Source organism: Candidatus Bathyarchaeia archaeon, from assembly GCA_035283685.1.
Taxonomy (GTDB): Archaea; Thermoproteota; Bathyarchaeia; order Bathyarchaeales; family Bathyarchaeaceae; genus DATETJ01.
Genome location: DATETJ010000002.1, coordinates 171984 through 633356 on the forward strand (window position 1 = coordinate 171984; position 461373 = coordinate 633356).

Below are 461373 nucleotides of genomic sequence, written 5' to 3' on the forward strand. Positions count from 1 at the left end.
AAAGGCGAAGCTACTCTCTGATCAGGGACACAGTGAGTCTGAAGGAAAAACTCAAAGAAGGGGAGGAGCGAGATGCTTTTTTCATGGGTCTGGGCGATGTTGTGATGCCTGGGATTTTGGTTGCCTCTGCATTTCACAATATTGGCGAGGGCGGTTTGCTAGTTGCCTTGTCAGTGATGTTTGGCACGTTGCTTGGCTTCGCTGTGCTCATGGTTTTTCTTGCCAGGGGAAAACCGCAGGCTGGGCTGCCTTTTCTGTGCAGTGGTGCAATATTGGGCTATTTGATCTCAAGTTACATGTTGTTCGGAGAACTGGTCGGCTTTTCTCTGCCTTTTTGAACTTAACATGCCTGACTAATAGTTATATATAATGTCTGCAATCTCTGAGTGGTACTTCAATGGTTCGTATGGGACGCTATTTCGCACGAATGTGAATGTCTTATGACTGCTGTCAACCCGTTTGCAGAGTTTCGCAGCAGCTGCGAATCTGTCCTGAGAGACACGTTTAAGAAGGTGTGTCCGGAGTTCGCGGTTTCGCTTGCGTTAGAGTCACCGCCTAGCCCTGAGTTCGGCGAGTTATCGTCCTCTGCTTGTTTTGAGCTTTCCAAGTCGGTTGGAGTGAAACCTTTGGAAATCGCGCAGCAAGTTGCTGATGCTGCGGACTTGTCAGGATCCAGATTTGTGCAAGCTACTAAGGCCGCTGGCGGTGGGTACATCAATTTTTACGTGAACTTTCCAGTGTTTGCGGAACTGGTTTTACAGTCGATCTTAGCGCTGGATCAGGAATATGGCTTTGCGAAAACCGAGAAGTCATTGAAAGTCATTGTTGAGCATACTAGCGTCAATCCCATTCACTCAATTCACATTGGGCAAGCGAGGAACCCTGTCTTAGGCGACTCGTTGGCTCGCATTTTGAAGGCTTGGGGGCACACGGTTTATACGCACTATTATGTAGATGATGTGGGTCGGCAAGCTGCTGTCATAGCTTACGGCTACGAGAAGCTAGGTCACCCCGAGCCAGATGGCAAACCTGATCGTTTCATAGGTCGAATTTATTCTGTTACAAGCTGTATTGTTGAAATTCAGAAGCTGAAGAAGGCGATAGAGAAAGCAAAAAGCCAAGACACTGTTGAATCTGTCGCTAAACTGATGGGCGAACTGCATGACTGGACAGTTGCCGCTGCTGAGTTGGAGTCGGCTCATCCAGAGTTGTTCGCCAAACTATTGGACAAGATCAGTAAGGATCAGAATCCAGAGGCGCGAATTGCCGAACTCAATTTGTCGTATGAGCGCGGCGAGAACGAGTCAGTTAAACAGCTTATTCGCAGATTAAGCGAGCTCTGTTTGGGCGGGTTCAAGGAGTCGCTTGCCAGACTGGGCATAACTTATGATTCTTGGGATTGGGAAAGCGACTTCGTCTGGAACGGCGATGTCAAGCGTGTTCTGATGCGTTTAGGAGAGACTCCCTACATTTCTCGTGTGGGAGACGTGCTGGAATTCGATGCTAATAAGGTGGTTGACGACTTGGGGCTAAGGGCGCTGCTCGGTCTAGGCGAAGGCTACGAGGTTCCATCGTTGACGCTGGTGAGAGCCGACGGCACAACTTTGTACACCACACGGGACGTTCCTTATAACCTGTGGAAGTTTCGAAAGGCTGACTTGTTGATCAACGTTGTAGGCATAGAGCAATCGTTGGCTCAACTGCATCTGAAGATCGCTCTTGCCGCATTGAGGCAAGTAGACAGAGTGAAGAACTTGCGCCACTTTGCCTACAATTTGGTGAGTCTACCCGGCTTTAAAATGTCCAGCAGAACTGGGCGTTATGTAACGCTTGATGAAGTCATGGATGAAGCAGTCAAACGTGCATATGAGGAGGTTGTGAAACGTTCGCCTGAGTTTTCTGAGGATGAGAAGCAGCGCATTTCGAACCTTGTGGGCATAGGCGCCATCAGATATGCGTTGGTGCAGGTTGATCCTTCGAAGCCGGTGGTTTTCACGTGGGATCGTGTGCTCGACTTTGAGAAGAACAGTGCGCCCTACATCCAATATTCGCATGCAAGGGCTGGAAGTATACTGCGTAAGGCTAAACGCAGAGTGCCAAGTCCTGATTACGCGCTTTTGAAGGAGCCGATTGAACGCGCCTTGGTCTTAGTGTTGTCCAAGTTTCCAGACGTGTTTGTTGATTCAGCTAAGAACCTCCGCCCTCACTTGATTGCTGATTATGCGAACGCGCTGGCTGATAAGTTTAACACGTTTTACAGTGCCTTGCCTGTGATTAAAGCTGAACCGAAGGAGCTTGGCAGTGCGAGGCTCATGTTAGTAGACGCTACGCGTAAGACTCTTAGAAATGCGCTGGGTCTGCTTGGGATTGAAGCGCCTGATAAAATGTGAAAGGTTGCGTCTCTGGCTCGTTATTTTGGCATTTCTTCGATGATTTGAGTTGCTGTGCTGGTTCCGATGCGGCTTGCTCCTGCTTTGATCATGGCTAGGGTGTCCTTGAGGGTGCGTATGCCTCCGGCTGCTTTTACGCCCATTTCTTTTCCTACTGTGCGTCGCATTAGTTTGATGTCGTTGACTGTTGCGGTTCCTCCGAATAGGCCTGTGGATGTTTTCACGTAGTCTGCACCTGTTTCTTTGGCTATTTTGCATGCTGTGCGTTTTTCTGGGTCTGTTAGTAGGTTGGTTTCGATTATGGCTTTGACTGTGATGTTGGGGTTGATGTGTTTGATGGCGGTTACGGCTTCGATGTCGTTTTTGACTGTGGTGTAGTCTTTGGATTTGAGGGCGCTTAGGTTTATGACCATGTCGATTTCTTGGGCGCCGAGCTTTACGACTTGGCGGGTTTCCTCAGCTTTGATTTCGGGTAGTGTGGCGCCCATTGGGAAGCCGATTGTGCTGCATATTTTGACGTTGGAGTCTTCGAGTGTGTAGCGGGCTAGGTCTACGTAGTATGGGTTTACTACTACTGTGCCTATGTGGTGTTTTCGTGCGTCCCAGCACAATTTTATGATGTCGTCTTTGGTGGCTGTGTGCCGTATTAGTGTGCTGTCGATTATGTTGGCGAGTTGTTGTCGTGTGAGTTTCATGTTGTTTCTGTTTCTCCGTGTGTGTTGGGCTTATTTGTTGTTGGTTTGGTGTCTAAAGCTTTGTGTTTTGTGTGGGTTTTTGTTGCGGGTGTTGTTGTGGTGGGGGAGTCACAAATTTTATAATGTGTTGGAGTCGATATGCGTGTAAGTGATTTGTTATGGGTGAGTATCAGGATGCGTTGAAGGATATTGCGAAGGCTTTTGGTTTTGTGCCTGGGTTTATGAAGGCTATTCCGCAAGACGTGTTGGTCAAAGATTGGGCGTTGATGAAGAAGTATCAATTGGGTGAATCTGAGATTCCTGCGAAGTACAGGGAGTTCATTGGTTTGGCGGTTGCGGCTAATTTGAAGTGCCCCTATTGTACGTTGCTGCACACAGCTGTGGCTACGATGAACGGTGCTAGCGATAAGGAGTTCAGTGAAGTGGTTTTCTTGGCTAGTTTTACGGCTCGTTGGAGTGCGATGCTGCATGCGTTGCAGTATAGTTTTGAGACGTTTGCGGATGAGGTTCATCGGATCGGTGAACACGCGAAGAAAACTGCGAAGAAGAAGTAGAAGTCTAGGGGCAAAGCGTTAAAGCCTAACACTTTTTTCTTTGTGTCTTAGTTTCCTCGCCAGAATAGGTAGACTTTGGTTTGCAGTAGCAGGGCTGTTATTGTGATGAGTTTGGCGAGTTTGTCTAGGCTGGCTGACTGCAGTTTCAGTTGGTACTGTTTGTGTGTGCCGTAGGGTTCGTCGTGGAAGAATTCCTTAGCGAGGCGTGGATGATAGTTCTGTGTGAAGGTTTGTTTTAGTGTGGTTAGCTCGGTTTGGTTTAGGTGTTTGATTTGTGTCAGCGCGTAGTTTTCGCTGTTTAGCAGGGTTGTGTTGAAGCCTAGTTTCTGTAGTGTGTCTCGTATTGCGAGTGCTTGTTTTGTTGGTGTTGTTGTGCGTATCCGTGTCATGCCGGCGTGTTCGAAGAATGGGTTGTAGCGTGCCATGACTGCTGTGGTTTCGACGAGTGGTGTGCCGCTTTGGCTGAGGGTTTCGCGTACGAGTCGTTGTCCTAGTCCTATTGTGCGGTATTTGGGATGTACTACGACGCGCATTATGTTGCTGAGTTTCTGGTTGAGTTCGCGTATGGGCATGTGTGGTAGTGTGAGGCGGCGTCCTGTGGTGGCTATGGCTGGATAGGTGTACACGATGACGCCTGCGAGTTCGGTTTTTCGCATGGCTCGGAAGATGCGGCGTACTGCGCCCAAGTTGTGGCTGCGGTAATGAAATTCGGCTAGTGCTTCGTAGTCTTGGCGTGTGCCGGGTTCGATGTGGATTTCGTTCAGTAATGTGCATTGTTGTGGTGGCTGGTTTGGGTAGTAGTTAATTTGGAGTTCTCTGCCGAACCGCTTGTGAATGTGCACTGATGGTTGCAGGTCTGTGTGTAGGTCGGTGTGTGTTGTGGCGGCTATGACAGCTTTGCTGTGTTGGCGTGCGAGTTTTTGGATGTTGTAGGCTGTGATTTTTGCTGTGTCTCGGTCGAGTGTGGCTGCGAATTCGTCGAGTATCCAGAATTGTGCTCCTGTTTCGATGAGTTTGGCGGTGTGGTATCGGTATTTTTGTCCGTCGCTGAGTTGCTGATATGTGCGGAGGAAGAGGAAGGCGTCGTTTAAGCCTACTCGGCTTAAGAGTTCTAAGGCTTGCTCGGTTGTGGTGCCTACGGTTTCGATTATGGGTTTGTCTGGGATGGGTTGGATGTCGTTGATGTTGGCTGCGGTTGTGCCCATGTCGTTTTTGATGTCGTTTTCAAGGGTTTTGAGCAGGGCGGATTTGCCGCTGCCTGATTCGCCTGTTATGTATACTATGTCGTGTGGGCTGATTTTGAGTTCGACGTTGTCGTATATGACGAATCTGTGGCTCTGGTCTAAGCCTAGTCCGAAGCTTTCGGCAACTGCTAAGACGCGTTGGGTGGGTTGTGGCGCGGCTGTTTCGTAGCTTATGTTGATTATGAAGCGGTCTGTTTCACGGTCGTAGCGTCGGTGGTACTGGTTGATTTGGAAGTGTTCGCTGTGGTGTCGTGTCATTTCTGCTGTGCCACCGCGAAGTATGGTTCGGGTGCGAGTTTGATGCTGCATGATACGGCTAGGCATGTTGACCAGAATGTGTCGTCGTGTTGTCCCTGCGGATGTGAGAAGCCTATGGTGCCGTCCTTGCGTAGTGTGAAGCGTTCGGTGTTGAGTTCGGCTACGTAGCTGAGTTGGACGGTTGGTGAGAGCCGTAGTTCGGTGAATGGAAATTTATAGGTGTCGTCGAGCATGCGCTGTTTCAGTAGGCTGGCGAGTTCCTGTTTGCGCGTGGCTGTGAACGTGACGGGTTCGACGTTTTCGATGTCTGCGTTTTTCATGTCCTCGACTATGTATTCGCCCACGCCTGTAACATCAACTCGTATGCGTTCGAGAGAGTGCCAGCGGTCTGTGAGGCTCTTAACGTAGCCGATGACTGTAGCATATTTTGTACCTAGCGGGAAGACTTTCCAGTGGCGCAGGCAGTTTTTGCCCTCGGTTTCCTCGGTTACTGCGAGTACACTGTGGTCGCGGTGTTTGCCTAAGTCGAGTCCTGCGTAGAATCTGCCTTCGCGTGAGCTGTCGAAGTTCCAGAGTTCTAGGTTGCCGTCGATGCATTTTGTGATGAGGCTTTGGGGTAGCCATACAGTTTCGTCTTCTGCCCATTCGGCTTCCATTTCGCGTTTCCAGCGCCATGGGTCTTCGGCGAGTTGTCTGCGGATTTTTTCAAGTATGGTCTGTTTGAGTGGTCCGTGTGGTTCTACTGCTTGCTGCCATGTTATGTGGTGCCTGGCGTAGTCGGTGTAGTCTTTGTGGCTGCATATTTTCCAGAAGAGGCTGTCTGTGTTCCAGGGTGTGGATGTGGCTATGAATTTGCCGTTTGTGGCACCTAAAGTGAACAGTATGGAGTCGTACATTTCTGTGTCGTTGGGTAGGAAGTTCATTTCGTCGCAGTAGACTATGTTGAGGGATGGTCCGCGTATGGTTTCTGGGCTGTTTGGGTAGGCTTCGATTTGTGAGCCGTTTGTGAAACGTATCAGCGTGCGCAGTGCCTTGAGAACGTGGGTGGGTGGGAGTTTGCGTGTGAGTTGTGTGATGCGGTGGATAATGTATTTGGCTTGTCTTAGGCTGGGTCCAACTATGCCTATGTGGGTTTCTGGATGTGTTAATGCGTACCATAGTAGCAGGGCTGAGATGATGAAGCTCTTGCCGGACTGGCGGCTCCAGCGTGCGGCTATGAACTGGTGGTTTAGGAAAAGCTGGGTAAGTTCTTGTTGGTAGTTGGTGGGTTCGAATTGGAGGATGTTGCGGAAGAAATCTAGTGGGTTTTCGATTAGTCTCCGCGTCTTTGCAGCCTGTGACTCGTCGACTTCGCGCTCATTGTGGAGTAGGCTGAGTCTGTACGGGTCTATCTGGTGTGGGCGCATTGTTCTTCGTTCCCTGTACGAGCTGCGCATATTTTCCCTCCAGTTCGACGAGTTTGGCTTCTATGCCTCTGTAGTCGATGTAGTCTGCAAGTAGGTCCCTGTAGGTTCTAGCCAGAGTGGCTGTGGCTTGCAGTCTTTGTACTTCTACTCTGTTCAGGTCTGGTCGGGATGCCGCTTGTAGGGCTGCGGCGAGAATTTTCAATGCTTCTTCGATGCTGGGCAGTTCTGGGGGCAGTTTAAGTTCAGATGTTATTAATTTCCGCTTAGACTGAGTCATAATAACGCGCAGGCCGAGTCTCTTTGCTTTCTCGTAGATGCCGTTTTGGGTCTTTCCGAGTTTGGCTGCGATGACGTTTGCGTTGTCTCCTGCTTGTATGAGTTCTCTGAGTTTCTGTTCTTCTTCTATGGTCCATAGTTTGCCTTTCATGTATTTTTCAGCTCTTTTGTCCATAGAATGCGCCTAATATGGTTCCTACGACTAGCATCATGGCTGCGAAGATTTCGTTGTTGAATGTTTGGAACACGATCATGTACGTGGTTTCTAACGCTGTCAACATGACTAGGGCTAATACGGCGAAGTACATGCCGTAGAGTAGTTTCTTGTCTGGTGCTAGTTCGAGTTGTTGTGTGTCGCCGTGTGCTGTGCGGATTTGGATTGTTTTGGTTAGTGCTCGTTTAATGAAGCCTCGCATGGTTGCATGTCCTCCTTTTTAGTGTTCTTCTGTGTCCGGTTAGGAAGCTGTTGAGCAGGGTTTCTGCTTCTTGAAGTGTGACTTCGCTTGGTGTCAACACGCGTACGGTGATGGGCCAAGTTAATGGAACAGCGGTGTAGTCGATGTCGTACAAGCCGTCAGTATACTTGAAACTGTTCTGCGCTAGGATTATGTGTCTGTTTTTCTCGCCTAGAACGCCTAGGTAGACGCCCCAGCTTCGGCTGGGAATGTCAATAGAGCCCTTAGAGAAGGAACTCTTGCCGACGGATGCATCGTACCAATCAACGCGGACCAGATCGCCTAAGTTGAGACTCTTAATCTGATTCTGAATCTGCCAATTCATACACAATCATCAAGAAGAAACCAGCAAGAAGCGCTGCATTTAAGGAAGAGCGAAATTTACCAATTTACAAATCCTGAAACAGCGAGCGCGTGCTTTGCACATTTATATTTATCTTCTACCAAATGGGTGAAAGGTGTGGTCATGAGTCAGTGGACTTGCTATAATTGTAATCGGCTCTTTCGAGGCGAGTTCAGAGAAGGCGATGAGATAATCTGCCCGGAATGCAAGGCCAGAATCGCTGTGCTTAAGGCAGAAAAAGAATATTGGGAAGCTATGAAGAAGAGCGCTGAAACCAAGAAAACGCAGTAGCAACCCAGAAAAGTCTTAAAGCTTAATTTCAGAACGGTGCAATAAAGAGCTTTGAGTCAGGAGAGCAGGTTTTGTTAAGTCAAATATGCATGCATTGACCAATGCTAAGATTTAAATTACAGAAGAACACCAAAAAATGTATGCCTACCAACAAGAATCACAGTCCTATAAGAACTTCGGATATTTTGAGCAAGGTCAACAAACGACGCACTTTGACGGATAAGATATTATCCGAGTTTCCAGGCTATGGAGGATACAAGGAAAAAGAAGTGCTACGAGAGACGGACAAGCTTGTCAGAAACATTGTGTACAGAAACATGAAGGAAACTTCTGAAGCGATTAGGGCCCTCTTCAGAGAGGCATTGAATGCTCTCGGCTTGTCTAATGAGGTTAGATCGCTTGAGAAGCTTTCAATGCGGAGCGATGCTTTCGCTGAGAAGATTCTACACGCTACCCATGGCTATTCACCCTTGATGAATGTTGTGAAAGTGGATGAAGAGACGCTACTGGAATTGATGGAATTCGATGCGAGTCTAGCTAAAGATATAGACAGGCTGAGAGAAAGTGTGAAGACTGTAGAGAAGGATATGTCAGCCGGGAAGCTTACGTTAGAGAACCTCAGGAGTATTCAAGATGTCTTGAACGTGCTAGAAACTACTTTCAGCAAGAGAGGAGGAGTTCTGCAAGGCTTAGCGGGTGAGTGACTATGGCTTCAAGAAAAACAAACGTGATAGAATGGGTAGGGGCGGGTTTCGACGATATTCTGTGGGTATACCCTTACGAAGACATCCGATGGGGTAGCGTCGTAGTAGTACATGAATACGAAACTGCGATTTTCATGAGAGATGGCAAGCTATATGACGTTTTTCAGCCGGGAAGACATACTATTACCACTCAGAACATACCAGTATTGACAAGAGTTTTCAGACTTGTAGGCGGTTACGGTGAGACACCATTTAAGGCAACAATTGTGTTCGTGTCTCTTAAGCAGCATAGAGGCAGATTCGGCACTAGCACGCGAGTCAAACTTGGCCCGAGAACTTTCTACACGACTGAGTTGACGACGTTCGGTGAGTTCTGGCTGAGAATCCAGGATGCTACGCTCTTCCTGACTCAAGCCGCTGGAGCAGCTCAATCATTCTCAACTTCTGACCTCTCAAGCTTCTTTAAATCCTTTTTCACGGAATTGTTCATACAGGAAATGGCTAGATACACAGCAATTGACGTGTACACACATCTTGAAGAAGTCACATCCAAAATCAAAACAAGTGCGGTCTATGAAGCGTTCAAGCAGAGGGGACTTGAGCTTCTTGATCTGAAGATTGGTGGGGTCTCTCTTCCCTTACTTGAAAAAATCGAGAAAGAAGACCCAACTTATGGGCTTCCGTTGCTGATAGCAATACAGAAGGGAGATGAGGATAAAGTTCTGGAGATTACTAAGGTCGTAGAATCTATGAGGGCTCTTGGCAAGTCTTCTGGAGCCGGGCTCGTTGGCGCACTTTTTGCAGTGCCTTCGATGTTGGGATACCCCGCACCTGCGGCACAACCTCCGCCTCAATACCCAGCTTCACCACAAACCCAGCCGACGAAATCTCCTGTTGATAAGTTGCGAGAGCTCAAGCAGATGTTGGACGAAGGGCTGATTACGGCTGAAGACTACGAGAAGTCCAAGAAGGAAGTACTAGAGCAGATGAAGAAGGGCGGTAGCTAGATTCTAGAAGATTGATCATAGGAGCTGAGACCTGTGAGCTGGAAAATATGGAAGAAGCCCGAAGAGAGACTGAGGGAAGAGTGGGACAAGGCTGTTAGTCTACGTAACCAGGGAAAGTGGAGCGATGCTGCGAACCATTTCCTATCAGCCGCGAATTTAGAGGAGGAGGTGGCTGGACGGCAATCTACCAAGCAAGCACTGATTGCTCGCGCCTTGGCAGCCCTTTACAAGGCAGTCGGTAGTAGGACAGGCGATGATCTCTCAATATGTCATGATGCGATGGCTAAACTCGACCCTGAGACTTCTCTAGATATTCCCAACAAAGTCAGAGCAGGCGATGTTGCACAGGAAGCCGCGCTCCTAGCGGTAGAGGCTCGCCTACCCCAAGTTAGTCTGCAAAACCTTGAAGGCTTCCCCGACGAAACTGCAGACAAATTTGAAGCACTGGCTCAATCGTACTTAGGACTTGGACGTGAGAAGCTTGTCCTCGGCAGTCTTTTCGGAATAGATAGCTCTTCCGATAGGTTAGCATTCAAGTCCTTGGGTTTGTCAAAACTCTTGAAGGGCTCAGCCGAAGAAGAGCGCGATCCAAGCAAGGCGGTCGAATACTATGCTGAAGCGATGGGCAACTTCGGTCAGGCCATGCTCGAGGAATATAGGGGCTATCTTGATGATAGAAACAGGAAGTTAGGCAGCGTTGCAAAGTGCTGGTTCTGCGGCAGGGACGTTCAGGGGGAAGAGGTTCAATACGTCTACATGGAAACAATACTGACCCCATATCTGAGAGAGAAATACGGTTCTGAGTCACCGCCCTCTGTCAATGAGCTAGGTATAGCTGCTTGTTTGGCATGTTATGAGGCAATTCATAAGATGGCTGATTTAGTTGCAAGAAAATACTATCAAATGGCAATGGCCGAACTGAGAGCTGTCGAGAAAAAACTGTGGGAAAATATGCTCACACTTGAAAAACGGCTGTCCCGTGTTGAAGATTTGGCGCATCGACATGGTTAACCTGAGGCAGAAAAGTGAGCGTCAATCCATACGAATTGAAAGCGCTGAGATGCGTCAAATGCGGTGCGCCACTCTCGGAGCCACCGTCACAGTCTGAGTACATCAACTGCGAATTCTGTGGATATACCCAGAAGCTGATCGATTCAAGGGAATATCTGGATAAACTCAGAAGTGAGGTTTACAACTGGGTCAAATCGATTGTTCCACCAGCAGCGGCTGTCTCCCAGATTGTCGATCCTATGGCCAGGCATAACATCTTCGTATTCAACATCAAACCGAAAATTCTTGGCGAATATGCGTCGGTTAAATCAAGACTGTCGACCCACCTGATACATCCCCTATTCATTCTGCCCTTTTTCCAGCCGGCTTCGGTTAGACCCGAGAATCCAAGAGCGTGTTTTGAGAACCTAGCCAAAGTGCAAAGTCTTGAACAAATGGCCGTCGTGGACGAGGATAAGAACTTCATGGATGATGTCGTGATCGCTTACGAGGTTTATGCTCATACCGCCAATGCTTTCGAACTGACACAAAGCAAAAGTGATCTCAGTTTCCTGATCAACAACTTCGACCAGATTGCGACTTCTCTGGAGAAACATCCCCAAAGAACTGTCGAATACAAGAGAATGTGCGGAGTTGTCAAAGCATTTCGAGCGACGGATCAATTCCTTAAGGGAGACCTAAGCGCGGCGAAGCAATCAGCCCTTGGGGCTATCCAACTGCTTGAAGAAGTTGCTAAAGAAGCGCGGAAATCAACATCAACTGCAGTAATGATACCAGCAACAACCCAAGAGATCAGTTCTCTAAGAACGCTAGGGAACCTCGTCGAAGCTGGTCTCAGGTTGTTTGAAGCGGGGAGGTTTCCGTCGGAGCTTTTACCATACCTTCACAAATATTTCAGCTTAGCCGAGCAACTGAGAACGAGAAGAGGCGCTAACACGAGCATCTACGAAGAGTTGAGCGCCCATCTCAGGAATATAGTTGAAGCCAAGATTGGTGCTAGCCAGATCCAAACTCTTCAGGGCTCTGGCAATCTCTTAGTTCCATTATGGATTGTATCACTGAATTACACCTTCGCCACAGGAACACTTTTGTGGAAGAAAGGAAAGGAGGTTGAAGACATGCTCCTAGTGGCAGCGACGATGCCACTAGCCTCGCAACCTGTGACAGATGTCTTTGGAAGATCTGCTGGTCTCATGGATCAGTTGTCTGGCAAGGAGACTACGCTCAGCACAGGTTTCATTGGAAACATTGTAGCCCAAGCGAGAAAAACATCGTTACCGTCATCAACGAAAGTCATTCCGCCCCTCTCAACAAAGGAAGACAGTGAGAGAACCGCGGAAGCTTACCTCAGCGCCGTCAGCCGCAGTCTAGGAGGAAAGATACGGTTTGGGGCAGCTCACTCTTTAGGACTTGTGTATGCTCCTACGGAGCGTCAAGGCAGTGATGTCTACGCACCGAGCCTAGGATATTCTCAGATCAAACTAGCCCCCTACCTTGAACAGCTGATTGAAATCGCCCTCTAAACAAGTCCGCAGGAAAGCATCAAATCCAGAATGTATTGTTCACTAGAGGATATTTCCATAAACAATAAATGACATAACCACAACAACTTGGTTAGGACTGTATTTGATGTTAGGACAAAAGCTGGAAGTTTCAATCTTAATCGCGATTGTCGTCTTAGTGGTATTTGGCGGTATGCTATACAAGATTCAGCTTGAACAAAGACCGCAATCTCCACAAGGACAAGATCAGCAAAATCAATCTCAACTTCAAGGTTTCAGCGCTATTTTCAACGTCAATGGTTATGTCTCTTCAGAAGCTTGGTTGAGAAGCTCCACAACAGATCTGCCAGAGTATTCCGCTATTGTCACATATTCCGTCTCAAACACAGGAAACGCCGATGCCTCCAGTATAGAGGTTACGGTTCGAGTTGATGGTGAAATCCTTTCGCAACAGCCGATCTCTGTTCTTAGACCATCGGGAGAATATACTGGTTCTTTCAGCCTGTCAATGGAATATGACTCGTCAAACACTGTAGCTATAGATGCGTCGTGTTCGAGCTCAAGTGACTCAACATCAATTGTGCTCGATGCAAGCTTGCTTCGCTCTCCCAGTGTGCCCAGTGACCAAGAACTCTCAAAATTATACATAACACCTAACGAGGTCAACGTATCATCAACAGAAGACAACATTGTAAGCAACAAGTTTCTATTGCTTCCAAACTGGGTAGCACTCAGGGATTGGGTTGGCAACAACATAGACTACAAATACGACTCTGAAGCCCACGGAAAAACAGAATTCTGGCAACTACCACACGAAACTCTTCAACTCAGAACCGGCGACTGCGAGGGTTTCTCAATCCTCTTATGCTCTCTGCTACGTGCCAATGGCTGGTCTGAAAACGACGTATACGTCGTTCTGGGTGAACAGGATGGCAGCTACCATGCTTGGGTCAAGATCAACTTAGGAGTGTTAGGATGGTATAACATCGAACCCCAAGCAGACGGATGGAACACGCTAATAGGAGACTTCCTCAGCTTACCAGGATACGCATCGATCGGCTATTTTAATGACACCCAGTTTCATTGGACAGGGTGACTAGCCCTTAAGTATGATCCGCAGCAGGACACTTCAAATTCTGCACAACCATTGAACTGGGCATTATTGTTTTGTTCTGCTATCTAATCTTAAGAGTCGGTATTTTAACAGGCGTGGCCAACCAGTCTTAGCGAATCTCAACCTATCCGGATCTTCCTTCAGCCACCGCATCATATGAAAGAAGCTCTTCGCCCTCTTATCCTCTCGTTCTTTGACGGGTTCGTAACCCAAATTCCTCAATTCATCAAGATAAGCCATCTCCGTAAGACGCTGTGCTTCACCACTCACTTTAACCCTGCGAACTCGGTCGTCACCGTAAGCTCTCCTCAAACCGTCAACAGTATCATCGAAAATGTAGCCTTTACAGACGTGAATTTCCTCTTCTGACCCAAGCCTCAGCCTACTAAGCAGCTCGGACACAATTCTCAAAGATTGCTTCAAATACTCTTTTCGGTAGAACCGACCCGACTGGAAAAACTTCACATCAATCACTCCATAATGGAATTCCCGCGTCTCATCACGGAACGCACCAATGACCACACCAAAAAGCAAGTCTCCGCTACCCGCATCATCTACGGTAATTGTCATTCTACATCGCCTTCTTCCCTCACGCATATTAAAGCTCATATAAAAACAGTCTGCAAAACACAGACCGCAGAGTCCGCTGCACAAGTCATGAAAATGACAGGCAACAGAATAACATAGAATGCATTACTTAATTATCTCTAAGGCAAAGCCTATTGAGCACGAACTCTATCCAGCCCAAAATCACTTCTTCTGTGTTCTAGCCTTGAAATCCGTTATAGTTATGCCCACAACCTCGTTGTCCGCCAGCCTATACACTACTCCATCCTCAACCTCAACGCTGTCCTTGGCTTCCCTCGGCTTCCCAAAACTAATATAGAGCACATCCGCTTCCTCATCATAATCAAAATCAACCTTCTCCAAGCTTATCGCAACTTTCTCCAAACCACTTCGCCCTTAACCCTAGCTACGTTAGAAGTGAAGTAGGCGGTAATAATAACCTTTTCATCATCAAACTCACGGTAAACAACAACAAGATACTTCGACCCAATGCTCAGTGCTGAATAAAATCTTAAAGCCTTAAGCTCGCCTTTCAACCCCTTAACAACCAAATCAGGACCTCGAACAGCCTCAACGATTTCACGTGCATAAGCCCTAACCTCCGGATGCCTCGCAACAATATGATCAAGAACCTTAGTAGAAAGCCTAACTTTCATATCCAACCAGTGCAACTTCAACAGTAAAAAACCTTTTTGGAAAACAAAAAAAGACACCTCGCTTGAACTCCTGGCATCTACATTCAAACTAGGCATGCATATAGAAAACTCATGGCTCACACAAATACGACTACGCCTGCCGAGACCACGCCTACAAAAACAACGGATCCCCACGTCATCTTTCGTCCACTGCTACCAAAGCAGCAAACAATGGAAATCGAAGAACAAAGACACAACGAAACCTGCGGAAATGCTAAGCAACAGAATCACATAGAAGATAGGCAATCTGTTGGATCTGTGCCGACAGAATCAAGAGTGCCCGCGATTTGATTTCCTATGAAGCAAGGCTTCCACAACTTCCCGTTTCTCATTAGCCAAGTCTTTGAGCGTTTTCAACAAGCCTCGCTTCGACGCGTCCCACACCTCTAAGGCAACCAGTTCGCCTTTCTTGTCAAAACCCAGAAGAACATCGCTATCCAGAAGCTTCTCATCCTGAATAGCACCCTCCCTAAGCTTCATAGTTAAGATATCCGCTTTAGGATCATACTTTAAGACTATATCCATCTTCCAGTCCTTTTCCTTCTGTCCACGATGTCTTTAAGCTGCGTGCTATATATTACCGTTATGACAACAAAGTCAGTATTCACTTTTTCATGAATCACCGCCAGGCTACGCCTCCAGCTCACAGCCACAAACCTGTTCACAAAAGCGTCAAAAAGCATCTCATCAGGCTTGCTAACAACCTGCTTCACCACTCGTTCGGTGATGCCAAACTTCCTCATCTCCTTCTGTAGCTTATCCCTAGCGTGATCAGTGAATAAAATCATCAGAATTCACTTGCAAAAATACTATCAACGCTATCCAAATTTATGTTTGATGACGCTGAATCGAAGAACAAAGATACGACGAAGTCACTGGAAATGCTAAGCAACAGAATCACTTAACTATCCAGCAATTCGTAACGTTTGGAAAGACATCGAGAGGGTAACTAATGTCCACAGTGTTCGAGGTTAGGGCTTATGATAAACGAACGATCAGATTCACCCAAGTTCAATGGTTGCACACGGTCTTCTTCCATCCCGAGGTCGAAGGCGAAAATGCAAAATAAGAAAAACCCTAGAAAATCCTGAAATCGTAGTTGAGGGCGCCACAAAAGACACTAAAATATGTTACCGGTTTTTCAAGTCCACTTCAGTCACATCAAAATACCTGGCAGCTGTGGTTAAAATCTTGAATCAAGAAGGTTTTATAATAACGGCATACTTTACAGAGAGAGTAAGAAGGGGCAAGGTTCTTTGGAAAAAGACAAAATAGTGATGAGCTACGACCGAGAAGCAGACACAGTCTACATCAGCTTCGGCAAGCCAAGGAAAGCAGTCTCTGAAGAAATCGACCCCTACATAGTGGTGAGACGCGACCCCAAAACACGAGAAATGATCGGCATAACCATAACAAACTTCAGCAAATACTTCGAAACCAAGAAAAAACTCAGTGTAGAAATACCCGCGTGAACTGCGCGGGAGAAAACCTGCGCAGCTCCTTGACCCTTCCAGCCCGGATTTTCATTTTTCAAAATCCTTTCTAATCTTTTCAAACATTGGCTTCAATTCGGGAATGTCTTTTGCGACAGTGTTCCAAACCCGCCTCAAGTCAACTCCAAAATACTCATGGATCAGCTTGTCTCTCATTCCCGCCATCCTCTTCCAAGGTATCCGCGGATACCGCTTCCTGACTGAACCTGGAATCTTCTTCACCGCCTCTCCAATGATTTCCACAGCCCTCGTAACTGCATAAGCAGTCTTCTTATCCTTCACAAAATCCTTGTATTCCAAGCCTTCAATAAACCTCACAGCATCACCCATCGCCTCAACAATATCATCCACATAATCCAAAAACTCCTCCTTCATACGTTCACAACTTCCTCCAGAACACGCTTCCCAATCCTGGGCTTAAGCGCACTTCTTTCAACCAAATCCACCTTGACACCTAAAGCATCACTCAAGTAATTTTCCAGCCCAACAAAATCCAGAAGACTCAGACCCGCCGACTCATCAAACTCAACCAGAACATCAAGGTCGCTGCCCCTCTTCGCTTCACCCCTCAAGTAAGAACCGAAAACACCAATCGTCCGCACCTTGAACTCCTCCTTCAACATGGGCTTCAATTCAACTAGCTTCATCTTAATCTCCTCAATACCCTTCATCAAGGTCCTCACCGCCAGTAACACCTTATAAATTCCTTAACTCAAATCTTTTGCCCAAAACCTTCATGCTCAAGAGAATCATGGAAATCGAAGAGCAACGCCACCAGCGAAGTCACTGGAAATCTAAGCAACAGAATCACATAAACTCAGACAACGTCCAAGTCTATTTAGGCAGCCTAGTTATCCCCTCCACGTGATCAAAATCTTCGTCAAACGTGAACACTTCCGTCACATTGCTCTGCCTCATGACATCGACGGCTAGGGCATCGTTAGCTTCAAGCCTCAAATCATCCCCCAACTCAACTGCCGCGAAATAGGCTTCACGACTCACACCATGAACGGTCACATTGTCAAGCATGAACAAGCCGCGAACAAGGTTAGTCAAGCGTTCCAGAGGCATGCCATGTTTGAGTATGTTAACCGCTTCAGACAAGTGCACCACAGTCACAATCACCTGTTCTCTTCCCTGAGACACGTCAGCGACAATTTTCTTCGCCTGTTCCTTCATCTGCCTCTCCTTCTGCGTCAACTGCTTCTTCGGCTTGTAATAGGCATAAACGAACACGTTAGCGTCCAAAAACCTCATGAACGTCCCTCAAAAAAAACCTCTTCTGAAACTCCTTCCAGTCCCCAATAGACTCCACCCCAAGATCAACCCTGTCAAAATCCTCAGTCAAATCAACACGACGCTTAGGAACTAACTTCAAATACCCCTTCCTCTTGATGACAAAAAGCTCCCGACTCTCATCAATCTCAGCCTCACGCCAATCTGCAGGCAGGATAACACGACCCTGAGAATCCACCTTCTTAACTTCCACCCCAGATTTCAACCATTTTCACCACAAAACACATCATTCAACCATAATATAAGTCTTCTTCCCAGCAGCAAACGTAAACAATCAACCAGCCGCATAGGTCATCAAAACTCAACAGAAAAAAGGCACGTGCACCCAAGGGCTGCAAGTGTATCTGCGTCGAACACCAAAACAGTCTTATTTATTACGCGTCAACACTCAATACTAAAATGAACCCAACCCACAGAACAGAGGAAAAAACCATATGCCCATAGACAAAACCGAATTCCAAACCGGCAAACCCCACACCCAAATCGAAAACGACATAACCCAATTCCTCAACGAACGCAAAGAAAACGCATTCACATCCAAAGAAATAATGGCCGGCGTCCACTTCGACACCGACTTCAGCACACTCGAAACCTCCAAAATCTCAACCTTCGCCGTAGCCGACTTCACCACCATACTCTCAGAAATGGTCCGCAACGGAAAAGTCAAAGTCAAAATCGTCGAAGGACAAATGTACTTCGCAGGCACAGCCACAGCAAACGGAAACAGCGCCAAATGCCCAAAATGCAAGACAAAAGTCGCTGAACCCGAAAAAACATGGAAAATGACCGGACGCCCAGACAAAAAAGGCCAAAGACTACAACTGCAGATAGGCTTATTCAAATGCCCCCAGCACGGAGCCTTCAGAACCGTCCTGGACAAACAAAAAATCTAGCCGCACTTCAAACACGAAGACAGACGAACGCGATGCGCATTAAACCGTTTAGAAAAAGCTTTCACAAATCTTAAATGAGGACACTCCTTCCTATAATAGGAAGAGAAAAAGGGTTTCACTGCTTCTCTGCTGCATTGGCACCACTCATCAAAGGACTGCTGACCTCTCTCTTCCAAGCGCCGAGCGTGGGGCGCAATGAAAAAAAGTACCCAAACCTGGAGGAAGTGAAAAAAATGAAGAAAGCAGTTCTAATCCTTCTCGTTGCTTTAGCGTTACTCTTCACAGCAGTTCCAATGGCAGCGGCACCAGCCACAAAAACACCGTTCACCGCCCAAGCTACCCTAATCCCGACAAGCCCGGGCAAAATTTGGATCACCTCCGACGGCGTTCAACAGGTCAAAGGAGCAATAGCAGAAGGAACAGTAACTGGAGACCTCACAGGCTCATTAGCAATCATACAAGGTGCAACCCTCGACTTGAACACTGGAGAAGGCTTCATGCACGGAAAATTCACGATAACTACAGCTGAAGGAACCTTTCAAGGCTCATTCACGGGCGTAATCACCGGCTACTTCTACACATCAGGACAAGCTGTGGGACACGGCACAGGCGCCTACGAGGCACAAAAAATAATGGGTGCATTCAACGGATACCAAACAATGATAGATGATGTCCCCACCACAATACTAGCCTTAGAGGGCTTGATACTGTCTCCCCACGGCTAAACCCAGCGCATGCGCTTCGACACTCAACTTGAGCCTCTTACCAACTCAAATATCGACAGTGTACTGTCTCTTCGTGCCTTCTTTTTGACAGCCTCTATATCCACTTTGGTAAACTTCAAAGTCGCCCGCACGTCTTCCTCATCCTTCAAAGCTCTCGCTCTGGGCACAGTAGCTTTAATCATGCGAAGCTTGGCTAAAATCAAATCTTCAGGCACTTGGAGAAAAGCGGACAAACCCGCAACCGTGCCCACCCGTTTCTTTAACCGTTCACGCGAGAAAATAACATCAACATCATATGCCGACTTGCTGTCCTTGAACGTGGCTATTCGGTAACCAGACTGGAGCGCTTTATCAACAGTCCGCGCATCAACTTTTAACCCAGCTTGCCTCAAGGCAGAGATAAGCTTAGCCCGCTGGCTTGCCCCAGAAACATAGACCATAATGTCGACGTCAACTGTTGTGCGGGCAACACCATAGTAACTAGCCGCTAGGGCACCAGTAAACACATAGTCTAAACTGGCCTCGTTGAAGCCTTTGACGACCCTTCTAATCAAATTATAGAAAGCCTCCAACAGCCCTAGACCCCGCGTTCACGTTTTTGCCAACGTTTCATCCAAGCGAATCTTTCTCGCAGCTGCTCAATAAGCTCCTCTTCAGTAATGTCTGGGTGCTGAGCCTTTATCCCGTCGGCACAGATGCGCACTGCAGCATCAGTCATGTCAATCGCCATGTTCACCTTGACTTCAGGCTTCAACCTGCCTAGCCGCAGCCAATCCTTATCCTTGTTCAAGACAAGCACGCATCTAGACTACAAAATGCGGCGCCTACCCTTAAGAAACATTCTCCAACAAGGCATGGACAATCTTAAAAGACAACCTACAGTATTCAGAAAACGGGAGCGTATTACCGAGGATGGGCTTCAAATGCGTTCATCATTCAAAGGTGAAGCTTGAAACCATGCAGGAAAGGGGAGCTGAGGGAATAAAGGTGCGCTGGCTAATCGGAAAAGACGAGGGCGCCCCAAATTTTGCCATGCGCCTCTTCGAAATCGCGCCCAAAGGCTATTCTCCACTGCACAGTCACGATTGGGAACACGAAGTCTACATTCTGGAAGGCACATGCCAAGTCACATGTGCAGCCAAGAAAAAGAGGGCAACTGCTGGCTATGTGGTTTTCATACCGCCCAACGCTGAACACCAATTCAAGAATGCAGGCAAGACTGTGCTCAAGTTTCTGTGTTTGGTTCCTCACCACTAATAGAACACCCGCTGCAATGTTCTATGTGTCTGGCAGAAGCGGAATAGTCTAGAGCAAGTTGTCGCTGCCAACGTGCCTTTCAAGTCTGTTCCTTAAATAACGATTCAACATTCAGAAGCATTAAACCGTTATTTGAGCAGAAGGGATGCAACAGCTTTCCCAAAGTGAAACCCATGAAGAACGACGGCGACCATATGTCAACCGGGAGCGTTGATTCCAAACTGAAAATGCTCTATTGGCTGGCTTTCTTTTTCATTTTGGGTTTAGCTCTGATCTATGTTTTCGCGGGGCATTCTGATTCCTTAACCGCTTTCTCCAATCTCCTGCGTCCAGTTGTAGCAGGCATTGCTCTCGTGGCTTCTGGCTTAGCCCTGCGGCATTATTGGGAAAACCTTGATAGCACTCTGTCTAGAATTTGGCTCTGCTTCGCCATAGGCATGACGTTCTGGTTCCTGAGCGAACTCTCTTGGGCTATTCAAACGCTCGTCTTGAGCATGTCTAATCCGTATCCTTCAATCGCGAACGTGTACAGACTCGTGGGTTACTGCGCCCTGTTCCTGTCAGTTTTCGTCTACCTCGGGTTATTTCACAACGTAATATCGGGTAAAATCGTGGCCATTTCTGCAGCCGTTACCTTGCCCACAAGTGCAGGCATAATACCCTCCATCCTATTGCTCGCACGCGGCAGAATACCCACAATGAATCTATCAACAGTGTTCGTGACCGTGGCGTACCCCATATTCGACTTGCTACTGTTTGCGCAAGCGATGCTGGGACTTCTCGTGTTCACTATGACTGGGCTTAAAGGAAGGCTTAAAGGCGCTTGGCTTTTGCTCAACGCGGGCATTTTGATGAACGTGTTCGGCGACCTGATACTCAGTTACACTAATCTCTCGGGAACCTACTACGCCGGGCATCCGCTAGAACTGTTCTTCCAGATGGGCTACATTTTCTTCGCACTTGCATTCCACACCCACACAAAAGAACTCTGAAGCATGACGCTGCATCTAAAACACACTTAAAAATGCTTTATTCCATGCAGTGAAGACGTTGATAAAACCTAATCTTCCTGAAACGCCAGCAAACACGGTCTACAACAAATTTTAAATACAAAATGAACTTAAACAGTTAGTTTGAACTGAAATGATGGCTAAGAAAGCTAAAGGGAAGACTAAGAAGGGCGGAAAGAAAAAATAGGCGAATTTGCTCTTTATGGTTCAAGATGTGGCTGAAAGCGCCCTTGTTCCCCTTTTTTGGTGCAACTTTGTCCTACGATTTGAAGGCTTTCTCCCATTCTGATCGCATCATTATTTCTCTTGTATTCTTCATTCGGTTAGTGTCATGGTCCAAAGGAGGCATCAAAACAGGACTTCTTGTCAGATGGCTTAATCCTTATGCTCGAAAGGAAGCAAACCAAGAGAACAATGCGTCATGGGGCTGCTTCAGGCGCTTTTGCGGCTTCAAGCTCTGGATTTTCCGTGGCACGTTGAACTGGCAACTCCGGGATCGCGCTCTGACTCTTCATCCGGCTTCTCAGTTTTTCCTCTTCGAACTTGTATGCGTCCTTCAAGGCGTTTGTGTACCACAGTCTTTGTGCGCCGTAGTGAACTCCAAGAATTACCCCGGCGAGAAGAAGCATCACGCCGATAAGCGTGAACCCTAAGCCCAAGAAATCCAAGGGAGAAGATCCGATTTGATACGGAAATATAAGGAACCACTGCGGCCTCTGCACCGTCACAAGCGTTTGGATTATTCCGCCAGTCAGAAACACCGACCCCATAATGGCTATGCAGTAGGCTACGGACTCGCTATGACGTGATTCCTCAGCCTTCTCGTGCAAGTAGTAAGAGAAGCTCAGCATGGGCGAAAGCCACTTCTTCGATGACTCTGGGCGAACCTACACAACTAAGTTTTATGACCTACAACTATGTAGGCTGGATTCATATGTGCGTGCCAACTGACCAGATGGTTCGTTCTTTATCCACAAACTGTGAATTTGGCAAAAGCCAGCAATTTGGGAAACATCTTCTTAGTAGAGCGCATGCAGAAGATTCTTGCATCACGTTATTATTCCTCTAGCTTCAGAGCTGCTTCTTGGTGCGGGAAACCGTCATAGGCAAACAGTCTCCCTCCCTACAACAACGCGATCACCGCACCGCCTGAAGAGAGAGAAAGGAGAGAAAAACGTGGTCTCTCCCTTCTTTCACGTCATCCTTCTGCAAAGAGCTGAACAAAAGACCTTGGTTTCTGCACTTTTTGAAGGGTCGATTAATCGCGCTGTGAATAACAAGGTTCAAAAAGGCTTTCAGAAACACATGGTTGAAGGTTAAAGGTGTCCCACATGATAGAGTTTGTTCCCGACGTAGTGGCAATTTTGTTTCCAGTGTTAGTGGGTTTAGTTACAGCTTTTCTCTTCAAGCGAAACCGGAAATCCGGATTTGCCTTGATAAGCGCTGCCTTCATTATAAGTGCCATCCCAGCTATTGTGACTCTGGCTTTGGGGGGTCCTTACTTCATTGTGCGACTAAGGACGCAGGGATATACTTTGGAGCAAATCGGAGTTGTCTCCGCATACCTTTTCATAGTGAGGAGTGCGTTTCAAGCAGCATTCGTGATCTTGGTCATCCTCGGCCTGATCAAACTCTCCAAATAGACTGCCTCTGTCAACGAAGCTTTGGCGCAAACCGCCCAGTTTTCCGTTGATATCGAGTCAGCAAGAAAGTATAAAGCCCAGCCTACATTCTGTTCACAAAGAGGAGAAGAGGCACAGTCTCTATGAACAAGCATCTTAATGATGGCAGATCAGCGAAGATCATGAACAGCTTGTTGCTTGTAGGCTTAGCCAGCCTCATGTGGTTCATTTTCCGCACAGGTACAAAGCCATCGCGGATAACGTATCCCTGCCAAAAGGCAGCTTTAGCAAACAGCTTACCCATTTTCGGCGCTTTCTTGCCAGTTTCAGTAGCCTGTTCCCTTGTGAACACAAAGAAATGGTTGTCCAAGAGAAGCGCCGCCGTAGCGTTGCTGAGCATTTTGGCAACAGCTTTCTTGGTAGGCGAACCTTTCTTGGGATTTCTGCAACCCGCGCAGGCAGTGAATCCAAGCCAGGAGATAAAACTCGCACTTGCATCGAGGAATGCCACTGCTTTTCCGGCTTCAGACATTTACACAGTTAGCGGGCGGGCAAACGCTCACATCAATCAACTTCTCAATCTAATGGGGTCACGCGGACTGCTCTTCTACAAATCAAGCACAACTGGAACCAACAGGGGTCTCAACGGCTTAGTCGCTCACAACGACGTCGTCCTAATCAAGATCAACATGCAGTGGGGGCAAAGGGGCGGAACCAACACCGACATGCAGAAAGAACTCATACAAGCCATAATCGATCATCCAGACGGCTTCACCGGCGAGGTTGTAATCTCTGACAACGGACAAGGTCGCGGAAACATGAACTGGGATGCGAACAACGCTGAAGACTCCACGCAATCCACTCAAGACGTGGTTAATATGTTTTCAGCCACGCATAATGTATCAACATACTCTTGGGAACCTATTCGAGGCACAAGAGTAAGCGAGTACGCGCAAGGAGACTTGAACGACGGCTACATACTCTATGACACGCCAGACCCGGAGACAGGAATCTATGTTACATATCCGAAGTTTCGGACCCTGTTTGGAACTTACCTTAGCTTCAAGCATGGCATCTGGAACGGAACAGGCTACGAAAAACGATTGAAAGTAATCAACATGCCAGTTCTGAAAACTAACAACTGGCTCGGAGTCACAGTAGCCGTGAAGCATTACATGGGCGTCAATTCAGAGGGCGCCTTTGCACAGGGAGGTTTGGGCAACGGGCACGTTTCGGTTTCGACAGGCGGAATGGGCACTCTCATGATTGAAACCGGATTGCCAACATTGAACATTGTTGACGCCATATGGGTAAACGCAAACGCGCCTCCATCCACCATGGGAGGACCGCAAACTCCTTATGAGTACGCAACTAGAGTCAACACTTTGGTAGCCAGTACAGATCCCGTGGCCGTTGATTACTGGGCCACCAAACACGTGCTTGTGCAAACTTCACAGTTAATCGGATACAATGACACCCATACGCTGAATCCAGACAGCACAAACGCGACAGGTCTGAACGAAGACACGGCATTTGGTACTTGGCTTAACCTGACCAAGAATGAAATCCTCTCCGCAGGGTACAATGTCACAATCGACGAAAACCACATGAACGTGTATGCGTGCTCAGAAATACCTGCTGGCGACGTGGATCGCAATGGGAAGGTAAACGTTTTGGACATTTATCTATTAGGCAAAGCCTATGGCTCCAGTCCATCTCAGCCAAACTGGAATGCATACTGCAACTTCAACAGCGACGATTTAGTTGACGAGTGGGACTTGGTGGCTGTGAGAGAAAACTACGGCAAAACCTAGCCTTAAAGTAAAAGAAAAGAGGTGCCCCTTGGCGTGCATGCGCGCTCCTTTTGGGCTCGGCGTAGAATTGGTTAACTTTGCAGTTGTGTAAGCTTCGAGACAACAAAGGAGAGTGGTGGCTTGAGTGAGGTTCTGTGACAACTGCGGTTCATACATGAAGGAGACAGCTGAGGGATCTCGCTGCCCAAGATGTGGCAAAGTAGTTTCATCAGAGCCTCGCAGTGCGCCGAGGCAACAAAGCATTCTGGACAAGAAGCTAAGCGATATTTACGTTGTTGACAGGCCGCGTGAACATCGAAGCCGCGTTGTTCAACTGTGCCCTAAGTGTGGGAACCAGGAGGCGTTTCGCTGGGTTTCAAGCCTTTCTGGAGAACATGCTGGGGTAAGACGCGAAAGGACTGTGGAGCATTTTCAATGCGTGAAGTGTTTCCACACTTGGGCTAAAAGCGTCTAGGCATGATGGGCAGTTACAAGCGTTTAGGTTATATGCGCAGTCCACTAGTGAAAGATGATTTGAAAAAGGGTGAAATCATTTGCCAAGAGTTGTGCACTTCGAAATTGACGCAAAGAAACCTGAGCGTGCCATAAAATTCTATGAGAAGACATTTGGATGGAAAATTGAGAAGTGGCAAGGTCCAGTGGAATACTGGCTGATTACGACTGGCAATAAGAAGGAGCCGGGAATTGACGGCGGTCTTTCCAAGAGAACTGAGCCTGAACCAGCCACAGTCAACACCATTGATGTTCCTTCAATTGACGACTTCATAAAGAAGGTCAGAGCCAACGGCGGAAAAATCACGGTTAAGAAAAGGGCTGTGCCCGGCGTCGGCTGGATGGCCTACTTCAAAGATCCTGAAGGAAACCATTGGGGCATGATGCAGGCAGACGAGTCAGCAAAATAAGCATCAAAGCAAATCATCAAAACTCTTTTTTTTCTTTCTAGAGCTTCGTGCGTTGTCGATTTGCAGCGCTTTGTTGTCGCTGACAAGTTTGTGAGAATGCTTTAAGGGATACCAACAGGGAACTAGACGGCATGGTTCAAATATCCATCATCGGCGCTGGCAGTGCTGTATTCTCAAGTGACTTTGTGCGTGATCTGTGCGGTACCAAGAGCCTATGGGACAGCACGGTTGTGCTCATGGATGTCAAAAAAGACCGCTTGGACATGGCACATGCATTTGCCACGAGATACAGGAAAGAGACAAAAGCCGACCTATCGTTCACGAAAACCACCGATAGAAGAAAAGCGTTACAAGGCGCTGACTTTGTGCTCTGCACGGTGAAAGTAGGCGGTTACGAGCCGATGGAAGCCGAACGCGAAATAGCTGAACGCCACGGCTTCTACAGGGGCATAGGCGACAGAGTAAACGATTACTACGGCGGAATCGGAGCTTACCACCAACTCAAATTCTTCCTGGACCTAGCAAGAGACATGGAGGAAGTCTGTCCCGAATCTTGGCTTATAGAAACAGCAAACCCAGTTTTCGAGGGAACTACTCTCGTAGCTACAGAGACCAAGATCAAGGTGGTCGGAGTCTGCCATGGACACTTCGCATACAAAGACATTGTGAATGCCCTAGGACTTGACCGTGAAAGCGTTACAGTTCAGATGGCTGGCTTCAACCACTGCATCTGGCTGACCAAGTTTCTGCACAATGGGCAAGATGCCTACCCGCTGATAGACGAATGGATAAAGAACAAAGCTGAAAGATACTGGAAAAGCAGAGAGTATCTGCAAGGTTCACCATGGTCTGTTGAGCAGCTGTCACCTGCAGCGGTAGATATGTACAGAATGTCCGGTCTTTTTCCAATTGGAGACACTTTAAGATCCGCGTCGCCTTGGTGGTATCACTCGGATCTGGAGGCTAAGAAGAGGTATTTCGGTCCAACTGGCGGTTTTGACTCTGAGATCGGATGGAAAACGTACCTGAAGCTGCTTGAAAACTCGCTCAAGAAGATGAAGAGGTTGATGAGCAACCCAGCAGCTTCTTTGATGAAGGCGTATGGCTCAGCGGCAAGTGGAGAGCAGCATATACCTCTTATCGACGCCATCGCGAACGACAAAAAAGCGGTTCTGTACCTCAACGTCCCGAACAAAGGCGCAATCAGTAACATATCTGACGACGTGGCTGTCGAAATCCCAACAAATGTAAGCGCAAAAGGCATTAGGGGAACAAGAATTGGCAAGCTGCCTGAACGGCTTGTTCTGCATGTTATGATGCCAAGAATGCAAATGATGGAAAGAACTTTGCAGGCGTTTCTGAACGGAGACCGGAGAAGCCTACTGCTCACGATTCTGGACGATCCTCGAGCACGATCATTTGAAACCTGTAAAGCGTTGCTGGACGAACTTTTGGCGCAGCCTTGGAACTCTGAAGCAGCCGCCCACTACAGATGGTAGAAAGTCAAGAGCACGTGCCTCACAGTTGTAGCTTTCTCATTAAAGCCTTGATTTTTTCTTGGTCTTTCAGGTATTCTTCTATGATGGCGTTTGTCAATTCGTATATGCGCAGGTCGTTTAGCAAAGCTAGTTTTCGGATTTCTCGGTGCAAGTCGTCTCGAACTTCAACCACCGTTCTCCTGCTCTTGTCCAAGGCTCTATAGCCTTCCGATTTTGTATCGTGAGAGGCTTCCAGCCTTGCTCCTCAGAGCGTACAGGTAGTCAGCCAGCAAAAGTGGCTCCTTGCCCAGCTCCAGTGTAGTTTCCAGCGTCTGGGTGTCAGCGAGCAAACGGTATTCAACGCTTGTAACGCGGTAGTAGCCGTCAACGTTCTCGTTGGGCAGAGTCACCCAGATCTTGTCGCCTGCCAGAATGGGCGTGGTGCCGTAATCTATCACGTCGCTGGCAACTCGAATGTACTCACTTGGGCTGCTCAGCTGCTCATGCAACGCTTTGGCTCGCAGTAGGCATTCGTTGTCGCTGTGCAACTCCTCATCAGTTTCCGATAATTCACGCATGCCTAAACCGTAAGTGGCGCTCCATCGAGCCCTGTTAAAGAAAAGATTGTCAACCCAAAAGCTGCCAGTGCCAGTTCCGCTGAAGTGCATGTCCCACCAAACTTCGCTGATGACTTCCCAGTTGAAGGTTAAAACATCGCCCCACCATTCGTCCGCGTATTTCTTGCCAACATTGCATTTCTGCGGATACCACTTGTCAGGTTGAATTTGAAACTCTCGGGAAACGAGCTTCGCACTATTGTCTTCGAGAGTAATCGTTGCTTGGCCGCTGAAGGCTGATTCAAACCTAATTAGAAGCTGCAACGACGGATACTTGTTCAGATTGGGCTCCCAGCCGGAGGGGATGATGAGGCGTAGTCGTCCGTAATAGTCGGGTGTACTCGTAGTATGCTTCACGCTGTACGCGCCTACAGCCTTGTTTGCGCTGTCCAGCGATACGTTGCCCGTGCCTGTGCCGCTGACCCAATCGTTTATCGCATCGCTGTTGAAGTCAAGCGTTTCAGTCCAAGAGTCGCCGTCGCTTGGATACTTTTTCTCAGCGGCTCCGAAAACCATGATTTTGTCGCGTTTTCTGAAGACGCTTTTACGGTATTCGCTGACTTCCAATCGGTCGGCGAGGCTTACCTGCGATGTCTTGCCGTTTCTTGGAAAAAACTCGAATTTGCCATCAGGCGCTATTCGAAAGTCGTAGCCAATTGCGCCCGTTTTGTCAGCTGTGTTGGCAATGTACTTCAATATGTCGAAGGCAGGCGCATTTTCATAATCAAGCTTGGTGTAAGTCGTATCCGTGCCCTCGACAAGTTCCATAGAGTTTCTGACGTGTGAAAGCCCGATGAAAGTGTCAACCAAGTCTTTAACGATGGCTTCGCCTTTCTGATTCTCATACGTCTTGGTTACAACGCGGCGGAAGAGCCGTTCACCCCAGCATCTGCCTAAGACGCGCAGGTAATTTTCACCCAGAGAGCTTGACTGCGCCTTGATTTCTTCAACCGTTATCGTTGCGACTGGGGGACAGTTGACGCCTCTGCCTATGCTGATGCTGCCGTCCACGCCAACATCAATCGGATAAGAACCGCCTAGGCTGTACTTCTTATCGAAATTCTGCAGAAGGCATTCGAAGCTTGAGACTTCATCCGTGCAGCCCAAGTGCACCCTCAGCTCAGCCACGTCGCCTTGAGGAGGCGTAACGGAGCCAAACACAACCGCGCAGACAGGCAAGGCTAGGCTCATTCTAGTATTCGACTCCTCGTCGGTAGTACTCGTCTTCGCCTGCTCGCCGAATCAGCCGCGATGAAGGCGCTCTAGCCAATTCCGTATTGTACTCTCGCTGAGCGCTAGCCGCGTCGCGTGTGGAGCTTGCCAACCAACTCATGTAAGCAGCAGTTGCCACAATCAAGCCTGCGCCCAGCGTTAACAAAGCAATTTTCATAGCTAAAGCCGAGTTCAAAAGCCAAGTAGCCGCTGACGCAGCGTTAGTTGCCACAGTCTGCGCCACCTGAGCCACAGTTGACGTGCCAAGAACAGCTCTCAAAGAAGTGAACAAGTGAACAGCAGTCATAATGCCCGTTAACATGCGTCCTGTTTGCGAATCCAAAGCGCCAAAACTGTAGGCTAAATGTACCGCATCCATAGCAATCGCGCGGAACGCGTAGCTGGCACGGTTCTCAGCGCGTACAGCCACGCTTATCTCATGGAAACTCATGTGGCAGCCGCCTCCGCAACGGCTTCTGCTACGGCTTGATTGACCCTTTGCACCAAACTTGGCATACCCAACTCCAAAGCTCGGCTCAAAAAGCGCCTAGCCCGCAGAAAACGCGTTCCAAACTCCACAAAACGTGCATACCCGGCTCTAGCGCCTAACTTGAAGGTCCACTCGCCTATTCTCTCAGCATAGACGGTGCTCGCCAAGTAGCCGCTGCGTCTAGGCGCCAAGCTTTGAGCCAGGGTCTGCATGCTGCGAACCTCTGACCCAAGCGCGTCATCAACATGGATACGCAGGTTCTCGTCTAACCGTTCAAGTTTACGTTGCAGTTCAGGAAGCCCTTGCACATTGACTGCCATTTCAACCGACATGAAAACGCGCCTCTCTCTTAGCTTTGGCCACCTCGCCTTCGGTCTGCCGGTCAACTTCGCTTAGGATCACGATGAACTCCTCGACGGTTTTAGCTGACTGCTCTGCGAGTTGGACAGGTGTCCACCCGAATTCTTTGCACAGGCGGAACATTGTGAGTGTTGGGTGCGGTTTGCCTCGTCGGATTGCGCTGATAAAAAACGTTCCTCATCCCGAGTTATGCCACAGAGCCTATTTGCCACTTTGCAGAACAGTTCGCCTAACTCAACTGGTATGCCGTCTTCGTCGCCGAGTAGCTTCTCGAACGTTACAGGTTTGTGCGCTGGCTGCTCCCTTAAGCTTGCCCAAATAGTTTCAGCTTGGATGGCAACGAAGTCGCTGCCCACAACCTGCCCGGTTAAAGCATGATATTTGGTGTGTTTCTGGATTATGCGGCTGCGTTTAGCCCACGTGATCTCTTGGAAAACGTAGCTGCCAGCGTATTCTTTTCCAAAGCGATCGTCAATCTGGATGGTTTCGCTTCGCATTTTGAATCATCTCCATGACGGCTACGCGGTTTCTCAGCGCCGTGTTCACGTCTTCCAACACGATGTCCTGCATCCACTTTGGCATCTTCAAGATACGTTCGCCAAGCTTCGTCCAAATCTTCAACCATTTCCTACGCAGGGCGGCTTGGCGGCCAAAACGATCTAAGACGCTTACTTCAGCCATTTTCTCGCTCACCTTTAGCTGATGACTACGTCTCGGGCAACAAACGGCGCCTTCAAAGAGACAAGGTCTTCAACTTTTGTCGGTGTGCCCACCCGTTCCCATTTGCAGTACTTGAATAGGGCGCTGCTGGTTCCGCCTAACCCGAATTTGAGGCTGAAGTCGCTGTCGTTGAGCACGTCGTCGTATTCCTGCTTGCTCTCAAACTCAAACGTTAACTCGCCAGCGAGCACTCTGTGGCGCTCCTGCAGATACTTGAGCAAATGCCCGCTTGTGCTGCGAATAACGGGCACGCGTTTCAAGTTGTTCTCAACTCGGAATTTCCAGTCAACCACTCGCTCCACCGTAGCTAAGCCTGAGCCGTCTCCAGCGCCTCGTTGCACATAGCTTTCGTAGAAAGGCACAGCTCCGTTGTAGTCCGCGTATGTAGCGCCAACTATTTTGCTGGTTCCCACAGCTATGTCTTGACCGATTAATTCGGCTGAGGCTTTAACTAGGTCTTCAACTGAGCATTCAACTGCTACTTTGTCGATTCGGCATCCTTTGTGGAGTAGGTCGATGACGCCGCTGGGTTTTTCGTAGAAAACCTCAATGCTCAGCGAATTCAGCGTGGTTACGTGCTGAAGCAAGTTGATGGGCGCATCGCTTGGCAACGCATACGACACTTTCAAATCGACGTGCCTTAAGCCTCGGCGCACAGTTTGAAGGTCTCTTGAGCCCAAGCCTCGTAGTTTAACTAAGCCTGGGTCTAGGGCGGGTTCAACGTTGTCCGCCGTAGCCACGCCAAGCATGCTTGGGTTCGTGGGCGTCACGCCAAAGGTTGACTCTTGCACGTAGTAGATTCGGGCTTCATGTGCTCCGTAAACGCTCATGCTCTGGTTTTCCTCCTTCTATGTTGCGGGTACATTTTCAAACATCCATCCAATGACTAGAAACTCCGTGTGCAGTAAGAAGGGCTTGACAGACACGTCGTCAGCATCGTGGAAAGTGCCGAATTTAATGTGGGTCAAGCCTTCCACGGTTAAAGTGTATTTCACATAGTCGCAGTGGAGAACGGCTGGAATTACGCCGTCGCTCGGGTTAGTCGTTCTGGCTAAGAGATGGATGTAGCCGACGCCTGACGAGTCCATCTCAATGAAATCGGCTAGGTTTGTTGTCAGTGTGATGGTGATCGTTTCATCGGAGCCGCCTGAGCCAGTTTGCACCTGTTCCCACGCAGACGAGACGTGATTCCAAACTTTGATTGTGACGCCGTTGCCAGATGGAGCTGTGCCGTAGCCCTCCAAACTCAGAACGATCTTGTTCACGCTGTTTTCATGCGGATCATACTTTGAGGTCTCAAGTTTGATCTTGAAAAGAGTCATGGCGTATTCAAGGTTCACCGAGGTTGACTTGCTGACTCGGCTGTCGTCGCTGTACCACAGATTCTGATACTGTACCGCTGTGAATTCAACCCAGCTCGACGAGGAAGGCGTTAGCTCCGCTGTGGAGGCAGCTTGATAAGCATCGTGAGGTCCAGCTAAGCCAAGACCACAGAAATCGCACAATGTTTCATTTGGGCTGAACCTCTTCTGGCGCACGAGGCGCAAAATCTCTTCGCGTAGCTTCGAACGAGTCCTGTTTCCAGTTTGCTTTCCAGCTTTGTCGACGACCCAGCAGTCAACTTTGAAGTTTAGAACGCGCTGGGTTAAAGCGTGGCTAAGGCTTACGGGCTTTATTGAGCTTGCTTGCCGCAGTCCAACTGTGACTTGCCCGTCATAGTTTTTGAGTAGTTCGCGGTCGTACCATTCGCGGCTTGCGTAAACGTTTGCGATGCTGTTGTCGTCGTTGACTACGCGAATGTTGGTCTTGAACAATCGCACCAATGTAGTAACTGGGTCTTCAATTTCAGTCATTGCCCAACAAGCCTCCTGCACACGGCTCTGCGGTAAAGCGTGTCGCCTTGAAAATCAAACTCTTGAAGCTCGGTTACTTGGTAGTCGACGCCTTTGCGACGAATTTTGTCATGGTGTCGAATGGGAGCGAAGACATGAACGATGATGTAGTCGGTTATGATGTAGCCGGCTTCAGGGGTGACTTCTTCCACTTGGCTGGGCGAAACCATGGCTTTGATGTCGACGCCTTCGCCATACGTAACCGTGTCTAATGCCTCTCGAACTGGAAATAGAGTTACGTTTTCGCCTCGTGAACGTAAGATCTGAGTGAAACGGGTTATTGGATCCTCGTAGTAAAGGAACAGCTGCGAAATCCAAGCAACCGTAGCCACTGCATTCTTGTTTTCCACATAACTGTAGTCGGCGTGTTTGACGCCCCAAAACATGAATTCCTCCTGATGCCCCTCGATGATTTTCATGCTGTGTTCAAAGCTTGATTTGTCATGGTTCTTGCGAAGCTTCCACAGGATGCCTGCTGTGACAGCGTCGTAATAATCGCAGGCTGGAAAGCGGCTTGCCACATCTATGTAGCCTGCCCAACAAACCGCTGGGTTGTACGCTGGATACTGACCGCTAGCTCGAATCGAGTTGATGAAATCGTAAACGTTCTCAACGGATGGACTCCAACCTTCAGAATCGTAGAGCCCGAGCAATGCGTAAGCCAACGGGTCATCGTAGACTTCGTTTTCGCTGGTTCCAACCCTGTGCCATTGTCCGTCGCCGCTTGGAGGCGGTCGATACTCAAGCCAAAAGCCTTCAAAACCAGAGCGCAGAAATCCACCCAAATCGGCTATCATGCTTTCATACAAAGTCTTGTTCGCTGGGTCCTCGGTAACCAGCATTTTCAGGGCTATGAGTCCGTAGAGGTTTTCGATGTCCATCTCGGGAAGCCAGGCGTCCGCGTCTGACACGGCGCGGGCAAAGCCCCCGTAATACTTGTCGTGCACGCTGGGGATGGGCGGGTTCTGCATGTTGAGGAGAAATGTTGCTCCAGCGAGTTTAGCTGCGTTCAGATAGGCTCCAGTTCCAGTTAGCGTGTAGGCACGGAGAAGAGATGGAATAACTCGGCAGGCGTCTATGCTGTAGTAGTAGGTGCTGGTTTCGGTGCTTTTGAATCCGCCGTAAGCCTTCTTCTCAGGATCAGCCGCGTACTGCTGAGTCAGTAGCCAGTCTGCCAGTGACACCACTTTAGCGTAGATTTCAGCTTGCTTAGACTCGAATTGTTTGGCGTTGTAGGCTTCGGTTAGGAAGTCGATTGCGAATGCTGCTGCAAACGCGGCTCTGCCAAACGACAAGTCTGGACCAGATTCGGGCACCACGTAAACGTAAGGTGCATAATCCATGATGAACTGGTAATAACTGTCTGGAACCGTGCCCATATCCTTCAGGTCCTCTCCACGGTTGGTTCACGCAGTTTGTCCAGCATACGAGTTAGCTCAGTCTGCAAAACATCTAACGGCGGCGCCTTGCTGAGCGCACTGACGTTTTGGTCGCCTACAGAGAAGCTTAAGCCCACAGCTGAGCCGCCTGTAAGGTAGCAGACGGCGTAGATAGCCGAGAGAACTGTTATGAACTCTTTTTCAGCATCGGTGCAGTTGCTGTAGTCAATTTGGCGGTTGACTTCCAGCTCCAGCGCCACTTCAGCTCGTTTAATCATCTTCAAAACCCTGCTGTCCGAAACTTCAGCCGACGAAATGTTGATCACATCGCGCACGTCATCGACAGAAACGCTAGCCAAAGCAACTCACTCTAAGCTTCAATACGGGGAAGAAGCGACTGTTAAGCCTAATCGGACAAAATAGACAAAATATACAACCTATATTAAAATCGGAACCCGCATGATCTCAGAGAGGACTCACTCTCGTATAGAATTGTTCTCCACAAATTTCTTTTAGCATCTTAAGCCTCAGCAGGGCTAACATTTATCACGTCACGCATATCATCAACGGACACGCTTGCCAAAGAGCCACGCTCTAAGACGGATTATGGAAAAGAAGCGTTATTTGAACCGAGTCGGATGAAATCGGATAAAATGGAGAATATAGACAAAATATATGCAGAAGCTTAAGTTTTTTGATCTGTTTTGGATAGCTTTAATTGTTTCTTATGATAATATTGATTATTTGGAGAGAGAGTTCTTTGAGAGCGAATAGACGGTATTTGGTTGCAGTGGCTTTGTTAGTTGCTTTAGCTATTGTGTTTGGTTTAGTGGGCACGGTTGCGCCTCCATTGGCGGAGCCTGTTGCGCCTCAGCAGGAGTCGTCTTCGTCTTCATCGTCGTCTTCGAATTCAACTGGGCATTTCCAGAATCCACCAACATATGACAGCGGCTGGGTGGACATAACAACTAAGGCTGGGCAGTATGTTACTTTGAGGCATGGTTTGAACACGAGTGAGGTGGTTGTTGACATAACGGGTAAACAGAGTCTCGACCCGAATGGCGGCTCCTTAGCATGGAGCAAAACATACGGAGGAACAAGCAATGATTATGCCCTTTCTGTGGTCCAGACCAGCGACGGAGGATACGCAATGGCTGGCAATACCAACTCTTATGGTGCTGGCGGCGGTGATTTCTGGTTGGTTAAAACCGACTCGGCTGGAAACCATCAGTGGAACAAAACATACGGAGGAACAAACGCTGACAATGCTCTTTCTCTGGTTCGGACGAGCGATGAAGGGTACGCGTTGGTCGGATACACCGACTCTTTTGGTGCTGGCAACCGCGATTTTTGGCTGGTTAAAACTGACTCGTCTGGAAACATGCAGTGGAACAGAACATACGGAGGAACAAGCAATGACCGTGCCTATTCTTTGGTTCAGACTGGTGACGGAGGATACGCCTTAGCGGGCAGCCTAAGTGGCGATTTTTGGCTGGTTAAAACTGACTTGTCTGGGAACGCACAATGGAACAGAACATATGGAGGAACAGGCGGTGACTTCGCTCAGTCTTTGGTTCAGACTGTTGATGGAGGATACGCAATAGCAGGCTACACTAACTCTTACGGTGCTGGCGGCTATGACTTCTGGCTGGTTAAGGTGAACGCTGAGATGAATTTGGAACATCAGAGAAACCTGGGCATCGATTCTTACATAGACGTATGGAGCCGAACATACGGAGGAACAGCCAGTGATATTGCCTATTCCGTGGTCCAGACCAGCGACGGAGGATACGCAATAGCAGGTGATGGTTTCGCGAACTTGGTCAAGACTGATTCGGTTGGAAACGTACAGTGGAGCAGAACATACGGAGGAACAGCCAGGTCTGTGGTACAGACGATTGATGGAGGATACGCAATAGCAGGTTCTCTCAGTGGTTTCCAGCTTGCTAAAACTGACTCGGCTGGGAACATGCTATGGACCAAAACATATGGATCAGGCACTGTCTATTCTATGGTTCAGACCAGCGATGGAGGATACGCCTTAGCAGGCGCCATCAGTCCCTATGGTGAATACGAAGATTTCTGGTTGGTTAAGACTGATTCGGCTGGTGCCATGCTGTCGAACAAAACATACAGAGGAACAGACTCTACAGGAGGAACATACTATTCCAGGGAAGATGCCTATTCTGTGGTTCAGACGAGCGACGGAGGATACGCCTTAGCAGGCGCCATTGGGTGGGGGTCCCGGGATGTCTGGTTGGTTAAAACCGACGCTACTGGAAACCATCAGTGGAACAAAACATACGGAGGAACAAACTGGGATGAAGCCCGTTCGTTGGTTCAGACGGGCGACGGAGGATATGCATTGGCTGGCTACACCAACTCCTATGGTTATGCTACTCCAACGTACCCTAATTTCTGGTTAGTTAAAACCGACTCGTCTGGCAATGCGCTGTGGAACAAAACATACGGAGGACAATACCATGACTATGGCTATTCTGTGGTTCAGACGAGCGACGGAGGATATGCATTGGCTGGCTATACCCAATCTTATGGTGTTGGCACCCCGACTTACCCTAATTTCTGGCTGGTTAAGACTGATTCAGCTGGAACCATGCTGTGGAGCCAAACATACGGAGGAACTTACGAAGACGATGCCTATTCTGTGGTTCAGACAAACGATGGAGGATACGCGTTGGCTGGTCGTACAATATCTTCTGGTGCCGGCAACTATGATTTCTGGTTGGTTAAGACTGAGGGTAAGAAAGAAATGGGTTTGGAGATGACAAGCTTAACAAACAACGCAATAGTCCTCTATCGTGGCAAAACCGACCTCGACTGGAATTACATGCGCGTGCGCATATGGCTTATCAAGGAGCCTTCTTGGATTTACGGCGACATCAACATGGACGGATTAGTCGACGCCAAAGACCTATACATACTCAGCAGGAACTACGGTAAAACCTTCAGCCTACTCAGCCTAAGCGGCATCATAGCAATAACAAGCATACACACAATCAAAACACGAAAACAACGGAAACCTCTCAACAGGAAACCTTCACCAACCGAAACGTTAGAAGCACTATGGCAAGCCTTCCAAAAGAAAAAAGCCAAAAAATAAACCCGCGGGTCCAAAACCCTCTTTCTTTTTCTTTTGCTCTTACAAGCGAAGCTGCATCCCTATTTCCTCTGTGCTTTGTACGCTTTGATGCCTTTCCGCAAGAGCATCTCCAGCACATTGCTGACGTTGGGTTCAACGCGGTCTGCTTCCCTCGCCTTGTCCAGTTCTAGCTGCATGATTTCTTTGAAGTCGTCAAACACCCTCTTGTCTATAGTGCCCTCAACCTTGATCTTCGTGTTAAGCTGGCTCTTCTCCTCATCAGGCAACATCGATGAAACACTCATCCCGACGCTACTTGAACCCATGAATACGTGCCAGACGCCGACTTCATACACACATACAGCCTATCCGCCACGCCAGAGCCACCTTCAACCCTCACCATCACCCCACGGTACGTAGCTGAAGCAGACGGCAACGAATCAACAGCGCCCGAGAAAAAATAGCGACTCAAACCAAAATCCCGCCATCTGGAACCTCCGCCTAGTGGATCAGCCAAATCGAGGTCAATATCCCCAGGCCAGAAGTGAGAATACACCATGAAGGCGTTTGCTGATAAATCAAAGCGCATGATGTCCTTGATTGTTTGCTCGTCTGCGCTTATCGCTGTCCAAAACAGGATGCCGTTCAAATTCCACAAAACATAGCGCGGCTGCCGAATGCCAATGGGGTTTTCAGCGTAGAAATCCACAAAGGGCACACCTGAACCTGCCAAAACAGGAAACCCGTCAGGCACTTTGCCGCCCACAGTCAACCGACCCAAATTATCATCAGTGACATTCCTACCCTGCAAAACTGCTTGCAGCCAGCTTTTGTCCACAGAGCCCACACTGTACGTCTCTGTAAACCCTGGCAACAGGTCGCTCACAAACTTTGGGCAACCGAGCATTCACACGGTTTTGACCCGTAGAGCATCCTGCGCCAAGCTGTCCAGAGCTCTTGTTAGGGCGTCGAGTTTCTCCCATATCGCCTTATCGGCGTCTGCTCGACGATCAAACACTACAGGCTGAGACATCTTGTTTCCCGACTCACAAAAAAAGCGGGGTGTGAGTTTCGCTCCGAATTTCACGGAAGCTCTTCAACAGGGAACTATAGTCTACTTAGGTTACCATGCGTGGGGCAAGTTGTTCATCACGGCGACGCCCTTGCTGCGCAAAACGCCAAGCCCGATGCGCTCGCTGGCAACAATGCCGAAGACTCCGTTTTTCGGGTCCTCATAGGTCTCAGTGGTTAGGTCTCTGCGAACCAGCATTATTGCAGCAACCGACTTGTCAACAGCAAACACTTGGTTATAGCCTGTCTGCCCAGTGTCCTGCGGCACAAGACTCGACTTGAACAACCGCATCGTAAGCGCCTGCCCGATCAGACCACGAGTCAACTCGACTTCCGACGATGGCAAGTACTGGCTATTAATGAACTCAGTGGCAGTGAAAAGCTCGCTTACCTGAAGCGGACGCATAAACATCGTATCAGGATGAAAATCCTCGCCCTCAATCGCATTCCAAACTTGGACTAGCTTGTTCCAGCTGAAGTCAGTGCTCAGGCCAGCTTGCTTTGCGCCACCCGCAAGATCCCCAACTGCTATAGCATTGTAAAGGTTCAGGACCTTCTCAGTTTCTTTCTCCGCGATGCTTCTGCCCAACTCCTCAAGCTGTCGATTGAACACGTTCCACTTGGCGTCTTCAGCAAACTCACGAGTCCATTCAATGCCATCTTTGATGATGATGTTTGTTTGAATGTCAACAGTGTCATAGCGTTCCCCATGAATGCGCACGGTGCCACTCTCAGACGCCACATAAGCCACAGATTTCTTCGCTCTTGGAAAACGCTCCAGCACCTCACTCGTGGTTCTCACATCGGTTATCTGCCTACTGATCAAATTCGGCTTCGCAGCCTCAACCACCGTGTCATGGATACTTCCCAAAGCTCCAGCCATGTCGCTCAAAATGCCCTCTTTCATCCCCGTCTTCAGATACGCCATGCAAAACGGATTCTTGAAAGCCGTTTTCACCTGCACGTCCACATGCTGCTTGTACCACTCCTCATTCACAAGCGCTTCGTGAAGCCTTGGCAAAACCAACTCAGGCAAACCCATCATTCCTCCAATCGCTTGACTCTGGCTTCAAGCTCCCTGACTTTCGCTGTAAGCACTGCATTGTCCCAAACTTCATCCTGCGTCTCTGTGTCACTCATAGCCGATCACTTCGCCACGAAAATGCTGATCAAATCGTCAGCCGCTGTTGCCGACTGCTCCGCCACACCAAGCTTCAAAGTCCAACTGACCGTCGCTGTCCCACCCTCGTTAATGTCCGCCAAAGCAACGACCCGTCTGCTTGAATCTGCGCCCTTAACCGCCTTGCCTCGAGTAATCGAGCCGCCGGCTTTCACTTTCACTCTGCCTCGCACACAAACAGGACACATGACGCCAACAGCCGCATCCTTCACGGCGATCCCAATGCAATTCTGATCTGAAGTGGCAGGGCTTACCTTTCCATCACTGCTCAGGTAAACCGGATCTCCCCTAGTCACCGCAGCTGCAGCCTCGTAATCAGCCACGAAAGCGCCTGAAACAGGCTCCAACAAATCGCCAATCGAAAGATTAGGCAACCCAGTTAAATCAGCCATCACTAATCTCTCCTCGTTCCATTTTTGGTTTCAACGGTTTTTGTTCCGCCTACTCCCAGCCACAATAAACCTGTGACTATGAAGGAGCAAACTCACGCAGCACAGCCTTAACTCTCTCAGCGAACAGTTTAGGTCCACTGCCAAGCCACCGCAGCTCCGTTGCTCTGTCAGGAAGCGCGCCGCCCAAAGCCTCATGAAAACGCTTCAACCTCTCCCTTTCACTCTTAGCCTGCTTCCCAGCGTCCACAAGCCTAGCCTCCACCTGCACGAGTTGCCTACGCAAAGCAACCAAATCCTCAGCCACGGGCGAAGACTGTTCGCCTCCAGTCGACTCGGTCAGTCCAGGTTTTGCTGCCAGCCCAGCCACCGTGCCCTCTAACTTCGCAAACCTCTCGCTAACCCAGCTGCTAAACGACTCGAATCTCTGCATAAGCTGAGCAACTTTGTCATCCAACGTTTGGGCTGGTGAAACAACCAACTGCTCCACAACCGCGTTCCAAAACCGTATGAACGCATCTTTGTCTCCCGGGGGAAACTTTCTGAGCAGATGAACGCTGGTTAACTCAAAGTTGCGCGGCGCCACGCCATTCATGTATTCGACTTTGCCGCCGCTACGAAGCCAATTCAACTCAATGCTGACGCCTTTGAACTCCTTGTTGCGAATCCGCTCAGCTACTTCATCGTCGACTACGCCCTCGTATGCCACGCCATCTTCAACAGGATCGTACCATGACTTGGTGATCATGTTGGGTGGCGGCAGCACGAACAGGTGATCAATGCCGAACGGTTTGCCCTCAAGCGTGGGCGCAGCCTTCTCTAGCTCCTCCTTCAAATAGACGTGCTCTAAGCCTTCTTCAGGATGAAAGATTCGCTTTGGATGAATGCAGACGCCAGAAACTCTGCGCCCCTCGAGCTTCATGGACTCGCTGAACAAATGCAACTTCTGATTCTCGCTTTCACCCACATAGATGGGCTTTCCAGCCTTCTGAAAGGCTGTTGTGCAAATCGCGAAGGCGCTCCCTTTCTCATGCCCCTGCTTCATCACCCGTTGAACACAGTCTTCAAACTCAGACGTGCGCTGTTTCTCCACACTCTGTTCTGTTTCTTTTTCCTCTGGCAACTTGATTTTCAACCTCCAACTTTCGATTGAACTATTACCTCTTGCTCGTCAAGCGGTAACTTTGCAACATCGCGGAGAATCTTCCGCAACTCCTGAACCGTGATGACGTCACCGCCAACTTTCTCAATTATGCTGACCAAATGGCCCAGAAGCTGCACGAGTTTTTCATAGTCTAGGCTTTCAGGCATGCCCCAGTTGAGGCGAACCCGCGCCTGCGCCGGGTCCAGACCCGCCTGCGCCACCACCGTGTCAAAAAGATAACGTTCCACCCCACGCTTCAAAAAGCGTTGAACAGCTTGAACTCGCCTCTCAGCAATCGCTAGAGCTGCCTTTGCGCTGGCTTCAGTGAAACCCGTCTTGGTGACAAGCTTCGCCAACGGCGTCTGCAAACCCAAGATGAATTCATCTTGCAGTGTTTCCACGTAGAAGTCAAGTCCACGCATGCGCTCGGCCACAATCGGCTGAACCTTAGCTTCAGACCCAGCTGGCGGGTTGAAAACAAATCTCGACCCGCGTTGAGGAATGCTCTTGATCTGTGCAAAAAACTCTTGAAGCCGCTCCTTGCTCAACCCGGGAAAACTCCACAACTCGTTGGGCGCGCCAAACATGTAAATCGTGTCGGCCATGCCGCTGTGAATCTTCGCCTTAATCTGATAGAAAGCTTCGCGCGTCTCGCCATTTCCAATATCTAGTGGCGTGCACAGCGACTGTAGAACGCCTATGCCCAACGGTTTAGCAGTCAAAACATTGTAAGCTAAGTGAATGACTTCATCGCCCTGAATCTCGCTCGGTTGGCGCTTCCAATCCAACTCGATTCTGTCAAGATGGCCATCTGCATCAAACTTCACGCCGTTGTCCTTAACGATTTCCAAGGGCAGCAACCTGACAAACTCGATTCGCTTGGCGTTGCCAGTCCACCAGAAAACGTTTCCCCAGCCTACCAAATAGCGAGCAGACTCCTGCAACACTTCGTCTATTCCCTGCTCGGCGCAAAACTCGTCCACCAACTCCTTGCCTGTTCTGCCATCACTTTTCTCAACGTATCCTGTGTTCATCGTGGTGTAGAAGCCTGCACCCGCAATTTGATCGGCGAGAAAATCAACACTGGCTCGAGCAGCCAAATCGCCCAAGTAAACCTTACTCATGGTCTTGAAGCTGATGTCAGGCGAGACACCCATAACCTTCTCAGTCGTGGTCAAAAACAAAGCCGTGCGATGCGTAAGAGCCTCACCAAAACGGCTGAGGACACGCTTCAAAGGATTGAGCATCGCCATAGTCAGCTTCCAACTCCATGTTGTTCTTGGCTTGCCCGAGAAAACCAAAGAATGAAGCCGTGCAGCCCTCTATCTTGAGCCTCTTGCGAGCGTCTCCAACCGTGCGCTTCACTCGTTGGCTCTCGGGCTGCCAACCTAAGGAATACGCGTTTTCAAAAGATAAGTAGTGTTGTGCGCTTTGCACACCTCAGTTTCGTTTTTCTCTCTCTGCACTCTCTTCAATTCTAGTTCACAACAATTGGTTTAACCATCATGACCTAAACTCGATGTTTTGCTTGGTGAAAAAGACGTTGAGCAAACGACGCTTCAGCCTGCACATACCTGAAGACCTAGCAGAATGGCTGGAGAGAGAAGCTGCACGTCAAAGTCGCACGCGAAACAACCTAATCAGCAGGATCTTGCAGCAATACCGCAAGAAGCCCAAAACCGCTACTGAGTAAAAAGAAGCTCGACGGTCAGCGTCCTTTCCTGAAGAACTCTGTGACCTCTACTGCTTTTTCAATGTTCTTCCTAAGCTCTCGCATGTCTGGCGAAGCGTTTCTATAGTACTCGATTGCACCTCTATCCTTCGATCTAACTACGATCAGGTTTGTTGGATAGAAGTAGTGGCGAAGCAAGTCTTTGCTGCGCAGCGACTCGTCCTGCGACTCTGGACTGTAGTTGACGTGTATTCTCGTGAACACGACTCGACTTCCATGTTTCTCCACCAAAGCTTTTGCCAACTTATCGAGCTTCGGCTTTTGTCTCTTACACGCTGGACATCCGTCACGGGTAACGGCGACAACGTAAGCTACACCGAGTCTGGGCGCCAAAGAATCCAGCGGAGACCTGCCAGTCTTTTCAAGCGTTGTGAACTCGATGACTTTGCCTGTCACAGCCTCTCATGAAGAAAACATCGTATTTAAGCCTGCTTAGTTTCAGCTAACTCTGAGCTTCTTTGGCTTCTTTTGCTGAGCTACGGTTAAGAACTCGCCTAGGCTTCTCAAAAATGCTTCATCTCGGAGGCTTACCCGAAATGGTTCATCAATGTTTAGGTCATCCGTGCGGTGAATGCGAGGAAACCATCAACGGCTTGGGCTACACCTGCCCAGAATGCGGCGTGCACTACTGCTACACATGCTCCTACTACGCCCGATGGAAATGCCCAAAATGCGGCAACCAACTAACCTAGTCACATCCATGATTTCCGCAAATCTTATGAAGAAAACACCATAAAAATGCTGATTTAGTGACTAAAAAATGTCGAAAGACGAAAAAATGCTAGAAGAACTGAGGCGAATACGAGAACTACTCGAACCCAAACCAGCGCCGCCACCTCCGCCGCCAAAAGGAATGCGCGCCGAATTCATGGACTTCCTCTCAAAATACAAGGTCATGGGACTCGCCGTGGCTTTCATCCTCGGCTTATACTTAGGCGCACTGGTGCAGGCAATGGTAACAGACCTAATCATGCCCATAATAGGCTTAGCCTTGCCCGGCATGGCCGACCTAGCCACACTGGAAGCAGCCGTCTTAAACCAAATATTCAAAGTAGGACACTTCATAGCAGCATTGATAACCTTCATCATAGTAGCCTTCGTCATCTTCATCATAGTTAAAATAACCAAACGAATGGGCGTCGAATAGCCTCAAACACTCCATATTTATTTCTACTGCCAACGCTCAATAGCAGTTGTTAGCCTAGAACTTGCTCCAAGGGCTGCCAAAAAGCACACGCCTTGTCAATGAGATGCATCCAAGCGTTTGATTCCTTGAAGCATTTATACTTTCGACGGCTCAGCGCCTCCGCCTCCTGAATCAACGCGTTCAAAGTAGCAGCGCTCACCTGATCAGGGTTCTGGCTTATTCTGGAACAGGCTTGGATAAGCTTGAGGCTGAGACAAACAGGTGTCTTCTTGTAGATGCAGGTTCCACAGATCTTAAGTTTGCTGACATGCTGCGAAGCATCTGACACTAGGCGTCAGCCTCCCTGTAAGCCTTAAGCCCTAACCTGATGAGATGTTCAATGAACGTGCTTCGCTTTTCTCTGCCTCTGAGCGCCTCTATTTCGCTGAGGAGTTTGCTGTCAATGGTGAAACCGACATGCTGCTTCAAGGCAGAACACCATCGCTGTATATTCAGTGTAACAAGTATACAGAAAACACTTATTAGGCTTACTGAACAACTTACACTCATCCCACTGTCATGAAAGCTGGTTGCAGAAACATGAAAACGCTCAGAATAACCGACGACGTGCACCACAAGCTTACAGCTCTCCTAGGCGAGTTAACCGCCCAAACCAGCAGAATGCAAACCTACACAGACGCGGTTGAAGCCCTACTCAGGCAATCTGTTGTTCTTCCACCTGAACTCCTAACCCAGATCAAGAGCTTCATCGAAAGCCACAAGCACCTCGGCTACATGACCCGTGAAGAATTCATACGAGACGCAACACGCTGGAGACTAAGATTCCTAAAAGGCGCATATGAATACGTGGAAGTGCAAAAGGAGAAGTACGAGAAAGCCGACTCGGCCGTAAAAGAAATGAACCTGCCGTATCTTGGCGTTGCCGACTTCCTCGACAAACAACTCGAAACCCTGCTCGAAAAACACGCCGAATGGCAGGAGCGGAAAGAAGAGCAAGAGAAAAGAGAACGAAAGAGAAACTGAAGATCTCTGCAACACTTGGCACTTGGATCAACCGTTAGAGAAGGCCAAGGACGTAGGTGACAACATGGTGCTTTTGCGCAGAAAGACTTAAGTATCTGCATTACAACTTACATGATACACGTTACACCACATGAAAAGGAAGGATGGAAACAATGGACAAGAAAGTAGAAGAACACGAGCAGGACGAGCAAAATGAAGAAGGCACCGATGTATGCTGCTGTCACGGAGAAGAATCAGAACTCCTGAAAGGAGCCAAGAAGAAAATCATGATAAGATTAGCCGGAGACCTAGAAGGCAGAGAAAACGTCGTCATGACCAGGCTAAACGACGACGACCTCAAACAAATAGACGCCCTAGTCGAGGTTGAAGTCTTCAAAAGCAGGTCAGAGGCTGTAGCCTTCTTCATAAAAGAAGGCATCCAAGCCCGAAAAGACCTTTTTCAAAAAGTAATGCCCACCGTAGACAAAATCAGAGAACTAAAGGAGCAAGCAAAAAAATCAATGAGTAAAGAATAACCAATCGAACCCCCAGGACTTGCTCGTTCCCTTCTTCTGTAATAATTTCTATTTTCGTCGATCCTTGAATCTAGGCAGAAAACAAAGAAACAATTATGGAAAAAAGCTCTAACAGCCAAGTAAGCGAATCTTCCGAGTCTTTTCATCAAACGACATTGCAGAATGTGGCGGGCCCGCGGGGATTTGAACCCCGGTTCTCCGGCTCTCTCTCAACAATGTGCCCGGAGGCTTACGCACAATTCGCAATGCTGCGTGAATGTTCGGCGCCTTAATCCGGACTGGGCAACGGGCCCCTAGGGCAAACTGAGTGTTACTAAAGTTTATTAAAGGTTTGAGCAGAGGGTCGCATTCTCAGAAAATAGAAGTCTGTAGCTAGGCGCCAACGAGTGTGCTTGTCTGCAATATTTCTTCTATCTTTCTCATTTCTGTGATTGACGCATCTAGTTGACCTAGACTCTGGGTTTCAATTCTTACAATAATGTCATAAAGACCATAAGTGACAACAACTTCGGTGACTCCACTTAGCTTACGGAGCTTCGCGGCGACTTCGTGCTCAGTTCCTTTCTTCACGATTGCCATAAAATATGCTTTAACAGACTGGTCTTGACTCTTCATATGCTCACACATCCTTCTGCATTATTAATTCACCTTGCCTTAAAACAATTGCCTATTTAAGCTTCGACAATTTCCTTGATGAGCCACCATGCCTTTTTCTTTCCCTGGCGCTCTGCTGCAGAGTATTCAACTAACGACTTGCCTAACTGTGTTTTCGACCTCTTCTGCAGTCTTCGAAGTCGGTTTAGGATGTGCCAACGGTTGGTCTTCAGATAATCTGCCAGCTCAGGAGTGGTTGCTCCCTTGTAATGAAGCAAGTAGTCGACTATCTTGTGATCAGTGTCGTCTACGCAGAACGAATGCAGATTAACCTTGTCTTTATCAAACGTGAGAACTTCAAGATCCATGAGAGACCGTTTTATCTCGCCTAAACTCATCTCCAGATTTCTGACCCGTTGCTCCAGCTGCAGAACCCGGTCAGGGCGAGGTACACTCTGCAGCTTTTCTCTTATGGCCTCTCTTATGAAGTCACTTCTTTCGCCTTCAGGAATTCGCAGGGCAAGTTCGTTATATACTTCATCAGGAATCTTAGCCGAGATAACTGCGTACTTGTCCATGACGGTCTCCTATTCCTAATACATCTAAAGCACTAAAAGAATTTTATCAAGCTGCAAGCCGACGCGATTGAAAACCTTTAAAACTCGCAAACAATGTAGTAAGACCCTCAGACGAGACGTAAGTTTGGTGAGAAACTATTGGTGAAAAAGACCACAGTCTCGATAATAAAATGTGATGTTGGTTCATTAACTGGACACCACGTGACGCCTCAACCATTACTTGACTTGGCTGAAAAACAACTGAGCAATGCTCAAAAGAAGGGGCTTATCAACAGCCACTACGTGTTTCACGCAGGAGATGACCTCGAGCTTCTGATGGTCCACCAGAAGGGTGAAGAGCATTCCCAAATTCATAAACTGGCTTGGGACACGTTTTCTGAAGCAAGTGAAAAGGCCAAGAGACTCAAGCTGTACGGTGCTGGACAGGATCTCTTGAAAACAGCGTTTGCAGGCAACATACGAGGCATGGGGCCAGGGTGCGCTGAGATCGAGTTTGAGGAAAGAGCTTCAGATCCAGTTGTGGTGCTGGCTGCTGACAAGGCTTCAAGCAGCGCCTTTAATTATCCCCTCTACCGTATTTTTGCAGATCCGTCGAACACAGCGGGACTAGTAATCGACCCTCACATGGCAGGTGGCTTCAAATTCGAAGTCTTGGACGTAAAGAAAAGCATGAAAGCGGTTTTGAAAACACCTGAAGAGTTGCATGAGCTAGTTGCGTTGATTGGAAGCACTCAACGTTACACAGTTTCACGTGTATGGAGAGCTCGCGATGACTTGATATGCGCCGCTACGAGCACGACCAAGCTGTCCCTGATTGCTGGAAAATATGTGGGCAAAGACGACCCGGTTTCAATTGTGAGAGCGCAATACGGCCTACCTGCAGTTGGTGAGATATTAGCGCCTTTTATGCATAGCTACTTCGTCGAAGGCTGGATGCGAGGCAGCCATTGGGGGCCAATCATGCCCGTCGGCCTAAAGGACAGTCAATGCACAGTGTTTGACGGACCACCCAGACTTGTCGGAATAGGCTTTCAAATCTGCAATGGCGGCATAGCCTGCGACGACAACGGCAAACCTATGATAAGCGACTTGTTCAATGATCCAGCGTTTGACATGGCAAGAAGAGAGACAATGGAATATGCCGCGGCATTGCGCCGCATGGGGGAATTCGAGCCAGCAAGGCTTCCTGAAGAAACGTTAGAGTACACAACACTGCCTCAAGTGCTGGAAAAACTGAAGGGACGGTTCAAGAAAGCATAGAGTGGAGTTCTTCCACAGTTGTAGTGTGTTTACTTTCTCTGCCTTTAGACTTCCTGCTCTCCTCGAACAGCTCGTCCTCATATTGAAAGATGTCATGCTCTGTGCTTTCCAAGTCCATTGCCCCGGGCAGAGAAATACGTTCCTCTGGGAGGTATTTGGAAAGCATGTTTAACCAGCCTCTTGGTGTAATTATATCCAACAACTTGGCACCTGGATAACTCCAATAGTATCCCATTATGGCTTTCTTAGGTACATCAGGAAACTCCATTAGAAGCATTTGAAGTTGCTGCTCGGAAATTTTCAATGAAGCACTGTCAGTGAAGGAAAACCAGCAGCCAAGCAATCGCGAACGAAGCATCAAAGTTGGGCATAAGCCCCAGAAGATGTTTATGGAGTAGCCACCGCACCTTCCACCGTCGGCCGTGTGTCTTCTATGCAGTGCTCGAGAAGCGAGTAGGTTGTAACTCGTCGGGTGGTCTTCTTCTATGGGCAGAAACTCGTAACCGTTCTCGAAGCAAAACAGTTGTGCAGCCTTTTTCAACTCTGGCTCAGTGCTCCATTCGGATTCTGGGCGCTGGAGCAAATCATAATTTGCCAACCTCCAGCCGTCGACATGCTGAGATTCTTGCGCCTTCAAGAACTGGTTGATCCGTTCTGAGCCAGTCAGATACTCATCTGGTGAGATTGCGCCCAAGCCTCCAACCTGAAGGGTGACTCGATCTCTTAGGCGATGACTAAGCCAAGGATACGTAGTGTTAACAAACACAATCGTGCCGTTTGGCTCCAAATGGTCGGTTATGAAATGCCTAAAGGCTGATGGAATATCAATAAATTTCATTCTGACATGGGCATATTCACCCAGATCCATGCGGTCATGAATTGGGTCCACCAAACAGCTGACAGATCCCCACGGGTATGCTCTTGTCCAGTGCTCTCCTACATAGTCTGCAGCTCCTGCGTAAGGTTCTAGGTCGTCTTTGTCTGACTTACCTTCTGGTTCACTTTCAAGCAGTATGGGTATGCGGAATTGAGAGCATAAGTATGGAACACCCATCGCGATGGCCAGATTTACGATGCCGCCATTGGGAGCGCCAAGGATTATGGCTGGAAACTTCCTGTTTTGAACAAAGGGGTCATAAATGCGAAGAATGTCTCTGCAGTGAGTCTCCAGATCCAGACTTGCAGCTTCTTCCAGCGTGTATTTCTTGAAATCAACGTTTTTTGGGGGTGGTGCGGGACGGTAGGGATACGCCTTCTTACCCATGAAAGCCGCCGCTGTATTTGCCATGTATACATATGAACCGCCAAGTGTAAGGGGGACAATCGCATTGGTAAAATTCATGTGGCTCAGCCGTTGGTTTCAGTTATTTTGAACTCCAAGTTTATGGTTTGAGTTTGGTCTGGCGTTAGGTTCAGGTTGAAGATTGGCATGAGTGATGTGCCTTCATAGATTTCCATGGGTTTTTTTTCGGTTCGCGCCATGGCTTTGAGTGGTAGCACCCAGCAATCAGCTACGCGGCTCCAACTGACTTCCACTTGCAGATTATTGCCTACGTCTGAAAGAATGACCCTTTCTGCAGCGCCTACGGCAACTGCTTCGAGAAGGTTGATGTTAAGCTTTGACGATTTGCCGCTTACATTAATCGGGTAGTTCTGCAGCTCCTCAGTCGATGGTGTGTATTCAAACGTCACTGGCGGGATTAGTGTGGATTCAGGAGCGAAGCGTAGAATCAATGGTTTGTTACTTAAATTCTTGAGTTCATACAATGATGTTAACGTGGCGGTGTCTAATGGGACAATGAGGCTTTTGCTGATTTGAAGCTTGGCCTCTGAGCCGTTGGACCAATCGTGTCCTATTCGCAATAGCTTGATTGTTGCTTGACTTGGGCTCTGCTCTATCGAGTATTCGAATCTTTCTATCGTGAAGTCGCCTTGATCAAACATGGGCTCCATGCCTATGAGGCTGTTAAGGGTGCTATCTTTGCGCAGGATATGGTCTCGTAGCAACGTTCTGCGGTACCAGTCGGTTAAGGGGGGATGCTCCCAACTTTCATGGTATTTTTCACGTCTACGAGTCAATGTACTAGCGAAATTGTGGAAAACCGAATTTCCCTTGTAGTCCAACTCAAAAAGGTTGCCGCCATCGCTAGGTTTTATATAAGCGTTAAGCCGTTTACCTTCTACCAGCAACTCCAGTTGTCCGTCGTAGTCGATGTCTCTTTGGATCACTTTGACCGTACGTGGCTCGCCTGTTTTTTCTTCAACCGCCTGTTCAACCAAGGCTTCAGCTCTGATTAGATGGCTGAACAAGGCTTGGCGCAAATTGGGCAGGTAGACACCACCAAACAGGCCGTGCCAGTAAGCATCGTTGCATTGTGCAGCAAACAAGTGTCTTTTCGCGTCAGCTAGAACTTTTGCAGACACGCCAACTCCTGAGGCTTCGGTAAGCTTGTCTCTTACAAGGAGCATTCTCTTATGCATGTTATTTGACTCTGCGTACCGTGCAAGGAAGTTACGAAAGTGGCCGTCAGCCCATTCAACCATTTTATCATAGGCAGCGCATGGAATGTAAATGAGACCTTTAGGCGCATGCTTCTGCAAATACTCAGCAAGATGTACTGAGACAAGCCATGATTTCTCTTCAACCAAGTCGAAATACCGGTGAAGCCACTGCTCTGCATACGCAGGGTCGCTCCATTCCCCGTACTTTTCAGCATCAGTTATGTAAACTACAACACGATCTCCCTCAGATGTTCTGGCTTGGCGTAAGTATTCGATGGATCTTTCCTGAGGCTCCCACAACATCAGATATCGTAAGCGTTCGTTGATTGGAAATAACACCAAGCTGCGATTTTGCTCTTCCGTATAGTAGGTGTAGTAGGTCTGCTGTTCGGAATACCCAGAAGCTCGCATGTGATAGTCATCGATGAGTACGTATTGCATGTTCATCTCAGCCAGAACTTTGGGCAGTGTGGGCTCCCACACGCGTTCAGCCAACCATAAGCCCGCAGGTTTCACGCTCAACATGGTAGCTAAATATTCGGTGAGCAGCTGAATCTGCGCTTTCTTATCGGCGTCTGGTATCATAGGTAGAATTGGCTCGTAGTAACCTCCTCCGACGAATTCAAGTTGCCTTTTTTTGGTTAAGGTTTCGAGCTTCGCTATGTAGTCGGGGTGATTCTTCGCCAACCATTCAAGTAGGCATCCGCTGAAGTGGAGACTAAACTGGATGGCTGGGTGCTTCTCAAAGACTCTCAGCCAAGGCTTGTAACTATGCTCATACACTCGATCTAGAACACGGTCTAGCTGCCCTACCGGCTGGTGAAAATGAACCACAAAAGGACAGTTAACTGAACCAGCATCACTCAACCCGTTTACCTCTGTGACCTAAGTCTCAAGAAGCTCCTCCACAAGTTTTTCACTCTTCTCCAGCCAGTTAAGTGAGAAGTCAACATACCTTTTGTAGTTTATCTTCTCCCTTGCTGTTTCTGCTTGACGCCACACAGGGGCATAATACGCAGCATCATGCAGGTGCCTGTAGGCTAAATAAACTTTGAGGGCGTCCTCTAGGTTCGCTGCCCACGCGGCATTCATTTCTTCTGCGTTTTTCATATACGATTTCAGAATAAGCGTATTCAGGTCTTCAGCAATGCTTCGTACATATTCATGCTGCACTGGCCTCAAGTCCTCCGCGATAAAACGATTAGCAGCACACAAATCAGCTAGGTCTTTGGCCGCATGTCCTTTCATGTGTTCATCCAGATCTAAGATGACGAGCCGATCCTTCGCTTTGAGGATTTGGCGCCACATGAGATCGTGGTGAATCTCAGTAACTACGATTCTGCCCAGAATCTGTGTCCAAGCAGTTTTGAATAGTTTGGAAAGCGTCTTTGCCCTCTTTAAGGTCAGCACTTTGGCTAATCTTAGTGACTTCAAGTTTTGTTCGAGCTCAAGACGATACCACTTGTGGTATTCGTCGTCCTGTCTTATTGTGAATCCGGGCGAATGCCATTTTTCAAAACAGCCTTTATGAAACGGAAACACCACTCTGTCTATTGCTTCCTTAACTATGATAGTTAAACGTTCTAACTCTGATTCTGTGCCCTTGCATAGGCTTCTTTTTCGCGAAATCGCATTCATCAAGTCCCAGATCTGTTTGCCGATCTCAACAGCGCCTTCTAGGAAATCTGAGAATAGAACAAGCACTTGGCTCTCGCCATTTACTTGAAGCTGCCGATTGACTAAAGCGCCATGGACGTTGGGCACTATGCCGCTCGGCAAAGCCCTGAGAATGGCATACTCATTGTTTCCACGGTTAAATGGTATTCGTGGCAGAAACCGCTTTGCAACAATATCAAAATCCAACTTCCTAGAGGAGAACTCAACCGAGCCTTTGCAACGATACAGGTAGTTTGTTGTCGCCTCTTGCCCACGCTTGTTTAGAGGTTCCAGTTTTGTGATTTTAACATGAGCCTCTCCAACAACATCTACGAATTGACCCACAAAACCTAATGACCCAAGCTTCTTCTTGCGGCACCATGCTTCCAACAAATCTTGGACGTACTTCGAATTTGTGTAGCCATCAACGAAGCGGAATCGAAACCTTCCTAGCTTCAACGTTCCATAAATCATTTCAGTCTCGTGAGCCGACTCTTCCGCAACCAGCCCGTTGTAAAACTGAAGAGTTTGACCGTTTGCCAATGTAGCAGAGATGAGGAAGTCATACCGTGGCGGTGAAAAGTTGAGAAAACCAATGCTGACTTTCTTAATATCTTTAAGATCAACACGCCAATGACGAGGTTCATAAAGCCATGCTCCTAGATTTTCTTGGAACAATTTTCCGACAAACTTCCTATCTCGCAAGGGTGCCGGAAGAACAGCCATTTGCTTCACTTCAGAGGTTGTACTTAGTCAAGTCAAGCGGCTTAAACTTTAAGGAGCCAAAATCCAGCGGACTGACAGCCCATATACGACATCATGCGATCCACATAAATCCAAATTGAACAAAAATTGCCATCACTCCAGAATGCTTGCACCGTAAGGCTTCATATGCAGCAGAATCTCTCCGTTGGCTACTTCGTATTTTCCTTCACTCAATAGATCCACAAACGTGTCTTCCTTCAATCCCATCTTCTGGGCTTTTAGAGCGATGGTGTGTGGTTGGGGCGAGTTGTTCAGGGCAACCACTATGCGTTCCCGCTCGTGTCGTCTCAGATAGGCGTAGACATTGATGTCGGATTTAGCCTGTAGCGTGGTGAAGTCGCCACAGGTTAAGGCGCGATGCGTTTTTCTTATAGCGATCAGTTTTCTGTAAAAGGCCAAAAGCTCACCATTCTGTCGAGCTTCTTCCCACACCATCGGTCGGCGGCTGTCTTCCCATTCGTCTTTTCTCCCCGACATCCCGATTTCGTCGCCATAAAAGACAGCTGGCATGCCCACGTATGTCATTTGGAAAACCAAAGCGCACATCAGTTTTTCCACTCTATCATCACACAGAGCCAGAAATCTAGCAGTATCGTGGCTTCCAAGCAGGTTGTAAAGAACCTCATTTGCCTGACGCTGATAACGCATACGCAGTTGAGTTAAGCGAGCGTCGAACTCCTCAGCTTGGATGCTGCCTTTTGCAAAGAATTCAATCACAATATCTCGAAAAGGGTAATTCATAACAGAGTCCAGCTGGTCGCCTTCGAGCCAAGGCGATGCGTCATGTGGTACTTCGCCAATGATTATGGCTTCAGGTTTAGCTTGTTTCACAGCCTTGCGAAAGTCTCGCCAGAACCCATGGTCGATTTCGGTGGCTGTGTCGAGTCGCCAGCCGTCAATGTCTGCCTCCTTTATCCAATATGCAGCCAAGTCGATAAGGTATTTTTTGACTTCAGGATTCGATGTCCTAAGCCTTGGTAAACGCCATATGTTTCTTCCCCATGTTTCATATGTTGGTAGTGGATGGGTTTTGATTGGAAAGCTGAAGATTCGGAACCAGTCTTTGTACTTTGACCGAGCGCCATTTTTGACCACATCTTGGAACGCCCAGAACTCGTACCCACAGTGGTCGAATACGCCGTCTAGAATAACCCTTATGCCGGTTTCACGGCATTTCTGTACTAGTTTCTTGAAGGTGGCTACATCGCTGAAGTTTGGGTCGATTTTGTAGTAGTCTGTTGTGTCATACTTGTGCGTGGTGGGCGAGGCAAAAATTGGCGTTAAGTAAATGGCATTTACGCCAAGCTTGTTAAGGTATTCAAGTTTATCCAATATGCCCTGAAGGTCGCCTCCATAAAAAGTCTCATGTGTTTGAGGCGGCTTCCCCCACTTCACAGTGTTCGACGGATCATTTGTCCTGTCGCCGTTGCAGAACCTATCAGGAAATATCTGATAGAATACGGCGTTGCGTGCCCATTCTGGGGTAGTGAAAACGTCGTTTTCGCGGATGTAAAGAAACTCGAAGAAGGGTAAGCCTAGCTCTTTAGGTGTGGGTTGTGTGGTGCTAAAGCCTGCCTCTGTAAGCCACAGTGGCGTATGACCGTCATCTAAATAGAAGGTGTAACGAAACCTTCTGGATGTTGGCACTTTAATGATGGCTTGAAAGTAATCGTACAGATCGTCGGCTGCGACGTGGGGCATTTCAATTTTTTCTAGCGGCTTTTCTGGTTCCCATGGGTCGCCGTGGAAGAGTTGGCAACTCTTTAGGTCGCCCTTCCTTGCCTTTAGTGTGACGCTTAAGGTGTCCGCATCGAGTAGGTAAGCATAAGGACTCCATGGCTTATGGAATATCGCCTCGCGCAACATCGACAGTCCCCAAAGTCATTTTGGTTTCTAAGATACAGATGTCGTCAGAGTCTGGCCTGTTTCTCGGTCGAAAATTTGAGCTCTGCTACTTGCAAGGTTCACCCAGACTCTTTCGCCCATTTGATAGAGCTTGGTTGCGGGAGCGATGGCAACGATTCTGGTTTTGTCAATCACAATGTGAACAACGTTTTGGGAACCCAGGAGTTCAACGCCGTAAACCTCACCCTGTATCCATTCTGTCGGTTCGCCCTTGTCGCCGAGGACAACGTCTTCGGGTCTGATGCCATACGCTGCATCGACGGGAAGTGCTCTAATGTTCGTAAGTCGTTCATTGGCTTTGGGATCAAGTACAACCCTGAACTCTTCAGATTCGAACATCCTCAATTCGCCCCAAGGCTTTAGCTTTCCTTCGATAAAATTCATCGGCGGCGTTCCCACGAACCCAGCAACGAACCTGTTGGCAGGATGCGCGAAAATCTCCATTGGTGGAGCGTATTGTTGGAGCACGCCATTATATTGAATTGCCACCCGGTCGGCTAATGTCATTGCCTCTACTTGGTCATGAGTCACATAGACTGTTGTCACCCCGATTCTTCGCTGAAGTTTCTTTAGCTCAATCCTCATCAACACTCGTAGTTTGGCGTCGAGGTTGCTTAGGGGCTCATCCATCAGGAAAACTCTGGGATTTCTAACAATGGCACGCGCCAAGGCTACTCTCTGTCGTTGTCCACCGCTAAGCTGTTTGGGTCGCCGCGTCAGGAGTTGTTTGATTTCTAACAGCTCGGCTGTCTTTTCTACACGTTCCTTGATTTCTTTTTTGGGCACTTTGTGCATTTTCAGTGGGAATGCAATATTGTCGAAAACTGTCATGTGAGGATAAAGAGCATAGCTCTGGAAAACCATGGCTACATCTCTAGCCCAAGGCTCCACATTGTTCACGGGTTCGCCCCCAATGTAGATTGTCCCGCGAGTTGGCGTTTCCAAGCCTGCAATCAGGCGCAAGGTCGTTGTCTTACCACAGCCACTTGGACCCAGCAAGACCACGAACTCTTTGTCCTTTATTTCGAGATAAAGATCTTTGACTGCCAATACGCCGCCTTCAAACTCCTTTGTTACACTCTCGAGTAAAACATCAGCCATGGTTATTCGCTCTGTGCACGGATCTGTTAACGTTTCTGTGGTTCAGGAGTGTCATATGCGTTTCCCTAGGATTTTTTGGGACTCACCTTAACCCTTAACGGCTCCTATCGCCAGTCCAGCGCGCAAATAGCGCTGAATGAATATGAACATTATGATCAACGGTATTGAACCTAGAACCGAAAGGGCTGCAAAGCGAGGCCAGTTTGTCTGGAAGGTAACCTGACTTAGTCCATACAGGCCCAATGGCAAAGTGTAGTTCTCCTCGCTTCCGAGAACGAGGCTTGCAATGATGAACTCGTTCCACCCTGAAAGAAAACTGAAGAATGCGGTCACAGCTAAACCGGGCAGAGACACGGGAAATACAACGTTAAACATAACGTCGAGGTACGACGCACCATCAATAAGAGCCGCCTCATCTATGTCCTTGGGAATAGTGTCAAAGAAGGCTTTGAGGTTCCATATGTTGAATGGTAGAAGCAAGGCGGCATAGATCAGTACAAGCCCAAAAAGGTTGTCATAAAGCCCAAACAACAGTAGAAGATAGAAGAAAGCTATGAACATTAGAAGCCCGGGTACGAATTGTATAAAGACGAGTCCATACAGGATAGGCTTTTTTCCAAGGAAATTGAATCGAGACATAACGTAGGCTGCGGGGCTGGCGATGAGGATTACTAGCCCAGTTGTGAATAAACACACGAAGAGGCTGTTGCGTAACCATGTCCAAAACGGTGATTCGAAGAAGACCCAGCTATAGGCTTCTATCGTCGGATTAGGTGGAATAATCTGAAGTGTGGTGGTGAGCAGAGAACTATAACTTCTGATCGAGGCTGAGAAGATCCAGATTATTGGGAATATTATGGCTAACTCGATGCCGACGGCAAGTAAGTTCTTAATTACTCTGAACGCCTGATTTCGTGAAGGTTTCTTGAGTAACTGCACCTATTTCTCCTCCTCAGCCAATCTGCTGGCCCTTAGACCAAGGAAACCTATGATGAGAATCATAATGAGGACGATGTCTAGAAAAGCGGAGGCGAGTCCATAGAAGTTTCCTGTGAAGATCGTCTTGTAGCCGTAAACCATCACAATCTCATTAAGCCTTGCAGGTCCGCCATTGTTCAACAGGAATGGAACATTGAATTGCTGAAAAGTCGTGTTTGTGGTGAGCAATGTGGCTAGTAACAGAGGTCTTCTTATCAATGGAAGTGTTATGTGTCTGAACTTGTGCCACGATCTGGCTCCGTCAATGGTGGCAGACTCGTACAGTTCTGGGGATATTCCTTGGAGTGCGCCCAAGATAACGGTCATCATGAATGGGTATGCCAGCCAAGTGTTCACGACATTGTAGGCTCCGAAAGCAAGCCACTCTTCATTCAACCAGTTTAAACCGGACAATCCGACAGATCGCATAACTTGGTTTATAGCTCCGAAGCCTGTCTGGAACATCCCCATCCAAATCAATGTTGAAATGTATCCGGGAACTGCCCAAGGAAGGATTATTATCGACAAGTGGACTTTCTTCCCGAAAATGCCCATGGAATTGTAGAAAAGGGCAAAAGCAAGTCCAAATAGGACTTGCAGGCTGACGTTAACTGAGGTCCATAGAAAAGTCTTGAACAAAACATAGTAGAACTGGGAACTAAACGAGCCCAGAAGGGTAGCAAAGTTGGTTAATCCTATGAATCCATAGCCGCCAGTGATGTTACTAAGGTTCATGTTGGTGAAAGCGATGCCTATGGAGAACACTATTGGATAGAGGTTCAAAAGAAGCAGTAGAACAAGAGAGGGAAGCATGTAGAGATAGGCAACAGAGTTCCGTCTCCATATGTCCTTGAAAAAATGGGAGGGGTGAGATTTCTTGGTCATTCTTGACCGTTCGCTACGGATACTTGCCATACTTGGTCTTTATATTGGTTATCGCTGTGTCTTGAGCTTCTTGGAATGCAACCTGTGGTGACTTGGCTCCAGACAGAACTGCGCCCCAAGCGTCGCCTCCGGGTCCCCATACCTCACCCATCTGAGGGCTGGCGGGAATTGGTGTTGCGAACTCGATTTGTCTGCCAAATCCAGCTATAGTTGGATCGTCTCTAATCTCTGGGTCTTCATACGCGGCTTCGGCTACGGGCACCCATCCAAGCACCTTGGCTAAGGCTATCTGGTTGTCGACACCGCACCACCACTTCATGAATACTGTGACCGCCTCAACGTTTTCAGTTTTCACGTTCTTGGTCCACCACATGACCTTAACTCCAAGGTAAGGTGCAGGGCGAATGCTATTTTTCGGTACAAGTTTGGGTATCAGTGCAAGGCCATAGCTGATGTTGGCTTTTTTTACGTCCCCGATGGTCCATGGGCCTCCTATCATCATTGCAGCTTTTTTCTCATAGAACAGTGCTGTCTGGCTACCGTACCCGAGGTCTGGATTTAACTTGGGCAAGACGTTGTCTTTGAACCATTGGGCAGCTGCAATAGTACCCGATGTGTTTAGGCCTACTAGCCCAGAAGTGTCATTGTAGTAGAACCCGCCAAAACCTGTGACCCATGGATACATGTGGTATGGGTCATTTTGAGCTACATGCGCAAGAGCGTACTGGGCGCCGGTTGGTGGATTGTTCAATAGCTGTATTAATTGGTCAGTGTTCTCCGGGGGAGTCTGCACAAATGCCTTATTGTAGATTAGGCTGATGGCTTCCGCAGCTATTGGGAGGGCATAGAGTTTTCCCTTGTACATTCCAGCCGATAGTGCAGCTGGGAAGTATAGATCTTTTGTTGCTTGATCGACATAGTTGTCGATTGGAAGTGTAAGGTTGGCTGCAGCGAATTCGCCAGTCCAGTCGTGAGCCCATGTGAATAGATCAGGACCTTGACCTGCAGGAATCGCTACTTTCAAGGTTTCTTTGAGATTGGGTTTCCATACAAATCGGACAGTAATATTTGGATATTCCTTGTTGAATGCGGTTATCCTTGTTCTAGCGGCGACTTCCTCTGACCCTGTAAGTCCGTGCCACACAGTGACTGTCCCAGTGATGGCGCGTACAGGCTTAGGGGCAAAAATGTACCATGCGACGCCGAATGCAGCGACCACAACGACTGCGATTAATACAACGGTCACCATTGTTGACATCGCTTTCTTGGACGGTAACAACTTCAAAAGTCTGTCCTCTCCTTATGTTTCTCTAAGAAGCATTTTGGATATAACAGTTTCGAAATACTCGCTTAGCTTCTGAAACGCACAGAAACCAAAGACAAACCTTAGTCTTCCCTGTGACTTACGACACGTACTGACAATTTGAGCGAATGCGAACGCTATTGATCTTCCTTTCCGAGTTTATCTGTGCACGCGTTTGAGTTCTTCTGCGCGATGTTTCACTGTCTCGTATACTCTTGTTCTCAAGTCCTCTCCATGTACCTGCAGATTTCGGATTAGACCCAGCCGTCTAGCTAATTCCATGTCGCCTAAGCTCTGTGCCCAGTGTTCAAAATCTTTTCGTGAAACGTGAAACTCAACTGATTTGACTTCGATCTTTTGCAGTTTATCGACAAACTCGGTCAAACTGTGAGCGATTACGTGGGTGTATTGGTGGAGGCCTGTGTAGAAGTGGAAGGCTTTTTCCGCGGTCATATGACTCAGTATTTTTGCCGCTGACTCTTTATCTATTTTGGTCAAGCCGATGGCTTCTTTTCCTTGTTCGGTAATTGCATAGTAACCATGCTTTGGGGTATTAACATGCCCGGTCTTTCTTAAGCCGAGCAGATGCATGTTTGTGGCAGCCACTTTTAGCCCTAGTTTTTGGGCGACATCTTTCATTAATACAGGCTGTGCTTGCTCCCAGAGTAGCTGTAGAATTCGCGTTTTTTCCTCACCCAAACTCAAGTTTCAATTTTCCCCCGGACTGTGACAGAGATAGAGTAAGCAAAGAGCCTTTTCAGACTTTTGTATCGTTACACGATTTATGGATGGACGCTGGATGCATACACCTTATAAAATTCAATGTTGTTATAGGAGAAGAACCAAGAGTGATCGGATGAGAGTGATTCACCGTGAAGATGGCAGTGCTAGTCTACGAGTACCCGCCTAAAATTGTCGGTGGCTTAGGCACGTATGCTGCTGAGATTACGAGGAAATTTGTTCTCCTCGATCACGACGTGACTGTTTTCACTATGAACGATGATACTGGAAGCTTGCCCACTCGAGAGCTGTGGCGTGGCATAGAGATTCATCGTCCTTTGCATATTGATGTTTCTGACTCGTTGCCAGACGTGATCGCTGAGGACGTGCGAAAATGGGGTAGAGGCATCCACCTGTTCTCGAAGCTTCTGGTGTACAATTACCTCACAGCTTCGAAAATGGTGAACGAACTTGTTCGTAGCGAAGGTTTCCTCTTCGACATCGCCATAGCACATGATTGGCTTTCAGCGATGGGCGGCATCGCCATTAAGCGTGAGTTGAGTATGCCCTTTGCTTTTCATGTTCATTCAACTGAGAAGGGGCGCACTATGGGGAATGGTTCAGAGGTAGTGAGCAACATTGAATTGCGAGCGGCGCAGACAGCAGACATTGTCGTAACTGTTTCCAATGCAATGCGTGACGAACTTGTAGGGCTCGGTTTCCCCCCAGAGAAGATACGAGTAGTCTACAATGGTGTTGACCCGCAGAAGTACAGTCCAAACGAGGTGAGCAAGGAGAAGACTCGGGAGATACGTGCCCGGTATGGCTTGAAGGAAGACGACTTGATGGTGCTGTTTCTTGGTAGGCTGGTGTCAGTCAAGGGCGTGGATAGGCTCATTGCTTCAATGCCTCATGTGTTGCAGAAGATCCCAAACGCCAAGCTTGTGATCGTTGGTCTCGGGGACATGCAGGATTATCTAGTCCGATTGGCACAGAATCTGCGAGTCCAAGACAGTGTTAAATTCTGTTTCGAGTTCATTCCTGAAGAAGATCGCATCGCTCATTATGCAGCCTGCGACGTTGCAGTGTTTCCAAGTGTCTACGAGCCTTTTGGCATCGTGGCTATCGAAGCCATGAGTATGGAAAAACCAGTAGTGGTAGGAGCTAGTGGAGTCAGTGGCATGCGTGAGATAGTCATCCCCACAGGCCCGGATCATTGTGGTTTCCATGTGAATCCAAACGATCCAACTGATATTTCGTGGGGTATAGTCAACTCATTGCAGGATCCTGAGAAGAGGAGCCAATTGGGTTTGAACGGTAGGAAGAGGGTTCTGAAGGAGTTTACTTGGGACGAAATCGCTAAGAAGACCGTCCAGGTTTATAACGAGTTGTTAGAGTCCCAAAAACCTAAAAAAGGTTAGTTTCTGCTCACAGTGCTGAAGTGGTAAAGTTTGACTACTGACTCTGTAGCGTCCAACGAGATGCGGAAGGACTACTTGCTAGACCGCTGGACTGTAATCGCCGCGGCGAGGAAGAAACGTCCAACGGACTTTAAGGGGACGCCTAAGGAAAGCAAACAGGTCGGCGTGTGTGCTTTAGAACCCGGCAACGAGCACATGACCCCGCCAGCCGTTTTGGTGTATCTTAAAGCAGGTGGCGGCATACGAAAGGACCGAGACCTAGATGGGTTGCGCCATAAGAACTGGCTTATTCGGTGCGTGTCCAACCTTTATCCTGCTTTTATGCCTCCAAAGGAAGGCGAATGGCACGGACTCGAGAAAGGAGCTCTTGCGCGTGTTGGTGCCGCGGGGCATCATGAAGTGCTGGTTGAATCGCCTAGGCATGATGAGCATCCAAGTGTGGCTAGTGTTCCGCAGCTGACGCATGTTGTCAATGCTTACGTGGATCGCTTGAGAGAACTTTGCTCAAAACCGTATGTCGCGTATGTTTCTGTTTTCAGAAATCATGGACTTGAGGCAGGAGCTTCGCTTTCGCACGCGCACTCGCAGATCATCGCTACACCCATAGTGCCCAAGACTGTGGAGGAAGAGCTTAAAGCCAGTCGGGAATTCTTTAAGAAGAATGAAGAGTGTGTCTTTTGTGAGGTTCTGAGGAAGGAGGAGCAGAGTCCTCGTTTCATCTGGAAGAATGAGCATTTTGCTGTTTTCGCGCCGTGGGCTGGCACGCATCCGTTTGAGTTTTGGGTTTTTCCGAGGAAGCATCAGTGCTGTTTGTTGGATCTGTCACAAGCAGAGGCAGAGGCTCTGGCTAAAACTATGCGTGCGAGCTTCGGTGGCTTGCGGATTTTGCTGGGTGACCCGCCTTATAATTTTGGATTTCACCAGATTACGGCTGGAGCCTGCGACTGTTATCATTGGCATTTGGAGGTTTATCCACGTTTGAGCATCTGGGCTGGGTTTGAGAAGAGCACGGGAATGTTCATCAATGTTGTTTCGCCGGAGGACGCTGCGCAGAGTCTGCGAGAAGCAGTAACAGAAGAAGCGAAAAAACTGTAGGCAGAGGAAGGCTAGGAAAGAAATTCTTTATGATTCGCTGATTGTTGCTCCCTCAGGGCTGTGTGGAAGTAGTAGCCAACTGGTCATGCTTTTTTTTGGATCGGAGCTGAACTGTGTGCGTTGTGGTGCGCTTCGATGTTGGTTTGGGTGATTTTTGGGTATGTTGGGTACTCTGCGGAAAAAGTAATTTCAAAAGAAGAAGGAGATAAGCCCCTTATACCTTCTTCTACCGTTGTTGGAGTGTGTTTTGCGGCTGTGCTGTGGCTGTGTGGATGTCGTTGTAGAGCTTCTCCCTAGTGACGACGACAACTCTATTGGAAAAAATAGTGATTGTTTCCTTGGCGCCGACTACCTCGGATCCGGCTTGTCAGCTATACAGGGTTAGAACTTTCATTATGCCGGTTCGTGTAACATGATATTTTTCAATACCGCTTATCTGCACGAATTCTACGTAGCCGCCTTCCCGCAGTTTCTGCACATGAACCTTGATTGTTCCAGCATCCATTCCAGTCCACTGAGCAAGTTCATCCACTGTAAGGGAGCGTTCCGGCGTAAGAGCCCCTATGTTGTGCATCATCGACAAAACACGGAACTCTTCAGGCACTTGCGGCCCAGATGATAGACTCATGAAATCACTTCATCCCACAACTTCTTTGTATGTCTTCGCTGTTCTTTTAGCAACAGCATCCCAACTATAAGTCTTGCGCACAATCTCTCGAGCGTTCTTGACCAGCCATTCAGCATGACTATGATTCGATAGAACGTGGTCTATGCCCCATGCAATCGATTCAGGATTCCGAGGATAAACCAGCACGCCTGTTCGGTCGTGCTCTATGAACTCGGTTAAGCCGCCCACTTGGCTCGCCACAACTGGAACGCCTGCAGCCATGCCTTCAAGGGCGACTATGCCAAAAGGCTCGTAGACAGACGGGACCACCATGGCATCAGCACTCCTTGTTAGAGCAGCTAGGTCCCAATCTGAAAGAAAACCAGTGAACGTGATTCGCCACCTTTGACCACTCGTGTTGGCGAGGTATTCTAGGTGATCTCGATACCAGCCGTCGCCTACAATGATGAATTTGACCTCAGGTCGCCTTCTGGCCATAATTGGGACTGCGTGGATCAAGTACTCGACGCCTTTCTGAGGTACAAGTCGCCCTATGCACAAGACCAATTTTTCATGAGGTTGAATGCCCCAACGTGCACGAACAGCTCCTCTGTCCATTGAAGCTTCATATGGAGTGGTGTCGATGGCGTTTGGAATTATGTCCACTTTGCTATCGGACACATGGAAATGACCGCAGACTTCGCCTTTCATGGAGCCACTTGTAACAATTATTTTGTTCGCCTCGTATGTTGACCACCACTCAAGTCCATCGATGGTGAACGAATCTGGTATGTGCAAACCCGAGCGCCCGTGCTCCGTGCTGTGAGCGGTGAAAACTAACGGTTTCTTGGTAAAGTGTTTGAAGGATATGCCAACTGGTGCTGTGAGCCAATCGTGCACATGCAAAACATCGAAGTCCACGAGTTGACTTACGCCCGCCATGCGTTTCTCGATAAAATGGTTGAAAAGCAAGACCCATGTCAAGAAGTTTGGGTGCCCCACCTCGCTTCTTGTTCGATAGATTCGGATGCCGCTTTGCTCCTCATAATCGGGCGCACCTGGAAGATCAAGGGTGAAAATGTGCACTTCGTGTCCCTGCTGAACCAAAGCTTTGGCTAAGCCTTCACAGTGTCGGGCGATGCCGCCGACTATGCGAGGCGGGTACTCCCATGATATCATAGCCACGCGCATTTTGCCACAACACCCGCGTGCAAAGCAAGAGACACCATTAAGACGACGGTTGACTTAAAAAATCATGGGTAGACTTTTGGAAACTTGCTAAGCCTTAATCAACGCCTTGATTTTTTCTACATACTCGTGAATAGCTTTATCCGCGGCTTCTTTACTTGGAGCTTCCGCATATAGGTTGATCACTGGTTCTTCGCTGCTTGGATGCATAAGTATCCACGTGTCATCGTAGAAGACCTTTATGCCATCAATTGTGTCTATTTGGCGGTCGCGAAATTCCTCTATCAAGCTGCGCATAATGTGTCCACGCAGTTCCATTGGGCTTGCTATCGAGCCTCTTGCCATATACAGACTGGGTAAATCGCTGCACAGTTCGGTTAGGCGCGTATTCTTGCGAGCTAGTATTTCGGTGATTTTCGCCGATGAGAATATGCCGTCGAATCCTCTCTGAAACTCTGGAAAGACGAAGCCTCCTGTTTCTTCGCCTCCGAAAACTGCTTCATGCTTTATCATGGCGTCCAGAAGCGATCTTGCACCGATTTTACAGCGGATCACCGTGCCGCCTTCGGGTTCAACAATATGATTTATGATTCTCGAAGAGCTAACTGGCACTACGACTTTGCCACCCTTCCGTTCTCTGATTCGTTCTCGGGAAAGTAATGCTAGTGACACGTCGCCTGAGAGGGCACTGCCTTCTTCGTCCACAAACAACACGCGATCGGCGTCGCTGTCCAGTGCCATTCCTAGATCAGCGCCTATAGCCTTGACCACCCGAGCCAGATTCAGAATCGAGGAAGGAACCTGCTCAAAAGTGCGCGGACCAACAATCTCATCAAATCGAGAGTTAAGGGTTGTTACATCACATCCAATCTCGCCTAGGATGGCAGGGGCGACCGCTGAGCCTGCTCCATTCGCACAGTCAATAACAACCTTTAAACCTGCTTTTCGTATGGCGCCAGAGTCTAGGAATTTCATAGCGTCCTTGCGGTAAAAGTCAACTGTGCGAGCTGGATAGATGAGGTCGCCGACCTCGTCTGGCAGCACCCGTTGAAACGCTTCGCGGAAGAAAACGCTCTCGACTTTCTTCTCAGACGCGCGGTCTAGTTCCATTCCGTTCGAGTCGAAGAATCGTATGCTAACCATGCGAGGGTCGATTTCCAACATGCTGACCATGATTCCAGCGGTTGCGCCCAAGCTGCGAATCATATAGCGTGTTACAGGTGCTGGGCAAATCTGCAAGTTGCTAACGTCTACTCCCGCAGCAGTCAATCCAGCCATTATTGCACGTTTGACCATGCGTGAGACGCGATGGGTATCTCGTCCAACGACCACGCTGGTTCCTCTTCCCAGAAATGAGCCGAATGCTACACCAAGTTTCGCTGCAAATTCAGGTGTGATTTCAATGTTCGCTAAGCCGGTTATGCCATGGTTGCCGAAGAGCGATGTCATCCAACGCATGCCCCACTTGAGATCCATTGTAACCATGGCGCCTGCCTCAATCATCTTACCGGGCCAAATTCTTATGCCCGATTTGACTGTGGCACCTCGTCCAACAATGCACTCGTCTCCAACCACAGCGCCTTCCAAAACTATGGCTGCATCTTTTATTGTGCATTTTTCTCCAACAAGGCATCCAGCCAGATCTGCCCGTGGCCCAATGACTGTGTTGTTCCATACAACGGACCGCTTGATTGTTGCCTTCTCATCGACAGTGACGCCGCTGCCTATGATTGAGAAGGGTCCAATGGATGCTTTGTCGCGAATACGAGTCTTCCTTCCGATCAGAGCTGGCTCTTTTATTTCAACGTAATCCTCTATCTCGGCGCCTTCGTCGATCCAGACGCCATGCGTCTCTTTTCCAGGAATACTAACCTTTAGTCTTCCTTGCAAAGCGTCGTGATTGGCTTGAAGATACTGCACCGGATTGCCTATGTCACACCAATAGCCGTCCGAAGCATAGCCGTACAGTGGCTCGCCTAACTCAAGCAGTGCGGGAAAAAGGTTCTTGCTGAAATCAAATTCCATATCCGTTCTAACGTGCTTCAAAATCTCAGGTTCAAGAATGTAGATTCCAGAGTTTATTGTGTCGCTGAAAACTTCGCCCCAGCCTGGCTTCTCTAAGAATCTTTTGATTCGACCGTTTTTTTCAGTTATTACGATGCCGTAGTCGGTTGGGTTAGAAACCCGTGTTAACACTATTGTGGCGATGGCGCCTGATTGCTTGTGAAAACTCAGAGCTTTCGACAAGTTAATGTCTGTAAGCACGTCGCCACTGAAAACAACGAATGTTCCATCCAAGTAGCGTTCAGCATTCTTTACGCCTCCAGCAGTCCCTAGAGGCTTTTCCTCAATAAGATAGGTGAGCTTGACGCCGAAGTCGTCGCCGTCCTGAAAGTAGTCATGAACTGCTTCAGGTAGATAATGAAGCGTTAGAACAACGTCTTTGAAGGCATGTTGCTTCAAGAGGTCAAGTGTGTGCTCCAGCATGGGCTTATTAACAACAGGCACCATGGGTTTTGCGCGGTTGGTTGTTAACGGGCGAAGACGAGTACCCTCGCCTCCAGCCATCACGACGGCTTGCATAGCATAATCACAACTGCCTTGTTTTCATTAGCTGTCTGTCTCATTGGATTATAGCCCTGATAAAATAAATGATTTTGTTACATCGCTTAATGTTAATCCCGCATTCGCAATGAGCGCGAAGCTGAGGCCAAGATTCTTCAACTATAGCGGCAGGTAGTGGTGAATGCTTTCGGAGCATTTGGCGAAGCCGAGAAAATGCTGTTGCGTTTCTACTTGGTGCCTTGGGCGATTGCTTTCAGCTCTTTGATTCTGAGTTCAACTGCATTAACAGCTTTTTTTCGCAGGGTTTCGCCACTAAGTTTCTGAGCGGCTACGTCTCGGAGCCTGTCACTTAGCGTGTTGTCGCCTATCACGTGTCTAGTCCATCGTTCGAAATCGCCGCATTCGGTGTGGAATTCAATCGATTTGGCATCAACGGTTTTCAACGCGGAGCTAAACTCTTCAAGACCGTTTACAGTTGTCTGTGTGGGTCTGGCGAACTCGTAGAAGAAGGTAAAGCCTCTCTCAGCCGGAAAGGCGCGTAGCATTCTGCGTGCTACCCATTCGGGTTTCTGCAGTTCAATCATGATGCGAGCTTCAAAGTCTGAAAGCACGCTGGAATACACTGTGAAGGCCTCGATGGGAGTGCCCAGAGCGTTGAAGTAACTGTGGACATCACCCGGTCCGCCGCCTTTTATGCTCAGGTAGTATAGGTGGTCGCTTGCCTGCAGATAGCGCCACATTCGAATAAGGTCAGAATCTCCTATGTCCTTAACCAAGGGTTCCATTTGCTTAACATGGTTATAGCAGGTCCACTGCATCGGGTTTGTAAGCCATGCTGTGATGTCGCGCTCCAAGTCAGCCCAAGAAACTGAGAAGAACTCATGAACGTCTATTTCGTCAACGGGCTGATGCCAATTTACAACTTCATTTGGCAGCGCCCAATTCAAATGATGCCATTTTGTAACCTCGCTTGGTAACCAGCGCAGAAAATCGTGTATGCCGCTTTCGGGCCAGTGGTGCTCACCCAATGTTTCGTAGTCCATGAACAAAGTGATAACTTGGCCCTGCGAAGCCGCGAGCCAACTGGAATATTTCTGGGCGGTTAGTGGCCACTCGTTCCACCAGCGTGCCGTGAAGCGGAAACCCACATCGTCTGAAAGGCGGTAATTGCGCAACAGCACGCGCAGATTGGAGTCCTTAGCCTTGTAGATATAGTTAGGGCTACGCCATCGCAGAAGGCGTTCAACACCTTCCGTGATTGTAGCTTTGTAGCCCAAGCTCTCAAGTGTTTTAGCCACGGCGTTGTTGTAGACGCACTCTGTGTTGATGCAGGTTTTAGGCTCGTAGTTAAACAAGTCCTTCATGAGCTGCTTGTGCATCTGCACCTGCTCAATGAACTCTGATCTGTCAGGGCCGAATAAACTAGCGAGAGAATGGTAGTAGGTTTCATCAAGAAACTCGACGCAGCCAGTTTGAGCCAACTGCTTGAAAGACTCTATCAGGTCTGGACTCCAGCGTTCGCATTGCTCAATAAGAACGCCCGTGATGCTGTAGGCTGCCTTGAACTTCTTCCACTCGTGCTTGAATCGGTCAATTTGCTCCAAGATGATGCCGTTGGCTGGGAAATAGCATTTTCGAGCAGCTCTTTCGAACACTTCGCGGTTCAAGGCATGGTCAAAATACATGTCAAACAGGTCGCTTTTCCTAACCTGAGGTCTAGCTAGTAGATTTGCATGGAAGTTTCTGCTCAAACGGAAGGGCTGGTGAACCTCAAAGATGAGGCAAACGTCCGGCAAGGCTGAAACTCCATCTATGTGCTTAGTGGCAAAGACAACCTAACATCAAGCGTCAGTATTTATTGTTTGTTAACTAAGCCTCAATAAAGATGTTGGCTCATGACTCTCTATACTTTGTTTGACTTCATGATTTGCTGCTCATACGGCGGTCGTTTTAGCAGGATGTCTTCCATATAAGCTCTTAATGGCTCAGCTACGCTCCAAGCCTGAGCGATGCAGCCTCTGGGGTCATGTGGCGAGTCCCCATCAAAGACCTCACTAATCGAACCTAACCCTGCGCGCTGCAGCTCAACAGTGAACAAGGGCTTGAGAAAGTTCTCAAAAGCAATGTTGCGCCAATGAGCGTCGTGACCTCGCAGTCTGAGCAAAGCTGTGACGAAAGGCCCAAGCAGCCATGGCCAAACCGTGCCATTATGATACGCCATGTCGCGTTTCCGCCTGTCTCCATGGTATCTTCCAGCATATCGTGGGTCGCTGCTGGACAATGTTCTAAGCCCAAACGGAGTCAATAGCTGTCTCCAGACGGATTCGACGATCAACTCAGCCTTCACTTTATCGAGCATTGTAAAGTCGAGCGAGGCTGCCAAAACCTGATTTGGTCGCAACGAGTTGTCTTTGCCCGAGGCGCTAACCACATCGAACAAGTTGCTCATCTGTGGATGCCAGAATTTTTCCAAGAAGCTCTTTTGGGCTTTCTCAGCCATTCTTCCGTATATTTCAACCTTGTCATCTTGACCGAAACGGTCGGAGAGTATTTGCATGATTCTCAGAGCATTGTACCACAGCGCTTGGACCTCGACGGCTTTGCCGCTACGTGGCGTAACTGGTCTTCCGTCAGGAGCTGCATCCATCCATGTCAACTGAGCGTCATGTTCCAACAAGCCATCGGTGTCAACATGGATGCCGAATAAAGTGCCTTTCACGTGATGATCAATTATTGACTCTAGCGTAGGCCAGAATGCTTGCTGAACGAACTGAAAGTCGCTTGTATACTTCAAGTACTGCAAAATAGCGTTGAAATACCAGAGCGTTGCGTCGACAGTGTTGTAGGCTGGAACACGCTGAGGATCATCAGGAAAGCTATTTGGAATCAAACCTTCCCGACAGTACAGGCTAAAAGTCTGCAGCACCTGTCTAGCGTCTTCAAACCTTCCTAAAGTGAGCGTTAGTCCTGGCAATGAAATCAACGAGTCGCGACCCCAATCTGCGAACCAGTGGTAGCCAGCAATCACAGATTTGGTTCTCGTCAACTCTCGTTTGACTATAAAGGCGTCGGCAGCCAAGATTAACCATTTCAACCAGCCCTCTATGTCAAGATCATTGTGGTACTTCTGGAAGTCGCTAAGTAGGTCTCTTTTCCTTTTCAGCTCTGATTCGTAAACAGCATCAATACTGCCCTCATCCTTGTAGATGGTCCAGAGAGTATTCTCAGCGTCGCGCTCGTCCTTGCCTCCAACTGCCAGTACGGATAGTTTCCTAGTTTCATCTGACGCGACATCTAAGCCGAAAGCCCCCGGTCGAAAATTGTCGTCGACGCTGCTTTCTCCACGCTCAGCTTCAGCTCTATAGAAGTTTTCAACCCATCCGCTGGGCTCTGCATTGAACTGTCCTTCCGGGGAAAACAATAACAGAGTTGAAGCATTCGTTGAAGGCTGTGCCATTAAAAGCTGATTTGAGTTTTCCTGCCTAACATTCCATCTTAACAGACTTCTCGTAGTAACTGAGTGAAACCCTCTGCAGTTTATCAAAGGCGACAATGAGACTCGCACTGTTTCTCCTGAGGTGTTAGCTACTTCATAAGCGATGATCGAAGCATTCCTTTCGCGAGGCATGAAAACAGTTTTCTTGAGTCTAAACCGCTTGTCAACACTGAAAGTGCAAGTTGGCAATGGACCAAGGGAAAACTCATCAGGAAAAACGGAGTTGGCAGGCTGCAATCCCAATGTGGTTTCATTTGCTCCGAAACTGAAGCGATTGTTGCCGAATTGGATTTCCTCATCAAGCTTAGTTAGAAGCACCCATCGATCAACAGGTGGATTAAGAGCAGCCACAAGAAGCCCGTGATACTTGCGAGTGTTGACTCCTAGAATGGTAGAAGAGGCGTATCCGCCTAAACCGTTCGTCACCAGCCACTCAGTCTTCAATGCTCTGTTCGTGTCTGAAAGAACGTTTGACCCAATCTTCATCGTGGGCAGGGAGCTCATGATAACCAAATTGCCTCATTATGAAGCAGGTGACCTTTAAAGGCTTCATGCAACAAATGCAGAATGAAGCAGGTTGAAGGAGCTTAAATCTCGAACTTCTTTAGGATTTCTGCCTCTTTCTCACCCGAAACTTCCGCTATGACGTGGATGTATGCCTTAAGTCCAGAATTCTCGATTCTTGGTTTCAACAACTCATCGATTTGAAAGACTCCCGCTGGATTTGTCATCAGTATTCTTACAGTTACGGGTTTGTCTTTGCCCTCTTGGATTTCCACTTTCTTAATTGAAAGCGCTGAGACCGAGTGAATATCTATCTTTCCAGACTGAAATGGAATCCGAGCTCTGCCTTCTTCCATATCCAAGGCGTCCGCAATGCTCACCACGCCCGCCTCCACAGTCAGCGGCTTCCTAGGAGTCTCATGTGAAACCACGGCATGCAATGCTTCCGAAGTCACTATTGCCCGCTCTTCCTCGCTGTATATCTGCCGCAGATGCTTCTCAATGAATTCTGCAGCGAACAAAGCGCTGATCTGTTCATGCTCGTGTCTCGTTACAATCATGCCCAAATCGTGGAAAATCGAACCTAGAACAACCACGACTTCAGCATCCTCATTTTTCATGCTGTAGTTCTTAACGATGCTTGGCACAACTTTGTTGTTGATCAGAATTCGAAGGATCTTCAGCGCCGAGTTTGCCACTATTTTGACATGAGTTGGACCGTGATCCGTGTAGCCCATGCGGTCAATAGCCATAACGTTGGCGCATTTCCAGAAGGTCCATAACCGTGTGTCTTTACGCACCTCATTGATTAAGCGCTTCAATTTTGCATTGTCTCGAAAGGGGATGTTGAAAACGTATGCCAATATGCCAACACTCCTTAGATATAGCTAGTTAATATTGGATTGAGAACTTTAAAGCGTTTAGACAATCAGCTTAGCCACGTTCTTACCTCTAACCGTGCCGAAGAAACGTGCCACAGGTTGACACTTGGTCCGCAACAACAATGCATGAGGCTTCGTCAGCTTTGTCTCAGTTAGAGTTTCTGCATGTCCCATCCCCTTGGCTACAATCAAGTCAGCCGACTTGTACAAGGAAATGAAGCGCTTCGAACATTCCTTCAAAACCAGCCCAACTGAGTCAGTTCCAGTGGACATCACGTCGTCAGCTGCCTCCTGCATGCCCACAGCTTTCGCATCCTGCAACGTAGCATCGTTAATTATCGGTTTACCCTTCACAGCCACAGTAACACGAGGACCCAGCTTCTTGAGTTCAGCCACAAGCAACTTGTCAAAAGCGATCTCGCCCGCGTTGTCAGTGAGATACAAGATGTCTTCCGCGTTCTTTGCGGCATCAATAATCTTAGAGATCTCGTCAACAGCCAAATCTTCTTGAGCCTGCAGCGCGAGCCTTGTAATGTCTTCAAATCTAAACTCATGCTCCGGAATGTCAAACTCAATTACGTTTCCGACTATAGCGCACAAACAAGCCTTCCTGAATCTTGCCTCACCAGACTTCTCCTGAGCGATAACTCGTTTAACCTGAGGCAAAACTTCTAAGGCGCGCTGGTTGCTGAGCCACTTCTTCTTTGCGTAAGGATCCGTGTTACCAGTTATGGCTTTCACCAAACGGTCGCGTTTCGTCCCAAGGCGAGCTGGAACAGCTACTGGTCCGAACTCCTTGTCAAGTAACCGTGCAAGAGCTGACATTGCTCGAAACTGAAGAGCCTTGTCGTTTGTGGCTTCACTGATTTCCATGTATCCTCGATGAAGAATGCACGGTGCACATTCTATGTCAACCTTCAACTCTAGGGCTCCTTAGGTCTCCAAGTTTATTTCAGTATGGCTTCAGCAAATTCCGTTAAGATGGTATAAGGATCTTTAGCTTTGACGATGCCGCTCGCCACTAACACTCCTTCTGCGCCCAACCGCAATGCCGCACTCACGTCGCCGCCTCGCGTTATGCCCGCGCCGCATAAGATAACAACGTCACGATTGACTTGTCTAACGAGTTTAACTGTGCCTGACACAACTTCGGGCTTTGCCTTGGAAACAGGAATTCCGGTGCCAATCAACTCGGGAGGCTCAACCGCGACCATATCGGGCTTCAGCGCAGCAGTCGCCACACTAACCGAAGCGTTGTTGGAGCATACAACCGTGATCAGGCCGTTCTGACGAGCGCGCGCTATGATTTCATCAATATCTGCAAGCCTCATCCGTCGCTCAGAGTGATTCACCAAAGTGCCTACCGCGCCAGCTTCCTTCACCGATTCAGGCAAAACATGACCTGTAAAGCTACCAGCGGGAAACGGGTCGATATGCTGTGAGAAAACGGGAATTGACACCTCGCTCGCAATAGGTGCGATGTCGGCAAACTGCGGAGCAACACCGATGCTTGCTTTGGTTTCCCGACTTACTTTCTCACAGGTCTTGGCAAGTTTAAGCGCATTCTTTCCCGTGCCTTCAATGTAGGTTTTGAAGTTGACCAAGACCAAAGGAACGTGAACTTTGCCTCTTGCCTCCTGCTTTGGCATCTGAAATCACACGCTAAGCATACAGAAACCCGAGTTAAAACAATTTGGTTAATCGCGGACAGGAAATCAGACAAACTGGCTAGGCCAGTTTCTGCAAGGCGCGCAATCGTTTTACGATGTTGGGATGCGTTGAGAACAACTCGGCCAACCGGTCTAAAGCGGTGACGTTTTTTGTTAGAACGCTCTCAACCAGTTTTTGATCAGTTCGGTAGCTCATTACTCGAGACATCGCAGCTGAGTCAGCCTCAGCCCTATCCGGATCTGAGATGAACAAAGCCTTGAATGACCCCGCTGTGCCAACGTTTCGGCGGGAATGCTTCAACTTATGAGTATAGTCCACGATTTTTGCTAGGCCTTCAGAGAGTTTACGAGGCCCATCATCAACGATGCTGGCGCTGTGACGATCCGCGAAATACTCCCGAAGCCGGCTCAAATACAGAATGAACATCGTTAAGACGAAGTACATGAGAATGCTGACGACACCTATTGCTGCAGCTCCGCCTGAGCCTCTTTCGTTTCTGCTTCGGTACGATGATGACCAGAGCATGGAGAAGCCTATGTAATAGAAGATCGCTGGCAGGATGGAGACAAACATCATGACCTGCACGTCACGATGCTTCAAATGCCCCAACTCGTGCCCTATAACTGCTTCAACCTCTTCGTCATCAAGCGTGTTCAACATTTCCGATGTCACTGCAACTCTGGACCCAGCTATAGGCGAACCATAGGCAAACGCGTTTGGAATTGGCATGTTTGCAACCATGACGCGAGGCTTTTTTAACCCGCTTTTTGCGCTGAGCCTTTCAACCATTTCGTGCAGTCGCGGTTTTTCTGAAGGCGAGACCTCGCGGACACGGTACATGGCGTCGATGAGGTATGGCGCGATGAGCCATTGAAGAAGGTTAAAGGAAATGACGATTATGGGCATCAGAATAAAGTCAACGTTGAACCACCACAAAATAGCTGTGAAGAACAGGGTGGACAAGCCTATGATTGCGGCTAACGTTCCCAGCACGGACATTCGAAGCTGCCACAAACTCATGATTATTCACTACGTCAGAACACAACCAGCGTAACGGAGACTTAAATCCTTTACTTCCACGCGAGTCCGCGTGTCAGAGAAGCGCTTCACAACTGCAATCCGACGGTTTCAATGCAACAAAGACTCTGGGATCTGGCCACATGGAATTTCATGCCCAGAATCTGCTCAGTTAACAAGATGTTTGTGTCCAAATGCTCCGTGACAAGGCGGCTTAAGTAAACTGACTTGCCTTTCGCAAGCGCAACATAAGGCACCAACATATCAGCCAAATGCGAGTCAACAGTAGCCTCGGACTCTATTTCCTTAAGCAGATTCTCAGCGGCTTCTCGCCCTACTGTTTCGCTGGGTTTGCCCAGCTCGCCTATGGCATCTCCGCCCAATAACGCGCCTTTGTCGGTTTCAGCCCACAAAACCAGAGAACTGCCCTTCTGCAGTGGATTCGACATGTCATTACGTATTTCTATTTCTGCCTTCAACCCTGCAGCTTTGAGGCGGTCATTTGCCGCTACTGCTTGACGCTCAGCAACCCTGCGGTCAGCAAGAAAAGTGCAAACGGATACGCCTTTTACGTCTCGTAGTTTTCCGAAGTCGTCTAGGGTTATGGAATCGAGATTTCGGCAGGGCTCAACGTCAAGCAGGATTTCACCCATTCCCTTTGGATAGTAACCATATTTCTGAATGATTAACGAAGCCTTCAAGCCCATACGAGCCAGCATAGGCAGCAGCACATACTTCAGGTAGTTGATTGTAGGCGCGTTTCTCACATCTGTTCCGCCTTTCTTAACATGCAAGTGCACAGGCTTCTCCGCATAGGCGCATATTGGCAGAACAGTTAACAGAAGCATGGGAATGCTGCCCGCAGTTCCTATCTCCGCTTTAACTTCGCCACCGTGTATCTCATTTGGCGTGAACCAAAGCTCACGCGAACCGAGTTTAGCGCCTTTGACTTCGGCGTTGCACAGCTTGGCTGCGGTGAGCACGGCTTCCAGATGCTGTGGGCGCAGTCCAGGTTGAACGCGTTTCTCGCGTATGCGGATGATGTGCAATGGCTTTTTCATAATTGCAGCTAATGCAATGGATAAGCGAAGGATGGTGCCACTGCCACTCTTTTGGCTGCCGTCAATTTCTAACAAGCGACGCAACTCTCACGTTGAATTCGATGGGGGCGCTCTTTACCTTTTTGACGCATGGCGATTAGGACAAAACAGAAATGGCAGCTCACATATCAAAGGATACTGTAAGCTGGCGATTACATGAGCGACAAGAAACCATCCGCTGAAGAACTGGCACAACGAATAGACCAGCTTCTTATTGTATTGAAGGAAATCTCAGAGGACTTGACTGACATTTCGAAGCATTTGAAGGCGCCTGAAACTGGGGCACCCGCTCCTGCTCCTGTAGCCCCTGCACCACCTGCTGCTCGAATGCGAAGCGTAGTGGACATAAAAACTGGGTTTCCAAAGGAGTTGGAAAGCATGCTCTTCTTTGAGGACTCTGGCAACTACATCGTCATCAAACCGCGTCAATACTTGGGCTCGGAAAACTTCGCAAAAATAGCGTCCATAGTGCGCGGCGAAGGCGGCGAATACATAAGCGCAGGCAAAGAATCACATTTCCGAGTTCCGAAAGAACAGAGATAGCAAGCCCTATCTTCAGAAAATTTGTTTCACAGCTTTTTCCATTGCCGTCATGTTATGCTGAAATCTGATTCTAACGGGCATGATTGAAATGCATCCTTCACTTTGAACCACATGAACATCTGTTTCAGGATCAGAATCGCCGTAGTCGGCTAGTCTCCATTGGGCAATTCTGTAGCCCTTTTCCTCTTTCGTGAACAGGTCGCCGTAGCCTTCGTAGGACAGCTTCGTTACTTTCAGTCTTGTGCAATCGGCGTTCTCTGGAACATTGACTGAAATGAGGTCTACATTAGGGGGCATGCCTTTTTCTAGAACGTGTTCAACGATTTTTTGCCCAACGCTTGCTGCTAGCTCCAACTCTGCTAGCGTTATCTTGGATTTGTCTGCTTTTTGATCATCGATTTCACGTTTGCAGTAAGATATGGCTACGGCGGGTATGTTGTGAATGGCGGCTTCCAAGGCTGCGCCAATAGTCCCGGAGTTCAAGAAGTCATCTATCCCCAAGTTTGGACCAAGGTTTATTCCAGCAACTACGACATCAGGTGGGCTCTTAAGGATCTTGTTGACTGCCAGAAGATAGGCATCTGCCGGCGTTCCACCTATGACTCCGTAGGCTTTGGAGTCGTCGCTCAGCTTAACTTCTTCTATTTGCACGTGTCTTGTGGAAGTGATGGCTTTTCCAATTCCGCTAATCTCTTCTTTCGGAGTAACTGCAACAATTTTTCCGAGATGTGCGAGCTTCTTTTTGATAGCCAATAAACCTGAAGCATAAATCCCGTCATCATTGATCAGTAAGATTGTCTTCATTCAACATACCTCGTTTAAGACTCTGGATAGGCGTCTCACATCAAAAAAGTGTTTGCTTCTGGAAAGAAAGACAGAACCCAGTTCGGTATTATTACGGTTTCTAAGCGGGAGTTAATAACATCTGAAAAAACCTGCCTTCCCCAACTCATTACAGCAACATAGAAGTAGTAGTCAACGTACACGCGGCGCGGACTACTTCTGAGCAGAAACCAGCTCGGTGTTATTACGGTTTCTGAACCGCCAGCCGCGAACTAGGATTCATAACGTATGCTGAATTTGTGGAACTCCGCTTTGTAATCTTCCCAGAGAACCTCAGCTTTCATCACACTTGCACCATATGAACCTCGTTTGCAAAATTCCACGAGCCTATCGACGCTCTCCTTTTCGCCTTCGAAAACAGCTTCAACTCTTCCGTCAGGCGTGTTTCTCACCCAGCCGGTTACACCGTGTCTTATGGCTTCATCTTGGGTTTCACTTCGGAAAAATACGCCCTGAACCCTGCCACTAACATAGACGTGAGCCCTAATCTTCAATGATTGACAAACCCTGAAAATCCAATTTATCTGTGGGCATAGTACGCTGTAAGTTTCCATTCGATGCTGTCGATTCTGGCGAAGCCGAAGCGTTCGAACTGTACAGTGGTATCTGGTTTGAGTTGTCGACATGTGTCTTCGGCTATGCCTCTTGCCACAGTTGCATCGGGCATAACCACTTCGCAAGGAATGCCGGTGCCCACGGGCAGCCAATGGATCAGAGGCGCGCCAAGCTTTCTTGCCTCTTCATGACCTTTGCTGTGAAAACTTGCCTCGACAACTCCAGCTTCCACATCCTCGATCCGCATGTTGAAAAGACCCATCAACCGCACGATCTGACCGTTCTTCAACAGATTCGCGTCTTGTGTGGCAATCCAGAATTCGGCAGCGCCTTTTTGTGGTTCTATTCGGAATTCGCGGAAGCCTCGTTTTGAGTTGTCCGGATGGAGCGGCAAGTGAGCTAGGGTGACTTCTGGGATCTTCGTAACCTTGAGTTTTCTCGGGTCACGTACAAAGAAATAACGGTCGGTTATTGGATCGAGCAGTTTTCGATTGACAGCGTAGAGGTTCTCCCAACTCAATGTTACATCCACGGTTTTCGGACCGACTTCAATTATCAGACGTCTTATAGTTTCAGGCAGTATCCCACGTTTTCTTAGAGCGATGAACGTGGCTAATCGGGGGTCATCCCAACCTGTGAACGCGCCTTTCTTTACGCCTTCAACAATCTTTGACTTGCTCAAGAGTCCACCCACGATTTTCATCCGCCCATAGTGGATGGCTTCAGGATAGTGCCAACCAAGATGCTCGTACATGTACTCTTGCCTAGTCTGATTTGCAAGGTGCTCCTTGCCACGTATGATGTGTGTTACGCCCATCAAATGATCATCTACGCCAGCAGAGAAGTTGTAAAGAGGCCAAACGCGATACTTGTCGCCGACTCGAGGGTGAGGATATTTCTTTGGGTTGATTATGCGTAGTGCAGGCCAGTCACGCACTGCTGGATTGGGATGTTTCAAGTCCGTCTTAATCCGCACAACGGCTTCGCCTTCCTTGTACGTTCCATTTAACATGTATTTCCAACGAGCTAGATGCTCACTTGCTGGCAAGTCTCGGCAGGGACACGGCTTCTTTGTTGTGATCAACTTGCGAAACTTTTCGGACGTGCAAGCGCAGACGTATGCGGCGCCGCTTGCCAGAAGCTTTTCAGCATACTCATAGTAGGCGGGGAGTCGATCGCTCTGAATAACTTCCATATCCCATTTGCAGCCAAGCCACTTCAAATCCACAGGAATAGCAGCGTAAAAGGGTAAAGCTGACCTTTTCAATCGTGGATCAGTGTCTTCAAGTCGCACTCTAAACGAACCGTTGTACATTTTGGCGTATTCGTCGCAAAGCACTATGGCTCGCGCGCTACCTAAGTGAAGCATACAGTCCGGATTGGGCGCAAAACGAGTCACGACGCGTTCATATTTGTCGACATTCGATAGTGACGGTAAAGTTCTTTCAACCTCAACTCGCGTCTTGACAAGGGCCTCTGGCCACTTTTCCTCTACGATTTTCTTCTGTTTCTCAATGGGAAGTTTATTCACTTCGGCAACGATGCCTTGGATAATCGGCGCAATTTCCTTTATCTTTGTCTTCAGTTGAGGCTGCTCAGTTAGTAGTTTTCCAAGAACAGGCTGGAACTGCGCTTTTCCTCCATAGTTAAGCGCGTTTAGAAGCGCGATTTTCTTTATGGCTTCCCTTTCCGTGTTATCTACCATGCTGCGCGCACTCTTCATGAAGCCCTAGAGCTTCTTCGATTACATGCCCCTTTCGACGAGGTAGTCGGCAAAGGCTTTCAGTTTTTCCTTACCTTCACACGGTGAAAGTAACCTGTCCACTTCTTCCCAGCTCCCAGTCACAAGTTTTTTGGCGAATTGTCTGGCGTATTCAATTGAGCCGTATTGCTTCATGATTTGAATTGCTTCATCTTTCAGCTTTTGGTCATCGGTGTGCATTTTGAGAATCGCGTCTAGTCTCTTCTTGTCAGCTAGCTTCGCCTTCTCGAGTGTGTGAATCAGGATTAGACTTCGCTTGCCTTCTGTTATGTCTTGACCTCGTCCGCCCTTCTTTGCAGCGAATTCTTTGCTCGTCAAATCAAGAACGTCGTCTTGAATCTGAAAGGCTATCCCCAAGGCTTCAGCAAACCGTCCCAACCTCTCAACCGTGTCACTGCTTGCCTCACATAAGACAGACGCAATCTCAGCCGCCATCCTGGCCAACGTGCCAGTCTTGTAAGCGCACATCTGCATATACTGCGTCTCAGTCAGCTTGTCAGTGTCTGCCAAGCCCTTATGCCAAGCGATGTCCATGGCTTGCCCTAAGCTCAGATTGATCATATCGCGGATGTAGATTTCATAGATTCGACTCAACTTCTCGGCGCCTATCTTGTCACGGTTTAGGATTAGCGTCAACAAGGGCAAGTAGTACATGGAATTTCCAGCGTTGATCGCCACATCAAGGCCGAACAGCTTATGGGTGCAGGGTTTGCCTCTTCGAAGCTCAGAGTCGTCCTCAATGTCATCAATCATGATGGTTCCATTGTGAATGACCTCTGGAATAATGGCAAAATCCTGCAGGTTCTTCGAGTCCTTACCTAAGGCTTCTACAACAAGCAGAAACAAAGATGGTCGCCACCGTTTGCCGCCGCGGTCAAGGAAATCCCATATGGGACTAGCTATCGCTTTGTCCAGTGCTTCAATATTGAAATCGTATCGAGGCGGGCTCTGTGAAAAAACACTCGCTGATCGGTCGAATTTTCTTGGGATGTAGCGCTCAATTAGTTTGTCGACAATTTGCGCGTTTTCCTCAAGCAATTTTTCCACGTCAATCTTCATTTCCTCACCTCTGTCTCGAAAGCCTGCCTAGAGGTCTCGTCTCGCGTAGTTTTGAGGCTCAAAGCCACGCATCACCAACCAATCAGCCATTTTCCCAGTAACGATTAAAGGTGCTCTGCGGAGTTTTTGAACTGAGTTCGCGCCAACCAGAAACATCGTGGTCTTCAACTCATCCAAGAGGAGTTGCAGCTTCTTTTTCGCTTCCTGTGCGCCATGAAACGCGGGATCCAAAATAGGGTACGCCACACCGGTGAGACTGGCACCCAAAGCCAACGCTTTAGCCAAGTCTATGCCAGAACGCAATCCGCCTGAAGCGATAACCGGAATGTGAACCACTTGGGTTGTTTCTATCAAACTTGCGGCTGTGGGAATGCCCCAGTCCCAGAAGGTTTCGCCCAGCCTTTGACGAGTTTCATCTCTTTCCTTCTTAGCTCTGAAATACTCAACCGCTGTCCAGCTTGTTCCGCCTGCTCCTGCAATGTCGATGCCTGCGATTCCTAAGGCTTCAAGTTGTTTAGCTTCAGCGGCGCCTATTCCGCAACCTACTTCTTTGACGATGACTGGTATGTCTACACCGTCAACTATCGCCTGAATTCTGGCGGCTACGCCGTTGAAAGTGGTCTCGCCTTCTGGTTGAATTGCCTCTTGCAAAGGGTTTAGATGGATTAGCAAGGCGTCTGCTTCCAGCATTTCTACTGCTTTCTTGGCCTCTTTGGCTCCGTACCCTTTTGCTAACTGCGGCGCACCAATGTTAGCCATGATGAATGCGTTAGGGGCCTCCTTGCGAGTTACTGCAAACGTGCCTTCTACGGTTGTACTTTCGAAGGCTGTTCGTTGGCTTCCAACGCCCATTCCCAAACCTAGCTCTTCAACCGCTTTCGCAATTGCCACGTTGACCTTGCTTCCGTTACGTGTGCCTCCTGTCATTGACTCAACGATCAACGGAGCTGAGAACTTGTGATTGAAGGTCTTACCAGACAGGTTTATTTCTTCTAAGTTTATTTCTGGCAAAGCCTTGTGTATCATGTGAATTTCTTCAAAGCCGGTTGTAGTGTGTCTTGCTTGAACGTTCTCTCTTAGGCAGATGTCCAGATGCTCATCTTTTCTTTCTTCAGTTTTCTTCGACAATTCGCTTTTCGCTCCTCATTCTTTCTGGATGTGGGTGCCGATGACTCTTTCGCCTCGCAAAGCCTTGTAGACTAAGTGGGGTTTTGATGCATTTACAATTAACGCCGCGATTCCCTTCTCGATTGCGGGCATGAGCTCAATTATCTTGCCGTGAATGCCTCCTGTTACGTCATGGGCAGTTGATGTTTGGAGTTGTTTCTGTAATTCTCTCAGCTCATCAAGGGTACAATCTTCAATGAAATTAGTTGGTCTAGTCCCTTTAGGATCAGCCGTGAACAATCCGTCTTCATCAATGCCAATTACCATTCTCTCAGCATTCAACTGTATGGCAATCGAAGCCACCAGTTGGTCGCCGGACAAAATTGTGAAACCCAAGTCGAGGTCGAGAACAGCGTCGCCGTAAAGAAGTGGCACAAAGTCCATGGAAAGCAGCCTTTTCAAAGGTTCGTCTATTGCAGCTATTATTCGACCTGACTTCGTGACTGTTAGGGATGAAGGTGCTATCGTCACCGCGGGGATATTATGCTTTATTAGAGCTTTCAAGACTATGTTGTTCAACGTTATCATCGATTGGTGCGTCTCAGAAAAACCCAGTAGCTGAGAGGCTTCGCCTTGAAAGCCTTCTTTTATCGAGTATTTCTTCGCTAACGGGTGACCGAAAGAGCCGCCGCCGTGAACGATTATGAGTTGTGGTATTTTGGCTTCAGCAATTTCTGCTGCAAGTCTGTTGATTGCATCTTGATTGGCTGTGAAATCCTTGTCCTTGTACGTTATTGCTGAGCCGCCAAGTTTGAGAACTACTGGCCTAACGTTCAATTCTGACGCCTTCGTCGGTCTTACAAGCCTCAAACGCCGTTCCGCCAGCCCGTTCGATTGCCACCATGACTCTTTTTAGCTTCTTTTCTTCCGCCAATGCGATCATGCATCCGCCTCCGCCTCCTCCAGTGAGTTTGGCACCAAACGCCCCGCTCCGCCGAGCCGCAAAAATCAGACGTTCAAGAGATTCATGGGATACGTCAACAGCGCAAAGCAACGCATGATTCATGTTCATTAGCTCTCCAGCAGTTTGGAGGTTCCCTTGTCTCAGCGCTTCAGCAGCTTCTAGAGCGATTCTCGCGCCAGTGACTATTATCAATTTCATTATTGATGGAAAATTCTCATTCATTCGCCTGACTTTTGCAACCAGCTCGCCAGTTGACCGCTCAACCCGCGTATTGCCTACGACCAAAGGAATGTTTGCATGCACATTTAGGTTGATGAAATCCTTGTCTCTTTGAAACTGAAGTGCTCCACCATATGTTGCGATAGCTGGATCAATTCCAGATGGCGTGCCGTGAACGAGCCGCTCTGACTCATAAGCCATCCTAAAAATCTCATCGCGGGAAAGCTCGATTCCCAAAAGATTGCTGACCGCGGCAACTGTTGACGTTGCAACAGCCGCAGACGAGCCTAAGCCAGCAGACACTGGAATACTGGATTTGATACGCAGATCGATGCCTACTTTCTTGTCTGCCCTTTCAAGAGCCAGTTGAACAGCTCTTCTTACAGGTTCAAGTCTGAAACGGCCTTTCGCGCCGCCCCTCTTCGCTTGAAACCTGTCCCCTTTGAAGACGCCTGAGATGCCTAGGTCGACGGAGTTTATACTTATCCGGTTATCCTTTCTCACTTGGGCAGTGGCGCTTGCGCGTTTGTCAATTGCCACCACAATAGCGGGTTGACCGTAAACAACAAAGTGTTCACCAAAAAGAATGACTTTTGCAGGTGCGGACGCAGTCACAACCTTACTTTTCAAATCAGTCATGCTAAACTACCTTGTGAAGACTAAAGACGCGTAGCCTACAACAGCTGAACGGTCGCCTATAACATCCCCACTTGTTTTGTAACACAGCAGTTTGCCCTCTCGCGCGCCTAGCTCTTTTGCAGCTGTTATCGCAGCTATGGTTGGTCCATAACCGCACATCGTAACTTGGAAGCCCTCAACCGCTGAGTAAAGCCCCTTCTCGTCCAGCTTCATTGCCGCTTCGAGCACGGTTTTGTCTTTTTGTTCAGCAATTTTTTGGGGTTCATAATGTGTCATATCGGTTGAGGCGATTACCAAGCCGGCTTTTCCTCTTAAAGCCTTAGCCACGGCCATGCCGACCTCGCGACTTGACTCCAAGTCTTGCATAAGAAAGCAAATTGGCACAAACTTGAAGCCTGAACCGTAGAGATACTGAAGCCAAGGCAGTTGAACCTCGATTGAGTGTTCTTGCGTATGGGCTGTGTCGTCGACATCAATAACCGCGGATTCTTTTATTATGCTGTCTCCGACTGCCGTATCGAGTTCAACTTCCCCAAGCGGTGTGCGCCATACTCCTTCTTTCATTATAGCCAAACCGCTGCCCCTCCCGGTGTGGTTGGGACCAAATATCACGACAGTTTCAGGTTTGCCATCCAAAGCTAAGTGATGATAGCCGTGAGCCGCTACAGGTCCAGAGTACATGTAACCTGCGTGAGGGCTAACCATTCCAACAATGTTCCGCAGCTTGCCCTGAGAAGCTTTTGGCAGAGCTTTCGGTCCAAGTTCATGCCTGAAGCAGCCTTCTATTTGAGCCTTCAGCGATGTGGCGTTGCCCTCGTAGAACGTTCCAGCGTATGCGGGACTTCTCACTTTCAAGGCTTGCGCCTCTTTGTGAGGGCTATTCTTCTTTCGTCAGCTTCACTTCGAAGTCGTCAATCGTAAGCGCTGGATTGCCATCTGGTGGAAGCTCGCCTCTTTCGCGCAGAATCTGACGTGTCAGAAGCCAATAAATAACTGCCAGCGCTCGTCTGCCCTTATTGTTTGTCGGAATAACCAAATCAACACCGGCAAACTCGTTGTCTGTGCTGCACAATGCTATCACTGGAATGCCAATGGCTCCTGCCTCCTTCACAGCTTGCGCGTCTGCTTTGGGGTCAGAGACTATCACAATATTGGGTTCAATGCGTCCAGCATACAAGGGATTTGAAAGCATGCCCGGAATGAAACGTCCTATTATTGGGGTTGCCTTGGTGAGTTCGCAGAACCGCTTAACTGGCTCACGAGCGTAGAGACGTGCAGCAATTGCCACGATTCTTGAAGGCTCAAAGCGAGCCAAGAACTTGGATGCAGCTCTGATGCGTTCATCTGTTTTCTTGACGTCTAAGACAAAAAGCCCATCCGGGCGCACTCTGTAAATGAACGTGGCCATGTCTTTGGTTTTCATTCTTGTGCCTATATGTATGCCTGCTGACAGTAAGGTGTCCTGCGGTAGAAGCAGTTCCTCGCCAACTCGGACTTCAGCTTCGGTTGGCGCGTCTGCTGCTGCTTCTGTTGAAGCTTCTGCTGAAACTGGAACGTCTGGAACGTCTAAGGCTTCAGGCGTAGATGATTTTTCTTCTTTGTTCTCTTCTGCTGACATGAGTATTCGCCCTTCTATAGTGTTAGTGCTGCCATTTTAGCACTTCCCTTGAGCATCTCCTCAATTCGGATAAGCTCATTCAATATGGCTGTTCGAGCGCCCTCGACAACGCCCGCTTTTATTATTGGGCATCGAAACGCCACAGAAAGATGGGCTATGTGAGCTTCGGTGGTTTCTCCTGACCGATGCGACATAACAGGCACGTAACCTGCCCTCTGCGCAAGTTCGGTGGCTTGCCAAGCATCTGTAAGCGTTCCCACCTGATTGCCCTTGATAATTGAAGCGTTTGCCGCGCCCATTTTAATCCCTTTTTGCATGCGCTTAATGTTTGTTACGAAGAGGTCGTCGCCACAGACCAAACAGTTTCCAACTTTCTTTGTCAGTTCTGCGAAGCTGGCAAAATCCTCTTCATGGAATGGGTCTTCCACGTAAACAAGCTTGTATGCTTTGACAAGACGGAAAACAAAATCCAATTGCTCGCCCGTGTCTCGTTTGACGTTGTCTCTTTTGTACACGTAACGTTTCTTTTTCGAGTCCCAAAGGGTCGAGGCAGCCATATCCATGCCGACGCAGCATTTAACCCCTGTTTCGTCAGAGGCTTTCTGGCACATGGAAGCCACGATGTCCAGCGCTTCCTCGTTTTCCATGTTTGGCGCCCACGCACCTTCATCAGTTCTACCCCCGGTGAAAGTGGGGTCCTTTTTCTCAAGGACAGCGCCAACCCTTTGATGCACATGAATGTTAGCTTTCACAGCCTCGAAAAATGAGCCAACTTCCAAAGGCAACGCCAAAAACTCCTGAATATCTGGTGCCTGAGCTCTCGCATGTCGCCCGCCGCCTAGCACATTTCCAAGCGGATGCGGAAGCTCATTGGCAAGCCTGCCTGCTAGATGCTCGAAAAGTGAAACGCCGTCTGAGACAGCTGCGGCTTCGGCAACAGCTAAAGAAATCGCGTATGATGTATTTCCGCCAATATTCCGGAAGTCGTTCGTCCCGTCGATTTTGTGAAGCAGGGCGTCAATCTTCTCTTGTTTTTGCGTATCCACGCCGATCAGTTTCGGGGCAATAATCTGCTTGACTTTTCTGATGGCTTCATCAACGTCTCCTTTCGGATAAGGCACAACTTCCCCCTTTCCCCTGCTGGCGCCTGCAGGTGCTGATGCTCGTCCACATCCGTTGGCTGTTACCACATCGACTTCTACTGTTTCTTCTCCTCGGATGTTGAAAATTTTTCGTGATGTGAGGCTTTTGATAACGCTTGACAAAAAAGAGACGCCTCAGTATCATGATGCTATCGGGCAGCTTGAGCTAGTTTCCTCTTGCTCGCTTCCTCATAAAATTTCAGGATTTCATCGATAATCTCAACATGTGACAGCAACATGCGTCGACAGCAGTAGCGTTTAACGCCCAAACTGTCCAGAACCTTGCCAGCGGCCTCGCCTTCCGTGACTCTGCTCGCAAAATCCTCCCACTTATCACCGATAAGAAACCCACAACTGAAACACCGAACAGGAATAATCATGACAACCACACCCAAAGCGTGCTGTTAGCCATAACATCGAGACACAATTAAACTTTATTGTCCAACCTTAAAATGGGAAGTGACAGCCCAGCATGTCATTGTTTCTAAGAGACAGCCAACACAACAAGGACAGTTACAGACTATACCCAACATCCTTGCCTGAAATTCCACATCTTACAGCACCGATTCGAGCTCAAACATGGTAGAAGAAGGCGCTAAGCGATTGGTCCCTTCTTCTTTTGAAATTACTCTTCCCGCAGAGCCACCAACATGCGCAAACGTCACGCTAACCAACATTAAACGTCACGCTAACCAACATAGAACGTCACGCCAAAAACACCCAAACAGAACCCAAAACACATGCAGAAACCAAAACAGCCCCCAAAACACAAACAGAAAAGCAGAACTCCAACAGCAAGAAAATTTTCCAGCACTCATACTACGTCAGCCCCACGATTCTCAACATCCCCCCCACTAGCCTCAACATGGAGTTCGATGTGGCGCGGGGTGCGGGATTTGAACCCGCGCGGCCCTGTTAGGACCACAGGCTTAGCAGGCCTGCCCCCTACCAGGCTAGGGCAACCCCGCATGTTACGGGCCTCGAAGACTTTGTTGCCACAATGATTATTTGTGTGTTTCGTGCAGCCCACGATAAAAAAGATTTATAATATCGCTATGCTATTGCAGTAAACATCAACGCTGAGCCTAGAGCATTATGACCGAAGAACCAAACCCACCAGATGAACAACCAAAAACCACAGACCAACCAGTCGCTGAACCAATACCCAAGCAATTGATTGACAGACCTTCTGACTTCAGGTTTCACGCCGCATACACGGTTTATTCCGACGCATGGGACAAAACCTCATCCTCAGACACCAAACTCAAACTAAACGAAGCAATAACAGCACTATCCGAAGACAAAATCGACTACGAAACATTCTACAGACAAACCAGCCATTATAGAGTCCAGCATGGACCAGAACAGTTTGAGGGCGGACGAGGCAGAATGTTCATCGAAACCCAACGAAAAAGAGACTGGCGAAAACGCGAAGAAAGAACCAGCCGAAACAAACGACACGGAAGATAAAACCTCGAAACCAACGCGCAAGCATTAGCCTTTTATCAAGACCCATTTATCCATACTCACAAGAGCACTTCATCGAGGGCCGGTCGTCTAGCCTGGTAGGATGTCGCCCTTACAATGCTCTAGACAATAAGAGAGGCGAAGGTCGCAGGTTCAAGTCCTGCCCGGCCCACCAACAAACTGCTTAATTCTTTCAGGGGAGAACGGCGCCAAGTTAGATGCTGCGAGATAAGGACCCAGTCTTGGCACAAGTCCAACCGCGTCCGTGCCCAGTTTGCATAGCAATGCATGTTCAAATGGTCCGAGGGTCTCGATTCTTACGACGTCACGAAAATGACGCGCTCTTTCGACTGCTTCTTCAACTTCTTTGCGGCTTGCGCCCAGCACAATCAAGCGATCAAGATTTGACCTGATCCAGTCGGAAAATGTCGAAAGCTGCACTTCCGATAGCTCGGCTTCCCAGAAATCTTTTTCATCGTTCAATTCATCCACGATCTTGACATGAAGCGGCGCGAAGTCGTAGAGACAGAATAGTCCAACCGGATTTCCAAGCGGTGTCTTTTTTCCATCGCTGAGCTGAGACTGCAGACGCCATAAGGGAACAACAGCAACACGTTTTTCGGGCTCAAACACACCGACATCCACACACAACTCGGTTGACGCCCTGGATGATTCAAAAACCCTTCCGCGAAGGACAGAAAACTTGCTTACCTTCCCAGCCGAAGTTGGAGCCAACCCAATCTCTTTGTCCAGTAGACTTAACGCAACGATTTCATCTTCGCCATCTACGTCTACGTGAATCCAGTCACGATGTAGAGCGCTTCGCACACTGATTCTTACCTTTAGGTCTTTGCAGAGAGCAGATATACTTGCTTCAAAGCGCTTCATGGAAAATGAGCCGTACGCTTTCTCAAGCAACGCGACTGTGGTCAAAACTCTCCAACCACAGCCACGATTTCATCGTGCAGCTTCTTAATCCTGTAGAGAGCTGGATGACCTTCCCCTAAACTTGCAGCATAAGTTTTTTCAGCTCGCCCAATTGACACCACTCTCAAGCCTTCAATCCTCTTGTCAGCATAACACACAATCTTCTCCTCCCACGTCTTAGGCAAGAAATCCTTAGCAAGCCACCCTAGTCGCTCTGCCTCGGCCTTTGGGATGCCTCCTCCAACATGTCGTTCAATGACCCGAACCACGGAAGAGGGAACCCCCAACGAGCGAGCAATTTCACCTCCAGCCACGCCATGATCTACCGTGTGGGTTTTAGAGCGCCCGATATCATGAAGCAGCCCCCCAATCTCTATGAGCTTAAGATCAATGTTAAAGCCTCTTGCCGTGAAAGCCTCTGCAATCTTGCGAGCAAACATGGAAACAGCCTTACAATGCTCAACAACGGCTTTGGAACAGCCTGATTCAACGAGATAAACTAACGCTTCACCGCGAGTGGGCAGCTTGGACTCAATCACTCAGCTCCTTCCTAAGCTGCTCAACCTTAGTCTCCAAAGCTTTGATAATGTGCTGATTATCAAAGTGCATAAGCGGGCTACCACAACTAGGACAGCGAAACACAGACTCAACCGCGTCCTCAAATGGAATCCGTTGACATTTAGGAGAATCGCAGAAATAGAAATCGTGGCCTTTTTCATAATCAAGCCGAATCTGAAGCTTCTCCAACACTCGCCGCTTCTGGTTCAGAATGAAGCCTTCCAACTGGTCAGGCTGAAGCTTCCAGTGAAAGATAAACCAGCCTGTGTTCTCGTCTCTAGACCTTCTCAGCGCCACCAACGAATGATCATAAAGCTTGTATAAAATCTTACGCACCGAATTCAAGCGTATGCCCGTCTTGCTGGCAATCTGATCATCTGTGATCTCCTCTACTCCCTTGAGCACATTCATGACCTTGACTGCCTCTTCATTTCCAAAAACTTCAGCGACTTTGTTCAAGGTCTTGTCATCAACATAAATCACTTAGCAGACACCCGTTTCCTTGTAGGCCCACACCATAAATAGTATGTAAGTATCCTTAAATCTGTTGTTCTAGAAAACTAGCCAATTTCATGATTTCGCTATTTTTTTGCCATGTTTCTGAGGGTCGATCCTCAATTTAGCGTCGTTGAAATCCATACTCAACTCCTCTCCCTTGAATAGTCGATCCAAGAAAACAGCTAAGCTGGATATCTCAGAATGCGGTTGACTGCCCACCGCCACATTGAAGTCCGACACATCACGGGAAAAAAACTCCTTAGGCACCTTCTGGCTGCCCACAAGAACCAGAAGGTTCTTGCCAGTAGCCCTTATTCTCTCGATTACATTGCTGGTTTGTATGTTCTCTCCGTAAGCCGTCAGATGGACAACCGCCTCACCTTTACTTCGCCATTCCTTAACTGTCTGTTTCCATGGAGTACCCATTTCAAAAAGCAGCTTTCCACCCCAATTCGCCATGATTTTTTCAATCGTCGCTCTGACTTCATCATCCTTCACGTCAGCCAGAACAAAGCCTGAGGCACCAAAAGCTCGAGCAACGAGTGCAACATGGGAAGTGACCCGCTGGTCTCTGAAGCGATGCCCCCAACGCAGAACGAACACATTAGGCTTTTTCGAAAGCTCCTCCAAGCTGATTCACACGCTCTCTAACTCTATCTGCGAACCATGGAACCGACTCAAAATCGACACGCACAAGATCGCCCTCGTATCTCAAGCTCTGCACGTCAGCTCGGCTGTGAAGCCAAGAGATGAACGAAGCATGTTGACTCTGCATCGGAATCACAAACGAACATTTGACATAATCCTTCAGAAGACTTATCACTTCACGCTGCAACAAAGACACATTGGTGCCCAGAAGGGCAGAAACAGGTACAGGATTGTGAACCAACCTCTTTAAGATCGCCAATTTTCGTTCAAGCTCCTGCCCTTCTAGGAGATCGATTTTGTTGAGAACTGTCACAATAGGGATTCCTGTGGCACCAATTGTTTGAATGGTATCTAAGCAAACGTTCAACTTGTTCTCTATGTCCTCCTGAGCTTCGCTCATATCCACAACCAGCAAAATGAGATCCGAGAAAATAGTTTCCTCAAGCGTTGAGTGAAAAGCCTCAATAAGAGTCAGAGGCAAGCGATCAATGAAGCCAACAGTATCGGTCAGCAAGACCTTCTTGTTGGACAGGCTTACTGCTCGTGTTGTTGTTGACAAAGTAGTGAACAAGCCTTCGCCAACTCGCACCTCTTCTTTAGCTAAAGCGTTGAACAAAGAACTTTTGCCAGCGTTTGTGTAGCCAGCTAGGGAAATTATCGAGTATCCAAGTTCCAAACGGCGCTTTCGATGAAGGCTTCGCTTTTTACCCACAGTCTTCAACCTGCTTTTAATGTGATGGATTTGCCGCTTAATGGTGTCATAATACACGTCCACTTGATATGCGCCCAGTCCCATGAACCCTGGCTGCTCACCTCTTTTTGCTAGTTTGACTTTCTCTTTGGCGCGTGGCAACTCGTAGCGAAGTCGAGCAAGGTCTATTTGCAGCTTAGCCTCAGTGGTTGCGGCTCTGCGAGCAAATATCTCCAGAATGAGTTGAAAACGATCTAGAGCTTCAACACCGGTTTCCTTAACTAAGTTATATGCTTGAAGCGACTTGAGCTCGTTATCAAAGATTATTCTTTCCGCCTTTTTGTCTTTGACCAAATCAGCGAGTTCTTCAACCTTGCCGGATCCTATTTGATAGCTTGGATCAGCGTGCCTTACCTGCTCCATTCTGCCAACAACGGTGTATCCAGCAGAATGGGCAAGGCTTTGAAGCTCGCCGAGGCTTGATGGCTCACGGCTTAGGCGTCGCTGAACTATTATTGCTCTCGTTTGTGCCTTCTGCCTCCAATTTACGTTTCTTTCTTCTCTTTTTTCACCTTTAGAATGTCCCCCAGCGTAGGTGACGCTGGGCGAGAGGCTAACGCCTGAGTTGGAATCTTAGGTTCAGAAACAGGAGCTAACAGCTTAAGCCTCAGAGCATGTTCCAACTTCTCCGTTAATAAGTTGTCAGGAGTCATCTTCCCGCTTTCGATCTTGCGCAAGACTGAAACCTTCTCGCTAATTTTCTTGCCTAACTCCTGGTGGCTTAAGCTCATTCTTTCACGCGCCAACCTTATCCTATTGCCGAAGTCATCTACAAGCTCCAAGTTGTCTGCTACAGATATTGGGGGCTGCCTCTTAGGGGGCAGCACAGGTGCGGTCATCCTTCTCGCCACCTTCTTCAAACGCGGCTCAGCCTTAGCCTCCCAAACAACAGAGCCAAGCTTAGCACATTCGCTGCATACCAACATCTTGGCACCTTCAATGTTGGCTTTGAATGGGGGCCCAATTATTCTGCGTCCGCAGACTTCGCAGCGCATGTCGAAATTCACTCTCCAAAATTGTTTTTACATGCATCTTGTCTTTATACTTTGTTAAGATCCTATGGTGCACTTCGGCTTGAAGCACAAACAGGAGACTCTTGAAAAAATTCGCAAGATAGCGGATTACCAGTTCGGCAAAGCTGCAGGCAACTTTTTGTTCCCTAACGGCGTCAACACAGCCCTTTCGAGAAAAACCGGGAGAATAAGACATGTTCGCTGCAGGGATAAGTTGTTGGCTACACTGCGCCCCACGGATGGCACGTTTTCACTTACAATTGACGGTGCAAAACGCCTGATTCGAGCTAATGCACCAAGTTTGTGGGCGAAGGTTTCTGAAGAGGCAGCATCTTTCATCAGCAAGGGCAAAAGCGTCTTCGCCAAACACATAATCGACGCTGATGCGGAAATTCGACCTCACGACGAAGTAATAGTTCTAGACAAAGGCGGCAATGTTTTGGCCGTTGGCAAAGCAGTTCTGACGGGCACAGAAATGAAGCTGTTCACACGAGGATTAGCTGTTCGCGTGCGTAGAGGCGTGGACGAAAAACGAAAGAACCAAGTGAAACAACATTCAGGTAGACGCCGCGACCAGCGCACCTTAGCAGTTGAGGAGCCTCAGAATTGCTAACTAGACTGAAAGAACGCATTCAGCAGCTGATGGTAGACGAGGCTAGACTCGCACACAAGGTCGGTTTAACGCCGAATCAGATCAGCTTCCTCGGAGTGCTGGCCGCGCTATTCTCTGCATACCTATACTGGACCTCACGATCCGACGATGCCGTACTGATCGCTGCAGCGGTATTGCTACTGATTTCGGGCTTCTTTGATGCTTTAGACGGCGTCCTAGCAAGGACTTATGGTAGGATCACTCTATTCGGCGGCTTTCTCGACTCGCTTCTCGATCGTTATGCTGATTCCATGGTTCTAGTCGGAGTAACTCTAGGTTGGCTAGCAACGGAACCATCATGGCTACTCATCGGTCTCGCCGCTCTAATGGGTACCTTACTAGTCAGTTACAGCCGTGCCAGAGCTGAGGCTGCAGGCGTCAAAATGGAGACAGTGGGTTTGGCTGAACGAGCTGAGCGCATAATGATTATAGTGGCTGCTAGCTTCCTTACCCTTCTTTGGAGAGACGCACTACACTGGAGCATGTTTTTCCTCGCTGTGCTTACGAATCTGACCGTGCTGCATAGAACCATCTACTTCAGAAGAAAAGCTCGAGAGAAGGAGTCTGCAACCACAACTGTCGTCTAGTATCTGGGACGTCGCCAAGCTCTTCGCCGTTCATCCCGAGCTCGCACTTTGACGATGCCTCGGTGCACGGCGCATGACACACAGTAGTATTTGGTCTCAACATGAGTGGGCAGATAGGCACCTCTTTGACGAAGCTCTCGAGCCAGTGTGGGCTCAACCAAAGTTACCGGACGAGAGATCTTCTTCGCCTTGTCAGATGGGACCAAACCTCCGCATGAACTACACTGCACTAGATCGCTTCGTCCCTTTCCGCCTTTGGCTCGGCCTCGGCTTTTTCTTTTCACAGGCACCTTTCGCAGCCCCAGAGTTTAATTATTATTCGAATGAAGTAGCATGCTTATAGATGTTTCCACCATGACACATAAAAGCAAATTTGACCTTGTGACGGTCGGGCACTTTGCCGTAGACACTATAAACTTACCCATAGTAACGCCGGCGAGAACAACGTTAGGAGGACCGCCAACATACGTTTCAGTCGCAGCTGCGAGACTTGGCGCCGAGGTTTCCGTAATCTCAAAGGTTGGCGGCGATTTTTCAAGAGAGCATCGAGATTGGCTTCTGAGCAACGGCGTAGACTTATCAGGGCTAAAACAGGTCGAAAGGAGTGTCACCACACATTTCATTCTTAGATACCAAGCCGCTAATGAACGAAAGCTTCAGCTGAAAACTCGTGCTCCCCGAATATCTGCGATGGACATACCGGCTTCGCTGCAAGCCGAAGCCATCCATGTTGCACCAATTGCAAATGAGTTGTCAACAGACACAATTGCAAAGCTTCGTAAAACAACCAACACGCTGTCGCTTGACCCACAGGGCTTTGTACGCTCCTTCAACACATGGGGGAACATGAAGCCTAGGCACTGGGCGCCCAGATCAACTTTGGAACTAATTGATGTATACAAATCCTCGATAAACGAGATGAAAATGGTAGTGGGAACCCACGAGGTCAAACAAGCCGCAAGAAAGATCCAAGACTACGGTGTAAAGGTTGTGATTGCTACGCGAGGTCTGAAAGGTTCAACGCTTCTCATAGACAACGCCTTCTACAACGTGCCCGCATCCAAACCACAAGTAGTTGTTGATCCCACAGGTGCTGGCGACGCGTATATTGGTGCCTTCTTAGCCGAATACATTGAGGGTAAGGATCCATTCTGGTGTGCTTGTGTGGGTTCTGCAATGGCTTCTTTCGTGGTGGAGGGCGTTGGTCCAGAAAGATTTGGCAGCAAGCAAGAGACTTATGAGCGAGCTGGGCGAATATATCAGAAAGACATATGAAAGGTGATTAAACTAGGTGGTGCAAGCGTCGTGGGACGTGTTTCTAAAGGCGTGAAATGCAGTGTGACTGGATGCAGCAACGACGCTATTCGTTCACTGCAAACTGATAAAGTGAAAAACGCGGGTCTAAAAGTCAGCGAGTCCCGGCGAACATATCTGTGTAAAGAACACTATAAGGAATTCAAAAAGGAAACAAAGAAAGACCGTGCCCTAGAAAAGTGGAGACGTGGCGTTCCAGGCAGAACTTGAGAATGTCCTACCTAGCGTTCTTTCAAACAGACCATCGATACGTGAACGCAAGACTAATCTGTAGAAAACTCATTCTATGATTGAGTTCGCATAATTGAGCGAGGCAGACCTGTTTTGAGAATACTGCAGCTGCATTCCGACTTCATTGAGATCAAGCCGATAAAAAAAGAGATAGCCATAGCCGAGGATGCTGAGACAAGGCCCTTCAGACTAGACGACCTTGTCGTTCTGTTCACATGTGTGGAGCAGGGCGACGACGAATCAGTTGCTAAGCAAGCTATGAGCGCTGTGAACGAGTCGCTGAAGACCCTGAAAGCAAATAGAATCCTGATCTATCCGTATGCGCACTTGAGCACGAATCTAGCCAAGCCTGCAGACGCTCTCAGAATTCTCAAAACAATGGAAAAGCACTCCACAAACCTTGGCCTAGAGACACATCGAAGCCCCTTCGGGTGGAACAAACAGTTCACTATCTCCATCAAAGGGCATCCCTTGGCAGAACAGTCAAAAATCATTGTGCCCATAAAGGAGGCTAAGAAAGGGAGAACGGTAAAGAAGTGGAAAGTTCCCAAGCCCGAATATTTGATACTGAAACTGAAAGGAGACACTGCAGACCCGAAAGACTACCCGTTTGGAAAAGGCGAAGAGGACATCAAGACTCTTGTTGACAAGGAAGTCTTCAAGAAGGAAGCCCCGGGTGGAGAACCGCGTATCATTTCAGTTTTGAAGAAATTCGGATTTGAATGGGAACCCAGCTCCGACTCGGGGCACATGCGGTATGGACCAAAAGCCGCATTGATGGTTGATTTGGCTGGAGACTACGCATGGCAAAGCGTAAACGAGCTCAAAATACCGAGTTTCTCAATAAAAGGCACAAACCTGTTTAATTTGAATGTCCCAGCGATCAAGGAACATGCTGACCTGTTTGGCGAAAGACTCTACACAATGCGGGTTGACAATGAAGAGTTCATCCTGAAGTATGCATCATGTTTTCAGCAGTTCACAATGTTGAAAGACTGGATGATCAGCTACAGGCAGATACCATTCGGAATGTTCGAAATCGCAGACAGCTACCGATTGGAACAGTCAGGCGAGACGTTGCTGGGATTCAGACTACGAAGATTCTATATGCCCGATTATCATGTTTTTTGCAGAGACCTCGAACAAGCAAAAGAGATGATGCTCAGAGTTCACAAGAAAATCCACGAAAAAGTCAGAGAGCTGGGCAACCACTACGTTTCTCTCTACAACCTGACAAAAAGTTTCTTTGAAAAGAACCGGGACTTCATGAGAGAGCTAGTTGAAGCCGACCAGAGGCCTGCTCTCTTGCACTTCGTCCCTGAGGGAAAATACTACTGGGTCATCAATGTGGAATATCACATAACTGATGAGCTCAAAAGGTCAAGAGAGATAGCCACGGTTCAAATTGACATGGGAAACGCGAAACGATTCGGAATCAAGTACATTGACGAGAAAAGAGGAGAATCATATCCGCCTATCCTGCACACCGCCGTTATAGGAGGAATAGAACGTTACATCTACACAGTCTTGGATGCGGCACTGAAGAAGAAGGTTCCAAGTTTGCCTCTTTGGCTATCGCCAACGCAGATTAGAATCATCCCGATTTCGGACAAATTCACTAAAGACGCGGTGAAAATTGCGGACGAACTGGAAACGCATGATATACGAGTAGACATCGACGACCGACCTCTAACTATGCAGAGAAAGGTCCGAGAGGCAGAAATGGAATGGATAAACTATGTGTTAGTTGTCGGTCAGAGAGAAATGGAGTCTGGGATTCTAGCGGTTCGGGACCGAGAACTGAAGACGATTAGAAAACTGAGGATTCAAGAGCTAACAGAGGAGTTGAGGGCGAAAACTGCTGGAAAACCTCTTCGCTCGCTGACTTTGCCTAGAGAGCTGTCCAAGCGCCCGCAATTCTGATGTTCATTACGTCCAAACTCAGAATACAGATTTGACATCCATACATGTTATATAGAATAAATATCGCAGCAAAGGTCATGGACAAACGACAGCAGGTTGTTGTTCAAGAGCAGACGCCAAAGTTCACACCTACTCCAGTCGAAGAGCCGCGAATAAGTAGGTTGGAACTTCTTTTCAGGAAGATGTCTTTAGCGGCAATAACCATGCTTGGGATAGGATATATCCTTGTAAACGCCCCAGTGGCGATACTGATTGGCTACTCCATCTCGACCATACCGATTACTTCTCAAGCAAACATTAGCGCCGTCGCTGGAAGAACTCTCTTCCTCATCGCTTCATCCATATCTATCGTACTTGGCCTGCTCCTCATTTACGGCTCAGTTCAGTTCTATGAAAGGGGCAGAGTTAAAGACCCAGCCTTTCTAGGAGTGGCGCTCGGCTCGTTCTATTTACTTTGCCTTGGCACGGGCTCGACGCTACTACTTTCCGAGAGTAATCCAGCAGCTTTGACCTTGACAATCGCTCCCTTGATTATGGTCACAAGCGCTGCGCTTTATACTTCGTCTGATGTACGTTCGAAGCTGTTGGGCTCGGCATTGGGCATTTTGAGTGGGGTCGTTTTGGCTTACGCTATACTAAACCTTCGCGTGCTTGACCTCGTCTTTGGATGGGCCATTCCATTCACCGGTCCCTTTCTGTCGTTTACGGTCCTTGAAAGCGCAACTGTTGTTCTTGTGCCGATTGCTGTCACGGTTCACACGATCTACAGCTATGCTGGAGAAGAACGACCTATTCCACATGTGTTCGCACTATTGGTTGCACTTGTGTATGGGTTAGGCGCATTTGTCGGTTCGATCGTGCTTTCACTGAGCTTCTGGAGCTTGATATGGCAATCGCCGTGGATTGGACCGTTCCATAGTTTGCCCGAGTGGCTCATGAATGTTGTTGTATTTTGGAGTGCCAGCCTCGTCCTTTTGGACATCGGGGGCATACTGTTAATTGCTGTGGCTTGCACCGGATTCATCTGCATAGCGCGTGAGTTATCAAGATTTTAGAGAAATTGACCAGCCGCCTGCAAAAAAGTATAAATGCCTAACGAATGTTGCATACGTATTCCATAGCGAAAGAGGAGGAAATCCGTGGAGAAGGAACCAGCTGTATACGTAGATGGTAAGTTCTACCCTAAATCTGAAGCGAAAGTTTCCGTATACGATCATGGCCTCCTCTACGGCGACGGCGTGTTTGAAGGTATACGGGCATATGACAATGTAGTCTTCAGATTGAAGGAACACATCGAGCGGCTGTACAAGTCTGCACACAGCATCATGCTGCAGATACCCATTACTCAGGAGCAGATGATTAAGGCTGTCTTAGATACTCTCAGGAAAAACAAGCTCAAAGACTCTTACATACGTCTCGTAGTTACTCGCGGCGTAGGCGACCTGGGCTTAGATCCCAGAAAATGCTCCAAAGCCACAATCATAATCATCACCGAACCCATGATTGCGCTACACTCTAAAGAGAAGAAGGAGAAGGGCATAGCAGCAATGCTTACTTGGGTTAAAAGAGACCCAGTCGACGCCACAAGCCATGAAGTGAAATCACTAAACTACCTGAACAGCGTTCTCGCCAAGATTGAATCCAACAATGCAGGCGTCGATGAGGCCGTCTGCCTCGACCAGACAGGATTCGTGTGCGAGGGAGTAGCGGAGAACATATTCATCGTAAAAGGCAGGGAGATAATCACGCCGCCCACTTCCACCGGTGCCTTACACGGCATAACAAGAACTGCAGCTATGGAACTTGGGGAGAAACTTGGCTACGCGACAATAGAGAGAAATGTCACACCGAATGAACTGTTCACGGCTGACGAAGTCTTCTTGACAGGAACTGCCGCAGAGATCACACCCGTAAGAGAAATGAACAAACGGGTAATTGGCACTGGCAAAGTTGGACCCATAACCAGCAAGTTACTCAAGGAATTTGACAAAATGGTGAGAGAACCGAAACACGGGGTACGAATTCGCTAAGTATCCTTTGCCTCATCTCTTCTGTTTCGACACGAAGCCTTCCAGATGATTAAGACCTTCCTCCAACATTTCTTCAGGTGGTAGTATCACTGCTCTAAAGTGCCCAGACCCATAAGTTTCGTCAAACCCTGAACCATGGACTACTAGAACGCCAGTCTCCTCAAGAAGTTGACGTGCAAAGTCGCCATCAGTCTTCCACTGAGACCCGACGCCTTCAACTTTTGGAAAAACGTAAAAGGCGCCTTCAGGCTTGGCACTACTTATTCCTCTGATTTGATTGAGACGTTTCCATGCATAGTCCCGCCTTCGCAGCAACTTCTGTGTCATCTCTTCAATGTGCTTCTGTGAACCTTTGAGGGCGGCAACTCCAGCCTTTTGAACAGGTGTACTTGCACTCAGGCGTATCCTCGTCTGCTTTGCCACGCATTCCTTAAGCTCAACAAGCTTTCCCTTGGGATCATGGAAGTACACGTAGCCTAACCGCCATCCAGTCATCAAATAGGTCTTGGAGAAACCGTTCATTCCAACAACGGGCACATCCTTAGCTATGTGCGCAGCACTAACGAAACCTTCCTTGAACACTATTCTGTCGTAAATCTCATCTGAGACAAGCAGGAGGTCATGTTCGCCAGCCAAATCTATTATTTTCTTAACAGCTTTTTCGTTGTACAATGCACCTTTCGGATTGTTAGGGTTAATAGTCACTATAGCACGCGTTTTGTGAGAAATCTTCCGTTTAAGGTCATCAACGTTAGGTTGCCAGTTGTCTTCCTCAATGGTTTCGTACGAGACTGCACGGCCTCCGAAGAATTTCACATACGACATGTAGGGTGGATACGTTGGCCCTGGACCAAGACTTCATCGCCAGCTTCGACAATTGCAGCCATTAGCATTTGAATGCCTTCAGAGATGCCTTGGGTAACGATCACATCGTCAGCTTGAATGCTAACGCCATTAACTGTGCTTTCTTTTTCGCAGATAGCTTCTCGAAGTTCGGGCAAACCTTCGGACGGCGCATACCAGTTATTACCTTCTTCAACCGCCTTCATCAGAGCCTTTTTGATGTATTCGGGCGTTTCAAAATCATATTTGCACGGGTCGCCAATGTTAAGATAGAGTATCTTTCTGCCTTGTTGCTCCAGCTTCTTCGCAAAGGTCAGCACATCGCGGATGGTATACTCAATTGATTGCGTACGCCTGGTCGCCCTAAACATCATTCCTGCCTCTGCCGGTGTGCTGTGCAACTGACTCTAAAAGATTTCCGCAGCCAAAATGCCCAGTTTGCCACGCAAAACTTAACTTGAGAGCAGGAGAACACAGTCCAAAGATGATCATTATGAAAACGCTGATTTTGGCAGAAGACGATGTCAAACGGCTTCTGTCGATGGAAGAGGTTATGGAGGCAGTAGAGCTAGCGTTTGCCGAGAAAGGGATGAATAGGGCACAAACGCCTTCCAAAGTATTTCTTTCCTACCAGAAATACAACGGCGACGTTCGAGCCATGCCCTCTTATCTTGAAGGGCTTGACATCTCAGCGGTTGAAATTCTGAACGTCCACGAGAATAACAGAGCAAAGTTCAAGCTTCCCACGGTCATGGCAACTGTTCTAATGCTGGAGCCGAAGAACGGAACGCCTATAGCCATGATTGGTGGCACCTATATTGCCAACCTGAGGACGGGTGCTGCAGGCGGCATCGCTGCCAAGTATTTGGCGAAGAAAAGCTCGAAAATTGTGGGCTTGGTTGGCGCTGGAGCACAGGCAAAAGCACAGCTAATGGCGTTACTAACGCTTTATGGCAGTCTTGAAGAAGTGAGGGTTTGGAGCCGAACAAAGCAAACGCGAGAGGAGTTCTTAGAGCACATCAAAAGAGAGGTGGGTAAGAGGATTACACGGGTTGTTCCAGTAGAACGCCCAGAAGATGCTGTTTGGAAGGCAGACATCATTGCGACGACCACTCCTTCTAGGGCGCCAGTTGTTCTAAATGATTGGATTCAGCCCGGCGCGCACATAAACTGCATCGGAGCAGATGCACCAGGCAAGCAGGAAATAGACTCAGGCATACTCAAGCGAGCCAAGATTGTTGTGGACGATTGGGAGCAGGCTTCTCTCAGCGGCGAAATCAACGTTCCGTTCTCGCAGGGCGTATTGAAAAAAGAAGACATCTGGTGCAGCCTTGGTGAAATCGTTGCAGGTCTGAAACAAGGTAGAAAAAGCGACGATGAAATCACAGTTTTCACTTCCACCGGCTTGGCTGTACAAAGCGCGGTCACTGCCAACATTGCTTACAAAAAGGCTATGGCACACGGCTTGGGACAGATGATCGAGCTCTTATGAATTTCGACGGAACTGCCGTTACTTCAAGGAATTTGAGTCTCTTTAGAGACAATGAATCCCTGAGAAGTGTATATCGTAACCTTCACGGTCGCAGACTGCCCTGCGTAGCTGCTCCAATTCCAATTGCAGACGATTAGAACCGTCGAGTTCTTATCAAGCCTCGACGAGGGGTCTGGCATCCATTGTGTTATGTTGATAGGAGCTTGCTGATTGACTGCAATTGTGATTCGGTTTATGTCGACGTATGTGGATGAAGCTGCCGCGTTAGTTACAGTGACATTGAACTGCTCAGTGCTTGTTGTAGCATTAAGAATGACCTGTGGAATATCAAGGATAACTGGTTCTGGAAGAGTCCGGGTGCGCAATGCAATGTATCCTTGCAGCGTACTCACGCCCACGGTGATGCTTTGATTCATAAGGGCTGTCCAGTTGTAGAAGCATTGGAACTTGACGGGGCTGTCGCCAGGACTTAAGGCGTAGGGTAGGTTGGGAGTTACCTTATCTGTCGGAACAACGTTGCCCTCAAGACTAAACGCCGAGACGTTGACATAGGTTTGTGATGACTCTAGGTTTTGAACTGTCACATTGAAGTGGTTCACGCTTATGCCTGGGTTGAACTCGAGGTCTGTTATTATGAGAATGGTCAATGGCCTCTTAAGTTCGAAGATCTCGCCTCTTCCATCTTGAGAGAAGATTCGGATTTCCACTGGTCTGTCAGTGTACGGTAGCCGGATACCTGTATAATTTGCCCAATTCCATGTGGCGCGGAAGGTCTGCGAGTGTCCCTTCCTGAGAATAAATGGGATTCCAGGTATTGCCTCTGTTATCACGTGAACTCTGTTATCGTCGGTTGTTCTGGCCTCGATTCTGGTTATGTTGACGTCGGAAAGTGAATATGAGGGGTTGAGCAGGGTGACATCGAAGAACCTCGTATTCTGCTCTGAGAACTCAACACTTTGTATGGTTATGACAGGTTTCTCAGGAATTCGAAACTCGGATGGAGCATAATAGCCCATCGTGTACACGTAAGAGAATAGAGCGCCAACAATGAATGAAATGAGCAACAACAAGATGAGTATGATTTTTGAAAGCCCATGAATACTTCGAACCAAGCGCATGATGATGTTCCCCTATTGTAAACCTCTATTCAATAAGACTCTTTGTATTCAAACTTTTCCCTCGGAAAAACTTGCATCAAGTTGGGCTAATTGCGATTAAGCAATCCAAGGTACTTGTGTCACTAGACACAATAAGACTTTGGAGTCCACATACAACTATTGAAGCTTTTCCTTTCGGAATGCTTTCTCTTCTTCCCATGGCGTGGCTTCTAATACGAGGTAAATGTCGTTTCCTTCTTGATGGAGCCGCCATGTTCGTCCACTCATGCGAGCTAGCTTAGCCAGTTGGCGAATTGGCACACTTTCGATGCGGCATCGAGTCTTCAGATAATCTTTTTCGCCGATTCGCTGGATGTAGCTTGCTCTCCCTATTTTCATCCGAATTCTTTCAGGCATAGAGTAACCTGCGCCCGCTTCTTACTAATTGTAGCTCTAAACCAAATATGCCTTATGATAACCTGCCGGCTTCAACTAATCTTGGAGGTTAGCAGAATCAGTTACTTTATTACATGCGGGGCGTCACGATTTTGCGTAGGAAAATCTGTGTCTGTTCGTCCAGAGCCTTGGTCAGTTCTTCGTCAGATTCGCCTCTTTTAATGTCCACTTTCCGTTCTGTGGGTTCGATGTGGCTAGCGTTTACCCGGCGTCGCTTGACTCCGTTCAACTGCTTTGGACCCGTGATCAAGACGAAATTCTTGTCAACAATGTCAACAACGATGCATTTTTTGCCAGCTTCTCTGCCAGAGAGTTTGACGCAGATTCTTCCAATATCAATCGCGGGTATTGCAGTTCATCTCCATGCTGATTGTGCTTTTAACATTCATGACAGTACGCATTTATAACCTCATCGACTCTGCTTCAAAGCCAGATGCTCAACCACGAAGCTAAGGACGTCAAACACCTCATTTGAGGATAGTAACTCGCTATCAAGGACTAGGTCGAAAGGCGAGTAGTCCTCGCCCAATCTGAAACCGTAAAGACGATTATAGATCCGTTTGGTTCTGCCATCCTTTTCTTGGATGATTTTCTTAGCTTCTTCCACATCGATGTCATCACGATGAGTCAAACGCGATGCCCTTTCCTCAGCCGAGACTTCCAACCAGATTTTGAACCCGGCTTCGGATAGCCATGGCATGGTCCAACTGTCCAACACGACGTTGCCTTTTTCAGCCCACTTCAATAATTCGTGGTCAACTTGCTTGTCGAACTGTGGATCGTGCGCCCGCTCTTCAAGGAAACGTAGGCCTTCAGCGCTCTCCCACCACCCTCTTTCTTTCGCTTTGTAGCCCAACCTTAAAGCGAGTTCTTTGAGGGCGGTTCCGCCAGAGACATACTTGAGTCCGTATCTTTCAGCTAGACGCTTTGCAGCTGTGCTTTTTCCGCAGGCAGTTAAACCTGCCACACAAATAATGACTTTCTTGCTTTCAATAGTCATGCCGGAAGGGCGCTCCGGGTAGCACCTTTCAAAGACTCTAGCAGGCATGTGTTACAGAGTTGTCCGCCATACATGCGTTGGGGTCTTTTCTGGCTTAACGAAAGCCGGCCGATCTTAGAGGCTCCTCCCTGTGAGGCAACACCGAAAATGATGCGACCGCATCTGAGGCAGTGCGGGGCTTTGGATCGTTTCTTCTTAAAGTGTGTGGTTAGACCTCCTCCGCTGGGCAATTTCACTAGTTGCCTTTTTGTGGTTCTTGTTCGTTGGTGTGGTTTGGGCATAGGGTTAGTCGCCTCCAAGTCCTAAACCGAACAATTTGTTGAATATTATGCCAGCTAGGAATGAGCAGAGGAGATACCAGAGTATTACGTTGAGGTGTAGTGTTGGGCCTAGCCAAGGAAGATAGGCCACGATGTTGTCTACTGTAATAAGCATGGGCAGCAGCACGTACCAAAGAAGTAGCATGGGTACCATCATGAATAGTGATGTCTTCATGGATTGCCACATCATCTTTGACTGTAGCTGCATGACGTGTTTCTCCTGTTTCTTCACTTTGGCCATTAGTTTCTTGTCGCCTGATCGTGCAGCTTTCATTGATTCGCTTCTCCATTGGCTTATTTCTTTGTTCCAGTCTCGTAGTTGTTCTCTGTTTGTTAAGAGTCTGTTGGTGGTCGATGTGGCAAGTGAGATGGCAAAGGATATTAGCATGATGAAGAATGTTGAGTTAGGAATGTCTTTTAACAATTCTAAGGTCATGTGCTTGCTTACCCTCCGAAGAAGCGTCTGAGCGCTGGATACATTTCTGATACGCGTTCTTGCACCAAGATTTGATAATACTGGTACAGTATGCCGACAGACAAGAGTACCCCCATGCCTGATCCAAAGACGCCGAAGAAGTCAGCTACAGATGCAATTAGGCCGACGATGGCGCCGCCGAGGATGGTTACTGTTGGGATGTAGCGTTTCAGAACTTGTGCAATGGGGTTTTCTGAGCGTCTGAAGCCTGGGATCTGCATGCCTGAGCCTACAAGTTGTTGTGCAACCTTTGCTGGTCCGAGGCCGCCTACTTCAAGCCACGTTAGTGAGAAGATTATGGAGAAGGACACGAGGATGCCTGTGTATGCTAAGGCTCTGATTGGGTCAACGGCCACGTCTTGGAGGCTTCTGGGCGAAATTACGTAGTAGACTAGGCCGCCGAAGGGCACTGGTCCGCCTTCCTCACTTCTGTATTGTCCGAGGAGGTTGAGCCAGACGTTGTTGTTGCTTGGGTTGTAGTTGCTCCAGACCAGTTGCGAGATGAAGTATATGTTGGCGAAGAGGGCTGAGGCGAAGATGACGGGTAGGTTGGATACGTAGAGGAGTTTTATTGGGTAGCGTCCGCGGTATCCTCGGTAGCCGGCGTAGGAGATTGGCAGTTCGACGCGGACGCCTTCTATGTATATGACTATTAGGAAGACGACGATGGTTGTGATTAAGCCTAGTATACTTGGTAATTGGCCAGGTTCACGGATGAAGACTGAGATTAGAGGCTGTCCAGACAACGCGGTTTGTACGAGGGCTACTATGGCGCCCCAGCTTTTTCCGTCTTGGTGTAGCCATGTGGGGGTTGCTGCGAAGGTGTCCCATATGACTGTTTGGGCTACTCCGGCTAGGATGAAGAGGCTGATGCCGCTTCCGAAGCCCCAGCCTTTTTGGAGCATTTCGTCTAGTAGCATGAGTACTAGTCCTGCTATTATGAGTTGTATGAATATGAGAACCGAGGCTTGAGGTGGGAGGGCTCCGTAGACGCCGCCAATTATGTAGGCGAAGGCTTGTACTCCGATTAGGAGGAAGGAGAAGATTTTGCTGGCTGTGGTGAATAGCATGCGGTCGTCTGGGTTGCTCATGTCGCAGCCTATCATACCTGAGCCTGCGAGTAGTTGTAGTATTAGTCCAGCGGTGACGATGGGTCCGATTCCGAGTTCCATGAGGCTGCCGCGTTGGGATGCGAATATGACTCTGAGGTATAGGAATGGGTCGCCCTGTTCGGCTGTTATGGTTAAGCCGTATAGTGGGACTTCGGTCATGATTAAGTAGAGGGCGAGGGCTAGTCCGGTCCAGAAGAGTTTTTCGTTGAAGCCTACTTTGCGTTGGGGTGGTTTGACTTCGGGTGTGAATCTGGATAAAGGTTTGAATAGGCCTAGGAATCTTCCGGGCATGCGGTTGGTTTCACCTTAACGCTCTTGTTTTATGGGCAATCATGTTTGTGGGTAATTAATCTTTAGGCGGTTCTGTGTCTGCTGCTTCATGTGCTGCGGGTTCGTGAGCTTCGGTTGCTTCGTGGGTTTCGGGTTTTTCTGGCTCTTTAGTTGTTTCTATTATTTTGCCGCCTGCTTCTTGGATTTTTTTGGCTGCTGCTTCGGAATAGGCGTTGATTTTGATTAGGGCGGGTTTGGTTAGTTTTCCTTTTGAGAGTAGTTTTCCGTAGCCGAGTGCTGTGAGGTCGATGTAGGGTTTGCCTTGTTTTTTGGTTATTTGTTTGTGTCTGGTTTGTTTGTCGATTAGTTGGTCTAGTTGGTCTATGTTGATTGTGTTTGGGTGGCTTTGTCCGGTTATGGTTTGGGGTGTTTTGAAGCCGGTTTTTCCGAAGTAGTTGGGTTCGTATCTTAGTACGTATGACCATAGGTGTTTGTGTTTGCCTACGTTTCGTCCGCCTTTTTCTCCGTGTTTTCGGTGTTGGCCTACTTGGCCCCAGCCCATGGTTCTGGAGCCGCGGCGTTTTCGGGTTTTTCGTAGTTTGTGGGGAGACATCGGGTGTGTTACTTCCGTTAGTGTTGGTGTGTATGTTTTGCTTATGTGATGTTGTTAGGGTTGCTTTTATATCTTAACCATGGCTGGACGAGGGTTAGTATGAGTGCAGAAAAAAATTTTTGTGGTGAGAGTTCTGGTTTTCTGTTTGTGTTTGAGGGACTGTTTTTGTTTCTGTATGGCGTTTGTGGGTCTGTTTTCGCTGGTTTAGCGTGTTTTTCCATGTTGTTTAGCGTGAAGTTTCATGTTGTCATGCGTGAAGTTAGAATGTTGGTCTAGTCTTTCTCGCGACTTGTAAATTTGTGAATTGGTGAATTTCGCTCTGTTTTATCAGTGGCGAGTTGGCGTTAATTCCTTGGGTTTGATTGAATCTGGGATGACTCGCAATGGTTCAAGATAGTGCCGGGGCAAAGACTCGGAAGGCTGTCGTTGAGGCTTCTGATGAGCCGCTTTTGATTGCGGTTGAGAATTTGAAGAAGGGCATGATGTTTACGATGAGCCAGCTTAATTCGAGACGAGTTCTGCCCGAAAAGAAGTTGCGGTGGTTGAAGGCCCTCACGAGGCAGGTTGAAGCCTTGGTTAATGTGGTTGAAGCCCTTCATAACATTGGAAGCAAATCGGCATCAGATGTGGATCTGGCGACTTTTCTCTCTTCTCTGGAGAAAGAGTTTCCAACACAACCGCAGACGCCAGCACTGGGCTCAGCTGCTAGCGAATGTCGCACTGCAATGCGCCAAGCCTCAATGGGCATGAGCGGTATGAGTGGTATGCGCCGTGCAACCAGCAGACGATACTAGAGAGAAGCTGAGCAAGCTCTGCAAGAGTCCCGCGTACTTTGCAGGTGTTATCCTGAACCTGCGACTGTTCTCGTATCAAACTGAACTACTCGAATGCGCGAATAGACGGGTTGTGGCTTGTTGGGCTAGGCAGACGGGTAAGACTACTGCTATTGCTATCCGGGTTATTCATTTTGCTTTTACGAATGCGGGTGCGACTACGCTTATTGTGAGTCGTGGTTTGAGGCAGAGTATGATTATGTTTGGTGTCATTGAGCGTTTTATTGTTGGGCATCCGGTTTTGAGGAAGTCGGTTGTGCGGTCGACTCGTACTTTGATTCAGCTTAGTAATGGTAGTCAGATTATTGCGTTGCCGTGTGGTCCTGATGGGGCTGGGCTTAGGGGTTTTACGGCGCATTTGGTGGTTATGGATGAGGCTGCTTTTATGCCTGAGGATGTGGTTGCCAGTGTTATTTTTCCTATGTTGGCGACGACGAATGGCACGGCTATTATGCTGAGTACGCCTTGGGGACGTGACCATATTTTCTATCGAAGTTTTAAGAATCCGAATTATTGGAGTCAGCATGTCCGGGCTGAGCAGTGTCCACGGATTACGAAGGAGTTCTTGGAGGAGCAGCGACGCGACATCGGTGAACTGCGTTATAAGATGGAGTATGAAGCTGAGTTTGTGGAGGATGAGAACAGTTTCTTCAAGCAAGACTTGATCCGCGAATGCACAGAAGACTACGACCTTATAGCTGAAGACGTGCTGACTAAAGATGAAAAGGTTTTAGGTAACTATTATTTAGGCGCTGATTTTGGCAAGAAAGTGGACTACAGCGTAATAGCCTTACTCAAAGAAGAGGACAACGACCGTTTCAGGCTTGTCTTCTTGAAGCAGTTTCCATTAGGCACGCCATACACTGACATCGTTGCCTACATTCATAACTTGAATCAGAAATTTGACATCATAAGAGGCTACTGCGACCAAAGCGCAATCGGCGAAAGCCTCATCGAAGAAATCCAGCAGTTCGCGCCACAAGTTAACGGTTTACCCTTCACTGCCAAAACCAAGCAAGACTTGCTGACCCTGCTGCAGACACGCATGGAACAAAGGCGCATAACATTGCCACTTGATAGAGCGCTACTCACGCAAATCAATGAACAGCAGTACAGGTTCAGTAGATCACCCGTCAAACCAACAGAGAAGCCTACAGAAGCAGGCACACTCACATTCTACCATCCACAGGGAACGCACGACGACCATTTATGGGCACTGGCGCTGGCAGCATACGCCACGAAACAAAAAGAGAACGAGCACCGACTGTTTATAGCCAATAGATAAACGATCTTAAAGGGGACTGGGAGCTAGGCTATTCCATGGCTTTCTGGAAAACGATAACACGTTCATTCATGACTCCCGGAAAGCGAATTCGATGATACTTGATGTTTCTTAGAGTGTCGAAAATCTTACTGAACCCAATCTCCATTATTAGGTAATCAGTTAGGTGACCTATAACATCAGACTTCCTCACACGCCCCTTTCCTTGACCAAAAGTAAGTGCGAAGTATCCGCCTCCTCTGAGAGCTTTCTTACACTCTTCGAAGGATTTCTTCACATCCCTGAGATATTCATCCTGCAATGTTTCCCTATGCCTCTTGCACCTCGCCCCGATTTCATTAATCAGCACGTCGGGTATTTTATGTTCCCTAAAGAAAAGGCTAGTGAGGCGCATTGATCTTGCATAGTCATTGCAGCCAAGGTATGGAGGCGATGTGACAATCAGATCCACGGTTCCGGGAACAATCCAACCGAGATCACGAGCATCTCCAACTCGTACATCGCCTTCTAAACTTCTCCACTCGCACGAGTTGAGTTCTTCATATTGTTTCCGGAATTTTCTAGAAGCTTCCTCAACAAGATCAAGATGCTGAATGTACTTTTGCTTTGAAGGGACTTCAATGAATTCCTTTGGCATGCAACCGTCAGTTATGTAAGTGTAATGCTTTCTCTGAGAGCAACAAGACTTCAGTATGGCCGAGAAGACTACTTTCTTCAACAGATGAAGACTGCTCGCACCATCATCCGCTATGCAACTGTGAATCTCCAGCAGTTCGTTCAACGTTCTTGGATGAAACCATCTGAAAACCTCTTCGTTAATCCCATGCTGCCTACAGTATTGTAATGGCTCCTCTGCTAGGCGTCTGTTGCATATAGTCTTGGCGAACTCTTTCGCCCAAGTCCAATCGCGGCAATTCAGTGCTTCGAATTTTGCTTTTACTATATCAACTGCATAGGGATTGGAATCAACCCCCAGAAAATTGCGACCCTGTTTTGCCGCTTCCACCAATGCAACTCCGCTTCCCAAGAAAGGGTCTAATACTTCGTCTTTTCTTTCAGAGAACATTTGTATGAGAATTGATGGAATTTGGGGGATAAAAGAAGCCGGGTACCAATGCATATTGTTTATGTCTTCTGGATATGACTTGCTTACATAATCTTGAAAATCCCAGTCGACCCTAGCAAGCAATCGAGTGACGGCAGTTTGCTCCAACTGATTCAGCTAGAATCGCCCCCCAGTGCGCTCCAGCAAGGTTCTCATAAAATGAACATCAGTTCCCGACGGTATTGACGAAAGAACCCAAGATGCGAAATCGCGATTCTTACACAGTCGTTTGACCTTATTGATCCTTTCTTCCGTGAAAATTCCCACAATTACATTAGGTTGGATTTGGTGCGGTTTAAGATTTTCTTCAAACGTCATCAAAGGTTGATGGAGAGTCTGAATTTCCCGAGTTCTCCACCTTCTGTCAAGAAAGTAATCGGCAATGATTCTGAACCCAAAGAACTTTTCCGAAGAATCCTCGAGCTGTGGTATCGCAGTTTTCCTAACGTTGTCAATATCCCAGCTACTTAATGAGAACATGCCCAGACACGTAAAAGTGTCGCCAAGTCTTATCCGAGTTGCGATTCTCTTCGTGTCGGGATTCTGCATCAATCTATTGTGAAGGAGCTCCTCTTCTGTAAGGCACCAGTCTTCTTCTCTGAGCTTAGGAACGTTTTCCGAATGGACGAGAACTCTAACTGCATGTTTGATCATTGCCTGAAGAGAGAAATCCTGCACATCATCATAAATGCATGTATACACCCTTTCCCTGAGCCTGCGCCAGCGGCTCAGATTTTCGAAAGCTTTTTCAGAGAACTGTATTTCTTCGCCAACTATTACGAAGGACATGGCGAGTAATTCAGCTAGGCGTCCGTCACCCTTTTCGAGTCCCATTGCAGTAGAGGCTCTGATAATGTTATCGATGTTATCCAGATCAACTGTACTTTTCAAGAGGGATCCTAGTCTTGTCTTTCCCAACGCCAAATCAGCAATTCGGAATGGGTCCAAACCTAATTGTCTTGCTTCCGGAGTTTGACAAACTTTCTGAAGTTTGAGACTCCTTCCCAAGAAAATCTGTGCCATTTCTCTCCCTAAATCACTCGTCCTTCCTGTGAGCAGATCATATAGATGCTGCTCATGATCATAGCCGAATTCCGCTTTGAGAACTCCCTCTACTGCATGACCAAACGGCGGCGTAGCGACATCATGGTATAAGCCTGCGGTCATTAACTCGATTTTGTCCTTTGCGGTCAAGTCAAGGGTTTTCGCAGTCAAACCGGCAAGATGGCAAGCGCCAATTGAGTGTTCATACCTGTTGCAGTTTGAAAATGAAGGAAATGCTAGAAAGGGCACGTTCGCAATTCTTATCTCGCGAAGACGCAAGAGTCCTGGGCAAGTCAGCAGCAATCCTACGACGTGTGGAAAGCTCAGTCTTCCGTATAATCTATCGAATATCATTACACTTTCACGCAATTCGGAAATATGTAAAGGCCTCTCAATCCTATGCCTTTCATAAACTATTATATTGAAGAATTATTTTAATGCATTAGGCGGTGGCGCTTATACATGGTTGAAAGCCAAGGCTTTAGAGACGGCCAAAGTTATATTAACGCATATTTCATGGTGCTTGACATACAAGGTTCTTCGAAACTTGTTTCAAGCAATGAGGCTGACAAAGTTGATGAAGCACTCGGTGAATTTGAGCGCGTCGTTTATGATTCCGTCCAAAGAAAAGCTAAGCATAAAAGATGCGGGACTGCCAAATTTTGGGGGTGGCAGGGAGATGGTGGACTCTGCGTGTTCTACGATGATAACGAAAGCTTCGCTCGAGAAACCGCCACTGAAAGTGCCAAGGAGATCCTTGCTGAGATTCCTTCGCTTAATGATCGCATTGGACGGATGAAGTTCGGCGGGGAAATCCATGTACGAATTGCACTTCACAAAGGAAGTTTCAAGTACAAGGAAAAACCTGGCTCCATCCACAGTGTAGAGCTCAACTTGATCTCACACGCTCAGAAGGCAGTGCCCGTTGATTGCCTCGCAATCTCCAAGCAGGTCTACGATGTTTGTGGCATTGAAAAGACCGACTTCCATGATGCTGAAAGCACCTTCGAGGACAATCAGTTCTATATCTATAGCAAGCGACCTAAAGATGATGTACTTCGGGAATGGAAGCAGAATTCAACAATATCAGGCGAGAATAGAGTTGCGCTAGAGAGTGATGTCGCCCTTGAGCAGCTTGGCTTAAGAGGCGCGTTCATGCAACGCGGTCTGACCAGAGAATACGTCAGACTCATGGATAATGCCTATAAGTGTATCTGGGCGCTCGGCGTTGGGCTAGGAGGTTTCCAAAGAGATTATCGTGATCAAATTCTTTTGAAGAAAGCAAACGAGGGTGTTGACATCCGCCTTCTTGTTGCAGACCCTGATGTTGTCATCACGTTTGACAAGAAGAAGCTGAATCTCCCATCGATGCGGGATTTTGAGACAGATCTCGGGACCTACAATGCGGACAATGGTCAGACTATAACGCGAACCATTGATGATATCAACGAGAAAATCAAAACTTCGAAGCTAGCTAAGAAAACGTATATCCGCTTGAAATTCTACCGAACCTTGCCAACGCTGGCAATATTGAGAGTTGATTCCAATCTCTACTTCAGTCCCTATTTCATCCAAGAGCCCAATTGGAAATCCTGCACTTTCAAAGTCACATCAGGAGGACGACTGTTTGAACAATGCGTTAGGCATTTTCAATCTATTTGGGACAACTCAAAATACTCCACGGAGGCTTCAAAGCTCCCTAGGCAGATATGAAATATGTCATCCACACTCCAAGAAGACAAAGCATGTGGCTTCCGAAGGTCGGCGTATTATGTACCTCTAAGATCAATATCATCAAGAAGTCGTTCGCTTGTAGAACATGCTCGACTCAAGCTTCTTTATAACGAACTAGCCCCTTTCTATGACCTAGCGACGTGTCGTAATAGCAAAAGAGAAGCGGCATTCTTGCACAAAACGATACGATCGCTCAACCCGAAGGCTGCACACATTATGGACTTGGGATGCGGAATAGGACGCTTAGCAGAGGTGCTACACAAGAAGTATGGATATCTGGTTACAGGAATAGACTTGTCTCGAGCCATGGCACTCTTGGCTAGGCAGCGCTGCCCGGAATGCGATTTCATAAGGATGGACATCAGATGCTTGGGATTGAACATGGATTTCGATGTTGCCATTTGTATGTGGACGACGTTCAACTACTTATCCGTCAAGGAAGACATAGCCAAGTTTTTTGCGGGAGTCTCCAGGTCCCTGAAAGCATCGGGCCTGCTTTTCGTTGACATGAACAACCATGGTCTTCGAGACAAACGCAACTACTCACGTGAAGCAAGGAACGATTCCTACCTTGTGAAGGTCGAGATACGCAAGAGAGTTGTGGGAGACCTTAACGAAGGAATATACTATTATCGGATAAGGAATCTAAAGACAGGGAAAGAAATCTCCGCTAGGGATCAAGAGATAAGCAAGATCTACACTTTGGAGACGATTGCATCAGCGGCATGTCCTCAGTTTGACTTTCTCAAAGCTTACGGAGATTACGATGTTAGTGCGGAGTATGTCCCAAGTTCTTCTGATCGAATTATTGCTGTGTTTCGAAGAAATGAAAGACAACTCCAAACCGAAACTAGTGAGGAACACGCTCATGTCAGGCAGACTTGATCGCAATATTTTCATTATCATAGAAGGAATTGATGGCACTGGAAAGACAACCATCGCTAAACAACTGGCAGAGGAGATCAACGGTCAATATATCAAATCCCCTCCTCCACCCTTTGATAAGATAAAACAACATGTCCTTGAAACAGCTACGCCAATGGCGCGATTCACATACTTCCTGTGTTCGAATATTCAACTCTCAGTCTTGGCAAAGACTCTTCTGAGTAAGAGTCACGTAGTCGCTGACCGCTATGTTTGGTCAACTGTAGCATATCATGCAGCCATTGAGCGGCTATCGGTAAGAACGCCGATAAAACTGATCGCATCGTTCCGCAAGTTCCTTCTTATGCCAGATCTAGTGATTTTTCTCACTGTGCAAAGGCAAGTTCAATTGACACGGATTAAGAAAAGATCTGACAACTCACTCCAGCGCGGTCTACTGCTTTCCAATGAGTTTCAGCTTAGACTTATGAAAGCCTATCGCGATGTGGAAGAGCTATTTGAAGTCCCATTGCTTAGGATAGATACAACGAACAAGTCGATTTCTGCAATCATTGACATAATCAAAGGAGCCTTGAGAATAAGAGGTTGGTTTCCTGCAAAGCGGAATTAAGACCTGCTGTCTCACGGATTATTTAGATGAGGATTTGAAAAAGACACCGAAGAGTGCGAAGCACAACACTATTAACCAGAATTCGATGCAATAAGAATAAGAGGTGTATGAAATGTCTGAAACCAAGATCGTGTGCATATACGACAACAATAAAGCGTGTCCAGTATGCATGGCGATAGGCATGAGAATTCCAGTATTAGACCTCGCACGCCAAGCATGCCCGATATGTCCAATACGTCTAGATATGCTACCGAAATCCTCATGACAAAACCCTACGTGATTGCTCTTATAGGAACCCAGCTTTCCCCTTCGTTTCTCAAGTATTTAGCGAGTAGGAGATATGCTTCATTAATCAGCGTCTCCAGTTCTTGCTGGTTTCCATGCATGGTGTAAAGGAGATGTGTCGGCGCGATGATGCCTTCGCCCAAGAATTCGACGCGTGACTGCAATCACTGCTAAGAGAAGTCATACTAAGTTGCGAGGTGATGTTATGTGTGGTGTGTGCCTTGCGAAGTAAGTTTGATAAGGTGAAGGTTGCAGAATCCAGAACAGTCTACAATAAGCATGGCAGGCGTGTTGTCGTAGATACTCTGGAATTCGCAGATGGTTCAAGACATGAATGGGTCTACTTCTCAGGCTGGGGCTCGCCTAGCGCTTTCGCAGGTGCAGTGGCGATAGCAGCATTCACAAAAGACAACAAGATGGTTCTGACCAAGCAATACAGACACCCTCTTCGCAAAATGATAAATGACTTGCCTGCTGGCGGCATACACCTTGGAGAAACCCCGAAGCAAGCAGCCTTAAGGGAGTTGGAAGAAGAGACAGGCTACACAACTGACGAGCTCAAGTGGATTGGGAGGTTCAACTGGAATCCCAGCAACATGGCTGGAACAGTTGAAATATTCTTTACAAAAGCCCTCAAGCTAAAGGGAAAACCTGACCCAGATGAAATAGCGAACATCGAACTTGTAGATTTCAGCAAGGTCTTGGATCGTGTAATGAGAGGGAAGTATATCGACTCAGCTCTAATTATAGCGACATTGCTCGTGTCAAACAAGAAACTTATTCACTCTTAACCGCACAAGCCTTTTCACTGTTGAAGAAGGCTGAATCACGCGTAAAGGTAATCTAACTCGGTCTAAACAACTTCACGCGAGCAAGTGTTGAGTCACATGGATGTTAGCAGGGTCGCCGACGAAAAGTACATCTATCTAACGACTAGAGGTAGAAAGACTGGAAACCCACACACAGTTGAGTTGTGGTTTGCAACAGCTGGAAAGAAAATCTATCTCAGCCACGAAGGAGCATACACTGACTGGATGAAAAACATTCTTGAAGACAGTCGAGTCGAGTTCAAGATCGGAAAAATCCAGTTCAAAGGCAACGCACGAATCGCCAAAGGCGGGGAAGCTTTTGAATTGGGAAAACATGCTCTCTACCTTAAATATTACGGCAAGGCAAACGAAGACACAATTGACGATTGGTTCTCAGAATCAACAATAATCGAGATTACAATGATCATTACATAGAGGCACACGGGCTCTGACGGCCAGGCGACCTGGGCGGTATATAGGATTTTCTATATATAGAGATTCCTATATAGTCCGGCGGCAGCCTTTCGACGAACGTCTAGCTTCACAGACATCTGCGCTGGTCAGTATCTGACTCTGTTTTTGGTTACCTTGCTATGAATGTAGTTCCGTGTTTGTTGAATTTCATTTCTATTTGGTCGAGGACATCTAGTCTGCCTAATATGTATGGGACGTTTTCGATGGTGGAGAAAGCGACTCTTGCTTTGAACGCGTGGTTGTCTATTCTTATCTGGAGTTTATGGATTCGGATCGGTATGGACTCGCTTGTGGCTGTTTTCACGTAGGACAGTTGACCGCTTTCAAAGACTATGCCGAGGACGTCACAGAGGCTTTTTGGGAAGATTGATATGACCGCTCCTGTGTCGACGATGACATCTATGGCGGCTTCCTCTTGTTTTCCTTGTAAGAATATCTTGGCGACGGGTATGGTGACTTTGCCGAATGTTTCCGTGTCGATGAGTTTGTAGGGAAAGCGGAGTTCGGTCATAAGATGAGCGCTTCTTCCTTCGGAATGAAAGCCAGCGTCGGTTTTGACTTGGGATAGCTTTTCCTAGCCATGTCGTAGGCTTTTTTGGCCGTGTTGCCGTGACCTATGACTTTCTTGTTCCATATAGCTACGTGCTGTCCCTTGTAGTCTTCAAAGGCTTCGGGATGCTCAACATACCACAAGAAGTCTTCATCTATTTCCCCAAATCTCTTCATAAGAAACTCATCACGATTACTGTCTGATATTGACTGCTACCCGAAATAAATACCTTAAGGAGCTCTGACGCTTCACGAAGCTCGTATGAGTGTGAGCACATGTAATAAGCTTCTAGAAGATTTCTTCACAAGTTTGTTATGTGGAAATTGACAACAACATACCTAGTGGTAGAAAATGAAAACCAAAATGACCGCAAGAAAAACAATGCTATTGCTAGTGGGCATGCTTGCTTTGGCCTTTAGTCTAGTAACATCGGGAAATGCGACGTTCGTTCAGGGTACGCTCACCACCAAGCCACTGTGGACATATTCGGATGCAATCAACGTAGGAACCGTCACAGTCGCCATCCAAGGAGAGAATCTAGTCGTCACGCTCGCGACCGCAGGCGGTTGGCTAATGACTGCCACACATCTCTACGTGGACACCACATGGCCAGGCTGGTCTTTCCCCTTCCCATTGGAGCTTTTCATCGGACATGAAGGTTTAGGCGGAGTTACAACCGACACGTTTGTAGTCTCGTTGACAGGCTTAGGTGTGGAATGCAACGATCTGCTGTACATATCCGCGCACGCACGCGTGACTGAAGACCTCACGCAACGAGATGCTTGGGGACAAGACAACCCGTCGATAATCGGCTGGAAGAAATACTTCTCCGTGACCATCCCATGCGAAGAAAGACCAGCGGGAAAGAGCCCTGGATGGTGGAAGCATCAATTCCTCGCATACATCGAAGGTAAAGGAAAACCGCAATTGTCCTGGAGCACTCTCGTGGACCTGACCGCAATGATTGATGGTTACTATGGTCTCACACCACCGCCACTCTTTGGCTATCCTCTGCCCCCTGTAAGTTCCCTAGACTATGATGGCAATGGTGTTTTCACAACTGGTGATGCATATAACATCTTCACCCACAATAGCTGGAACTCCCTGTGGACGCCACTAGCCAACTGGTACAACTGGGCATACGGTCTCGCGCCATACGTGTAGGAAAAAGGCTCATCAAGAACCCCAAACCAACCCCCCTTTTTTTAATAAAATGGATACACAGCACTGACCTCGCACATCATCCGCCCGGATCAGTGGATGTGTTCAAATCGGTGCCCTAAGAAAACTGGATAGTTTGCAGTATTGTAAGGACTTCAGCTTGTGTGGCTCTTTTTGTTAGGTATTCGTTGTCCAGTTTGCCTGCTTGTCTCACGAGCACGCTTTTCACATCTTGCTCGCCAACTGCCCCCCCTGTCTGGTCTGGCTAACTTGTTCACGATGAAGTCTTCGGGTGAGATTTCCTTTTTTTGTGATGCGAAAGTTTTTTTACTTTTGTTTCCATATGGAAACTTTAGTTTACAGTGATAGTCATGCAGTTTCATAATTTGATCGAAGGGCTGTTAGGCTCCAAGGTGAAAGTCAAGGTTCTTAGAACGCTTTGGAGATACCGCGAGAAGGAATTCACCATAAGGGAACTTGCCAAATTCTTGGGCATATCGCACATGGGCATCAACAAGGTTCTTGATGAACTTGAAAAAACAAACGCCATTACTGTGCGGACTCTTGGAAGGTCTTACGCTTTCAAACTGAACGCAAACAGCTATGCAGCAAACATAGTTGAAAGAACGTTTGAACTGGAACATCAAGCCCTCTCAGAGCTTAAAGACACAATAAAAAGAAAAATGGAGTCTCCTTTGGTTACATCAGTCGCATTGTACGGGAGTGTAGTGGAAGGAAGAGAAACGCCACGAAGCGACATAGATCTTCTCATCGTAACCAACCACAAAGAAAAGGTGGAAGACATCGTTGCCGAACTTCAGAAGGACATTTCTGACAGATTTGGCAACTCAATTTCAGCATATTATGTTGGCGAAGAAGACCTGCAAAAGAGACAAAAGGAATCTCCAATCAAACAAGCTGTACGAAATCACGTGTTGATCTGCGGCAACCCCCTGGAATAAGAACCATGTCCACACGAGTTAGACATGTAAACAAATCTCTCTTCGTTAACTATTTGAGGAAATCTGAAGAATGCTTGGACGCGGCGTCAGAGTGTCTGAGAAGCGCAAGATGGAACGCAGCTGTTATTAACGCTGTTCACTGCGGAATAAGCGCTTGCGACGCTCTTACAGTCTTCATGCTAGGTGTCAGACACGCTGGAGAAAGGCATGAAGACGTAATCAGCCTCATTCAGACAGTTGGTTTACCGAAAGATACCTTAACAGCAAGAAGCAAACAGTTGAGCAGACTGCTTGGAATAAAGAACGCGGCTGAATACGAAGAAAGACTGATGAACGAAAACGACGCACGAGAAGCTGTAAGAGACGCAGCACGATTCTTCAACTGGGTCAAAGAATTCCTCAGCAAATGATTACTGCATTTTAACCCCAAGCCATCGACTGCTGCGTGACTATCGACCGCACCTAAAATAAACACCTTAAGTAGCACTGATGCCTCAGGAAGCTCGTATAGTCTCCAGAACTCTAAGCACGTCTGCTTGATGGGCTCTTTTTACCAAGTATTTGTTGTCCAGTTTGCCTGCTTGTCTCACGAGCACGCTTTTTACGTCTTGCTCATCAACTGCGCCTCTGTCCGGTCTGGCTAACTTGTTCACTATGAAGTCTTCGGGCGAGATGATCCACGCGCTTATGTTTTTGCCGAGTTTGGCTTTTTTTCTTCGCTTCAAGGTTTCGTTGTCGAACGTAATCCCATCGGGTTTCAGCCAAAGCTCAGCTTCCACCTTCTCTTCATGGTCCACAATGACCAGGACTGGGTTGTTCGGCGAATAGACCGTGACTTCCACGCCTATTCCCTGTAGCCATTTGCGAAGCTGGTTCAGTTCCTGCTCTGTCTTGACTGCAACTGCTATGTCAATGTCAAGTGTGGTTCGCACTCTTCCATAGAAGGGCAGAGCATAGCCTCCAATGATCATGTAAGGAATGTTTCTGCCTTCAAACAGCTTGATGAGTTTCTGAAGAGTCCCTAATATTGCGGACAATTGAATTCAACTCCATGAACAATAAAAACGGAGAATGCCCATTCTCAACCAGTCTCCGCGTGTATAATGCATCTTTGGCAGCCCGTTCCAAGTCTGCCTTCCTAGCTCGAAGAGGCTTCATATTTAGCTTTTTGTAGGTCTCAAGGAAATCCAAGCCCAGAGCCGTGCACACTATGCTCTTTTTTGGCCTGCCTCGAATTGCATGCCTAACAGCCTGAAACTCGATCAGCTTCTCTTCACTCATTTTCCTTGTCAGAGACACTATTGTTGATGTTTTCCATCTGAGTTTGTGGACTAGGTCTCTGACGCCACATGCACCTGACGCAGCGGCTTGAAGAATCTGGGACTTCTGCTCCAAAGACATTTTGTTTCCCACAAGGAAACTTATTCAACCATAACTAGGAGAAACCCGCACTTAAACATATTGCAGCAATATTCCCCTAGCGGTTCGCAGTTCAAAATCCTCAAGATGACTTGATGAAATTCACGCGATCGGCTTTGTATAGGATTTTCTATATATAGCTGGTTCTATACTTGCGTTGCTACGAAATAGTCTTTGACGACTTTGTCTGTGATCTGGTATTTTCCGTCTTTTCTTTGGATTAGGTCGTATCTTTCAAGCTCTTGAAGATAGTATGGGAGGCTTGAGAGTTTGAGTTTTATGTGCTTTGCGATTTGAGATGCTGAGCTTTTTTCTTGTGAGATGGCTTTCAGGATTCCCAGGAGCCGCGTTTCCTTCGTTGAAGTGCCCAAATCCTCTTTCAGGATATAATTTACGTAAAGATTGAGCGCACCGGTCGGGTTAGTGAGAATTCTTCTGTAGGTTTCTTCGAGGTGTTCGCGGGGGTTTCGGTTTTCAGCTAGCATGATGAGGTAGTAGGGGTGTCCCCCCACAAGCTTATACGCTCTTCCTGCCTCTTTTTGGCTGCACCTGGCAGTCTTCATGAACAGTTCAACCGCGTATTTTTCGGGTAGCTGCCCGATTTCCTCAATGATAAAGTGTCCGAACAGTGGGCTTTCGCCCTTGCCCAAGATGTTTTTCATGAAGTGGACTCTTGAGCCGCTGACCACGTATTCCACGTTTTCTCTTTGTTCAATTATGCTTCTTAGCAGTTCGTTTATGGCTTCGAGCTTGGGATACCTCTTGAACTCGATCAGATTGGGAAACTCGTCAACGATTACCACGATTCTCCTGCGGCTTTTTTTGGAGACTTCGTTTGCATAATCGAATGCTAGGAGAAACACGGTTCTGTAGTCTTCGGTTTCTGCCACTTCGGGGCGAATCTGCACTGCGATTTGTCCCTTTTCATCTACTGAAGGCTCGATGGTTAGGCGGAGTCTTTTCAGTTTCGTGAGTGTTCTTAGCAGGTTGCCCAATGTTATTGAGGCTTTTTCCACCGTACCCAAGTCTTTAGCATAAGCCTTCGTTATTTGAGACATTACATTCTGTGCGAAATCATACGGCGAAAATCTGTAGACCGAGAGATCGATATAAACGACTATTATCTGTTTGCGCTCAAGTTCCTCTTTGACTTTCAACAGAATGGTAGTCTTGCCGATCCTTCGAGGACCAATCAACGCGTAGTTTACATCTTTGGAAGGATCCGAAAGGCTCCTTACGAGCTTCGTGACTTCCTTTTCTCTGTCAATGATTTCTTTTGGGGGTTTGCCTACAGCCATATCAGACGCCTAAAAGGACAGTATATAGGAGTCTCTATATATAGGAATTCCTATATAACATGGCAGCAGCCTTTGAGTTAAGAAAAGAAAGAAAAAGGAAGTGATGGTGAAGATGTCTATCATAAAAGAAGAATTGAGCACGACGTGGAATAGTAAACCTTTCAAGAACCGTGAAGAAGTAAAGACGGAGATTCGTGACTGTGACCGGTTTGCTGGCATTTCTCAGTATGCTTGCTTCATATTTGCTGCGTTAGGAGTCATTGGTGATGCAATGAACATCACTCTTGGCTTGGAGTCAATGTCGTGGTTTCTGCTGGCTATCGTTGCTGGTCTAAATGCCATAATCGGTCATACGCATGTAGTTGTGGCTAAGCATTTGCTTGGCATAGAAGCTGAAAGCAAAAAAGAATAGTGAACTCTTCAACTATCCTCTTTTTTTATGTGTTCATAGAATTTCTATCCAACCAGCCGAATTCGTCGCGCTCACTGGAGAAAGGCTTTCTTAGGAGGTTTATCGTGGGCTTCGTTTCAGCTTCGTTTCATGATAACAGTAATCTTAAAGATCATGAAGTTGATAAGAAGAGAAGGCAAAGGAGACTGCTGTGACATGGCTAAGCTGCTTGTGTTGTACGATAGCCAGACGGGTAATACTGAGCGTATGGCTCAGGCTTTGGCTGAGGGCGCTCGCTCCGTAGCTGGGGTTGATGTAGACCTAAAGTACTATGCGGAACCGAAGGAACTAGCCGAAGCTGCCGCCGTAGTCGTAGGCGCGCCAACATACTACCATGACATTACATTACCGATAAAACAGGTGCTGGAGGAAGCAGCCAAAGCTGGAGTTAAACTACAGGGCAAAGTCGGCGCGGCTTTCGGTTCGTACGGTTGGAGCGGCGAAGCGCCAGAGCAAGTGTTGGAGATTTTAAAGAACAGGTTTGGCATGAAGACGATTGAGCCGCCAATCGCTGTCTTGTACGAGCCTAAGCAGGCGCAGCTTGACGAATGCCGAAAACTGGGTAAGCGCGTCGCCGAGGAAATCGTTGGCAAATAGGCGTCTAGGATAGAGATGAAAGAGAAGCTGGAAGCTGAGGTGCTCGAAGCCGTCTGCGCCGATGTTCGCTTAGAAGGCACTGTGTCAAACATCCACGTAAACACGCTCATAACAACGTTTGGTCAGCGAGTCAACAAGGCGCTTGAGGCTCTTAGCGAAAGCCGCATCAAAAAATACGTGTTTCAACCCAGCGGGCGCATAGTCTGGATCGTGGTGGGCAAAGAACGCGACTACCTAGTCATGCCTGCAGCTGAGTACTGCTCGTGCGACGATTTCTATTTCCAATTCGACCATGGGCACATATGCTACCACATAATCGCCCAGAAACTCGCCGAGTCGCTTGGACGCTTCGACTTATTCGAAGACGACGACGACTTCTTCGATATACTCATCCGAGAATGGAAACAGCCTGAGGAGCATCCGCCGCCAAAGAGGAAGAGGGCAACGAGCAGTGAAGGTACTGTTTAAATAGGCTCTACGGCAAATTAACAGAGACAAAAGTGACCCTGCCATGGCAATGGAAATCGGCGCATTCTTCGAAAACGTTGTGCTAACATTCCTGCTCGTAATCACATTCTTCTTCCTAGTCCTAGTCTTCCTCTACATGATCTTCGGCAAAGAAGAAAAAACAGCCACGGCAACAACACCTAAGACCAAAACTAGCTCCTAGCAACCTGCTTTCTCATCCAGAAAAACACGATAAAACCGATTATCGTCAACACTGCAGCAAGGACAATTGCCAGAGGAGCGTAGGGACCAGCGCCAAGCACAATGGGAATCGGCCCAACAAAGATTATTGCGCCGCCGCTCACGGTTCCATCGCCGCCGAGCAAGGCAGAAGCCACCAGCACAATGACCCCTGCAAACATCAAAACAAAACCGAACAGAAACAACTTCAAAGGCAAACTGGATGTTGCCCCGTGCTCCTCAGCCTCAAACATAATTCCAAGTCTTCCTACCTGAAGATTCCATAGGAAAACAACGTGAAGACAAAGAGCAAAACAACCAACACAATCGACAATATCAAAATGATCTTAACTGACTCCTTGTCTGTTCCGAAGACTATGGGAATTGGACCGATAATCACTGCGCCTCCGCCTCTCACTTTGCCCTTGCCGCCTTTTGCACCTGAGAGCATCAGCCACATCATGGCGATGAATGCGACTGCAAAGCCCACGAGAAGTAACGCAACACCGATGCTCGAAAGAAGCTGATCAGCCACAGAGCTTTCACATCTGTACAATTAGGTTACTGAACCCTGTTTCAGATAAGCTTTCACAGAAGTAGGTTTAAATAAAATCTCTCCGCGAAACTAGTGCAGAGCCCTGAAAAAAGTGGACCTCGAAAACATTGTGCAGCGAATACTGCTAACGCGACGCGACCTCACACGAAGCGAGGTGCTCAGGAGAATCTATGACAAGAAGCGCTCATCCGACGACTACTTCCTCGACGAAGTCGCCGCCCGCATAGTCGCCATGGAATTAGGCGTCGAAATCCAAAGCCAAGAAGAAGCGTTTCCCAGCGAAATCGCCATCAAAGACCTAGTCTCAGGCTTAAACGACGTAACTATTGTTGGACGAGTCATCGCCGTTTATCCAGTTCAGACTTTCACCCGCAAAGACTTCAAAGAAGGAAAATTGGCTCGTTTGCTTCTAACAGATGGAACAGGCACTTTAAAGCTGGTCTTATGGGACGACAATGTGGACCTTGTTGAAACTGGAAAGATGCAGCAGGGACAAATCGTCAGAGTCCTCCATGCTTATGTGCGTGAATCCTTTGATGGCAGACTTGAACTGCACCTTGGAAGAAAGGGAGACTTGGAGATTTCACCCCAAGGCATTGATGAAAGCCGCTTTCCCCACACAGCCGAAGCCATGGACAAGATTGCACAGGTGACACCTCAGAAAAAGAAGACCAGCGTGCAAGGACAAGTTACAAGCGTGTTCCCAATTTCAGAATTCACTAGGAAGGATAGTTCAAGCGGCAAGGTCAGGCGACTACGCCTCAAAGACGAAACCGGAGAGACAACTCTCGTATTCTGGAACGAAAAAGTGGATGAACTCGGCACAGTGGACGAGGGCGACCACCTCCGCATAACAAACGCCAGAGTCAAAACAGGACTTGACGGCAGAGTTGAAGTGCACGTAGAAAACTCCAGCCAAATCCAGAAGACAGCTGGTCAAGCAGCTAGACCAATCGCTAAAAGCGAAACAACACGTAGAATAGCGGATTTGGCGGAAGGCGAACTAGCCATTATCGAAGCCGCTGTCACATCCGCACCAATAATAAAAGAGGTTACCACGTCTCGAGGCGAGAATGTGCTTGTAGCTTCATTCGATCTAGCCGATGAATCAGGGACAATCGGAGTTTCACTGTGGCGAAAACACACCGAGTTCGCAAGAGAGCTGTCAATCGGCACCAAGATTAAGTTGAAAGACGTTTACGTCAAGAAAGGCTTTCTAAATCCTCTGGAACTTGCTTCTCGAAGCTCAACAACGGTTGAGATCGTTTCAAAGCCTGCGACTCTGCAACCAGAAAATAAACTAGAATAATTTCATAAAAAATAACAACAAATCTTATAAGCTAAAACCGCTGATGAGATCGGCTTGGGCTTTGCAAAAGCCAATTTACGCCCGGAAAAAAGTCTATCAAAGCTCTTTTCCTTCTGAAAAAATCTTTGAAAAATTAGCCAAAACAGCCAACAGATTCGAGCTGTACGCCACACCTGAAATGCAAGCAGTCGCAAGAATTGAAGCCAGTTTACTACGAGGAGCGCGTAAGTATTTCGATGCCCACGACTTCACCGAAATCATAGCGCCACATTTAACTAGAGCTACAGGTGCGTGCGAGAACATTGCCACAATGTTCACAGTGGACCACTTTGGCGAAAACTGCTACCTAGCACAGACAGGCCAGCTCTACCTCGAAGTCTTGACGCCTTTCCTGAAAAAAGTCTGGTGCATTGGACCCAGCTTCAGAGCCGAGCCAGCGGTAGACGAAAGACACTTGACAGAGTTTACGCTGGTTGAGTTGGAGTTTGAAGGCGACCTCTGGCAGTTGATGCACCATATTGAAGGCACTATCTACTCCATGATTCAGGAATGCATAGCCACTAGAAGCGAAGACCTGAAACTGCTCGGCGTGGACAAGGACAGAGTCAACGTGAAGCCGCCGTTCAAGAAAGTTTCCTACGCCGACGCGGTGGAACAGTTAAGCTCGTTCGGCGTCAAATGGGGCGACGACCTAAAAAGCATACATGAAAAAGCGCTGGTGGAAGTTTTCGGCAGCAAACCCTTGTTTGTAACACACTATCCCAAGGCTATCAAGTTCTTCAACATGAAGCAGAACTCGTACAACTCCAACGTTGTCAACAGCACTGATCTTCTGCTGCCATGCGGTGGCGAAGCTGTAGGCGCGGCTGAGAGAGAATGCGAGTACGAACCATTGTTGCAACGATTGAAAGACTCTAATATGCTGCGGCAGTTGATTGAGAAAGGTGGCAGCATACACGACTTCGACTGGTACTTAGAATTTTATCGCCTGCACGGCGGCACTCAGCATTCAGGCTGCGGCATAGGACTCAACCGAGTAACGCAATACGTGCTTGGAAGCAGCGACATACGAGCCAGCACAGTGTTCCCAATGAACAAGCAAACCCTAATGTAACAATCCACAACCCACTTTTTTCTTTGCTTTAACTCGACAGAGAAAACAGTTTTAACGAAAACCGAGCTAATTCTAATCAGCGACCAGTTATGGAAAAATTCGGGGATCACCTCAAGACAAACCCCTTCAACTATGTTGCCAAACTTGAATCGCCCATTGGAGTCTACCTTAGAAGAGAAGTGTTCAAGAAGGAAGCTGGCGACGCAACTATAGCCAAGAAACTACATGAAAGAATCGCGGCGCAACAATCGCAGGATGGAAGCTGGAATCAACTATTCGTTCACACAGCCAACAACCTCTGGAACCTTGCCCTCCTCGGCTACGACAGAAGGGACTATAGCGTCAGGCAAGGCATGGAATGGCTCTTATCAATTCAACGCCACCAATATCGCGGTTACCCGGGCTTCTTTTATTCTGGCAACAGACAAGACGCAAGCACAATGCGTTCAACGTTTTACGGAGAATTCGGCCCAGGCTGCACCATATTCTACCAAACAGCCTACGCAGTTCATCTCTTCCACATCTTCGGCTTCGACGACAACAAGCAAGTTCAAACAACTGTGAACTCGTATCTTCAGTTTTGGCGGCCAACGTGGTGCAGTGCATGGTGCACAATAAACGTGCTACGCATGCTAATTGAACACCCGTTGAGCCAGGAGTCCAAACAGGTTGAAGACGGCTTGAAATACCTAGCTAGAAGACAGAGCAGGACTGGAGCGTGGAAAGGCTTCCCCTTCTACCACACGCTTCACGCCTTATCCAGATCACACAATGAACTCGCGGGAAAACAGGTGAAAAAAGCGCTCGCGTCAACTGTGAAGAGACAGAATAAGGATGGAAGTTGGGGCAAAAAGGAGCAGGAGACACAGACTTTTCTGGTTCTCGACGCTGCGAAAAACGTTGGAGCCATCTGAAACCCTGGTCAGCGGAAGTCTTAATTCCTAAGCTATTTCATAATATGCGCTTTCCCAAATCATCAAGGAGCATATCACATTGAAGCCAAATCAGTTCTCTTTACCCGTAGACGAATTGCCCAAAGAGTGGTACAACATCCAGCCCGACTTACCCCAGCCTCTTCCGCCTCCAAAAGAACCTGAAACCGGACCCTCACGCATGGACTTCCTCGGGCGAACCATGATCCACGAATGCCTCGCGCAGGAAAGCTCTATCCAACGATGGATTCCCATACCAACTGAAGTGCGCGAACTCTACATTCAAGTCGGTCGACCAAGACCGTTGTACCGCGCCCTGAAGCTGGAGCAGTTTTTGAAGCTGAAGAAAACGCGAATCTACTACAAGCGCGAAGACTTGTCGCCCACTGGCTCGCATAAGACTAACACGGCGTTGGCGCAAGCGTATTTTGCCGCTAAAGAGGGCAAGAAGATTCTGGTGACGGAAACCGGCGCTGGACAGTGGGGCACCGCCTTGACGCATGCAGCCCGTCTGATGGGCTTAACCAGCGTAGTCTTCTGGGTTCGCTCGGTTTACGACTGGAAGTCGGACAGGCGCACGTTCATGCACTTGCTGGGCGCCACGGTGCACGCTTCGCCGAGCAAGGAAACCGAGACAGGCAGACAACTGCTGAAAAAAGACGCAAACCACCACGGCTCCTTAGGCATAGCCGTGTCCGAAGGACTGGAATATGCTGAAAAGCACGATGACGCGGTTTACGGCTTAGGCTCAGTTTTGAATCACGTGCTCATACATCAATCCATAATCGGATTAGAAACCATCAAACAGTTCGAACTCGCCGACGACAAACCAGACCTGATAGTTGGCTGTTTAGGCGGAGGTAGCAACTTCGGCGGCATCGCCCTGCCCTTTGCAGGCGAAGTTTTGACGAAAAAACGGAAATGCGAATTCTTGGCGTCTCAGTCAGAAGTTGCGCCTAATCTGGTGAAGGGCAAGTACGAGTATGACTTTGGCGACGTGGCTGAGCATACGCCCTTACTGAAGATGTACACGCTTGGACACAAAACCGACATGAATCCGATTAAGGCAGATGGATTGCGCTATCATGCGGCTGCGCCTTTGATAAGCGCTTTGAGAAACATAGGTATTGTCAAAGCTAAGGCTTACCCAGCGGATGAGAAAGCAGTCTTTGAAGCTGCTAGAACGTTCCTTCAATGCGAAGGCTGGCTTATCGCGCCTGAATCAAGCTACGCGGTACGGGCAACGATAGACGAAGCATTGAGGAATGAGAAGAGCGGCGAAGAGAAAGCTATTTTAATGAACATTAGTGGGCACGGATTCCTAGATATACCTGCTTATAGAGAAAAACTCGGAATATAGCCAGACTAACATGTGTAAATGAAAATCTAACCTTTCGTCATCTGTACTAGAGGATATTTTCACAAATGTTAAAAGTATAATTATGAAAGATAAGACCAGAAGAGCGAGAGGAGAGCATGTCTCTTCTTCAGCGCCGAGAGAGGGGCGCTGGAAGAAAATAAGTACCCAAATTTAATGGAGAGTGAGAAAAACGCAAAGCAAAAAGTTAGTGCTCGTTATCTGTGCAGCAGTCGCAATATTGGGCTCAATGCTGTCTGTAAATCCAGTGAAAGCACCGCCAACCGTTATCGATGTTTACACTTGGGGCTTTGTTAATGGGGGCACCAATGTTATCAGTCCTCCCATCCAGAGTGCAGTGAATTGGGCATCCGTTAACCCTCCGGGACCTTTCACTTTCAGGGTGCATACAGGCACTTATCAAGAACAGGTTACCATTCCCAGTGCACTGGCGGGTTCCACGTTTGTAGCTGTAGGCTCGGTAACACTGGACGGTGCGTCATGCAGCTTGCCTTACGGCTTCGAATTAGTAGGTACCAACTTGGTTACAGTCAAAGGTTTCACTGTAGAGCACTTTGGCGAGGCAGGCATCTATCTTCACAAAGACTGGAATGGAAATATTCCATCTTCTCAAAACGAAGTCAGAAACAACATAATTCAGAACAACTGTGGTAGCGGAATTCTCCTCAGCGACTCGCACATGAATGACATCAAATCGAACACTGTCCAAAGCAACGGGAAGATTGGAGTTTTCGTTGACAACGGGCTGGGCAACAGAATAAAAAGCAATACAGTCGACGGTAACGCCATGTCAGGTATAGAATATCACGTTGCGCCAAGAACAATAGTGATTGGTAACACCGTCACGAATAATGGTCAGGATGGTCTCAACGCCGACGGCTATTCATACGGTGCTACAATCAGGGGCAACACTTTTGATCACAACAGCTGGAACGGAATCAATGTGCTTTCGGGCTTAAACACCATTAAAGACAATGAAATCAGCAATAACGGGTTCAATGGCATCATGTTGGCGCAGGGAGACAACAACGTGGTTTGGGAAAATTGGATTTACCTCAACGGCATGGACGGCATATTCGTCACATACTCTTGGTGGAACTGGGACTCGTCTGACAGGAACTCTATCAGATTCAACAGGGTCTATGGAAATAGACACGGCGTCTTCATCTATTCTTCAGACTGGAACATGGTTTGGAACAACACAATCTATGATAATCTATTCAATGGCATACAGATCACTGGCGAGTCACCTCCGATCTTGGCGGAAGAAAACACCGTTTACAGTAATGCACTTCAGAGCAACGGCTTAGGCTATCCTCCCCCAAGCGACTGGGTGGGAGTTGATTTGTACTACGACGGATGGTATGGCTGGCTCAACAACCATTGGGGAACAAGCTCTGCCAACGACAACAACTTTGGGACATGGGCTGTAGGGTTCAGTTTCGGCACTCCACCACTTCCTACGTGATAGCCGCACCTAAATCACAGTCGTTCCCATCTTCCTCTTTTTTGCGCACAAATCAAGACCTAACGTGAATTCGCAGGTGAAAAGCGGAGAAAGGGCGTGAGGAAGACCGAGTTATTAGATGGGCTCCTGTTGTTTTTGCTAATCGTTACTCCGCTCAGTTCTCTTAGTCAAAATCGTATCAAACAACCCTTTGGTTTCGATGAAACTCTAACTGAGACATCAAAACCTTCTGCCGCTTCGTCTGAGATTATGTCCGCCTTTGGAAATGATGTTAATCTCTACGTTAGCTCATACGACCAAGACCAACCGACTATATCATCCAATCCCACGGACTCACTCAACCTTGCTGCAGGTTCACAGGATCAGAGCACAGCAAAGCCTGCCGGTACAACACTTTGGACAATCACGTATCGTTCTCTTGACGGAGGCGCGTCCTGGTCCAAGGGTTACGTGCCTCGTGCTGGACCTCTTGCGTCTTTCGGAAGGGCAGGGAATCCAGTCGTGGATTTTGACGGGTTCGGCAACGCTTACTGCGTTGGAACCGCTCTCATGCGAGGAGCAGACTATGATGTTAGTGTCTGGGTCGCCAAATCCACAGATGGAGGTCTAGCGTATGGTACACCAGCCATGATGGATGAAGGCAACGGTTACCCCTCTCCCTTTTTTGAAATGAATGATCAACCATGGATTGCTACTGACAAGAGAACAGTTGGCGCAGGCGCTGGCTACGTTTATGTGACATGGACTAGCTTTGTAGATCTGAATGGTGATGGCTCGCCAGATACTTATCACATACTTTTTTCACGGTCCACGGATGGTGGCGCGACTTTCTCAACGCCGACGCAGGTTAGCGACGCTGGGAATTGGAGAAACAGGCTTAGTCGAGTTGCTGTGGGTCCAAACGGGGAAATCTACGTTTCATGGATTAACTGGAACCTTCCAACCGCGAGGATATTGTTTGACAAATCCACCGATTTTGGAGCATCCTTTGGAGTTGACATCGAGGCGCAATCGTTCAATCAGATTCCAAATCTGCAGTACATCCAGCGAACGCCTCCAAGTATGTCCATGGCTGTGGACAAAAGCGGAGGAGCCTACAACGGATACATATACATCGCGTATCCAGAGGACCCGCCATCAACGGCAGACAAGTCAGATATTATGTTCACCTGCTCAATAAACGGTGGAGACACATGGAGCACTCCTGTCAAACTGAACGATGACGCTACCTCGAATGACCAGTTCTTTCCTGCTGTGGCTGTTGACCCCTTAGGCAGCATTAAAGCAGCATGGTTTGACAGAAGACTCGACTCCGAGAACAGGTACATCGATGTTTTTCTTACAGAATCCAATGACGGAGGTGCGTCACTTGCAGCCAATACGAGAGTCACGGACACCAACTTTGACCCGGCGGGCGCTTTCTTAGGAGACTATATTGACATCGATGCAAGTGAAGCGCAAGTTCATCCTATTTGGACTGATAGAAGGAACGGCAACAACGACGTGTACACTGAGTATGCCCCAAGCGGGCACGAGCTTAGCGTTTCACTTCAAGCTCCAGCGGTTCTCGAACCTGCCGATTCAGCCCAACTGAACGCCACAGTCTACAACATTGGCTCAAACAATGAAACCAACGTGCAATTTCTATTGTTAATCAACGGCACGGTCGTCAATTCGACGGTGATCCCAGAGTTGCCGACAGGTTCATCCTACACAGTGAGTCACAGTTGGTCTCCGCAAGCTGAGAGCATCTACAACGTAACCGCATACGTTCCACCACTTCCTGAAGAAGTACTGACCTTAAACAATGCTGCTTGGAAATATGTCCAAGTGGAGATTCTACCGGACATTCTGGTTGTGGCTGACGACGACGCGCCTCATTGGATTACCGGAACAAGCCTTTCAGAATTTGAATCCGCCTTGACCTCAGCCAGATATGACTATTGGGTATGGAACGAATCCTCGATGGGACGTCCTTCGGAAGGATTTCTGTTGAAGTTTAAACTTGTAATCTGGACTTCAGGCGACTATTGGGGTTGGGCAGTCGACCCCATTGATGCTGCAACGCTGCAAACTTATTTCAACCGAGGCGGAAACATTTTGCTTGAAGGCGAAGACATCGGCTATGATCATGGCTCTGACAGTTTTATGGTAAACGTGGCACATGCCAGTTTTGAGGTTGATTATACGGAGGCGCTTGGGTTGACAGTTACAGATCGAACTCACTCGGTAACTCAGAATTTGCCACAGAGTTTACCTTGGCTTACAGTCCCACCGTCTGACGACGGAGTTGTGCCTACGCATGGAGGATTTGAAGTTATACGTTACACAAGCACTTCTTGGACTGCTGTCACCTTGTTTGACGGAGTCGGAACAAGCAACGGCTCAGTTGTTTATTACGCATTTCCAATCTACAGTCTAGCCCAACCTGAAAGAGAAAACCTGATAATCAACTCTGTTAATTGGCTTCTTCCACCGATAGCCCGCTTCACCCACTCGCCTGAAAAGCCATCCGCTGGCGAAGTTGTTATCTTCAACGCTACGTTGTCAACCCCAAATGATGGGATTATAGCGACCTATGAATGGGATTTCGGCGACACGAACACAACCACTACGACCAATCCGACAATAACCCACAGGTTCAATGTGCCAGGAAACTATAACGTAACCTTAACTGTTACAGATAGTGAAGGAAAAAGCGACACTTCTTGGGCCATCATAGCGATTTATCTAATAGGCGATGTTGACCGCGACAGAGATGTAGACGCCTCAGACCTGTTCTACTTCAGCAAAGCGTACGGCTCTGATCCCTCTAAGCCGAACTGGAGACAGGAATGCGACTTCAACGAAGACAACAGAGTAGACGCCTCAGACTTGTTTAGCCTAAGCAAAAACTTCGGCAAAGCCTTGTGACTTTCACCACACCTTAACTCATTTGAGAAAAACAAAAGCTGATGGGTGGTTCGCCAGCGAAGCGTGCACGCGACCAGAGGAATATGAAATAGTCTAAGGCTTGCTCTCCTTTTCTACTTCCTTCATCGTGTCGATTAGGATGTCTAGGGCTGAGTCTGCCAAGTCTTTGGTTATGACTAACGGTGGTGCCACTCGGATTGTGGATTTACCGCAAGTTATGACAACAACGCCGCGTTTCCAACTGCGCATCATTATTTCCTCCGCCTTCTTTGGCGCATGGGCTTTCGTCTTCTTGTTTTCAACGATTTCAGCGCCTATCATCAAGCCTTTGCCTCGCACGTCGCCTAGGATTTCGCTTTTTTCTTTTACTTCGTTCAGGCGTTTCATGATGTGGTTGCCTTGCTTGACTGCGTTTTCCATCAACCGTTCTTTTTCAAGTATGTCCATGACAGCGAGCGATGCTGCGCATGCCACTGGGTTGCCGCCAAATGTGGACGCGTGGGTTCCGCCTTCCCAATCCATAACCTTAGATCGAGCAATGATGGCGCTCAAGGGCAAGCCTGAGGCTAGTGACTTTGCCATGCAGATGATGTCGGGTTCAATCTTCCAGTTTTCTATGGCGCAGAACCTGCCGGTTCGTCCGACTCCAGCTTGCACTTCGTCGTCGATCATTAGTATGCCATATTTGTCTGCAAGCTTTTTCAGTCGTAGGAAGAATTCGGGTGGAGGCACAACGTAGCCGCCTTCGCCTTGAATTGGTTCGAAAACGAAAGCCGCCGTGTCCTCAGGTGGCACATATTTCTGCAAGACATACTCATCTATGAAATCTACGCACCATATGTCGCAGTCAGGATAAGTCAATTTGTAGGGACAGCGGTAGCAGTAGGCGTAGGGCACATGGGTTACGCCGGGCACCAACGGAAAGAAGTGCCTGCGCTGTACAGGCTTGCTGGAAGTGAAGGAGACGGCGCCCATAGTTCTGCCGTGAAATGCGCTGATAAACGCGATGAACAGTTGTCGACGGGTGTGCCATCGAGCCAGCTTAGCTGCGCCTTCGATTGATTCGGCGCCGCTGTTACCGAAGAAAACTTTTTTCTCCCATTTGCCGGGTGTTAACGAAGACAGCTTCTCACCCAAGTCCACAACTTCACGGTACAGGAAGTCTGTGATGGAGTAGTGGAGGTAGCGGTCGCACTGCTTCTTAATGGCGTCAACAACTTTGGGATGATTGTGTCCCACGTTCAGGCAGACAAGTCCTGAGTTGAAGTCGATGTATTCGTTGCCGTCGACATCTCGGAGAATGCAGCCGCTTCCGCCTTCGATGGCTAATGGGTAGAACCTTACAAATGATTGTGAAATGACGCGTTCATCACGTTTAGCCAGCTCCCGTGCTTTGGGACCGGGAGGTCGAACCACGATTTTTGGATAATCAGCCATTCTCTCATCCATCCTTGAAAGAGTATCCGTTAAGCAACGTTGGGTTTTATAGGCGTTTCTGTCGAAGAACAGCAAAAACGATTATCAGAATGACTCAGACGGCGGCAAACTCATGAAGCCGTAACCAAAATAAGGTCTGACTATGTCTGGGCTTTCGTAGCTGTTATTTCAATAGTGGAAACGTTGGATCTTCGACCGTCCTGCCCTGTTACTTCTTCAGTCCCGATTTTGATGTCCACCAGCTTCAAGTCTTTGACAAAGGATCTCCTAAGCACTTCAATAGTGTCAACAGCTCTGCTGATTGCTCTTCCCCGCGCTTTAATGCACACTTTGGCTCCTCCAACGTTGAAGAAGGTGAGGCATGCGATCACGTAGTTCATCACGGGTTTTTTGCCGATGAACACAGTGTTTTCTTCAGCTCGGTGAGGTCTTTCAGGCTGCTTAGGTTTTTCTTCTGACACATCTTCTCCTCCTATTGTCATGTTCCTTGGTGTGGAGAGTCATAGTCATTGTTGTAGCTTCTTATATTTTTCCCACGAGGCATCAACCCAACGCTTCAACTCATCAATGTCTTCCGGAGTCATGGAGTCAAAGCGCCCCTGATGCTTCAGGTATTCTTCAAGTGGTTTGCGCTTGGCTTTATCTACCAGAGCAGTGCTGGGTGAACTAAACTCGAGCTTGCCGTTCACGATTTCGTAGAGCGGCCAAATTCCTGTTTGAACTGCTAGTCTTCCGAGTTCAACCGTTTTTTCGGTTGAGTAACGCCATCCAGGCGGGCAAGGAGTCAAGACTTGAATGTATTTTGTGCCAACAAACATTTTCGCCTTTTTCAGTTTGTTGACAAAATCGAGTGGATAGGAGATGCAGGCTGTGGCAACGTAGGGTATCCCATGGGCAGCCATTATCATGGGCACATCTTTTTTGTGTTCTCGCTTGCCAGTCGGCGTGGTTGTTGTACGTGATCCAAACGGCGAAGAGCCGCTGCGTTGAAAACCTGTATTCCCATACGCTTCGTTGTCGTAGCACACGTAAATGAAGTTGGTTCCTCTCTCAGCTGCGCCTGACAAAGCCTGCAAGCCAATATCAACAGTGCCACCGTCTCCAGCCCAAGCCAGCACATTAACGTCTTTTATGCCTCTGGCTTCATAGGCTGCAACAACTCCAGACGCGGCTGCGGCTGCGGCTTCAAATGCAATGTTGAGGCACGGGGTATCAAACGCAGTGAAGGGATAGGCACTGTGCAGCACTGACGTGCAGCATGCTGGAACAACGAACACTGTTTTCGGTCCGAGCGCTTTTTGAGCCAGTCTGATTGCAACTGTGGCTCCGCATCCTGTGCATGCAGCGTGTCCAGGAAGCAAGCCTTCTTGCGTGGGAAGTTCCTTTAATGTTGCCATGGTTTTCACTCTCTTAAGCCTATCCAGTTGACCTCGCGTTCAACTTTCCCAGCCTTCAGATACTGATACGACTTGTTTGCCATGTTCTCGATGTCGTGGATTGTGACGTCGCGGCCGCCTAAGCCAGCAATGAACCCTGTTGCTAGCGGTCTGTCTTTCTCATGGTAGAGTGAGGCTTTGGTTTCCGTGTGGAGCGGTCCTTCCATACCGTAGGAGACTTGACGGTCGATTATGGTTAAGATCTGTGCGTTTCGAGCGATGTTCTGAATGTCGTCTTTGGGAAAGGGTCTGAAAACCCGCACTCGAGCAGCGCCTACTTTGCGTCCTTGTTTTCGTAGGCTGTCAACTGCGAGTTTGGCTTCGCTTCCGATGGTGCCCATTGACATTATGATGTTGTCAGCGTCTTCGCATCGGTATTTTTCGATGTGTCCGCCGTGTTCAATGCCGAATTTCTTTCCGTATTCCTTGTCTACTTGTGGGATAAGCTGTCTAGCGTTTTCCAAAGCATCGTACATGAATGACCTGAATTCCATGTACCATTCAGGATATACGATGCTGCCGTGGGTGACGGGTTTCTCAACATCGAGCTCCCAAGGTGGACTGTAAGGTGGCAAGAAATCGTCTATATCCCTTTGGTCTGGAATCGTCACGGGCATTGAGGTGTGTGATAGTATGAAGCCTTCGAAGCAAACCATAGCGGGCATATAGACCCGTTTGTCTTCACAGAGCTTGTAGGCTTGAATAATGGTGTCAAAAATTTCCTGATTATCAGCGCAGTAGTACTGAATCCAGCCTGTGTCTCGCTGTGAAAGCGAGTCGCTGAAATCAGCCCAGATGTTCCACGGTGGACCCATAGCACGGTTAACTACAGCCATAACAATAGGTAAGCGTGCAGCCGAAGCCCAGTGAAGCATTTCGTGCATAAGTGCCAAGCCATGCGCAGATGTTGCCGTGAACGCGCGTGCTCCTCCCACAGCAGCACCTATACATGCGGCCATGGCGCTGTGTTCGGATTCAACTCGGATGTACTTGGCATCCATCTCTCCGGATTCAACAAGCTCAGCTATCTGCTCCACCACAGTTGTTTGAGGTGTAATCGGGTAGGCGGCGATAACTTTGGCTCTTGCAGCCTTGCAGGCTAGCCCTGCTACACGGTTGCCTGTTTCAACTATAACCTGGGTCATTACGTGCCTCCCTCCCGTTCCATTACGATGATTTTCATCGGGCATTCGTGTGCGCATATTCCGCAGCCTTTACAGTATTCGTAGTTGATTTTGGGCACGTTGTCTGGGTTGAGTTCGATGCAGGCGTCGGGGCAGTAGATCCAGCATATTCTGCATTTGGTGCATTTTTCCAAGTTGATGGCGGGTCTGAATGTTCTCCATGATCCAGTGTTGCTTGTGCTTCCAGCACGCGGACGAGACAGTGGTGTGAGCGGCATTTCATGTCTTTTTTTTGGGGCGTTTGCCATCGGCGCCACCAATGGTAGAAGTAGAGTTTAGTATAAGGTCAAGGGTTAAAGGGTTTCGCATACGTGCTGATAAACATCACTTAATGGATTCTACCAGTTCTTGACTAAACGTTCATAAGCCAAAGCGGCGGCTTGGGCGTTCTTTTCTCCAGCTGCGCCATGCCACACTTGCCGTATGGCGTCGAGCACGCTTTCCAGCTTTACTTCTTCTGTAGCTTTGGCGAAGGCTCCAAGCATAGTCGTGTTCAGGATTGGCAACCCCGCAACCAGAAGCCCCAGTTCAAGAGCTATGCCTGTTGCGTCAACCGTGGCAACGCGACCACGTTTGAAGTTTAATTCCTCCGGCTTCTTTCGCGTGTTCACAACGATCACGCCGTCTTTCTTCAGACCATCGGTGACATCAACTAGGTCCAGAAGCCCAGAGTCTAAAACAATTACATAGTCCGGGGTGTAGATCTGGCTTCGAACCAGAATAGGCTCATCGGACAAACGGGCAAACGCCTTAACTGGCGCTCCACGACGTTCAGCGCCGAAGAACGGAATAGCTTGCACCCATTTGCCTTCCTTAAAAGCGGCACGAGCCAACAGCTCAGCGGCTGTGACGCCGCCTTGTCCACCGCGACCGTGAATCCGAATCTCTTTCAGCACCACGGTTTTGCTCCATCTCGTAGAGTCTGAGAGAAGGTGTTCTCCATATTTAGTTTTGCCCTTTAAGATGTGGCTTCATGCTGGAAATCCTTATATCAACGTTTAATCTCTTGCAAGAGGTTCTAGTAGGTAAAGACAGGTAAATGTTAGCTGAGATTCGCTGGCATGGAAGAGGCGGCCAAGGCATCGTTAGCGTAAGCCGCTTGCTAGCTGAAGCCGCATTAATGGACAAGAAACACGTTCAATCTTTTCCTGAGTTTGGACCTGAACGCTCTGGCGCTCCGGTGCGAGGGTTCACACGGATTTCAGATGAACCCATTAGCATCCACAGTCAGATCTACAATCCGAATATTGTCGTCGTTGTTGATCCAACGTTACTAAGCACAAATGTGACAGCCGGTTTGGCTGAGAAAGGCACCATAATCGCGAACACAGAAAGTAACATAGATGAACTGAAGGAGATTTTGTCAGTTCAAGACGCACGTGTTTATGCTGTCAACGCCAAGAAGATAGCGCTCGATGTTTTGGGGCGACCCATCTACAATACAGCCATGTTAGGTGCGCTTCTGAAAGTCGCACCTCTCGTGGCTTTCGAGTCAATCGAGAAAGCCGTAAGAGCTCGTTTTCCTGGAACCTTAGGCGAGAAGAATGTTGAAGCCATGAAACGAGCCTACGTGGAGGTTGCTGGAAAGTGACAACTGAAAACAAGGCTGGCTGGAAATCTCTTGAGCCAGGCGCTGTTGTTACTGAACCCGGCTCTTCGCAGAACTATAAGACTGGCGACTGGCGAGCCTTCAGACCCGTTGTAACCAAGGAGAAATGCGTCAACTGCTTAATCTGCTGGATCTACTGCCCAGACTCCGCGATTATCAGACAGGAAAAATGGGTTGAAATCAACTACGATTTCTGCAAGGGCTGCGGCATCTGCGCCAAAGAATGCCCAAAACTAGCGATTTCAATGGGAGATGAATTAAGGTGACAGCGATAGGCTTAACTGGAGATGAAGCCGTTGCCCACGCAGCTAAGCAGAGCAAGGTTGACATTGTGGCTGCGTATCCGATTACGCCTCAAACCATTATTGTGGAAAGGTTCAGCAAGTACGTAGCCGATGGAGAAGTGCACACTGGATACGTCTGCGTCGAGTCAGAACACTCAGCTCTGTCAGCCTGCATTGGTGCCAGCCTAACTGGAGCACGAGTTTTCACGGCAACATCAAGCCAAGGCTTGGCACTAATGCACGAAATGATGTACATTGCCTCTGGCCTCAGATGCCCAATCGTGATGGGAGTCGCTAACAGAGCCTTATCTGCGCCGATTAACATTCACGGCGACCATTCGGACATGATGGGGTCAAGGGACAGCGGCTGGATCCAAATCTACGTTGAAAACGCGCAAGAAGCATACGACTGGACGATTCAGGCATTCAAGATTGCTGAAGACAACAACGTGCAGCTTCCCGTTTCCGTCAACCTAGACGGCTTCATAATTACGCATTGCATGGAAGGCGTGGACGTCGTTGACGATGTTGTTGTTGCCAAATTCCTGCAGACGAGAACTCCGCTTTTCAAGCTTGATCCAGAGAAGCCGATTACAGTTGGAGCCCTGTGCTTCACAGACTACTACTACGAGTTTAAGCGACAGCAAGTTGAAGCCTTAACCAACGTTCGCCCAGTGCTAAATAGAGTAGCCAAAGAATACAAAGGCGTCTCAAGTAGAAGCTACGGCGTCCTCGACACTTATGGAATGGATGACGCTGAAGCAGCAGTCCTCTGCCTCGGAAGCACCGCTGGAACCGCACGCGAAGTAGCATACAAACTCAGAGGGCAAGGAAAGAAAGTTGGCGTCGTAAAGATTTGGCTGTATCGCCCCTTCCCCATCGACGAAGTCAGAGCCGCCTTAAAGAACGTGAAAGCGCTGGCAGTGTTTGACAAAGCCATCAGCTTCGGAGCTCAATACGGAGCAGTTTGCGCCGATGTGGTTTCAGCGCTGCACACAGCTGAAAAACGTCCTGAGATCTTCAATGTGGTTTTCGGATTAGGCGGCAGAGACATCAAGCCGTCTGACATTGAGTCTGTTTTCAACGAAGCCTTAGAGACAGCCAAGACTGGCGTGGTTAAGCAGGAAACGATGTTCTTGGGGGTGCGAGAGTAATGGTCGTCTTAAAGGAATTACCGAAGGAAGAACTGTTCGCTTCAGGCCACAGATTATGCGCTGGCTGCGGCGAAGGCACAATCAACCGAATGACCATGAAAGCCCTCAGAGGCCCAACCGTGATCATCGCAGCCACAGGATGCAACGAAGTCGCAACCACGATTTATCCTTACACTTCATGGAAGCTGCCATGGGCACATGTAGCCTTTGAAAACGCAGCGGCAGTTGCCTCAGGCGTGGTGGAAGCATACAAGGCTATGGCGCGGAGAGGCGCTGGACAACAGCAGATCGACGTTATAGCTATGGCTGGAGACGGCGGCACATACGACATAGGCCTCCAAGCCTTAAGCGGAGCTCTTGAGAGAAGACACGACTTCCTGTACATATGCTTGGACAACGAAGCATACATGAACACGGGAATTCAAAGGTCTGGATCTACACCGCACGGAGCCGACACTACAACAAGTCCAGCGGGCAGCGTCATTCCAGGCAAGCCTGAGTGGAAGAAAGACTTGATCGGCATCTGCGCCGCTCACGGAATCGAGTACGCAGCAACAGCTTCACCTGCTTATTGGAACGATTACATGACAAAGGTACGCAAAGGCATCGAAGTCAATGGACCCGCAGTCATCAACGTGCTGTCCCCCTGTCCCCTAGGCTGGCGCCACGACTCCTCACTAAGCATTGAACTGGTCAAGTTGGCGGTTGAAACCCGCTACTTCCCAGTTTACGAGTTTGAACGCGGCAAATACAAGCTGAACCTAAACGTGCCGAAGCCTAAGCCGGTAGAGGAATTTCTGAGAGTGCAGGGAAGATTCGGACACTTATTCAAACCCACCTATAGAAAAGACATAATCGACGAAATCCAACGAGACGTAGACACCAACTGGAACCGAATCCAGAAACTCTGTACAAACTAGCCTTATCGGCTATACTGCCACGACAACGGCTACATCACAAACATTTGTCTCTGTTGGTCCTGTAAACACAAGATCGCCCAGCTTCGAGAAGAACGTGTAAGAATCATTGTTTGCCAAGAATTCTCGCGGGTTCAACTTCAAATCGTGAGCACACTGCAGAGTTTTACCATCCGCTATCGCTCCAGCAGCATCAGTCGGTCCATCAACACCATCGGTGCTTGCTGAGGCAATAGCCACTCCATCCATGTTGCCAATTTTGAGCGCGGCGCCAAGCGCTATCTCCTGGTTTCTACCTCCCTTTCCCTTCCCAACAACTGTGACCGTGGTTTCTCCCCCAGCAACTATGCCAGCAGGTTTCGACACGGGGTTTCCAGACTCTACAATCTCCTTTGCCATCGAAGCCAGCACAGTGCCCACATCTCGGGCTTGACCCTCAAGAGCTGACGTTAGAAGCAACGAGTTAAGCCGCGCCTTCCTCAAACTGTTGCAAGCTGCGTGACTGGCTGTGAAGTTGTTTCCAACAACGATGTTATGAACTTTCCTGAAAACTTTGTCGCCCGGCTTAGGAGTCTCGGGAATCAATCCCTTCTCGCCATCAGTCAGAACCTTTCGAACCGAATCTGGCGTTTGACTCCATAGTTCGTGATGCTCCAAAATTTCAGCTGCATCGTGAAACGTGGTTGTGTCGGGCACAGTTGGACCTGACGCTATGAAATCAAGCGGGTCGCCCACAACGTCAGAGAGAATCAGATTGACAACCGTGGCAGGATACGCCTCCTTCGCCAGCCATCCACCCTTCAACTCAGAAATATGCTTACGAACAGTGTTAATCTCAGTGATCGTAGCACCTGACTTCAACAGGGCGTCAGTTACCTTTCTCTTATCTTCTAACGAGACATCGCCACGAGGCTGAGGCATCAGACTTGAGCCGCCACCCGAGATCAGGCAGACCACGAGGTCATTTTCTTTGGCTTTGCCCACCAACTCCAACATGTGACTTGCACCTTTTGCGCCCGCCTCGTCAGGAATGGGATGGCTGGCTCGTTGCAGCTTCACTTTACCCGTCTCATAGGGTGGGCACGAGTAGGGCACGTTCACGGCGCCTCCCTTAATGCGGTCTCCAAGAAGCTCAAAAAGTGCTCCAGCCATGCATCCGGAGGCTTTGCCGCCGCCAACAACATACACGTTCTTGAATCTGCCCAAGTTAAATGTGAGATTATCCACTTTGAGCGTGTTGCCTGTGACTCTAACCTTCGACTTAATAATGAATTCTGGGTCGACTGCTTCTAAGGCGGCGTTGAGAGCGTCTATGGCTAATCGTCTGGCTTTTCGGTCAAGGCTTGACCCAGCGTTGTTCAACAATTCATCAGCGTTCTTGATCTTCACCATGCTTGACTCACACAGGCATGTCAGTGCGTATGCGGAGTTCATTTTATGATTGGTCGCAAACGTAATAAGTTTGCGTGTATCATACACAGCGACCCCATTCCATAAACAAAGATGTGAAGTCACATGCCGAAACCCAAGGTTTACGTCACACGAGACATGCCCGAACGTGGACTGCGCATCATCAAGGAGAAATTTGACGCCGAAGTGTGGCCAGACTACGCTCCTCCGCCCAAGAAAGTCATAATTGAAAAAGCTGCGAGAGCCGACGCGCTGGCAACGCTTCTTTCCGACAAGATAGACTCTGAAGTTTTCGACGCAGCGCCAAAGCTCAAAATTGTCGCTCAGATGGCTGTGGGATTCGATAACATTGACATCCCAGAGGCGACAAAACGAGGAATCTGTGTCACCAACACTCCAGGCGTCTTGACCGAGACAACTGCTGACTTTGCCTGGACTCTGTTAATGGCAGTGGCAAGGAGAGTTGTCGAAGGCGACAAGTATGTCCGCACGGGACAGTGGAAAGTAGGCTGGCATCCGATGATGCTGCAGGGAAGAGACATCTACGGCGCCACTTTGGGCATTGTGGGGCTCGGGCGAATAGGCTGCGCCATTGCGATGAGAGCCAAAGGCTTCAACATGAAAGTGCTCTATCACGACGTGGTTAGAAGACCTGATTTTGAGAAGGAATACGGCATAGAATACGTGAACATAGACCATCTCTTCAAGAACGCCGACTTCATCACCGTCAACGTGCCCTTGATGAAAGAAACCCATCATCTAGTCAACGAGCAGAAGTTGAAAATGATGAAGAAAACCGCCTACATCATCAACAACGCTCGCGGTCCAGTGGTCGATGAGAAAGCATTGTACAAAGCATTGAAGGAAGGATGGATTGCAGGAGCAGGCTTAGACGTTTTTGAGCAGGAGCCCATACCTTTGGACAGCCCGTTGCTGAAGTTGGGAAATGTGGTTGTGGCACCGCACATTTCAAGTGCCAGCTATGAAACGCGATCAAAAATGGCTGAAATGGTCGCAGAGAACCTAATCGCATTCTTCGAGGGAAGAACGCCGCCTAACTTGGTCAACCCTGACGCTGTGAAGATGAAGAAGAGGGGTTAGAGACCCTAATATACATCGAAACACAACCATTCGTACAGGTAGTGCGGGTGACAAGAGCAAGCAGGAAACTCGTATTCTACGTTGACACCGAATGCTCCTTTTCCACAGAAGGCAAGTGCTCCTACTACTCGTCAGGACAGGCTCAGAAGCAAGCAGCGAAAGGACGCAAACAGCTCTGGAACCGCGACTGCTGCCCAACGGTCTACGTCAAAACTGGCCGCAACAAGTACACAGGCTTCTGTCCCACACGAGGCGGCGCGTTTGGCGAACAACTCCCAACCGTAGGAGGCCCAAGTCCGAGTGCGTTGAGGGTTGAATTGTTGCCACTTAAAGACGAGTCGTGGGCAGAAACCGTTGAAAGAGCCGCTAAGACCGCATGCGCAACCAAATGCTAGGAAACTGCAAACGTTAAATAACCTATCCTAGTTTTACTCTGGCTTCTAGGTGGTCAAGTTGACACAAGTGTTTGCTAAAAGAATGGATGGACTAGGGACTGAAACAGCTTTTGAAGTGCTCGCGAAAGCCAAAGCACTCGAGAAACAGGGACGCAGCATAATCCACTTGGAAATAGGCGAGCCAGATTTCGACACGCCCAGTAACATTAAGGAAGCAGCCGTCAAAGCCATGAAGGCTGGTTACACTCATTATGTTCCCGCCGCAGGCATCCCAGAATTGAGAGCAGCAATTGCTGAGTATCTTTCGAAAAGCCGCGGCATCAACGTCGATCCAGACGAAGTTGTCGTAACCCCGGGCGCCAAGCCGATCATATTCTTCAGCATCCTAGCCCTCGTGGAATCCGGAGACGAAGTCCTGTATCCAAACCCAGGCTTTCCAATTTACGAGTCAATGGTCAACTTTGTGGGAGCCAAGCCTGTTCCAATGCCGTTGAAAGAAGAGAACGACTTCGCCATCAACAACGACGACACAGCCGATAAGATAACAAAGAAAACGAAGATGATTATCCTCAACTCGCCAGAGAACCCGACGGGCGGTGTGCTTACAAAAGAAAATTTGGAGGTCATAGCTGACCGCATAAAGGGCAGAGACGACGTCTTAGTCCTCACCGATGAAGTTTACAATGAGAGCGTTTATGAAGGCAAACACTTGAGCATCGCTTCGCTGCCAGAAATGAAAGACAAGACCATACTGCTAGACGGTTTTTCTAAAACATACGCCATGACTGGTTGGCGACTGGGCTACGCCGCCATGAGAAAGGATTTGGCTCAAAAAGTGGCGCAGCTGATGATTAACTCCAACTCGTGCACATGCGCGTTCACCCAGATGGCGGGAGTCGAAGCTTTACGGGGACCACAGGACGAGGCCAAGAGATTTGTTGAGGAGTTCAGGCGAAGACGCGAAGTCATAGTCGACGGCTTGAACAAGATCAAGGGCATCACGTGCAAAAAGCCCCGTGGCGCATTCTACGTGTTCCCAAACGTCAATAGCTTCGGGATAGAAGCAAAGAAAATCGCAGACCACATTCTGCAAGACGCTGGAGTAGCCGTTTTATCGGGAACAGCCTTTGGCTCCTACGGCGAAGGCTACCTGCGACTGTCATTCGCCAACTCCGTCGAGAACATAAAGAAGGCAATGGAAAGGATTTCCGAATCAGTGAAGAAACTCTAACAAACTAGAGCAACACGAGCAAAGCCACCAGAACAGCGGCTGCAAGCGGAAAGAGAAAAACAGCTAAGTTCTTAGCTCTTCCCATAGCTCTGTCCAAAAGCGTCGACAGCGCGGCTATCTGCTCTTCTCCAATCACCTTAACATTTGAGACCGTGCCAGTTGCCCAAGCCGCTTCCACTTGCTCCAGATTCTCCAAAGCTTTTCTCGTTGCTTCCTTAATGTGCCCGATGAGGATGTCGTGATCCATGACTTCGCCAACTGGATGGTAGCCTCGGGCGTTCATAACAACAGCATTAACCATGTGTGTGTCTGTCGTGAAAACTTCGCCGCCGCTTATACCGATTTCAACGAGCGCCTCCAAGATTTTTTCGCGCACCCCCGTAATCATGTTGTTGCCGTCGATGGTGACGTAGGCCGTTGTCTGGTCGCCAACTTTTACTACGAGTACGGCTATGCCTCCGGGTCCCATGCCTTCCTTCAAACCAAACTGCGTTGGCTTTACCCTCGAAACTCCAACTTGCAGGTCGGCGGTTTTCAGTTTGGACGTTTTTTGAAGACATGCTAGCGCTGCTTCCTTCAAGGGTTTAACGGCTTCATCGACTCTAAAGGGTCCGTTGATGCTGTTGTGAGCGTCCACAGCGATCGCGGTTGAGAAGCCATTGCTTTTTGCAGACTTGATAATCACGTCATTTAATTCGGGCGGCAGATCTTCCATGGTTTCAGGCGCAAGCGTCAAGGCAACAAGCGCACAGTTATTGAAGACTTGACATCCTACGCTGGCTCCATTCTTCTTAATGTGCAGAAACTGCGTGGCCCCTTTTCCGAAGTCTGAAACGTCGCCTAGGTTAAGCGTCTTCTCAAGTACGCGCTCATTCTCAGCCTGAGTTGCAAGGTCAAGATTATGCCCAGATAATCCGTGTGGAACCATTGCCACGCAATTCTTGAGTTTATCTTCAACAGCGTTTTGGATCAGGTACGGGAGTCCGCTGCTGCCGATGTTCTTGAAAGGCCCAGGATGAAACGCGGGAACAATCACCGTTGCCTTAACATTGTCCTTATTGTTTCGGAACGACAATTGCGATATCTGTATTTCACTTTGTTGGCTGAATCGCTCGAATAACCGCTCAAACGGTGCGTTCAAGTCTTCGGTCCAGTTAGCCAAGAACGCTCTAAGAACCAAGAAGGAACGCACGCCTAGAATGGACACGCCGACACGATCAATGGAGTAAATGTAAACCGCAATACTAGCCACTGTTGCGACTACCGAGAGCAAAGAAAAAGCCAGCAAAGACGTGTCCAAGCTAAGTACGCTTACCGCTGATGCTGTATAAACAACAGAAACCGTGAACAACAGCCACTGGAATCCCGCAAAAAAGGCGATTTTGGGCAGCCCGGCAAACGAGATTGCCAAAAGTACTAGGAGGCGTAGAGCCACAGCAGCACACAAGCCTAACACAAAGAACTTGAACCACACTCCGGGAGCAATAGAATTTGTGAGGACTCCCACAAGCATGACAACAAGCCAAAGGAGAATCGAATAGACGGATAAAGCGGAGCACCGCCTGCTGCTCAAGACAGGATCAATCTTCGCACTGGTGACATGTATGACAGAATCGGTTGTCAGAGTCAAAACGAAGAATGTTGCCCCAAGGATCAGACCAAGTAGCAAGCCGTAAGGCTGTGACAACTGAAGTGCGGTAGATATAAGAATCCCCCCAAACACGCATGCTGCAAACAGCTCGACAATCAAAGTTCTGTGCGATGGCAATGCGAATAGGGCAGAGTAGCGTTTCACCGTTTTGTCGATGTATTCGTTCATAGACTGCTTTGCAGCCAAGGTGCATTCTCCATTTTGAAGGGTTAGTCATAGCATCAAAGGATGTTCAAAAAGGTTACTCGACGTTCGGCGATGGGCTATGGACACGGTTTGCGCTGTTTCATCAAAAGCTCCAAAGTGGAATCGACATTTTTTGCATGGAAAAACGCTAAGAAACAAACAAGTCTGGGCTGCGCTACGATTGAGTTCGAAGGTTACTGACTTCTTGTCGGCTGGTTTGTGTAGGGCTACATTGGTTGAGATAGAGTTTTATGCAGGTTGAGTAGCAGTAGAGTAATTGCTGGGTGGTTATGTCCGAAGGCGGCAGCGTCCCACCAAGCGTATTCCACATGTTCGAGAAAAATGTGGGACGCCGAGTACTCGTTATTGTTGAGTCCCAATACGGCTACGAAGGAGTATTGGCCGCGGTTACGCACGAGCCGCCAGGCATTTGGCTGTCCAACGCTTTTGCTGTCACACTGCGCACAACCATTGCTCAACCTTTTCCACAGGTTGTAACCAGAGAAGACAAGAGCGAAATCTTCGTCAATGTTCGCAGCATTCAGCGACTCGAAGTGTTGCACAAGGGCAAGTAAAGCTGCTTGAGGAGAAAAAGTGCGGGCGCAAATTCAACGCTTTAAGTGAGAGGAAAGTCTTTAGCTATTTCGGGGATCCCGCACAAAGGCAGAATTTGGCACACAGTCGGCATAAAATAGTTACGGTTTCTTTCCCCAATTGAGCCTGTTTCAAGGCGCAAAGAACATTCTGCCGATGATAGCGCCAAGTATGAGCGACACAGCCAAGGCGACAACAATCTCAGGTCTAATCTTAATTCCCTGAGTTTCTTCCTCAAAGAAACGCAGCAGACCAGCGCTCGCCGCAGGCATGGGTGCACTTCTTTCCCGCCGCTTTTCCCTTCGACTCAATGTACACTCACCTTAAGACTCACTCGTACTGGTTTGAAAGCATCTAATTAATGTTCCGTCACTGCGAAGGAAGTTGCAGGAGACGCAGCGTGCTCCTGAAACCGCAACTGTCAAAAACGTTGTCGCTGAATCGGAAATTGGTAAAGTTTTATCTCTCTGATGGATGGTGATTATAGGGTTTCTAGGAGCATCTAAGTAATGTCAGCTCGCGAAGCTTATGAAAAGACGTTTGCACTGTTACAACAACATCATAAATGGTTTCAAGAATCCATCCCGCTTATAGCCAGCGAAAACGTGCCTAGCCCAGCGGTTCGAGAAGCCTTAACCACGGATTTTGGCAATCGATACGCGGAAGGCTGGCCCGGCGAACGCGTCTATGCAGGCTGCGTTTACATTGACCAAGTAGAGCTCATATGCAGCGACTTGATGAAACGTTTGTACAAGGCTGAGTTTGTGGACGTCCGCCCAATCTCAGGCGTGGTCGCTAATCTGGTTGTGTACACGGCGTTTACCGAGCCCGGTGATGTCATGATGGCGCTGTCCATTCCAAGCGGCGGTCACATAACTATGGGCAAGAAGGAGTTTGGCGGAACTGCAGGCGCGGTGCACGGTTTAAATGTGGAGTATTTGCCGCTTGACTACAAGGAAATGAACATTGACGTTGACAAGGCAAAGGAGAGAATCGGCAAACTCGCAAAAGAGGGCAAGCCGCCCAAACTTGTGATGTTTGGCGGAAGCGTTTTCCCATTCCCCCATCCAGTCAAAGACCTAGTTTCAACCATTCACGATGTAGGCGCCACGGTAGGCTACGACGCAGCTCACGTGGCAGGTTTGATTGCAGGCGGAGTGTTTCAAGATCCGTTACGCGAAGGCGCAGATGTGATGTCGTTGAGCACACACAAGACTTTCTTTGGTCCACAGCATGGCGGAGTGCTGTCATGGGACAAACACGCAGACAAGATTAAGCGAGCCACGTTTCCAGGCATGGTTAGCAACCATCATCTGCATGCATTGGCAGGAGTGACCATAGCGTGCGCTGAGATGCTGGAGTTTGGACGCGACTACGTTCGCCAAATCGTCAAGAACTCGAAGGCGTTGGGGCAGGCTTTGCATGAACGCGGTTTAAACGTTCTGGCAGAGCACAAAGGCTTCACAGAATCACACGTAGTCATAATAGACATAACCAAGCAGGGCGACGGCGGAACCATAGAAGAACAGTTAGAGAAAGCGAACATTATAATCAACCGGAACCTGCTGCCATGGGACATCAAAGAGGGACGACATTTCATGCATCCAGGCGGAATACGCCTTGGCGCTTCAGAGATTACAAGGCTAGGCATGAAAGAAAGCGAGATGAAGGAAATAGCCGACTTCATAAAACGAGTAGTCATTGACAAAGAATCGGTGGACAAAGTCAAGGAAGACGTAATAGCCTTCAGAAAGGATTATCAAAAGGTGCACTACTGTTTTGAAAACGCCACCGAAGCGTACAAATACGTCAAAATCCGCTGAACCACTAACTATATGGACGATTGGACACAGCAACAGATCAAAAGAAGCATTTCTTGAATTACTACGAGGACACCAAGTCCAAGTCTTAGTTGACGTTCGCAGCTTCCCAACATCCAAGGCTAAGCATTTCAAACGTGAAGAAATGGAACGATGGCTACCAGAAAACGGTGTGGAATACGTGTGGCTAGGAAAGGAGCTTGGAGGCTACCGTGCAGGCGGCTATCAAAAGCACATGAGAACCAAGCTGTTCAAGGACGGAATGCAGAGACTGATCGAGATGGCTGCACAAAAGCGAGCTAACATCATGTGCATGGAGCCTAACCCAAGATATTGCCATCGCCACTTCATATCAGCCTACTTGGAGAAAAAACATGTTCAAGTCATCCACATCATCGCCAAGACGCAGACCAGTCTCCTTAAGTTCTAAGCCTGTCCCTTTTACAGAAGCTAATGTGCGACTACGTTTAGACATAGAGGCTGATAGATTGCATATCCAAGAGTTTCAGGCCATGATGAAACGCATCTATTTCCTTCGCGATTCGCAGCGCGGCGCAATGGGCACATTAAACTGGCTGAAGGACGAGGTTGAGGAACTGGAAGAGGCATTAGAAGGAAACAACAAGAAGGCATTAGAGGACGAGTTCGCCGACGTTTTGGCTTGGCTGACGTCCCTCGCAAACGTTGTCAACCTGAATCTCGAAAAAGCAGCCACATCCAAGTATGATAATGTATGTCCAAAATGCCGAAAAGCACCTTGCGAATGCCCTCAGCTGAAATGAGTTCAGCCCGCGCTCCTTGCTGTCATTTTGAGGTTGATTGCTGCTGAAGTTAAGATAAGAGCAGCGCCCACGTACTGAATCACGGAAATGAACTCGCCAAAGAATATCATCGCCCAAAATGTGTGGAGCAGCGGGTCGCCCAGAAGAAGCATTCCTTCGGTGGTAGGTGAAACCTCCTCAGCACTCACATAGTTCAGCAACCCATATGGAAGAACGGTGCTGAACAAACCAAAACAGAACAACAGAACCAGCTGTTCAAGGTCTGGCGTCGAGAAGCCAACGAACAATGGCTCAACGCTGAAGTTTCTAAAGACCACCCATGCGATCGAGAGCACAGGGATGGCAAACAAGAAAGTTTGGAACAGAACCTGAAAAGGCGTGTACTCACGCGTCGGCGCCTGCCTTTTCAACCAAAGGTAAACCGCATACAACAAACCTGCAAGAACGGGAAGCACAATGCCCAAATTGATTTCCGGGTTAGCTACGTTCAAACCTGAGACAAAAAAGGCGCCTGCAACACCCAAGACAACGACGGCAGCATTGACAACGGTTACTTTCTCCTTCCGAGTCGAGAAAGCAATCACCGCTGTGAAGATTGGCTGAGTGTAGACAAGTGCCACAGAGACTGCAATCGGTGTGCCGAAGGCTATAGCCGACAGCCCAGATAAAGCGAAGAAGGCATACGTGAAACCAATTGTGGCGAAGAAAGGAACGTCTTTCTTCTTAGTCAGAAGCAACCTCCGCCTAAACAACATTGCGAGAGTCAGTATGAGGAAACTGAAGACTAGACGAAAGAACAACTGCTCGAAACTCGACATCCCCGTGTCTTTCAACACTGTTGCGAATATCAGGATGAAGCTGAAGCCCAAAGTTGCCAAGATCACATAGATCTGACTTCGATTCAATCAGGAAACCTTCCAGAATACGAGTCCAACACTCTCTCAACCCCAGAGCCTTTACTCGCTTTCAATGTACTATATAAGAAAAGCGCGAGCACTCTCACCGAATCCCAAAAGGCTTTTCTTTCATTTCAACCCATAACAGTGGCTCAACTGAGGAAGACTGTATGGCAAGAAGACCTTCCGAAATATGGGGCGCGATTTGGGTCGGCGTCCTGCTTGTTGGTCTAGGCATGCTTTTCTATCTAGACAACATCAATGTCATAGACTTCTTTCCCGGAATACTCATTCTGGTCGGCATTCTGATTCTGATTGGCGGCCTCATCAGATGGGGCTCGGGCGGACGCCAGGCATAATCGAGGGCTCCAGAACATGTTTCTAGATCCTAGGCAAGCGTTCTGGTACATTATCGGAGGGCTGCTTCTCCTTTCTGCCGGTCTCATAACCGTTTCTGGTGTCACCATTCCCTATGCGCTGCCAATAATGCTAGCTTTGGCTGGCGGAATCATAATTACTGCAGGGCTACTGGGCTTCAGACCGACCTTTCCAGCGTTTGCAGTCTTCATGATTGGAATAGTCGCCTTCGGACTAGTTGCTTCTGGACCTGCTGGACTAACGGCTTACACAACAGTCGAAACTTATGAGCTTTCTCGGGCGCAGGCTCCTGCAGTTGAAGAAGTGGATTTGTCAATCGCGGTGGGCACTGGCTCCATAAAACTCTCCTTCACAAGCAATCAAAGTCAGATTTACAGGGTAGTTTTCACAAAACAATACGGCATATTTCTTAACCCCTCAGTCGGCTTCACGTACTCAGTCAACGCTGAAGAGTTGACCGTGAACGCCACATCAACAGCCGTGACAGTCGACATAACGCTTAATCAAAACTTGAAAAGCCGGCTTCACCTCATAGCCTCCACAGGCAACATACAAGCCGATGTCCCAGCAGCCGCAACAAGAGTGGAAAGGCTGATTCTCACAGCAACTACAGGCAACGTCCAAGCAGATCTGGCCAATACAGAGCAGTTGCGAGAACTGGAGGCAACCACAGCCACTGGAAGCATCGAGGCGACGATTAAATCGTCATTTCAAACCAGAGACGCCACGGTGCAGCTGAAGACTTCAACAGGGTTAGTCAAATTGAACCTGACCGTAACCAACATCGAATCCGACATCGTAGCGTCGACGACTACAGGAAGGGTGAACGCAGACGACACTATTGGATTTACGATTGTAGCCAAATCATCGACAAGCTTTCATGCTCAAACGCCAGAGTACGCCACGTCACCATTCAGGCAACTTGATATAACGGCAACCACTACGACAGGAAACGTAGACATAACAGCACGCCACAGCTAGCATCTTCATCACCCCATATTTGGAAGACGTTGTTGACCGACGCCGGTCAGCTGCCAAACATAAGGTTTCTTTTGGTTCTTTCGGACAATGACCCTTTCAGCCTCAAGCAACCGCAGGTGATGAACGACCACGTTATAGCTGAGCCCGCCGGAGCCCATCACGCCTTTAACATCAGACTCCTTTTTCTCCAAGACCTGCAATATTCGGGTTCGTGCAATCAACCCCAGCCTCACGTTTCGCTTGCGAGACAGAAACGCTCGAGGATGAAAAACACGTTTCACTTTTCGCCACATCCACTGAGCTAGGCTACGAAGTCTTTCAGGCTCACCTGCTTTGGCTTTTTGCCTTCAAACAGAGAATCGATCTCTTCGCGTACCATGACAAGGCGCTGCGAGTAGTATTGTGGCAAGTTGTACTTGCGAATCAGATGTTCGGCAGCGTCCAGATATTTCTCGATGCCGCCACGATAAACCGTCAGAGTTAAAGCGCCGCCGCATTCAGTGCACTTGCCTTTTAGCGGCGTACGCCTGAATTTCTTATTGCATCCCTTGCAGCGAAAACCCTGCGTCGAAAAAGCCCGAAGGTTGCCTGCGATGTCTCGCATGAAATGCGTAGTTAGAACCTTCCACGCTACACGTCGGGCATCAACCGCGTCAATTCTTTCAGCCAAGCTAAGCTGCGCGTTCAACTTGTCTATCATTCTGCCCAGTTTCTTGTACATGCTTTCCTTGTTACCCATGTTAATATCAGAGACAGGTGTAGTATAGCCATAACCTTCAAACTGGCTTTCCAGACCCAATCGATGATCAACCATGTCAATCAAGCCTCGCACACTGTGAGGCGATGCCCCTTCCAACGTTTTTTCATAGAACGCCAAAGGGTACGCTGAAGCCACATCAACCTCGTGAGCTTGACGCTGCACCTCAAGAGGGTTCACTGTTGGAATGATGAACAAAGGCGCATCCATTATTCCTCCGATTTGAGCAGGCAGAAACACCTTAGAAAAGTTCAGAATCGTATCCAAAGCCAGCATCAAAGCGTCCTCGTCGCCGTCGCAATCACGCCGTTTAGCCGAATGCCACAGCGGATGGGTGTAGCATAGGCTTAGCTCTGTGAAGCCTACGACTCTTCCAAGAATGCCCACCGATGTATGTGGTGCCAAGCCGATGACAAGATGACCGATTAGATCTTCAGTACCCTTGGCGTCATAATAAGCTTGAAGACCATACACTTTCTCCAGTAGCTCATCCACGAAAGCAGCTACGTTAACGAAGTACTCAGCGCATCTCCGCGATATGATGACGTCTTGCGCCTTCAACTCGCAGATTTGATCAGATTTAACCAAGGGCTCGCCATGCTGATCAATGGCGTAACCCAGTTGACGAAGCTTCTCAACGGCGACACCGACCTCCGCGGGTTTGAAATGTGTCAAGGGCGCATTCGTGGCGTCAAACCGTATGGTGCCATCCTTATACACTGAAAGATCGCGTCTTGCTCTCAGAAGCCCCTTCTCCAAGGTTTCAGGCGTCTTGGTTTCATTCATTAATCCCTTGACAGCTTTAATCAACTCAGGCTGCGAAACAGCCAACCTCTCACAAGTCTCATTAACTAACTGTCTCAGGTCAACCAGCTGTTTCTCAAAGCTTCTCGCTGACCTGCCACATGCTGGGCATGTCTCGTCTTTGACAACACGTTTGCATTGAGGACAATACTTCTCACACACGGTTTCAACGCGACAACTAGGACATGTCAGCCTGAAGGTAAACTCACGGCACACAGGGCAACGCCGCCGCACCAAATCCACTGAAACGCTGCCTTTTCCCATAGCAACAATTAAGTTGCGGTGAGAACCACCAGACAAGCCAATGGGAAACAAGGCATGGACCAGAGGACGCATTTCTCGCCTTTTGGCTTTCTCAGGACGCCCCATCCTAGCTCCTAAGAACGTTGGCGCCTTCTCCCTGACAATAATTCCTGAAATCTCATGGATGATTTGGCAAGCATCTTTGGATTCAGGCAATGGCAAATCCTCAGTGTTCCACGCCAGACAAGCCGCAAATACTTCCGCATCGTCGCCGGCAACTACTATCTTATCGCCATTAACACGATGTGGAATGCACAGTTTTTCCAGCAACTTCTTCACAGCATCTTCCTTTGCCCCAGCAACCTCTTGAACAACGTCACCTTCAACGCGAACCTCCGAGTTTCGAAGCCAAACTCTCAACCGTCCAAAATCTTCCTGATTGAGGCTTTTCCAAAAGTATGTGTAGCGCGGATAAAGTGGAACCCTCAGGATTGAAGTGAGCATCAAAGCCTCATGTCCACTTATGTGGTCGGAGAATCCGTCGTTCATCAAACCGCTGAGTCGACTCGAAGAAAGCTGGAGTTTGGAGGATGCCAATTCCAAGTTGCCGTTGAAGTGCCGCTGGATGGCAGCTCTGAGTTCCTGAGCCCACCATTCCTCAGTTATACCCGAAGGATACAAGGGTTTGTTATTGTATAGGAAGTCGCCAAAACTAACCAGAATGTCGCCGACAAACAGCACGCGGTCAATCTGATCTTTAAGAGACTCAAAATTCTCCAAGGAGACACGAACAACCGAGTCATCTTTAAGGCGCACTATGGGCGTTTCGATACCGTCAACGGGCAGAACCACTCCTGCCTTCCCCGGCGCTTCAATGCGAAGCTGAGTGCCAGCCGCCAAGAAACGTTGAAGAACAAGCATTGTAGCTGGGTGAATGCCCATGGCGGCTAGACCTGTGTTTCTAGCTCTTCCATAACGCAGCCTGAAGCCACCGTGGCTGGATGGAAACGAGAACACAGGCCGCCCAGCGATCACGTCTTCCATGAAGCCCACGCTTCTCTTCTCCTGAATCTGCCTCACCCTCTTGAGCCAGTCCCATCCTTCAATCCCAAGCTTCTCGATCACAGTCCAAGCCTTGGTTGAACGTCCAACGATTCCATCGTTCACGACCCGTAGAGCACCACCTCTAACACAGTTTGTCTCTATGCGAGGCAGGTTGCGAAAGGAAGAAACCTCGAAACGGTCCGATTCGATGCCCGTTACTTCCACGGGAAGCAATTCTAAGGCGTTCTTTAGCTCGTCATCCGAAACCTTGTATTGAAACCTACCGATCGAACGCTCGTAGAGCCGCAGCTCCTCAGTGAAACGCGCAATCTCCTCGGGCAGAGGCTTGTACCTTTCCAGCCCAAGCAGCCGGCGAACGAAATCAGCGACAACCAAGGTCAATGCCTGGTCAGTTCCGCCAGCTGAACGTATAGGTCCAGCAAAATACACAGCCAGATACTTCGATTTGTCAGGGTTCTCTTTGATGGCGACACGAGCCACACCTTGAAGAGGCGCAGCAGTTATCCCCTCAGTCAATATAGCTAGAGCTGTTCTCACAGCCTGTTCAGCCGCAGCTTGGGCTTGCAGATGTCCGAACTTGCCGTACACGATTTCCTCTGCAATTTTGAAAGCTAACTCCTCTCGTGGCAGACTCTCGCTTAGTTCCCGTATGCTTTCCGCCACACCAGGCGGACCCACGAGTCCTTCAACGAGCCCTGCAAGATCCTTTGCGATGTCAATTTCAGGTCGAGCGACGGGGTCAAGATGCTTCTCTCGTGCTTTCTCGGCAATTTCAAAGAGTTGATTAAGCTTGGCTTCCAGAGACGTCGCGTACTCTCGGTACTCTCTGCTCATCTTTATGCTCAAAGCGTGCCCCCAACTCGTAGCCGTGACGCTATTCGCTTCTTGCGCTACTGATTAACTCCTTCAGCCTGATCAGTGTGCTGCCTTCCTCTGTGATGTTTCCAGTGACAATCATATCAGCTCCAGCCCTCACAGCTTCTTTAGCGTGTTGGCCGCTTCTTATACCTCCTCCAACAATCAAAGGAACCTTGACCGCGTCCTTAACCATCCTAATCATATTTGGTGGCACAGGTTTCTTCACTCCCGAACCCGCCTCCAGATAGACAAAGCGCATTCCGAGATACTCAGCTGCCAAAGCGTGTGCAACTGCAAGCTCAGGCTTGTCAAAAGGTATGGGAAACGCGCGCCCAATGAGGCTGGCTGCCCCGCCTTCGCCAACGATAATGTAGCCTAAGGGTAATGGCTCCAAGCCGAACTTCTTGACTAACGGCGCTCCTAAGACATGTGCGCCCACAATGAAATAGGGATCTGACGAGTTGATCAGCGACATAAACCATATAGCGTCGGCATGTGGACAGATGCCAGTAATATTGTTTGGAAATAGGATCACAGGTATTTTGACAGCTTTTTTGATGGCTTTCACTGTCGCTTCAAGAAGCTGCGTTGATGTAACAGTTGAACCGCCAACCATGATCGCCGCTGTCTTGTCCTTCTCCGCCTCGCGGGCAGTTTTTGCTGCAATGTCTGGCGGCGCCTTCTCAGGGTCTAAGAGGGTTAGGTGAACTGCCTCATCCTGTCGTATCTTGTTAAGCAGGTATCTTTCGACACGCCCAGTCATGTTTTTCCCGGCTTGGATTCAGTGGCGGAAGGTGTCACTATCGTTGCTTTTCCGGAGTACCACTGATCCATAAACGCGCTGTATACGTCTACGTCGCCGTATGCTGGTTTCATAGGCATTTCGCTTCTGAGTTGGCAACTTCCACAGCGAAGAATAGCGCGCTGCTCACTCTTCAAGAGCTCAACTCGAATTGCTTCTTTGCCACATCGAGGGCAAGTAAAAACCTTGGGCAACCTCTTCTTTGGAATTCGAACAACCTTTCTCCGTCGTCTACCCACTCTGGCACTCTCCTTGGTGTTGAAATAAACTGTTCTGAACCCAATCTTCATGCGCATCACAACTTAAATATTTGCGCACTAACCCAGCATACTCATTGTTCACGGACAGCGTGTCTTCAGGAAACGGTTCAACATGATGCTGACAAAACAAGTTCTCAAACTCGACTTGCAAACAACCACAGTCCGCCTTGAACGTTTCATAAAAGATTACGTTCAAAAGGTCGGCGCTAAGGGAATAGTTCTGGCACTCTCGGGTGGAATAGACAGCTCAACGATAGCTGCACTCTCAGCCATGTCCATAGGAGGCCCCAGCGTGCTAGCGCTCTACATGCCTGAAAGGGAAACGGGAGAAGAGCTTGACTTTAAGCACTCCAAGATGCTGGCCAAGAAGTTCGGCTTCGTTCTCGAACGTCTTGACATCACGGGCATACTCGAAGCGTATTACAAGGCGATCCAAGCATTTGACCCAAAGGATCTGGTAAGCAAAGGAAACATCAAGGCAAGAGCCCGCGCCATATGCGTCTACTACCATGCTAACCATCAAAACCGAATTGTGGTAGGACCATCTGACAAATCCGAAACCATGATGGGCTACTTCACGAAATGGGGCGATGTGGCAGCCGACATTTCACCCTTAATGGACCTGTACAAAACCCAAGTTAGGCAACTCGCCGCGTACATAGGAGTCCCAGCTGAAATCGTGGCAAAACCTTCGACCCCCAAACTCTGGCCAGAGCAACTTGCAGAGGAAGAACTTGGCATTAAATACGAGACATTGGATCTAATCCTGTTCGGACTTGAGAATTTCATGAGTGCTGAAGAAATCGCTAAGCAACTAAACCTGTCGCCGAAACGCGTTGAAGACATTAAGACGCGTTGGCTGTCCATGGAACACAAGAGGCGAGCACCTTTAACCATGAAGATGCAATACAGAACAGTGGGAGCAGACTTCAGGCTACCATATACTCAACCTGACCAAAGGAAAAGAACGGAGAGAAAGAGAGGATGAGTGACAAGATCACAATTGCGCTAGGGCAAATGTCTTGCCATGTCGGAGACAAGCAGCGCAACATGGAAACCATGAAGAAGCTGATCCGCAAAGCCAAAAAGAATAAGGCAGATTTGATTGCCTTTCCAGAACTCGCTCTCACTGGATACGTTGTTAGAGACAGAGCATACGAGCTGGCTGAACCAGTGCCCAACGGTCCATCGGTGCACGAAATTGAGAAGATCGCAGCGAAAGAGGACATATACTTAGTTTTTGGGATGATTGAGAGAAGCGCCAAGGCCCGCGCCGTCCTGCACAATTCCGCTGTTCTAGTTGGACCAAGAGGCTACATTGGCAAATACCAGAAAATGCACTTGCCCACGCACAGCGTATTCGAGGAGAAACGCTACTTCCGCCCAGGATATCAGGCGTCTGTATTTCCAACGGATGCCGGAAACATTGGCATGATCATCTGCTACGACATATATTTCCCCGAAGTCACCCGATTGCTCAGTTTGAAAGGAGCAAACATCATTGTATGCATATCAGCATCGCCATCTGTTCGTCGAGGATTCTTCGAGACGTTAACTGCTGCGAGAGCCATGGAAAACAGCGTGTTTCTAGCCTTCGCGAACCTCGCAGGCATCGAAGACGGACTGCAGTTTTGGGGTGGAAGCCGAATCATAGCTCCAAGTGGAAGCCTCATCGCACGGGCCAAGTACGACGTGGACGACATGACTACTGCGACAATAGACTACTCTGACATAAACCGCGTTCAAGCTTGGGTTCCGACTCTTCGCGACCTACGCCCAGAGGTTTTCGACCAACTGCGAGAAGAAGCCGAGAAACTCTAAAGCCCATGCCGTGATCCGTAACATCACACGCAATCACACGGTCATGTGACATCACCAGATCACATCATCCTTATTGTCCTCCGTAAGCAACATGAAACAAAGGTCACACGAAATCACAGACCCTAACCGCAAGATTGGCCCTTTCCCCCGCGATGCTACTGAGGTTAAACTGCCTAGAGGCAAGTCCCTTTGCGTAACCGAGTCTCCAATCTTGCAGTTCACCTGAAGCCTTCAGCAACGCAAGCGCATCATCAACGATGACAAACAGAGACCGCAAAAACCTGCTATACTTCAACCGCTCAAATCACATACGTATCACACGCTCTCACACGCTAACCACTTCGTGAAACCATCTATTGGCAACCGTGTGATGTGTGATATCACGTCGTAAAGTTAATGGTCGCGTTGCCACGGCTCTTAAGTGACAGAAGACTGGTAGCGGTGGGAATTTCCCGTCAAGCACAAGTTGTGCCTTCGAGCTACGCTGTTTCCCAATGGCGTGCGGTAGTAAACAGCTTTTTCAAGCACGACCTCGTAATGTTTCAGCCACCTGCCTCTCTACGAAGTATGTTGTCTTTGCATAGAACCTTTACATTTGTAATGGCAGAACCGCAATTTTTTTCCGTCGCCCCGTATACAGAACTGTATCCTCGCAAGCTGTGTTGGCGGTTGCCCGAATGTCGTTTAAAGAGATCGTTCAAAAGTGGCTTATCGGCTCAACGAATGACCCGGTAATCAAAATACTCATAAAGAATAGTCATTTGACAAAAACTCAGCTAGAGACGCTTGCAATTGACTTTCTAGGTCCAAATATTGCAGGAAAATCCTTAACGAACGAGGAAAAAGCCCTTTTACGCCTATCGAAGGCAGGAATAAGCCGTGGAGCCTTTAATCATACGTTGAAGCAGGCCAGAAAGAACATAATCCAGTCAATCTACACCATCATTCTCCTTGGATACCTCGGAGTGTTTGAAGACACAAGGCTAGACCCCTACCTAGAGATTGCCAGCAAACTCAAAGAATACGTCAGCGCCTATCAAGACATTTTAACAGGCAACAATCTTGCCACCGAACAGTTGAGAATTGTGAACATGCTGCGAGAAGAACTGGAAGTCACGCTTGAAAAACTGTCCAGTCCGAGGTCTCTGTCAAAAACGTGATATCACAAATCACATCATGGCTCAGGTTTCCATCGCAGCCGTGTTCTCGGAATGTTGCTCAGATGATTCTTTTAGCGAAAACCTTAACTCGCAATGGAGATGTATTGTTGTGCGTGATGTGTGATGTCACAGACGCTTGGCCTGGTTTGTGATGTTGCTGTGATGTTTCAGGGGTATCTGGAATCACAGTCATATCACGGCGCGGTTGGAATGTTCCCTTTTCCGAGACAGACGTTGTTAGTTGCTGAGCCTCTTTTCATCTTCACAGTCTTTTTCATCTTTCTCACAATGGCCTCGACTCTGTTATACTACAAGCGAGTCAGGCAGGCTTCCAAGGCATATGAGGAGGCTAAGAACACTGTGAGCGACATAGTGATCAGCTTCGACAAGCAGCTCAGCAGGCAAGAGGAGGAGGTAGGTGTAGCCATGCAGAAGATTGAGGTTCAAGCGGCTAGGGGCGAGAAGCTTTCTCGACGACTTGATGAGCAAGAAGACCGCATCACCACAGGCCTAGGAGAACTCAGTTCAAAAGTGCAGACGCTTCCAGAGGTCGAATCAGTGAAGACCGTCTTGAGTGGCTTGACAGAGAAAGTCGAAGGTTTGGCAAGAGCGCAAGAAGAGTGGAAGAAACGTGCAATATCCGTAACCGAGTCCCAAATCGAAGCGGCTATTCCTTTGAAACGGGAACAAGCTCTCGCGCCGTTGACTGACACGGAGCTTCGTGTGCTAGAGTTCATCGCGACCTCGCCTTCCGGCGAAAGAACAGCGCCCGAGGTACAAGAAATCATAAGATTGACCAGAGAGCACACCGCCAGGTTGATGAAGAAGCTTTATGAAGGCGGTTACTTGGAGCGCCGAGATGCTAAAACCCCCTACGCATATCGAGTAAAAGAGGAAATGCTGAGAATGTTGAAGAAAAGCGAAGCTAAAGCCTAGCTGAGCCTTCCTGCACTGCGCTTCCGCCAGCCTCTCGAAGACGCCTAAGCTTTTCATCCATGTCTGCGTGAGCCTTTGACGCCTGCAGTCCGTAATCCGCTGCTCCTTTCTTCTCAAGATATTCGGGGAAATGCGTGACCTTCACGGGAACAGCAAATCTGATTTTTGGCTCTGATATCAGCAGAGCCTCTCCAACGTCGAGCATTTTGATCTCTGTGTCGCTGTATTCCAAATACGGCGTGTTCTCAGTCAAGTAGACGCGATCCTTGCGCAACTCGGTTTTCATAAGCACCTTTGTCCACAGTTCAGCGAAAACATCGAAGTTGATTCTCGAGGGTCTGGGTGTGACGGCGTTGAGTCCCACACGGTATTTTCGGTATGTTAAGGCTATGTCGGAGAAGATTGTCTTGGGCTTGTTTGGATCAAGGAATTCGTGCGCTTCCTCCAAAGTTATGAGAAGAGTGGGTAGCTCCTTCCAGTCCTCGTAGTTTTCTTCCCAGATGCGTTTATAGTGCTGCGCCACTGCCGATGCAGTAAGGCATGTGATCTTGTTCTGCTCATCTGAGCTAATCCCTGATATGTCGACTAGGCAGGTTATTCCTCTGCAAACGTTCTGAGTGATGCTATCAATGAAACTATAATCTGAAGACGGGAAAAGATCGTGAGACAATGACGACACCTTCAGCATCAAAGCTTCAACTACATGCTTCATTTTGTAGTCTGCCAGACGCCCGACTCCTTGATAGCCTTCGGCACCGTAAGCTTCACGCGAATCCTCGATCCACGTTTTGCCAAGTTTCCTGAAAAGCTTGCGGGCTAACCTAAACTGTGGCAAGCCTATGTCAGGGAAAAGCGTGATGAGTTTTTCAGGCGTGATTGTGTACAAACCGACAGACATCTTGCCGTCTCGAGCGGAATAATACTGGACCTTGCTGTGGAACAAGGGGTGGTCTCTCAGGCCCTTTTGAGGCTTGATTCCCTTGCCTTCAAGCAGTTGCCCAGCGAAGTCGAAGATGAGCGCCACGGTCTTGGGGCTATTATCAATTATCTGGGCGTTTAACATCAGTTCCGTGTTTGTTTTTCCGGAGCCAGTCATCCCGAACATGCCCATCATTAAGGGTATAGCTTCAATGTTGATTCCAGCCGATCCGAGCAATTGCTCGCCAGAGCGCAGGCTACCAACCTCTAACTCCCCTGAAAGCCTTAGAATCTTGCAGTCCTCCCCATCAGCGGCGAAGACCCTGTCCCTGTAGTTAGGGTTGAACGTTGGAGAGCGCGCCCGGCTTCCTCGCCTCTCCAGAAACAAGATGGCTTCAACGCACCGAAAAGACGAGTATGGACCGAAGGCTTCCTTTCCCTGCGCTTCACGTAGTTGCTCTATAGTGTCGAGAGTGGATTTGCTCTCAGCGTTAACAACTCTTGCATAAAAGCTTCTTTCCCCAGAATCTATACGCACAATCTGCCCGAACGAAAGGTTGATGCCCTGATTAAGGAAGAAGGAAACAGAATCTCCTTTAGTTCCACACACGAACGCGATTGGCTCAGACATAGTCAGCAATCATCTCCCTCTTGAATGGGTATTTCACGCCATGAAGTTCATCTGCAAAACTGCATGTGTATTCCTCTCGCCGAAGCGTGTCCAGCAATCCTGCCTCGGTAAGTGAGGTTTCGACTTCATCAAGGTATGAGAGAAGCATCGGGTCTGAAGGCCCCGAGAACTCGTGAGCGAGAAAGAGTGGAATGGGATATCCAAGGGCTCTAGGATCCTCCGCCACCGTAGTGAGTGGAGCCAACACCTCACTGATTCCCCTTTCTGTCAGATATTCCATGATATCGCAGCGAAAAACGCGCGGACTATCTCTACTCAACTTAACAAGAGAAATGTCGCCGTACAAGCTCTTGTCTTTGTCCGCTTCTCTTATGGGATGGCACACCCAAGTGTCGTAGGGAGAGAGTGTACTCGTAGTAGCTATAAGATCCCGCCCCTTTTCGTCTCGAAGCGACGGAGAGTTCTTGCAGACGGCCAAGAGGTTGATTTCGGCTTTCTCGCACTCGTCATAAAGTGTTACTCGAAATTTTCTGTCGCCGCCGAAATATCCTCCCCCGTCAAGCAAGAGGTAGCTACTACGAGGATACGTATCCTCGTAGTAAAATGACCTGTCTTTCTGGTGCAAAAGGTCAAGCGCCATTTGGCTCTCCAGCTCGATTCTCACATCTGTGAGAAGGTTACTACGAGTATATGCGTCTCCTATTGCAGTGCACATTCTTTCTTTGAAGTCCCAGTCGACAACACGATCCTTTACTACGGCATATGCTGCCCTCATAAGGTATACTCCCCAATTATTCGCTCTCTTGAGGGTCCGGGTGGAGCAGTCTACCGCTAGGAAATGGCCATCAAACTTTCCCATTTTTGGCAGTGGTTGAATATTAGATCTGTCCGCTTTTATGGCAATAACTGGCTCCGCCTTTGCGTCCGTGCACCCTGCAACGCTTCCCTTCTCCACATAGAGACTGAGACGTCGTTGCATTTCTGCGAAGTCTTCACTCATTCTGCTCAGCACGAAGGATCCATCCATACATGGCAAGGTAGATTCGTAGAGTTAAGCTCGCCTGCCTTAAGAAAACTGTGCGTTCATTTATTATCTTTTGCGAGATTAAGCTGGCTCTCTGTCCTAGGAGCGCCGAGCCGGTAACGTTTGCCGTTGGAAACGCCGGCCTTCATTAGAAAGCCTCTGCCCGCCAACCTAGTCAAATACGTGGAAACCATGCTCAAGGCTACGGGTTCTTTCATCTCTTGCTCGTAAACGTTCTGGACATCCTTTGCGGCAAACCACACAATCGGAAAATGCTTCTCTACGACAAGGCGCATCTTCTCCAGTTTAGGCAACTCGGAGGTCGGCACACTCTCTTGGGGATTCACTCCGGGCATGCCACCGAGCAGTTCAACGATGTCTAGAAGGCGCAGTGCCTTCTCCCGAGTGACCTGGCCGTCAAAGGTTACGGTGTAACGATTTCCGCCTCCGTCGAAGACTTCCACTCGCATTTTCTTTGCAGGCATCTAAATCACAATTTGCTTAACGGATTAACACCTCACGAGTTATAGGGTTTATGGTGAATGCGCCGAGGCGAAAAGAGCTGTTTGATGCCCGAAAGAACAAAAGAACACATTATTAGAGTTGTGTGCTTTCACAGTGTTCACTGGCGACGTAGTGGCTTGAGTACAAATTGGTTCGTTCTCAGCCTGTTCCTCCAGTGGAAACTTAGGGGTTATTCCTATTTTGCAACGAGGCGTGAAACTCGCCGCATTCGGGAACTTCGACAAACGCTGACTTTCGTCGTACCGAGACCGTGTTTCGTTCACTGGACGCAACTGGCAGGAAACTTGTGTCGCAGTTAACGGTCAAGCTACCAGAGAGTTGTTCTCGCTCCCACCCCTCAATTTCCTATGCAACCCTTCATTGTGTCGGCGACGACTCAGCACGCGAGGCTTTGTGCTTTGATGTTAGTGAATTTTTCTTCACTATGGATGCGCCGATCCTCGTAGTAATCACGTTCCCGCTTCTTTTGTCCAAGGGAAAACAAGGGGTGTCTGGGTATCTTCCCACTCTTCGACGCGAGCGGCGCTGATCAACTGGGCATCTGGAGTTTCAGCTTTGTATCTATTTTTTTGTACTGCAGTACTTATGCGTGCTTCAGCATTCTCTGACTGGGCTTCGATAAAACTGGAGAGAGGAAGGGCCTACTTGAATAACACAGACGTTCTCAGTTGCGTGTTCGACGGTTTTCTGAATGGAAAGCAGATTCTGGAAAACAGAGAGGTGCTCCGACACGATTACGTGCCGGAAACACTGCCTCACCGCGAAGCGCAGGTTCGTTTTTTGGGCGAGACCGTGACCCCTGTCCTCAAAGGTGAACGATGCTCGAACATCTTTGTCTACGGCAAAACGGGCACGGGCAAGACGGCTGTCATGAAATTCGTGCTGAACAAATTGTCTCAAAAAGCGGCTCAGCTCAATCTTCCTGTAAACGTTTGCTACGTGAACTGCAGAATCGCAGGCACCGAGTATCGCGTGTTGTCTGGTCTCTGTGACGCAATTGGTGTACGCGTTCCTTTCACAGGCTTGGCGTTGGGCGAGGTTTTTGATCGTTTACACAGAGGCTTGGATGCTCACCGAGGGGTCTTTATCGCCGTGTTGGATGAGGTTGACGCTTTGATAAAACAGAGAGGCGATGTCATCCTGTACGAGTTGACCCGCATAAATGAAACCCTACGACATGCTAAAACAACACTGGTTGGCATTTCCAACGACCTCACGTTTAAGGAATTCTTGGACCCGCGGGTCTTGAGCTCGCTCAGCGAAGAAGAGATCGTTTTTAAACCATACAACGCCGCTGAGCTTCTGGACATCTTACTCGACCGGGCAAAGCTTGCCTTTCATGAACATGTGCTATCAGAAGGAGCCGTAGGTCTGTGTGCCGCCTTGGCAGCAGCTGAACACGGGGACGCCAGACGCGCGCTTGATCTTCTCCGAGTCGCTGGGGAGCTGGCTGAACGTGAAGGAGCGCCACAACTCCTCGAGGGCCACATAAGGCAGGCTGAGAAGCGTATAGAACACGATCGTATGACAGAGGCCCTCCGGAACCTGCCTCTCCACTCAAAGCTGGTCTTGTGCAGTGTTTATCTTCTGTTTAAGGTACAGGCCTCGGAAGGCTGCGTCACCGGCAATATATACGAAGTCTACAGTGAACTCTGCGAACAAGCAGGAATATCTCCGTTGACGCAGAGAAGGGTCAGCGGCTTGATCAATGAACTGGATGTGATTGGCTTGCTTAACACGCAGGTAGTCAACATGGGTCGCTATGGGCGAACCAAGAAAATACGACTAAGCATCACTCCCGCTCTCTTCAGAAATGTGTACTCCGATGACGAGAGACTAGGCCAGCTTATGACGTACTCTCCAAAGCTTGCGACTCTGGTTTCGAGAAGCAGACGTTGAAGGGCAAAGGGTCACGAAGTCTGGGTTTATGCTGCATTGAAATTTAGTGTTGCCACTTGTAGAGTTTGAAGGTTGACTACGGGGATGATTCCGGGGGTTGGGTTCAAACCAAGCTTGCTCATGTATTCGGTTTGCTTTTGCCAAGCTCCTGAGTTTACTACGAGTACACCCCGGTATCTGCTGTAGCCTTGCACGTGAACGTGTCCCGCATGAAAAATGTCGGGAATTCGCTCAATGACTAAAAAGTCGCGTTTCCCTGGTGCAATGGGCGTGCGCTGACCATATATTGGTGCCAAGTGTCTTCCTCGAAGGAGCAGTTTCATAGCTTCTTCTGGTGCATTGAAGCTTGCGTTGGGCGTGTTGGCAATAACGTCGTCCAAACTTCGCCCATGGTAGGTCAACATTTCAACGCCATGAAGGCTTAAAGTGCAGGGATTTCCGAGTGAGGTTACGTGTCTTGCCTCATACACTGGTTCAGCATATTCTTTAGGAAGAGCTGGTTGGGGTAGCGCCTTCCGGGAGGCATCGTGGTTTCCTGGAGTAATCACGAGTTCGATGTAGTCTGGGATATGCTCAACGTATTTGGCCACTGCAGCATATTGACGGTGTATGTTCTTAATCGCAAGTTCCTTGGTCTGTTTGGGGTATATGCCTATACCGTCGACTAGGTCTCCTGCAATTACCACGTATTTGACTTGCCCGGCTATCTCTCGCCAACGCTCATCTCCGAGTTTCCCGTTTAACCACATTAGAAACCGGTTGAACTCAGCGCGCATGAACAATTTGCTTCCAACGTGTAAATCTGATATCAGCGCGGCGTAGACTGGCTCTTTTGCCTTGTTGGGAGCCTTTTGAGGCACGTCTGGGAAAAGCACGTCTTCAAGGATGAGTAGATCGTTTTTCGCTTTGATTGCGTTAATGCACACAACTTGATCTAGGAGTAACGCTTGAACTCGCTCGCGAACTGAACCCTCAAGGTCTGGATAAACCATTACCGTGACAGTAGAGTCCATGTCTTCGAGGCGCAAGAAGGCTCGTTGTTTGGACTCGCGTCTCTCTGTAAGCATTCCTATGACTTTGATTTTGGCGTTGACTGGAGCCTTTAGGGCTTCGGAAATTGTGGAGGCATCTCTGGCGTCCATCCTTTGCCTCAAGAATCTTTGCAGGCGCCTAAAGCGATCCACGAAGTACTCTTGATATTCCTCCATTGATCCAACCGTGTCCATCGTGAGCGTAGGATCTTCGAGCACTTTGATGTCGGAGGCAATGTCCATTGCAGGTGGTCTGAAAGCTTCGCTTCTCGATTCGAAGAAAGGCGGAGGTTCAGGAGCCAATTGCTCAGCTGTTTCCAGCTGGGTGTCTGGCGTCTTTGTGACGGTTTCTTCGATGAGATTTCGAGTTATGAACAGAGGCTTTTGTTCGGCTTCGTCGATCCTCTTTGTCACTTTTTCCATTAGCGCAACGGGATCTTCAGTTTTCGATAAGGTCTCAAGGAAAGTGAAGGCTTCGCCGTCGAGCTGATAACCTGACTGTATTGTGAATGAGACAGCCCGGTGCAGTCGCTCGCTCACTAAGTGTCCTCCAACCTCTCCGCTTAGGCATCGCAATTAAACCTTCCCTTGTGTCTCCTAACAATTCTATCTTTCGCCTTAGGTGCAGAAGGCTCGTTAACGCTGCCGTTGCGGCGTCAAACTCGTGCGCAGTGAGGATTTGATGATGACTTGGGCGAAAAGAATTCTTGAGTCGCCAGTTTTGATACTTGAACAGTGGTCACCCGGTGGTCGGGGTTCGAGAGAGTTGCTGCGAGACCGATGCCCACAATGGTCCTCTCGGGTTGTCTCATGATAGGTTTCCCAATTTGCCATATAGCTTTTCCACAAAGTATAGGAATTTCCGAGCGCGAGTTATAACACTTCCAACTGCAAACACTTTATTTATATCAATACATATGTCGATTTGGGGATCGCCATGGAACTTAGGAAGGTTCAACGCACCGGAGGGGGCACGTTCTTCGTGTGCCTGCCCAAGAATTGGGCCACGCGCGTCGGGTTGAAAAAAAGCTCGTCGGTAGAGCTTACTGAGGCTGTTGACGGGCGCCTCATTCTCAACGCTAAATATAATGTTGAGCACGTGCCCGAAGTCGCAGTTATCAAACCTTCGCCTCTACTTGATCGTGAGGTCATGGGCAAGTATCTGCTTGGCTATGACATTATCCGCGTTGAGGCGAAAGATAGAATTAGCTCAGATGATCGCGGGCGTATTAAGCAGTCTTCGAGTCGTTTGATTGGCCTAGAGATCATTGAAGAAGACTACTCTAAGATTGTTATGCAGTGCTTGCTGGAACCTTCGGCTTTTCCACCGGATAAAATTCTGCAGAGAGAGCATTCAATCGCGTCGGGCATGCATCGTGATGCTGTCACGGCTCTTGTTGAGAGTGACGCTCATCTGGCCAAAAATGTGGTGTCGCGTGACATCGAAGTCAATCGACTGTACTTTCTCTTGGTGCGCATTCTCAGGACAGTTATTCAGAACCCTGGATTAAGTGAGAAGCTTGGCATCTTGCCAATAGACTGCTTAGACTATCGCTTGACTGCGAGCTTAGTTGAAGCTATCGGTGATCAGTCGGTGAGATTGGCTGAGGCGACTATCGACATGAAAACCTCGAAAGTCGCTAAGGACTTGTCTCAGCTGCTCCTACGCTTGCACAAAGCGGCGTTTGACACTCATGAGAATGCTTTGAAGGCAATGTTTACGCGCGACATTGGCTTGGCTGAGGCGTTAAGGAACGAGAGAAGTAATGTTGAGGATTTGGTGAATGAAATAGAGGCCACTCTCCACAAGAGTTATTCGAATATCGCGCCTCAACTGCTGGTAGCTGCAACCGCGATAAGGCAGATCTTCCGTCATGGAGTAGACATCGCCGACTTGGTGATGCCGAAAACACAATAATACGACGGCCGTGTGCTGTTTTCGAAGTCACTGTACACAACAACATGTTGCTTGGGTAGAAGTTGAGAGTCGGTTAAACATTGTTGTGTGCTTTTAGATAATGGCTTCTATACGGTCTCCATAATTGACGGTGGCTAGTCGACAATTTCTTTTACCTTTTTCTTAAGTTTTTTTGCCTTTTCAGAGAGGTTTTCTTCATCGAGTTGCTCCAATAATTCATCTATTTTTCTTCCAGCGGCTTCATAACCCATTCCAAATTCACCTCCCTTTCAGTCATTCAGTAGCTTCTTCTTCGTGTTCTTTATGCTTTTGAATCTTGCCCACAGCTTTACTTCTCATGCGTTCCAGCTACGGGAATTTCACTTTGCAAACTCTTTTTAACAGTTGGTTTTATCTTATATTATTCTGATAGCGATGCCCAGAAACCTAAGTCTGAACGACATCGTATCAGAGGCCAAGCGACAGAGGGATGCCTATGAGTGGGCAAGCGCAGCGGAATTGTACATAAAGGGCTCAGACGTCAGCCGGGAGTATGGTGACTTTCTAAGAACAAGCGAGCTCTACGAAACGATTGGTCTATGTTATCGCTTGGCAGCGATGCAGGCAGGTACTCCTAGAAGCTTTGTGGAGCGTCTTAGGCTGGCTGCTGAAGCTTACGATAATGCAGCAAACACTTACGAAAAAATTGGGGGAAATGAAGCGAGAGTATGTAAATGTCTTGGTATGGCCTCTTATGCCAGGTTTTGGCTTGCTTCATCACCGGACAAAAAGAGGGAAGCATTAGAGGCGTTCAATGCGCTCAAAATGAGGGTTTCCAAGTTTTTTGGGAAAGCTGGAGACCCGATTGGATTGGGAAAAGCCTATAACGAACTTGTCATGTGCCTGTGCGAAAGTGACAGTGACAGATGCACACTTGAGTGGGATTACTCCAAGCGAGAGAGAATGATACGTGAAACTCTGAGACTTGGGGAAAAAGCAATTGCTACATTCTCTGAAATGAAAGATGACAACGAGGTCGCCAAAGCCTATTCTCTGACCGGCAAACTCTACGAGACCGCACGACACATTTGTGAATCAGAAGAAAACAAAAAGGAATTTGGCCAAAAAGGTTGGAACTACCTGAAGAAAGCAGTTGAGCTATGCAGGAAGACCGGTGACCTCCGTCTTAGTTGTTTGGCAAACATTTGGTGTGGGATATCAACTGCTGATTGGACCGGAAACCTTGAAGACTCTCTAAAGTGCTTCGAAGATTCAATGCATCTAGCTCAGAAACTCAGAGATAACTATCTGAAAGGTCATGCAGCGCATTGTTTAGCTTACGGTCTTTATTGGAAGTGCTTGTTAGAACAAGACCCAGATAAGAGGAAGGAATTGTTCAGAAAGGCCATTGCATATGAAGAAGATGCATTGCGGTACTTTCGAATTTTCTCATTTGTTCCTGTAAGTTTCGGAATACTGCCAGATAGTTATTCCTCTCTTGCTCAGGAGGAGACCGATCCTCAGAGAAGACACGCACTTTTGGAGAATGCGGTTCATGTCGGCCAACAGATCTTGACCTACGCTGAGCGATCCGGTCAATTTCCCAGACCAGATTGGGGCGTTTACCATGGCCTTAGCAAAGCTCTCTATTACTTGGCCACGATCGAGACCAATATGGACAAGAAGAAACAACTCCTTGAGAAGTCCTTGAAACATAGAGAAGAAAGCGTGAAGATAACCGAAAAGGCCCTCCCTTTTGACTATTGGAACCGTGGAGTTTTCAGAAACTACCTGGCACTTCTAAACTCAGAGCTAGCTAATATTGAGGGTGACGCTTCCAAGAAGCGTGAACTCTTGGGGAAAGCCGTTGAGAATATGGAGAATAGTTTGGAGGCTTGTTCTAAACGCCTACGACTTTCACCTAAAGCAAGTCTCTATGTTACAGTTGGAAAGTACCAAGACAACTACGCAAGAATCCTGAGACAACTTTACTCGTTAACTGCAGATGTTGGCTGTCTCAGAAAGGCAATTCGAGTGCATGAAGGCGCTGTCGAGGCCTACAGCAAAGCCGGCTGGCCAGGCAGAGTCGCTGAAGCCCAGTGGCAAATAGCCATGAACTACGACAAATTAGGCGACTATCTGACAGCAGCAAAGAGCTTTGAGTCCGCCTCCGAAAGATATCGGGCCGCCGCAGACGGGGTAATTCCGTTAAAGGAGTTCTATCTGGACCATGCCTTTTACATGCAGGCTTGGAAAGAAATCGAAGAAGGAAGACACTATCATGGTGTTGAGGACTATGCGCTTTCGAAAGCGCGATACCGAAAGGCGTCTGACCTGTGCAAGTCGTCAAAATCTTGGCGCTATCTTGCCCCAAACTATTCTGCCTGGGCGCATTTAGAGAACGGCGAAGATCTGAGCAGAAAAGAACGGAACACCGAAGCTATAAGTGCCTTCAAAGAAGCCGCCAGACTCTTCATTAAGGCCAAGCAGTCCCTTGAGGCAGCTATCCCTAGAATCCAAGGTTTGGCTGAAAGAGACAAAGCCACTGAGTTAAGCAAAGTCTCTGATCTTAGGCGGGAATATTGTTTTGGGAGAATTCTGCTTGAAGAGGGCAGAATCCTCAACGGGGAAGGCGACTCTTGGCAAAGTGCAGAGAAGTACGGACTGGCGGCAGAAGCTTTTCAGAGAGTCATGGAGGCGCAGGCAACTGATTGGGAACGCGAAGAGCTACTTCCAATAGTTTACTCTTGTCAAGCGTGGGAGAAAATGAAACTAGGCGAGCGAAAAGTTTCGCCTGAATTCTTCTCTCAGAGTTCTGAGCTCTTTCTAAAGGCGAAAGAGCATAGCTCCAAAGAGAAAGCAAGTCTGCTGGCGCTGGGAAACAGCGCATTCTGCAAAGCGGCTGAGGCGGGAACACAATTCGAGGTGACTGGAGACTTGGCGTTCTACTCGACTGCCAAACAAAACATGGAAAGTTCAGCTAATTATTACCTGAAAGCAGGGTTTGAAAAAGCATCAGCATGGGTCAATGCGAACGAAGCCTTGCTCGACGCGTTTATGCACATGAGTTCTGCTGAAACTGAGATAGCCCATGAGAAGAAGGTTCAATTCTATCAGTTCGCGGAGAAATACTTGGAACGCTCAGTGCACCTTTATGAAAAAGCGGGGTATAGAGGCAAAAGAGACGAAGTTCTCAAGGTCTTGGCAATGGTTCGAGAAAAACGCGAGTTTGCACTCTCGCTAAACCAAGCGTTGAGGGCTCCGTCCATTGCATCCAGCACGTCCATCATCTCGGTTCCCAGCCCAACCCATGAAGAACCCGTCGGCTTGGAAAAGTTTGAGCACGCCAACATCCAAGCACACTTAGCTGTGCCCGATGAAGTAACGGTTGGAGAGGTGTTTGAAATTCGGCTTGATTTAGCAAACGTTGCCAGTGAACCAGGGTTGCTGGTAAGGATAGAGAGCATGGCGCCCTCAAATCTCAAGATAACTGAAGCTGTTCCCGATTACAAGTGGGACGACGGCACTGTTGACTTAAAGGGCAAACGTCTTGAGCCCCACAAGCTTGAATCAATTAAAATCTTGGCAACAACAGCGGAAGGTGGAATTGTCCACCTGAGTCCCAGAATAGTTTATGTTGACGAACTTGGGCGATTCAAGGTATGTCAACCCGAACCAGCGGCAATTACGATCTATCCAACGGGCAAATTCGAGTTTAACGCAAATAATGCGCAAAGAGTGTTCGAGTATCTGACTAAAAGCTTTGTAGAAGATTACATGAGAAAGAGGCTGACTCTGGACAAGTCAGGCTGGAGAACCCTCATGCAAATCGTGAAAAATGCAGGGGTTTCAAAATCTAGCGTTTATGGTACGCAAGCACACCGTGGAACGGGCCTTTCGGAGCTAGAAGGTCGTGGTGTCGTTGAGCTACGAATTTTCACAGAGGAACGGGGTCGGGGAGGGAAGATAACCAGAGTACGTATAGCTTATGAAAAAGACATAATCAAAAGATACATTGATCAGCAAGTTATGAAAATTAGGGAAAAATAGAGTCGCCTGTTTCGGAACGGACTTTCCAGTTCAAGCAATTTTCATGGCTTATTCTCCTGTATGTGCTAGATGTTGTCTCTTTTTGGAAGTAAGACCGCTGGGTAATGCCGTTTCATGGTTTGGCTCAGTTTCTTGGCTCTTTCATGTTGGAAAAAAACCCAGGTATTTTTCCTAACTTAAGGGTAGACCAAGAAAACAAACGGGGGTGACACAAGGATGGAAGTCTCAAAAGTGAAGCAGAAGTTGTTCAGGTTGCCTGGCGCAAGCGTGTTCTTCAATAAGGTCAGCGCTGTACTGCAGACAACCAAGGCTTCTGTATTGGGCGTTCAGGCACAAACTGATGATTCCGACTCTTATGCAGCCATGATGTCATGCAGAGCTCGGCAGCTTGAGGTCGATTTGTTGCGAGCAGAAGCGGAAGAATACGCGCGAAGAACCCGCCAGAGATTAGTGTAGAACAGAACAGCCCCTTGCATGCAGAAGCAAGTGCATTTTCTTTTTTCAATCGCTCTAGCTGTATTCTCTGAATGTGTGGCTGCATTTAGTGCATCTGAAGAATTGGGTTGAGGATTCGTCGCTTCCTCTGGTTTGCACTTGCCATACGTAGGCTAGGTTGTTTCCGCATTTTGGGCACTCGATTCGCACTGTGGGCAGAACTCGCAGTTTCTGTTCTTCCTTGCTGATGACGGCTATGGTCTCCTGCGGGCTGTGTTCAATCACTTTTGCAACGGGTTTCAGTCCTTTTGTGGGTTGTCGCTTCTTGTAACCGCATTTTGTACAGGTCATTACAATGTTGGCTTTCTTTCCTTCTTTGCCTTTCTTAGGGACAAGCCTTGTTCCACACTTAGGACAAAACTCCATGTGATTGCTGCCCTCACTTTCTAAGAGTATTGCGTTCTTCCTTTATGCCGGGTCTTTTAACCTTTTCCATTTTCCACAAGCTAAACGGACACAAAGATCGTGTGCTTACCGTTGCCCAAGTCCGGAAGCAATAATGTGCGCTACACGCAACGGCTCTGGAATGTTGCTTCGAGTTGACGTATTCTTCAATATGCGTTTGACGGTCTCATTGGAAAGTCCTACTGCATGCACATAGATGGGCTCCTCACCTTCACGAGTGCGCGCCTTGACGACCTTGCCTGCCTTCTGTATGACTTTCCACCTGTTGTCTGCCTCGGGCAGATGCTGCAATGCCTCCCTTATGTCATTCAAGTCTGGTTTGTCACGTGTGACCGCAATGACGGGTAGCTTCGTTTTCTCATGAAGCTCCACGATGTCAACGACGTTAAAGCCTGCAAGTGTCACTCCGTTAATCATGATTACGCGCAGTTGCCGGTAGTGCGGCGACTCTGTTATCATGTGTGACAGCTTCTCGGTGGCGTCCATGCCGTCTACTCTTGCGGTGGTGTGCATGAAGCCGTCAAGCCATTGGCCGCCTCTAAAAACCACGCCTACGACGTCAACCACTTCATCTGAGTGTGGTGTGAACACTCCGTCGTCTATGCCTAAGACTCGAATCTCGGGTTTGACCTCACGAATGTCGCGTTTCTCAGCTTTCTTACGCTTACTTATGTTCATGGCATGCGCCGAGTCTGTGCATAATCTTCAGCAGAAGGGCAGCAAACGCTTCAGCTAGGTCTTCGCCTTCTGACAACGCTTTGATGCAGTCTTCCATTTCAAGCAGGTCCTGAAGCCAAGCGAAAACAAGCAGCGCCTCAGCCGCGTTTCCACGGGTATGCCTGTCTACTCGGTGGGGAAGTAGCTTGCGCAGCCCTGACGTTTCGACAGCGTTTGCAAGGACTTGGTTGTTGACTTTAGCGCCCATAGGATGTCCGTGTCTTTGGGACATAGCCAAAGAGTAGACAAAATTGACGTAGGAGTCGCCTAAGCCAGCAAGATCCTTGTCGAGTAAAATCTCCTCAAAGCTATTGTAACTCTTCAATGTAGGCGTTGAGCGAGTCATTTCTTCTGCCATTGTTCAAGCGCTTTTTCAAAACTGACCCGGAATTCCTTGTTGCGATGTCGTATCTTCTCAGCAGCTTCTTTCAACGCGGTTTCAGGTCTCTTCTCTGGTTTACGTTTCTCCTTCATTCGAACGTGCATTATGGGGTTTGACACCAGTGGATGTTGTACGCTGTAGCCGCCGACCTCCACAGTCGGGTCTTCAAGCAAGGCTTTCTCAAAGAGATTGCAAAATGTGTGTCCTTCACCAACGATTTCGACGCGCATTTCATCAGTTGTCTTGCGGAGAATCTTGATTTCCATCTAGATTTCACCTTTGTCGTAGTCGGCGGCAGTTTTTCTTCTTTCAGAATTGCCACACTCTGGACATCGCATGATAAACCTCTTCTGTGACAGTGGGTGTCCACAGCGTGAGCAGAAAGAGTAAACCACGCCCAAGTCCTTATCGTTAGTTGTTAAGTGGAAGACTCTGTTCTTGTCGCTGACCACTCTTGCCCTGACGATGTCGCCCGCCTTGCAAACGTCATACATGCTCTCTACGTAGCGGGGGCTAACGTCTCCTATGTGCAGCAAACCGCTGAAAAACCCGCTTAACGAGCGGTCACCCACCTGAAAGATCCGTATCGTTGCCTGCTTGTTCTGCACCTCTGAAACCTGGCCAGTCACCGTCGTGCCCACGTGTGGCACGCTGCTAATGTGGGCTTTGGGATAAACAGTAACCTGTTTGTTCAGTAGATCCATGAGTGCTCTGCCTGTGGCAGCTGAATAAATCGTGCCTTCGGATTCGTAAGTTCCGGGTCCGGGCGTAAACTCTTCAATCACGCCTAACCGGTCGCCTGGCACTACGATTTGTCCGCTTTTGCGTTTAGCTTGTGGTGAAGCCATGATTATTCCTCTTTAACCTCAATTCGATAAAGATCCACATCGACCTCATGTTTACGTTTGGTGTGAAACTCAAACATTCGCGGAATGTCTAGCTTCATTTGAAATATGCTCGTAACCTTTCCCCCTTTCGACTCAATAAACCTTTTGATGAAAGCCCGAGTGCTCTCTCCGCCTTTGTGAAGCGAGTAGATTCTGGGCGCTAGCTCCAACGCCTTAAGAAGAAATTCCCTGTCTGCTGTTCTTCTCTGAACACCGAAAGGGGGGTTCTGAAGAACAGTGTCAGATTTGCCACGCAATACACCGATGTCGCCGACTATCCAGTTCAGTCTCTCTTTTACGTTTAATTTCTCGGCGACTTCCTTGGCTTTTCGTACAGCTAGGACGTCCACGTCAACGCCTACTACTTCTCTTGCTCCTATGAACGCGGCGCCTATGGCGAGTCTGCCTGTGCCACAGCCAAGGTCAACAACTGTTTTGCCTAGAATATCGTCATTAACGTACGCAGCTATGAATAGTATCTCCGAGGCAACATCGACGGGAATGGTGTACTGCTCGAGACGAGCCTTGGGTGACGGATAAGGCTCTACTTGTTGAAGGACACGTTCCAAGTCTAGTCTTCGAACCAGCCTTTTCTGAGCAGTTGTTCCCATGTGATTTCTCCAGCTACAACCAAAGCTTCGTTTACGGTCAGAACCGGCTTATGAAACCTTGATGCGTCGTCCAAGCTGATACGCGGACACGCTGTGTTGACATAAGCGTCTAGAGTTGGAAACTCCCTCAAACTCTCCGGTGTGACTTCTCGTATAGCTAAGAGATAAGATTTCTTTCCAGCCTTCTTCAGTCTATTGCTGATTTGAAGTGCTTTTTCAAGTCGTCTCTGTCCGCTTTTTAAGCCAACCAGAATGCCCACACGTTCGCCGTGAACCGCCGCTCTAATGCTTGCCCAGCGTTGTTTCCTAATTCGTTCAGCCTCAGAATCAACTGAATAGGCTCTTTCCTCATAGGGATCAGCGACAACGACGGGTTTCGACGTGGCTAAAGCCACACCAATCGCGTGAAACCTGCCCCCACCAGCAAAGAGAAAGCAGTCCACATCCTCTGCAACGGCGTCCGCGTTGCTGTAATCGCACCCAATAACTTGGCCTGCATACTTAAGTCTGCCAGCATCGCCGACGGCAACGCTTTTTCCAGCTTTCAAGAGCATCCTCTCGGCTTCATCCAATTGGTCAACATGTTGAACTGTTGTCACAAGCCCGATGCGTTTCCATGCTTTGAGAAGAGGCAGAGCCTTTTTCACTGCAGTCTCTAAACGAAGAGTCGCCTTGGTTTCGATGTAGACCACTGATACACGTTCATGTTTGCCTCTATGCATTGAGCTGTGTCCAAAATGAATAACCAAGTCAACGTTCAGGTCGTCTGCCTCTTCAAGTGCCAAGTCGCATGCGCCGTAGCAAGGGTCCGCTGAAACGATGACCTGTGCGCCTGTTTCCTCAACTGCCTCTGCCAATCGTGGACCTTGAGGCTTCAAGCCCTCAGGCAGCTGGATAAGAACCCGCTTGGCATTGTGCTTTCTCACTTCTTCCTTTACTCTTGCTTCCTCGAAATCAAAGATAGAGGGCTTCAAGAAACACTACCAGGCTCTGACGGAAAGAAACAGCTTAGCAGTTTACTCTTCCCATTCAGGGTTCCATTCAGACTCAGGCTTGACCTTCTTTGATGGTCGTCCTAGGCTTTCTTTAATTTCGCTTAGACGTTCCAGCAGTATCTTTTGTTCAAGGCTGGCTACCCACTGGCGGGTTCGGACAACAACATCGTTGTTCACAGAGATGCTGTCAATGCCATTGCGCACGAGAAATTCAGCAAAGTCAGGCAGGTTTGATGGCCCTTCACCACATATGGACACTGTTACTCCTTTTTGATGCGCAACCTTGATCAAATGTGCAATCATTCGTTTGATCGCGGGGTCACGTTCATCAAAATAACCCATCAAACCGAGCCTTTCCGAGTCTCTGTCAATCATCAAGACGCCTTGGGTTAAGTCGTTGGAGCCTATGCTGAAGCCGTCGCACAGCTTCGAGAACTCGTCGGCCATGATGCAGATGGCTGGCGTTTCCGCCATGAACCATACTTGAAAGTCTTTGCCGCGTTCCAAGCCTTCCTTCTTCATGATGTCGAGGCATTTTTTGGCTTCCCAAAGCGTTCGAATCATTGGAAGCATGATCCAGACGTTTGTTAGCCCCCATTCCTCTCGGCACTTGCGTATGGCTTTGCATTCGAGCAAGAATGCTTTCTCGTACCACTGGCTAATGTAACGGCTCGCTCCTCGCCAGCCCAGCATTGGGTTGGCCTCAACGATCTCGTACTTGTCGCCGCCCTTCAATTCACGATACTCATTGGTTTTGAAGTCGCTGAGCCGCACAACTAGGGGGCGAGGGTGAATAGCCTTTGCCACAGTGGCCACACCATCAGCCAACTTGTTGACAAACTCGTCGCCTCTGCCTGTTTCAAGCAGGTAAACCGGGTGATCGCCTATGTGACTGGCAAGGATGAATTCAATGCGCATAAGGCCGATTCCATCAAACGGAAGATGCTTGTACTCTTCTATCTTCTCTGGGACACCGAGGTTCATGTAAATCTTTGTGGCAGTTATCGGTGCAGATTCAAGCGTGACTCCGCCTGCGGAGACTGTGGACATGATCGAGGCTGGTCCGGGCGCCTCAGGCATGGCAAGCTTACCTTCGTAGACCACGCCGCTTCTGGCGTCAACCGTGTATTCGCGGCCAGTAACCATAGTTTTTGTGGCGTTTTCCGCGGCAACAATGCATGGTATGCCGAGTTCACGGCTAACTATCGCAGCGTGACATGTGACGCCTCCTCTTTCTGTGACAATGGCTCCAGCCATTTTCATGTATGGCACATAGTCAGGGTTAGTCATTTCAGTTACAAGTATGTCGCCTTTCTGCATAAGATTTGATGCGTCTTCGGGCGTGAAAACAATCTTGGCTACGCCAGCACCTACGTCTCGCCTTCCAGTTGCTATTCCTTTGGCAACAACTCTCATGCCGGTCTGAGTGGGTAGTAGGGTTGGTTTTGAGATTTCGGCAGTGGGTATCCGCGATTTTGAGGTCCAAACAGTCTCAGGTCTCGACTGCACAATGAAAACGTTTTTTGGAAAAGTCAAGTCTCGGTCAATTGCCCACTCGATGTCTTGCGGCTTTCCGTAGTGTTCTTCAATGCGCTTTGCTGTCTCGGCCAGTTTTATAGTTTCTTCATCAGTGAGGCTAGCTTGTTCTTGCCTTTCAACGGGTACCGTTGCATGAATCGTTTCTCCAGCCTTTGGGTCACGAATATATTCCACTGTCTTCTTGGCAATTCTCCTATCAGTGATCTTAAGGGTATTCTTATCTACGCTAAAGTTGTCGGGAGTTACTGCTCCAGACACGATTGATTCGCCCAATCCCCAGTTGGCCTCGATTACAATTTGATTTGCGTCGCCAGTGTCGGGGTTTATTGTAAACGTAACGCCTGCAACCTTCGAATTAACCATTTTTTGGACGCCTACGCTTATGAGAACTTCTTCATGTTTGAACCCTTTTTGATCCCGATAGAATATGGCGCGGGGTGTAAACAGGCTAGACCAGCAATTCCTAGTCTTCTCGATTAGTCCATCTGCGCCTTTAACATTCAAATACGTTTCCTGTTGACCTGCAAATGATGCGTCTGGTAAGTCTTCGGCTGTGGCGCTTGATCGAACTGCCACGAACACCTCCGCTATACCAGTTTTCTCTTCGAGTCCCTCATACGCGGCTCTTATCGCCTTCTCGATGTCAGCAGGCATCGGCGTGGACTCGATTATTTTTCGAACCTCTTTCGAAGCCTTCTCGTACTGCTTTGGGTCATCAGGGTCAGTGACAGTTTCCTCAATCGTCCTGTAGATTTTTTCAGCTATGCCTGTTTTTGTGATAAACTCGTGATAAGCTTGGGCTGTTATGGCGAAACCAGGCGGTACAGGAATTTTGGCTCGTAGCATTTCGCCGAGGTTGGCGTTTTTTCCGCCTACTAGCGGTATGTCTTCTTTGCCCAGCTCCTCAAACCAGAGAATGTGTTTTTCTTTACGCGGTGGAGGCAACAATGTTCACCTCTCTTAGACCTGTGTAGGTCAATTCGGTGTTTTTTCGATAACTATGCGGCATGGGACTGGTAGCTTGGCCTGTCCTCTTTGTAGAGCTTCCTTTGCCACTTCAACTGCGTTTTCGTTGACGCCGATTTCGATTATGGGCTGCCCGACTTTGACTCTGGCAGCTATGCCAATGGGTTTGCCGAAGGCTTTTCGCATGCCGTCTTGAAGTCGGTCGGCGTGTGCACCAAAGATCATCTTGTTCTCACGCAGTATCGTGTGAGGGTAGGGCACGACTCGCAAAACGTAGGCGTTTGCCAACTTGGTCATAAGAACACGGTTAGATGCCACTCGTGCAGCTTCAAGCGCGTTGTGGCGAATCTGCACCGCACCTGTGGCTATCAACCGAGCCTGCATTGAGAAGCTTGCCTTTGTGTCGCCCATTGTGAACTTGGTAATCTTCGATGGAGGGGATGCTCTAATGTACTCTTTCCGCGTGTAGGGAGCGCCTTTGACCGCTCGGTAGTTTTTCGCTTTCATAAAGCCATCCCATCTTCACGCATACGAGTGCATTATATTTAAACCATTTGTTGAGAACTTCAACTTAAAAGAAATATGAATTAGAGCTATGTTTAGAGAAAGATTAGCCCATAAATGGTTCTTAGGGAAAGTCGCCTTTCAACCAAGTCTTGGCAAGCTGGCTGAAGTTTGGAAAGACCTTTCTTAGAATCGGTATGTACATCATTATTTCGTCATGGGTCATGTCCTGAAACTGGTATTCACCCATGTAAGGCGAAGGCTCACCTTCCCGCGTGATAAATTCAATGTGCATGAATGGGTCGCCGCGTTTGATTGTTATGGACTTCCGATCATTGCTCAAATTGACTAGTTCAAGGGCAAGGCGGCCGACGAAGCCGCTGTGGACTTTGGCGGCGTTTAGGAATGATAAGCCCATGCGCCCGTACCGGCTCTTAGCGGTAAGGTGCGCTACATATTCCGGTGGCGTGAAAACAACCTCATTGGAATTGATGTTGCGGTGTTCCAAATACTGCAATGTAGCTTCTTCTTTGACAGTTAAGACGTAGCTGTCGCCGTCGAGAAGACGGTAATCATACGGGTAAATGATCTTGTGATTTTCGATTAGTTCAATGAGCTTGTTCTTGCCGACTATGCACATGCGCTTGCACCTTAAGCCTTCTGCATTAAGACACATCTGAACTATATTTGATTTGTTAGCATGATAGGTTAAACTCCAACGGTTTATATGTATGAGAAATATTATGTTAAATTTTCACAAGCCAAGGAAGTGTGTGCTATGCCCGAGAAGGTTCAGCCAAATCGAACATTAGACTGCTTGGGGCTCTTTTGTCCTGAACCCGTTTTCAGAGTACGCATGGAGCTAGACAACATGAAAGTCGGCGAGACACTCGAGGTTCTTGCGGACGACCCAGCTGCTGAGGAAGATATAAAGAGCCTCTGCAAACGCTTGGAGCAGCAGATTCTGAGCATGAATAAAGAGGGCAACACACTTCGATTTGTGATAAGAAAGGTGAAATAAGGAGGAAAAATCCAAGAATGAATGCCAAAAAGAAGATTCTCTACGTGCAGACAAGTGGTGTCGACACGCCTGAGCGAACTTACGCACCGTTTATATTGGCTGCCACAGCGGCTGCTATGGGCTTAGATACCACAGTCTATTTTGTCATAAAGGGCATAACGGTAGTCAAGAAAGGCGCGGCTGAACAAGTAAAAATTGGTCAGTTCCCAACGTTAAGGCAAGTGATGGATCAAGCCATCAAAGCTGGCGTCAAGCTTGCGGTGTGCGAGCAAAGTTGCATGCTACTTGACATTGCTCGCGGAGACTTCATACCTGAAGCTAAAGTGGTTGGCGCTGCCACCCTAAACGATTTGGCTCTAGATGCTGACGTCGTGTTGTGTTTCTAGAGGTCTGAGCCCAAGATGACGAGACGTGTATACATGGATCACACGGCAGGTAAGCCAGTTGATCCCAGAGTACTTGAGAGCATGATGCCCTATTTCACAGAGAAATGCGGCAACCCATCCTCGCCTCACTCGTGGGGTAACGAAGCCCGAAAAGCCATGGAAGACGCCAGAGCACAAATACTTGCCTTGATCGATGCAAAGAAGCCTGAAGAATTGTTCTTCACCTCAGGCGGTACAGAAAGCAACAACCTCGCCATAAAGGGCGTCGCGTTGAGGAACAAAGACAGGGGCAATCACATTGTCAGCACGGCTATTGAGCACATGTCCGTGATGAACCCATGCAAGAGCCTGATCAAACAGGGATTTGAAGTCACATTTGTCCCCGTAGACACGCATGGTACGGTTGACCTTCAAGCGTTGGAAAAAGCGATTACGGACAAGACCACACTAGTCTCTGTTGCTAACGCCAACGGAGAAATAGGCACCATTCAACCGATTAAAGAGATAGGTGAGATAGCGCATCGTAAAGGCGCATCTCTCCATGCGGACGCTGTGGCTGCTTGTGGGCAGGTGCCAATGAACGTTCAAGCCGAAAACATCGATTTGATGTCAATCTCGTCAAACGACATGTACGGACCGAGAGGAATAGGCGCCCTCTACGTCAAAACGGGAACTAGAATCGAGCCCATTATTCACGGGGGCGGACAGGAACGAGGTTTAAGGTCTGGGACAGAGAACATTTCCGCTATAGTAGGCATGGGCAAAGGGGCCGAAATCGCCAAGGCAGAAATGAAAGCTGAATCCGAGAGGCTGACCGATCTGCGAGACCGATTGATCAAAGGCGCTCTAGACAGCGTGCCTTCCTCATTTCTGAACGGCCATCCAAGGCAACGCTTGCCGAACAATGCCAACGTGCGATTCAGCTACATTGAAGGCGAGTCTTTGATTCTGAGTCTCGACATGGCTGGGGTCGCTTGCTCTTCAGGCTCGGCTTGCACATCTAAGACTCTAGAGCCTTCGCACGTATTGTTGGGCATTGGGTTGAAACATGAGGAAGCTCATGGTTCACTGCTTTTCACTTTGGGCAAGCAAAATACAAAAGACGACGTCGACTACGTTGTAAACGCGCTGCCCGATATAGTTAAAAGACTCCGATCTATCTCTCCATTAACTCCGAAGGAGATGCAGCAATAGTCATGTACACCGAAAAAGTCCTTGACCATTTCCGCAACCCACGCAACATGGGTGAAATGCCTGACGCTGACGGGGTCGGAACAGTGGGCAATCCGGTGTGCGGTGACTTGATGGCCATCTATATCAGGGTCAAGGACAACCACATTGAAGACATCAAATTCAAGACCTTTGGATGCGGCGCAGCCATCGCGACCAGCAGCATGATAACTGAGTTGGCTAGGGGCAAAACCTTGGAAGAAGCGATGAAGATATCCCGTGGCGATGTGGCTGACAACCTAGGTGGTCTGCCGCCCATAAAGATGCACTGCTCAAACTTAGCTGCTGATGGCCTGCATGCGGCGATTCAGGATTATTTGAAGAAGAAGGGGGCGCAGAAATGACCGAGTTTGTCAAATGTGACCTGTGTAGCGTGGACATCTGCGAGCCACAAAAATGCGCTTTCGCATTAGTCAAGCGTACAATTGGCGACAAGGAATACTACTTCTGCTGCGAAGCCCACGCAAAAGAGTTCGAAAAGAAAAAGAAGAAATAGGGCAGTTCACTTTCGCCCAAGCATTTCCATCAGGCGCTTTTCATGTGCCTCTCTAGTCGTCAACGGGTAGACTTGGCGTTCACTATCGAAGAACAAGGGGTCTTCGCTTATTATCCTCGATAGTTCGTTGTCTGAGTTTGCGTTGCAGACTATCATGTGCCCTTGCCGCCCGATTAAGTGGTAATAAGAGTCAATCTTGCCGTCTGACTCGAGCTTTTCAAGATACTTGAACTGAGCTGGTGTTAACCGGGCTAATCGTTCGATGGGCACTTGAGGCTTTATCCACTGCAAAACCAGAAACTTCACGTCCAGTCACCTCTTCAACTCTATGCGCTTTATCTGGATAAATTACTTGCCTGAATTACAACAAGGTTTTCAAACGACACTTTCTCTTCAGCGATGACCTTCGCCTCTAACTTAGCTGCATGAAACCGTTTCAAGGTTTTGTCGATGTCCGCTAGACTGGACTGCACCAGCAGGATCTGTCCGCCTCTTTTGAGGTGTCTTGGCGCTTCTGCGATAAATTGATCAATGAGCCGTCTTCCAGTTGGTCCACCAGCCCAAGCTCGTCCAACCCAAGTCTTGTGTTCTTTTGGCGCTGAAGGCAAGTACGGAGCATTGAAGATGATGAGGTCAAACGTTTCTTTTGCCTGCACTGGTTGAAACAAGTCTCCTCGGCGTACATCTATCTTGCTGCTGGCGTTATTGGCGTCAGCGTTTAGTCTGGCGCATTCAACCGCATGTGGGTTCGCGTCTGTAGCTGTGACTTTGCGTGCCTTCTTTGCTGCAAGGATGGCGAGGATTCCGCAGCCTGTTCCGATCTCCAACACCGTGTCTCCGTCTTTGACAGCTTCATCCAGAATATCGGCGATTAGAAATGTGTCTTCGGCTGGTTCGTAAACGTCGTTAAACACATCGAGGTTGAGATCATCATAGATTACGCGTTTTCTCGGTGATTTCATTGGTTAATGCTCCGAAGTCTTCAGGTGCGAGTTCGCGCACTCTTTTGTCATGAAAAGTTAATGAGTCAGCTATCGCTTGGGCTTTTTCCCTTGTCCCAGTGCGCTTCTGAATCAAGGGCACAACGGCATTGCGCAGTTTCTTATTGCGCTGCGTGAAAACAGTCCGAACTACTTCAAAAAATGCCTTCTCATCCTGAACTCTGAAAGGCGTTGGCTTGGGCTTAAGGCGTACGATTGTTGAGTCTACATCTGGGGGCGGATAGAAGCAGTCTTTCGGCACGTGGTCAAGCAGTTCCACATCTGCTCGGTAATAGACTGCGACAGTCAATCTGCTGTAGTCCTTGCTGCCCACTGATGCTGTTAACCGTCTAGCAAACTCCTCTTGAAAGACTAAAACCGCGAGTTTGAATGGTCTCTTGAGCAGCCAGAAAAGCAGAGGAGAAGAAATTGAATACGGCGGAGTCGAGACAACTTTATCGAATCTCGGAATATTAGCCTTCAGAACATCGTTTTCAACGACCTCTACATTCTGGAGATGCGATATTTGCCGCCTTAAGACGAGGATAAGCTTCGGGTCTATCTCCACCGTGATGACTTTCTTGGCTTTTGATGCGAGTAGACGGGTGAGAGTCCCAAGTCCAGGGCCGACTTCTAAAACTGTGTCATTCGCATTCACATCTGCATGGGTGATCAAGGACTGCAGTACTGAATCGTCAACAGTGAAGTTTTGACCTAATCGTTTCCTTGCGAAAATGCGATGTCGGCGCAGCGTGTTGAGCGTCTCTCTGTACAAGCTTAGCGATTTGTTATGGCGCCCGAGTGAACAACCTGTATTTGCTTTCACCCGACAACTCTTCCAAAATTCTCTTGGTTACGAGTTTGGGGGGGCTTGGAATGCTGGCACGTTGTTGCAGGTCAACGAAGTCTTTGAAAGATGATCTATCGCGTTCATTTATGATTTGCCACATGTACTTCTTGCCTATCCCAGGAATCAACTCCAACGAATGCATTCGCGGCGTTATCGCCTGAGTTGTATTAAAGAAATTTATGAACCAAGCTTCTCGATTAAGCACAATTTTTTCGACAACAGTGGGCAACTCTGTCTTGGCCGCAGAAGTGAGTTCCTCGTAGCTTACCCGACCAATTATGTAGGTTATCTCTTGTCTCGAGTCTTTGCCTACGTAGACTCTGTCAGCGGCCCTCTTGAGCAAGCCTTCTCTCAGAGTGGCTTCGAGCAAAGTGAAGAATTCTTCTCCGACAAGTTGGACGAGGGCTCCTGCTCGGTACGAGGGCCTAGCCTGCGGTCTACCGTGAGGTAAGTAGTCTAGCACGTAGGCGTGTTCTTCGTACCTCTTCTCCATACTCTCCTTGTCCTACCATTCATCCCTAAACAAACGAATTCTTTTGATGTGGCGTGCCTATTCTCTTATTTTCTGTGCTCATCTAAAAAGCTTAGTATCTCTTGGAGCTTCGAGGTCTCGATGATTTTGCGTCCTCCACCTAGAAACACGCGGATTTCCTCAATGCTTTCGGGCATAGAGTTGACTATCTGTATAGCTTCTTCTTGATCCAGCCCAAACTTGTCCTTAAGAGTGTCAACTATCATTTCCGCCTTGTCCTCATTCACTTTGGCAAATTTGGAGGCATAATCCAATGACCTGCGCTGAAACTGATCCAGCTTGTCTTCGCCAATCAGCTCTAGCACCTTCTTAACATCTGGAATGGTCAACATACGTTCGCGCACTGCCTTTCGAGGCATAACCTAATCCACCACACCACTTGAATACAGCGTCAAATGCTCTGGGCGTACAATTATTTCTTTTGTGGCGTCGCCCTGTGTTACGTTGACCACGTAGGAGCGTCCGCGTTTAGCTCTGATGACGCCCACCTTCCCATGGAAGCGTCTATGAGGCATACCCTTCTGCACGCTTGAGTCTATCGTAACAACGATTTTGTCTCCTTCGTTGTAACCGTGTAGGAGTTTGCTCAATGTTGTTTTGCCTCGTTCTCTAGGGTCCTTCCTAAACAGAGCTCTTGTGTTCATCTGATGGCCTTTTTTCCTCAATTACTTATCGTCCTCCATGTAAACGCCCAACACGTCAAGCTCCGCAGGAACAGCCTTGACGCCTAAGATCTGAGCCACGCTGGGCACGGTTCTGCCATCGTCTCCCGTTATCAATTCCTTGATGTAGAGACCTCCTTGGCATCGGATTTCTAGTTCAAAGCGATTGGGCGTCAACCTCTTTACATTCGCCTCGTATATGTACTTTTCCCGAATCATATCAGCGCGGCGATGCATGACGCGTTTAGGCGTCTGCTGCTTAACAAGCGTGCCTTTCAAAGCATCTCGCAACGCTGTCAGCTGCTTCTCAGAAACGCGCTTATCCACCTTCACAGTTGCCCTGTATCGTTTTTGAGCTTCTTCGCTCCGTTTGAGCTTCCTAACCACGTCTTTGTCTGCAAAATACAGATCGGAGACCTCGACTTTGCCTTTGGCGCCGGCGTTAATCGTCTCCTTCAGGTTCCTCAAGTTGATGAAACGTTTTCGTGGCTTCTTGACTTCGATGACGAAGGGGCGCCCTGAGCCTAGCATGCGGGCGTCGATGTCTTCGCGTCCGGCTCCATGAAAGGCTATGTCCTCTCCTTGGGTCATCTTCAGCGCTGGATAACCTACGATCTCCTCAACCGATTCAGGATACATCTTGCCCGTCCAATTGCAGTTCTTGCAGCCTTTGCCCCTGCAGTTGCTACAGAGCCATCGTGATTGGGGAATGTCGCGTACGAGTTTGCGGTATCGGCCGCCAATGTGGAGCGGATTAACCTGCAAATAAACATGCCCTGTGAACGGATTGATCAGAACAACTATTTCGGGGCGTTCATACTCGACCTGTTTTCCAGTTGCTTCAGCGATTCTTTTGCCGATGATTCGACTGAATTCGTTGCGCAAGCTTTCTCCATGCTTAACCGTGAATTCGCCTTTGACCTCGTCTTCTCGTTCTTCCACTTCAACAGGAAGTTCAACGCCTACAAGCGTAGTTTTGTATTCATATTCCTTCAACTTGTCCAAGGCGAGAGTTGTCAGTTCTTCAATGGACTCTAAACGTCCTTGACAAAGGTGGCAAGGCTGTGACTCGTTTGCTTTCTTCTTCATTCTTTTGAGGATTTCAGTAGCCATTGCATAGTTGCCGTTGGAAGCCAGAGTTTTCAGTAGCGTGACTCCCTTGTTGTTCTTCATCGTTGCCAGTCGGTGTGCCTTCATTGTTAGAATGAGTTTCAGGGCTTCGCCTCGTTTTTCGTTATCGACGCCGTAACCCAAGAGTGCGAATTGTCGGCCTAGGCAATGGTTGCATAATGGATGTTTCTCTAACACTTTTTTTGCTGTGTCGAGGATGTCAAGCGTCAAGAACTGCCACTTCTTCTGTGAAGCCTTTCTATTCCTTTAGGTCTTTCAACTGTCCCATCGGTATTTGTTTTCCGAAGAATGGGAGGGCGCGTTTTCTGCGCAGTGTCTTCATCATGCGTTTCATCATGTTGTATTGGTTGAGCAGTTCTTTGACTTCTTTTTCGCTTGTGCCTGATCCTCTTGCCACCCTGTGCACGCGTGATGAATTGAACGTCTTCGGGTTTTCTCGCTCCCCAGGCGTCATTGACTGTATGATGACGCGCCATTTTTTGAGGCGGTCTTCCGCCATGTCCATCATGTTGTCGGGTATGTTATAGGAGAATCCTGGGATCAGTTTTAGCAGTCGTCGGAAGGAGCCCATGCCCTTCATTGCTTCGAACTGCTCAAACATGTCGGTTAGCGTGAACTTGCCTGACAGAATCTGTTTCATTTTTTTCTTTGGCACTTGAACCTCGGCTTCGCGCACTTTTTCGATGAGGCTCTGCAAGTCACCCATGCCCAGCAAGCGGCCAACAAAACGAGATGGCACGAAGGGCTCTATATCCTCTACTTTCTCGCCCGTGCTGATGAATTTGATCGGCGCGCCTGTGGCGGTTACGGCTGAGAGGGCGCCGCCGCCTCTGGCTGAACCATCAAGTTTGGTTACGTAGATTGAGCCTAATGGAGTGGCTTCGTGAAATGCTTTGGCTTGAATTGAGGCTTGCTGACCAATTGTGCCGTCCAGAACAAGGATGATCTCGTTGGGGTTGAGGGCTTTTTCAAGCATCTTCATTTCTTCAATTAGGCTTTTCTCTTCTTTGTGGCGTCCAGCCGTGTCAATAATGATAACATCCTTGTCTGCGAAGGTTTTCAATCCTTTCTGCGCTATGTCCACCGGGTTTTTGTTGCTTGTTTCGCCATAGATGGGCACGTTGATTCTTGTAGCCAGTTGTTGTAGCTGAGCGAAAGCGCCTGGACGATAAGTGTCAACGCACACAAGTCCGGTCTTCAGTCCTCTTTTCTGGAAATAGCGGGCAAGTTTGGCTGCGTTTGTGGTTTTGCCTGAACCTTGAATGCCGACAAGCATGAGGACAGTGCGTTTGCCAGGCTCAACCATCAGGGAAACAGGCTTCTCGCCTAAGAAGCGGGTTAGCTCCTCATATACGACTTTAATGACGTGTTCATGCCGTGAAACGCCTGGCGGAACCTTCTCTTTCAACGCCCTGTCCTCGATGTTCTTGGACATTGTGAGGACAAGCTGCACGTTGACGTCAGCCTGAAGTAGGGCGCGTTGTAGGTCTTTGATTAGTTCTTTCACTGTTGCCTCGTCGACAACTGGTGCTCGGAAAACCTTCTGTATAGCCTCGTATATAGAGGAGCCAAAGCGTTCAAGAGCCATGGTTTATCTTTCAAACCTAACGGGGTGGCAGTCTTAAATATGTATCCCAGACCTGCACTGTTCTAAACTGTGATATTAAATTCCTGTGCTTCACATTTAGTCTGTGAGATATAAGACTGAGGAATTAGGTGTATCAGCTATGAAAAGGGTTGAACGTGTCGGATTACTGTGCTTGTTGGTCACTCTTCAAGGGTTGACTTTCGCTTATGCATGGAACATACTCGATCAAATTGAGAGGGCTCTATGGGATACGAGGATGGATTACAAGGCTCTAGTCTATAGAACAGAAGGGCTCATTATAGATTATGGACTTGACCCTCCATCTGCTCCAATTTGGATACTATTCGCCTTGGCGATTTCGTTGACAGCAATATTGCTTGTTGACGCAATCAACAACCAAACAGGTCGAGCAAAGACCTAGCTCTACTTCCATCTGTACGCGGATGTAGTTGGATTTCAACTTCGTCTTATCCTGTACCGTTCAGGCTTGGTTTCTGGATTTCTCTCGATGATGCGCCTTGCTTCAAGGTCGAGTTTTACAACTTCAGTGTACCATGGAACGGAGCCATCAAGTTTACCCCTTAAAGCAGCTCCCACACATTTAGTCAAATCAGTGTGCGGCAGTTCTCTCTTGCCCAGGCAATCCAAAATCGATGCTTTAACCATGTCGTACTTCGCTTTACTAATGCTCCAACCCTTCTTTCCAGAAGGATGCCGAGTCGATATTTTCTCTTCGCCCATAGCACTCACTAAGGAACATACGTCTTATCTTTTTAAGACCTATCCGACAATCAGACACTTCTCATGTGACAAACATTCAGGAAGAAGAAGGCCTTAAGGGTCAGTTGCCTTCTTCTTCCACACAATTTTCCAGCTTGTTGTTGTTACCAAAGCCATTGAGTCAATAACAACTTCACTTCTTAAGCCTCTCGAGCGCAGCTGCAACTATTAGTGGAAACGCTATTGTCGCGTCGCAAATGACTGTCACAGCTTTGCCTTTCGGTTTGACCTTGCCCCAGCTTATGGCTTCTTCCAAAGAGGCGCCGCTCAATCCGCCTGGCTCAGGTCTGTCCATAGTTATCTGCACGGCAGCGTCCACGCCTTCACGAAAAGTGTTGGCGAATAAAGCGAAGTGTTTGGGCACGCCGCCGCCTAAAATGATAATCCCAACTTTCTTAGCGTCATACACTTTGTCCATCAGTGCCTTGGTGTCCAGAAATGGGTCAATGCACAACGTCTTGTCCTGTCCAAACATCCACATCTGGAACCCAGCGATTGAGTCAATAAATGCGGGGCATATGATCGGCACATTCTTCTGGGCAGCCGCAGCTAAAATCGAGTTCTTGTCCTTGATTCTCTTCCCAATTTCACAGAGCAATTCAGCGCCCGAAATGCGCTTTCTCTTCTCTTCAGGTATGGCTTCCACGGTTTGGTTGAGCCATTTTTCCAATGCTTGAAATGCTTTCTGTTCGATGTATATGTCGCCGATGCGCCCAATGTTCTCCTTTCTAAGCCTTCTATCTTCAGCCTGAAACGAACCAACCAAATGCCTGTAGCCTAAAGCTTCAACCATGTCGTGAACCATGTTGGCTCCAGTGGTAACCAACACGTCCATGTGCTCGTTCTCGATAAGGTCATGGATGATGCGCCTAAATCCCGCGGGCACTAAAGCGCCTGATAACGTCAAGAACACCGTGTAATCTGAATTCCTGAACATCTCGGTGACAAGTTCGCATGCTGCTCCGAGTTTTCCAGCTCCCAAAACCCCGGTAGAATTCATTTGTTCTACTAGATCGTCGACGCTCATTCCCGACTGAAGCCTCATGTGTTTGACATTTCTCAATGGTTTCACCGCTTTGCAGTCACAAACAATAACCAGACACGTGAAAATAACTTATCCGTTTGCTTGAGCCTTAGGCAAGAGAGCCTAAACTTTAGGTTTTAGCTCGTTGAATTTTGATTCTTCCCATGATCCGCCAATATTCAACTTCTATGCCGTTCGCCAAGCGACCTTTCAGGTCCTGTTCCTCAGGCAACGGTGCCTCAAACACTTCATAACCTTCCAAATCCATAAGCTGAACCGCATTGGGCAACAACGCCAGCACCTGCCCACTGCGCTTCTCTATCAGTGGCACCTCAACCTGTGAATCTGTAGGCTTGACAAAACTCCGCTTGACTCCGTCAAAAACGCCTAAAGCCACGACTCTTGCCTTGGTTGCGCCATGCTTTCCAGGCTTGGACTTGGTGTAATCAACGATGCGGCACGGCTCATTGTCAACCATCACATAACTACCGACTTTAATGGCGCCCAGCTCAACAGGTTTGCTCAACTCAATTCGCCTTCAAGCGGCTTCGTAGACAAGCTTTTACAACAATGATTTTATAGTGTTAATTAACTTATCGCTAAGTATCCCGCTGTTGCGAGGCACACTCGTGTTCCAAACTGTAGGCATCGTCAGTAAGCTCGACCGTAAACAAGCTCTACAGTTAGCTAACGCCATTACAGACGTTTTACACGCTAAGAGACTCCATGTTCAACTTGAAACAAACCTCGCAAAACACCTGAAAAAACCCGCCCTAGCCACACCGCTGGAAAAAATGAAAACCGACTTGATAATCACAATCGGCGGCGACGGCACCATTCTCAGAACCTGCCTCAAACTCCCCAAACCTGAACCCCCTATACTAGCCATCAACATGGGAGCAAGAGGCTTCCTAGCCGAAGTAGCGCCCAAAGACGCTCTCGCAGCCATAAACCAAACTTTGAAAGGCAAGTACAGGCTAGAACGAACCACGAAACTAGCCTCTTACCTGGGCAAAAAGCGCTTACCCGACGCTTTAAACGAGGTTTCAATCACTTCGCTGGCGCCCGCGAAACTCCTTAGAATGCGCATATGGAAAAACAGCGAGTTGATCGGAGAATGCCAATCCGACGGCGCCGTGGTCGCGTCGCAAACAGGCTCCACAGGCTACTCTCTATCAGCAGGTGGACCTGTCATTGATCCGGATGTCTCAGCCTTCGTGTTTACGCCAATTGCGCCGCTCACGGTATTTCACCCCATTGTTTTCTCAGCAAAATCCACAGTTCATGTTGAACTTCAAAAATCCCGAAAAGCCGTAGTCGTCATCGACGGCCATTTTCCAATTGAAACAACACCTGAGCTATCACGCGTAACGATTACAAAGTCGGAAAACGAAACATCTTTTATACGGTTTACAGGCGACTTTTATCATAGGTTGAAGGGGCGTCTTCTTTTTTCTGAGGGGCGGAGACGGTGACATTTCGACGTAGCACGGGCAAAAGGGTCCTTGTCTTAGACACATCTGCCTTCATCGCTGGATTCGACCCGTTTGCCGTGCGCGACTCCGTGTTCACTGTGCCCGCTGTGAGACAGGAACTCGCATCAAACTCAATGATTTTCACAAGATTCACGACAGCCGTTGAGAGCGGCAAACTGGAAGTGAAATCGCCTGCCGAAGATTCTCTTAGTGAAGTTGACAAGTCATCTAAAGCTGTTGGCGATGTACGCTTTCTGTCAGAGGTCGACAAGCAGGTTTTGGCTTTGGCGTCTGAGCTCAAGCATCAAGGCGAGAACCCGTTGGTTGTCACTGACGATTACTCGATTCAGAATGTGGCCAATCAAATGGGCTTGGAATTTGCCGCTCTCTTGACTTTTGGAATCCGGCACCGCTTCCACTGGATGATTTACTGCCCTGCCTGCCACCGCGAGTACCCAACGGATTCCAAACTGAAAACTTGTGAGACGTGTGGCACAGAGCTGAAGAGAAAACCGTTAAGAAAAACTCCACTGCGAAAATAGCGAGAAGCAGGAAGCACCTTGACCGAACGCAAAACCGTATATTTCGAAAAACCGGGCAAAGAGAACACCGAAGCCCTATTGAAAGCTGTAAAAGATTACGCTGAAGCTGCGGGCGTGAAAGACATAGTGGTTGCTTCCACACGGGGTGAAACCGGCGCAGCCGCAGCCAAGTTGCTCAAAGGCTACAACGTAGTTGTGGTCACGCATAACACTGGTTTTTCGGAACCAGGCGTGCAACAACTGAAAGAGGAATACCGCAGACAAATCATCGAAAACGGAGCCAAGATCTTTACTGGCACACACGCTTTGAGCAGCGCTGAAAGAGCGGTGCGCAAAGTATTCGGTACTGTGCAGCCGCTTGAGTTGATGGCGAACACCCTGCGGCTGATGGGAGAGGGCACTAAAGTGTGCGTGGAAATCACGTTGATGGCAGCTGACGCCGGGCTTATCCCTGTTGACAGAGATATCATTGCCGTTGCTGGAACAGGTCAAGGCGCCGACACTGCCTTGCTTATAAAACCTGCAAATGCAGCCAGATTCTTTGACTTGAGAATAAGGGAGATAATCGCTAAGCCCAGAGACTTCTAAACCTGCCCGCTGTCTCTCTTGCTAAAATACACGATATCCCTGAGCTCCTTGTAGCCACATTTCCTGAACAGTTGCATCGAGCCCGTGTTGCCCTCTTCAATTAACGCGCAGAATATTCTCATACCATGCGTTCGCAGAACTTTTTCAGCTTCGTTGATCAATGCGCTTGCTACTCCTTGTCGTCTGAAGTCGGGGTCTACTGCTAAGCGGTTGATCCAGCCTCTTCTGCCATCATTCGAAGCGATCACAGCTCCCACCAGCCGATTGCCCTCAAAAGCCCCCATAAAAAAATCTGGATTCTCTTCCATCTGAGCCTGAATAGCATCCTTTCGGTCTCTTCCCTCAGGCCTGTAAGATAAGCCGGCTTTTTGCCACAATGCTACAATTAGGTCGTGGTCAGAAATGGTCAGATTACGGGTCTTCAACTGAACAGGCTCCTTTTCTCAGTTCTCACGTCTTGGTTCTTTGGGCTTTTAGTGTTTCAAGAGCCGCCGCGATAGCTCCGTATTCAGCTGATAGCTTGTCATCTCCGCTTCCAATAACTACCACATCGCTTTCCTCAGGCTTAAGCCCGCACAGCAGGCTTTCACGAATCTTGGGGGCGTTTCTCAAGATGTCCTCTTTTACCGATGGCATGGTCAAACTGCCGTGCTTGAAAACCAGTGTGGTTGCTCCATGAGCGCCAACCTTTATCGCTGCGTCACGTTGCTCAAGCCCAGCCCTAACCGCATCCGCCGCGCCTTTGACTCGAACCGCCATGTTGAACGCACTCACTGTGAGTGAGCTTCTGGGAACTTCAACAGCCGCGCTGATTCTGGATTGCAGGTTGGAAACAAGTCGTTGGCCAGTTGCCGTCAGCACGATGCCTTCGCGTGAGGTTTCTATCAACTTTGCTCTTTCAAGATGCTTGATCAATGTGCGCATAGTGCCTTCGCCTAATCCAAGCGTCTTGGCTAGGCTTATTCTGCCAATCGGGCTCTCAGTGCTAATGGTTGCCAGAGCTTTAACTATGTGAGGTTCGATTAAGTAAGGAGCCTTGCCAGGCGCAATCCTGCCTGCAGCACCCTCTAGGACTTCTAGTAGCTTCAACTCTGTTTCCTTCTCTACTTATTTGAGAAGGAGTAGGAATAGCTTTCGTAGCGCCAAGCTATGGAATCGCTGGGCTTAAGGATGTATGCGTCTGCTGCCTTCAGCATGTCAGTCCACTTTGAGGATGTAGCATTCCACCAATACCAAAGCCAAGCTCGCCCCGAAGTTAGGGTCTCAACCACATTGCTTACTCCATCAATTGAAGACACGAAGACACCGTAGGCGCTTGTCTTGTATTCTACTCTTTTGGTGACTGCTAGTAGGGCTTCGAAAGTGGTTGATCCTGCTATTACCGTCTGGTTGTGCCAGCTCATGGTTCCGTTGCCGTAGTCCAGCAGGGCATTGACGTTGATTGCTAGAGACTTCAATTCTTCAAAGGTTGCGCGGGTTTCAACGTAAAGTCCATAGTAGTACGCGGTAGCCAACGTCGCAGTTAACGCCCACACCGCCAACCCCAAAGCCAAGAACGTGAGGGTTCTTCCGCGAAAGTTCAGAAAAAGTTCACCTCCATCCCAACATTTTGTGCATTGCATTGACCAGCGGAACAGTCAAAGCTCCGAAGAGAGCTGTGTTCCACCCCACATGGATGATTAAGGGAACAACGCCTGATATGAGAGCAGCCGCAAGCGCATTGGAAAAGGACAAACCTGAAAGCGTCAGGAAGACAGCTGTTCCAACATTTGTGACGACGTCATAAACAAACGTCAAGAAGGCTCCTAACACAGCCGCTTCGGCGAATCCTCCGGCACTGAGCCTCCCGTTTGCTGTTTTGGCATATAAGCCGCCGACGATTCCAATCAGCCCCATGCCTGCGATTTGAAATGGCATGACAACTCCAGCGAAGCCGTAGGGTGAGAGAAAACCGTTAGCGAACATGACGAGGCTGCCAAGCAAGCCCCCGTACAGGCTTCCAAAAATCATGCCTGTGACAAAGGCGATGAGCGAAGTGAACTCCAGATTCATAGGTCTAGCCATAAGTTGAACGCCTATGCATAGGGCTGCTAAAACGCTTAGCAATGCTAATCGTTGAGTGTCCACGGTGGCCTTCCCAAGTTAATTGGTTGGATAATCCATCCATATAACTTTTGCGACAGAAAACAGCCGTTAATCAGTGCGCCGGTCTTAAATGCTAACTTACCCGTGAATAAGTCGAGGTAGGCATTTGGCGCAGACCCACCGGTCCTTACTATTCTGTCTGATCCGTATGAGTGCGGCTTCTCGATCTGATTTGTTGCAGGAAAAGCACCGTGCCTCGCTTGCTTCAGTTGAGTCTGACTTGCTCATCTGCTTCACCTTGTTGTTTTCAGCAGTACATTAACACCTAAATTCTTAAACCTTCTCAAACAACTCTCCTCAATAGAATTCCAGCAAAGAATTCAGTGAAGGAGCACATGCATGCCTAAGAGGAATCGAAGTCTAGCCCTTCTTGAAGGAGCAGTGGCTGGCGCGCTATTCGGAACCGCAGCCATATTCATACGGCTTCTGCCTGGCGTCAACGTATTTTCAATTGCCTTCTGGCGGCTAGTCATCGCGTCTTCAGTCTTTGTTGCCATTATCGCCATCTCAAAGAGGGGTTTCAGGTGGAGTCCGATTCGAGAAGAGGTGGGGCGTGTGGCGATTCTTGGAACTCTCTTGGGCTTGCACTTCATCCTGTTCGTTTCCGCAGTTATGGACACTTCTATCATAAACGCCACGGTGCTGGTCAATACAACATCGATTTGGTCCATGTTCGTTTCATCATTGATCTTCAAGTTGAAGCCGTCTCGCGCTGTCATGCTTGGCATCATGGTCTCGTTTCTTGGAGTAATCATAATTACCTACGGCGACGCAGCGCCTGGAGCATGGAGCCTTCAGTTGAAAGGAGATTTAGAAGCTGTCCTCGCAGCGGTTGTAGAGGCATTCTACCTCAACTACGGACGAGAGACAAGAAAGAAATCACAGATCATTCCATTAATGCTGGCAATATACGTTTTTTCAGCCTTAACCGTTCTCGTAATCGGCTTGGGAACAAATCAGTCGTTTTCGTTTCCACTCCAATGGACGCAAATAGTGCCACTGATTGGTTTGGGAATCCTGCCCACCGCGATGGCTCATTCCTTCTATTTCTCCTCTCTTTCGCATCTCAAATCCTTTGAAACTGCAGCCATGGCTTTGCTGGAACCCATAGGCGCCACACTACTTGGCATTTTCATATTTGCGCTAGTTCCAAAACCCATATTCATACTAGGCGCCGCCCTCGTGTTAGCAGGCATAGTCGCAGTGGCAATGAAAGAGTAAATTGTCCGACGCAGTTTCCTGAAGACTCTGATTTTGTCCGAGTGCTTTTCGCTTATGGCTTTATAAGAGCGGGAGCACTATTCTGCTTGGAAAGTTTTCTCTTATCCTGTAGGCTTGTCCTATCGAATAATTGAATCTTTTCGAAGTGTATCAAAGAGGTAAACATAATTGTGCAGTCTAAGAGCGGGTATTGTGACCAACTGTAGAAGATGCAAATCATCTGCACGAGTTCATTGCTCGATTAGGAAGAAAGCTGGAAGAAAAATATACGTAGACAACAAGAAGAGGGGAGGGACAAAGGATAGCTAACATAGGTGACCAAATGAAATGTCCACAATGTGGCAGAATAAGTCGTGTCATTTGGATTTCACCAGATGGAAAACAAGCGGGAATCCGATGCTTGGGACGTCATAATCAACTAAGCCGTGGCATTTCAAAGTACGGCTCAGCCGCACGCCCCACAACTAAAACGCAGACAAACATGGTTTTTCTAATGGACATTTAAACCATAGCAACTATTGCCTCAACTTAGGAGTGAGAAGAATTGGACAAAAGAAAAATCGTCAGCGAGGATGATTTGGGGACTATGAGACTGAGTGATGACTATCTCTTCGAGCTTGAAGAATGGCTACGACATATGATAAATGAAGCAGAAGAGAACGGTGACATCTGCAAGAGAAACCAGTTCCTCGCTTTGAGAGCAGAGCTCCTTTTGTTAGAAGAAGCTTAGACGAGTCTTTAAGCAACTCCTGCCCCCGGGGAAGGGATTTCAGCACCAATCTACTGGTAAAGAAATGCCATAATATGCTTGGCGAGAGTTCGAATCTCTCTATGGCCACTACTTACAGAGTGCAGATTGCCATGGGAGTTCCTTTGAGAATCCTTCTCAGCCTTATTCTTCCCCTCTGGAGGGCATGCCTTCTGCCTTTGGCCTTGTTGCGGCGATCACATCATCGATTCTTAGAATCATGGAGGCTACTTCGGCTGCCGACTTTAAGGCCTGCTGCTTGACCCGAACCGGGTCAATGACACCCTCCTCTAGCATGTTCGCGACACTGCCTGAAAAAACGCCGACGCCCATTGCAACTCCTTTCTTTTTCTGGTGGGCTGACCTTAATGCCACTAGCATATCGATGGTGTTGAGGCCCGCGTTCTCCGCCAAGGTTTTAGGGACTGCCTCCACGGCATCGGCGAAGGCTTCTATGGCGAGTTGTTCTCGTCCTCCCACACTTGCTGCGTAGTCGCGGAGCTCTTTGGCTATTTCAGCTTCAACGGCTCCTCCGCCCGCAACGACCTTGTTGTGTTCGATTACGTCTGCAACGACGGATAGGGCGTCGTGGATGGCTCTCTCAGCTTCGTCTATCATTTTCTCAAGGCCTGCACGAATTAGCACTGAGACGGATCTTGGATTCTTGCATTTCTCTATGAAGACCATTTTGTCGTTGCCGATTTTCCGTTCTTCCACCAGTCCAGCTTCTCCCAAATCTTTAGCTTTCAAGTCGTCTAGATTGTTGATGATTCTCCCGCCTGTTGCCTTGGCTAGTTTCTCCATGTCAGATTCCTTGGCTCTTCTCACGGCCATGATTTCCTCCTTGGCTAGGAAGTGTTGGGCTAGGTCATCGATGCCCTTCTGGCAGATTAGCACGTTAGCGCCTGCCTTCTTAACTTTCTCCACCATGTCCTTGAGCATGCGGCTCTCTTGGTCTAGAAAGGCTTTCATTTGAGTGGGTTCGTGTATTCTGATCTCAGCGCTGATCTCTGTCTTCTTCACTTCTAGAGCGGCGTTTATGAGGGCTATTTTGGCTTTCTCGATTCTCTTAGGCATGCCAGGGTGAACTACTTCTTTGTCTAGTATTATTCCTTGGATGAGCTCTGTGTCAGCTAGGCTTTTTCCCTCTTTCTTGATTATTTGGATGTTGTCGATGTCAGCAATAATTTTCTCGCCCCTCTGCTCGACGATCTGTTTCACGGCGTCGACGGCGATCTTCGCCAAATGTTGTCTTGCTTCGCCCACCACTTTGCTCGCCATGGAGGTCACAGCGACCTTACGTAAAGTTTCCCGGTCCTCAATATCAACAGGGATTCCGAGCTTTTGAAGAACCTCTTCGGCCTTCTGAAAGGCTTTTCTGTAGCCGCTCACAATTGTAGTTGAATGAATTTTTTGATCCAAAAGCTCCTGCGCCTTTCCCAAGAGTTCTCCCGCCAAAATCACGGCGGTAGTGGTTCCGTCGCCAACCATGTCATCCTGTGTCTCGGCCACCTCCACCACCATCTTAGCTGCAGGATGTTGCACATCAATCTCCTTTAGAATGACAGCGCCATCGTTAGTTATCTTGATGTCACCCATACCGCTGATGAGCATTTTGTCCATGCCACGCGGACCCAGAGTGGTCTTTACGGCTTCGGCAATTATTCTGGCCGCCATTATGTTGTTTCTCTGAGCTTCTTTTCCCCTACTTCGGCCAGTTCCTTCCTTCAAAATGAGAACGGGCTGTCCCGTTTCCGTTGTTGTTAAATAAGCCACGTGAATTTCCTCCATTTTCGATTTGGATTTGTATTTGGTTTGGGGTTAAATAAATCTGCCTATTATACCGAAAGCGCTTCCTGAATCTTAGCGCGGGCTTCGTGGAACTGCCTGATGTTTCAAAGTGGGCGAGAAGGGTGCGCGCACGCGGATTGATGCCCTCTGATTCAATTAGTTTGGCGAGTTGAATGAGCTTTTATGCCTAGCGCACGCGGTAGTCGGTAGTCATTTGCAAAACAAAAAAGGGGGTTGGAAATTCCCAGGTCGACTTGGTGATTGCTATTTTTTCTGCGCATAGATGGAATCTGTCTTGTGACCTATTCTTCTCCATCCATCGTATAAATACGCGTATATGGTGTAGTACCCCGTTTCTTTGGGTGTGAACTCAGCAGAGTAACGGGCTTCCTCGCCAACCGAAAGTTCCTTTATATCTATTGTGGCCTGCTCTTCAAATTTTCCTGCGGGGGTTTCTACCCAGAATTCCAGTTTCAGTCCCGTAATTTCTCTCAAGCCCTTTATGGTTGCCTCAGCCGAGAGGGTCTCTCCAATTGTCGTATACGGGTGTGAAAGCACTACTAGGCGACTGATTTCTGCTTTTTCCTCGATTACGGTGATGTGCGTCCAACCGGATTCCCACCAGAAGTAGTCTCCATCCTTACGTGCACTGATAGTGGCGTATACCTCAGCTGATCCTTGTGCGTTAACTTGGAAAACCACTTCTCGCTCTTCATTTGGCTCAAGCTCTCCGATGTAGTGTCCTATTCCAAAAGGAAAGAATAAAGGAAAAAGATAAAAGGTATCTAGAGAGTGCAACTCCACGTCAAGTCTTTTAAGAGTTTTATTTCCTGTGTTTTTCAGCTTCAATGTTACCCATTGCTTTCCTTTATCCATCTCCGTAGGGTTCAATTCATACTCGATAGGATACTTCAATCTCAACAACTTTCACCTCCTTTCATCTCACAAAAAATCTCTACTTGCGTTCGCGCAACCACATATTCAAATGCCTCAGGATTTAACTATTTACGCGCGCGGTGATCTGAATGGGAAAGCTAAAATCTGGATTTGCAAATTATATTACTGAAGGAAAAACATGGCTCAGTACAAAAATCGTTTTCATTCTCAAGATGAGTGGGAACAGTTAAAACGTAAATGCATGAAGATTAGGAGGTGATAAATTGCCTTTAGAACCTGCTAAGACTATGCAAATAGAGAAAGTGCCAGAAACTAGTGAAGCAGAAGCATGGGCGAATTTCAATAAAAGACTAAACGATTTAGTGAATCTAGGATACACAATAGCACATGCAACAAACACATACATTCTATTTAGAAGGACGCGCACCGCAAACAGAAGGGAAGAATAACTCAAGCAGCCTATCAGTCCCTCAAAAACCCAACCGCCTATTTTCCTATGAGAAATTTACGTATAAACTTTTTACCATCATAATTTGTCTCCTTAACATCTCCTAGCTGAGTATGACGTCGATCATCAGAGCCAATATTATCCCGAGTAAGAGACTGACGGAGACGGTGTGTTTATACCCATACTCATGCGCCACCGGGATCAGTTCATCTGCCGTGATGTAGGTCATAACTCCTGCCGCGAAGACGAGTGAAAGACCCACTATAGTCTTTGTTCCAACAAGAGAGAGAGCAACAGTCCCAACTAGGGCTGCGACAGGCTCAGCCAGCCCTGAGAGAAACGTAAGAACTGCTATCTTAAAGGGCTTCATCCCTGCCTTTGTAAAAAGAATGGCGGTGGCGACGCCTTCGGGTATATTGTGAAGCATTATGGCGGCGGTAATTATCAAACCCAGTCTGGGCATGTAAGTGTAGCCTGCAGCGACAACAAATCCTTCTGGAAAGTTATGTAGTGTTATACCTATGGCAATGAGCTCCCCAGTTCTGAGCATTTTCGCGTGCCTGCTATCTTCCGTCCCAGTCGCCAGTTCAATGTGAGGGATAGTCAGGTCGAGCCCGATCATCGTTAGAGCGCCCAATGAAAACATGATTATCAACTCAATGTGTGCAAGCAGTTTTGCAGCTTCGAGGAAGAGGTTGTTAAATGCGACAAGGAGCATCACCCCAGAGGCGAGTCCCAAGGAGAAACTCACAACTCTGTCACTAACTCTTCTCAGCGGGAGGACAATTATCCCGCCAATCCCTGTAGCCGTCCCTGCTATGAGGCTTAGGAGAAATGGTTCAAATACTGAGTCCATACTATTGGCACTTCCTGCGCTGGACACGCTGTTCTAAGGGAGAGACCATTACTTAGGAGCAATTAATGTTGATAACGCGCCCACAGAATTTAAGTATGAAGGAAATTGCTACAGCAAGTAAGGCTGCCGCGCGCGCTAACATATTGCATATTGTTCTAGATTTAATTGCCGATAAACAATGAGTTTAAATCTTTTTCTTTATAATAAGAGTTAAGTGGTTTGATGAGTAAAGATGTGCGCGCGCAAATCGAGGAGGATTGGTTAGAAATTGTCAACTGAATTAGCTGGAACCCCTGTTCTAATATTGCGGGAGGGAGCGTCCCGTTCTAGAGGAAGAGAGGCCCTTCACGCCAATATCATGGCATCAAAAATAGTCGCTGAATCTGTAAAGAGCGCCTTGGGACCCAAAGGCATGGACAAGATGCTCGTCGACAGCTTCGGCGACGTCACAATAACCAGCGACGGGAGAACCATTCTGAGCGAAATGGACATTCAACACCCAGCCGCCAAGATGATGGTTGAAGTATCTAAGGCACAAGACGACGAAGTCGGCGACGGCACAACAAGCGCCGTAATCATAGCAGGTGAACTTCTCAGCAAGGCTGAAGAACTCATCGACAAAGGCGTTCATCCAACAGTCATCATAGACGGCTACAGAAAAGCTGGAGAAAAAGCCCTAGAAATCTTGGAAAAGATCGGTATTCCAGTTCGCTCTCTTGACAGTCAATGGTTGAAAAAGGTCGCCGTGACATCGATGGCTAGCAAACTTGTGGCTGATCACAAGGAGCAGTTAGCCGACATCGCTTCGCAAGCAATCTTACACGTTGCCGAAAAGGGTGAAAAAGAATTCAAGGTAGACATCGACGACGTTATGATTGAGAAGAAGGCCGGTGAATCGATGACGGAGACTAGGCTCATCAACGGCATAGTTGTTGACAAGGAAGTGGTTCACTCAGGAATGCCCAAACGGGTTGAGAAAGCCAAGATTGCGCTCCTCGACACTCCACTGGAGATTGAAAAGACCGAGTTCGATGCTAAAATCAACATTGAAAGCCCAGAGCAGATGGAAGCTTTCCTACAGCAAGAGGAAACAATGCTGAAAGACATGGTTGAAAAGCTTGCCAAGACGGGCGCAAATGTAATCATTGCTCAAAAGGGCATAGACGACCTTGTTCAGCATTTCCTAGCTCGAAAACAGATATTAACAGTCAGACGGGTCAAGAAATCCGACATGGAGAAGCTTGCGAGGGCTACTGGCGGAAAAATAATCACCAACCTAGACGATGTGTCAGAAAATGACTTGGGCTACGCCGAATTAGTGGAAGAACGCAAAATCGGCGACGACAAAATGACCTTCATTGAAGGATGCAAGAATCCGAAATCGGTTGCCATCCTCATTAGAGGAGGAACCGAAAGAATAGTGGCTGAGGCTGAGAGGTCAATACACGACGCCTTGTGTGTCGCTCGCGACGTTGTTCGAGAGCCAAAAATTGTGGCTGGAGGAGGTGCACTAGAGCTCGAAGTGGCCAGAGCGTTGAGAGAATACGCCCATACCCTCTTAGGAAAAGAACAACTTGCGGTGGTGGCTTACTCTGAAGCGTTAGAGTCGATACCATTGATCCTTGCCGAAAACGCGGGATTAGATCCAATTGATATTCTTTCAGAGCTGAGAGCCCGCCACGAAAAGGGCGAAGTCTGGGCTGGAATTGAGGTTATTGAAGGCAAAGCAAAAAACATGGAGAAGGCAGGCGTTTTTGAACCCTTAGCTGTCAAAAAACAAATAATCAAGTCTGCAACCGAAGCCGCCACAATGATTCTAAAGATTGACGACGTAATCGCCTCTGGAAAGATGAAAGCCCCACCAATGCCACCGGGAGGCGCTCCCGGAATGGGCGGTCCCGGCGGAATGGGGCCTGAAGGCGCTGGAGAGTTCTAGCATAACCGCCCGAAGAAAAAAATCTGGATCAGTCCACCTAAACTAACACGCTTTGAAAGAGCCTACTTAGTGGGAGCACGCGCACTCTGGGGTTGGTCACTGCGACGGTTCTTTGCGTTTCACAAGTTCTACTCGACGTTTGCCTTTAGTCAAAGACGAAACGTAAACCTTGCCTTGGACTTCCATCTTCATCAATGTCTTGTTCAAGGCTCCGAAGCCCAAATCCTCGTGTGTTTCTCTGAGCAGATCGAACAGCTCCTCGTCGGTCATTGCGCCCTTTTTCTCTAAGACCTCGACTATGGTTAAATCCAAAGGGTGAGGATGCCAGGTTCTAACAGCCAAACAAACCACACACTTTATGCTATTATTAAGCGGAGATAAATATGGATATATAGATAGAAAACGAAAGGTGAGTACAAACGCCTCATAAGGGTATTGGTTTCAAGTTGCATTGACGAGCTATGGAGAAATCTTCTGCGCACGCTTGAAAGCTAAATTAAGTATTATAACAAAACTCAGAATGAAATGTTTAAAGCTGAACTGAAAGAATAAGTACCGTGAGTAAAAAAAATGACAGCGGAAACAAAAGGAATAGAAATAAAGAGTCGGGGATTGTTCCTGATTGGAATCCTTCTGTTGCTTATTGGATTAGTTGCCTCATTCTACACAGAAACGCATTATGTTTCTCCTGTTGGCGAGCAACCCTTTACCCCATACCAATCAATAGGCATAGTCTTAGTTCTGTTTGGAGTATTATTCATAGTGTTAGGGTTCTTCTACCCGTTAAGCGGAGGGCGTGAAACCAGACAAAGGCAGCTCTCTGTCATTCCTAAACCGTCTGAATAGCACGCGCAAATGCTTTATATCCGACTTTCTTAGACTCTCTCTTTCGAGAGTGCGATTATGCCCACATTTTTGATAATTTCCAGGCATTCCCCAGAGAACTGTCCGCTGAACAATGAGAAAATGAAGGCCATGACGTTGGAATTACCAGGCAAATTGGGCGGACTGGAGAAGAAACATGGAGTCAAGAGGGTTGGAGCCTGGACTGTGGTTCCGGAACATCTATTGGTTTGGGTGTATGAAGCCCCAAGTTCAGAAGCTCTGCAAAAATTCTCAATGGAGCCAGAACTTCTAAAATGGATGGCTTTTAACACGAGTGAAATAAAATTGGCAATGAGTCTCGAAGAAAGCATGAAATTACTGAGATAAGCCAAATGCGCACGCTCTCGCGAGGCTTTAGCTTTGGGCAATCTGAGGTTACGAAATCATTAAGAATCCGTATTACGAATTCATCTGAAGGATTGCCATGAACAACCATCGAAGATACGTGTTTACTTCAGAATCTGTCGCAGAGGGCCACCCGGACAAAGTCGCAGACCAAATATCAGACGCGGTGCTGGATGCCATCTTATGTAACGACCCTAAAGCAAGAGTTGACTGTGAAACATTGGTAATGCAGGGAAACGTCATAGTCACTGGGCAAATCACAACCTCCTGCTATGTAGACATACCTCGAATTGTTAGAAAAACATTGAAGGAAATAGGTTTCGATAATGCCAAAGATGGAATGGATTGGGAAACCTGTGGCATCTTAGTTTCGATAACAGAGCAGTCTCCAGACATTGCAATGGGAGTTAATGAAACTGAAACTCATGAACAGGGAGCTGGAGACCAAGGAATGGTGTTCGGTTATGCGACAAATGAGACAAAAGAATTGATGCCTCTGCCCATAATGCTGGCACACAATTTGGTGAAAAGACTTTCTGAATGCAGGAAAAGCAGAATTCTGTCATATCTGAGACCAGACGGCAAGTCACAGGTCACAGTTGAATACACTGATGGGAAACCGAAAAGGGTGGAAGCTGTTGTGATAGCTGCACAGCACGTTCAGAGTGTTGACAGGGAAAAGATGAGGAAAGACATGATCAATCAGGTCATAAAAAAAGTCATACCTTCAATTATGTTGGACAAAGAAACGAAGTACTATATCAATGAGACGGGGAGGTTCGTTGTCGGAGGAACTTTGGCGGATTCAGGTTTGACAGGGAGAAAAATCATCATCGACACCTATGGAGGCGTTGGGAGCCACGGTGGAGGATGCTTCTCTGGAAAAGATCCCTCAAAAGTCGACAGATCTGGCTGTTATATGGCAAGGTATATTGCAAAGAACGTTGTTGCTGCGGGTTTGGCAGATCAATGCGAGGTTCAAATATCATATGCGATCGGAATAGCACAACCAGTTTCCATAATGGTAAACACATTTTGCACGGGGAAGATACCAGATGAAAAGATTCTCGAACTGGTGAAAAAAAATTTTGACATGAGACCCAAAGCAATTATAGATCATTTGGATCTGCTCAGACCAATATACAGAAAAACGTCTGTGTTTGGGCATTTTGGGAGAAATGACCCAGACTTCACATGGGAAAGAACTGACAAAACAGAAATTCTCCAAAAAGACGCTGGAGTCTGATATTGACAGAATGCTGAATTGTCTAAGCGTGCGCTTTTCTTGGGCGTCTAAATAGGACAAGGCGCTCTGCGCTCGCGTAGGGGTGGCAAATCGACCGGCTAACGGTCTCGCTAAATCCATGTAGTATTTTGCACGCGCGCCGCTATCGCCGCCAATGACGCCGATGAAGATCCTCGGGCTCGAACTCCTTTGCGAGCTCCTCCATAAGCTCTCTCTCCTTGGGAGTTAGCTTCTCAGGAACTCGGACATTGATGTGAATGAGCTCGTCTCCTCGACCGTGGCGACTGTTCATTCCTTCCCCGCTCAGTCGGAGTATAGTGCCGAACTGTGTTCCAGGAGGCACACGGACTGTCTTCTCACTCGTTAGCGTCGGAACTCTTATCTCAGCTCCCAGAGCAGCTTGGGCGAAATTGATATTAGCTTCGTATATGAGGTCCATCCCCCTCCTAGTTAGGTATTGGTGAGGCTTGATCCTTATCGTCACGTAGAAGTCTCCGGGTGCACCACCATAAGGACCGTCTTCACCTTGGCCTCGAAGGACCAAGTGGTCGCCATTGTCAATCCCAGGCGGCACTTTAACTTGAAGTCGCACTTTCCTTTCCTTGAGCCCATTCCCCCTGCATACCTTGCAAGTCTTCTCAGCTATCTCTCCTCTGCCATTGCACCTATCACAGGAAACGATCACGATGAATCCCGACACAGCTTCATGCTCGATTGTTCCCGTTCCGTTGCACTTGGGGCAAGTCATCAGATGACTACCGAGCTCGACCCCTGAGCCATCACATTTACTACATCTCGTTAGTCTAGGCAGAGTAACCGCCAACTCAGTGCCGAAAGCCGCCTGCTCCAACGTGATCTCCATCTGGGCCTGTAGGTCCCGACCGCGAGGGGTCTCGGGTTGACCCTGCTGAGCGGTGAAACCTCCGCCGAAGATTCGACTGAAGAGATCATCAGCATTGAAGCCAAATTCTGAGAAGATACTATGGAATGTTCTACGGTTGAAGATGTCCTCTTGCCTATATTGTTTCTTGATCCCTTCGAAGCCTTGGGCATCATATTGCCGCCTCTTCTCTGGGTCAGAAAGAACGGCGTACGCCTCTGATACTTCCTTGAATCTCTCTTCGGCGTCAGGTCTCTTGTTCCTGTCAGGGTGATATTTGAAGGCGAGCTTGCGGAATGCGCGCTTGATCTCATCTTGGGACGCATCCCGGCTGACCCCTAAGGCATCGTAATAACCTAGTTTGCTCGCCAACTAAACCATCACATGAACCTGTTTAAACAGACAAAAAAGAGAGGGTTATTTCTTTTCCTCGTCCACAACTTTGTACTCTGCTTCGACGGTTTTCTTTTCCGGCTGCTCTTCTCCAGGCGGTGGAGCCTCCTGACTTGCTTGTTGCTGGGCTCTTTGAGATGCCGCCTGTTGGTAGACTGTAGCGCCTGCCTCTTGAACCACTCTTCTCAGTTCCTCAACTTTGGCGCTGATCTCAGCTAGGCCTCCGGTTTTTTGTGCATCTTTCAGCGCTTGAAGGGCTTCTTGGACTTTCGTCTTTTGCTCTTGGGTGAGCTTGTCTCCGATCTCGCTGAGCGTCTTCTCGGTCGTGTAAATGAGAGAGTCGGCAGTGTTTCGGATTTCAGCCTCTTCTTTAACGCGCTTGTCTTGCTCGGCAAATTGTTCCGCTTCTCTCACCATTCGATTCTTCTCTGCTTGGCTAAGCTTGGTTGAAGCCGTTATCTTGATTCCCATCTGTTTGCCCGTGCCCAAGTCCTTCGCTGAAACGTTAAGGACACCATCCGCATTGATGTCGAATGTGACCTCGACCTGCGGAATGCCTCGAGGTGCAGGCGGAATGCCTGTGAGGTCGAATTGGCCAAGGCTGATGTTATCTTTGGCCATGGCGCGTTCCCCTTGCAGCACATGTATGGTGACGGCCGTTTGAAAGTCGGCGGCTGTTGAGAAGGTCTGGCTCTGCTTGACGGGTATCGTGGTGTTCCGCTCAATTATCCTTGTGAAGACGCCTCCTAAGGTTTCGACCCCGAGGGAAAGAGGTGTTACATCGAGGAGCACTATGTCTGAGATCTCCCCTGCGAGGACTGCTCCTTGAATGGCGGCGCCTATGGCAACGCATTCCATGGGGTCAATACCTCTCTCAGGTTTCTTACCTATTACATCCTCGATGAATTGTTGAACGAGCGGCATCTTCGTCTGCCCACCTATGAGAATTATTTTGTCGATTTGCACAGAGGTCAGCTTCGCGTCCGACAAAGTTTTCAGGATAGGCTCCCTAATCCGCTCCACTATAGGTCGAGTCAGTTGCTCAAGTTTAGCTCTCGTCAGAATCATGTGAAGATTTTTTGGACCTGTAGCGTCAGTGGCAATGTAGGGGAGGTTTATCTCTGTGGTTATTAGGTTTGACAGCTCTATCTTGGCCTGTTCAGCAGCATCTTTCAAGCGAGCCATGGCTTTGATATCTCCCCTGAGATCGACTCCCGTCTCGCGTTTGAACTCAGAGATGGTATAATCCATGACTGCTTGGTCTAGGTCTGTTCCACCTGTTTTAGTGTCTCCGCTGGTGGCTAGAACCTCGAAGACGCCTCCACCGAAGTCCATCACCGTGGTGTCGTTTGTGCCGCCGCCGAAACTGAAGACCATAATTTTCAGTTCCTGGCCAGCCTTGTCTAGACCATAAGCGAGCGCCGCTGCCGTCGGCTCGTTAACGACTCTTGTTACTTTCAGTCCAGCAATCTCACCAGCGTCTATCGTTGCCTGGCGTTGATTATCATTGAAATGTGCTGGAACAGTTATTACTGCCTTTGTGATTTTCTCGCCGAGATAGGTTTCAGAATCGCGCAGAATCTTCTGTAGGATAAAAGCCGAGATCTGTTGCGGTGTGTACTCCTTCCCGAATACATTAACTTTGTAGTCTGTCCCAATGTGTCGCTTGATTTCGCGTATCGTGCCCTCAGGGTTAGTAATAGTCTGTCTTTTTGCGGGCTCTCCAATAAGTAGTTGTCCATCCCTAGTAAAAGCGACAACAGACGGAAACATTTTCCCCGCCGCGGTTGGTCCTTCGGCGCTCGGAATTATGGTTGGTTTTCCTCCTATTACTACGGCCGCGGCAGAATTTGTAGTGCCAAGGTCAATTCCTAATATCCTTTCTCGTTTTTCGTTACTCATTTTTCATTCACCTTTTGAGCTTTGATAGGGCTCGGGTTGCGTGCTACTTTCACCATGCTGGGCTTAAGCACTTTGCCATTCAGGAAGTAGCCCTTTCTAACCTCCTGTATGATCGTCCCGTCAGGTTGGTCACATGTCTCAACTTCCAGTACAGCTTCATGCATGTGTGGGTCGAAAGGATTTCCGACAGTTTCTATTGGGCATAATCCCTCACAATTTAGCACTTTCCAGAGTTTTCTCTTTACCATCTCTACCCCTTCTAGAAGGCTACTATCCCCAGTCTTTCTCGCTTCTTCTAAAGCAAGATCGAGCTCTTCGGCAATAGGGAGGAGTTGCATGATAAGCTTCTCCTTTTCCATGACCACTCCTTCATCGACGCGTCTCTTCATATGCTTCTGCAGGTTTTCAAGGTCAGCTCGGGCGTATTTGAGCTGATTGAGATAGGTCTCCTCCAGTGTGGTCTTTTCCTTGAGCGAGGCTTCAAGTTCTGCCACCTTTTTGGTGCAGTTATCTTCTTTTTCGCCATTGGCTTCCTTCTTATCAGGTTTAGGAGACATGTCAAACCTCTTCGGACTCAGTTTTGATGTACTTTGGGTTTACGTGCTTAAAAACCTAAATGCTTTCTCAATTCAATCTGGTAGCGCGCTAGACAAAGAGCTTTACAAAGGAACTTGAAAGTCAATTAAAAATGGTCCTACTTGAGTGCTTCTCTCATTTTCTTTATTGTTTCCTGTTCCTTCAGTTGCTTCTCCTGTTCTGCTTCCTGCCTCTGCTTAATTTGCTCGTTGTATTTCTCTATACTCTTGTTAGTAGAGTCAACCAAACCTTTGATCCATTCGACTTTACCCTTAATTTCGTCCGGTAAAGTCATCACTTGAAGTTTGTTCCCAACAACTGCCACTGGCGTGCGCGCGCTCATATAACGACTTGCATGTAGCTCGGCTTCGAAGGCTAGTATCCAATGGTGGTCTGGAGCCGAGTCTAGCTCAAGGTCAAATACATATGCCCCAGATAACAAAGCACTTTTCTCTATTTTCAATCTATCTGGGTCAACGGGCTTAAGATTAACCTTTCCTGAGAAGTACACCTTTCTCTTAACCTTCGCAATACAGTCATGTTTTGGGTTCTGTTATAACTTTCCCTTCACCACCAATTGCCTCAAAAAGGTGATGCGCGGGCTGATTGCTGACTCCTTGGATGTGGCAACTTCTTCCTTAACCATTTAAACCCCAAGGACCATATTTTTAGGCTAACCGGTTGAAACATTCTTGGCGCGCACTTAAATACGACTTGAAATGATACAAGACGATGGTGAAAATGCAGGGTGGTTAGGCTTACGGTATCTCTGCCTGCAAAGTGGGAACAGTTACTGAAACAGTTGGCAGATGATCACCAGATTGATCTCAACACCGTCGTCAGTGAACTATGTGCATGGGCCTTTTCCAATCCTGAAGGCAAAGAGCAGTTTAAAGTTTGGTTAGATGAGGCTTATCCCCAAAAAGGAGAAGCTGAAGACAAAGCAAGAGCAGCAGGAGAAGAAGCTGCCGAGAAAGAAGAATACGAAGAAGAATCTGAAAAGGAAACGCAGGACAGGATCGAATAATAGCTGAACAGCGCATGCCCCAAAAGCTTCAGAGTCTAATATACCCGAACCCATTTGGGCAGAATGCTTTATTTTTCGAAAGGCAAGATTACAATTAAGAGGTGAGGCGACAGAATATGAGTAGAGAACAAGATCGAAATAGAAAAATCAAAGAAAGCTCTCGCCGTACCAAAGCGCGGGGATATCAAACGAGAAGAACTCGTGGAGGAAAGAAACAGAAGAGAAGGTAATGCACGTCACCGCTTCAAAACTTGTCTTTCACACGCCCTATTCGCCAGTAAAATCAGTCTCCCAGATTTACATCCGCCATCACTCAACTCAGAAGAGACCACAAAAAGGCTCCTTTTCCTAAAAATAGGCTCAAAAATCTCCTTCAAAAATGGCGCCGGGGAAAGGAATTTTTTCAAATCCATTTTGTTTTGATTTCTCTTATGGCTTTAAGATGAGGATCGTCTGAGATGCATATGGCGTTTAGGAAAAGGCTTGTAGCCGCTATGTCGCTGTCAGCCAATGAAGTTCTATATTTATGTCTTATCTCAGCTGAACTCTTTGCGATTTTGGAGTCCACACTCACTATTCTAAAGTCTTTTTCCAACAAGTTGGTTCTCAAAATCGCTGTTTCGCGTCCCTCTCGCTCTAGTGTAAGTTGGTAAACCTCATGGATTACCATGGCTGAAATGAACCTTTCTTTCGTTTTCCTTATTTCTTCTGTGGTCCTTCGAAGAACTTCCCCATCTTTAGAATAATAGTGTTCGATGAAGAACCTTGTGTCATAAATCGTCTTAGGCATCTTCTTCCCTGAGCCTGTCTAAACGCTCTTTCATCTCTTCAGGCGTTGCATGTTTTGCTCCGGAACCAGCAAGGTCTATGGTTGATTTTTTCGGTCTGAAAAGTATGCCCTCTTCAGTTTCAATAACTTCAAGTCTCGTTCCTTCAACAATCTTGTACTTCACCCGAAGCTTCACCGGGATTGTGGTCTGCCCCTTCCGTGTTACTACCACTTCATTCTCCATAACGTTTCCCTGTACTACATTGAGTCAGTAGTACATGAAAAATCTTCCGCTCCAGAAAGGCAAACATCCATGGCGAGACGCCTCCTGCCAGTTAGCAAATTGGCGAAAATGAGCGCCGGGGAAGGGATTTCAGCACCAACTTACTTGTAAAAATATACCTTGTATATGTTTGACAAGAGTTCGAACCTATCCCAAAATCGGTCGATGTTGCATTTCGAGTTTTGCTTTATCATGTCAGGTTTTTGACTTGATGTGCGCGGATTCCTTTGTATGTCGGAGCACATTTTCCTTTGTTTATAGTGTTCCTTGTTGCGGCCCATCTTAGCAGGGGAATGATTGATTTCCTAAGCTCAGTACCATCCTCCGTGAGCGAGTATTCTACCCGTGGGGGTATCTCCGCAAACGATTCTCTCTTGATTAAGCCTTCAGCCTGAAGCTCCTTCAGCGTATCGGATAGGGTTTTGGGACTGATGCCCCCCAGCTCTTTGATTAGGCTCTTAAACCTTAGCCTGCCGTTATTGCCGATAGCGTTGACGATCAAGAGCGCCCACTTCTTGCTTATGACGTCGATGACGCCTTCGAGCGGGCAAAAGCAGATGTGATCGCTTTTTTGGTGCATCTTGCTGGCTTTCCTCACGCATAGTTGCTACTTTACTATAAACTTGATAGTTTAAATACTTTCCTTTTAATATTATCAGCCGCACTAACACTAAAGTGAGGTGAACAAAAAAATGTGTTGCGATTGTGGTTGCGGATCAGGCCATCATGGGGAAGGACACCATCATGAGGAAGGACACGAACGCGGTCACGGTAGACGATTCCTAACCAACGCAGAGAAGGTTGAGAAACTAAAGAGCTACGCCGAAGAGCTAAGGAAGGAACTCACAGCTGTCGAAGAGCACATCAAGGAACTGAAAAGTTAAAAGAACCACTCAGAATGTGTCTTTGACTAACCCCCTCTCTCTTTTTATTGAACAAAGAACATGTTCAGCCTGGAATGAGGTTTGAATTATGTCTTCGGAAAGTGCCGTTGAAATTTCAAATTTAACAAAATACTATGGTGACCTTTTGGCTGTAGACCACGCAAACTTTGAAGTCTACCGGGGTGAGTTCTTTGGTTTGCTTGGTCCCAACGGTGCTGGCAAGACCACGACGATTCGCATGCTCACCGGACAAACAAAACCCACGTCAGGTAATGCGGTTGTCGCGGGGTTTGACATCACGCGCCAACCTACTAAGGCGAAAGAACGCGTTGGAGTTGTGCCTGAAGTCTCTAACCTCTATGATGAAATGAGTGCTTGGGACAACCTGATTTTTGCGGCTCAACTTTACGGCGTGCCTAAGAATAAGCGAGATAAAAAGGCGAAGGAACTTCTTGACCTTTTTGGACTTTATGAGCGATGTGGTGACCATGTTAGCAATTTTTCTAGGGGGATGAAAAGGCGTCTTACAATAGCCGCTGCCTTGATTCATAAACCCCAGATACTCTTCTTGGACGAGCCCACCACGGGCCTCGACGTTCAAAGTGCGAGAATGATTCGAAATCTTATGAAAGAGCTGAACGAGAGCGGTGCAACTGTTTTTCTCACCACGCACTACATTGAAGAAGCCGACCAGCTCTGTCAACGTGTTGCCATAATTAACCAAGGGAAAATAGTTGCTGTGAACAATCCTGAAAAGCTCAAGGCGGCAGTAGAGGCGCACCACATAATCGAGGTCTCTTTTAGCCCAGTACAAGACCTTATCGATAAGCTCGGAAGCTTAAATCATGTGAGCAGCGTTTCACGAGTTGGTGACAAGTTCAAGATTCATGTAGAAGATGCGTCTGAAGTCATCCCGCTCCTTGTTGATTTCGCCAGAGAAAAGAGCTTGAAGGTCATATCGATCAACACGTTGAAACCAAGCTTAGAAGACGCTTTTGTTAAAATCACTGGGCTGAGTCCAGAAGCTATGGCGAGTGAGAAGGAGCCGGTTAAGAGAGAGAAGAGTGGAAATGCTGGTTAGGGCATTGATAGAGAGCATGTTCAAAGCGTTTTACATAGCTAAGAAAGATGCGCGTGTATACTTTTTCAAGTGGCCAAACATCACGTTCGGCCTTTTTCTTCCGGCAATCATTTATCTGGCTTTCTCTGTCGGAAGACCGACAGAAATCTCCTCGACCATGCCTGGTCTTGTGGCGATGGCGTCGCTTTTTGGCGCTGGAGCAATTCAATCTGTTGCATTGCCATTGGAAAGAGCAAAGGGTACCTTCGACAGATTGCTGACCGCTCCGGTTTCTTTGACTACGATAATAGTTGGCAAGGTCTTGGGCGGGTTCTTCTTTGGCATGGTTCTATCAATGGCATATTCGTTGATTGTCATACCGCTCTCAGGGGCTACTGTCAGCAATCCGTTCCTTTTCGCTTTTGGAATTATACTCTCGTCGTTCGTGTTTTCAGCATTGGGTGTGTGCATCTCGGCGCCCTTTCGAGATATACCAGAAGCTATGCCTCCTGCAACTCTCCTCCGTGTTTCAATGGTCTTCTTGAGTGGAGTACTCATTCCAGTTGCGACCATGCCGAACTTCCTTCAAATAATAGCCTATCTGCTTCCACTTACATACGCAGTTGACATGTTGCAGCAAGCGATGACAGGCCAAATCGCGGCTCAATTGTTTCTTGTAGATACGTCAGCCCTTGTAGTGTTCTCCTTCTTCTTCTTTGTAGTTGCGGTCTGGATACTTAAGAGAACGCTTCATTGAGAGGCATCTGAGGGAGAACTTTGACAAAAGTGGAAGTGGCAAGCGATTGGGTTGATGGCTTCGTCAAAGCGTTCTACATCGCCAAAAAAGATGCAAAAGTCTACTATTTCAAGGCTCCAAACTTCACCTACGGTCTGTTAATGCCCGTTTCATTGTTTCTGGCATTTTCAATCGCCGGCCAAATTAATTCAGCATTAATTGTCTCAGGGCTAACTTCTCTGGTAGTTTTGTTTGGAACGACCTCTATCGAAGCCGTGGCAGTGGTTCTTGAGAAGCAAACTGGCACGTTTGAAAGGCTGCTTGCAGCACCTGTTTCATTTTACGCCCTAATTCTTGGAAAAGCGCTGGCAGGCTTTTTCTTCGGGTTGGTCACTGCAACAGCGATTCTGGTTCCATTGACGGTGGTCTCAGGAACGACTATCGCGAGTCCTCTGCTTGTTTTCATCGCTATTGCATTTTCTTCATTGACTTTTTCAGCGCTCGGAGTCTTGGTCTCTGCCTATGCAAAGTGGGTTCCCGAGGCCCAAATGCTCTCTAACTTTCTAAGATTTCCCATGGCTTTTCTTTCTGGAACCTTTGTTTCCTTAGAGGTTATGCCGCCTCAATTGCGGGTTGTTGCTCGTTTCTTGCCTCTCACGTATTCGGTTGAGGCATTGAGGACTTCCATGAACGATTCAGGGATTACATTCGCTTACTTGCTCGACATTCTTGTTCTTGCTGTATTCTCTTTTGCACTCTTGGTGATTGCGGCAAAGGTGCTTCAAAGAAAAATCAAATGATACCTGTCAAATTGCTATCACTTATGAACCCAGCCGTAGTCAGAATAAATCTTTCTCACTTCATCTGAGGTTAGGAAATCGATGAATTTCTGAGACAGCTCCGTATCTTTCGTGTAAGAAACCATGGCAACGACTGTGCTTCTAAAGACTTGAAGATCAGGAGGCAACTCGATTATTTCACAACTGTCTGGCCACACAGATTGAAACGGGTTCCAGCCGAGTATGGCGTCGACTTTTTCCTGATGAATCAAGCCCATGAGCGAGCCACATGCATCTGCATGATGAGTGATGTTTCGTCTGATCTGGTCAGTTAATCCAGCCTTACTCGCAATGTCGTCCCAGACACCCTTCAGACACCCATCAACGGCTATTCCAATTCGAACGTTCTCTCGGCATAGGTCTTCAAGAGACGTAATCTTAGCAGGGTTTCCGATAGGAACAATTATGACCGACCTTCGCAGACCCAGGCTTCTTCTCGAGTCTTTGATGACCAAGCCACGATCTTCAGCCTCATCCAAAATATACTCGGCTCCAGTTGAGATGATATCGCCCGCCTTGGACACAGCTATTGCGGCTAAAAGGTTGCTAGGCTTGCCCGTTTCAAAATTGCAGAGTATTCCAAACTTGTTCTCGAAAATATCAATGGCTTTTTGAAGAGGCGGAGCAACGGCTCCAGCAGAATAAATACGAAGCTGAGACGTTTCCGAGGACATTGACTTTACCACTGGAGTCCTGTGATGCAGCTAAACTGTTAGAAGTATTTAAACTGTCAAGTTTATAGTAAATCAGCAACTATGTTCACCGAAAGTGATCAAACTTTCCACGCTTTTCGCACGCCTTATTTACCAGCGAAACTCGTTTCCGATTTTTGCTCTTCACAAGTCAACTGAGAAAAACAAAGGATAGGCTCCTTTTGCTGAAAAAAATCGAAGATGTCTTAATGAGCGCCGGGGAAGGGATTTGAACCCTTGAGGCGCAAAGCGCCACCGGCTTACACGCGCGTCTAAGCCCCAAACCATTACATCTCGAGGCCGGCACAATCGGCAGTTCTGCCTTTACCGCTCTGTCACCCCGGCACCCAGCGCAAACAAAAAGAAAGGACAACATAATCTAAAAGCATTTCCCAAACCTGCCAATCGCTCGAACGTAGTCCACGAACGCGCATCGCAGACCACTACTGCTTCTGAACAGAAACCAGCTCGGTATTATTACTGATTCTAAGCGGAAGTTAATAACATCTGAAACACAACCACAGCCCACAGCATTCAGGATGTTGTTGTGGCAAACCTTTCAGAGTCAACAACAACTTCAAAACAGCTCAAGCCCCTTCAACGCCACAAACAGTCTACGCTTCCATGGTCAACTACAACTGTTCAAGCTCGCAGTCACCATTCTGGATGGTGTCGTCATTAGGAACAGTTGTTACGACGACGCGCATACAGCCTCAGCCACAGACGTACCCGCAAACACGATAGAAGAAGGTATAAGGGGCTTACCGCCTTCTTCTTTTGAAATTTGTTTTTCCGCAGAGCCGCGCAACCTACGCAAACGTCACGCTAACCAACATGAAACCGCACCACAAACCATGTTGAAACGCACCACAAAACACCTTCAAACAGAACCCAAAACACCATACAAAAACCCGATCAACCCGACAAACACAAACAGAAAAGCCCAACTTTCACCACAAAAAATTTTTCTGCACTCAAGCTAACCATCTCCAACCACAAATGCAAAAACGTTTTAACACCGCACAGAGATTACACATACAAACTACACAGAAAAAAAAGGAGACTCGCCCCGATTGTTTAAGGCAAAAATGAGCGACGCCAAACTCCTACGCGACATGATCACAGCCATCAGCACACTCGTCGACGAAGCCACATTCAACGTAGCACCCGAAGGACTCAAACTCCGAGCCATGGACCCCAGCCGAGTAGCCATGATAGACTTCGAATGGCCCAAAACCATATTCGACGAATACACATGCGACCAACCCACCAAAATGTGCATCAACGTAGGCGAAATGCTCAAACTCCTACGCCGAACCGGCAAAGACGAATCCGTCGAACTCACACTCGACGAAAAAACCAACAGACTAAACGTAGCTATAAAAGGCAAATACGAACGCACATTCAACATGCCCACCCTCGAAGCCACCGAAGAGGAAGTGCCCACACCAAAAATAACATTCAACGTCCGCGCCAAAGTCACAACCGACGGCCTACACCAAGCCATCGAAGACGTCCTACTCGTATCCGACCACGTCAAAATCGAAGTCGACCCAGAAAAAGTAACCATGCGCGCCGCAGGCGACCTCATGGGCGCCACAATAGAACTCAAAAAAGGCAGCGACGCACTACTAGACATCGAAGCCAAAGAACCGTCAAAAGCCACATACAGCCTCAGCTACCTCTCAGAAATAATCAAAACAGCAGCCGCCTCAAGCGAAATAGCCACACTCGAATTCAGCAACGACATGCCCATACGCATCGACTTCCAACAACCAAAAGAGGGCAAACTAACCTTTTATCTCGCACCCCGCATTGAGGTAGAATAGACGCCGCAACGCCACGAAACGCGGCTCACACTCTCTGCGCTGGGACAAGAACTGATTCTTACGCCAGTCGACTTGGCAAAATATCCCTTCACCCCACAGTCAGCCGAGCGTGTGCAGGAGCTTGATCATAGGACAACAGAGTTGGGAAGCCAAGAATATGCCAAGATACTCGAAAGAGCAGAGCAGAGAATCGATGAGGCCATAAAGAGCAAACAAGTTGCTTTTCCATGGCGCCTCGACCATGAAACTGAGCTTCTTTCTTTTCCTATCGCAGTGATGATGGTTGTCTCCTCAAATGACAAGTCCCTGAAGAAAACGTACGCTTTAGCCGAAGCAAAACGAGTATATGCCCTTCTTAAGCAAGAAGACCGGAAGAAACTCGTCGCTCTTAGCCAACTGTTCAACTGGAAAATCATACCGACGGAAGCATACAATAAGAATCTTGAATCTGGAACGTTAGGATTTTCTTTGGATTTCGCGAGCTACCTGAAGAACTCAACGATTTTTCATGAGAGCAAGTGGAAACTCGTCAACCGCAATATGCTGGGCGGCAGAGTGCTTCTTACTGCCGATGAAGCTTCTCGCCTTTTTGCTGAAGAAGTGCGTGTCAACATTGAGAAAAAGCTTGATCTCAAAATGGACATAGGACTTCCATTGACACTTGTCAACAAAGTAGAGAAATTGAGGCAGCTCTACTCTGATCTGAGAAAGATGCAGGAGGAAGAGATGCCGAAAGAAGTGGTTATCGACTCTTTTCCTCCATGCATAAATAGGTTGTACAACACCGCGCTTGCACAACAGCACCTCTCGCACATTGAGCGCTTTGCCCTTACTTCCTTTCTTCTAAACTCCGGTATGAGCATTGAAAAAATAGTCGAATGCTTCCGCCCGACTTCGGACTTCAGTGAAAGAATGACGCGCTACCAAGTTGAACACATAGCTGGCGGAAAGGGGTCGAGAACGAAGTACAAACCACCTACGTGCCGCACACTCCGAACACATCGATTATGCCCAGGTAGCGACAAGACGTGTGAGTATGTTCTTGGTCCGCTGGGTTATTATAAGGCGAAACTCAGAGCTGGATCTCCAAAAACCCCTGAAAAAGCCGAGCGTGGATGAATTCCAAACCCAAGCATTCATTCAACACAAATTCGCCGAATACTATAGCCAAAATTCGGGTAGCATACACCCGCCAACATCAATGGACACGCGGGAATTTGCTTTTTCACTTTTCAAGCAGAAAATTATGCTTCGCCACAAGGGTTTCAAGGAGGCGGGAGGCTTCCAGGGTTTCTTGAAGGAGCTTTCCCCGGCGGACGTTTATTATTCAAGTGCCTACTACGAAAGTCCTGAGGAGGAAATGTCCCGTAAGGGTTGGTTGGGGGCAGACTTGATCTTTGATATCGACGCAGACCACATCCCAACTCCGTGCGACAGGAGTCACGATATTTGGACCTGCAAAGACTGCAATTTTTCTGGCCGCACAGCTAAACCTGAGAGGTGCCCTCAATGTGGTGGGCAGAAATTCAGCGGTATCAGCTGGCCCTGTGGCATTTGTCTGGAATCTGCCAAGCGAGAGACAACGAAACTGATCGAAATTCTGGAAGAGGACTTTGGCTTTTCGAAGCAGGAGCTTATTGTTGCGTTTTCGGGGCATAGAGGATACCATGTTCAAGTTGAAGTTGAATCTGTCAAAACGCTAGATTCAATGGCCAGAAGGGAGATTGCGGACTACTTAACAGGCATCGGTCTGGAGCCCACGTTACACGGCTTGAACATGAAAGCATGTGTCGGTCCCAGCCTTGAGGATGTCGGCTGGAAAGGGCGAATAGCGAAGGGCACATACGAATTGCTTGCATCGCAAGAGGAACTTGAAAAGGCAGGATTGAGCAAAATGTCCGCAGCCATAACCAGTCAAAGAAAAGAGATTCAGGACAGGTGGAGCAAGAAGGGACCGTGGGGGCTAGTCATCGGTGTTGGAACCGAAGGTTGGGAGAGGATAGTTCAGGTGGCGGCAGAGAGTCAGTCAGTCAAGATAGACACAGTTGTTACAGCTGATGTTCATCGTTTGATCAGGCTTGCTAACACAATACATGGTGAAACCGGTCTCAAGAAAGTCCGGATCTCGCCTGATAACCTTGAGCAGTTTGACCCTTTCAAGAGTGCCGTGGCTTTCAAACAAGGATCAGTGACGATTAATATTGCAGAAGCGCCTGAGTTTAGGATTGAAGGCGTCAATTATGGTCCATTCAAGAATCAACGTGTAGAGTTGCCAATGGCAGCCTCGATGTTTCTCTTGTGCAAAGGAGTAGCAAAAGTGCTGGAGGAATAATCATTGTATAGTGAATTGTATGAAGCTTGGAAACAGGAGAAAGCGAGTCCCGAGTTGCAGTCGCTTCCAAAGGATTTTTACGTCAAGCTTGCTGATTACATGAGAAAGATTCGTGAAGAAAGCCGCATGCTCGATGAAAAGACAACCCGAGCACGCTTACTTATGATTGAGGAGGAAAACACGAAGAAAATGGTGAAAGATCTAATTTTGGTTCGGTACAAAAAAACCGTGAAACTTGTCTCTGCAGCCGAAGCAATAAACATGGAAAGCTTGACTAAAGAGGAGGAAGACCTCGTCAAGAACGTGGCGCCTACTTTTGAGTCTTTTCAGGCACTTTTAAAGGAAATTGTGAGCGGACGCTTATTGCAAGCAAGCCGTGAGAAACCCAAGAAGCGAGTCTTGCGCTTTCAACAGGAAACTCCATCGATAATTGGCGCCGACATGAAGACTTATGGGCCTTTCCAGCCTCAAGATGTGGCTTCCTTGCCCGTTGAAAACGCCAAGATTCTTGTGAAACAAGGCGTAGCTGTCGAGGTAGATGTCAAGCTGGAACCATCATAAGCGTTCGATGCTGGGTCAGAAAAGGTATATATGGTTAAGCTAGTTGTTGTATACCGAATCATTCGAGAGTAACTGAAATGAAGGCACCCAAGGAAATCACCACATACTGCCCGAAATGCAAGACTCAGCAGGCTCACGCGGTGTCCTTATACAAGGCTGGAAAACGCCGTGCCTTAGCTTTGGGTGAACGCCAGCACGAACGAAAGAAGCACGGATATGGCGGCCAGAAATATGCGCTCCAGAAAAAGTTTTCTAAAACCACAAAGAAGCAGACGTTGAGGTTGAAATGCAGGAACTGTGGGTTCATGAGGCATAAGAAGGGGATGCGTATCAGAAAACTCGAGATTGCCTGAGACAATGGGAGGGTAAGACGTTATGAGTGAATGGGAAAAACTTTTACCTAGACCAAGGAGCACATTCGTACGAGTCAAGTGCCCTGACTGCGGGAACGAGCAAGTTATTTTTGATCATGTTTCAAGTGTGGTAAAATGCAGTGTATGCGGCGCTGTTTTAGCAGAACCCACAGGTGGCAAGTCTGCAATTAAGGGCGAAATTGTTGCTTCGTTGGAGTAGCGTGGAGAGCACATAAGAAGATGGCAGTTAAGAAGGCTGAGTGGCCCGAAGCGGGTGATCTGGTTCTGGCTTCGGTTCAAAGAATAACTGACTATGGTGCTTACGTCACGTTGGATGAATATGGGAAGGAAGGTTTGCTTCATGTTTCTGAAGTGTCGTCGGGCTGGGTTAGGAACATCCGTGATTTTGTGCGTGAAGGACAAAAAGTTGTGCTCAAGGTTCTTCGTGTGGACACGGGGAAGGGGCATGTTGATCTGTCGCTTCGTCGAGTGTCGAGGCATGAAAGGCGCGAGAAGGTTCTTTCCAGTAAGATGGATAGGAAGGCTGAAAGTATCCTGCGTAGCGTTGCTGAGAAGTTGCAGATGCCGTTTGAGGAATTGTCTGCCAAGACTATTGCTGTGATTGAGGAAAAGTTTGGGGGAGTCTATGAGGGACTTGAAAGAGCGGCGCGTGAAGGAGCCGACCCTTTGCTGGAAGTTGGCTTGCCAAAAGAAGTGGCAGCTGCGTTGGCTGAGGTTGCCAAGGAGAAGATTCGTGCGCCGATGGTAAAGGTCAAGGGGATTTTGGAGTTGCAGTGCATGAAACCTAATGGAATTGTCCACATCAAGGAAGCTCTTGAAAGTGCTCAGAAAGCGGAGAAGCCGCGTGATGCAAGAGTTCGTGTTTATGCGATTGCTGCTCCTAAGTATGCGATTGAGGTGTGGGCTGTGGACTATAAAGAGGCTGAGAAAGCGCTTTCGACGGCGGCTGAAACAGCTGTGGAGACCTTGACAAAGGCTGGCGGATCTGGCGCGTTTCAAAAGGGAAAGTAATGGTCTGGCTTTTGAGAAAGTGCGAGCACTGCAGCGGATACACGTTAAGCCAAGAAAAATGCCCACGTTGTGGTGGGAAAGTGCGCATTCCGCATCCTGCCAAGTTTTCGCCTCAGGACAAATATGCCAAGTATCGGCGTGCAATGAGAGTTGAGATGACTAAACAGGGGTTGGATAATGAAGGAAACTTATGTTAAAGAAACGGTTCAAATTGAGCTTAGGAGTCCGGTTTTGGTTGAGGGTTTGCCGGGGATGGGTATGGTGGGTAGGATTGCTGTTCGTTTTTTGATTAAGCAGTTGGGTGCTGTGCGGTTTGCTGAGTTGTATTCGCCGCATTTTCCGTATTACGTGTTAGTGAATAAGCGGGGTAGCGTCAGGCTTTTGCGTTGTGAGTTTTTTTACTGGAAGAATCCGGGTGGGGATAATGATCTGGTGTTTTTGGTGGGTGATAGTCAGGCTCAGACTATTGAGGGGCAGTATGATGTTACCAATGCCATTCTTGAGTTTGCTGTGAAGGTTGGGGTGGGGCGGATTTTTACGATTGGTGGTTATCGTCAGGAGGCTGAGGGTGCACCGCGGGTGGTTGCTGTTTCTACTAAGCCTGAGTTGCTTGCGAAGGCGTTGGAGGCTGAGGCTGTTGCGAGTCCGGCTGGGAACCCGATTGTGGGTACGGCTGGTTTGTTGTTGGGTTTGGCGAAGTTTCGGCGGGTTGATGCGTTGTGTTTGTTGGGTGAGACGCGGGGTTATTTGCCGGATCCTGTGTCGGCTAAGGGTGTGCTTGAGGTGTTGGAGAAGCTGCTTGGGTTGAAGCTTGATTACAGCGGGTTGGATGTGCAGATTGAGAAGTCTAAGGAAATAGCGAGTCGGATGCGGGAGATTGAGGAGCGGCGGGAGAAGTTTTCGCAGAAGATGAAGCGTAGCGAGGAAGGGCGAGTTACGTACATTAGTTAGTCTGTGTTTTTCGGTTTTTGTTGGTGTTAGAGGGTTAGTACGAGTGCAGAAAAATTTTTTTTGAGGTGTTGAGAGTCGCAGCTGTTTGTGTTTTGGTTTGTGTTTTTTGGGCTGAGGTTGTTTTGGGTTCTGTTTGGGTGTTTTTAGCGTAACGTTCTATGTTGGTATGCGTGACGTTTGATGTTGGTTAGCGTGACGTTTGCGCATGTTGCTGGCTCTGCGGGAAGAGTAATTTCAGAAGAAGAAGGGAGCAATCGCTTAGCGTCTTCTTCTACTTTGGGTTGGCGTTTACGGGGGTCTGCTTGTGTGTGGTTGTGGGTAATGTTTAAGTGTTACAATCTGGATTGTTACAATCATGATTGTATATTTCGTTAACCGTGAGCATGAGTTGGAGACCCTAGGCTCTCTCTTGTCTAGGGGAAAGCCTGCGTTGGTACTGCTTTATGGTAGGAGAAGGGTGGGTAAGACTAGGCTTATTCAGGAGTTTTTGAAAGATAAGAAGGGCATGTATTTCTATGTTCCGAATGCTGAAGCTAAAACAATCTTGGATGAGTTCTCGCGTACGGTGGAAGGCGAGTTCTTTAAGGGTTTTAGGTTTGCGGATTATGACTCGTTTCTAGATTACGTAGCAAAGAAAAGCGAGCAGAATGTGATCGTAGCGATCGACGAGTTCCAGAGGCTGGCAAACCGTAATGGCGCCATATCTCTTCTTCAGAAATATTGGGATCAAAGGATGTCCAAGACAAAGAGCTTCATCATCCTTTCAGGCTCCACTATAGGTGCGATACGTAAAGTCGCCTTAAGAGGGGACGCGCCATTGTATGGAAGAAGAACGGCAACCCTCAAGGTTGAGCCGCTGAAGTTCTTGGACCTGCCCAAATGGTTCAGGAAATACGGCATGGCTGATCTGGTGAAAGTCTACGCAAGCTTTGGTGGAACCCCGGCTTACCTAGAGCAAGTCGACGAGAAGAACACGGTCGAGGACAACATACTCTCGAAAATTCTGAATAAGCATTCGCCCTTGTACGGTGAGCCGGAAATGCTCCTTATGGAGGAGATTCGGGCGCCTCACCGTTACATGGACATCTTGGCAGCTATAGCTCAGGGCAAGAACAAGATAAGCGAAATAGCAGACGCTACAGGACTTGCACGTGAGAACACGACAACATACCTGAAAACCTTAGAAACTCTGGACCTAATAGAAAGAATGACTTCGGTCACTGAGCCTCAAGCTAAAAAGGGAATGTACAAAATTAAAGATCCGTTTTTCACGTTTTGGTTCAGGTTTGTCAAGCCCAACAGAAGGCAACTGGAGCTTGAGCTGGAACATAACCTGTGGAGCAGCATCCAAGAGGAGTTCAACACGTATCTTGGACGAGCGTTCGAGGATGTGTGTCTCCAGATCCTTGCCCAGATGGCGAAAAGAAGACTGCTTCCGATTCAGCCGGATAGAATTGGAAAATGGTGGTGGATGGACGCTGAAATAGACATACTGGCCATAGAGACGAAACAGAGAAGAACACTGGCCATTGAAACAAAATGGACTGAGCTAAATTATAGTGAAACCAAGAGTCTGCTTGGGCAATTGAACGCTAAAACCGCCCAGATTCCAAACACAAGGGAAACCTGTGTAGGCGTGATAGCGAAGAAGATTGCGAACAAGGAAAGACTGCGAAGTCAAGGCTTCACAGTCTTAGACCTGCAGGATATAGAGAATCTAGCTAAGACACAAACTGGAACGTAGCCGCGGCGTGGGAAACTATGTGTAAGAAGAAGGCGCCAATTCCCTCTAGTCTTCTTCACCATGTTGAAGTGCCTGTGTGGCTGAAGGCTGTGTGGATGTCGTCGTCAGAGTGTTCCAGGTGACGTCAACGCCCAGAGTGTTGTGGCTGCGGGCTGTGCGTGTTAGTGTTGACGTTGTCTAAGAAACACTAACATGTGGTATGTTAATGGCGCTGTGGCTGTGTTGAAGTTGTTGTTGACGTTGAAGGGTTTGCCACAACAACATCTTGAATGCTGCGGGGGCGGTTTCTGTTTCAGATGTTATTAACTTCCGCTTAGAAACAGTAATAATAACTTCGTCTTTTGCAGGCGGGCTGTGTGTGTTCAGAAAGTTGTTGAACACGCAAGGGTAGACTGTCTGTTTATTGAGTATCGTTGGGCACTTTTGTGTGCTGGTTTCCAAGTGTCTTTTTGGGTTTAGGTGTAGGCTTGTTCTCTTCGTTCAATCAGCAACACATGGACTGTTTTGAGGTTCCATGTGATTTCGTAGATTATTCGGATGTCGCCGATTCGTGCTCTGTAGGTGTCGGTGTATCCTTTGAGTTTTTTGATGTCATATTGGTCTGTTGGAATTGGGTTTTCGCGAAAAATCAGGAGCAATTCGATGGTTCTTTTCTTGTAGTGTTCGGGGAGTCTTTTGACTGACTTTCTAGCTGTTGAAGAGATGATTACCTGAAACAATGCTGGTCAGCTTAGTTCTTTAACTAGCTTGTCCAGATTGACGCCTGAGCCTTTGGCTATTTGTTTCCGAGCTTTTTCGAGTTCTTTTTTCTCTTTTTGGCTGATCTCTTCTTCTGGTAGGAGCGTGGCTCGGAGTCTTAGGAGTTCGAGTCTGAGGGAGTCTAGTTTGTTGAGTACTTGTTTCAATTCGTTCTTGCTGACGGTTACGGTCAATCGTTGGCACCTGAGTTCTCATAAAGAGAGAATGAAGCTAAATAAGATTTTGATTTGCGTGTATTTGCGTGTGAGGTTTCGTTGTGGAGCGTGATTTGAGGGTTAAGGTCAGCAAGTTTGTTAGTTATGTTTTGAGGCATGATCCGCGAGGTTTGATGATGGATGAGGAGGGGTTTGTTGACGTGGATGAATTGGTTTCTAAGGTTAAGGGGAGTTTTCCTAGTGTTGATGGGCGGTTTTTGAGGCGGTTGGTTGAGGAGGGTGAGAGGAAGCGGTTTGAGATTGTGGGTAATCGGATTCGTGCTTTGTATGGGCATAGTGTCCTGTTTACCTGCGGCTTGAGGAAGATGGATGGGTTGAATGGTTGTATCATGGTACAACGTCTGAAGCTGCGGATGTGATTCTTGTGAAGGGTTTGCAGCCGATGAAGCGTCTACGGGTTCATCTCTCGCCAACCATAGACATAGCCACTCAAGTTGGGAAGAGACGCACAAGCAGCCCCGTCATCCTCGTAGTAGACTGTGCTCAGGCTAGGAGGCATGGCTTGAAGTTCTATAAGGCTTCGGAGCAGGTTTACCTCTGCAAGTTTGTGCCTGCAAAAATACATTAGAAGGCTTCGTGCCTAGTTTTGTCGATGAGACGCGCAGCGGTGTCTCTAGCTTGATTCCTCCTAGCTGGGCAGGTCTGCGGGAAGAGTAATCTCAGAAGAAGAAGGAGGACAATCGCTTAAGCCCGTCTTCTACCGTGTTGGCTTGGATGTTGGTGGTCAGGGTAGGTTTAGAAGTAGTAGTCTGCGCCGCGTGTTTGTTGACTACTACTTCTATGTTGGCTGCGTTGTTTTGGGCGGGTCTGCGGTTTCAGATGTTATTAACTCGCGCTTAAAACCGGTAATAATAATGACTTTCTGAATGTCCGTGTCAGGCTGTGTGCGTGTTGATGCCCAATCGCTCTTAGTATCATCAACAAGCGCTATTGTTGCTTCGCTTGTAGGTAGGAAGACCGTGTGAAAGAAGAAGGGGAATATTCGCTTAGGCCTGTCTTCTACCAATCCGAGTCCCTTTGCACTTGTTAAGCGCGCGCTAAACACCATAAACCATAAGACTCTATGTTCATAAGTTGATCTCGGGTCCTTTAGTGCCCCATCTTTCGATTTCACAAATTTTGGCTTTCGCCTTGTCGAGTGACTTTTCTAAGCATTGTTCGAATTCCGTGTCGTGGGTAGCAACAAAGACTTGCCTTTCTTCCAAGATCTCACCCAAAAGCTTGCAAAGCGCATCCTTGTGAGCTTTGTCCATGGATTGTGATGGGTCGTCTAGCAGAATCAGACCTAAATTGGATTGTAATCTAGTAGACATAGATAAGAAAAGAGAAAGAGCAACTGCATTCATCTGAGCATTGCTGAACCTAGTTTGCACATAAGTACCCTGTTTGAAATCCTTGTCCCAAGCCCTTATTCTGTAAATGGCTTTGCCTCTCTCCTCCTCTGGAATGAGCTGCAGATTAACGAAATACGGATGGCCTAGGATTTTCGAGTAATATGAGCCAATCGTTGACTGTAACTCTGACAGAGCCTTCTTAACCAATTCTTCGCGAGCCGTAGTGGCAGCCTGATATATGTCAGTTAGACCTATTTCCAGCTCCTTAATCTCCGAATGTTTCTTTTCTAAATCCTTCAACCTTTTCTGCAATACTGGCAAGCCTTTCTCCAGTTGATCAACTCTATCCTTTTCGTTTAGAAAACCGAGGATTTTTTCGCAAACTTCAAGCTCGCCCTTGGTCGCTCTGATGTTTTCTGTGGCGCCTTCTAGAGTCTTAATATCTTGGTCTGAATCGCTTATTCGCTCAGCCAACAGACTGACTAACTTCTCTTCTTTTTCCGCGACCCCCAGCGATTTTTGCACTTGCTTTTCAATTGAGCCGAGCTTCTGTATCTTTTTCTCCAGTTCTTCAAGCTTTGAGCCTACCTGAATCTCTTGGGATTTTAGAGACCTCATCCTCTCGTCAATTTCGGATACTCGTTTGCTGATTCTTTCAAGCTCATCATCAACATACTTCACCAAATCGCCTTTTGGCTCAAACTCCTTCTTCTTTAGCTTCTCTTTCTCTTCATCGATTCTCAGCTCTATGTTCACCAGTTGGTCTTCAAGTTTAGATAACGTATCCAGTGCGCGCCCAATACGTGTCTTCTGGCGCGATAGCTCTTCTGACTCATTCTGTAATTTTCGCACGATTTTGGCGCTTTCTCTTTCGCCGATTTCCTTCTCCAAAACCGAAACTACGTTCTGGCAAACAATATCACTCTTACAAAGCGGACAGTCTTTGGGTAAGGTGCTTTTAAGATAATCTAAACCAGAAACCAGCACAGACCCTAGCGATTCCTCTCTCTTAATTGCCTTCATTTTATCGTTTATCTCAGATTCGAGTTTCTTCAAAGTTTCTTCGATGCTGCCCTTGGCTCCAAACTCCTTCGTGACTTCCTCGAGTTCACCTCTGACGTCATTAAGATTCGAGCAAAGATGACCAATAGCGCCACTTTCATCTTGAAGGAATTTTCTTGCGGAAATCTTCGCTCTCAGCTCTGTGTCCATCTTAGAGATCTGGTCAGAGATTACAGATTTTCTGGTTCGCAGATCTTTTGGCTCTTTAGTTTCAAGAGATGCAACGTCATTTAAGGCCTCTTCATAATCTTGTTTTGTGCTTTTTAGAATGGACTGATCACTTACTTTCTCTTTGTAAACGTTAGTCCACGCTTTCTCTAACTCGTTCATAGCTTTCCTCATTTGACCCAGTGCTTTTTCTGATGAACTTAGGTCAAGCGTTGGTTTTTCTAGTTCCTTGACTTTAATCTTGACGTTTATCGCGATCTCACCAATATCCTCAGAGGCCTTCTCAACAAGCTCGACCACTGATGGCAGGTTGAGTTTGCTGCTCTCTATTCCGGATTTTCCCATCTCTGCCTCGAGTTCCGCAAGTCTTTTTCTAGAAATTACAACTTCTTGCATCTTCCTGTTTTTTATGTCCTCAATCTCGTCTTCAATGCCTTCGGCCTCTTTCGCAACGTGCTTGACTGGAAGATAGTCAATAAGTTCTCTGACGAAGTGAAGCCCGAGAAGCTTGTCGATGACTTCGCTTCTGAGTAGCGGATCACCTACTATGAGGTCCCTGATAGCTTCTTGATGTAAGTATATACTTGCGTAGAACTCTGTAGGAGTAATTCTCAGCAACCTGTTCAATTCAGACTGAGCTTCATCATCAAAATATCCCTTTCCTTCAACTTCGACTTTCAACTCTGTCTTGCCCGCAGTTGTTGACCTGCCCAGCTTTCTTTCTCTAATCAGTTTGACTCTCTTGCCTTTCTCATCCTCGAGAATGACCTCTATAATTGCCTTTTTCTGCGAATGAAAAGAGTTTACGACAGCGTCCTCCTTCTTAAATTCGACAGGCCCATCGACCGCCGAAGCCAAACCGCCAAACAAGCCCCATTCAATTGCTTGCATCACACTTGACTTGCCGACGCCATTGGGACCAAAAAGAACGGCCCCGTTTCCACTAAGATCGATATTCATCCTGTTGTTTATTCCTCTAAACCCCTCTATTGCAAGGTTTGATATGCGAAAACGCGATCCCATATCACTCACCCCTAATTCTCCTTGTCATCTCTTTCACACCATCTTGAACTGCTTCTCCGCCGCCTTCATCGAGCCACTGCAATATCATCTTCAGCAACTTGGCATGTTTGTCCTTCCTCGCAAGGCGCTGACTTAGCTCCTCATACAGACTTTCCGAAAACACGCTCATTTCACGACGTCCTTTCACTTAGCATATTTCAAATACTCATCTAGCTTTTCCTTAATGAATACTTTCCCCGTGATCTCTTCATGATTCTGTTCCACGAAATCCAGGTTCAACAAGGCATAATTATTCAAAACACCCGCTTCCACAGCTCGGTTCATACTCTCCAGAAAGAGTCTAGGAACTCCATTCGTGAGATAAGTTATGTATTTGACCACGTCTTCATCAAAAGGGTAAAGCGGATTATCAGGCTCACCACGCCTAAAGAGGCTCATATAACTAAGACAGACTTTGACACCTTCCGGCTGGCTCATTGTATTGACGTCAATTTTGTGCCTTTTATCAAGGCTTGCCAAGGAAATAACATGCTTGCCTTCGGGTTGACCCAGCGCTTGTTCCGCCACTGGATGAAGGGTTACCACAATTGTGGCCTGTCCAGCGCATGCCCTTAAGAGACTGCTCATTCCAGTACTGAATACGCTTAAACCTGCCCCTCTAAGTGGCTCAATCGTTTCTTCAAACTGGTCAACAAAGAAATAATGATACGGGTAGCCCGAGATCTTCATTAGTTCCATCATTGTCCTTAAACACTCGATTTTGTCTGTTCCTTTTCCCTTGGTGATTTTCAACCACTCATCGGTGAAACTTGATGGTTGAGTAAGATATGTTTCCAAATAAGCCTGGACTATCTTTTCCTTGGCTAAGGAATTTCGGCTACAAACCCATTTTGCCACATCAGATGCAACAGTCTGAGTTTTGTACAAGAAAGAGAAGAGACCAAACTGAATTTCATCGGTCATCTTAGGATATGTAGAACTGAAAGCTCCAACATCGGTCTCTTCAACCTTTGGAGACGCGGCATCTTCTGCATACTTCAAAAGGAGTTTCTTTAACGCTTCCCAGAGAAAGCCACCTTCATGCCATTTAAACACAATGTCATCGCAGAAATCAGCCGGCCCAGACTTTGATCTAACCTTCACATAAATAGAGGTAATGGTAGGGTCGCTAGTCAATCTCTTCCATTCTTGGACCATTAGCGCTGACTTCCCTATTCCTCTTTCCCATCCGCCGCCAGTAATGTAAATCAAATTAATCCTTGAATCGACTTTTCGTTTGATGTCTACAATTTCCTCTTGAAAGACTTCTTTGTTGAAGATCATGCCATTTATTCGGGCATCGGTGCTGTAGGGATCAATTATAGCCATCTGTGGGAAAGGATTCGTTTCAAGGAAATATGGGTGATATCTTTCTTCGCCAACCATATTTCGAGCATAACCTCCTTACTTGGTTGCCTTTATGAAAGTAATATACTCATCGCTCCCCGTCTTAGGGGGCAGAACCTTAAGCATTGAGGAGAGACCGCGACGAGGCGGTAAAGGGCCACCTCCTGGATGCAGCTTGACGGCATATTCGTCCGGTTTATTGATCATTCGCTTGATAAAACTGTCAAAGGTTTTGTCACTTATCCGTAACTGTTCGCAAACATAATCTCTAAGTTCGGAATAGTAAACAGGGTAATTCGATTTGTAGTCCGACAATTTCAAATATTCCTTCCAAAGAACTACCTCGAAATCCCCGCTACTAACGGTAAAAGTCCTAATCAAAAGAAAATCCTCTTCTTCTTCCAACCTTATCAAAATGTATCCGTTGTTTTCAGCCTGTCTCAGAATATCGGTCGGCGACTTTCCCTCAATAGGAAATACCCCTCCATCACTAACCTCTCTTACGAATCGATCTACTGGTAAGTTCTCGATATCAGTCAACTCAGAAGGCTGCTTGATAGAAGCCAGTATCTCAGATAACTTGAGCACGTTGGCAATCAAGTATACTCTCTGCATTCGTTGACCGTTTTTTTTCTCTCGCCAGTTCAAAATTTCAAGCTGCGTCAACAAATCGCGAACAACTTCGAACTGTATCTTATCAACTTTGAGTTGGTAGCCCTCAGCTAAGCTTTTGAACAAAACAGTTTCTTTTCCCAACGGTAACAGAAACTCGCCTTTAGTCTGATTTCGGATACGAAGAAGAACCTCGTTGAAGGGAATGTAAGTCTTTAATAGCCTGCCAAGCAGCATTGACTTCGTTTTAGGATAGGTAATGTCATGATCAAGGAATTCTGTGGCCTCCTCAGAAAGTAGCACTTCATTTCCTGCACGTCGCAGTAGCTCTGTCTGCACAAAAAGCCGGTAACAATTCTCAGCCAAACGCTCACTTTTGACTGTCTTTAGCCTATAACCTTTGCCAATAGCCTTGAACTTTTCCCTTTCAAACTTCACTCTCTGATTGAAAATGGCGTTTCTTATCGCTTTAAGATCGTAACCTTCTTTTTTCACGACATTCAGAAAAACACGAAGATACTCTAGACTGAACACTGTAGGAATGCGCTTGAACATTATTCGTACCCCTTCCCTCTCCACTTTTGATAGCAAATCATGAATCTTTGAAGCAGTTCGTGACCATCACGATGCGATCTTAAGGCAGCAGGTTGAGGCAACGAAAGGAGTTTCTTCATTTCGATGAGCTCACCACGCATCGCATCGGCTCGATGAGTCTTATCTATCATCAACTCAACAGGGGGCAATATCGAGTCAATCGGGAGAATCCCATAAGCCAAAGCATACTTCCTAATATTCTCCGTAATTCTGGCAGTGCAAAGGAAAATACCCTTTATCTGAAAACCTCGGGAAAAGGAAGCATTTAAAGCGTAATCAAGAATTTTAGAATTAAAACTGAAGGCTTGATCAATCAAAGCCAGTCCTCTCCTTTTGCATTCAATCACAAAGAAAGTATTTCCGTCTATGATTATCCCGTCAAACTGATGCCTAAGCCCAGAGACAGTTGGATAATTCAATGTGGATCTAGGGGGGAGGACGGACACTGGATACTTTCTAATACATTCGTACGCTCTGTGAGAAACCCTCTCTTCGAAATAGTAACCTTCTTTGGACGAGGCTTCTTTAGCTGACTTTGCTTCCTCAACAAGCAAATCATAAAGAGCCACGATTAACTTGTCAATAATCTCAGATGCCACTCTTCACCGCTCCAAAGCCAAGCAGGGCAAAGCAAGACTTATTTCAATCTCTTAACCTCTTCGTGAATGATGCTACCAGATTCGTAAGGGATCAGTTGATTTTTCCTGAAGGTATACTTTCTCTTCTTTTTAGCTGGCATTTCAACCATTCCGCTTAGTATTGATGGTTTTCCTTAAATCATTAGTGGGCACGTTCGCTGAGAACCAATTTATTTTCAACATTTGCCTATAAAGTATATCAAAGGGGCTTCATGCCTAATCTGTCAGCAAGCGGTCTAAGGCGTCTTAGTGTGATTGTTAGGGATGTGGAGTACCAGTCTGTTCTGAATAGGAGCGCTTTGGCAGATTACTGCATAAACCCGTACATAGGCTGCGAACACGGCTGCAAATACTGCTACGCCGAATCCTACACCCGAAGATTCACCAAACACACTGAACCGTGGGGAAGCTTCATCGACGTCAAAATCAACGCACCCACAATACTAGCACATGAAGTCAAAAGAAAACCCAAAGGCGAAGTCTACATAAGCAGCCTAACCGATGCCTACCAACCCCTAGAACAAAAACACGAATTAACCCGAAAACTACTCGAAATCCTATTGAAACACCAGTTCCCCATAACCATACAAACCAAATCAACCCTAGTCCTAAGAGACCTAGACCTCATCAAAAAATTCCACACAAGCCAAATCGGCTTCACCATAACCAGCCTAAACGACAACATCCGGAAACAGTTTGAGCCACAATCCTCAACAGTCGAAGAAAAACTACAAGCGCTAGACGAACTACACGCAAACAACGTGAAAACATACGTGTTCTTCGGACCAGTTCTGCCTTACCTGTCAGACCAAAACCTCGAAGAAACCCTCCACAAGATCGCCCACACAGGCGTAGACTACATCTACGTGGACAAACTCAACCTAAAACCCGGCTTATGGCCAATCCTCAACGGCTTCCTAGACAAAGAACTCAGCGACCTGCACAGTAAATGGGAGAGCATCTTCCTCAAGAAAAACGACTATTACGCAGACCTCAAGAAAAAAATCGACACCACATGCAGAGAACTAAGCCTAGAATGCAGATTCTGCTACTGACCACAGCCGTGAACCCAGAACTATTCTTCCATCGTCTTCAAATACTGCGCATATTGTTCAGCGGTGAGCAGTCTTCCCTTATCCTTCTTGAGGTCAACTAGGCTGATTCGGGCTAACCAACCTTTTCCATAAGGGTCTTGATTAAGCAGTTCAGGACTGTCACCCAATTCCCTGTTGACTTTGGTTATCTTTCCAGTGACCGGCGAGAACACATCTGACACCGACTTGACCGACTCCACCGTGCCCATACTCTGATTCTGCTCAACCTCAGAACCCTCATCCTTAACCTCAACATAAACGATCTCATGAAGCTGCTTCTGAGCATAATCAGTTATGCCCACTACAGCTTCCTTGCCCGCTAACCGCACCCACTCATGCTCCCTCGAATAGAGGAGATCGTCTGGAAGCTCATAGTCTTGGTACCGCATCACTTCACCCTCTCATAACCATACTTCGTCGCATCGTAAAGCGGAAACTTACAAACCTCAGCCTTTAAGGATTTATCCCTCACCCTAACCGTAACCGCCGAGCCCTCAACCGCATACTCAACACCCACATGCGCCTGAGCCACACCACACTCCAACAACGGCGAAAACAAACCACTCGTCACATAACCAACCTTCTCCACACTGTCCTTCCAAACCTCCTGCTTCGGACGCGGCGAAGCCCCCTTCTCCAACATCTTCAAGCCCACACGCTTCCTCTTTATGCCCTCAGCCTTCTGCTTCTCCAAAGCAGCTTTACCAATAAACGATTCTTTCTTGAGTTTAACAACGAAGCCCAAACCAGCCTCCAACGGCGTGACAGTCTCATCAATATCGTTACCGTACAAGCACATACCCGCTTCCAGACGCAGAGAGTCTCTGGCGCTCAAGCCACACGGCTCCATTCCGAACTCTTCCCCTGCCTTTAAAATGGCATGCCACGATTGAACCGCCTTCACCGGCTCAAGCAACGGCGAATTCCAGATAAGCACCTCAAACCCATCCTCGCCCGTGTAACCGGTTCTGGACACAAACGCGTCTATGTCGCTGATTTTGATCCAACCGCATTTGAACCGCTCAATCTTACCCACGCCGGCGCCAGCAATCTTCTCTAGAACCTGCTGGGCGCTGGGTCCTTGAACCGCGAACATGGCAACGTTGTCAGACACGTCTTCAACCTTAGCATTGAAGGCTTTCGCGTTTTGAACCAGCCACTTGAAATCTTTCTCCCGATTGGCAGCATTGTACACCGCCAAGAACTTTTCCTGCTCCAGCCGAGACACAATGAAATCGTCCTTGATTCCCCCGTTCTCATTGCACATAGTTGAATACTGCGCGTTGCAAGGCATGAGAACTGACACATCATTCGTCGTAACATAGTTCAAGAAAGCCTCGCTCTTGGAGCCCGTTACCACGGCTCTGCCCATATGCGTAATATCAAACAAGCCCACATGCGTCCTCACAGCCATATGCTCAGGAATCGTTCCCTTATACCACAAAGGCATGTCAAAACCAGCAAACTCCACCATCTTAGCGTTCTGCCTATGAAACTCGTAAAGATGCGTCCTCCTCACAGACTTGCCCATCTGCCTATTACACTCCGAAAACCGCTTTACGGATGAATTCGTTGCGAAAGCTGATTAACTTTTTCACTTAAAAGGCTTAATCTCCACGCACCCACGTTCAAAAGACAGCTTCTTCCCACATTTCGGGCACCGGCCATCAAACCGCTGAATAATCTCATCCGGAGGCGTCAACTCGATGCCTTCATACAAAACGGTTTTACACTGTGAACATGACACGCGCTGGGGCATCTCTCCTCTCACATCCTCAAACAACAGATATCCGAATACAAAACAAAAGAACCTATATAAGTCTACATGTGCCGAATCCAGTTTTGTTCAAGCAAATCATAATAACGTCATTGCAGTTGACAAGGAAAGGGAAAGGCCCAGAACCATGGAAAAATACACGCTTATAGTCACCGAGAAACCTGACGCTGCCCAACGCATCGCCCAAGCCCTAGACAGAAACGGCAAACCTAAACGCGCAGAAGAAAAAACCGTACCCTACTACATGGCACAAAGGGACAGACCCCTCGTCATCGTTCCCGCGCTAGGACATCTCTACACGGTTGTCCAAGCAAGCGGAAAAAGAAACACGTATCCCGTCTTCAACTTCCTCTGGGCACCTAGGCACATGGCTGAAAAAAACGCTGAACGCATAAAAAACTGGATCGAAGTCATCACTCAACTCGCCGAAGACGCTGACAGCTTCATCGACGCCTGCGACTACGACATCGAAGGCTCTTTAATCGGCTACACCATCCTCAAACATGCATGCCACGACAAAGACAACGCAGCCACCCGCATGAAATACTCCACGTTAACCAACGAAGAACTCGAAAAATCCTACGCAGACCAGATGCCACACTTGGACTTCGCCATGATCGAAGCCGGCAGAACCAGGCATGAGGTCGACTGGCTCTACGGAATCAACCTATCCCGAGCACTGACCATAGCCGCAAACCGTGCAAGTGGAGGATACACAACGTTGAGCACGGGCAGAGTGCAAGGACCAACCCTCAGGTTCCTAGTCGCCCGAGAACGCAGCATCAACTCATTTGTCCCCACGCCATACAGGAGCATCAATGCACAAGTGGAAATTCAAGGCGCAAGCTATCTGGTTGATTATGAACAAAGAACTCTTGAAAAAAAGGCAGACGCCGACGCTGTCGTCGAAGCATGCTCAGGCAAAAATGGAATCGTAGAAAAGATTGAAGAGAAAACCGTGCAGATACCGCCGCCAATTCCATTCGACTTGGGCTCACTGCAAAGCGAAGCCTACAGCTTCTTCGGCTACACGCCAAGACGAACAGGTCAAATCGCAGAACGATTATACTTGGAAGCCCTAATTTCATATCCCAGAACCAGCAGCCAGAAACTGCCACCCGCCATCAACTACAAAAACATTCTCAATGGACTCAGTCAGGAACTATCATACAAGTCTCTAGCGTCGGAGTTGCTCGGAAAAGATGAATTAAAACCCAGAGAAGGCACCAAAGAAGACCCAGCGCATCCAGCGGTCTATCCCACAGGCAACAAGCCCACACGCGCTTTAGAGGAGACTGAACGCAGACTCTGGGATCTAGTGATCCGCCGCTTCTTAGCGGTTTTCGGCGAAGCCGGTATCAAACAGAGCATGAAGGCTGCCATAAGCGTCAATGGGCACCATTTCTTCCTTCGCGGCAGACAAATATTGAAACAGGGCTGGATGAAGTTCTACAAACCGTATCTGCGGAGCGAGGAAGTGCTGTTACCGCCAATCAAGGAAGGCGAAACCGTCAAATTCATGAAAATCGCCCGGGAAGACAAGTTCACGATGCCGCCTCCACGCTACAATCCAAGCAGCCTGTTAAAACGAATGGAAAAAGAAGGAATCGGCACAAAGGCTACGAGAGCCGACATAATCGAGACGCTTTACAACCGAAAATACACCGTTGGAGAACGAATCGCTGTCACAGACCTAGGCTTCGACGTCACAGCGGTTCTGCGCACACATGCTTCTCAAGTCATCTCAGTCAAATTGACCCGTGATTTAGAGGAAAAGATGGAGCGCATACAACAGAACTTGGAAAAAAGGGAAAACGTGCTCCAAGAAGCCATCGACCGGCTCAAACCCGTACTGGCCACGATGAAACAGCAGGAAGCGGCGATAGGTCAAGCCTTAACTGAAGCCGTAAAAAAAGCTCGATTACAGGAACGCGTTGTAGGCGCATGCCCAAACTGTCAAACAGGTAAGCTCATGATAATTTTCTCAAGACGCACAGGAAAAAGGTTCATCGGGTGCACCAACTACTTCCAAAGCATCTGCAAGACCTCGTTTCCACTTCCCCAAAGAGGCATAGTGAAGCCCACGGGCAAAACGTGCAAAACCTGCGGCTGGCCAATCTTGTTTGTGCGCATGCCCGGAAAACGCCCATGGACCTTATGCATCAACCCAACGTGTCCAAAGAAAGAGGAGAGGAGGAAACGCCTTGAAATGCAAGGTTTGCAGTCGAGAAGCTCAAGCTGAACCTCAAAGCCAGTACTGTGACCTTCACCAGAAAGCGTACGAGAGTCTTCAGGAGAAGTTTGAGGTTTGGAAGAAAGCCTCAAACATAGACTGGGAAAGTTATCTTCGGGAGATTGCGAAGAACACTTTGACAGGAACATGGGCTAAGGAAGTAGCTGAAAACCTGCTCTCCGAAAGGAATGTTTAAATCACTATGAGTAGAAATCCGTTAACTGACTCGCAACAAGGGTTGATGGAGCAAGAATCATGCCTGGGATTAGAAGCCGCTTCACATCACTGGGATACACCACTCGAAAAACCTATCGAAAAATCACCACAGCCAAACCATCAGTCTTCCTAGTAGCCTCCATCGTAGCTGGTGCCTCAATATTCCTTTTGGGCGGCGGCATCTACGACATTTTAGAACAGCCTTTAATAGGCATACCTCTCGGCAGAAGAATCTTGTTCTTCTATCCCGGAACCTTGAGCGAGCAAACAATCCTGGACAGCGTATATGCCATGCTGTCTTACTTCTTCGGCGTGGTAGGCATTCTAGTCATGTATCAGAGCACCAAATATGCTTACAGACCGCGTCAAGCCTTCATGCTGCTCTTAGTGGGCGCCATGTTCTTCTTACTGGCTTACTTTCTGATGGAGAACCTGGTCTACCAAAAACTAACTACTAGCCAACAAGGCTGAGTTCTCCGCCTCAGCTCACAAGTAGTTTTCCTTTCTGCATCAGCAGCCGAGAGTCAACTTTAACTGTGGGTTGGAAAAGAATTCCGTCCAAGTGAATCTTACTCTTAGTATGTCCACCTGCGTAAGAAGTGTTGTCGCCCAAAGCTATGTGCACGGTCCCCAGAACTTTCTCATCTTCCAAAATATTGCCTGTGATGCGCGCCTTCGAATTGGTTCCAATGCCCAACTCGCCGATGTTGTAGGCGTTCTTGTCGGCTGATTTGAGCATGTTTTCAAGTTTTGAAGCGTCGGGTCCATCAAACCGCTTTGCCCACCCATCCTTCAGCGTAACCTTCAATGGTTGGGTCACTATGGAACCCATGCTGTCAATGATCCAGACGCCATTTGTTGTACCTTCAACTGGTGCGAGGCAAACTTCGCCTGCTGGTAGGTTGCCCCAGTCGCCAGTCTTATGATAGAGCCCAGTGTCTGGCAACGGTGCACGTTTCTCGACACTCATAGTCAAATCGGTTCCGGAGGGCGTTGTGATTTTGACTGTTTTGGCTTTTCCAAGGATTGCTGTCACCTTGTCAGTTAAGGCTGCGACCTGCTGGTAATTTGCTGTTAAGCCGCCGATTCGCATCATGTCTTCGGTTATGCCTGGCATGCTGGCTATTCTCGCTCCCGCCTTTGTTGCTGCTCTCCTCGCGTCTGTGTGAGACAGCGACTTCGTGGTTGGAATAAGGACTACCTGCGCTGCTTTCATGGCTTCTGCAACCGGCTTGGGCGGTTCCTTGGCGTGTTCCTGAGCTGGTTCCATGATGGTTGTGACTGTTTTGGCGCCAATAGATGCCGCGGCGTATGCAAATGCCTCAGCTATTCTAAGTCTATGCGTGTCAGTAACCACTAAGACGGTTTCTTCCGACTGGGTCTTCATGCAGGTTTCAACTGCTACGCGGGCGCCCTTCATGATCGATAAGTTTTGGAACAAAAGCGTCACATCACCAAGGCGTTTTTTTCACGCCTGCTACGTATGCAAACATGTTGGTTAAAAGATGTGCGGGCAGCGTAATAACGAATATTAGGGCAATTGTGAGCAGTGGCGGAGACGAAACAAGAAACGAAAGCAAAACGGCTCCTGCCACGAAATCCACCTGATCGACAATTGGAAGCGGCGCACCCTCAGCTATGCTGATCCGTCTCTTCGCGAACGAGTGAAGCAAGTCGCCTGTTAGGGCTCCCAACGAAACCGCAAACCCAAGCAGCACACTGAATTGGAAGGGAAGCACAAAGTCAGTTGGCGCGATGAGCGGCAATGCCAATTGCTGTGCTGCGGTTGTGAGCGTTCCAGCAGCGACTCCTGCAACAAAACCTCTAATGGTTTTGTGTGAGCCGAAAACTGGTCTGCCGTCGGACATTTTTCTGCCGAAGTCGATGGGTCTGCCTCCTCCGAAGACCACGGGTATGGCGTTGGCGACATACGCTGGAAAAATGAAGAATAAAGCGTATGCAAGTTCGTAGATCCAATTCGTCATTGGGGGTTCAACCGTTCCATGTTTATCGGCAGTCGCAGACTCCGTTTTCCTCAATTGAAATATAACAGTTCACGCGATCTGGGCGCTGTGCATGCTTCTCTAAAAGGACCTTTATGGTATTCTTGTGGTCGGCTGGTCTCATGTTTAATACAGTGTCAGACCAGAACTTCACAACACGAGTGGCAACAGGCTCAACTGCAACAAGACCCTCCAAGAAAACGCTTCGAACTTGACTAGTGATCAACGTGGCTATTTTCCGCGTTTTGGCTATTTGCGCAAGAATGGCTAGTTGGCGACCCAGTTCACGGTTCATGTTGAAGGTCTTCTGTTTCGACTTGTCGAACTCAGCTCGGTAAAGCGACGTAATCGTGTCCACGACGATCAGTCCCACCTGTGGCGTCAAGTATTGGTCCAAACGGTCTATTGCCAATGTTTGCTCCTGAAATGTAGTGGGCTGTATCAGTGTTATTTTGGGCGCGACTTCGTTCAAGTCGTGACTGGCTATCTGCGCTAACCGTCGCGGATTGAAGCTCGCGTCCGGATTAATGAATATCACTTTGTAACCCATGCGCGTGGCGTTCACAGCGCATTGTATAGCTAGGCTGGTTTTGCCTGTTTCAGCTTCTCCATAGATCAACGTAACACTGCCTGGATGCAAGCCTCCGCTCAAGAGTCTGTCCAGTCCGTTGCAGCCCGTGGGCACCGTTCGCGTCGTGCTCTGCAAACCACCAGTCACATCGCTTTGAATGGAATATTGATAGCCAAAGTTAATAATTTTCTGCGTTGTAATGCATACGATGACTTCAAGCATGGAAGCCAAGATAGCCGTCGCCACTGTTTCAGGCAAAGCCTACTACTATTTGGTGAACGAGTTGAAAGCCCGAGGAATCGACTTTCTCAGCCTGACACCGTATGAGCTTGTGCCCCTCACGGTGCAAGTTGTTATAACAACCGAAGAAGAACGCGCACTAATTAGTCATCCCCAAGTCTTGGTTTACAAGTTGAATTCTTCTCCAACCGCTGTAGTCGATGAAGCTGCTAAGCTAATTCGAGGCAAGAAAACCTTTGAAACAATAGCCATAGGCGTTGACCCGGGAAAAACCTTCGGCATAGCAGTCCTAAGCGACGGCAACGTGCTTGAAACATTGACATGCACCAGTCTGGACGAAACCGCAAAAACTATTGCAGAGATCTTCAGCAAACATCAAGCAGCGTTTAGAATGGTGAAGGTCGGCAACTTGGCACCATCTTACACATCTGATTTCCTGCCACTCTTGGATGAAACCCTGCCAAAGGATGTAACAATAGAAGTAGTCCATGAGGCTGGAACAAGCCGCCTAGGAAGCCAAACGGTTCATAAGCGTCGGTTGAGACACGCCATGGCAGCAGTCAAAATCGCAGAACGCCGAGGTCAAATCTACCTGAGAAAAGGAGCGACAGAAAATCAGTGAAGCGAACAGCTGAAGCAAACAAGACACTGCTCGTTGATGGACCAGCATCTGTTACTTTGCTATCAGGCGAGGCTCAAATCCTTGGCGCGAGGCTCAAACTAAACTCAAAAATGGTGATACGCGAGAGCAAACGTGTCCCCTTCTATGTGACCGCTAAGGCAGAGTTTGAGGTAATGCTGGGCGACAAAGGAGCCACAAACGACGTCGCAGACAGCACAATCCCAAAATCTTGGGAAGCCGCCGTCCAGACCGTTTTGACTGACAAAAACAAACCACTTATTGCCATGATTGTTGGCGCGATTGATGTAGGCAAGACCAGTTTCTGCGCTTATCTGACTAACATGGCTTTAAGGGAGAAATGGCGGGTAACCATTGTTGACGCAGACTTGGGACAAGCAGATGTAGGGCCTCCTTCCACTATCGGTTCATGTCGCATAACCAAACCGATTCGAGACCCCTTCGACATCGGCGCTGAAGACATTTGCTTTATCGGGGTCACAAGCCCAAGCAGTGCAGTAAACGAGGTTGTTGATGGAATTGGCAGAATGACTGAAAAGGCTCTCAAGCGTGGAGTCGACCTTCTAATAGTCAACACAGACGGCTGGGTTGAAGGCGAAGACGCCGTTCGTTACAAGCTGGCGTTGGCGAAGCGCATCAGACCCAGCATACTTATTGGCCTTCAGGAACAGAATGAGTTGACTTTCCTTTTAGGCGCGTTGACCGAAATCAAGACTATTGCAGTCGAATCTTCACCATCTATACGCAAAAGAGACCGTGAAGAACGCAAACTCCTGCGCGAGTTGGGCTACAAGAAATATCTTAAAGGCGCTGCAATCCAGTCATTTCCGCTGAACTGGATTAAGGTTTCAGGTGCCCCGTTTGGGTCAGGCGTGTCGCCATCGAGAAAACTGATCGAGGAAATCGTGAAGCAGATTGGAACTGCACCGCTTTACTGTGAAGAAACGCCAGATTCAATTTTTATTGCTCTGACCAAAGAGCAGTGGGCGGACGAGGAAATAGCCAAAACCCTTGAAGACACGGTTAAGAAGAAAGTAAGAATTGCATGGGAAGGCGACGAAGAAGGCCTCTTGGTAGCGTTGCATGATAAAGACGGGAGTTTCCTCGGTATAGGCGTAATCGAAGAGCTTGACTACGAGCGTCGGGTGCTTAAGGTTTATACCAACGTGAAGAAGAACACCGCCTCGATTCAAGTTGGACAGATAAAACTGGACAAATCAGGCAAGGAACTTGAGCAAAGCAGCATCTTTGGCGGCGACATTTAAGTTGAGATTGCGCTGCTGGAGCGCCGGGCATCTTGATCATCAAACACTTGATGTAGCTTGCTCCGTAATGTGTGCGCAAAAGAATATAGGTTGAAACTGGTGTAAGGAAAAATTGGTGGTTGAATGCCAGTTTCTATAAAGTGGTTGGGTCACGCGGGCTTCCAGATCAAAGCTCAGGGAAAAATTATCTACGTTGACCCCGAAAAATCTGGTGAAATCTCTGGGAAAGCTGATTTAATCTTGGTGACGCATTCTCATTATGACCACTGCGACACATTGAAAATCAACGAGGCGCGCAAGCCTGACACTGTAATCATTGCCCCAGCGGACTGCGCACCAAAAATAGGTGGAAACGTCAAGGCGCTCAAAGCTGGCGAAGAAACAATCGTCGGCAACTTCAGGGTCAAAGCCGTCGAGGCTTATAACGTCAAGCGTTTCAGGTCGCCGGGCACGCCGTTTCATCCCAAGGGACTCGGTGTTGGCTACTTGATAACGGCTGACGGCAAGATTATCTATCATGCAGGAGACACCGACTTCATCCAGGAAATGCGTCAGCTAAGTAATGTTGACGTAGCCCTATTGCCAAGCGGAGACACATACACCATGGACAACAACGATGCCGCAGAAGCAGCCTTAGCCTTCAAGCCAAAGACTGTAATCCCAATGCACCGATGGGACACAAACCCAGCAGAGCTCAAGAAGAAGGTTGAGGCAAAATCAAACATCAAAGTGGTTCTGCTCAAGCAAGGCGAAGAACACCAAGTGACTTGAACAGACGACGCAACCAAGAGAACTTAGTTTTCAGCTATTCTACGAATCTTCCTTTTTCCATCACTATTTCATTGTCGGCTTTTATGGTTGGTTTGTCTAAAACAAAGTCCAAATGCATTGATGCTTTGTTGGCGCCGCCCAGATGAACGTTGTTACCAATGGCAATATGCGCCGTTCCAAAGGCTTTTTCATCGTATATGCTCCAGCCAACGGGTTTCAAACCACGATTTGTTCCTATGCCGAACTCGCCAATTCTGTCTTTGTCGCCTTCCGCTTCCTCCAGCAGTTTCCTGAAAACGTCTTCTCCTCTTTCAGCTTTGAAATCAACTATTCGCCCATTCTTGAACTGGAGCCTCAGTCCTCTCAAACCGTAGTCTTTGTATTCGTCAGCCACAACTATGCCATTTGCCGAGGTTTCGACGGGAGCCACATATACCTCACCCGCTGGAACATCGACACCGCATTCGCGACCAGTAGCATAACAGTCTTCAAGGGTTCCAGACTCAACTCCGACGCGTCTGCCCTCAATACTAAATTCCATATCCGTACCATTCGTATGATAAACATGTACGAACTTCTTTTCAATCAGTCTCGAGGCTATGGCTAATCCGGTTTCTCGAAGCTCATTGTAGTCAACTTTGACCGCGTTTATGAAAGCCGCAAAAAACTCCAAGTAGTTGATTCCTATCAACCGAATGTACTTAGGCGATGGTAGATTCACAAATAAACGCGGCTTGGGCTTCGCCGCCTCGTAAACCGAGTCCCAAAAAGAATAAACAACCTTTCGGATGTCCACAGGTAGTCTGTCGATATCTTCGAACTGGCTCAACCACACGATCACATGGGACTTTTCGACAAGAGAGCATGTGTGCTTGAGCACGGCATTTGTCAGGGTTGCAGAATCGTCTTTCAAGCTTGTGAGATAGAATTCTTCATCAAACGTGCAAAGCTGGGGATGCGCACCTATTCTCTGTGATTCCAACATAACGTATTCAGCAAGCACTTTGTTGTGCGGACCACAAATTATGAGAACGTTAGGTCTCCTTCTGAGACAGGCTACGCGTGTCACGATAACGTGTGCGCTTTCTTTCAGTGCGATTTCCCAGTATCTTTCAGATTCATTTTCAAGCACGAGTTTTCCCACCTCATCTTTGCAGACGCCAGAGTGTCAACGGAAATCTCTAATAGGCAACTGCAACCCTAAGAATATTCTCAGCCCTTTTCGCGCAGACAACGCAGTTGCCCTTCACCTTCTCCTCCAAGTCTTCAGGAGTGCCCAAGACATCAGCGTCCAAGTCTTCTCCAAGTTTGTGCCCACACTCCGCGCTGCCACACCACAAGACTTCAACTATGCCCTCTCGACGCCTGATCAACCGTCTTGCCTCCTCCAAGCTGTTGGCTCTATGCACGTGTTCCCTCATCCATTGCCAAGTTCTTTGCTTCAAGTCCTTCATGATTGCTTCAAGCGTGTCCCGAACAACTTTCACGGCATCATCGGTCCCGCATGCTTGCTTCTCCATTGAATCCCTACGCACAACTGTCACTTTGTCCTCCTTCACATCTCGGGGACCAATCTCAAGCCTAATGGGCACACCGCGCAGCTCCCAGTAATAGTACTTGGCGCCAGGAGTCAAGTCTGCCCGCTGATCAAGCTCAACTCGAACGTCTGTTTTCCTCAGCTTGTCTACAAGGGCTTCACATGTTCCGTTGATCTGTTTCTCCATACCTTTGTACGGAATCGGAATGACCACAACCTGAATAGGCGCAACGCTAGGCGGCAAAACCGCGCCATTATCGTCACCATGCGCCGCCAACATGCCCACAATTGGCCGCCCACTTATGCCATAGCATGTTTGCCACACATGTTTTCTGTCGCCTTTCTCGGTTTCATAAGCTACGTCGAAGGCTTTCGAGAAGTTCTGTCCCAACTTGTGCACAGTTCCGTTTTGAAGAGTTCGGCCATCAGGCAAAACCTGATCAAACGCAATCGAGTACTCAGCTCCTGCAAACTTGTCCCATTCTGGTCGCTTGGTTATCTTGTATGGCAAGCCTACTGTGTCGAAGAATTTCTGGTAGATTATAATTGCTTCCTTAATCTGCGCATCTGCCTCTTCCTCAGTGGCGTGAACTGTGTGTGCCTCTTTGAAATTGTCCACTTCGCGCATTCTGATCAAAGGTCGAGTTGCCTTAGTCTCGTAGCGGAACACGTTCACAATTTGGTACATTTTTAAAGGCAGATCTGCGTGAGAACGAATCCACAGCTTAAGCATCGGCGCAATAACAGTTTCGCTTGTCGGTCTAAGCGCCAACTTCACATCTAAGGGGGTCAGTCCGCCTCTCGTTATCCAGAACACTTGACCCTCAAAATTCTTCATGTGCGCCGACTCCTTCGACAACGAAGTTTCAGGAATCAGCAATGGAAACAACACTTCATTGTGCCCAGTCGCGTCAAGCAGATTACGCAGTGTTTGAAGCATGTTCCTGCGTATCTTGAAACCATAGGGCAGCCAAACAGCCATGCCCTTCACTGGATAGCGGTAGTCCATGATTTCCGCTTTCATCAACACATTTCTGAACCATTTGCCGAAGTGGCGACTCCACTCTTCACGCTTGATAGCGGGCATAGTGAACCCTACGTATGACTTTGATTCCACGGCATAATTGCTGCACGATAAGTATATGAATGTTGCAGAGAAACGAAAACGTCATAGGGACAGTCACGGAATGGCTAAGTTGTCAAAACCCACTACGGTCCATGTTTCGCCGCGTCTCTCAATATCTGCAACTACCATGTCGTCCTTTTTTGTTGACAGAAGCTCATACCATTGCTGAGTCGGCAAATCATTTGCATTCGCTTCAATCCACGGGTAGGTAGCGTTCGCCACTCGCAGAACCACATGGGTCACTCCGTCTCTAACATATTCTTGCGCGTCTTCTACCGTCGCCTCGAGCTTTACCGAGGTTACGGCACCGAACAGCTTTAGGAACTGAAGTCTTGTCGAGCGGACAATTTGCTCGCTGGAGAGTCCGCCTCCCGCAATGTTTGTGGTTATCGCGTTTATGTCTAGGGCGTCGATGATTGCAAAGCCTGCAAGGTAAATTGTCTCGTCAGCTGCGCCGGTTCCTTCCCTCCAATAAATCGGTATGTACCATGCGAGTCTTGAAATGCCTTCGGAAACCTCGATTGGATACAGAAGCGGCATTTCAGCGTTGTAGAAACCAGCTGCAGGCTTTGGCAGCTTTCCCTCAACGATGTCTTCAGCGGTTGTGCCTGAAATGTACTTCTCCTGTTGATAGTCGTGAAAGAACACGCCTTCCTTTGTGGCTTTGAAAACTCCGGCTAAAGTTCTTTGACTTGCGATCGGGTTGACCATAACCATGGCAACAATGTCACCGGTTTCGGGATCAACGATGTAACGCGTGTCTTCTGACATTTCAACGCGGTCTCGGCTGGGCGGGATGACCCAAAGGAAGCCGCCTGCCCAATAGTCAAAGGATTCGCCTCTTCGAAACGTGCCCCACTCGCTGATCATGCGCTCTATCCAGTCTTCATCGTAGACTTGAGTTGCCCAGTCAGGGAGAGCCTGTAGCTCCATGTAGCTTTCGATGACTTTGCCTTCGGAGTCATAAACCACGAGTCCGGCATATCTTCGCACCAAATCAAACCCAACGTTGTAACGTGCCACAACATAAACCAAATCCCTAGTTTCCGCGCTCCATGTGGGATAAGCCACGCCATAACTGTAGGTTATGTCATCCAAGTATGAGCGGAATATGATGTTACGGTCCCACCACAACCCATCGCCCACAGTGAACTCCCTTTCCACTATTTGTGGTATGGCAACAGGATCAGTTGCGTCTATTATGATGAAACCTTTCACATAGTTTTCAGCCAACACGTTGGTTGAGCTTATTACTGCTAGCCAGACTAGTTTGCCTTCAAGAGTTTTCGTAATATGCGTGTCTATGACTTTCACGTTGCTCCCAAACTCGGACATGTGCCTTCTCGCCACCGAAATGGCTAATTCCTGCGTCACCAACCGCACACGGTTGTCTGGTATTGAACCGTTAAAGGGCAAGCCTGACTTCGGCTGAATGAAGCTCCTGAAGTAATGCGCATTGCTTACACGCTGAACCTGTGTGAAGACTATTCCCACCATGGCAGAGAAGAGAAATAAAACGAAGAGAAGGGCGAGAACTTTGGGACCTATGCGAGTCGCTATTCTAAACCCTCGTCGACGTCCAAAGGAAACATGCGGAAAATTTTCCTCCTTTTCCGCAACCTCTCTCTTTCCCATAAACTGGAAAGCATATTCTAGCAAAGCGAGGAACAGTCGAACGTAGATCAGCCAGTACACAAACAGGCTAAGCGGCGTTAGTGCCCCCGCAAAAATCAAGAAAAGAAACAATCCAACTAGGAACGTTACTAGACGTGGCAGATAACGAAAATGTGCTCTTGTTGGCGGTATCGGAGCCAGAAAAACAGCTGACCAAAGCAGGAAAAACACTGACAAATTCATTATTTCACCGCCTCAACCATTTCTCCTCGCAGTTTAGGAATTTAAGACTATCACATCAAATGCATTCATTCACTTTCTACACTCTTCGGAACGCTTTTAACCAAAAGCCACGTACTGTAATGTGCGTCTGGCGGGTGAGTGGCATCATCTCCACCCGTTCCGCCAAGCAGAAAAAACACAAACCCCGGTGTAGGAGATGAGAAATTGGATGCAAGAGACGTAAGCCTATTTGCTGTTTTCACAAGCCTCTACGTTGTAATCAACATCCTTCAAGCCCTTCTAGTCGGAAACCCTTCGATCTACGGGCCGATTCAGCTTCGAGTAGCCGACTGCCTCATAGCTCTCTCAGCTCTATTCGGGTGGCCAATGGTAGCTGGTGTAACGTTGGGCGGGTTTCTTACAAATGCCTACTACTTCCTTGGTCCCGTAGATGTAGCCTTCGGGCCAATTGCTAACCTCATCGCGGCTATCCTCGTCATGACATTAAGAAAACGTAGACTTCTAGCTTGCATTGCGGGCGGAATACCTATCGGAGTAATAGTCGGCGGATATCTATGGCTCTTTTTTGAACCTCCAGACATAATTGGGCTTTCAATGCCCGTGTGGGCAGCCATGATAGTGAGCATCACTTTGAGTAGCTGGGTAGCGATAGCGGTCATAGGTTATGGTCTGCTGACAATACTTAGTAGACCCGCAATTATTGGACCGCTGAAGTCTCGAGGGCTAAAAGTGCTATCTACATGAATCGTTCCAGTTTTGTCAGTCCAATAATTTCTGTGAAGTCCAAGCCCAGCGCATCTAGTACTTGATCAAATGTGGATTGCAGATAACCCACATACTTGTCCACATCTACTTCGCTACTGGAAGCCAACTGAACGGGTTTCACATGCGGTTCCTTCACTACCTTAACAAAGCTGATCAAGTCGCCAGCTTTTAGTTCATATTTCTTCTCCTGCAGAATTTTGGCAGCCCTTACATGTTGCGGAATGGTCTTAGTGTAATGCTCTGGTGCTTCACCAAGAACTATGTTGAACGCTAAATCCTCAATTCGCTTCCATTCCCGTCTCTTGAGTTTCAGATAGCTGTCTCTAATAATGCTCTGAATCTCCTTCTTGGCGTCCTCAAAATCGTTTGGGGTCTTCACTTGGCTCAAACGGTTTTTCATAAGGTCGAAAGATTCCTTGATTAACGGTGGAGTGTGCTTCTTTTTGCCAGTCAAGCCTTTAACGTCAACCGTGCCTTCTGAAGTGACGCCTAAATAATTCTTCTTGCGGCTGCTGAAAACCGCGTAACGGTACACTTTGTCAACGTCGAGCTCCATGTGTAGTTCTTTCTCAGACCACTTGGCTAAAGAGCTGATTTGGCTATCCGACGGATTCTTCAAGAAAATGCTGTCTGTGTCACCATAGATTACTTGTATGCCCAGCTTCTGCGCTTCGTTAATGATCTGCGTGATTGAATGTCTACCCAACGCGGCTGTAGCCTCAGCTACCGGCGGGCAGTACAAATCGAAGGTTTCAGCGCCGAAGACACCATAGCTGGCGTTCAAGATGACTTTCAACGCAGCTTGGATAACGTTGTACCAGCTTCGCAGTTCGCTAGGCAAAGTTTTGTCCTTAGCTCTTGACTTGTACCATTTGACTCGCAAGTCACGCAGCGAACCAATCAAAAGGCTCTCTAACGCTTTCTGTTTTGTGCACACCCAATGCGGCGTCCCAGGTATCTTGTTCTCCTTGCACTCTTCATGTGGGCACATAATCGATTGATATCCCAAATTGTAAACCTTGATTAACGAGGGATACAAACTGGGAAAATCCATCACTGCCACATTGAAGTGCACGCCTGGAACAGGCTCAACCACGATTGCGCCCTTGTACTTCTTGCCCTTAATGATCGCCTTTGTAACAGTTTTGCCTTTAACCGCCAAAATATCATCAGTGTTCGGAATCAACATGCCCAGTTTGCGGTGTTCAAACTGCAGGAAATTACGTATCCAACGGGATACACCCTGCCGACTCACATCTTCCATAGGCATGCGACTAATCCGTGTAATGGCTAAAATCAGCTTCATGACCAAGTCGTCGTCGAAACTTGTCAGCTGCAGGGCGATTTCAGCATCCTGCAAACAATACTGAGCCAACTCAGTGTATGTTAAATCATTAAGCCCGTTGCTCAGCTCGATTTTTCTCATGCCTACCAGTGCTTTGCCTATATCGTCAAGAGTTACGTCCTTGTACTTTTGTCCAAAAGCGTAGATTTGGATGGATCTATTAAAGAAGAACTTGTAGAGATCAATGTGCACGCCATATTCTAAGAGGCAAGTTTTCCTTCCCACCTCAATCGGCACGTCGTTGGGTCTAAAACCTAGCTTCCGTGTTGCTCGGTTAAAGAGATAGTGAAGATCGAAGTCGTCGCCGTTGAAAGTAATCACAAAGGGGTAGTCCCACAAAACGTCAAAAATCCCTTGAAGCAACTCCCTCTCAGTATTGCAGTAAATCACAATCACGTCTGCCGGGATCTTAACCGTGCCTTCCCGAATGCCGGGGCGTTTCAAAAGCAGAACCCGTTTCATACCGTCGGAGCCGGTAAGGGAAGCACAATAGACCAAGTGATCTGCAAAGCGTGGATCTGGCACGCGAAAGGTAAGTTTGCCCTCGATTACAGTTGTGGGCGTCTCGACTTCGATGTCAAGTGCGACTCTTCGAAATTCGGGAACAGGATACTCCAGCAGCCTTGCCCAGTTCTCGATGGGTTGAAGGAACTCTTTGGGTTCGTTTGTGAACAGAGTCTGAATTTTCCTCACGCTGCTTTCTGCAGCTTCGTCCTTTACAGGGACAAGTTCGCCTTTCTCGACCTTGTAAATCATGCCCGGCGCCAGTTGATTGTCGTAAATGTAGTTTTGGTAGTATTTGATGGCGGCTTCCCAGACTTTGGCGGGTTGTTTCATGCCCATTTTTTCCCATTGTTGAGGAATGATGTCGCGAAGTGTGCCCTGCGGTTGACCGCCTACAGCCAACGGGTCCTTAGTTACAAGCCTTGTCAATTGCACTTCCCGGTTGAGTAACGGGTCTTTTTTTTCAACGATTTCAAAGTGGTCGAACCCGGGATGTTTAATGACCTGGTCTATCTTCTCCAGTTCTATGGGAGATAGGTTTGTCAACAGGTAGGGTTTGTGCCCTTTGTTGTCGCGCCAGAAGTAGATTCGCTGAGACTTGGGTTCATAGAGTTTGATTAAGGCTTTTCTCTGGTCGCCGTCGTACGTTGCGGAGACAAAATATGAGGCTGGAAGGTTTGGCGGGGCTTCAAAGTCTCTCTTTTGGGATCTCCTTTGCTCAAGCGGGGCGCTCACTGATGGCCTGGGCTCGGTTTTCTCTTCCGTTTTGGCTTCCGCTTTGGGCTTCGCTGCCTCAAAGTACTGGTCGAGTCTGCTTCTGCTCATTTTCTGTTTTTATCCCAACCCATATTCGGCTGACTGCCTTAAAATGTTCGCTAACACATCTCTGGCAAAACTCATATCTTGACGCATGGTTTCTGTATCCAATCAAACGGAGCAACGTCATTGCTTAAAGATGCTTGGGCACTTGCCATAGAAACCCTGAGCTGGATCGAACTGCAGAGGCTTGGAGAACGCCTCGCGTTAGCTAGAGCCTCGAAGCAACTGGCAATCCAAGATCCAAAGGTTGTTGGCTTGGCTCACAAGCTTGTTTTCGAAACTCAGCGACGCCTAAACGTCATTGACTCAGCTCTAGCTATTGCCCTGGCTCCAAAATCGCTGGGCGAATACAGACTAGGCGTTCAATCTTTTCTACGCTTGTACGCCTGCAGAGTGCTGTTCGAAAGCGCTGACCTAGAGGAAGCTGTTGCGATGGCGAGTATGGCACGCTCGATACTCGGTTGGCACCAGTTAAACGATGTTGAAGAGGCTTTAGGGAAACTACTAAGCCTCCCGCTGACCGACGTCTACAAGGGCGCTGGAGACGAGGAGACAATGGCGCTTCGAACGTTCAACCCAACATGGTTCGTGAAATATTGCTTCAAGATGCTTGGAAGAGGCCAAGCACTGAATTTTCTTGAAAGCGCTGCTCTGTCGACACCCACATTCATACGCGTCAATGCACTCAAAGCCTCGGAGGAAACGTGTCTTCAAATGCTGAGGGAGGAAGGCGTGACCTTGGAGAAGGAGCCCCTCTTGAAACATGCTTACAGAGTGGTTGAGACTCGCAAACCGTTGATGCGCACTCAGAGCTTTCGCGAAGGCTACTTTTACATACAGGACAAGGCAAGTTCTTTCGCTGCTGAAGTAGCAGACCCCAAACCGGGCGACACAGTCTTGGACATCTGTGCGGCGCCTGGAGCCAAGACCACATATCTAGCGCAGTTGATGCAGAATGAAGGCACCATTTACTCCATTGATTATTCTAGGCGGCGGATTCAGGAGTGGAAACGGGAGACCAAGAGAATGGGCGTCAAGAATTCGGTAGCAATCATTGCGGATGCACAAAGACAACTGCCAATAACCTTAGCTGCAGACCTTGTGGTTCTAGATCCGCCCTGTACCAGTACTGGAGCGTTCGGCAAAACTCCCTCAGCAAAGTGGCGCTTGACCAAGCGTTCTGTTTTCACAATGGCAGAGATTCAATGGAACATGCTTAACAACTGCGCAGGCCAAGTGAAAGATGGCGGGCACCTGCTCTATTCAACCTGCAGCGTTGCGCTAGAGGAGAACGAGATGCTGATTGAGAGATTCTTGAGATGGCGCCCAGAGTTCAAGCTTGTAACCACGACGCCTCGATTAGGCTTGCCAGGTTTTCGTGGGCTAAGCGAGTGTCAGAGGTTATACCCACACATTCATGACTGTAATGGTTTTTTTGTGGCAAAACTTGTGAAAGAAGACGCTTGACTCCTTAAGCCTCTTTTTCTCAATTCCGCTAATTTCAAGAGCTTTCAAGTACGGACAGAATCTCGAATATGGTTCTCGCAGCCTGTATGCTTGTTACACCATTGTCGTATGGAGGCGCGACCTCAACGAGGTCAAAAGCAATAATCCGTTCGTCGCAGATTTCGCTTAGCAAGTCGTAAAACATGTGCGCGCATAGGCCGTCAGGCTCAGGGTTCTGAACCGCTGGCGCGAAAGCAGGATCTAACACGTCCATGTCAACAGTCAAGTAGATTTTTTTGATGTCGCCAAGCATTTTGGAGATTTTCTCTGTAGTCTTTTTGATTCCTTCTTCTCGGATTTGCTGAGTAGTTATGAAGCTGATTCCTGCTTTCTTGGCGTAGTCTAATTCTTCCTTGCAAACCGCGCGAGTGCCTATTTCAACTATCTTGGTGGGCTTTGCTTGCTCGTTGATGCGTCTCATGAATGTAGTGTGCGAGATCCTCAGATTCATGTACTCATCTCGCAGATCCAGGTGGGCGTCGAAATCGAGTATGGCGAAGTTTTTGCCCACTGCTTGAGCTGCGCCTAAAGTAATTGTGTGTTCTCCGCCGATCAAGGCTGGAATCTTTTTGGCGCCAACGAGTTCTTTCTCGACGAGTTCAAGGCGTCTCAGCGTCTCTTTTACGTCGCTGGTTACGTGCAGGTCGCCTGAGTCGTGAAGGCGGACGTTCTCGATGTCGATTCCCGAGCGGAAACTGTAGGTTTCGATGTTCAGAGATGCGTCTCGAATAGCTAGTGGTGCGAATCTGGATCCAGTTCGGTATGTGCTCGTTATGTCGAATGGAACGCCTAAAATAACGTAAGGCGCTTGGACAAATGGCTTCTGGACACCACTAAATATTGCTGATGGTGATGAGTAGAGTTCACGATAGCTCATGCCATCTTATTGATATGTAATTGTTCTAAACTCTTTGCCCGAGTTAGCGGATGTCTGAGCGCAAATGTTAAATATGCCGTATGTCATAGTCTAAGTTGAGCAATGCCCGAAACCGTTGAGGTCAACGAAGACAAGACCCTGCGTGGATTTCTGTGAAAAGGCGTGCTCCTTTGAAGTGAACGCCCACAACATAACGGTAACTGCTGGCTCTAGCATCCGATCGAAGTAAACTGATCCTCAACGGCGGGAAATGGCGCGGGCGAGTGATTTTCTCTCTCTTCTTTCCGACTTTCCGATGAGCTCCGCGCCGTCCGCTTTCCTAACAGCACATAGCCAAGACACCGTAACAGATTTATTAATTCGCATGCACTAGCAATAGGCTAAAAAGAGGATGAACCAGTTGGCTTCATGGTTGAAGGTCAAACGTCGCGACGCTCTGCTACTTACGGTCTTCTACGCCGCCGTTGGTGTACTACAACTAGCAACATTGGCTTTAGTGGACATTAAAATGGTGTGGATAGGCATCTTGGCCATTCTAAGCCTGATCGCAGCGTACGGGTTGTTCACAGTTAAAAAGTGGGTTGTCTGGCTTGTAGTCGCCTTGTTCTTTCCGCAAGTTGTATTTGGAACAACAACTCTCTACGGCTCAATTTCGCTTTACTCATTTAGCTCAGAACTGACTCTATTACTCTTGGACGTTAGCTTGGTCGTATTCATTGTTCTTTCATTCGTCTCTTTCGTATATGTTGCAGCCAAGAGGAAAACGTTTCAACCAGCGTAAGAACGCTTAACGCACTTTCTCGTAGCGTCGCCTCTGTCTAGCTCTGAAGCTTGTCCACATGCCAGTCAGCCAAGCGACATAAAGCCTGAGTCGTCCCCATTTCTGCAGTCGTCGCGGATTCTCCACAACATAAAAGTCAAGTAGAAACAAGTATCGTCCAAATCTCAAGGCGCGTCTGACCAGTTCCTGTTCTTCAGCCACAATTATGTTTGGGTTGAAGCCACCAATTTGCTTGAAGATTGATCTCCTTATGAGCATGCAGTTACCATGGGCACCTCCCAGCCTCAACTTACTTGACGCAAAAGTCGAAAAGTTCACGAACTCGTACATCACGCGGTCTATTATGCCACCACTCTGCGGGATTTTTCGGCAGCTGACGCCCACTACGCTTTCATCCTTCATTAGTTTGGCAAACCGTTCAAGCGCATCAAAGGGCAAAAAAGTGTCGGCATCCATGAACACCAAGATCTCGCCGTGCACGTGGCGTGCGCCCTGATTTCTGGCATCTGCCGCGGAGCGGTCTGAAGCAGAAATGACTGTGTCTGCCAGTTCCTTCGAGGTTCGTGCGGTTCGATCTTGACTTTTTCCATCTTTTACTATTACTTCATAATCAGTGTAGGTTTGTTTCCTCAGAACCTGCAGTGTCTTCCTGATGTATTTCTCTTCGTTGTAGGCTGGAATAACAATTGAGAATTTCACCATTCTTTTCGACGCACGCCTACCTTCGGAGACGAAGCCGCAATTCCGTCTTGACCAATTGGGTAATGTTGTTCTTGGACAGTGTTGGACGGCTGAATTTGCATTTGACCGTGTTTATGTCTTCGCCTACGAAGTGGATTCTTTGTGGGTCTATTTCGCCCATGTTTTGCTGATGCGCTCGCCATAGAGGTTCAACGGCATACGGGTTCAATCCGGCGATTTGGCAACATGCGGCGTCAACTGTCACAGCGTTGCGACCGCTGATGATCAAGCCTAAATCCACTTTGTTGCCTAGAATTGGTCCCAAGCCTTCCATGGCTACTATCCCATCTGTTATGATCAAGTCTTGGCGAACAATCTTGTTCAGATACACGACGACTTCGGCGAGACGTGAATGAAGGTATGTTTTCTTCTGGGGAGCCACAAACCCAAACATGTTCTTCATTGCGATGGAAAGGATGACGTCCATGTTGGTTTTGAACTTTGGCACGTTGATTATGTAGTCGGCTCGCAACGCCATCTTAGGCAAAGCCAAAGTCAAGCCTGCAACTTTGTGTTCTTCCACATCATCCTTGCTAAGATTGAAGAACTCAGCGCCACATTTCTTGACTACGTCCAAGGTGCCTGTGTTTGATAGTCGTTTTTCAGCGGTGCCCGAGGCAGCGTCGGACTCGACTACTATTACATTCTTGCTTTTTTTCTTGGCGAGGTCCAAGACAGCCCCTAAGAGTTTCGGGTCGGTGATTATCATGCCGTCTGGGTTTTTCGGAAAGCAGACGTTCGGCTTGACCAACACTAGGTCGTTTTTCTTGATGCCTAAGCCGCCTAACATGTCAACTGATTTTTGCACCGTTGCGTCGATTGTGTCTCCGTTTTCACGCAGAACAACTACCGTGTCTCCTTTGAGCAGTGAAGCACATGCGTTGCCTTGGTAGCAGTCTGTCACCGTGTTCAAAGCGCGGACGAGTTCTACGCCGTCATCTACTGACACCTGCGGCTCAGTTTCTCCTTGAGCGCACTTGAGAAAGTGCAAATGCTCATTGGCATAAGAGGGATGCTTGAAACGCAGAACATCTATGTACTGACGCAGCCGTGGCCCCAGACTTATTGAGCGAGATTGACCATTTTCCGTCACAGCGATATTGTATGGCGTGCGTAGGATGTTCATTTCGATCTCGCCGTTTTCACCAATCACATCAAACTTCAATGTTGGCATAAGTCCAATCCACTTAGCCGTCAGTTCAGCTTGGGCACCATGCGCTAGCGAGGCTTTAACATCCACAACGCTGACTACGCCGCCTTTCAACTGAGGTTCAATGCAATCAACTTTCTCCAGTGGGCCGCCCAAACGTTGCACAAGATACAGCAGATGGGGAAACAGGTCTTCTAAAACGCCACATTTGGCTTGATTGCGAAAGTCCGATTTAGCTCCATAGAACTGCAAATTGGTGGCGATGCAAGCATCAATTTTCTTTATTTTCCCGATTCTGCCGCTTTCAACTACTTTGAGAGCTTCAACGAAACAAGGCGTGAAAATGAAGTTGTGCGCAGGCATGAGAAAGAGTTGTTGCGGCGCGGTTTTGCGCTGCATCTCATAGGCTTTCTTCACCGTCAATGCTTCATCAAAGGTTGAAGCAAGCGGCTTCTCACACAATACATGTTTGCCCCATTCAAGCGAGTCCATAACTACTTGAAAATGGTGTTCAGGCGGCGTGCAAACAAGAACAGCGTCAATGTCCGCCTTGGCCAGCATGCGCCTGTAATCGTCGTAAGCTTCGTCTATCTCAAACTTTTGCTTGACTTCTTCAAGTCGAGCCTGATTCAAGTCGGAGGCTGCAACCAAGTCGTAGCCTTGGATGTGCTTCAGAGAGGGCATGTGTACCGCTGTGGCGATTCGGCCGCAGCCCACAACTCCGACTTTCACTTGCGCTCTCCTCTCAATAGAGAATAATAGGTGCTGGGCTTAAACAATTCTGCATTCACGGTTGCGCCTTTCTCGACAAACTGCTGGCTCTCATGAATGACGATGAAGCCGTCTGCCTTGGACAGGGTTGTAATCGCTCCTGATAAGCCCGTGGGCACAGGTGTAGCCACAAGTTTGCCGGAACGCCCCTTGCTCAACGTGACTGTAACGTAGGTTCGTCTGCCTCTAGATGGAAAAAGCCGCTCTGGCACAGTGGCCTTCACGGTTATAGGTGGCGCTTCTTTTCTGCCAGCCATACGCATAAGGATGGGTCGCACGAAAATATGGAAGATCAACAGCGACGAAGCAGGATGTCCAGGTAGAGAGAAAATAGGCTTCCTATTTACAATCGAAATCGATGTCGGCTTTCCGGGTCGGATAGCAACCCCATATACTATCACGCCAGGCTTGCCCAACGTATTGAGAACTTTCGGAATAACGTCAGTAGGCCCAACAGACACTCCACCAGAAGTAATGACAACATCAGCAGTCTCAAGTGCTTTCCGCAGAGCCGATTTCATTCTCTCAGGCTGGTCTTGAACAATGCCCATGTTCAAAGGCTCGCAGCCACATTCCAAAACAGCACTGCTCAAAGCATGAGCATTAATATCGAAGATTTTGCCCGACGTCAACGGCTTACCAGGTTCAACCACTTCTGCACCAGTTGAAAATATAGCAACAAGCGGACGCCTATACACATCAACCTTGGCAGATCCAACAGCAGCCAGAGCGCCGATTTCATAGGTCCAAAGCTCCTTATCCTTCTTCAGTACGACTTCGTCCTTGTGGATGTCGGAGCCGGCCTTCATCACATTCTCGCCAACTGACACCGCTTGGCGAATTAGAACAAACTTGTCGTGTCGCTCCGTGTACTCAACCATAACAACTGCGTCTGCACCCACAGGTACAGGCGCGCCCGTCACAATTTCGGCTAAAGCGCCTTTCTGAATCCTCAGCTTAGGAGCTTCGCCAACGCTGACCCTTCCAACAAGCCTCAGTCTTAATGGCTGGTCTTCTTCAGCGCCAAACGTGTCCGCAGCCTTAACAGCGTAGCCATCAACTGTTGAACGGTGAAAAGGCGGAATATCAAACGCTGAGACCACATCTTTGGCTAGGACGCGGCTGTAGGCTTCCGAAAGCGAAACCACTTCGACTCCTACGGGTTTAGGCACATAGTGCCGATCTAAGATGCTCTTAGCCTCGTCCACTGACACCAGCCTTCTGAACATGTAATTTCACTTCTCCTCATCAGAGACTGAGCTGAAAAGATGCACAGTTACCATTTCTCCCTCAAGTAGGCCTTCCCTATCTTCAGGAATAATCACATACCCGTTAGCCTTAGTCAGCGAGGACAAAAGCCCTGAACCCTTTGCAACCATGGGCTGCACATTAAACGCGCCTTTGCGCAATGAAACCTTGACTCTAAGGTAAACTCGGCGTCCTAAGGCTCCCGCCACACGCCTCGAGAGTTGCGCTTGAATCATCGGGCGAGTCTCTTTTTCCGCTCCCGACAGCTTTAGCAGAGTTGGTCTCACAAACACCTCGAAACCAACAGCCGCGGCAACTGGATAGCCGGACAAGACGAAAATTGGCTTGCCTTTGAGCACTCCAAGCGCAGTCGGCATGCCAGGTCGAAGAGCAACGCCGTGTACGACGATTCCCGGCTTACCCAATTTGCTCACAACAATGGGCACAAGGTCGGCGGCGCCCACGCTTGTTCCACCAGTCGTTATAACGATGTCGGCTTTCTCTAAGCCTTCCTCAATTCTTGACGCAATGGCGTTTTCGTCATCCTTAACTATGCCCAGATACACTGGGTCAGCGTCCAATTCTCGACACAAACCGGCGATCAAAAAGCGATTAGAGTTCACAATCTGGTTCGCCGAGGGTTTTTGGCCAATTTCCACTAGCTCATTGCCAGTTGACAATGTGGCTACTCGGGGTTTTCTCACAGCTCTGACTTGGGTTATTCCAAGCGCAGCCAACAGAGCAAGATGATGCGATTGAAGTCTTGTTCCAGCCCAGACTGCCACTTCGCCTTTCTTAATATCTTCGCCCTTTTTCGAAACATTTTCGCCGGGCGTAAGAGACGCTGCTATTTCTATGGCGTTTTTTGTTGTTTGAGTATGTTCCAGCATTACGACTGCGTCGGCACCGATGGAAAGCGGGTTGCCAGTCCATATTTGTCTGCCTTGTCCCTTGCTTATGCTACTCTTAGCGGTTAGCCTGAGGACTTTGGGCTTAAGCTGAGAAGCCTCAAAAGTGTCTTCCGCCTTGACCGCATAGCCATCGACTGCGGAGCGGTCGAATTGGGGCAGATCAGTAGGCGCAACTATGTTTTCTGCAGCAACGCGTCCAAGCGCGTTCTCAATTGCGACTGGACCGGCGTTGAGTGTCTTTGGTTTGAGTGCCTTGAAGAAAACGGCTAAGGCTTCGTCTATGCTGGTGAGCTTTTCGAATCCCTTAAGCCTGACCAAATGCTTCTTCCCCGCAAGCGATTGACAACAGTGTCTAAGCAAACCAAAATTTAAACTATTTATCTGGATACGTAAGAGGTATGAGGCAACATTAATGTTGCTGAAAAGGTCGTGAAGCAATGGGCAAAGCAATCAGTTTCGACGATTTTCTTAGGGTTGACATGAGGGTTGGGCGAATCATCAAGGTTGAAGGCTTCCCTGAGACTCACAAACCAGCCTACAAGCTTGTCATAGACTTCGGAAAGCTTGGCGTTAAGAAGTCCAGCGCTCAAATAACCCAAAGATACACTAAGGAGCAGCTTTTGGGGCGACTAGTTGTGGCTGTTGTAAATTTTCCTCCTAAGCAAATAGCCAGCTTTGTCTCTGAAGTCCTGGTTCTCGGCGCTGTGACCAAAAATCACGAGGTTGTCCTATTAAAGCCAGATGAGAATGTTGATCTTGGCGACAAGATCGCTTAAGAGCTCATTCTTTTGGGCTTTTGCGCTTGTGCTTCATTTCCTGCAATACTGTGTCGCGTAGCTTCTGTGCATCAATGTCTAGGTTGGGAGTCTCACAAGCGACAACCGGGTTCAGGCCGCGTTCAACTATGAGTTTTGCCAGAAACTTGAAATCCGGTCCATATTCACCTTCATCTATGTTGTGATGTCGCCTCTCGCCCTTATCTGTAAACTCTATATGGCTGTAATGGCAGTGAAGATTCCGTAAGGCTTCTGCGCCCAGCTTCTTTTCGATTTCGTCCATGACTTTGCCCAAGTCTTCGATTGTCTTGAATCTTCCGCGCTCCCTCGCATGCAAGTGCGCCCAGTCAACGTTAGGTTCGGTTAAGTCAACATTTTCACACAAGGCCAACACCTCTTCAACGCTGCCAAACTGAGACGGTTTGCCCATCATTTCAGGAGCTAGGTGCACTTTTGTGATTCCCATTGAGCGCATCGTTTCGACGACTTCTTTCATCGCTTTGGCGCAGATTTCAAACACATGTTTCGGAGGTCTACCAGCATATGAGCCGGGATGAAAGACTACTACATGTGCGCCCATCCAGCTGGCGCCTTGGACGCAGGCTAATAGTCGCCTTTTGCTTGCTTCGAGTTTTTCCTTGTCTGGCGAGGTTAAGTTGATGAAGTAGGAGCCGTGGGCTGTTAACCAAATGTCATGCTCAACTGCTCTTCTGCCCAGCTCTTCAGCCGTCTCCTGTTTGATTTGAGGTTTTGGTCCCCAACGCACCATTTCGTATTCAAAAGAGTCTAGGTTTTCAGCCCTTAGGTATCGCGGCATCTCGGTCACAGGTTGCTTCAGAAGCTTAAATCCCAGCGGCATACCTGCTGGACCGAAACGGGGGTGATCAGCCACTCAGAACGCGCGCTCCACACGGCTAACTTATCTTTTTTAACGAGGAGTAAACTTATGAATTGCTTGCTTCTGGCTACCGTCCTTTTACTCGACGACGATGACGGGTGGAAACATATGTTCCATATACAAGTGCAAGTATGGCAGGTGTCCACGCGGCTAGGTTCTGACTCACAGCGTACTTGCCCACAACGTCTAACTGGAAAATAGGTCGTGTGATGGATGTTCCTGTAACTTCAAGTGAATGCCTGAAACCTGGGGCTCCTTGAATTAAAGCGTTGGTAATAGATGCTCCCAAGTCGCCTATGGGTTGGACAGCCATGCTGACTCCGCGGAGCCATTGGCCAGTGCCTGAGACAAAGTCAACCAGTGCAGGAGAACCTCTGTAAAGATTCAATGTCACATAATAGATCAGGCTTGGGTATTCAACTAGGAAAAGCCCTAAGGCGATCGACCCGAAGATGAACAGAATTGTTATGGCGCTTTTAGCCGCACTTTGAGAGTAGGATAGACGCCGTGAAACGGATGAAATTCCCGGCAGCTTCCCCATTCCAGTCCTCAAAGATGTGCCGAACCGTTGGATTCTTCGGCTCAGTTTTCTCCAGAAACGCTTCGCTGACTTGAATCTTCCAGTTTCCTGTGCGTGTCGAGTTGGCGGCGGAAGGCGTCTGGTAGTTCCCTGTCGAGTAATGAAGATCGCGGATTTTGTCATGTATGACCAGCTTGCTAACAGAACAATGATTACGCTGAGGGGAAAGATGTGGAAAATGAGGCTCACAGATGCCGTAAATGACCAGTTCGTGCCTGGAACGAGTAAGGTTGAGGTCCAAGCGTTTGAATCAGATAGACCCAGCGTCTGAAACGCGGAGATCAGCAGAACTTCGAATGTTACGCCTATGATAAAGAATAGAATCAAGGCAGCTGAGTTTCTTGGTGCAATCCATTTCAATGGCAGGTATCTCCCTTCAATTGCGTCCTATATTCACATACTACCATGGATTTTGGGTCTTATTTGTGTAAAGCATTCGTGTACTTAAGCCAATTGGATACTGCATACCCTTTCGGCAGTGCTTCTTATGGCAGGAAGAGCACCACAAGCCCAGCGGCTAACGGCATAGTCAAGTTGTCATTTAGCGGGGCTGGAAGAGTTTCAACAATCATTGCGGTCGCTGCCCCAACAACGGCTTTCAACGGGTTCACAAAGACCAATGCCCCGAGCAACGCGAATATGAAGCCGAATACTGTTCCCTCGACTTTCTTGCCTTTGTTATAAGGGAAAACATGTGTGCCAATGGTTTTTCCGAAGATTGTGGCGAAGCCGTCGCCCAAGGCGAATATTGCGATGGATGCGTAGCTGACAGGTACGGGGAACAAGAGCAGAGCGAGCATTATGCCAAACGCGAAGAAGATTGGCGCAGTGACGAACTCATAGACTTCCGGGTGTAAGGCGGCATTCCATGTTATTGTCGACACGATCGGGATGTTTACTCCCAGCATTCTGGATAGTTCGGATACGATGTAAGTCAGCGTAACCATTAATATGACAAACGCGACCCAGAAATGACTCAACGAGAACCACATCGTAAACAGTGCGACCAGGAAACCTGAAATGTGGATGTTTTCGCGCAGCAGATCTCTTTTCGAAACTGAATGCAGCTTGGGCGCGGAATCCTCGGTCAAGGTTGGAAGAATCTCTCTTAGGTCACCTTTGACAACGATGTCTGATTTGTAAGTTAAGAGGAAGTCTGGATTGTAGCCAATTCTGATGGAGCATAGGTTAAACATGGGGTAGTTGTTTCGATCGTCTGCAACTAAGACACAGTTTTGGGGGGTTAAGGCTTCTTTTTTCATTATGTCCTGCAGCACTAGCGCTTTGCCTCTGGCCTTGATGACATCGCCGCTGATTTTCCCTGTTAATCGTCCATCAGCGACCTCGGGTTCAAAGCCGTAGGCGTAGTCGCAGTCTAATTTAGCTGCCAAGTCCTCGATGAAGGCTTGGGGCAGACCAGAACTTATCAGTGCGATTTTGAACTCAGCCTGTTTCAATCGGTGAAAAACCTCTTTCACGCCGGGTATCAGTGGAATTCTTTTGAAAAGCTGGAGCAAATCGTCTGCGGCTAATCCGTGCAGTTGTCGATAGATTCCGCGCAACGCTGTTTCCAACGGAGTCAATCCTGCTTCGTAGAGAAGTCCTGCCCACAGCATTTTTATGAAGCTTGAGATGCTGACTCGTCGCGATGCTTCGAAGAGGAGGTAGCGTCGTTTGGGGATTACTATTCCTTCGACGTCGAAGACGATTAGGCGTCGATTTCTCTGTTGAGTTGGCTGAGTTACTGTTGTTGCCACATGGTTGTCCTCTGAGGTTAGAGAATGCTGCGAATTTGATTCTTATATTCTGTATGTGCTGGGGCTTTTGCCGTATTTCGTATAGGCGTTGGGCTGTTGTCCCGGAAGAGGGAACTCGTGTCCGCATTTTGGGCACTTAGCCTTGTTGCATTGAACGACTGATGCGCAGCCGCCGCAGGCAAAAGCTCTGCCGTAGCTTATGTCGAATCTGAAGCTGCATTTTGGACAGCTAACTATATTTCTTCCTTGCGCCATGTCCTGATGCACTCTGTTTTCTAGGGCTTTTAAGACGGTTGGCGTGTGTTAAAAATGTTGTTGAAACGGCTACGGCTGAAACTGTGTGGAAGAAGAAGGCGCCATACCCTTAAGGCCTTCTTCTACAATGTTGCTGGAGAGTATGCATGGATCATGGCGGTAGCGTTTTCCGCCTATTTCTTTCTTGTTGGTGGTTTATGTGCAGGGTTTTTCTCGTCGTTGCATCAGGATGCTGTAGAAGAATCTTGTGGAGCCGTTGCCTTCAACGGATCCAAAATGATCTAGGCTTATGAATCGGAATCTTCCAGCGAAATAACGGGCAAGTCGTTCCTTGGTGAAGTGGTTCCACGCTACTCCGTTTCTGTCGCTGAAGCAAGTGAGCTGGTAATGGGCTTTTGGCTTCAGGACTTGGCAAATGCCGCGAATGAACTCTTTTCTGTCTTCGATTTCGACGTGGTGGAAGCAACCCATGTCGAACACAAAGTCAAATGCTGCTTCTTTAAATGGCAACGTGACAAAGCTTGCCAATGCAAACTGAATGTCAACTCTTGCCTTTCGTGATTTCTGTTTTGCGAGTTTAAGGGCGTGTTTGGAAATGTCAATTGCCACGGCTTGAAAGCCTTTCTCAGCCATGTATACTGTATTGGTTCCAGTTCCACAGCATAGATCCAGCGACTTTCCAAGCTTGACCGTGCCACTTTCGATCAAGTCGACCAGAGTTTTTCTTGGTCTACCGAGTTCCCAGGGTAGTACCTCAGCGGGATACTCTCTGTAGACAAGGTTCCAGTCCTTGTAGCTGGAATCCGTCAATGCTTAGACCCTTGAGGAAGTCTGTCTAAGATATCCATTTCTAAACCTAAGGGAGAATGGAACAGATAAAGAAAGGGGTTTTATGGTTTAATGGCAGCCGCCGTTTCCCATGGTTTGCATGCCGTCTGTGCCCATGTGGTCAGAGTTCATCGTATTGCCATGATTGGAATTGCCCATCATCGAGCCGCCCATCGAGCTGTGATGGTCAGAGTTGTGCATTTCTGCCATCATGGATTCACATTGCTCGGCTGTCATGTTCTGCATCATGCTTTCGCATTGCTCTTCAGACATCCCGTTATGTGCGCCGTTGCGTTGTTGGGTCATCATGTTGTTAGCGTAGGTTGCGGTTGCGGCAGTGGCTATGAAGGCTAGGACTATTACGGATAAGACGACTGCAAGTGTTGTGGTCTTCATTTTCATGTTACCTCCCGTTGTGTGTTCTCAACATAGTATATATGTGAAGGTTCTGTTAAGGGTTTTTCCAAGAAATAAGCGTAATTTATGCTTGTTTTCCAGAGAATCCGTTCCAAAGCGTTTCTAGGCGTTTTTAGACTCAGAAACGAGTTTATCTGACAGTTTTATCCAATAAGTCCATTTGTGCTTCTGCCGAGTGATAACGCCCATTGTCTCAAGGCTCTTAACCAACTTGCTCACAGTAGCCTTGGAGAAATCTGATTTTTCAGGAAGATCGCTCTGCAAGATCTCACCACCAGCCTTGACAACTTCGTTGACTATGCGCCGCTCATCATACGTTAATGTGGGTCTAACCAGCTCCAAAGCCTTTCTAAGCTGGTTCGTCTTGGTCGCGGGTTTTTCAACTTCCTGAATTGTGATTTCTGCCGGGGGGTTCACTATTGGCTGAGTGGGCTGAACTGGTGCAGGTGTTGTTGACGGTGCTCTACGACCCGGGCGTGTTAACAGAAAAAGCGGCACTGTTACAGCCAAAATCAGAACGACCGCAAAGAGAGCAATCCACACCCACATATCCGCCATGTTCATGGGCATACCCATCTGCAAGGCTGATTTCTGCGTAACGACTTGAAAGCCGAGCATGGCTGACAGCGAGACCAGCGATGTTATTTCCATTCCAATCAGAAAACTATGCCATCCCGTGACTAATTAACCCTTCTCGCGTAACAATCCAATCCCCCCTCAAGCCAATCTTTCAGTGGTTGGTACGAGTTCTCTAGAAGTTTGTTTCAGAAATGATTATTAAAAGCGATTGATGAGTAGATTTGGAAAAGATTATGGAGAAAACTACGATGAGGTCGAGGAAAAAATGAAGAGTGCAATATATGTTACCGTGGTAGCGATCGTTCTTTCATTTGTGCTAGTTACTTCAACTGTTGCGCGGCCGCCTATGTTGCTTCCTCGCAGAGGAACATGGGACGCTGATACCATAAACGTCGAATCACTCTTTTCTCAGGGAGACACTGGTGAAGGAGTGCACGTTGCGGTTCTGGACACAGGGCTAGTTCCCAACTGGCGCGACTACTTCCCTAGCGACAGAATAGCGGCACATTTAGGCAAAGGCTTCCGAGAGCCCGTGCATGTTGACCCAGTAAGTGGCGAGCTTGTCGAAGCAGGCTTTGTCGAAGAAACTTCTTGGGTGGGCTCAACTCTGTCTTCGCATGGAACACATGTGACGAGCACTATCATTGGCTACAATTATTATGCTCCAGCGGATGCAGCCTCTGGTTTGCCGCTTCCACCACTTTACATCGAAGGGATAGCACCAAAAGCGACTGTAATCCCAGTCAAAGTGTTGAGTACGTATAATCTGCCGCCCTACACGGGGCCGGAGGGTCTAGTCTTTGGCACTTGGGGAGCTGTGGCTGCAGGCATCTACTACGCAACCGAGCTGAAAATACAGGGTTATAGCCCAATGGTTATTTCAATGAGTCTTGGCGGTGGCGAGCCTTCGCCCGAGATAGAGATTTCGATCGACTATGCCATAGCTAATGGCGTCATCGTTGTCGCTGCGGCAGGCAATGATGGACTAGAGGGAATGGATTGGCCGGGCGCTTATCCACAGGTGATATCAGCTGGTGCAAGCGGATGGAAGTACGAATGGTATTGGCCGAATCTGACACCGCCTAACCCGCCGTCAGTACCAAGATATAGGCTCTGGTGGCTTCAAGACCAGACATATGGGTTCAATGACATCGCTGAACCGACACCTGCGTCAGATGTTTACGTCACTGACTTTAGTGGCAGAGAAAACGACACTAGACTCGGATTCTTCGTAGATCAAGAACTCGATGTGCTTGCTCCTGGAAGTTGGGTTAGAGGGCCGTTCCCAGGCTATCCAAGCTATCAGCATCTTCCGTGGTGGGCTCCCGGAAACGGCTGGATTGTGGCTCCTCCGAACCTAGTGAACTTCTTCTATGCAGGCGGCACAAGTATGGCGACGCCGCACGTGTCGGCTGTCGCAGCTTTGATGTTGCAGAAGAATCCAACATTGACGCAGGCGCAAGTCGAGGGCATTCTAAAGAGCACGGCTTTGCCCGTTCCACAGAACACTTGGATGATTGTGTTTGACATTTCACCAACTCTAGGCTTTTACAATAGAACATGGGGCGGGTTTGAAGCTACAGGCTCAGGTCTTATACAAGCCGACGCAGCAGTTGCAGCAGTTCCGTAGCATTCGACCAATACAAAGCCCTGCATCTTCATTTCCCCCTCTTTTATCATTCCTATAATTGAAAGGGCCATAGTCATAGCAGTCCAAAATTCATGTCCGGTGTTCTAGATTCTACCGCTCACTACAAAGTCTTCAACACGGATATTCATTCCAGATAATATTGTTGGCGCCGGGTGTGGGATTTGAACCCACGCGACCCTTTCGGGTCACAGGCTACCTGTTGTTCCTAGTTTTTGTGACTCCAGGCTTGAGCTTAAGCTGTGCCCCATGCCTAACTGCTCCCTACCAGACTAGGAGAACCCGGCGTTTCCATGACTTGATTTACGAATGAAGAGAGTACGTGTTTAAAGGTTTTGAGTTTAGTGGCTGGTTTTGCTCCACATTTTTGGATAGACGCCGCGTGGCATCAGCACTCGTGCGGTTTTCGTGATGATGCCGCGGTTCAGCTCAAGTGCCTCTTCTGCTGAAACCGTTGCTCTAGCTAAAGCGACAGCCTCTCCCTTCTGTGTCATAACCGCTACTGTGTCTTTGGGTTTGATGTCTGAGTCTAAGGCTAACACACCTGGAGCGGCAAGGTTGGCTCCGTGGCATATTGCGTCGATGGCTGAGTCTCGGATAATTATTTTTGGCAAAGGGTCCAGCGCTTTCTCCATGGGTTGGACAAATCGGCGTAGCGTTGACGCGTCCTTTGTCTGTTGCCACAAGTCTTGGTAATACGCAACGTCATGCAAAGTAACCAAGCTGTTGTTTTCTGTGAAAGGCCCAGCTCTTGTCCGCCTCAGCTCTTGCATGTGAGCGCCTACGCCCAAAGCCTCGCCCATGTCATAGCAGAGCTTGCGTATGTAAGTGCCTGCTTCGCAGCCCACTTGAAACAGCACATTCTTGTTACTGGTTTCTAACAGGTTGAGGTAGTAGATTTTTCTTATGCGTAGTTGCCGTTTAACCGAAGCCCGAACAGGCGGAAGCTGATAGATTGGACCTGTGAACTCTTCAAACGCTGATTTGACGCTGGTCTCAGACGAGTCTCGATGAAGCCGCATTACACAAACATATTCCTTGCCTGAAAGAAGCAAGGCTTGAACGACTTTGGTGGCTTCCTCCAAGGTTACGGGTAATATGCCGGTTACTTTGGGGTCTAGAGTGCCGCCGTGTCCTGCATGTGTTAGACCTAAGAGCCGTTTAACCCACGCTGTAACCTCGTGGCTGCTTGGACCTGACGGTTTGTCTAGGTTTATGACTCCAAACCGCGTGTAGTCTTCAGGCGAGCGATCTTGGGGTTTGCAGCCGAAGCTTAGGTCGGTTTCCTCTTCAGCCTTAACGAGTAACGTGCGTTTGATCTCCCACGGCGCAACCAGTTTGGGCATTCTTCGGGTCACTTGCTTTTGGAAGTCTGATGCTAAAGACGTTAATAGACTTAGTGTTAATGGAGTTTGACACTGAGTTCGTGCTGGAAGAGTTTAGCCATAGACTTAGCAGATCGTGCTGCTTAAGAAAACAGATGCGAAAAGATTAAGGCAGAAGAAGGGAGAAGGGTTGGTCGAGAGGGCTAAAAATCTTTCGGGCGCATCGCCTTCCTACTTCGTAATTCTCCTAAAGAGGGATGTTGCTTGGACTTTTGCTTTCAGTAGCTGCTTTAATGTGGCGTTGCTGACTTTGTAGTACGCCACGAGGAGCGTCAATTTGGGGCTCCGCCTTATCAGCTTCGTTTTCCACAGAGTCTCGATTTTATCGACTTTTCGTTGGCGTCGCGCAACCACAGACCAAACATCCACATACATTCTACTCGACCTCATTCCCTCAACAGCTGGCAGCAAGATTAACTATATAGGAAGACTTAATATAGCAGTTGTTTCAGACTCCGCAACGTTTCCAAAACAGAAAATTCCCATTTCGACATATATCCCAAAAGAGTCACATCAATGATGGAAGAAAGCGGCGAGTCCCTGTTTAGAAGAAGAAAGCAGATACCCCTTAAGACACCTTCTACCACATTTCTGATGGAGCTGTCCTCTAGGATTTGGGTGCGAGTTCTCTTGCTCTTTCGGCTGCTTTAGTGACAGCCATTATCATTGCGGCTTTGACTCCACTTCTCTCCAGCTCCAGCAAGCCTTCAATTGTGGTTCCCGCCGGCGTAACCACCATATCCTTCAGTTTGGCAGGGTGCTCACCTGTCTCAACCACCATCTTTGCAGCGCCTAACGTGGTCTGCGCAGCCAGTGTCACCGAAACGTCTTTTGGCAACCCAAGTCTGACGCCCGCATCCGCTAAGGCATCGATTATAAGGTAAATGTATGCTGGTCCGCTACCCACCAAGCCTGTAGCCAGATTCAGGTATTTCTCGTCCAACTGTTTAACCAGTCCAAGTAAGCTGAGCACTTCGATTGTAGTCTTCAGCTGATCTTTAGTCACGCTTTCGGATGGGCAGAACGTTAGCATTCCTTCGCGAACTTGTACAGCCATGTTTGGCATTACTCGGATGATTGGTACGTGTTTAGGCAAATGCTGCTTGTAGAAGTCAAGCGTTACGCCTGCAGCGATTGAGACCAGAATTTTTCCAAGTTTCAATGCTGGCGCGATTTCCTGCAAAACCTTTCCCACGTCAGCTGGCTTAACTGCAATTATACTGATGTCTGCGAAAGCTACAGCCTTCTTGGCATCAGCAAGGCACTCGATCTTGTATGTTTTCGCCATGTACTTGGCTCGGTCTTCAAGGATTTCGTAGGCTTTGATTTGCTCTGGGCTGTAGGCACCTGATTTCAGTAGGCCTGCGATTATGCCTTCGCCCATCTTGCCCGCGCCTATTAAAGCCACTTTGGGCATTTTCCTTGATTTGCTCAAATGGGGTTCGATCTCCTGCGGTGCGTTTGGATTTGTACCGCTCAAGCAATTAAGTCTTTCATCTCAGAGCCACAGAAGATTGAAAATGCAATCTGGGACTTGCTGGTGAAAAGGTCGGGGTAAAGTGACGACAAACAAAAAAAGAGAAGGAGATGGTGTTTGTTTTCGATTTTTCGTGTTTCTATGGTGTGACTATTTGTCGGCGCATCATTTCGTTGTCTTCGTGGTCGATGATGTGGCAGTGCCAAACGTATCCGGGTGCAAACGGGTCAGCTGGGTCAAAGGCGTAGAGATTGATTCTTGGCGTTGTGATCACTGCATCTTGAGGTGCGTAGCGGACTCTGATCGTCGTAACTTCACCTGGGTTCATTTGAACAGTGTCTTTCCAGCCCATCTCATTTGGTGGCGCTGGAGTCACAGGTCCTTTCAGGTATGGAGCCAGTGGCACATTGATCGTCGGCTGATCGAGTGGAGGCATCCCGTTAGCTGCCATCCAAGCCATCATGTAGCCGTTGACATCGAATTTTTGGCGGCTGACAACCGTGAACTGCACGAGGTGCAAGTGTATGGGGTGTGTGTCCGCTGTTGGATTGACTATCACCCAATCCACGGTCGATCCGACGCTTGTGAATTCAGATGTTGGAGCTGCCCACTTTTGTCCGTCTAGCAGGATTTCTGTTGGTCCTAGTGCGCCCATGACTTCGATTAGAGTTAACTGCTTTGCAACAGTATCTGGAGTCAGAGCTGGCATGGTTATTGGCCATGGAGTTGGCAAAGGTGTTGCAGGCACTGGTGTCCCGGCGACTGTGAACTGCATGATCTGACCGATAGTTGATCCGTCTGCTGGAGCGCCTGTTGGAAACGGAGCTTTGGCATTATTCCTGAGCAGGATCTTGCTACCAGCTGGTAGTCCTGAGAAATCAATCAGTATGTCGGCTCTTTCACCTGGCGCAACGGTCAACGAAGTTAGTGGAGCTGGCGCTGGCAAATAACCGCCGTCGCTTCCAATCTGAACGAACGGAACAACGGCCTTTGTCACTCTGTCTACAAAGGATAGACTGTAGAATCTGGCGTTGGAACCGTCGAGAAGTCTGAGCCTGTACTGTCTGGGCTCCACGTTAAGGTTCGGCCACACTCTGCCGTTCACCATGATGGTGTTGCCGAAGAATTCGGGTTGCCAGTATGGGTGGACTGAGGGATCTAAGCCGACTGGTGGGAACCAGATTGAACCGTCCAGGTTAAACGACCTGTCCTGTATCGCAATTGGAACCTCGTATTGCCCGCTGGGTAGAACTGAAGCCAGAGGATCAGCTGGGTCTCTTAGCATGTAGAAGCCTGCGAGCCCCGACATCACGTTAATACGAGTGATGCCTAGAGCATGATCATGATACCAGAGAGTAGCTGCTCTTTGCTCGTTCGGATAATAGTAGACTGCTGCGTTGGGGTCAGTAGCCATGATTGATCTATAGTCGTTGCCATGCATTCCATCTGGGGTCCACCATTGTTCTGGACCACCGTCAGAGCCAGATGGGACTTCTCCTCCGTGTAGATGTGTTGCTATAGGAACTGGCGTCTGTGCATCTGGGAAGCCTGGCGGGAAGGCAGGCCAAGGCTGAGGCGGCTCCATCGACATCATGTTTGGATTTGCCCAGTGAAGTGTAGGATCAACAGGAAACATGTGCGGTAGTGGATTTCCTTGAGCATCTACCAAATTGTTAACCCACTTTACCTGAACTGGAATGTCCCTAGTACCTTCGAATGTTCCTGATGGCGAGTGACTGAAGGGAACAATGTTTCCGCCAATGTTGACAAGGCCTTCATAACCCCAGACTTTTGTCGCGGGAAATCCTGTCGGACGACCTTTCTCATCAAAGGCTGGAAGAATCTGTTGATAGAATTCGGTGACGTTTATGGTATATTCGTGGCGAATTACTTCGCCTGTTGTCTGGTTTATCACAACTGTAGGCTCGTATGGCGGTGGGATAGGTAGCTGATTAACGAACTTCGGAATCGTCTTAGGATTCAATGTGGGCGCTAGTGGCATTGCTGCGTTGGTTGAGTTGATAATTCCTATCGCTGCCATGCTTGCTATGATCAATAAGACAGTCAACGAGATGCTTACGATTTTACTCCTCATTCTTTTTCTCTCCTTTCTTTCTTGCGGTGCTTTACAATATGTAAAGAAAACAGTTATAACAATTATGGAAATCAATACTATAAGGAAATTCTTTTCCGTTTTGCGTGAATTCTGTTGGCTTTTTGGGCGTTTTTGGCAAGACTTATCAAGCAAATTGTCACAACTGAATGGAGAGGGGCCTTTGTTGTCTCACAAACTGGACAAGGTCGACTTGAGAATAATGCACTCCTTAGCACAAGACGCAAGAAAGGCAATAACTCAACTATCCGTGGACGCAGGAATTTCCAGGCCGACAGCAATCAACAGGCTAAAGAAGCTGAGAGAGAACGGCATCCTTAGTGTTCACGCCACAGTCAACATCACAAAGCTTGGATTCAAACTGGCATTGGTTACCTTCAGAACCAAGAGTAACAATGCTGGTCAAGAACCAAGAACGGGTCTGGCTGTTTGTCCAAGGGTCCTGTTGCTTGTTCAAAAAAGTGGAGACCGTGACTGTTCGGCTCTTCTGTACAGTGAGAACACCGAGACTCTCTTGTCTGTGGTTGAATGCGTTAAGAGTGTTTCAGGGGTTGAACTAACCTCGTGGCACCGTTTAAGCCCACCCTTACTGCCCGAAGCATTTGAACTAAAATTATTTCCTCACAAAGGCAAACTGACACCTTGCGGGAAGAAATGTGGCGTTTGTTCTAACTACCAAAATCAGGAATGCTTGGGCTGCCCTGCAGTAGTGGAATACAAAGGTCCGTTCTAAGTAAACACAGTTTTCTGTTTTTGAATTCAACTTCGTTTTATTTTGCCAAGAGTTCTTTTTGTACCTGTGATGCCAAAGTGCTGTCTAAAGCAAAGAACCCGATGGATCTGTGCACAGAGTTGGCTAGAGCACATGGCGCTATCTTATTTGCTGGTGTAGACCATAAACTGGGAAGAATCGACATCCGAGAAAGGCATAGATTTCCAGCAACAGCTCACAAGTGTTTCTGAAGAACTTCCACCACGCTTGGGAAGTCTATGCCGAGAGATTTCACTTTCTCAGGAGTTGGCACTCCGTTAGGGGTCCAGCCGCGTCTCTTGTAAACAGCGTCTTTAAGCTTCTCATATTCTGCCTCACGATATTTCCTCAAAGCCGTCAGTTTCTCCTCAGTTGACTTGCCCTTTGGTTCGAAGCCGACCTTCTCCTTAAGCTGTTTGTCGTAGCGTTCTGCACGACTCTCGTATTCTTTTATGGTCACTGGACCAACTGCTCGGTAAGGTATAGCGTCATATTCTCGTGTTCCGAAGCCCATCCTCAAATTGAAGATGCGCTGCAAATTGTAGACTCGCTCGCTCATCGAGATGATGTCGTCAACAGTGATTTTTCTGCCGGTCACGGCTGAGAAGAAGTTCATGTAGTTTTCAACGTGCCCCATAATCTTCGCTGGCTCTTTTGTCTGCTTGTTGTCCAAGGGAATGACATCGTTCCACGGAAGTTTGCACAAACCATTTAGACCAAACCACGTTCGGAACATGGGGAACCAATGTAGGTTTTCTGCTTTCTGCTCGAACGTTGGCATTTCGTTGCGCACCATGTCCGAGAATATAAGCCACGCTTCATCATGTTGTGGTCCCTTTAGGGCTAAGCCATAACCGCCTTGCTGAGCCAATGACTCCTTGGTGACGTATTCTGAGAATTCCAAACCTTTGGCCTCCATGCCGATGTCCTGCATAATCTTGGGATCAGCGCCATATTTCTCGGCGAAGAGCTTCTTCATCCTCTTTATACCTTGCCCAACCACAACGCCGAAACCCTCCCCCTTCGCCATCTGGTGAACCAGCTCAAGCGCGGCTGCGGCGTTGCCAAATCGAAGGTCCATTCCGCCAGTTGCTTTTTTGTCAATCAAGCCCATCTCGTAACATTCCATGGCGAAAGCCGTGGCTGTGCCCACAGAAATCGTATCCAAACCATAGATGTCGCAGTAAAAGTTCATCTCAATCACATAGTCTGCGTCAAAAATGCCACAGCTGCTACCAACTCCAGCAATCGTCTCATACTCTGGACCGTTAACGAAAACCTTCTGCCCTTTGTACGGGCCAGTCTTAAGTTCGAAGTCTTTGACGCCGTGAGCGCACGCCAATGCGCAGCCCATCCAGCAGCCATCGAAGCCCTTATGAAACTTCTTTCTATACACCTCTCTGCCCAAATTCTCAGCTTCCGAGTGACTGCCAAATCTAAAGTTGTTAGTTGGCAGAAGATCAAAATCATTCATAATCAAGACCAGATGCGTGGTGCCAATTGTCGCCATCTCATTCTGCTTGGGGTCAAGAGCCCTAATCTCTTGACTGTGCGTGTGACCAACCTGCTTAATCGATTCAGGGTCAGCTGGGCCGTTGCTGTCCACGGATATTTTGCCCGAATACTTGACCGCTATTGCCTTTATTTTCTTGTTGCGCAGAACACTGCCTATCCCGCCTCTTCCCGCTTGCTTAAATCGATGGATCTTGCGGCCCACATCAAACCACGAGGAGTTCAAGCACCCAAAACGTGTGTACTCGGCTCCTGGACCAGAAGAAAGCACAGATATGCATTGGTCTTTATCTTTCGAATACTTCTTCGCCATCCAATCCGTGATCAAATGTGTCTCCGAAGACAGTTTCGATGCGTCTTCAACCAGAACCTTGCCCTCGTCTCCGTCGATGAGGATAGCCACCTCGGACTTCGGCTTTCCCTGAACTTCCAACGCGTCCCACCCAGCAAACTTCAAGTACGGCCCGAAGTACCCACCGACGTTTGAATCCACGACAGTGTCAGTTAACGGCGAGATTGTGACCGCTATGCTCTTTCCACTTCCCGGATAAACAGGCGTTCCTCCCAGCGGGCCAGCGGCCATGCAAATCTCGTTCTCAGGATCATCCCACTTCGCAACGCGGTTTCTTGGCAGGGCATTCCAGAGCAGCCACAGGTTGAAGCCGCGTCCGCCTGTGAATTTTTCTTTCATCTCATCTGAAACAGGTTTGCTGGCGATTTTCATGTTTGAGAGGTCTATGTGCAGTGTTCGATTGTTGTAACCTCTGACAACTTTGCCCAATTGATAATTGAACTCGGCAAGCGCCATTTCCTTTTTTCTCCAAGGAAATTTGAGAGTAGCAACCTTCGCCAAGCATATTAATAGACTTTGTGGAGTAATGTAGGCGGATGTTACTTTTGTTTTGAAAGAAAACAACTAATATCAGAAAACTGGAATATCTATAGCAAAACCCTTGAAGGTGAGGACGATGCATGGTTGGACAGGAAAAATCTTGCGTGTAAATCTCACAAAGAAGAAAGCAGTCTTCCAAGAGTTCGATGCGGATTTTGCCCAAACTTGGATAGGTGGAAGAGGCTTTGCCGCAAAAATCCTCTGGGACGAACTGAAACCCGGCACAGACGCGCTCTCTCCTGAGAACAGGCTGATTTTCGCAACTGGACCCTTAACTGGCGCGTCGTTGCCCAGTAGCGGCAAGCTGGTTGTAGCAGCGAAAAGCCCCTTAACAGGCGGCTATGGCGACGGCAATGTTGGCACATGGGTCTGCGTGAACATGCGCAAGGCGGGATACGAAGCCATGGTTTTCGAAGGCAAAGCTGAAAAACCCACAGTTCTACTCGTCGAAAACGACAAAATCGAATTTCTCGACGGCAAAGACTACTGGGGAAGAGGGGTCTTCGAAACCGAAAAAGACCTCAAGAAAAGATACGGCAACGTCACAGGCGTTGTTTCAATCGGTAAAGCGGGCGAGAACAAAGTCAAATTCGCCAACATGATTTCGCAGGAGGGTCGAGGAGGCGGAAGACCAGGCATCGGCGCCGTCATGGGTTCCAAAAACCTGAAAGCAGTTGCAGTGAAAGGAACTAAAGAGTTGCCTGCAGCCAACATGACCGAGTTGAAGAAACTCGGGTTAGACGGGTACAAGGAAATCTTGGCTAAACCCAATTACAAGTTCTGGAAGCGACAAGGCACGGTGTCAACGATTGAGTGGAGCCAAGAGAACAGTTGCCTGCCGACCTGCAACTTCAGAGAAGGAGTCTTTGACCAAGCAGAAGCGATCGGCGGCTTCGCAATGGAGAAATTGAAAATCTCAAACCGCGGATGCCCGCAATGCAATATGACCTGTGGCAATGTGATACCCGACATTGACAACGAGCCCGTGGAAGTGGACTACGAGAACGTCACATTGTTGGGATCAAACATCGGCTTAGGCAATTTGAAGCAAGTGGCTCACTTGAATCGCTTATGCGACGATTACGGATTGGACACGATTTCAATGGGCAACGCAATCGGCTTCGCCATGGAAGCCTCAGAGAAGAAGCTTATTCCAGAGAAGATTGAATGGGGAGATTTCGAAAAGGCGAAGGAGTTAGTTGAAAAAGTGGCTGACAACAAAGGCGAAATGGGCACACTATTGGCGCAAGGCGTGCGTCATGCTTCAGAAAAAATCGGCAAAGACTCGAAAAACTGGGCAATGCACGTGAAAGGCTTAGAGATCTCAGCATACAACTGTCACACAACACCCGCTATGGCATTAGCCTATGGAACCGCAGCCTCAGGCGCACACCACAAAGATGCATGGGTCATTTCGTGGGAAGTCAAATACGGACGCGAAAGCTACGACGAAACCAAAGTCGACAAGATCATAGAGTTGCAGCGCCTCAGAGCAGGCATGTTTGAGCTTTTGACCATCTGCCGATTGCCATGGGTTGAAGTTGGCTTCGAACTGGACTGGTACCCGCGCTACATTAAGGCGGCAACAGGCCTGACCCTGACGCTGGAAGACATGTACAAAGTCGCTGACAGAACATTCACGCTGATTAGAGCATTCTGGGTTCGCGAATTTGGCGAGCAGTGGAACAGCAACATGGACATGGTGCCAAACAGGTGGTTCTTTGACCCCTTAACTAAAGGTCCACTTAAAGGTGCAAAACTCGACAAATCGAAATACGAAGCCATGCTGCAAATGTACTGCAAAAAGCGAGGCTGGGACAGCAGAGGCATACCCACAAGATCCACGCTGACGAAACTTGGCTTATCGGACGTAGCTCAAGAACTAGGCTCACATGTGCCATTGACAGCCTAATCCTTACCCCTTTGACTTTCCGTGAATTAAGAATCTCAAGATAGCAACGTTTAAACACATCAAAGACCAATTCGCAGAGAAAACAGAGAAGAAGAGCACGCTTGCAACTCGAGGAATTTTTCAACGGTGTTTGGCAGCTCTTAATGCAGTATGGTTACCTTGGAATCTTTGCAATTAGCTTTATCGGAACCGCTTCAATAATCATTCCTGTGCCCTACACGCTCATTATTTTCTCACTTAGCACAACGGGTCAGTGGGACCCAGTTCTGCTCATAATTGCTGGCGGCACGGGCTCCGCAGTAGGCGAACTATCTGGGTACGCATTAGGATACTTTGGAAGAAGAATAGTGAGCGAAGAACGACAAAGAAAAATGACCTACTTAGTTAAACTGTTTGACCGCTACGGACCACTCGCCATCTTCGCCTTCGCTATGACGCCCTTGCCAGACGATGTGCTGTTCATACCGTTAGGAATTCTGCGGTACAAGCTCTACAAGGTGTTCATTCCGGCACTTATCGGAAAAATATTGATGATTTCCCTCTTGGTGTATTTCGGAGGAGTATGGGGCAACATCCTTCTTCAGGCTTTTGGAGACAGTGGAAGTCTGTATGGCATGGTAATCACAACTGTATTGTTGGTAATCGTTATAATCGCCCTATACCGTATTGACTGGGAGAACGTTCTCAAAAAATACGTCGGCGAAAAAGGCGAACCGAAAAATTGAGAGTAATCACAGATCTGCATGTTCACAGTAGATTCAGCCGAGCCACAAGCGAAAAGATGACCATTGGTGAAATCACGCGGTTCGCTCGCATTAAGGGCTTGCAGCTTGTCGGCACGGGTGACTTCACTCATCCCAAATGGCTAGAGGAACTTCGGCAGAACCTAGTTGAAGTCCCAGGCGCAAACCTCTACAAACCCGTAGGTCCACCAGAGTCTAACGTCAGCTTCATGGCTACAGGCGAAGTTGCCACCATTTTCACTTTTGAAGGCGAGATCAAAAAGATACATCATGTCATCTTGACTCCGAATTTCGAGACTGCGCTTCAAATCAACGATCGACTGAAGCGATATGGCAACTTGGGAAGCGATGGTAGACCAATACTCGACATGTCTGCACCACAGCTCGTGGACGAAATAATGAAAGTCAGCTCACAAAATGCTGTTATTCCCGCTCACGTTTGGACACCTTGGTTCAGTTTGTTCGGAGCCTTCAGCGGCTTCAACCGCATAGAAGACTGCTACCAAGATGCGACAAAACACATTTTCGCACTTGAAACAGGCTTATCCTCTGACCCACCCATGAACTGGCGGCTAAGCAGCCTAGACAAATATACGCTGGTTTCAAACAGCGACAGCCACAGCCACTGGCCATGGAGAATAGGAAGGGAAGCCAACGTATTCGAGCTGGAGAATGTAACCTACGGGGAAGTTGTAGACGCCGTGCGCACAAAAGACAACCGACGTTTCAAATTCACTATTGAAACTGACCCCGCCTATGGAAAATATCACTGGACAGGACACAGAAACTGCAAGGTCTCACTCTCACCTCAAGAAGCAATTAAGTTTGGAAACCGCTGCCCCATGTGCCGCAGAAGTCTGACCAAAGGCGTCGAGCAAAGAGTCGAAGAACTAGCCGACAGACCACCCAAGTTTAAGCCACCAAACGCAATAGGCTTCAAACATTTAATGCCCCTCTCAGAAATAATTGCAGCTGTGCTTGGTGCGAGTTATCCAAGCGTTCTGAAGGTCTGGGACGTTTACAACTTGCTAGTTGGGAAGTTCGGCGACGAATACACCGTGCTTATGGACGCGCCTATGGAAGAGTTGGCTGGGATCGTCGAACAACGAATCGCCGACGCTATAGTACGCGTGAGAGAAGAGAAAGTGCATGTGACGCCCGGCTACGATGGCGTGTACGGTCAACTTGTCCTGTCTGAACAACCGAATGAAACGGAACTGAAGAAAGAATCGATCAAACAGCGAAGCTTAGCGGACTTCGTATAGTGCAAAAAAAGGAAGGGAGTTTAGAGGTAGCGCTTCTTTTCTTTTCGCCAAAGCAACAGCATGCCGCCGATGAGCCCTATAGAAGCTATTGACAAAGCAGCCATCTTCGGAGTCTCACGTTCCCATGTGGATTTGACAACGAAGGTCCTAATGTTTGTTCCAGAAGCCAACATCGTCTCTGTTGCTTGACTGGCTCCAACAATCAGAGTGTAAGTTCCTGTCATTGAACCTTTTCCCTCGATGACGCACTTGACGCTGTAAAGACCCACTGCAACTCTGTTAGGCGTCAGCTCTTGAGTTGTTCCATCTGGTTTCTGAAGTTGAACATTAAGAGACGTGACATCGATTGCAGTTCCTTTGAACACTGTTTGTATGTGGAATTCAGCTGTCTCGCCTTTGAAGTAGATGGCGCCGACGTCCAAATTGACATCTATGGGTGAGGTTTCAATTACTGTAAATGCTGCTTCAACTGTATAGTAACGTGTTGGGTAAGTGTAGGACATCAGGAGCGCTTTGATGACGTGAAGGCCGGGTGAAGCAGGCGGCACATTGATCGTGGCTTGTAGGTTTCCGCGCTCATCAACTATTGCAAACGAGTAAAACTGATCGTCGAACAACAGCAGTTGTGTGATTCCATAGCTATAGTATGGAAAACCAGTGCCCATAACCCTAACTGTCGTAGCGGCGGGGCCTGAAGTTGGGTCTATGCTGAGATAGGGAATGACTTCGAAGGCTCTTTCGGCGACAGCTCTAGTTGTCACATCTTGAACTCGCGTATACTGCACACCCTCGATCGAGGGTGGAACGTTGAAAGAGAACCCAAAGTCCCCGTTTGGGTTTGCCGTAGCTGTACCTATTAAGGTGTAGTTGTAGAACCAGCCGCCGTAAGGGGTAAAGGCACGTGAGCCCCAGTAGATATTCACGTAGCCATTTGGGGTGGCACGGGAACCCGTAATGGAGACCAAAGTGCCCACGATTCCCTTTTCTGGCATGATTGAAACCTCTATCCTTGGCAAGACAACTAGTAGAGCTTGAACTGTAACTGTAAATCCATCGTTGTCGATGGCTGTTAAAGTCACTGTGTAAGTTCCAGCGGTAGCATAGATGTGGGACGCGCTGGGGCCAGAGCCAAATGCTCCGTCGCCGAAGTTCCATGAGTAACTGACGATCCAACCGTCTGGGTCATAAGCATTAGCAATGAAAACTACTGTCTCATTTTCCACTGGGTTCTGTGGCATCCATTCAGGAGATAGCGTTGGCTGAGCGTACACTCGTACCATTTTCCGTATACTGCTCGTCTTTTCCTCGTTGTCAACAACTGTCAGGGTGACCCAGTAGTAACCCATCGCGCCAAAGGCGTGGGCGACTTCAGGAGTCGACCTGACCGCTGTGGTTCCATCATTGAAGTCCCAGATGTATCTCTCTATCATGCCGTCAAGATCGTAACTGAGTGAGGCATCAAATGCTATCGTTTCATTCAAGAGCGGTTTTGACGGGGCGTACGCGTAGTTTGCTATTGGCACACCAGACGGTGCTTCTGAAATAACGTAGCCGTCAGTTGCTGTATGTTCAATTGGATTCGGAATAGAATCTCTCAGCTTGGTATCAAAGAGATCCAAAACACTGTTGCCAACATCGCTCACAAAGAATCGAACCGTGGCTAACGTTCCGCTTCCGCTCACCCCTTGAACGCCTGCGCCGAGCCTAGTGCATCCGACTACAACGTAGTCACTTCCAATCTGATCTTCGTAGGTCGCGCTTATGAAATATGTTGCTTGCTGCTCGATTCCTTTGAGGAAGTCGCCTTCCTCGACGCTGACAAAGTCAAGCAGACGGGCCTCCCAACCAAGTTTTATTTCCCACGCGAAGACGTTTGTGGCATTTGCTATTCGTATGTCGACCGTGAAGAACTCATGGGGAATCGTGGTTACTGAAGAGGGAGCAATATAGATTGATGTCAGGGGGCTAGGCGGCGGCTCAGTTGTGACAGTTATGAGAGCTGTTGCATTATCGGTGAATCCATCATTGTCGGTGACAGTCAAGGTCACAAGGTAAGTGTCTGCAATTGCATAAGCATGAGTCGTGATTGGATCAGCTTCAGCTGAATAAGTGGTATCGCCAAAATTCCAGATGTAAGTAGCGATTGTTCCATCTGCATCGTAGCTCAATGAGGCGTCGAAGACTACCGTGACACCCACACTTGGAGCGAGAGGTGAGTAAGTGAAAACAGCTTGAGGTGCGCTGCCGATGAAGTATCCATCGGCTACATCGTGGGGTATCCCTGCGCTGGTTGAGTCTAGGAGTATGGTGTCGTGGAGGTCGAGTGGGCTTTCGCCACCTCCAACCACTTCAAAGATCACTGTTGCTAACCAGCCGTCTCCGTAGACACCCCCCACTTGGCCAAGGATAGTGGCGGCGGCTCGAACCAAGCCAGCGGCATTGTTAGTGTTCCAGGTGAAGTAGGTTGTGCCACCTATCATCAGGAAGTCGCCCTCAATGACGTCGGTGACACTCAACACTCCGTCGATAAGGCCGCTGAACGACATTTGGAACTGCCACGATTTCAAGTCCATGACTGCCTCTATCATAATGTTAACTGCAAAGACATCGCCAGGCACCAGACCTTCCGTCAATTGTGGATCAACATAAACTCTTGTCAAAGCTTGAGCTGAAGCCGGAGGAACAAAAGAGCCAGGAATCATCGTGCTTGCGTGCATTGTTGCTGGGAAGATGGTTACAATCAGGATCACAAGCCACAGAAACTTGCGACAAATTATCTTGTTTAGCATTCTTTTGTACATTCCTTTTTCTCTCTCCAATTAAATCTGTTGATGCGTTCTCATGAGAGCAGCGCATCGCTTAATCATTGATCAAGTTGATATTTATGGCTTGTGAAAATGTGTTCTATAAGGGCATTCTTGGCAGTTTCCGAAAACTGGCGTCAACTAGCCTCTGTGCAAACAGTTTTAAGTTGCCAGATCGCTCTAGCTCTTCTCACATGTTGAAGAATGCGCGAACGCTCACTTTCAAAACGTGAAACAGATGGGGGAGAGAGGATGGATTACAATTACCTCGTTGGAATTGTGGACAAATCAAAATGGCAACCTCTTTCAGACAAGCTCGTTGATCTGATCCTCACAACAAAGAACGATGAAAAGATACCAAGCAATCTGGCCAATAACGTTCTTCATCTCTGGAAACAAGACCGTCTAGTCAGCGAGTCGGGCTTAGCCGCATTGCTAGAGGCAGCACTTAAACTGGAGCCCGAAAAAACCTTGCTTGCCATATCTGATCTTCAACTCGCGGAACTCGGATTCAAAATCAAAGAGGCCTTGCAACCCTAAGTGGGAGATGTAGCAAAAAATGGTCAAATTTGGAATCGAGTTTGTCCCTCGAGAACCCTATTGGAAGATCATGTACTATGCTATCCAAGCTGAACGCGGCGACTTCAGCAACCTGTGGATAACGGATCACTTTAACAACCGAAACGTATACGCCACACTGGCAACAGCCGCGATCTATACGAATAAGATAACGTTTGGTCCGGGCGTAACTAACCCGTACATGGTGAATCCCGTTTTAACTGCACAGGCCATCGCCACACTGGACGAGATGGCGCCGGGCAGAGTGGTGCTTGGAATTGGCGCGGGAGACAAGACGACCCTTGACACAGTGGGCGTTGAAATGCGGAAGCCACTAACAGCCATTCAAGAATCAATCGCCATCATAAGACAAATGATCAAAGGCGAAACAGTAGCCTATCAAGGCGAAGTTTTCAAGACTGCAGGTGCCAAATTCCTTTTCAAACCTCGCGGCAAGATTTCCGTATATGTGGGTGCTCAGGGTCCAAAAATGCTGGCGCTTGCTGGAAAAATCGGTGACGGCGTACTCATCAACGCCTGCCACCCAAGAGACGTGGAATACGCTGTGAACTGCGTAAAGGAAGGCGTCAGCGAAGCAGGTAAACAGCTAGGTGAAGTGGATGTTGCTGCCTACACATCCTTTAGTGTGCACGAAGACATAAAGAAAGCCAACAAAGCAGCAATACCAGTAGTATCCTTCATCGTGGCTGGGAGCCCGCCCCAGTTGCTGGAGCGCCACGGCATAGACGTGAAAAAAGCAGAAGAAATCAAAGAAGCGCTTAAAGCGAATGATTGGGGGCGAGCCTTTGGAGGAGTAACGCCTGAAATGATAGGTGCATTTTCGGTGTGCGGCACTCCAGACATGTGTGCAGAGCGCATAGCCGAACTCTTAAAGTCAGGTATATCTCAATTCGTGGTAGGTTCGCCGATAGGCGTCAATGTCAGAGAAGCCATAAAACTCATCAGCGAGAAAATAATTCCGCACTTCAAAACGTGACTATGAACGCGCTATTTGAAGCAGTATTTGATTTCTCGAAACTCTTTAACAAACCTCGCCACTTCCTTCCTGACTCTTGCGGGCTCTTCGCGGTCTTTAACCACTCGCTTGATGAACTCAGCAACTCTATGCATTTCTTTCTGTTTCATGCCTCTCCGTGTGATCTCGCCTAGGCCAAGTCTTACACCGCAATCAGCGATTATGTTAGCTCTTTCCAGTTTTCCAGCGATTCTTCGACCATTTCCGAAGCCTCCGTAGTTCAGAAAGATCTGATGAGACTTGGTGAATCCCAGACCTGCTCCAGCGACTGGAAAGTCGTACTCTGCAAGAGTCTTAGCCAATGCCCTTGCGTTACTGACAACTTGCGAGGCGTATTCCTCTCCAAACCTCTTCATCTCTGCCAGAGACAGAGTCAGTGCGGCAATGCGATTCCAGTGGGCATTGTCGACCAAACCGGGGAAGATGTGACGCTTCAAGATCTCGCCGTGCTCTTTGTCCGCCAGAATTATCCCTCCTTGAGGTCCAAAGAAGCTCTTATGGGTCGATCCGAACAACATTGTGGCGCCTTCGCGAAGTGGGTCTTGAAACTTCTTGCCGGCAATCAAGCCTAGCACATGGGAGCCGTCATAGGCAACCTCAGCGTTTACTTCGCGCGCCACTTTTGCCAACGCCCTGATTGGATGGGGAAATAGGAAGAGGCTAGCTCCAAAAACAACCAAGCGCGGTCTCTTCTTCGTAATAAGCTCAATGGCCTCGTCTACTGCTATGTTCATCTGGTCTTTCAAAAAGGGAAACCCGGCTACCTTGATTTGTAGAAAGCGTGGAATCCCCTGTTTCCAGATTCCTGGATATCCCCCATCCTTTGCTGAAACGCACATCACTGTGTCGTTCGGTTTTGTGAACAAGGAAAGCACTATCAGGTCAGCGATGTGCCCTGATAGTGGGCGCAGGTCAGCGGTTTCAGCGCCGAAGACCTGTTTTGCCAGTTCTTCGCCGTGTGATTCGATTTCGTCAATGAAGCGTGTACCTTTGTAGAACTTGTCTTTTGAGGTGTACCTGTGTCCAAGGTCTGATGACAAAAGCGAACGAACCATGGGGCTTGTGACGTTTTCGGAAGGAATGAGGTTGAGGGTTTCTTCTTCACGCCATTCCTCATGTCGCCTAGTGAGAGAGATCACTTCATCAATCATATGGCTACCCACGCAGTTTGGGAAGCATGTTCCGCTCTATTTATGTTTTATTTAAAACTGGAACCGATCGAAAGGGACAGAAAGATGGAAACGGTGTGGAGGCTACTTTGAACGCTGTCTTCTTACGGCGTCTACAGTTGCGGCGCCCAGAGTCAACAGTGCAAACAGTGACCAAATGGCTATGGTTCTGACGATCTCATTGTTCAATCCTAAGAAGAGGCTGAAAACATACCAAAGCGCGACCACTGCTGATGGAATTGCTGCAACGAGCCAAAGCTCCCACCAAGTGTAGATCTCAAGTAGGTCTCTGAGCCACCCGAGGATGAAAAGCCCTCCCTTTCAGTGAAGTTACAAAAGTGAAATGAGTATTTTTAGCTTTCTGTTAGTCTAAACCATAATTGCATATAGTGCCAACGCGGGACATCAGAAAATCGTTCTCATGCTTTTCTGCGAATTCTGAAGAAATAGACTAAGATGGCTATTACTGCGATGATTATTGCCGAGATTGTTATGATGACCCATGTTGGTGGAAATGGTGTTGGTGGCGGTTCTTCCGTGGCTTCTATGGTGAAAACCCTTTTTTCGGATGCTCCTGCGTTTCCAACGGCATCCAGAGCATAGACTGTAATGCTGTGAAAGCCTATGGGTAAATTGGTCAGCGTGATATTGCCTGTGACGGTTACGTTTGGTCGGTTGTCGAGGCTGTATGCCATCCATGTCGCTGGTTCGTTTACTGTGAAGGTCAATGGTATGTCAATTGTGTCTTGGGTTGTAGTGTAGGTTTTGTTTTCCGGGGAAACAATCGTGATTATTGGAGGCGACGTGTCGTTGGATGTAACTAAGATGGTGAAGTAAGTTCTTTCTGAGTAGCCCATGTTTCCCAGCGTGTCGTTTGCGTAGATTGCAACTGCGTGGGTTCCGTTCGACAGGTTGGTTATTGTGGTGTTGCCGCTTATTGACAGGTTCGCAGTGCTGTCTAAGCTGTAGCCAATCCACGCCGTAGTTTCACTAATGGTGAATGTTAACGGAACGCCTCTTGCGTTGTAAGTTGCGTTCTGAGGTGACAGTATCTGAATGAAGGGTGGTGTGGCGTCGACTGAAAAATTGATTGTTGTGGAGTTGCCGAAGTTTCCTGCCGTGTCATTTGCGTAGACTGCTATTGTGTGTGGTCCATCCGTTAAACTAGTAAGAGTTGTGTTACCGCTTATGGTTGCGTTGCCTTGGCCGTTTAGGCTGTAGCCTATCCACGAGGCTGGTTCGTTTACTGTGAAGGTTAGTGGAACGTCTCTTGTGTTGTAAGCCTTAGGTTGGGGTGAGAGTATCGAGATGCTTGGCGATGTAATATCTGGCGGTATGCCTTGAATTGATATCTCGTGCGTTGAGTGCGGATATGCGAAGTAGATCCATCTGTGAGTTGCATTGTCGTACAATGTACCATTCAGAACAAGCGGAACAGTCTGTCCGTTGTCGATTAGGATCGTGTAAGGTGGGCCTATCAGAGCCTTTTGAATGGTCACGCGTATGAAGCCAGATAACTGAGTTTGAGACGAATTAGTAACGCGCATTTTGATCGTCCCATTATCGTTAAAGTAGGCGAAGTCCTCGATTGTTGAGTTTGAAATTGTATTAACGCGGCGGTCTGGAAATGGCTGAAAACTTGAAAACCGCCCGACCAAAGGATAGGTGTCATTGTTGTTTGCATCTACTGCATGCGAGGTGTCTCCTATTCCATCGCTCCCAGTCACATTTCGGCCTGCACCGCTGTAAAAATCGACTCCAACGTAGTTGTCCCAGAAGTTGCCGCCAACAGGATAGTCATCATCGAAAAGATTGGAGTAAATGGAAAAGCTAGGGGGATTTACATGGATGCTGTTGTCGATGAAATTGTTTTGGGCGATTCTGTTGTTGGATGAGTTGACGATCTGAAGTCCATACGGGTTGTTGATTAGTGTGTTTCCTGAGATGGTGTTGTTGTTTGATGTAGGCAAAAAGTAGATACCGCCAAACGTGTTATTTGCTATGGTATTTCCGATGATCGTGTTGTTGAACGATGAAGAAAGATAAATGCTCCACTGGCTGCCTGTCATCATGTTCTCGGAGATCGTGTTAAGAGATGTGAGTCGGAACCAGACGCCGAACGAGTTTCGTCTCAGTGTGTTATTATGAAAGGTATTGTAATTTGATGCTCCGTCAAACGTTGCGCCGAAGTATGTGTCTGTTATGTTGTTTTCAAAAATTCTGTTAAAGGTCGAGGAGGACAGGCACTCGATGCCGTTGGTTTGAACTATCGCAGTGGCGTTTCCGGCAATTGTATTCTTGGCGATGATGTTGTAAGAGGAGTCGGTCAGCTGCACGCCATGCATGCCATAGAGAGCGCGCGATTGTATGTAGTTTCCTGTGATGTTGTTGTTATTTGAGATGTCAAGGGAAATTCCAAACTCGAAATTAATGATTCTGGTTTTCCTGATTGTTACATTGTTTACTTGGTCTATAGTGAAGCCGACTCCTATGCCGACTCCATTCAGCGCGTAGCCGTTGCCGTCGATTATGATATTGCTCCTCTGGATTATAATTTCGTCAGAAATGTTAGCGGTCAAGGCGTACAAGTCGCCGACTCGTTGAATGGCGGAGGTTGGGGGTTCAACCAAGCCGTTGGATCTGATAAAAATAGCTGGGCTCGCTCTCGCTACGTTGATTCTAGCTGTGGTGAATAGAATAGAACAGGCAAGCGTGAGAATAATTAGTCCTGATGATGTTTTGTTCATCGTTGAAGACCGATTAAACGTTCTCTTTCTGATTCTTATGAGTTGTGGAAGAGTATTCCAGAAGCGTGCAACTTAGAACTAGGCTAATCGCTTCGCATCATTTATGCATTCCAGCATTCAGATCACGGTGAACTATGGAATCATTAATCACAGCATGTCATGCTCAGCCACATCAAAGTATATTAACCTCTTTAAAGTTACATAGAAATCCCGGGAGAGAGAAGCAGCATGGCTGCATGGCGGTACATAACGATACAGCCTAATCTGTACAGCCGTTTTGAAGGCGAAATCAAGTGTTCACGATGCGGCCACAATATGGCTTTAGGCGAAAAGGCGTGGGCGCACATGTGCCCGAGAAAACAGGAGTCGTACACGGAGTATTTCTGTTTGCTTTGCTTCAAGAAACTGTGGATATAAGAGTATCAAGTGATCACCTGTTACATCTCCTGAGCGCAGGTCCATTTGGAGGAGAATTATGAAACTAAAGATATTCACTGTGCTTCTCGTTGTGGTCACTTTCTTCGTTCTCATCGGGCACACGCGCTCTGCGGACCCAGTGAGAATTGAATACTTTTACGTTGGTGTTTCCGACAGTTGTCCAACATGCCCTAGAGATCTTGATGAGAAACGTGTCACAGAAGAAGTCGTCAGACCTCTTCAAACAGAATACAGCGATCAGATAACTGTAGAAGAAATAAACATCGTGACATCTCAGGGCTTGGAGAGATGGAACGTTTACAAGTCCGCCTATGGTCTAACGTTGCCTCGTCCCACTGTAGTAGTTAGCCCAACCGCCGCGGTCAACAGCACATTGGTAAAACAGGATTTCCCCCAAGACCCAATAACAAAAGACTGGCTTGCAGCCACAATCGACCAGTATCTCGGAAAAGTCGACACTAATCCCTTCAAACCAGTTGTAGGTTCGTTTCAACGCTTGCTTTCTTCACCTGGGTTTGTTGCTTTTTCCATGGGCTTTATCAACGGCTTTTCACCGTGTTTGATGGCGATGTTAGCCTTCATTCTCACATACAGCGCAGGCACCAGTAAAGGCCTTAAGAGCGGCATCAGCAGAACTATGATTTTTGGGCTGGGTCTAGTGACAGCAATCATGATTGTGGGCATTTCGATTCTTCTTTTGCAAGTCCCATTGCATCCAGTGCTAATCTACTTGCATTCGCTCACTTGGATCTCCGCAATCATCATGGTGATCATTGGCTTGAACCTAATGGGTCTGCTCAACCTGCCTATTAGCACCAAGCCCTTTATACAACGGTTAACTGGCAAATTCGGTCATAGTCAAACGGGGCTCTTCTTTTTCGGTATAATATTCTTTTTTGTTAAGGCGCCGTGCGCTTTCCCCTTGTTTATTTTGCTCTTAGCCAATATCATGGTGGAAGCCAGCCTGGCAAGCGTAGGCTATTTTCTGGCATTTAGCCTCGGTCTACTGATCCCCTTCATTGCCGTTGGCATTATCGGTGGCGGGACACCAGAACTGGCCAAAGCGATTCGCGAGAAGCATCGGCTTAAGATTCGCGCTCTCAGCGGATTTATCCTCATAGTTTACGCTGTACTTCTGGTTTTATCTGTCGCAGGTTACCCTGTATTTGGCGATTCAACAAGCTCATTAATCATAAGCTGGTTTCCCGCTACGTTGTTGCTGGTTGCAGCAATCATCCTAGGTTATCTGGTGTTAGTCAGACTAGCTAGAAGGAGAAAACAGTCTTTGCCACCTGCAACTGTAGCTTGAGGTTTTGATGCGCAAGCGCAGAGCGAGTTGATATGTCCCTTGGAGACCTCGCAATTCTAGTCATGCTCAATCTCTGAAAACGCGTCGCCAACAAAACAGCCAGCGAAGACCCCTATCATGAGAAACGGCACGCTAACTACAAAGAGCTTCGAAATAGCTGACAGTGCCACGCTGACTGAAGCATCAATTCCTCCTGCACTTTCTGCAAGTATTGCAGGCATTGCAATTAGGATGGTTGCAAGGCCAATTCCCATGATGATAGACCCGATTGTGTAGAACAAGGTTCTTTTGATATCAACGATGAGCGATCCAAACAGTAGGCTGACAACGAGCATCACTAGAAGGTGGACGTACAGTTCGGAGTCTGGATCTGGCCAATTCCAGATAAACGCTATTACCCAAGCCCCGGCGTAGTTGACGCCTAATGCTAGCATAGCGCCGAGCTCAAGCAATGTTCTCCTGGTCATTTCGTCACAGCATCCTCGTGCAGTATATGTAAAACACTATCTCAGAAATGCCCATTCCCGCCGCCACACCGGCCAAGATTATGAACCAACTGTAGATGTCAAGGCTTCCCGCAGAAAGGAAAAGCAGGAATGGAAGCAAGATAATTGCGGCAAACGCGGCTACCAAGAGATAGAACTTTCTTCGACTCAGCGACTCTGCAGGGCTTGCTTGTTGATGTGGCCTTTGGACGTTGATAACTGGCCGTATCTTCAGGACAAACAATGCGACTGTTACGAGAGATGTTAACCCGAGAAAGATCAAAAAGAGGGTGGGTTCAGCCAAGAGCACTGCCGCCATGAAAAAAGCCAAAAACGTCGTGGCAATGTTCACGTATAACCTGCTTGTTTTGAACGGATACTTCTTCTCTTTGCTGATTCGTTCATCTTGATCCATCAATGGGTCCTCATTAGAACGTGTTGGCACTTCCAAAAGTGGAGAGTTTGAATCTGCCCACGAGGGGGCCTTCGCAGAAGACGTCTATGAATGTAACCCAGTTTTTGTTTATTGTCGGGTCTAAGAGCCATTCTGCCTGTTCTGGTTCAACAAACAGGTTAAGAATATTTATGTTAAGTCGTAACGTGTAGTTTGTGTTTGGATTTGAGAGGACTCGTAGCGGATTGGTTTGCGAGAAAGTGGCTCTAGTGGTTCCTGCATATGTCTCGTTTACATACACTTGTTGTTCAATAAATAAGACAGTGAACACAAACGAGGAAGTATTGTTGACAGTGATCTCTGTGCTCACTACTATGTGCGTCTCATCTACAAGTTCAACATCGAAGTCGAGAATGGACGTGGACAACGAACGAATTGCGAGTGAAACTTGGACATAGTGCGTTGACGAATAGGCAATCACAACCGCTGACAGTGCTGTAGCGATAATAAAAGCTACTGCAATTGCTTTCTGAGACCTGCTCGCCATCTCAATCATCTAACAATCAAAAAATGAAGAGGTTGGAGGCTACTTGCCGGTGCCATAGGTGTATTTGTGGCATGCCACGATTCTTTTTTCTTCAGTGGGAAGCAGCTTTGGTTCTTCTTTCTTGCAGCGGTCCCACGCGTAGGGGCATCTTGTGTGGAATCGGCATCCCGGGGGAGGATTAACAGCGCTTGGGACTTCGCCCTTAATCACAACCTCAGTTCGACGAGCTGTCGGATCTGGAACTGGCACGGCTGCAATTAGGGCTTCTGTGTATGGGTGTTGGGGTTTTTGAATGACGTTTTCCGCAGGTCCTTGCTCCACAATCTGTCCTAAGTACATGACTGCTATGCGGTTACACATGTATCTGGCCAAAGCGATGTCGTGTGTGATGTACAGAAAAGAGCAGTGGAACTTCTTCACAATGCCTAGCAGTAGTCGAGCAACTTCACTGCGTATTGATGCGTCAAGCATTGAAAGCGGTTCGTCAGCGACCATGAACTCTGGCTTCAGGACGAATGCTCTCGCAATTGCAATTCTTTGCCTCTGTCCGCCACTCAACTCGTGGGGAAATCGATAGATATATTCCTCGGGGGGAACTAGGTCCAGATCTTCGAGCACATTGACGACCCTCTCGTGGACTTCACTCTCGCTTTTTGCCACTCTCTGGATTCGCACTGGTTCAGAAACTATGTCAAAGATGCTCATTCGCGGATTTAGCGACTCGTAGGGATCTTGGAATATTATCTGCATTTTGCGCCGCATCTTCCTCATTTCATCCGGCGTCATCGCAGTAACGTCTGTTCCCTTGAAGATAATCTTGCCATCGGTGGGTTCGATCAGCCTGAGCAACAGTCTGCCTGTAGTCGTCTTGCCGCAGCCACTCTCGCCTACCAAGCCAAAGACTTCCTCTTTTCCTAGGGAGAGGTTTACGTTCTCAACCGCATGAACATATGGAACAGATTTGGACATCAACGTCTTCATGAAACCCATCTTCAACTGAAAGTACTTCTTCAAGTTGTGTGCTTCTAGAATTGTGTCTTCATTGTGTGTTTCGATTTTTTCTTTCATGTTTTTCACTTTCCTACAAGGTGGCATGCTACGAGATGCTGTGAGCCGTCGACTTCGGTTACCTCTGGTTCTTTGCGTTTGCATATATCCATCGCGTAGGGGCATCTTGGGTGGAATCTGCATCCTGGTGGCGGGTTAAGCAAGTCTGGTGGAAAGCCAGGAATTGACTGCAGTTCTCTTTTAACGCCTAGAATGCTGGGAAAGGCACCAATCAGTTTCTGCGTGTACGGATGCAAGGGTTCTTTGTAGAGGGGCGCACTTTCACCGTACTCAGCGATTTTTCCTGCATACATAATTGCAACTTTGTTACAAGTGTCCGCGATCATCGACAAGTCATGTGAAATCAATATGAGTGAAAGGTCTAGCTTCTTTTGAAGCTCCTTCATGACTTTTAGCACCTGAGCCTCAATGATCACGTCAAGGGCTGTCGTTGGTTCGTCCGCGATAACAAGTGTCGGGTTACAGGCCAAAGCCATCGATATCATTGAGCGCTGCTTCATGCCTCCGCTCAGCTCGTGTGGATAGCGAGCGAATTTGGAGGCGCCTATTCCTACAAGGTCTAGTAAGCGCTCAGTTCTCTTTCTCGCTTCGTCTTTGCTTACATCTTCGTGGGCAAGTATTGGTTCAGCAATCTGACTCCCGATGCTCTTGTTGGGGTGAAGCGCGTTCATGGCTCCTTGGAAAACAACTGAGATTTTCTTCCACCGAATTTCTTTGTTGAATTTGTCTGGAGGCATTTTCAGGATTTCTTCGCCGCCAAATCGTATGTTGCCGCCGTAGATTTTTCCGTTCCATGGCAGAAGCTTCAAAATCGAGAGTGCAGCGCTGGTTTTGCCGCAGCCTGACTCTCCGGCTAATCCAATTGCGTCTCCTTTCTGGACTTCGAAGCTGACATCGTCTACTGCTTTAACTTCTCCTCTCATTGTGTGGAAATACATTCTCAGGTTGTTGACTTCTAAGAGTGCCAGTTCTAACGTCTCCTTCTAAGTCGCGGGTTCACGATTTCGTCAATTGCGAATCCCATGAACACGAATGTCAAGCTCAACATAGTAATGGCAATTCCCGGCGGCACAAACCACCACCAGGCGCCGTTTTCGAATGCGCCGTGTCCGAATGCGTAGTTCAGCATTTTTCCCCATGTGGGGACTCGCGGATCGCCGAATCCAAGGAAGCTCAGCGCGGCTTCTGCGAGTACCGCTCCTGGAACGCTTAGCACTAGTGAAGCTAGGGCTACTGGAAAGATGTTGGGGACAAGATGTCGAGCCATAATATAGGGTTTGCTTGCTCCCGAAGCGAAAGCGGATTCTACAAAAGTTGTCTCTCGGAGGTAAAGAACTTGTGACCTAATTACTCTAGCCAAGCCGAGCCAGCCGAAGATTGCTATGAAGAGAACGATGTAGAAGATGTTTTTCCCAAACAGTCTAACTAGGGTTAGAAGTAATGGGAGTCCTGGAAGGCAGAGCAATACGTCCACGATTCGCATGGTAACTTCGTCAACTGCTCCCCCCAAATATCCTGCCACTGTGCCAACAATGACGCCGATGGATGTCGAAATGGCTGCCGCCATTAGCCCAATAACCAGTGATATTCGCGATCCGTAGACGAGCTGTGAAAAAACGTCTGTGCCAAGATAGTCTGCACCTAATATGCCATGAATGAGCCCTGGGATGAAGAACTTGAATCTTGTGAGACTTACATCAGCCTTCATTGATTCAGAGTCTTCGGCAGGTCTCATGGCTACGCGGAAGGTAAGGCGGTAGAGACTTTTCGTTGGGTTTGAGAAGATTATGTGCGCGAGGTTTGTAGCTCCAACTTCTATGTACCCTATTTTCTTGAGTAACCAATAGTCATTTGAGTCGCCTTCCACGCCTAGATTGATGTTCTGATCCGTATACGGTTCGAACCAGATTCGGGTGGAGGAGCCATTAAGTTCGTTCGTCAATATGAGTTCGGCTGACCACCACACATTTGAAAGATTCTGAACGCTCCAAGCGAATGAGGAAACGAATCTCATTGGAGGCACATCGTGCGGGTACTCGAAGGTTGTGGAGGCAGTGACTTCTATTGCTCTCGCATTTCTTGCGGGTATGCTAATCTGTGTCTCCACGTTTTTTCCGCCAGCTGTGTGAATTTCGGGTGGGCTCTCGCCTCCTGTGATGTTCCAGGAGGGGGTGATTTCCATGGTGTAGGGGTGATCTTGGTATTGTGGAAGGGCTTGCATGAAGCTTGGCATCGCATAGCTTTCAGCGACACGGGTTGATGATAGCGGATCGTATGGTGTCAGCCATGGAGAAAAGACTGCCATTATAATGTATCCGGCGAGAAGCAGCAGCCCTACGAAACCGATTCTGTTGTGGCTGAATTCATCCCAGAATCCCCTTATTCGACGCGAATATATCTTTCGTGTATCTTCTGAAATCAAAGGTGACACTGATCATCTCTCCTTTATCTTCTGAATCCAACGCGTATTCTCGGGTCCAATATTCCGTACAGTATGTCTGCGGCAAGGTTGCAGATGATGGTAAGCACAGCGTATATGAAGAGCACTGCTTGGACAACTGGATAATCATCTGCTTGGAGAGCACTTATATACCAAGATCCGATTCCTGGCCACGTGAATATGTACTCGGTTATGATTGCTCCGGTCACTAAGCCTGGTATGGCGAGAGTGATCATTGTGGCGATGGGTGGCAGCACGCTTCTGAAAGCATGTCGGTAGAGAACTGTTCGTTCACTTAGTCCTTTGGCTCGTGCTGTGAGCACATAATCTTGTGTGAGAGCGTCTATCATCAGGTTTCTGACGTACAGTGCGTATCCTCCGAAGCCTGCTAATATGAGTGTTAATGCGGGCATTGTCATGTGCCATGCAATGTCTGCCATGAGAGCTAAAGATTCAGTGGGAGCTGGAACGCTGACCATTCCACGAGGTGGGAACACTTGGATGCCGAACCACATCACGAAGAAGTAGGAAAAGAAGAGTAAAAATATCATTTGGATGAAGAATGTCGGCACTCCGTCTGCAAAGAGTCCGGCTGCCATTGAGACCATGTCCGTTTTGGATCCTCTTCTGGATCCTGCGAGTATTCCCACGGGTGTGCCTAGCAGAATCGAGCCTATTAGCACTGTTCCCAGAAGTAGAAGCGTGTTTGGCAGTCGTAGGGCGAGGCCTTCGTTTATGGGTTCTCTTGTTTTGAATGAGAAGCCGAAGTTCCAGGTGAATACGCTCTGAATGTATAGACCGTACCGGGTCGTTAGAGTCTCATTCAGTCCGTATTGGAGAAACAGTTGGTCTTTTTGTTCTTTTGTGAAGTTTGGATCAATGATGGTTCTGGTTGGGTCTCCTGCGTAGACGACTTGGAATATTACGAAAGTGAGTGTTGCGATGATGTAAAGTGTAACTAGTCCAATTGCAACTCTTTTTAGCAGATAACCTCTCAAGTTGGGTATTCTCCTTTATTATTGAGTTTTCCAAAATTTCTGATGTCTGAAACCATTTAAAGTTATCTTCGATGGTTAGAGAATGGCATTTAAAATTATCTGGGAGTGTAGAGGTGGCTTCTATGTGTCTGTTATATAGAACTTTATATAATAACTCTTATATTTCTGCTTGAAGTAGTTAATGGTGCTGAAAAAAAGAGATAGGAGAAGGGAAAATACTTATGGACAATAGTATGTTGAAGCGAGTATGCTTGACAGTGATTTGCATATCGATGCTCGCAGCAATGTTCTCCATTAGCCCCGCGTTTGCGCAACAGAGAGGTCCAAAACTAGATCTCTATCGACTTAAGGTCACGAGGTCTCCGGCTGCTCAGTTGATTGAGATGACTACGGGTGCCAGTGAAGCGTGGGATGGTCTCATCCGACCCACTGACATTGAAGAGATGGACCGCCAGGGTAAAGTTATCAGTTCTCGTGGTGGCTTCCACTACTGCCGTATCATCTTGAACTACAGGGTGCATCCACTTGACGATGCGAACTTCAGGCACGCCTTGTTCCATTTGGTGCCTAAAGACCGCATCATCGGCAACCTATTCAAGTACATCGTTGTGAAGGTTGACACTCCAGTGCCTCCAGCTCAAGCGTTGTGGTACAACCCCGCGGTTGACCCCCACGCCTACAGCCCTACAGAAGCAGAAGCAATTCTGGCTGCTGCAGGCTACCAGAAGATTGGAGGCGAGTGGAAGGACACGGATGGCTCAAACCTGCCTACTCTGCGCTTCTTCGTGCCGCTTGAAGTTGTGGCGCCTACGTCCTACACTATCGGTAGGATGGTGGTTGAGGAAGCTCAGGGCATCGGCTTGAACAACATTGACCTTCAACCAACTGACTTCGCCACGTACGTTGACAAGACTTTCAACCTGTGGGACTATGAGATGTCGTGGGTTTGCCACGGTTTGGGCAGGTTCCCAACCCACTTGTTCTACCAGTTTAGTTCTGAAGAGAACTATCTGGGAAGCGGCAACCCTCACGGCATAGTCTACCCAGCCCTGGATGCTAAGTTGTCCACTTTGTTGAGGAGCTTGAACCACGCGGACAAAGTTATTGCCGTGCGTGAGGCTCAGGTTCTCTTGATGGGTGGATCAAGCAGCAGTCCAATGCCTCAAAATGTGCCGGCTACAGACCAAGCTTTGCCAACAGTTCCAATCTACTCTAGAAACTACTATGACATTCAACAGCCCTACTTGCGCGGCGCCGTCAACATGTTCGGCTATGGCATTGCCAACGGCTGGACAATGTTGAACATTGAGAAAACCGCTGATCCTAACGGTCACGGAGCCAAAACCCTTGTGTGGATTGAGGACGAGTTCCCGGAGAGGTTGAACCCAACCTGGGCGTCAACGGTCTACGCGTGGGATTTCATGGAGAATTCATTTGACGGCTTGATGGCAACCAACCCATTCACTCACCGAGATGAGCCTTGGCTTGCCTCGAATGTAAGCGGATGGTCGTACGCGACTGAGCCGGGCGGCATGGCAGTAACCTTTAACATTAGGCTGAATGACCTGCACGGTTCACCAGTCCAATGGGCTGACGGTGATCCAGTTCAAGTGAGCGACATCAAGTTCTCGTGGGACTTCCTCAAGAACAACACTATTCCAGCCTACTGGGGTGCTTTCAGGTTCTTCAAGAACGCCACTATCGTGGACGCGGACACTATTGTGGCTCACATGACCACGACGAGCCAGTGGCTGGTCTACGATTTGGCTGGCACTGCTTACCTACTGCCGCCTCAAGTGTGGACTGTGGATCCACGTGATGGCTTGCCATGGGTTAACACCGCTGAGATAACAAGCTTTGACCCGTCTGCGCTGGCGTATCCTGATCCGGATGGTGGTGGACCGCTTCGTGCGCTTCCAAACCACTTGTTCGGGACAGGCCCGTTCATACTGCAGCACTCAACCGCGTTCATGGCGACTAACGCTTACGGTGACCAGACTGCTAACCGCAACTACTGGTTAACTACGGCTGACATCGATGCCATTATTGAGGACATGTTCTGGAGATCAGGTGACACCGTTGACAACGACGAAGTTGACATCACCGACCTAGACTTGATCGCCACATGGTTTGGCCAAAACGTGCCCCCAGCGCCTGTAAACGCTGACATCACCCGAGCTGCAGGTGGACCACCAGACACACTAGTAGACATCGACGACCTCGCAACAACTGGCAAATACTTCGGTGAAACCGAATCAGTGCCGTAAACTTGGAGGTGAATAGAGTGAGAGGAAAAAGCATTTTGTGGTTGGCTCTTGCTGCGTTGCTGTTGGCTATGCCTGCAGTTAACGTGCGGGCGCAGACCACAACTGTATATATAGATCCTCCATTGACCACTGGCCTAATGCCTGGCGACATCTTTGCGGTGAACCTGATGGTGATGGGTGCTGTTGATCTGAAGTCATGGCAGGTTGAGTTGTCCTTCTCGAAGTACATGGCCACGCTAGCTGTCACCGACGTCATTGAGGGCGACTTCATGATGATTGGTGGCGATACCTTCATGGCTAAGTACGTGGATGCGTTCCACGGCTTGCTGAAGGTTGGTGTCACTATCCTCGGACAAGTCGGCGGCGTCTACGGTGATGGATGGCTAGCTACAATAATCTTCACTGTGCTAGAAGCAGGCGAAACTCCATTAGACCTACATGACACTATACTGTTGGACTCCATGGGCGTTGAGATGGCGCACGATGCAGTTGACGCCTATTATCTTGGACTCACTGCGGATATGTACAACGTGCCTGGCAGCAACCAGACAAGAGAAGGTGGCTGGAAGGCAGGAGACACCCGCAAGTTCAAGATGATAGTCCAAAACACAGGCTATGCACCACTCTATGTGCGTGCAAAGCACTCAACTGTGCGCGGCTCAGACAACAAGGTGTTCAACCTGTACAGCGGCCAACACATGTACACAACAGTGCCTAGACCAACAACGTACTACAACGTGAGTGGCTACACACCCGCAGGCTTCTCTGATTGGACAACAGTCGGTACAAGTCCATTCCTAGCCCCATGGGGACCAGCGGCAGGTGCTGGCGCGGACGGTAGCTACGTTCAAGCGAGCGACTACAGCCAGTTGACAGGCATAATTGACTTCCAGGACATCAGCTTGAACCCAGGAGACGTCATCCTGAGTGTAACGCTTGAAGCGTTCACAAAGGCAGACAGCACTGCAATTGATATGGACGTCTACACGTATCCAGACTTTGCTTGGCTAGGTTCCTTGTGGGGTTCTGGAAGCTACGGCTGGAAGACTCAGAGATGGATAACAGGTCCAATTTCCGACTCTATGCCGTCGCTCAAGACCGCCGCAGGATTCAATAGCCTGAAGCTAGTGATTCACTACTGGACAGAAACTGGCGCTACGATGGGCAACGCTTTCATGGAAGCGATCAGATTGAGAGTGGCTTTCACTGGAATTGATCCGTTGACTCCAGGCTTCTACACTATCATGCCAGGCGAACAGAAAGTCCTGCCAGCAGCGTTATGGGATCTATGGGCATTCGACGCAAACACCTACACAACAACTTCAACCCTTGAGTATCGATACAACTTCCCAGACCCACGATTCCCAATGGTTTGGCAAACTGGTCAGCATACCAAAACGTTCACTTGGTGGGTCCGACCGTAAACGGATTCATCACGTGACGTCCCAAACTCCCTTTTTTCTTTTCTTGTAAATTAACACAATGTCACAGGAGACCCCACCCTACGAGAAGACAGAAACTCGTGCTTCTGACGATGCTCGTTTCTTCGGTTTTGTTACTCGCAAATATACATTCTGTGTCGCCCATTGTTTGGTCAAGCGAGAAACCGCTCCCAACTAACACGTCGTACTATGATGGATCTGCTTCGGTTACCCAGACATCGGATGGAAAAATTTGGGTAGTCTGGGACAAGGAGGTGCAGTCGCGCTGGTCTATTTTCTATACGACGTCGTCTGATTACGGCGCGACTTGGGCGCTTGAGCAAAACCTCACCGCGGTTCCAAGTCAAGACTTTAACAAAGATCCGTCAATTGTTCAGCTGTCGAACGGAACAATAATAGTTGTGTGGGCAGCGCAGAAGAATCCGCCGCTTCTTCCCAATGATTTTGAAATGAGTGCATCGCCTAACGCGCTCACAATTCCTAGGGGAAGTTCAGGTTTTTCCAATATCACAGTCCATTCGCTGAACGGCTTCAGTGACTTGGTGAGTTTGTCAACGAGGATTGGACCACCCACTCCACATATTACTACGGGTTTTAGCCCTCCTCAAGTGACGCCTCCGCCGAACGGGAACGCTTATTCAGGTCTTACAATAAATGTTGGCGTGCAGACCCCTGTGGGCACGTACACTGTAACAGTGAGAGGCTACAACCAGGCGCTCGACGTAACTCGAACCACGATTGTCACTGTGACTGTTCCTTCCACCTTAAGTTCACCTTCTTCGATGGTTAGCGACTTCTCGCCTGCGGCTGAGCCTACACAGTCTCCTTATGAACTTGTCTACAGAACCTCGTCAGATAATGGAACCACCTGGTCAGCTGAAAAGAAGCTTCCGCTTGACGATGCTTCTGGGGATAATTTGGCGCCTTCCATAATGCAGGCTGCTAATGGCTCTATTTGGCTTGTCTGGGTTTCTGGTCGGACGGGTAATTCCGAATTATATTATAAGACTTCGCCGGATGGGATTTCTTGGTCTAGTGATTTTCGGCTCACGTATAATGCGAGTGTGGATGGCAGCCCATCCATTGCGCAAATGCAAAATGGCAACATATGGGTTGTTTGGTCTACGGACAGGTTTGGGTTAAACGAAGAGCTGATTTACAACGTTTACAATGGAACATCTTGGCTGGGTGAACAGCGGCTCACTAGCACCGTAGATTACATTGACGTGTATCCCGCGATTCTTCAGGCATGGAATGGAACGATACGCGTATTCTGGACTATAATTGGTGTTCCAGGCGATGGCACAGGCGACATTTACTATGTGGAGTCAAATAACAATGGAACTTCGTGGTCAAGTCCGATTCCATTTACAACCGACACTCGGGAGGACCAGTGGGTTGCTGTGGCTGAGTCTGTGGACACGCGTATGTGGGTTGTGTGGACTTCGAATCGAACTGGTGGCTTTGACCTTTATTACAGAACTTCGCTTGTGCACAACTTGGCTGTCACTGTAGTTGATCCTTCGCCGCTCAGAGTCTACCAGAAAGAAAATGTGACGATAGATGTGACTGTGCGGAATTGGGGTGACTTTGGTGAATCCTTCACTTTGTCCTGTTACGCTAATACTACCTTGGTATATTCTCGTCCAGTTACTTTAGCGTCTGGGGCTTGGACAACAGTGACTTTTGGATGGAATACGTCTGGTTTTGAGCGGGGCAACTACTATGTGACCGCAGTGGCAAGCGTGGTCCTAGGTGAGATTTATGCTGGAGATAATTCTCTGACGCATTCAACTATTCGTGTGAAGCTTTTAGGTGACGTAGATGACAGTGGGTTGGTCAACACGCGTGACATGTTTAATCTGGGAAAGGCTTTCGGATCTGTGCCTGGAAACCCTAATTGGAATGAAGAGGCAGACATGAACGGAGACAACGCAGTCAACACTGTTGATTTGTCGGAGTTAGTCGGCAACTTCGGCGCAACTGGCTAACTGAGACCTGTCTCCTTCAATTATGGATAAGTTTAAATGTTTTATCTTCTCTGTTTTCCTACGAATCCTATTCACGCCTAAAGAGGAAATGAGGATGCCGAAGCCTAAACATGTGTTGCTTTTGTTGAGTTTGTTTGTTTTGAGTCTTTCAGCTTTGAGTTTGGTCCCTTCGTCTGTGGAGCAGGTGAAGCCGCTTGTTTATGTTGATCCGACTCCTATTGATTTTGAGCCTGGCGAAAGTTTCAATATAAATATCACAATCAAGTCTGCTGTGAACGTGTTTGCTTGGGAGTTCAAGTTGTTGTGGAATGCGTCAGTTCTTAATTACACTGGAGCTGTTGAAGGCGACTTTCTTAAGGGTTTTCAAAACGCGTCCACTTATTGGGTTAACCCGGTGCTGACTCAAAACGTCAGTGACAAATATCGTGTTCTTCTTGGGGTTACTCGTTTAGGCGCTGATATTCCTGGGGTTAGCGGAAGTGGTAAGCTTGCTATGATAAGTTTTGATGTTTTGACCAAGGGCGAAACAACCTTAGATTTGGTGGAAACCAAATTGAGAGACAGCGTTCCAAATCCAATTGATCACGATTCGCGGGATGGTTTGTTCTCGAATACAGCTGGTTTTCCGCGACCTGATTTTTCGTTCACTCCTGCTAAAGCGAATATTAATGAGACCATTACGTTTGATGCCAGCAATTCGACTGATGTTGATCAGGGCGTAGATCATTACATTGTTCTTTATTCTTGGAATTTCAGCGATGGCACTCCCGTCGTGGAGGAGGCTGGCGCCATTACTTATCATGCTTATTCTGAGGGTGGCACTTATGACGTGACTTTGACTGTTATGGACAATGATCGCTGGAACAGGTCGATTACTAAGGCGGTGAAGGTTCGGTTCACGTACGATGTCAAGGTCGCCGAGGTTAAAGCTGCGGTTGAGTCTGCTACAATTGGCGACAAAGTGGCTATTACGGTGAAGGTTAGCAATGAGGGTTCAGGCGATTTGACGAGTGTGAGTGTCACGGCTTATTATAGTGTAGGGTTGCAGTTGGGTACTGCTTTGGGTCCAGCGCAGACTACGTCGTTAGTTGTTGATCAGACTAAGACTTTGTCTTTCGAGTGGGACACTTCAGGTGTGGCTAAGGGCAGCTACCGAATTAACGCGGCGGTTGCTCCTGTTGCAGGTGAGCCTGAACAAGCTCAGGAGGATAATACGAGCCGGGGTGGCACGGTTACGTTGGTTGAGGTTCAGGAGACTCCTTGGCTCTTGTACGGTGGCATTATCGCCGGAGTTGCCGTGGTGGCTGTTGTCGGTTTCCTGTTTATGAGGCGCCGAGGCGGCGGTGGCAAGCAAACTCCAATTCGCTAGACCCGGAAACTTCTAGCATCTCTTTTTTCTTGTGGTCTTTTTGGAAATCTGTTTCTTAGTAGAGGCAAGTTCTGGCGTTTGATGCGCCTTTTTCCATTATAGTGTGGTTACAATAATCGTCTAGTATTGTGTTTAGTAGATGTGTTCAGCAACTTTTAAATTGTGTCTTGCATTTAGTTTCACATGTTCAACGTTGGAGAGAGAAGGCGAGGACATGAAGAAACCTAATCCGCGTCAGGTTTACGGCATAATTGTTTTACTCACGGTTTTGATCACTCCATTTCTGCCATTAGTACCAACGGCGAAATCACAAGCTTCAACAATCGTGTATGTCGATCCCCCTTCCACTACGGGCTTATTGCCCGGAGACATTTTCGCTGTTAACATAATGATCTCGGGCGCTGTCGATCTGAAATCATGGCAGTTCAAAATGTCTTTTCAAGGAGTCATCGACGGAGTGCTAATGGTCACCGATGTCATTGAAGGCGACTTCCTGATGATAGGAGGCACAACCTACTTCACCAAGAACATTAACAATGACGCTGGCTGGGTTCAAGCCGCCGCCAGCATTCTGGGTCAGGTGGGCGGCGTGTACGGAGACGGCTGGTTGGCAACAGTGATCTTTAAAGTTGTTGGAGGCGGCGAAAGCCCGCTCGACCTGCATGACACGATACTTCTTGATTCAAACAGTGCTGCGATTCCGCATGATGTAACTGACGGGAGTTATGTTGGTGCTGCACCTTATGCCTCTTTCAGTTACCGTCCGTATGAGGTGATTGATGGCTATGAGCCTGCAGCTAATCAAACAGTCACGCTTAATGCTACTGACAGCTACGATCCAGAAGGAACGATTATAGCAGACTATGCCTGGAACATCACCACAGCTGATTTGGCGGAAGTTATCGCAGCTTTCAGTACAACTGATAAAATCTCAACGCACAGCTTCACAAAAGAAGGGCTATACCTTGTGAAACTCAATGTTACTGACAGCGATTCGCCGAATCCCCATTGGGATGCGACTAACAAGACTATTAACATTGTAAGAAGAGACATAAACGTCACTAAGGTCGAAGTCGTGCCCATTGGAGAGATCATACCTGGGACTTTGATAAGCATCAATGTTACTGTCCAAAACATTGGAACTGGACAAGAAGACTTCGGTGTAACCACATTCTATAATGGCGTTCCAATAAGCACCACGCAGATAATAGGACTGAGCCCGAAAACTCCCGGGACACCATATTTGCAGTACACTAAAAGCACAGTGCATACTTGGGATACAACGGGCATCCCAGAAGCTGTATACGCCATAAAAGGCGTGGCAATCACAGACCCCGGCGAGAACAACATAACAAACAACGAGCTTGTTGGCGGAAGCGTAACGATTGCATCCGCGAGCAGGCTCATATACAATATTCCAGTTTTTGGCAGAACGTTCACAGTCGGGATACGCACGGACTCGCTGGCGTCTGCTGATGCGAATGAAATGTTTGTTCACGGCGAGAAAAAATTGACCTTTAACGTCACAGGACAACAAGGAATCTTACGCTTCTCAAACGTAACATTACCGCATGATCTACTGAACGCCTCAAGTCCAACAGCGTGGATTGTTAAACTAAACGGCTCCAACACCAACTACATGGCAATATTCAACAGCACTCATTACTTCATATACCTCAACTACACATTCGCAAGCGCTTACACAGTGAGTATAATAGGAGAAAGCGTTGCCGACCCACCACAGCCTATCCTAATAATCACACCAACACGAGGGGTCGCCGGTCAACCTGTGACACTTGATGCCTCCTCGAGCACAGATCCTGACGGTCACGGTTTCACCGAGTTCTTTTACTGGGCTTACAGGGTTTCTGCGCAGGGTGACAAAATCAATTTCTGGAACAAAACCACGACCGACGATTCAGTTACCGTGGTGTTTAACCAGTCTGCCCTCAGTCTGAACTCGCTACGAGTGACCTTGACCATTACGGACAGCTGGGGAATGGAGAACACGACTCAAGAGCAAATTCTCGACGTGTTGTGGCCGTTTGACATAGCCTTAGTAGACATTGACGTCTCCAAGGACTCCATCAACATAGGTGAAGCAATTTTCATCAATGTGACAGTGACAAGTGTCCTCGATACTCATGGCGACAAAGTGCTGTTCAAAGTCACAATATATGGCAATGATACCACATTGACGACGAAGCTGGTCAAACCTAACATACAACCTCCGGAAATCCAAGTGCCCGAAGTTGGCATTAATGCACGAGCGGATTTCGAATGGAACACAACAAGCTTGGCAATCGGCACTTACACGCTGAAAGCAACTGTAACAGTCGTCGAGTATTCCACTATACGCACGAATCTTCCTGCGGAAATCAACATCACAGATAACATGCTGACTTACGGCGAGGTAACAATAAAGAAATGGGGAAGTCTAGTAACCATGGTACTGTCGCCTTCAACAATTAACATAGGACAAGACACCAAGATCAGCGGGGCGGTAACTCGTTCAGCAACTTCGCTTACAGATGTCCCCGTAACCGTTCAGTACAGAGGCTCTGGACAAACCGGCGCATGGACTGACGCTGCAACAGTGAACACAAACGTTCAAGGACAATATCAATACACATGGAAGCCCCTCTTGGCTGGCAACTATGACATAAGAGCTAGTTGGGCTGGAGACAGCATCACGTCGGCTAACGTGAGCACAACCAGAGCTTTAGTAGTTCGTCAAGCAATAAGTGAGATAACCATCGAGGTCACAGCCAGATCAGCAACTGCAGGCTCCACAATAACCATTAGTGGCACAATCACCCCTTATGCGCCTGCTGTATCAGTGACAATTAATGTGCGGAAAGACGGCGGAACTTGGACAACGCTGGTTACAGTGACAACTGACGCTCAAGGCAACTATCAGTATGGATGGAAGCCAGGCGAAGCTGGAAGCTACGAACTGCAAGCAACATGGGAAGGTAACGTTAACGCCGGGGCGAGCGAAAGCGACATCAAAACCGTGTCAGTGTCCGCTGATGGATTACAAAGCATCTACATATACATCGCTGTGGGAGCAATCATACTTATCGCTGTGGTTGCGGCAGTGTTCTTCCTTAGAAAGAGAAAATAAGGCGGGCATTGAACTCGTAGACGCTTTCTCCCATCTTTCTGTATGCTCTGGCTTATAGACGACAATTACACAAACGATTTATATTTGACTGCAGTTTTATTACGTGTAGTTGGCAGTAGAGGGAGAGAAAGAGATGAAACGTGTACTAGCAATAGCACTATTTATGATTATAGGTTTCAGCGCAGTTTTCAGCATGGTAAAAATAACTTCAGCAACAACAATCATAACTTTGAGTATTGACCCCCTGAAAGTTCCTGGAAAAGTCGGAAGAAACATCACATTCGACATCGCCATCAGCGGAGTCAACTCATCCGTCCTTGACTTGTGGGCGTGGGAACTCAAACTCAACTGGACAGACATTGACTTCAACTACGTCAGCGCAGTGCAAGGTTCGTTCCTTGCACAAAGCGGCACCACCTTCTGGGTCTCACCAATTAGGAGCGGCACAGGAGGCAACGAAACTTTGACTTTGGCTTGCACGCGTACGGGAGCCGGATCAGGCTCCTTGGGTAGCGGTGTTCTAGCCACCATAACCCTATATGTGGTCGGTGGAACATCAGGATCCAAATTTGACCTTTACTCCATCAAGCTGCGGAACAGCCTCCTTAATCCAATTGAGCCGCCAACATACGATGTAAGCGTGCTCGATCAAGTGGGCGAGTTTGCACGACCAAGAAGCTATGATCTCGAACCGGTGTTTGGCGAGGTTGACATTTATGATCTAGCGGTCGTAGGAGTGAACTACGGAACAAACGTTATCCGCGTCACAAAGATTGCCACACAATGGGCAGTAGCAGGTGGAGCTGGATGGCTCAATCCAGAGTTTGTGGGATCTTCTGATGACACTCGGGCATCCGAAACGACTCTCAACGATGCACATAGATGGACTAACTTCGGCTTCAACACAACATCTTGGACGGGAGTGAGTAAAGTCGAAGTGGGGCTGGAGAGAATGGTTGACAGCAGCTTCAGATTGATAACCGTTGCAATGTCCAACGACAATGGCGGAACTTGGAGCGCCACGACGTTTACTCACAACGCCTCTGACCAATTTGACACTCTCGTCTGGGTCGATGTAACCACAGCATACGCTTGGACCAAAGCAATGGTGAATAACATCGCGGTCAGACTGACCTATGCTTCGGCTACAGGAACAACATTCCGTCTTGACTACTTGGCTATTAGGGTCACTCCGTCTCCAGTGCTTTTGCCGCCAGAGGTATTTGATCCAGAAGCGGATGTAGACAACGACCTTAACGTTGACATTGATGACTTGGTCAGAGTGGCGACCAATTATGGGGAGTACGAACTATAATTTGGAGGGAGCGTGAATGAACAAAGCAATCAAGATTATGTTGCTTCTGCTTGCACTTGCACTAGCTTCAGTCCTTACAGCTTCAGACAAAGTTGCGCCTTTCCAAATCGAAAGCGCTAGCGCACCTCCAGTTACCGGTACGTATGCTTCCCGCCCCAGCAATTACACATTTAGTAGTGGGGTATTCGCGAGATTCCCAGACAGAGCGTACGATGGCAGCAACGCAACAACAAACGTTGCCAATTGGGCCCACACCAACGGAGCAGGTTACGGCACATCTAACGGCTACTTTGAGCTAAACGTCTACGGTCCGAGGGCAGCACCGCCTAGGGGTTCAAGAATCACGCGGGTTGATCTGCATGTTGTTTTCTTTGTGGTATCGCAGACGTCAGATACCGGAGCCACAATGTACATCAACTATCGGGTAAGTCCGAGCACTACTAACACTACTCTTCAATCGTGGACTCGAGCACAGCTAAACGTTAGTGCTCCCTGGCATAACAGAACTTATACCAATCAAGCAGATCCCAACGGCGGCGGATGGGCTTGGGAAGACTTATCCAACCTGAAGTTCCGGTTCAACAGACAAGACCCGAGTACGCCAAGCACCAGCGGCGTCTTACGAATCCATGAGGTTTGGGCAACTGTTTACTACGAGTTTACGCAAACAGTCGCCATCTATCCAAAGATTCAATCGCCTATTCCTTCCCAAGTCAAAATAAACGTCACAGGAATAGAGGAGCTGTACGGCTTTGAGTTTAAGATGACCTACAACGCAACAGCGATAACTGTGACAAGCGTCCAATTAGGACCATATCTGAACACCACGGCTGGTGCAGGAAACACTTATGGCGCTCTACTCAAACTGAATGACACAGCAGGCTTCGTTTGGGCTACACAATCAATTCGAGGAAACATTAGAGGCGGAAACATAGCTTACGGAACTTGGCAAACGCTAGCCACAATAAACATCGCTACCCAATCTGGTGGACCAACCAACCTCAACTTCGAAGTCAAACTCGCAGGACACAACTACCTCATAAAGAAGGCATACCCCGGTTCCTTCACACTAATCCAGCCTGGACATGACGTTGCAGTAACAAACATCGTTCCAACACCAACAACGGTAACGCGAGGAGACAACGTAACAGTTGACGTCACAGTCAGAAACGACGGCGACTACATCGAAACATTCTACCTATCAACCTACGCTAACACATCAGCCGCAACCTCGCTAATAGAAACCAAAACCGTGAGCGGCTTAGGCTTAGGCGCAACCCAAGTAGTGTCCTTCACATGGAACACCCGCGACTTCCCGAGAGGCAACTACACAGTCAGCGCAGTAGCAGCTACAATAGGCGTACTAGACACAGACTCAACTGACAACACACTATACAACCTAGCCTCAGTAGTAGAAGTCAACCCACTCTTCGGCGACATAAACGAAGACGGCTGGGTAAGCAGCGCCGACCTCGCAGCCATCAACTTCTCATGGGGAACCCAACCCGGAGACCTACTCTGGAACTTGAACGCTGACCTAAGCAGCGACAGCTTCATAGACGCTGAAGACCTCAGACTACTCGGCGAAGCCTGGGAACCACCAGCATAAAAAACACCAGCTCTCACACATCATCTTCTTTTTTCGTTACACGCAGAACAGCAGAGAGCCTTAAACAACCTGAATCTAGCCAGCGCCTCCAAAGCAACACACGCTGGCATCTGCACACCCAAACCACACTCCTGCAACACAAGACTTGACGACGACACTACAACGAATACCTAGCCATCAACACGCACACAGCAAAGAAGACCCTGCAACAAAGGAAGCAGTTGTGGCAAAAGCACGAGCGCCCTTCAACAAGCTCCCACACAGCCACACAGGCGCACTCAAAAAGGTCGTTATTATTACGGTTTCTAAGCGGAAGTTAATAACACCTGAAACAGAAACCAGCCCCCCACGCCATCCCTTGGCGAAACCATGCCCAAACAGTGACAAAACTTGACACAAGACACCAGGCAAACAGCGCCCAAAACACCATACAAAGACCCAAACAGACCCCAAAACACAACGCTCAAACCTTGTTGATGACACTAAGAACGATTGGGCATCAACACCCACACAGCCAGACGCCTACAACATAGAAGTAGTAGTCAACGTACACGCGGCGCAGACTACTACTTCTAAACCTGAAGCACCTCGGTATTATTGCTTGTTCTAAGCGGAAGTTAATAACATCTGAAAAGAAACCCACCTCCAACATCCAAGATGTTGTTGTGGCAAACCCTTCAACGTCAACAACAACTTCAAAACAGCCACAGCCCTTAACACGTAACATTGAGAGGCGTTAATGCCACCGGGAACAGTCGTATGACGACATCCACGCAGCTTTCAGCCTCTAAACGCATCCGCAACACTGTTAGAAGAAGGTATAAGAGGCTAACCGCCTTCTTCTTTTGAAATTTCTTTTTCCGCAGAGCCACATGCACCCTAACATAGAGGCTCAGCAACAGTCAGTTGTTAGTGTTTCTTAGGCAACGTCAACACTAACATCCACGCAAATGCAACCGCACAAACCGACAATTCATAAAGCTGGAAACTACGCTTACTTTCTCTTAACCTTCATCGGCTTCCTAGACTTCGCAACCAACCCAAAAATCATGACAACCACACCCAACAAAGCCGCCAACGTTCCCACAACTGAATACGGGGAACCAACACGATTCTTAGCCACATTCTCCTTCGCATACACATTACTGCCAGGCAAAACATCAACTGGAACCGCGCCCTCATTCACCAAATCCACCTGATACGTACCATTCCCACCCACATCCACCCTCTGACCAAAAACCGCTCCAACCTCACTAAAAACGGGAACCAAAGTCTGACTACCCTCCGCATCCCTCTGCACACTCGACACCGACACCCTAACAACCCCAGAAAAACTCAAATTCAACTTAAACCACGAACTCCTCGACATAAACCTACCCCAAAACCCCCTGTCCCCAGAACTCCCCGACGCATTCAACCGCGAAGGCCAAATAGGCCTCACAACAGAACCCCAAACCTCAACCACATTCTCCTCAAAATAAACCTCACGAACCGAATACAACGTCAACGCAACACCCACAATAACCAGAACCAAACCTGCAACAACAAATAACCGCCTCAACCCAACCGCCTCATCCTAACTCTGCTTCACAACCGCCGAACCCCTAAGCTCAACCACTTGCTTATCAACATACTCCCAGAACAAACTTTCAAACTCGCTCATCGCCTCTTGCAGCCTCACATCCCTCAAAAAAAGCCCTCCCCCACCAAAAACCGAACCAACATAACCCAAAACCATCCCCAACGAAAACCCACTAGTCTTCCTCCCAGGCACAAACTCCACCTTAAAAAACTCCGGACTACCAAAAACCCTCACATTAACCCGGAAATGAACATTCACCGCCTCTATTTTGAAACCCGAGCCAAAACGCTCCAACTTAGTCTCAAACTTGTTGTCAACGAAAAAACGCTCTACACCCTCACTGAACAACCGGAGATCCACATTCTGATCAGACCACTCATCTTTCACAGTTTCAATCCCTACATAACCAGAAAGCAGAAACGATGTTTTAAAACCTTTTTGACGCCGACCAACGTCACTTAGACTTCCTCCGCTTCCGCCAAAAAACAACAATCACAACAAAAGCCACAGCCGCTACAACCACAATCACCAGACCAGTAAGCCACACATCCAAAAACCTAGGCGACACAACCACATCTCGCTGACTCTGACCACTCCAATAACCATCCTTAGACGCATTCACCACTAGCTCAACAACCTGCCGCTCAGCGATCGAGGGCACCGTGAACTTCACCTGAAAACTCCCCTCCAAATCAGTTACACCCCTCTGCAGAGAGAAAACCCCAGACGCATTAGAAAAAAACGTAATATTAACTCCAGCAACCGCACTCAAACCATCAGTAACATAAACGTCAATAATCAACTCGCCACCCACACTCACACTCGGAGCATTAAGAACCATCGCGACAACCAAAGTTGGCAACGCCCTCAAAACCAGAGAGGCATTACTGCCACTCCCAAACCCTAAATCATCAATCACACTCAAAAACACCGTGAAATTGCCAGGCAACACATACGCATGAATCACGGTGGGCTCAAAAACCCAGCCACTGTCAGAACCGTCGCCAAAATCAAAAAAATAACGCTCAATTCGCCCATCATCACCTGACTTGGACGCATTAAAAGTAACCGCTTCGTTAACAGCCAACAAACTCTTATCCGCTTCCAACAATGCAAAGGGTCGCTCATTAGCCACTGCACTCAAGAGAAACGGCGTGAAATCCAAATCCACGCCATTGCCGTCCACAGGATTCCCCTTTCCACCAGGGTTTAGAGCTGGGTGATATGGACCGCTGGCGTCACCCCAGAAATTGAACTCCGCATTCACAACAGCCTCGTCAGTAACGTTCATCCCGTAAACATTGCCATAAATGTCGTTCATGCCAGCAACATTATACGTGTCACCAGTAACATTGACCCCGTAACCATTGTACGAAATCGAATTCCCTGCAATCTTGGTTTTAACCCCCTCCTCAACAGGTCTCGACCGTCCTCCAGAAATAAAAATCCCAAAACCCACATTCTCAGAAATGACGTTCTCAGACACCAGCACATCAAACTCAGAACTCACATGGTGGAAATTTGCGTAAACATAAAGCCCAGCTTGGTTGAAAACCACTCGATTACCTAAAACAGATGCATTGTAAATGGAGCCAAACCACGGTCCACCGCTGTACAAGTAGATCCCATCAAAATTGTAAGCCACAGTATTGTTCGAGATCACGACATTCAGAATTCGACTTATGTCATAATCAAAGAAGCCCGCCCAAATGAAAAAGTACAAACCCCGCCCATTGTGAACAACATTGTTGCCAATGATCGCCACATCTGAAATAGTTGCACCTCGCGTGGCCCACGCCTCAAGACGAATCCCATTCTCATTATGCTGAATTACACTATCGACGATGCTTAGACCCGAGACGATGTCACCGCTACTTGACACACCGTTTCCATTGATTTCGATCAGCGAATCTCTTATGTTAACATGATTTCTGCCTTCGACATGGACGCCGCTGATCAGACAGTGGGCGATTTTGGAGCTTTCGATTTCAGCTGTTCCCAGACTTTGCACAGTAATCCCGTACCGGGCATATTCCACGACTGCGTTTCTCATTTGAAATCGCTCGTTTTGTGTGCCGTTGAATTTTATTGTGCCCCAGTCTCCTGGCGTCGGTTGAGGCTTGCCTGACGTGAAAACTATAGAGCTGGTCTCGGTTCCGAGGGCTTGCAGACTTCCGCTCACTATCAGAGAGTAGTTGCCTTGAAACTTGATTTCAACCCCGGGTTCGATCGTGAGTGTGGCACCGCCCTCTACGAGGATGTCGCTTGTGATTATGTAAGGGCTGCCAGAAACCGTCCACGTAGTGTTTTGGGATATTTGAGCTCCAATCAAACCTGAGCTCAGGCCAGCTGCATTCATGAATAGGGGTACGCCGGCAAGAGAGCTGAAGAGCAACGCAGCCTGCAAGATTAACAAAACTGGTTTCATGACTTTGCTTGGAATCGACATTGGTCAGCCTTCAGCCTACCATAATTCACTGTGGATTCCGCGGGTATTATTCTTAGCGACGCAAGAGATCGTCATCGCTAGGCTGGCTTCCGATGGCTGTTTATAGATTTGTTTAAATGGTTTCTCTCGAAAGCAATATTTTTGGAGGTTGCAACAGTGAAGAGGTTGCCGATTCTTGTTGTTAATCTGCTGATTCTGGTTTGTGTTCTTCCCTCGGTGTTTGTGAAAGCTGCGGCTGATGGCACGTTTAGTGGTCCAATGGACGTGGCTCAGGTTGCGCCAAATCCGGTTGTCGAGACCAACTCGACTAGTTTGATAGTTTTGGTTCTTGTGAATTCTACAATTTATGGTGGTGTTGAGGCGTCGTTGATGCGGTACAGGGCGGATTTGGTTGGCTTCGGTTTTGAGGATGTTAAGGTTTTGAACTGGTCAGAGCCGAATCCTGCTCTTATCCGGGGGACTTTGCAGGATTTCTATTTGAATAGTAGCTTGGCTGGGGTGCTTTTGGTTGGCGATTTGCCCGCTGCTGAGTATGAGATGTTCACTGAGTGGGATTATGAAAGGTTTCCAATGGATTTGTATTACATGGACCTAGACGGCAACTGGACCGACAGCGACAGAGATGGCATATTAGATACGCATTCCGGGAGGAAAGTGGCGCCTGAGATTTGGGTTGGCAGAATAAAGGCTTCGAACTTAGGGGAGGACGAGGTTTCGTTGGTGAACAACTATTTTGCTAGGAATCATCAGTACCGGTCAGGTTTGCTTTCGGTTCCAAAGAGAGCGTTGATGTACATTGACGATGACTGGGCTGATTACGCGACCATGGATAGTTACTCTCTGGGTCTGTTGTACGATAACGTCACTGAGGTTTTTGATAAGCGAACTACCAGTGTGGCTGATTTCAAGGAGCGACTGAATCAAGGTTACGAGTGGATTCATTTGCGCGCTCACGGCGATTGGAAGCAGACTGGTTTTTTGGTGCCCGGCGAAAGTGGTGGTCTGATTTATTCAACCGAATATAAGGCTCTTAATCCTCAGGCATTGTTTTATCAGCTGTTTGTGTGTTACGCCGCTAGGTTCACTGAGCCGAACTATCTCGCGGGTGAGATTGTGTTCAACACGGATTCTGCATTGATGGCTATTAGCTCTACGAAGCTTGGCGGCATGTTGATGTATTGGACTTTTTATGAAGCTTTAGCGAACGGCAAAACTGTTGGCGACGCTTTCAAAGAATGGTTTGTCAAGTGGGGAGAAGGGAAACTTTCGATTTCTAGTAATTGGATTGGCAGAAAATGGTTCTATGGATTAACTGTTATTGGTGATCCGACGCTTAGGCTGCGTTGGCTTGGGGAGAAGGAAATTGCAGATTTGCAGAGAAGGGAGGAGGAGGTTATTGACGATTTGCCGCTTGTTCAAGGGCTGTTTGAGCAGATTGAGAATTCGGAGTCAAGTTACGATTCGTTGAACGCGCAGTATAATAATTTGAAGGATTCTCATTTGGCTTTGCGTTTGACTTATGACGGAGTAATCGTTCAGTTGGGTGATATTCGTGATTTGGTGTATTTCTTTCTGTTAGTCGTTGGCGGGCTTGCGGTTTCCAATGTGTATTTGGTTAGGACGAGGCCTAAACCTAAGAGGTTAAATTTGGATTAGTGCATGTGTCTTCGGTTTGGTGGGTGGGAGATTGGTGTGGGTTTCATGAGTTGCAGAGCTGTTCGCTTGACCCTTGTGCTGTGTCTTGGTTTGTCTATGGCGTTTGCTGGTTTCCTGACTAGTTTCGTTGTTGCTGAACCTGTTGAGCGTGTTGTTGGGGTTCAGGTTGGAGCTTGGGTTAAGTATGGGGGTTTTTTGGCTTTGTGGGATTCTGAGAATCCTGCGGCTTATCCGACGTTGGATATTTTGGATATTAACAATACTCTTTCGGTTGTTAATACTGTGCTTAATGTTTCTGGGTCTGCGGTGACTTTTGATGTTTCGACTCGTTATAGGAATGGTAGTGTTGTTTCCAGTGTGGTGGAGGTTGATGTGCGGACTGGTGTGGGTGAGGGTAATTTGACTTTTGTGTCTGCTGGGCTTGTTGCTGATGACAGGGTTTATACGTCCGGTGAGTTGGCGGTAGCGCGTGTTAATTCAACTATGCTTAGTGGGTTTGCTGGGGTTTTTAGGGAGACGAATTTGTTGAATGTGACTCAGACGTCTATTGGGCTTGAGAGTTCGTCGGCGTATTGGGCTGAGTATTTTTGGGATAGGTTGACGGGTGTTTTGGTTAGGCAGTTTTGGAGTTTGGCGTTTGTGGATGAGGAGGGGTATTTGACTGTGGCGTCGGTTGAGTATGAGTTGGTTGACAATAATGTGTGGTTTGGCGTTTCTGACAGCGTTGTTCCTGTGGCTGTTGCTGGTCCCGATGTGGCTGGTGAGGTGGGCGTGGCTGTGGGTTTTGATGCGGGTGGTTCGCGGGATAATGTGGGCATTGTTAACTTTGCTTGGAGTTTTGGTGACGGTTCAACTGGTACGGGTCTTACGGCGTTTCATGTTTATGGTAAGGCTGGGGTTTATAATGTGACTTTGAGTGTTGAGGATGTTGGTGGTAATCGTGTTAGTGATGTTTTGGTTGTGACGGTTAAGGAGGTTTCGGGTGGGTTTTTGTTTGTGTTGCCTTGGTTTGTGCCGCTGGTGGTTTTTGTGGTTGTGTTGGTTTTGGTTTTGGTGTGGGTTCGGTTTAGGCGTCGGCGTCGTTGATGTTTGTGCGCTGTTTTGCCGTGGCTAGAGGGTTATCTTGCTGCTGGAAAATTTTTTTGTATGGTGAGCGGTGCTGTTCTGTTTGTGTTTGTGGTTGTGTTTTTTGTTCTGATTGTTGATTTTCTCTCTGTTTAGTGTTGGTTTGTGGTGCGTTTCAATGTTGGTATGCGTGACGTTTCATGTTGGTTAGCGTGACGTTTGCGTATGTTGGTGGCTCTGCGGGAAAAGAAATTTCAAAAGAAGAAGGCGGCTTTTCCCTTTAGCCTTCTTCTACCACGCTGCGGCTGAAGCTGTATGGATGTCGTCGTCAGTCTGTTCCGGGTGACGTCAACGAGTCTGGGCGGTGTTTTTTGGGGTCTGTTAGGGTTTTTGTATGGTGCTCTGGGTTCTGTTTGCGCCCTGTCTTGCGTCAGGTTTGGGCGTGGCTTCGTCAACAATGTCAATGGAGTGGGTTTCTGTTTCAGGTGTTATTAACTTCCGCTTAGAAACCGTAATAATACCGAGCTGGTGTGCTTTGTGCTTGGGGTGGGTTTATGTTTTTTAGTCTCGTTTTGCTTTAGGTTTGGCTTCGGTTCTTGGGGTGGTGTGGCGTGGTGGTTGAGGTTGTGAGGAGGCGGGTGGGCGGTTCGAGGGCTGGTTCTGTGGGTATGTTTGCTTTTTCGATGGTTTGTGTTGGGCAGGTGTTCTCTTTGCTTGGCACTGCTATGAAGGGTTTTGCGTTGGCGGTGTGGGCTTGGGAGGTTACGGGTCAGGCGACTGCTTTGGCTGTGGTGGGTTTTTTTGGTTTTGCGCCTGTGGTGTTGGTTAGTCCTGTGGCGGGTGCGCTTGTGGATCGTTGGAATCGAAAGTTGACTATGATGTTGAGTGATTTCGGATTGAACAGAGACATCAAACGAAAGAAGTTAGAAAGCGAGTGAAGAAACTCACGAAACCTAGAAGAAAGCAAGCATTGAAGTGACATAGCGCGCGCGGTAAAATATCATCTGTTTGTGGTTAAATTTAATTCTCCATTCTGACTATCTCTATGTGGTGATTGAATTGGGTATGAGAAGTGCCAAAGACAAGCCAATGACCAAGAAGGAAAGAGAGGAGAAAAGAAGGAAACGCAAAGAGAAACGCTTAAAGAAATAAAGGCGTATGGAAGTAAGTATTGCTTTGGAGATTAGTGTATGCCTTCATTAGAAAAAAAGAATAAGAAAAAGAGACAAAAACATTTGGCTAAAATTGGGAAATAGCGCAGATTTCCCAACTGCGCGCGAAATAATTGACATAGCCAAATTCACTAGAGATCTAGAAGAAAAAGAAGGAAAGGCGACAGTCTTTGTTTGCCGAGACTACGTCTGCAAAACCCCCACAGCATATGCTTCCGCGATGCTGGAACTATTGGAAGGTCAATGACGCAGGTGTCTAGAACCACATTGTGGCAGAAGCGTCGAGAGCAAGGTCGTTCAATGTAGCTGCGCCTACGATCTTCACGCCTGGGATCAACTTTACTTTTTCCCATCCCAGCATCTGCTTAGAGGCTTCACAAACATCGATCTCAATTCCCATCTGCATTGTTTTCTGGAGCATTTCCGCAACATTCGGGAAGGTTCCAAGCTTTATCTTATCAGCCGCTCCGGGAAGCAGAACCCTGAGCGCCTGACCCAAATAGTACACTTTAGGTTTCAGACCCATGCTTTTAGCAGTCTGGGCAAGAACCAAAGGCGAATATTGCCTCTCAGGGTTGTCGCTGGTCTGGACGTAAAGAACGAATTTTTCATCTTTCACTCTTCTCACCTCCTCTCTGACTCTCTTTTTTCATTCATTCTCACTTTCCGTCACCAACACCGGATCATACTCATGAGGGCGCGGGTCATTGTACCAAGACCATATCTTGGTTGCAACAAACCAGAGTTCCTGCGCCTTCTTCGAGTACCCGGTTGTTTTAAGCGAATATGACATAAGTCATATTTATCTCTTGCCCACGAAACAAGTAGTGCGCGCTACATCCAGATGATCGGGGCGCGGGCTTTGACAGTTGTAGTTGAACACGTGAGCGTAGATTGTTTGTGCTTGGTGGTGAGAAAAATGAGTTGGGTGTGCGAGGTTGTCGCGGGTTTATTCTCGGTGTTTTGACATGGACAGGAAGGGTACTAGTGTGTTTGTGTCTCTTACGCCGTGGATTTTTCTGATTTTTTCGATTAGTTCTTGTGAGAGTTCTTGTACTGTGGAGAAGATGGCTTTGCCGTGGAGGTCTATGTCGGCGACGGCTAGTATGTCGTATTGGCCTGAGACGACATGGACTTCGGCGATTTCTTTTATTTTCAGGAGTTGTTCTTCGACTTTGACGTCTTTTGTGGGGTCTGTGTCGATGAATATGAAGATGTGGTACATGCCTTTCATTTGGGTTGCCATGGTTTGTGCACCTTGAGGTTTCAGTCTGATAGACCAGTGGGGCATAAAAGTCTTGTGTGTGCTCTGGGTTGGTAATTCTTATTAGTCCTATTGTTGGTTTTACGTCTATAGGCTTTGGAGAGATTTGTTGTCGCGTAGAGTATTGCTCTCGGCGATGTTTTGTCTTGTTTTAGGTGTTTTGTTAGTTTTTCCTGTTTCTTCTCTTGAATTTGGCGTTGCCAATTCTGAGGCGAGGAGCGTGGGGCAGTCTGATGGTTTGCGGGTGCATAACCTGAACACGACTCGCAGTTACTCGACAATTCAAGAGGCCATTAATGCTGTTGAGACTTTGGGCGGTCATGTGATTAGTGTGGATTCTGGGGTTTATCGTGAGCGTGTGTCTGTGAATAAGTCTTTGTCGATTGTTGGTCAAGATCGAAGTTCGACGATTATTGATGGTTTCGGCGGAACCGTGGTTCATGTAACGTCTAATGATACGGAGATCAGGGATCTTACTGTGCGAAACGGAACGTTTGGGATTTTGGTTGAGCGTTCCGAAGATGTTCGCCTTGTTGGTAACGTGGTGTCCGAAGGGTCGTATGGCATTCGGATCTACCATTCAAAGAACGTGCAGGTTGTTGGAAACCGTGTGAGTGGATTTCGATTTTTTGGCATTGAACTCGATTCTTCTGGAAACAGTTTTCTTAGGAATAATCAGATGATGAGCAATAGGTACAATTTTGGTGTTGATGGGAACTCGCTTACTGATTTTCTCAATGACATTGATGAGTCTAACACCGTGAACGGCAAGGCGGTTCGTTATTTGATCAATCAGCGTGGGTTGGTTGTTGACTCTTCTGGTTTTGAGGATGTGGGTTTCATCGGTTTAGTTAACTCCACGAGGATTACTGTTGAGGAGCTTGATGTGCGGAATAATAAGCAGGGTCTTCTGTTCGCTTTTGTGACGGACTCGTCGATTGTGGGTGTTAACGCGGTTGATAATTGGAATGGTGTTTATGTGGCGCATTCGAAGAATGTTTCTGTGAGTTGGGTTACCGCGAATTATAATTTTGATTATGGGATTAAGTTCTTTAATTCGTCTCGTTCGGTTGCTATCAGTAACAATGTGGACAGTAATGGTTGGGGTGGTATTGGTCTTTTCAAATCGTCTGGGTCACTTCTGGATAAGAATGAGGCGAATTTCAATTCTTATAACTTGCACATTGTGTTCACGAATAACTCTGTGATAACTCGTAACAATGCGTCTGGTCTTTCTCCGGAAAAACCTGGTAGCTATAGCATAGCTGTTTACTATTCGCATAACAGTCGCATTTTTCACAATGCGTTCTCAACCACTTTGCTGTTTGTCGAGTCGAGGAATGGGTCGAGGATTGTGCCGAAGAATAAGTGGGATAATGGTGTTGAAGGGAATTATTGGTTGTATTATGGTGGGCGGGATAGTAACCTTGATGGAATTGGCGACACTGTTTACAGGGTTGGAGAAAATAACACTGACAGTTTTCCTCTTAAGGGGAGGTTTTGGGATTTTATCGTGCTTCTTGGAGGCAGGTTGCATAGTCTCACTTTGATATCCAATTCGTCTGCGGCTCGCTTGGATTGGAACGCGACGGGGACAAGAATAAGTTTAGCCGTGAGTGGGCGGAATGGGACTTTGGGTTTTAGTCGTGTTGCCCTTCCAAAAGGATTCGTCCAGAGTATTGAGCTTGGCAGCCTGAATTTTGTTATTGATGGTCTGAAGCCTACGTTGGTTCGTAATTGGAGCGATAGCGTTTATTATTACTGGTATTTTTCGTACATTCATTCAGCTGCGCCTTTGCCTGAAACCTCTGACTCGTGGCTTATCTATGCGTTTGGAGTGTCAGCGCTCTTGTTGTCCGCTGGATTAGTGATTTTTATAGCTCTTAGAAAGCGGCGGGCACGGTTAAAATGAAACTTTTGTATAGAGGTTAACGGCAAAAGGCTAAAATTTTTGATGTGGAACTAGATCACGTGTTTTTGGTCATTTTTATCCGAAGTTTGCTGTGGATAGGGTTTATCTTGCTGCTGGAAATTTTTTTTGGCGTGGTGAGGGGGTGCTGTTCTGTTTGTGTTTTTTGGGCTGTTCCTGTTTCTGTATGATGTTTTGGGTCCTGTTTAGTTTTGGTTTGTGTTTGCGGTTCAACATAGTTATGCGTGGCTATCGGGTATGTAGGGCGGCTGCGGGAAAAGAGATTTCAAAAGAAGAAGGCGTTAATTCCCTTTAGCCTTCTTCTATTATGTTGCGGGTGCGTTGTGCGGCTGAAGCTGTATGGATGTCGTCGTCAGAGTGTTCCCGGTGACATCAACGAGTTTGAGCATTGTTTTTTGGGGTCTGTTTGGGGTCTTGAATGGCGCTTTAGGCTCTGTTTGCGCCCTGTCCTGCGTCAGGTTTTCGTCACTGTTCAAGCATGGCCTCGTCGACGATGGCATTGCGGAGCTGGTTTCTGTTTCATGTGTCGTTAACTTCTGCTTTGAAACAGTAATAATACCGATCCTCTGGATGTGCGTGGGTGTGCAAGTTGGGACACTGATTCGGAATGCAGAGGACATTTTGCCCGATCATGAAGCTTTCTCACAAGCGCAGCAAGCACCGAAATGAACCGGCGCCTAGACTTGCGACTTGTTGGTGACAAAAGATTCCTCAAGGGGTTTTTCATTGTAGATTCGCTGAATAATTCAGCAACAAAGGTGGAAAAATGAAATGACAACGAAGTCTAAGGTCGAGTTTGAGGAGGTCAAGCTGCGATTGCCCAAGGCACTCATTGACTATGTGCAGAGAATTTACGGGGACCCAAAGCGATGGCTTGAGTACTACGTAGTTGACTGGATCAGAATTGACATAGAGACTAAGACTGGCGAAGAGCTCATTGATCTGTTCAACTTAGGACCTGCCTTCAAGCTGGTTCTTGGTTGAAACAACAGTGGACAGCGGCATCGCACGCATTCCCTTTTTTTTCATCGTGAGGGAGTTTGGGCCTAACGGCTGAAAAAGAAAGCACGCGACGGTGTTTTGGTTCTAAGATGCTTTTTCCAGAACTGTTTTTAGTTCTTTAGCGATGTCTTTTGATATTGTAGTATTGCGTTTTGAGAAGCTTTCCAGATTTCTATTCCAACAAAGTTTCCATCCTCGCTAATGTCTACGTAAACGTCTTCGCCTAGTATGCGTGTGTCAACTATTTTGGAGTCCTTGACCTTAATATACAGTATGTCAGCTTCTCTGTCGTATTCTACTCTCATTTGATTTTTACCCACATGTTGCTTGTCTGTTCTTTTAAGTAATTTCTTGAGCAGCTGATGTTATAAGGGCTGTTATAACTTGAATTCCGTGGTCTTTCGTGGAATAGACAACAGGCATCCGTTTCTCTTCATAAATGGGTGTTTCACTGTTTTGTCAACGCGTCTGTGGTCCACGGTTTGTGAGCATAAAATGAAAGAATATAAATGTGGTAAACCAATGTTTAGTTAGGCAGGCAAAATGAACACTCGAGTGACGCTTGAAATGATTTACGACGAGGTTAAAAGAGTGAATGAACGGTTAAGACTTCTTGAAGATATTATCGAGGAGGTTGTTTTAAGGAGCATTCCTGAAGTGGAGCTTAGCAAAGAGGAAATCAAAGAAATTAAGCGCTCCATCCAAATAATGAAGAAAGGAAGCTATGTAGCACTCGAGGAATTAAAGAGTGCCTAAATACGGTGTGATTGCTCATCGAAGAGTTCTTAGGTTCATTAGAGACTTAAAAGACGAGAACCTTAAAAATGTGGTCAAGGATGCTCTAACAAAACTTGAAGATTACCCCGCAGCATTAAGAGAGATGGATGTTGAAAAGATTAAAGGTTTAGAGAGGGCTTTCAGAATTAGAATAGGGAAATACAGGATAATATTTCATGTCGATAAGACCGAAAAGACGATTTATGTTACACATGCAGAAGCCAGAAAAAGAGTATACGAAAAATTAGGCTAACTTCCCTTTTTCAATAGATTCATAGCTTTGCTTGTTCGTTAGCTCTGCTTTAACGAGAGTGTTTCTAAAGTATGTTTTTTGGAAGCGTGGTGTTGAAATCAGCCTGAAGAAAATTTTAGTAATTCGTTAAATATGTTTGCAGTCGTAGAATTTTGGCGAATTGTTTGGGTGTTCTATATTCTTCTATGTGTGCGAAGTGTTTATCGTATGAAACGAGGTATTTGATACCGAATTCTCTTGTGGCGGTAAGCTGTTCTATGTCTTTGCCGTTTATTTCGTCAATGTATTTCCTGAAGTGCGGTTGTAACTGATGTGAGAAGACGATTTTGCATGTGGTGAAGAGATAGATGCGGTATTGGTCGGCTAATTTTTTGGAGTGGTGTTTCCTAAAGTATTGGTAAACCTCTTTGAATGCTGATTCAGTAATTATTGCCTCAAACTGGTTTTGGTTTAAGGCATTCAAGATGAGGTTAGAGTTTGATTTTGAAACTTCGAAAGCATATATGAAGACGTTGGTGTCCAGGAGCGCTCTAAGTTTGATGCTACTGCTCAAGACGTTGTAGATCCTTCTCGAGCTGTTCTGGGCTGACGCTTCTCCTCTTGTGAGCATTAATGCGCTTCCAAAGGTCTTCTCTACTCAAAAGCCCAGAGTCTACAGCGTACTTCATAACAGCCGCGCGGATAGCTTCGGACTTGGAATTGAAAAGCCCCAACCTAACCATCTCCTCAAGGAGCTCCGCCTCCAGCCCTCTGAATTTCAGCGTCAAAGTAGTGTTAGACACATTCTTAACCTCCATTTTTATAGTGGTTTAATAGCTCTTAAATATTCCTTTCACCCGTTTAACGCACAAAAACAAAGCGGAGACAAACTTTTGAAAACAGTTGTTTTGCGCCTTGAGAGTTTAAGTTGCCCTGAGTCCGGTTTATCGAGTGCTTGTTTCAGTTGAGTTTTGCTAACTATCATGCTCACTTGGTCACGTTACTTACTGGAGAAGTATGTTTCAAAATATTGTTTTTGGAAGCGTGTGTTGGAGTCGGAGTGAAACTTTTGTATAGAGGTTAGCAGCAAAAGGCTAAAATATTAGTCACAAAGACAAAGCTGAGAAAATGGGGAAGTCGCGGGATTTTTTGAAGGGAATTTTCATGTCTTCCAAGGTGTTTTTGTGGGTTCAAGTTGAAAAATCTGCAGCGAAGCTTCAAGGATGCGTTAGCTTTTTATGAGAGGTTTGGGATGCCACGGGAAAATAGTGTTTCGGGAATTGTTTATGAGATTCGTTTGAGGTTGAAGAGGCGTAATGTACGTCATACATTTCACGCTTTAATGGAAGAAATGGGGGAACGTTTAACGGCTCAGAAGGTTGAAGATGCCTTGATGAAGGGATTTGAGTTGGTTGAGGATTATCCTGATGATCCGAGAGGACATAGCTGCCTAATTTTAGGTTGGGTTGCTGGAAAACCTGTTCATGTGGTTTGCGCCCCTCATGAAGAAGCACTTATGAATAGTGACTGTGTATGTTCCTTCTAGAGAAGATTGGGAAAAAGACTTGAAAACTAGGAGACGGGGAACTTGAAAACATGCTATCAATGTGGTGGTTCGGTTTCAAGGAAAGTCATTGATTTGGAGTTAGAGGGCATTATCATTAAGGATGTTCCTGCAGAAGTTTGCAATGAATGTAAGGAAAAATATTTCGACACCAAAACAGCGACAATCATTCAGGAAATAACGTCCTTCATTAAGAACAAGAAGGTTGAGTTGTCTTCATTAGCACGCTGAAAATTGGATGGGTCAGTCTTCTGAATAAGCTGAATAGGCTCCAAGATGAAATTCATCATAAATAGAGTTTTGTTAGGGTTTAGGCGAATCTTCGTTAGTCTTTGTAGCAAGAGAGGATAGTATTTTGGTATAGAGGTTAGTGGCAAAAGGCTAAGCTTTATTCTTAACTTTGACGAGAGGGTGATGTTAAAGAACAGCTTGAGGTGTCTGGTGGTTTCATGGTGGATACTGAATATTTGAGAAGCAGAATTAGAGAGTTGCGAGAAGTCATTGGGGAGGTTAAGAGGGTTACGTCAAAGCAATACTCAGGGCTGAGCTTAGATGAAAAGTATTCGTTAAGGTATCATGTTGTAGTCTTGGCTGAAGCACTTGGAAGTATATGTTTACACATGGCCATGGATGATTTTGGTCGTGAGCCTGAGTCGTATTCTGCGTGTTTTAAGCTGTTAGAGGAGAAGGGTCTAACGAGCTGCTGTGAGGAATTGGTCAAAATGGCTAGGTTGAGGAATATACTCGTACATCGGTATTGGACTGTGGACGACGTGAAGGTTTATGATTTCGTTAAAGGGAACTTTAAATGTGTGGAGCAACTCATTAAGGGTGTTGAAGAGAGATATGGAATATCAGTTTGATGAAATATCGTATTATAGGCTTACTGAGTGGCAGAAGAAGAGAGTGGTTGAAACAGCTAAGAATTTGTTAGAAGTCGATGAAAGAGTGAAGTTAGCTTACATCTTCGGGGGTTTCACGCGAAGGAGTAGCATTAGAGATGTTGATATAGCAGTGTACGCGGTTCCGCCTTTTTCATTTGGTGAGCTTCTAAGTTTGAATGCCAAGATGGAGTTGAAGCTCGGTTTGCCTGTTGATTTGGTTCAGCTTCAAGACTTGGATCCTGTGTTTAGGTTAAAGATTTTGAGATATGGGTTGTCGATTTTGGTAGGGGATGGGCAATTGTACCATAGCTTATTGGCTCAGGCTTTTTCCGAATCTTGGGATTTAGACGTGTGTCGTAAGGATGCATCTAGATTCGTTAATTCTTCATTGAGGCGTTGATCTGAAAGTGCTATGATGAAACTTTTGTATAGAGGTTAGTAGCAAAAGGCTAAAATAGTCGCCGGCGGTATCAAATATGGTGAGGCGACGGAGAGATGAGAGGAAGAACAAAAGTCATTAGCTTAGCAGCTATGTTACTGGTTATATTCGCCACTTCAGCGATTTTCACTTCCGGACTGGTCGACGTTTCACGTTTATCATTATTTAGCACACCTATAGTGCCGAATCAGGTCCCTACCGTGTATGTTGATCCTGCAACGATCATTATGGATTACGTTAATGATCCAGGCTTTCAGATTGGCGACTTGCTTCAGGTCAGTGTCAATATTACAGATGCTACCGACGTGTTCAGTTATCAGGTTAATGTTACTTGGACCACGAGCATGTTGAACTTTACGAGAGTTGTGTCGTACGGTGATTTCTTGGCGCAAACTGGGTCGCCTTATGGGACTTCTCGAATAGAGCCGACTTTCATTGCGAGCAACGCAACTGGTTCTGCTTCGGTTGCTGAGACGATTTTGGGGGATGTCGCTGGCGTGGGGGGCGGTGGACGATTGTTCACCCTTGAATTCTTAATACTTGATTATGGATGTGCTAACATAACTATCAGCAGTGGCGGCGACCTTCCAACAATGTTGCTTGACAGCGCAGGTGCGACAATCTCGTTCTCAAGTGCTGATGGTTATTTCAAGAACAAGCTTTTCGGTGATGCAAACAGCGACCGAATAGTTGACATATTTGATGCTGCAACGCTTAGCTCACGGTGGACTGGGGCGCCTGGAGCTTTACCGTACAGTCGATGTGTTGACAACAATGATGATGGAGTCATAGACATATTCGACGCTGCAGTGACAAGTGCCAACTGGGGAAGAACCGCGTAGTCCGAGGCGCAGCTACTTTTCCTTTATTTCTTTTTGAAGTAAATTAGAATCGCAATTGCGGAAATTGATATCAGAATTACAGTTGCTATTACTAGGAGAATAGGTTCCGAGCTGGTTTTGTTGAGGTTGGTTTCTTTAACCGTAGTGACGAGTGGGTAGTTGTCTTTGTTTGTTCGGTCGATGATGTAGGGGGTGTCGCCTGTTCCGTCTTTGTCGGTGTCTTCTCCGTTATAGTCACTCCAGTAGTTTCCGCTTAAAGGTTGGCCGCTGTCCCATTGGTTGGTTGAATCTTGTGTGAAGGCTTGGTATGTGTTGTTTATGAAGTTGTTTTGGTAGATCATGTTGTTGTTTGAAGCGTCGAGGTATATGCCTTTGCCGTTGGTTTTGACTGTGTTGTTGATTATTGTGTTGCTCTTGGAGGAGATTAGCGCTATGCCGCCCAAGTCGCTGTTTGTTATGGTGTTGTTGAATATGTCATTGTTGTTGGAATTGACTATTTGGATGCCATAGTATCCGTTGTTTGTGATGTTGGAGTTTTCCACAATGCTGTTTTCCGAACTGACTATCAGGACGCTTTGTCCGTTTCTGCTTAGTTGTAGGCTTCGAACTTTGATCTTGTAGGAGTTGATTATTGCCACGTATCCTGCATCTGCGGGGACCTGCTTGTTTTGCTCGTTTATCCAGTAGTAGATTGGTTTGTTGTTTATTGTGTTTGAAGTGTCGATGTTGTGGATGAAGTCAACTGAGACTCCGAAGTTGTAGCTGTTATTCTTCATTTGATTGTATTGAAGCGTGGAACCGGATGAGTATCCTAGGTATATGCCCCATTTGTTATGGTTGGCAACTGTGTTGTTTGTGAGAACGCTGTTGGGTGAAGCGGTGATGAAGATGCCGTCCCACGCGTTGTTTGTTACGATGTTGTCAGTTATCGTAGTCTGAGGTGATCGGTCTATGAGTAGGCCATATGTGCAGTTTGTTACAATGTTGCTGGTTATCTTACTATTCGGGGATTCCTGAATGTAGACGCCTCGCGAGAACTTGGTTATTCTTAGGTTTCTGACAGTTAGATTGTGCGTGCCGCGAGAATAAATTCCCGAGTCTGTTCCATTGCCTTCCAAGGTGAAGTCTTTTCCATCGATTATTGTGTTGTTTCTCTGGATCACGATCGACCCGTAAATGTCGCCTCTAAATGTGTAAACATCTATGTCGCGTTGAATTTGAGCAGTTGAGGGGTCTACTGAACCGTCTGCTTTAATGTAAATTGTGTTCTCCGCACTGACTTTCTGTATGTTCATTGAAAATGTTAGAAGCATGAGGAGAAGTATGGTCAGTGTTGTTAGCGCGACGGTTCTGGTTGTCAAATGATGTGTCTCTTCTTGAGTAATGCGTCCATAAGCGACAATATTTGTGTTTTGCAACTTTGAGGCTAGCGTCTCATGTGGAACTGTGTTCTATACGTCAATGAAAAAAAGGTTATATAGGCACTGACTGTATTAATATGAACAGAGTAAAAGAGAGTGAGAGAAAGATGAAAAAATCATTCAAAGTAGCCATAGGCTTCACTCTGATTGTAGCAATGATTATCTCAGTAAGTCTAGTTTACGCTATGGATATAGGGACAACCAATCAAACTGTTCCATTTGAATCAAGCCCAACAGCGACTCTAACAGGAAGTAGCACAAGCGGAGCCGGCACTGCTGCGAGTGCTAGAGACACTATTCTTACATCACCTCAGAACATCCGCATCGCATCTGCCACAGCCGGACTCAACAGCACTTTCGTTGGCCATATGACCTTCGAACAAGATCCTAGCCTATTCACCATTGGTTGGGTCGACATCAAAATGAGATACTCAGTCGCAGGAGGCGGAGCAACATTAACCACAGATGACATGTACAGAATCGAATACACCACAGTGGCCGCACCAGCTGCTGGCGATTGGATAATCATCCAACCAAACAGTCAAGGAACAGCTTCAAACGTAGCACTCGGCGGCGTAACCCTTGCTCGAACCTGGTATAACCAGCTTCCCAACGATGGGACATGGGATTGGACCGACATAACGGACCTTAAAATCCGTATCTTCAGAATACAAAAGAACTCGCTTGACCTCACTTCCCATATCTTCGCACTATATGAAGTCTGGGCAACAATTTACCCTGACACAGTACCACTTCCACCTGCCGCAAGTCCAGCACTATCCATTCAGCCCCCAGTTGTTCCAGCGTTGGCAAATGCCTTCGAAACCTTCTTTGTAGACATCTATGCAAGAGATATGCCCGCCCTTTGGGGATATCAAGTCAGAATCGATTTCAACACCACCGTGCTAACGCCACTAGAAGCATGGACATACTACCCATGGAACACCGAAACAGCCCTACCAGTGCTTGAAGACACACTAGGCTATGTAGAAATTGCCTACGCAACCTTCTTCGGAGATACTGTAGGATTCACCGGCAACTCACCAATAGCGCGAATATACTTCCAAGTTGACGAAGACCCCCTAAACCTCGGATCAGGGCTTCCACCTACACCTAACTTCTCCCTGCTAACGTTCTCAATATCAAAACTACCTGATGTCGCAGCAAATCCCATTCCGCACAATGACTATCATGGAATCTACGGAGATCTTCCACCAGATCTGATGATATTTGCCGGCGGAACCGACCTAGCGGACCCTGTCTCTTCAATATGGACAAAAATAGAGCCCGCGCCAATTGAACCCGGATGGCACCTAAGCAGCTGGATAGACAACGACAACAGCGGTATACTTAACCCCTCAGACCAAGTTGACATGACAGATCCGAGAGGCGCCATAGTTTGGCTCCACGTCGACGCTATATGGGGAGTCGATCAAGGAGGAGACCCCCCAGTTATCAAACACTCCATGAGCGGAACAGTAAAACCACCGCCACCAATTCCAGAGTTTCCATTGGGCATAGGCGTACTAATGTCAATAGTTGCACTCGTACCCATCGTCTACATGTGGCGCACACGACCAAAGAAGAAGGTGGCCTAAACAATGAAACTCAACAGATTAGCCTTGATCTCAGCAGTTGCACTAGTAGCACTGCTCGCAGGCGCCATTGCCTTCAACGCACTCGCACCGCCCCAAGAACTGAAACTCAAAGTAAAATGGCGACCACCAAACTACATGCTAGGTAACCCCGCACCCGATCCATGGATAGCAGAAATCTTCTTTGCACCATCACGCCCACTTGAACAAATAGACCCCAATACACTATTGCTTGAAGGCATTTACTCTCCAAGCGGCACACCATACCTACTACGAAGCTCACCAGACAGAATGGCAGTGCCCTTCGACGGCGACGACGTACTAAGAGCACTACTCACCAAGGCACCCCACCTAGCACCAGGAGAATACCGCATACTACTACAAATCACAGGAAACCTAAAACCCGAATACGGCGCAACACCTTTCAGCGGCGATGGCGGCATCAACCTCATCGTACCCGATGTGCCCCCTCCATAGGTCCTTAAACCCCACCCCTTTTTTATTTTCATCCCCACTCATTCAAACACTTTGCTAGGCGGCAAAGGAGATTCCATCTCCAATAAGGCAGGGAAAAACCATCAATGCTTTCTAACAAGTCCTTATTCATCCAAAGCCTCCGCGAAAACACAAAATTCCTGAAAACAGGAAAACTCCTACTAATTATTTGGCTCTTGTTGGTCATCCCCTTCATAATTCATATCCAGCCAACATCAGGCGCAACCATACGCGTCCCAACACAATACGCGAGAATAAAAGATGCAGTAAACGCAGCAGTGACAGGAGACACCATTCAAGTAGATCCCGGCATCTACTATGAAAATGACATATTCATAGATGTCACCATAACTGCCTTGACCATAATAGGTGCAAACCCCCAGACCACAATAATCGACGGAATGGGAAACGGCACAATCTTCAGCATAGACGGAACCAACGTGCAAATCACCGGATTCACAATCCGCAACCCAGGAAACAACAACAACGCCATAGCATCGGAGAAACCAGGGCCTTCAGCCAGCAACGATTTCCACAGATTCACCAATAACATCATAACGACAAGCGCATACGGCATATCCCTCAGTCTCTCAAACCGAAACACAATATTCAACAACACTTTCACCGACAACCCCTTTGGAGCCATAACCCTGAGCAACTCCGCCACCAACAACATAACAGGAAACATCATTAAAGACAGCGCCTACGGCATCAGAATATTCAACTCAGCCACAAACACAATCGCATCAAACCAAATAACACTCACATCATACTCCATACACATATCCGGAGCAACATCAACAGGCGTCGCCATAAGGAACAACGTGTTTGCCGGAAGAACCGCAGGTGTATACTCAAGCTCAGGCACGACAACCATTGAACGCAACACAATAATCGACGGCTCAGCAGCAATATATCTGCAAGGCACATCCGCCACGGTAAACTATAACAAGGTTCTAAACAGTTCATACGGCATACGACTCTACTACTCATCAGCAACAACCTCAAGCCACAACATCAGAAACAACAAAATAACAGACTCCGACTGGGCAATAGAACTCACAAACTCAAACGGCAACACATTCCAAGCCAACTGGCTCCAAGACAACACATACGGCCTTTTCATGTCATTCTCAAGCTCAAACCTCTTCTACAGAAACAACTTCGTCAACAACGCTTTACAAGCATACGCAGGAACAGGATCAAACACATGGAGCAGCGGCGGCCAAGGCAACTACTGGAGCGACTACACCGGCATCGACGCAAATGGAAACGGAATAGGCGACACCCCATACCTAATATCACCAATAGGCCAAGACAGCTCTCCTCTAATGGACACGTGGAGCGAACACGACGTAGCAATAGAAAGTGTAAACACAGACGCAACCCAAGCCTACGTTGGAACAATCATAAACATCACGGTCATGGTCAAAAACAAAGGAAGAATAGGCGCAGCAGAAACTTTCACCGTCACAGCCAAATACAACACAACCGCCATCCAAACCAGAACAGTCACCAACTTAGCAGCAGGCTCAAACCAAAACTTAACCTTCAACTGGAACACAGCACAACTCAACCGAGGCAACTACACCATAAGCGCAGAAGCCAGCCTAGTGACAGACGAACTCAACAGCGACAACAACAAACGCAATGATGGCGCAGTAAGACTGAGAGAATCTCTGGCAGGAGACATCAACCACGACGACACAGTCAACAACCTAGACTTAAGCCTACTCACCCAAGCATTCGGCGCCACACCGCAAAGCGGCAACTGGAACCCCGACGCAGACCTAAACACAGACAACATAATCGACGCTGAAGACCTACGCATACTCGGCGAAAACTACGGCAGAACCGCCTAACCAGTAACCTACAACTTGCGCTATGAGTTGCCGCGGTTAATCGATTAATTCACTAGTGAAAGAGTCTCTTAATTTCCTTTACTTTGTCGAAGCCTTTGTCGTTAGAATATATTTCTGGGATTTTTAGTCTGTTCATTTGAGCAAGATAAACTCTGTCGAAAAATTCCAGTTTTGGATAATGAGACTCTAAATCTTTAGCCTTAACTTCATCATTATATGTGGTTTCTATAACAGTTAAGGTTGAATAGGACTGCAGAATTTTGAAAAGAAGACCGATTTTGTCATCCAATTTATGGTATTCAAGCCATGCACACACTTCGGCTACCACGAGACTCGAAGTTGCTGCTGCTTCTCCTTCCTCGATCCTTTGAAAGATAGCTTTAGCAACTGAACCGAAATTTGGATGAGCTGTTATAACGTATAGAAAAATGTTTGTCTCTAGGAATCTCAACTTATCTGCTCCAGCCTAGATTGTTTGGCAATAGCTTTGCGCGCAACTTTCTTCGGGCTTTCCTCCACTATTCCCTTAGCCATGCCCCATAGGGCTTCTGTGGGTTTTTGAATTGGAACCTTGGGTTTGAGAATAATGACTCCCTTCCTCGATTCAGCTTCTAATATAGAACCCGCAGTAACTCCAAACGGTTTACGCAGTTCCTTAGGCAACACTATCCTATACTTTTTGTCTACACAAACCTCTCTCATAATCCCACCATAGATATCCCACTCTTTTTGTGGATATAAACATTTCCCACAAATTCATCAGCCAGACGCTACCATAAACAAAGGCAACCTAATGGACGTGCGAAACTTGTTGCTGCTGGGCGAAAACTATGGCAAAACCGCTTAGACTTGTTTAATTTAACGCTTCTTGGAAAAGCACACGAAGAGATTTTAAAACTCAAAAAGCACGCTTCAAGTCCATAACATATTATGACAGTCACCCCAAAAAGGAAAAACCCGCAACTAGCAATAACAATATTACTGAGACGTTCAATATTATCCAACGGAGCGTTTGGCAAATGGCGAAAGGGATAGTTATCCCCACTGAAATGTTCCAAAAAATGCTGAATACATATTATAGAATGGAGCAAATAATCGCGACTCTTGAAACAATGGCAGACAAAGAAACAATGAAAGCCGTTAAAAAGAGCAAAGAAGAAATCCAAAAAGGAGAATTTATCGAGTGCAAAATCGACGAATTAAACAAGGTTTTGAGCTGAAGCATGGCGTACAAAGCCTGATTCTCCAGAACCTTTCTCAAAAAAGAAAAGAAAATGCCAAAGCAAATAAACGATAGGATTGCAGAGGCTGTCAAACAAATCTTAGTAGACCCACACCGAGGAGTTGCGCTCATAGGCGACCTCAAAGGTTTATGGCGACACAGAGTGGGAGACTACAGAATCATATATGAAATCAATGAAAAAGAAAAACTCATCACATTTCATTTTGTAAAGCTACGCAAGAAAGTCTACCAATAAGTTGGATGAATAAGCAATAAACGTGCTCACTTATCTACTAGGCGAAAACTACGGCAAAACCGCATAAAAACTAACAATCTTCTAGAACATAATAAACCGCAATCTTATAACACAGAGCAACAGCATTATTACACATACCAACAGAGAGAAAGGAGGAAAAACCATACCGCTCACACCATCGGACAGAATAAACCCCAAAACACACAGCAAGAAAAAACTCCTTTCCACACTCATCATAACATCACTTCTTCTCACCGCAACTATTTTCACCATTCAAAGCACAGGCTTCAGTCCAGAGTCACAAAAGAGTCAAACTCTCGAGCAAGTTCCAACTGAAACCACCAACCTCGAATTCAAACCCACCATGCAAAAACCACAATGGGCAGATCAAGACAACAACGCCATCGCAGACACACTTGACACAGAAATCCTACAACGAACGTTCAACCAGACAGCAGACAACTACGCAAACGTCACAGTAATGCTCAAAAACCCACCCACCTTCCAAAACGCCGACCTCTTCACACAAAACAACGGCTACCTCATCACACAACCGTGGACACACGCATTATACGGATTCGGCGGACACATACCCTACAACCAAATCAACAACTACATCCAAGCCGATCAAAACGTTCTCCTGATAGAAAAACAACAAAGAAGCCAAGCCCACATCGCCTACGCAGCAAGACAAATAGGCGCACGAACATACGTCTGGAACAACCTAAGCCTACAAGGCGACCCACAAACAAGCATAGCCATACTAGACACAGGCTTAGACGACTCACACCCAGACTTCACACCGGGCTACGGAGACCTAAACTTCAGCAAAAAAATAGTCGGCTGGAACGACCAAATCTCCCCCGGCACAACCTCACCGTACGATGATAACGGACACGGCTCACACGTAGCCGGACTAGCCACAGGAACAGGATTCGTCCTCACAAACGCCAGCAACGGCAACGCACTCGCAACATGGAGCGCCGGACTCGGAGCTATTAGCCCCTCAGGTACCTACATAATAACGGGATTCATGGTCAACAAAACTGGAACGATAAGAGTCAACGTAAAATGGAGAAATGCAGGCATCCCAGGTACTGGAACGATGAGCAGGTTAAGCCTAAGCGACGGAGACAAGTCGCTCGACCAACAATTTGATTGGCGAACAAGAGCCTTCGTTAATACACCCAGCGAAGACGTTTGGTACGGAACCACGTACCCTGTTTCCACACTGCCAGCAGGTGGATATAACAAATGGCACATCTTACTCTCCTTTGCAGCTGGCCTAGGAGACAACTTTTACGTAACCATAAGGCTGTCTTGGCCTTATACACCGCCATCTGACGGATACCAAGCTTGGACAGGCATAGCTCCACAAACAAGACTCGTGGGACTTAAAGTCCTAGATAACACTGGAGGCGGATGGGACTACCAATTCCTCAACGCAATAGACTGGATAATCGCAAACAAGGAAACATACCACATAGTAATAGCTAGCATGAGCCTAGGCTTCGGCGCCGAAGTAACTGCGGCGAACGAAGCAATAGTCAACCTCGTCAATAGCGGCGTTACAACTATAGTCTCAGCTGGCAACAGCGGAGGAGACGGCAACAACAGAATCCACACACCAGGATCTGTTGACGAAGCATTAACCGTAGCCGCCTTAAACCAATTCGACAACTTAGCCTCCTATAGCAGCGAAGGCGGCACATCCTACTACCAGGGCAACACAATAAAACCCGACATCGCCGCACCAGGCGGCAGCTTCCTCGCCACACCCTTAATGAGTGCAGACACAAACGACAACGACGCCGAAGGCACATGGACAGACTTTCCACTCAACGACGCAGCACCAATGCAAGGAACATCCATGTCCGCACCCGTAGTCTCAGGCGCAGCAAGCATAGTTATACAAGCCATGGGCGGATTCTCCAACTGGCAATACACCAGAACCCAAGCCCTACAACCCAAAATGATACTGCTAATGACAGCCACAGAAACCTACCCATTATATCGCGAACCCTTCTCAGCATATTCACCCACGCTGCAACGCGGCGGCAAAGACCAACACGAAGGATACGGCAGACTCAACCTCGACGCAGCCGTAGACGCACTACTAAAAACACACCAAATCGGAACCACTGTCACAGCCACCTTAGGAAGACCACCCGCAATCACAGACATAGCCACGCTTGGGCAAAAACTCGCATGGGCACGAAAAGTCCAGCTTACACCCGACGTCAAATACAACTTCACGCTAACCGTGCCAGCAGGCGCCGACTACGACCTATACCTCTACAACAGCACAGGCACCTCTTACGGAGAACCAAGCATCGTAACGAAAAGCACAACCGCCACAACAGGAGGACAAGAACAAATAATACTCAACAACGCACCCTACAACGGAACCTACTACCTCATAGTCAAAAGAGCCCGAGCAGACACAGGAACCGGCACATTCACCCTGCGAAGCAAAGCAACACCAAACCACGAAATAACCACCCAAACAGTCGAACCAAATCCACTCTCAGTTTACCCCACCGACACGGTGAACATAACAGTCACAGTCAAGAATAATGGGCTAAGCACAGAATCATTCAACGTAACCGCATTCTACAACACCACAGCCATTGACACCCAACCAGTTTGGAATCTACCCCCCAACAACACAACAACCCTCAACTTTACATGGAACACAGCAGGAGATGCCCCAAGCCACTACACCATCAAAGCACAAGCAGACGCAGTGCCAAACGAATACAACGCCACAGACAACACCTACACATACATAGGAACAGTCACAGTCAAGCTACCAGGTGACGCAAACGGCGACGACACAGTGAACGCAGACGACCTTGCCATCTTCCAACCAACGTTCGGCGCCACGCTAACCTCAATCAACTGGAATCCCGAATGCGACTTCAACAGAGACAACATCATAGACGCCCGCGACCTCAGACTGTTAGGCAGAAACTACGGCAGAGCAATATAATCGGAAAGGAAAACCTGCATATAGTTTAAAACCAACAAAATCACCATTTACTATGAGAGAAGGGTTTCCTCCACGTTGAAAAACCTAAAGTTACACAGCACGTTCAGGGACAAGGTAAACGCGTTTCTAATCCTTGCCTTTATGCCCCTGCTTCCCCTGATGTACTACAGATACGCCTACTTCAACGACCCGGTCGGATCCCTCATACCCTTATATGGCCTCCTCATAATCGCAATGAAAAAAGACCAGTTTTCAAACCTTATGTTATCCGCAAACCACTTTCAAAGAGTCATCGGCATCATCATCGTTGTCAGCAGCTTTTTCATCTACTATGCAATTGCACCCATCATTCCAACCGCAGGCTTTTACGGACTGGCAAACTACACTGTCTATCTGTTAGGTCTCCTTCTGGCGTTCTTCAAAATCTCAGCGTTCAAGCAAGCATTTTCAGCCCTTTTCTTAATAACAGCCAGCGGTTTCACAGGTCTAACATTCCGATGGATTGAATATCAAATAACGCCCACCGTTCCCAACTATGTATCTCTGTTCTCCTCTGTACTGGGGGTCTTCGGAATCAACAATGCAGTACGCACTCCATTGTCCATCGACCTCTACACTCCACAGGGTCGTTTGCCCGTATATTTCGAAGCCGGATGTTTAGGAATCTATAGCGTCATCGTCTTTTCAATAATCATCGTAGTAACAATGGTTGAGACGCCAGTCAGCAAACGAACAAAGTTGTTATGGTCTTTTGCTGGCGCGATAGGCGTTTACCTCCTCAACATTGTTAGACTGCTCATAGTTGTCGCGTCCATGTATTTTTACGGCTACGACTTCGGACAACAGGTCCACCAAGTCATAGGCTACGCTCTATTCCTATCGTGGCTCGCAATCTTTCTCTTACTCTTCAATAAACGACAGACCATCATTGGCAAAGTCCAACTAGTTCAACGAAAATTCACGGATAGCCTCAACCGAGCAATCTAGCCGCATTATTAGATAGGATGCCGGCACATTTACTTCCATAACCTTTTCAGATGAAACAAAAACGTGATTCCACGCCAACCAGTATAGGACTAGCATATATCGAATTATGAAAGCAATCTTTATAGCAACCGCTTTCATTCTTCTTAGTGAGGCAGAGACGAGAGGAAGGACTGTTTGTTTACGAGGCAAAGTCTGGCGGACTTTAAATCTAAAGCCATAAAAAAGGGAATCTGGTATGAAACACTGTCAAAAGCAGAAAGAGCCATCGTCGACCTGACAATAAAATGTGTAGAGAAAGTCAGAAGTCTAGTATTGTCCAGAACCATCGCAAGAATTCTCAACAAGATCGCCACCAGCCTCGAAAACACCTTTCTTCAAAAGGCAGATAGAATAGGCAACCAACTCGCCCAGCGACTCAGCCAAGTCGCTGAAAAATGGGGCAACAAGACCGCTCCAAAGTGGAGAACCGACAGAAAATTCATCAAGTTTCTCGGAGTCACAGCGCTCAACACATGACTCCACGGCTGAGCTACCTAACGATAGGAGAGAGCAACACTTGATAGTCGCATGCATCCCAGCACACAACGAAGAGAAAACAATAGCCCGCGTCATCTTAGAGGCGCAAAAATATGTCTCCTCGGTAATTGTATGCGATGATGGCTCAACCGATTTAACCGGCACTATTGCCCACAGGCTAGGCGCTCTGGTTATTCATCATGAAGAAAACCTAGGCTACGGAGCTGCTTTGCGCAGTCTATTTAAGAAAGCTAAGGAAATGGAAGCCGATGTAGTGTTAACCCTTGATGCAGACGGTCAACACGATCCCGGCGAAATCCCAAATTTAATCGAGCCCGTCTTGGAGCATAAAGCTGACATAGTGTTCGGTTCACGATTCCTCCAAAAACACAATCGCGTTCCAACATATCGACGCTTCGGCATAAAACTGTTGACCAAAATGAGCAACGGGTCACTCAAGAACGGTGTCTCCGATGCGCAATGCGGCTTCAGAGTGTACAACAAAGCCGCAATTCAAAAACTCGAACTATCCGAGGAAGGCATGGGAATTAGCGCAGAAATACTTCGGAAAGCCAAACAACTAGACTTGAGAATCGCAGAAGTGCCAGTGCAAGTAAACTACAAGACCGTGGAATCCTCAAGCCAGAATCCAGTTAGTCATGGTCTGGGCGTTCTGTCAACAATTATTCGGCTAGTTGTTGAAGAAAGACCTCTTTTGTGCCTGGGCGTTCCTGGCGCTATCCTTCTAGCTATTGGAGTAGGCTTCGGGATCTGGACGCTCCAGCTGTTCACCATTGAAAGGCGTATAGTTACAAACGTGGCATTGGCTTCAATTTCTTTCGCCCTTGTGGGGATATTCACCTTGTTTACAGCCATAACACTGTACGCCATCGCGAGACTATTCCAAAAGCAAGCTGCTCAACGTTCTTGAGTAAAGGTCGCGCACACAAGGATTATCATAATTGGCGACAATGCTGAACATTCTGACAATCGATCTGGAAGAATTACACCACGCGGAATATGTCAGAGCAAAGTCCTTTGAGCGCAAAGATGACAATTCGAAAAACGACCTCGAAAGAACCTTAACCCTACTTCGAAAACACAACGTACAAGCAACTTTTTTTGTTGTTGGCGAACTAGTGGAAAAACACCCGGAGCTCCTTTCTTCGATAAGAGAGGATGATCATGAAGTGGCTTTTCACGCGTTTTACCACGAACCGATGTGGCAGAAATCTGCTGAAACCTTTAGACTTGAAATTGACAAGTTCAACAAGATCACAGGCGAGCCGAGCCTAGGCTTCCGTGCGCCATCTTTCTCCGTCGACGAAAGGACCATATGGGTTCTAGACGTGCTCGAAGAGGCAGGGTTCAAATATGATTCGAGCATTTTCCCTGCGAGAACTCCCCTTTATGGTGTCACTAACGCTCCATTGAAGCCCTACAAACCAAGCCATGAAAAAGTAAATGTTGAAGACAATGACGCGGAGTTATGGGAATTCCCCCTCCACGTGCATAAGTTGGCCTTTCTACGATTTCCAATGGCGGGAGGCTTCTATCTCCGTTTTCTACCCACGTGGCTCATGGCTAGATCTGTAGGAAAGGCAAACGATGACGGCCGCCCTGCTGTGATATACGCTCACACATGGGAACTCAATCCAGAGACTCCGAAGCTTAATCTTGGACTGTACAGGTCATTTGTAACCTTTCACAATTTGAAAAAAACCGTGTCAAGACTAGATCGACTGCTGTCCAAGTTCAAGTTCTCCAGCGTGGAAAACTACATGAATAAAGTGGGACTACTCTGATGGGATATTCAGAGAAAGATTACTGGGACCAGGCGGCCCAAGAGTTCGATTCGTTCTACAGTGAAGAGAAAGCCGCGTTGAAGAGGACGATTGACAAGATTTTCCGCAAAGCCATGACTGAAAGATTCCATCTCACGCTTGAAGAATGCAAAAACGTAAAGGGAAAACAGATAGTCGACGTAGGCTGCGGAAGCGGCCGATTAGCTGTGGAACTGGCAAAAAGAGGTGCCTATGTAACCGGCATCGACTTCTCCCAGAAAATGATCGACATGGCAAAAACAATGGCTGAGGAAGCAGGGGTACAAGGCAACTGTACATTCATACGGGACGATTATGCAGACCACGTTTTCAAACAGAAATTTGACATCTCGATCGCCTTAGGATTCTTTGACTACACCAAAGATCCCGCTTTTTTTGTCAAGAAAATGAGATCGATGACCACAGGGAAATGCATAACATCCTTTCCAGCAAAGCTTGCATTTCAAGTTCCACTTCGAATGATCTGGTTGCGCTGCAGAAACTGCCCGGTTTATTTCTACACCAAAAACCAGCTAAAACGTCTTTTTGCTCCACACTTTTCACACTATAAAATAAAGAACATTAGCGCTGTGTACTTCTGCGTGGCTTCTGTCTAGTCAGACTGGGCAATGGTATCCAGTTTGAACGTTTTGTTGGCAGCTGAATACTACCTAGCAAACCCTGATTTTGTGAGGTTAGGAGAAGAGCTTGCCCTGAGAAACCACAACGTGACTGTTGCGTCGTCCCTAAGACCGGTGGATCGTTTTCCATCAAAGACTAATGTTAAACTATCCGAAATCAACCCTATAATTTCAATCTACAGAATCCCCCACACACTATCATTTCCCGTAAGCAAAATCTGCAGAACAGCCAAAGCTCACAACAGCGACGTGATTCATGCCATAAACGATCACTCCACGAATGTAGCTACTGCCGCCTTAGTTGCTGTCGCTACAAGGAGACCATTTGTGTACACAATTCAAGGCCCAGGCACACGAACTGGGAATCCACTAGTGGACACCGTTGTCTCGACTTATGATCTGACCTTTGAACGATGGATGGCTAAACAAGCTAGGAAGGTTATTTTGCTCTCAGGCGGCTTGTTCTCAACTGTGGAGAAGTTAAGGGTTAGGAAGGAAAAGGTCGCCGTTGTTCCCTCGGGCATTGATTCCACGATCTACGATCGTGAGCGTTCTGAAGTGAAAAAAGAGGCAACAAAGCTAAGGAACGAATTGGAAATCGGAGATGAAGTGGTTATAGGCTTCGCTGGAAGACTGGTTCCAGCCAAAGGCTTGACTTACCTTTTCTCAGCTGTCAAGCAAATCGAAGACAAGCATCCCAATATCGTACTTCTCATCGTTGGAGACGGCGCTCAGAGAAACGAATTGGAAGCATTAGCTAAGGGCATGAAGATAAGAACCATTTTTGCAGGTTGGCAGCGCAACATACTGCCCTTCTATGCTTTGATGGATATCTTTGTTTTGCCTTCTCTGTATGAAGGACTGCCAAATGTGGTTCTTGAAGCTATGGCCATGAAAACAGCTGTGGTGGCAACTGACGTGGGAGGTAACCCGGATGTTCTCGCTAATGACGAAAACGGATTCCTTGTACCCGTGAAGAATGTTCCAAAGCTTGCTTCGGCTTTAGCGACACTTGTGGAGGATGAGGCTTTGCGTGAGAGAATGGGCATCACGAATAGGCAAAAGGTCGAGAGCGATTTTCAGTGGAGCCGCACGGTTGAGAAGATTGAAAAGATTTATTATGAAGTCGTCTAATGTCTCTGAACAAAAGATTCTTTGATCTTTAAGTAAAGAGGAAGAATCGATGAGCCGTAAGGAGATTCCGCCAGTCAAACCGTATTTCCCGCCTGAAGACGTCCAGACCATCCAGAAAGACGTTGAGAAAATCTTGAACTCGGGAATGCTGACTCTCGGCGAATATACAAGGCGTTTTGAGGAAGAATACGCCAAACTGTGCGGGACCAAGCATGCCGTCGCTGTGAACTCAGGAACCTCTGCCCTTGAGATTGTTTTGCGTGCGTTGGGTCTAAAACCAAGCGACGAGGTTTTGGTTCCAACTAATACATTTAGCGCCACTGCAGCTGTTGTTGTCATCGTTGGTGGGAAACCTGTTTTTACGGACATTAGTGCAGAGTCGCTTTGCATAGATGCTGAAAGTGTGCAAAAGAATCTGACAAACAAAACGAAGGCAGTGATTGCGGTACACATTGGCGGATTAGTCTGTCCAGATATCAAAGCAATTCGAGAAATATGCGAAGATCACAAGATCTTATTGGTAGAAGATGCGGCTCACGCGCAAGGCAGCTTATTGGAGAGGAAGGCTGCAGGTTCATTTGGCAAAGCGGGCTGCTTTAGTTTCTATCCAACTAAGGTAATTACCACCGGCGAAGGCGGAATTATCACAACGGACAGCAGTGACTTGGCTCAAAAAGCAATGGTACTACGTGATCAGGGAAAAGAGAACTTCAGCAGCAACATCATAATTGAAATAGGCTACAATTGGAGAATGGACGAAATTAGCGCTGCTATCGGGTTAACGCAACTTCATCGCCTTCCCGACTTTATCAAACGTCGAAACGGGATAGCGCATTATTTTGACAAGAATCTTGCGAATGCGGGTGGACTCAAGCCTTTGCGCATTCCCGAGAATGCGGTAAGCAATTACTACAAGTACGTGGCTTTTGTCGCGCCTGAAATCCAGCGTGACATGTTTAAGCAAAGGCTGCGGGAGAAAGGCGTGAGGCCCAGCGGTGAGGTGTATTGGCCACCGTTGCACATGGAGCCGGTCTACAAGCGTTTGCTTGAGGTTAAGGAAGGCGACTTTCCAGTGGCTGAAGACCTGTGTGCGAGGATGGTTTGCTTGCCCATGTATAGTCAGATGACGTTTGATGAAGCTGAATATGTAGTTGAAAAAGTCAAAGAGGTTTTGGCGGAAATTTGATGTGCACAAGGAGACATTGCTAGTTTGCGAGTTCTTGTAACTGGCGGTTCGGGTTTCATCGGCAGTCACGTAGTTGACAAATTAGTTGAGAACGGCTACGAAGTGCGCGTGTTTGACAGGGTTAAGCCTCTTCGCGAAGACGTGCAGTGGTTTAACGGTGACCTTCTCAACGAGAAAGATGTGCTGGAAGCCTGCAAAGACATAGAGGCTATCTACCATTTAGCCGCCATTGCAGACGTTAACGTGGCGCTGTCACATTTCGACGTATGTCTGATGGTTAACGAAATGGGCACGATGAATTTTCTGAAGTCGGCGACCGCTGAAGAAGTTGAACGAATAGTCCTAGCCTCTACCTCATGGGTTTATGGAAAAACCAAAGGCGTAGTTACAGAAGAAACGCCGATTCCCTTTCCCGACCACATTTACACAAAGACAAAAATTGGGCAAGAGCACCTGCTGTTTTCATGGCATAAGCACCACGGCTTACCTTACACGATCTTAAGGTTTGACATTCCGTATGGACCCCGTATGAGGTCTAATATGGCAATTTCCATCTTTGTCCGAAGGGCACTGCGGAAGGAGCCAATCACCATTTTTGGTGATGGCAGACAGGGACGCTGCTGGATTTATGTTGAAGATTTGGCCGAGGGCAATGTTGCTGCATTGGCTGAAGGCGGCAAGAACCAGATTATCAATCTCGCTGGTCCTGAGTTCATAACAATGAATCAAATCGCTGACGCTCTGAAAGAGATTTTTGGCGACATTCCACTAAAGTACGAGCCTGCCCGTCCGCATGATTTTGAGGGTTCGATTACTAATATTGAGAGGGCTAGGGCACTACTCAAGTGGACACCGAAGACACCGTTTAGTGAAGGATTACGCAAGTACGTCGAACATGTTAAGAGTATCCCCACAGAGAGATAACAAGCTCTTATGCGCACTCCTCCCCTCTTCCTCAAAAGAGGCCGCAAGAAGCGAGAGCACGTTTGCCTCCTTCGGACACTGAAGTCAAGAGATAATGCCAAAATCCTAGGAGACGGAGTTTATTGAGTGAAAAAAACAAGAGAGCAAAGAGATGGAAAGAAGCTCAAGAGAGCGAGTTCAAATTTTACTCGCACATCAAAAAGGAAGAGAAATTTTCAAAAGATTTTAGCTACTCCCCGAATGCCTTGAACTACAAATTTGAACGATGGGGAATCAGAGATTTTGATGGAAATACAATACTGGAGGTGGGGTGCAACGTCTTTGGGCCACTTCACTACATTCGTGGCAAAGGAACTTTCAAAGTGGGTATCGACCCTTTGCTAGGGACACTGTATGAGGAAGTTGCGGCGAAAGACATTTTCTATATCAGGGGCGTCGGTGAGAACCTGCCGTTTGGCGATGAAGAATTCGATGTGGTACTATGCCACAATGTGCTTGACCATGTGAATAACCCTAGGAAAGCTGTTGAGGAAATTCACAGAGTTCTAAAACCGCGGGGGGCATTCCTGCTTTGTGTAAATACCCACCCTAATATTATTCGAATGTTTAGTCCTGTCTTAAACAGTCTCGATAAGGAGCACCCTTATCATTTGGGTTCAGGTCAGATCCAGAACATTGTCAGATCGCACCGCTTCAACATCAACAAATTTGTCACGGTTAAAGGATTTGATACATCTGAGCCAAAATATGGCCTGCTGAAACGATTGCTGAAATCCTTTAAGTTGAAGCCCTTTTTTGCGTTCTTCTTGATAAGTACACTATACATCACAGCAACGAAGTCAAAAGAATGAAACGCTTCCATGCTTCGCCTGTACAGCTTTCCATGAGAAGACGTGATTAATAGTGAAGACAAGATTCTGCTTCGTCACTGAAGCTGACCTTGACAGAAAGGGAGTAGGTGGAGTCATAACTGATCAACAAATGTTAAGGTGTCTGAGAAAGTCCGGCGATGTCGATGTAATCTACCTCAAGAGAATAAGACTAAGATCTACTTTCTTAGCTCTCATTGTCTTCTTCTTTCAGATTCTAAAAAGCTTCTCCAAACCCTACCATGCATACTTTTCAAGAGGCTTGATCACGTCTTTTTTCCTAGTTTCGCTAAACTCATTTACTTTGAGAAGCAGAAAAATTGTGCACAGGGCGTTATCTGTTCCTTTAGGTTCCCGAGAGGTAAGGTTCTTGAGGTATGGAAGAATGGAATCTCTTCTTAGGCATACCCTGTTTGTTTTTCTTGAACGCATAGTGTACTCCAGGGTTGATATCGTAACTGTTGCGGCTGACATGTATAGACGAGAACTAATTAAGGCGGGTGTAGACGGAGAGAAAGTCTGTATAATGAACTTTACTGCGGGTGACGAGTTCTTCGATCAACCTCTCAAAGGCGATGCGAAGCCGGTATTCCGCTTCTGCTACGTGGGCGGCTTTCACCGTTACCAGGATCTGCAACCAATGCTTGAAGCCTTCGAAACATTCAGCAAAAAACGCAAAGATGTCGAGCTAGTTCTTGTGGGTGAAGGTCCACAAAGGCCTTTTCTTGAAAAAGAAGCAACAAAAAGAAGGTTAAGAAACAGTCTCAAATTTGCTGGAAAAATTTCTCACACATCTTTGCCTGATTTCCTGTCGAAAATCGATTGTTTTGTTTCGCTCACCCGCAAACCTGGCTTATCGATAAGCATAGTTGAAGCTGCTGCAGCAGGGAAGCCAATAATCGCATTTGCGCCTAAAAATAGTCTTAGTTATAGCAGCTATTTTACACACAAAAAGGAAATCTACTTAGTGCATTCTGTCTCCCCGGAGGAGATTGCTGATGCTATGACCCGATTGTATGAAGACTCAGATTTGAGAGGCACCTTAGGTCACGGGGCACGAAAGGTCGCAGAGCGGTACTTTAGCCAAGAAGTTGCACAAGTACAACTCGAGCAGCTTCTCCGGAAGGTTACATAAAATTCCTCGCTGAGAGAGATAGGCTTGTTCGTCTTTCTGACCGAAGCCCGCATCAAAAGCTCTTCTGACAAAATCGTGGTTCGTCGCATTAGAACTTGTGATTTTGTTCGCTTAGCTGAGATTCTGAATACAGCGTTCCAAAGAGAAATAGCTATTGTGGGCTTGGAAACAAACAGATTAATGGACTTCAGGAAATACCACACCTTCGTCGAAGTGCTCTATCCCATTTTTGATTTCTTTCATAGAGATTACTCAACAATTTTGGTTGCCTCCTTAAAGGACAAAGTTGTTGGCGAAGTACATGTTGTTCCACTCGGAAAAAGAATATGGACTATAGACTCCTTAGCAGCAGACCCTAATCGCAGCGGAAAAGGCGTTGGATTCAGCCTGATCAAAGGCTCTGTCGAATACATAGCAAAGAAAGGCGGAAAAAGGGCACTTAGCTCCATTCGAACAGACAATATGCCTGCACTAAAAATAGCCCAGAAACTCGGATTTCAACCCTATCAAAAATCAACGATGCTCTTCCACAGCGTGAAAGCCTCATCGTCGACAGTTGGAACTTCCAAAGACGGGTCAATACGAAAGTTGAAGTCCACTGACGCGCATAAAGTCTTCGAGATTTGCAAAGCTTCAAATCCAACGAGGGTATATGAGCGAGAGCTACAGCCCAAGGATTTTGAAATTCACTTGCTTAACTCTCCGTCTGAGTGGATGCAAAACCGACTGACGCAAGTAAACTCTGAAAAGCTTGTGGTTGAGTCAAAAGGCGAAATCGTGGCATATGCTCACCTCACATACACATCACCAAACGAAGCCGCAAGAATAGATCCGCTCTGCATATCCCTAAGCTCCGATGTCCCCAAGATAGTGGACATGTTGTTGAGACATACCGCAGATTTTCTTTCAGATAAAGGAATTACCACGTTAATCACAACCGTGAATGACGAATGCCAAGAGATGATCAAGGTTCTCGAGCAAAAAGGATTTCGAAAAGTCGCATCCTTCCATGAAATAGTCAAGAACTTGTATTAGAATCATGGCTATCATCGCTTATCTTCACGATGGAACCAGCATCTACGACCACATGTTCCTAGAACACTTGGTAAAGAGAAACACAGTGTTTTTCCTAACCTTTCATCCCAAACCACGCTTCATCCCCAAAGAAGCTAGAGTAACAATAATGCGAGAACCCCTGTTGTTCCTCGCTGACAAAGCATGGATAGAGGGCATACGCATGTACACCCTATTCTTGCTTAGAACTCTTTTGGTAAAACTGGAACTGCGACGGATCAAACCTCAACTGGTCATAGGCTGTATGGCAACAAAATACGGGTTCTACGCAACCGCCACAAGCTTCAAACCAACCATTGCAATTGTTTGGGGGACCGACGTTCTCATCTCTCCCAGACGTTTCCTATTCTTCCGCTTCCTCGCAAAACACACGCTGAAAAAGGCAGACGCGGTCATACTGGACAGTAAGGTTCAAAAGAATGCCGCAGTACAACTCGGATGTAATCCGGACAAAATCCTCAAGTTTCCATGGTTCAATGAAGAGAGCGTCAAGTTAAAGTCGTCTCGAGAAGAAACCCGGGAAAAATTAGGCTGGTCTGACAATGTTATCATCCTCAGTGCCAGAAGCCATGAACCCCTATACGGAATCGAACACCTCATCGAAGCGATCCCGGAAATCATAAAGACCGAACCAAACGCAAGGTTTCTCATACTGGGACAAGGACGACTGACACCAACGCTCAAGGAACGAGTTAAACAACTTCAAGTGAGCCAGTACGTAAGATTCTTGGGACACATTCCACGAGACGAAGTCATCACTTACCTAAACTCCTCGGACATTAATGTATCAACATCGTTTTCGGACGGCACCTCAGCCAGCTTACTTGAAGCAATGGCTCTAGCAGTCCCATCAGTGGTCACGGACATCGCGGGTAACAAAGAATGGATAGAAAGCAACTATAATGGAATTCTCACGGCAACCAGGAACCCGAAAGACCTTGCAGGAAAAATAGTACACCTCGCGCAGAACCAGGACACAAGAAAGAGACTTGGAAAAAACGCTCAGACGACTATTGAGCAAAAGGTCGACTGGCAAAGAAACATGCAAACCTTTGATAGCCTAATTCAAGCACTAATAGATAAAAAATGAAGCCTAAACCTCGCTCCCTGCTGATAATAACCGAAGATTCGCCTGAATCATTTAGTCCCGCAGGGGAAAGAGTTCATCATCTGGCTCTGGCAGGCAAATCCGAGTTCAGCAAGGTGGCAGTTCTCGCCCTAAGACCATCGCAGAAACCAAAAGGCAGACATGCTAAGGGAAGCATTTCAGAATCAGGAGTTACGTTACACACCGTGAATTTCTCACGGGCTCTGCCTTACCCGTTTGTCAGTTTCTATGATCCAGTCAAAATGATAATGCTCCTAAGCCACGGACTAAGGATTGCGAGACGATTCAAACCCTCTCATATACTCGCTTCAATGCCCCCCTTAGAGACGGGCACAAGCGCTTGGTTGTTGGCAAAACTATTGGGGGTCAAGCTTCTTGTTGATCTTCGAGACGACTGGGAATCCTCCGTCAGCTCACAGCTCAAGCGTTACTTTCCAACTTCGCTTACCCGCTCTCTTTCCCTGGTTGCAAAGGAAGTGTACACTTCTGCCTCTGCGATTCTTACTGTCACGCAGACTATCAAAGACACTCTTCAAAGCCGCCTAGTTCAGACTCCGCTTCTATTGCTTCCAAATGGAGCTGATACCAGAATCTTCCATCCCATATCCAAAGAGGCTCGACACAAAGTAAGGATTGAATATTCGCTCCCGTTGGACAAGCTGGTAATAGCATATTGCGGTAGTGGCCTTACACCCTACTATCGCTTAGACCGACTCCTGACCTCAATGACACTGCTCTCCAAGAACGCTCTTGATAGCCTATTTTTTGTTTTTTACGTGTACAACGGCCACGCTCAATTGGACTCGCTCAAGCATCAGCTCAAAATCCAAGAGGGCGTCGTCGATATACGCAGTCCTCTGCCACGTTCCCAATTGGCTAAAGCTCTGGCTGCCTGCGACGTAGGGTTGGTGCCATTCGACTCCAAACCTTATCTTCTCTGCGCCCGTTCCACCAAACTGTACGAATACTCGAGTTCTGGGCTGTATGTCATCTGTAGTGGACCAAGAGGAGGAGAACTCGACACCTTCTTTTCGTCGAATCCTGAACTAGGATTGTTCACTTTGCCAGACGCCTCGAACTTCGCCCAAGTCTTCGGTCTAGTTTCTGAAAAAGCTGAGAACCTGTTAGAGGACTCTTCGAGGCAGTCGCGCTATGGGTTTATTAGACAGAATTATGATAGACAAACATTGATGCGAAAGAGCTTTAGAGAGCTATTCGAAACCGTAGAGAAAGCGAGAAGGCATCAATAGCGCAATGAAAAGAACCGATTGGATCGTTCTAACACTAGCTTTATCGACCGCACTTCTTTCCCTCAATATTGTAGTGCAATCTCCAGTTATTGGAATAATTGCATCCATCATCTTCATTGGCGGCGCATCGGCGATTCTTGGCAGATGGTTCTTCACATCTGAAAACAAGGCATTCAGATTTGCTTTAGGAATGCTCACGCTACTGATGCTATTATCTCTTACAGGCGCGGCTTTCGTCATCATGGGTAGTTTCACAGAACCAGTTTCGCTATTCACGTTTCTCGCCTTGTATGTTGCGTTAACAATCATGTTAAGAAGGCTGGAAGAGAAGGGTTCAGCAGAGGTCGATAGCTCATCTGACGCAGAATTATCAACGAAAGACACAAAGAACACTTTCCGATCTTTTGTTTCCCTCTTGCCTTTCGCATCATTCGTGACTGTTGCCTTTATGCTTCTTTGGCTTGCACGAACAGGCGAGGGCGTCGCCTCGGTGTGGCTAACAATTCCCAGCATCTTCGGCGCGATGTACTTGATAAGCGGCTTTTCTCTCTTTGTTGTTGTCTTCTCCAACCGGCTCGGCAATAACGTCAAGTTAGCCTCGATTTGCTTTTTCTCATTGTTGTCTCACAGTCTTTTCCTGCTGGTTTGGTATCCGGGCAGATACGGTGACCCGTGGTCACATCTAGGAGAAGTAAGATACATCGTCAGAACGGGGATGCCATATGCACATTCCTGGATGCTGCAAGAATCCTTGTGGGTTGATCTTCTGAAATTCCGGGGATTCCACTCGCTCGTCGCATTCCTTGAGAGAATGCTGTATTTTGATTTGTACTGGATTTACATTCTTCTCGTTCCCGTCCTCTGGTCGGTTTTCACCCCTCTGTTGGCGTACAAAACAGCCGCTACTCTGGCTATCAAGAAAAGCAAGATGTTCCCATACCTTGCCGCCTTGGCGACACTTGCTTTTCCTACACTCATCGCATGGGGAGCGGTTTCCGTACCCAATTCTCTGGGCTTTGTATTCTTCTTCGCGTCAGCTTTGCTTGCCCTTATGTGGATTCGCCAAGGAGACAAAAAGACCTGGCTCTTGGCTGCCTTGGCAGCGCTTGCTTCTTCCTTCGCTCATCCTCAAGCCGGGATTTTTGCAGTTATGTTCCTTTTCCTCGCAACTGTCATTCAGAAAACTAAACGAAAAGTTGTCTGGGTCCTCTGTCTTTTGGTACTATTTGCGGTCTACCCAACAGCTCTGCGTTTCCAAGACGCAACATTCGCATCTGTTGGTTTGTATCAAATCAACAATTTCCTAAACTTTCAATCCGAAATATCCACGCTTCTTCTAATATTCGGGTTAGTGGGCCTGATTTTAGGAATTCGCGGAAAATACGTCGATTCGAAGACCACGCTGCTTCTATTCTGCTACTATGTCATCATACTTTTCGAATACTATTTCACAAAATATGGCATGGCTAACCTTCCTTATGGCCCAGTTAGGATCCTAGCAATGGCGGATTTGCTCTTGGCGCCTTTAGTGGCGTTAGGTTTCTGGGCTCTTATCACTTCCATGAAGAGAACTATCCGGCAAACCACTGTACCTCCCCAAGCTTTTATGAAGTTGCTCAATGTGAAGTCTAGGTCGCGTTTTAGCAGTCTAATCCTTATTGGACTGTTTCTGTCGTTTCAGTTCACAGCCGTTCTGTACCAAGCTTATCCGCAGAACGAATTAGTTAAAGTTCAGCCTTCTGTTTACGAGCTTGAGGCCATACGGTATATTGACTCAAACGCTCCCACTCGTTACGTGGTTCTGTGCGAGCCTGGATTCGCGAGTTTAGCGATTGGATTCTTGGGAACAGATTATGGCTATCTTGGAGGTGGAAAAGGACTTTTCGGCTATCCTGAATGGTGGTATCCCACCGTTCAAATGTATCTTGAAATGACCAAGAATCCATCCATTGGCATTCTCAAAGAAGCCATGAACTTCACAAATGCTGAGATGAGTTTTTTTGTGATTTCCGAGAGAAACCCCGATTTTGACAAAATCGTGGCGCGTTCCTTGGACATCTTTCCCGCCTATCAAGCTTTTGGCGATGACAAGCTTTACGTGTTCTGGTATCCTCTTCCAGTCTTTGAGGAAGACGGGCCTTCGGTAAGGGTTGTCTTTGATGACGGTTTAGGAGGAGAACAAAACGTTACAACCAAGCTCTCCTACATGATCGAGAGCGAAATTAACTCCACGCTCACACTCATTGGATATACAAGTTACAGAGTAACCAGTTTTCCGACCCATTGGACTTTTCTAGATCTAAGGATAAACAGCTTGTCCAGTGAATTTGATGGCACGAGCGATGTCAACTCGTTCATATATGTTCGCGGGCTTCAAACAAGCGATGTGGTCACATTAAAGTGGCTTTTCAACCGGCGTTACACGAACGTTGGATGGAAAGAAGACTCGTTTAAAGGTCGAGTGTGGAGTCAAGGACCGTACTATAGCAATATTACACCCATAATCACGACTGATGGTAATGTATTGAGCATTTCGTTTTCCCTCACCCCTGATTCCTACCAGTACTATTACCATTCAACATCCGTCGACCTTTCTACAACTGACTACCCATATCTGCTGATGAGATGGAGAGCGGATCAACCCGTAGCGGTTTCGGCAATCTACTTTGATGCAGGAGGGTCATACGAAATTATACAGTTTGGGAGCATGAGTACAGAATGGAGTTCGATCATCGTGACTCTTCCGCCGAACGCTTTCGTACGGACAATTATGGTTGGATTCAACAATGCACGCAACCAACGCTTGTCAGGACCAGTCCAAATGGAAATAGACTATATACTCTTTAGTGCTAGATCAACACCATAGCGCAACTGAACACTCCCAAGGTTGTGTGAGCACGAAATCACTGATTCTTGGCGGACTTAGACTCCTCGTAGCCATGCCATTCTTCAGCTTTTCCTCTCTCAAGTCAACTCTATATCGAATGCTTGGCGCAAAGATCGGTACACAAGTGAAGTTTGGATCAGGCGCCTTCATCCAGGTTTACGATTTCAAGAGACTTACAATAGGCGACGGTGTCGAGTTTGGTAGGAATGTCAGAATCAGCTGCGACGCCATCGAGATAGGAGACGACACTCGCGTAAGCCATGGCGTCGTCGCTGTTGGGCCTTCAGCGTTGAAAGTTGGAAGAAGCTGTTACCTTGCTCCGAAAGTGTACATCGACCTGAACGAAGCAGTCATCATAGAAGATGACGTTGGCATTGGGGCAGACTATATTTTCACCCATTCTGTTTGGCATCCTGTAACTGAAGGCGGACCTCGCAAGTTTGCGCCAGTGCATCTAAAAAAGGGCGCATGGATTCCCGCAGGGGTCTTCATAATGCCTGGGGTCACCATTGGCGAGCGAGCCACAGTGGGTGCTAGGTCGCTCGTTATAGACGATGTGCCTGATGGCTGTCTCGCTGTTGGCGTTCCAGCGCGGGTTGTCAAAACGGCGGCCGAAAACTTCACGCAGGTTTCATCAGAACAGAAAGATCGACTGGTTCGTGGCATTATTGACGAGTATTTGAAAGTCATGGGAAAATCGACCAGAATTACTGAGAATAGACATGCCGATGGCGATCTTGAGGTAATAGAAATCGAAAGCAGAGGCAAAGGCTTTCTTAAGAGAACGAATAGTCTGGTTTTGGTTTATACCTCGCAGGTTCTAGATGATTCTCTTCTGGAGCATTTAAGAGCGTTCTGCAGACGATTTAACTCTGTGCTCCTTGTTTCGCTTGGGCCGATTCCCCAAGGCATTCTTGACACCTTTCGCGCGTCCGAGCTCAAGAACATGGTCTGGTTTAGTATAGCGAGCAAAGTGCGCAGGAAGAGTTGGAACCCAGACGCTGTGGCGTTGCATAATTTTTTCAGGAGTCATTATGGCATCAGATTCAAGTTTTATCAGGCTTAGAGTGACCTTGGTGCTCAGGTGAATGATGATTAACCAACAATCAAAGCAGCATCACGGCATTGTGCTGGACGTTTCCAAAAACGAATTCGACCAAGGCAGCGCTTCTTTTGGTTCGATTTTTGTCGATGACGACGATCCACGTACAAAACTACTCTTTTACTCCGGCGCGTTGAATGGACAAATGACGAAATCTGGCATAGGGTTAGCCACTTCAAAAGAAGGATTCCTATTCCATAAGGAGAGCAACGAACCAGTATTTCGTGGAGACCTCGGCTCTTTTTGCCACTTTCAGGCTTTGGTGCCAATTGTGATGAAGGTCAAGCATCGATTCTACATGATCCTATCAGGAAAGCCATCTCCAAACGAGCCTCGAAGAATCGGCATGGCTTATGCTGACGATCCCAAAGGCCCATGGCACATAATCGGTGAGCTGATTAGACCTGGACAGTTTTGGGAAGGAAATGGCATAGATAACGGATGCTCTGTTGCAAGGATTGATGAAGAAACAATACTAGTGTACTATAGCAGCATTACCTCGCCCAAAACCTGCGATGTTTTCACCTTTCTTAGACGTTATCCTGTTCGGCGCATAGGAATATTGAAAATACGAATCCGCGGGACATCGCGCTCAAACATAGAGGCTATGCGATTCTCAGGCAACCCACTTAAGCATTTGAACGGTCAGAAAGGCACATGGAATGAGTCTGTATTCTGCCCCGGGTACATTAAGCTAAATGACTTGCATCTCTTGTTCCCAGCTACCTCTACCTATTCGACAGGATTTCCATACAAACAATACATAGGATTGGCCACAAGCAAATCACCACACTTTCCAAGAGAAACACTCAAGGTAAGGAAACTGATTGATGGGCCCCTAGAGAAGAGCAAGATAATGCCTGGCATACAAAGCGAAATTGCTTTGGACACAGCCTCACCTTATCTAGACGCTGGGAAACACAGACTTCACTTGTACTATTCTGTTGCTGATCGAGCAAACGAATCTTGGAAAATAGCCCTCACGACGTTTAGCACGGAAGGTGATCAACTAGATCGGTAACACGCTGTTTCCTGTAAAATGTAAACTCCGTGATCTTCTCTGTTGGGCAGAACTTCGGAAAGGTCTTTTTCGAAAGTCGGCTTTTCATCATAACCCAACAAAATGATCTTTTATGACTTGATGAGTCTTTCACTGCACAACGTTTTTATGGTCAATGGTAAGCACGAGGCGAACACAACAGCCAACTCATGAGAACTAATGCTTCAGACTCGGAGAATTTTCAGTCTTGGGCTTCTTTCTCCGAAATCTCAAGAGGTACAGAGTCGCCGCAACAATAACTGACGATAGCATGACTAGTAGACCAACGAACCACAGCAGTGGAATGGGCAACAATGAAACTGTGTAGGTCAAAAATGAAGTCTGCACACGGTTTCCAGCCTTATCAACAGCCATTACGAAGAACGAGATCGTAGTACCGCCACTTTGTCTTGGAATGCTCGCTGTCCATATGTCGCTTTCATTTCTCATTTCTATTGCCTGCGCTTGAGCGGAGCCTAGAATGTCAGTTCCAAAGAAGTAATAAAGCGTAACATCTTGTACCCCGCTTGCGTTCGGCGGCTCTGTCACCACGAATCTAACCTCAGCTGGCTGACCAGCAAGCGGATTACTGTTCCAATCAACTACATCCACTTCTGGGACATCTTCGTCGACCACATCATAGTTGTAAGTTTCAGTTTTGAGCCATCTACCGATGTCCATCAAAGCGTATACCTTGTACATAACAGCAGATCCGTAGGGTCTTGCCGGGATTACTGCGATGAAAACGTCATTTTCCAACGTCATCGTGACATTGAACCAGTTGGTGCTAAGACTGTAACTCAAAATAGCCTCATTTATGTTGGTCTCCAAAGCTGAGAAATTCGCTCTTATCGTCACGTCAGTATCGTATGAGGGGTTTGTTTGGTCAACTATCCAAAGCACCCCGACCTCGAAACTGACATGACCGTCTGAAATGGCCCAGAATTTCAGCAAGCGGGACTGGAAACTGAAATTGTAATTCCACTCAGCATCAAGAGTAAGTATGTTCCAGTTATCCTTTGCAAAGCGTCCAGCTTGAGGGATTAGCAGGCTAACAGAAACATTCATTCGGGATGTGGCGTAAATAGAAATGTTAAGGCGATAACCATCAAAACCAGCTCCTACCACCTTGAACCTTGAGTCGACGACTCTGAGGCTCGGGGCTGTTCCTAAAGTCACCTTGATGTGGACTGTTGCCTCGCCTGCAGGAATGCGAATAGAATGCTCATCGAAATAGTGCCATCCAACGCCGTCAACTGAAACCTCTTGAATTGTCTCGTTTGCGTTGACCCTTAACCAAATCATGCCTTTGCCAATGTCGGATACTCTAGGGATCGCCGAAGCGTCAACGTCGAATTCAATCATCGAACCATCTCTCCAAGCATTGTTTATTCGGACCCACTTGTTGCCGAAGTACAATCCTGCCTCAATTAGTGGCACAAATCTAATGTCGGGAATTTCAGAGGAAAGATTGCGGACAATTGTCTGCAGACTATACGTTCCCACTTCATTGCGCCTAAAGTTTCTTACATTGTAAATGTAACCCGGAAAACCGTTTAGGACAGCTAGAGCCCATTGATCACGAGATGAAAAATACTCTGCATGAAGAGCGTCTTTAGCTCTGGAGACATCTGCATTGATCTGGGTAAAATTCTCATATAATACGCTCACACCCACTGGTGCGCCTTCGTGCAATATTACGTTCTGGACAACTCGTAAGTTCCACCAGTCGCCAGTGTTCTTCTTTAGATCTAACAAGTACAGATCTCTAGCCGTTAACGCTAGGAGCGTTGTTTCATTCCAGCTTTGAGCTATGATTGTGCTGAAAAGATCCATACCTAATGTATCATAACTGGTTCTGACATTGTCTATTAGTGCCTCAACCTGACTTTGAGTCATTGTACTAAGGGGCCGGTTCCTCATGGATGAGCTGTATTCCCAGTCTCCATATTTGCCTTGCAACTGATTCAGTATGTTAGGCACTATTCTCTGCCAATAATCAGACTCGAACGTTTGAGGTATATCTGTAAACCCAACCGTCGGGCCTATGTTGAATGCGTCCACAACCGCGTCGAAGTTTCCAAGGCTTGCGTTCAGGTAGGGTTCATCCCATCGGGCATCGCTACCAAGTCCGTCAAGTCTTACATTCGCCAACGGTTGCGGCTTAATTACGGTATTCACATCTTTGCCCAAGGCATAAGCTATCAGAGAAGCCAAAAGGGCGGATCTTCTGGAAGTATCGGCTATCCCAAAGTATTTTATTTGATTAGTAATCGGTAGTTCCGCGTAAATATATGATCCCTGAATGTAGATTCCAACAGCTCCAGTTGCATTCCTATAAAACGTAACACCGCTTGTTGAAACGCCATTCTGCGTTGTAAACTGATGAATCACTTCAGCTTCGTTAGTCGGCTCCACAATCATTTGGTATTGCGAGAATGGATAAGAACCTCTAACATAGTCGAAATTATCCGGCAGCCCTGGGATCAAGTCACTTACTCGCGCAAATGTTCCGTTGTTATGGAAATGGGTAGCGCCCAATGTTCTGAGGTGATCAACTACTACGATCCCCAGCCTTGTCTCGATTGACAGCAGAGGTTCGCTAAAGAAGAAGTCATTCCACAGATTTCCATTAGACTGGTTCACGAACAAAGCGTTGCCAATCACAAGAAGAACGCCAGCGTAGTTTGTGAAATGTCGAATCTCCTCAAGTGAGACACTAGTCGGCGGTTGACCAAAATAGCCTCCGTGAAGAATTACGGCGTCATATTGATCAAGATTTGCTGTCTTAGGGTCTGTCAGATAGTCTGAAATGTCTCCAGAGTCGGAGGTATGTTGAGTAACATTAAACCCGTATCTGGCAAGGTCAGAGACTAGGTAATGTCCACCCTTGAAGTACACGTTGCGTGGAGAGACAACCAAAACGTTCACGTCGTGTGGAGTAAGCGGGGTCGAACTAGAAGCGCCAACGGTTTCTGGCGAAGACAGGAAAAGAAGGGGCATAACTAAGAAAATCGCAATTAGCGAAGCAACTACCTTTCTCATTTTGGTCCTCTAGTCCCTCCCCCCCACTGGATTGGGGTCTCCCATACACATAAACCGACTCTCCTAAGGCGTACATATACGTTATTCTCATAAACCTAAGACAACCGTTGTCAAAAGTGACATTACTCTGCTCGCACTGCATTATAAGATGATACGTACATGGAAATCTGTGAAAGCCCGCGGGCAGGCGTCTAGGTTTCATGATTCTCCTGAATCAGCTAAGAATATAAGAGTCCACCTGTAGTGTTAAAAACAGCGCAACGGAAATGCAAGTCTATCGGTGATCTTACTCTGCAGCTGAACAACGTCGAGAAAACAATAGGCACTGATCAAAGATCAATCTTTACCCTTATCTCATGCTCCTTGATCGTTACAATACACCTCAACTTAATCGCTTTACACTCTCCTGCCTTAGGACTCATTGTGTCTAGCATATATTTCCTCATTAACGCGACGTTCTTAGGACACGCTTTTTTTAGGAGAGAAGAAGCTTTGGTTAGACTAACGTTCGGCGTCATGTCGTTGATAATGCTTCTGAGCTTCATGGGTTGGCTAGCGCTGGTAATCTACAATCTTGACCCAGCTAGCACTTCATTGGTTCTTCTAGCGACATCCTTGGTCTCCTCTTTGTCCAACAAAAGGATGAGACACAGAAATGACTGATGAACGCGCATCGCCAAATAAGCCCTTGAGAATCTGCGAACTTCTATACATTGTTCTCCTTCTCGCCTCTGCTCAATTGCTTGTTGCCTCTAGGACTGGAGAAGCTCGAACCGTATGGGAGCCAATGCATCCTTGGTTCATTCCAATGCTTTTTACTTCTACCCTTGTCCTGTTTGCCATACTTCTCACTTCTGAAAAGTCTTCCATCAAACTAGTTCTTGTCATATTACACTCAATTCTGCTACATTCTTTCTTCTCAGCCACATTCCCAGCCGGGGACACTAGCGGCCAGCAAATGTATCTGGGAAGAATAAGGTTTGCATTTGACAACATCAACTATCGGGAGTGGCTGCCCCCCTCAGCCACAAGTTTTCCAGGAACCATCACCTACTGGCTCAGAGGATTGAATTTTCAAGCTAGCCTCAGCACAATTCTGGCCAGATTGTTCAGCGTCGACATTTTCTGGGTGCATCTGTTTCTCGTGCCTGTTTTGTGGAGCTGTTTCATGCCCGTTGCTTCATACTTGATCACTAAGACTCTTGGCGGCAGTGAAAAAGCAGCAACTCTCTCAAGCCTACTCCTGTCCGCATTCCCCTATGCAACTTACTTTGGAGCAATCTCGACTCCTAACAGCTTGGGATTCATACTTTTCTACTACGCTCTGTACTCTGTGCTGAGGTACCTATCTTCAAGTACCGCTAAAAATGCTCTTTTGATGGTTGGTTTCTCGGCATCGTCATTTTTAATGCATCCGCTAGCAGGACTCGTGTCTTTTTCACTTCTTGTATTAGCATTGGCGTTCGGGTCATATCAAAAGGACGTAGCATCCTTTCCTAAAAAAGCCCCTTTGATTGTTGTCTTCCTCTTTTGCGCGAGCCTCTTGCCCTTGTCTCTCACCTATCTGAGATTTTTCGGTTTCTCAACGAACGCCTTTTTCACTTTAGAAATAATCTACGAGTCATCTACTCAAGAAATCATCGGCTTATTCCTACTTGGCGAACTCATATACGGATTTGACCAGAAAATTGTGATTCTTGTGATAATAGGACCTATACTTGCACTTGCCACGATGCTATATCTCATATACCGAGGGAACGGAAACCCCGAAGCAACCGCTCGAAAACTTCTCCTGTTTATGTTCGCGGCATTCACCCTCATCTTAATCGACTACAGAGTGCTCAGGATTTTCATGAGCGGTCTTCCCCTGAACGAGGAAAGACTTTGGGTGTTTCGAGATCTCATCGCAGGACCCTTTGTCGCTCTTGGGCTTTCCGCAATGGTTTCACGTCTGCATGCCTTTGGAGAGCTTTCGGGCTCATCAACATGGAAAGTTTTGAACTTGAACAAGTTGTCGAAAGCCAAGTCATTTCGTGTTTTGACCATTTTCGTAGCAGTAAACGTCGTTGCTCCCTTCATCTTGTCAGGCTGGCTCACGGCATCGCTTCGCGCTGCGTATCCTGAATATGCACCACTGCAGGTCACATCATACGAACTAGAGGCCGTAAAATACCTTGCAGACAATACGACGGAAAACTACGTGGTGATAGGAGACCTGTATACCGTTTACGCAGGAGAAATGATTGTTGGGATATTCAACCGTGAAGCTTTCTTCTTCGGAGAGTTCGACAAGAGAAGAGAAGATTTGTTTCAGCAAATGCTGAATGAAACCACTCATCAAGTTCTGGTTGAAGCCATGAATCACACGAATGTCGAGACCAATCTTGCTTACTTTATCATAACCAAGCCTAGGTTGGGCTCTGAATACGACCGCGTGGTCAAGCAAGCTCAACAGAACAGTCTTCAAACATTTAGAGTATTCTACCATCCCGAAGGAGAGGAAAAACTTCGCGTCTTCTTCTACAAGAAAACAGATGCTTAAAATGAGAAGATGACGCTCGAAAGTCCTTTTCAGGATCCTTGGATCATCACAGTTATAGTATCCATCCCAATGAATTGGGTCTTGTCTTCGAGCTGCCCTTTAATGGTCAAGTCCAAGTGGGCGCGTTGGCCTCCCATATGGAGCAGCCTGTCCCACAGATACTCTATCACGCGTTCGGCGTCAAACTTGACCATCAGCGCGTTGTCTTCTCTATTGCTCCAAGCTATCCTGAACAAGTCGTCCAAGAGGATCGACTCGGGATCAATGTCGCTGACGTTGTAGCCTTCAGGTAGCTCTATGTATCCCGTGATCCAATTTCCCTTCCTGTTTAGGTTCAATGTGTCTGGATCGATGTCGATCGTAGCATCAATCGTCAAGGCTTTGCCCGATGGACTTATAACCTGAAATCCCACCAGTGCAATAATCAAGGAGCACATTATAGCCAACATTAATTTGTTCATATTTCCTTCCTCTCCCTAACATTGCAATCGTTGATTCAACTATTCATGGAAGGAGCGAATATGCGTTACGGAACATAAGTTCTAGAAGTAAATTCCACAATGCTCTAAGTCTGTCCTAAGAAGCAATGTCCTTCTTAAGACCACTACTAGCTATAGCATGTCTCTGTCCAGAAGGATTTTTGCGATTTTTCGGCCAGCCGTTCCATCTCCATAAGGAGATGTTTCAGCCATGCTACCCGGCTCCTCGAGGGTTTGCTCCATAGCCGTCAGGATATTCTGCTTTTTCACTCCCACCACTTTCGCAAACCCTGCTTCAACCGCCTCAGGTCTTTCAGTAGAAATCCTAATCACAAGCGTTGGCTTGCGCAGAATCGGCACCGTGGCCTCTTCCTGTATTCCACCCGAGTCAGTGATTATCAAATCACAGTTTTTCATTAGGACCAGGAAGTCGAAATAGCCTACAGGCTGCAGAACCTGAACGTTCCTCGACTTGGAAAGCTGCTTGAGCATTTTCGCCTGGCGAAGTCGCTTTCGACTTCTTGGATGAATTGGGTAAACCACAGGAATAGGAGCCTCTTTAAAGGCCTCCGAAAAATCCTTGAGCACAGCAGGATCATCCACGTTCTCCGCCCGATGCGCCGTAGCCAATGCATAGTTCTTAAAACGAATTCTGTCCATGATGGTTGACTTTTTCTCCGCCAAGGGAATGTGTTGCATGACCGCGTCGATAACTGTGTTTCCCGTCACATATACCTCGCCCCACACATTCTCTTTGAGTAGATTCTTTTCAGCGACCGTTGTAGGTGCGAAAAGAAACGTGGACATGTGATCAACTAGCCGTCTGTTGTGTTCCTCGGGCATTCGTAAGTCAAAGCTTCTTAGTCCCGCTTCCACATGACCTACAGGAAAATTCAGTTTCAGCGCGGCGAGCGCCGACGCCAACGTTGCGTTCGTGTCGCCTTCCACAAGAACGACTCGGGGCTTAACTTTGCTTACAACCCGCTCTATTACGGTGAGGATTCTCGCGGTCTGGATGCCTTGTAAACGAGTCTTGACTTCGAAACCATAGTCTGGTCTCGGCAGCTCAAGTTCTTCAATAAACTGTTGGGACATATTGTAATCATAGTGCTGTCCGCAGTGGACAAAAACAAAGGGGAGGGAATTCTCACTCAAAGCACGTATGATTGGAGCCATCTTGATAATTTCCGGCCTCGTGCCTACAACGACCATACAAGTTCTCGTGTTTCTGATCTCTTTCACAGCTCCTTGGGCATTCTTTAGCTCAGGTCTTATTTGAACCACATTTCTATTCTAGCCCCGAGCCACGTATAAATGCGGTTCTGGTTCCTTCTCCCTGGCGGCGTACACAGCTAACGCCAGAGCCCACAATTGATCATCATGTGTTCCCGAAGGATGATAAAATGTCATTACACCTTTTTCTTCAGGGCTTTCACTCGGCTTCGCCTTGCCAAACCTGTATTGCTGCTCATTGATTTGTGAGAGCAGAGCTCTATCCATCGGAAGTGTCAGTTTCTTCTGCTCCATTCTAGTCTGCAACAGAATCATCATATCCTGCTTGATTTTGACGGTAAAAGTCAACCCGTCAATTTGAGAAGCAAACTCCTTTATCTCCTCCACCAAGCTTTCCCCCACTGCACTCTGGTCAACAAAGCCTTTCGCTATGTCAAACTTCTGATTCAACCTGCGAATGAAACCAACAACTTCAGTGTAAGTTGTGCCCAACGGGAACTGTTTCAGAAAGACAAGCCTAATTCGCTGTTCCTCCTCCTCTCTCATCAATACCACAACGCTATAATCAACTCTTTTACCAAAATCAGCGCCCAAGAAATATGTCCCACGTATTTTGCCTTCAGTCTTCAACTGATCCGCGTCAACAAGATCATAGTCATCCACACATTCACGGATCAAATCTTGACTGAAAAAACTGTTCTCGTCCTCAATGAATTCCGCCTCATACTCCATCTTGTACCTTAACTCGCCCATATCTCGCCTCTGCTCTTCCAGGAACTCCTTTGAGATTCGTGGGCATTCCTCCGCTTTAACATGCTGACTCCAATAATCTGGATTCTTAAAGCTGCGATAAAAAATGTGATCGCGACCCCAAGGCGTACTCAACATAATCGCCGCCCCATCCGTAGTCGCCAGCATAGGAAAAATAACACTCGCAATAACATCTTCCGGCATGAAAGCGGCTTCATCCATAACCACCAAATCCGCCGTATAGCCCCTCAACGAAGCCCCATCAGGGCCACAGGGCAGAGCGATAATCTGACTTCCATTTCTGAAGTGAATCAAAGTTCGGGTCGACTTAACCACTGACTTCCGCAGCATCGGATGAGCCGCGACAAGACCTTCAATCACACCGAACATGATCATGCTCTGCCTCAGACCACGACTCACAATGAGCGTAGTCTTAGAATTTGTGAAAGCGAAATGAATGACCTTAACTGCAATAGCCGTTGTCTTGCCCGTCTGACGCGCCCAACAAGCCACAATACGTTTGCTCTTAGAGAGCAATAACTTAGACTGATACGGAAAAGCATGAAAGCCTAAAACAGCTTCTGCAAAAACCACAGGATCCTCACGGAGCTTAACCCTTAACGAATCAAATCCTTCCATGGGTATGCCGTCCCCAAATCATCTTCGTCTTAATGACCATTAGAGCAAGTCTCCTCGAAGCGTAAGTCTTGGGAACCCTTGACTCCACAGCTGACAGGTAGGAAGCCAAATCCAAATCAACTGCTGACTTACTTCCAATCTTATTCAAGGCTTCAGCAACGACAACTAACGCCTGAACCTGCCGAGTCAAAGAGCGACTCCAACGCAACTTCATTTCACCTCTAACTTTCTTCGCCTGCAACTGCCTCACAGTTAACTCAATGCTCCGCTTCAAATTCTCAGCAGCCATCAACAACAACTCCTCAGAATTAGACCGCTCCCCACGTCTATCAGAGGCTATGTTGTCTTCAACCATTCACAAACCCTCCACAATCAAAGAAGATGCTGTACTTCGTTGTTTCAACAAGCATCAAAAAACTAAACACAAACTTTTAGCTTAAACGACAAAAAGGAAAAAAACCTTGCCCAGAGACGAATGAAACTAAACTCCCAAAAACACCCAACAAATCACTTAGAAATCACTAACAAATCACTCCACGCCAACCTCGAACACAACCCAAAACAACAACCAAACCAAAAACAAAACCCAAAACACAAACAACCACACAACACACAAAACAAAAAAAATTTCACCAAATCGAGAGAGTCAGACCTCACTTTCTCCTCAATACCTCTGCAACAATTCTTTGTGAGGCTTGGCCATCACCAAAAGGATTCTTCAGCTTTCGAAACTTATTTTTCACGTCGGGTGATTTCATTATTTCTCTGGCTGCTTTAATGATTCTTGCAGGGTTGCTTCCAGCTAGGATGTTCGAATGTATTCCCACAGTCTCCGTCCACTCTGTGGTATTCCGCAATGTTATGCATGGCGTATGGAGCCAGAAAGCTTCCTTTTGTAATCCACCGGAGTCCGTGAAAACCATTTTCGCATGTTCAGTCAACTGCAGCATTTCATTGTAGCCAACTGGGTCGATGAGCTTCATGTGACCAGTCGCCTCAATTCTCTTAAGTAAGTCTGCATTTGCCAAACGTTGTCTAGTTCTTGGGTGAACTGGAAAAACTACGGTCAACTTGCTCAAGATCATCATTGCTTTCACTATCCGTTCAAGCGTTGCTCTGTCGTCTACGTTTTCCGGTCGGTGAAGGGTCAATGCAGCGTATTTTTCGCTTCGAAGTCCGAGTCTCTTTAAAATGTTGTTTTTCGATGCGATTGGCATGTGTTGAAGCAGTGCATCGTACATGGTGTCGCCTGACACCTTAATGTTCTTTTTCGGCAGCCCCTCGGTGGTCAGGTTTGAGGCACAGTTTCGGGTTGGCGCAAACAATAGTGAGGAGCAGTGGTCTGTTAGGCGGCGGTTGATTTCTTCAGGCATTCTCGTGTCGAAGCTTCGGGCGCCAGCTTCCACGTGAGCCACGGGCAAATGAAGTTTCACGGCTGTCAGCGCACCTGCTATTGTGGAGTTTGTGTCGCCTGGCACCATGACCATATCTGGCTTATGTGCCGCGATTGTCTCCTCGAGTCTTATCATCATGGTGCCTGTTTGCCACGCATGGGTGCCTGAGCCTACACCCAGATTGGCTAAAGGTGCTGGTAGTTCCATTTCATTGAAGAAAATTTTGGACATCTCAAAATCGTAGTGTTGACCAGTGTGGATTAGTTGAAGTTCGATTTCTTTGTGATTCTGAGCTTCGCGGATTATCGGCGCTGACTTGATAATTTGGGGACGTGCGCCTATCACAAGCATTAGACGCATGCTGGCTCTCCTTGTTGACGCATTGAGTTTCTGTACACAAAAGGTCTTTGTCGTACTAAGGTTTTGGCTTCGAGTCAACCATGGCAAAGCTTAAAATAGACACTGCGGAAAGGATTCACAACTTCGGACTTGCATACTTGGTTTGGGGCAGACTGCATTCGGGAGATCGACATGAAAACTAATGCGTTGAAAACCTTGACACTTTTTCTAGCTCTGACAAGCGTGCTCTCAGCCTTGGAAATATTTCCAGGGCCAAGTGTGATGGCGACACCCTCGATCTTGCTTGACCCAACAAGCGGCCACGTGGGAGACATTGTGGCAGTGACAGGGACGATAGGTACAGTAAATGGAACTTTCACGATAAGATGGGATCAGGCCAAAAACCTCACTACGGGCAAAGCTGTTAGCACCCAAGTTACCACATCAATTGCCATCCCTCCGACTAACGCCTCGCTTCCAGGTCGAACTATTCTTGTGGAGCTGATTGACAACAACGCTACCATAGACAATGTAGGTTCAACTACCTTCACTCTTCGCACAGAGTTCATATTACAAGTGGAGACTCCGTTACCGCCAGAGCAGCTTCAGCAGGGCGCCACAACAAGCATAAGAGTCAACGTCACTGGAGGGGCACCCAACACGGTTTATTCTGCAAACGTCACAGTGAAAAAACCGGCTAATCAAACTAACCAAGCAATTGTACAACTTTCAAACACAACCTCAACAGGCTCAGGCGGAGCAGTCAAGACCTATCCAAACGACTTCAGCGCGCACACAAACCTCACTGGAACATATTTCGCGGCTTTCAACGACACAATTGCTGCGACGCAGTTCTCAGTGGGCTTGACTGACAAGACTGTGTATCGCAGGAATGAGAACGTCCAGATTCAGGCTGCTGGATACGAGCCATCAGAAGTAGTCACCGTGAACGTGGAGACTGGGTCATCGTCTGTTTCTGGATTTCCTAAGAACTTCACAGCCAACGCTGGCGGACTCGTTACGCTGTCTTGGAAGGTTCCCGTGAATGCTACACCCGGAACTTATCACATTTCATTTGCAAACACAACTTCGACCGGGACTGTCAAAACGCCAAGCGATGCTCAAGACTTCAACGTTACTGGGGTAGTATGTCTTGTCCAGGCGAAGAATCTGGCGGCTGAAGCGGTTGAAGGCGCATTAATCGAAGTTTACAATCAGACTGCTCCAAGCGTAGTCCTGGTGAAAGGAAACACGAACTCAACGGGCTGGTTGCGGTTCAATCTTGACGGTGGCAACTACACTTTCAAGGGTGTGATCAGGAACAAGGAGGTAGGTCTACTCTTGAACCAGACGATAAGAGTAGACACGCAGTTGGTCTTTCCGCTTCGCTTGGTCAATTTCCTGACAACCGTTAAGACAGAAGATGATGTGGCGGTCTCGTTAATCGATATTGCGCTAAGGTACAACTTCACCACACGAGACAACAAGACAGCGACAGATGTCACAAATGGTCAAACCAATGCAACCGGGATGGCAACGCTCAAAAATCTATTCACAAACACCGCGTATCAAGTCGAAGCCTCGCGGTATGGCTTGCTCTTCAGTAACACATCGGTAAGCGTCGAGTCTCAGCCCGCATCGCCTTGGGTAACCCTTAATCTTACCTTGCCGACCCACGAGTTGAACGTTCATGCTTTAGATTCCAAGAATGGCGATGCTGCCGGGATCAGTATCCACGCTTATGAATGGACTTCGGGAGTCACGACGCCACTTGAGTCAAAGGAGACGAGCCTGAGCGGCGATGCTTTCTTCTCGTTACCGTTCGGAAGATACATACTAAGGGCTTATAGGGGCGAGGATCTTCTCAGTGAAACTGTACTAGACCTGATCAAGCCTTTGGCGTTCACTTTCAATCTTGGAACATTGAACGTTGATGTCGCTGTTTGGGTTTTCGACTTTTTCGGTCAGCCGATGGCGAATGCTGAAGTGAGGATTGAACGCCCGACTGATCAGGGTTTCGTTTTGGTTTCTAGCCAGACCACGGGTGGCAGTGGCTCGGCACGGTTTGTCTCTTTGTTGGGTGGTGACTCTCGGGTATCGGTTTATTTGGCTGGCAAGCTTGTGGGAGTCAAAACGCAGTTCTTGGGAGCAGGGTCGAATGAAGTGGCTTTCAATGTGGGTGAGTATGTTGCATTGATGGGTTATCCGATCGCTGCTAGCGTTTTTGTCCTAATGATCTTCATTGTACTCTTGATTGTTGTTTTGCTCGTCTTGACTAGAGCGCGCATTTTGAAGGTTTTGCGAAAACAAACCAAGCGGTGAGTTCAAGAAAACTTTATTATCCACATTTCACTTTAGCGATCTGTTGAGGAACGGTTAGAGAAACAACACTTGGAAATATGAGTTAGTTTTCACGACGAGGTGTTGGTTTTGGCTGGAGTTCAATATTGTTCTCCAAAGTGTAGCTTGTTCAGATGCGGCAAGAACGCGATGATGTATCGTGGCGATGCAATCTGGTGCAGATGGACCGAGGATAACTGCGATGTTGTCAGCTGTAACTTTGCCACATGTGTAAAACGCCGTTTGCTGCCTCATGGCGTGTGTGGCGAAAGCGTTAGAAGAAAAACTGTGGAGACAGAGCCTGAAAAAACCACGATTCCAACCGTGAGGTTGAAGGGCAAGGCTTTGCGAAAACTTGGGGAAAGAGAAATCTTCTAAGAAACCCTTGTTTAACTGTTGAAATCGTCCCCTTGTGATCTCCGTCGGTCTGCTGCCACGTATACACCGTAGGTTCGGTATCCCGTCATGATGGATAGATTCATAACAACTGTGCCTGTCCAAAAACCTCTGCGTGAAAAGTGAGCAAAAATGTCATAAATTAAATGTGAAAATACTAAAGAAGAACGGAGTGAATGCCCGATGTCAAATAAAGGTGAGCTGAGTCAAGAGCAGCTGTCCGTTGTGTTCAGTGCCTTGGGGAATCCGGTTCGGCTCAAAATTCTTGCAATAATCAATGAGACAAAGCGTCCACTTCACATCAAGGCAGTTGCCAAGGCTCTGCAAATGGACTATGCTGCTGTCTACCGTCATGTGGACGTTTTGAAAAGGGCGGGGTTGGTGCAGATCTTTGAGGTGGGGCGTTCTCGTGTCCTGTCACCGTTGCACCCTGATTTGGTAAGAGAAATTCTCTCACTAGCGCAACAGATAGAGCACGAATGAGTGTTGCGCAACTCTATTATGACTTTATAGACATAAAAATTCAGACAAAAAGTTAATATAGTTTCGCAACAACACCAAACGCTAAAAGTGAAGGTGTCGGCGATTTGACTCAGCTTTACATTAAGCGAAAAAGCGTCTTCATTGCAGGGACCGCCCTTTTGGGCTCAATGGTGGCTGTCCTTGACTGGGCATTCAAGATTGGAGGGCTGAAAATCCCTTTTCCAATTCTACCGATGCTCAGATTTGATGCGCTTGGTGTCCTGATGCTGCTCTCATACTTTCTTTTTGGCTTCCTTTCTGGAACTATAACCGGGTTGGTGGCGTGGGGAAGCATATCTTTGCGGGATCCAACTGGGTTCAGCGGGTTCATGAAGTTTCTCGCTGAGTTCTCCACGATTGTTGGTGTTTATTTGGTTTTGAGAGCTCGCAGACCTGCCAGTCGATGGTGGAAGACTTTGTCCATGGCTTCTGGCGTTTTGGTGCGCGTGATTGCCATGGCTGCTGCAAACTATCTTCTTCTTCCAGTCTTTACAACAGCCCGGATTGAAGTGGTGGTTGCTTGGCTTCCGGCGATAAGTATCTTCAATGCCATTCAAGGTGCTGTTAGCGTTTTTGGCGGTTTTCTATTGTATGAAGCTGTCATTCTAAGATTGCCGTCTTTGAAAGTGAATGGTTGATTTCGACCAGACACTTTCTAATGTTTCGAATGCCATTTTGATCCATTTTTTGATGTTGCTCGGGTTTCTTATTTATGTTGTAGTAAGACGCAAGATTTAAGAGAAGGACCTTTTACTACATGTATAGGAGAACTACAATGGTACACCTCAAACTCTCAGGGATAAAGATAGGTCTAGGTAAGAAGCCAAAGGTTGACGCAATTCCTCCCGCGCCGCCATTGTCCATTCCACGCGGTTATAATGTTGTTGAAAGAACTAGCCTGTATGAACCGTTCGCTCATGCGGTTATCGTGCAGAACCCCGCGACAGGCGAGTACAAGTACATTCTAGACGAGTTGCAATTGGACACTTTTGAACGAGAAATCTACAACAAGATATTGGAAGTTCTGCTCGCTGAGATCAAGTCGCCACGGGAAGAAATAAAGAATCCAAGAGAGTTCTTCGACAATGAAGCTAAGAAGATAGTGGACAAGTACCGCATCAGCTTGGGATGGCTACCGGACGTATCATGGTCAAAGATCATTTACCATGCTGAGCGTGATTTGGTCGGCTTCAGCCATATTGATGCTCTCATGCATGACCCCAACATTGAGGATATTTCCTGTGACGGTGTTACCAAACCAGTTTATATTTGGCATAGAAAGTTCGAAAGCCTTGAAACCAACATGTCTTTCAAAGACGATGAAGAACTTGACAACCTAATCGTCAAACTAGTTCACATGTCCGGCAAGCATGTAAGCTCAGCTTTCCCCATTGTCGACGCTTCACTGCCAGGTAAACACAGGCTCGCAGTCTGCTATAGACGAGAAGTAACGCCTTTCGGTACAACGTTTACCATCAGGAAGTTCAGGGAAGATCCATATTCAATCATCGACATGATCAATTTGGGCACACTTTCAGAAGAAGTGGCAGCATACTTCTGGATGGCCCTTGAGAACAGAGCATCAGTCATGGTGCTGGGCGGAACGGGTGCCGGCAAAACCACTGCCCTAAATGCTTTGGCTTGTCTAATTCGTCCAGGCAGCAAGATTCTGACTATCGAGGAGACAGCTGAGCTTAATCTGTCGCATGAGAACTGGGTTGCCTTCATAGCCCGTCAAAGCTACGGTCTCGGCGAGAACCACAGCGGCGAAGTTTCATTGTTCGACTTAGTCAAAGCAGCTATGAGACATCGTCCAGACTATCTTGTCGTAGGAGAGGTTCGAGGTAGCGAAGCTTACGTGTTGTTCCAAGCTCTGGCGACAGGTCACGGTGGCATGTGTACCATGCACGCTGAAAGTGTTAATTCAGCGGTTAAACGGTTGACTTCGAAACCAATGGATATTGCTCCTGCCTACATATCCTTGATGAACGTTATTGCTGTGGTTCAGCGAGTGCATTTGCCAAAGGGTGGTGAAATGAGAGCTTATCGACGCCTGACCGCGGTTGAGGAAATAGCGGACTATGAAAAGTACAAGAAAGCTTACAACTGGAGTCCAGCTGATGACGACTTTGCTTCCTCGATCGATAAGGGCGTGCTTATTCCTACGATAGCGAAGAAAAGTGGCAAGACCGAGCAGGAGGTCTTAGATGAGCTTGAGAAACGGAAGAATGTCCTCAAGTGGATGCGTGCGCATAAGATACGAAGTTACCGTGACGTAGCAGCCATCATCTCCGAGTATTATGCAAGACCAGATGAATTCTACCAGAAGAGGGTGGAAGCATTTGCCACTTCTCAATAGCCTAGAAGGCTGGTCATACCGCCTCTTCGGCAACATCGCTCCAAAATTCTTGAGCACCATCTTCGAGTTCAAGGGCAATCTCAAAAGAGCAGGAATGAAAATCTATCCGGAAACCTACGTCACATTGATGTTTCTCTCAGCAGTTCTGACAATACCAGTGACAGTGGCAGCTCTGATCCTGCTTTATCTCTTCAAGTTTGTTTTCCTTGTCTTCTTGGTTCCTATGCCATTATTCATTATGATAGTGTTCATGATCACGCCTTCAATGAAAGCAGGCGAGAGAGCGAGTTCGCTAGAACGGGAAATACCTTTCGCGTCAGCGTACATTACTGTCATGGCAACGGGCGGCATATCGCCTTACATGAGCATCAAGCGATTGTGTAATGTTCATCTGATGCCTGCTATGAGACGTGAAGCTAGAGAGATCATGCGTGATGTTGAAATCTTTGGCGTTGACCCTCTCTCTGCTCTCGAAGACTCGGCCAAGAACCATCCGTTGGACACATACCGAGATTTCATGGCGGGTTACGCCTCCACAGTCATAACTGGGGGAGACATCAGTCACTTTCTCGAAGCCAAGACGCATGACATCTTCAAGCACAGATCTCTGAGAATCAAGGCTGCAGCGGAACGCCTAGGTACATTGCTTGAGTCTTTCGTCATTGTCATGGTTCTGATGTCGCTGTGCTTCTATATCCTGTTCAGCGTTGATGCAATTTACAGCACGGGCGTAGGGATGTACTCGACCATGATCTTGTACACATATGTGTTCGCGCCTATGCTCTCTCTTGTGTTTATATACTTGGCTCACGACATGCAACCGAAAAGCCCCATAACCGAATACCGACCATACAAAGTTGCTGCTATATCATCTGCAGTTGCTGCAGTGCTCTTTCTTTCGCTCACAGGTTTCGGCGGCTTCATTCAGATTCCAGTTTTCGATGCAATTAAAAGCATTGTTGATCTGCCCACTGCTCTTGCAGTCTGTTTGTTCATAGCTACAATGCCTGCTGCAATTGTGCACACTCGACTAGCCAAGAAGAAGTCAGAAGTTGAAAAAGGGATTGCCAGCTTTCTCAGAGACCTAACCGAAATCAGAAAAACAGGTATGGCGCCTGAGAAATGCATTGAGAATCTGTCTAGAAGGAATTACGGTGAGTTCACCAATGATTTGGAGAGAATTTCATCGCAGCTTTCTTGGGGTATACCGTTGAGGCAGGTGTTTATGGATTTCATCAAGCGGACTAAGAGCTGGCTTTCTCAGCTAGTCATATTCCTGCTGGTTGAAGGAATCGATGTGGGCGGTGGAACTATCGCGATGATTGAATCGTTGACCCGTTTCAACAACATGACGCAGGAAGTTGAGAGGGAGAAGAAGAGCAACTCTCGACCATTCCTCTTGATCCCATACTTCGCTGCTATTATGCTAGTGTCGACAACTCTCTTGACACTCATATTCGTGACCAAGACCTCAAGCATGGCCACTGAAGGCGTTGGCGGATCACGCATTGACATATCAGGCCTTTCAATGACTTTCAGCGTGTCTGTGATGATTCATGTTTTCATGATTGGCTTGGTAGCAGGCAAAATCAGTGAGGAATCGATTGCAGCGGGCTTCAAGCACTCAGCTTTGCTCGTGATACTCACGTTGGTGGCGTCAGTTATCGTTCCCAAGATGGTGACTTTTTGAGAAGGCTGAAGCTTCTCCCTTTTCTCAAACACAACAGAGCCGCTTCGTACACCTTATCAGCCATGATCATGACGGCAGTGACGGTTGCCTTGGTGTTGGCAGCGTTTATCTATGCCTATCAAATGCTAGACCAGCAAAGAGGAATATCTGAGTGGGAAGTTGCCAAGAAATCCATTTTGGCCTATAACGACGCGTTAGAGAACGTCGCATGGAAGCCAGGCGCAACCCGCTCAGCAAGATTCGCAGCACAATATGGTTACTTGCAGCTAATTCCCAATGCAAACAGCATTACAATAAGTGCCACTGTTAACGGTGTGGCTCGGTCGCTTTCCAATGCTACCTATCCGGGCATGACTGGCATAGTAAAGTATTGGCTCAGCACCGACTACGTCTCATTCGACCCGAACTATGAATCATACATCTTGGGCAACAGCAGCTCACTGATCTCCAGCAGTTCGGACGGCTACGGCAGAGCCGTCATCCGTCAACAACCGGGCATGGTCAGCATGACTCTGGACTATCGAATTCGCGCCATGCGAACCTCAGTTATTCTTGTAAACGGTACGCAAACCAACTACGTGGACATTTGGGTAATCAAGCTCTCAATGTTAGTCCCAAGTGCATGGTCATATGTCAACGAATTCGATCTACAAGCCAAGACCTTGAGTGTGACAACCGCGTCTCATCGTTTCACTGGAGTTACTAATCAAACGAGTGTAGTTTCGGTTCAGATAGGAAGCGCTCCTGCAAGCCAAGTGCCAGTTACGCTAACAGTTCCTGGAACAGTTGTGTACAACGTTGTTGTCGCCAATGTGCAGGTAAACGTTTAGGAGTGAGATTGCATGGCGGCGCCAACCCTAAGCCACCTCATTTTGACCGGTGCCTTAATTGCAGTGGTATTCGCTGTCCAGGTTTTTTACTTCTATGTTGTTGACAACATTTCATCTGAGATGCTTAGGAGAGAGCTGCGGGAACTCACAGACTATGTGGCGGATACAATAGCCAATCTGTACCTGCTGCTAAATGCTACTAACACGAACCCCCCCTTGGAAAAGAGTCTCAGGTTGCCATTGGATGTTGGCGGATCATTCTATTCTCTTGATATCACTTACGATGCAGGCAATAATGCCCAGACAGTGAAAGGCGTGATCCAAGGGAAGTCTTGGCTCAATGTGACTTCGTGGCTTCCAAGAGGTCTGAAAGTGGACACTATGAAGACGCAGACTATTGGATACAGTGTTAAGGCTGCTGTTGCTGGGTGTCAACGCGCTGCCCAAAACGTCTACGTATGGATAGCCTATAAGGGGTGACGCGCAACGAAAACGCAGATCATCAAGCGTGCGAAGACTGCAGACGCCACGATACGTTTTTATGGTGGCAAGGGTAGGTATATGGTGTCGCAAGTCTTCGGTGATAATATATGCGCGGACCTAGGAGATGGGCTAAATGACCGGCGAAGCATATGACCATATGATGGCTGCTGTAGTTTTGGGCGCCATATTCATTGCCGCTGTATTCGTAGTGCCCAGCCTCAGCTACGTGAACCTTTTGTATCTGGATCAGCAGCAACTGCAAAACGTAGCTCTATCAGTCATGAAGACGATTCTCTTTGATGAGGGCTATCCGAATAACTGGGGATCTATGCATGGCACAGGCATGTTCAATGAGAGTGATGTGAAGCGTTTTGGTTTAGCTGCTCTGAACGATCCTTCATTGTACGTTCTGGACTCAAATAAGGTTCAAAGGCTTGCATACAATCCTATGGGAAACATTTCCTTTCAAAGGGCTCAGGAGCTGCTGGGGCTGTCTGGCTACGCCTTTGGTCTTGTTTTTCGTCCTCTGTTCAATGTGTCCCGAAACGTGAACATCGCGAGACCCAACGACAATACCGCAACTATCACGTTCACCGCCAACGTGTCACGTTATGACGGACAACCTGTACCTAATGCTATTGTGCGTGCAACAATAGTCTACGCTGTCGATTCCAGTAGCTATATGACATATACCTCGAACGTCGTGACAAATACGGACTCTCTTGGAAGAAGCGGTGGAAGTCTGACAGTCAGTGTGAGTGGAAACGATAAGATCAAAGATGTCTTGGTTATCTTCCGAGTTACTGTTGCTGACAGAGCGACACTGGTTGTGTCAGCCCAAGATACGCATGATCCAGATGACATTGCCAAGATCAACGTTGTCGGCAACACGATAGTACTTAGCATGCCTGAAGATGTCCCTGGTTCAAATGATGCACGATGGATAACTAACATCATGATGTACAATTTCGAAACATCGATTTCTCTATTGAATGGCACTGGAACAGGCAACGACAACAAACTGAATTACGGTAGCCAAACTCTTTGGAGCCAAGCCTTCAACGGACTTTATGAAAGTGAACCAGGAGTGTTGATCATAACCTTCCGCACAGAGACAGATGAGCCAGGCGGTCGAACTTTGGCAGTGCTGATTGGTCCTTATGGGTTGTGGGGACAGAGTGGCATAATGCGGTTCAACAATGTGCCTGTTAGCAGTGGGGCTTCGGCGTCTATTTCGAGAGATGTCATAATTGCAGGGATGGCTTACGTTGCAGAGTTACGGCTGTGGAAGACTTGACAACAAAAATGACAAAAGTGAGGAATCGTAGAAGCGTCAAAGGTCAAATGCGTGTCGTTGAGGCCATAATGGCTTCACTGATCGTAATCTCAGCACTCACGTTCCTCTACTTTTTTGCTGCAACTCCTTCCAGTCAAGCGCATGATACAAGCGAGCTGGAGAAAATCGGTCACAACATTCTGCATGATATCGATGAACAGCAGTTGTTGGCACGGTATGTTTACAATTCTGAGTGGGCGAATTTCACTTCTGCTCTCGTGGTCTCACTACCTACTAACGTTTACTTCAACTTGTCCATCTATGACATAAACTATAATCGGATTAGCCATCCTTTGATGCAGTACGGAGATCAGCAGGTTTTCAGCTCTTCAGGAGCTGTTGCTTCGGTGACGTACATTGTGCCAGGATATCGGACGAATTACAACCCAAGAATTCTGCTTCTAAAGCTGGTGACTGGGTAAGAATGAGGCTGGCTAGGGAAACGAAAGGGCAGTTCATAATCATCGGGGCTATGTTGCTTTCCATCATGATAGTGTCGGTTAGCACGGTCATTTATGGAACCGTCACTTATTATAGGCAGGAAAGATGGGAAGAGTACGTCACAATAGTAGACAGCGTCAAAACAGCATCATGTAATATTCTTCAAGTCGGACTGGCTAACTATGCGCAAACATCAAACTCCACCGTTCTGAGGGACTATTTTAACCAATGGATTAGGGATGTGAGAAATGCGTATCCCGGTTTTGGCGTTGACGTAGGTTATGCACTGGCAAATGAGGCTCGTTCTGCATATGGAGTTAGTCTGAAGTACAGTTTGGGTTTGAATCGCACTTGGAACCAACCCGCGTCGTATGTTGCTTCAAATGCCACGGTGAGCATTGATATTGCGTCGGCGGGTTTGACGGGATACAATTTCTCATCTCATGTATTTCTGAAAATGAGTATTCGGGATGCTATATGGTACACCAAATCAAGCAAACGCTATGTACTCATTTATGTGTCAGTAGACAAGGAAGGGCCAGAACCTGTGATTAATCTGCAAGCAAGCAATTTTCCTAGTGTGAAGTTAAGTGGTGCAAACCAGAGTTTTACCGCTAAGCGCTATTACAGCTCTACGTACAATTACTTCATCTATGAGATTAAGATAAGCTGGGATGGTCCTTTGGTGCCTTCAAGCGCTGAAGTGACACTGTTAGATAATCGGGGCATAAAGACTGTGTCTTACACGACTACCGTGTTGCAGGACAGTAGCTAACACAGTAAGTATGACGTGGGCTGAGTAGTTTTTTCCAGTTGATTTTGATATCTGCGTGATTCATAGTTTTGTTGCATGTCGCCTTTTTTTTGGAGTTGCATAGTAAGGTTTATCCATTGTTGAAGAATATTTCATCTGAGTCCGTTGGGCTGGTCTAGTCCTTGAAACAAAGTCTAGCCGAGACTTGCTATAGGTTCTTCTCGGTTCTAGCCAATCCTACGCGATTAGCCATCCTTGAAAACTTGCGCAGAGGTCCCATGAACGTCAAACAGGTTGCGGATGCGCTGAAACAGGAGCAGAGCATGATCTCGCATAACTTGAAACCATTAGTGGAGTGTCGATTTGTATTTGTTGAAAGGAAATGGAAAGAACGAATCTACTCAATCAACAGGGAAACAATGGAGCCGGTGTTTAAAGCTTTCAATTTTCATGCAGAGAAATACTGCCCAACGAAGGGCAGATGCCTCAAGAACCCTAGGAAGCGGTCTAGGGCAAAACTAATCTATGTAAGACATGAATGAGAGGACGAATCAGAGGAGATGAGAAAGTGACGCAAACCAAATCGTGTTTGGTTAGTTTGTTCCTTGTTCTGCTGTTCTTGTCTTCGGGCATGTTGTTCGCGAATCTGTTGTTGAGACCAGCCGTCTGTGTTTCTTGAATTTAACATAGCTTTCGTGATCGTCTTCAGAGGTGTATTTTTGTCTTGACATTGCTGCAGGACAGCGAAAATTAGTCCCGTGAACGCAAACTACCTCTGCACCCGTTTTCATCAAACCACATACATTTTGGCCCCAAACAGTTGATTAACGATCCACCAATTACAATTTGTGGGCATCTTCTTTCTTCTAGGTCAACGTCATACAATTCGAGAGTCTTTTTGAAATTGCTTGGTGCATTCTTTAAAGAAAGCTTAACGCCTGCATTGTTTTTTCTCAGCGCCGAGGCTACGTCTGTGAGGCTCAGAATACCCATCAGGCGCTCATTCTTCATTACAATCAATTTCTTGATTCGCTGTCTGATCATCACGTGCGCAGCTTTGTTTAGAGTTATGTTGGGGGCGACATACACGAGTGGTTTTGACATTATTCCATGTAGCCGTATTTTGCCCGGGTCCTTTCTGGAAAAAAGTACTCTTTTTAGCAGATCCCTTTCGGTTACGATGCCGACTGGTTTTTCTTTGTTGACGACTACTATGCAGCCGATTTCGTGTCTGTTCATTATCTCCGTCGCTGTTAGAACGGTTTCTTCAATGTCTGCAGTCTTGACATTTTGAACCATAACGTCCTTTACTTTTATTGACAACTCGAGCCCGCCGAATCCAAATTGCCTCTTTTCTCTGAGCGCACAAAAAAAAGGTTTGCGAATCGGGAATTCTGCGTGAGCATTCAGATTTAACTTCAATCTTCTCGTGATGTTCACAGCTATGGTTCACGCGAGGCTGGTGCGGGGGGTGGGATTTGAACCCACGAAGGCCTACGCCACAGGGTCCTAAGCCCTGCTCCTTAGACCAGGCTTGGAAACCCCCGCTCCCATAACAACCTGCGCGTGGTGAATGTCAAAGCAGAGATATTAGAGTTCATACTAAACTTAAGAATAGTGGATTATCTGTGGCGCTGAGTTTTCAGATGTTATTAACTCCAGCTTAGACAGTGTAATACTGACTTCTTGGTTCTCGATTAATATTGAAAAGAGGATGGAAGTTTTTCATCAGTCAACTTTTTTCTATCATGACAGCCGGGAACTGTTCTAATCCCTGCTCGTCTTCATCATCTGAAAAATATTATCAAGCGTAGCCTCCCCAGAGTTGAAATGCTTTTACGCTTGCTTCGGTTTCAGGCGCGCACGAACTATGCATGTTCAGGTTGTTTGCATAAAATTCTTTTGGTGTGTTGGCGCCCAGCGGATTTGGCGGGAAACCTTAATTTACGGTTAACGTGAAAATAACGTGCGCTGAGCATATTGTGCCTCGGTAGCCTAGCCTGGTGGGGCATCGCCTTGGTAAGGCGGCGGTCGCGGGTCCAAATCCCGCCCGAGGCTCCAAAAGCCTTAAGAACAAAATGGAATCGAAGATGTGAACGGAGAGCATACAGAATTGGTTTACTGTTCAAAATGCGGCACGAAGAACGAAGACGCGGCAGCGTACTGCGTAAAATGCGGCATGAGCCTGCAGACTGGAACAACTGAATCACGACGATATGAGAGGAAACGAGCTGAAGGCGAATGCTTTGGGCTTCCCCACGGCGGCGCTATAGCAGGCATAGCCATCGGCTCATTGATACTTCTCTGGGGCATATTCACACTAGCTGAACAACAACGTTGGATTTCTCAGGCACCTGAACTCTGGTGGCTAGTAATCATCATCATAGGCATACTCATAATAGCAGGCGGAATCTACCGATCAACCCGCCGCTACTAACCCTTCTTTATTCCTCGGGATTTCCCTTCGCGTCACAGGATTCCGTTGCGCAACGCAAGCAAGTTCGCTCATGATCCCATTTTGAAAATGATATTTTTGTCGTAATCCAAAGAATGCTCAGGGCTGCGATGAAGAAGTCCGCAAAAACGTCATGTGTCAGCTCTTCGACGCCTAACAGGATGAGAAACGCTCCAACCACAAAAAAAGCGCCCGTGAACAAACGCATAACACCTTTTTGAATGGGTAGCAGGGACTGCAACAATCCTAGCGCAACGCCCACAACACCGACGGCGACAGCTGGTAGCGCATTCTGACCTATCTGCAAATTCCCGAAGAAATAGGCGGCAACGCCTGCAAGTGCAAGCACTGCGCCTGACAGCAGTCCGGAACAAGTGGCGCAGAACACTCTTCCACCTACAGTGAAAACGTGCCCCGAAAATTGGCTGCACTTAGGGTGATGCCCACTTAGAGCAGAGGCAGAGGCATGAGAAATTTGTGGAAATGGCTTCGTCTTTTTCAAATCGCTTCTGAACCTTCCTGAACATCTACCGGGCGACAGGGCAGCTAAAATTCCTAGTGCACAAACGGTTGCGAAAGCGGTACCGACTAAAGGTTTGCGCCAAGCAAAGGCTTCTGGTGAAACTTGCGGGTTGACTGCAAGCAAGACTACAAGGGCTAATCCGAAGAATGAAACTGAAGCTTGAAAAAGAAAACTAGCCTTGCTCAGTTTGGGGTTGCGTCGCTGCAAACTTGGGTCAACCTGGGACTAGGCTCTTTAACTGTCTCAGGACGCCTTGGCGCATCATGTAGCGGTAGGTTCTTCTCTTTATGGCATTACGTGAGAACACGCCTTGAAGCTGCCTGCGCCACGATCCGAAGTAACTTCGGTAGCATCGATAAAGCTCGTGCTGAAGTTCTTCTCGGGTCAATGTTTCTGTGGGCATTATGGCGTGGACCATGTCGTAGTTAGCCCAGTTCCAGTCTTCGATCCAGCTGTTGCGTTTGGCTTCTTCGAAAAGGTCGGTGCCTGGATACGGCGTTAAAATCATGAATATAGCGAGGTCGGGATCTATGAAGTTGATGAACTCCCTCAGGTCATTGATTGTCTTCTCTGTGTCGCTTCGTTCTCCGATTATGCATGTGGCTTGTGAAAAGATGCCGTTTTCCTTCAGCAATCGAACTGCTTTTCTGTTGTCGTCTGGGTTGGTTCCTTTTCGGAAGCTGTTGAGCGTGAACTTGCTGTGGCTTTCAACGCCGAGGAGCAGAAAATTGATTCCCGCCCTGTACATCTTTGGCAGCAGGTCCTTGTTGTTCACAACGTCGTCGCATCGTCCCTGCATAAAGACGATTAAGTCATCTGAGAATCTGCGAGCAGTCAGTTGATCGCAGAGTTCTTCCATGCGTTTGCCAAAGCCGAAGTTGTCATCGGTCAGCCACATTAACCGGATTCCATAATTATTATACAGATGTTCGATTTCGTCGGCGACTCGTTTGATCGACTTGTGTCTCCAGACGCCTTGCCAATGTTTCCATTGGGAGCAGAAAGTGCATCGGTGAGGGCAGCCGCGTGATGCTTCCACCATGCCGTAGCCCTTGCGCCCCGCCATCATCGTGAAGTGATACTTGTGGACATAGTCTTTGACGAAATGATATCCCGGAAAGGGCAGAGCATCCAAGTTTTCCATCAAAGGTCTGTCCGGGTTGTGTCTAATTGTCTGTCCATGCCTGAAGGATATGCCCTTGATCTTTGAGAGATCTGGTTTCTTATGCGCTTTGTCGACCGCTTCCACTAGTTCCACAAGCGTCTGCTCGCCTTCTCCCCTGACGATAACATCGATTTCGGGATAGGCTTCAAGGCTTTCTTGGGCAGTAACCGTATAGTGTTGTCCGCCTGTAACTGTCACGGCGTCTGGACTGATTTTCTTGGCTGTTTCAAGGGTTCGCGCTGTCACATATGCGTTGCATGTAGCAAACCCGCTTGAGGCAACGACGTCTGGGTTGAAGGATTCAATGCGTTTCTCAAGTTTTTCCCAGTTTAAGCCCATGGCTTGGCAGTCGACAACCTCGATGTCCACATTCTTGATTTGGCTTTCAAGATACGCGGCGAGTTGAAGGATTCCGTAAGGGGGAGGAAGATACTCGCCCATTACAAACCAGTAGTCTTTTGGCGGCTCAACAAAAAGGACTTTAGTCAAGGCAGTCAGATCCTTGGCGTGTGTGTACGATATATGCGTACGGCGTTGAATTTTACTTCTTTGGGTCTTGCCCACTTGAGCTGTATGGGTCAACGTGGATTACGCAGTGTTTGCAGCCCGTCTCGTGGCTAACTTTGTCTTGAACCTCTTCAGCGATTCTGTCGGCTTCTTCTATGGGTGTGCCTCTTGCTACCTCTATGTGAAAACCCGTGTGAACCATGTTCGGTCCCACGTACTCAGCTTTCAGATCATGAACTCCTAAGACGCCTTTCACAGACTTTGCGGTCGACTCGATCTTTTCCATGAATTCTCTACTGGGTGCTCTGCCCACAAGGTAATGAACATTATCTTTAAACAAGTATATGCCGCTGGAAGCAATTACTGCAGCCACAAACGTGGAAGCTAAAGGGTCAGCCACAGGGTAGCCTTGCGCAACGAGAATCACGGCGATCAGCGCTGCCACGTAAGACACTTCGTCTTTCAGAAGTGCAATCAACTGCGCTCTTACGGAAGCTCCTTTCGTCTTAACTCTAAGAATGTCAATGGTTGGAACAGCGATGACCACCACGCCGATAATTATCACAGTCAAAGCAAGACTTGTGTTAGGCAATTCACCAGCTTCTTGCGTCTGAAAGAGTTTTGGAACAGCCTCTCGAAACATCTCTAAGCTCATGAAGAAAATCAGAATTGTGGCTGAAACCAAGGCTGCAACGTTCTGACCTCGCCCGTGACCGAACATGTGGAACTCGTCGGCTGGCTTCCGCGACCAGTACGTCGATAGCAAGAGAAAAGAGGAGACCAAGACGTCGCTCAGCATTTCTAAAGCCTGCGCCAACAGCACTAGAACTCCAGTTGAGGCGTATGCCCCTAGCTGGAGGACAACCAGTGCCGAGTAGCTTAGCAACGCGATCTTGATGCCGCGTGTTTCGCTGGCGTGTTCTTTGATATTGGTCATTCTAGCGCTCTGTTATACTTGGTTAATTCATCGTAGCCTTTGCCTGTTACTGCAACTGTATCCTCAACTCTTACACCGAAATTGCCCAAGTAAAGACCGCAGTTGCCGATTGATATTACCATGCCGGGCTTAAGTTCATCTTTAGGTTCTTCTCCGTGAAAGAAAGCATGTCCAGCCGGCAACGGAGGTTCTTCGAATTCCAAGCCTACGCCGTGAATCGGGGGACCGAGAAAATACGCTTCGTAACCCTTTTTTTCGAATACCTCGTGCATAATGTTCTCAAGCTTCGTCATAGTCGCATCGGGACCGACGGCTTCCACCGCTGCTCTTTGCGCTTTCATGTACACCTTGAACGCTTTGCGCTGTTTTTCAGAAGCTTTTCCAACAGATATTGTGCGGCAGAGATCTGCATGGTACGCGTTGACGGTCGGATGAATGTCGATCATAACCAGATCGCCCCTCTGCACTTTTCTAAGACTGACTACACCATGAGCTATTGACGACCTAGGACCCGAGGCTACGTAAGTCCTAAAGAATTCTTCAGCGCCTTTCTTCCGCATCATGTATTCAGCTTCAGCCGCGATCTCAGTCTCAGTTACTCCCGCCTTGGTTGCATTTATCGCAGCGTCCATGGCTGAGTCAGCTACTTTCGCCGCGTTCCTCAGCAGCTCAACCTCTTCTCTGGACTTCACGATTCTCAAATCAGTCATTATTGAAGTGGCATCAGCAAATTCCAGCTTCGGAGGCTTAGCATGTGGGTGCTTGAACATCTCAAGCATCGAAACCCTCAAGAAAGTGTTTTCAACACCGACTTTGCCTTTTTTCAGGTCCAGTTCCTTCCATATGTGCATAAGCGAATGCAACATTCCAACTTCATCATCAAATCCGAGTATGCGTTCGGATGCACAAGTCTTCTTCACGTCTTCGAGGTCGGTCTTGGGCACGGCGACGTAGGTGCTTCCATTTTTCGCAACTATGGCGAAAGCGCAGAGCCTACCATCACCCACGAGATACATCATGTTCTGAGGCTTAGTTAGGAGAATTGCATCGAGACCAGCTTTCTCCATCAGTGTGTTTGCGCGCTTCACCCTTTCCTTGAACACTCTGCTATTTGCTCGAGAGCCTCTATGATACTCTACCCGTTCTTCCAACGCTGCCTACACGCTCCGCTTTTACTTGGATTTGACGTATTTCTCTGGGGTTCTATCAAATTTCTGCTTGCACATGGGTGCGCAGAAATAGTAGGTTTTGCCCTTGTATTCAGACTTCCACTTGGCGGTTTTCGGGTCTACTTCCATCTTGCAGACAACATCCAAAGCCATTTTCAATCACTCACGCAAGCGAGCGTCTGTTGAAGTGGCTAATCTGGTTTTCGATTAATGTCCCGTTCTCAAAAACGTGTCAAGCGGATTTGATTTTCAATCAAACGTGAGTAACCTGAGCACGGTTGAAGGCACATCCTCGTAGTTTCTCAGCACGAGGAACTTTCCTTTCCCTGCTTCAGCTAGTCGTCGACAGTTTTCGAAATTCACTACTTTTCCTCTTGCGCTCGGAACCGCCAAAACGTGGAGGGCTGGGTATTCCTCAGCTATCGGAACAGGGTCTTCTGTCGTGTGTATGCCATCTGTTATGAGAACGCCAATCTTGGCTTTAGAAGAGGCTTTCGTCATTTGTTTCAACCCCATGTCTAACGCTCCTTTAATGTCGGTGAAGCCCTCAGGTTTCTGCTCCAAGATTTCCCTTACGAGCCTGTGCAAGTCTTTGCGCGCATTGATTTCCTTAAGAGCACAGACCTTGCTGCTGAACAAGAGAACAGCAAACTCCTCATCCTTTAACGCGTGGGAGAGAACACCTGTGCATAAGGCTGCAGTCAAAATCTTTCTCCCAGCCATCGAACCAGACTGATCCATCATGAGAACCAAGGAACGTTTGATTCGAGAAGGCTCTTTGGAAACTATCGTGTCATTATTAACCGTCATTGTCTCAGTGTAACTGTCGATTGTTTCATCCCAGTCCACTTCTCTGCCAGATTCATAGTCAACTCGCCTCATCAAAGGCGACTTGGCTCCAGTGAGATAGATTTCTTCAGCCTTCCTCAAGACGCTATCAGTGTACGTGTGCAGAATGAGATCGTAAACCTTCTCGTGAAGCCATGGTCGAACCTTGTGGAAAACCTCTAAGAAAACTTCAGGATTCGCACCTTGCACCTCTTTGATGTATTCAGGGTCGCTGTTGAGCTGTTCCGCAACTTTTTCAGGTCTGTCCTTAGCGTAAGACCTTAACGTGTAAATCTCTCTCATCGCAAGCGATTTATTAGGCTGCTTAGCAACTGCCTTCTTTCTCACTAGCTCTTCATCAATCTCATCTTTTCGCTTGGCACTACTCCTTTCGTCTGCTTGAGAATTCTCGTCATTGGCAAAGGGGTCGCGGCGGTCTGGTAGGCGGCTGACTCTTTCTCGGAAGGCTCCGTGAAACGCCGCGTTAACCACTTCAGCTGTGATCTGCTCTCTAGTCTTTGTTACATTATCTTTCAGCTTGAGTTTCTTCTGAAAAGCCATGAGAGCTGCTTGAAGAACCACATCCTCATCGCGCGCGTCTCCATCCAACTCAGCAAGTATGCAACCCATCTGAATGCCAGCTCGAACCGAAACTCCCGTGGCCAAGTCGGGATGATGAAAAGTCTGATTCACACACGCCTCAATAACATCCAAGGCTTGTTCATTCTTGGCTATGTCCTCATATCCTCGTAGTAAAAGCTCTCGACGAATGATCTCCCGCTCCTCACTCGAGTCTTGACGCTCCATAGGAACCCACACAAAACGATCAGCCGCTGCCTCAGGAAGAGGATAAGCCCCAGCATGCTCCATCGGATTCGCAGTCACGATAACAGAAAAACCCGGTTCTGCCTTTATAGTTCCGAGCTTGGGGATAACTACGATTCGCTCATCCATAGCTGTCAGCAAGGCATTCCACGTGTCAGAGGGAAGACGGGTGCCCTCGTTAACGAAAAGAATGCCGCCTTCCTTCATAGCCTTCGTTAAAGGTCCATCGATAAACGTGTCCCACGAAAAACCAGGCTTGATATCCCGCTTCTCCGCCTCATCCGATTCCAGCAAAACGAGGGAAGGATCAAACCAACCCACAATCTTCTGCATCGTCATGTCAGGCGCGCCGTCAACACGGAAAAAAGGACGCTTCAACGCCTTAGCCACCTCCAAAGAAACCTTAGTTTTCCCTCGCCCAACTCCGCCTTCAATCAAAACCGGAGTACCAGACCTCACCGCTGCCAGAATCAAACGAATCTCACGTCCGCGACCAACCAACTGCTCAGCAATCTGACCAGCCAAATCATTCTCATTCAAAGTCGACACATATCCTTGTTGCACTGAGCGTAGAAGTACAGTAAAAGCTTATTCCGCTGAGCGGGTTAGTGAGCTTAACGTTGAGCGCTTCGAATTGAGAAAAGACGGGTCTATAGCCCTTAACCATCCCCAAGGCGCACATGACGATTGCCACTAGGCCTGCGCCTTGGCTTTGTTCTCTACCGTAGATTAATACCTGAACCATTCTTGCAGATGATTCCAGCATGACAGGGCGAAAGGAATTTTTCCAAATTACGAAGTATGCCCGTCGCTATGATAAACGAGAAGGCAAATTCATAGTTGACATTGCGTATGAAACAGCAACAGAGATCACACCACGCACAATAGCGGTTTCAGAAGCGTTTGGGCTCGGCGCCGATCAGCAGCAGAAGTTTGTCATCTTCGACAACGTGGAGCTAAAAATCGGCTTCAACGACATCGTGTACATCACGGGTGATTCTGGCAGCGGCAAATCGGTTTTGCTACGCACATTGGAGAAGGATATCCGAGATAACCCTGAGTTGGGCGGCGTCATCAACATCGCCGACATCGACGTGGATCCTGACAAGCCTCTAATTGAAACTGTGGGCAAAACCGTTGAGGAAGGCTTAGAGCTGCTTTCTCGAGTAGGCTTAAATGATGCCTTTCTTTTCGTTAGGCGTTATCGTGAGCTTTCTGACGGGCAACGTTACTGTTACAAGATTGCTAAGATGATGGAGAGTAAGGCTCAGTTTTGGGTTATGGATGAATTCTGCGCCACTTTGGACCGGGACACCGCTAAAATCGTAGCTTACAACCTTCAGAAGCTTGCTAGGGCAAACGGCAGAGCTGTCCTAGCAGCCCAACGCACACGGATCTCTTTGAGGACCTGAAGCCTTCGGTTCACGTTCACAAGCGATTTGGGAAAGAAATCTGTGTAATGTACTATACAAATGAGGCAGCTAAGGACTGCAGTTTATCAAAGGAGATTCGTATAGAGGAAGGCACAAGAGTTGATTACGGCCTACTAGCTGGCTTTCATTATCGTAGTCACAATGTTGGGGTTGTACGCAAGATTTTCCGAGCAGCTCGAGGCGATGAGATCTGCGGAGTCTTACCTTGCTTCTCACATTTTGAGGTTTCCAATGGTTCATACATAGGAATCATAACTAGCCTAGGCTCTGGAAAACTGAGAGAATTTTGTTAGAGCAATTAGGTTTGGGATAGAATTTCTATGCACACACACACAAATCATTCCGCGATGTCAGCTCACTGCTGCTTTTCCCTTTGCTCCGCTCCGCAATGAGGACAAGTCTCAGACGCTATTGGAATGTCTTTGCCGCAGTTGACACATTGTTTGAAGAACACCTTTGGGTTTCTCCCACCATCACAAGGGGTGCTTCTGCCGCTTGCCACATACCAGCAATGTGTCTGGCAACAAAGCCGTCGACGAAAGCATAGGCAATGAACAACACTACAACTGTGACTATGCTGGGCGCCGCGGGGCTGATGACAATAGACGGGATATGTACCATGATAAATGCGATAGAAAGTGCCAAACCGTGAACCAAAACAGTTTTCCAATCAGTCTTGATCGACATGTGCCAGATAAAGCCCGTTAGCATACTGTTAAGCCCCCCCATGAAAAAGAACAGCACAACAAACCCGATTAACAACCCAATGCCCCAGCGGGCTAACCAAGCGACTGGCGGGCTGATAAAGAAAATTGTGTCGAGCTGGACAAGCACCATAAGGATGCCTGACGACCCAAAACCGAAGACAAGTCCTATGATAGAGAACAAAATGCCGTGCACAAAATACTTTGCCAGCAACCTCAACTGGGATTCAGATTCAGTCAACAAAACTCCCTTTAACTGGTATCATCAGACAAGGCTTAAATCGTGTGTGCATAGAATTTCTATCCCCACACACACACACACCCCTCCTCCCTCATATCATAAACAGAGACACAGACACAGAGAGAGCACACTATATAAAGACATGACAAGCATAAAAGAGGGTTTTGCCTTTAGGTGTATTGGCAGATAGGCATGGGTTAAATGGGTTTTCCGAAACTCATTTGTCTATGCACCAAAATAGGCAAAATCCATGCCTATTTGCCTAAAAGAAACCCTTAAATAGATTTTCAACCTATACTATTTCTTGGTGCATAGACGATGGGTAAGGCAAAAACAGAAAAGATAATTCTAGATCAGTTTGGTCAATATCTAGGATTAGAAAAAGGTTGTTACATAATAAAAGACAAAAATGGAAACATACAGCGTTATCCACAGTTTGAAAATGAAATCGGAGAAGTCATACTGAAAAGCGGAAATATGGTTTCAGTTGGCGCATTAGCAAGTTTTGGATTCTGGGAAATAGACGTTCTAATAATGACACAGAAAGGTATGCCCGTTGCTACACTAAGAAGTATAGATGATGATTCACACGTTGAAACAAGAATAAAACAGTATCAAGCATTAGAAAATGGTAAAGGCATAGAAATAGCTAAACAAATCATTCTAGGAAAACTGAAAGGTCAAAATGAGATTCTAAGAAAATATGGTTTAAGACAGCATGACTTGTTCACAGTCAAAACTAGACTTGATGAAATATGCAAACACGATCTAATTACAGCAAGAAGAAAAATTCTAGCATTAGAAGGACAAACAACAGATAGATACTATGAACAAATCTTTCAGCTATTGCCTAAAACATTGAAGATAGATAAACGCAAAACAAAAGGTGCGTATGATGGCATTAACAACATTCTAAATCTAGCTTACACAATGCTGAAATGGAAAGTAACTAAAGCAATTCTAAACGCAAAATTGGAATTATTTTTAGGGTGGGTTCATTCGGTCAAGTTTGGAAAACCTAGTCTAGTATGCGACCTAATGGAATTGTATAGGTTTTTGTGCGATGACTATGTGATACAATTCTGTCTCAAACTAAACAAAAGAGATTTCACAGTGAAAACAGAAAACTGTTCAAGCAACAGAAAAGGCAAAAGAGAATACTTGAACGATAAGAAAACAATGAATCTAATGCGAGACCTAACAGCCTATTTTGAAAAGACAGTTGAGATTCCTAGAATCATGCACGGTAACAGACAGAGCATTGACACATTAATCTCTGAGGAAGCCCTGCTCTTAGCTAAATATTTGAGAAACGAAATAAAAACATGGATTCCAAGAATTGCTATTACCTGAGCCTATCAACTAGCAATCGCTGAAGCTCATTCAATTTCTCTAGAATGGCGGATAACTTGTCAGTTGATTCAGCAATGTTATTTCTCATGCGAGTTTCTTCTTGGCGTTCCTCAAACCTTCTCTGTTCGTCTTCTTTTCTTTGGGTTTCAAATTGTTCTCTAAAGGTTTTGTTTTCTTCAATTTCTTTATCATATTCTTGCATCAAAGTTTTGAATACATCAAAATTATCTAACTTAATCAAGTTATATATTGTTCCACTAAGTTGTTTAGGAATATCAAATTTATATCTTAAAATGTTTTGAAAGTCAGCTTTACTATTTTCATAAAGACTGTTCATTAATTCTTTGTATTCATTGAACTTCTTTCTATATTCTAATTCTGTTTTTTTATCTACCATTTTTTATCACCACCATTCTATAGAAATCTAGAATATACTGTCGGTTATCAAGAAACTTAGCTATCATCTTATCTTGATTGCCATGTCTGAACACAATTTTCGGCGGTCTAATCTTTTTGCCTTTGAATCCATGTCGTAACGTGTTTGTTTGATGAATACATTGCATTACAAACCATTTTGTTAGGTTCTCATCTTTCAGTTGTAAACATAACCATGCTAGAATACTTCTATTTTCACTTTCAGAAACTTCACGATTAAAAACAATATGATAACCTCTAGTCTTATATCGGTAAACAACTTCAGTTAACTCTTCATTTCTTATAGTGTGTGTTTTTGTGCTTGACCGCAAAATGATGTATCCATCTAATTTGAAACGGTTATTTAGCATGTCAGCAATGCATTTCGGTTGTTTTATGCTGTAACAATTATCCAAATCAACTTTAACTATGTCATTGTCAAAATCACCGATAATGACGTTGGGAAATGGGTTAACTCTTAATTGTTGGTCTTCTATCCCACTCTTCTTTGTAATCAATGTATTTGCTCCTTTGAGAAAACGACTTTAATTTTTCTGCTGACACTCTTGTTATCCGTTTTCGTGGTGGATGCTTAACAGTATCAATCATAATACTGCTTAGTTGTTTTCCTGTTCCAAACAATTCATACCGTTTTGATATTCCTCTGTGTTTTGAGTAAACTGCAATACGTTTAGGTCCTCTCTCTTCTCGAATCATAGCTAATGCTGTTGTTCTTCTTATTCCTCTATGTTCGGCTTTCAATACTCGTATGATTTGGTTGGCTGACAGGTCTTCTCTTGCTAATTTTTGTATATGGGCTTTTGTGGCAGGCTTTCTGCTTCTTTTGGTCTTAACCATTTATTGAACCCTCTTCTTTTTGCTACTGTATTCTTTAGCACAGATTTCACTGCAAAAATTCAAATTAAGAGGAATACCCTTACCACAATTGAAACATGAATGACCACCATATTCAAATTCTTTTTTTGGCGATTCTCTCAATTTAATAGGTTCAATACCGTTATTGATTTCATCTAAGGCAAAATTATAGTATTCATCGAATTTTCTACTTGTAAAGTATCTTCCGCATTTCATCCAAATCTGTTGGTAAGTGTCTCCTTGTAAAATGCATTTTTTCACTATGTCTATGTTGTGGTTTCTTCTACTCATTCCTTCTCCTTGAATCCAAAACAATTCTGTAGAATTATTCTTAGGTTTATTGTCATTACTCAATGGGCTTCACCTCTTTCTTTATCGGTATGACCTTCACTATTCCATTGAAAATGACAGAAAGCTCATCGCTCTCTTGGAGACCTTCTTTCTCTACCCAGAGTTTAGGTAGAACAACGAAGTAAGAGCCGCTCTGCTCTTGCAGTCTCCTTTTCACGCTATATCCTTTTTTCGACATTTTTGCAACAATCCTTTTTTGAGAGAAGGCTTGCCAGAGCTATCTGCAAAAATCGAAGCATTGATTGTTGCATTTCTGTTTCTAGTGTTCGGACTGCATATAGTCCATCTTATTATCTATACTTATAAGCTTTTCTCAAGTCTTGAGTCTTTATATAGTGTGCTCTCTCTGTGTCTGTGTCTCTGTTTATGATATGAGGGAGGAGGGGTGTGTGTGTGGGATAGAATTTCTATGCAGCGCGCGCTAACCTGTTGATTAATGTAAGAGGCTGCTTCTGAACTTTTTCAGCTTCGTTTTCGGCTTCTTTTTTCCTGTTCTTCTTTTTGTTCCTGCCATTCGGCGTATTTTTCCAGTAGGGTTTCGAGTTGTTTGTCGATGAAGTCGGCTACGCCGAGGAAGGGCAAGTCCATTTCTTTTATTGCTAACTCGCCCTTTTCGTATTTTTCTTTGAGGACTTCTGCATGTTCGTATTCGCCGCTTAGGTATCGAAGCCTGAACCGTGCTGCGTCTCTCAGGAAATCTTCCTTCGTTGTGAAGCCCAAACCCTTCTTTTCGTGCATGAATTTCTCGATTTCGACAAGCAGATCAGCTGGCAACATGACCGACTGGCTGAGCAAGGCTTCGAGAGCATCTTGGTAAGTCTGCAGTTTCATGGTTTGAGAGGTTAACTCTCCAAGCATGCCTGTGAGCTTCTGATGGATATCTTCTGAAATTCTCAGGGTTTTCATATTCAGCTTCTCCATAATGCTGTCATAAAGCTTTCTCGGCAACCAATAAATCCAAAAACGACGATACAATAATCTGAAAGCGCCTCGTTATACACGTACTAGGGTCAAGGCATAACGCCGCAACATTCCCCCAACATACCAACATGGAAAGACTGCATTTCCTCTAAATTGACGCTCTTCATAGCCAGTAGAAGAAGGCGCTAACTGATTGGTTCCTTCTCCTTTTGAAGTCTACCTTCTCAGCCGGAAGGTTACCTTTGACAACTGGAACAGATCAGTAGAAGTAATTCTTATATGTAAGAAAAATGTTACTTGTATCAAAAGGATGGTGTTTGTTGTGAGTGATGTAGCTGTTCACTTGAGGGCCGTTTGTGAGAAGAGGTTGGCTGCTTTGGACGAGTTTGAAAAGGGAAGGTTTACGGTTGTTGGCGATTTGGCTATTAAGGCTGTTGAGCAGGCTGTTGAGGTTCTGGCTGCGCAGGAGGGCAAACATTTTCATCTGCGCCCGAGGAGTGCGCATGCAGAGCGAATTCGGTGGTTCAAGCAGAGATTTCCACGGCTGAGTAAGGATGTGGATGAGTTGTGGGGTGCATATGGTGCGTTAGGGTATGAGGGTATCGATGGTGACCGAGCAAAGAAGGCGGTTGAGGCTATGGAGCGTGTTCTGGTTGCGATTGAGAGAAAAGCACGTGTTAGATTTAAGTAAGATTGTTGACGTGGTTTCAAAGGTAAACGGTGTTGTGGGAGTCTTTCTTTTTGGTAGTTTGGCGAGGGGTGATTTTGATGAGTTTTCTGATTATGATCTGCTAGTTGTTTTCGAGGATAGGACGGTGATGTGGCGGAGTTGGGATGCCTTGTTCGAGGCTGTTGGAGCGTTGCAACTGAATTTGCATGTGGTTCCTGAGACTGTGGACGAGTTGAAACAGGCAAATCCTGTGTTCCTGGATGATCTGTTCAAGTTTGGGAAGGTCCTGTTTGCAAGGTTTCCGTTTGAGGTTTTTGCTGGACCTATTGGGTTAGAGTCCTACTGCTTGGTTGTTTATGAGATGAGTGGTTTGAGTGTGAGAGACAAGATGAAGGTGGTTTATTTCCTGTATAGAAAAGGAGGCGCAGGCGAGCTTGCCAGGGTGAGTGGATTTAGGGTTGGTGAGGGTTGTCTTTTGGTTCCGAGCAGGGCTGGCGACGTGGTTGTTGAAGGCTTGAAGGGTTATGGCGTCATTGCTAGAAAACTTGAGACTTATTCGAGCGGAGACCATGTTAAAGCATTGTTTGGTAAGACTGATTAAGAAGAAGGCGTTTGCATAGTGGGAGTTCTTGTGTTGGAATCGCCTTGGTAGGCGGTGATCGTGGGTTCAAATCCCGCCTGAGGCTCCAAAACGGCTAAGAATGAAGTTTCTTGTTCACCGTAGAATCTGTACAACATCTACACTTCTGGACGCTTGACAATCGCCAGACTCGACCAGCCTTAGAAGTTGTTGTTCTGGCAAAATAACTACCAAGGTAACCACAACACAACACTCCTTTCTCTATATCGCACTTGTTGATGACACTAGGAGCGGCTGGGCATCAACACGCACACAGCCCTGCACAGTCTGAGCCAACATGGAAGTAGTAGTCAACGTACACGCGGGGCGGACGACTACTTCTGAGCAAAGCAAGCTCGGTGTTATTACTTGTTCTAAGTGGAAATTAATAACATCTGAAAGAAAACCGCCTTCGATATCGAAGAAGTTGTTGTGGCAAACCTACCAGAGTCAACAACAACTCCAAAGACTGCCACAGTACACGCTTTTCGCCAGCCTTGGAAGAAGGTGTACAGCACAGTTCAGGTTGTTCAACAACTCAAGAATACACACAGCCTGCAGCCATGCTGGGCATTGATGTCACCGGGAACAGTCGTATGACGATGCCCACACAGTCTTCAGCCAGATGTTCCCGCAACATGGTAGAAGAAGGCGCTAAGCGACTGGTCCCTTCTTCTTTTGAAATTTGTTTTCCCGCAACCCGTTGCAGTTCAGCATGCGCTCGTGAGTTTTCAAGCCATACATGTTGGTGTTTATACTTCCATCTGCCTCAACCACATTTTTCTTTTTAAATAGACAAAAACCATAAATGCCAACCCAGTTCACCATTTGACAGCACAATAAACAGAGGCTGTCATCACTATGTTCAACTACACCAGCCTATTCAAAGATGAATCCAAACTCGACATAAACTACGTGCCCACACGCCTACCCCACAGAGAAACCGAACTCAACCTACTCAACCAGTTCTTCAGGTTCGCAGTGGAAACCCCGGGCAAAATGACCCAACGCATACTCGTAGTAGGCAAAGTCGGCAGCGGCAAAACCGCGTTAACACAACTCTTCGGACAAAACATAACCCGCGAAGCACAAAAACGCGGCATCAACCTCCACTACGCGCACGTCAACTGCCGCGAATGCAAAGGCAGCCTCTTCATGATAATCCAACGCGTAGTCCTCAAATTTCACCCCAACTACCCCAGACGCGGATACTCAGCCCAAGAACTGCTGCAAACCTTGATGCAAGTGCTCGACGACCAAAAAGCCCACCTCATCCTCACACTCGACGAGTTAGACGCACTCATCCAAAACGAAGGCTCCGACGCCCTCTACACACTAACCCGCGTACAGGAAGACCGCCAAACACCAACCCAGAGACTATCCGTAATCGGCATAGTAAGAGACACCGCCTTACTCAACACATTAGACGCCAGCACTAGGAGCACGCTGCAACGCAACATAATCAAACTCGAAGAATACTCACAGCCACAACTCCATGACATACTAGACGACCGCATAACCAACGCCTTCCGAGACAACACCGTGCCACCCCAAAGCATCGACCTCATCGCCGAACTAGCCACACTTGAAAACGGAGACGCCCGCTACGCCATAGAACTCATGTGGCGAGCCGGCAAATACGCCGACGCCCAAACCGCACGTGAGCTTCTACCCGAACACATCCGCAAAGCAGCCGGCAGCGTCTACCCCACCATACGAAAAGACACAATCTCCCTGCTCAACCTGCACCAAAAACTCCTACTATTAGGCATAGCCCGCCAATTCAAACAGTCAGACTCCGCTTACCTGTCCATGGGCGAAGCAGAGAACGCCTACGCCGTAATCTGCGAAGAATACGGCCACGAGAAAAGAGGACACACCCAACTCTGGAAATACGTACACGAATTGTCAACCCTCGACATCATCAAAGCTGAATCCTCAGGCACGGGGCAAAGAGGCAAAACCACGCTGATCAGCCTGCCCAAAATCAGCGCAGCCGAACTAGAAACCGAACTGCGCAGGTCGCTTGGAGCCTAAAGCAGCATGTCCATTGAAACCGTGTTCTCATCCAAAGGCAGAGTGAAAATCCTCAGAATCCTAGTGGAAATAGGCGAACTAAACATCTCAGAAATCGCCCGAAGAGCCAAACTCAACTACACCACGACCAACCAGCACCTGCAAATCCTAGAAACCTCAGGAATTATCAGACACAAAAATTTTGGACGCATACGCATATTCCGCTTCAACAACGAAAACCCACGCGCGAAAAGCATCAAAGAATTAATTGAAGAATGGAACAGTAAGAGTGGATAAAACATGACCATGGTCGACGTGACAAACAAACCCGCAGTCCACCGCGAAGCCACAGCCAAAGGACAAATCAAACTAAAGCCTGAAACCATACGCCGAATCAAACAGGGAAAAATCGAAAAAGGCGACCCCTTCACAGTCGCCAAAATAGCCGGAATTCTAGCTGCAAAGAACACAAGCTCACTAATACCATTATGCCACCCTTTACCATTAACCAGCGTAGATGTCATCCTGAAAATTCTGAACACCTCCACCGTTGAAGCAGAAGCCACAGTCAAGACTAGAGCGCAAACAGGCGTCGAAATGGAAGCCCTAACAGCAGTTTCCACCGCGCTCCTCACAGTCTGGGACATGACAAAACAGTATGAAAAAAACCAGAAAGGGCAGTATCCAGAGACAGCTATCCACAACATTCACGTTGTGCGCAAGGTTAAGCAGGAATGAACCGGAGACATCACCGACTTGGCTGAGACATCAAAAAAACACAAGGAAAAAGCACCGGAAAGCCTCAGCTTCGCAGTTGTCACCATAAGCACAAGCCGATACAAAGAGTCCCAACGCGGCAAACCGATAACAGACGAGTCCGGTGACATCATCATCAAAGTGCTGCGGAACAATGGGCATAAGGTCGTGATACAGCGGCTGGTATCAGACGACCGAGCCATGATCCAAAAAACTATTCGCGGAATGCTGGACTCTTCAGAAATCGACGCCATAATCACAAGCGGCGGAACAGGAATAACACCTTCAGATGTCACAATCGAAGCGGTAGCGCCATTACTGGAAAAGGAGTTGCCTGGCTTCGGCGAGCTCTTCCGACACTTAACTTATCAGGATATAGGCTCAGCCGCCCTAATGAGCCGAGCGATCGGGGGAGTCGCAAAAGGCAAAGCAGTTTTCTGCCTGCCAGGCTCACCTCACGCTGTAAAATTGTGTCTTGAAAGACTTATATTGCCCGAAACGGCGCATATTGTTCTCCACGCCCGTGGAAAGTAGAGGCTGAAAATTGCTTTACGACAATTGCGGGCGCCCCACGCTCAACCTACGGATTTCCTTGACGCAACGCTGCAACCTCAAATGCGTCTACTGCCACCGCGAAGGCCAGAACCCAGGCTCAGCAATGCCTGAAATGACCAAGGAAGAAGTCTTGCGCATAGCCAAGATGGCTGTATCCTTAGGCATGAACCGCATCAAACTCACAGGCGGAGAACCACTACTACGCTCAGACATAGTTGACATTGTGCGTGGCATAACGAACATTCCCGGTCTGCGCGACCTGTCCATGACCACGAACGGAACACGTCTTTCCACTTTAGCGACACCTCTGAAAGAAGCAGGTTTAACCCGAGTAAACATTAGTCTCCCCTCTCTAGATTCGAAAACGTACTCATTGATCTCTGGTGGAGATCTGAACGATGCCATAAATGGGGTCGCCGCAGCCGTAAAAGCAGGCCTATACCCTGTAAAGCTAAACATGCTGATTCTACGCGGCATCAACACAGCCGACATTCCAAAGATGATCGAGTTTGCACGACAAAGCCAAACGATTCTGCAGTTAATAGAACTTGAGCCTGTCAACATCCAAGACGACTACTACAAGGAACATTTCTTCGCACTGAACGGCTTAGAGCTGGAGCTGAAAAAGCAAGCGCTGGAGGTTCACACAAGAGGCGACATGCAAAACCGCCATGTCTACTCCTTGCCCGGCGTGAAGGTTGAAGTGGTTCACCCGATCGAAAACACAGATTTCTGCGCTCGCTGCACTCGCCTGCGCTTGACAAGCGACGGCAAACTCAAACCTTGCCTCATGATAAATGATAACCTCGTCGATGTTCTAACAGCGTTGCGCAAGGGCGGCACAGATCAAGAGCTGAAGGAGCTGTTTGAGGCCGCTGTTAAAAGACGCGAACCTTACTACAAGTCTGCCGAAGCTTTTTGAAGGATCGCCGAGAGCAACAACTCAGCAAGGAAAACTTCATTTCACACCCGTCACTTTCCAGTATCCGAATTTGTCGCTTAATGCTTCAACTCTCGACAAGTGTGGGCTCTCGCACTCAAGATCCAAATCACAACGTCATGGGGGCCAGAGTCGTCATCGCCCACAAACACAAACAAGTGCAGCGCCAAAATAAAAACGATGCTGTGTGAAGTCTCGGTTCTCTTATATGAACCGAGCCCGTGATAGTCTAGCCAAGTGAAACGATGCCACATCGCATTCGCGTTACTCCTTTAGCTGCCGAAAGCCTCGGCGTGCGCTCAATGTGCACCTTTGTCGAGACGCCGGACGTACGAGTCCTCCTCGACGCTGGTGCTTCACTTGGACCCTTTCGCTTGGGTTTTCCGCCTCACCCTCAAGAATATAAGGCTTTGAAGGCAGCGCGAAAGAGAATCGCGCAGGCAGCTGAGAAAGCTGAGGTTGTGACGATCAGCCACTACCACTTCGACCATCATACGCCTTCTTTCACCGACTGGTTTCAGAACTGGTCTTCTGATGAAGCAGCGAGACAGATCTATGAAGGCAAGACAGTTCTCGCGAAGAGCTATCGAGACAAAGTGAACTTCAGTCAACGACATCGCGGCTGGGTCTTCGTACATACAGGGGGCAAGTACGCTGAAAAACTGGAATATGCAGACGGCAAAGAGTACATGTTTGGCGACACCCGACTGAGATTCTCTGAGCCCGTGGCCCACGGAGAACCAGACTCCGAACTCGGCTGGCTTATCATGGCAACCATCGAACACAAGAACGAAAAAATGTTGTTTACATCAGACGTACAGGGACCAATGCACGAGGCCACAATGAAGATCATTTTGAACGAAAACCCCAACCTGATCATTATCGGCGGACCACCAGCATATTTGACCGGACTGGTGCAACAAGAGAGCATTCAAATCGGATTACAGAACCTTGAACAAATCGCCAAAAACATTCCATTAACCATAATGGAACATCACCTCCTTCGACAGGAAAATTGGCGCGAATTAGCCAAACCCATATTCGAAACAGCCGCCAAAGCCGAGCACTCTGTCTTTACGGCCGCCGAGTTTCTGAAAAAAGAAAACGCCCTCCTCGAATCCCAGAGAAAGCAATTGTACGAAGTTGAGCCGCCAAATGCAGAATTCGAGAAATGGAGACGCTTGCCGATAATGAAGCGAAAAAACACGCCCCCGCCAATATAGCCTACCATCCGGAGTGCAAGGTTAAATAAGTGGCAAACCCCCATTCTGTTTCTTAATTGACAAGTTTTTCAATTGAAAGGCAGGGATGATAACGGAAACCGTTGTGGAACGCTTGGAAAAGGCATCACTTACACGTTTTCACTACGTCTTGCTGTTACTTGGAAGTCTTATCTACGGCTTCACAGCGATGAACGTCCTACTCATTGCTGCCGTTTTAACTCCAATAATTCGGGAGTTTGGATTGCAGCAACAGCCACTAGTCTCAGGTCTCTTACTGAGCATGGGCTATCTGGGGATGTTTGTCGGCGCGTTGTCTTGCGGTATCCTAGCCGATCACATAGGCAGAAAGAAAACACTGCTGTTCACTCTATCAACCATGACTGTCTTCACTGCACTCAACTCGGTTGCACCTGATCCTGCCACGATGGCTTTGTTACGTTTTCTAGCTGGAATTGGCTTGGGCGGTTCTCTTCCTCAACCCGGAGTCTACGTTTCAGAATATGTGCCCGCAAAGTACCGCGGTCGTTTCTTGGGATTGGTTGAAACAGCGTGGGTTTACGGAGCATTGCTCTCGTTGATTTTTCCGTTTTTCCTACTTCCAAACTTTGGATGGCGCCTCACTTTTCTGGTAGCTTTGATTCCGTTGTTCCTTGTTCCAATTGTAATCTTTTACGCGCCCGAATCTCTTCGATATCTGCAGCAAAAGGGAAGAACCAGCGAAGCCGTATCTTTACTGAAGAAGTATAGTCTCGTTCCATCAGACTTCAAGTTAACCAGCGGGTCGACTTCGTTGTCAGGGGGGAGCCGCAGTGTTGTTGCAGCCTTGAAGGAGTTGTGGGCTCCATCTTATCGCAGGAGAACAGCGCTCTTATGGATTATCTGGGCTGTTTTGGTATACACTTATCACGGGATTTTCATCTGGTTGCCAACGTTCTATGCGAGTCCACCGTTGAATTTGACTGTTGTCAGATCGATTCAATGGGTTCTTATTGTGACGTTGGCACAGGTTCCAGGTTACTACAGTGCAGCTTTACTGCTTGACCACGCTGGTAGAAAACGAATCGCGTTTGTGTATCTTCTTTTTGCTGGTGTGGGCAGTGTTCTGTTGAGTCTGGCTGTGATTGAAGCAACTATTCTTGCTTGGAGCATCGTCATCTCCTTCTTCAACCTCGGCGCTTGGTCTGCTTTGTACGCATACACACCTGAGCTGTATCCAACTGCGGTCAGGGGAACCGGGGCGGGCGCAGCAGCAAGCATAGGTCGTCTCGCAGGAGTAATCGCACCAACAGCCACGCCACTTCTGTATGCTTATGGAGGTTTAGCCGCGGCTTTCTCAGTTTTTGCTTTGTTTCATGTTTTTGGTGCTGTTGCGGTCCTTGTATTCGGGATGGAAACGAAGGGAAAAGCTCTCGAAGAAATCTCCAAAGATTGAGTTTCTCTAGACGCGTCCAGCGCAACTACAACGCAATATCTTCTAAGCTCTAAAAAACGTGCTTGTCGCTGGTCCTTTTTCCTCACGTTCGTTGATATTCTACTGCATGTGTGTCCTACAGTTATTCGGTAATGCATAAGTAACTCCCAAGTGTGTCGTGTATAGTAATATATAATAGGTGGGTGACATGCAGGCAGCAAAACACTCTGATTTGGATACCGATGCCAGAAAAGCTGAGACGCTTCTGTTCTGGCAGTCTATGCTTCAATACCATCTATGTTGATGCCCGTTTCCAAAAAAGCGCGCAATCGACGCCCATCCTTTTTCTTTACAATCATAGTGAAAGGTGTTCTGCTTTCTTACCAGCTGTTGGTGCGGCCGCCGGGATTTGAACCCGGGTTGTCGGCTTGGGAAGCCGATGTCTTAACCAGGCTGGACTACGGCCGCTACGCGGACTGCGATCGCTTGGTGGAGTATGAGTGAGAAATCCACAGTTATAAGAATTAGAGTGCAGACCAAACTGGTCTGTTGCGACCCCTCCCCGAAGAATTCTCCATAAGATATATTATTTGGCTGCACAATGGTTTGAATGATGCGAGATGACCGAAATGAACGAATTGGATCATAAGATTTTCTGTGAATTGCTGAAGAACTCTCGTGTAAGTGACAGGCAGATGGCGCGGAACTTGGGCACATCACAGCCCACCATCACTAGAAGACGATCGAACGTCGAGAAGAAGCTTATCGAAGGCTACACTGTTATCCCAAAGTGGCAGGAGATCGGATACGAGATTGTGGTGTTCACCTTCATAAAAGGAGACAGAGGTGTTCGCAAACCCGTCGTATTTGATGAGACCTTAAGGAAAGTCAGAGACTGGTTTTCGAAAGAACCCAACGTAATCTTCGCAGCAACAGGCGAAGGGTTGGGATTTGACGGAGTGATGGTTTCATTCCACAAATGCTACTCAGATTATGCTGACTTTAAGAAAAAGCATGACAAAGAGCTTTCGAACTTCTCGGCTGAGAGTCAAAGCTTCATAGTGGACATAAACTCGCCAATCGCTTTGAAACCGTTCCATCTGAAATATCTGACTGACGCAAAGTGAAACTGCAACAACGATTCTGAAGCTTTTTGCGCTTGCCATCCAGGCTCGACTGGATACGCTATCTCTTTATGAGCGATTTGCAAATAAAGTCGTATTCTACTCATCTAAGGGTTCTTGGAGCGCGACACAACATTGGTTTACAAGGTAGTGCCTGGAACGCATTTCTGGCAAGGCAATGAAGCCTGCGCTGAAGGCGCCATAGCAGCTGGCTGCCGATTTTACGCTGGATACCCTATTACGCCTGCGAGCGAGATCTTTGAGCACATGGCAGTGCGACTGCCTAAAGTAGGTGGTATTGAGGTTCAGATGGAGGATGAGATGGCTTCGCTCGGCGCGGTTATTGGCGCCAGCTGGGCTGGAACTAAGGCTATGACTGCCACATCTGGACCTGGGTTCAGCCTCATGCAGGAGATGATTGGCTACGCTTTCATGACTGAGACGCCGTGCGTGATTGTTGATGTTCAACGGGCTGGACCCTGCACTGGGCAAGCAACGAAAGTGGGTCAAGGTGATGTCATGCAGGCGCGTTGGGGTATTCACGGTGACTACGCCCCGGTTGTCTTGGCGTCAAACTCAGTGCAGGAACTGTTTGACCTGACTGTGCGTGCCTTTAACCTGGCTGAGACTTTTCGAACTCCGGTAATTCTTCTAAGTGATGAAATCATATCGCATATGCACGAGAGCTTGATTGTGCCTGCTGAAGGGCAGATCGAAGTGATTGACCGCAAAAGACCGAAGAAGGAAGACACTGCCTTTTTCATGCTGCCTGACGTAGCGCCTATGCCGTCGGTTGGGGAAGGTTTCAGTGTAGCTGTAACGGGTTCGACGCATGATGAAACTGGGCGCAGGTTCACTGCAGATCAAGCTGTGCATCAGCGGCTCGTCAAAACGCTTACTGGCAAGATCATGAATAATGCGGACAAGCTCGTGGATTTCGAAGCTTACAACATAGATGACTGCGATGTTGGCGTGGTTTCGTTCGGTTGCACTTCACGGGCAGTATATGAGACTGTTGAACTGGCTAAGGAGGAAGGCGTGAAAGTTGGTTTTGTGCGGCTCAAGACCGTTTGGCCTTTTCCAGAGAAAGTGGTCCGCGATATGGCGAAGAAGGTCAAAGCCATTGTTGTGCCTGAGTTGAATATGCGTGAATTATTTTACGAAGTGGAACGGGTTGTGCAAGGGGCTGCGCCAGTACTCTCCGTGAACAAGGTGGGCGGCGGAGAAATGATAACGCCTGAAGAGTTGTTGGCTGAAGTCTTGAGGAGCGTGAAGTAGCATGGCTTTGGCTGAGCCGTTCAGCATGAAGCGATACTTACGCCCAGACTTGACGCTGCCCTTCTGTGTGGGCTGCGGCTGCGTCAATGTGGCGAGCAGTTTCTTGAGAGCGGCACATGAGCTCGGACACAAAGATTTGAGTAGATTCGTTTTCTGTAGCGGCATCGGCTGCTCCGCATGGATTCCATCACCTTATCTAATGGCTGATTCGCTTCACGTGCTTCACGGCAGAAGCATTCCAGTGGCTATGGGCGTCAAACTTATGCGCCCTGAATTGAACGTTGTCGTGTTTGGTGGAGACGGCGACATCGCAGGCATCGGCTTAAGTCACCTCGTGCATGCAGCGCGCAGAAACTTGGACATAATGGTTGTAATGGTTAACAACATGATTTACGGCATGACCGGCGGACAGGTGGCGCCAACCACGCCGTATGGAATGAAGACCACAACTACGCCTTATGGCAACTTCGAATACTCTCTAGATACTGCACGTTTGGTTGTTGCCGCAGGCGCCAGCTATGTGGCTCGCTGGACGACAGCCCATGGAGAGGAATTGACGCAATCCATGAAAAAGGCGATTACCACCAAAGGCTTCGCTTTCATTGAAGCTGTCAGTCCATGTCCTACAGCGTTTGGAAGAAGAGTTGGACTTAAGGATGCTGCGGAGATGCTACGCTGGTTCAAAGACAACTCTATTCCATTGGATCAAGCGTCCACGATGACCGAGAAGGAACTTGAAGGCAAGATTGCGGTAGGCGAATACGTGCGTCGCGAGAAGCCAACATTAGTAGACAATGTCTACAGGATTTTGAAGGAGGCGCAGAAAAGTGGCACAGCCTAGAAAAACCGAGATTCGAATTGCAGGGCTAGGCGGACAAGGCGTAGTGCTAGCTGGGCACATACTGAGCAAGGCAGCAGTCAAAGACGGCTTACACGTGGTGCAAACCCAAAGCTACGGCGCCGAAGCCAGAGGAAGCGCAGCCAAAAGTGAAGTCATTATTTCAACCGAGAAAGTCGGTTTTCCCATGGTGAGAAAAAGCGACGTGCTGGTTGCAATGAGCCAGACGGCTCTCGACAAGCATTTGAAAGATCTTAAAGAAGACGGAGTCCTAATCGTAGATACGAGCATCGTTAAGCAGCTACCTCATGTAAATGCTAAGATAGTCAAAGTGGAAGCGACGGAAAAAGCGGAGACTGAACTCAAGTCGCGAATGTATGCGAACATGGTTATGCTTGGCGTAATCATCAAAACAACCGAACTAGTCGCCCGAGATTCAGTGGAGAAGGCGATCAAAGAGACCTTCTCAGGAGAGGCTGCTGAGACGAACATTCTGGCTTACAAGTTAGGGTTAAGTCTTGCCAAGTGATTGCAGGCGATTAGGCTCGTCTTTCTCTTCTCAGAAAATCACCAATGTCTGAAACATTTCGAACGACAACTTGATTCCTGTCTTCCTTCACTTCGAGACTGTGTAAGATTCTGCCGAAGCCAAGGCACTCGCCATGCTGGTTCACAACCAATGTGTACGCGCTTTTCTTCTTTGAGCCGACAACTTTCAGTATTCCTCGCCTGAAAATGTCTCTCCCAACTGTGAACAACCATTCCGATTTCTGATCAACCATAACTCTGTTTGCATCGTTCCGTGAGGCAATCATTCTCAACAGGTTGAAACTTGGAAAGAAGACTCCGCGCTTGACTTTTCCAAGATAGGTTCCAGCATAGAAGAAGTCTTTGGACACGAACCGCTTCATTTGTTGGCTTAAGAGAAAATATCTGCCTCGATTTTCAACAGATAAGCTCTCATCCCATGTCAGGCTTGCGCCAAACCGCCTCACAAAGTCAATTATCGGCTTCGTTCTTCACACTCGCTTCTTAAGTTTACAGACGAAAAAGCCTTGAGTTTGCCCAGGCCATATTCTCTTGCAGCTTGCCACTGTGCTGGCAACCCTTTTTCCAAAAATGCTCGTAGGCGCCGTCTCTCCGTAGCATTCAACTGGCTCAGCTTGAAGCTCAAGGTGTTCTGTAGCCCAGTCGATGTTCAATTCGTTCTCTTCGGGCTCTAAGCTGCAAGTGGAATAGACGATCTCGCCGTCATCATTGAGGATCGCCTCCGCTTCAGTCAAGATCTGTCTCTGCAGCGCCGCGTTTCTCTTCACGTCTTCGATTGTTCTTCTCGTGAACCATTCTTTGTCTGTGGCGAAGTTGCCTGAGCATGGAACGTCGAGCAGTATTCGGTCAAACTTGATTTTCAGCTGAGATGCATGTCTTGCATCCATGTGACACACGATTGTGTTCTCGACACGGCATCGTTCCAGATGGTTCGAGAGCGGGGTTAATCTTCGTTTGTCAACGTCCAGAGCGAATATTACGCCTGTATTATGCATCAAGTCTGCCAGTTGAATGGTTTTGCCTCCTGGAGCCGCACAAGCATCAAGAACAGTTTTGTCCTTCAGGTCGCTGAACAGTGTTGCTGGAATCTGGGCAGCAGCTTCCTGAATCGAATAGTGTCCGATAAGATATTCACTTGTGGCTCCAACTGAGAACGCAGACTTGCGCACCCAATGGGCATGTGGCACAAAAGAAACCGGTTCCAGCTCGATTCCGCGAGATTCGAGTCTCCTCACAGTGTCAGCTTCTTTAGCGTTTGTGATGTTGATTCTGATTGCCTGTTTCAACTCGACTGGTCGGTATTCCCAGCCTAGTTTGCTATATCGATCGACAAAGAATTGTTTGCCTGACATCAACGATTAGGGTAGTCTGTGGTCATAAAAATCTTGGCGTGTCTGACACGACAGTTTTCTCAGTTTTGCAATTGGCTAATTGCGTCCTTTGTCGTGGAAACTGATTTTTCAAGTTGTTTGTGTGTTTCGGGTTTGAGCTTGAGCTGCAGAATCATTTCAACACCGTTTCTTCCTAGAACAACGGGTACGCCGATGGATACATCAGAGAAGCCGTATTCGCCTTGCAGATTTGTGGAGACGCTCATGACTCGGTTGCGTCCTCTCAGAACTGCGTCTACCATTATGGCTATCACTACCCCGGGTGCGTGTGTTGTGGCGCCTTTCAGTTTGATGACGTCGGCACCTGAGGTTTTCGTTAGGTTCACAATTTTGTCAATCTGCTCTCTTGTGAGCAATTCAGTTATAGGTATTCCTGACACCGAGGCGCATTCCACTAGCGGAACCATGGAGTCGCCGTGTTCACCTATAACCAAAGCGCGAACATCTTCCCTCGACACGCCCAGTTCCATTGCAATGTAAGACCTGAAGCGCATTGTGTCAAGGATGTTGCCCATGCCGAAAACTCGATTTCTTTCGAAACCCGACTCTTTGTACGCCACATAAGTCATGACGTCAACAGGATTAGTTACAACCATAAGCTTGCAATCAGGCGCGTACCGTGCGATTTCTTTTGCAGCCGACCTTACAATCTTTGCGTTCTCGTTCATGAGATCAAGGCGACTCATCCCAGACTTTCTACCCGCGCCCGCAACTAGAACCACAACATCTGAACCTGCAATCCGCCTGAAGTCACTTGTGCCCACAACTCTGCCATCAAATTCAATAGCCGGTGCAGCCTGCATCATATCCAGCGCTTCGCCCTTAGCTAGGTCCTCGGAAACGTCCACTAATACGACATCGCTGATTCTGAACCTCAAAATATCAAACGCCGCAGCAGTTCCAACTTTACCTGCACCTATGATCGAAATCATTGCCTTCATCGCTCCTTTGGCTTGAGAGCCTTCTATGAACAAGTCTCGATTATTTGGTTTACGTTTACGTTCATCGAAAAACTCGAAAGGGACTACCTCGCCGCAAAGAAACTCTTCATCAAACACGGACGCCAAGTGGACGCAGGCACTCTTCTGATACTAAACAACTTAATCGAATTCATGGAACAAGCAGCAGACGTATGCGCTGACACAGCTGACTACATAACCATACTCGCAAGCCAAGGCTGAACCACAGGCGTGCTCGAAAACCAGCAAGACACGCTATGACACCAACCTTCACTCAACCATACTCAGCACCGCAGTGAAGGTCACAGGGAATAAACATACTCCTTCTCTCGAAAGTCTCCCCATCGCAGCCGCAGCTTTCCAACCCAACATAGAAGTAGTAGTCAACGTACACGCGGCGCTGACGACTACTTCTGAGCAAAGCCAGCTCGGTATTATAACCTGTTCTAAGCCCAAATTAATAACATCTGAAACAAAAACAGCCACAAACAGTCTGCGCTTCCATGTTCAACCACAACTGTCCAAGCCTTCCCGCAGCCTCCAACATTCTGAATGATGTCGTCATCTGGAACAGCTGTTACGACAAGGTGCACATAGCTTCAGCATAAACTGGTTGAAGAAGGCATAAGGGGCATACCGCCTTCTTCTTGTGAAATCTCTCTTCCCGCACAGCGCCCATCAACATAGGCAAACGTCACGATTGGCAACATTAATGGTGCCTTTTAGCAACATTGAAAGTCACCATAAAACACGAGTCAACAGCCTCAGAAACACCATTCAGAAACCCGAACAGTCCCCAAGAAACAAACTGAAAAGCAGAACTTTCACCGCAAAAAAATTTTCAACGCTCATACTAACCCTCTCCTCCCTGACTTCCGCATACAAACAACACTTAAATCCGACACAACACACAGCCACCATACGATGACGCTACTCAGACCCTTCGACCCATGGCGCTCACCGCTCTGCACCTGCCTCAACAAACTAACCTTCAACCCATACACAGGCTGCGACCACAAATGCATCTACTGCTACGCCACCAGCTACGTCCCACACTTCTACAACTGCCGACCCAAAACAGACCTACTGAAACGACTCAAAACGGAAGCCCAACGACTCAACGGGCAACTCATCTCCATCGCCAACTCCAGCGACCCCTACCCAACAATAGAAAAAACCCTACAACTAACCCGCCAATGCCTCAAAACCTTATCAAACCAAAACTGCCGCATCCAAATCATAACCAAATCAAACCTAGTCACAAGAGACACAGACATCCTACAAAAAACCCAATCAGCAGTAGCCTTCACCATAACCACGGACAATGACGCCTTAGCCAAACAACTCGAACCCAACGCACCACCACCCTCACAAAGAATGCGAGCAATAGAAACCTTAACCCAGAGAGGCATCCCCGTATGCGTCAGAATAGACCCAATCATACCCTCCCTAAACGACAATTCAGCAGACCTCATCAAAACACTCGCTACACTAGGCGTCAAACACGTAACAAGCTCAACCTACAAAATCAAACAGGACAACTGGAAACGCTTCAGGCAAGTCTTCCCCCCAACCGCCCAACAGCTGGCACCACTCTACTTCAAAAGAGGCGAAAAAATGGGCGGATACCGATACCTACCAGCAAAACTCCGATACAACATACTGAAAGGCATCAGGGAGCAAACAACGCAGGCAGGAATGACCTTTGGAACATGCAGGGAAGGCTTTCCACAGCTAAACACAGCCACATGCGACGGCGCCGAATACTGCCAACATCAACGCTAAGCCGATTTCTGTCCGTTGACCATGAGACGCCAGACAGCCGCTGCTAATAGTCCACCAAGAATAGGCGCAACCCAAAACAGCCACAATTGACTCAAGGCTGTGCCACCTGCAATCAATGCTGGACCCAAGCTTCTCGCAGGGTTCACCGATGTGCCCGTCACAGGAATCCCAACTAAGTGGATGAGGACTAGGCTTAGCCCGATTGAGATTCCAGCGAAGTCCTTAGGCGCCTTCTCGCTGGTAGACCCCAAGATAACAAGTAGGAAAATAAACGTGAGCACTACCTCGGCAATGAAAGCTGAGCGCATGGAGAATCGGCCCGGCGAAGCCGCATCGTATCCGTTCTGACCCAGACCGCCAGTGGCTAGGGTGTATCCCGGCATGCCAAGCGCGATCACGTACAAGACCCCAGCTGCAACTAATGCGCCCACACACTGCATAGCTATGTAGATTGCAGTGTCTTTCGCCTTCATTTTACCCGCGGCTAACATCGAAATAGACACAGCTGGATTAATGTGGCATCCCGAAATTCCTCCGATCGCATAGGCCATAGCCAACACCGAAAGTCCAAAAGCAAACGAGATTCCCACAAAACCTATGTATCTGCCAGCCAACACGGCGCTTCCGCAGCCCAAGAGAACGAGGACAAATGTGCCAAGCAATTCGGCAAAGTACTTTTTCGCTTCGCTCACCGTCATCATGCCCACATACCTCGCAAGTCTCAGATAAAGTGCAGTTTGATTTTCAGTTGACCTCCAGACTTTATATGAGTTTCCATGCCTAAAGCAGCAAAATGCTAAAGGCAGTTACGGTTCGTCTATGAATTTGCTGGCCACAGGAATTTCAGGCGGAAGTCCACGCCTCTTCCTTATTTCCCGTATGATTACATGGGCGGTGCTAGCAGGGATTTTTTCCCAGTGGTCGAGGGTTGATTGCCAGAACGCGTGGCCTGACGTGGCTGAACGCATTTCGGCGGCTAAACCGAAGGTTTGGCGTACAGGTATATAGCCTACTATGTTGTTTATTGGGCCTTTCTGCTCTGACGCTGTAATTCTGCCTTTTTGTCTGGTTATTATGCTGCTGACTTGGCCTACCCACTGCGTCGGCGCTGTGATGTTGATTTTGAATATGGGTTCGACTAGTGAGGCTTTGGCTGTTAGAAACGATCCTAGTATGGCTCTTCGGGTTGCTGGCACGAGTTGGGCTGGACCATGGTGAGCTGGGTCTTCGTGCAGTTGGGCGTCTATTAGTTTTGCTTTTATGCCTCGGATGGGTTCTTCGCATAAGGGTCCGTTTTGGCAAGCCCATTTGAAGCCTGATATTATCGTGTCTCGCGTTTCGTGTGTAAATTGGATGCTTTTGGCTTCGTTTACGAGGATGTTCTTGTGCTGTTCAATTGCCCAGACGTTTTCTGCTTCAGCTGTTGTCCAGTTTGCTTTTTTCTGGAGTGTGGTTGAGATTTGTCGTGGGTTGGTGTCTTCTGTAAGTTCGCTTTTTTCGATGAGTTCGATTACGTTGTCTTCCAATGGTTGGACTTGTATGATGAGTTTGTTGAGTTTGTTGGGGCTTTTGGCTTGGGCTGCTATGCCTTTTGCTGTGACGCTTTCGCGGTAGACTACTATGGGTTTGCCTGTGATGATTTCGAGGTCGCCGCCTGCGTAGTCTCGTAGGAATTTTGTGGCTATTTCGAGGTGGAGTTCGCCTATGCCGCTGAGTAAGTATTCGCCGGTTTCTTTGCTTATGGTTGCTGTGAGGTTTGGGTCTTCGATGGTGAGGCGTTGCATGGCTTCGGTTAGGCGGGGTAGGTCTTTGGGGTGGGTGGGTTCTAGGGCTATGGTGATTACGGGTTCGGAGATGTATCGGATGTGTTCGAAGGGTATCATTGTGTCTTTGTGGCTGTTGTCGACTAGGGTTTCGCCTGTTCTGGCTTGCTCTATGCCTAGGAGTGCAGCTATGTTGCCTGCGTTGATTTGGTCAACGATTTCGCGTATTGCGCCCATGTACATTGAGACTTGTTGTACGCGGTGGTTTTTTTTGGCTTCGACTAGGTAGATCTCGTTGCCTGCTGTGACCTTGCCTGAGAAGAGTCGTCCTGTAGCTATTAAGCCTGCGTGTGGATCCGTCTGTGTCATAGTTACGCACATGACTGTGGGTCCTGTGTCTGTGCAGTTGAGCATGGCTTGTCCTATTTCTGTGTCTAGGTTGCCTGTCCAGATTTTTGGTAAGCGATACTGCTGTGCTGTGATTGGGTTTGGTAGGTGGTTGACTACCATGTTCAATATGGCGTTGTGTAATGGTATGGTTTCAGCGAGTTGTTCGACTGTGTTTTTTTGGTAGGCGTTGATTATGTCGTTGAATTTGATGTTTTTTTGTTGTGCTATGCCTAGTGTGAAGCCCCATTTGTGCAGGGCTGAGCCGAAGGCTACTGTGTCTTTCGCTGGGTCTACTTTCCATTTTTCTTGGTGTTCTGGTTCTGCGTAGAGTGTGATGAGGTTGTTGAAGTCGTTTATTATGTGTGTTAGTTTTTTTTGTATGTCGGTTGTTGTGAGTCGGAGTTCTTTGATTAGGCGGTCTATTTTGTTTATGTAGAGCACTGGGCGGACTCGTTCGTTTAGTGCTTGTCTGGTTACGGTTTCTGTTTGGACCATTATTTCTTCGACTGCGTCTACGACTATGATGGCTCCGTCGGTGGCTCTTAGTGCTCGGGTTACTTTGCCTGTGAAGTCTACGTGTCCGGGTGTGTCGATTAGGTTGATTACGTAGGCTGTGCCCGGTTCCTCATGCAGTAGGCTTATGTTGGCGGTTTTGATTGTTATGCCTCTTTTTTGTTCTTCCTCTAGGTAGTCTAGGGCTCGGGCGGTTCCTGCTATTTTTGGTGAGAGTAAGCCGGCTTCGGCTAGTAGGCTGTCGGTCATGGTGGTTTTGCCGTGGTCTATGTGGGCTATGATGCCTATGTTGCGTATGTTTTGTTTGTGGCTCATGAGGCGTAGTATGTCTGTGGTCTGCTTGAATCGTGGCATAGGCGTGTTTCCTGTCTGTAGGGGTCTATTAGTATGGGTGCGGAGAAATTTTTTTTGGTGTGAAAAGCTCGGCATCAGTTTGTGCGTTGGACGCTGTTGCTGATTCTGTATGGTGTTTTGGGTTCTGTTTTCGTTGGTTTAGCGTGTTTTTCTATGTTGTTTAGCGTGAAGTTTCATGTTGGTTAGCGTGACGTTTGGCATGTTGGCTCGGATGTTGGTGGCTCTGCGGGAATAGAAATTTTAGAAGAAGAAGGGGATAAGCCCCTTATACCTTCTTCTACTTTCTGTTCAGATGTTATTAACTTCCGCTTGGAAACAGTAATAATAACTTCTTGAATGTTTGCGACGTGTGCGGTTTTGAGGTGTGCGTGTTGATGATTGGCCACTGCTTGTGAATGTTGACGTTAAATGATGCGCGCGCAAGATTTTATGAACTTGAGATTCCTTTGTTCAGTGGTTAGAAAGCGCTCGAAAAATGGATTTGATGGTATGATCTATGAGAAGATAAAGAACCGGAGAACGATTAGAAAATATGCGCAGAAGGATGTCGCTCAAGAAGTCTTGCTAAGATGCGTGGACGCTGCGAGACTTTCCCCTTCAGGAGCCAACCGTCAACCGTTGAAATATATCATAGTTAACGATCAGGAGTTGATAAGAGAAGTATTCAGCACGTTGAGGTGGGCTGCTTATCTACCAGATTATCAACCTAGCGAACATGAGATGCCGAGGGCTTACATTGTTATAATCCTGGACAGAAGTATTCTTGAGAACTCAGGTCATGATGCAGGCATCGCTGCAATGAGCATTTCTATGGTTGCGTACGACGAGGGTCTAGGATCGTGTATTCTCGGCGCTGTTAATAGAGTGAAATTGAAGGGGATTTTGAAGGTGCCGGATGGTCTCGATATAGTTCTAGTAGTTGCTCTCGGGTATCCAGCAGAAAACCCAGTGGCCGACAAGGTGAAGGATGGCGACATAAAATACTGGCTTGACAAGAACAGAGTATTACATGTTCCGAAAAGAAATCTTGCAGAGGTAGTCAAATGGAACAGATACTAACTTGCCGCGCGCATTCTTTCTTGGCGTTCCACCACAACGCTTATGTTAGGCTCGAATGTTTCTCTTTAGCGAGCGTGTGTGTAGTTTGAGTGAAGACTTTGTTGAAAGACCCCGACCTCAACCTGTTGATGTTAAGATTAGCGAGTTGACGCCGAATTCCAAGGCGGTGAACGTAGTCGCAAAGGTTGTATCTAAGGGTGAGGTGCGAAGCACCACGAGTGGGCGCGATTACACGGCGCATAGAGTTGTGGATGTGTTGGTTGGGGACGAAACCGGTTGTGTTTACCTGAATCTTTGGGATGACAACATAGATAAGGCCAAGGAAGGCGACGTTCTCAGTATCAAGAACGGCTATGTGAATTTGTTCAGAGGCAACATTAGGTTAAACATAGGTCGTTATGGAAGCTTCGAAGTCGTCGCAGAACCCAAAATAGCAGAAGTGAACAGTGAGAACAATCTCAGCAGCAAGCAGTATGAACAAGAAAGACGCTTCGGCGGAGGATACGGCGGTGGTGGAGGCGGCTACGGAGGAAGACGAGGCGGGTACGGCGACAGACGAAGAGACGACTATCAAAGAAGAAGATACTGAAAACACAATTAACTCAAGAATTATCTTTTTGATGTTATAGACACGTTTGATGTACTCTTTAGCGCATGCTCTGCTCGATGAAAAAGGAGATGTTGCGTCGTGTGCATGCATTGGGCATTCTCTTTTGTGATCCTTCGGGTTTATTTTCACTCGTGTCTCTCTGCTTGGGTTGTTGTGCGCTGGACAAGTTGCTTTATTACTGATTGTGCAGAGCGTTACCAAAAGTAAGTGGATGTGTGGTTTGCATGGAGAGTTTCGAGTTGGAGAAGCTTGAGGGCGTTGGCTCTGCTACAGCGGGTAAGCTTCGTTCTGCTGGGATTACGACTGTTGAGGCGGTTGCGGTTATTCCACCTAAGGAGATTGCTGAGAAGACTGGAATCGGTTTTAACACTGTGCTTAACATTGTTGACTCTGCTAGGAAGCTGGTTTTCTCTGATTTCGTTACGGCGGAGGAGTTGTGGAAGAAGAGGCAGGGCATGTGCAAGTGTTCCACGGGTTCTAAGAATTTGAACAAGCTTTTGGGCGGGGGCATTGAGACTCAGGCGTTAACTGAGTTTATTGGTGAGTTTGGTTCGGGTAAGACGCAGGCGTGTTTGATGTTTTCGATTGTGTGTCAGCTTCCTCCTGAGAAGGGTGGACTGGGCGGAAAAGCGGTTTATATTGATACTGAGGGGACTTTTATTCCGGAGCGGGTTTTTGAAATCGCCAATGCGTTGGGTCTTGACCCTCATGAGACTTTGGGTAACATCTTTTTGGCTCGGGCGTATAATAGTAGTCATCAGGCGTTGCTGATTGAGCATTTGCCCAAGTTTTGCCCTGAGAATAACGTGAAGCTGGTGGTTGTGGATTCGATGATTAGTCATTTCAGGGGCGAGTACATGGGTAGGGAGCATCTTTCAGAACGCCAGCAGGAGTTGAACAGCCAGTTGCACAAGTTGCTGCGGTTGACGGAAGCCTTCAACTTATCTGTGGTGGTTACGAATCAGGTTCAGGCTAATCCTACGGCGTTTTTTGGTGATCCGAATAAGCCGGCTGGTGGCAACGTGATGGCTCATGCCTGTACGCATCGGGTTTATCTGAGGAAGGGTGGTAAAGGTACGCGTATTGCTTCGATTCTTGATTCTCCGTCTTTGCCTGAGGGTAAGGTTCGGTTTAAGATTACGCAGAAAGGCATTGAAGACGCGCAAGAGGGCGGCGAAGAGGCTCCAGAGGATAAGGTTTAGAGCAGTTTCTGCGCCAACATCTTTCATGCTGGCGTTGTTGATGCGGGCGAGGCGTGGACAGTTGTTGTTGAACATGCAAACGTAGACTGTTTGTAGCAGTTTCTGTTTCAGATGTTATTAACTTCCGCTTAGAACAAGTAATAATACCGACGTTCTGCATGTGTGTGTGGCTGTGTGAAGTTGTTGTTGACGTTGAAGGGTTTGCCACAACAACTTCTTGGATGTTGGTGGTGGAGTAGGTTTAGAAGTAGTAGTCTGTGCCACGTGTTTGTTGACTACTACTTCAATGTTGGGTTGGGAAGCTGCGGTTGCGGTTCTGTGGGTTTTTGTCCAGAGTTTGCGTATGGGTTGGTAGATTAGGGCTATTATGGATAGTGTGATGCCTGTTAATGCGAGTGGGTGTATGAGGCTGGTGAGTGTCCATAGGATTCCTTGGTACGGTCCGTATGTGGTACTTTTCATGGGTCCATTCTGAACTGTGATCCAGAATATGTTTTGATCGTTGTCGTAGTAGACCCATGTGCCTCCATCAATCATCTCCCATATGGTGATCACTGTTAGCTTTGTGCTTGTGTTGGGGGTGGTCCAGTAGCCGTTTACGTAGTCCGTGTATGGCGTGCGCCAGTATCCGGGGTTCCATGTTGGTGGGTCTGTGGCTATGTGGGCGTCGTCCATGGCGCAGAAGAGTCGCAGTTTTGTGTCGCGCGGCAGTGTGAGGTAGTATGTGGAGACGACTAACGCTATGATTGCTGTAGCGTAGACTAGTGCCCATTTCTTGTTTAGGCGTGGTTGAGGCTTCATCCATTTTCAATGTGTTACTGAGAGTGCGGTGGCTCTTAATGCCATGTTTTAGAACAACGGCTTGAGAATGTAGAACAGTATGTTGCTTGCTGCTTGATTGGCGCTTTTTCTTCTTTTTTGCTGGGAAGTTGTGGTTTATCGATGGGTTCTTGGTGTGGCTATGACTGTGGGTTTTTCCTGTGATTGCTGTGGGTGTTTTTTGGCTTCGCTCATGACCCAATCGGTTAAGGCTTGGCATTGGTTTGGGTTGCAGTTTTCTGCGGGTGCGCGTGTGGGTTCCAGTATGATGCATTTGTAGCATGGTATTTCGCATAGAAGGTCAAGTGATTGTGGTCGTGTCATGTGGATTCGCTAGGCGTATTGAATGCTGGGTCTCTATCTTATGGTTTATGAATTGACGGCTCTGAGGGAAAGTAATTATCTGGATTGATGATTATTGTTCGTGCATAAAGATAATTATTGAAGGTGAACCTGTTTGGCGACGAAGTTGCTGTATTTGTATGACAGTTACGTTCGGGAGTTTGAGGCTAAAGTTGAACAAGTAAGCGGGAACATGGTGGTTTTGGATCAGTCGGCTTTTCATCCGTTAACTGGCGGTGTGGGCTGTGACTTGGGTTGGCTGGCTAAAGGCGATGCAAGATTTCGTGTTGTGCGAGTTGAGATTGACAGGGCAACTAAGGTAGTTAGTCATGTGGTTGAGGGTGATGCAAGAGGTCTTTGTCAGGGTGATGTGGTTAAGGGTGTGATTGATTGGGATCGGCGGTACTGCTTGATGCGGTTGCATACGGCGGCGCATTTGATTGCGGCTGTCATGTACCGGGATTACAGCGCTTTGATTACGGGTGGGCAGGTGGATGTGGATCAGGCTAAGTTGGATTTCAACTTGCCTCGTACGGATCGGGAAGTGTTTGAGGACGCGGTTAAGAAAGCGAACCAAGAAGCAGCGAGAAATGTGGAGTTGAAGGTTTACTTCTTGAGTCGAGAGGAAGCGTTGAAGGTGCCCGGCGTGGTGAAGTTGGCTGAGCGTATGCCGCCTGAAGAACGAGAACTACGCATAGTGGAGATTCCAGGCATTGATCTGCAGGCTGATGGAGGACCGCATGTCAGGAACACTCAGGAGATTGGTGAAGTCGCTCTGTCGAAGATTGAGAATAAGGGTAAGAATCAGAGAAGGCTTTACTTCAACGTGAAGTAGGAAGTTCGTACTTATTGTTATTCTTCTGGTGTGAACGTTTTCTGTTTCCAGTTGAAAGTTGCTTTGCAGTTTTCGAGGAACGTGTGAACGAGGATAGTTACGCCTCTCGGTATTTGGTGGCATAGGACGGGTAGGTTTCTTTTTCGGATTTGACTGCCGAGTATTTCGATTCGGGCTGCTTTTTTGAGTGGTGCTCGCATGTAACCGCTTCCTGTGAGCACTGTGATTTCTGGAGGTTGTTTGGGGAATTGTGGTAGGTTCAGGAGTTGGCAGGCGAATGGCGGGATTATAGTGTAGCTTGAGGCTGTGTCCACTATTCCTATGAGTTTTATGCTTCTTTCACGCGGTCCATGAACTCTGATCGGGAGTCTTACGTACCATCTTGGTCTATGATGGTTTTGAATACATTGCGTTTCAAGCAGCCATCCTCGTTAGAGGAGATAGCCGATTTTCTTCTCAGAAGGGGTCGGTGAATAGGCGACCAGAACATCATTTAGTTGCCTTTTTTTTTGGGTCAGTTCTTCGATACTTTCAGAATCAGCAATTACCTTATTGTTGGAGACGGCGACCCATCTTCCAGGATATTGGCTGATCAGTTTGTCGTATTTCTTTATGAGCAGTGAGGCTCTCTGCAAGAGCAACCACCAATAATAGGTAAGGGGACAATACTATAAATTAGTTTATCCTCGACTGCGAGATTTTTGGTGTTGATTTGTGGGGGGATGGAGGACCACACGTTAAGAATACAAGCGAGTAGGCGAAATACAACTGCTGAAGATAGAGAACAACGGAAAAACCAAAAGAGAATTTACTTTGGGATAAATCGAAGCTAGTCGTGTGCACACGCTAGACTTGTCAACATTAGAACACTTGTCATAGTCGATTTCTTTGCCTGTTTCAAGCTCAAGCGTAACCTCAGCACGCTTAATCATCTTCAAAACCTTAGCGTCTGGAACCTCAGCTGAGCCAACATTAATTACGTCACGAACATCATCAACGGAAACGCTTGCCACTGGTGGCTCTGGCTCCAAAAGGAAAACGTGAAAGAAGCCAGATTTAACCTATTTTGGCGGAAAAAACCGTGTTGGAAAAGCCATGTCGGATAAGCTTGAATGCATTTTTGACAGGGATTTTGTATAGAGGTGTTTTCCAAAAGGGTTTTATCGCATTGTTATGATAATTATTATTGTAGTCTCTTTGAGAGGGGAAACGATGTATATGAATAGGAAGCAGTTTGCGGTGGCATTTTTGTTTGCTTTGTCTTTGATGATGGTTGCGTTGGCTCCGTTGTCGGGTCAGCAGGCTGGCAGTTACAACCCTTGGCTGGACTATAACGGTGACGGTCTAATCGACGTGTATGACCTGCAAGCGTTGGCTCAAGTGTACGGCACTTCGGGTACTCCTCTCAGCTGGCCTATGGCTCAGGAATACGACAGCGGCTGGATAGACATCAGCGACAAGCAGGGACAAAACATTACCATAACTCACAACTTGAACCTGACAGGAGGCTTTCTGCCAAGCATCTATGGAAGAACTGTGCAAAACGACCCATCGTGGCACCAAAGGCACTTTGACGGAACAGGCTACACACCAGGATGGAACAAAACATACGAAGGAATAAGCAGTGACGGTGCCAGTTCTGTGGTTCAGACTGATGATGGAGGATACGCCTTAGCAGGCTCCACCAACTCGTATGGTGCTGGCGGCTCTGATTTCGGGTTGGTTAAGACTGATTCGGCTGGAACTGTGCAGTGGAACAAAACGTATGGAGGAGCAAACCATGACTCTGCCGCGTCTATGGTTCAGACGGGAGACGGAGGATACGCCTTAGCAGGCGCTACTTACTCCTATGGTGATGGCACACCCATCTACACTAATTTCTGGTTGGTTAAGACTGATGGTTCTGGTAACGCACAGTGGAACAAAACATACGAAGGACCATATGAAGACGAAGCCCTTTCTGTGGTTCAGACAAGCGATGGAGGATACGCCTTGGCTGGCTACACCTACTCTTATGGTGTTGGCACCCCTACGTACAGCAATTTCTGGCTGGTGAAGACCGATGCGTTTGGACTAACAGAGAACATGGTCGGTTTGGGCATAGTTGATTACACGGCTGACACTTTGACCCTGTACAGAGGCAAAATCGACCCCTACTGGAACTACGTGCGAGTCCGCATATGGGTAGTCAAAGAAAACCCATAAACTCCAATTTTTTTATATTATTTTAGTTCCATCATGCTTGTCTTAACTCAGAATCTCCAAGAGTTTTTCTCCTTTGTTGGTGATTTTGTATACGCCTCTGCTGACTCGTTCTACATAACCGTTTGGAAGCAAATAGTGGTAGAGCTGTTTTCTGATTGTGTTTGATGTTGAGAAGCGTAGGCATGTTGCAACCGCTTTCTTCTCAATATCCTATAATGCACATGACGCTTCTTGATGAGTTCAAGAATGTTTTTCGGGTCTGCGAGAGGCTATGAGTTTGGCTGCGTTTAGTATTTCTTTCGCCTGTTTTTCCTTCAGTTTGTGTCTTTTGTGGCCGAGTTCTGCTATTGCATCTTCTATATCGAATATTTGGATGAATCCTCTTCTGAGGCTCTCTAACAGTATTGTCCAAGTGTTCCAAGTTTTGAGCCCAAACATTTTTGCAAGGTCTGAGAGGGCTTTTTCATCAACTAATATTTCTGCCGCGTTTTCTTTTGCCTGGAGGACGGTTTCCGCGTCTGTTTGAGATATGTTTTCGCCCTTTGCCAGCTTTTTACCGGTTGAGATTACACTTTTTGGAGTTGCTCTTACTATGATCCAGCCTTGTTCTATGGCTTTTCCTATGATTTGGGCGTCTGCGTGACCGAGTCTCATTCCTTCGTTAAATGCTTCTCTCTTAACTTTTGGTGTGATTAGTATTTGGTTGAAAAGTTTCTTGAGAAGGTGTAGCTTGTTTATTTGGGCTAGATGAATCAGCGTGCCGGCGTCAGCCACCACCTTGGGCAACGTCTATTCTCCGTATCTCGCCTTTAGGTATTCCTTGACGCTTTCTGAATCCCAGTTGACTGGGACGCCATTCATCTCTAACATTTCAAGGAATTGCCGTAAAGGTACTTCCAATATTTCTGCTGCACGTCCAACGGTTAAGATACCCTTTTGGTATAGGTGAATAATTCTTCGGCGCAATCCGTCTTCGATAAACTCTTTAAGCAAGGTTGAGCGGTCAACATTTTCAAGGGTTCTCACTGCTTCTACCCTTTCCAAATCTCGGCTGGAAAGACGAACGGTGACAACTGTGCTTTTCTCCTGCATTTTTTCACCATTGATAGTAGAATACATTGTAATACATAAGCTTTCCCCGGTTGCTTCGATGAGATGGTTCGTATAACCATAACCGACTTCAGTAGATACTTTGAAACCAAGAAAAAGACATGCGGCATTAAACTACACATTGCTTTCAGGCTGCGATTTGAGCAAATGCATTGGAATAGAAACCACAAAACCCGAAGGCCCAAGCTCTGTGGGAGGCGACACCCTGATTCAATCATTTCACGGAATCGAAGAACGCTCTGCTGGCTCTTTGAAATCGTTCTTTCTTCTCACAGGGATGCCTGAAAGAATTCTCCAAGCCGTAACGAATCCAACTTGCCCTTAGTTTTGGTTTATTTCTCCCATGTGTCCAGTGGAGGCTTATGGTCTGCTGGTAACGGCGACTTGTACTTCTTACCACCTATTCTCTGCTGATGCTCCTTCTTCGCCTTTCGCAGAACCTTTTCATCAGTTAACAGGTCAAGCGTCGTGGCAGCCATCACCTTAGCCGCAAAAATCAAAGACTTATGCCCCAACCCAACCCTGCTCTGAGCCACATTCTGCCACGAATGCCCAGGCGTACCCAAAACCCAAGCGGCAGTCCCAAACTCCACCGTAGGCACCTGCCAACTCACATCCCCCACATCCGTACTGCCATGCATGAACTCGCCGTCGCCCCAAGGATCAGGAACCTCATCATCCAACAACCTGTCCACCAATCGCTCCCAACCTGGACGCTTAGTATTCTTCAACAGCGCCACCTTACCTTCACGAGGAATCGATTTGGCAATCTCCTCACCGAACTTCAACTCTTCCCCGCTATGCTTGGGCAAGCCGATTTCACGCATGTTCTTCACCACTAACTCAGCAATTGCCCTGTTAGGAACCAAATTGTAAATGCCGCCCACAAACTCAGTCTTCAACTCCGTCCGAGTCATCAACGCCGCGCCCTTCGCAATGTCCACGATCCAATCATAAATCCACTCCACTTCATGGCGTTCAGGAGCCCTAACGTAATACCAGCTTCGCGCATAAGGCGGCACAATATTCGGCTGAGTCCCACCCTTCTCCACAACATAATGAATCCGCGCATCCTGAATCACATGCTCACGCAGATAATTGACTCCAACATTCATCAGCTCCACCGCATCCAACGCGCTACGACCCTGCTCAGGCGCGCCACCAGCATGAGCCGCCCTACCATAAAAATGAAACTTAGCCGACACAATACTAAGACTACTTCGCAAAGAAGCCGCATTCATACTGCTCGGATGATGACCCAAAACCGCATCAACTCCATCGAAGCAGCCTTCACGAACCATAAACCCCTTGCCATCAAAATTCTCCTCAGCAGGACAACCAAAAAACCTAATCGTGCCACCAAGCCCAGACTGCCGCATTACGTTCTTGACAGCAACAGCCGCCGCCAAAGCAGTCGCACCATAAATATTATGCCCACAACCATGCCCAGGCTTCCCCGACTCCAAAGGCTCTTCATGCGACACAGCTTTCTGAGACAGACCAGGCAACGCATCAAATTCACCTAACAATACTATAACCGGCTTACCATTACCCCACGAAGCCACAAACGCCGTCGGCATCCCCGCCACGCCGCGTTCAACCCTAAACCCATGCCTCTCCAACTCATCAGCCAACAAAGCCGAAGACTTAAACTCAACCAAACCTAATTCAGCAAACTCCCAAATCCTATCACTAATTTCAATCAAACGCTTCCTGTTATCCTCAACCCAACCAAAAGCAATCTTCTTATCAGCTGGCATCAGCCTCACCCAACAACGCACAAATAATAAAAGAACTAATCCTTTTAGAACTTCCCACTTTCTGCGACAAAAAGAAAAAAGTTAGGAATGTTGAAACCTAGCACTTCAAAGCTGGGTTGAACTCCGCGAACATTCCATCAGGGTTGCCGTGCCAAAGCCACACATGCAAGTCAAAGTGCCAAGGCATGACTCCAGCTGCGTGCGGTTCCATCGGACCATCCATGGACACTTCGAACAAAGTCGGAGCAGGTGTAAGCCATATCCACCCCGCTGGTAAAGTCATATCAAACAAAGGTCCAACAAAAGCACCATCTGTTCCAACTGCAGCCACAAAATACTCCACGCCCACAAGCTTCGGGCCTTCATCAGTGTCAACAAACAACAGGATTTCTGGAGTCACCTCGTTGACCACCATGTCAGATGCAAGACCAAGGTTCACATAATGCATTCCCATTGCAGCCCCATCAATCTCATCGCATGGAGACATTGGGACATACCCGTCTGCGAGCGCCACGCTCACATCATGGTACTTGTCAGTCGCTCGCCGCGTCATAGCTAGCAACTTGGCCGCTGAAGAGCCAGTTGAACCAGGCGCAGCCAAGACAGCGGGAATCAAAATCAAGCTTAGGCTTAAAAGCATTGGCAGAAACGCCGTAATCTTTCTCACTTTTCCACCTCCTCTCTTCTCCATAGTCTATCCCAAATCTCTCCCACATCCACTATAAATCCGTTGTGAAGAAAACTTCTAGAACATTATCCCCTCAGCCAACTCATACACAAACCTGATGTTGAAGACAATCACTGTATCCAAAAAAGCAAGCTGTACAATCTGCAGACGAGCTTCATGCAGCGACCTTCATACAAAAACCTTTTACGTCTGGCTTGTTTCCCTCATGTAGCCTATTTCCGAAACATAGGACGAAAACCTCCAATGACGCATAAAAAAAGAAGCGTCAGAATTCAAAACCTAATCCAACTTTTAAGTAGAGGGGGCTAGAACCAAGTGGGACGCTACCGCCAAATTGATGAAATCGTCAAACTCATGAATGACCCCGTTCACATACGTAACACCAGCATCATCGCACACGTGGACCACGGCAAAACCACCCTAAGCGACAGCTTACTCGCAGCCGCAGGCATAATCAGCGAACAGTCCGCAGGACAAAAACTCTTCCTAGACAGTTGGGAACTTGAACAAAGACGCCAAATGACCGTGTTCGCCAGCAACATCAGCCTGACGCACAATTACAAGGGCGAAGAATACCTCATAAACCTCATCGACACCCCCGGACACATAGACTTCAGCGGCGCAGTCACCCGCAGCTTACGAGCCGTAGACGGAGCCCTAGTCGTAGTCGACGCCGTAGAAGGACCCATGACTCAGACTGAAACCGTGTTGATGCAGGCACTACGCGAACGCGTCAAACCACTACTCTACATAAACAAAGTGGACCGCCTCATCAAAGAAATTAGGCTCACATCGCAGGAAATCCAGAATAAATTCGCGAAAATTCTAGCCCGCGCCAACGGTCTCATCGAAAAATACGCGCCGCCCGAGCATAAAAAAGACTGGCAGGTGAAAGTTGAAGACGACCGAGTAGCCTTCGGCTCAGCGCTGCATAAATGGGGCTTAAACCTCACACATATGAAAGCCAAAGGCGTCACATTCCAAGACATAATCGACGCCTACACGGGCGAATTCGAAGAAATAGCCAAAAAAGTCGACGCCCTAAGCAAAAAAGCCCCACTCTCCGAACCCATACTCGACATGTTCTGCCAGCACCTACCCAACCCACTGGAGGCTCAGCCATTCCGACAAAGCCAAATCTGGCCCGGCGACCCCAACAGTCCAGTTGGCATAGGCTTGGCGAAAGTGGATCCAAACGGACCCTTACTCATGTGCATTACCACCATCGAAGTTGACCCGCAAGCAGGCGTCATAGCCATAGGCAGAGTTTTCAGCGGCACAGTAGAAAAGGGTAGACCAATCCGCCTCATAACCAGCCGCCAACAAGGCCAAGTGCAACAGGTTTACATGAGCATGGCCACCGACAGGGTCATCGTGGACCAAGTGCCCGCGGGCAACATAGCCGCCATCGGCGGAATCAGCGGTATGCACGTAGGCGAAACCGTAGCCGACCAAGACCGAGAGACCCAGCCCTTCGAAGGACTCCGATACGTATCTGACCCCGTTGTCACAGTAGCCATCGTACCAGCTGACGTAAGAGATCTGCCACTCTTCGACAAAGTCATCCATAAGCTCACCCTCGAAGACCCAAACCTACGCTTCACAATCAACAAGGAAAGCGGCGAATACCTGCTCAGCGGCATGGGCGAACTTCACTTAGAAGTCACAGCCTACCGCATGCAAGAATCCAAACTCAAAGTCAAAACAAGCAAGCCCATAGTCATCTACCGCGAAACCATAAGCCACGACTACAAGGGACCAGCAGTAATGGGCAAATCGCCCAACAAACACAGCAAACTCTGGATCACACTACAGAAGCTGTCAGAAGAAGAAATCGAAGCCATCCGAACGGGCAAAATCAGCGAAATGCAAACCCGTGACGACCGACAGAAATTCCTGCGCACCCAATTCGGCTGGGAAACAGACGACGCCAAAAGCGTCATAGCCGTCGAAGAAAACAACCTGCTCGTCAACCGCATCAAAGGACGCCAATACGTCGAAGAAGTACTAGACCACATAAAATCAGGTTTCAGAGAAGCCGTCCACGGCAGCGTCCTAGCCAAAGAACCCGCCCACGGCCTAAGAGTCAACCTCGAAGACATATCAGTACACGAAGACCCAGTGCACCGAGGCCCAGCGCAAATCTTGCCAATGACATGGCGACCCATATGGGCAAGCTTCCTTCTAAGCGACCCAAAGCTACTTGAACCACTCCTCAGCTTCGAATGCAAAGTGCCACAGGCCTTCGTGAGCAACGTCCTCGGCATAGTGCAGAAACGCAGAGGCCGAGTTCTAGACATGCCCACCGAAGACGACATGATGATAGTTAAGGCGGAGATGCCCGTAGCCGAAAGCTTCGGCATAGCAGACGAACTGCGCTCATCCACTCAGGGCAGAGCCTTCTGGGCAACCCAGTTCAGCAGGTGGGCACCCGTTCCAGAAAGCATGATCCTAGACGTAATCAAACAAATACGCGAACGCCGAAACCTAGATCCCAACCCGCCCAGACCAGAAGATTTCCTAGAAAGAGAATGAGCCCTTTCTAACGCCACTCCGTCTTTTATCCAGCTTTTCTCTGCGCCCAAAACGAAAGAAACACATGACCCGTAGGCTTGAACCCAATCGTGCTGTACACCTTTATCGCTGCGGCATTATCCTTTGAAACATACAAGAAAACATCCTTACCTTCGCGCAGCAACCTCTCAGCCAAAACTGAACACACGGACTTCGAATACCCCTTACCCCTCTCTTCAGAAGATGTGAACACTCCGCGAACTATAGCCAAATCCTCCAGCATGTTAGGCGAAGCCGCAAAAGACACGAGCTTACCGCCATGGAAAACGCCAAAAGCGTAGCCGTTCAACAAGTCCACGGCAGTTTGAGCATCCGTGCCAAGCAGACCAGCCACAGCTTGAGCGTAACCGTGCTTCTTAGACAACTCTTTAACCTCATGCTGCACAACTGGGTTGAAACTCTTTGTAGCAGCCATCATAGGCGTGAAACTCGAAATCTTACCCACTGTCATTTTGTCCGCTGGCGCAGCAACCTTGAACAGCTTTCTGACAGCTGAAAGATGCTGAGACTCGATGTTGAACAAGGCTGTAGACAAATCCGAATTCCTCAAAAGCGGAACCGCAGCCGAAACATCGCCTCGCATGTACAATATTCGCTTGTCATACTCCATCAAGTAGCCCACGAGGCGACCATCTGACAACGCTGTCCACGCCCGCGTACTCTCGGGCAAGAACAGAACGTCATAAACGGCGTAGAAATGACCTATCCTATCCCGACTCATGAACTCAAGCAAACGCTTTTCAACGCTCTTACGCAAAGCCGCAGTTCGAATGCTTCTCATGCGTTTTCCGTGCCAGAACAATTTCAAGGTTTGAGCTCTTAAGCGTTGACAGACTCTTTCGCAGTATGCAGAACGTTTAATTCCCGCACTTTTTACGCATACTAATCGGGAGAATAAGCAGTTTGAGAACACGGCAACAATCGAGAGGACAGATATTCATACTAATGATCATTGTCTTGGTCGGCTTATTCCTTGTCTTCGGGTTGCTTTCCGCACTTTCAGGACGAGGACGAGCGACACCACTCGTGAAAGAAGCCTCTTGGCTAGTGAACGAACAGGAAGTCTCGACAGCAAACAAAGGCGAAGAAGTTGAAGCCCATGTGGTAATAGAAGCCACGGAGCAATACGTGGGCTCAATCGTGGTCAGGGTAAAGAAAGACGTTTCATTGTGGTTTGACAGCGACTTCCAAGTGTCAACGATTCCGGTTGACCTTGTAGGCGGCGAAGAAAAAACCATAAGAATCGAGTTTACGCCAGACGAAGCTAGCGGCGGTGGCTTAGGAGGCTTACGCGGATACTTCATCGAAGTTGAGTTTCAAGCCACGCGAACCACTTGGGGAATGGAAAACAGTTATCCGCCCAGACTAAGGGTTACCGGCTAGCTCGTTGACCGCCTAGAAAGCAGAAAGACGACAACACATGACAGCATTAGCTGTAACGGATTATGTGGCAGGCTACTAGGTGGCCGCCGCCGGCATCAATGAGTTTCGGTGCTTCTTCCTTCTTGCATTCTTTCGCGTATGGGCATCGTGGCCTAAACCTGCACCCTTTTGGCGGGTTAATTGGGCTTGGAACCTCTCCGGCCAAGATGATTCTCAGCCGCTTCGTCTCCGGGTCTGGGATCGGAACTGCTTGAATAAGCGCCTGCGTATACGGGTGAATAGGCTTGTCAAACAGTTCATCTGTGTCTGCAAGCTCGACAATTTCGCCGAGATACATGACTGCGACTCTGTTGCTGATCTGTCTTACAGAGCTCAAATCGTGTGAGATGTACAGGTAAGTGAGGGTCATTTCTTTTTGAAGGTCGCCTAGCAAATTGAGAATCTGCGCTCTAATAGAAACATCCAACGAGGACACAGGCTCATCTGCAATCAGAAAGTCAGGTTCAACCGCCAAAGCTCGAGCTATGCAGATTCTTTGTCGCTGTCCTCCGCTGAACTCGTGGGGGTACCGTTCGGCATGGTACTCCTCGAGGCCAACTAAGCTTAGGAGCTTGTAAACGCGGTCTTTCCACTCTTTCTTAGGAACGTGCTTGTGAATAATGAAAGGTTCAGATATGATGTCAAAAACCGTCATACGTGGATCTAGTGATCCATATGGGTTCTGAAAAATCAACTGCATCTTCCGTCTGAGACGAAGCTTCTCCTCGTTGTTGCCTGACTTAAACTTCTTGTAGACGTTCTCGCCTTGGAAATATATTTCTCCAGCTGTGGGCTCAATTAGGTTCAGTATAAGCCTAGCAACCGTGGTCTTGCCGCATCCGCTCTCTCCGACGAGGCCAAAAGTTTCTCCTTTTCTGATATCAAAGTCAATGTTGTCAACAGCGTGGACAACGCCAATTGACTTCTTTAGCAGAACGCCTCGGGAGAAAACAGGAAACCACTTCCTCAAATGCTTGACTTGAATGATCGCGTCACTCATGCGAGACTCGTTCTCCCTTCAGCCTAATATCACGCCATCGATAGCATGCCACAAAATGCTCGGGTCCAACCTGCTCAAGAACGGGCTGTTCCTCCTTGCAGGCTTCCACGGCGTATTCGCAGCGCGGATGGAAACGGCATCCGGTTGGAGGATCAATAAGATTCGGTATGTTGCCAGGAATTACCCGTAACATCTTCCTCATATCAAGTCGGGGAACCGCGGCGAGCAAAGCAGCGGTGTAGGGATGTCGCGGCTCAACAAAAAGGTCAGGTGTCCGGGCGATTTCGCAAACGCGTCCAGCATACAACACGACCGTTCTAGCGGTCAACTCAGCTATTATGCCCATGTCGTGGGTGATCATGACGAGCGACATTCCAAGCCTGCTTTTCAAATCGTTTAGCAGACGGAGCACTTGCGCTTGAATCGTCACATCCAGATTGGTAGTTGGCTCATCGGCGAATAGTAGTTTGGGTTCGCAGGCGAGGGCTCTTGCAATAGCCACACGCTGCTTCATGCCTCCGCTGAACTGATGGGGGTACTCTTGCATTCTGGTCTCGGGTTCGGGAAGCCCAACTAGCTTCAGAAGCTCGACTGCTTTGTCGTTGACGTCTTGCTCGGCAAGGTCTTGATGAGCGCGTATGACGTCTGAAAGCTGGGTCTCAACCGTGTACACGGGGTTCAAGGAAGAGGAAGGGTCTTGGAAGATGATGGCGATGTCGCCTCCCCGCAGTTTGCGCATAGTGTCTTCTGTCTTTTTGAGCAGATTTTCGCCATTAAACTCGATTGTTCCACCGACTATTCTGCCGGGCTTGGGCACAATTCTTAGAACCGATAAGGCAGTCACGGTTTTCCCTGAACCGGACTCCCCAACCAACCCTAGTGACTCGCCCCTCTTCAAGCTGAAGGAGATGCCATCTACCGCTTGAACTATCCCTGCTTCAGTGAAAAAATGTGTCTTCAGTCCGTCGATGTTCAATATTGTTGCAGACATCTTTGAAATCCTCCTTCATTCACGTAGCCTTGGGTTTAAGGCGTCTGACAGGCCGTCGCCGAGCAGGTTGAAGGCAAATACACTGAACAATATAGCTAAGCCTGGGAAAAACTCTGCCCACCATACTGTGCTTGCGTCGCCAAAGTTCTCTTGAAGGATTTGCCCCCACGTTAGTGTGTTGACGTCTCCGAAGCCGAGAAAGCTGACGGCAGCTTCCAACAAGATCGCGTAGGCTATCGTCAAACTTGAGACTACTATCACTGAGGACAACAGGTTAGGTAATATGTGTCGGAAGATTATTCGGCTGTTGCCGGCTCCAAGCGCCCTTTCCGCCTCCACAAACTCCAGTTCTCTAAGCCTCAGGAACTCGCCTCGAATCATTCTGGCGTTAGATCCCCAGTTGAAAATAGCCACAACAAAAATAACAATGGTAAGACCTGTTGGTATTTGAAGGTTGAGAAAAGGCACTGTCCAAAACGGATCACCCACAGTTAGACTGAATACTCTAACAAACACGAGAATGAGTAAGAGAGAGGGAAAAACCAGGAATACTTCTGCGATTCTCATTAAGATGTTGTCAACCCACCCTCCGAAGAAACCGGCTATCGCTCCAACTATGATGGACAATAGCATTGTTATTGCTGTGACCAGAACTCCAACATACAGCGTATACTTCGTCGCGTGAACTACTTCACTTAAAACGTCTGAGCCTATTCGAGTTGTTCCAAACAACTTTGTCAGGCTGAAGGGTTGCTCGAACAGATTCTCCAAGGTCGGCGGCTGACCAGTTTCGCCAGTGTAGAGGAACGCAAGGGAATCTCGATCAGGCCTGGCTGGAAGAATCCAACCCATTTGGGTGAAAACCCATTCGAAGATCGGGAATGAGAATAGGATTGCAACCAAGATAAGGCCGAGCACCCCCGGCTTGTTTCTTTTGAATCTTCGCCATGCCACAGCCCACTGACTAGCTGAGCGTCTTGGAGGTTTCTGTCTTTTCTGTGCGGTCATTTCTTTTGTCTACCTGAGCCTAATTCTGGGATCTATGTAAACGTAGATGATATCGACTACCAGATTCGCAATCAATGTCATGATAGTGATAATCATGGTAATTCCCATGACTACTGGAAAATCTAATCGGATCGCGGCTTCAACGAACCGCCGGCCGAGTCCAGGCCAACTGAACGTGTATTCCGTCAGTGGAGCTCCTGCGATAATGGCGCCGAGTGATACTCCAAGGAACGTGATAACAGGGCTGACGGCATTCCTCAAAGCGTATTTGTATATTATTGTGCGCTCGCTCAATCCGCTAGCTCGCGCTGCTAGAATGTAGTCGGATCTTAGGACTTCAAGCATATTGGCCCGGATAAGTCGTACGTTCTGAGCCAGTGAAACGTAGACGAGCACAGTTACAGGCAGAATTAGATGCGCAATTTGGTCCAGAAACGGGTTGTCCCACCAGTAATTCGGTTCTCCGTATGCGCCTGCGGAGGGTAACCAGCCCAGTCTATATGAGAAAACTATTATCAGGATAAGTCCAAGCCAGAAAGTCGGCATTGAAACTCCGAACAATGAGCCTGATGTGACAGCAATATCCTGCTTTGAATATTGCTTCTTTGCAGAGTTTATTCCGATGGGAATAGAGATGAAAAAAGCCAACAGCGTCGAGACCAATTGAAGTTTGACGGTTTCCCAAAACCAGTTTCCAATCATAAGGCTTACGGGCCTTCCTCCATAAAGCGATTTGCCGAAGTTGCCTTGCAGAAGGTTCGAAAGCCAGTTCAAGTATTGAATGGGTATTGGCTTATCGAGTCCATAATATGCTTTTAGAGCATCTAATGTCGCTTGATCTACTGTTGGTCTACCGACTTTTATTATGTTTAGGGGATCTCCCGCTGCGTACATAACAAAGAAACTGACAATGGATATGCCTATGAACAATGGTATCATGTACAGCAGCCTCCTTACAATGTACTTGAAAATTGCGCTGGTCAGAAAGCTCCTCGCAGTAGCCATCGTCATCCGTTCATGTTTCCACTGTCCCGCAACCGTTTTCGCGATAAATCCGTCAACGAATGAAGCGATGGCTAAAGTGATTATAGCACTCTCAATGCTTGGAGAAGCTGAGTACGGCCATGCGATGATGATGCTGTTCACGGCGTATATTATGCCAAACAAGACCAGCCCATGGAAAAGCAGATCAAATGGTCTGTACGTGACTTTGAACCATAGGCGTCCAGTTACAAGCGCGTTTATACTGGCCGCGAACAAGGAGAAAGCTACAAAGACTACGATAGGTCCTATTTTGGCGACAACGTCCGTTAACAATGGTACCGCAGTAGTCAGCACCAAATAGAACGTGAAAAACAATGACGAAAATGCGCATCCGTGGAGGAAATACTTCGTGGCTCTTTGGATGTTTTGGCTTGCTGTTTTGATTAAAGTGTCTGGTCTCTTGACCATGTCTCGTACGTTTGGTTTCTTGCGTGTTTTGCTTGTCAAGATTCCATCAAAAATCGTGGAGTGATTGAAGTTAATATCTCTTATGTATAGAAAATACTTCTATTCGCAGAATATGCAAAAAGCATTGGCGCTATACACCTTAAAACATATAAACCTAAAGTCTAAGATATAGGGTTACGACTGAAAAGAAAGGTGAAAAATCGTGCAAAATCTCAAAAGAACCTTACTACTGCTGTCTTTAGCCTCAATGTTGACGTTTTCATTGATGCTGCCGAGTCTGGTCGAAGCACAGCAACAGCCATTGTTCAAAGTTACTTTAATTGCTCCCGGAAACGCTAACCTGGTAAGGAGACAATGGGGACAGATATTCGCCAATTCCCTGCAGCAATTGGGGATCGATGCTCGAGTTGTGTTTCTTGGCTGGACTGCGGTGTTCGATCGTGTGTTCACTCCACCCCTTGACATAGTCGGCAAAACATGGGACCAAGGCGGCTTCGACATACAGTTGGTCGGCTGGACACCTGGGTTGCTCCCTGAGCCTAGACAGGGTTACTATGGAGGGGATCCAGGGTTCTTTGCGCCTACGGGGCAGAATTACCTCCTATGGAATAACTCTAGAAGCAACGATCTCTTGGACACGTTTATCACATCAACTAATGTTACAATTCAAGAGCAGAGCTTGCAAGAATGGCAGTCAGTGTATTTCGAGGACGTCCCTGCTTCGCAGATATTCTACGATGAGCGTCCGGCGCTCATAACGCCTGAAGTCAAAGGTTATGACTGGATCTACTTTAACGCTCAGATTAACCCGGAATTTCTCTACACCAACGAAACGTCACCCAAAACACGGCTCGTCTTCGCTTCGACTGGAGAAATCGAGTCCTTGATTCCGCCTTTGTCAAACTCATGGTATGACACCATAATAACCTCTCCAATCTTCGGCGGACTTGTTCAAGTTAACAATGAAAGGGAATTTATCCCTGCTCTGCTAACCGATTGGAATCACAGCGCCGACAACGTCAAATGGACACTAAACCTCAGACCTGGTGTCAAATGGCATGACGATTACGACTTTACTGCAGATGACGTGGTGTTTTCTCTATGGGCACTCATGAATGCTAACACTGGCTCTCAGTTCGTAGGCTACTTCCAAAGCGTCTTTGGAGACAGCGTCGACTTCAAATGGGAAAACACAACAACAACAACCCTTGGCAGCGGCACAAGAAAAGGAACCATCAACGCAACAAGCACTTACAGAGTAGACTTCTCACTTCCTGAGTTGACCGGGGGCAAACCCTTTGGCTACATCTACCCGTATCTCTTAGCTTTCGGAAACAACATCATTCCGTATCACATCTTCAGCAATATACCAACTGCTGATTGGACTAGCAGCGTCTTCAACACAGGTGAAGGATCAACGGTCGTGCCCGGAGTCGGCACCTATTACGGGCCTGTGGGAACAGGACCATACAAGTGGATTGAATTCGACTCCACAGCACAGCTTGTCCATCTTCAAAAGTTCGACCAGTATTGGAATAAGACAGCCTTGGAAAACGAGGGACGATACGAAGTTGTAGACTACTACATCAGGTTCATCGCGGATAAAACTGCAGCAATCGCGGCATTGAAGAACAACGAGGTTGACATGCTGGACCCGAACTATCAAATGCACACTGAAGTCATAACTCCTGGAACAATAGATTCATCATGGGCAACCATTTTCAACCTTGAAGGTGCAGGCAGACAGGAAATCGGTTACAACATGCGACATCCAATCTTTGGAACTGGCGTTGACACGCCGTTGGGCAAGGCTACCCCGTCAAGAGCTGCTGAGGCAGCAAGATACGTGAGACAAGCTTTTGACTACGCTGTTCCGAGACAATTAATCATAGATAACCTGCTCTCTGGGTTCGGAGACCCTGGAGTAACGCCGATGTTGCCAACTCAACCATATTATAACGCTTCAATCACTTCAAGACCGTACGATTTGACCAAAGCTAGAGAACTGTTGCAGAAAGCCGGCTACACCGTTCCTGGTCCACCACTTCCGCCAACGCTTCCAGAATTCATCCTTGGAATGTCCACAGTGGTTTCAGGCTATTTCCCAAAGACTGGAACTCCGCTCGCTAGCAGAGAACTCCAATTGATGGAAGCGAAGAACAACGCAACATACAACTCAACATCTCTAATGATTGGACAAACAACCACTGACTTGGCAGGCTGGTACAGCTTCACAGTGACACCTACAGCCACAGGGGTATTCTACTACTACTTGTTCGATCGTCAAGCCTCAGCTGGAGGAGAATGGACATACCTTAGATCGCTGAATGTATCCTCAGTAAGCGACCTCTTCGCGCCGTTCAACGAAGACATAGTGGACCTAACAGACGAAGTGGGAGACCTGACAGACCAGGTTGGCGCATTACAAGGCTCAGTGCAAACATTGACTTACGTGGCAGCCATAGCGATAGTCATAGCCGTTGTGATAGGGTTCATCAACTTCTGGATGATGCGAAAAAGGCCATAATAGGCCTATTACCCATTTTTTTGTTTCTTCATTCTCAAACTCAGGTATGAGTCTAAAGAAAAAGCGCGAAGCCAACAGATTCCAATAGCAGGAAAACTCCGACTAAGATGTACAAGTTAGCCCTAGCTTCGCTCTTCTTGTGTTTTTCAGCTGACCATTTCTCCTTGGAACGAAAGAAATACTCCCTAATTTTAGTTGGGAAAATTGACGTCGACATGGCCACAGCGCCCCCCGTCAGAAACACAAGGGCGGATTCCAAGAGCAAGAGAACTGCCAAAAAATCCTTTCTGACCGGCACAATGAGGCTGGCACTCTGGAGAAGCATCCAAATCGCCAAAAGGATAAAATCAATGATTAGGATTAGGCCGTTGACTCTTAAAGCCCAGAGTACCGCTTCCCACCAGTTTGAAGCCATGGTCGTCATCAAGAAACCGAGTTCGACGGTCTTTTATCTCTTTTCTCGTTCCAGACGCAAAGATTTCATCTAGCGATCAGGACTGAACAACGTGAATGATGGGCAACGTCATCGCTTACGCTGCCTAACAAAAATCTTTTCGCGCGACTCAAGCCTCTGCTTCCAACGACAATAAGGTCAAAATTCTCTTTATTCGCGAGTTCGATGATTCCTTCAGCCGGATTTCCAAACTCCAACCTCTGCCTTGCATCAACTCCTTTAAGCTCAGCAGCGGCCTGTAACAAGATGCGTTTTCCAAGCTTTTGAGCAATTGCAGGTTTAGGTTCGAAAAGGCGGCGCTCCTGCACATTCACAACTGTGATTTCGGCGTCCAGCTTCTGAGCCAGATGAACAGCATGTTTGAGACCTATCTGGGCTTTCTCGGAACCGTCAAAACCGACAAGGATCTTAGAAATACTGCTTTTTTCTTTGACAACCAAGACCGAGCACTCGGCATGTCTCGATATTTTCTCAGCTGTACTTCCCAGTGAATAGAGTTCTGCTTCTGTTTCCCCACGGGTCCCCGCAATGATCAGATCAAATTTCTCCTTTGCAGCTAAAGTGATGATGTTCTCCGCCGGATCGCCATGCGCCAATCTAGCCTCTATTTTAACGCCTTCTTCCTGAAACAACGCTTGAGTGTTCTTCAGAACATCTTCTCCCTTGGTGACAAACCACTCTGAGACCTCGCTTAGAACAGCTTTCGGAATATCTGTAGGTGTTTTGGCACCGAGGTCCAAAAGCTGTTCAGGAACGGCGTGGACCGCTGTGACCTTTGACTGGAATTTCTTGGCGAACATCACAGAGAGTTCTTCAGCTTGAAGGCTGGTTTCTGAACCATCAACAGCTAAGAGAATCTTCTGAAAAAAGCTTTTTGGCACGTTGCCTCACCCTGAAGCAACATCTGTAGCAAGTTTGATTTAACCCTAGCGAACGCCTTTCTGGTTCGATCGTTCAAACGGGTTCTACATAGAAGAGGTGGAAACGAAAAAAGCGAATGGTCATCCTGCGGTTGTTTCAAAGTTTATGATCGAGAAAACATCGTATTTGTTGCCTAAAGCTTCTCTCCCGTGGAGGTAGCCCAATTCTATCAGGAAGCCTATGCCAACGATTTTGCCGCCGAGTTTCTCGACAAGTTCAGCGTTAGCTTTAATCGTGCCGCCTGTGGCAAGCAGATCATCGATAAGTAAGACTTTTTGACCTGGCTTGACAGCGTCCTCGTGCATTTCTATGGTGTCTGCTTCATATTCCTTCTTGTACGTCAGACTGACCGCTTTGTACGGTAATTTTCCCTTCTTCCGTATCGGAACGAAGCCAGCTCCGAGCTCGTAGGCTAGTGCGCCTCCAATTATAAAGCCTCGTGCCTCACTCGACACCACAACGTCAACGTGTTTACCTCTGTAGTGACTAGCCAGCTTCCTGATGCATTCTTTGAAGGCATCTTTGTCTTTGAGGAGGGTGGTTATGTCCCAGAAGACGACGCCTTTGAACTCAGGTATTCTCCTAATCTTCGATTTGAGGTCCATTCGCTTCACCATTTCTGGTTGTATTCCTAAACCAACGCGTTCTTCAGCGCGTGTCCACATTCGCACGTCCTTTCTTTAGGCAATGCCGCTATGGTTTCCGTGATTAGCATTTTGATTTTTTCAATATTCTGTTTCATGGTTTTCGCGACTTCTTCCGCGTTGACTGGCTGGTCTTTCCATACGTCGTAGTCGGTGACGGTCGCGATGCAAGCGTAGCATATCTCGGCTTCTCGAGCTAGTACGCATTCGGGCACGAGAGTCATGCCGATTATGTCTGCGCCCCAGCCTCTATGCATCTCGGATTCTGCTTTTGTTGAGAATCTTGGGCCTTCAATGCACACGTACGTTCCGGTTTTGTGGAAGCGGATTTTCATGTCTTCAGCTGTCTTTACAAGTATGCCTCTCAATTGGGGGCACATGGGATCGGCTACGGATATGTGACACACTTGTTTTCCTGTGTAGAGCGATTGTTCTCGCTTAGTTGTTCTGTCAATGAACTGGTCAACAATGACCGTGTCGCCTGGGCTGTACTCCTCTTTAAGTGAGCCGACGGCTGACGGCGCCAATATCCGTTCGACGCCCAACTTCTTCAACGCGTATATGTTAGCTCGGGCGTTGATGTCAGTTGGCCTTATAGTGTGTTTTCTTCCGTGACGTGGAATGAAAGCGATTTTTCTGCCCTTTAGTTCGCCTACTGCGATTGCATCTGAAGGTGCACCGTAGGGTGTGCGTAGTCTTATTTCTTTGACGTTTTTGAGCAGTTTTGGGTCGTAGACGCCTGTTCCGCCGATGATGCCGATTTCTGCGTGCATGGTGGATTTTTACTGAATGGCTATGCTAATAAGAATAACGGACTGCGCTGCTGTTCAGTTTGTTATCAACTCCCACTTACCTTCAGTAATACTAACAAGTTCAAGAAAAAGCCCAGAGCAGTTTCTTTTTGGGTTCCTGAGCGTTGACTAGTCCTTTCTTAACGATAGGGGAGAGCTTTTTCTTTCTTCCAGCACTAATGTTGTATGTGTGTCTATGACGTCTCTTGAATCATAAAGTCTCAGAAGGAAAGAATTGTAATCCGACACATCCTTCACTCTCACCGTGGCTAACAGCCCATATTCCTCGCCTGTTCGATAGAGGTCAATTATCTCGGGCATCGAAGCTAGAAACTCTCGTGCAACCGCGTCGTAAACGTTTGGGTTCACCTTGATTCTGGCAATGAATTTGGTCGGCAATCCTATTTTGGCGTGGTCCATTTTGAGTGTATGTCGAAGGATTACGCCCTTTTTCTCCAAGCGCGACAGCCTGTTGAAGACCGCAGGTTGGGAAATAGCAACGCCAAAATGGCGCAATCGTTTACTAAGCTCGACTGTTGAAATAGGCAGTGGCGACTTCGCATATGCCGCTTGATTGAGAAGGATCTCAAGCAGCTTCAGGTCCACATCGTCAACTTTGAGAGACTCTTCCTTCTCCGTTTGAAGGGGAACCCCGGATTCTTTGAAGATTTTTATTGCGTTCACAACTCTGTACTTCTTGAAGTAACTTCTGCCCATAGCGTCATCTACTCTCTTCAAAATCCTGCTAAAATGCTCATCATCGACTAGCCTAAACCTGCCAAAGAGCGAGAATTCTCCGGCGATTCCATCTAACAGATCGCAAGAAGCTGTTTCTCCCAGCATCTTTGCAAGCCACGGCTCATGCGGGTTGGTCTTCAACTCAAAAAAGACTGTGCGCCCAATCCCTGAGAGCCTAGGATCGACAACAATCATTGATCCTAAGATAATACCATCAGCAAAAAGCCTTTCAACTCTGTCTTTGACGGCAAAACGGGACAACTTGGATTTCCTACTGATTTCAGTCAACGATGTTCGACTGTTTTCAAGTAGAATCTGAATGATAAGCTGGTCATACCGGTCCATTTGCCCTCACACCTCATTTTGAATAAATTGTTACCGTCAACGGCTATCACTAAACGGTTTATAACCAGATCGGAAAAGATATAAATATTTCGTGATATAACGATGAAAACCAGTGAAACACAAAATGGAGTTCAAAGTTAAAGATTTGTCACTGGCTGAGCAGGGCAATCTTCTCATAGAATGGGCTTCAGCTCACATGCCCGTTTTGAATCAGATCAAACAGCGATTTGAGAAACAAAAACCATTGAAAGGGGCTGTCCTCGGCGCTTGCCTGCATGTCACTAAGGAAACAGCAGTTCTTGTTCAAACGTTGAAGGCAGGCGGAGCGAGAATTGCGTTGTGCGGTTCCAACCCCCTGTCCACTCAGGACGAGGTGGCTGCTGCATTGGCTAAGATGGGCGTGAACGTCTATGCTTGGCGTGGCGAAACGACAGACGAATACTACTGGTGCGTCAACAAGGTAATCGATCACAAACCAATAATCACGTTGGACGACGGCGCCGACCTAGTAGGCACTCTGCATTCCAAGCGCACAGAAGTCATGAAAGCTGTTAAAGGAGGCACCGAAGAGACAACCACAGGCGTAGTGCGCTTAAGAGCAATGGAAAAAGCGAAAGCCCTCAGATACCCAATCATTGCAGTAAATGATGCCTACACAAAGTATCTCTTCGACAACCGCTACGGCACGGGACAAAGCACAATAGACGGCATACTCCGCGCCACCAACGTACTGTTAGCAGGCAAGAACTTTGTGGTGTGCGGGTACGGTTGGGGCGGACGCGGCTTAGCCGCAAGAGCCCGAGGCATGGGTGCACATGTAATCGTGACCGAGGTAAACCCCGTAAGAGCGTTGGAGGCAGCGATGGACGGCTTTCAAGTCATGTCATTGAGTGAAGCCGCAGCAGCGGGCGACATATTTGTAACAGTCACAGGCGACACCAGCATCGTCAGAAAGGAGCACATGACAAAAATGAAAGACGGCGCTGTACTTGCCAACAGTGGGCATTTCAACGTGGAAATTAACATTCCAGACCTTGAAAGCCTTGCTGTCTCGAAGCGGACGCTTCGTCCAAACCTTGAGGAATACCAGTTGAAAAGCGGCAGGAAACTGTATCTTCTGGCTGAAGGACGGCTAGTGAACCTTGCCTCTGCTGAAGGTCATCCGTCAGAAGTCATGGACATGTCTTTCGCTAATCAAGCGCTGTGCGCGGAATACTTGATGAAAGCAAAGAAGCTTGAGACCAAAGTGCACAATGTACCCAAGGAAATCGACGACACGGTGGCAACGTTAAAACTGAAATCCATGAACATAAAGATCGACACACTCACACAGGAACAAAGGAAGTACATTGCCTCTTGGGAAGAAGGAACTATCTGATTTTTAACAATAAACCTTATAATAGGGTTGTTTTCTAAACATGGCTAAATTGGTGGTGAAAATTTATGAGCAAAGATCAAGCGATAGGCGGATTAATCTTTATCGTTTGCGTAGTCCTCATAATAGGGTACATCGCGGGCATGTTTTTCTATGATCCCTACATCAAGAAAAACCTAATCGACTTGGGGGGACTTGATGTTCGATATTGGCTTGTCGCAACTCCAGTGCTGATAGCCTTCGTCGCAGTGTTAGGCATCGGCGCGTGGATCGGCTGGACAATGGCTACAACTCCGCCTCCGAAACCCATTGAAGAAATAGAAGCTGAAGAGAAGAAAGAAGAGGAAAAGCCGGAAGGAGAAGCTAAGGCGGCAGAGAAAAAGAAGTAATGACCAGCGAAAACCGCCTCCTCCAACTTCCCCATTGTGTGTCTTTTCTGCAGAGGTGATTCCCAGTTGGGCGATGTCAAAGGCTTGGTCTTGTGCGGTGGACCGGGCACTCGACTACGTCCCATCACATATTATTTCAACAAGGCTCTTATCCCCATCGGGTTGAAACAGAAGCCGCTGCTCGAATACGTTGTTAGACTGCTCAAGTTTCACGGCGTCGACGACCTAGCCTTCCTGGTGGACTACAAGGCTGAGCAAATTGTAAACTATTTTGACAATGGTTCAAGGTTCGACGTTAAAATCTCGTATATACGAGATATGCCTGAGCTCAAGGGCACCGCTGGTTCAGTGCTTAACGCTTTCAAACAAGGATTCGCAAGCCCGAGCGACACGTTGTTGGTTTATTATGGCGACATTGTCACAACTATGGATCTGAAGAAGCTTCTTGACTTTCACAGGCTTAAGAAAGCTGTGGCAACTATTGCTTTAGCGTCAGGCTTCACTGTTAGAGTCGGCTTGGCTGACGTTGACAGCGACAGCAAACTGCTGGGCTTCGAGGAAAAGCCCAAGTTGGACAAACCTGTTAGCATCGGAATCATGGTTCTCGAAAGCGAAACCCTCAAGACCATTGAAGCGCTTTTTCCGAAGAAGCGTGGAGTCGATCTTATGGGCGACGTTGTCCCCAACCTTGTTCAAAGCGGAGCGCCAATTTACGGCTATCTGTCAGATGCATTTTGGTATGATGTGGGCAGCACAGAAGCTTACGAAAAGCTCGACCACCAGTTTTTAGAGAAATCGCTCGACTTCCTGTTCAAAAAGTGAAGCCTCTCCCAGTTTTCGATGTTTAAAAGTTAATAGTCGAAAATCCTCATTTGTGGTGTGGAAGCCCAGTTATGCCCACAACAAGCCTAGAGCTGCCCTTCGCCGCGTCAACTAAAGAGAGAACCAAAGCCTTCACGCCAAGCATGGAGGTTGCCGCAATGCTTCTCCTAGCCGAAGCCAAGCGTCGAAAGCGAGGGCTGCTTGGCACTGCCGCAGCAAAGATATCGTTTGTATCAAAGCTTCATTATCCGTTGTGGGCTGTGCCGTCGGAAAACGTGTCTTTGATAGTTGACGGTCTAGGACTCTTTCCATCAGTAATCGCTAAACAACAGCTTCCGGACATAACGCTGTTTGTCGAGGATGTTGAGCGAGGAGCGTCAATTCGAGAACTTTTCCGAAACGCGTTGGAGAAGAATTTGAACACGTTCAATGACTTTGCTGGGCGCGTCCACGTTCAAATGGATGCATTGATAGCCGACAAGGCCTTGTTGACCGCACTGTCTGAGTATGTGAAGGAAGCCTCAACCGAAAAATTGAACAGTAATTCCGTTATTGTTTTGGCGCCACCTAAGCTCGACTTGCAGGCAGCGACTGAGACCGCAAGGTTATCGCAGGATCTTCATAAGCAGATTCAGTCTGAGATAGACAGCTTGGATTATGCAAGAAGTCTGCTGCAGGAGACAATGAAGTTTCATGAGCAGATGATCCTGACGGAAATCAGACATACGCGTGAGTCTTATGACGCTCAGATCGCCTCGATTAAGCCAGCTGTGGAGAAGAAAGTAGACCAGCTACTGAAGGAACGAGATGCTCGCGTTGCAAAAATGAATCGAGTTGCAGAGACAGAGCTGAAAGGGAAGGAAAGGGAAAAGGAGAAGCGGGATCGTGAACTGCAAAGGCTGGATCTGAACAGGGCTGATTTGGTCAGAAAGCGAGAGGCTCGAAGCCGGAAACATGACAAGATAGGTGAGGCGCACTGGGAGCACAGAATCCGAGCCGGTGAAAACAGATCCGGTGAGCTGAAAGCAAGAATACGTGCTCTTGCAGAATTCATTGAAAAAACTCGTGCTCAAGCTGACGCTGACGTTGAGAGAATGAAGCAAGGCTATCAATGGTTGATTGACCAAGAAAGGCGAAAAATAACTGATGTTGAAGCCCAACGCGATGAAAAAACTGAAGCCAAACAGAGAGAGAATGAGGGGCTTAAGCTTGTCGTTGAGAAAGTCAAGGAACGAATCGAGGTGCTGAGTAACAGAAAGGCGGAAGAGGCGGAGGAACTTGAGAGATTAGGGATTGCTTCACAGTTCAGTGATATTACACTTCTCTGCCTGCCATTCTACTTAGTCGGCTACCACGCCGGAAAAACAACGGGGTTTCACATTTTTCCACCTCTCAAAGTCATGAGTTCTGAAGGCGTTGTAGCAACTATTCGCAAGAAGCTTGGTGACTTCAGAGCCGTCTCAAGGGTCAGACTGTTTCTGCAGCCGAGATCTAAGGCATTGAGTCGAATGTTCGATTTCATAGCTGAAGAAAAGATGAAGTCGGACAAAGTGTTCAGTCAAAATTTGCTCGAAGCTGCTGCATCAGGCAATATACTGCTAAAAGACAGCTTTAAGGATATGTTGATCAAAGGCGTTGCTGAACTGAAGGCTGAGGACTGGATAACCCCGAAAGAAGAAAACTTTGTGAAGGCATGGATAGAGGCGAGAGCAAGTGGCTGATGAAGACAACGTAATAGAACGAAGAATCTTGCTGAGACGCAGTTTCCCGCGTCAGCAGCTTTTTGAAATCGGCAAGGAACTTGCTTTGCCATATTTTGAACGTGTCGAAAACGCTTGGCGCGTTGACGAGGTTCAAGCTGCATTTGAAATCGCCTCGAACATAAATGATGTCAAGCTCAAAGAAGTCTTTCAAAGCCATAAGCCGCGTGAATGGATAACGTTCAGAGGCAAGCACTACACATTTGAAGATGGCGCGTTGCTGCTTGAGGGTTCTTGGAAAGCAATTGAGAATAACCTGCGTCAAGTCACCAAGCAGCACGGGAAAAACGGGCAAGACATCGTGAAAGTCTTTCTAGCGCAGGGCAAAGGCTGCAGCGTGAAGGATTTAACCTCACATTTGAAACGCGAAGTCGACCCAGTTCCCGTAATCGAGGAACTCGAAAGAATGAAAATCATCGCAGTTTCATATCAAGGCGACGGGTACAAAGAGTGGAGGATTCCAGAAGAAATTTCTCCGCTAATTCAGGGGAAGCTGGGAATGGCTGCTCCCGAACCTGCACCAACCACCACTACTGTTGCAGATCAGCCAATTGGTTCTGTCGACATTGGCGAAGTTGACTACTTGGCGCTGGAGCGACAAGAAATCGAGAAGATGGACGCTGAGCTAAACCAGCACCTGAACAACGTGGTGAAGACTCGCCTCGACTCAACCATTCGCTTTGGCAAAACCTTTTCAGCCCCCGCCTTGGCAGACTATCTGCTGAAGCTTTTCGGTCCAGTTCTCTACTTCGACAGCCTGCTCAGCATCACCCAGCAGTATGGCTTAGCCAACGTGGATATTGTTCACGAACGAGGTAAAACTGGCATGCGCACAGGTTGGAACCTTTCACTCTTTGGCGAGCCAGGCACAGGCAAGAGCTTTTCCACCAGAGACATGATCTTGGGCAAGCCTGACGCCAAGGTTTTTTCGCACGGCATTCCTGGACGCAACCGTTACGCTGGCGGCATCACACCAGCACGTTTTATCAGGATGGGACAAGCGTACGTGGGTCGAACCTTCAATTTCATTGTGCCCGAATTCAACGATTGGTTCAAGTACAAGGGCATGGTTGAGCCACTGAAACTGGCGATGGAACGCGGCGAAATTAAATATGAACTGCATCGCGAAGTCATCGGACCGTACAGGTTCGATAATTTCTTCAGTGTCAACTATAACGTTGCCACCTATGCTCGAGGTTATGAAGTTACGGTTCAAGACCCGAACTTTAACGCGATTGAAGACCGCATGTTATGCAGGTTGCACAGACTTACCAAGCAGCGGTTCATTGAAATCGCCCAGAGCCAGATGCGGCTGGCTTTTGGCGAAATCGACATTGAGAAGGGTGCTAAGCAAATACGGGATCACTTGGCGCTTGTCTATGCAATTGAGACTGGTCACCCTTTGGTTGCGTCTCGATTCAGTCCCAAGCCTGTTTTGATCACGCCTAAAGCCTACGAGATGGTTGAGAAGGCTCGTAACGCTATTTTGGAGCGCATTCCACGCGAGTTTGTGACTTTTTCGGCCCGTTTAGAGGACAGAGCCATACGGTTTGCGTCTGCCGCATCTTTGCTCAACTACTTCCAATCCGATTCTGAGAATGTTCCAGTCAGCGAAGACGCCTTGAAGTACGCTGTTCAACTGTATGTTGAAGAAGCCTCAGTACGCTCAAGACAGGAGTTCAAGCCTGAAGAAGTCTTGGCGAAAGTCTTCTAGATTTCCAGTGAGTCTGCGTTGTCATTGTAGATTCCTTCAGCCATTAACTGTATCAACGTGCAAGTCGAGAGATTACTGCTTTCCTAGCGCGTGTTTGACTGCCACATCTTTCTCAATGTGTTTGAGTCGGAACTTGTCGCCGCAGACGGGGCAAGTCAAAGCTTGGCCTGTGTCGATTTCCTTTTTCTTTATTTTTGGCTTTTGTCTTTCTTGTTGCTGTAAGGCCTCAAGCTTTTCTTCTGCTGTGGTTGTTGACAGTGTCCATGCTCGTTCAAGTAGGAACAGAGTTATGCTGGCCTTTTCATCCTCCGCCTTGGTTAATGTGACCCAGTGTTTGCCCGGCGCAGTTTTCCCTGTCGCTTCTTCGTACGCTTTGATTTCGTAGTTTTCTCGAATAACGGATGGAATCTCGTCTAAGGAGGCCACGACCTTCCGTGATATTTTGTCGCTTTCATCAACTCTAGTCAAGGATATGATATCGTAAAGCCAGCCTGTTCTTTGGCTCAGCTGAAACAACATTGTGTTGCCTTCAAGCTGGGCGAAGCGTGTGCCAGCTGGGCACTTGATAGCTTTAACCATGACTTTTCCAAGTTCGCTGTCTCTGCACGTTTTGAACAGCCAGTTTCCAGTGAGAAAATCGTGGATCCTGTAGAAACAAACTTCACCGTGGCGGAGTTGCCGAAGACTCATGTCATACCAAGCGTCGTTGGGTCGTTCTTCGATTTTGGTGATCTTGATCTGTTTCACATAGCTCATTATGTTTAACCCTCACCTCACACTGGTCTATCACCAGTATCACAACAACACTCTTATTCTGACTTTTCCTCTATCTTAATACAGACTAAGCGGCCCATCCCTCATGTCTAATACAAGAATGCGTCTTCTTGGTGTTTTTTACATTGCTGAAGGCGTCTCGTTTCTTGCCTATTCAGCATGGCGGTTATGGATACAGCCTTTGGAATTCTATCGGGCTCCTCCCATTCTTGAGCTTCTGGCAAAGATTTTCATGTCTCTCATGTTTGTAGCTGGGGTTTTCTACATTTCGCGAGCGCCCGGCATCATCAACGGGTTATTCAAGTCTAGAAGCCCAGACGTCGCTGCTTCGGTCCTTTCGATACCGTTATGGTTTTTTCCAGCGCTGATATCCTTGGGCAATGCCGCAACATATCTAACATCGCCGTACATGCCTGCAGAGCTGCGACCTGTCGGCTTCTATTATGTTCAATCTGCGTTTCTGTTCATTGTAACAGGCGTCTTCAATGTACTGGGTTTATACTTATCCATAAGTCTCCTCAGAACTAGATCAAGCCCTCGCGCTTAGACAGATCCTTGTTAAGCCGTTTTTCTCACCAAGGCTTCCAAGACTGTGGAGAAAACGGTCTTGACGTCGAATAATACTGTTTTCTACGCTGCCCCAGCGCAAGATCGACAAATTCTGGCAACACAAAGCTAACAAACTCTGGATTCGGGGTGCCCCAGCGAAGACCTACACAAGACGGGTCAACATACACGTATAATTTCATGCTCGTCAAAGGGTATTCCGCTTCTTTAGGGCGCCCGTATCGCGGCTTGTCAGAAATCTTGAAAGGCCACAACTTGCATGCCGCTGGCTTCATATGTTGCATTGAGCACAGCCAACTGTTGTAGTGGTTTTGCAAAAACACGCAGGTGCCGTCGTTTTTACGCCTCAGATAGAGTCGGCTTAAGCCGGGTATCGTGTAGTCTACGCCATAGGTCTTGACTATGTTTACCCACTCGGGAAAATCCAAGACCACGTCAAAGCCTTTGCAGCATAAACCGCAACCATTGCAATTCCAGGATTCGATGTAACGCCAAGGAACGGGCAACATGGCCAAAATCAAGATTAAAATTCGAACGGTACGTTCTAATAAGCCTAACTCCGCGTGAGTTCTTCAGCTTTGCTTCTTCAGAATGTGGGTTCTCAGAATGTTCTCGAGTTTCGGTAGCACCCACAAGCATTTTGATACTCCGTCTTCAACTATGTTGACGTACATGAACACTCAAGATGTTAATTCGTAAGAGTTAATATACCCGTTATTTCTCGTTCTGATATATGTTCGACTCTAGACCTTTTCAAACGATTCTTAAATCTCAGCGGAATCGTGAAAGAAGGCGCTAGAGCAGATCCGTCTCCTTCTTTCGCAAATCAAGCCTCCGTGCTCGTCACGTTGGCTTGCACAAAGATGTCTCTATGATCAACTACGTGGGCTGAGACTTCGACCTGCGATGATGGAAACGTCGCTGTGAAAGACGCCAAGTATGTGCCATTTCCGTAATTCTGAAGCACGTAGTTATTGGTCTCATCGGGAATCAACCAGTTATTGGAAACCCTGTAATGAGTTGTGATACTATCCGCCAGCGCAGGCTCAGCCTCATTCAACAAGTTCAGTGTCACATTCACCTGCCTACTAGTTTCATTTAACCTTCGATTCGTACTCGAAATCACCAAAGACGTTGTAGCATTGATGAAATATGGCTGTTCAACGTCTGCTTCGCGACCTGAAAGCGAATGCGTAAAGTTTGCAAAAGCAGATGAAACTCCGTAGCTGCTCACGCCCCAGTCCAGCCATAAGCCAGTCGAGTAGGTTGTTGTCTCTGCTACCGTATAGTTCAGTGTGCTCTTTCCATGCAAATACTGACTGCCGACAAACGACGCCCACCTTCGTAGATTCAGTTCAAGCACGTCGCCGGGGCCTCCATTAGAAGCGTTCGCAAGTGAGCCAAAAATAACATGTCTTGAACCCAATTTCACGCTTTGCATGAAATCGCCGAGTGACTCTGCCCCTGTCTCACCAGAATTCTTGCCAACTTCAAGAATGTAGAGTTGTGCAGACAAGAGAAGCGAAGCCATTATGAATGCGGTGATCAGCAGAATCTGGCCCGAGTTTTTTCTTGGTCTCACTTTTGCTCCGGTCTCCTAACCTGTCCACGCCAACTGCAGGCGAACAACAAAAAACTCAACAGTTTGACTCCGAGTTGCGCAAACATACTGAACAGCGACAGCTTCTAGCCCCAGTAAATTTGAGTTCTGAATTGTCTCTGAATTGACTACGTTGTCTGCTTGATCGTAAACAGTTAGATTGAATGAGAGACCCATTGGTAACAGGACATCTAAAGATGTTTTTATGCGAGTCCAGTTCTGCTGGAGGATCAAATTACCAAGTGTGCCGTCCGCGTCAAGTTCCATCAGAGCCTGTATGCCCATACTTACCAGAGATCTCTGCTTTGAAAGGTCAGGGGAAGTTGGAAAAGTGAAAGAAACTAGCACAGCTGAAAATACGACTGCGATGGCTAGAAAGGACTCTATGATTCTAATCTGCCCTTTCCGATCAAACATCGTCGCTTAAACCTCCCCACCTTGTGACGGCTTCGTAAAGGGCAGAATTAATGGTTACAATTCGGCTATGAACAGCGATTCTTGACCCAGCAATACTCCCACTGAAATCCGCTCCAATCTGAAAAGGAATCTGCGGATAGACCACCCATTCAGCGAAAGACGTTGATCCATTAAACCCTGTAAGCACCATGACCGTTGTACTTGCGTCGAGAAGACGAGGTATCACGTACTCGACAGTCTGAACACCTTGTGCCTTGACGGTTAAACTAGAATTGTGGTCGAATGTGAAAGCTTGGGCTTTCGTGACTTCAACAGAGTCATAAAACAGAGACGCATTCAACACGTAGTCAAGTGGACTTAGCCTAGTGAAAGTCAGATTTGGCAAAGGGCTTGGCACATTATGCCCAAAGGCGAACGCACTGAAAGACACCACCTGCGCATTTGCTGTTGACTGAGCGAAAACGAGAAGCACTGCTGTTCCATTGGTTGAGTTTGGAATACCTATCATTAACGTACCGGCGCCGTTTGATGAAGTGGAGGCTGTTGTCTTGTTGACAAAGTCTCTAACAGCCACGTAGCCGCTTAAACTGGCTGAAACTGGCATCCCTGATTTCCTTGCATTAACCTCAAATTCATACACCGTCTGGGTTCCTTGAGTTGAGTTGGAAACAGATTCTATCGACAGCTCAAACGGTGGTCTAATCTCGACCTGAAAAGAGACATCCTTGACGCCAAACGCTTGCCACAAGTCAGAGTAATCCAATGAGTAGCTGTTCTCGCTGTTTAACCGCGACACCTTATCTACGTCGAGTTCATAAGGCTGAAGCGCACTTGCCTTCGCAAGACCGAGACTTGTCGGCTTCGTGTTCTTCATTTGTCCCCATTTCGTGGGGGTTCCTGTGGTCAAGAGCAGATGTGAAGCCAAGAATTGAAAGCGTGTGTCATCGTCTCTCGAAGCTAGATCGCTCATGTAAGGCGCCATTAACTTTGACGTGCCCACCATCGCTGATAAAGCCAGTATTATCATGATTGAGCTTGCGAGGAATGTGTCAACAGACGATGATGGCATCGGCGAGGTCCTCCCTATATTGAAGAGCCAAGCGTGTACAAACCTGCCAAAAGATTCTGAGACAGCACGAGAGACACGTAAGCGGTGACCGCCAGCATCGCCGAATACTTGAAGCCTGCTGCAAACGTGCCCTCGTTGATTTTGCCTATGAAGAAACCCGACATCCACGTTTGAAGAATGATGCCGATGGAAAACAAGGTTATCTGAAGTTGCATAAGGTCAAATGAAGCTTGAGCCATGCCTGGAAGCGAAATCTGCGCCAACACGTAGATTGTCAAAGCCACAATCGTAGTAGTTAAGGCAATCAGCACGCTCCAAATGAAAGCTAAAATAATGTAAGGTTTAAGCAACGACCGCTTGTTTGTTTCAATGTCCTTGTTCTTCTCAGAATACTCAGCCAAGATCTCCAGAGCATTGGTTGATCCGCCACCAATCTCAATCGTCTCGATCAGTATGAAAAAGTGAACAAGCACAGGCCAGCTTTGAATCCTCTTTCTGACGCTGGCGAAGATTTTCTTCAAGCCGACTCCCCATTCAATCTGGCTTCTGACACTCTCAAGCAGACCGGAAAATCTTCCGTAGCCTTTCCTCTTGGAAGCGTGAATAATGCTCTTCTCTGGAGACAACCCGATTTTTCTGGCTTCGGTTACGTCTCTCAGAAAACTCGGCATGGACTCTTCCGCGGCGAAGTTTTCTGCTGCAAGTCTGTGGTACGCGATGGCTGAGGGCACTGAAACCCCGGCTAGGCAAGCAGTCACTACCAACGGTAGCCTGCTATGTTCAGCTATGAATTGCAGTTGAGGCACGAAGTAGACCAAGGCAGCAAAGACTGAAACGCCGACAGCTGGAAAAAGGAACTTGCGATAAACTGAAGTGAGCGATATGAACGTGCTCTTGCGAGCCTTTTGCGCAAACAACATGAACACTATGGAAATCGATGGCATTATCACAAAGATGAGCAAATACACGAAAGGTTCTGGACCTCTTGACCTCATACCGCCCGAGTACATAACTTCGAAAATCTGAGTTGAAGACATGGTAACGTACAATATGTAGGTGCACAGGGTCACGATCATCATCACGGCGTAAGCTTCAACAAGCGTGCCTAATTTTTCAACTGCCCGCAGCGAGGCTGCGCTCTGAATTTCCAAAATTGAGCGGAGTTTGCTTCTGAGAAAACTGACGGTGCTGCCTCCGCTTCTAACTGATGAGGCAAATCCTGCTAGAAAGTCTCGGTAAGTCTTCGACTTGGTTTTCTCAGCTTTCTTCTGCATAACGGTGAGCGGGTCGTAGCCTAAGACCTCCACTTGCCTCACCATGTCTTCAGCGTCTGTTTGAATCTTCGGCAACAGGTGAGCGTTGCGCATCTTCTTCCAGCTCTCATAAAGCGTAACGCCGCTCGCAGCTAGGGTCGTGAACATCATAACCGCGAAGGGCAACTCTGTCTCAATTTCTTCGGGAGAGTTAGCTCCGGAGAGTAGGTTGAGCATCCAACCGAAGATCTTGCCCATGCCTGCGGGTTTTAGCAAGGTGTCGTCACCGCTTGAAGTTTCTGAAAGACTCTGTCTCGAGCACAGACGGGTCGTGGTAGTACTTGCTCAGAACTTTGTTCACGCTTCGGTGGTCTCTGACGTTGTGTTCAACCATGTTCTGCAACACTTTTTTGCGGTATTCGAACTCAGACAACAATCGCTCGAAAGGTATGTCCATTTTTCGTGCCAATCGTTTGAACAAAATGCTCTCTTCAAGACGTTCCTGAAAGATGTCGGACGTGGCATTCCAACTGAACACGTCGACTATTTGGTTGGCGTCTTTTACTTCAGATACTTGGACAAATTTTCGACTGGAAACTTTCTTTCCTGACTCCAAGAACACCGGCGTCTGAACGTGCCTGACAACAATTACACAGTTCATCAACGTGATAATAGACGCTGGAATGTTCATCGGAGGCTGAGTCAAACGTTTAATGGCGGTCTCAACATCCTCAGCGTGCATAGTACAGAGGCCACCGTGTCCCGTAGCCAGCGCTTGGAACAGCACGTAAGCTTCTTCACCTCGAACCTCCCCGACGATTACAAGATCAGGACGATGCCTGACGGCAGACTTGATTAAGTCGTAGAGCGTGATCTCGCCCTCTTTCTCGGCTCCAAAACCTGAGCGCGCGATGGTTGAAGTCCAGTTTTCATGCGGCAAGTTGATCTCAGCCACTTCTTCAACTGTGATGATCTTGTGATTGGGGCGGATGAGGCAAGCTATAGCATTTAACGATGTAGTTTTTCCTGCTCCCGTAGCTCCCACAATCGTGATGGACATCTTGTTCTCGATTAGCAGCCAAAGATAAGCGGCGATTGACTCGTTTATGGTCTCGTTGTCAATCAGATCTACTATTGTGAACGGGTCTTCACGGAACTTCCTGATAGTGAAGCTTGTTCCGAAGGGCGTGGTTTCCCTGCCGTAAGACACGGCTAAACGATGCTGTCCGGGCAGCGTGACATCCACGATTGGAAAAGCGATGCTAATATGCTTGCCTGCCTTGTGTACGATTTTCATGATGAAATCGTTGAGTTCTTCTTCGTCGGTGAAGAAAATGTTGGTTTTTATGTTTTCGTGGATTCGGTGCCACAAGAAGACTGGTTTGTCCAAGCCGCCGCAGCGTACATCCTCTACGTAGGGATCGTGCATCAGCGGGTCGATTTTGCCGTAGCCGACTATGTTCCTTTCCAAGTAATACTGAATCTTTCTGATGCCTATCGCCGAGACTCCATTCAACGACTTAGAATGCTTCTCAACAATGTTTGGGAATTGGCGATGAAATGACTCGCTTAGAGGTTCGTCGACCTGAGGCGCCTTCAGCTCGTATTCCAGTATGTTTCTCATGCGGTCAAAAGCTTCGATCTCTGCCTTCTCCAAGGGCAATTCATCAATTACGTAGAGAAGCTCGGCTGTGGCTTCGTTTTGAACTATCGACGCATACGAAAATGGCGGCTTAAGCGGATATGTCTCTACTTCCGTGTATCCTTCTGGTGCTCCATGACGTTTAAGACCCAGAGACCCAACTAATGTTTCTGTGGGCGGCGCGTTAGATTCTCCGTCTTCAGCGTTTTTATCTGTTTTTCCCGGCTTCAGTTTCAATTTCATTTTGCTTTTCTAACCTCCTAATGAAGAGAGAACAAGCTGTGGAATTGAGCCATTCATGTAGGTCTCAAGAATGATTGATTTGTAACCTGAAATGAAATAGCCTGATGCTGAAACAGGTCTGGGCAAATACACTCTGTTCAGCACAGCCTGGGTAGTCGTTCGACCCAAGGCGCCTTCGATCCAAGCATTTGAGGAGTCGTTGCTTGCTCTGAGCCAGTATTGCTGAGTGCCTATTGAAGTAGGCATTTGAAGTGAAGCCTGAGCTGAAGTGTTGGCTGATGCCACTAGCGTTGCGAGTTCGCTTCCTTTTGCTGCAACCTGACCTAATAGGTTTCTTAGTTGCTCGATTTCTGATGCGTTTTTCAAAGAGGCCGTGTAAGAGTTGACTGTGGCGACCAGCAGTGAGCCGACGACAGCTAAGGCAATCATGGTGTAGATGTGGCTGGGAATGGTTGAAGGCATACTTTTCACCATCCTATGTCTTCCATTTTGACGCTGCAGACTATGGTTTCCAAATTGACCAAGGCTCCCTGTGCATTGCTTGAAATCGGAAGAGAAACCTCGTCGACGATACTATCCAAATCTGCTTTTATTGTCAAAGATGTTAACGGAGAAGTGAAGTTGTAGGTTAGTGAAGTCGACTTGACGTCTAGGCAGCTTATTTTCAATCGGAAAGCCCCTAGTCTCGTTATGGTTTCTGAAGCGTTGAGGTTGATTATGTAGACTCTCAGGCTGTTGACTGGTTTTCCACTGCTTGAGCCAGTTACAGATGTGCCAGCTAATGGTCGATAGGACAGTGCCAGTTCATAGCGCTCGATGCCTTGAGTCAAGTAGAGTTGAGCCATTGTGGATGAGCTTTGGTTGATGATGGCACGGCTGTCGCCCTTTAAGAATACGTCGCCCAAGTCTTCCTCTGACGGCGCCAGTTCGTAGAGGGCTTCGCCGACCGAACTGTTATAGAAGACATCATAGAATGTGGAGCTATCAGTCAGGTTTAAGACAAGCGTTTTGGCTGTGGGAAGGACTTTGAACTTGCCTCCAAAATCGCCAAATTCATAGATCTCGTAGGCGCCAGGAGACCACGACACGAATTTTACGACTTTCTCGAGTGAGAGCATCTCCTGCTCCACGCCCGCGGTTTTTAATGCCAGTGTTTTGGCAGTGATTCTGGTGATGGAGAAGTAGTAGGTTGCAGTAATCAACAGAATCAGAGACACGAACAGCATCAGAAAGGTGACAGGCAGGGCTATGGCTTTGCGGGAACCTAGACTTCTGATCTGTTTGCCTCTTCTGTGCTCTGCCATTGTGCCCACTACGCCAATGTGAACATTGATTCGGAGAACCAGCAGTTTGATGGAAGAATGAATATGATGATTTGTGTGTAACTTGTACTACACATCAGAATACAGCATACATATTCTAAGCTGGCTGGCTTATTGCTAGAACGTAGGAACGAAAAAAAGGGTTTGGGCTTAAGGTGGGCTTTGTCGGCTATCTTAAGTTGCTGCTTGTACGTTGCTTTCCTTGTAGTACTGAGCGTTAGCCGTGAAGATGGTTATGCCAACAGTTACGCCTATATCGCCTACTGATAAGCTGTCAGGGTTCGTTATGTAGACAATCATGCTCCAACCGGATCTGAGAATCATATCTTGTCCAGCAACACCTGCAGTCAAGTCGTAGGTGTTCAAACCCAGTGTCACATTTAGGCCTGTCAATGTACCATCTGCGTTTGGTGTAACGTATGTGAGATCAGGCGAAATCGCCCCGGTCGTCTTGTTGTAGTAAATAGAGTCCCATACGCTTTCTTGTCCTCGAACAGATATTTTGTCAAGCACTAGGTCACGTCCGCCAGTGTTAACGATGAGGAAGGCTGCTTCTGAATAGGTTGTGCCGTTGTGCCAGAAGTGAAGCTTTGTTATTTGTATGCTCTCTTCTTGAACTCTGGTCGTTGTGACGTTGATGGCGTAGAAGGTGACCACAGTTGCCAGTAGCACTGAGACGACTAGGATGATCAAGGTTGTCACTACGGTGCTAAGCCCTTTCTTATTTCGCAACAGAGTATTCATTCTTTATTTTCTCCTTGTTTTACGTGGAAAGCAAGTTTCGCGTCTTACGAAATAAGATACTTTGTGCGTAATACTGTACTACACATCGACAAGCAATGACGGGAAAAGAAAGGAAAAAATGAAAAAAGAATGGTGCGTTTAGACTGAAGCGCCTACGTTGCATTCTTTATAGTATTGAGCGTTTGCCGTGAACACCGTGAATCCAACTGTGACGCCTATGTCGCTGACCGAGATGCTGTCTGGGTTGGTGAGGTACACAATCATGCTCCATCCTGACCGCAAAATCAGATCGGTGCTCGCCTGAACCAAGCCGTATGATGTTCCGCCAAGGGAGACGCTCTGCCCTAGTAGCGTGCCGTTGGTATTTGGAGTCAGGTAGTACAGGTCGGCTGAGATCGTGTTTGTAGTCTTGTTATAGTAGACTGTAGCCCACGCGCTTTCTTGGCCTCTGACGCTTATTTTGTCTATGACGACGTCGCGACCGCCTGTGTTGATTATCAAAAACGCGCCCTGAGCATGGGTGGTGCCGTTATGCCATAGATGCTGTTTGAAGATCTGTAGGCTTTCCTCTTGCACCCTAGTTGTTACGACATTGATGGCGTAGAAAGTGACGATGCTAGCAAGCAACACTGCGACTACTAGAATTATCAGCGTGGTAACTACAGTGCTTAGTCCCTTTCTACCGTTCTTGAACTTTTTCATTCATTTCTGCCTCGCAAAGTAGCTGCTTTACAATAGATAGGCTCTGAGTCAACTATGAGGATTCGTCTGTAGCAACTCGCTACGCGTTTTAGGAATTCAGATGAAAAATTAGAATGACAAATCAGGATAGCTCAGATCAAGAAACGTATGCTAGCTGCTCCATAATTCTTGGAAAAGAGCCCTTAAGGCTCTGATGAAAGCCTCATAGTTGGTCCAAAGCGCCGCTAGCTTATCTTTCTTCTCCCCAACATCGTCTTTAGCCTCGCCATTCTTGTTTATCAAGAACAGAAGTTGCTCCTGATCTACTAAGATGAAGCTTGACAAGCCGCTTGGACAAGCCGGCGAGTGTTTGACACCGTTCAACTTCAGTTCTTTGATGAAGAACTTGCTCTTAGGTGAGTCGTTGGTTAACAGTCGAACTGAGAAATCCTTCTTCTCGACGCCTTCGAGTTTGTCCAACAGACCCGAGTGATAGAAGTTTACAATATCGGAATCCGAAGCGAATACGCAGATTTCGCTTTTGCTCTTAGCCAGAATTTCCTCAGCTTTTAGGTTGATCTGCTCCTCGCCCTCCAGTATCTGGAAGACTTCTTTCTTTGAGTACTCAACCTCAGCTTTGGGAAGGGAGACCCACAGTGAAATCAAGTCTCCTTTCTTCCTTTCCAGAAGCTGAAGTCTCAGCTTCTTGCTTTCAATGAGAAGGTCCAAGGTTTTCTCGAAAGGAGTAGCCACGAATTTTAAGGGCTTCTCGAAGACTGAGGAGACGAGCCCAATTTTCTCCAGATCGCGTAGTATCCTGTACGTTTCGGTTCGATGCAACGAGATGACTTCTGAAATCTCGCTTGCCTTGAGCATGCCGGTTCTGGCAAGGTAGACATAAACCCTGATCTCGTTTTTGGAAAGTCCAAGTTTGGCTAAGGCGTTTTCAATTGCTTCCAGAGACTGGAGAGGCCCCTTGTCCTTCATTACGAATTTGTACAATCCTGCCTTTTCGTCGTAGAGTTTGACAACGCTGTCGGGTTTCTTCACCGGGGGTTCCATGATCGTCAATATTCTCACTTTGGAGTCTGATTCAAATTCAAAGGTTGATAGCGAGTTTCGACTTGTTCTATATTTTATACTTCTGAATTCAGAATCTGCATTAGTAATCAAATCCTGACCAAGAAACAGCAGTATGTAGCAGAAAGCTATATACAAAACATCATAAGGCTTCCACGCGCCCATGTAACATTCGCAACGCTGTTACGACCAGTTATTGGGGTAGAGTTATTGGAGAAGGTTGAAGTTAAACATGAAGAGAGTGGTCCTTCCCCACCGGTCATACTGGCAGAGATGCCCACGGGATCTCCTCAGGCGACTAATGATCAAATGCAGGAATCACTCAAAGTCTTGAGCGAGGAGACTCTTCAGTTAAGCGAGCTCATTTGGCATGAATCGAAACTGACTCGAGAGTTCTGTGCTCTTTTGAAGCAGGTCTTAAGGCAGTTGAATATGTCATTTAACCTTCCCGTAAGCATTTTTCCACACGGACAGAAACTGCAACAAGTGATTCTGAACCCGGAAGCTCATCTAATTCTGATAAATGACAAGAATGAGGTTGAATCCAAAGCTTTGGATGATTGCTCACCTGACATTGTGTTCAACTTAGTTTCATTTATCATTCCAGAACTGAGCAAGTCGTTGACTCTATACAGACAGAAGGTCAGTGTGAGAATCGAACTTTTTGACAGAGTGAATCGGGAATTACGGAATCTGCGAAACATGTCTGAGAATCATTCTGACAAACAAGAGGAAGGCAGCAGCCCAGTTGAAGATGGAATAAGAAAAACACTGATGAATCAACGGAAAACGCAGGATCAACAGCCTACACAATGAAGGGAGCCATAAAGGTTGCTTGAATGCCTAGCCACTGAAATCCGCAGTTTCTACACCTTGCGCGATCTACGCGAGACCATTGAAAAAGGAATTGAGCAATACAAGGCCGTTAACGATGAATATAGCCAGTGGCTGGGGTCCTTTCTAAGAGACATTGAAGCAACTCATGGCAACGAAGACTGGTTCAAAAAGCTGTCAGCTTTCCAGAAACTCCCACAAGCCAAAGGCAAGAAAGAGGCAGAGAAAAGAGGTAAGGGAGAAAAGGGAAAGAAAGGCGGCGCATCATCAGAATGGGTTTCATTCAAAGATGTAATGCTTAGCGCTAGTGAACAAGGTGAGGCAGAGGTTCTTTTCGACGCCATTGACGAAATCAGCCGAAAGATAGAGCAGTTGGGCAAAGTCAAGAGCGCTGTGGAGAATTTGGAGAAATCAGCTCTTGGAAAAGACATAATCTACATAGTTTACATTCACAACGGCGTGCCTGAGAAAATCGTCCTGCGCCACAAGAGGGATAAGGAATTTGCTGAGAAGTTCAAGTTCATAGCAGATTTCTCGATGCTGAAGGAAGTCTATCCTTAGTCATCGCTATGCTAGTGCGCTGAACTCGAAGAAGGCGTTGACAAATTTCTTCATCAGCTCAGAAGGGTTACTCACAACGCAGTTTATTCTGAAATAGTTCTTGACCGCTCTGCTCTGGACTCCTATTCCTATCACACCTATTCCTGAGTTCTCGATTTTCTTAACACTTGTGCGGAGAACTTCTTCGGCGCCAACGTTTCCTGATGGAAAGAAGTCGGAAACAACCACCATAAGTTTGCTCTCTTCAGTGCGTTTTTTCAAAGCCTGCGCAGTCAACATCAACGCGTCCGTTAAATATGTCATGCCGCCCTGTCCCAAACCACCAATTCTTGCGCGTATGCGGTTATTGTAGCCCTCTGAGAAATCCTTTATTATGTAGAACTTGTCGCTGAAGGCAAAGGCGCTCCAAGCGTTTTGGCTTGGGAAAAGACTGCGGGCAACTTCGCTTAGGCACAATGTTATGCCGCGTACCTCCCCTGTGAAGGATCCTAAGCTGCGGCTCGCGTCAACGAGAATTGCCCATGTGTCTTCTCTTGATTGGAGTTCATCGCGGACAAAAACATCTGTTCGTTGGCTTTTGCTAGCCACAACTTGAATAGCTTCTTGCATGTCCAAGGAACCCATCTCGTGTCTGTAGTCCTCGCCGGTAAGATTCTTCAGTAAGCGCAACCTGTCTAGAACTCGTCTGATCGGGCTGGAGAGAAGCGCCTTCCCATAAATGTATTCAGAAAAGTCCTCAGTGGGAAACTCGTAAGATCGAAAACGCGAGCCGTTTCCCAGCAGCCTGTAGCCTTCAAGGATTTTTTTCTCCGTGGATTCTTTGGATTCCCATGTGGAGAAGACTTGAGAGACTTCGTTTTCCAGCGATCTTTCCGCAAAATTCTGTGTTCCATTACCGTTGACATATTGCTGAAGCGTTCGCAAAGCTCCTTTCAGGCTGCCTTCTATTTCTTGTTCAGATGGAACATCGCTTCCGAAGAAGATTGAATTGCTTCCGTGATTTTCAGCGTATAGGAGCGAGGGCGTCTCAGAGGACTCTCCATATTTCTCCAGGGCTTCATACATAACGTCAGCAATCGCCAGTCTCTGCATAAGAGATAGGTCAGAAATTCCTCCCGAGACATCGTCGTTATCAGAGGTCGAAATTCTCGCCAGCTCATTTCGAACCACTTTCTCAATCTCGTTTAAAGAGGCAACAATGCTTGAGAGACTGGTAATCATTCCAGAGGGCACATTTCCTTTGACTGAGCCCGTTGTGTAGCTCAAAATCAAGGATGTCATGAAGCGAAGTGCTGGGTTAAGAATCAAATGAGCGGGCTTCGTTTTCAGGTATGATAAGGCATCTGCGATGGCCACGTCGTTGATGAAAGGTGCCCAGAGAGTCTTCAAGCCTGCTCTCACAACCGCGTCTTCCAGCATGCTCACGATGAAAGTTGCCGAGTCTATGTTCTTGTCCTTTGACCAATCGGCGTACGCCTCATAGTCGGATGCTGCGATATGCATGCTCAGGTGGAAAACAGATGCTTTGAAGGTCTGCCACAAAAGCCTCTTGTGTAATTCATTCTTGGGATCAAAAATCAGGCCGAGGTAGCTTATTTTTCCATCCTTTCTCTTCTTAGGTTTTGCTAAGGATATGACGTAGCCTCGTTCTTCTCTCCCAAGCGAAGAGTACTTGACATCGTCTCGTAGCAGAATTTTGATTTCTTCATGATTCTTTTTGGTGATTTGGAATGAGGTTAGCCACACGTATTCAAAAAGGTCCAAGCCTCATGCGCCCTAGGTCTATTTGCTGCCGAAAACCGCGTGCACAACTCTCCTAACCATGCCTTGGATTTCAATGTCGTCGCTTGTTGTGCCGATGATTGTTTCCTCTGCCGTTATCTGAGGCGTACTCCCATCAGAGATTAAGGTAGCCCAGTTCATAAGGTCGCCTGGCGATGGGCCATAAGGCAGCTCGCCATTTCTGTACTGTCGTCGAAGCTCAGCACCCACTTTCACTATCTTCGTAGCGGTGTCATTGGGGACTCCGCTTCTTTTCTGAATGAGCGTGATTTCATCTGGGCAGATCTTTTCGCCTATACTCAAGTAGTCAAAGTTAATCCAAACGGCCATTCTTCGTCTAAACGCGGCGTTTAATGGTTTGGTGCCTGCGAACTCGCCTGAGAACGGGTTCATGGATATGATCAGGGTACCACACGGGTGTCGATGAACAATCTCGTTATCCTTCTCCGTGAGAACAATGTGTCCTCGGGTGTCCAAAAGCGGGTTCAAACGAGTTGCCACGTCTTGCTTCATCATGTTGGCTTCGTCCAGGTACAAGATGCCGCCGTTCCGACACCACATTATGATTTGGCCGTCAATCCAGTTTTCTTTGCCGAGGCCAATGTATCTTCCAAACAAGTCGTAGGTCGAGGTTTGGAGGCCGCAGTTAATCTCATACATGGGCAAGCCACCGATCTCAGCCACAATGTAAACAACATGGGTTTTGCCAGTGCCACTGGGACCGATCAGAGCGCATTGCTTGAAATAGTAAAGGGCTCGCACAATGCGTTCCACATATTTCTCGCCACGATCAACAAAATCAGGCGTGTTTCTTGGAATAAGGCTTGACTGAGACTCGGGAAAAACATAATCTGGATGCAAGTTATACTTGCTGGCACCATACTTCTCGCATAAAGGCGACATCTGCTGCTGCTCAGGCTTGCGGATGGATACAAGTAGCTTTGTGTTGTTGACTTCAGTTCTGAACTGAGTTTCGTTGAAGCGCACGGCACCCTTCTGTTTTTTCTGGCCTTGGTGTCCAAACCCGAGGGAGGCTGATTCCTCCTTATCGGTTTGTGTTGTAGCTGAAGAAGTCATGATGGATGCCCTTCAACAGATGACATGTATGTATGAGGGTATCGTAAAACTTAAGGATTACGAAGCCATACTCTTACTTAGAACCTCATCCTCAAACGCTGTGCATAGAACCATGCTACACACAAAACGACTTTCACGTTTTGGTTTTAGGTTTGACTGCCGAAACAATGGATAGACCCGACCATACTGTTTTCGTAGGGAGGAACATCAACTATTGAGCCCGTGACCAACTGGGTAGACGTTTCAGTACTGATCGAAATCACGAATTTGCTAGCGACGCGACTGAGCGAAGGTGTTGGGTCAACGGGCGTCAGATTCGATGTAAACGCCAAGCTTGAGGAGAAGGAACGCCGAAGCGGCAGAGTCGTGGTGCTATTCGGCCTGATTGTGAAAACCAAACCAAGTGTTGTGAAATACGAGATCGAGGGCAGCGCAACCCTGACCGGCAAAGACGCGCTCATTGACCAGATGCTGAAAGTTGACCCCAAAAGCAATGTTCCATTCGTATTTCACCGCGTCTATCAACACGTTTTCACCGCTATTTACACGATGGCTTCGTTCTTGGGCACAATATACCCGCCGCCTGATCTTCTGTTCTCTGGAAAGCAAGGTGTCCCCGCCGAAGACTTGGCAAAAGGACAGCCGGTGAATGTAGCTCAACCGCCCACACAGCCTAAACAGGGCACTTGAGCGGGCAGAAGCTCATTAAAGCAGACTCGGACTATTTGCGATAAACATAGATTGTGTGAGATGGGTATCCGAGCTTGGGGTTCTCGCAAAAGTTGTCGATCTTGATTGGTCGCCAACCTAGAATCTCGTAGTCATGTGAAACCACGCGGGCGCCGGGCTTCAGCTCTGCCTCAAGTTTGGGCTTGACTTTGTCGTTGGCACTGGTTGTTAAGTACAACGTGATGACGTCAGCCTGCGACAGGTCAACCTTGAACATGTCACCTTGAACGATCTTGACACGTCCTTCCAAACTCATGTCTGAGACTTTGCCCATGGCCTGTTTGGCTAAGTCTTCCCTCATTTCAACGCCCACTGCGCTGGCGCCGAACTCCTGCGCGGCCATTATCACGACTCTGCCGTCGCCGCAACCGAGGTCATAGACTATCTCGCCTGGTTTAACGTCGGCTACGGTCAGCATATGTTTAACCACAGGTAGGGGTGTGGCAACGAACGGAGCGATGAACAAGTGGTTTCACTATCCTCCTTTGCTTGGCTCTGCCTCTTTCCTATTTGATTTTGGCTCAAGTATATTTTCTTTTCGAATAAGCGTCAGAACTAGAACTGAGATTTCAGGCGTAACAATGGCACAATGCCACGAAAAGTTATGCCACGTAGTTGTTCTGCGTCTTCTTTTGAACGGGTTTACGGGATTCTCCGCATTTCATGCAGCTTTGCTGGCACAGGTCTAAATACTTCTCTTCGCTTTCCGGCACTGCCTCGGATGCTTTGGCGCAGAGCTGGCTTTGTTCTTCGCAACCAGCTTCATTGCAGAGTGTGGATATGAGTTTGCAGCATTCTTGGGCGTCTTTTAGATTGAATGCCACTCGATTCGTACGTACAAGGAGGCATAGTTCTCTTGCAAGGATGCAGGTTCGCACGTATTTGAACCGTTGAAGCGTCTGTTCGCGGAGTTGCTGCCGGCTTAATTCCATTGACATGAAGTCCACTATTCCCTCTTCAGAACAAAACCTAGGCTTCTAGGCTCTTTTATAGTTTTGGAATCACCGCTAACTAGTACTGATTCATTTCGGTAGCTAGTGCTAAGCGAACCGTCGTTTTAATGCGTCCCTTTCAGCTTCGATGACCAACTCGAAAAAGCGGTCAGAGAGGACATGCTGTTTGCGGAGGACGTTAAGCGCGTCTTGTGTACGCACTCGGCGACCAGCTAATGCTACAGCTGCAGCCTTTCCATAGTTTTTCATGAGTTCAGCTGTTTCTAGGGCTTGCTCCAACAGTTTCCGCTCGCTCTTAGTAGGTTTTTCCCCTTTCTTGTCCACTAATGAGCGAGTCTGCTCTTCCTCACGACTGAGCACAGCGAGATGGGTTGAGCCGCATTTTGGACAAGTTGGCTTGTCGGGAAGGTCGTTTAAGCGAAGCATTTCTGTGTAGTCCCAGTTTTGAGTGCAAGCGAACGTGCGCACTTCGTTGAGTAGGCGTGCCTTCGCTGATTCTATGAGAATCAACTTCATGCGTTCACTTGGGATCAGATCGGTTTTCATGCTGACGCGTTCAACGCCGACTCGTGCCACAGGCGAGGCTGCGCCCTTATTGTCAATTTTGACGACTTCTATCTTACCAGTTTGGATGTCGCCTAAGACCTGTAGTAGTCGTTGAAGATCCAAGTCTTTTGTGAAAACTTCCTTCAATGCTTCCTCATGGATAACTGAACCCTCAAAACTCTTCATCAAGCTGCGAAGGCTTACAGTGCTGAAGTCCGCCCACTTCTTAAGCGCGCCGAACCGTCTGGCGACATGGATCATCCTACGCTTGAACAACCCAGTCTTAACCGTGGCGTTGGTCAACATCTCTTGTACCGTGGCTTGTGGCATCTTCTTCAGATCATTGAACAACGCGATCAACTTGTCTGCGTTGGCTGTGCCCATAGTTTGAATAAATATGCGATAGGGATCATGTTGAACCGCTATTGAAGCGCCTGACTGCTCTGACAGCATGTGTCCCAGTAACTGAGCTAACGCTCGATTGGCAAGCGAGCCGAAATTAGCGTGAATTATGACAAATTCTTCCCAATCTTCCATTATGGTTCGCTTGTTTGTTGGCATGGGAAGACCACGTTCCACGTGTTCAACTGTTTCCAAAACTGCTCTCGAAACTGTGTCGGCTTCCGCTGGATACTTCTTGGCTAACAGAGCTGCGACATCTTCAGGTCTAGCGCCCTTCTTGAGTTTGTTTTCAACGAATCCTCTTATGGCTCCAACTTCCTGTGCAACTTCAAATGGCACTGGGATTTCTTCGCCTATCCAACTTGGTATTGCGCCTGTTGGGTCGTCGACCGACTTGACGAAGAGCTTGTCGCCGTAGACTTGAGTGATCTTCCACGGGCTGCCTCTAATTATGAACTTGATGCCTGGTTTACCATACTCCGCCACAAACGCCTCGTCTAAAACGCCTATAGCCGCATCAGAAGACTCGTCCACAACCAGATACTGCTTCTCTTCAGGAATCATTGACAAGTTCTCAAAGTAATATTCGTACAGTGCCTTGGTGCGTCGTGGCTTGAGGACCAACTGGTCTTCAAAAGAAACCCATGCCAAGCGTGGAAACCGCGTGTGCATGTAGGTTAGGACTTTCCGGATGTCTTCTGTGGTTAGGTCAGCGTAGGGATACGCGTTCTTGAACATTTCGTGGATTTCGTTGAAGTACCAGCGCTTTTTCTTCATGAGTAAGCCGATGATTTGATGAGCTAATGCGTCATATGGCTTATCTGGGATGTCCACTGGCTCAAGCTGCTCTTCATAAGCCATACGAGCTATAACCATTGCTTCCAAAGTGTCATCAGAGTCCATGGCGATTATGATCCCGTTAGCGATTCGACCTATGCGATGTCCGCTTCTGCCCACACGTTGAATCAGCCTCGTTACCTGCCGAGGGCTCATATACTGAATAACCAAGTCGATGCGCCCGATGTCGATGCCCAACTCCAGCGAGCTTGTGGCAACTAGACCCTTCAAGACGCCTTCTTTCAAACCCTTTTCCGCTGCTATACGTGACGGCTTAGCCAAAGAGCCATGATGAATCGAAACTGGAAAATTCACGTCCCACACTTTGAAGCGGCTCGCCAAAACCTCGGAAATCGCTCTTGTATTCGTAAACAAGAGCACAGACTTTTGTTTCTCAATGTATTGACGAATGATGCGAAGTCGAGCCGCCACTTCCGGATGTGTAAACAACGTTGAAGCCAGTTCTGCGTCTTCCGGCGTGGCTTGCGGAAAGAGAATTTTCAGTTTCGTCTGGCGTGCAACAGGCACTTTCACGATTTCAACGCTGCGTCCAGTGCCCACAAGGAATTGTGCCACTTTTTCCGGACTGCCGATTGTGGCAGATAAGCCGATCAACTGGAAGTCTTGGCCTGTTTCCCACCTTAGTCTTTCGAGCGCTAGAGTGAGTTGGCTGCCTCGTTTGCTGTCGGCCATTTCGTGCACTTCGTCAACTATGACCCAGCGCACCTGTTGTAGGTGTTGCCGCATGACCCAGCCGGGCAGAATAGCCTGCAAAGTCTCAGGTGTAGTGATCAAAATGTCTGGTGGACTGCGCGACTGGCGTGTTCGTTCTTGTGTCTCTGTGTCTCCATGCCTGACTGCCAGTTTGATGTCGAGGTTGTTGCACCACCACTGAAGCCGCTCCATCATGTCACGATTCAAAGCGCGCAGAGGCGTAATGTACAGAACTTTGATTCCCGGGGGGCGCTCAGCCATGGTTAGTAGCATGTTAAGAACGGGCAGAAACGCAGCTTCAGTCTTGCCTGTAGCTGTTGGCGAAATCAGAACTACATTCTTGCCTTCAAGGATTTTGGGCATGGTTTTCTCTTGGGGCTCCGTCGGCGTTGAGAAACCTCGCTGCTCAATCAAGCGTCTAATCGGCTTGACAAGCAGGTCGAAAACCGTAGGGTTCTTGGCTTCAGCAGTTTCCATATTTGTCAACAGTTTTAAGACAAATCAGTGCATACAAGACTAGCCTTCACTAAAAGGATTTTGGAGTTTGAGCGTGGCAATAAGTTTATTTTGTTTGCTGCTTTTCTTAACGTGATTTTGCGGTGAACGCCCATGGAGGTAATAGTGCACCTAGTGATTATACTGGTTTCGTTAGTGATACTGGATCAGGCAAGCCACCTCACAATAACCAACTCTATTAAGATGTCGGATATAACAGGGCTAGCAAAAACTGCTGTTGGCTTCAGCTTGCTCGCCTTTTCCACGTCCTTACCTGAATTAAGTGTGGCTTTTATCTCAGCCTTTTCGGGAGAAGGTGCAATCTCTGTCGGGAACGTTTTAGGCTCGAACATTGTGAATATTTGCCTCATAGTGGGTTTGGCCGCTTTCCTCCTCTCCTTAAGGAGTCAGCGTGGGATTGGCGTGATTCCATCATTTGCTAAAGAAGAGCTTGGCAGCCTTAACTTCGGTCTCTTCATATCGTCCGTTATCCCTTTGGCGTTGGTTTATCTTACCGAAGCCAGCTGGCTTGTGGGTTTGGTTTTGCTGTTGATTTTTGTCTTTTACACATATCAGCTGTCGAAGATAAGAATTCCACCAGAGGAAGGAACAAGCGTTTCTGAGGGTGAGAAAAAGAAGTTGAGACTATACGTTCTACTCACTTTCTTAGGAATCGCTGGCGTCATTTTAAGTGCGTATTTTCTTGTCGAATCCGCTGTTGCCGTAGCAGAATTTGCAGGGATACCCAGACAGATAATAGGAGCTACAATAATCGCATTCGGGACTAGTCTGCCAGAACTCAGTGTAAGCTTGAAAGCATTCCTCAAGGGGCATCCTGCGCTGGCTTTAGGTAATATTGTTGGTAGTAGTTTCATAAACATAACTTTGATACTTGGAATCACATTATTCTTTCCCGCATTAGCAGGTAAGTCTTTAACCATGAACATGATTGTTTTCCAAGATTTGGTCATCTTTTCTCTCATCACCAACCTGTTTTTCTGGTATTTCCTGTCAATGGGCAGGTTGACATGGAGAGAAGGCGCCATATTTCTATTCATCTACGGACTTTTCCTAGCGACAACTCTCGGCGCAATACGACTACAACCGCCAGCGACATAGCTATTTCCTCTTCATGAAAACTTCTGGAATCACAAAGAAACCCCAAGAAGCAAAAAAGGCGACAATGATCCAGTCAAGCAAACCTAATCCTCCGAACTCGACTGGAGTTACGTAGTAGCCCCGGGCAGGATTTAAACAACAATTTAACAGCAAATCTCTATTAGGGTTACAGGTAGGCCTCGGTTACGTATCTGCGCATCATTCTGAGACTGTTAAAGTAGTAAGCAATCTTCCCAACTGAGTTCTTCATCATCCTTATCCACTCATCTCTTCTCTGGTAGAACATGGGAATGACTATGTATTCCAACTTGTTGTAGAGATCATCCATCTCTCTGATGTGACGCTCTTCTATTGGTAAGTGTTCTTCTGAGTGTGGTCCTATGGCCCAACCTGTAACGCCCTCTATCCAGCCTTCAATCCACCAGCCGTCCAAGACGCTGAAGTTTATCACTCCATTGTGGGCCGCCTTCATCCCGCTTGTGCCTGAGGCCTCTTGAGGTGGTAAAGGCGTGTTTAGCCAAACATCAACTCCTGAAACCAGTTTGGCTGCGATATCCATGTCGTAGTTTTTTAAATAAACAATCTTGATTTCGTCCTTCAACCTCTCAATGTAACCAAAGATTTGTTCAATCAGCCTTTTGCCTGATTCATCTCTGGGATGGGCTTTTCCGGCAAAGATCACTTGGATCTTTCCTTTCCTATTCACCTTTTTTAGTTTTTCCAGATCTGAGAACAGTAGGTTCGCTCTTTTGTACTCAGTTGCCCTTCGTGCAAATCCCAAGGTCAATGTGTCATAATCCATACCGATATTCGTTACTTTGTTAACGTAATCAATCAACACTTTTTTTGCTTCCCTATGGGCTTGCCCAATTTCTTCATCTGGGATTCCATCCACTCTTACAAATAGCTCAGGTTCATTTGCCCATCCTGGAAGATACTTGTCATATAATTTCCTGAAACTCCCAAAAGTCCAAGCGTATGAATGGATGCCGTTAGTAATTGCGTGAATTTCGTAGCCTGGAAACATTTCCTTGGAAGTCTCTCGGTGTCTCTTGGCCACACCGTTAACATAATCGCTTAGGTTGAAGGCGAGAAGCGTCATGTTTAATCTGTCCTGTCCGCCCAATTTTTTCAAAATATCGAGTGAGAAAGTCTCGCCCAGCACTTCTTTAACAAGGTCGTAGGAGAATTTGTCATGCCCTGCCTCAACAGGCGTGTGTGTAGTGAATATGCATAAACTTCTAACTTTTTCGATGTTCATTTGATATTTTCGCAGCACCTCAAGGGCAAGGAGGCTGGAATGCCCCTCATTCAAGTGGTATTTACGAACTTCAAAACCCAGCATTTCCAGCATTCTCACGCCGCCCATTCCCAAGACAATCTCTTGTTTAAGGCGGTATCTTTCATCTCCGCCATACAAAAAAGAAGTAATCTCTCTGTCTTCAGGGCTGTTTCTCTCTACATCTGTGTCGAGAAAGTAGACAGGAACAACTCCACCTGTTTGACTTTCTACAGTGTAAAGCCAAGC

At 47.7% G+C, this 461373-nt stretch carries 492 protein-coding genes, 8 tRNA genes and 1 pseudogene (2 of these 501 running past the window's edge); 225 read left to right on the forward strand and 276 right to left on the reverse strand.

Features of this window, described 5'->3' with window-relative positions; all coding sequences use genetic code 11:
• Both VJ249_00955 and VJ249_00960 read left to right on the forward strand, forming a co-directional pair.
• Positions 1-338, forward strand: partial view of a presenilin family intramembrane aspartyl protease PSH gene (locus VJ249_00955; GenBank protein HKZ93134.1) — the final stretch only. 565 nt of this gene lie to the left of the window's left edge; 338 of the gene's 903 nt are visible here — the last part of the coding sequence; the start codon falls outside the window, past its left edge; its stop codon occupies positions 336-338.
• 102 nt (positions 339-440) lie between these two features.
• Positions 441-2390 carry an arginine--tRNA ligase gene (locus VJ249_00960; GenBank protein ID HKZ93135.1) on the forward strand — a complete coding sequence of 650 codons (1950 nt, stop codon included), beginning with the start codon at positions 441-443 and terminating at the stop codon, positions 2388-2390.
• Between the two features lie 20 nt (positions 2391-2410).
• Here the strand turns inward: VJ249_00960 and deoC are convergent, their stop codons facing one another.
• Positions 2411-3085 carry a deoxyribose-phosphate aldolase gene (deoC, locus tag VJ249_00965; protein ID HKZ93136.1) on the reverse strand — a complete coding sequence of 225 codons (675 nt, stop codon included), beginning with the start codon at positions 3083-3085 and terminating at the stop codon, positions 2411-2413.
• A 158-nt stretch (positions 3086-3243) separates the two neighbouring features.
• On the opposite strand from deoC, the gene VJ249_00970 reads away from it, so the two are divergent.
• Positions 3244-3639 carry a carboxymuconolactone decarboxylase family protein gene (locus VJ249_00970; protein HKZ93137.1) on the forward strand — a complete coding sequence of 132 codons (396 nt, stop codon included), beginning with the start codon at positions 3244-3246 and terminating at the stop codon, positions 3637-3639.
• A 47-nt stretch (positions 3640-3686) separates the two neighbouring features.
• Here VJ249_00970 and VJ249_00975 read toward each other — a convergent pair whose 3' ends face one another.
• From VJ249_00975 to VJ249_00995, 5 genes are read right to left on the reverse strand one after another with little or no spacing between them, the layout of a single operon-like run.
• A complete protein-coding gene (locus VJ249_00975) occupies positions 3687-5141 on the reverse strand; it encodes an ATP-binding cassette domain-containing protein (protein ID HKZ93138.1) in 1455 nt (484 codons plus the stop codon).
• Positions 5138-6577 carry a terminase family protein gene (locus VJ249_00980; GenBank protein ID HKZ93139.1) on the reverse strand — a complete coding sequence of 480 codons (1440 nt, stop codon included), beginning with the start codon at positions 6575-6577 and terminating at the stop codon, positions 5138-5140. The genes VJ249_00975 and VJ249_00980 overlap by 4 nt, the downstream gene beginning before the upstream one ends.
• On the reverse strand, positions 6498-6998 hold the full coding sequence (locus VJ249_00985; protein ID HKZ93140.1) for a hypothetical protein: 501 nt from the start codon (positions 6996-6998) through the stop codon (positions 6498-6500). The genes VJ249_00980 and VJ249_00985 overlap by 80 nt, the downstream gene beginning before the upstream one ends.
• The gene (locus tag VJ249_00990) at positions 6982-7239 is read right to left on the reverse strand and encodes a hypothetical protein (protein HKZ93141.1); all 258 of its coding nucleotides are present in this window, start codon (positions 7237-7239) and stop codon (positions 6982-6984) included. The genes VJ249_00985 and VJ249_00990 overlap by 17 nt, the downstream gene beginning before the upstream one ends.
• Positions 7223-7603 carry a hypothetical protein gene (locus tag VJ249_00995; protein ID HKZ93142.1) on the reverse strand — a complete coding sequence of 127 codons (381 nt, stop codon included), beginning with the start codon at positions 7601-7603 and terminating at the stop codon, positions 7223-7225. Before VJ249_00995 ends, VJ249_00990 begins: the two co-directional genes overlap by 17 nt.
• Before the next feature lie 141 nt (positions 7604-7744).
• On the opposite strand from VJ249_00995, the gene VJ249_01000 reads away from it, so the two are divergent.
• From VJ249_01000 to VJ249_01025, 6 genes are all read left to right on the forward strand, one after another.
• Positions 7745-7912: a hypothetical protein gene (locus VJ249_01000; GenBank protein ID HKZ93143.1), complete on the forward strand. Its 168-nt coding sequence runs from the start codon at positions 7745-7747 to the stop codon at positions 7910-7912.
• 185 nt (positions 7913-8097) lie between these two features.
• Positions 8098-8616, forward strand: coding sequence for a hypothetical protein (locus tag VJ249_01005; protein HKZ93144.1), 519 nt, complete (start codon positions 8098-8100; stop codon positions 8614-8616).
• A 2-nt stretch (positions 8617-8618) separates the two neighbouring features.
• The gene (locus tag VJ249_01010) at positions 8619-9623 is read left to right on the forward strand and encodes an SPFH domain-containing protein (GenBank protein ID HKZ93145.1); all 1005 of its coding nucleotides are present in this window, start codon (positions 8619-8621) and stop codon (positions 9621-9623) included.
• A gap of 33 nt (positions 9624-9656) precedes the next feature.
• Positions 9657-10634 (forward strand): hypothetical protein, encoded by a 978-nt coding sequence (locus tag VJ249_01015; GenBank protein ID HKZ93146.1) that lies wholly within the window; start codon positions 9657-9659, stop codon positions 10632-10634.
• A 14-nt stretch (positions 10635-10648) separates the two neighbouring features.
• Complete coding sequence (locus VJ249_01020) at positions 10649-12157, forward strand: hypothetical protein (protein HKZ93147.1); 1509 nt, start codon at positions 10649-10651, stop codon at positions 12155-12157.
• 301 nt (positions 12158-12458) lie between these two features.
• The gene (locus tag VJ249_01025) at positions 12459-13232 is read left to right on the forward strand and encodes a transglutaminase domain-containing protein (protein HKZ93148.1); all 774 of its coding nucleotides are present in this window, start codon (positions 12459-12461) and stop codon (positions 13230-13232) included.
• Between the two features lie 63 nt (positions 13233-13295).
• On the opposite strand, the gene VJ249_01030 is transcribed toward VJ249_01025, so the two are convergent.
• The 5 genes from VJ249_01030 to VJ249_01050 form a co-directional block, all read right to left on the reverse strand.
• Positions 13296-13820 (reverse strand): hypothetical protein, encoded by a 525-nt coding sequence (locus VJ249_01030; GenBank protein HKZ93149.1) that lies wholly within the window; start codon positions 13818-13820, stop codon positions 13296-13298.
• A gap of 180 nt (positions 13821-14000) precedes the next feature.
• Positions 14001-14201, reverse strand: a complete 201-nt coding sequence (locus VJ249_01035; GenBank protein HKZ93150.1) for a DUF2283 domain-containing protein — start codon at positions 14199-14201, stop codon at positions 14001-14003.
• The gene (locus VJ249_01040) at positions 14183-14494 is read right to left on the reverse strand and encodes a hypothetical protein (GenBank protein ID HKZ93151.1); all 312 of its coding nucleotides are present in this window, start codon (positions 14492-14494) and stop codon (positions 14183-14185) included. Before VJ249_01040 ends, VJ249_01035 begins: the two co-directional genes overlap by 19 nt.
• Positions 14495-14782: 288 nt before the next feature.
• A complete protein-coding gene (locus tag VJ249_01045) occupies positions 14783-15037 on the reverse strand; it encodes a DUF2283 domain-containing protein (GenBank protein HKZ93152.1) in 255 nt (84 codons plus the stop codon).
• A complete protein-coding gene (locus tag VJ249_01050) occupies positions 15028-15300 on the reverse strand; it encodes a hypothetical protein (protein HKZ93153.1) in 273 nt (90 codons plus the stop codon). The genes VJ249_01045 and VJ249_01050 overlap by 10 nt, the downstream gene beginning before the upstream one ends.
• Before the next feature lie 468 nt (positions 15301-15768).
• Between VJ249_01050 and VJ249_01055 the strand changes: the two genes are divergently transcribed.
• A complete protein-coding gene (locus VJ249_01055) occupies positions 15769-15984 on the forward strand; it encodes a DUF2283 domain-containing protein (GenBank protein ID HKZ93154.1) in 216 nt (71 codons plus the stop codon).
• 51 nt (positions 15985-16035) lie between these two features.
• Here the strand turns inward: VJ249_01055 and VJ249_01060 are convergent, their stop codons facing one another.
• From VJ249_01060 to VJ249_01075, 4 genes are all read right to left on the reverse strand, one after another.
• The gene (locus VJ249_01060) at positions 16036-16380 is read right to left on the reverse strand and encodes a DUF86 domain-containing protein (GenBank protein HKZ93155.1); all 345 of its coding nucleotides are present in this window, start codon (positions 16378-16380) and stop codon (positions 16036-16038) included.
• Positions 16377-16676, reverse strand: a complete 300-nt coding sequence (locus tag VJ249_01065) for a nucleotidyltransferase family protein (GenBank protein HKZ93156.1) — start codon at positions 16674-16676, stop codon at positions 16377-16379. Before VJ249_01065 ends, VJ249_01060 begins: the two co-directional genes overlap by 4 nt.
• A 163-nt stretch (positions 16677-16839) precedes the next feature.
• A complete protein-coding gene (locus VJ249_01070; protein HKZ93157.1) occupies positions 16840-17262 on the reverse strand; it encodes a type II toxin-antitoxin system VapC family toxin in 423 nt (140 codons plus the stop codon).
• Positions 17243-17506: an AbrB/MazE/SpoVT family DNA-binding domain-containing protein gene (locus VJ249_01075; GenBank protein ID HKZ93158.1), complete on the reverse strand. Its 264-nt coding sequence runs from the start codon at positions 17504-17506 to the stop codon at positions 17243-17245. The genes VJ249_01070 and VJ249_01075 overlap by 20 nt, the downstream gene beginning before the upstream one ends.
• Before the next feature lie 229 nt (positions 17507-17735).
• Here VJ249_01075 and VJ249_01080 point away from each other — a divergent pair, with 229 nt between their 5' ends.
• Both VJ249_01080 and VJ249_01085 read left to right on the forward strand, forming a co-directional pair.
• Complete coding sequence (locus tag VJ249_01080; GenBank protein ID HKZ93159.1) at positions 17736-18194, forward strand: hypothetical protein; 459 nt, start codon at positions 17736-17738, stop codon at positions 18192-18194.
• A 233-nt stretch (positions 18195-18427) separates the two neighbouring features.
• Positions 18428-18919 (forward strand): hypothetical protein, encoded by a 492-nt coding sequence (locus VJ249_01085; protein ID HKZ93160.1) that lies wholly within the window; start codon positions 18428-18430, stop codon positions 18917-18919.
• Positions 18920-18942: 23 nt separating this feature from the next.
• Here the strand turns inward: VJ249_01085 and VJ249_01090 are convergent, their stop codons facing one another.
• Both VJ249_01090 and VJ249_01095 read right to left on the reverse strand, forming a co-directional pair.
• Entirely contained in the window at positions 18943-19473 is a 531-nt protein-coding gene (locus tag VJ249_01090; GenBank protein HKZ93161.1) for a hypothetical protein, read from the reverse strand.
• 23 nt (positions 19474-19496) lie between these two features.
• Positions 19497-19709: a hypothetical protein gene (locus tag VJ249_01095; GenBank protein ID HKZ93162.1), complete on the reverse strand. Its 213-nt coding sequence runs from the start codon at positions 19707-19709 to the stop codon at positions 19497-19499.
• A 167-nt stretch (positions 19710-19876) separates the two neighbouring features.
• Between VJ249_01095 and VJ249_01100 the strand changes: the two genes are divergently transcribed.
• Positions 19877-20176, forward strand: coding sequence for a cupin domain-containing protein (locus tag VJ249_01100; GenBank protein ID HKZ93163.1), 300 nt, complete (start codon positions 19877-19879; stop codon positions 20174-20176).
• Between the two features lie 173 nt (positions 20177-20349).
• Positions 20350-21168 (forward strand): hypothetical protein, encoded by an 819-nt coding sequence (locus VJ249_01105; protein HKZ93164.1) that lies wholly within the window; start codon positions 20350-20352, stop codon positions 21166-21168.
• Positions 21169-21605: 437 nt separating this feature from the next.
• Here the strand turns inward: VJ249_01105 and VJ249_01110 are convergent, their stop codons facing one another.
• Entirely contained in the window at positions 21606-22037 is a 432-nt protein-coding gene (locus tag VJ249_01110; GenBank protein HKZ93165.1) for a hypothetical protein, read from the reverse strand.
• Positions 22038-22517: 480 nt separating this feature from the next.
• Between VJ249_01110 and VJ249_01115 the strand changes: the two genes are divergently transcribed.
• The 4 genes from VJ249_01115 to VJ249_01130 all read left to right on the forward strand — a co-directional run bounded on the left by VJ249_01115 (position 22518) and on the right by VJ249_01130 (position 27023).
• Positions 22518-22829: a hypothetical protein gene (locus VJ249_01115; GenBank protein HKZ93166.1), complete on the forward strand. Its 312-nt coding sequence runs from the start codon at positions 22518-22520 to the stop codon at positions 22827-22829.
• Positions 22830-22951: 122 nt separating this feature from the next.
• A complete protein-coding gene (locus tag VJ249_01120; protein ID HKZ93167.1) occupies positions 22952-24622 on the forward strand; it encodes a DUF362 domain-containing protein in 1671 nt (556 codons plus the stop codon).
• A gap of 533 nt (positions 24623-25155) precedes the next feature.
• Positions 25156-25524 (forward strand): VOC family protein, encoded by a 369-nt coding sequence (locus VJ249_01125; protein HKZ93168.1) that lies wholly within the window; start codon positions 25156-25158, stop codon positions 25522-25524.
• A 131-nt stretch (positions 25525-25655) separates the two neighbouring features.
• Entirely contained in the window at positions 25656-27023 is a 1368-nt protein-coding gene (locus VJ249_01130; GenBank protein HKZ93169.1) for an alpha-glucosidase/alpha-galactosidase, read from the forward strand.
• A 19-nt stretch (positions 27024-27042) separates the two neighbouring features.
• On the opposite strand, the gene VJ249_01135 is transcribed toward VJ249_01130, so the two are convergent.
• The 10 genes from VJ249_01135 to VJ249_01180 form a co-directional block, all read right to left on the reverse strand.
• A complete protein-coding gene (locus tag VJ249_01135) occupies positions 27043-27216 on the reverse strand; it encodes a hypothetical protein (GenBank protein ID HKZ93170.1) in 174 nt (57 codons plus the stop codon).
• A 4-nt stretch (positions 27217-27220) separates the two neighbouring features.
• Positions 27221-28810: a hypothetical protein gene (locus VJ249_01140; GenBank protein HKZ93171.1), complete on the reverse strand. Its 1590-nt coding sequence runs from the start codon at positions 28808-28810 to the stop codon at positions 27221-27223.
• A gap of 1 nt (position 28811) precedes the next feature.
• Positions 28812-29282 (reverse strand): hypothetical protein, encoded by a 471-nt coding sequence (locus tag VJ249_01145; protein HKZ93172.1) that lies wholly within the window; start codon positions 29280-29282, stop codon positions 28812-28814.
• Positions 29279-29653: an HK97-gp10 family putative phage morphogenesis protein gene (locus VJ249_01150; protein HKZ93173.1), complete on the reverse strand. Its 375-nt coding sequence runs from the start codon at positions 29651-29653 to the stop codon at positions 29279-29281. Before VJ249_01150 ends, VJ249_01145 begins: the two co-directional genes overlap by 4 nt.
• Before the next feature lie 66 nt (positions 29654-29719).
• Positions 29720-30178 carry a hypothetical protein gene (locus VJ249_01155; protein ID HKZ93174.1) on the reverse strand — a complete coding sequence of 153 codons (459 nt, stop codon included), beginning with the start codon at positions 30176-30178 and terminating at the stop codon, positions 29720-29722.
• Positions 30153-30362 (reverse strand): hypothetical protein, encoded by a 210-nt coding sequence (locus VJ249_01160; protein ID HKZ93175.1) that lies wholly within the window; start codon positions 30360-30362, stop codon positions 30153-30155. The genes VJ249_01155 and VJ249_01160 overlap by 26 nt, the downstream gene beginning before the upstream one ends.
• A 14-nt stretch (positions 30363-30376) precedes the next feature.
• Positions 30377-31231 carry a phage tail tube protein gene (locus VJ249_01165; GenBank protein ID HKZ93176.1) on the reverse strand — a complete coding sequence of 285 codons (855 nt, stop codon included), beginning with the start codon at positions 31229-31231 and terminating at the stop codon, positions 30377-30379.
• Between the two features lie 18 nt (positions 31232-31249).
• On the reverse strand, positions 31250-32254 hold the full coding sequence (locus VJ249_01170) for a hypothetical protein (protein ID HKZ93177.1): 1005 nt from the start codon (positions 32252-32254) through the stop codon (positions 31250-31252).
• Positions 32251-33672 (reverse strand): hypothetical protein, encoded by a 1422-nt coding sequence (locus VJ249_01175; GenBank protein HKZ93178.1) that lies wholly within the window; start codon positions 33670-33672, stop codon positions 32251-32253. The genes VJ249_01170 and VJ249_01175 overlap by 4 nt, the downstream gene beginning before the upstream one ends.
• A 5-nt stretch (positions 33673-33677) precedes the next feature.
• The gene (locus VJ249_01180; protein HKZ93179.1) at positions 33678-34031 is read right to left on the reverse strand and encodes a hypothetical protein; all 354 of its coding nucleotides are present in this window, start codon (positions 34029-34031) and stop codon (positions 33678-33680) included.
• A gap of 401 nt (positions 34032-34432) precedes the next feature.
• On the opposite strand from VJ249_01180, the gene VJ249_01185 reads away from it, so the two are divergent.
• Positions 34433-36793 carry a hypothetical protein gene (locus tag VJ249_01185; GenBank protein ID HKZ93180.1) on the forward strand — a complete coding sequence of 787 codons (2361 nt, stop codon included), beginning with the start codon at positions 34433-34435 and terminating at the stop codon, positions 36791-36793.
• Between the two features lie 59 nt (positions 36794-36852).
• On the opposite strand, the gene VJ249_01190 is transcribed toward VJ249_01185, so the two are convergent.
• From VJ249_01190 to VJ249_01225, 8 genes are all read right to left on the reverse strand, one after another.
• Entirely contained in the window at positions 36853-37077 is a 225-nt protein-coding gene (locus tag VJ249_01190) for a hypothetical protein (protein HKZ93181.1), read from the reverse strand.
• Positions 37074-37658, reverse strand: coding sequence for a hypothetical protein (locus tag VJ249_01195; protein HKZ93182.1), 585 nt, complete (start codon positions 37656-37658; stop codon positions 37074-37076). Before VJ249_01195 ends, VJ249_01190 begins: the two co-directional genes overlap by 4 nt.
• 21 nt (positions 37659-37679) lie before the next feature.
• Positions 37680-37805 carry a hypothetical protein gene (locus tag VJ249_01200; GenBank protein ID HKZ93183.1) on the reverse strand — a complete coding sequence of 42 codons (126 nt, stop codon included), beginning with the start codon at positions 37803-37805 and terminating at the stop codon, positions 37680-37682.
• A gap of 90 nt (positions 37806-37895) precedes the next feature.
• Positions 37896-38879, reverse strand: a complete 984-nt coding sequence (locus VJ249_01205; GenBank protein ID HKZ93184.1) for a hypothetical protein — start codon at positions 38877-38879, stop codon at positions 37896-37898.
• Positions 38880-38989: 110 nt separating this feature from the next.
• The gene (locus VJ249_01210; GenBank protein ID HKZ93185.1) at positions 38990-39415 is read right to left on the reverse strand and encodes a capsid cement protein; all 426 of its coding nucleotides are present in this window, start codon (positions 39413-39415) and stop codon (positions 38990-38992) included.
• A gap of 76 nt (positions 39416-39491) precedes the next feature.
• Positions 39492-40535: a hypothetical protein gene (locus VJ249_01215; protein HKZ93186.1), complete on the reverse strand. Its 1044-nt coding sequence runs from the start codon at positions 40533-40535 to the stop codon at positions 39492-39494.
• An 8-nt stretch (positions 40536-40543) separates the two neighbouring features.
• On the reverse strand, positions 40544-41809 hold the full coding sequence (locus VJ249_01220; GenBank protein HKZ93187.1) for a hypothetical protein: 1266 nt from the start codon (positions 41807-41809) through the stop codon (positions 40544-40546).
• The gene (locus VJ249_01225; protein HKZ93188.1) at positions 41763-41921 is read right to left on the reverse strand and encodes a hypothetical protein; all 159 of its coding nucleotides are present in this window, start codon (positions 41919-41921) and stop codon (positions 41763-41765) included. The genes VJ249_01220 and VJ249_01225 overlap by 47 nt, the downstream gene beginning before the upstream one ends.
• 178 nt (positions 41922-42099) lie before the next feature.
• Between VJ249_01225 and VJ249_01230 the strand changes: the two genes are divergently transcribed.
• Positions 42100-42249 (forward strand): ribbon-helix-helix protein, CopG family, encoded by a 150-nt coding sequence (locus VJ249_01230; GenBank protein ID HKZ93189.1) that lies wholly within the window; start codon positions 42100-42102, stop codon positions 42247-42249.
• Positions 42250-42264: 15 nt separating this feature from the next.
• Here VJ249_01230 and VJ249_01235 read toward each other — a convergent pair whose 3' ends face one another.
• Complete coding sequence (locus tag VJ249_01235) at positions 42265-42684, reverse strand: thioredoxin family protein (GenBank protein ID HKZ93190.1); 420 nt, start codon at positions 42682-42684, stop codon at positions 42265-42267.
• 62 nt (positions 42685-42746) lie between these two features.
• Here VJ249_01235 and VJ249_01240 point away from each other — a divergent pair, with 62 nt between their 5' ends.
• The gene (locus VJ249_01240) at positions 42747-42980 is read left to right on the forward strand and encodes a hypothetical protein (GenBank protein ID HKZ93191.1); all 234 of its coding nucleotides are present in this window, start codon (positions 42747-42749) and stop codon (positions 42978-42980) included.
• A gap of 68 nt (positions 42981-43048) precedes the next feature.
• Positions 43049-43435: an MscL family protein gene (locus tag VJ249_01245; protein HKZ93192.1), complete on the forward strand. Its 387-nt coding sequence runs from the start codon at positions 43049-43051 to the stop codon at positions 43433-43435.
• 49 nt (positions 43436-43484) lie between these two features.
• Here the strand turns inward: VJ249_01245 and VJ249_01250 are convergent, their stop codons facing one another.
• Together VJ249_01250 and VJ249_01255 are read right to left on the reverse strand one after the other, a co-directional pair.
• Positions 43485-43763, reverse strand: coding sequence for a hypothetical protein (locus tag VJ249_01250; GenBank protein ID HKZ93193.1), 279 nt, complete (start codon positions 43761-43763; stop codon positions 43485-43487).
• Positions 43763-43903: a hypothetical protein gene (locus tag VJ249_01255; GenBank protein HKZ93194.1), complete on the reverse strand. Its 141-nt coding sequence runs from the start codon at positions 43901-43903 to the stop codon at positions 43763-43765. Before VJ249_01255 ends, VJ249_01250 begins: the two co-directional genes overlap by 1 nt.
• Positions 43904-44014: 111 nt before the next feature.
• Here VJ249_01255 and VJ249_01260 point away from each other — a divergent pair, with 111 nt between their 5' ends.
• Both VJ249_01260 and VJ249_01265 read left to right on the forward strand, forming a co-directional pair.
• A complete protein-coding gene (locus VJ249_01260) occupies positions 44015-44458 on the forward strand; it encodes a ribbon-helix-helix domain-containing protein (GenBank protein ID HKZ93195.1) in 444 nt (147 codons plus the stop codon).
• Between the two features lie 152 nt (positions 44459-44610).
• Complete coding sequence (locus VJ249_01265) at positions 44611-44973, forward strand: ribbon-helix-helix domain-containing protein (GenBank protein HKZ93196.1); 363 nt, start codon at positions 44611-44613, stop codon at positions 44971-44973.
• A gap of 165 nt (positions 44974-45138) precedes the next feature.
• On the opposite strand, the gene VJ249_01270 is transcribed toward VJ249_01265, so the two are convergent.
• From VJ249_01270 to VJ249_01280, 3 genes are all read right to left on the reverse strand, one after another.
• Positions 45139-45266: transfer RNA gene (locus VJ249_01270), tRNA-Arg, on the reverse strand.
• A 79-nt stretch (positions 45267-45345) separates the two neighbouring features.
• Positions 45346-45588 (reverse strand): Lrp/AsnC ligand binding domain-containing protein, encoded by a 243-nt coding sequence (locus VJ249_01275; protein HKZ93197.1) that lies wholly within the window; start codon positions 45586-45588, stop codon positions 45346-45348.
• 56 nt (positions 45589-45644) lie between these two features.
• Positions 45645-46145, reverse strand: a complete 501-nt coding sequence (locus VJ249_01280; protein HKZ93198.1) for a hypothetical protein — start codon at positions 46143-46145, stop codon at positions 45645-45647.
• 141 nt (positions 46146-46286) lie between these two features.
• Here VJ249_01280 and VJ249_01285 point away from each other — a divergent pair, with 141 nt between their 5' ends.
• Complete coding sequence (locus VJ249_01285; protein ID HKZ93199.1) at positions 46287-47405, forward strand: fructose-1,6-bisphosphatase; 1119 nt, start codon at positions 46287-46289, stop codon at positions 47403-47405.
• Here VJ249_01285 and VJ249_01290 read toward each other — a convergent pair.
• The 9 genes from VJ249_01290 to VJ249_01330 all read right to left on the reverse strand — a co-directional run bounded on the left by VJ249_01290 (position 47392) and on the right by VJ249_01330 (position 59205).
• Positions 47392-48693, reverse strand: a complete 1302-nt coding sequence (locus VJ249_01290) for a hypothetical protein (protein ID HKZ93200.1) — start codon at positions 48691-48693, stop codon at positions 47392-47394. The two genes, VJ249_01285 and VJ249_01290, sit on opposite strands and share 14 nt — an antisense overlap.
• A gap of 59 nt (positions 48694-48752) precedes the next feature.
• Positions 48753-50774, reverse strand: a complete 2022-nt coding sequence (locus VJ249_01295; GenBank protein HKZ93201.1) for an alpha-amylase/4-alpha-glucanotransferase domain-containing protein — start codon at positions 50772-50774, stop codon at positions 48753-48755.
• A gap of 18 nt (positions 50775-50792) precedes the next feature.
• Entirely contained in the window at positions 50793-52289 is a 1497-nt protein-coding gene (locus VJ249_01300) for a hypothetical protein (GenBank protein ID HKZ93202.1), read from the reverse strand.
• A gap of 132 nt (positions 52290-52421) precedes the next feature.
• Entirely contained in the window at positions 52422-54194 is a 1773-nt protein-coding gene (locus VJ249_01305) for an alpha-glycosidase (GenBank protein ID HKZ93203.1), read from the reverse strand.
• A gap of 27 nt (positions 54195-54221) precedes the next feature.
• Positions 54222-55334 (reverse strand): ABC transporter ATP-binding protein, encoded by a 1113-nt coding sequence (locus VJ249_01310; GenBank protein HKZ93204.1) that lies wholly within the window; start codon positions 55332-55334, stop codon positions 54222-54224.
• An 87-nt stretch (positions 55335-55421) separates the two neighbouring features.
• A complete protein-coding gene (locus tag VJ249_01315; GenBank protein ID HKZ93205.1) occupies positions 55422-56273 on the reverse strand; it encodes an ABC transporter permease subunit in 852 nt (283 codons plus the stop codon).
• Entirely contained in the window at positions 56274-57197 is a 924-nt protein-coding gene (locus tag VJ249_01320; protein HKZ93206.1) for a sugar ABC transporter permease, read from the reverse strand.
• Positions 57198-57210: 13 nt separating this feature from the next.
• On the reverse strand, positions 57211-58482 hold the full coding sequence (locus VJ249_01325; GenBank protein ID HKZ93207.1) for an extracellular solute-binding protein: 1272 nt from the start codon (positions 58480-58482) through the stop codon (positions 57211-57213).
• Between the two features lie 177 nt (positions 58483-58659).
• Complete coding sequence (locus VJ249_01330) at positions 58660-59205, reverse strand: DUF5752 family protein (GenBank protein HKZ93208.1); 546 nt, start codon at positions 59203-59205, stop codon at positions 58660-58662.
• Positions 59206-59378: 173 nt separating this feature from the next.
• On the opposite strand from VJ249_01330, the gene VJ249_01335 reads away from it, so the two are divergent.
• Positions 59379-60641: a glycosyltransferase family 4 protein gene (locus VJ249_01335; GenBank protein ID HKZ93209.1), complete on the forward strand. Its 1263-nt coding sequence runs from the start codon at positions 59379-59381 to the stop codon at positions 60639-60641.
• A gap of 30 nt (positions 60642-60671) precedes the next feature.
• Positions 60672-61736, forward strand: a complete 1065-nt coding sequence (locus VJ249_01340) for a DUF4921 family protein (protein ID HKZ93210.1) — start codon at positions 60672-60674, stop codon at positions 61734-61736.
• Between the two features lie 367 nt (positions 61737-62103).
• Here the strand turns inward: VJ249_01340 and VJ249_01345 are convergent, their stop codons facing one another.
• From VJ249_01345 to rtcA, 10 genes are all read right to left on the reverse strand, one after another.
• Positions 62104-62364, reverse strand: coding sequence for an ArsR family transcriptional regulator (locus tag VJ249_01345; GenBank protein HKZ93211.1), 261 nt, complete (start codon positions 62362-62364; stop codon positions 62104-62106).
• Between the two features lie 9 nt (positions 62365-62373).
• A complete protein-coding gene (locus VJ249_01350; protein HKZ93212.1) occupies positions 62374-63534 on the reverse strand; it encodes a glycosyltransferase family 4 protein in 1161 nt (386 codons plus the stop codon).
• A gap of 87 nt (positions 63535-63621) precedes the next feature.
• On the reverse strand, positions 63622-66114 hold the full coding sequence (locus VJ249_01355) for a mannose-1-phosphate guanyltransferase (GenBank protein HKZ93213.1): 2493 nt from the start codon (positions 66112-66114) through the stop codon (positions 63622-63624).
• Positions 66115-66323: 209 nt separating this feature from the next.
• Entirely contained in the window at positions 66324-67892 is a 1569-nt protein-coding gene (locus VJ249_01360; protein ID HKZ93214.1) for an alpha-amylase, read from the reverse strand.
• A gap of 107 nt (positions 67893-67999) precedes the next feature.
• A complete protein-coding gene (locus tag VJ249_01365; GenBank protein ID HKZ93215.1) occupies positions 68000-70096 on the reverse strand; it encodes an amylo-alpha-1,6-glucosidase in 2097 nt (698 codons plus the stop codon).
• Between the two features lie 83 nt (positions 70097-70179).
• Positions 70180-70959 (reverse strand): HD domain-containing protein, encoded by a 780-nt coding sequence (locus VJ249_01370; protein HKZ93216.1) that lies wholly within the window; start codon positions 70957-70959, stop codon positions 70180-70182.
• A gap of 57 nt (positions 70960-71016) precedes the next feature.
• A complete protein-coding gene (locus tag VJ249_01375; protein HKZ93217.1) occupies positions 71017-71898 on the reverse strand; it encodes an ARMT1-like domain-containing protein in 882 nt (293 codons plus the stop codon).
• Positions 71899-71924: 26 nt separating this feature from the next.
• On the reverse strand, positions 71925-72626 hold the full coding sequence (gene tpiA, locus VJ249_01380) for a triose-phosphate isomerase (GenBank protein ID HKZ93218.1): 702 nt from the start codon (positions 72624-72626) through the stop codon (positions 71925-71927).
• 79 nt (positions 72627-72705) lie between these two features.
• Complete coding sequence (locus VJ249_01385) at positions 72706-73668, reverse strand: zinc metalloprotease HtpX (GenBank protein ID HKZ93219.1); 963 nt, start codon at positions 73666-73668, stop codon at positions 72706-72708.
• Between the two features lie 86 nt (positions 73669-73754).
• Entirely contained in the window at positions 73755-74801 is a 1047-nt protein-coding gene (gene rtcA / locus VJ249_01390) for an RNA 3'-terminal phosphate cyclase (GenBank protein ID HKZ93220.1), read from the reverse strand.
• A gap of 120 nt (positions 74802-74921) precedes the next feature.
• On the opposite strand from rtcA, the gene VJ249_01395 reads away from it, so the two are divergent.
• Positions 74922-75308, forward strand: a complete 387-nt coding sequence (locus VJ249_01395) for a hypothetical protein (protein ID HKZ93221.1) — start codon at positions 74922-74924, stop codon at positions 75306-75308.
• 12 nt (positions 75309-75320) lie between these two features.
• On the opposite strand, the gene surE is transcribed toward VJ249_01395, so the two are convergent.
• The 12 genes from surE to VJ249_01455 all read right to left on the reverse strand — a co-directional run bounded on the left by surE (position 75321) and on the right by VJ249_01455 (position 86184).
• A complete protein-coding gene (gene surE, locus VJ249_01400) occupies positions 75321-76112 on the reverse strand; it encodes a 5'/3'-nucleotidase SurE (GenBank protein ID HKZ93222.1) in 792 nt (263 codons plus the stop codon).
• Between the two features lie 251 nt (positions 76113-76363).
• Positions 76364-76645: an acylphosphatase gene (locus VJ249_01405; GenBank protein ID HKZ93223.1), complete on the reverse strand. Its 282-nt coding sequence runs from the start codon at positions 76643-76645 to the stop codon at positions 76364-76366.
• Positions 76646-76671: 26 nt separating this feature from the next.
• On the reverse strand, positions 76672-78411 hold the full coding sequence (locus tag VJ249_01410; protein HKZ93224.1) for a glutamate--tRNA ligase: 1740 nt from the start codon (positions 78409-78411) through the stop codon (positions 76672-76674).
• Between the two features lie 39 nt (positions 78412-78450).
• Positions 78451-79527: a polyprenyl synthetase family protein gene (locus tag VJ249_01415; protein ID HKZ93225.1), complete on the reverse strand. Its 1077-nt coding sequence runs from the start codon at positions 79525-79527 to the stop codon at positions 78451-78453.
• Between the two features lie 27 nt (positions 79528-79554).
• Positions 79555-80655 carry a type 2 isopentenyl-diphosphate Delta-isomerase gene (gene fni, locus VJ249_01420; protein HKZ93226.1) on the reverse strand — a complete coding sequence of 367 codons (1101 nt, stop codon included), beginning with the start codon at positions 80653-80655 and terminating at the stop codon, positions 79555-79557.
• A gap of 15 nt (positions 80656-80670) precedes the next feature.
• Positions 80671-81471 carry an isopentenyl phosphate kinase gene (locus tag VJ249_01425; GenBank protein HKZ93227.1) on the reverse strand — a complete coding sequence of 267 codons (801 nt, stop codon included), beginning with the start codon at positions 81469-81471 and terminating at the stop codon, positions 80671-80673.
• Positions 81461-82456: a mevalonate kinase gene (gene mvk, locus VJ249_01430; protein ID HKZ93228.1), complete on the reverse strand. Its 996-nt coding sequence runs from the start codon at positions 82454-82456 to the stop codon at positions 81461-81463. Before mvk ends, VJ249_01425 begins: the two co-directional genes overlap by 11 nt.
• Before the next feature lie 6 nt (positions 82457-82462).
• Positions 82463-83305: an AmmeMemoRadiSam system protein B gene (gene amrB / locus VJ249_01435; GenBank protein ID HKZ93229.1), complete on the reverse strand. Its 843-nt coding sequence runs from the start codon at positions 83303-83305 to the stop codon at positions 82463-82465.
• Positions 83306-83333: 28 nt separating this feature from the next.
• Complete coding sequence (gene rpsB, locus VJ249_01440) at positions 83334-84074, reverse strand: 30S ribosomal protein S2 (GenBank protein HKZ93230.1); 741 nt, start codon at positions 84072-84074, stop codon at positions 83334-83336.
• A gap of 14 nt (positions 84075-84088) precedes the next feature.
• The gene (locus VJ249_01445; GenBank protein ID HKZ93231.1) at positions 84089-85339 is read right to left on the reverse strand and encodes an enolase C-terminal domain-like protein; all 1251 of its coding nucleotides are present in this window, start codon (positions 85337-85339) and stop codon (positions 84089-84091) included.
• Positions 85340-85365: 26 nt separating this feature from the next.
• Positions 85366-85596, reverse strand: a complete 231-nt coding sequence (locus VJ249_01450; GenBank protein ID HKZ93232.1) for a DNA-directed RNA polymerase subunit N — start codon at positions 85594-85596, stop codon at positions 85366-85368.
• A 498-nt stretch (positions 85597-86094) separates the two neighbouring features.
• A tRNA-Ser gene (locus VJ249_01455) sits at positions 86095-86184 on the reverse strand.
• 127 nt (positions 86185-86311) lie between these two features.
• Here VJ249_01455 and VJ249_01460 point away from each other — a divergent pair.
• Complete coding sequence (locus tag VJ249_01460) at positions 86312-86686, forward strand: hypothetical protein (GenBank protein ID HKZ93233.1); 375 nt, start codon at positions 86312-86314, stop codon at positions 86684-86686.
• A 76-nt stretch (positions 86687-86762) separates the two neighbouring features.
• Positions 86763-86858, forward strand: a tRNA-Val gene (locus VJ249_01465).
• Between the two features lie 754 nt (positions 86859-87612).
• On the opposite strand, the gene VJ249_01470 is transcribed toward VJ249_01465, so the two are convergent.
• The 5 genes from VJ249_01470 to VJ249_01490 form a co-directional block, all read right to left on the reverse strand.
• Entirely contained in the window at positions 87613-88149 is a 537-nt protein-coding gene (locus VJ249_01470; protein HKZ93234.1) for an HDIG domain-containing protein, read from the reverse strand.
• The gene (locus VJ249_01475) at positions 88142-88651 is read right to left on the reverse strand and encodes a transcription factor (GenBank protein HKZ93235.1); all 510 of its coding nucleotides are present in this window, start codon (positions 88649-88651) and stop codon (positions 88142-88144) included. The genes VJ249_01470 and VJ249_01475 overlap by 8 nt, the downstream gene beginning before the upstream one ends.
• A gap of 87 nt (positions 88652-88738) precedes the next feature.
• On the reverse strand, positions 88739-89296 hold the full coding sequence (locus VJ249_01480) for a tRNA (cytidine(56)-2'-O)-methyltransferase (GenBank protein ID HKZ93236.1): 558 nt from the start codon (positions 89294-89296) through the stop codon (positions 88739-88741).
• The gene (gene hflX / locus VJ249_01485) at positions 89271-90521 is read right to left on the reverse strand and encodes a GTPase HflX (GenBank protein ID HKZ93237.1); all 1251 of its coding nucleotides are present in this window, start codon (positions 90519-90521) and stop codon (positions 89271-89273) included. The genes VJ249_01480 and hflX overlap by 26 nt, the downstream gene beginning before the upstream one ends.
• A gap of 29 nt (positions 90522-90550) precedes the next feature.
• Positions 90551-91060, reverse strand: coding sequence for a multiprotein bridging factor aMBF1 (locus VJ249_01490; GenBank protein ID HKZ93238.1), 510 nt, complete (start codon positions 91058-91060; stop codon positions 90551-90553).
• A 79-nt stretch (positions 91061-91139) separates the two neighbouring features.
• On the opposite strand from VJ249_01490, the gene VJ249_01495 reads away from it, so the two are divergent.
• Together VJ249_01495 and VJ249_01500 are read left to right on the forward strand one after the other, a co-directional pair.
• Positions 91140-91691 (forward strand): PUA domain-containing protein, encoded by a 552-nt coding sequence (locus VJ249_01495; GenBank protein HKZ93239.1) that lies wholly within the window; start codon positions 91140-91142, stop codon positions 91689-91691.
• Positions 91685-92317: a CDP-alcohol phosphatidyltransferase family protein gene (locus tag VJ249_01500; protein HKZ93240.1), complete on the forward strand. Its 633-nt coding sequence runs from the start codon at positions 91685-91687 to the stop codon at positions 92315-92317. The genes VJ249_01495 and VJ249_01500 overlap by 7 nt, the downstream gene beginning before the upstream one ends.
• Here VJ249_01500 and VJ249_01505 read toward each other — a convergent pair.
• Positions 92314-92607 (reverse strand): 30S ribosomal protein S26e, encoded by a 294-nt coding sequence (locus VJ249_01505; GenBank protein ID HKZ93241.1) that lies wholly within the window; start codon positions 92605-92607, stop codon positions 92314-92316. The two genes, VJ249_01500 and VJ249_01505, sit on opposite strands and share 4 nt — an antisense overlap.
• A gap of 64 nt (positions 92608-92671) precedes the next feature.
• On the opposite strand from VJ249_01505, the gene VJ249_01510 reads away from it, so the two are divergent.
• The 5 genes from VJ249_01510 to ilvE all read left to right on the forward strand — a co-directional run bounded on the left by VJ249_01510 (position 92672) and on the right by ilvE (position 97815).
• Positions 92672-93592 carry a PfkB family carbohydrate kinase gene (locus VJ249_01510; protein HKZ93242.1) on the forward strand — a complete coding sequence of 307 codons (921 nt, stop codon included), beginning with the start codon at positions 92672-92674 and terminating at the stop codon, positions 93590-93592.
• A gap of 30 nt (positions 93593-93622) precedes the next feature.
• On the forward strand, positions 93623-93841 hold the full coding sequence (locus VJ249_01515; protein ID HKZ93243.1) for a hypothetical protein: 219 nt from the start codon (positions 93623-93625) through the stop codon (positions 93839-93841).
• 114 nt (positions 93842-93955) lie between these two features.
• Positions 93956-95785 (forward strand): threonine--tRNA ligase, encoded by a 1830-nt coding sequence (locus VJ249_01520; GenBank protein ID HKZ93244.1) that lies wholly within the window; start codon positions 93956-93958, stop codon positions 95783-95785.
• A 77-nt stretch (positions 95786-95862) separates the two neighbouring features.
• Positions 95863-96840: a hypothetical protein gene (locus VJ249_01525; protein ID HKZ93245.1), complete on the forward strand. Its 978-nt coding sequence runs from the start codon at positions 95863-95865 to the stop codon at positions 96838-96840.
• 84 nt (positions 96841-96924) lie between these two features.
• A complete protein-coding gene (gene ilvE, locus VJ249_01530; protein HKZ93246.1) occupies positions 96925-97815 on the forward strand; it encodes a branched-chain-amino-acid transaminase in 891 nt (296 codons plus the stop codon).
• 12 nt (positions 97816-97827) lie between these two features.
• Here the strand turns inward: ilvE and VJ249_01535 are convergent, their stop codons facing one another.
• Together VJ249_01535 and VJ249_01540 are read right to left on the reverse strand one after the other, a co-directional pair.
• On the reverse strand, positions 97828-98640 hold the full coding sequence (locus VJ249_01535) for an aminotransferase class I/II-fold pyridoxal phosphate-dependent enzyme (protein ID HKZ93247.1): 813 nt from the start codon (positions 98638-98640) through the stop codon (positions 97828-97830).
• Complete coding sequence (locus VJ249_01540; GenBank protein HKZ93248.1) at positions 98628-99032, reverse strand: aminotransferase class I/II-fold pyridoxal phosphate-dependent enzyme; 405 nt, start codon at positions 99030-99032, stop codon at positions 98628-98630. The genes VJ249_01535 and VJ249_01540 overlap by 13 nt, the downstream gene beginning before the upstream one ends.
• Positions 99033-99151: 119 nt before the next feature.
• Between VJ249_01540 and ala the strand changes: the two genes are divergently transcribed.
• Positions 99152-100150, forward strand: a complete 999-nt coding sequence (gene ala, locus VJ249_01545) for an alanine dehydrogenase (GenBank protein HKZ93249.1) — start codon at positions 99152-99154, stop codon at positions 100148-100150.
• A gap of 23 nt (positions 100151-100173) precedes the next feature.
• Here the strand turns inward: ala and VJ249_01550 are convergent, their stop codons facing one another.
• The 7 genes from VJ249_01550 to VJ249_01580 all read right to left on the reverse strand — a co-directional run bounded on the left by VJ249_01550 (position 100174) and on the right by VJ249_01580 (position 105493).
• Positions 100174-101268, reverse strand: coding sequence for a hypothetical protein (locus tag VJ249_01550; protein ID HKZ93250.1), 1095 nt, complete (start codon positions 101266-101268; stop codon positions 100174-100176).
• 156 nt (positions 101269-101424) lie between these two features.
• Entirely contained in the window at positions 101425-101664 is a 240-nt protein-coding gene (locus VJ249_01555; GenBank protein HKZ93251.1) for a hypothetical protein, read from the reverse strand.
• Between the two features lie 109 nt (positions 101665-101773).
• A complete protein-coding gene (locus tag VJ249_01560) occupies positions 101774-102052 on the reverse strand; it encodes a 50S ribosomal protein L14e (GenBank protein HKZ93252.1) in 279 nt (92 codons plus the stop codon).
• A 60-nt stretch (positions 102053-102112) separates the two neighbouring features.
• Positions 102113-102703 (reverse strand): cytidylate kinase family protein, encoded by a 591-nt coding sequence (locus VJ249_01565; protein ID HKZ93253.1) that lies wholly within the window; start codon positions 102701-102703, stop codon positions 102113-102115.
• 285 nt (positions 102704-102988) lie between these two features.
• Positions 102989-103459, reverse strand: coding sequence for an EMC3/TMCO1 family protein (locus tag VJ249_01570; GenBank protein ID HKZ93254.1), 471 nt, complete (start codon positions 103457-103459; stop codon positions 102989-102991).
• A gap of 8 nt (positions 103460-103467) precedes the next feature.
• Positions 103468-104901: a preprotein translocase subunit SecY gene (gene secY / locus VJ249_01575; protein ID HKZ93255.1), complete on the reverse strand. Its 1434-nt coding sequence runs from the start codon at positions 104899-104901 to the stop codon at positions 103468-103470.
• A gap of 55 nt (positions 104902-104956) precedes the next feature.
• The gene (locus VJ249_01580; protein ID HKZ93256.1) at positions 104957-105493 is read right to left on the reverse strand and encodes an uL15 family ribosomal protein; all 537 of its coding nucleotides are present in this window, start codon (positions 105491-105493) and stop codon (positions 104957-104959) included.
• A 383-nt stretch (positions 105494-105876) separates the two neighbouring features.
• Here VJ249_01580 and VJ249_01585 point away from each other — a divergent pair, with 383 nt between their 5' ends.
• Both VJ249_01585 and VJ249_01590 read left to right on the forward strand, forming a co-directional pair.
• On the forward strand, positions 105877-106287 hold the full coding sequence (locus VJ249_01585) for a hypothetical protein (protein ID HKZ93257.1): 411 nt from the start codon (positions 105877-105879) through the stop codon (positions 106285-106287).
• The gene (locus VJ249_01590) at positions 106265-107611 is read left to right on the forward strand and encodes a terminase family protein (protein HKZ93258.1); all 1347 of its coding nucleotides are present in this window, start codon (positions 106265-106267) and stop codon (positions 107609-107611) included. The genes VJ249_01585 and VJ249_01590 overlap by 23 nt, the downstream gene beginning before the upstream one ends.
• 28 nt (positions 107612-107639) lie before the next feature.
• On the opposite strand, the gene VJ249_01595 is transcribed toward VJ249_01590, so the two are convergent.
• Together VJ249_01595 and VJ249_01600 are read right to left on the reverse strand one after the other, a co-directional pair.
• The gene (locus VJ249_01595) at positions 107640-108821 is read right to left on the reverse strand and encodes a DNA methyltransferase (protein ID HKZ93259.1); all 1182 of its coding nucleotides are present in this window, start codon (positions 108819-108821) and stop codon (positions 107640-107642) included.
• A 9-nt stretch (positions 108822-108830) separates the two neighbouring features.
• On the reverse strand, positions 108831-110111 hold the full coding sequence (locus VJ249_01600) for an HD domain-containing protein (GenBank protein HKZ93260.1): 1281 nt from the start codon (positions 110109-110111) through the stop codon (positions 108831-108833).
• 108 nt (positions 110112-110219) lie between these two features.
• Here VJ249_01600 and VJ249_01605 point away from each other — a divergent pair, with 108 nt between their 5' ends.
• The 4 genes from VJ249_01605 (at position 110220) to VJ249_01620 (ending at position 113251) form a co-directional block, all read left to right on the forward strand.
• Positions 110220-111470 (forward strand): hypothetical protein, encoded by a 1251-nt coding sequence (locus tag VJ249_01605; GenBank protein HKZ93261.1) that lies wholly within the window; start codon positions 110220-110222, stop codon positions 111468-111470.
• Positions 111471-111662: 192 nt separating this feature from the next.
• Positions 111663-112376 carry a class I SAM-dependent methyltransferase gene (locus VJ249_01610; protein HKZ93262.1) on the forward strand — a complete coding sequence of 238 codons (714 nt, stop codon included), beginning with the start codon at positions 111663-111665 and terminating at the stop codon, positions 112374-112376.
• A complete protein-coding gene (tmk, locus tag VJ249_01615) occupies positions 112360-112986 on the forward strand; it encodes a dTMP kinase (protein HKZ93263.1) in 627 nt (208 codons plus the stop codon). Before VJ249_01610 ends, tmk begins: the two co-directional genes overlap by 17 nt.
• 112 nt (positions 112987-113098) lie before the next feature.
• Positions 113099-113251: a hypothetical protein gene (locus tag VJ249_01620; GenBank protein HKZ93264.1), complete on the forward strand. Its 153-nt coding sequence runs from the start codon at positions 113099-113101 to the stop codon at positions 113249-113251.
• A 7-nt stretch (positions 113252-113258) separates the two neighbouring features.
• Here VJ249_01620 and VJ249_01625 read toward each other — a convergent pair whose 3' ends face one another.
• On the reverse strand, positions 113259-113435 hold the full coding sequence (locus VJ249_01625) for a hypothetical protein (GenBank protein ID HKZ93265.1): 177 nt from the start codon (positions 113433-113435) through the stop codon (positions 113259-113261).
• A 57-nt stretch (positions 113436-113492) separates the two neighbouring features.
• On the opposite strand from VJ249_01625, the gene VJ249_01630 reads away from it, so the two are divergent.
• Positions 113493-114062: an NUDIX hydrolase gene (locus VJ249_01630; GenBank protein HKZ93266.1), complete on the forward strand. Its 570-nt coding sequence runs from the start codon at positions 113493-113495 to the stop codon at positions 114060-114062.
• Positions 114063-114158: 96 nt separating this feature from the next.
• Positions 114159-114515: a nitroreductase/quinone reductase family protein gene (locus tag VJ249_01635; GenBank protein ID HKZ93267.1), complete on the forward strand. Its 357-nt coding sequence runs from the start codon at positions 114159-114161 to the stop codon at positions 114513-114515.
• A gap of 148 nt (positions 114516-114663) precedes the next feature.
• Here VJ249_01635 and VJ249_01640 read toward each other — a convergent pair whose 3' ends face one another.
• Together VJ249_01640 and VJ249_01645 are read right to left on the reverse strand one after the other, a co-directional pair.
• Entirely contained in the window at positions 114664-115065 is a 402-nt protein-coding gene (locus VJ249_01640; protein ID HKZ93268.1) for a hypothetical protein, read from the reverse strand.
• On the reverse strand, positions 115062-115280 hold the full coding sequence (locus tag VJ249_01645; GenBank protein ID HKZ93269.1) for a DUF5678 domain-containing protein: 219 nt from the start codon (positions 115278-115280) through the stop codon (positions 115062-115064). The genes VJ249_01640 and VJ249_01645 overlap by 4 nt, the downstream gene beginning before the upstream one ends.
• 175 nt (positions 115281-115455) lie before the next feature.
• On the opposite strand from VJ249_01645, the gene VJ249_01650 reads away from it, so the two are divergent.
• The 3 genes from VJ249_01650 (at position 115456) to VJ249_01660 (ending at position 117637) form a co-directional block, all read left to right on the forward strand.
• Positions 115456-116268: a hypothetical protein gene (locus tag VJ249_01650; GenBank protein ID HKZ93270.1), complete on the forward strand. Its 813-nt coding sequence runs from the start codon at positions 115456-115458 to the stop codon at positions 116266-116268.
• 368 nt (positions 116269-116636) lie between these two features.
• The gene (locus VJ249_01655; protein ID HKZ93271.1) at positions 116637-117227 is read left to right on the forward strand and encodes a nucleotidyltransferase domain-containing protein; all 591 of its coding nucleotides are present in this window, start codon (positions 116637-116639) and stop codon (positions 117225-117227) included.
• Between the two features lie 5 nt (positions 117228-117232).
• The gene (locus tag VJ249_01660; GenBank protein HKZ93272.1) at positions 117233-117637 is read left to right on the forward strand and encodes a HEPN domain-containing protein; all 405 of its coding nucleotides are present in this window, start codon (positions 117233-117235) and stop codon (positions 117635-117637) included.
• An 84-nt stretch (positions 117638-117721) separates the two neighbouring features.
• On the opposite strand, the gene VJ249_01665 is transcribed toward VJ249_01660, so the two are convergent.
• The 3 genes from VJ249_01665 to VJ249_01675 all read right to left on the reverse strand — a co-directional run bounded on the left by VJ249_01665 (position 117722) and on the right by VJ249_01675 (position 119944).
• Positions 117722-118264 carry a DUF6036 family nucleotidyltransferase gene (locus VJ249_01665; GenBank protein ID HKZ93273.1) on the reverse strand — a complete coding sequence of 181 codons (543 nt, stop codon included), beginning with the start codon at positions 118262-118264 and terminating at the stop codon, positions 117722-117724.
• Positions 118218-118628, reverse strand: coding sequence for a hypothetical protein (locus VJ249_01670; GenBank protein ID HKZ93274.1), 411 nt, complete (start codon positions 118626-118628; stop codon positions 118218-118220). Before VJ249_01670 ends, VJ249_01665 begins: the two co-directional genes overlap by 47 nt.
• Positions 118629-118792: 164 nt before the next feature.
• The gene (locus tag VJ249_01675) at positions 118793-119944 is read right to left on the reverse strand and encodes an ATP-binding protein (GenBank protein HKZ93275.1); all 1152 of its coding nucleotides are present in this window, start codon (positions 119942-119944) and stop codon (positions 118793-118795) included.
• Between the two features lie 112 nt (positions 119945-120056).
• Between VJ249_01675 and VJ249_01680 the strand changes: the two genes are divergently transcribed.
• The 4 genes from VJ249_01680 to VJ249_01695 all read left to right on the forward strand — a co-directional run bounded on the left by VJ249_01680 (position 120057) and on the right by VJ249_01695 (position 121662).
• Positions 120057-120356 carry a hypothetical protein gene (locus VJ249_01680; protein ID HKZ93276.1) on the forward strand — a complete coding sequence of 100 codons (300 nt, stop codon included), beginning with the start codon at positions 120057-120059 and terminating at the stop codon, positions 120354-120356.
• Between the two features lie 195 nt (positions 120357-120551).
• Complete coding sequence (locus VJ249_01685; GenBank protein HKZ93277.1) at positions 120552-120992, forward strand: flavodoxin domain-containing protein; 441 nt, start codon at positions 120552-120554, stop codon at positions 120990-120992.
• Between the two features lie 15 nt (positions 120993-121007).
• A complete protein-coding gene (locus VJ249_01690; protein ID HKZ93278.1) occupies positions 121008-121460 on the forward strand; it encodes a hypothetical protein in 453 nt (150 codons plus the stop codon).
• Positions 121461-121503: 43 nt separating this feature from the next.
• Positions 121504-121662 carry a hypothetical protein gene (locus VJ249_01695; GenBank protein ID HKZ93279.1) on the forward strand — a complete coding sequence of 53 codons (159 nt, stop codon included), beginning with the start codon at positions 121504-121506 and terminating at the stop codon, positions 121660-121662.
• Here VJ249_01695 and VJ249_01700 read toward each other — a convergent pair.
• Together VJ249_01700 and VJ249_01705 are read right to left on the reverse strand one after the other, a co-directional pair.
• Positions 121652-121933, reverse strand: a complete 282-nt coding sequence (locus VJ249_01700) for a DUF131 domain-containing protein (protein HKZ93280.1) — start codon at positions 121931-121933, stop codon at positions 121652-121654. The genes VJ249_01695 and VJ249_01700 overlap by 11 nt on opposite strands.
• A gap of 14 nt (positions 121934-121947) precedes the next feature.
• Entirely contained in the window at positions 121948-122214 is a 267-nt protein-coding gene (locus tag VJ249_01705; GenBank protein ID HKZ93281.1) for a DUF131 domain-containing protein, read from the reverse strand.
• A 112-nt stretch (positions 122215-122326) separates the two neighbouring features.
• Here VJ249_01705 and VJ249_01710 point away from each other — a divergent pair, with 112 nt between their 5' ends.
• The 6 genes from VJ249_01710 (at position 122327) to VJ249_01735 (ending at position 131349) form a co-directional block, all read left to right on the forward strand.
• Complete coding sequence (locus VJ249_01710) at positions 122327-123544, forward strand: OB-fold nucleic acid binding domain-containing protein (GenBank protein ID HKZ93282.1); 1218 nt, start codon at positions 122327-122329, stop codon at positions 123542-123544.
• 61 nt (positions 123545-123605) lie between these two features.
• Positions 123606-124658: an amino acid--tRNA ligase-related protein gene (locus tag VJ249_01715; protein ID HKZ93283.1), complete on the forward strand. Its 1053-nt coding sequence runs from the start codon at positions 123606-123608 to the stop codon at positions 124656-124658.
• An 89-nt stretch (positions 124659-124747) separates the two neighbouring features.
• Positions 124748-125572 carry a hypothetical protein gene (locus tag VJ249_01720; protein HKZ93284.1) on the forward strand — a complete coding sequence of 275 codons (825 nt, stop codon included), beginning with the start codon at positions 124748-124750 and terminating at the stop codon, positions 125570-125572.
• A gap of 79 nt (positions 125573-125651) precedes the next feature.
• Complete coding sequence (locus VJ249_01725; protein HKZ93285.1) at positions 125652-126950, forward strand: TrpB-like pyridoxal phosphate-dependent enzyme; 1299 nt, start codon at positions 125652-125654, stop codon at positions 126948-126950.
• Between the two features lie 181 nt (positions 126951-127131).
• On the forward strand, positions 127132-128436 hold the full coding sequence (locus VJ249_01730) for a right-handed parallel beta-helix repeat-containing protein (GenBank protein HKZ93286.1): 1305 nt from the start codon (positions 127132-127134) through the stop codon (positions 128434-128436).
• A gap of 96 nt (positions 128437-128532) precedes the next feature.
• Complete coding sequence (locus VJ249_01735) at positions 128533-131349, forward strand: PKD domain-containing protein (protein HKZ93287.1); 2817 nt, start codon at positions 128533-128535, stop codon at positions 131347-131349.
• A gap of 93 nt (positions 131350-131442) precedes the next feature.
• On the opposite strand, the gene VJ249_01740 is transcribed toward VJ249_01735, so the two are convergent.
• The 6 genes from VJ249_01740 to VJ249_01765 form a co-directional block, all read right to left on the reverse strand.
• On the reverse strand, positions 131443-132786 hold the full coding sequence (locus tag VJ249_01740; GenBank protein ID HKZ93288.1) for an acetyl ornithine aminotransferase family protein: 1344 nt from the start codon (positions 132784-132786) through the stop codon (positions 131443-131445).
• A 140-nt stretch (positions 132787-132926) separates the two neighbouring features.
• On the reverse strand, positions 132927-133247 hold the full coding sequence (albA, locus tag VJ249_01745) for a DNA-binding protein Alba (protein HKZ93289.1): 321 nt from the start codon (positions 133245-133247) through the stop codon (positions 132927-132929).
• Between the two features lie 45 nt (positions 133248-133292).
• A complete protein-coding gene (gene porB / locus VJ249_01750) occupies positions 133293-134183 on the reverse strand; it encodes a pyruvate synthase subunit PorB (GenBank protein HKZ93290.1) in 891 nt (296 codons plus the stop codon).
• 5 nt (positions 134184-134188) lie between these two features.
• Complete coding sequence (gene porA, locus VJ249_01755) at positions 134189-135367, reverse strand: pyruvate ferredoxin oxidoreductase (GenBank protein ID HKZ93291.1); 1179 nt, start codon at positions 135365-135367, stop codon at positions 134189-134191.
• Positions 135367-135654, reverse strand: a complete 288-nt coding sequence (locus VJ249_01760) for a 4Fe-4S binding protein (protein ID HKZ93292.1) — start codon at positions 135652-135654, stop codon at positions 135367-135369. Before VJ249_01760 ends, porA (VJ249_01755) begins: the two co-directional genes overlap by 1 nt.
• Positions 135655-135744: 90 nt before the next feature.
• On the reverse strand, positions 135745-136299 hold the full coding sequence (locus tag VJ249_01765) for a pyruvate ferredoxin oxidoreductase subunit gamma (protein HKZ93293.1): 555 nt from the start codon (positions 136297-136299) through the stop codon (positions 135745-135747).
• A 146-nt stretch (positions 136300-136445) separates the two neighbouring features.
• Here VJ249_01765 and VJ249_01770 point away from each other — a divergent pair, with 146 nt between their 5' ends.
• Genes VJ249_01770 through VJ249_01785 form a run of 4 tightly spaced genes read left to right on the forward strand, consistent with a single transcriptional unit; the run spans position 136446 to position 139373 of the window.
• On the forward strand, positions 136446-136997 hold the full coding sequence (locus tag VJ249_01770) for a 2-oxoacid:acceptor oxidoreductase family protein (protein ID HKZ93294.1): 552 nt from the start codon (positions 136446-136448) through the stop codon (positions 136995-136997).
• Positions 136994-137281 carry a pyruvate synthase subunit PorD gene (gene porD / locus VJ249_01775; protein HKZ93295.1) on the forward strand — a complete coding sequence of 96 codons (288 nt, stop codon included), beginning with the start codon at positions 136994-136996 and terminating at the stop codon, positions 137279-137281. Before VJ249_01770 ends, porD begins: the two co-directional genes overlap by 4 nt.
• Positions 137278-138453 carry a pyruvate ferredoxin oxidoreductase gene (gene porA / locus VJ249_01780; protein HKZ93296.1) on the forward strand — a complete coding sequence of 392 codons (1176 nt, stop codon included), beginning with the start codon at positions 137278-137280 and terminating at the stop codon, positions 138451-138453. The genes porD and porA (VJ249_01780) overlap by 4 nt, the downstream gene beginning before the upstream one ends.
• A complete protein-coding gene (locus VJ249_01785) occupies positions 138453-139373 on the forward strand; it encodes a thiamine pyrophosphate-dependent enzyme (protein ID HKZ93297.1) in 921 nt (306 codons plus the stop codon). The genes porA (VJ249_01780) and VJ249_01785 overlap by 1 nt, the downstream gene beginning before the upstream one ends.
• A gap of 9 nt (positions 139374-139382) precedes the next feature.
• Here VJ249_01785 and VJ249_01790 read toward each other — a convergent pair whose 3' ends face one another.
• Positions 139383-140762, reverse strand: a complete 1380-nt coding sequence (locus VJ249_01790; GenBank protein ID HKZ93298.1) for a glycerate kinase — start codon at positions 140760-140762, stop codon at positions 139383-139385.
• 123 nt (positions 140763-140885) lie between these two features.
• Between VJ249_01790 and gyaR the strand changes: the two genes are divergently transcribed.
• Genes gyaR through VJ249_01805 form a run of 3 tightly spaced genes read left to right on the forward strand, consistent with a single transcriptional unit; the run spans position 140886 to position 143507 of the window.
• Complete coding sequence (gene gyaR / locus VJ249_01795) at positions 140886-141881, forward strand: glyoxylate reductase (protein HKZ93299.1); 996 nt, start codon at positions 140886-140888, stop codon at positions 141879-141881.
• A 47-nt stretch (positions 141882-141928) separates the two neighbouring features.
• Positions 141929-142276, forward strand: coding sequence for a hypothetical protein (locus tag VJ249_01800; GenBank protein HKZ93300.1), 348 nt, complete (start codon positions 141929-141931; stop codon positions 142274-142276).
• Positions 142277-142334: 58 nt separating this feature from the next.
• Positions 142335-143507, forward strand: a complete 1173-nt coding sequence (locus tag VJ249_01805) for a pyridoxal phosphate-dependent aminotransferase (GenBank protein ID HKZ93301.1) — start codon at positions 142335-142337, stop codon at positions 143505-143507.
• A 4-nt stretch (positions 143508-143511) separates the two neighbouring features.
• Here VJ249_01805 and VJ249_01810 read toward each other — a convergent pair whose 3' ends face one another.
• Positions 143512-145344 (reverse strand): DUF2070 family protein, encoded by a 1833-nt coding sequence (locus VJ249_01810; protein ID HKZ93302.1) that lies wholly within the window; start codon positions 145342-145344, stop codon positions 143512-143514.
• 284 nt (positions 145345-145628) lie between these two features.
• Between VJ249_01810 and VJ249_01815 the strand changes: the two genes are divergently transcribed.
• Positions 145629-145919: a hypothetical protein gene (locus VJ249_01815; GenBank protein ID HKZ93303.1), complete on the forward strand. Its 291-nt coding sequence runs from the start codon at positions 145629-145631 to the stop codon at positions 145917-145919.
• A gap of 150 nt (positions 145920-146069) precedes the next feature.
• Here VJ249_01815 and VJ249_01820 read toward each other — a convergent pair whose 3' ends face one another.
• The gene (locus VJ249_01820; GenBank protein ID HKZ93304.1) at positions 146070-146249 is read right to left on the reverse strand and encodes a preprotein translocase subunit Sec61beta; all 180 of its coding nucleotides are present in this window, start codon (positions 146247-146249) and stop codon (positions 146070-146072) included.
• Between the two features lie 198 nt (positions 146250-146447).
• Here VJ249_01820 and glyA point away from each other — a divergent pair, with 198 nt between their 5' ends.
• The 3 genes from glyA to VJ249_01835 are packed head-to-tail and all read left to right on the forward strand — an operon-like array spanning position 146448 to position 148540.
• Positions 146448-147761, forward strand: a complete 1314-nt coding sequence (gene glyA / locus VJ249_01825; GenBank protein ID HKZ93305.1) for a serine hydroxymethyltransferase — start codon at positions 146448-146450, stop codon at positions 147759-147761.
• Positions 147718-148188, forward strand: coding sequence for a DUF488 domain-containing protein (locus VJ249_01830; GenBank protein HKZ93306.1), 471 nt, complete (start codon positions 147718-147720; stop codon positions 148186-148188). Before glyA ends, VJ249_01830 begins: the two co-directional genes overlap by 44 nt.
• 58 nt (positions 148189-148246) lie before the next feature.
• Complete coding sequence (locus tag VJ249_01835) at positions 148247-148540, forward strand: MazG nucleotide pyrophosphohydrolase domain-containing protein (GenBank protein HKZ93307.1); 294 nt, start codon at positions 148247-148249, stop codon at positions 148538-148540.
• Between the two features lie 2 nt (positions 148541-148542).
• Here the strand turns inward: VJ249_01835 and VJ249_01840 are convergent, their stop codons facing one another.
• Positions 148543-149445 (reverse strand): DMT family transporter, encoded by a 903-nt coding sequence (locus VJ249_01840; protein ID HKZ93308.1) that lies wholly within the window; start codon positions 149443-149445, stop codon positions 148543-148545.
• 161 nt (positions 149446-149606) lie between these two features.
• Here VJ249_01840 and VJ249_01845 point away from each other — a divergent pair, with 161 nt between their 5' ends.
• Positions 149607-149795, forward strand: a complete 189-nt coding sequence (locus VJ249_01845; protein HKZ93309.1) for a hypothetical protein — start codon at positions 149607-149609, stop codon at positions 149793-149795.
• 16 nt (positions 149796-149811) lie between these two features.
• Positions 149812-150795, forward strand: a complete 984-nt coding sequence (locus VJ249_01850) for a hypothetical protein (GenBank protein HKZ93310.1) — start codon at positions 149812-149814, stop codon at positions 150793-150795.
• 8 nt (positions 150796-150803) lie between these two features.
• Here VJ249_01850 and VJ249_01855 read toward each other — a convergent pair whose 3' ends face one another.
• The 4 genes from VJ249_01855 to VJ249_01870 are packed head-to-tail and all read right to left on the reverse strand — an operon-like array spanning position 150804 to position 155563.
• Positions 150804-151076, reverse strand: coding sequence for a hypothetical protein (locus tag VJ249_01855; protein ID HKZ93311.1), 273 nt, complete (start codon positions 151074-151076; stop codon positions 150804-150806).
• 20 nt (positions 151077-151096) lie between these two features.
• Positions 151097-154498 carry a DNA polymerase II large subunit gene (locus VJ249_01860; protein ID HKZ93312.1) on the reverse strand — a complete coding sequence of 1134 codons (3402 nt, stop codon included), beginning with the start codon at positions 154496-154498 and terminating at the stop codon, positions 151097-151099.
• A 40-nt stretch (positions 154499-154538) separates the two neighbouring features.
• A complete protein-coding gene (locus VJ249_01865; protein ID HKZ93313.1) occupies positions 154539-155285 on the reverse strand; it encodes a geranylgeranylglyceryl/heptaprenylglyceryl phosphate synthase in 747 nt (248 codons plus the stop codon).
• On the reverse strand, positions 155282-155563 hold the full coding sequence (locus tag VJ249_01870; GenBank protein ID HKZ93314.1) for a hypothetical protein: 282 nt from the start codon (positions 155561-155563) through the stop codon (positions 155282-155284). Before VJ249_01870 ends, VJ249_01865 begins: the two co-directional genes overlap by 4 nt.
• Positions 155564-155696: 133 nt before the next feature.
• Between VJ249_01870 and VJ249_01875 the strand changes: the two genes are divergently transcribed.
• The 4 genes from VJ249_01875 (at position 155697) to VJ249_01890 (ending at position 159501) form a co-directional block, all read left to right on the forward strand.
• Entirely contained in the window at positions 155697-156572 is an 876-nt protein-coding gene (locus VJ249_01875) for an NAD+ synthase (GenBank protein ID HKZ93315.1), read from the forward strand.
• Positions 156569-157405 carry a carbon-nitrogen hydrolase family protein gene (locus tag VJ249_01880; protein HKZ93316.1) on the forward strand — a complete coding sequence of 279 codons (837 nt, stop codon included), beginning with the start codon at positions 156569-156571 and terminating at the stop codon, positions 157403-157405. The genes VJ249_01875 and VJ249_01880 overlap by 4 nt, the downstream gene beginning before the upstream one ends.
• Before the next feature lie 677 nt (positions 157406-158082).
• Positions 158083-158565 carry a hypothetical protein gene (locus tag VJ249_01885; protein HKZ93317.1) on the forward strand — a complete coding sequence of 161 codons (483 nt, stop codon included), beginning with the start codon at positions 158083-158085 and terminating at the stop codon, positions 158563-158565.
• Positions 158566-158775: 210 nt separating this feature from the next.
• A complete protein-coding gene (locus VJ249_01890; GenBank protein HKZ93318.1) occupies positions 158776-159501 on the forward strand; it encodes a helix-turn-helix domain-containing protein in 726 nt (241 codons plus the stop codon).
• On the opposite strand, the gene VJ249_01895 is transcribed toward VJ249_01890, so the two are convergent.
• The 3 genes from VJ249_01895 to VJ249_01905 form a co-directional block, all read right to left on the reverse strand.
• Positions 159491-161050, reverse strand: coding sequence for an ATP-binding protein (locus tag VJ249_01895; protein ID HKZ93319.1), 1560 nt, complete (start codon positions 161048-161050; stop codon positions 159491-159493). The two genes, VJ249_01890 and VJ249_01895, sit on opposite strands and share 11 nt — an antisense overlap.
• Complete coding sequence (locus VJ249_01900; protein ID HKZ93320.1) at positions 161043-162050, reverse strand: DNA double-strand break repair nuclease NurA; 1008 nt, start codon at positions 162048-162050, stop codon at positions 161043-161045. Before VJ249_01900 ends, VJ249_01895 begins: the two co-directional genes overlap by 8 nt.
• Positions 162051-162133: 83 nt before the next feature.
• The gene (locus VJ249_01905) at positions 162134-162559 is read right to left on the reverse strand and encodes a hypothetical protein (protein ID HKZ93321.1); all 426 of its coding nucleotides are present in this window, start codon (positions 162557-162559) and stop codon (positions 162134-162136) included.
• Positions 162560-163244: 685 nt separating this feature from the next.
• On the opposite strand from VJ249_01905, the gene VJ249_01910 reads away from it, so the two are divergent.
• Positions 163245-164498, forward strand: a complete 1254-nt coding sequence (locus tag VJ249_01910) for an ORC1-type DNA replication protein (protein HKZ93322.1) — start codon at positions 163245-163247, stop codon at positions 164496-164498.
• A 26-nt stretch (positions 164499-164524) separates the two neighbouring features.
• On the opposite strand, the gene VJ249_01915 is transcribed toward VJ249_01910, so the two are convergent.
• Entirely contained in the window at positions 164525-166069 is a 1545-nt protein-coding gene (locus tag VJ249_01915; GenBank protein HKZ93323.1) for a DNA-directed DNA polymerase II small subunit, read from the reverse strand.
• Positions 166070-166466: 397 nt separating this feature from the next.
• Between VJ249_01915 and VJ249_01920 the strand changes: the two genes are divergently transcribed.
• The 3 genes from VJ249_01920 (at position 166467) to VJ249_01930 (ending at position 171932) form a co-directional block, all read left to right on the forward strand.
• Positions 166467-167447, forward strand: a complete 981-nt coding sequence (locus tag VJ249_01920; GenBank protein ID HKZ93324.1) for a phosphate uptake regulator PhoU — start codon at positions 166467-166469, stop codon at positions 167445-167447.
• Positions 167448-167861: 414 nt separating this feature from the next.
• Positions 167862-171476 carry a hypothetical protein gene (locus tag VJ249_01925; GenBank protein ID HKZ93325.1) on the forward strand — a complete coding sequence of 1205 codons (3615 nt, stop codon included), beginning with the start codon at positions 167862-167864 and terminating at the stop codon, positions 171474-171476.
• Between the two features lie 216 nt (positions 171477-171692).
• Complete coding sequence (locus VJ249_01930; protein HKZ93326.1) at positions 171693-171932, forward strand: hypothetical protein; 240 nt, start codon at positions 171693-171695, stop codon at positions 171930-171932.
• Positions 171933-171986: 54 nt separating this feature from the next.
• Here VJ249_01930 and VJ249_01935 read toward each other — a convergent pair whose 3' ends face one another.
• The 10 genes from VJ249_01935 to VJ249_01980 form a co-directional block, all read right to left on the reverse strand.
• Positions 171987-172337, reverse strand: coding sequence for a transcription factor S (locus VJ249_01935; protein HKZ93327.1), 351 nt, complete (start codon positions 172335-172337; stop codon positions 171987-171989).
• 105 nt (positions 172338-172442) lie between these two features.
• Positions 172443-173054, reverse strand: coding sequence for a DUF99 family protein (locus tag VJ249_01940; protein HKZ93328.1), 612 nt, complete (start codon positions 173052-173054; stop codon positions 172443-172445).
• Entirely contained in the window at positions 173041-173451 is a 411-nt protein-coding gene (locus tag VJ249_01945; GenBank protein ID HKZ93329.1) for a ribonuclease III family protein, read from the reverse strand. Before VJ249_01945 ends, VJ249_01940 begins: the two co-directional genes overlap by 14 nt.
• The gene (locus VJ249_01950; GenBank protein HKZ93330.1) at positions 173436-173741 is read right to left on the reverse strand and encodes a DNA-directed RNA polymerase subunit L; all 306 of its coding nucleotides are present in this window, start codon (positions 173739-173741) and stop codon (positions 173436-173438) included. The genes VJ249_01945 and VJ249_01950 overlap by 16 nt, the downstream gene beginning before the upstream one ends.
• Entirely contained in the window at positions 173742-174323 is a 582-nt protein-coding gene (locus VJ249_01955; GenBank protein HKZ93331.1) for an exosome complex RNA-binding protein Csl4, read from the reverse strand.
• Positions 174324-174325: 2 nt separating this feature from the next.
• Positions 174326-174973 carry an METTL5 family protein gene (locus tag VJ249_01960; protein HKZ93332.1) on the reverse strand — a complete coding sequence of 216 codons (648 nt, stop codon included), beginning with the start codon at positions 174971-174973 and terminating at the stop codon, positions 174326-174328.
• Entirely contained in the window at positions 174934-175947 is a 1014-nt protein-coding gene (dph2, locus tag VJ249_01965; protein HKZ93333.1) for a diphthamide biosynthesis enzyme Dph2, read from the reverse strand. Before dph2 ends, VJ249_01960 begins: the two co-directional genes overlap by 40 nt.
• A 42-nt stretch (positions 175948-175989) precedes the next feature.
• Entirely contained in the window at positions 175990-178452 is a 2463-nt protein-coding gene (ppsA, locus tag VJ249_01970; GenBank protein ID HKZ93334.1) for a phosphoenolpyruvate synthase, read from the reverse strand.
• A gap of 30 nt (positions 178453-178482) precedes the next feature.
• Positions 178483-178980: a 50S ribosomal protein L16 gene (locus VJ249_01975; protein ID HKZ93335.1), complete on the reverse strand. Its 498-nt coding sequence runs from the start codon at positions 178978-178980 to the stop codon at positions 178483-178485.
• Between the two features lie 121 nt (positions 178981-179101).
• A complete protein-coding gene (locus VJ249_01980; GenBank protein ID HKZ93336.1) occupies positions 179102-179617 on the reverse strand; it encodes a hypothetical protein in 516 nt (171 codons plus the stop codon).
• Positions 179618-179755: 138 nt separating this feature from the next.
• Between VJ249_01980 and VJ249_01985 the strand changes: the two genes are divergently transcribed.
• The 5 genes from VJ249_01985 to VJ249_02005 are packed head-to-tail and all read left to right on the forward strand — an operon-like array spanning position 179756 to position 182110.
• Positions 179756-179998 carry a sulfurtransferase TusA family protein gene (locus VJ249_01985; GenBank protein ID HKZ93337.1) on the forward strand — a complete coding sequence of 81 codons (243 nt, stop codon included), beginning with the start codon at positions 179756-179758 and terminating at the stop codon, positions 179996-179998.
• A gap of 17 nt (positions 179999-180015) precedes the next feature.
• Positions 180016-180384: a DsrE/DsrF/DrsH-like family protein gene (locus VJ249_01990; GenBank protein HKZ93338.1), complete on the forward strand. Its 369-nt coding sequence runs from the start codon at positions 180016-180018 to the stop codon at positions 180382-180384.
• A gap of 15 nt (positions 180385-180399) precedes the next feature.
• Positions 180400-181578 (forward strand): cysteine desulfurase family protein, encoded by a 1179-nt coding sequence (locus VJ249_01995; GenBank protein HKZ93339.1) that lies wholly within the window; start codon positions 180400-180402, stop codon positions 181576-181578.
• 2 nt (positions 181579-181580) lie between these two features.
• Positions 181581-181958: a Fe-S cluster assembly scaffold protein NifU gene (gene nifU / locus VJ249_02000; GenBank protein HKZ93340.1), complete on the forward strand. Its 378-nt coding sequence runs from the start codon at positions 181581-181583 to the stop codon at positions 181956-181958.
• Positions 181955-182110, forward strand: a complete 156-nt coding sequence (locus VJ249_02005; GenBank protein HKZ93341.1) for a hypothetical protein — start codon at positions 181955-181957, stop codon at positions 182108-182110. The genes nifU and VJ249_02005 overlap by 4 nt, the downstream gene beginning before the upstream one ends.
• A 6-nt stretch (positions 182111-182116) precedes the next feature.
• Here the strand turns inward: VJ249_02005 and VJ249_02010 are convergent, their stop codons facing one another.
• From VJ249_02010 to VJ249_02045, 8 genes are all read right to left on the reverse strand, one after another.
• Positions 182117-182416 (reverse strand): muconolactone Delta-isomerase family protein, encoded by a 300-nt coding sequence (locus VJ249_02010; GenBank protein HKZ93342.1) that lies wholly within the window; start codon positions 182414-182416, stop codon positions 182117-182119.
• Between the two features lie 29 nt (positions 182417-182445).
• Positions 182446-183072 (reverse strand): HemK2/MTQ2 family protein methyltransferase, encoded by a 627-nt coding sequence (locus VJ249_02015; GenBank protein ID HKZ93343.1) that lies wholly within the window; start codon positions 183070-183072, stop codon positions 182446-182448.
• Positions 183041-183916, reverse strand: a complete 876-nt coding sequence (rsmA, locus tag VJ249_02020; protein HKZ93344.1) for a 16S rRNA (adenine(1518)-N(6)/adenine(1519)-N(6))-dimethyltransferase RsmA — start codon at positions 183914-183916, stop codon at positions 183041-183043. Before rsmA ends, VJ249_02015 begins: the two co-directional genes overlap by 32 nt.
• Positions 183879-184433: a DUF655 domain-containing protein gene (locus VJ249_02025; protein HKZ93345.1), complete on the reverse strand. Its 555-nt coding sequence runs from the start codon at positions 184431-184433 to the stop codon at positions 183879-183881. Before VJ249_02025 ends, rsmA begins: the two co-directional genes overlap by 38 nt.
• A 65-nt stretch (positions 184434-184498) precedes the next feature.
• Positions 184499-184831, reverse strand: a complete 333-nt coding sequence (locus VJ249_02030; GenBank protein HKZ93346.1) for an RNA polymerase Rpb4 — start codon at positions 184829-184831, stop codon at positions 184499-184501.
• Between the two features lie 3 nt (positions 184832-184834).
• Positions 184835-185137, reverse strand: coding sequence for a 50S ribosomal protein L21e (locus VJ249_02035; GenBank protein ID HKZ93347.1), 303 nt, complete (start codon positions 185135-185137; stop codon positions 184835-184837).
• A complete protein-coding gene (locus VJ249_02040) occupies positions 185138-186475 on the reverse strand; it encodes a tRNA pseudouridine(54/55) synthase Pus10 (GenBank protein HKZ93348.1) in 1338 nt (445 codons plus the stop codon).
• Positions 186476-186503: 28 nt separating this feature from the next.
• The gene (locus VJ249_02045) at positions 186504-187853 is read right to left on the reverse strand and encodes a signal recognition particle protein Srp54 (GenBank protein HKZ93349.1); all 1350 of its coding nucleotides are present in this window, start codon (positions 187851-187853) and stop codon (positions 186504-186506) included.
• Between the two features lie 139 nt (positions 187854-187992).
• On the opposite strand from VJ249_02045, the gene VJ249_02050 reads away from it, so the two are divergent.
• Positions 187993-188274: a hypothetical protein gene (locus VJ249_02050; GenBank protein ID HKZ93350.1), complete on the forward strand. Its 282-nt coding sequence runs from the start codon at positions 187993-187995 to the stop codon at positions 188272-188274.
• A 35-nt stretch (positions 188275-188309) separates the two neighbouring features.
• On the opposite strand, the gene VJ249_02055 is transcribed toward VJ249_02050, so the two are convergent.
• From VJ249_02055 to VJ249_02065, 3 genes are all read right to left on the reverse strand, one after another.
• Positions 188310-188594, reverse strand: a complete 285-nt coding sequence (locus VJ249_02055) for a hypothetical protein (GenBank protein ID HKZ93351.1) — start codon at positions 188592-188594, stop codon at positions 188310-188312.
• A 172-nt stretch (positions 188595-188766) separates the two neighbouring features.
• On the reverse strand, positions 188767-189696 hold the full coding sequence (locus VJ249_02060; GenBank protein HKZ93352.1) for a deoxyhypusine synthase: 930 nt from the start codon (positions 189694-189696) through the stop codon (positions 188767-188769).
• A gap of 91 nt (positions 189697-189787) precedes the next feature.
• Entirely contained in the window at positions 189788-190183 is a 396-nt protein-coding gene (locus VJ249_02065) for a translation initiation factor IF-5A (protein HKZ93353.1), read from the reverse strand.
• 103 nt (positions 190184-190286) lie between these two features.
• Here VJ249_02065 and VJ249_02070 point away from each other — a divergent pair, with 103 nt between their 5' ends.
• Genes VJ249_02070 through VJ249_02080 form a run of 3 tightly spaced genes read left to right on the forward strand, consistent with a single transcriptional unit; the run spans position 190287 to position 192262 of the window.
• Positions 190287-191132 (forward strand): NAD(+)/NADH kinase, encoded by an 846-nt coding sequence (locus VJ249_02070; protein ID HKZ93354.1) that lies wholly within the window; start codon positions 190287-190289, stop codon positions 191130-191132.
• Complete coding sequence (locus tag VJ249_02075) at positions 191129-191674, forward strand: hypothetical protein (GenBank protein ID HKZ93355.1); 546 nt, start codon at positions 191129-191131, stop codon at positions 191672-191674. Before VJ249_02070 ends, VJ249_02075 begins: the two co-directional genes overlap by 4 nt.
• Positions 191675-191692: 18 nt before the next feature.
• On the forward strand, positions 191693-192262 hold the full coding sequence (locus VJ249_02080; GenBank protein ID HKZ93356.1) for a pyruvate kinase alpha/beta domain-containing protein: 570 nt from the start codon (positions 191693-191695) through the stop codon (positions 192260-192262).
• On the opposite strand, the gene VJ249_02085 is transcribed toward VJ249_02080, so the two are convergent.
• From VJ249_02085 to VJ249_02100, 4 genes are all read right to left on the reverse strand, one after another.
• A complete protein-coding gene (locus tag VJ249_02085) occupies positions 192259-192687 on the reverse strand; it encodes a GNAT family N-acetyltransferase (GenBank protein HKZ93357.1) in 429 nt (142 codons plus the stop codon). The two genes, VJ249_02080 and VJ249_02085, sit on opposite strands and share 4 nt — an antisense overlap.
• A gap of 25 nt (positions 192688-192712) precedes the next feature.
• Entirely contained in the window at positions 192713-193351 is a 639-nt protein-coding gene (locus tag VJ249_02090) for a DUF4443 domain-containing protein (protein HKZ93358.1), read from the reverse strand.
• 14 nt (positions 193352-193365) lie between these two features.
• Positions 193366-193776 (reverse strand): DUF4430 domain-containing protein, encoded by a 411-nt coding sequence (locus VJ249_02095; GenBank protein ID HKZ93359.1) that lies wholly within the window; start codon positions 193774-193776, stop codon positions 193366-193368.
• Positions 193777-193852: 76 nt separating this feature from the next.
• Positions 193853-194389 carry a hypothetical protein gene (locus VJ249_02100; protein HKZ93360.1) on the reverse strand — a complete coding sequence of 179 codons (537 nt, stop codon included), beginning with the start codon at positions 194387-194389 and terminating at the stop codon, positions 193853-193855.
• Between the two features lie 357 nt (positions 194390-194746).
• Between VJ249_02100 and VJ249_02105 the strand changes: the two genes are divergently transcribed.
• Together VJ249_02105 and VJ249_02110 are read left to right on the forward strand one after the other, a co-directional pair.
• Entirely contained in the window at positions 194747-195628 is an 882-nt protein-coding gene (locus VJ249_02105) for a DMT family transporter (GenBank protein HKZ93361.1), read from the forward strand.
• A 544-nt stretch (positions 195629-196172) separates the two neighbouring features.
• On the forward strand, positions 196173-196358 hold the full coding sequence (locus VJ249_02110) for a hypothetical protein (protein ID HKZ93362.1): 186 nt from the start codon (positions 196173-196175) through the stop codon (positions 196356-196358).
• 162 nt (positions 196359-196520) lie between these two features.
• On the opposite strand, the gene thsB (VJ249_02115) is transcribed toward VJ249_02110, so the two are convergent.
• The 3 genes from thsB (VJ249_02115) to VJ249_02125 form a co-directional block, all read right to left on the reverse strand.
• Positions 196521-198152, reverse strand: a complete 1632-nt coding sequence (gene thsB, locus VJ249_02115) for a thermosome subunit beta (protein ID HKZ93363.1) — start codon at positions 198150-198152, stop codon at positions 196521-196523.
• 279 nt (positions 198153-198431) lie between these two features.
• On the reverse strand, positions 198432-199088 hold the full coding sequence (locus VJ249_02120; GenBank protein HKZ93364.1) for a hypothetical protein: 657 nt from the start codon (positions 199086-199088) through the stop codon (positions 198432-198434).
• A gap of 527 nt (positions 199089-199615) precedes the next feature.
• Positions 199616-200368, reverse strand: coding sequence for a ZIP family metal transporter (locus VJ249_02125; protein ID HKZ93365.1), 753 nt, complete (start codon positions 200366-200368; stop codon positions 199616-199618).
• A 268-nt stretch (positions 200369-200636) separates the two neighbouring features.
• Between VJ249_02125 and thsB (VJ249_02130) the strand changes: the two genes are divergently transcribed.
• A complete protein-coding gene (gene thsB / locus VJ249_02130) occupies positions 200637-202304 on the forward strand; it encodes a thermosome subunit beta (protein HKZ93366.1) in 1668 nt (555 codons plus the stop codon).
• 96 nt (positions 202305-202400) lie between these two features.
• On the opposite strand, the gene VJ249_02135 is transcribed toward thsB (VJ249_02130), so the two are convergent.
• Positions 202401-202646 carry a hypothetical protein gene (locus tag VJ249_02135; GenBank protein ID HKZ93367.1) on the reverse strand — a complete coding sequence of 82 codons (246 nt, stop codon included), beginning with the start codon at positions 202644-202646 and terminating at the stop codon, positions 202401-202403.
• A gap of 228 nt (positions 202647-202874) precedes the next feature.
• On the opposite strand from VJ249_02135, the gene VJ249_02140 reads away from it, so the two are divergent.
• From VJ249_02140 to metK, 3 genes are all read left to right on the forward strand, one after another.
• Entirely contained in the window at positions 202875-203150 is a 276-nt protein-coding gene (locus VJ249_02140) for a hypothetical protein (protein HKZ93368.1), read from the forward strand.
• 57 nt (positions 203151-203207) lie between these two features.
• Positions 203208-203516, forward strand: coding sequence for a DUF3303 family protein (locus VJ249_02145; GenBank protein HKZ93369.1), 309 nt, complete (start codon positions 203208-203210; stop codon positions 203514-203516).
• A 97-nt stretch (positions 203517-203613) separates the two neighbouring features.
• Positions 203614-204780: a methionine adenosyltransferase gene (gene metK, locus VJ249_02150; protein HKZ93370.1), complete on the forward strand. Its 1167-nt coding sequence runs from the start codon at positions 203614-203616 to the stop codon at positions 204778-204780.
• A 142-nt stretch (positions 204781-204922) separates the two neighbouring features.
• On the opposite strand, the gene dnaJ is transcribed toward metK, so the two are convergent.
• From dnaJ to VJ249_02170, 4 genes are all read right to left on the reverse strand, one after another.
• Positions 204923-206032 (reverse strand): molecular chaperone DnaJ, encoded by a 1110-nt coding sequence (dnaJ, locus tag VJ249_02155; GenBank protein HKZ93371.1) that lies wholly within the window; start codon positions 206030-206032, stop codon positions 204923-204925.
• Between the two features lie 45 nt (positions 206033-206077).
• Positions 206078-207955, reverse strand: coding sequence for a molecular chaperone DnaK (gene dnaK / locus VJ249_02160; protein HKZ93372.1), 1878 nt, complete (start codon positions 207953-207955; stop codon positions 206078-206080).
• A complete protein-coding gene (locus VJ249_02165) occupies positions 207952-208512 on the reverse strand; it encodes a nucleotide exchange factor GrpE (protein HKZ93373.1) in 561 nt (186 codons plus the stop codon). The genes dnaK and VJ249_02165 overlap by 4 nt, the downstream gene beginning before the upstream one ends.
• A 137-nt stretch (positions 208513-208649) precedes the next feature.
• The gene (locus tag VJ249_02170) at positions 208650-209042 is read right to left on the reverse strand and encodes a hypothetical protein (protein HKZ93374.1); all 393 of its coding nucleotides are present in this window, start codon (positions 209040-209042) and stop codon (positions 208650-208652) included.
• Between the two features lie 237 nt (positions 209043-209279).
• On the opposite strand from VJ249_02170, the gene VJ249_02175 reads away from it, so the two are divergent.
• The gene (locus VJ249_02175; GenBank protein HKZ93375.1) at positions 209280-209558 is read left to right on the forward strand and encodes a hypothetical protein; all 279 of its coding nucleotides are present in this window, start codon (positions 209280-209282) and stop codon (positions 209556-209558) included.
• Positions 209559-209961: 403 nt separating this feature from the next.
• Here the strand turns inward: VJ249_02175 and VJ249_02180 are convergent, their stop codons facing one another.
• The 3 genes from VJ249_02180 to VJ249_02190 form a co-directional block, all read right to left on the reverse strand.
• Positions 209962-210348, reverse strand: a complete 387-nt coding sequence (locus VJ249_02180) for a PIN domain-containing protein (GenBank protein ID HKZ93376.1) — start codon at positions 210346-210348, stop codon at positions 209962-209964.
• Positions 210341-210571, reverse strand: coding sequence for an AbrB/MazE/SpoVT family DNA-binding domain-containing protein (locus VJ249_02185; protein HKZ93377.1), 231 nt, complete (start codon positions 210569-210571; stop codon positions 210341-210343). The genes VJ249_02180 and VJ249_02185 overlap by 8 nt, the downstream gene beginning before the upstream one ends.
• A gap of 229 nt (positions 210572-210800) precedes the next feature.
• A complete protein-coding gene (locus VJ249_02190; GenBank protein HKZ93378.1) occupies positions 210801-211190 on the reverse strand; it encodes a helix-turn-helix domain-containing protein in 390 nt (129 codons plus the stop codon).
• A gap of 112 nt (positions 211191-211302) precedes the next feature.
• On the opposite strand from VJ249_02190, the gene VJ249_02195 reads away from it, so the two are divergent.
• The 4 genes from VJ249_02195 to VJ249_02210 all read left to right on the forward strand — a co-directional run bounded on the left by VJ249_02195 (position 211303) and on the right by VJ249_02210 (position 214090).
• Positions 211303-211494, forward strand: coding sequence for a hypothetical protein (locus tag VJ249_02195; GenBank protein HKZ93379.1), 192 nt, complete (start codon positions 211303-211305; stop codon positions 211492-211494).
• Between the two features lie 88 nt (positions 211495-211582).
• A complete protein-coding gene (locus VJ249_02200) occupies positions 211583-212575 on the forward strand; it encodes an ATP-binding cassette domain-containing protein (GenBank protein HKZ93380.1) in 993 nt (330 codons plus the stop codon).
• Positions 212565-213311 carry an ABC transporter permease gene (locus VJ249_02205; GenBank protein ID HKZ93381.1) on the forward strand — a complete coding sequence of 249 codons (747 nt, stop codon included), beginning with the start codon at positions 212565-212567 and terminating at the stop codon, positions 213309-213311. Before VJ249_02200 ends, VJ249_02205 begins: the two co-directional genes overlap by 11 nt.
• Positions 213312-213340: 29 nt before the next feature.
• Positions 213341-214090, forward strand: coding sequence for an ABC transporter permease (locus VJ249_02210; protein ID HKZ93382.1), 750 nt, complete (start codon positions 213341-213343; stop codon positions 214088-214090).
• A gap of 17 nt (positions 214091-214107) precedes the next feature.
• On the opposite strand, the gene VJ249_02215 is transcribed toward VJ249_02210, so the two are convergent.
• Both VJ249_02215 and VJ249_02220 read right to left on the reverse strand, forming a co-directional pair.
• Positions 214108-214803, reverse strand: a complete 696-nt coding sequence (locus VJ249_02215) for a substrate-binding domain-containing protein (GenBank protein HKZ93383.1) — start codon at positions 214801-214803, stop codon at positions 214108-214110.
• 232 nt (positions 214804-215035) lie between these two features.
• A tRNA-Ser gene (locus VJ249_02220) sits at positions 215036-215166 on the reverse strand.
• A 728-nt stretch (positions 215167-215894) separates the two neighbouring features.
• Here VJ249_02220 and pcn point away from each other — a divergent pair.
• The 10 genes from pcn to VJ249_02270 all read left to right on the forward strand — a co-directional run bounded on the left by pcn (position 215895) and on the right by VJ249_02270 (position 223623).
• A complete protein-coding gene (pcn, locus tag VJ249_02225) occupies positions 215895-216650 on the forward strand; it encodes a proliferating cell nuclear antigen (pcna) (protein ID HKZ93384.1) in 756 nt (251 codons plus the stop codon).
• A 111-nt stretch (positions 216651-216761) separates the two neighbouring features.
• Complete coding sequence (locus VJ249_02230; protein HKZ93385.1) at positions 216762-217769, forward strand: hypothetical protein; 1008 nt, start codon at positions 216762-216764, stop codon at positions 217767-217769.
• Positions 217762-218982, forward strand: a complete 1221-nt coding sequence (locus VJ249_02235; GenBank protein HKZ93386.1) for a DNA primase small subunit PriS — start codon at positions 217762-217764, stop codon at positions 218980-218982. Before VJ249_02230 ends, VJ249_02235 begins: the two co-directional genes overlap by 8 nt.
• A 3-nt stretch (positions 218983-218985) precedes the next feature.
• Complete coding sequence (locus VJ249_02240; protein ID HKZ93387.1) at positions 218986-219543, forward strand: hypothetical protein; 558 nt, start codon at positions 218986-218988, stop codon at positions 219541-219543.
• Between the two features lie 77 nt (positions 219544-219620).
• Complete coding sequence (locus tag VJ249_02245) at positions 219621-219896, forward strand: 50S ribosomal protein L44e (GenBank protein HKZ93388.1); 276 nt, start codon at positions 219621-219623, stop codon at positions 219894-219896.
• A gap of 22 nt (positions 219897-219918) precedes the next feature.
• Complete coding sequence (locus tag VJ249_02250) at positions 219919-220116, forward strand: 30S ribosomal protein S27e (GenBank protein HKZ93389.1); 198 nt, start codon at positions 219919-219921, stop codon at positions 220114-220116.
• Between the two features lie 20 nt (positions 220117-220136).
• Complete coding sequence (locus VJ249_02255) at positions 220137-220928, forward strand: translation initiation factor IF-2 subunit alpha (protein HKZ93390.1); 792 nt, start codon at positions 220137-220139, stop codon at positions 220926-220928.
• The gene (locus VJ249_02260; protein HKZ93391.1) at positions 220928-221125 is read left to right on the forward strand and encodes an RNA-protein complex protein Nop10; all 198 of its coding nucleotides are present in this window, start codon (positions 220928-220930) and stop codon (positions 221123-221125) included. The genes VJ249_02255 and VJ249_02260 overlap by 1 nt, the downstream gene beginning before the upstream one ends.
• Positions 221106-221879, forward strand: a complete 774-nt coding sequence (locus VJ249_02265) for a PAC2 family protein (protein HKZ93392.1) — start codon at positions 221106-221108, stop codon at positions 221877-221879. The genes VJ249_02260 and VJ249_02265 overlap by 20 nt, the downstream gene beginning before the upstream one ends.
• A 355-nt stretch (positions 221880-222234) precedes the next feature.
• Positions 222235-223623, forward strand: a complete 1389-nt coding sequence (locus tag VJ249_02270; GenBank protein ID HKZ93393.1) for an ATP-binding protein — start codon at positions 222235-222237, stop codon at positions 223621-223623.
• 455 nt (positions 223624-224078) lie between these two features.
• Here the strand turns inward: VJ249_02270 and VJ249_02275 are convergent, their stop codons facing one another.
• Positions 224079-224342, reverse strand: a complete 264-nt coding sequence (locus VJ249_02275; GenBank protein ID HKZ93394.1) for a type II toxin-antitoxin system RelE/ParE family toxin — start codon at positions 224340-224342, stop codon at positions 224079-224081.
• Positions 224343-224348: 6 nt separating this feature from the next.
• Positions 224349-224555: a hypothetical protein gene (locus tag VJ249_02280; protein HKZ93395.1), complete on the reverse strand. Its 207-nt coding sequence runs from the start codon at positions 224553-224555 to the stop codon at positions 224349-224351.
• A gap of 83 nt (positions 224556-224638) precedes the next feature.
• Between VJ249_02280 and VJ249_02285 the strand changes: the two genes are divergently transcribed.
• Both VJ249_02285 and VJ249_02290 read left to right on the forward strand, forming a co-directional pair.
• Positions 224639-224956, forward strand: coding sequence for an RNA 2'-phosphotransferase (locus VJ249_02285; protein ID HKZ93396.1), 318 nt, complete (start codon positions 224639-224641; stop codon positions 224954-224956).
• 5 nt (positions 224957-224961) lie between these two features.
• Positions 224962-225165: an RNA 2'-phosphotransferase gene (locus VJ249_02290; protein HKZ93397.1), complete on the forward strand. Its 204-nt coding sequence runs from the start codon at positions 224962-224964 to the stop codon at positions 225163-225165.
• A gap of 210 nt (positions 225166-225375) precedes the next feature.
• Here the strand turns inward: VJ249_02290 and VJ249_02295 are convergent, their stop codons facing one another.
• From VJ249_02295 to VJ249_02320, 6 genes are read right to left on the reverse strand one after another with little or no spacing between them, the layout of a single operon-like run.
• Positions 225376-225645: a hypothetical protein gene (locus tag VJ249_02295; GenBank protein HKZ93398.1), complete on the reverse strand. Its 270-nt coding sequence runs from the start codon at positions 225643-225645 to the stop codon at positions 225376-225378.
• Between the two features lie 19 nt (positions 225646-225664).
• A complete protein-coding gene (locus tag VJ249_02300) occupies positions 225665-228184 on the reverse strand; it encodes an SMC family ATPase (GenBank protein ID HKZ93399.1) in 2520 nt (839 codons plus the stop codon).
• A 1-nt stretch (position 228185) separates the two neighbouring features.
• The gene (locus VJ249_02305; GenBank protein ID HKZ93400.1) at positions 228186-228353 is read right to left on the reverse strand and encodes a hypothetical protein; all 168 of its coding nucleotides are present in this window, start codon (positions 228351-228353) and stop codon (positions 228186-228188) included.
• A gap of 14 nt (positions 228354-228367) precedes the next feature.
• Positions 228368-229609: a hypothetical protein gene (locus VJ249_02310; GenBank protein HKZ93401.1), complete on the reverse strand. Its 1242-nt coding sequence runs from the start codon at positions 229607-229609 to the stop codon at positions 228368-228370.
• 18 nt (positions 229610-229627) lie between these two features.
• Positions 229628-230737 (reverse strand): hypothetical protein, encoded by a 1110-nt coding sequence (locus VJ249_02315; GenBank protein HKZ93402.1) that lies wholly within the window; start codon positions 230735-230737, stop codon positions 229628-229630.
• Positions 230737-231375, reverse strand: coding sequence for a hypothetical protein (locus VJ249_02320; protein ID HKZ93403.1), 639 nt, complete (start codon positions 231373-231375; stop codon positions 230737-230739). The genes VJ249_02315 and VJ249_02320 overlap by 1 nt, the downstream gene beginning before the upstream one ends.
• 290 nt (positions 231376-231665) lie before the next feature.
• Between VJ249_02320 and VJ249_02325 the strand changes: the two genes are divergently transcribed.
• A complete protein-coding gene (locus VJ249_02325; GenBank protein ID HKZ93404.1) occupies positions 231666-232469 on the forward strand; it encodes a radical SAM protein in 804 nt (267 codons plus the stop codon).
• Between the two features lie 20 nt (positions 232470-232489).
• Here VJ249_02325 and gcvH read toward each other — a convergent pair whose 3' ends face one another.
• Entirely contained in the window at positions 232490-232897 is a 408-nt protein-coding gene (gene gcvH, locus VJ249_02330; protein ID HKZ93405.1) for a glycine cleavage system protein GcvH, read from the reverse strand.
• Positions 232897-234039: a glycine cleavage system aminomethyltransferase GcvT gene (gene gcvT, locus VJ249_02335; protein HKZ93406.1), complete on the reverse strand. Its 1143-nt coding sequence runs from the start codon at positions 234037-234039 to the stop codon at positions 232897-232899. Before gcvT ends, gcvH begins: the two co-directional genes overlap by 1 nt.
• 175 nt (positions 234040-234214) lie before the next feature.
• Here gcvT and topA point away from each other — a divergent pair, with 175 nt between their 5' ends.
• Genes topA through VJ249_02350 form a run of 3 tightly spaced genes read left to right on the forward strand, consistent with a single transcriptional unit; the run spans position 234215 to position 237205 of the window.
• Entirely contained in the window at positions 234215-236527 is a 2313-nt protein-coding gene (gene topA, locus VJ249_02340) for a DNA topoisomerase I (protein HKZ93407.1), read from the forward strand.
• Positions 236490-236714: a hypothetical protein gene (locus VJ249_02345; protein HKZ93408.1), complete on the forward strand. Its 225-nt coding sequence runs from the start codon at positions 236490-236492 to the stop codon at positions 236712-236714. The genes topA and VJ249_02345 overlap by 38 nt, the downstream gene beginning before the upstream one ends.
• A gap of 59 nt (positions 236715-236773) precedes the next feature.
• Positions 236774-237205, forward strand: coding sequence for a hypothetical protein (locus tag VJ249_02350; protein HKZ93409.1), 432 nt, complete (start codon positions 236774-236776; stop codon positions 237203-237205).
• A 10-nt stretch (positions 237206-237215) separates the two neighbouring features.
• Here the strand turns inward: VJ249_02350 and VJ249_02355 are convergent, their stop codons facing one another.
• The 3 genes from VJ249_02355 to VJ249_02365 are packed head-to-tail and all read right to left on the reverse strand — an operon-like array spanning position 237216 to position 239530.
• Entirely contained in the window at positions 237216-238175 is a 960-nt protein-coding gene (locus VJ249_02355) for an aminopeptidase (GenBank protein HKZ93410.1), read from the reverse strand.
• 10 nt (positions 238176-238185) lie between these two features.
• Entirely contained in the window at positions 238186-238719 is a 534-nt protein-coding gene (locus tag VJ249_02360) for a CDP-2,3-bis-(O-geranylgeranyl)-sn-glycerol synthase (protein HKZ93411.1), read from the reverse strand.
• 22 nt (positions 238720-238741) lie between these two features.
• Positions 238742-239530, reverse strand: a complete 789-nt coding sequence (locus tag VJ249_02365) for an ATPase domain-containing protein (GenBank protein HKZ93412.1) — start codon at positions 239528-239530, stop codon at positions 238742-238744.
• Here VJ249_02365 and VJ249_02370 point away from each other — a divergent pair.
• From VJ249_02370 to VJ249_02380, 3 genes are all read left to right on the forward strand, one after another.
• The gene (locus VJ249_02370; protein HKZ93413.1) at positions 239529-240170 is read left to right on the forward strand and encodes a hypothetical protein; all 642 of its coding nucleotides are present in this window, start codon (positions 239529-239531) and stop codon (positions 240168-240170) included. The two genes, VJ249_02365 and VJ249_02370, sit on opposite strands and share 2 nt — an antisense overlap.
• Positions 240167-241453 carry a Clp1/GlmU family protein gene (locus VJ249_02375; protein ID HKZ93414.1) on the forward strand — a complete coding sequence of 429 codons (1287 nt, stop codon included), beginning with the start codon at positions 240167-240169 and terminating at the stop codon, positions 241451-241453. Before VJ249_02370 ends, VJ249_02375 begins: the two co-directional genes overlap by 4 nt.
• A gap of 123 nt (positions 241454-241576) precedes the next feature.
• Positions 241577-242224, forward strand: coding sequence for an MBL fold metallo-hydrolase (locus VJ249_02380; protein HKZ93415.1), 648 nt, complete (start codon positions 241577-241579; stop codon positions 242222-242224).
• Positions 242225-242258: 34 nt separating this feature from the next.
• Here VJ249_02380 and VJ249_02385 read toward each other — a convergent pair whose 3' ends face one another.
• The 3 genes from VJ249_02385 to VJ249_02395 all read right to left on the reverse strand — a co-directional run bounded on the left by VJ249_02385 (position 242259) and on the right by VJ249_02395 (position 246744).
• The gene (locus tag VJ249_02385) at positions 242259-243356 is read right to left on the reverse strand and encodes an aminopeptidase (protein HKZ93416.1); all 1098 of its coding nucleotides are present in this window, start codon (positions 243354-243356) and stop codon (positions 242259-242261) included.
• 49 nt (positions 243357-243405) lie between these two features.
• On the reverse strand, positions 243406-244878 hold the full coding sequence (proS, locus tag VJ249_02390) for a proline--tRNA ligase (protein ID HKZ93417.1): 1473 nt from the start codon (positions 244876-244878) through the stop codon (positions 243406-243408).
• Positions 244879-244941: 63 nt separating this feature from the next.
• Positions 244942-246744, reverse strand: a complete 1803-nt coding sequence (locus VJ249_02395) for a hypothetical protein (protein ID HKZ93418.1) — start codon at positions 246742-246744, stop codon at positions 244942-244944.
• Between the two features lie 138 nt (positions 246745-246882).
• Between VJ249_02395 and VJ249_02400 the strand changes: the two genes are divergently transcribed.
• Positions 246883-247488 (forward strand): QueT transporter family protein, encoded by a 606-nt coding sequence (locus VJ249_02400; GenBank protein HKZ93419.1) that lies wholly within the window; start codon positions 246883-246885, stop codon positions 247486-247488.
• Here the strand turns inward: VJ249_02400 and VJ249_02405 are convergent.
• Positions 247481-250183, reverse strand: a complete 2703-nt coding sequence (locus VJ249_02405; protein HKZ93420.1) for a DNA-directed DNA polymerase I — start codon at positions 250181-250183, stop codon at positions 247481-247483. The two genes, VJ249_02400 and VJ249_02405, sit on opposite strands and share 8 nt — an antisense overlap.
• Positions 250184-250303: 120 nt before the next feature.
• On the opposite strand from VJ249_02405, the gene VJ249_02410 reads away from it, so the two are divergent.
• Entirely contained in the window at positions 250304-251644 is a 1341-nt protein-coding gene (locus VJ249_02410) for an NOL1/NOP2/sun family putative RNA methylase (protein ID HKZ93421.1), read from the forward strand.
• A gap of 34 nt (positions 251645-251678) precedes the next feature.
• Here VJ249_02410 and speB read toward each other — a convergent pair whose 3' ends face one another.
• Complete coding sequence (gene speB, locus VJ249_02415) at positions 251679-252560, reverse strand: agmatinase (GenBank protein ID HKZ93422.1); 882 nt, start codon at positions 252558-252560, stop codon at positions 251679-251681.
• A gap of 400 nt (positions 252561-252960) precedes the next feature.
• On the opposite strand from speB, the gene VJ249_02420 reads away from it, so the two are divergent.
• Positions 252961-253341 carry a hypothetical protein gene (locus VJ249_02420; GenBank protein HKZ93423.1) on the forward strand — a complete coding sequence of 127 codons (381 nt, stop codon included), beginning with the start codon at positions 252961-252963 and terminating at the stop codon, positions 253339-253341.
• A gap of 6 nt (positions 253342-253347) precedes the next feature.
• Here the strand turns inward: VJ249_02420 and VJ249_02425 are convergent, their stop codons facing one another.
• Genes VJ249_02425 through glp (VJ249_02440) form a run of 4 tightly spaced genes read right to left on the reverse strand, consistent with a single transcriptional unit; the run spans position 253348 to position 258480 of the window.
• Positions 253348-254043: a glycosyltransferase gene (locus tag VJ249_02425; protein HKZ93424.1), complete on the reverse strand. Its 696-nt coding sequence runs from the start codon at positions 254041-254043 to the stop codon at positions 253348-253350.
• Positions 254044-254059: 16 nt separating this feature from the next.
• The gene (locus VJ249_02430) at positions 254060-255964 is read right to left on the reverse strand and encodes a DUF362 domain-containing protein (protein HKZ93425.1); all 1905 of its coding nucleotides are present in this window, start codon (positions 255962-255964) and stop codon (positions 254060-254062) included.
• A complete protein-coding gene (gene glp, locus VJ249_02435) occupies positions 255961-257232 on the reverse strand; it encodes a gephyrin-like molybdotransferase Glp (protein ID HKZ93426.1) in 1272 nt (423 codons plus the stop codon). The genes VJ249_02430 and glp (VJ249_02435) overlap by 4 nt, the downstream gene beginning before the upstream one ends.
• A gap of 6 nt (positions 257233-257238) precedes the next feature.
• The gene (gene glp / locus VJ249_02440; protein HKZ93427.1) at positions 257239-258480 is read right to left on the reverse strand and encodes a gephyrin-like molybdotransferase Glp; all 1242 of its coding nucleotides are present in this window, start codon (positions 258478-258480) and stop codon (positions 257239-257241) included.
• Between the two features lie 119 nt (positions 258481-258599).
• Between glp (VJ249_02440) and VJ249_02445 the strand changes: the two genes are divergently transcribed.
• Positions 258600-258938, forward strand: a complete 339-nt coding sequence (locus tag VJ249_02445) for a tRNA-binding protein (protein ID HKZ93428.1) — start codon at positions 258600-258602, stop codon at positions 258936-258938.
• A 4-nt stretch (positions 258939-258942) separates the two neighbouring features.
• Here the strand turns inward: VJ249_02445 and VJ249_02450 are convergent, their stop codons facing one another.
• The 7 genes from VJ249_02450 to VJ249_02480 form a co-directional block, all read right to left on the reverse strand.
• Positions 258943-259830: a TIM barrel protein gene (locus VJ249_02450; protein HKZ93429.1), complete on the reverse strand. Its 888-nt coding sequence runs from the start codon at positions 259828-259830 to the stop codon at positions 258943-258945.
• A gap of 73 nt (positions 259831-259903) precedes the next feature.
• Complete coding sequence (locus tag VJ249_02455; GenBank protein HKZ93430.1) at positions 259904-260776, reverse strand: hypothetical protein; 873 nt, start codon at positions 260774-260776, stop codon at positions 259904-259906.
• A 125-nt stretch (positions 260777-260901) separates the two neighbouring features.
• Entirely contained in the window at positions 260902-262173 is a 1272-nt protein-coding gene (locus VJ249_02460) for an HAD-IB family phosphatase (protein HKZ93431.1), read from the reverse strand.
• A gap of 42 nt (positions 262174-262215) precedes the next feature.
• The gene (locus VJ249_02465) at positions 262216-262428 is read right to left on the reverse strand and encodes a hypothetical protein (protein HKZ93432.1); all 213 of its coding nucleotides are present in this window, start codon (positions 262426-262428) and stop codon (positions 262216-262218) included.
• Between the two features lie 195 nt (positions 262429-262623).
• The gene (locus tag VJ249_02470) at positions 262624-263238 is read right to left on the reverse strand and encodes a class I SAM-dependent methyltransferase (GenBank protein HKZ93433.1); all 615 of its coding nucleotides are present in this window, start codon (positions 263236-263238) and stop codon (positions 262624-262626) included.
• Between the two features lie 87 nt (positions 263239-263325).
• The gene (locus VJ249_02475) at positions 263326-263658 is read right to left on the reverse strand and encodes a hypothetical protein (protein ID HKZ93434.1); all 333 of its coding nucleotides are present in this window, start codon (positions 263656-263658) and stop codon (positions 263326-263328) included.
• 117 nt (positions 263659-263775) lie between these two features.
• Entirely contained in the window at positions 263776-264324 is a 549-nt protein-coding gene (locus VJ249_02480) for a MarR family transcriptional regulator (protein ID HKZ93435.1), read from the reverse strand.
• A gap of 139 nt (positions 264325-264463) precedes the next feature.
• Here VJ249_02480 and VJ249_02485 point away from each other — a divergent pair, with 139 nt between their 5' ends.
• Positions 264464-265882, forward strand: coding sequence for a S8 family serine peptidase (locus tag VJ249_02485; protein HKZ93436.1), 1419 nt, complete (start codon positions 264464-264466; stop codon positions 265880-265882).
• A gap of 164 nt (positions 265883-266046) precedes the next feature.
• On the opposite strand, the gene VJ249_02490 is transcribed toward VJ249_02485, so the two are convergent.
• From VJ249_02490 to VJ249_02510, 5 genes are all read right to left on the reverse strand, one after another.
• Positions 266047-266187 (reverse strand) — tRNA-Ser (locus VJ249_02490).
• A 54-nt stretch (positions 266188-266241) separates the two neighbouring features.
• Positions 266242-267246 (reverse strand): RNA-guided pseudouridylation complex pseudouridine synthase subunit Cbf5, encoded by a 1005-nt coding sequence (locus VJ249_02495; protein HKZ93437.1) that lies wholly within the window; start codon positions 267244-267246, stop codon positions 266242-266244.
• Between the two features lie 210 nt (positions 267247-267456).
• On the reverse strand, positions 267457-267675 hold the full coding sequence (locus tag VJ249_02500) for a hypothetical protein (GenBank protein ID HKZ93438.1): 219 nt from the start codon (positions 267673-267675) through the stop codon (positions 267457-267459).
• Positions 267676-267892: 217 nt separating this feature from the next.
• Positions 267893-268720 carry a pyrroline-5-carboxylate reductase gene (proC, locus tag VJ249_02505; protein HKZ93439.1) on the reverse strand — a complete coding sequence of 276 codons (828 nt, stop codon included), beginning with the start codon at positions 268718-268720 and terminating at the stop codon, positions 267893-267895.
• Between the two features lie 181 nt (positions 268721-268901).
• Positions 268902-270857 carry a multicopper oxidase domain-containing protein gene (locus VJ249_02510; protein ID HKZ93440.1) on the reverse strand — a complete coding sequence of 652 codons (1956 nt, stop codon included), beginning with the start codon at positions 270855-270857 and terminating at the stop codon, positions 268902-268904.
• A gap of 184 nt (positions 270858-271041) precedes the next feature.
• Here VJ249_02510 and VJ249_02515 point away from each other — a divergent pair, with 184 nt between their 5' ends.
• Positions 271042-271608, forward strand: coding sequence for an Lrp/AsnC family transcriptional regulator (locus tag VJ249_02515; GenBank protein HKZ93441.1), 567 nt, complete (start codon positions 271042-271044; stop codon positions 271606-271608).
• Positions 271609-271822: 214 nt separating this feature from the next.
• Here the strand turns inward: VJ249_02515 and VJ249_02520 are convergent, their stop codons facing one another.
• Positions 271823-273946, reverse strand: coding sequence for an aldehyde ferredoxin oxidoreductase C-terminal domain-containing protein (locus VJ249_02520; protein ID HKZ93442.1), 2124 nt, complete (start codon positions 273944-273946; stop codon positions 271823-271825).
• Between the two features lie 160 nt (positions 273947-274106).
• Between VJ249_02520 and VJ249_02525 the strand changes: the two genes are divergently transcribed.
• The 3 genes from VJ249_02525 to VJ249_02535 all read left to right on the forward strand — a co-directional run bounded on the left by VJ249_02525 (position 274107) and on the right by VJ249_02535 (position 277950).
• Positions 274107-275942 (forward strand): aldehyde ferredoxin oxidoreductase family protein, encoded by a 1836-nt coding sequence (locus VJ249_02525; GenBank protein HKZ93443.1) that lies wholly within the window; start codon positions 274107-274109, stop codon positions 275940-275942.
• Positions 275943-276043: 101 nt separating this feature from the next.
• Positions 276044-276667 (forward strand): VTT domain-containing protein, encoded by a 624-nt coding sequence (locus tag VJ249_02530; protein HKZ93444.1) that lies wholly within the window; start codon positions 276044-276046, stop codon positions 276665-276667.
• Positions 276664-277950: an endonuclease Q family protein gene (locus VJ249_02535; protein HKZ93445.1), complete on the forward strand. Its 1287-nt coding sequence runs from the start codon at positions 276664-276666 to the stop codon at positions 277948-277950. The genes VJ249_02530 and VJ249_02535 overlap by 4 nt, the downstream gene beginning before the upstream one ends.
• 20 nt (positions 277951-277970) lie before the next feature.
• Here VJ249_02535 and VJ249_02540 read toward each other — a convergent pair whose 3' ends face one another.
• Positions 277971-280739, reverse strand: a complete 2769-nt coding sequence (locus VJ249_02540; protein ID HKZ93446.1) for a PKD domain-containing protein — start codon at positions 280737-280739, stop codon at positions 277971-277973.
• A gap of 267 nt (positions 280740-281006) precedes the next feature.
• On the opposite strand from VJ249_02540, the gene VJ249_02545 reads away from it, so the two are divergent.
• Positions 281007-281294, forward strand: coding sequence for a hypothetical protein (locus VJ249_02545; GenBank protein HKZ93447.1), 288 nt, complete (start codon positions 281007-281009; stop codon positions 281292-281294).
• A gap of 19 nt (positions 281295-281313) precedes the next feature.
• Positions 281314-282309 carry a 5,10-methylenetetrahydromethanopterin reductase gene (locus tag VJ249_02550; protein HKZ93448.1) on the forward strand — a complete coding sequence of 332 codons (996 nt, stop codon included), beginning with the start codon at positions 281314-281316 and terminating at the stop codon, positions 282307-282309.
• Positions 282310-282320: 11 nt separating this feature from the next.
• Here the strand turns inward: VJ249_02550 and VJ249_02555 are convergent, their stop codons facing one another.
• Positions 282321-283499, reverse strand: a complete 1179-nt coding sequence (locus tag VJ249_02555; GenBank protein ID HKZ93449.1) for a hypothetical protein — start codon at positions 283497-283499, stop codon at positions 282321-282323.
• A gap of 437 nt (positions 283500-283936) precedes the next feature.
• Positions 283937-286264: a NosD domain-containing protein gene (locus tag VJ249_02560; protein ID HKZ93450.1), complete on the reverse strand. Its 2328-nt coding sequence runs from the start codon at positions 286262-286264 to the stop codon at positions 283937-283939.
• Between the two features lie 228 nt (positions 286265-286492).
• Here VJ249_02560 and VJ249_02565 point away from each other — a divergent pair, with 228 nt between their 5' ends.
• Together VJ249_02565 and VJ249_02570 are read left to right on the forward strand one after the other, a co-directional pair.
• Positions 286493-286681, forward strand: coding sequence for a hypothetical protein (locus VJ249_02565; GenBank protein ID HKZ93451.1), 189 nt, complete (start codon positions 286493-286495; stop codon positions 286679-286681).
• Positions 286682-286739: 58 nt separating this feature from the next.
• Positions 286740-288011: a cytochrome c biogenesis protein CcdA gene (locus VJ249_02570; GenBank protein ID HKZ93452.1), complete on the forward strand. Its 1272-nt coding sequence runs from the start codon at positions 286740-286742 to the stop codon at positions 288009-288011.
• 56 nt (positions 288012-288067) lie between these two features.
• Here VJ249_02570 and VJ249_02575 read toward each other — a convergent pair whose 3' ends face one another.
• Genes VJ249_02575 through VJ249_02605 form a run of 7 tightly spaced genes read right to left on the reverse strand, consistent with a single transcriptional unit; the run spans position 288068 to position 293943 of the window.
• Positions 288068-288478 (reverse strand): hypothetical protein, encoded by a 411-nt coding sequence (locus VJ249_02575; protein HKZ93453.1) that lies wholly within the window; start codon positions 288476-288478, stop codon positions 288068-288070.
• A 4-nt stretch (positions 288479-288482) separates the two neighbouring features.
• Positions 288483-288911, reverse strand: a complete 429-nt coding sequence (locus tag VJ249_02580) for a hypothetical protein (protein ID HKZ93454.1) — start codon at positions 288909-288911, stop codon at positions 288483-288485.
• 13 nt (positions 288912-288924) lie between these two features.
• Positions 288925-289446, reverse strand: a complete 522-nt coding sequence (locus VJ249_02585; GenBank protein HKZ93455.1) for a hypothetical protein — start codon at positions 289444-289446, stop codon at positions 288925-288927.
• A gap of 30 nt (positions 289447-289476) precedes the next feature.
• Positions 289477-290505, reverse strand: coding sequence for an ABC transporter ATP-binding protein (locus VJ249_02590; GenBank protein HKZ93456.1), 1029 nt, complete (start codon positions 290503-290505; stop codon positions 289477-289479).
• Positions 290506-290510: 5 nt separating this feature from the next.
• On the reverse strand, positions 290511-291428 hold the full coding sequence (locus VJ249_02595) for an ABC transporter ATP-binding protein (protein ID HKZ93457.1): 918 nt from the start codon (positions 291426-291428) through the stop codon (positions 290511-290513).
• A 47-nt stretch (positions 291429-291475) separates the two neighbouring features.
• Positions 291476-292936 (reverse strand): ABC transporter permease, encoded by a 1461-nt coding sequence (locus VJ249_02600; GenBank protein HKZ93458.1) that lies wholly within the window; start codon positions 292934-292936, stop codon positions 291476-291478.
• Positions 292937-292950: 14 nt separating this feature from the next.
• The gene (locus tag VJ249_02605) at positions 292951-293943 is read right to left on the reverse strand and encodes an ABC transporter permease (protein HKZ93459.1); all 993 of its coding nucleotides are present in this window, start codon (positions 293941-293943) and stop codon (positions 292951-292953) included.
• 221 nt (positions 293944-294164) lie between these two features.
• On the opposite strand from VJ249_02605, the gene VJ249_02610 reads away from it, so the two are divergent.
• The 7 genes from VJ249_02610 to VJ249_02640 all read left to right on the forward strand — a co-directional run bounded on the left by VJ249_02610 (position 294165) and on the right by VJ249_02640 (position 307063).
• Positions 294165-296210 (forward strand): ABC transporter substrate-binding protein, encoded by a 2046-nt coding sequence (locus VJ249_02610; GenBank protein ID HKZ93460.1) that lies wholly within the window; start codon positions 294165-294167, stop codon positions 296208-296210.
• A 17-nt stretch (positions 296211-296227) separates the two neighbouring features.
• A complete protein-coding gene (locus VJ249_02615) occupies positions 296228-297634 on the forward strand; it encodes a cohesin domain-containing protein (GenBank protein ID HKZ93461.1) in 1407 nt (468 codons plus the stop codon).
• Between the two features lie 152 nt (positions 297635-297786).
• Positions 297787-299643, forward strand: coding sequence for a CARDB domain-containing protein (locus tag VJ249_02620; protein HKZ93462.1), 1857 nt, complete (start codon positions 297787-297789; stop codon positions 299641-299643).
• A gap of 94 nt (positions 299644-299737) precedes the next feature.
• Positions 299738-301012 (forward strand): PKD domain-containing protein, encoded by a 1275-nt coding sequence (locus tag VJ249_02625; protein HKZ93463.1) that lies wholly within the window; start codon positions 299738-299740, stop codon positions 301010-301012.
• Positions 301013-301226: 214 nt separating this feature from the next.
• On the forward strand, positions 301227-304139 hold the full coding sequence (locus VJ249_02630) for a PKD domain-containing protein (protein HKZ93464.1): 2913 nt from the start codon (positions 301227-301229) through the stop codon (positions 304137-304139).
• A 133-nt stretch (positions 304140-304272) separates the two neighbouring features.
• Positions 304273-305454, forward strand: a complete 1182-nt coding sequence (locus tag VJ249_02635; GenBank protein HKZ93465.1) for a hypothetical protein — start codon at positions 304273-304275, stop codon at positions 305452-305454.
• 16 nt (positions 305455-305470) lie between these two features.
• Positions 305471-307063: a CARDB domain-containing protein gene (locus tag VJ249_02640; GenBank protein ID HKZ93466.1), complete on the forward strand. Its 1593-nt coding sequence runs from the start codon at positions 305471-305473 to the stop codon at positions 307061-307063.
• A 994-nt stretch (positions 307064-308057) separates the two neighbouring features.
• Here the strand turns inward: VJ249_02640 and VJ249_02645 are convergent.
• From VJ249_02645 to VJ249_02655, 3 genes are all read right to left on the reverse strand, one after another.
• Complete coding sequence (locus VJ249_02645) at positions 308058-308624, reverse strand: hypothetical protein (GenBank protein ID HKZ93467.1); 567 nt, start codon at positions 308622-308624, stop codon at positions 308058-308060.
• 15 nt (positions 308625-308639) lie between these two features.
• Positions 308640-309032 carry a hypothetical protein gene (locus VJ249_02650; GenBank protein HKZ93468.1) on the reverse strand — a complete coding sequence of 131 codons (393 nt, stop codon included), beginning with the start codon at positions 309030-309032 and terminating at the stop codon, positions 308640-308642.
• Positions 309033-309099: 67 nt separating this feature from the next.
• Positions 309100-311094 (reverse strand): right-handed parallel beta-helix repeat-containing protein, encoded by a 1995-nt coding sequence (locus tag VJ249_02655; GenBank protein ID HKZ93469.1) that lies wholly within the window; start codon positions 311092-311094, stop codon positions 309100-309102.
• A gap of 156 nt (positions 311095-311250) precedes the next feature.
• On the opposite strand from VJ249_02655, the gene VJ249_02660 reads away from it, so the two are divergent.
• The 3 genes from VJ249_02660 to VJ249_02670 all read left to right on the forward strand — a co-directional run bounded on the left by VJ249_02660 (position 311251) and on the right by VJ249_02670 (position 314753).
• The gene (locus tag VJ249_02660; protein ID HKZ93470.1) at positions 311251-312750 is read left to right on the forward strand and encodes a C25 family cysteine peptidase; all 1500 of its coding nucleotides are present in this window, start codon (positions 311251-311253) and stop codon (positions 312748-312750) included.
• A 45-nt stretch (positions 312751-312795) separates the two neighbouring features.
• Entirely contained in the window at positions 312796-313836 is a 1041-nt protein-coding gene (locus VJ249_02665) for a PKD domain-containing protein (protein HKZ93471.1), read from the forward strand.
• Between the two features lie 590 nt (positions 313837-314426).
• Positions 314427-314753 (forward strand): hypothetical protein, encoded by a 327-nt coding sequence (locus VJ249_02670; GenBank protein HKZ93472.1) that lies wholly within the window; start codon positions 314427-314429, stop codon positions 314751-314753.
• 490 nt (positions 314754-315243) lie between these two features.
• Here VJ249_02670 and VJ249_02675 read toward each other — a convergent pair whose 3' ends face one another.
• Together VJ249_02675 and VJ249_02680 are read right to left on the reverse strand one after the other, a co-directional pair.
• A complete protein-coding gene (locus tag VJ249_02675) occupies positions 315244-315606 on the reverse strand; it encodes a DsrE family protein (GenBank protein ID HKZ93473.1) in 363 nt (120 codons plus the stop codon).
• Positions 315607-315936: 330 nt separating this feature from the next.
• Positions 315937-316233, reverse strand: coding sequence for an Lrp/AsnC ligand binding domain-containing protein (locus tag VJ249_02680; GenBank protein HKZ93474.1), 297 nt, complete (start codon positions 316231-316233; stop codon positions 315937-315939).
• A gap of 238 nt (positions 316234-316471) precedes the next feature.
• Here VJ249_02680 and VJ249_02685 point away from each other — a divergent pair, with 238 nt between their 5' ends.
• A complete protein-coding gene (locus tag VJ249_02685) occupies positions 316472-318163 on the forward strand; it encodes a NosD domain-containing protein (GenBank protein HKZ93475.1) in 1692 nt (563 codons plus the stop codon).
• A 323-nt stretch (positions 318164-318486) separates the two neighbouring features.
• Here VJ249_02685 and VJ249_02690 read toward each other — a convergent pair whose 3' ends face one another.
• Positions 318487-318657, reverse strand: a complete 171-nt coding sequence (locus tag VJ249_02690; GenBank protein HKZ93476.1) for a hypothetical protein — start codon at positions 318655-318657, stop codon at positions 318487-318489.
• A 295-nt stretch (positions 318658-318952) separates the two neighbouring features.
• On the opposite strand from VJ249_02690, the gene VJ249_02695 reads away from it, so the two are divergent.
• Positions 318953-319165: a hypothetical protein gene (locus tag VJ249_02695; GenBank protein ID HKZ93477.1), complete on the forward strand. Its 213-nt coding sequence runs from the start codon at positions 318953-318955 to the stop codon at positions 319163-319165.
• Between the two features lie 128 nt (positions 319166-319293).
• Here VJ249_02695 and VJ249_02700 read toward each other — a convergent pair whose 3' ends face one another.
• Entirely contained in the window at positions 319294-319488 is a 195-nt protein-coding gene (locus tag VJ249_02700; GenBank protein HKZ93478.1) for a DUF2283 domain-containing protein, read from the reverse strand.
• Positions 319489-319726: 238 nt separating this feature from the next.
• Between VJ249_02700 and VJ249_02705 the strand changes: the two genes are divergently transcribed.
• Positions 319727-319939 carry a hypothetical protein gene (locus tag VJ249_02705; GenBank protein HKZ93479.1) on the forward strand — a complete coding sequence of 71 codons (213 nt, stop codon included), beginning with the start codon at positions 319727-319729 and terminating at the stop codon, positions 319937-319939.
• A complete protein-coding gene (locus tag VJ249_02710) occupies positions 319932-320213 on the forward strand; it encodes a type II toxin-antitoxin system RelE/ParE family toxin (protein HKZ93480.1) in 282 nt (93 codons plus the stop codon). Before VJ249_02705 ends, VJ249_02710 begins: the two co-directional genes overlap by 8 nt.
• A 115-nt stretch (positions 320214-320328) precedes the next feature.
• Here the strand turns inward: VJ249_02710 and VJ249_02715 are convergent, their stop codons facing one another.
• Positions 320329-320766 (reverse strand): PIN domain-containing protein, encoded by a 438-nt coding sequence (locus VJ249_02715; protein HKZ93481.1) that lies wholly within the window; start codon positions 320764-320766, stop codon positions 320329-320331.
• Positions 320756-320995, reverse strand: a complete 240-nt coding sequence (locus VJ249_02720) for a hypothetical protein (protein ID HKZ93482.1) — start codon at positions 320993-320995, stop codon at positions 320756-320758. The genes VJ249_02715 and VJ249_02720 overlap by 11 nt, the downstream gene beginning before the upstream one ends.
• A gap of 392 nt (positions 320996-321387) precedes the next feature.
• Between VJ249_02720 and VJ249_02725 the strand changes: the two genes are divergently transcribed.
• The 5 genes from VJ249_02725 (at position 321388) to VJ249_02745 (ending at position 323921) form a co-directional block, all read left to right on the forward strand.
• Positions 321388-321738 carry a DUF4258 domain-containing protein gene (locus tag VJ249_02725; protein ID HKZ93483.1) on the forward strand — a complete coding sequence of 117 codons (351 nt, stop codon included), beginning with the start codon at positions 321388-321390 and terminating at the stop codon, positions 321736-321738.
• 42 nt (positions 321739-321780) lie between these two features.
• Positions 321781-321987, forward strand: coding sequence for a YgiT-type zinc finger protein (locus VJ249_02730; protein ID HKZ93484.1), 207 nt, complete (start codon positions 321781-321783; stop codon positions 321985-321987).
• A gap of 218 nt (positions 321988-322205) precedes the next feature.
• Complete coding sequence (locus VJ249_02735; protein ID HKZ93485.1) at positions 322206-322619, forward strand: DUF86 domain-containing protein; 414 nt, start codon at positions 322206-322208, stop codon at positions 322617-322619.
• On the forward strand, positions 322603-323040 hold the full coding sequence (locus VJ249_02740) for a nucleotidyltransferase domain-containing protein (GenBank protein HKZ93486.1): 438 nt from the start codon (positions 322603-322605) through the stop codon (positions 323038-323040). Before VJ249_02735 ends, VJ249_02740 begins: the two co-directional genes overlap by 17 nt.
• A 95-nt stretch (positions 323041-323135) precedes the next feature.
• Positions 323136-323921 (forward strand): hypothetical protein, encoded by a 786-nt coding sequence (locus tag VJ249_02745; protein ID HKZ93487.1) that lies wholly within the window; start codon positions 323136-323138, stop codon positions 323919-323921.
• A 23-nt stretch (positions 323922-323944) separates the two neighbouring features.
• Here VJ249_02745 and VJ249_02750 read toward each other — a convergent pair whose 3' ends face one another.
• Positions 323945-325282, reverse strand: coding sequence for a NosD domain-containing protein (locus VJ249_02750; GenBank protein HKZ93488.1), 1338 nt, complete (start codon positions 325280-325282; stop codon positions 323945-323947).
• A 167-nt stretch (positions 325283-325449) separates the two neighbouring features.
• On the opposite strand from VJ249_02750, the gene VJ249_02755 reads away from it, so the two are divergent.
• From VJ249_02755 to VJ249_02765, 3 genes are all read left to right on the forward strand, one after another.
• Positions 325450-326940, forward strand: coding sequence for a cohesin domain-containing protein (locus VJ249_02755; protein ID HKZ93489.1), 1491 nt, complete (start codon positions 325450-325452; stop codon positions 326938-326940).
• A gap of 3 nt (positions 326941-326943) precedes the next feature.
• Positions 326944-327414: a hypothetical protein gene (locus VJ249_02760; protein HKZ93490.1), complete on the forward strand. Its 471-nt coding sequence runs from the start codon at positions 326944-326946 to the stop codon at positions 327412-327414.
• Positions 327415-327518: 104 nt separating this feature from the next.
• On the forward strand, positions 327519-329294 hold the full coding sequence (locus VJ249_02765) for a NosD domain-containing protein (GenBank protein HKZ93491.1): 1776 nt from the start codon (positions 327519-327521) through the stop codon (positions 329292-329294).
• Positions 329295-329346: 52 nt separating this feature from the next.
• Here the strand turns inward: VJ249_02765 and VJ249_02770 are convergent, their stop codons facing one another.
• Together VJ249_02770 and VJ249_02775 are read right to left on the reverse strand one after the other, a co-directional pair.
• A complete protein-coding gene (locus VJ249_02770) occupies positions 329347-329745 on the reverse strand; it encodes a type II toxin-antitoxin system VapC family toxin (protein ID HKZ93492.1) in 399 nt (132 codons plus the stop codon).
• Positions 329742-329996 carry an AbrB/MazE/SpoVT family DNA-binding domain-containing protein gene (locus VJ249_02775; protein HKZ93493.1) on the reverse strand — a complete coding sequence of 85 codons (255 nt, stop codon included), beginning with the start codon at positions 329994-329996 and terminating at the stop codon, positions 329742-329744. Before VJ249_02775 ends, VJ249_02770 begins: the two co-directional genes overlap by 4 nt.
• A 317-nt stretch (positions 329997-330313) precedes the next feature.
• On the opposite strand from VJ249_02775, the gene VJ249_02780 reads away from it, so the two are divergent.
• The 19 genes and pseudogenes from VJ249_02780 (at position 330314) to VJ249_02870 (ending at position 351421) form a co-directional block, all read left to right on the forward strand.
• Entirely contained in the window at positions 330314-330514 is a 201-nt protein-coding gene (locus VJ249_02780; protein ID HKZ93494.1) for a hypothetical protein, read from the forward strand.
• 36 nt (positions 330515-330550) lie between these two features.
• Positions 330551-330772 (forward strand): annotated as a pseudogene (locus VJ249_02785) (type II toxin-antitoxin system mRNA interferase toxin, RelE/StbE family).
• Positions 330773-331136: 364 nt separating this feature from the next.
• Complete coding sequence (locus VJ249_02790; GenBank protein HKZ93495.1) at positions 331137-333764, forward strand: S8 family serine peptidase; 2628 nt, start codon at positions 331137-331139, stop codon at positions 333762-333764.
• Between the two features lie 75 nt (positions 333765-333839).
• The gene (locus tag VJ249_02795) at positions 333840-334751 is read left to right on the forward strand and encodes an exosortase/archaeosortase family protein (protein ID HKZ93496.1); all 912 of its coding nucleotides are present in this window, start codon (positions 333840-333842) and stop codon (positions 334749-334751) included.
• Between the two features lie 174 nt (positions 334752-334925).
• On the forward strand, positions 334926-335267 hold the full coding sequence (locus tag VJ249_02800; protein ID HKZ93497.1) for a hypothetical protein: 342 nt from the start codon (positions 334926-334928) through the stop codon (positions 335265-335267).
• Positions 335268-335307: 40 nt separating this feature from the next.
• Entirely contained in the window at positions 335308-336198 is an 891-nt protein-coding gene (locus VJ249_02805; protein ID HKZ93498.1) for a glycosyltransferase family 2 protein, read from the forward strand.
• A gap of 40 nt (positions 336199-336238) precedes the next feature.
• Entirely contained in the window at positions 336239-337072 is an 834-nt protein-coding gene (locus tag VJ249_02810; protein ID HKZ93499.1) for a polysaccharide deacetylase family protein, read from the forward strand.
• A complete protein-coding gene (locus VJ249_02815; protein ID HKZ93500.1) occupies positions 337072-337707 on the forward strand; it encodes a class I SAM-dependent methyltransferase in 636 nt (211 codons plus the stop codon). Before VJ249_02810 ends, VJ249_02815 begins: the two co-directional genes overlap by 1 nt.
• Positions 337708-337731: 24 nt before the next feature.
• Positions 337732-338865, forward strand: coding sequence for a glycosyltransferase family 4 protein (locus VJ249_02820; GenBank protein ID HKZ93501.1), 1134 nt, complete (start codon positions 337732-337734; stop codon positions 338863-338865).
• Positions 338866-338914: 49 nt separating this feature from the next.
• On the forward strand, positions 338915-340051 hold the full coding sequence (locus VJ249_02825; GenBank protein HKZ93502.1) for a DegT/DnrJ/EryC1/StrS family aminotransferase: 1137 nt from the start codon (positions 338915-338917) through the stop codon (positions 340049-340051).
• 24 nt (positions 340052-340075) lie between these two features.
• The gene (locus tag VJ249_02830; protein HKZ93503.1) at positions 340076-340975 is read left to right on the forward strand and encodes an NAD-dependent epimerase/dehydratase family protein; all 900 of its coding nucleotides are present in this window, start codon (positions 340076-340078) and stop codon (positions 340973-340975) included.
• Between the two features lie 122 nt (positions 340976-341097).
• Positions 341098-341826 (forward strand): class I SAM-dependent methyltransferase, encoded by a 729-nt coding sequence (locus tag VJ249_02835; GenBank protein ID HKZ93504.1) that lies wholly within the window; start codon positions 341098-341100, stop codon positions 341824-341826.
• Positions 341827-341878: 52 nt separating this feature from the next.
• Positions 341879-342979 carry a glycosyltransferase gene (locus VJ249_02840; protein ID HKZ93505.1) on the forward strand — a complete coding sequence of 367 codons (1101 nt, stop codon included), beginning with the start codon at positions 341879-341881 and terminating at the stop codon, positions 342977-342979.
• A gap of 24 nt (positions 342980-343003) precedes the next feature.
• A complete protein-coding gene (locus tag VJ249_02845; protein ID HKZ93506.1) occupies positions 343004-344014 on the forward strand; it encodes a GNAT family N-acetyltransferase in 1011 nt (336 codons plus the stop codon).
• A 4-nt stretch (positions 344015-344018) separates the two neighbouring features.
• Entirely contained in the window at positions 344019-345143 is a 1125-nt protein-coding gene (locus tag VJ249_02850; GenBank protein ID HKZ93507.1) for a glycosyltransferase family 4 protein, read from the forward strand.
• Positions 345140-346411, forward strand: a complete 1272-nt coding sequence (locus VJ249_02855) for a glycosyltransferase (protein HKZ93508.1) — start codon at positions 345140-345142, stop codon at positions 346409-346411. The genes VJ249_02850 and VJ249_02855 overlap by 4 nt, the downstream gene beginning before the upstream one ends.
• 4 nt (positions 346412-346415) lie before the next feature.
• Positions 346416-349277: a hypothetical protein gene (locus tag VJ249_02860; protein HKZ93509.1), complete on the forward strand. Its 2862-nt coding sequence runs from the start codon at positions 346416-346418 to the stop codon at positions 349275-349277.
• 25 nt (positions 349278-349302) lie between these two features.
• Positions 349303-350364 (forward strand): hypothetical protein, encoded by a 1062-nt coding sequence (locus tag VJ249_02865; protein HKZ93510.1) that lies wholly within the window; start codon positions 349303-349305, stop codon positions 350362-350364.
• 22 nt (positions 350365-350386) lie between these two features.
• Positions 350387-351421 (forward strand): hypothetical protein, encoded by a 1035-nt coding sequence (locus VJ249_02870; GenBank protein HKZ93511.1) that lies wholly within the window; start codon positions 350387-350389, stop codon positions 351419-351421.
• Positions 351422-351616: 195 nt separating this feature from the next.
• Here VJ249_02870 and VJ249_02875 read toward each other — a convergent pair whose 3' ends face one another.
• On the reverse strand, positions 351617-354484 hold the full coding sequence (locus VJ249_02875) for a hypothetical protein (protein HKZ93512.1): 2868 nt from the start codon (positions 354482-354484) through the stop codon (positions 351617-351619).
• A 655-nt stretch (positions 354485-355139) separates the two neighbouring features.
• Between VJ249_02875 and VJ249_02880 the strand changes: the two genes are divergently transcribed.
• Complete coding sequence (locus VJ249_02880) at positions 355140-357026, forward strand: glycosyltransferase family 39 protein (GenBank protein HKZ93513.1); 1887 nt, start codon at positions 355140-355142, stop codon at positions 357024-357026.
• A 29-nt stretch (positions 357027-357055) separates the two neighbouring features.
• Here VJ249_02880 and VJ249_02885 read toward each other — a convergent pair whose 3' ends face one another.
• The 5 genes from VJ249_02885 to wecB (VJ249_02905) form a co-directional block, all read right to left on the reverse strand.
• Positions 357056-357487, reverse strand: a complete 432-nt coding sequence (locus VJ249_02885) for a hypothetical protein (protein HKZ93514.1) — start codon at positions 357485-357487, stop codon at positions 357056-357058.
• 150 nt (positions 357488-357637) lie between these two features.
• Positions 357638-358717: a UDP-N-acetylglucosamine 2-epimerase (non-hydrolyzing) gene (gene wecB / locus VJ249_02890; GenBank protein ID HKZ93515.1), complete on the reverse strand. Its 1080-nt coding sequence runs from the start codon at positions 358715-358717 to the stop codon at positions 357638-357640.
• An 81-nt stretch (positions 358718-358798) separates the two neighbouring features.
• A complete protein-coding gene (locus tag VJ249_02895; protein HKZ93516.1) occupies positions 358799-360127 on the reverse strand; it encodes a phage terminase large subunit in 1329 nt (442 codons plus the stop codon).
• Complete coding sequence (locus VJ249_02900) at positions 360114-360482, reverse strand: hypothetical protein (GenBank protein ID HKZ93517.1); 369 nt, start codon at positions 360480-360482, stop codon at positions 360114-360116. The genes VJ249_02895 and VJ249_02900 overlap by 14 nt, the downstream gene beginning before the upstream one ends.
• Positions 360483-360780: 298 nt before the next feature.
• Positions 360781-361881, reverse strand: coding sequence for a UDP-N-acetylglucosamine 2-epimerase (non-hydrolyzing) (wecB, locus tag VJ249_02905; protein ID HKZ93518.1), 1101 nt, complete (start codon positions 361879-361881; stop codon positions 360781-360783).
• A 171-nt stretch (positions 361882-362052) separates the two neighbouring features.
• Between wecB (VJ249_02905) and VJ249_02910 the strand changes: the two genes are divergently transcribed.
• From VJ249_02910 to VJ249_02965, 12 genes are all read left to right on the forward strand, one after another.
• A complete protein-coding gene (locus VJ249_02910) occupies positions 362053-364182 on the forward strand; it encodes a hypothetical protein (GenBank protein HKZ93519.1) in 2130 nt (709 codons plus the stop codon).
• A gap of 108 nt (positions 364183-364290) precedes the next feature.
• On the forward strand, positions 364291-364578 hold the full coding sequence (locus tag VJ249_02915; GenBank protein HKZ93520.1) for a hypothetical protein: 288 nt from the start codon (positions 364291-364293) through the stop codon (positions 364576-364578).
• 201 nt (positions 364579-364779) lie between these two features.
• Positions 364780-365079: a winged helix-turn-helix domain-containing protein gene (locus VJ249_02920; GenBank protein ID HKZ93521.1), complete on the forward strand. Its 300-nt coding sequence runs from the start codon at positions 364780-364782 to the stop codon at positions 365077-365079.
• Between the two features lie 104 nt (positions 365080-365183).
• Complete coding sequence (locus tag VJ249_02925; GenBank protein HKZ93522.1) at positions 365184-365756, forward strand: ECF transporter S component; 573 nt, start codon at positions 365184-365186, stop codon at positions 365754-365756.
• Positions 365757-365893: 137 nt separating this feature from the next.
• Complete coding sequence (locus VJ249_02930) at positions 365894-367477, forward strand: ATPase, T2SS/T4P/T4SS family (protein ID HKZ93523.1); 1584 nt, start codon at positions 365894-365896, stop codon at positions 367475-367477.
• The gene (locus VJ249_02935) at positions 367461-369167 is read left to right on the forward strand and encodes a type II secretion system F family protein (GenBank protein ID HKZ93524.1); all 1707 of its coding nucleotides are present in this window, start codon (positions 367461-367463) and stop codon (positions 369165-369167) included. The genes VJ249_02930 and VJ249_02935 overlap by 17 nt, the downstream gene beginning before the upstream one ends.
• Positions 369164-369997, forward strand: coding sequence for a hypothetical protein (locus tag VJ249_02940; protein HKZ93525.1), 834 nt, complete (start codon positions 369164-369166; stop codon positions 369995-369997). The genes VJ249_02935 and VJ249_02940 overlap by 4 nt, the downstream gene beginning before the upstream one ends.
• 12 nt (positions 369998-370009) lie before the next feature.
• A complete protein-coding gene (locus VJ249_02945; protein ID HKZ93526.1) occupies positions 370010-370477 on the forward strand; it encodes a hypothetical protein in 468 nt (155 codons plus the stop codon).
• Positions 370478-370613: 136 nt separating this feature from the next.
• A complete protein-coding gene (locus tag VJ249_02950; GenBank protein HKZ93527.1) occupies positions 370614-371777 on the forward strand; it encodes a hypothetical protein in 1164 nt (387 codons plus the stop codon).
• 47 nt (positions 371778-371824) lie between these two features.
• Positions 371825-372238, forward strand: coding sequence for a hypothetical protein (locus tag VJ249_02955; protein ID HKZ93528.1), 414 nt, complete (start codon positions 371825-371827; stop codon positions 372236-372238).
• Positions 372239-372240: 2 nt separating this feature from the next.
• Positions 372241-373032 carry a hypothetical protein gene (locus VJ249_02960; GenBank protein HKZ93529.1) on the forward strand — a complete coding sequence of 264 codons (792 nt, stop codon included), beginning with the start codon at positions 372241-372243 and terminating at the stop codon, positions 373030-373032.
• Positions 373033-373193: 161 nt separating this feature from the next.
• Positions 373194-373553, forward strand: coding sequence for a metalloregulator ArsR/SmtB family transcription factor (locus VJ249_02965; protein ID HKZ93530.1), 360 nt, complete (start codon positions 373194-373196; stop codon positions 373551-373553).
• 208 nt (positions 373554-373761) lie between these two features.
• Here VJ249_02965 and VJ249_02970 read toward each other — a convergent pair whose 3' ends face one another.
• Together VJ249_02970 and VJ249_02975 are read right to left on the reverse strand one after the other, a co-directional pair.
• Complete coding sequence (locus VJ249_02970; GenBank protein ID HKZ93531.1) at positions 373762-374334, reverse strand: CBS domain-containing protein; 573 nt, start codon at positions 374332-374334, stop codon at positions 373762-373764.
• Positions 374335-374471: 137 nt separating this feature from the next.
• A tRNA-Leu gene (locus tag VJ249_02975) sits at positions 374472-374559 on the reverse strand.
• Between the two features lie 436 nt (positions 374560-374995).
• Between VJ249_02975 and VJ249_02980 the strand changes: the two genes are divergently transcribed.
• Both VJ249_02980 and VJ249_02985 read left to right on the forward strand, forming a co-directional pair.
• Positions 374996-375072: transfer RNA gene (locus tag VJ249_02980), tRNA-Thr, on the forward strand.
• Between the two features lie 52 nt (positions 375073-375124).
• Complete coding sequence (locus VJ249_02985; protein ID HKZ93532.1) at positions 375125-375448, forward strand: zinc ribbon domain-containing protein; 324 nt, start codon at positions 375125-375127, stop codon at positions 375446-375448.
• 7 nt (positions 375449-375455) lie between these two features.
• On the opposite strand, the gene VJ249_02990 is transcribed toward VJ249_02985, so the two are convergent.
• The 7 genes from VJ249_02990 to VJ249_03020 form a co-directional block, all read right to left on the reverse strand.
• Positions 375456-375854 carry a hypothetical protein gene (locus VJ249_02990; protein ID HKZ93533.1) on the reverse strand — a complete coding sequence of 133 codons (399 nt, stop codon included), beginning with the start codon at positions 375852-375854 and terminating at the stop codon, positions 375456-375458.
• Between the two features lie 349 nt (positions 375855-376203).
• Positions 376204-377643 (reverse strand): radical SAM protein, encoded by a 1440-nt coding sequence (locus VJ249_02995; GenBank protein ID HKZ93534.1) that lies wholly within the window; start codon positions 377641-377643, stop codon positions 376204-376206.
• Between the two features lie 52 nt (positions 377644-377695).
• Positions 377696-378598 (reverse strand): cation diffusion facilitator family transporter, encoded by a 903-nt coding sequence (locus VJ249_03000; protein ID HKZ93535.1) that lies wholly within the window; start codon positions 378596-378598, stop codon positions 377696-377698.
• On the reverse strand, positions 378595-379749 hold the full coding sequence (locus VJ249_03005; protein HKZ93536.1) for a Xaa-Pro peptidase family protein: 1155 nt from the start codon (positions 379747-379749) through the stop codon (positions 378595-378597). Before VJ249_03005 ends, VJ249_03000 begins: the two co-directional genes overlap by 4 nt.
• 21 nt (positions 379750-379770) lie before the next feature.
• Positions 379771-379920 (reverse strand): YHS domain-containing protein, encoded by a 150-nt coding sequence (locus VJ249_03010; GenBank protein ID HKZ93537.1) that lies wholly within the window; start codon positions 379918-379920, stop codon positions 379771-379773.
• A 96-nt stretch (positions 379921-380016) separates the two neighbouring features.
• Positions 380017-381960 carry an AAA family ATPase gene (locus VJ249_03015; GenBank protein HKZ93538.1) on the reverse strand — a complete coding sequence of 648 codons (1944 nt, stop codon included), beginning with the start codon at positions 381958-381960 and terminating at the stop codon, positions 380017-380019.
• On the reverse strand, positions 381953-382165 hold the full coding sequence (locus VJ249_03020) for a hypothetical protein (protein ID HKZ93539.1): 213 nt from the start codon (positions 382163-382165) through the stop codon (positions 381953-381955). The genes VJ249_03015 and VJ249_03020 overlap by 8 nt, the downstream gene beginning before the upstream one ends.
• Positions 382166-382184: 19 nt before the next feature.
• On the opposite strand from VJ249_03020, the gene VJ249_03025 reads away from it, so the two are divergent.
• Both VJ249_03025 and VJ249_03030 read left to right on the forward strand, forming a co-directional pair.
• Positions 382185-382832 carry an ABC transporter gene (locus VJ249_03025; GenBank protein ID HKZ93540.1) on the forward strand — a complete coding sequence of 216 codons (648 nt, stop codon included), beginning with the start codon at positions 382185-382187 and terminating at the stop codon, positions 382830-382832.
• 47 nt (positions 382833-382879) lie between these two features.
• Complete coding sequence (locus VJ249_03030) at positions 382880-383146, forward strand: hypothetical protein (GenBank protein HKZ93541.1); 267 nt, start codon at positions 382880-382882, stop codon at positions 383144-383146.
• Positions 383147-383261: 115 nt separating this feature from the next.
• Here the strand turns inward: VJ249_03030 and VJ249_03035 are convergent, their stop codons facing one another.
• The gene (locus VJ249_03035) at positions 383262-383798 is read right to left on the reverse strand and encodes a hypothetical protein (protein ID HKZ93542.1); all 537 of its coding nucleotides are present in this window, start codon (positions 383796-383798) and stop codon (positions 383262-383264) included.
• A 318-nt stretch (positions 383799-384116) separates the two neighbouring features.
• Here VJ249_03035 and cas1 point away from each other — a divergent pair, with 318 nt between their 5' ends.
• On the forward strand, positions 384117-385151 hold the full coding sequence (gene cas1, locus VJ249_03040; GenBank protein ID HKZ93543.1) for a CRISPR-associated endonuclease Cas1: 1035 nt from the start codon (positions 384117-384119) through the stop codon (positions 385149-385151).
• Here the strand turns inward: cas1 and VJ249_03045 are convergent.
• The 6 genes from VJ249_03045 to VJ249_03070 form a co-directional block, all read right to left on the reverse strand.
• On the reverse strand, positions 385144-385548 hold the full coding sequence (locus tag VJ249_03045; protein HKZ93544.1) for a hypothetical protein: 405 nt from the start codon (positions 385546-385548) through the stop codon (positions 385144-385146). The two genes, cas1 and VJ249_03045, sit on opposite strands and share 8 nt — an antisense overlap.
• Positions 385538-386083: a hypothetical protein gene (locus tag VJ249_03050; GenBank protein ID HKZ93545.1), complete on the reverse strand. Its 546-nt coding sequence runs from the start codon at positions 386081-386083 to the stop codon at positions 385538-385540. The genes VJ249_03045 and VJ249_03050 overlap by 11 nt, the downstream gene beginning before the upstream one ends.
• Positions 386037-386423: a hypothetical protein gene (locus tag VJ249_03055; protein HKZ93546.1), complete on the reverse strand. Its 387-nt coding sequence runs from the start codon at positions 386421-386423 to the stop codon at positions 386037-386039. Before VJ249_03055 ends, VJ249_03050 begins: the two co-directional genes overlap by 47 nt.
• Positions 386424-386795, reverse strand: coding sequence for a DUF2116 family Zn-ribbon domain-containing protein (locus tag VJ249_03060; GenBank protein ID HKZ93547.1), 372 nt, complete (start codon positions 386793-386795; stop codon positions 386424-386426). It lies immediately after the preceding gene.
• A complete protein-coding gene (locus tag VJ249_03065; GenBank protein ID HKZ93548.1) occupies positions 386788-386970 on the reverse strand; it encodes an AbrB/MazE/SpoVT family DNA-binding domain-containing protein in 183 nt (60 codons plus the stop codon). Before VJ249_03065 ends, VJ249_03060 begins: the two co-directional genes overlap by 8 nt.
• Positions 386971-387254: 284 nt before the next feature.
• The gene (locus VJ249_03070) at positions 387255-387740 is read right to left on the reverse strand and encodes a hypothetical protein (GenBank protein HKZ93549.1); all 486 of its coding nucleotides are present in this window, start codon (positions 387738-387740) and stop codon (positions 387255-387257) included.
• 295 nt (positions 387741-388035) lie between these two features.
• Between VJ249_03070 and VJ249_03075 the strand changes: the two genes are divergently transcribed.
• The 9 genes from VJ249_03075 to VJ249_03115 all read left to right on the forward strand — a co-directional run bounded on the left by VJ249_03075 (position 388036) and on the right by VJ249_03115 (position 395924).
• Positions 388036-388404 (forward strand): hypothetical protein, encoded by a 369-nt coding sequence (locus tag VJ249_03075; protein ID HKZ93550.1) that lies wholly within the window; start codon positions 388036-388038, stop codon positions 388402-388404.
• A complete protein-coding gene (locus VJ249_03080) occupies positions 388367-388984 on the forward strand; it encodes a nucleotidyltransferase domain-containing protein (GenBank protein HKZ93551.1) in 618 nt (205 codons plus the stop codon). The genes VJ249_03075 and VJ249_03080 overlap by 38 nt, the downstream gene beginning before the upstream one ends.
• Positions 388985-389863: 879 nt before the next feature.
• A complete protein-coding gene (locus VJ249_03085) occupies positions 389864-391039 on the forward strand; it encodes an ORC1-type DNA replication protein (protein ID HKZ93552.1) in 1176 nt (391 codons plus the stop codon).
• 6 nt (positions 391040-391045) lie between these two features.
• On the forward strand, positions 391046-391315 hold the full coding sequence (locus VJ249_03090; protein ID HKZ93553.1) for a winged helix-turn-helix domain-containing protein: 270 nt from the start codon (positions 391046-391048) through the stop codon (positions 391313-391315).
• A gap of 3 nt (positions 391316-391318) precedes the next feature.
• Entirely contained in the window at positions 391319-391756 is a 438-nt protein-coding gene (moaC, locus tag VJ249_03095; protein HKZ93554.1) for a cyclic pyranopterin monophosphate synthase MoaC, read from the forward strand.
• Between the two features lie 18 nt (positions 391757-391774).
• Positions 391775-392308 carry a MogA/MoaB family molybdenum cofactor biosynthesis protein gene (locus tag VJ249_03100; protein ID HKZ93555.1) on the forward strand — a complete coding sequence of 178 codons (534 nt, stop codon included), beginning with the start codon at positions 391775-391777 and terminating at the stop codon, positions 392306-392308.
• 10 nt (positions 392309-392318) lie between these two features.
• Complete coding sequence (gene moaA / locus VJ249_03105) at positions 392319-393251, forward strand: GTP 3',8-cyclase MoaA (protein ID HKZ93556.1); 933 nt, start codon at positions 392319-392321, stop codon at positions 393249-393251.
• A 263-nt stretch (positions 393252-393514) separates the two neighbouring features.
• The gene (locus tag VJ249_03110; GenBank protein ID HKZ93557.1) at positions 393515-394492 is read left to right on the forward strand and encodes a hypothetical protein; all 978 of its coding nucleotides are present in this window, start codon (positions 393515-393517) and stop codon (positions 394490-394492) included.
• An 85-nt stretch (positions 394493-394577) separates the two neighbouring features.
• Positions 394578-395924 (forward strand): MFS transporter, encoded by a 1347-nt coding sequence (locus VJ249_03115; protein HKZ93558.1) that lies wholly within the window; start codon positions 394578-394580, stop codon positions 395922-395924.
• Between the two features lie 370 nt (positions 395925-396294).
• Here the strand turns inward: VJ249_03115 and VJ249_03120 are convergent.
• A tRNA-Gly gene (locus VJ249_03120) sits at positions 396295-396371 on the reverse strand.
• A 161-nt stretch (positions 396372-396532) separates the two neighbouring features.
• Between VJ249_03120 and VJ249_03125 the strand changes: the two genes are divergently transcribed.
• From VJ249_03125 to VJ249_03140, 4 genes are all read left to right on the forward strand, one after another.
• The gene (locus tag VJ249_03125; GenBank protein ID HKZ93559.1) at positions 396533-397030 is read left to right on the forward strand and encodes a winged helix-turn-helix transcriptional regulator; all 498 of its coding nucleotides are present in this window, start codon (positions 396533-396535) and stop codon (positions 397028-397030) included.
• A 132-nt stretch (positions 397031-397162) separates the two neighbouring features.
• The gene (locus tag VJ249_03130; GenBank protein HKZ93560.1) at positions 397163-398305 is read left to right on the forward strand and encodes a 2-oxoacid:acceptor oxidoreductase subunit alpha; all 1143 of its coding nucleotides are present in this window, start codon (positions 397163-397165) and stop codon (positions 398303-398305) included.
• 1 nt (position 398306) lies between these two features.
• On the forward strand, positions 398307-399146 hold the full coding sequence (locus VJ249_03135; protein ID HKZ93561.1) for a thiamine pyrophosphate-dependent enzyme: 840 nt from the start codon (positions 398307-398309) through the stop codon (positions 399144-399146).
• Positions 399133-399672: a 2-oxoacid:acceptor oxidoreductase family protein gene (locus tag VJ249_03140; GenBank protein ID HKZ93562.1), complete on the forward strand. Its 540-nt coding sequence runs from the start codon at positions 399133-399135 to the stop codon at positions 399670-399672. The genes VJ249_03135 and VJ249_03140 overlap by 14 nt, the downstream gene beginning before the upstream one ends.
• Before the next feature lie 10 nt (positions 399673-399682).
• Here VJ249_03140 and VJ249_03145 read toward each other — a convergent pair whose 3' ends face one another.
• The 3 genes from VJ249_03145 to VJ249_03155 form a co-directional block, all read right to left on the reverse strand.
• The gene (locus VJ249_03145) at positions 399683-400042 is read right to left on the reverse strand and encodes a hypothetical protein (GenBank protein ID HKZ93563.1); all 360 of its coding nucleotides are present in this window, start codon (positions 400040-400042) and stop codon (positions 399683-399685) included.
• Between the two features lie 120 nt (positions 400043-400162).
• On the reverse strand, positions 400163-401044 hold the full coding sequence (locus VJ249_03150) for an RsmB/NOP family class I SAM-dependent RNA methyltransferase (protein ID HKZ93564.1): 882 nt from the start codon (positions 401042-401044) through the stop codon (positions 400163-400165).
• Positions 401045-401103: 59 nt separating this feature from the next.
• Complete coding sequence (locus VJ249_03155; GenBank protein HKZ93565.1) at positions 401104-402015, reverse strand: malate dehydrogenase; 912 nt, start codon at positions 402013-402015, stop codon at positions 401104-401106.
• Between the two features lie 21 nt (positions 402016-402036).
• Here VJ249_03155 and VJ249_03160 point away from each other — a divergent pair, with 21 nt between their 5' ends.
• Both VJ249_03160 and VJ249_03165 read left to right on the forward strand, forming a co-directional pair.
• The gene (locus VJ249_03160; GenBank protein HKZ93566.1) at positions 402037-402264 is read left to right on the forward strand and encodes a hypothetical protein; all 228 of its coding nucleotides are present in this window, start codon (positions 402037-402039) and stop codon (positions 402262-402264) included.
• Positions 402265-402966: 702 nt separating this feature from the next.
• On the forward strand, positions 402967-403827 hold the full coding sequence (locus tag VJ249_03165) for a radical SAM protein (GenBank protein HKZ93567.1): 861 nt from the start codon (positions 402967-402969) through the stop codon (positions 403825-403827).
• Here VJ249_03165 and aqpZ read toward each other — a convergent pair.
• Together aqpZ and VJ249_03175 are read right to left on the reverse strand one after the other, a co-directional pair.
• The gene (gene aqpZ, locus VJ249_03170; protein ID HKZ93568.1) at positions 403824-404528 is read right to left on the reverse strand and encodes an aquaporin Z; all 705 of its coding nucleotides are present in this window, start codon (positions 404526-404528) and stop codon (positions 403824-403826) included. The genes VJ249_03165 and aqpZ overlap by 4 nt on opposite strands.
• Positions 404529-404633: 105 nt before the next feature.
• Positions 404634-406847 carry an elongation factor EF-2 gene (locus VJ249_03175; GenBank protein HKZ93569.1) on the reverse strand — a complete coding sequence of 738 codons (2214 nt, stop codon included), beginning with the start codon at positions 406845-406847 and terminating at the stop codon, positions 404634-404636.
• Between the two features lie 489 nt (positions 406848-407336).
• Here VJ249_03175 and VJ249_03180 point away from each other — a divergent pair, with 489 nt between their 5' ends.
• The 3 genes from VJ249_03180 (at position 407337) to radA (ending at position 409718) form a co-directional block, all read left to right on the forward strand.
• Positions 407337-407906: a nitroreductase family protein gene (locus VJ249_03180; GenBank protein ID HKZ93570.1), complete on the forward strand. Its 570-nt coding sequence runs from the start codon at positions 407337-407339 to the stop codon at positions 407904-407906.
• Positions 407907-407991: 85 nt separating this feature from the next.
• Positions 407992-408495, forward strand: a complete 504-nt coding sequence (locus tag VJ249_03185) for a hypothetical protein (GenBank protein HKZ93571.1) — start codon at positions 407992-407994, stop codon at positions 408493-408495.
• A gap of 260 nt (positions 408496-408755) precedes the next feature.
• On the forward strand, positions 408756-409718 hold the full coding sequence (gene radA, locus VJ249_03190) for a DNA repair and recombination protein RadA (protein HKZ93572.1): 963 nt from the start codon (positions 408756-408758) through the stop codon (positions 409716-409718).
• A gap of 117 nt (positions 409719-409835) precedes the next feature.
• Here the strand turns inward: radA and VJ249_03195 are convergent, their stop codons facing one another.
• Together VJ249_03195 and VJ249_03200 are read right to left on the reverse strand one after the other, a co-directional pair.
• Positions 409836-410519 carry a hypothetical protein gene (locus VJ249_03195; protein ID HKZ93573.1) on the reverse strand — a complete coding sequence of 228 codons (684 nt, stop codon included), beginning with the start codon at positions 410517-410519 and terminating at the stop codon, positions 409836-409838.
• A 135-nt stretch (positions 410520-410654) separates the two neighbouring features.
• Entirely contained in the window at positions 410655-410861 is a 207-nt protein-coding gene (locus tag VJ249_03200; protein ID HKZ93574.1) for a hypothetical protein, read from the reverse strand.
• A gap of 133 nt (positions 410862-410994) precedes the next feature.
• On the opposite strand from VJ249_03200, the gene alaXM reads away from it, so the two are divergent.
• Positions 410995-411714, forward strand: coding sequence for an alanyl-tRNA editing protein AlaXM (alaXM, locus tag VJ249_03205; protein ID HKZ93575.1), 720 nt, complete (start codon positions 410995-410997; stop codon positions 411712-411714).
• A 17-nt stretch (positions 411715-411731) separates the two neighbouring features.
• On the opposite strand, the gene VJ249_03210 is transcribed toward alaXM, so the two are convergent.
• The 3 genes from VJ249_03210 to VJ249_03220 form a co-directional block, all read right to left on the reverse strand.
• Positions 411732-412028 carry a hypothetical protein gene (locus VJ249_03210; protein ID HKZ93576.1) on the reverse strand — a complete coding sequence of 99 codons (297 nt, stop codon included), beginning with the start codon at positions 412026-412028 and terminating at the stop codon, positions 411732-411734.
• A 117-nt stretch (positions 412029-412145) separates the two neighbouring features.
• Positions 412146-412349, reverse strand: coding sequence for a DUF5678 domain-containing protein (locus VJ249_03215; GenBank protein HKZ93577.1), 204 nt, complete (start codon positions 412347-412349; stop codon positions 412146-412148).
• A gap of 102 nt (positions 412350-412451) precedes the next feature.
• Entirely contained in the window at positions 412452-412727 is a 276-nt protein-coding gene (locus VJ249_03220; GenBank protein ID HKZ93578.1) for a hypothetical protein, read from the reverse strand.
• Positions 412728-412932: 205 nt separating this feature from the next.
• Between VJ249_03220 and VJ249_03225 the strand changes: the two genes are divergently transcribed.
• A complete protein-coding gene (locus tag VJ249_03225) occupies positions 412933-413919 on the forward strand; it encodes a hypothetical protein (protein HKZ93579.1) in 987 nt (328 codons plus the stop codon).
• A 240-nt stretch (positions 413920-414159) separates the two neighbouring features.
• On the opposite strand, the gene VJ249_03230 is transcribed toward VJ249_03225, so the two are convergent.
• Positions 414160-414705 carry a hypothetical protein gene (locus tag VJ249_03230; GenBank protein HKZ93580.1) on the reverse strand — a complete coding sequence of 182 codons (546 nt, stop codon included), beginning with the start codon at positions 414703-414705 and terminating at the stop codon, positions 414160-414162.
• Positions 414706-414708: 3 nt separating this feature from the next.
• Entirely contained in the window at positions 414709-415011 is a 303-nt protein-coding gene (locus VJ249_03235; protein ID HKZ93581.1) for a UPF0175 family protein, read from the reverse strand.
• A gap of 100 nt (positions 415012-415111) precedes the next feature.
• Here VJ249_03235 and VJ249_03240 point away from each other — a divergent pair, with 100 nt between their 5' ends.
• On the forward strand, positions 415112-415354 hold the full coding sequence (locus VJ249_03240; protein HKZ93582.1) for a hypothetical protein: 243 nt from the start codon (positions 415112-415114) through the stop codon (positions 415352-415354).
• Between the two features lie 7 nt (positions 415355-415361).
• On the opposite strand, the gene VJ249_03245 is transcribed toward VJ249_03240, so the two are convergent.
• Both VJ249_03245 and VJ249_03250 read right to left on the reverse strand, forming a co-directional pair.
• Positions 415362-416789 carry an amidohydrolase gene (locus tag VJ249_03245; GenBank protein HKZ93583.1) on the reverse strand — a complete coding sequence of 476 codons (1428 nt, stop codon included), beginning with the start codon at positions 416787-416789 and terminating at the stop codon, positions 415362-415364.
• A gap of 97 nt (positions 416790-416886) precedes the next feature.
• Positions 416887-417456: a hypothetical protein gene (locus VJ249_03250; GenBank protein ID HKZ93584.1), complete on the reverse strand. Its 570-nt coding sequence runs from the start codon at positions 417454-417456 to the stop codon at positions 416887-416889.
• A gap of 336 nt (positions 417457-417792) precedes the next feature.
• Here VJ249_03250 and VJ249_03255 point away from each other — a divergent pair, with 336 nt between their 5' ends.
• Positions 417793-420012: an elongation factor EF-2 gene (locus VJ249_03255; GenBank protein HKZ93585.1), complete on the forward strand. Its 2220-nt coding sequence runs from the start codon at positions 417793-417795 to the stop codon at positions 420010-420012.
• A gap of 25 nt (positions 420013-420037) precedes the next feature.
• Here the strand turns inward: VJ249_03255 and VJ249_03260 are convergent, their stop codons facing one another.
• On the reverse strand, positions 420038-420859 hold the full coding sequence (locus VJ249_03260; protein ID HKZ93586.1) for a GNAT family N-acetyltransferase: 822 nt from the start codon (positions 420857-420859) through the stop codon (positions 420038-420040).
• A gap of 95 nt (positions 420860-420954) precedes the next feature.
• On the opposite strand from VJ249_03260, the gene VJ249_03265 reads away from it, so the two are divergent.
• On the forward strand, positions 420955-421434 hold the full coding sequence (locus VJ249_03265; GenBank protein HKZ93587.1) for a hypothetical protein: 480 nt from the start codon (positions 420955-420957) through the stop codon (positions 421432-421434).
• Between the two features lie 46 nt (positions 421435-421480).
• Here VJ249_03265 and VJ249_03270 read toward each other — a convergent pair whose 3' ends face one another.
• From VJ249_03270 to VJ249_03285, 4 genes are read right to left on the reverse strand one after another with little or no spacing between them, the layout of a single operon-like run.
• Positions 421481-422473 (reverse strand): oligopeptide/dipeptide ABC transporter ATP-binding protein, encoded by a 993-nt coding sequence (locus tag VJ249_03270; GenBank protein ID HKZ93588.1) that lies wholly within the window; start codon positions 422471-422473, stop codon positions 421481-421483.
• Complete coding sequence (locus tag VJ249_03275) at positions 422466-423464, reverse strand: ABC transporter ATP-binding protein (protein ID HKZ93589.1); 999 nt, start codon at positions 423462-423464, stop codon at positions 422466-422468. Before VJ249_03275 ends, VJ249_03270 begins: the two co-directional genes overlap by 8 nt.
• 15 nt (positions 423465-423479) lie before the next feature.
• A complete protein-coding gene (locus VJ249_03280) occupies positions 423480-424472 on the reverse strand; it encodes an ABC transporter permease (GenBank protein ID HKZ93590.1) in 993 nt (330 codons plus the stop codon).
• A gap of 9 nt (positions 424473-424481) precedes the next feature.
• Positions 424482-425963, reverse strand: coding sequence for an ABC transporter permease (locus tag VJ249_03285; protein ID HKZ93591.1), 1482 nt, complete (start codon positions 425961-425963; stop codon positions 424482-424484).
• Between the two features lie 163 nt (positions 425964-426126).
• Here VJ249_03285 and VJ249_03290 point away from each other — a divergent pair, with 163 nt between their 5' ends.
• Entirely contained in the window at positions 426127-428451 is a 2325-nt protein-coding gene (locus VJ249_03290; protein HKZ93592.1) for an ABC transporter substrate-binding protein, read from the forward strand.
• A 52-nt stretch (positions 428452-428503) separates the two neighbouring features.
• Here VJ249_03290 and VJ249_03295 read toward each other — a convergent pair whose 3' ends face one another.
• The 5 genes from VJ249_03295 to VJ249_03315 all read right to left on the reverse strand — a co-directional run bounded on the left by VJ249_03295 (position 428504) and on the right by VJ249_03315 (position 432344).
• Positions 428504-428866 (reverse strand): hypothetical protein, encoded by a 363-nt coding sequence (locus VJ249_03295; protein ID HKZ93593.1) that lies wholly within the window; start codon positions 428864-428866, stop codon positions 428504-428506.
• Between the two features lie 65 nt (positions 428867-428931).
• Positions 428932-429786 (reverse strand): universal stress protein, encoded by an 855-nt coding sequence (locus VJ249_03300; protein ID HKZ93594.1) that lies wholly within the window; start codon positions 429784-429786, stop codon positions 428932-428934.
• A gap of 120 nt (positions 429787-429906) precedes the next feature.
• Positions 429907-430431, reverse strand: coding sequence for an adenine phosphoribosyltransferase (locus VJ249_03305; GenBank protein HKZ93595.1), 525 nt, complete (start codon positions 430429-430431; stop codon positions 429907-429909).
• A 26-nt stretch (positions 430432-430457) separates the two neighbouring features.
• Positions 430458-431243: an S-methyl-5'-thioadenosine phosphorylase gene (locus VJ249_03310; GenBank protein ID HKZ93596.1), complete on the reverse strand. Its 786-nt coding sequence runs from the start codon at positions 431241-431243 to the stop codon at positions 430458-430460.
• Between the two features lie 147 nt (positions 431244-431390).
• Positions 431391-432344 (reverse strand): Lrp/AsnC family transcriptional regulator, encoded by a 954-nt coding sequence (locus VJ249_03315; GenBank protein HKZ93597.1) that lies wholly within the window; start codon positions 432342-432344, stop codon positions 431391-431393.
• A 124-nt stretch (positions 432345-432468) separates the two neighbouring features.
• On the opposite strand from VJ249_03315, the gene ahcY reads away from it, so the two are divergent.
• The 5 genes from ahcY to VJ249_03340 all read left to right on the forward strand — a co-directional run bounded on the left by ahcY (position 432469) and on the right by VJ249_03340 (position 438404).
• On the forward strand, positions 432469-433722 hold the full coding sequence (gene ahcY, locus VJ249_03320; GenBank protein HKZ93598.1) for an adenosylhomocysteinase: 1254 nt from the start codon (positions 432469-432471) through the stop codon (positions 433720-433722).
• 65 nt (positions 433723-433787) lie between these two features.
• Positions 433788-434108 carry a transcriptional regulator gene (locus tag VJ249_03325; protein ID HKZ93599.1) on the forward strand — a complete coding sequence of 107 codons (321 nt, stop codon included), beginning with the start codon at positions 433788-433790 and terminating at the stop codon, positions 434106-434108.
• Between the two features lie 66 nt (positions 434109-434174).
• On the forward strand, positions 434175-434930 hold the full coding sequence (locus VJ249_03330) for a nucleotidyltransferase family protein (GenBank protein ID HKZ93600.1): 756 nt from the start codon (positions 434175-434177) through the stop codon (positions 434928-434930).
• A gap of 71 nt (positions 434931-435001) precedes the next feature.
• On the forward strand, positions 435002-436651 hold the full coding sequence (locus VJ249_03335; protein ID HKZ93601.1) for a hypothetical protein: 1650 nt from the start codon (positions 435002-435004) through the stop codon (positions 436649-436651).
• The gene (locus VJ249_03340; protein ID HKZ93602.1) at positions 436644-438404 is read left to right on the forward strand and encodes a hypothetical protein; all 1761 of its coding nucleotides are present in this window, start codon (positions 436644-436646) and stop codon (positions 438402-438404) included. Before VJ249_03335 ends, VJ249_03340 begins: the two co-directional genes overlap by 8 nt.
• A gap of 72 nt (positions 438405-438476) precedes the next feature.
• Here the strand turns inward: VJ249_03340 and VJ249_03345 are convergent, their stop codons facing one another.
• Positions 438477-439160 carry a hypothetical protein gene (locus VJ249_03345; GenBank protein HKZ93603.1) on the reverse strand — a complete coding sequence of 228 codons (684 nt, stop codon included), beginning with the start codon at positions 439158-439160 and terminating at the stop codon, positions 438477-438479.
• Positions 439161-439263: 103 nt separating this feature from the next.
• On the opposite strand from VJ249_03345, the gene VJ249_03350 reads away from it, so the two are divergent.
• Positions 439264-439725, forward strand: coding sequence for a hypothetical protein (locus VJ249_03350; GenBank protein ID HKZ93604.1), 462 nt, complete (start codon positions 439264-439266; stop codon positions 439723-439725).
• A gap of 25 nt (positions 439726-439750) precedes the next feature.
• Here VJ249_03350 and VJ249_03355 read toward each other — a convergent pair whose 3' ends face one another.
• The 11 genes from VJ249_03355 to VJ249_03405 form a co-directional block, all read right to left on the reverse strand.
• Positions 439751-440254: a YkgJ family cysteine cluster protein gene (locus VJ249_03355; GenBank protein ID HKZ93605.1), complete on the reverse strand. Its 504-nt coding sequence runs from the start codon at positions 440252-440254 to the stop codon at positions 439751-439753.
• A gap of 317 nt (positions 440255-440571) precedes the next feature.
• Complete coding sequence (locus VJ249_03360) at positions 440572-441327, reverse strand: hypothetical protein (GenBank protein ID HKZ93606.1); 756 nt, start codon at positions 441325-441327, stop codon at positions 440572-440574.
• A gap of 15 nt (positions 441328-441342) precedes the next feature.
• The gene (locus tag VJ249_03365) at positions 441343-441762 is read right to left on the reverse strand and encodes a hypothetical protein (GenBank protein HKZ93607.1); all 420 of its coding nucleotides are present in this window, start codon (positions 441760-441762) and stop codon (positions 441343-441345) included.
• Positions 441755-442831: a hypothetical protein gene (locus tag VJ249_03370; GenBank protein HKZ93608.1), complete on the reverse strand. Its 1077-nt coding sequence runs from the start codon at positions 442829-442831 to the stop codon at positions 441755-441757. The genes VJ249_03365 and VJ249_03370 overlap by 8 nt, the downstream gene beginning before the upstream one ends.
• A 14-nt stretch (positions 442832-442845) precedes the next feature.
• Positions 442846-444360 carry a type II secretion system F family protein gene (locus tag VJ249_03375; protein HKZ93609.1) on the reverse strand — a complete coding sequence of 505 codons (1515 nt, stop codon included), beginning with the start codon at positions 444358-444360 and terminating at the stop codon, positions 442846-442848.
• Positions 444361-444367: 7 nt separating this feature from the next.
• Entirely contained in the window at positions 444368-445969 is a 1602-nt protein-coding gene (locus tag VJ249_03380) for a type II/IV secretion system ATPase subunit (protein HKZ93610.1), read from the reverse strand.
• 9 nt (positions 445970-445978) lie between these two features.
• The gene (locus VJ249_03385; GenBank protein HKZ93611.1) at positions 445979-446431 is read right to left on the reverse strand and encodes a hypothetical protein; all 453 of its coding nucleotides are present in this window, start codon (positions 446429-446431) and stop codon (positions 445979-445981) included.
• Positions 446432-446436: 5 nt separating this feature from the next.
• Complete coding sequence (locus VJ249_03390) at positions 446437-447273, reverse strand: hypothetical protein (protein HKZ93612.1); 837 nt, start codon at positions 447271-447273, stop codon at positions 446437-446439.
• Positions 447274-447465: 192 nt separating this feature from the next.
• A complete protein-coding gene (locus VJ249_03395) occupies positions 447466-448035 on the reverse strand; it encodes a hypothetical protein (protein HKZ93613.1) in 570 nt (189 codons plus the stop codon).
• A 138-nt stretch (positions 448036-448173) separates the two neighbouring features.
• Complete coding sequence (locus VJ249_03400; GenBank protein ID HKZ93614.1) at positions 448174-448737, reverse strand: hypothetical protein; 564 nt, start codon at positions 448735-448737, stop codon at positions 448174-448176.
• Positions 448738-448887: 150 nt separating this feature from the next.
• Positions 448888-449778 carry a helix-turn-helix domain-containing protein gene (locus VJ249_03405; protein ID HKZ93615.1) on the reverse strand — a complete coding sequence of 297 codons (891 nt, stop codon included), beginning with the start codon at positions 449776-449778 and terminating at the stop codon, positions 448888-448890.
• A 228-nt stretch (positions 449779-450006) separates the two neighbouring features.
• Between VJ249_03405 and VJ249_03410 the strand changes: the two genes are divergently transcribed.
• A complete protein-coding gene (locus VJ249_03410) occupies positions 450007-450612 on the forward strand; it encodes a hypothetical protein (GenBank protein HKZ93616.1) in 606 nt (201 codons plus the stop codon).
• A 15-nt stretch (positions 450613-450627) separates the two neighbouring features.
• A complete protein-coding gene (locus tag VJ249_03415) occupies positions 450628-451191 on the forward strand; it encodes a hypothetical protein (GenBank protein ID HKZ93617.1) in 564 nt (187 codons plus the stop codon).
• 6 nt (positions 451192-451197) lie between these two features.
• On the opposite strand, the gene VJ249_03420 is transcribed toward VJ249_03415, so the two are convergent.
• Positions 451198-452955, reverse strand: coding sequence for a VWA domain-containing protein (locus tag VJ249_03420; GenBank protein ID HKZ93618.1), 1758 nt, complete (start codon positions 452953-452955; stop codon positions 451198-451200).
• A gap of 18 nt (positions 452956-452973) precedes the next feature.
• Positions 452974-454050 (reverse strand): AAA family ATPase, encoded by a 1077-nt coding sequence (locus VJ249_03425; protein HKZ93619.1) that lies wholly within the window; start codon positions 454048-454050, stop codon positions 452974-452976.
• Positions 454051-454272: 222 nt separating this feature from the next.
• Here VJ249_03425 and VJ249_03430 point away from each other — a divergent pair, with 222 nt between their 5' ends.
• Entirely contained in the window at positions 454273-454740 is a 468-nt protein-coding gene (locus VJ249_03430; protein ID HKZ93620.1) for a hypothetical protein, read from the forward strand.
• 31 nt (positions 454741-454771) lie between these two features.
• Here the strand turns inward: VJ249_03430 and VJ249_03435 are convergent, their stop codons facing one another.
• The 3 genes from VJ249_03435 to VJ249_03445 all read right to left on the reverse strand — a co-directional run bounded on the left by VJ249_03435 (position 454772) and on the right by VJ249_03445 (position 458708).
• Positions 454772-455245, reverse strand: coding sequence for a methyltransferase domain-containing protein (locus tag VJ249_03435; protein ID HKZ93621.1), 474 nt, complete (start codon positions 455243-455245; stop codon positions 454772-454774).
• Between the two features lie 136 nt (positions 455246-455381).
• Complete coding sequence (locus VJ249_03440; GenBank protein ID HKZ93622.1) at positions 455382-455717, reverse strand: hypothetical protein; 336 nt, start codon at positions 455715-455717, stop codon at positions 455382-455384.
• A 102-nt stretch (positions 455718-455819) separates the two neighbouring features.
• Positions 455820-458708 carry a DEAD/DEAH box helicase gene (locus tag VJ249_03445; protein ID HKZ93623.1) on the reverse strand — a complete coding sequence of 963 codons (2889 nt, stop codon included), beginning with the start codon at positions 458706-458708 and terminating at the stop codon, positions 455820-455822.
• A gap of 132 nt (positions 458709-458840) precedes the next feature.
• On the opposite strand from VJ249_03445, the gene VJ249_03450 reads away from it, so the two are divergent.
• The gene (locus VJ249_03450; GenBank protein HKZ93624.1) at positions 458841-459845 is read left to right on the forward strand and encodes a sodium:calcium antiporter; all 1005 of its coding nucleotides are present in this window, start codon (positions 458841-458843) and stop codon (positions 459843-459845) included.
• A gap of 166 nt (positions 459846-460011) precedes the next feature.
• Here VJ249_03450 and glgP read toward each other — a convergent pair whose 3' ends face one another.
• A protein-coding gene (gene glgP, locus VJ249_03455) for an alpha-glucan family phosphorylase (GenBank protein HKZ93625.1) crosses the window boundary here: on the reverse strand, positions 460012-461373 show its 3' portion. 315 nt of this gene lie beyond the right edge of the window; only the last 1362 of its 1677 coding nucleotides appear in the window; its start codon lies beyond the right edge, outside the window; it ends in the stop codon at positions 460012-460014.

Excerpts from the sequence above, each read along its gene's own strand:
- VJ249_00960 (HKZ93135.1), top strand. The coding sequence starts at position 441 with ATGACTGCTGTCAACCCGTTTGCAGAGTTTCGCAGCAGCTGCGAATCT.
- deoC (HKZ93136.1), bottom strand. The coding sequence starts at position 3,085 with ATGAAACTCACACGACAACAACTCGCCAACATAATCGACAGCACACTA.
- VJ249_00970 (HKZ93137.1), top strand. The coding sequence starts at position 3,244 with ATGGGTGAGTATCAGGATGCGTTGAAGGATATTGCGAAGGCTTTTGGT.
- VJ249_00975 (HKZ93138.1), bottom strand. The coding sequence starts at position 5,141 with ATGACACGACACCACAGCGAACACTTCCAAATCAACCAGTACCACCGA.
- VJ249_00980 (HKZ93139.1), bottom strand. The coding sequence starts at position 6,577 with ATGCGCAGCTCGTACAGGGAACGAAGAACAATGCGCCCACACCAGATA.
- VJ249_00985 (HKZ93140.1), bottom strand. The coding sequence starts at position 6,998 with ATGGACAAAAGAGCTGAAAAATACATGAAAGGCAAACTATGGACCATA.
- VJ249_00990 (HKZ93141.1), bottom strand. The coding sequence starts at position 7,239 with ATGCGAGGCTTCATTAAACGAGCACTAACCAAAACAATCCAAATCCGC.
- VJ249_00995 (HKZ93142.1), bottom strand. The coding sequence starts at position 7,603 with ATGAATTGGCAGATTCAGAATCAGATTAAGAGTCTCAACTTAGGCGAT.
- VJ249_01000 (HKZ93143.1), top strand. The coding sequence starts at position 7,745 with ATGAGTCAGTGGACTTGCTATAATTGTAATCGGCTCTTTCGAGGCGAG.
- VJ249_01010 (HKZ93145.1), top strand. The coding sequence starts at position 8,619 with ATGGCTTCAAGAAAAACAAACGTGATAGAATGGGTAGGGGCGGGTTTC.
- VJ249_01030 (HKZ93149.1), bottom strand. The coding sequence starts at position 13,820 with ATGACAATTACCGTAGATGATGCGGGTAGCGGAGACTTGCTTTTTGGT.
- VJ249_01045 (HKZ93152.1), bottom strand. The coding sequence starts at position 15,037 with ATGGATATAGTCTTAAAGTATGATCCTAAAGCGGATATCTTAACTATG.
- VJ249_01050 (HKZ93153.1), bottom strand. The coding sequence starts at position 15,300 with ATGATTTTATTCACTGATCACGCTAGGGATAAGCTACAGAAGGAGATG.
- VJ249_01060 (HKZ93155.1), bottom strand. The coding sequence starts at position 16,380 with ATGAAGGAGGAGTTTTTGGATTATGTGGATGATATTGTTGAGGCGATG.
- VJ249_01065 (HKZ93156.1), bottom strand. The coding sequence starts at position 16,676 with ATGAAGGGTATTGAGGAGATTAAGATGAAGCTAGTTGAATTGAAGCCC.
- VJ249_01070 (HKZ93157.1), bottom strand. The coding sequence starts at position 17,262 with ATGAGGTTTTTGGACGCTAACGTGTTCGTTTATGCCTATTACAAGCCG.
- VJ249_01080 (HKZ93159.1), top strand. The coding sequence starts at position 17,736 with ATGCCCATAGACAAAACCGAATTCCAAACCGGCAAACCCCACACCCAA.
- VJ249_01085 (HKZ93160.1), top strand. The coding sequence starts at position 18,428 with ATGAAGAAAGCAGTTCTAATCCTTCTCGTTGCTTTAGCGTTACTCTTC.
- VJ249_01100 (HKZ93163.1), top strand. The coding sequence starts at position 19,877 with ATGCAGGAAAGGGGAGCTGAGGGAATAAAGGTGCGCTGGCTAATCGGA.
- VJ249_01105 (HKZ93164.1), top strand. The coding sequence starts at position 20,350 with ATGAAGAACGACGGCGACCATATGTCAACCGGGAGCGTTGATTCCAAA.
- VJ249_01110 (HKZ93165.1), bottom strand. The coding sequence starts at position 22,037 with ATGCTGAGCTTCTCTTACTACTTGCACGAGAAGGCTGAGGAATCACGT.
- VJ249_01115 (HKZ93166.1), top strand. The coding sequence starts at position 22,518 with ATGATAGAGTTTGTTCCCGACGTAGTGGCAATTTTGTTTCCAGTGTTA.
- VJ249_01120 (HKZ93167.1), top strand. The coding sequence starts at position 22,952 with ATGAACAAGCATCTTAATGATGGCAGATCAGCGAAGATCATGAACAGC.
- VJ249_01130 (HKZ93169.1), top strand. The coding sequence starts at position 25,656 with ATGGTTCAAATATCCATCATCGGCGCTGGCAGTGCTGTATTCTCAAGT.
- VJ249_01140 (HKZ93171.1), bottom strand. The coding sequence starts at position 28,810 with ATGAGCCTAGCCTTGCCTGTCTGCGCGGTTGTGTTTGGCTCCGTTACG.
- VJ249_01145 (HKZ93172.1), bottom strand. The coding sequence starts at position 29,282 with ATGAGTTTCCATGAGATAAGCGTGGCTGTACGCGCTGAGAACCGTGCC.
- VJ249_01150 (HKZ93173.1), bottom strand. The coding sequence starts at position 29,653 with ATGTCGGTTGAAATGGCAGTCAATGTGCAAGGGCTTCCTGAACTGCAA.
- VJ249_01155 (HKZ93174.1), bottom strand. The coding sequence starts at position 30,178 with ATGCGAAGCGAAACCATCCAGATTGACGATCGCTTTGGAAAAGAATAC.
- VJ249_01160 (HKZ93175.1), bottom strand. The coding sequence starts at position 30,362 with ATGGCTGAAGTAAGCGTCTTAGATCGTTTTGGCCGCCAAGCCGCCCTG.
- VJ249_01165 (HKZ93176.1), bottom strand. The coding sequence starts at position 31,231 with ATGAGCGTTTACGGAGCACATGAAGCCCGAATCTACTACGTGCAAGAG.
- VJ249_01170 (HKZ93177.1), bottom strand. The coding sequence starts at position 32,254 with ATGACTGAAATTGAAGACCCAGTTACTACATTGGTGCGATTGTTCAAG.
- VJ249_01175 (HKZ93178.1), bottom strand. The coding sequence starts at position 33,672 with ATGGGCACGGTTCCAGACAGTTATTACCAGTTCATCATGGATTATGCA.
- VJ249_01190 (HKZ93181.1), bottom strand. The coding sequence starts at position 37,077 with ATGAGTGTTTCATCGATGTTGCCTGATGAGGAGAAGAGCCAGCTTAAC.
- VJ249_01200 (HKZ93183.1), bottom strand. The coding sequence starts at position 37,805 with ATGTCTCAGCCTGTAGTGTTTGATCGTCGAGCAGACGCCGATAAGGCG.
- VJ249_01210 (HKZ93185.1), bottom strand. The coding sequence starts at position 39,415 with ATGGCTGATTTAACTGGGTTGCCTAATCTTTCGATTGGCGATTTGTTG.
- VJ249_01220 (HKZ93187.1), bottom strand. The coding sequence starts at position 41,809 with ATGGCGATGCTCAATCCTTTGAAGCGTGTCCTCAGCCGTTTTGGTGAG.
- VJ249_01245 (HKZ93192.1), top strand. The coding sequence starts at position 43,049 with ATGTCGAAAGACGAAAAAATGCTAGAAGAACTGAGGCGAATACGAGAA.
- VJ249_01260 (HKZ93195.1), top strand. The coding sequence starts at position 44,015 with ATGAAAACGCTCAGAATAACCGACGACGTGCACCACAAGCTTACAGCT.
- VJ249_01265 (HKZ93196.1), top strand. The coding sequence starts at position 44,611 with ATGGACAAGAAAGTAGAAGAACACGAGCAGGACGAGCAAAATGAAGAA.
- VJ249_01275 (HKZ93197.1), bottom strand. The coding sequence starts at position 45,588 with ATGAAGAGTCAAGACCAGTCTGTTAAAGCATATTTTATGGCAATCGTG.
- VJ249_01280 (HKZ93198.1), bottom strand. The coding sequence starts at position 46,145 with ATGGACAAGTACGCAGTTATCTCGGCTAAGATTCCTGATGAAGTATAT.
- VJ249_01290 (HKZ93200.1), bottom strand. The coding sequence starts at position 48,693 with ATGGCAAATACAGCGGCGGCTTTCATGGGTAAGAAGGCGTATCCCTAC.
- VJ249_01300 (HKZ93202.1), bottom strand. The coding sequence starts at position 52,289 with ATGGCTGTTCTTCCGGCACCCTTGCGAGATAGGAAGTTTGTCGGAAAA.
- VJ249_01305 (HKZ93203.1), bottom strand. The coding sequence starts at position 54,194 with ATGTTGCGCGAGGCGATATTCCATAAGCCATGGAGTCCTTATGCTTAC.
- VJ249_01310 (HKZ93204.1), bottom strand. The coding sequence starts at position 55,334 with ATGGCTGATGTTTTACTCGAGAGTGTAACAAAGGAGTTTGAAGGCGGC.
- VJ249_01320 (HKZ93206.1), bottom strand. The coding sequence starts at position 57,197 with ATGACCAAGAAATCTCACCCCTCCCATTTTTTCAAGGACATATGGAGA.
- VJ249_01335 (HKZ93209.1), top strand. The coding sequence starts at position 59,379 with ATGGCAGTGCTAGTCTACGAGTACCCGCCTAAAATTGTCGGTGGCTTA.
- VJ249_01345 (HKZ93211.1), bottom strand. The coding sequence starts at position 62,364 with ATGAGTCTATCATCTGGGCCGCAAGTGCCTGAAGAGTTCCGTGTTTTG.
- VJ249_01350 (HKZ93212.1), bottom strand. The coding sequence starts at position 63,534 with ATGCGCGTGGCTATGATATCATGGGAGTACCCGCCTCGCATAGTCGGC.
- VJ249_01355 (HKZ93213.1), bottom strand. The coding sequence starts at position 66,114 with ATGCAAGCCGTCGTGATGGCTGGAGGCGAGGGTACTCGTCTTCGCCCG.
- VJ249_01365 (HKZ93215.1), bottom strand. The coding sequence starts at position 70,096 with ATGAGCTCCCTGCCCACGATGAAGATTGGGTCAAACGTTCTTTCAGAC.
- tpiA (HKZ93218.1), bottom strand. The coding sequence starts at position 72,626 with ATGCCAAAGCAGGAGGCAAGAGGCAAAGTTCACGTTCCTTTGGTCTTG.
- VJ249_01385 (HKZ93219.1), bottom strand. The coding sequence starts at position 73,668 with ATGAGTTTGTGGCAGCTTCGAATGTCCGTGCTGGGAACGTTAGCCGCA.
- VJ249_01395 (HKZ93221.1), top strand. The coding sequence starts at position 74,922 with ATGAGCGACAAGAAACCATCCGCTGAAGAACTGGCACAACGAATAGAC.
- surE (HKZ93222.1), bottom strand. The coding sequence starts at position 76,112 with ATGAAGACAATCTTACTGATCAATGATGACGGGATTTATGCTTCAGGT.
- VJ249_01410 (HKZ93224.1), bottom strand. The coding sequence starts at position 78,411 with ATGGTAGATAACACGGAAAGGGAAGCCATAAAGAAAATCGCGCTTCTA.
- VJ249_01415 (HKZ93225.1), bottom strand. The coding sequence starts at position 79,527 with ATGAAGATTGACGTGGAAAAATTGCTTGAGGAAAACGCGCAAATTGTC.
- mvk (HKZ93228.1), bottom strand. The coding sequence starts at position 82,456 with ATGACTGATTTGAAAAGTAAGGTTGTGACTGCGTCCGCACCTGCAAAA.
- rpsB (HKZ93230.1), bottom strand. The coding sequence starts at position 84,074 with ATGTCAGCAGAAGAGAACAAAGAAGAAAAATCATCTACGCCTGAAGCC.
- VJ249_01450 (HKZ93232.1), bottom strand. The coding sequence starts at position 85,596 with ATGATTATTCCTGTTCGGTGTTTCAGTTGTGGGTTTCTTATCGGTGAT.
- VJ249_01460 (HKZ93233.1), top strand. The coding sequence starts at position 86,312 with ATGACCGAAGAACCAAACCCACCAGATGAACAACCAAAAACCACAGAC.
- VJ249_01490 (HKZ93238.1), bottom strand. The coding sequence starts at position 91,060 with ATGCGCTGCGAAGTCTGCGGACGCAGAATAATTGGGCCCCCATTCAAA.
- VJ249_01510 (HKZ93242.1), top strand. The coding sequence starts at position 92,672 with ATGACACATAAAAGCAAATTTGACCTTGTGACGGTCGGGCACTTTGCC.
- VJ249_01525 (HKZ93245.1), top strand. The coding sequence starts at position 95,863 with ATGGACAAACGACAGCAGGTTGTTGTTCAAGAGCAGACGCCAAAGTTC.
- VJ249_01535 (HKZ93247.1), bottom strand. The coding sequence starts at position 98,640 with ATGTCGTATGTGAAATTCTTCGGAGGCCGTGCAGTCTCGTACGAAACC.
- VJ249_01540 (HKZ93248.1), bottom strand. The coding sequence starts at position 99,032 with ATGATGTTTAGGGCGACCAGGCGTACGCAATCAATTGAGTATACCATC.
- ala (HKZ93249.1), top strand. The coding sequence starts at position 99,152 with ATGAAAACGCTGATTTTGGCAGAAGACGATGTCAAACGGCTTCTGTCG.
- VJ249_01550 (HKZ93250.1), bottom strand. The coding sequence starts at position 101,268 with ATGCGCTTGGTTCGAAGTATTCATGGGCTTTCAAAAATCATACTCATC.
- VJ249_01555 (HKZ93251.1), bottom strand. The coding sequence starts at position 101,664 with ATGCCTGAAAGAATTCGGATGAAAATAGGGAGAGCAAGCTACATCCAG.
- VJ249_01565 (HKZ93253.1), bottom strand. The coding sequence starts at position 102,703 with ATGACTATTGAAAGCAAGAAAGTCATTATTTGTGTGGCAGGTTTAACT.
- VJ249_01570 (HKZ93254.1), bottom strand. The coding sequence starts at position 103,459 with ATGACCTTAGAATTGTTAAAAGACATTCCTAACTCAACATTCTTCATC.
- secY (HKZ93255.1), bottom strand. The coding sequence starts at position 104,901 with ATGCCCGGAAGATTCCTAGGCCTATTCAAACCTTTATCCAGATTCACA.
- VJ249_01580 (HKZ93256.1), bottom strand. The coding sequence starts at position 105,493 with ATGTCTCCCCACAAACTACGAAAAACCCGAAAACGCCGCGGCTCCAGA.
- VJ249_01585 (HKZ93257.1), top strand. The coding sequence starts at position 105,877 with ATGGTTCAAGATAGTGCCGGGGCAAAGACTCGGAAGGCTGTCGTTGAG.
- VJ249_01600 (HKZ93260.1), bottom strand. The coding sequence starts at position 110,111 with ATGATATTCGATAGATTATACGGAAGACTGAGCTTTCCACACGTCGTA.
- VJ249_01605 (HKZ93261.1), top strand. The coding sequence starts at position 110,220 with ATGGTTGAAAGCCAAGGCTTTAGAGACGGCCAAAGTTATATTAACGCA.
- tmk (HKZ93263.1), top strand. The coding sequence starts at position 112,360 with ATGTCAGGCAGACTTGATCGCAATATTTTCATTATCATAGAAGGAATT.
- VJ249_01620 (HKZ93264.1), top strand. The coding sequence starts at position 113,099 with ATGTCTGAAACCAAGATCGTGTGCATATACGACAACAATAAAGCGTGT.
- VJ249_01635 (HKZ93267.1), top strand. The coding sequence starts at position 114,159 with ATGGATGTTAGCAGGGTCGCCGACGAAAAGTACATCTATCTAACGACT.
- VJ249_01640 (HKZ93268.1), bottom strand. The coding sequence starts at position 115,065 with ATGACCGAACTCCGCTTTCCCTACAAACTCATCGACACGGAAACATTC.
- VJ249_01645 (HKZ93269.1), bottom strand. The coding sequence starts at position 115,280 with ATGAAGAGATTTGGGGAAATAGATGAAGACTTCTTGTGGTATGTTGAG.
- VJ249_01650 (HKZ93270.1), top strand. The coding sequence starts at position 115,456 with ATGAAAACCAAAATGACCGCAAGAAAAACAATGCTATTGCTAGTGGGC.
- VJ249_01655 (HKZ93271.1), top strand. The coding sequence starts at position 116,637 with ATGCAGTTTCATAATTTGATCGAAGGGCTGTTAGGCTCCAAGGTGAAA.
- VJ249_01660 (HKZ93272.1), top strand. The coding sequence starts at position 117,233 with ATGTCCACACGAGTTAGACATGTAAACAAATCTCTCTTCGTTAACTAT.
- VJ249_01670 (HKZ93274.1), bottom strand. The coding sequence starts at position 118,628 with ATGTCTTTGGAGCAGAAGTCCCAGATTCTTCAAGCCGCTGCGTCAGGT.
- VJ249_01675 (HKZ93275.1), bottom strand. The coding sequence starts at position 119,944 with ATGGCTGTAGGCAAACCCCCAAAAGAAATCATTGACAGAGAAAAGGAA.
- VJ249_01680 (HKZ93276.1), top strand. The coding sequence starts at position 120,057 with ATGTCTATCATAAAAGAAGAATTGAGCACGACGTGGAATAGTAAACCT.
- VJ249_01685 (HKZ93277.1), top strand. The coding sequence starts at position 120,552 with ATGGCTAAGCTGCTTGTGTTGTACGATAGCCAGACGGGTAATACTGAG.
- VJ249_01690 (HKZ93278.1), top strand. The coding sequence starts at position 121,008 with ATGAAAGAGAAGCTGGAAGCTGAGGTGCTCGAAGCCGTCTGCGCCGAT.
- VJ249_01695 (HKZ93279.1), top strand. The coding sequence starts at position 121,504 with ATGGCAATGGAAATCGGCGCATTCTTCGAAAACGTTGTGCTAACATTC.
- VJ249_01700 (HKZ93280.1), bottom strand. The coding sequence starts at position 121,933 with ATGTTTGAGGCTGAGGAGCACGGGGCAACATCCAGTTTGCCTTTGAAG.
- VJ249_01720 (HKZ93284.1), top strand. The coding sequence starts at position 124,748 with ATGGAAAAATTCGGGGATCACCTCAAGACAAACCCCTTCAACTATGTT.
- VJ249_01740 (HKZ93288.1), bottom strand. The coding sequence starts at position 132,786 with ATGGCTGATTATCCAAAAATCGTGGTTCGACCTCCCGGTCCCAAAGCA.
- porB (HKZ93290.1), bottom strand. The coding sequence starts at position 134,183 with ATGGCAACATTAAAGGAACTTCCCACGCAAGAAGGCTTGCTTCCTGGA.
- porA (HKZ93291.1), bottom strand. The coding sequence starts at position 135,367 with ATGACCCAGGTTATAGTTGAAACAGGCAACCGTGTAGCAGGGCTAGCC.
- VJ249_01760 (HKZ93292.1), bottom strand. The coding sequence starts at position 135,654 with ATGGCAAACGCCCCAAAAAAAAGACATGAAATGCCGCTCACACCACTG.
- VJ249_01770 (HKZ93294.1), top strand. The coding sequence starts at position 136,446 with ATGTTAGCTGAGATTCGCTGGCATGGAAGAGGCGGCCAAGGCATCGTT.
- VJ249_01785 (HKZ93297.1), top strand. The coding sequence starts at position 138,453 with ATGGTCGTCTTAAAGGAATTACCGAAGGAAGAACTGTTCGCTTCAGGC.
- VJ249_01790 (HKZ93298.1), bottom strand. The coding sequence starts at position 140,762 with ATGGTGAAGATCAAGAACGCTGATGAATTGTTGAACAACGCTGGGTCA.
- gyaR (HKZ93299.1), top strand. The coding sequence starts at position 140,886 with ATGCCGAAACCCAAGGTTTACGTCACACGAGACATGCCCGAACGTGGA.
- glyA (HKZ93305.1), top strand. The coding sequence starts at position 146,448 with ATGTCAGCTCGCGAAGCTTATGAAAAGACGTTTGCACTGTTACAACAA.
- VJ249_01845 (HKZ93309.1), top strand. The coding sequence starts at position 149,607 with ATGGCAAGAAGACCTTCCGAAATATGGGGCGCGATTTGGGTCGGCGTC.
- VJ249_01850 (HKZ93310.1), top strand. The coding sequence starts at position 149,812 with ATGTTTCTAGATCCTAGGCAAGCGTTCTGGTACATTATCGGAGGGCTG.
- VJ249_01860 (HKZ93312.1), bottom strand. The coding sequence starts at position 154,498 with ATGAGCAGAGAGTACCGAGAGTACGCGACGTCTCTGGAAGCCAAGCTT.
- VJ249_01865 (HKZ93313.1), bottom strand. The coding sequence starts at position 155,285 with ATGACTGGGCGTGTCGAAAGATACCTGCTTAACAAGATACGACAGGAT.
- VJ249_01875 (HKZ93315.1), top strand. The coding sequence starts at position 155,697 with ATGATGCTGACAAAACAAGTTCTCAAACTCGACTTGCAAACAACCACA.
- VJ249_01880 (HKZ93316.1), top strand. The coding sequence starts at position 156,569 with ATGAGTGACAAGATCACAATTGCGCTAGGGCAAATGTCTTGCCATGTC.
- VJ249_01885 (HKZ93317.1), top strand. The coding sequence starts at position 158,083 with ATGTCGTTTAAAGAGATCGTTCAAAAGTGGCTTATCGGCTCAACGAAT.
- VJ249_01890 (HKZ93318.1), top strand. The coding sequence starts at position 158,776 with ATGTTCCCTTTTCCGAGACAGACGTTGTTAGTTGCTGAGCCTCTTTTC.
- VJ249_01895 (HKZ93319.1), bottom strand. The coding sequence starts at position 161,050 with ATGTCTGAGCCAATCGCGTTCGTGTGTGGAACTAAAGGAGATTCTGTT.
- VJ249_01900 (HKZ93320.1), bottom strand. The coding sequence starts at position 162,050 with ATGAGTGAAGACTTCGCAGAAATGCAACGACGTCTCAGTCTCTATGTG.
- VJ249_01905 (HKZ93321.1), bottom strand. The coding sequence starts at position 162,559 with ATGCCTGCAAAGAAAATGCGAGTGGAAGTCTTCGACGGAGGCGGAAAT.
- VJ249_01920 (HKZ93324.1), top strand. The coding sequence starts at position 166,467 with ATGGAACTTAGGAAGGTTCAACGCACCGGAGGGGGCACGTTCTTCGTG.
- VJ249_01925 (HKZ93325.1), top strand. The coding sequence starts at position 167,862 with ATGCCCAGAAACCTAAGTCTGAACGACATCGTATCAGAGGCCAAGCGA.
- VJ249_01930 (HKZ93326.1), top strand. The coding sequence starts at position 171,693 with ATGGAAGTCTCAAAAGTGAAGCAGAAGTTGTTCAGGTTGCCTGGCGCA.
- VJ249_01935 (HKZ93327.1), bottom strand. The coding sequence starts at position 172,337 with ATGGAGTTTTGTCCTAAGTGTGGAACAAGGCTTGTCCCTAAGAAAGGC.
- VJ249_01940 (HKZ93328.1), bottom strand. The coding sequence starts at position 173,054 with ATGAACATAAGTAAGCGTAAGAAAGCTGAGAAACGCGACATTCGTGAG.
- VJ249_01945 (HKZ93329.1), bottom strand. The coding sequence starts at position 173,451 with ATGGCAGAAGAAATGACTCGCTCAACGCCTACATTGAAGAGTTACAAT.
- VJ249_01950 (HKZ93330.1), bottom strand. The coding sequence starts at position 173,741 with ATGGAAATCAAGATTCTCCGCAAGACAACTGATGAAATGCGCGTCGAA.
- VJ249_01955 (HKZ93331.1), bottom strand. The coding sequence starts at position 174,323 with ATGGCTTCACCACAAGCTAAACGCAAAAGCGGACAAATCGTAGTGCCA.
- VJ249_01960 (HKZ93332.1), bottom strand. The coding sequence starts at position 174,973 with ATGGGAACAACTGCTCAGAAAAGGCTGGTTCGAAGACTAGACTTGGAA.
- VJ249_01975 (HKZ93335.1), bottom strand. The coding sequence starts at position 178,980 with ATGAAAGCGAAAAACTACCGAGCGGTCAAAGGCGCTCCCTACACGCGG.
- VJ249_01980 (HKZ93336.1), bottom strand. The coding sequence starts at position 179,617 with ATGTGCATAGTCGGCAAGAACAAGCTCATTGAACTAATCGAAAATCAC.
- VJ249_01985 (HKZ93337.1), top strand. The coding sequence starts at position 179,756 with ATGCCCGAGAAGGTTCAGCCAAATCGAACATTAGACTGCTTGGGGCTC.
- VJ249_01990 (HKZ93338.1), top strand. The coding sequence starts at position 180,016 with ATGAATGCCAAAAAGAAGATTCTCTACGTGCAGACAAGTGGTGTCGAC.
- VJ249_01995 (HKZ93339.1), top strand. The coding sequence starts at position 180,400 with ATGACGAGACGTGTATACATGGATCACACGGCAGGTAAGCCAGTTGAT.
- nifU (HKZ93340.1), top strand. The coding sequence starts at position 181,581 with ATGTACACCGAAAAAGTCCTTGACCATTTCCGCAACCCACGCAACATG.
- VJ249_02005 (HKZ93341.1), top strand. The coding sequence starts at position 181,955 with ATGACCGAGTTTGTCAAATGTGACCTGTGTAGCGTGGACATCTGCGAG.
- VJ249_02015 (HKZ93343.1), bottom strand. The coding sequence starts at position 183,072 with ATGAAATCACCGAGAAAACGCGTAATCTATGATGATCTCAACCTCGAT.
- VJ249_02025 (HKZ93345.1), bottom strand. The coding sequence starts at position 184,433 with ATGGAGAAGAGGTACGAAGAACACGCCTACGTGCTAGACTACTTACCT.
- VJ249_02030 (HKZ93346.1), bottom strand. The coding sequence starts at position 184,831 with ATGCCTCGAAAGGCAGTGCGCGAACGTATGTTGACCATTCCAGATGTT.
- VJ249_02045 (HKZ93349.1), bottom strand. The coding sequence starts at position 187,853 with ATGGCTCTTGAACGCTTTGGCTCCTCTATATACGAGGCTATACAGAAG.
- VJ249_02050 (HKZ93350.1), top strand. The coding sequence starts at position 187,993 with ATGAAAAGGGTTGAACGTGTCGGATTACTGTGCTTGTTGGTCACTCTT.
- VJ249_02055 (HKZ93351.1), bottom strand. The coding sequence starts at position 188,594 with ATGGGCGAAGAGAAAATATCGACTCGGCATCCTTCTGGAAAGAAGGGT.
- VJ249_02105 (HKZ93361.1), top strand. The coding sequence starts at position 194,747 with ATGCCTAAGAGGAATCGAAGTCTAGCCCTTCTTGAAGGAGCAGTGGCT.
- VJ249_02125 (HKZ93365.1), bottom strand. The coding sequence starts at position 200,368 with ATGGACTCAGTATTTGAACCATTTCTCCTAAGCCTCATAGCAGGGACG.
- VJ249_02140 (HKZ93368.1), top strand. The coding sequence starts at position 202,875 with ATGACAGCGGAAACAAAAGGAATAGAAATAAAGAGTCGGGGATTGTTC.
- VJ249_02145 (HKZ93369.1), top strand. The coding sequence starts at position 203,208 with ATGCCCACATTTTTGATAATTTCCAGGCATTCCCCAGAGAACTGTCCG.
- metK (HKZ93370.1), top strand. The coding sequence starts at position 203,614 with ATGAACAACCATCGAAGATACGTGTTTACTTCAGAATCTGTCGCAGAG.
- dnaK (HKZ93372.1), bottom strand. The coding sequence starts at position 207,955 with ATGAGTAACGAAAAACGAGAAAGGATATTAGGAATTGACCTTGGCACT.
- VJ249_02165 (HKZ93373.1), bottom strand. The coding sequence starts at position 208,512 with ATGTCTCCTAAACCTGATAAGAAGGAAGCCAATGGCGAAAAAGAAGAT.
- VJ249_02180 (HKZ93376.1), bottom strand. The coding sequence starts at position 210,348 with ATGCCTAAGACGATTTATGACACAAGGTTCTTCATCGAACACTATTAT.
- VJ249_02185 (HKZ93377.1), bottom strand. The coding sequence starts at position 210,571 with ATGGAGAATGAAGTGGTAGTAACACGGAAGGGGCAGACCACAATCCCG.
- VJ249_02190 (HKZ93378.1), bottom strand. The coding sequence starts at position 211,190 with ATGCACCAAAAAAGCGATCACATCTGCTTTTGCCCGCTCGAAGGCGTC.
- VJ249_02195 (HKZ93379.1), top strand. The coding sequence starts at position 211,303 with ATGTGTTGCGATTGTGGTTGCGGATCAGGCCATCATGGGGAAGGACAC.
- VJ249_02200 (HKZ93380.1), top strand. The coding sequence starts at position 211,583 with ATGTCTTCGGAAAGTGCCGTTGAAATTTCAAATTTAACAAAATACTAT.
- VJ249_02205 (HKZ93381.1), top strand. The coding sequence starts at position 212,565 with ATGCTGGTTAGGGCATTGATAGAGAGCATGTTCAAAGCGTTTTACATA.
- VJ249_02215 (HKZ93383.1), bottom strand. The coding sequence starts at position 214,803 with ATGTCCTCGGAAACGTCTCAGCTTCGTATTTATTCTGCTGGAGCCGTT.
- VJ249_02245 (HKZ93388.1), top strand. The coding sequence starts at position 219,621 with ATGAAGGCACCCAAGGAAATCACCACATACTGCCCGAAATGCAAGACT.
- VJ249_02250 (HKZ93389.1), top strand. The coding sequence starts at position 219,919 with ATGAGTGAATGGGAAAAACTTTTACCTAGACCAAGGAGCACATTCGTA.
- VJ249_02255 (HKZ93390.1), top strand. The coding sequence starts at position 220,137 with ATGGCAGTTAAGAAGGCTGAGTGGCCCGAAGCGGGTGATCTGGTTCTG.
- VJ249_02260 (HKZ93391.1), top strand. The coding sequence starts at position 220,928 with ATGGTCTGGCTTTTGAGAAAGTGCGAGCACTGCAGCGGATACACGTTA.
- VJ249_02265 (HKZ93392.1), top strand. The coding sequence starts at position 221,106 with ATGAAGGAAACTTATGTTAAAGAAACGGTTCAAATTGAGCTTAGGAGT.
- VJ249_02270 (HKZ93393.1), top strand. The coding sequence starts at position 222,235 with ATGATTGTATATTTCGTTAACCGTGAGCATGAGTTGGAGACCCTAGGC.
- VJ249_02295 (HKZ93398.1), bottom strand. The coding sequence starts at position 225,645 with ATGGTGTTTAGCGCGCGCTTAACAAGTGCAAAGGGACTCGGATTGGTA.
- VJ249_02300 (HKZ93399.1), bottom strand. The coding sequence starts at position 228,184 with ATGGGATCGCGTTTTCGCATATCAAACCTTGCAATAGAGGGGTTTAGA.
- VJ249_02305 (HKZ93400.1), bottom strand. The coding sequence starts at position 228,353 with ATGAGCGTGTTTTCGGAAAGTCTGTATGAGGAGCTAAGTCAGCGCCTT.
- VJ249_02310 (HKZ93401.1), bottom strand. The coding sequence starts at position 229,609 with ATGGTTGGCGAAGAAAGATATCACCCATATTTCCTTGAAACGAATCCT.
- VJ249_02315 (HKZ93402.1), bottom strand. The coding sequence starts at position 230,737 with ATGTTCAAGCGCATTCCTACAGTGTTCAGTCTAGAGTATCTTCGTGTT.
- gcvH (HKZ93405.1), bottom strand. The coding sequence starts at position 232,897 with ATGCGGTACCAAGACTATGAGCTTCCAGACGATCTCCTCTATTCGAGG.
- gcvT (HKZ93406.1), bottom strand. The coding sequence starts at position 234,039 with ATGGGCAAGTCTGTGAGGAGGACGCATCTTTACGAGTTTCATAGGCAG.
- topA (HKZ93407.1), top strand. The coding sequence starts at position 234,215 with ATGCCTTCATACAAAACGGTTTTACACTGTGAACATGACACGCGCTGG.
- VJ249_02350 (HKZ93409.1), top strand. The coding sequence starts at position 236,774 with ATGCCTGGGATTAGAAGCCGCTTCACATCACTGGGATACACCACTCGA.
- VJ249_02360 (HKZ93411.1), bottom strand. The coding sequence starts at position 238,719 with ATGACGAATTGGATCTACGAACTTGCATACGCTTTATTCTTCATTTTT.
- VJ249_02370 (HKZ93413.1), top strand. The coding sequence starts at position 239,529 with ATGGAAGCCAAGATAGCCGTCGCCACTGTTTCAGGCAAAGCCTACTAC.
- VJ249_02365 (HKZ93412.1), bottom strand. The coding sequence starts at position 239,530 with ATGCTTGAAGTCATCGTATGCATTACAACGCAGAAAATTATTAACTTT.
- VJ249_02380 (HKZ93415.1), top strand. The coding sequence starts at position 241,577 with ATGCCAGTTTCTATAAAGTGGTTGGGTCACGCGGGCTTCCAGATCAAA.
- VJ249_02395 (HKZ93418.1), bottom strand. The coding sequence starts at position 246,744 with ATGAATTTGTCAGTGTTTTTCCTGCTTTGGTCAGCTGTTTTTCTGGCT.
- VJ249_02405 (HKZ93420.1), bottom strand. The coding sequence starts at position 250,183 with ATGAGCAGAAGCAGACTCGACCAGTACTTTGAGGCAGCGAAGCCCAAA.
- speB (HKZ93422.1), bottom strand. The coding sequence starts at position 252,560 with ATGAGCTATCGTGAACTCTACTCATCACCATCAGCAATATTTAGTGGT.
- VJ249_02425 (HKZ93424.1), bottom strand. The coding sequence starts at position 254,043 with ATGGTGAAATTCTCAATTGTTATTCCAGCCTACAACGAAGAGAAATAC.
- glp (HKZ93426.1), bottom strand. The coding sequence starts at position 257,232 with ATGTTCAGAAGGCTGGTGTCAGTGGACGAGGCTAAGAGCATCTTAGAT.
- VJ249_02445 (HKZ93428.1), top strand. The coding sequence starts at position 258,600 with ATGGGCAAAGCAATCAGTTTCGACGATTTTCTTAGGGTTGACATGAGG.
- VJ249_02465 (HKZ93432.1), bottom strand. The coding sequence starts at position 262,428 with ATGGCGCAAGGAAGAAATATAGTTAGCTGTCCAAAATGCAGCTTCAGA.
- VJ249_02475 (HKZ93434.1), bottom strand. The coding sequence starts at position 263,658 with ATGAAAATGAAGACCACAACACTTGCAGTCGTCTTATCCGTAATAGTC.
- VJ249_02480 (HKZ93435.1), bottom strand. The coding sequence starts at position 264,324 with ATGGAAATAACATCGCTGGTCTCGCTGTCAGCCATGCTCGGCTTTCAA.
- VJ249_02485 (HKZ93436.1), top strand. The coding sequence starts at position 264,464 with ATGAGTAGATTTGGAAAAGATTATGGAGAAAACTACGATGAGGTCGAG.
- VJ249_02495 (HKZ93437.1), bottom strand. The coding sequence starts at position 267,246 with ATGCCCAAACTGGTTGCGCCGTGGGAGATCAAACGCACGTTACTCGTT.
- VJ249_02500 (HKZ93438.1), bottom strand. The coding sequence starts at position 267,675 with ATGAGGTCGAGTAGAATGTATGTGGATGTTTGGTCTGTGGTTGCGCGA.
- VJ249_02510 (HKZ93440.1), bottom strand. The coding sequence starts at position 270,857 with ATGAGGAGTAAAATCGTAAGCATCTCGTTGACTGTCTTATTGATCATA.
- VJ249_02520 (HKZ93442.1), bottom strand. The coding sequence starts at position 273,946 with ATGGCGCTTGCCGAGTTCAATTATCAATTGGGCAAAGTTGTCAGAGGT.
- VJ249_02525 (HKZ93443.1), top strand. The coding sequence starts at position 274,107 with ATGCATGGTTGGACAGGAAAAATCTTGCGTGTAAATCTCACAAAGAAG.
- VJ249_02540 (HKZ93446.1), bottom strand. The coding sequence starts at position 280,739 with ATGCTAAACAAGATAATTTGTCGCAAGTTTCTGTGGCTTGTGATCCTG.
- VJ249_02545 (HKZ93447.1), top strand. The coding sequence starts at position 281,007 with ATGGATTACAATTACCTCGTTGGAATTGTGGACAAATCAAAATGGCAA.
- VJ249_02550 (HKZ93448.1), top strand. The coding sequence starts at position 281,314 with ATGGTCAAATTTGGAATCGAGTTTGTCCCTCGAGAACCCTATTGGAAG.
- VJ249_02555 (HKZ93449.1), bottom strand. The coding sequence starts at position 283,499 with ATGATTGATGAAGTGATCTCTCTCACTAGGCGACATGAGGAATGGCGT.
- VJ249_02560 (HKZ93450.1), bottom strand. The coding sequence starts at position 286,264 with ATGAACAAAACATCATCAGGACTAATTATTCTCACGCTTGCCTGTTCT.
- VJ249_02565 (HKZ93451.1), top strand. The coding sequence starts at position 286,493 with ATGGCTGCATGGCGGTACATAACGATACAGCCTAATCTGTACAGCCGT.
- VJ249_02570 (HKZ93452.1), top strand. The coding sequence starts at position 286,740 with ATGAAACTAAAGATATTCACTGTGCTTCTCGTTGTGGTCACTTTCTTC.
- VJ249_02575 (HKZ93453.1), bottom strand. The coding sequence starts at position 288,478 with ATGACCAGGAGAACATTGCTTGAGCTCGGCGCTATGCTAGCATTAGGC.
- VJ249_02580 (HKZ93454.1), bottom strand. The coding sequence starts at position 288,911 with ATGGATCAAGATGAACGAATCAGCAAAGAGAAGAAGTATCCGTTCAAA.
- VJ249_02585 (HKZ93455.1), bottom strand. The coding sequence starts at position 289,446 with ATGATTGAGATGGCGAGCAGGTCTCAGAAAGCAATTGCAGTAGCTTTT.
- VJ249_02590 (HKZ93456.1), bottom strand. The coding sequence starts at position 290,505 with ATGAAAGAAAAAATCGAAACACACAATGAAGACACAATTCTAGAAGCA.
- VJ249_02595 (HKZ93457.1), bottom strand. The coding sequence starts at position 291,428 with ATGAGAGGAGAAGTTAAAGCAGTAGACGATGTCAGCTTCGAAGTCCAG.
- VJ249_02610 (HKZ93460.1), top strand. The coding sequence starts at position 294,165 with ATGGACAATAGTATGTTGAAGCGAGTATGCTTGACAGTGATTTGCATA.
- VJ249_02625 (HKZ93463.1), top strand. The coding sequence starts at position 299,738 with ATGCCGAAGCCTAAACATGTGTTGCTTTTGTTGAGTTTGTTTGTTTTG.
- VJ249_02630 (HKZ93464.1), top strand. The coding sequence starts at position 301,227 with ATGAAGAAACCTAATCCGCGTCAGGTTTACGGCATAATTGTTTTACTC.
- VJ249_02635 (HKZ93465.1), top strand. The coding sequence starts at position 304,273 with ATGAAACGTGTACTAGCAATAGCACTATTTATGATTATAGGTTTCAGC.
- VJ249_02640 (HKZ93466.1), top strand. The coding sequence starts at position 305,471 with ATGAACAAAGCAATCAAGATTATGTTGCTTCTGCTTGCACTTGCACTA.
- VJ249_02655 (HKZ93469.1), bottom strand. The coding sequence starts at position 311,094 with ATGTCGATTCCAAGCAAAGTCATGAAACCAGTTTTGTTAATCTTGCAG.
- VJ249_02665 (HKZ93471.1), top strand. The coding sequence starts at position 312,796 with ATGAGTTGCAGAGCTGTTCGCTTGACCCTTGTGCTGTGTCTTGGTTTG.
- VJ249_02680 (HKZ93474.1), bottom strand. The coding sequence starts at position 316,233 with ATGGCAACCCAAATGAAAGGCATGTACCACATCTTCATATTCATCGAC.
- VJ249_02695 (HKZ93477.1), top strand. The coding sequence starts at position 318,953 with ATGACAACGAAGTCTAAGGTCGAGTTTGAGGAGGTCAAGCTGCGATTG.
- VJ249_02700 (HKZ93478.1), bottom strand. The coding sequence starts at position 319,488 with ATGAGAGTAGAATACGACAGAGAAGCTGACATACTGTATATTAAGGTC.
- VJ249_02705 (HKZ93479.1), top strand. The coding sequence starts at position 319,727 with ATGAACACTCGAGTGACGCTTGAAATGATTTACGACGAGGTTAAAAGA.
- VJ249_02735 (HKZ93485.1), top strand. The coding sequence starts at position 322,206 with ATGGTGGATACTGAATATTTGAGAAGCAGAATTAGAGAGTTGCGAGAA.
- VJ249_02740 (HKZ93486.1), top strand. The coding sequence starts at position 322,603 with ATGGAATATCAGTTTGATGAAATATCGTATTATAGGCTTACTGAGTGG.
- VJ249_02745 (HKZ93487.1), top strand. The coding sequence starts at position 323,136 with ATGAGAGGAAGAACAAAAGTCATTAGCTTAGCAGCTATGTTACTGGTT.
- VJ249_02755 (HKZ93489.1), top strand. The coding sequence starts at position 325,450 with ATGAAAAAATCATTCAAAGTAGCCATAGGCTTCACTCTGATTGTAGCA.
- VJ249_02760 (HKZ93490.1), top strand. The coding sequence starts at position 326,944 with ATGAAACTCAACAGATTAGCCTTGATCTCAGCAGTTGCACTAGTAGCA.
- VJ249_02765 (HKZ93491.1), top strand. The coding sequence starts at position 327,519 with ATGCTTTCTAACAAGTCCTTATTCATCCAAAGCCTCCGCGAAAACACA.
- VJ249_02775 (HKZ93493.1), bottom strand. The coding sequence starts at position 329,996 with ATGAGAGAGGTTTGTGTAGACAAAAAGTATAGGATAGTGTTGCCTAAG.
- VJ249_02780 (HKZ93494.1), top strand. The coding sequence starts at position 330,314 with ATGGCGAAAGGGATAGTTATCCCCACTGAAATGTTCCAAAAAATGCTG.
- VJ249_02790 (HKZ93495.1), top strand. The coding sequence starts at position 331,137 with ATGCAAAAACCACAATGGGCAGATCAAGACAACAACGCCATCGCAGAC.
- VJ249_02810 (HKZ93499.1), top strand. The coding sequence starts at position 336,239 with ATGCTGAACATTCTGACAATCGATCTGGAAGAATTACACCACGCGGAA.
- VJ249_02815 (HKZ93500.1), top strand. The coding sequence starts at position 337,072 with ATGGGATATTCAGAGAAAGATTACTGGGACCAGGCGGCCCAAGAGTTC.
- VJ249_02825 (HKZ93502.1), top strand. The coding sequence starts at position 338,915 with ATGAGCCGTAAGGAGATTCCGCCAGTCAAACCGTATTTCCCGCCTGAA.
- VJ249_02850 (HKZ93507.1), top strand. The coding sequence starts at position 344,019 with ATGGCTATCATCGCTTATCTTCACGATGGAACCAGCATCTACGACCAC.
- VJ249_02855 (HKZ93508.1), top strand. The coding sequence starts at position 345,140 with ATGAAGCCTAAACCTCGCTCCCTGCTGATAATAACCGAAGATTCGCCT.
- VJ249_02860 (HKZ93509.1), top strand. The coding sequence starts at position 346,416 with ATGAAAAGAACCGATTGGATCGTTCTAACACTAGCTTTATCGACCGCA.
- VJ249_02870 (HKZ93511.1), top strand. The coding sequence starts at position 350,387 with ATGATGATTAACCAACAATCAAAGCAGCATCACGGCATTGTGCTGGAC.
- VJ249_02875 (HKZ93512.1), bottom strand. The coding sequence starts at position 354,484 with ATGAGAAAGGTAGTTGCTTCGCTAATTGCGATTTTCTTAGTTATGCCC.
- VJ249_02880 (HKZ93513.1), top strand. The coding sequence starts at position 355,140 with ATGACTGATGAACGCGCATCGCCAAATAAGCCCTTGAGAATCTGCGAA.
- VJ249_02885 (HKZ93514.1), bottom strand. The coding sequence starts at position 357,487 with ATGAACAAATTAATGTTGGCTATAATGTGCTCCTTGATTATTGCACTG.
- wecB (HKZ93515.1), bottom strand. The coding sequence starts at position 358,717 with ATGGTCGTTGTAGGCACGAGGCCGGAAATTATCAAGATGGCTCCAATC.
- VJ249_02895 (HKZ93516.1), bottom strand. The coding sequence starts at position 360,127 with ATGGAAGGATTTGATTCGTTAAGGGTTAAGCTCCGTGAGGATCCTGTG.
- VJ249_02900 (HKZ93517.1), bottom strand. The coding sequence starts at position 360,482 with ATGGTTGAAGACAACATAGCCTCTGATAGACGTGGGGAGCGGTCTAAT.
- wecB (HKZ93518.1), bottom strand. The coding sequence starts at position 361,881 with ATGCGTCTAATGCTTGTGATAGGCGCACGTCCCCAAATTATCAAGTCA.
- VJ249_02910 (HKZ93519.1), top strand. The coding sequence starts at position 362,053 with ATGAAAACTAATGCGTTGAAAACCTTGACACTTTTTCTAGCTCTGACA.
- VJ249_02920 (HKZ93521.1), top strand. The coding sequence starts at position 364,780 with ATGTCAAATAAAGGTGAGCTGAGTCAAGAGCAGCTGTCCGTTGTGTTC.
- VJ249_02930 (HKZ93523.1), top strand. The coding sequence starts at position 365,894 with ATGGTACACCTCAAACTCTCAGGGATAAAGATAGGTCTAGGTAAGAAG.
- VJ249_02945 (HKZ93526.1), top strand. The coding sequence starts at position 370,010 with ATGGCGGCGCCAACCCTAAGCCACCTCATTTTGACCGGTGCCTTAATT.
- VJ249_02950 (HKZ93527.1), top strand. The coding sequence starts at position 370,614 with ATGACCGGCGAAGCATATGACCATATGATGGCTGCTGTAGTTTTGGGC.
- VJ249_02955 (HKZ93528.1), top strand. The coding sequence starts at position 371,825 with ATGCGTGTCGTTGAGGCCATAATGGCTTCACTGATCGTAATCTCAGCA.
- VJ249_02960 (HKZ93529.1), top strand. The coding sequence starts at position 372,241 with ATGAGGCTGGCTAGGGAAACGAAAGGGCAGTTCATAATCATCGGGGCT.
- VJ249_03000 (HKZ93535.1), bottom strand. The coding sequence starts at position 378,598 with ATGACCAATATCAAAGAACACGCCAGCGAAACACGCGGCATCAAGATC.
- VJ249_03010 (HKZ93537.1), bottom strand. The coding sequence starts at position 379,920 with ATGGCTTTGGATGTTGTCTGCAAGATGGAAGTAGACCCGAAAACCGCC.
- VJ249_03020 (HKZ93539.1), bottom strand. The coding sequence starts at position 382,165 with ATGGTTCAGGTATTAATCTACGGTAGAGAACAAAGCCAAGGCGCAGGC.
- VJ249_03025 (HKZ93540.1), top strand. The coding sequence starts at position 382,185 with ATGACAGGGCGAAAGGAATTTTTCCAAATTACGAAGTATGCCCGTCGC.
- VJ249_03030 (HKZ93541.1), top strand. The coding sequence starts at position 382,880 with ATGTACTATACAAATGAGGCAGCTAAGGACTGCAGTTTATCAAAGGAG.
- cas1 (HKZ93543.1), top strand. The coding sequence starts at position 384,117 with ATGGGTAAGGCAAAAACAGAAAAGATAATTCTAGATCAGTTTGGTCAA.
- VJ249_03045 (HKZ93544.1), bottom strand. The coding sequence starts at position 385,548 with ATGGTAGATAAAAAAACAGAATTAGAATATAGAAAGAAGTTCAATGAA.
- VJ249_03055 (HKZ93546.1), bottom strand. The coding sequence starts at position 386,423 with ATGGTTAAGACCAAAAGAAGCAGAAAGCCTGCCACAAAAGCCCATATA.
- VJ249_03065 (HKZ93548.1), bottom strand. The coding sequence starts at position 386,970 with ATGTCGAAAAAAGGATATAGCGTGAAAAGGAGACTGCAAGAGCAGAGC.
- VJ249_03085 (HKZ93552.1), top strand. The coding sequence starts at position 389,864 with ATGTTCAACTACACCAGCCTATTCAAAGATGAATCCAAACTCGACATA.
- VJ249_03090 (HKZ93553.1), top strand. The coding sequence starts at position 391,046 with ATGTCCATTGAAACCGTGTTCTCATCCAAAGGCAGAGTGAAAATCCTC.
- moaC (HKZ93554.1), top strand. The coding sequence starts at position 391,319 with ATGACCATGGTCGACGTGACAAACAAACCCGCAGTCCACCGCGAAGCC.
- VJ249_03110 (HKZ93557.1), top strand. The coding sequence starts at position 393,515 with ATGCCACATCGCATTCGCGTTACTCCTTTAGCTGCCGAAAGCCTCGGC.
- VJ249_03115 (HKZ93558.1), top strand. The coding sequence starts at position 394,578 with ATGATAACGGAAACCGTTGTGGAACGCTTGGAAAAGGCATCACTTACA.
- VJ249_03125 (HKZ93559.1), top strand. The coding sequence starts at position 396,533 with ATGAACGAATTGGATCATAAGATTTTCTGTGAATTGCTGAAGAACTCT.
- VJ249_03135 (HKZ93561.1), top strand. The coding sequence starts at position 398,307 with ATGGCTTTGGCTGAGCCGTTCAGCATGAAGCGATACTTACGCCCAGAC.
- VJ249_03150 (HKZ93564.1), bottom strand. The coding sequence starts at position 401,044 with ATGTCAGGCAAACAATTCTTTGTCGATCGATATAGCAAACTAGGCTGG.
- VJ249_03155 (HKZ93565.1), bottom strand. The coding sequence starts at position 402,015 with ATGATTTCGATCATAGGTGCAGGTAAAGTTGGAACTGCTGCGGCGTTT.
- VJ249_03165 (HKZ93567.1), top strand. The coding sequence starts at position 402,967 with ATGACGCTACTCAGACCCTTCGACCCATGGCGCTCACCGCTCTGCACC.
- aqpZ (HKZ93568.1), bottom strand. The coding sequence starts at position 404,528 with ATGATGACGGTGAGCGAAGCGAAAAAGTACTTTGCCGAATTGCTTGGC.
- VJ249_03175 (HKZ93569.1), bottom strand. The coding sequence starts at position 406,847 with ATGCCACGATTCAAGCAGACCACAGACATACTACGCCTCATGAGCCAC.
- VJ249_03180 (HKZ93570.1), top strand. The coding sequence starts at position 407,337 with ATGATCTATGAGAAGATAAAGAACCGGAGAACGATTAGAAAATATGCG.
- VJ249_03195 (HKZ93573.1), bottom strand. The coding sequence starts at position 410,519 with ATGAAGCCTCAACCACGCCTAAACAAGAAATGGGCACTAGTCTACGCT.
- VJ249_03200 (HKZ93574.1), bottom strand. The coding sequence starts at position 410,861 with ATGACACGACCACAATCACTTGACCTTCTATGCGAAATACCATGCTAC.
- VJ249_03225 (HKZ93579.1), top strand. The coding sequence starts at position 412,933 with ATGAATAGGAAGCAGTTTGCGGTGGCATTTTTGTTTGCTTTGTCTTTG.
- VJ249_03235 (HKZ93581.1), bottom strand. The coding sequence starts at position 415,011 with ATGCAGGAGAAAAGCACAGTTGTCACCGTTCGTCTTTCCAGCCGAGAT.
- VJ249_03245 (HKZ93583.1), bottom strand. The coding sequence starts at position 416,789 with ATGCCAGCTGATAAGAAGATTGCTTTTGGTTGGGTTGAGGATAACAGG.
- VJ249_03270 (HKZ93588.1), bottom strand. The coding sequence starts at position 422,473 with ATGAGTGACGCGATCATTCAAGTCAAGCATTTGAGGAAGTGGTTTCCT.
- VJ249_03275 (HKZ93589.1), bottom strand. The coding sequence starts at position 423,464 with ATGTCTGCAACAATATTGAACATCGACGGACTGAAGACACATTTTTTC.
- VJ249_03280 (HKZ93590.1), bottom strand. The coding sequence starts at position 424,472 with ATGACCGCACAGAAAAGACAGAAACCTCCAAGACGCTCAGCTAGTCAG.
- VJ249_03295 (HKZ93593.1), bottom strand. The coding sequence starts at position 428,866 with ATGGCTTCAAACTGGTGGGAAGCGGTACTCTGGGCTTTAAGAGTCAAC.
- VJ249_03305 (HKZ93595.1), bottom strand. The coding sequence starts at position 430,431 with ATGGACCTCAAATCGAAGATTAGGAGAATACCTGAGTTCAAAGGCGTC.
- VJ249_03310 (HKZ93596.1), bottom strand. The coding sequence starts at position 431,243 with ATGCACGCAGAAATCGGCATCATCGGCGGAACAGGCGTCTACGACCCA.
- VJ249_03315 (HKZ93597.1), bottom strand. The coding sequence starts at position 432,344 with ATGGACCGGTATGACCAGCTTATCATTCAGATTCTACTTGAAAACAGT.
- ahcY (HKZ93598.1), top strand. The coding sequence starts at position 432,469 with ATGGAGTTCAAAGTTAAAGATTTGTCACTGGCTGAGCAGGGCAATCTT.
- VJ249_03325 (HKZ93599.1), top strand. The coding sequence starts at position 433,788 with ATGAGCAAAGATCAAGCGATAGGCGGATTAATCTTTATCGTTTGCGTA.
- VJ249_03335 (HKZ93601.1), top strand. The coding sequence starts at position 435,002 with ATGCCCACAACAAGCCTAGAGCTGCCCTTCGCCGCGTCAACTAAAGAG.
- VJ249_03345 (HKZ93603.1), bottom strand. The coding sequence starts at position 439,160 with ATGAGCTATGTGAAACAGATCAAGATCACCAAAATCGAAGAACGACCC.
- VJ249_03350 (HKZ93604.1), top strand. The coding sequence starts at position 439,264 with ATGTCTAATACAAGAATGCGTCTTCTTGGTGTTTTTTACATTGCTGAA.
- VJ249_03355 (HKZ93605.1), bottom strand. The coding sequence starts at position 440,254 with ATGTTGCCCGTTCCTTGGCGTTACATCGAATCCTGGAATTGCAATGGT.
- VJ249_03365 (HKZ93607.1), bottom strand. The coding sequence starts at position 441,762 with ATGTTTGATCGGAAAGGGCAGATTAGAATCATAGAGTCCTTTCTAGCC.
- VJ249_03370 (HKZ93608.1), bottom strand. The coding sequence starts at position 442,831 with ATGCCATCATCGTCTGTTGACACATTCCTCGCAAGCTCAATCATGATA.
- VJ249_03380 (HKZ93610.1), bottom strand. The coding sequence starts at position 445,969 with ATGAAATTGAAACTGAAGCCGGGAAAAACAGATAAAAACGCTGAAGAC.
- VJ249_03385 (HKZ93611.1), bottom strand. The coding sequence starts at position 446,431 with ATGCCTTCAACCATTCCCAGCCACATCTACACCATGATTGCCTTAGCT.
- VJ249_03390 (HKZ93612.1), bottom strand. The coding sequence starts at position 447,273 with ATGGCAGAGCACAGAAGAGGCAAACAGATCAGAAGTCTAGGTTCCCGC.
- VJ249_03395 (HKZ93613.1), bottom strand. The coding sequence starts at position 448,035 with ATGAATACTCTGTTGCGAAATAAGAAAGGGCTTAGCACCGTAGTGACA.
- VJ249_03400 (HKZ93614.1), bottom strand. The coding sequence starts at position 448,737 with ATGAAAAAGTTCAAGAACGGTAGAAAGGGACTAAGCACTGTAGTTACC.
- VJ249_03405 (HKZ93615.1), bottom strand. The coding sequence starts at position 449,778 with ATGGAACCCCCGGTGAAGAAACCCGACAGCGTTGTCAAACTCTACGAC.
- VJ249_03425 (HKZ93619.1), bottom strand. The coding sequence starts at position 454,050 with ATGACTTCTTCAGCTACAACACAAACCGATAAGGAGGAATCAGCCTCC.
- VJ249_03440 (HKZ93622.1), bottom strand. The coding sequence starts at position 455,717 with ATGTCAATGGAATTAAGCCGGCAGCAACTCCGCGAACAGACGCTTCAA.
- VJ249_03445 (HKZ93623.1), bottom strand. The coding sequence starts at position 458,708 with ATGGAAACTGCTGAAGCCAAGAACCCTACGGTTTTCGACCTGCTTGTC.
- VJ249_03450 (HKZ93624.1), top strand. The coding sequence starts at position 458,841 with ATGGAGGTAATAGTGCACCTAGTGATTATACTGGTTTCGTTAGTGATA.